Below are 458,478 nucleotides of genomic sequence, written 5' to 3' on the forward strand. Positions count from 1 at the left end.
AAGTGGCGATGAGGGACATGAGGATCCTTGATATTCGGGGGTTGTCGTCAGCCCATAAGGATACACCGGAGGGACGCGCGGAGCCCGCCTGACCATGGTCGAACCCACCCGGTAGCGCCGGCCGTTGGCCGGCCCTCAGGTACCCGTGTGCCCGCCAACGGCGGGCGCTACCTGAATGCGCCAAAGGTTGTTTTCGCGTTTGGCCATCAAAGCCGTATAATGATGGACTTCTTTTTCCAAATCCGGCGCCGACTGGCCCCCTTTCGCATGTCTATCGAAAATCTTCGCAACATCGCCATCGTCGCCCACGTCGACCACGGTAAGACCACCCTTGTGGACCAGCTGCTGAAGCAGTCCGGCACCCTCTCCGAGCGCACCGTGCTCGCCGAGCGCGTGATGGACAGCAACGACCAGGAAAAGGAGCGTGGCATCACGATCCTGGCCAAGAACACGGCCATCACCTGGGAAGACAAGCGCACCGGCGTCAAGAACCGCATCAACATCGTCGACACCCCCGGACACGCCGACTTCGGCGGTGAAGTGGAGCGCGTGCTGTCGATGGTGGACACCGTGCTGATCCTGGTCGACGCCATGGACGGCCCGATGCCGCAGACCCGCTTCGTCACCCAGAAGGCCTTCGCGATGGGCTTCAAGCCGATCGTGGTGGTCAACAAGGTCGACCGCCCGGGCTCGCGTCCGGATTGGGTGATCGACCAGGTCTTCGACCTGTTCGACAAGCTCGGCGCCACCAATGAACAGCTCGACTTCCCGATCGTCTACGCCTCGGCCCTGAACGGCTACGCCGGCCTGGAAGACAGCGTGCGCGATGGCGACATGACCCCGCTGTACGAAGCGATCATGCAGCACGCGCCGAAGCCGGAAGTGGACCCGGAAGGTCCGTTCCAGATGCGCATCAGCCAGCTGGACTACAACAACTTCGTGGGCGTGATCGGCATCGGCCGCATCCAGCGCGGCACCCTGAAGAAGAACATGCAGGTCGCGGTGATCGACCGTGAAGGCAAGAAGCGCAACGGCAAGGTTGCCCAGGTGCTGGGCTTCCTGGGCCTGGAGCGCATCGAGCAGGACACCGCCGAAGCCGGTGACATCGTCGCCATCTCGGGCATCCCGGAGCTGACCATCTCCGACACCCTGTGCCACCCGGACACCCCGGAAGCACTGCCGGCGCTGACCGTCGACGAGCCGACCATCTCGATGACCTTCCAGGTCAACAACTCGCCGTTCGCCGGCAACAAGGACCTGTCCGGTGGCAAGTTCCTGACCAGCCGCCAGATCAAGGACCGCCTGGACCGCGAACAGGTCCACAACGTGGCCCTGAAGGTGGAACAGCTGGAAGACGCCGACAAGTTCCTGGTCTCCGGCCGTGGCGAACTGCACCTGTCGGTGCTGATCGAAAACATGCGCCGTGAAGGCTACGAGCTGGCCGTGTCGCGCCCGGAAGTGATCATCAAGCAGATCGACGGCCAGGCCATGGAGCCGATCGAACAGCTGGTGGTGGACATCGAAGAACAGCACCAGGGCGGCGTCATGGAAAAGCTGGGCACCCGCAAGGGCCAGCTGAAGAACATGGAACCGGACGGCAAGGGCCGTGTGCGCCTGGAATACCAGATCCCGGCCCGTGGCCTGATCGGCTTCCAGAACGAGTTCAAGACCCTGACCCAGGGTTCGGGCCTGCTGTTCCACGTGTTCGACCATTACGGCCCGAAGGAACAGGGCGCCATCGCAAAGCGCCAGAACGGCGTGATGATCGCCAACGCGCCGGGCGCCACCCCCGCCTACTCGCTGGGGCCGCTGCAGGAGCGTGGCAAGCTGTTTGCTGCTGAAGGCGACAACGTGTATGAAGGCCAGCTGGTCGGTATCCACTCCAAGGACAACGACCTGACCGTCAACGCGATCAAGACCAAGCCGCTGACCAACATGCGCGCTTCGGGCAAGGACGATGCGATCCAGCTGACCCCGGCCATCAAGTACTCGCTGGAACAGGCCCTGGACTTCATCGAAGACGACGAGCTGGTCGAGATCACCCCGAAGGAAATCCGCCTTCGCAAGAAGGGGCTGACCGAAAGCGACCGCAAGAAGGCTTCGCGCGGCGGCTGATCGGACCCTCGTGACCGACACGGCCTACAACCCGGATCCTCACAAGCATCCGGGGCTTCACCTGATCGCCTTGCTGGAAGCCAGCAAGGCGGTCCTGGCGCTGTTGGCGGCGACCGGGCTGGAAGTGCTTGGCCCGCAGCCACTGCGTGATGGGGTCAATGCCCTGATCCGGCGTTTCAGCCTGGACCCGGATCACGGCACCCTGCCCTCGCTGCTCAACATGATCAGCCCCGATGCCGTCCACCTGGCCGCTGCGGCCATGGTTGCCTACGGCATCCTGCATCTCTTCGAGGCCTGGGGCCTCTGGCGTGCCAAAGCCTGGGCATCCTGGCTGGGCTGCGTCACCGCCGGCATCTACCTGCCGTTCGACATTTTCGCGATCATCCGCCACCCGGGCTGGGCCTCGTGGTCGGTGCTGGTGATCAACCTCATCGTGGTCGGCGTCCTCGCCCGCGACATCCGCAAGCGTCACGGCCAGGCCCAACCGCCGGCGTGAGTTGCCAAGCGTGCGGAGCGCTGGTTAGCCTGAGCGCTGGTTCCGGGGATACACAGATGCGCGCGCCACTGACATCGCTCGTGTTGGCCATCGCACTGCTGGCAGGCTGCTCGCCCTCGCCCGTGCCCTTGTTCAACCAGGCCCATGCCGCCGCGTCCGCGGCCCCACGCGATACGCCGTTCGCCTACGCCGAAACCGATATCACCCAGTTGCAGGCGGCGATGGCCGCCGGCGAGCTGGACAGCGTCACCCTGACCCGCGCCTACCTGGAACGGATCGCCCGGCTCGACCGCGCCGGCCCGCGCCTCAACGCCGTGCTGGAGCTCAATCCGGATGCCCTGAAGGAAGCGGCGGCACTGGATGCCGAACGCCGCCGCGGGCAGCTTCGCGGCCCCCTGCACGGCATTCCGCTTCTGCTCAAGGACAACATCGGGGCGCGCCCGATGGGCACCAGCGCCGGTTCGCTGGCACTGGCCGGGTTCCGCCCCGACGATGCGTTCCTGGTCACCCGGCTGCGCGCGGCCGGCGCGCTGATCCTGGGCAAGACCAATCTCAGCGAATGGGCGAACTTCCGTTCCAGCCAGTCGATTTCCGGCTGGAGCGCGCGTGGCGGCCAGACCCGGAATCCCTACCGGCTCAGCCACAACCCGTGCGGCTCCAGCAGCGGCAGCGCGGTGGCGGTGGCGGCCAACCTGGCGGCCGCCGCGGTGGGTACCGAGACCGACGGCAGCATCGTCTGCCCGGCCGCGGTGAACGGCGTGGTCGGGCTCAAGCCCACGGTCGGCCTGGTCAGCCGCGATGGCATCGTGCCGATTTCCTTCAGCCAGGACACCGCCGGCCCGATCACCCGCAGCGTGGCCGATGCCGCCGCCCTGTTGACGGCGATGGCCGGCCGCGACGACGCCGACCCGGCCACGGCGACCATGCCCGGGCGCGCGGTGTATGACTACACCGCGCGGCTGAATCCGGACGGCCTGCGCGGCGCCCGGATCGGCGTCCTGCACGGCGCGCTGGACCAGCAGCCCGGGGTCGCCCCCGCCCTGCAGCACGCGATCGGCGTGCTGCGCGATGCCGGCGCCGTGGTGGTACCGGTGCAGCTGCCTACCGAGGGGCAGTGGGAAGACGCCGAACGCCTGGTGCTGCTGCACGAGTTCAAAGCCGGCATGCAGCGCTACCTCACCCGCCACCAGGCCCCGGTGCGCGACTTGGACGCGATCATCGCCTTCAACCGTACCCATGCCGACAAGGAGCTGGTGCTGTTCGGGCAGGATCTGATGGAGACGGCCGCGCAGGCCGGCGGCCTGGGCAGCCCCGAGTACATCGCTGCACGCACCCAGGCGCGCCGCCTGGCCGGCCCCGAGGGGATCGACGCGGTGCTCAAGGCCGAGCGCCTGGACGCACTGGTGGCGCCCACCACGGGCACCGCGTGGCCGATCCGTACCGGCCACGGCGATGACTTCCCGGGCGGCAGCTACAGCGCCGCCGCCGTGGCCGGCTACCCAAGCCTTACCGTGCCGATGGCGCATGTGAACGGACTACCGTTGGGGCTGTTGTTCATGGGCACGGCCTGGAGCGAGCCGAAGCTGATCGAGCTGGCGTACGACTACGAGCAGCGCACCCGGGCCCGGCGTCCACCGCGGTTCGGGACGCAGGCGTTGTTGCCGTAGGTTGGCTGCGGTCCGGCCAACGGCCGGGGCTACGAATTTTTACGGGCGCATTGGGATCGGGATCAACCCACCATTGGCTCCGGATAGCCTGGCGGTAGCGCCGGCCGTTGGCCGGCCCATGCACTACTGTGATTGCGCGGGTTCCTCGACCGGCACCACTGCCGGCGGACCATCTTCGGCACCCGGCGAACGCACGTCGTCGGTCGGCTGCGAACGCGGACCGCGGGTGGCCGGATCGGGGCGGTCCAGGATCTCCGCGCGCGTGCGGGGCAGCGCCTGCGGATGTTCACGGGCGAGGAAGTCGAGCATGCGTTCGCGCACGATGCAGCGCAGGTCGAAGGCATCGCCGGAATTGCGAGCGCTGACCAGCAGGCGCACCTGCAGCGTGTGATCAGTGGTTTCAGTCACCTGGGTCACGCAGACTCGGCCATCCCATAGCGCTTCACCCTTGCAGATGCGCTCGAGCTCGGTGCGGATCGCCGCGATCGGCGCCCGATAGTCGAGCCACAGGAATGCGGTGCCGAGCAGGTCGGCGCTGCGCCGGGTCCAGTTCTGGAATGGATTCTCGATGAACCAGGTCAACGGCACCACCATGCGCCGCTCGTCCCAGATCCGCACCACCACGTAGCTGCTGCCGATCTCTTCCACCCGGCCCCATTCGCCTTCGACGATCACCACGTCATCGAGGCGGATCGGCTGGGTCAGCGCGATCTGCAGGCCGGCGATCAGGTTGCCGAACACCGGCTTGGCGGCGATGCCGGCGACCAGGCCGATGATGCCGGCCGAGGCCAGCAGCGCGGTGCCGATCTGGCGCACCATCGGGAAGGTCAGCAGCACCATCGAGGCGCCGACCAGGATGATGGCGCCCATCAGCACGCGGCTGAGCACGCGGGTCTGGGTCTGGATGCGGCGGGCGGCCAGGTTGTCGGCCACTTCCATCGGGTGGTCACGCAGGATCGCCTGCTCGCCGGCAGCCACCGCGCGCACCAGCAGCCAGATGAAGCACGCCGTCAACCCGATATGCAGCAGCCGCAGCGACTGGTCCAGCCAGCGCCCGTCCAGCGGGGTGGCTTCCAGTGCGGGAATCAGCACCAGCATCGGCAGCGCGAACGCCAGCGGCCGGCTGATCACGCGCGCGATGCGCGCACGGCGGTAGTCGCGCCCCTTGAGGCGGCGGGTCAGCAACATCAGTGCCCACCATCCGGTGAGACCGATCGCCAGCGCGATCCCGATCGGCCAGAGATATGCGGCGGCCGTCTGCCAATCCACGTGCATGCACGCTCCCGTGTTGATCACAAAGGAGCTCTAGCGTGCCAAACACGACATGACCGTAGCGTAGAGCTACGCCCGAAATTGTTACGCGGTCAGCCGCCCTGCTTGCGCACGATGGCCATGGCGATCTCGAGCGACTGTTCGTAGTTCAGGCGCGGATCCACCGAGGACCGGTAGGCACGCTCCAGGTCGCGCTCGGTGAGCTCGCGCGCGCCCCCGGTGCACTCGGTGACATCCTCCCCGGTCAGCTCCAGGTGCACGCCGCCCAGCCGCGTACCGGCGGCTGCGTGCAGGTCGAAGGACAGCTCCACTTCACTGCGCACGTTGTCGAAGCGACGGGTCTTGTAGCCGTTGCTGGTGCTTTCGGTGTTGCCATGCATGGCATCGCACACCCACAGCACGCGGCGACCATCGCGCTTGACGGCCTCCAGCAGCGGCGGCAGCTTCCCGGCGATCTGCGCCGCCCCCATGCGATGGATGAAACTCAGGCGGCCGGGTTCGTCTTCGGGATTGAGCACGTCGATCAGGCGCAGCAGCTGGTCGGGCTGTACGGACGGGCCGACCTTGATGGCAATGGGGTTGCGCACGCCGCGCAGGTATTCCACGTGGGCGCCATCGAGGGCGGCGGTGCGCATGCCGATCCACGGGTAATGCGTGCTCAGGTTGAGCCAGCCATGCTGGCGCGGCACCTGGCGGGTGAGCGCCTGCTCATAGGGCAGCAGCAGCGCTTCGTGCGAGGTATAGAAGTCGATCCGGTTGAGGTTGTACACCTGGGCGCCGGACAGGGTTTCCATGAAGCGCACGGCATCACCGATGGAGGAGACCATCTTCTGGTAGTCGGTGGCCAGCGGCGAATGCCGCACCCACTCCAGGTTCCAGTACTCGGGATGGTGCAGGTCGGCGAAGCCACCATCGATCAGCGCACGCACGAAGTTCATGGTCATGGCCGAATGCGCGTGGGCCTGCAGCATCCTGCGCGGATCGGGCAGGCGCGCGGCTTCGGTGAACTCGGGCGCGTTGATCACGTCGCCCCGGTAGCTGGGCAGGGTCACGCCATCGCGGGTCTCGGTATCGGCCGAACGCGGCTTGGCATATTGCCCGGCGAACCGGCCGACGCGGATCACCGGCTTGCGCATGCCGTGGACGAGCACCAGGCTCATCTGCAGGAGCACCTTGAGCCGGTTGGAGATGGTGGTGGACTCGCAGTCGCTGAAGTTCTCCGCGCAATCGCCGCCCTGCAGCAGGAAACGCTTGCCTTCCTGGGCCTCGGCGAGCTGCTGCTTGAGCGAGAGGATCTCCCAGGAGGTCACCAGCGGCGGCAGCCGCTTGAGCTCATGCAAGGACGCATCCAGCGCCACCGGATCGGGATACGTCGGCATCTGCAGCGCGGGCCGGCCGCGCCAGCTCTCCGGCGACCAGTCGGTCGGCAGCGAAGCGGAAGGGGTGGCACGGTCGGAGGCAGTCATCGGAATATCCAGTAAACCAGCAGAAGAAAGATCAGTAGCGACGGGCAGGACGACGGAACGACACCACCAGCGCCCACAGGCCCAGCACGGTGAACCACACCAGGCTCCACATGGGCATGGTCAGCCCCAGGAACTGCCAGTCGATGTTGCCGCAGTTGCCGGTACCGGTGAGCACGGTACGGAACACTTCGAACGGCCCCATGGTCTCGCTCAGGAACGACAGCGGCGGCCCACAGCTCGAGCCCATGTCCTGGGGCAGCAGCTGCACGTACACGTGGCGCCCGGCAATGCCGATGCCCACGGCGGCGGCAATGAAGGCCAACACGCCATAGGTGATCCGCCCGGGCCGATCCCGCGGGCCATGCAGCGCGCCAATCAGGAACAACAACCCAAGCGCGGCGAAGGCGATGCGCTGGAAGATGCACAGCGGGCACGGCTCCAGCCCCATGTTCAGCTGCAGGAAGATCGCATAGCCCAGCAGGCCAGCACACACCAGAAACCCCAGCAGGAACTGGGCGCGGTAATTCCAGCGCAATGGATTCATTGCCAACACTCTTGTTAGTCCAGGCGCCAAGATTAACAGGCCCTCACGTTGTACAGGCTGCGGCTTTTTGCCGTATGTCGGCGTAGTTGGCCATATGGTGTGTTTCAGCTTGTGCGCCAACAGCTGCACGGCTGCAGGAGTCCACTGCCCGGCCGCGCCGGGTGCGGGTTTGCGGGGGGCGCCGTGAACCCGTCCTTGGGGGCTCTTGCGAAACATCCATGTTTCGCAAAGCCCCCGCAAACCCGCCCCCGTCGCGACCCCGACGGTGGGTCGGTGCGCATGGGAGGGCCAACAGCAGCCGGGCAAGGCCCGGCTCTACCGTTGGCGGAGACCGGACGGGCATGCCCGTCCTGATTCAGGCCCCGACCTCCCACGCCCGGCCGATGGGCCCTTTGGCCACCGACCCGCTGTCGGGGGCACCGGCCGGGGTGGGTTTGCGGGGGCTTTACCAAACATGGATGTTTGGTAAGAGCCCCCAAGGACGGGTTCACGGCGCCCCCCGCAAACCCACACCGGCCGGGGCCCCGCAGTGATCAGCGAACAACCAGCGCCGTTGACGTTGACGTTGGAGCAAAACCAGACCCAACAAAAAACCCGGCACAAGGCCGGGTTCTTTGAAGAATCTTTGGTAAAGCGAGTCGATTATTCTTCGACGGCTTCAGCCACGGCGGCCGGACGGTCGACCAGTTCGACGTAGGCCATCGGCGCGTTGTCGCCAGCGCGGAAGCCGCACTTCAGCAGACGCAGGTAGCCGCCCGGACGGTTCGCGTAACGCGGGCCCAGGGTGGTGAACAGGTTGCCCACGGCTTCGTTGTCACGCAGGCGGGCGAAAGCCAGACGGCGGTTGGCAACGGAGTCGACCTTGGCCAGGGTGATCAGCGGCTCGGCGACGCGGCGCAGTTCCTTGGCCTTCGGCAGGGTGGTCTTGATCAGCTCGTGCTTGAACAGCGACGCGGCCATGTTCTTGAACATTGCTTCGCGGTGGGCGCTGGTACGGCTGAACTTGCGGCCGGATTTCATGTGACGCATGACGGATGTTCCTTGAAAGAATGTTGGATCGGTTGGGTATCGCTGTCGCCTTCCCGGCGTTGTTGCTTGGACTGCGGATGGTCCGGTGCCGGCCCTCCTGGCCGACCGTCACCGCAGGCTGGCGCCTGTCGATGCGAGGTACTGCGGGTAAAGCCCCCGCACCCGAAGGTGCGGGGTAAAGCATTTACTGCGCTGGATCAGCCGAGCATGCCGTGCTGGGCGACACCGGCCGGCGGCCAGTTCTCCAGCTTCATGCCGAGCGAAAGGCCGCGCTGGGCGAGGACTTCCTTGATCTCGGTCAGCGACTTCTTGCCGAGGTTCGGGGTCTTGAGCAGTTCCACTTCGGTCTTCTGGATCAGATCGCCGATGTAGTAGATGCTCTCGGCCTTGAGGCAGTTGGCCGAACGCACGGTCAGTTCCAGGTCGTCGATCGGGCGCAGCAGCACCGGATCCACGCCGTTGTTGGCCGGCTTGGCTGCACCGCGGTCGCGGTGGGTGAAGTCACCGAAGACCGACAGCTGATCGCTGAGGATGTCGGCGGCGGTGCGCACGGCTTCCTCGGCATCGATCGTGCCGTTGGTTTCGATGTCCAGCACCAGCTTGTCCAGGTCGGTACGCTGTTCGACGCGGGCCGCTTCCACCGAATAGGCGACGCGACGGACCGGCGAGAACGAGGCGTCCAGGACCAGACGACCGATGGCACGGGTTTCTTCGTCCGGACGACGACGCGCGGCGGCCGGCTGGTAGCCGAAACCACGCTCGATCTTCAGGCGCATGTTGACTGCCGTGTCCTTGGTCAGGTGGCAGATGACATGATCCGTGTTGAGGATCTCGACGTTGTGGTCGACCTTGATATCGGCAGCAGTCACGACACCCGGACCCTGCTTGGACAGCGACAGGGTTGCGCTGTCACCGGTGTGCATACGGATCGCCACGTCCTTCAGGTTGAGCAGGACTTCGAGAACGTCCTCCTGCAGGCCTTCGAGCGTGGTGTACTCGTGCAGTACGCCGTCGATCTCAACTTCCGTGATGGCGAAGCCCGGGATGGACGACAGCAGCACGCGACGCAGGGCATTGCCCAGCGTATGCCCGTAACCACGCTCCAAGGGTTCGATAACGACCTTGGCGCGGGTGTCGGTAAGGCGTTCGATCTGCGGACCACGAGGACGCAGAACCTGGTTGGCGGTAACCGTCATGTTGCGGGTTCTCCTAGTGAACCCCCGGCCGTCGCCGGGGGCTCTCCAATGTGAATTACTTCGAATACAACTCGACGATCAGCGCTTCGTTGATATCCGCAGGCAGGTCCGAACGATCCGGCACGGCCTTGAAGATGCCGGCGAACTTGTCGGCGTCCACTTCGATCCACGTCGGGCGCAGGTCGTGCGTCTTGGACACGGTCAGGGCTTCCTGAACGCGCAGCTGCTTGGCAGCCTTCTCGGACAGCGCGACAGCGTCGCCAGCCTTGACCTGGTACGAAGCCAGGTTGACCGACTTGCCGTTCACGGTGACGCCGCGGTGCGAGACCAGCTGACGGGCAGCCGGACGGGTCACTGCGAAGCCCATGCGATAGACGACGTTGTCCAGGCGGGTTTCCAACAGCTGCAGCAGGTTCTCGCCGGTGTTGCCCTTCTTGGTCGAGGCCTTCTTGTAGTAGTTGCGGAACTGACGCTCCAGCAGACCGTAGATACGCTTGACCTTCTGCTTTTCACGCAGCTGGGTGGCGTAGTCGGACAGCTTGCCCTTGCGGGCGGTCGCGCCGTGCTGGCCGGGCTTCTGCTCCAGCTTGCACTTGGAGTCCAGCGCACGGGCCGGGCTCTTGAGGGAAAGGTCGGCGCCTTCGCGGCGGGCGAGCTTACAGGTAGGACCGATATAACGAGCCATTTCTTATCGCTCCTTTAGACGCGACGCTTCTTCGGCGGACGGCACCCGTTGTGCGGGATTGGCGTCACGTCGATGATGTTGGTGATCTTGTAGCCCACGTTGTTCAGCGAGCGCACGGCCGACTCACGACCCGGACCCGGGCCCTTGATGCGGACTTCCAGGGACTTGACGCCGTAATCCAGCGCGGCACGGCCGGCTTTCTCGGCAGCCACCTGGGCAGCGAACGGGGTGGACTTACGCGAACCGCGGAAGCCAGCGCCACCGGACGTCGCCCACGACAGAGCATTGCCCTGGCGGTCGGTGATGGTCACGATGGTGTTGTTGAAAGAAGCGTGGACGTGGGCAACGCCGTCAGTGACGACGCGCTTGATCTTCTTCTTGGTCTTAGCGACGGGCTTAGCCATTTCTTAGGTCCCTTACTTCCTGATCGCCTTGCGCGGGCCCTTGCGGGTGCGGGCGTTGGTACGGGTGCGCTGACCACGCAGCGGCAGGCCGCGGCGGTGACGCAGACCGCGGTAGCAGCCCAGGTCCATCAGGCGCTTGATCGCGATACCGATTTCACGGCGCAGATCGCCTTCCACGATGTACTTGGCCACTTCCGAGCGCAGACGCTCGATTTCCGGCTCCGACAGATCGCGGATCTTGGTGGTCGAAGTGACGCCTGCGGCGTCGCAGACCTTCTTCGAACGGGTACGGCCGATGCCGTAAATGCTTTGCAACCCGACCCAGACGTGCTTCTGGGCTGGCAGGTTGACGCCTGCAATACGCGCCATGACGCGGTTCTCCAGCTGAGTGATGGCCGACAGCGCACCCGAGGCGCGCCGATCCGGCAGGATGGATCAAAAAAGTGAACTAGCGATACTAACAAGGTTCCGGTTTACATGGAAGCCCGTGAAACCTGAAAGGTTTCATGGACCCGGCCCAGGGAGTGTGCCCAGGCTCCGGCGCCGGATCAGGTTGACTCCGGAAGCGACCCTTTCGGACCCTCTTCCGGCGCCGCCCGCGCTACTCCCGCGCGGGACGACCCGATCTCACCCCCACCCGGAACCGCTGCGGGGGCCGCCCTTCGTTTGTGCGGCCAGGTCCGCGAAGCGGAGGACCATCACGTCAGGAAGACGATAGTGTAACAGGCCAATCAGCCGCGGGCAAAACCGCCGCGGTTGCCGCCCTTCAGGTTGGCCTTCTTCAACAGGCTCTCGTACTGGTGCGACATCAGGTGCGCCTGGATCTGCGCAATGAAGTCCATCACCACCACCACCACGATCAGCAGCGAGGTGCCGCCGAAGTAGAACGAGGCATTCAGCTGCGTGCGCATGATTTCCGGCAGCAGGCAGACGATCACCAGGTAGGCCGAGCCGGCCGCGGTCAGGCGGGTCAGCACGCCGTCGATGTAGTCGGCGGTGGCCTTGCCCGGACGGATGCCCGGAATCAGCGCGCCCGACTTCTTCAGGTTGTCGGCGGTTTCCTGCGAGTTGAACACCAGCGCGGTATAGAAGAACGCGAAACCGGTGATCAGCGCAGCGAACACGATCATGTGCAGCGGCTCGCCCGGACCCAGGGCGTTGGCGACCTTCTGCAGCCAGGTCGCCGAGCTGGCCTGGCCGGACCACATGGCCAGGGTGGTCGGGAATGCCAGGATGCTGGAGGCGAAGATGGCCGGGATCACGCCCGCCATGTTCAGCTTCAGCGGCAGGAACGAGGTCTGGTTCATGTACGCGTTGCGGCCACCCTGGCGACGTGCGTAGTTCACCGTGATGCGGCGCTGGCCGCGTTCGACGAACACCACGAAGAAGGTGAAGGCCAGCACCACCAGCGCGATCAGCAGCAGCTGGATGAACTGCAGGTTGCCTTCGCGGAAGGCGTCGAAGGTGTGGATGACCGCACCCGGGAGGCCCGCCACGATGCCGGCGAAGATGATCAGCGACACACCGTTGCCGATGCCGCGCTCGGTGACCTGCTCGCCAACCCACATCAGGAAGATGGTACCGGCGGTCAGCGCGACCACGGCAGTGAGCACGAAGCCCATGCCCGGCGCGTACACGACCGGCGCACCGGACGGGGACAGCTGGTTCTGCAGCGCCAGCGCAATGCTGCCGCCCTGCACCACGGCCAGCAACACGGCGCCGATGCGGGAATATTGGGTGATCTTGCGGCGACCAGACTCACCTTCCTTCTGCATCGCCTTGAGCGCGGGGAAGATGTGGACGGCCAGCTGCATCACGATGGATGCCGAGATGTACGGCATCACGTTCAGCGCGAAAATGCTGAAACGGTGCAGGGCGCCGCCCGAGAACATGTTGAACATGTCCACGATGCCGCCGCCCTGCGCCTGCATGAGCGCAAGCATGGCATCGGGATTGACGCCCGGCACCGGCACATAACAGCCGATGCGGTAGACGATCAAAGCCCCGACGACGAACAGCAGACGCTGGCGAAGTTCCGTGAACTTGCCGAGCCCGCCGCCCAGGTTACCAATGCCAGCTTGCGCCATGTCTTACTCCTGTACGCTGCCGCCGGCAGCTTCGATCGCGGCCTTGGCACCGGCCGTTGCTGCGATGCCCTTCAGGGTGAAGGCCTTGGTCAGGCCGCCCTTCATGACGATCTTGGCCTGCTTGGCAGTGCTCGGGACCAGCTTCGCAGCGCGCAGCGCGGCGAAATCGATCTCGCCAGCTTCCAGGCGGTCCAGGTGGTACGACAGCACTTCGGCCGTGTCCTTGGCGATCTTGGAACGGAAACCGACCTTCGGCAGACGACGCTGCATGGGGGTCTGGCCGCCTTCGAAGCCCGCCTTGATCTTGCCGCCACCCTTACGGGCGAACGAACCCTTGTGGCCGCGGCCGCAGGTCTTGCCCAGGCCGGAGCCGATACCACGGCCGACGCGGGTGCGCTCTTTGCGCGCGCCCGGTGCCGGGCTCAGTTCATTGAGATGCAGGGTCATTGGATTATTCCTCAACCTTGACGAGGTAGTGGACCTTGTTGATCAGACCGCGAACCTGCGGGCTGTCCTTCAGGACACGCACATCGTTGAGCTTGTTCAGGCCCAGGGCACGCACCGACAGGCGGTGACGCGACTGGGTGCCACGCAGGCCGCCAACCAGACGGACCTTGACGGTCTTGACGGTGTCATTAGCCATGGTTGAGATCCTCCACCTTCTTGCCGCGCTTGGCCGCGATGCGGGCCGGCGACTGCATTTCGGACAGACCCTTCAGCGTGGCGCGAACCAGGTTGATCGGGTTGCGCGAACCGACGGCCTTGGCCAGCACGTTCTTGACGCCCACCGCTTCCAGCACGGCGCGCATGGCACCGCCGGCGATGACGCCCGTACCTTCCGAAGCCGGCATCATGAACACGCGGGCTGCGCCGTGGCCGGACTTCACCGGGTGCCACAGGGTGCCGTTGTTCAGATCGACGTCGGCCAGGTTCTTGCGAGCCTGCTCCATCGACTTCTGGATCGCGACCGGCACTTCACGCGCCTTGCCGTACCCGAAGCCAACCTTGCCTGCGCCGTCACCGACCACGGTCAGTGCGGTGAAGGTGAACTGACGACCGCCCTTGACGGTCTTGCTGACGCGGTTGACCGCGACCAGCTTCTCGATCATGCCGTCGTCGACTTTCTCTTCGCGGTTACGGTCGCGATCGCGACCCCGCTGCTGACGTTCTTCTGCCATGTTGATTCCTTGATTGATTGGGTATGTACGGCTCAGGGCCGCTTATAGCTGTGGAATGACGCGGTGGATCGAACGCCCCTGCAGAAGAAGGACGCCGCCCGGCACAACCCGTGCCGGCAGGCAGGCGGAAGCGGGGCCCAGCCCCGCTTCCTTATCCCTTAGAACTGCAGGCCGCCTTCGCGGGCTGCATCGGCCAGTGCCTTGATGCGGCCGTGGTAGCGGTAGCCCGAGCGGTCGAAAGCGACCTTCTCGATGCCCGCAGCCTTGGCGCGCTCGGCAACCAGCTTGCCGACCTTGGCGGCGGCGTCGCTGTTCTTGCCGTTCTTCAGGCCTTCCTTGACGTCGGCCTGGGTGGTGTTGGCAGCAGCCAGCACCTTGGAGCCGTCGGCGGTGAAGACCTGGGCGTACAGGTGCTGACCGGTGCGCAGCACCGACAGACGCGGCACGCCGAGGACACGGATGTGTGCGCGGGTGGACTTGGCGCGACGCAGGCGAGCAATGTTCTTGTTCATGATCTTTTTCCTTGAAAGCTGAAGACAGGATTCCTCCCCGGAACGGGGACTCGCCCTTACGCCTTCTTGGCTTCCTTACGAATGATGACTTCGCCGGCGTACTTCACACCCTTGCCCTTGTAGGGCTCCGGCTTGCGGTAAGCGCGGATCTTGGCGGCAACTTCGCCCACCAGCTGCTTGTCGGTGCCCTGGACCAGGATTTCGGTCTGGGTCGGGGTCGACAGCGTGATGCCTTCCGGCGCCACGTACACAACCGGGTGCGAGAAACCGAGCGCCAGGCTCAGGTCCTTGCCCTGCATGGTGGCGCGGTAACCCACGCCGACCAGCTCAAGCTTGCGCTCGAAGCCATCGGTGACGCCCTTGACCATGTTGGCCAGGATCGCGCGGACGGTGCCGGTGAGGGCGACAAGCTCGTCATTGCTGGCGGCCAGGGTGGCAACGCCGTCGTTGACGGAAATTTCAACGCCAGCAACCTTGGCCAGGCTCAGGGTGCCCTTCGGGCCCTTCACGCTGACGGATTCCGGCTGGATGTTCAGTTCAACGCCCTTGGGCAGGTTGACCGGCTTCTTGGCTACGCGGGACATAGTGGTTTCCTTCTCGCCTTAGGCCACGAAGCACAGGACTTCGCCGCCGACGCCCAACTGGCGCGCCTGCGCATCAGTCATGATGCCCTTGGAGGTGGAGATGATGGAGATGCCCAGGCCGTTCAGGACCTTCGGCAGCTCGGACTTGCCACGGTACTGGCGCAGACCCGAACGCGAGAAGCGCTTCAGGGTCTCGATGACCGGCTTGCCCTCGAAATACTTCAGGACGATTTCAAGCTCGGCCTTGTTGTTCTCGGTCTTGGTCACGCGCAGGTCGGTGATGTAGCCTTCGGCCTTCAACACTTCTGCGATTGCAACCTTGATCTTGGAGGACGGTGCTTTCACCGTCTGCTTGCCAACCGCGGCCGCATTCTTGATGCGTACCAGCAGGTCGGCGATGGGATCAGTCATGCTCATAGTCGATACCTTTGAGTGCACCGATATCCGCTTTCGCGAAAATCTTGCTATTTGGAATGGGCCTGGAGGCCCGTCGTTCGGGTGTTGCGCCCTACCCCACCCCATGCCGCCGGGTGAGACGCGGGAGTATACGACAAAAAGAGCCCGACCGGGGTCGGACTCTTCAAGTCGGGGTGAACCTGAACAGGCCCACCCCATACTGCAGGGACGGATCCCTTACCAGCTGGCCTTGCGCAGGCCCGGCACGTCACCACGCATGGTGGCTTCGCGCAGCTTGTTGCGGCCGAGGCCGAACTTGCTGTACACGCCACGCGGGCGGCCCGACAGTTCGCAACGGTTGCGGTGGCGGCTCGGCGACGAATCGCGCGGCAGCTTCTGCAACTTGATCACGGCCTGTTCCTTCTCTTCGTACGAAGCGGTCGTGCTGGAGATGATCTTCTTCAGCTCTTCACGCTTGCCGGCGTACTTGACGGCCAGCTTCGCACGCTTCAGGTCGCGGTTGACCATGGAGGTCTTTGCCATTTCGGATTCCTCGACGTATCAGTTACGGAACGGGAACTTGAACGCTGCAAGCAACGCCTTCGCTTCCGCATCGGTCTTGGCGGTGGTGGTGATGGCGATATCCATGCCGCGGATCGCGTCGACAGCGTCGAAGTCGATTTCCGGGAAGATGATCTGTTCCTTCACACCCATGTTGAAGTTGCCGCGACCGTCGAAGGAACGACCCGAGACACCACGGAAGTCGCGCACGCGCGGCAGCGAGATGTTGATCAGGCGATCCAGGAACTCATACATCTTGGCACGACGCAGCGTGGTCTTGCAGCCGATCGGCCAACCATCGCGGATCTTGAACGAAGCCACCGAGACGCGGGACTTGGTCACGATCGGCTTCTGGCCGGAGACCTTGGCCATGTCGGCGACGGCATTTTCCAGGATCTTCTTGTTGGTCGCCGCTTCGCCGACACCCATGTTCAGGGTGACCTTGACCAGGCGGGGAACCTGCATCGGATTGGTGTAGCCGAACTGCTTCATCAGCGCCGGCACCACTTCTTCCTGGTAGAACTTTTCGAGACGGGAACTCATCTTCTCATTCCTCAGGCGTCAAGCGCCTCACCGCTGGAGCGGAACACACGCAGTTTGCGTCCATCCTCCAGCACCTTGAAGCCAACGCGCTCGCCCTTGCCCGAAGCCGGGTTGAGCACATTCACGTTGGAGATATGGATCGACGCTTCACGCTCGACCACGCCGCCGGCAACGCCTGCCTGCGGGTTCGGCTTGGTGTGGCGCTTGACGATGTTCACGTTGGCGACGATCACACGATCGCCGTCGACGCGGACGACTTCGCCCTGCTTGCCCTTGTCCTTGCCGGTGTTGACGACGACCTGGTCGCCCTTCTTGATACGGTTAGCCATGATTATCTCCTGTCGCTCACAGCACTTCGGGAGCGAGCGAGACGATCTTCATGAACTTCTCGGAACGAAGTTCACGGGTCACCGGCCCGAAGATGCGGGTGCCGATCGGCTCTTGCTTGTTGTTGAGCAGGACCGCGGCATTGGTGTCGAAACGGATCAGCGAGCCATCGGCGCGACGCACACCCTTGCGGGTACGCACCACGACGGCGTCGAACACTTCACCCTTCTTGACCTTGCCGCGCGGGATTGCATCCTTCACGGTGACCTTGATGATGTCACCGATGTGTGCGTAGCGACGCTTGGAGCCGCCCAGCACCTTGATGCACATCACTTCCTTGGCACCGGAATTGTCCGCGACCTCGAGGTAGCTCTGCATCTGGATCATGAGTCAGATCTCCTTATTGAGCCGCACGGGTGACAATTTCCACCACGCGCCAGTTCTTGGTCTTGGACATCGGAGCAATTTCGGTCACGCGGACGACATCGCCTTCATTGCAGGCGTTGTCGGCGTCGTGCGCGTGGAGCTTGGTCGAACGACGCAGGTACTTGCCGTACAGCGCGTGCTTGACCTGGCGCTCCACCAACACGGTGACCGTCTTGTCCATCTTGTTGCTGACGACACGGCCTTCGACCGTGCGCAGCTGCTTGTTTTCAGTATTGTCGCTCATCGCGGCCATCCTTACTTGTTGCTGCCGAGCAGGGTCTTGACGCGAGCAATCTCGCGGCGGACCCGGCGGGTTTCGTGAGTCTTCGGCAGCTGCCCGGTGACCTGCTGCATGCGGAGCGAGAACTGCTCCTTACGCAGGTCAACCAAATGGGACTTCAGGTCGTCAGCCGACTTTTCGCGAAGCTGTTTGATATCCATCACATCACCGTCCGGGTCACGAAAGTGGTGGTCACGGAGAGCTTGGCAGCTGCCAGGCGGAACGCCTCGCGTGCCACGTCTTCACCCACACCTTCAATTTCATAGATCATGCGGCCGGGCTGGATCTGGGCTACCCAGTACTCCACGTTGCCCTTACCAGAACCCATTCGGACTTCGATGGGCTTCTTGGTGATCGGCTTGTCGGGGAACACTCGGATCCACATCTTGCCACCGCGCTTGACGTAGCGGCTGATCGAGCGGCGGGCCGCTTCGATCTGGCGCGCGGTCAGCTGACCGTGGGCGGTTGCCTTCAGGCCGTATTCGCCGAAGCTGACAGCGTTGGCGCTCCAGCTCAGGCCATCGTTACGGCCCTTGTGTACCTTGCGGTACTTGGTTCGCTTGGGTTGCAACATTGTCGTTACCTCGCTTCACGGGCCGGGCGCTGACGGTCACCGCGGTCACCGCGATCGTTACGATCGTTGCGCGACGGGGTGTCGTCCTGCTTTTCCTGGCCAACCTGGGAGAAATCGAAAACCTCGCCCTTGTAGATCCAGACCTTGATGCCGATGATGCCGTAGGTCGTCTTGGCTTCAGCGAAGCCATAGTCGATGTCGGCACGCAGCGTGTGCAGCGGCACGCGGCCTTCGCGGTACCACTCCGAACGGGCGATTTCAGCACCGTTCAAGCGGCCACCGACGTTGACCTTGATGCCCAGGGCACCGAGGCGCATCGCGTTGCCGACCGAGCGCTTCATTGCGCGGCGGAACATGATGCGACGCTCCAGCTGCTGCGCGATCGACTCGGCAACCAGCTGTGCGTCCAGCTCGGGCTTGCGCACTTCGGTGACGTTGATGTGCGCCGGAACGCCCATCATTTCGCTCACTTCCTTGCGCAGCTTCTCGATGTCCTCACCACGCTTGCCGATCACCACGCCCGGACGGGCGGTGTGGATCGTCACGCGGGCGGTCTTCGCCGGACGTTCGATGAGGATCTTGCTGATGCCGGCCTGCGCGAGCTTCTTGCGCAGCATGTCCCGCACCTTCAGGTCGGCTGCCAGATAACCAGCAAACTCGGCCTTGTTGGCGTACCACTTGGAGTTCCAGTCCTTGGAGATGCCGAGGCGGATACCAATCGGATGAACTTTATGACCCATGGTGTTTTCCTTTCCGCTTACTTGCCGGCGCCCACAACCACAGTGATGTGGCTGGTGCGCTTGAGGATGCGGGTGCCGCGGCCTTTCGCCCGCGCCATGAAACGCTTCAGGGTCGGACCTTCATCAACCATGATGGTCTGAACCTTCAGCTCGTCGACGTCGGCGCCCTGGTTGTTCTCGGCATTGGCAATAGCCGACTCCACCACCTTCTTGATCAGGTGGGCAGCCTTCTTGTCCGAGAACTTCAGCAGGTTGACCGCACGCTCGGCCGGCAGGCCGCGCACCTGGTCAGCGACCAGGCGTGCTTTCTGCGCAGAGATGCGCGCGGAGCGCAGGATTGCTTTCGCTTCCATTGTCATCTCTCCTTACTTGCCCGACTTCTTGTCACCACCGTGACCCTTGAAGGTCCGGGTGATGGCAAATTCGCCGAGCTTGTGGCCGACCATGTTCTCGTTGACGAGCACCGGAACGTGGTTCTTACCGTTATGAACGGCGATGGTGATGCCTACCATTTCCGGCAGGATCATCGAACGGCGCGACCAGGTCTTGATCGGCTTCTTGCTACCCGCAGCGGCCTCCACCTTCTTGACGAGGTGGTGATCGACGAACGGGCCCTTCTTGAGTGAACGTGCCATGGTCGATTAGCCCCTACGATCGCGGACGATGAATTGCTGGGTGCGCTTGTTCTTGCGCGTCTTGTAACCCTTGGTCGGAACACCCCACGGGGTGACCGGATGCGGATTACCCTGGCCGGCCTTCGCCTCACCACCACCGTGCGGGTGGTCAACCGGGTTCATGGCAGCACCACGAACGGTCGGGCGGACACCGCGCCAGCGCTTGGCGCCAGCCTTGCCCAGCTTTTCCAGGTTGTGTTCGTCGTTGCCGACTTCACCGATCGTTGCGCGGCACTCGACCGGCACCTTGCGCATTTCACCCGAGCGCAGGCGCAGGGTGGCGAAGACGCCTTCACGAGCGACGAGCTGCACGGCAGCGCCGGCGGCACGCGCGATCTGGGCACCCTTGCCCGGCTTCAGTTCGATGCCGTGGACAGTGGTACCAACCGGGATGTTGCGCAGCGGCAGGGTGTTGCCGGTCTTGATCGGCGCATCCGAACCCGCGATCACCTGGTCACCGGCCTTCAGGCCCTTCGGTGCGATGATGTAGCGGCGCTCGCCGTCGACGTAGCACAGCAGGGCGATATGGGCGGTGCGGTTCGGATCGTATTCGATGCGTTCCACGCGCGCCGGAATGCCTTCCTTGTTGCGCTTGAAGTCAATCAGACGGTAATGCTGCTTGTGACCACCGCCCACGTGACGGGTGGTGATGCGACCGTGGTGGTTACGACCACCGGTATTGCTCTTCGGCTCCAGCAACGCTGCGTGCGGTGCGCCCTTGTGCAGATCGGGCGTAACCACGCGCACGGCCGAACGGCGGCCGGGGGAAGTGGGCTTGAATTTCATCAATGGCATGGGATGTACCTCAGGCCTTGGCCGTTACATCGATGGACTGGCCATCGGCGAGACGCACGTACGCCTTGCGCCAATCGCCGCGGCGGCCGGTGCGGTTACGGAAGGACTTGTTCTTGCCCTTCACGTTCAGCACGTTGACCGCTTCGACCTTGACGTCGAACAACTGCTCTACCGCGGCCTTCACGTCGGCCTTGGTCGCTTCGTTCGAGATCTCGAAGACATACTGGTTGGAATGTTCCTGCAGGCGCGCGGTCTTTTCGGAGACTCGCGGAGCACGCAGCACGCTGAAGATTTTTTCGTTGCTGTTCATGCCAGCCACTCCTCGACCTTCTTGACCGCATCAGCGGTGATGACGACCGTGTCGGCACCGACCAGCGACACCGGATCCAGGCCCTGCACGTCACGCACTTCCACGTAGGGAATGTTGCGGGCCGACAGGTACAGGTGCTCGGTGGCTTCCTCGGTGACGATCAGCGGGCGCTTGCCCACTTCCAGGCCGGCCAGCTTGGCGATCAGAGCCTTCGTGCTGGTCGCTTCGACATCGAAGGACTCCACGATGGTCAGACGGCCCTGGCGGTTCAGCTCGGACAGGATCGCGCACATGGCGGCACGGTACTGCTTGCGGTTGACCTTCTGTTCGAAGCTGCGCGGCTTGGCCGCGAAGGTGACACCGCCGCCGACGAAGATCGGAGCCGTCAGCGCGCCATGACGCGCACCGCCGCCCTTCTGCTTCTTCGACTTCTTGGTGGTACCAGCCACTTCAGAACGAGTCTTCTGTGCCTTGGTGCCGGCGCGACCGGCATTGCGATAGGCAACGACGACCTGGTGGACCAGATCTTCGCTGAAATCGCGACCGAACACGGCATCGGAGACCGAGACCTTGTTGTTGCTACCCGTGATAACGAGTTCCATCGTCATCTCTCCTTATGCCTTGCTAGCCGGACGCACGATCACGTCACCACCCGCAGCGCCAGGCACGGCGCCACGAATCGCGATCAGACCGCGCTCGACGTCGACCTTGACAACTTCCAGGTTCTGCGTGCTCTGCTGCACGGCACCCATGTGGCCCGACATCTTCTTGCCCGGGAAAACGCGACCCGGGGTCTGGCGCTGGCCCAGCGAACCCGGCGCGCGATGCGACAGCGAGTTACCGTGGGTTGCATCGCCCATACGGAAGTTGTAGCGCTTGATGGTGCCTTGGAAGCCCTTACCCTTGGTGACACCCTGGACGTCGACCTTCTGGCCAACTTCAAAGATGTCCGCCTTGACTTCGCCGCCAACGGCGAAATCGCCGAGCTGCGCGTCTTCAACGCGGAATTCCCACAGGCCACGACCGGCTTCCACCTTCGCCTTGGCGAAGTGGCCGGCTTCCGGCTTGTTGACCAGGGCAGCGCGACGCGCGCCGACGGTCACCTGCACGGCGCTGTAGCCGTCAGCTTCGACGGTCTTGATCTGCGCGATGCGGTTCGGGGTAGCTTCAATCAGGGTCACCGGGATGGCCTGGCCATCTTCGGTGAACACGCGGCTCATGCCAGCCTTGCGGCCCACGAAGCCCAACGAATATTTCTTCGTCATGGTCGTAGTCCTCAGGTCAGCTTGATCTGAACGTCGACGCCGGCAGCCAGTTCGAGCTTCATCAGCGCGTCCACGGTCTTGTCGTTGGGGTCGACGATGTCGAGCACGCGCTTGTGCGTGCGGGTCTCGTACTGGTCACGCGCGTCCTTGTCGACGTGCGGCGAGACGAGAATGGTGTAACGCTCGATCTTGGTCGGCAGCGGGATCGGGCCACGCACTTGCGCGCCGGTCCGCTTTGCCGTTTCAACGATCTCGCTGGCCGAACGGTCGATCAAACGATGATCGAACGCCTTCAACCGAATCCGGATCTTTTGGTCCGCCATGGCGGTAGGTTCCTTCGTTAAAAGAGCGACGGACAAGGCCTCTGGGTTGCCTTGTCCCATGAATATCCTGAATGCGGACGCCGCACATTCCTGCGCGGCGACAAGATCTTTCCGTAGACCTCAAAAATCGAGGCAGACCGGTCTCCCGATCTGCCCAGACAAAAAGTATAGCGCGCATACAACGCGGCGGTCAACAGGGGGTCCTGTTGACACTGCCTGAATGGCGCGACCCTTCCTGGTCTGGGGAACACGAGGTGCGTCCTGCGCCTCTTTTCCCGTTTGTGTTGCAACCCCGATGCCCTACCCAGGCAACATCGGGGCGCAGAGTCTAGCAGATTACTTGATGATCTTGGAGACCACGCCGGCACCGACGGTACGGCCGCCTTCACGAATCGCGAAGCGCAGGCCTTCGTCCATGGCGACCGGGTTGATCAGGGTCACGACCATCTTCACGTTGTCACCCGGCATCACCATCTCGACGCCTTCCGGCAGCTTGGCGGCGCCAGTGATGTCGGTGGTACGGAAGTAGAACTGCGGGCGGTAGCCGTTGAAGAACGGGGTGTGACGGCCGCCTTCGTCCTTCGACAGCACGTAGACTTCGCCTTCGAACTCGGTGTGCGGCTTGATCGAACCCGGCTTGCACAGCACCTGGCCGCGCTGGACGTCGTCACGCTTGGTGCCGCGCAGCAGCAGACCGGCGTTGTCGCCTGCCTGGCCCTGGTCCAGCAGCTTGCGGAACATTTCCACACCGGTCACGGTGGTCTTCTGGGTGTCGCGGATACCGACGATTTCGATTTCTTCGCCGACCTTGATCACACCGCGCTCGATACGACCGGTCACCACGGTGCCGCGGCCCGAGATCGAGAACACGTCTTCCACCGGCATCAGGAAGGTCTTGTCCACGTCACGTTCCGGCAGCGGGATCCAGGTGTCCAGCGCCTCGACCAGCTTGATGATGGCCGGCACGCCGATCTCGCTCTGGTCGCCTTCCAGCGCCAGACGGGCCGAGCCCGAGATGATCGGGGTGTCGTCGCCCGGGAAGTCGTACTTGCTCAGCAGCTCGCGGACTTCCATTTCGACCAGTTCCAGCAGCTCGGCGTCGTCCACCATGTCGGCCTTGTTCAGGAACACGACGATGTACGGCACGCCGACCTGACGCGACAGCAGGATGTGCTCGCGGGTCTGCGGCATCGGGCCGTCAGCAGCCGAACAGACCAGGATCGCGCCGTCCATCTGGGCAGCACCGGTGATCATGTTCTTGACGTAGTCAGCATGGCCCGGGCAATCGACGTGGGCGTAGTGACGCTCGGTGGATTCGTATTCGACGTGTGCGGTCGAGATCGTGATGCCACGCGCCTTTTCTTCCGGCGCGGCGTCGATCGCGGAGTAATCCTTGAATTCGCCACCGAAGCGCTCTGCGCCGATCTTGGTCAGCGCAGCAGTCAGCGTGGTCTTGCCATGATCGACGTGACCGATGGTGCCGACGTTGACGTGCGGCTTGGTGCGCTCGAACTTACCCTTTGCCATTGTTGTATACCTTGGATATCAGAAAGAGGGAGATGAAGGCCTGAGCTTATGCTCAGGACTTCTTGATCACGGTTTCGGCGATGTTGTTCGGCGCCGGCTCGTAGTGGTCGAATTCCATCGTGAACGTCGCGCGACCCTGGGTCTGCGAACGCAGCGAGGTGGCGTAACCGAACATTTCACCCAGCGGGATCATCGCGTTGATGATGCTGGCCGAACCGTCACCGGTGGTGCTCGAACCCTGCAGCACGCCACGACGGCGGCTCACGTCGCCCATCACGTCACCCTGGTAATCCTCCGGGGTCACGATCTCGACCTTCATGATCGGCTCGAGCAGGACCGGCTTGGCCTTGGCGAAGCCCTGCTTGAAGGCCATCGACGACGCCAGCTTGAACGCCATTTCCGAGGAGTCGACGTCATGGTAGGAGCCGAACACCAGCTTCACCTTCACGTCCACGACCGGGAAGCCAGCCAGCGGACCGCTGGTGATGGTTTCGCGCAGGCCCTTTTCGATCGACGGAATGAATTCCTTCGGAATCACGCCACCGGTGATGTCGTTGACGAACAGGAAATCGTCCTTGATGTTCGGCGCGATCTTCGGATCGGCACGGTCTTCAGCGGTGATCGGCGACAGCTCGATCACGACGTGACCGTACTGACCCTTACCACCGGACTGCTTGGCGTGCTTGTAATCCGACTTCACGTCGGCCAGCTGGATGGTTTCGCGGTAGGCCACCTGCGGCTTGCCGACGTTGGCTTCAACGTTGAACTCGCGCTTCATGCGGTCAACGATGATGTCCAGGTGCAGCTCGCCCATGCCCGAGATGATGGTCTGGCCGGATTCTTCGTCGGTCTTGACGCGGAACGACGGATCTTCCTGTGCCAGACGGCCCAGGGCCAGGCCCATCTTTTCCTGGTCCGACTTGGTCTTCGGTTCGACGGCCATCGAGATGACCGGCTCCGGGAACACCATGCGCTCCAGGATGATCGGGTGCTCCTGCGAGCACAGGGTGTCACCGGTGGTGGTGTCCTTCAGGCCCACGGCGGCGGCGATGTCACCGGCCAGCACTTCCTTGATCTCTTCGCGATCGTTGGAGTGCATCTGCAGGATGCGGCCGATGCGCTCCTTCTTGCCCTTCACCGAGTTCAGCAGCTGGTCGCCGGCGTTCAGCGTGCCCGAGTAGACACGGAAGAAGGTCAGCGCGCCCACGAACGGGTCGGTGATGATCTTGAAGGCCAGCGCCGAGAACGGTGCCTTGTCGTCGGACTTGCGGCTCAGCGCAACGGTTTCGTCATCGACGTCGGTACCGGTCACGTCCGGCACGTCGATCGGCGACGGCAGCAGCTGCACCACGCCGTCCAGCATGGCCTGCACGCCCTTGTTCTTGAACGCCGAACCGCAGTACATCGGCACGATGTCGGTAGCCAGGGTGCGCACGCGCAGGGCTTCGATGATCTCGGCCTCGGTCAGCTCGTCGCCGCCCAGGTACTTTTCCATCAGCTCTTCGCTGGCTTCAGCCGCAGCTTCGATCATGAAGGTGCGCGCCTCGTCGGCGGCGTCCTTCATGTCGGCCGGGATTTCCAGGTACTCGAACTTCATGCCCTGCGAGGCTTCATCCCAGTGGATGGCCTTCATCTTGATCAGGTCGACGACGCCCTTGAAGCCTTCTTCAGCGCCGATCGGCAGCTGCATCGGCACGGCGGTGGCGCCGAGCTTGGCCTTCAGCTGGCCAACGACCTTGGTGAAGTTGGCGCCGGTGCGGTCCATCTTGTTGACGAACGCGATGCGCGGCACCTTGTACCGGTTGGCCTGGCGCCACACGGTCTCGGACTGCGGCTGCACGCCACCGACGGCGCACAGCACGAACACCGCACCGTCGAGCACGCGCAGCGAGCGCTCCACTTCGATGGTGAAGTCGACGTGCCCGGGGGTGTCGATGATGTTGAAGCGGTGCTCCGGCAGGGACTTGTCCATGCCCTTCCAGAACGCGGTGGTGGCAGCGGACTGGATCGTGATGCCACGCTCCTGCTCCTGCTCCATCCAGTCCATGGTGGCGGCGCCGTCGTGCACTTCACCGATCTTGTGGCTCTTGCCGGTGTAGAACAGGATGCGCTCGGACGTGGTGGTCTTGCCGGCATCGATGTGGGCCATGATGCCGAAATTGCGGTAACGCTCGATGGGAGTGGTGCGGGCCACGGGAGCCTCTCAATTTCTTGGAATTCGGATGGCCGAACGCCGCCTTTCGGCGGCCTTCGGATTGGCGCAGCCCTTCTGGGGCCGCGAGGCAGCACCTTAATGGTGCTGCCGTGCCTGTTTTACAAGGCCGTCAAACTCACCAGCGGTAGTGGGCGAAGGCCTTGTTGGCTTCGGCCATGCGGTGGGTTTCTTCGCGCTTCTTGATGGCGCCACCACGGTTTTCCGAGGCATCCAGCAGTTCTGCAGCCAGCTTCTTCGGCATGGTGTTTTCACCACGCTTGCGGGCGGAGTCGATCAGCCAGCGCATGGCCAGGGCCATCTTGCGCGACGAACGCACTTCGACCGGCACCTGGTAGGTCGCACCACCGACGCGGCGGGACTTCACTTCGACCGACGGAGCCACGTTGTCCAGAGCCTTCTGCACCAGCTCGATGGAGTTCGGGTTCTTTTCGCTGATCACGTCCATGGCGCCATAGACGATCTTTTCAGCGACCGACTTCTTGCCGCTCAGCATCACCATGTTGATGAAGCGCGCGATGGTTTCACTTCCGTGCTTCGGATCCGGCAGGACAGAGCGCTGCGGCGTATTACCTTTACGAGACATGTGTACTTTCCCTTAGCTCTTCGGACGCTTGGCGCCGTACTTGGAACGGCCCTGGCGACGCTTGGCAACGCCCGAGGCGTCCAGCGAGCCACGCACGGTGTGGTAACGCACACCCGGCAGGTCCTTGACGCGACCGCCACGGATGAGGACCACGGAGTGCTCCTGCAGGTTGTGGCCTTCGCCACCGATGTAGCTGATGACCTCTTCCTGGTTGGTCAGGCGGACCTTGGCAACCTTGCGGAGCGCCGAGTTCGGCTTCTTCGGGGTGGTGGTGTACACGCGCGTGCAGACGCCACGGCGCTGGGGGCACTTTTCAAGAGCCGGGGAGGCACTCTTGTAAGTGGTTGCCTGCCGCGGCTTGCGGACAAGCTGATTGATCGTCGCCATCAGTAAGTTCTTCTGAGAGAGGCCCGATGAAAAACAGGCCATGAATGCGGATATGTGCGAGCAGGCGAGAAACCGGCCTGCTGAGACAGACGATTGTAGCAACCCGGCGAAAACGCAGTCAACCGCGCGCACGCCAAGCCGACCCTGATCCCGGGCCGTTACAGGGGAGCCTTTTCCATGCCCCCCGTTCAGGTTGTCAAACCGGCCCCCTTTCGAGGACCGGCCGGCATCCTACCCCATCGGTGGCGATTGCGCCACCGCCGAGGGTGGTCCGGCCAGACGGCCGGACCGGATCCATCATTCGTCCGCGGCCGATTCGGCTTCGGTCGATTCCACCGCCACCGGGGCTGCCGGCGCCACTTCAGCCACCGCCGGCGTGGTGCCGGACAGGGTCTGCATCTCCGACTCGGTCAGCCCGGAGGCGTTGCGACGACGGTTGGCGTGGTACGCCAGGCCGGTACCGGCCGGGATCAGGCGGCCGACGATGACGTTTTCCTTCAGGCCGCGCAGGTTGTCCGAGGTGCCGCGGACGGCAGCTTCGGTCAGCACGCGGGTGGTTTCCTGGAACGAGGCCGCCGAGATGAACGATTCGGTGGCCAGCGATGCCTTGGTGATGCCCAGCAGGACCGGGTCGAAACGGGCGATCAGCTCGTTGCGGGTGGTCAGGCGTGCGTTTTCCTCGATGACGCGCTGGCGCTCGGCCTGCTCGCCATTCAGGAACTTGCTGCTGCCCTGGTCGGTGATCTCGACCTTGCGCAGCATCTGGCGGGTGATCACTTCAATGTGCTTGTCGTTGATCTTCACGCCCTGCAGGCGGTACACGTCCTGGATTTCCTTGACCAGGTAAGCGGCCAGCGGCTCGACACCCAGCAGGCGCAGGATGTCCTGCGGGCTCGGCTCGCCGTCCACGATGGTTTCGCCCTTGGTCACGTGCTCGCCTTCGAACACGATCACCTGGCGGTACTTCGGGATCAGCTCTTCGTGTTCCGAACCATCAGTGTCCTTGATGATCAGGCGCTGCTTGCCCTTGGTGTCCTTGCCGAAGCTGATGATGCCCGAACGCTCGGCCAGGATCGCCGGATCCTTCGGCTTGCGCGCTTCGAACAGATCGGCCACGCGCGGCAGACCACCGGTGATGTCGCGGGTCTTGGACGCTTCCTGCGGGATCTTGGCGACCACGTCGCCCACGCCGACGGCGGCGCCGTCCTGCAGGTTGACGATGGAACGCGGCGGCAGCAGGTACTGGGCCGGCAGATCGGTGTTCGGGATGGTCAGGTCATTGCCCTTGGCATCCACGATGCGCACGATCGGGCGCAGCTCCTTGGCCTGCGAGCCACGACGCTTCGGGTCGGTGATTTCGCGCGAGGCCAGGCCGGTCAGTTCGTCGGTCTTCTCGATGACGGTGACGCCGTCGATGAAGTCGATGAAGCGGATGAAACCGGCCACTTCGGACACGATCGGGTGGTTATGCGGATCCCAGTTGGCCACGGTCTGGCCAGCCTTCACTGCATCACCATCCTTGGACGCGATCATCGAGCCGTACGGCAGCTTGTAACGCTCACGCTCACGGCCGTGGGCATCGAGCACCGAGATTTCACCCGAGCGCGAGACCGCCACCAGCGAACCGCTGGCGTGTTCGACGGACTTGAGGTTGTTGAACTTCACCGAACCGGTGGTCTTGACCGTGATGTTGTCCACGGCTGCCGCACGCGATGCCGCACCACCGATGTGGAACGTACGCATGGTCAGCTGGGTACCCGGCTCACCGATCGACTGCGCGGCGATGACGCCCACCGCTTCACCGATGTTGACCAGGTGGCCACGGGCCAGGTCGCGACCGTAGCAGTGGCCGCACACGCCGAACGCCGATTCGCAGCTGATCGTGGAGCGCACCTTGATGCTCTGCACGCCGGCGTCTTCCAGCTTGGCCACCCAAGCTTCGTCGAGCAGGGTGTTGCGGGTCACGATCGGATCTTCGTCGTTGCCCGGCAGGAACACGTCCTCGGCCACGACACGACCCAGCACGCGGTCCTTCAGCGGCTCCACGACGTCGCCGCCTTCCACGATCGGGGTCATGGTCAGGCCTTCGGAGGTACCGCAATCCACCTCGGTGATGACCACGTCCTGCGCCACGTCCACCAGACGACGGGTCAGGTAACCCGAGTTGGCGGTCTTCAGCGCGGTATCGGCCAGACCCTTACGGGCACCGTGGGTGGAGTTGAAGTACTCCTGCACGTTCAGGCCTTCACGGAAGTTCGCCTTGATGGGCGTTTCGATGATCGAGCCATCCGGACGGGCCATCAGGCCACGCATGCCGGCCAGCTGGCGGATCTGCGCCTGCGAACCACGGGCACCGGAGTCGGCCATGATGTACAGCGAGTTCATCGACTTCTGGTCGATGGTCTCGCCCTTGGCGTTGACCACCTTCTCGGTACCAATGGTGTCCATCATCGCCTTGGCGATGCGTTCATTGGTACGCGACCAGATGTCGACCACCTTGTTGTAGCGCTCGCCGGCGGTGACCAGGCCCGACTGGTACTGTTCCTGGATTTCCAGCACTTCGGCTTCGGCCTCGGTGAGGATGCCGCGCTTCTCGTCCGGGATCAGCATGTCGTCGATACCGATCGACACGCCCGCACGGGTTGCGTAGGCAAAGCCGGTGTACATCAGCTTGTCGGCGAACACGACCGTGTCCTTCAAGCCCAGCTGGCGATAGCTGGAGTTGATCAGGCGGCTGATGTTCTTCTTGGTCAGCTCGGTGTTGGCCAGCGCGAACGGCAGGCCTTCCGGCAGGATTTCGGCCAGCAGGGCGCGACCGATCGTGGTGTCCACGATCGAGGTCTTGTTCTGCTTGTCACCGTTCTCGTCGGTCACCACTTCGGTGATGCGGACCTTGACCTTGGCGTGCAGTTCCACCACGCGGTTGTCATAGGCACGCTTCACTTCGGCGATGTTGGCGAAGGCCATGCCCTCGCCCTTCTTGTTTTCCAGGGCGCGGGTCATGTAGTACAGACCCAGCACCACGTCCTGCGACGGCACGATGATCGGCTCGCCGTTGGCCGGCGACAGGATGTTGTTGGTGGACATCATCAGCGCACGCGCTTCCAGCTGGGCTTCCAGCGAGAGCGGCACGTGGACGGCCATCTGGTCACCGTCGAAGTCGGCGTTGAACGCGGTGCAGACCAGCGGGTGCAGCTGGATGGCCTTGCCTTCGATCAGCACCGGCTCGAACGCCTGGATGCCCAGGCGGTGCAGGGTCGGCGCACGGTTCAGCATCACCGGGTGTTCGCGGATGACCTCTTCCAGGATGTCCCAGACTTCGGCTTCTTCGCGCTCGACCAGCTTCTTGGCGGCCTTGATGGTGGTGGCCAGGCCACGACGCTGCAGCTTGGCGAACACGAACGGCTTGAACAGCTCAAGCGCCATCTTCTTCGGCAGGCCGCACTGGTGCAGGCGCAGGTACGGACCGACCACGATGACCGAACGGCCCGAGTAGTCGACGCGCTTGCCCAGCAGGTTCTGGCGGAAGCGGCCCTGCTTGCCCTTGATCATGTCGGCCAGCGACTTCAGCGGGCGCTTGTTGGTGCCGGTGATGGCACGGCCGCGGCGGCCGTTGTCCAGCAGCGCATCGACCGATTCCTGCAGCATGCGCTTTTCATTGCGCACGATGATGTCCGGCGCGTTCAGCTCGAGCAGGCGGCGCAGGCGGTTGTTGCGGTTGATGACGCGGCGGTACAGGTCGTTCAGGTCGGAGGTCGCGAAGCGGCCACCGTCCAGCGGCACCAGCGGACGCAGGTCCGGCGGCAGCACCGGCAGCACGGTCATGACCATCCATTCCGGACGGTTGCCCGATTCCAGGAAGGCTTCCACCAGCTTGATGCGCTTGGTGAGGCGCTTGAGCTTGGTTTCCGAACCGGTGCTGGCGATCTCCTCCCGCAGGCGGGTCATTTCCGACTGCAGGTCGATGGTGCGCAGCAGTTCGTACACGGCCTCGGCGCCCATGGCGGCGTCGAAGTCGTCGCCGTGTTCCTGGCGGGCCTGCAGGTACTGTTCTTCGGTCAGCAGCTGGCGGCGCTCCAGGGCGGTCAGGCCCGGCTCGGTCACCACGTAGGCTTCGAAGTACAGCACGCGCTCGATGTCACGCAGGGTCATGTCCAGCATCAGGCCGATGCGCGACGGCAGCGACTTCAGGAACCAGATGTGCGCGACCGGCGAGGCCAGGTCGATGTGGCCCATGCGCTCGCGGCGCACCTTGGCCAGGGTCACTTCGGTGCCGCACTTTTCGCAGACCACGCCACGGTGCTTCATGCGCTTGTACTTGCCGCACAGGCACTCGTAGTCCTTGACCGGCCCGAAGATGGCGGCGCAGAACAGGCCGTCACGCTCCGGCTTGAAGGTACGGTAGTTGATGGTTTCCGGCTTCTTCACTTCGCCGAAGGACCACGAACGGATCAGGTCCGGCGAAGCCAGCGCGATCTTGATCGCGTCGAAGTCCAGCGTCTGGCGCTGCTGGTTGAAGAGGTTGAGCAGGTCTTTCATGGTGTTTCTCCGAAAGGAGGAAATCTTGTCGATGGGGCTGTCAGGTCACATCCGGCGGCGCGGCTGCCGGGGCAGCCGCGCCTGCACGATCAGTTGTCTTCCAGTTCCATGTTGATGGCCAGGGAGCGGATTTCCTTCACGAGCACGTTGAAGGATTCCGGCATGCCCGCGACCATCTCGTGCTCACCGTCGACGATGTTCTTGTACATCTGGTTGCGGCCCTGCACGTCATCGGACTTCACCGTCAGCATTTCCTGCAGGGTGTAGGCCGCGCCGTAGGCTTCCAGCGCCCAGACTTCCATTTCACCGAAGCGCTGGCCGCCGAACTGCGCCTTGCCGCCCAGCGGCTGCTGGGTGACGAGCGAGTACGGACCGGTCGAACGGGCGTGCATCTTGTCGTCGACCAGGTGGTTCAGCTTCAGGTAGTGCATGTAGCCCACGGTGGTGTGGCGATCGAAGGCCTCACCGGTACGACCGTCATACAGCTGGGTCTGGCCGCTGAGCGGCAGGTCAGCCAGGGCAAGCATGTGCTTGATTTCAGCTTCGGTGGCACCGTCGAACACCGGGGTGGCCATCGGCACGCCGTCGGTGAGGTTGCCGGCCAGACGCAGCAGTTCCTCGTCGCTGAACTGGGTCAGGTCGACGTGGTTGGCGTGCTGGGTCTTGTCGTGGTTGTACACGTCGTCCAGGAACTTGCGCAGGTCGTTGATCGCGGCCTGTGCCTCGAGCATGCCCTGGATCTTGCGGCCCAGGCCCTTGGCGGCCCAGCCCAGGTGCACTTCCAGGATCTGGCCGATGTTCATGCGCGACGGCACGCCCAGCGGGTTCAGCACGATGTCCACGGTCTCGCCCGAGGCCATGTACGGCATGTCCTCGACCGGCACCACGTTGGAGACCACACCCTTGTTGCCGTGGCGGCCTGCCATCTTGTCGCCCGGCTGGATGCGGCGCTTCACGGCCAGGAACACCTTGACCATCTTCAGCACGCCCGGGGCGAGGTCGTCGCCGGCGGTGATCTTGCCGCGCTTGTCGGCGAAGCGACGCTCGAATTCCTTCTCGTGCGCCTGGATCTGCTTCTGGGCGCGTTCGATGGCTTCGGAAGCGTCGTCGTCCTTCATGCGCAGCACGAACCAGTCAGCCTTCTTCAGGCCGTCCAGGTAGGCGTCGGTGATGGTGTCGCCCTTCTTCAGGTTGGCACCGCCGTTGGCGACCTTGCCCACGATCTGCGAGCGCAGGCGTGCGTAGATGGCGCCTTCCAGGATGCGGAACTGGTCGTCGAAGTCCTTCTTGACGCGCTTGATCTCGCTTTCCTCGATCTGGCGCGCACGCTTGTCCTTCTCGATGCCGTCGCGGGTGAAGACCTGCACGTCGATGACGGTGCCGTCCATGCCCGGCGGCACGCGCAGCGAGCTGTCCTTCACGTCCGACGCCTTCTCACCGAAGATCGCGCGCAGCAGCTTCTCTTCCGGGGTCAGCTGGCTTTCGCCCTTCGGGGTGACCTTGCCGACCATGATGTCGCCGGCGCGCACTTCGGCACCGATGTACACCACGCCCGACTCATCCAGGCGGTTCAGCGCCTGCTCGGACACGTTCGGGATGTCGGCCGAGATTTCCTCCGGCCCCAGCTTGGTGTCACGCGCGACGCAGGTCAGCTCTTCGATGTGGATCGTGGTGTAACGATCTTCTTCCACCACGCGCTCGGAGAGCAGGATGGAGTCTTCGAAGTTGTAGCCGTTCCACGGCATGAAGGCGATCAGCATGTTCTGGCCCAGGGCCAGTTCGCCGATGTCGGTGGACGGACCATCGGCCAGCACGTCGCCACGCGCCACCACGTCACCCACTTCCACCAGCGGACGCTGGTTGATGCAGGTGTTCTGGTTGGAACGGGTGTACTTGATCAGGTTGTAGATATCCACGCCGGCATCGCTGGCGTCGGTGATTTCCACTTCGTTGACCTTGACCACGATGCGGCCGGCGTCGATCTGCACGATCTCGCCGCCACGACGGGCGTTCACGGTCACACCCGAGTCACGGGCCACGGCGCGTTCGATACCGGTACCCACCAGCGGCTTCTGCGCACGCAGGGTCGGCACGGCCTGGCGCTGCATGTTGGCGCCCATCAGTGCACGGTTGGCGTCATCGTGTTCCAGGAACGGAACCAGCGCGGCGGCGATCGACACGGTCTGCATCGGCGAGACGTCCATGAAGTGGACTTCCGCCGGCGGCTTCAGCAGCGACTCACCCTGGAACCGGCACGGCACGAACTGCTCGGTGAGCATGCTCTTGGCGTCGGTCAGGGCGTTGGCCTGGGCGATGACGTATTCGTTTTCTTCGATGGCCGACAGGAATTCGATCTCGTCGGAGACCTTGCCGTCGTGCACCTTGCGGTACGGGGTTTCCAGGAAGCCGTACTGGTTGGTGCGGGCGTACACGGCCAGCGAGTTGATCAGGCCGATGTTCGGGCCTTCCGGGGTTTCGATGGTGCAGACGCGGCCGTAATGGGTCGGGTGCACGTCGCGCACTTCGAAGCCGGCGCGCTCACGGGTCAGGCCGCCCGGGCCCAGGGCCGAGACGCGACGCTTGTGGGTGACTTCCGACAGCGGGTTGTTCTGATCCATGAACTGCGACAGCTGCGAGGAGCCGAAGAACTCCTTGATGGCAGCGGCAACCGGCTTGGCGTTGATCAGTTCCTGCGGGGTCAGGCCTTCGGATTCGGCCATCGACAGGCGCTCCTTGACCGCGCGCTCGACGCGGACCAAGCCCACGCGGAACACGTTTTCGGCCATTTCGCCGACCGAACGCACGCGACGGTTGCCCAGGTGATCGATGTCATCGACCACGCCGCGACCGTTGCGGATCTCGGTGAGGACCTTGATCACGTCCAGGATATCGGAGCTGTCGCCGTGCTCGGCGACCAGGCGCTTGGACTCTTCGTCGTTGCGCTCGCCGAAGTACTTGCGGTCGTACAGCACCGCTTCACCGGTGACTTCCTTGCGGCCGACACGACGGTTGAACTTCATGCGGCCAACCGTGGACAGGTCGTAGCGCTCGAAGGTGAAGAACAGGTTGTGGAACAGGTTCTGCGCGGCGTCCTTGGTCGGCGGCTCGCCCGGACGCATCATGCGATAGATTTCGACCAGCGCTTCGAGCTGGGTCTTGGTCGGATCGATGCGCAGGGTGTTGGACAGGTACGGGCCACGATCCAGATCGTTCACCCACAGGGTACCCACGGCATCCACGCCGGCCTTGCGGAAGGCCTGCAGCTGCTCGTCGGTGATTTCGTCGTTGGCCTGGGCCAGCAGTTCGCCGGTGCTCGCGTCGACCACGTCGTGGGACAGGATGCGGCCGACGATGTAATCGTCCGGCACGGCCAGGGCGGCAATGCCCGAGGCTTCCAGCTGCTTCACGTGGCGCGCGGTGATGCGCTTGCCGGCTTCGACGATGACCTTGTCGCCGTCGGCCAGGTCGAAGTTCAGGGTCTCGCCGCGCAGCCGCTCGGAGACCAGTTCGAGCTGCACGCCCTCATCGGGATTGATGTGGAAGGTGTTGATCTCGAAGAACTCGGCCAGCATCTCTTCGTTGCTGTAGCCCAGCGCACGCAGCAGGATCGACACCGGCAGCTTGCGGCGACGGTCGATACGGGTGAACAGCGCGTCCTTCGGGTCGAACTCGAAGTCCAGCCAGGAGCCGCGGTACGGGATGATGCGGGCGCTGTACAGCAGCTTGCCCGAGCTGTGGGTCTTGCCACGGTCGTGGTCGAAGAACACGCCCGGCGAACGGTGCAGCTGCGAGACGATGACGCGCTCGGTGCCGTTGACGATGAAGGTGCCGTTGTCGGTCATCAGCGGGATTTCGCCGAGATAGACCTCCTGCTCCTTCACGTACTTGATGGCCTTGGTGGACGACTCGCGGTCGTAGATCACCAGGCGCACGGTCACGCGCAGCGGCGCGCCGTAGCTCATGCCACGCTGGCGGCATTCACGCTCGTCGAAGACCGGGTCGCCCAGCTTGTAGCCCACGTATTCCAGCGCAGCGTTGCCGCTGTAGCTGGCGATCGGGAACACCGACTTCAGGGCCGCGTGCAGGCCGAGATCACGGCGCTTGGCCGGATCCACGTTTTCCTGCAGGAATTCGCGGTAGGAATCCACCTGGATGGCGAGCAGGAACGGCACTTCGAGGATCGAGCGCTGCTTGCCGAAATCCTTGCGGATACGCTTTTTTTCGGTGAACGAATATGACGTCATGGGGTCTCACCTTGGCTGTGCGGGCCCCGCCATGGAGGCGTGGCCCGAAGGGAACATGAAAATTGTCAGTTGGAAGTCGCTGGTATTGCCGGCACCAGCACGCCTTCTCCCGCTACTTCCAACTGCCAACTCGTCGCCGGTGAAGCATCCGACTAACAGTCGGATCTACCGGTCGAATTGGCGCGGACCGGACATGCATCCGGCCTTACCGCAATAACGACCAAAGGCCGGGGGCTTACGCCCCCAGCCTTGGCTGCATCGCCGTGATTCGATGGCGACGCAAGGAGCTGCTTACTTGACTTCGACAGTCGCGCCAGCAGCTTCCAGGTCCTTCTTGAACTTGGCAGCGTCGTCCTTCGAAGCGGCTTCCTTGATCATGCCGCCGGCTTCTGCCAGGTCCTTGGCTTCCTTCAGGCCCAGGCCGGTGATGGCGCGCACGGCCTTGATCACTTCGACCTTCTTCTCGCCGGCCGACTTCAGGATGACGTCGAATTCGGTCTGCTCTTCAACAGCGGCAGCCGGGCCAGCTGCGGCAGCAGCGGCGACCGGAGCAGCGGCGGAGACGCCGAACTTCTCTTCGATGGCCTTGACCAGCTCCATCACTTCCATCAGGGACTTCTCGGCGATGGCGTCGACGATCTGTTCGTTGGTAAGGGACATTTTGATTACCTTTGGATAATTTTCTGGGTTGAGGTTCCGTTCGGAACCACGGAAACGTCGACTCAGGCGGTCTCGGCGGCCGGTTCGGCAGCGTCAGCGGTTTCACCGCCATTCTGCTTGTCACCGATGGCCTTGATGGCGCGGGCGAACATCGTGACCGGCTCGGTCAGGACGCGGGCCAGCATGGCCAGGGCCTGATCGCGGGTCGGCAGCGAAGCCAGCACGTCGACGTGGCTCGCCGGGAACACTTCACCACCAATCGCAACGACCTTGGCCTTGAGCTTGTCGTTGGTCTTGGCGGCATCCTTGATCAGGCGACCGGCAGCGCCGGGCTCCTCGAGCGAGAACGCATACAGCAGAGGACCAACCAGCTTGTCCTGTGCGACTGCGAACTCGGTGCCTTCAACGGCGCGCGAAGCCAGGGTGTTCTTGACAACTTTCAAGAAAACACCGGTTTCACGAGCCTGCTTGCGCATCGCGGTCATCTGGGCGACCGTGGTGCCAGCGTATTCGGCTGCGATCAAGGAGTGGGCCTTGGCGGCGACGTCTGCCAGCTCGGCGACTACTTCTTGCTTCTGGGACAGATTGAGAGCCATTGCACTCCTCCAATTGAACTCCGCTTACGGCTCCTGCCGTGTGCGGTCCTGGGCGGCATCCGTCCTGGACGCCGGGAACATCGGGCTGATGTTCCAAGGGTGGGCCGTTCTAGACCTGGATGGCCAACCTGGGTGAACCCAGACGTGCGTAAACCAGAAAAACTCCAGAAGGGCACCATCTACGCAGGGTGATTCCCGGGGGAAACGATTAAGCGGTCGGTACGGCACCGGCGGCGACTCCCTGCCAATGCGAGCATCCCTGCCCGTCGCCGGTATGCAACGACCGCGCCTGCGGTCTTTGACGGCTATCGTCACGGGCCAGGCCCGCTCGGATTGCCTTCAAAATTCACGGATACGCGACCGAGGCCGCGTACCCGCTTGAAACGATTACTTCAGGGTCAGCGACGACTGGTCGACGGTGACGCCCGGGCCCATCGTCGAGCTGACCGAAACCTTCTGCAGGTAGGTGCCCTTCGAGGTAGCCGGCTTGGCCTTGATCAGGTCCAGCAGCAGCGCCTGCAGGTTCGACTTCAGCGCGTCTTCGGCGAAGTCGGCCTTGCCGATGGTGCAGTGGATGATGCCGGCCTTGTCGGTGCGGTAACGCACCTGACCCGACTTGGCGTTCTTGACGGCTTCGCCCGGGTTGGCCGACACGGTGCCGACCTTCGGGTTCGGCATCAGGCCGCGCGGGCCGAGCACGGTGCCCAGCTTACCCACGACGCGCATCGCGTCCGGGGTGGCGATGACGACGTCGTAGTTCAGGTCGCCGGCCTGCATCTTCTCGGCCAGGTCGTCCATGCCGACGGCTTCGGCGCCAGCGGCCAGGGCTTCGTCAGCCTTGGCACCGGCCGGTGCGAACACCGCAACGCGCACGCTCTTGCCGGTACCGGCCGGCAGCACGGTCGAACCGCGCACCTGCTGGTCGGACTTCTTGGCGTCCACGCCCAGGCGCACGGCGACGTCGAAGGACTCGACGAACTTGGCCTTGGTGGCGGTCTTCAGGATCTTGATTGCGTCCTCGAAGGCGTAAGCCTTGCCCGGGACGACTGCGGCCTGGATGGCCTTCTCACGCTTGGTCTGTGCCATCTTCTTAACCCTCTACCACAAGGCCCATGGAACGGGCAGAACCAGCGATCGTACGCACGGCGGCGTCCAGGTCGGCGGCCGTCAGGTCAGCTTCCTTCGCCTTGGCGATCTCTTCCAGCTGCTTGCGGGTCACCTTGCCCACCTTGTCGGTGTTCGGGCGCTTGGAGCCCGAGCTCACGCCAGCGGCCTTCTTCAGCAGCGTGGTGGCCGGGGTGCTCTTGGTGATGAAGGTGAACGTACGGTCCGAATAGGCCGTGATGATCACCGGAACCGGCAGGCCCGGCTCGAGCTTCTGCGTGGCGGCATTGAAGGCCTTGCAGAATTCCATGATGTTCAGGCCACGCTGACCCAGCGCGGGACCGACCGGCGGCGAGGGGTTGGCCTGACCGGCCTTCACCTGCAGCTTGATGTAACCAATTACTTTCTTTGCCATGTGAATACTCTCCGGGTGCTAGCGCCTTGCGACCACAGGCTCCCCATCGGACCGGGAATCTCGCGTCCCGGCATCGCGTTTTTGAATTCATGCAGAAGGCCACCTCGCGGCGGCCCTTTGCTTTTGCCAGCTTCCTGGCAGGAAGCCGCGCACTATATCAGATTTTCAGGCCGCCGCGTGAACAGGCGCGACCGTCGGATCAGGTGGCCTTTTCGACCTGGCCGAACTCGAGCTCGACCGGGGTGGCGCGACCGAAGATCAGCACCGAGACGCGCAGGCGGCTCTTCTCGTAGTTGACCTCTTCCACCACGCCGTTGAAGTCGTTGAACGGGCCTTCGGTGACGCGGACCATCTGGCCCGGCTCGAACAGCACCTTCGGACGGGGCTTTTCGACACCTTCCTGAACGCGGTTCAGGATGGCCTCGGCCTCGTGATCGGCGATCGGCAGCGGACGATCGGCGGTGCCGCCGATGAAGCCCAGCACCTTGGGCGTTTCCTTGACCAGATGCCAGCTTTCGCTTTCGATCCGGGGAATGCCGTTCTCTTCGTGCGTCTCGATCTGGACCAGGACGTAACCGGGGAAGAACTTGCGCTCGGAACGGCGCTTCTGGCCGGAACGCATTTCAACCACTTCCTCGGTCGGGACGAGGACGTCACCGAAGAATTCCTGCTTTTCCTGACGCTCGATGCGGCCGCGCAGGTCCTGCGCCACCGACTTTTCGAAGCCTGAATAGGCGTGAACGACATACCAACGCTTCACAGGTTTCTCCTTATCGACCCAGGAACAACTGGATCGCTTTCTGAATCAAGAAATCAAAGCCGCCGAGCAGCAGGCTGAGGATGATCACCACGACCATCACCACCCAGGTCATGCGGATGGCTTCCTGGCGCGTCGGCCAGACCACCTTGCGCAGCTCGAAGCGGGATTCGGAAAGGAACTCACGGGTGTCACGACCCTTGGCGGTCAGCATGAACACGCCGAAACCGGCAGCAAGGCCGATGGCGACACCCAGGCCACGCAGGGGGCCGGACCAGGCATTCTGGGCCGCATGCTCGGGCATGCCGAACCAGAACCACGCAAAAAGACCCGCAAGTGCCAGGAGCACTGCGGCGGCGTATTTGACGATGTCACCCCCGGTGGAGGTGTCCTTGGAATGCTCGATCTTGCTGTTCATCCGGCTCTGGCTGCTGAGGCGGCATGGCCGCTGGAAGGGAGAAGTGGCACGCCAGGAGGGACTCGAACCCCCAACCTGCGGTTTTGGAGACCGCTGCTCTGCCAATTGAGCTACTGGCGTACTGAAAAAACTGCCTTCCCTGAGACGGCGAAGGCGGACCGAGGTTCCCGGCCCGCCGTTCGCGAGACCGGCAGCGCTGTGCTGCCGCCGGTAGTGCAGATTACTTGATGATCTTGGAGACCACGCCGGCGCCGACGGTACGGCCGCCTTCACGAATCGCGAAGCGCAGACCTTCATCCATGGCGACCGGGTTGATCAGGGTCACGACCATCTTCACGTTGTCACCCGGCATCACCATCTCGACGCCTTCCGGCAGCTTGGCGGCGCCAGTGATGTCGGTGGTACGGAAGTAGAACTGCGGGCGGTAGCCGTTGAAGAACGGGGTGTGACGGCCGCCTTCGTCCTTCGACAGCACGTAGACTTCGCCTTCGAACTCGGTGTGCGGCTTGATCGAACCCGGCTTGCACAGCACCTGGCCGCGCTGGACGTCGTCACGCTTGGTGCCGCGCAGCAGCAGACCGGCGTTGTCGCCTGCCTGGCCCTGGTCCAGCAGCTTGCGGAACATTTCCACACCGGTCACGGTGGTCTTCTGGGTGTCACGGATACCGACGATTTCGATTTCTTCGCCGACCTTGATCACGCCGCGCTCGATACGACCGGTCACCACGGTGCCGCGGCCCGAGATCGAGAACACGTCTTCCACCGGCATCAGGAAGGTCTTGTCCACGTCACGTTCCGGCAGCGGGATCCAGGTGTCCAGCGCCTCGACCAGCTTGATGATGGCCGGCACGCCGATCTCGCTCTGGTCGCCTTCCAGCGCCAGACGGGCCGAGCCCGAGATGATCGGGGTGTCGTCGCCCGGGAAGTCGTACTTGCTCAGCAGCTCGCGGACTTCCATTTCGACCAGTTCCAGCAGCTCGGCGTCGTCCACCATGTCGGCCTTGTTCAGGAACACGACGATGTACGGCACGCCGACCTGACGCGACAGCAGGATGTGCTCGCGGGTCTGCGGCATCGGGCCGTCAGCAGCCGAACAGACCAGGATCGCGCCGTCCATCTGGGCAGCACCGGTGATCATGTTCTTGACGTAGTCAGCATGGCCCGGGCAATCGACGTGGGCGTAGTGACGGGTCGGGGATTCGTATTCGACGTGTGCGGTCGAGATCGTGATGCCACGGGCCTTTTCTTCCGGCGCGGCGTCGATCGAGGAATAATCCTTGAACTCGCCACCGAAGCGCTCGGCACCGATCTTGGTCAGTGCGGCGGTCAGCGTGGTCTTGCCGTGGTCGACGTGACCGATGGTGCCGACGTTGACGTGCGGCTTGGTGCGCTCGAACTTACCCTTGGCCATGGCTGCTTATCTCGAAATCGTCTGAATGGTGGCACTAAGATGGTGCTCACGAAAGGAATCGAACCTTCGACCTCCTCCTTACCAAGGAGGTGCTCTACCGACTGAGCTACGTGAGCGAGTTTTGAATTATGGCACGAATTTGAATATATTCAAATCCATTCAATGGAGCGGGAGACGGGGATCGAACCCGCACCATCAGCTTGGAAGGCTGAGGTTCTACCATTGAACTACTCCCGCATCGGAAGCTCTTGCCACAACTTGAAACTGCATGAAACTGGTGGAGGGAGGTGGATTCGAACCACCGAAGGCGTAAGCCAGCAGATTTACAGTCTGCCCCCGTTGGCCGCTTGGGTATCCCTCCTTACCACCCTGTCCCGTGGCGCCGAAGCGTTTTCGGTGTGGGGTGGAAGAGCCGTGAATTTTGGGGGTGAATGCGGGTTCTGTCAACAACCTTTTTGAAATTTTTCACACCAATCGCAATTTGCCCTGACAACGCGGGCTATTGGCCCGGAAGCGTCAGCGTTTCGTCCGCGAAGATCGCCACGTGCGGCACGCCGTCGGCACCAATCCAGCCGCGATACATGCCCTGCGTATTGAACGGCGTGGCGGCACGGCCATCGACCCCCAGCACGATCGCACCACCATCGCCGCCCAGCGCGGGAATGCGCGTATTGATCACCTCGCGCCCGGCCTCTTCCGGGCCCTGCTTCAGGTACTGCATGCGCGCGCAGATGTCGTACGCGGCGGCCGTGCGGATGTAGTACTCGCCCCATCCCGTGCCGGACACCGCACAGGTGGCGTTTGCGTAGGTACCGGCGCCGATGATCGGTGAGTCGCCCACCCGCCCGTAGCGCTTGTTGGTCATGCCACCAGTGGAGGTGCCGGCGGCCAGGTGGCCCTGGCTGTCCAGCGCGACGGCGCCCACGGTGCCGAAGTGGCGGGCCGTTTCCAGGTCGGCATGGGCCTGACCGCTGGCCTCCTCCTTCAGCGCCTTCTGCAGCTGCTGCCAGCGCTTTTCGGTGCGGAAGTAGGACGGATCGACCAGCGCGATGCCCTGGCTCGCGGCGAAGGTCTCGGCGCCCTGGCCCACCATCATCACGTGCGGGGAGTGCTGCATCACCGCTTCGGCGAGGAGGATCGGGTTGCGCACGCGCTGCACGCCGGCCACTGCGCCGGCCTTGAGGCTGGCGCCGTCCATCAGCGCGGCATCCAGTTCGTTGCGCCCGTCATGGGTGAACACCGCGCCCTTGCCGGCATTGAAGGTCGGATCGTCCTCGAGCACGGTGATGGCGGCGGTGACCGCGTCCAGCGCCGGCTTGCCGGCCGCCAGCGCCTGGTGGCCCTTGATGAGCGCCTGGCTCAGGGCCGCGCGCGCGGCCTTTTCCTCGGCCGCCGAGAGATCCTTGCGCTGCACCCCTGCCCCACCATGGATGACTAGCACCGGTTCGGCGGCCAACGCGAGGGGGCTGAGCAGGCACAGGGACAGCAGGAGAGCGGATCGGCGGGACATGGCGATGACCGGGGTGGGTGAACCCCCATCATGCCCGCGCCGCACGCCCGCCTGCATCGGCCGAAAGCCATGCAGGTCGGGGACCGGGGCCGAAAATCGGCTTCAGCGCATTCCTGAAGATGAGGCAGTGGTGAACGGCATGAAAAAGGCGTTAAATGCGCGCCGTCCGTTCACCGAATGTGAATGGGGGTCGCGGCCTCCCCTGAGGCCTACTTTCTTGTTGGGAATTCTCATGCGTAAACAGGCGATGGCGTGGTCGATCCAGCTGGCGTTGATGGGTGTGGCCGCAACCGCGGCGGCGCAGGCCCCAGCCCCCGGGGTGCAGCAGCTGGACACGGTGCAGGTCACCGGCTCGCGCATTCCGCGCGCGCAGGTTGAGGGCCCGGCCCCGGTCACGGTGATCACCGCCGAGCAGATCCAGGCCAGCGGCTTCACCAGCGTGCCGGACGTTCTGCGTTCGATGACCCAGAACGGCGGTGAGACCCAGAGCCAGCAGTCCGCCAGCGGCGCCGATTTCTCACCGGGCGCGCAGCAGGTCGACCTGCGCGGGCTGGGGCCGAACCACACCCTGGTGCTGGTCAATGGCCGCCGGATCGCCGACTTCCCGATGCCGTTCCAGGGCCGCAGCAACTTCACTGACGTTTCCAACATCCCGCTGGGCATGATCGACCGGATCGAAGTGCTGACCGGCAGCGCGTCGGCCATCTACGGCTCGGACGCGATCGCCGGCGTGGTCAACTTCATCCTGAAGAAGCAGGTCGATGGCACCACGGTGGACGTGCGCATGGGCACCACCACCGAGGGCGGTGGCGAGTCGTTCGACATGAGCATCGCCAGCGGCTTCGATTTGGGTAAGTTCAGCGCGGTATACAGCCTGGAGCTGCAGTCGCAGACCCCGCTGTGGGCCTATGAGCGCGCGCAGCAGGATTCCACCCTCGACGCCCCCACCGACAGCGCGCGCGCCGCGCGCCGCGCTTACCTGCGCACGGATTACAACGACGATTACCTGGACCCGGGCCAGGCCACCTGCGATGCGCTGGCCGGACAGAACAAGGGCAGCACCTACTACGCCGAGCGCGCGCGGTACGGCTTCTACTGCGGCAGCGACCGCTCGATCGGCTACGGCACGATCCTGAGCAAGCGCCGTGGCGCCAACGGCTACGCCTCGCTGCGCTACGGCTTCGAGAATGGCGCGGAGTGGTTCGCCGACGTACAGCTGGGCTACCACGACATCGCGCTGATGCGCGACGTGGCCCAGTGGGGGCTGATGGCGCCGGATGGCAACGAGGACGGCTACTTCCACAACCAGGCCACCGACCAGGTGGAGTTCTGGCAGCGCCAGTTCTCGCCGGAGGAAATGGGCGGGCTGAGCAACGGCATGATCCGCAGCACCCAGAAGACCTTCAGTGTCACCACCGGGTTCAAGGGCTCGCTGGACGCGGCCTGGGATTACGAGGCCTCGCTGAGTCATTCGCAGTACCAGTCATCGATCCGCTGGCCGCAGATCATCGCGGCCAAGGCCAACGACCTGTTCCTGGGCCCGCAGCTGGGCGAGGACGACGATGGCTTCCCGATCTACAACGCCGACCCGGCGCGCCTGTACCGGCCGCTGACCCGCGCCGAGTACGATTCGATCGCCGCACGCACCACCTACACGCCCAGATCGCGCACCGATACCGCCGCGCTGACCCTGACCAACGGCGAGCTGTTCGAGCTGCCCGGCGGCAAGGCCGGCTTTGCGGCCACCGCCGAGTTCGGCAACCAGTCCTACGCGCTCCATCCCGATCCGCTGGCCACGCAGTACTACTACTACAGCTGGAAGGATTCGGACGGCCATGGCAGCCGCAACCGCTGGGCCACCGCGGCCGAGCTGCGGCTGCCGCTGCACGACACGCTCAACGTGAGCGTAGCCGGCCGCTTCGATCAGTACCGCTACTCGGGCAACACGATCGGCAAGGCGACCTGGAGCGGCGGCATCGAGTGGCGGCCGATCGATTCGCTGCTGGTGCGCGGCTCGTACGGCACCGCGTTCCGCGCGCCGGACCTGCACTATGTGTATGCCGGCCCGGGCAACGATGAAACCAGCGCCAATGACTATTACGCCTGTGCGGTAGACGGTGCCGACGACTGCTCGGATTACGAAGAGAACCTGATCCGCACCCGCCAGGGCAACCGCCAGCTGGATCCGGAAACCAGCACGTCCTGGAGCGCCGGTCTGGTGTGGTCGCCCGCAGTGGGCCTGGACCTGTCGGTGGACTGGTTCGACATCGACATGCGTGACCAGGTGCAGGACATGGACGTGAGCACGATCCTGCGCGATGAGGCGGCCTGCCGCCTGGGCGACGCCGATGCCAGCTCGCCGACCTGCGTGGACGCCATCAGCCGCGTCACCCGAACCGACGACGGCCGCCTGTACGGGGTGCACGTGAGCCCGATCAACATCGCCCGCGAAACCACCCGCGGCATTGACGTGGGCCTGCGCTACCGCTTGACCACCGGCGTCGGTGATTTCATCCTGAGCGGCAACCACACCTGGGTGCAGCGCCATGATTTCCAGCAGTTCGCCGGGGACGTGGTGGACGACCAGTTCGCGGTCAACAGCGGCTTCGACATACCGCGCACCAAGACCAGCGCCAGCCTGACCTGGGAGAACGCGGCGTGGTCGACCACGCTGTACGGTTCGCGCCTGGGCAAGCTGCCGAGCTTCGACAGCTACGACCAGAGTTTCGACTGGGAAAGCGGCGACAGCCCGTGGATGAAGGCGACGTACCGCTACAACCTGTCGGTGCAGTACCGCTTCGACGACCATTCGCGCCTGTCGCTGTCGGTGGTGAACCTGTTCAACAAGATGCCGCCGAAGGATGCGACCTATACGTCGTACCCGTATTACGACGTGTCGTGGTTCGATACCGTCGGCCGCCAGTTGAACCTGCAGTACACGCACAAGTTTGGTGGGTCTGCGCTGTAAGGGCGGGATTGCCTTGGTTGCCGGGATTGCGTGGCGCCACGCTGCGCGGCGCTGCTGTTGGGGTGAGGCGAACAGCCGTTCTGCAACGATCGTCTGGCTTGGCGGGACGGTGCGGGTTTCCGGGGGACGCCGTGAACCCATCCATGGGGGCTTGTAGAAAACATCCATGTTTTCTACACCCCCGGAAACCCGCCCCGACCCGCCTTAGACGGTGTGTCGTTGCCATGGGAAACGCGGGGGACGGCCGTTGGCCGTCGATCATTCCGATCCAATTCATGCGCTACCGGACGTAGATACGTTCACGGCGGTTGTTTGGGAACCAACCCTACCGGCGATGCCGGAGCATGCCAAACAACGGGAATTCCGCTCCTTCCTTGGCCACCGGCCAACTGTCGGGGGCCGGCGGGGGTGGGTTTGCGGGACCGTAGAAAACATGGATGTTTTCTACGAGCCCCCATGGATGGGTTCACGGCGTGTCCCGCAAACCCGCACCCGACGGCCCAAGCCAGGCACGTTCGCAGCGCACGGCTGTTCGCCCAGATGCGAGAAGCAGCCGGGCAGAGCCCGGCGTCACGTCGATTGGATGCGGTTCTCCACAGGGGTCGTGGAGAGCGGTGGGAGTTAGCTGTGGACAAGCCTGCGTGAGCCCCGTGCCGCAATGGTTTCGAATGCATGGTGATTATTTGTCCATGCGGGCGGCGGGTTTTCCACATGGCGCGTGGAAAGGCATGGGAGTTTGCTGTGGACAAGTGCGGTGAAGCCTGTCGCGCAGCGCTTTCGGGGCGTGGCTAATTATTGTCCACGCCCAAACGCGAACGCCCCGCTCAAGGCGGGGCGTTGCGGACATCAACGGTCGGATCGATCAGACGTTGAAGCGGAAGTGCAGGATGTCGCCTTCCTGGACGCGGTATTCCTTGCCTTCCAGGCGCAGGCGACCGGCTTCCTTGGCGCCGGCTTCGCCCTTGTACTTGATGAAGTCGTCATACGCGATGGTTTCGGCGCGGATGAAGCCCTTCTCGAAGTCGGTGTGGATCACGGCGGCCGCCTGCGGGGCGGTGGCGCCCTTGCGCACGGTCCAGGCGCGGACTTCCTTCACGCCGGCGGTGAAGTAGGTCTGCAGGCCGAGCAGCTTGTACGCTGCGTTGATCACGCGGTTCAGGCCCGGCTCGCTCAGGCCGAGGTCGGCCAGGAACGTGTCGCGGTCTTCGTCGTCCAGCTGCGAGAGCTCTTCTTCGATCGCCGCCGAGACCGGCACCACCATCGCGCCCTCGGCCGCAGCGTGCGCGCGCACCGCTTCCAGGTGCGGATTGTTCTCGAAGCCGTCTTCCAGCACGTTGCAGATGTACATCACCGGCTTCAGCGTCAGCAGGAACAGATCGCGCACCAGCGCCTTCTCTTCCTCGTCCAGGCCCACCGAACGGCCCGCCTTGCCGTCGGACAGCGCAGCCTGCAGCTTCGCCAGCACCGGCTTGCGTGCCGCGGCATCCTTGTCGCCACCCTTGGCCGCGCGCTCGGCGCGGTTCAGCGCCTTTTCCACGCTGTCCAGGTCCGCCAGGGCCAGCTCGATGTCGATCGTCTCGATGTCCGAGATCGGATCCACCTTGCCTGCCACGTGGATGATGTCGCCGTGCTCGAAGCAGCGCACCACGTGGGTGATCGCATCCACTTCGCGGATGTGGGCCAGGAACTTGTTGCCCAGGCCTTCACCGCTGGCGGCACCGGCGACCAGGCCGGCGATGTCGACGAACTCCACGGCGGTCGGGATGACCTTCTGCGGGTTGATGATCGCCGCCAGTTCGTTCAGGCGCGGATCCGGCACGGGCACGATGCCGACGTTCGGCTCGATGGTGCAGAACGGGAAGTTGGCCGCGGCGATGCCCGCCTTGGTCAGCGCGTTGAACAGGGTCGATTTGCCGACGTTGGGCAGGCCGACGATGCCGCATTTGATACCCATCTTTGACAACCTCTGGGGTGGTAGGCACCGACCGTCGGTCGGTACGCCGTGGTTATTTCGGGGTGTGCAGGCGCTTCATCGCCTCACTGTAATCGCCACGCACGGCCAGCGGCAGTACGTCGATGGCGTCGTCGATGGCATGCCCGATCAGCACGTCATCGTCCTTGCTGGCACGGCCGAGCACCCATGGCACCACGCGGTCCTTGTGACCGGGATGACCGATGCCGATGCGCAGGCGGTGGAACCTGCCATGGCCGAGCAGGCGGATGGTGTCACGCAGGCCGTTCTGGCCACCGTGGCCGCCATCGAACTTGAGCCGGGCCACGCCGGGCGGCAGGTCCAGTTCGTCGTGCGCCAGCAGGGTTTCCTCGGGCTCGATCTTCCAGAAGCGCTGTGCGGCGGTGACCGACTTGCCACTGAGATTCATGAAGGTGGCGGGCTTGAGCAGCCACACCGGTTGGCCGGCGATATCGACCTTGGCGGTCTCGCCGAACAGCTTGCTGTCCACGCTCCAGCGCGCGCCGGCCTGTGCGACCAGGGCGTCAATGAAACGAAACCCGGCATTGTGCCGGGTCTGGGCGTGCTCGGGTCCGGGGTTACCCAGGCCAACGATCAATCGCAATCCTGTCATCGCTCTTCTTCATCGCTACCGGCGTCGTGCCGGTACATGCAGAAACGGCGCCTGCCCCGGGGGGACAGGCGCCGCAATCACTTACTCTGCAGCAGCCACTTCTTCGTCAGCGGCTTCGCCCTTGCCGTGCTTGGCAGTGACGATGGCGTCGTCGTGGTCCTTGCCCTGGGCCAGGGCAACGATCTCAACGCCCTTCGGCAGCTTGATGTTGGACAGGTACACCACGTCGCCAGCCTTCAGCTCGCCCAGGTCGACGTCGATCGACTCCGGCAGGTCCTTCGGCAGGCAGCTGACGGTGACTTCCTTCAGTTCGTGGGTGACCACGACGTCGGCAGCCTTGCCGGCCGGCGAGGTGTCTTCATTGAGGAAGTGCAGCGGCACCGAAGCGGTCAGGGCCTGGTTCTCATCCACGCGCAGGAAATCCAGGTGCATGATCAGCTGCTTGTGCGGGTGGCGCTGCATGTCACGCAGCAGCACCTTGGTGATCTGGCCGTCCAGGTTCAGGCTCAGGATCGACGAGTAGAACCACTCGTTCTGCTGGGCCAGCCAGGTGGCGTTGTGGTCCAGGCTGATGGCGACCGGTTCGGCGTTGCCACCGTACACGATGGCCGGGATCACACCGGCGTGACGCAGGCGGCGGCTCGCACCCTTACGCTGCAGTTCACGCTTGGTGACCTTGATTTCATGGGTCTTCGACATTTTGCTTCTACCAGTTGTTGCCTTGCCGGAGTGGCTTGGCGATGAAGGGCACGTCCGCGACCAGACGTCCCCGGGGCCCTGGCTGCCGTTGCCGGCGGCCAGGAAAAAACGAATCAATCCACGTACAGCGAGCTGACCGACTCGCCGAAGGCGATGCGGCGCATCGTTTCGGCCAGCATTTCCGCCACGCTGAGCTGGCGGATCTTGCTGCACACGCGCGCTTCTTCACGCAGCGGGATGGTATCGGTCACCACCAGCTCGTCGAGCTGGGAGTTGTTGATGTTGTCCACCGCCGGGCCCGAGAGCACGGCGTGGGTGCAGTACGCGGCCACCTTGAGGGCGCCACGCGCCTTCAGCGCCGCGGCGGCCGCACACAGGGTGCCGGCGGTATCGACGATGTCATCGACCATCACGCAGGTCTTGCCTTCGACGTCACCGATGATGTTCATCACGGTGGAGACGTTGGCGCGCGGACGGCGCTTGTCGATGATCGCCAGGTCGGCATCGTCCAGGCGCTTGGCGACGGCACGCGCACGCACCACGCCACCCACGTCCGGGGACACCACGATCAGGTTTTCAGTGCCGTAGGCGCGCCAGATATCGGCGAGCAGCAGCGGCGAGGCATACACGTTGTCCACCGGCATGTCGAAGAACCCCTGGATCTGGTCGGCATGCAGGTCCACCGTCAGGACGCGGTCGGCGCCAACGGCGCTGAACATCTTGGCGGCTACCTTGGCGGTGATCGGCACGCGCGAGGAGCGCATGCGGCGATCCTGGCGCGAGTAGCCGAAGTACGGCACCACGGCGGTGACACTGTTGACCGAAGCGCGCTTGAGCGCATCGATCAGGACCAGCAGTTCCATCAGGTTCTCGGCGCTGGGCGCACAGGTCGGCTGGATCACGAAGACGTCCTGCTTGCGGACGTTCTCTTCGATTTCGACCTGCACTTCACCATCGGAGAAGCGCGACACCAGCGCCTTGCCCGGTCGCACCCCCAGTTCCTTGCAGATGCTCTGCGCAAGGCGCTTGTTGGCGTTGCCGGAAAATACCAGCAGGTTCGGGTGATCTTGCATCATGACGGTCTCGGGCGGGAGCGATTGGCGGAGAACTCGGCCGCCGGCGCCCGAGGACGTCTGCGGTGACAACACCGCGGCCGTTCAACCGTGTCCGCGCAGCATGCGCATGGAACGCGGTTGGCGTCCGCAAGTGGCAGGGGCGGGAGGATTCGAACCTCCGAATGCCAGGATCAAAACCTGGTGCCTTGGGCCTCTTGGCGACGCCCCTGCATCAAAATCAATAACGCTCGAGTACATCAAGCAGTGGCGAGCGCTCCACGCCCGCAGCCACCCATGCCCGCAGTTCCTTCGGCAACCGCGCCAGGCCCTGCTCTGCAGCAGCGCGCGTGGCGAACTCGACGAAACAACCGCTTCCCGACCCGGTGAGTCGTGCCCGGCCAATCCTGTCCAACGCGATAAGCACTGCCTCGACGGCAGGTTCGCGACGGCGCAGTACCGGCTCGAACGCATTCCCGAGCAAAGACCCGGAAGCGAAGTCCGCTATTTTCGCTACTGGGGCGTCGCGCGTCAAATCGGGACTGGCAAAAAGTGCAGCCGTGGGCACGTGAACGCCGGGGTCGGCGATCACATACCAGGCCGGCGGCAGCGCCAGCGGGGTCAGTTGCTCCCCCACGCCTTCGGCCCAGGCGTTGCAGCCGCGCACGAAGACCGGCACGTCCGCGCCCAGCTGCAGGCCCAGGCCGGCCAGCGCGTCTTCGTCCAGACCCGTTTCCCAGAGCGCGTTCAACGCCACCAGGACGGTCGCCGCATCAGAAGAGCCACCGCCAAAACCGCCGCCCGCCGGAATGCGCTTTTCGACGGTGATATCCGCACCTTGCGCGACGTTCGCATGATTTTTCAGGAGGACCGCAGCACGCACGGCGAGATCATCGGCCTCGGCCACGCCCGGCACGGAGGGCCCCACACGACGCACCTGGCCGTCTTCACGCACCTGCAGCCGGACCCGGTCGCCCCAGTCCAGCAGCCGGAACACGCTCTGCAGTTCGTGGTAGCCGTCGGCGCGGCGGCCGGTGATGTGCAGGAACAGGTTGAGTTTGGCCGGGGCCGGAAACCACGGCCCGCCGGCGTTCAGGTCCAGCGCGCTCATGGGCTGCCGAGCACCCAGCCGTCGACCAGCAGGCGCACCTTGGCGTCGCCATTGACCGCCTCGATCCGCCGCGGCAGCACGGGGCGGTCGCCTTCGGCCGGGTACCAGTCCAGGAATTGGATGTCCCAGCCCATCTGGCGGACGCGGCGCGGCCGGCCTTCGGCGTCCCGATCGATCTGCTCGGCACCAGCCCCTTCGGCGACCAGGCCGCGCACCCATTCCGGCAACTGGTTGACCGGGATATCCCAGCCGGTGGCCTCCAGCAGCACCTGCTGCGCATCCTCGCCCTGGCGGGGCCCACCGTCCACGCCGTCCAGGCGCCCGCTGCGGTTTTCGCTGTCGCCGCTCAAGGTCCAGCTCTGCCGGGTGACCGGCGCGCTCAGCGACACCACGTATTGCCGCGCCTGCTGCTGCCAGTCGATGCGACCACTGCCGCCGTTGCGCCCCTTGCTGACCGCGACCCGGCCCTGGAACGACCACGCCGGCTGTGCGCGCAGCGCGTCCACGCGCGCGGCCTCTGCCTGCTGCGCTTCGGTGCTCACGGTGGTCACCACATCGGGGGCGGCCGGGGCCTTGCGCGTGTCCAGTGACACGCAGGCCGACAACGACACGGCCAGGACCGCCGCCAGGGCGGCCTTCACGGGAATCAGGTTCATACGCCGTATTTCTCGATCACGCGCTGCAGCGCACGGTTTTCCGGGTCGAGCTTGCGTGCTTCATCGAAGAAACGGCGGGCCTCGTCCTTGCGGCCGAGTACCCACAGCACCTCACCCACATGCGCGGCGATTTCCGGGTCCTTGGCCAGCGTCCACGCGCGGCGCAGCTGCACCAGCGCTTCTTCGTTGCGGCCCAGGCGATAGAGCACCCAGCCGTAGCTGTCGACGATGGCGGCGTTGTCCGGCTCGGCCACACGGGCACGGTCGATCAGCTCCAATGCTTCCTGGTAGCGCGTGGTGCGGTCGGCCAGGGTGTAGCCCAGCGCATTGAGCGCGGCCACGTTCTCCGGCTCGGTCACCAGGATCTTGCGCAGGTCCGCTTCGGCGCGCGGCACGTCATCGCGGCGCTCCCAGGCCAGCGCGCGGGCATACAGCAGCGCGTTCTCGTCCGGGTAGGCGGCCAGGCCCCGGGCCAGCGCGTCCAGCTCACCCGGCAGGTCATCGCCCCGCTGGCGCAGCTCGGCTTCGAGCAGGTAGGCATCGCGCCGCGCTTCGTCGTCGATCATGGCGTCGGACTGGATCGCGTGCACCCCGGCAAAGGCCTTGTCGGTCTGGCCCAGTTCGTACTGGGCGCTGGCCGCACGCAGGCGCGCTTCGGCGCGCTCTTCGCCGCCCGGCACGCTGAGGTACCAGTCCACCGCTTCGGCATGGCGTTTGAGGTATTCGGCGATCTTGCCCAGCAGCAGGCGCTGCGCCGGATCCGGCCTGGTCGCCTGCTTCGAGAGATCGGTATACAGCGCCAGCAGCGCCACATCGTCCTTCTGCTTGGCCAGCAGCGAGGCGCGCATGCCCCAGGTCTGCACGTTCTGCGGACCGACCGCGAGCACGCGCTCGGCCGATGTCGCATCGCCCATGGCGTCGTAGGCGATGGCCACGGCATTGCGCAGCTCCGGGTCTTCGGCGGTGCGCGGCTCCACCGAATGCAGCGCCGCCAGCGCGTCGTCGGTCTTGCCGGCCTGGAACATCAGGCTGGCATTGAGCAGCGCCACGCGCGGCTCACCGGGGAAGCGGCGCACCACTTCATCGACCATGCGCCGGGCCAGCTCGGGCCGGTCCATGCGCATGGCCAGCCGGCCGAATTCCTGCCAGGGCTCGAGCTGGTTGGGGATGGCGTTGTCGTCGACCAGCCGGCCCAGCACATCGGCGGCGGCGGCCGGGTCGCGGCCCCCACCGACCAGCGCGGCCAGTGCGAACTTCCAGCCGCGCGGGTCCGGGTCACGCAGCAGGCTGGCCAGCTCGGTCCGCGCGCCCTTCACATCGCCCTTGCGCAGGTCCAGCGCGGCCGCAGCGCTGCGCATGGACAACGAACGGGGCGCACGCTTCTCCCACAGGGCCAACGCGCGGGTGGCGCGCTTGTCATCGTCGGCGAGCATGGCGATCCGGGTGGCGCGCTCGGCCAGGCCGGCGTCGTCACGGCCCGCCTCGGCGGCCTCCAGGTACCAGCGCGCGGCCTCGGGCAGCTTGCCGGCCTGCAGCGCGAACTCACCGGCCATGACCGGGGTCAGCGACGCCGGTTCGGCCGTTCCGGCCTTGCCAGCCGGTGCAGCCGGGGCCGCCGCCAGGGCGCTGGCGGTGAACAGGGACAGCAGCAGAACGCTGGAGATGCGAATCAATGCGGGCATCGGGGGCTTCTGGCCTTAAAATGACGACTTGAATGGCCAGCAGCTTATCGCAAGCAACTGAACAATGACCCTGTGGGTGCTCGGACTGAATCACCAGACCGCGCCAGTGGAACTGCGCGAACGCGCGTCCTTTGGCGGCGACGCCCTGCCCCAGGCATTGGCGTCGCTGCGCGATACCCCACAGGTGGCCGAGGCGGTGCTGCTGTCCACCTGCAACCGCACGGAGCTGTATGCCGTGGCCGAATCGGGCGAGGCGCTGGCGCAGTGGCTGGAGTCGCACGCCGGGCAGCTGCACGGTTACCTGTACCAGCATGCCGATGCCGATGCGGTGCGCCACCTGTTCCGGGTCGCCACCGGGCTGGACTCGATGGTGCTGGGTGAGCCCCAGATCCTGGGCCAGGTGAAGGATGCCTGGGCGACCGCGCGCGACCATGGCCTGCTCGGCCAGCGCCTGGATCGCTTGTTCCAGCAGACCTTCTCGGTGGCCAAGCGCGCGCGCACCGATACCCGCGTGGGCGCCAACCCGATCTCGGTGGCCTCCACCGCAGTGCGCCTGGCGCAGAACTCCTTCGCGCGGCTGGAAGACTCCACCGTGCTGCTGGTGGGCGCCGGCGAAACCATCGAACTGGCCGCCCGTCACCTCAGCGAAGGCCGCGTACGCCGGCTGCTCATCGCCAACCGCACCCTGGCGCACGCGCAGGAGCTGGCCACCCGCCATGGCGGCGTGGCGCTGCCGCTGACCGAGCTGGAACGCCACCTGGGCGAAGCCGACGTGGTGTTTTCGGCCACCGCCGCGCGCGAGCCGGTGATCACCAAGGCGCAGATCGCCGCGGCGCTGCGCTCGCGAAAGCACAAGCCGATGCTGCTGTTCGACCTGGCGGTGCCGCGCGATATCGAAACCGGGGTGGGCGAGCTGCAGGATGCCTTCCTGTACACGGTCGACGACCTGGAGCGCGCGGTGGAGGACAACCGCCGCAGCCGGCGTGAGGCGGCCGCCGAAGCCGAAGCCATCATCGAGCTGCAGGTATCGCGGTTCGTCGAGACCCTGCAGGCCAATGCGCACCAGGCGCCGCTGCGCCAGCTGCGCGCGTACGGCGAAGCCACCCGGGTCGAAATGCTGGACAAGGCGCGCCAGCAGCTGGCCCACGGCAAATCGCCGGAGGAAGTGCTGGAGCTGCTTGCGCATGGCCTGACCAACCGCCTGCTGCACCCGCCGACCGCCGCGCTGCGTGCGGCCGCGCTCAGCGGCGATACTGAATTGACCCGCGCCGCCGAGCGCCTGTTCCCGGCCAAGCCGGGCTACCAACACCCTGCCGTGAGCAACGATGACGCCGACCCTGCGCCGTAAGCTGGAAGCGCTGGCCGAACGCCGCGAAGAACTTGAACGCCTGCTGGCCGACCCGGACGTGGTCGGCGACAACGAGCGCTTCCGCAATTTTTCACGTGAATTCGCCCAGCTGCAGCCGATCGCCACTGCGCTGGCCGATGAAGCGCGGGCGTTGGCCGACCTGGCCGCCGCCGAAGCGATGCGTGCCGACCCGGACCTGCGCGAGCTGGCCGAGGAGGAAATCACCGCCGCGCAGGAACGCCTGCAGCAGCTGGACCATGACCTGGCGCTGCTGCTGGTGCCGCGCGATCCGCGCGACGACGGCAACCTGTTCCTGGAAGTGCGCGCCGGCACCGGCGGCGACGAGGCGGCGATCTTCGCCGGCGACCTGTTCCGCATGTACGCGCGCTATGCCGAACGCCAGGGCTGGAAGGTCGAGATCGAATCGGACAGCCCCGGCGAGCATGGCGGCTACAAGGAGATCGTGGCGCGCGTGGTCGGGCGCGGCGCCTATTCCAAGCTCAAGTTCGAATCCGGCACGCACCGCGTGCAGCGCGTGCCGGCCACCGAGTCGCAGGGCCGCATCCACACCTCGGCGGCCACGGTGGCGATCATTCCCGAAGCCGACGAGGTTGATGAGATCGTCATCAACCCGGCCGACCTGCGGGTGGATACGTTCCGCTCGTCCGGCGCCGGTGGCCAGCACGTCAACAAGACCGAATCGGCCATCCGCATCACCCACGTGCCCAGCGGCGTGGTGGTGGAATGCCAGACCGAGCGCAGCCAGCACGCCAACCGCGACAAGGCGATGAAGCGCCTGAAGGCGCAGCTGCTCGATGCCGAGCGCAGCAAGCAGGCGGCCGCCACCGCCGAAAGCCGCCGGCTGCAGGTCGGCAGCGGCGACCGCAGCCAGCGCATCCGCACCTACAGCTTCCCGCAGGGCCGGATCACCGACCACCGGGTGGAAGGGCTGACCCTGTACGACCTGCCCAACATCATCGCCGGTGAGATGGATACGCTGGTGGAGCGGCTGATCCACGAACACCAGGCCGATGAACTGGCCCAGCTGTCCGCCGGCGCGTGAGCATGGACCCGCAGCGCGAGCAGCTGCGCAGCGCAGTGCAGCGCCAGCCGCAGGACTTCATCGCCTGGGTGATGCTGGCCGACGCCGAGCTTGAGGCCGGTGACACCGCTGCCGGCGATCATGCCGCTACACGCGCGTTGCAACTGCGCCCCGGCCACCCCGAAGCGCTGGCCCGGCTGGGCCGCGCGCGCTGGATGCAGGGCCGCCATGGCGAAGCAGCCACGCTGCTGCGCCAGGCCGCCAACCTGGTCCCGGAGCACCCCGGCATCGCGCTGTGGCTGGGCCACGCGCTGGAAGACGCCGGCCAGCCCGAAGCCGCTGCCGATGCCTACCGCCAGGCGCATCGGCTGCTGCCCGGCGAGCCTTACATCACCGCCCAGCTGCTCAACTGGCAACGCCGGCTGTGCGACTGGCGCGAACTCGAACCGCTGTCCCAGCAGGTGCGCCAGGCCGTGGCGCAAGGCGCGGCGGTAGTGGAGCCGTTCGCCTTCCTCAGCGAAGACGCCAGCGCCGCCGAGCAGCTGGCGTGTGCGCGGCAGCGCGCTGCGGGCATCGCCGAGGGACTGCGTGCGCTGCCGCCCGCGCAGGTCCGCCGCGCGGGGCAGCTGCGCGTGGGTTTCCTTTCCAATGGCTTCGGCGCGCACCCGACCGGGCTGCTGACCGTGGCGCTGTTCGAGCAGCTGCGTGCGCTCGGCGCGCTGGAGCTGCATCTGTTTGCCCTCAACGCCGATGATGGCAGCGCGATCCGCGCGCGCCTGCAGGCCGCTGCCACCGCACTGCATGACGTGTCGAGCCTGCCGCACGCGGCAATCGCCGCGCAAATCCGCGCGACCGGCATCGATGTGCTGTTCGATCTGCGTGGCTGGGGCGGCGGTGGCGCGCCGGCGGTACTGGCGATGCGCCCGGCCCCGGTGCAGGTGAACTGGCTGGCGTATCCGGGCACGTCGGGCGCGGCGTGGATCGACTACGTGCTGGCCGATGACTACGTGCTGCCCGCCGCGCTGACGCCGGCCTTCAGCGAACAGGTCCGGCGGCTGCCCCGCGCGTTCCAGCCCTCGGACAACACCCGCGTGCTGGAGCCCGCGCCAGGCCGCGAGGCCTGTGGCCTGCCAGCGCAGGGCGTGGTGTTCTGCTGCTTCAACAACAGTTACAAGCTCAACCCGCGCAGCATGCGCCGCGCGTTCGCGGTGCTGCAGGGCGTGCCGGGCAGCGTGTTGTGGCTGCTGTCCGGGCCGGGCAATGCCGATGCGCGGCTGCGCGCGGCGGCGCGCGAGGCGGGGCTGGATCCGGCGCGGCTGGTGTTCATGCCCAAGCTGCCGCACCCGACCTACCTGGCGCGCTACCAGCAGGCGGACCTGTTCCTGGACACGCACCCGTACAACGCGCACACCACCGCATCCGATGCACTGTGGGCCGGCTGCCCGGTGCTGACCTGCCCGGGCGCGACGTTCGCTTCGCGCGTGGCCGGCTCGCTCAACCATCACCTGCAGCTGCCGACGATGAACGCTGCTGACGACCGCGTCTTCGTGGAGACCGCCATCGCGCTGGGCAACGACCCGCAGGCACTGGCAGCGTTGCGCGCCACCCTGGCCCAGCGGCGTTCGGACACCGGCCTGTTCGACATGGCCGGGTTCGCCCGCGACTTCAGTGCCGAGGTGCAGGCGATGGGGAGATTGCATGGCTGGCAGGATGCACACGCGGGCTGACACCCCACTGCGCTAGGCTCGGGTTTCTTCTGTCAGCCGGAATCCCGCACCGATGGGCAAGCTCAAGCGCAAGGCGTACCAGGCACTGCTTGAACCGATGCAGCTCGAACTCACGGCGATGGCGCGTTGGGCCCAGCACGCCGGGCAGCGCGTGCTGGTGCTGTTCGAGGGCCGCGATACCGCCGGCAAGGGCGGCGCCATCCAGGCCATCGCCGAGCACCTCAACCCCCGCCAGTGCAGGGTGGTCGCGCTGCCCAAGCCGACCGACCGCGAAAGTACCCAGTGGTACTTCCAGCGCTATGTGTCGCACCTGCCCGCTGCCGGCGAGATCGTGCTGATGGACCGCAGCTGGTACAACCGGGCCGGGGTTGAGCACGTGATGGGCTATTGCACCGAGGCCGAGTATCACGCGTTCCTGGCGCAGGCGCCGGTGTTCGAGAAGCTGCTGGTGGACGATGGCATCCTGCTGTTCAAGTACTGGCTCACGGTCGACCAGGTGCAGCAGGAGAAACGCTTTGCCGAGCGCCACGTGGACCCGCTCAAGGGCTGGAAGCTGTCACCGGTGGACCTCAAATCGCGCAGCAAGTACAGCGCGTATACCGAAGCGCGCGAGGCGATGTTGCGCGCCACCCATCGGGAAGAGGCGCCGTGGACGCTGGTGGACTTCAACGACCAGAAGCGCGGTCGGCTGGGATTGATCCGCAACCTGCTGGATCGCCTGCCCGATACCGGGGTGGACGATCCCATCCCGGACCTGCCGCCGTTGAAAGGCAAACTGCACGAAGAGCATTTCGGCGTGTTGAAACCGATCAACCTGTCACCTCATGACCCCCAGGTTGATTGATCCCCATCCTGATTGGCCCGTATGAATTCGTAGCGCCGGCCGTTGGCCGGACACCGCGCGCAGCGCGGCCCACGTATCCGCAGCTGGCAAAACGCGGCTCCGGTAATCCGTCCGACGCTTGGACGATCCGAAGCCGACTGTAGCGCCGGCCGTTGGCCGGCCGCTTTTCGTTCCGGCGCCATGAACGCCCGACAGACGGCTTCGGAACCTGTAAACCCCGGCGTGTTGGTCGCGAGCGTGGCGCAACCGTCTCCGGACACTTGGGCCGCGCTTCGCGCGGTGTCCGGCCAACGGCCGGCGCTACGAATTGTTACGTGGCGTCCGCGGATCGGGATCAATCAACCAAGGGCAGATCGTCAATGCACAATCGCTTCGATGTCCGCTGCGGTGACCGGGCCCAGGAATTCCTTGGCGACCTTGCCGTCCGGTGCGATCAGGTAGGTCAGCGGCAGGCCGCGCGGCACGGCGAAGTCTTCCGGCGGGTTGTAGGTGTCCACCAGCACGATCGGGTAGGTCACCGGCAGCTTCTGCAGGAACGCCTTCATCTCCTCCGGCTCGATGTCTTCGTAGGCCAGGCCGACCACTTCGATCTCCTCGCGCATGGCATGCAGTGCCGACAGCTCCGGCATTTCCTTGCGGCAGGGCGCGCACCAGGTCGCCCAGAAGTTCACCACCACCCATTTGCCGCGATGTGCGGCCAGGTCGTACGTGGTTCCGTCGAGGGCGGGCAGCACCAGGCGCGGCTGCGCCACGGTTTTGCGCTCCAGGTCGGGCGTGGCGGGGTCGGCGGCCGGGGCTGCCGGTTCTGCTGCGGGGGCCGGCGCCGGGGCGGCCGCTTCGGGCTGCGGTGCCGGCTTGTTGCAGCCGGCCAGGGCCAGCAGGCCGACGGCCAGCAGCAGGGGCTTGAAGGTCATGGGGTGTCTCCAGACGGGGAATAGATATCGCTGACGCGGCGCTTGAGCAGCTCGCGCAGCGGCAGCCGCAGGGCATCCAGCGCCGCCACCGAGGCGGTACCGAGGCTGTCGTCGCGGTAAGGCAGGTAGGCTTCCTTGACCGGAATGCGCAGCTGCGTCGATTCGTAGAGGTCGGCCAGGGTGAGCCTGTCCAGGTCGCGCGACAGCAGCCATTGGCCCTGTTCGTCGCGGCGCACCACCCGGATCGCTTCCAGGTCGCAGAGCATGCTCTGCAGCAGCGAGTCGGTCAGCATCGGCTCCAGCCCCAGGATCTCGTCTTCGTCCAGCCCGCGTCCGTCCATGCGCGCCTGGTGGAAGCGGCCGATCAGGCGCAGCAGGCCATACAGTTCGTAGCCGGTGGGCAGGCGCAGGTCGGCCGGCTGGTAGCGGAACGCGGCGATCGACGAGGCCAGCGAGGCACCCAGCAGCACCGAGACCCAGCACAGGTAGATCCACAGCAGCAGGATCGGCACGAAGGCCACCGTGCCGTAAAGCTTCTGGTAGGACTGGAAGCTGCCCAGGTAGGCGCCCATGGCCCACTTCACCAGCTCCAGCATCACTGCCGCGAGGATCGCGCCTGGAATGGCATGCCGCCACTTCACCGTGTGGTGCGGCACCACCCGGTAGACCAGCATGATGCAGACGAACTCGATCAGGATCGGCGCCAGCGTCAACGACGCATTGGCCAGCAGGCGGCCTTCACTGGTACCGAACAGCGGCAGCGCGAACACGCGGGCCGATACGGCCAGCGAGGCGGCCGCCAGCATCGCGCCCAGGGTCAGTACGGTCCAATAGACCAGGAAGCGGGTGAGCTTGGGCCGCGCCGAACTGACCCGCCAGATCTGGTTGAAGGTCTGCTCGACGCTGTTGAGGGTGATCAGCAGCGACACCACCAGCGCGATGAAGCCGGCGGCGGTGAGCTGCCCGGCACTGGCCGAGAACTGGCGCAGGTAGCCTTCGGCCGCGCGCGCGGCGTTGGGCACGAAGTTGGAGAACACGTAGTCGCTGAGCGTGTCGCTCCAGCGGTCGAACACCGGGAACGCCGAGAGCACGCCGAACACCACGATCGCCAGCGGCACCAGCGCGAACACGGTGGTGTAGGCCAGCGAGGCGGCGGCCTGGAACAGGCGGTCGTCGAGGAAGCGGCGCCACAGGAAGCGACCGAAGCTGGCGGTACGGGCGCGATCGCGCACGCGTTCCATCCACAGGTTGAGGGTGTCCAGGGGTTCCATCGTGGCAAGCGTACCTGAAGCCGGGTGGAGGCAATGCCATACTGCGGACAGACTGGACACAACGGAAGCGAGATGGCGGAGATCCTGGTGCTGTATTACAGCCGCGGCGGTTCGGTGGCGCGGCTTGCGCGTCAGATCGCGCGTGGCATCGGCGAAGTGCCCGGCATGAGCGCGCGCCTGCGCACGGTGCCGCCGGTGGCGGCGGTCACCCAGACCGCGCGCCCGCCAGTGCCCGATGACGGTGCGCCCTACGTGAGCGTGGAGGACCTGGCCGACTGCAGCGGCCTGCTGCTGGGCAGCCCGACGCGGTTCGGCAACATGGCCGCGCCGGTCAAGCATTTCCTCGACGGGCTCGGGGCCGAGTGGGTCAACGGCACGCTGGCCGGCAAGCCCGCCGGGGTGTTCACCTCCACCGCGTCGCTGCATGGCGGGCAGGAATCGACGCTGTTGTCGATGCAGGTGCCGCTGCTGCACCACGGCTGCCTTATCGTGGGCATTCCGTTCACCGAGCCGGCGCTGAGCCATACCACCACCGGCGGCACCCCCTACGGTGCCAGCCATGTGGCCGGCGCCGACGACAACCCGGTGCCGAGCGAGGACGAAGCGATCCTGGCGCGCGCGCTGGGCCGGCGCGTGGCCGATATCGCGCGGCGGCTGGGATGAGCCCGCGCGCGCAGAAGTGGACGTTGGCCACCGTGCTGCTCGCGTTGGCGGCGCTGTTTGCGGTGTGGTTCGCGCACGACCGGCACTGGCTGGCCAGCCAGCTGGTCTTCACCGCCCCGCCGCTGCTGTTGGCGCTCGGCGTGGTCACGGGGCGCGGCAAGGCGATGTTCTGGGCCGGGGTGCTGGCGCTGTTCTGGTTCAGCCACGGCGTGATGAGTGCCTGGAGCCACCCGGAAACCGCGCACTTCGCCTGGTTGGAACTGCTGCTGGCCCTGGCGGTGATCGGGGTCTCCAGCGCGCCTGGCCTGCGCCGGCGTTTCTCGAAGCGTTGAGCGCCTCGCGCGCGGCTGCGGGCGGGCGCCGGCAGCCGTATCATGGGCACCCAGCGCGGGTATTGCCGCGCGGTACCGCCCGCACTCCAGGAAGCCTGCAATGGAAGAACTACTGATCATCACCACCGGTGGCACGATCGACAAGATCTACTTCGACGACAAGTCGGACTACCAGATCGGCGATCCCCAGATCGGGATGATCCTGCGCGAGCTGGGCGTGACCTTCCGCTTCAACGTGATTCCGATCCTGCGCAAGGATTCGCTGCACATCACCGACGAAGACCGCGAGCTGATCCGCGCCACCATCGCCGCGCAGCCGACCCGCCACGTGCTGGTCACCCACGGCACCGATTCGATGGTGCAGACCGGCCGGGTGCTCAAGAGCATCCCCGACAAGACCATCGTCATGACCGGCGCACTCAGCCCGGCGCGCTTCCGTGGTTCGGACGCCGAGTTCAACATCGGCTGTGCGATCGGAGCGGTGCAGTCGCTGCAGCCGGGCGTGTACATCGCCATGAACGGCCGCATCTGGAACCCCGAACACGTGCGAAAGAACGTCGCTGCGAACCGGTTCGAAGACGCGTGACGCGGTAACCGCGTCACGCGTGGGGCGTGCCGACCAACGGTCGGCACCTACCTCCGGTAGCACCCGACCGTTGGTCGGGTGACCGATGACATCAATACTGCGCGGTCAGGGTCACGCCGGAGAAGGTGCTGTAGGCCTTCACCCGGACGTGCCAGGTCCCCGCAGCCGGGGCGGTGATCGTGCAGGTTTCGTTGTTGCCGCTCAGGTACGGGCGGCAGGTGTACACGGTGTCGGTGGGCGCGCTGCCCGAGCGCACGTACAGATCCGCATCACCCGTGCCGCCGGCGATGGTCACCTTCAGCTGCGAGCGGCCCGAGGGCACGGCCACGGTGTAGGCCAGCGATGCACCGCTGGAAGCACCCAGGCCGCTGACCGGCACGTTGTTCTGCAGCGTGCCGGTGCCCGGGTTCGGGTTGGTCCCGCCCAGCGCGGCGGTGACGGCCGCATCCGCATCGACGATGCCCGCGCCGCAACCGCCGCTGCAGGCGCCTGGCAGGGCCCGTGCGGTGTTCTTGAGCAGCGTCTCAATGGCTGCCGGCGACAGCGCGGTGGGCGCGACCGACTGCACCAGCGCGACCACGCCGGCCACGTGCGGGGCCGCCATCGAGGTGCCGTTGTACGACGCATAGGACGCAGCGCCCGGCACGGTGGTGCCGCTGTTGAGCGTGGACAGGATCGCCTGGCCCGGCGCCGAGACATCGATGCCGGCACCGTAGTTGGAGAAGCTGGCACGGGCGCCGGCCGAGGTGGTGGCGGCCACCGCGATCACGTTGGCGCAGTTGGCCGGCACCGACGAGGACACGTTGGTGTTGCTGTTGCCCGCTGCCACCACCACGGTGGTGCCGCGCGAGACCGCGCCGTTGATGGCGTTCTGGTAGGTGGTCGAGCAGGTGCCGCCGCCGCCAAGGGACATGTTGATCACTTCGGCCGGGTTGGCATTGGCCGGCACGCCGCTGACGGTGCCGCCGGATGCCCACACGATCGCATCGGCGATGTCGGAGGTGTAGCCGCCGCACTTGCCCAGCACGCGCACCGGAACGACCTTGGCGTTGTAGGCGGTGCCGGCCACGCCGGTAGTGTTGTTGGTCACCGCGGCGATGGTGCCGGCCACGTGGGTGCCGTGCCAGCTGGAATTGGAAGCCGGGTAGCCGGCGCCGCATTCGTTGGCGGCATACCAGTCGCCTTCGTCGTTGGCATTGTTGTCGCGGCCACCGCCATCGCGCGCCATCGCGGCATCGCTGATGAAGTCATAGCCAGGCAGGATGTTGGCGTTCAGATCCGGATGGTTGGTGATGCCGGTATCGATCACCGCCACCACCACGCCCGTTCCCGTGGCCTTGTCCCAGGCGGGGCGCACGTTGATCGAGGCGTTGCTGGTGCCGAAGTCCCACTGCTCGGACAGGCGGCTGTCGTTGGGCACCAGGGTGGCGTGCATCAGCTGGTCGACTTCGACGTACTCCACGTTCGGATCGGCGGCCAGGCGACGCATCAGCAGTTCCGATTCGGCGGCATCCAGCGGCCGGTCGGCCTTGACCACGGTCGGGCCGATGGCCAGCTGGCGCAGCTTCTGCAGGCCCAGCGCCCGCCCCTGCGCGGCAGGAACGGCCTGGGCGGCGGCCTTGAGCGAACTGGCCAGTGCGGTCGGGGTGGCCACCTCGGTGGCGCCGTCCTTGTACTTGACGATGAAACGCTGGTGGGTCGGGGCCGAGGCCAGGCCACTCAACTGCACGTCGCCGGCGAACGCCGGCGCCGCCAGGAGCAGGGTCGAAAGCACCGAACCACCGAGTACAACCAAGGCACGCTGACGCAAGCGCTGCGGATCATGAGACATCGGAATTCCCTTCAAGAGTGAGGAGCCGTCGAGGCGGCAAAGATCGGTCAGATCCGGCGCTGTGGAGCGGTGGCTTGGATCGAACCTGGAAGACGGATCGGCTTTCCCCTGCGAAACCGCCCGAACCCGGACGCTAGTGGTTTCGATTCGGCCCAACAATGTTTCAGCCCGCTTTCAGGCTTGTGAAAGTTTCGATCTGAGGACTTTTCGGGTCAACGGTTTGTGAATGTGAAGAAACTTCCCCGTGCCGATGCGGTCAGGACGGACGCAATTCGTGTCCTGCGTCACTGTCTTGCGCGTCATGGGCAAGACATTGCTTGCGCGTCAATGGGTTGGGTGCGTTTGGATCGTTCAGACCGGTCCTCGGCATCCGCCGCCCATGAAAAAGGCCCGCCTGTTGCCAGGCGGGCCTTGGGTATTCAACGCGCGTCGAACGATCAGCCGTCCAGGCGCACCAGCCAGCCGTGACGGTCCGGCAGGCGGCCGTACTGGATGTCGGTCAGTTCCTTGCGCAGCGACATGGTCACCTCGCCAGCCGGGGCGGTCAGGTCACCCACCGAGAAGCCCTCGCCCTTGAGCTGGCCGATCGGCGTGACCACCGCAGCGGTACCGCAGGCGAACACTTCGGCGATCTCGCCCGAGGCCACGCCCTGCTTCCACTCGTCGATGGTCACCTTGCGCTCTTCGACCTTCATGCCGCGGTCGCGCGCCAGTTGCAGGATGCTTTCGCGGGTGATGCCTTCCAGGATGCTGCCGGACAGCGCCGGGGTCACCAGGGTGCCGTCCTTGTAGACCAGGAACACGTTCATGCCACCCAGTTCTTCCAGGTACTTGCCTTCGACCGGATCCAGGAACAGCACCTGCGAGCAACCCTGCGCCTGCGCCTTCTGCTGCGGCAGCAGCGAGGCGGCGTAGTTGCCACCGCACTTGGCCGCACCGGTGCCGCCCTTGGCCGCACGCGCATATTCGGTGGACAGCCAGATCGACACCGGGGCCACGCCCTTGGCGAAGTACGGGCCTGCCGGGCTGGCGATAACGTAGTAGCCGGCCTTCTGCGCGCCGCGCACGCCGAGGAAGGCTTCATCGCCGATCATGAACGGGCGGAAGTACAGGCTGGATTCGTCGGCCGACGGCACCCAGCTGGCATCCACGGCGATCAGCTGCTTGAGCGATTCGACGAAGATCTCCACCGGCAGTTCCGGCAGCGCCAGGCGCTGCGCCGAACGCTGCAGGCGGCGGCCGTTGGCATCGGGGCGGAAGGTCCAGATCGAGCCGTCGGCATGGCGGTAGGCCTTGATGCCTTCGAAGATTTCCTGGCCGTAATGCAGCACCGCGGCAGCCGGGTCCAGCTGCAGCGGGCCGTACGGGCGCACGCTGGCGTTGTGCCAGCCGGTGTCCTTGTCCCACCGCACTTCCACCATGTGGTCGGTGAAGTGCAGACCAAAACCGGGGGCGGCCAGGATGCGTTCACGCTCCTCGCTGCTGCGCGGCTGGGCGGAACGGGTGGTGGTGAAGCTCACGGAAGACTGGGACACCGGAAATTTCCTGTTCTGGTTACGGGTTCAATTACAGCATGCCGGTTTCAAGGCGGGCGGCCTCGGACATCATGTGCTGGCCCCACGGTGGGTCGAATACCAGTTCGACATCGGCTTCGACCACGGTCGGGATCATTTCCAGCTTGCTGCGCACGTCATCGACGAGGATGTCGCCCATGCCGCAGGCCGGCGCGGTCAGGGTCATCTTGACGTCGACCTCGCGCTGGCCATCGTCCAGGTGCTTGAGCTCCACTTCGTAGACCAGGCCCAGGTCGACGATGTTGAACGGGATCTCCGGGTCGAAGCAGGTTCGCAGCTGCTGCCAGACGAGCTTTTCGACCTCCTCGTCGGAGGCGTCGGCGGGCAGTTCCAGCGGCGCGGGCGGTTCCTTGCCCATGGCGTCGCCGTCCTTGCCGGCGATGCGGAACAGATTGCCTTCGACAAACACGGTATAGCTGCCGCCCAGCGCCTGGGTGATGTACCCATAGCTGCCGGCGGGCAAGGTGACCGTTTCGCCCTGCGGGACCATGACGGCCTCGCAGTCGCGTTCGAAGTGGACGGGTTCGCTGCTACGGGAGTACATGTGGATCGATATGGGGTCGCGGCCGATTCCCGCAAGGCGCTCATTTTAGCCCAGTGGCCGGCCACGCGCCGGTCACCCCGCAAGCCGGTATCCTGTGGCGGACCAAAGGAAGAATGCATGCCGCCCACCTCTGCGCCCGCCAGGTCCGCCCACTGGCTCTGGCCCCCGCTGTTGTTGCTAGGAGTTGTCACGGCCACGCTGGCCTGGTTGTTCATCGCGCTGCTGAGCGGCCGCCAGGCAGGCTGGATGGCCGTCCTGGTGGCGCTGGAGCTGGGTTTCATGCTGCGCCTGGGCAACCTGCGCGGCGGCCTGCTGCGGGTGGCGTTGACCCTGCTGGGCACCGTGCTGGTGGCATTGGCAGCCAACTGGGGGATCGCTTCGGCCTACCTGGGTGGGTCGCTGGGACTGGATCCGTGGGAATCAGCGTTGCGGATGGGGCCGTTCATGGCGTTCACGTTGGTTCAGCTGGCCAACGGGGTGGCCGAATGGCTGTGGCTGGGGGTGGCGTTGGTCATCGGCTGGTGGATAGCGAGGTAACGTTCGGCGATTGCGTGGGCCGGCCAACGGCCGGCGCTACCGGTCGATTGATCCAGATCTCAATGGGCCCGTAACAATTCGTAGCGCCGGCCGTTGGCCGGCCCTGGCCCCCGGCGCCACGTGCGGTCAATGCCCTCCATCGAGGGCTTTGAGCTCGCTCACCAGCGCGCTGGCCGCACCGGCGCCATCGCCGTAGAGCATGCGGGCGTTGTCGGCGTAGAACAGCGCGTTTTCGATGCCCGCGAAGCCGGTGCCCTTGCCGCGCTTGATCACCACCACGTTGCGGGCGTTGACCACGTCCAGGATCGGCATGCCGTAGATCGGGCTGGCCGGGTCGGTGCGCGCCACCGGGTTGACCACGTCGTTGGCGCCGATCACCAGCACCACGTCGGTGGTGGGGAACTCGGGGTTGATGTCGTCCATGTCGGCGATCAGGTCGTAGGGCACGCCCGCTTCGGCCAGCAGCACGTTCATGTGGCCCGGCATGCGCCCGGCCACCGGGTGAATCGCGAATTTGACCTTGATGCCGCGTTCCAACAGCCGCTGCGCGAGCTCCCACACCTTGTGCTGGGCCTGGGCCACGGCCATGCCATAACCGGGCACGATCACCACGCGCTCGGCGAACGCGAGCATCGCGGCCACGTCGCTGGCCTCGATCGGCTTCTGCGCGCCGGTGATTTCCTGGGCCGTGCCACCGCCGCCGAAGTTGGAGAACAGCACGCCGCTGATCGGCCGGTTCATCGCCTTGGCCATCAGGCGGGTGAGCAGGATGCCGGCCGCGCCGACCATCATGCCGGCGATGATCAGCGCCTCGTTGCCCAGCACGTAGCCTTCGAAAGCGACCGCCAGGCCGGTGAATGCGTTGTACAGCGAGATCACCACCGGCATGTCGGCGCCGCCGATCGGCAGGGTCATCAGCACGCCCAGCGCCAGCGCGACCACGAAGAAGCTGATGATCGCCACCGGGCTCAGGGTCACTGCCGCCCAGATGCCCAGCACCACCATCGCCAGCGCAACCAGCAGGTTGAACGCCTGCTGGCCGGGGAAGGTTACCCGCCGGTCCAGCCGGCCATCGAGCTTGGCCCAGGCGATGACCGAACCGGACAGCGACACCGCGCCGATCGCCGAGCCGATCACCGCCAGCGCCAACACCGTGGCCGAGGGCTGGCGCGCGCTCAGTTCGGCGATGGCCTGCGCGCTCCAGTGGCTGGTATCGCGGTTGGCCAGGAACGAGAAGCGCAGCAGTTCCACCGCACCGATCGCGGCGGCCGACCCGCCGCCCATGCCGTTGTACAGCGCCACCATCTGCGGCATGTCGGTGATGGCCACCCGCTTGGCCGACCACCACGCCACGCCGGTACCGATCGCCACCGCAGCCAGGATCAGCGGCACGTTGTGCAGGTCGGGCAGGAAGAAGGTCGCCACCGTGGCGATCAGCATGCCCAGGCCGGCCCAGCGGATGCCGCTGCGCGCGGTCATCGGCGAGGCCATGCGCTGCAGGCCGAGCAGGAACAGGGTGGCGGCGACCAGGTAGCTCACCTGCACCAGCCACTGAAGCAGTTGCGCGGTGGTGATGTTCAAGGCGCCTTCTCCCCGGCGTCGCGCTTCTGGCTGGGCTTGAACATGTCCAGCATGCGTTCGGTCACCACGTAGCCACCGGCGGCATTGCCCGCGCCGAGCACCACGGCGATGAAGCCGATGATCTTTTCCAGCGGGGTCTGCGCATGGCCCAGCACCACCATGGCACCGATCAGCACGATGCCGTGGATGAAGTTCGACCCGGACATCAGGGGGGTATGCAGGATCACCGGCACCCGCGAAATGATCACGTGGCCTGCGATCGCAGCCAGCATGAAGATATACAACGCCACGAACCCGTCGCTCATTGCTGTCCCTCTTCCCGGCGGTCATCCCGTCCCCTGCATCATAACCATGCGCTGAACCGTTCTGCAGGGCGGTCAACCGATGCCGCGCTGGTGCGTTCTCACCGTATCCCCCCTGCGCGAGCGCTACCCTGTGCTGGTGAGCCCCTCCCTGCCGCCCCTGGCTGACGATGCCGATGCCGAAACCGTGTTGCCGGTGTCGCTGGATGCGTTCCTGGCCGGGATCGGCCCGCGCGCGTTCCGCTTCGCCGAGGCCGGGCTGCGCCAGCGCGACGACGCATTGGACGCGGTGCAGGACGCGATGCTGCGCATGCTGGCCTACCGCGACAAGCCCGCAGGGGAGTGGTCCCCGCTGTTCTGGAGCATCCTGCGCCGCCGGGTGGTCGACCTGCAGCGCCGCCGCGGCTTCCGGCTGCGGTTCTGGCGCAGCAGCGACGAGCTGGCCGGCGACCACGACATCGACTGGGCCGATCCTGGACCCGGCCCGGCCCAGGCCCATGAGCAGCGCGACCAGTACGCGGCGCTGGTCAGGGCATTGCGCGATCTACCTGCACGCCAGCGCGAGGCCTTCACCCTGCGCGTGCTGCAGCAGCTCGACGGCGCCACGACCGCAGCGGCCATGGGCTGCAGCGAGGGCGCGGTCAAAACCCATCTTTCGCGCGCCCGGCAGGCGTTGCAGCAGCACCTGGAGATTGAACTGTGAGCCGCCCCGTGCCCCCCACCCTTCCCGATGACGCCGCACTGGCGCAGCTGCACGCACATGCGGTGACCCAGCTATCTCCCGCCACGCTGGCGCGCCTGCGTGCCGCGCGGCATGCGCCGCAGCGGGCCCGCGCGCACGGCTGGTGGCTGGCCACCGCATGTTCGCTGGTGGTGGCGCTGGGCCTGGGCATCAGCTTCACCGCCCGACCGCCTGCGGTCACCCCGATGCAGGTGGCGGCCATGGCGGCGGATGACAGCAGCGACGTGCTCGACGAGAATCCGGACCTGTACCTGTGGCTGGGCGCCACCGACCTGGCAATGGAGTGAACATGAAACCGCGACTGACCCTGGCACTGGTACTGCTCTCGCTGAGCGCGGCCAGCGCCGCGCAGACCTCGACGCTGCCCGAGTGGGACAAGCTCACCCCGCAGCAGCGGGATGCGCTGATCGCGCCGGTACGCGACCGCTGGAACGACGCGCCGCCGCCACAGCGAGAGCGCATGCTGCAGCATGGCCAGCGTTGGCAGAGCATGACCCCGGAACAGCGCGAGCTGGCGCGGCGCGGCCGCCACCGTTTCGAGAACATGAGTCCGGAGCAGCGCGAGCAGGCCCGCGCGCTGTTCGCGCAGATGCGCGGCATGACCCCGGCCCAGCGCGATGCGCTGCGAGAGCGCTGGGGCAGCATGAGCCCGGAGCAGCGGCAGGAATGGCTGAAGGCCAATCCGGTCAAGGATCTGCCGCCGCGGTAGCGATATCAGTTCGCAATCCAGCGCGTTTTCGCCAGCAGCTCATCGTCCCAGTCAAACGCCACCGCGCCATCCTTCAGGAACAGCGCGACGAAGTTGTAGAGGTTGCGCGCATACATCTCACTGGCGTGCACCGCACCCTGGCTGGCCAGGTTGAGCGGGCCGTCCACGGTGACGCCGCCGACGTCGACGGTTTCGCCCGGCCGGGTGGCCTCGCAGTTGCCGCCGGTTTCAGCCGCCAGGTCCACGACCACGCTGCCTGGGCGCATGCCCTGCACCATCGCGCTGGTGACGATCTTCGGCGCGGGGCGGCCGGGCACGGCGGCGGTACAGATCACCACATCGACCAACCGCAGGTGCTCGCCCAGCCGGCGCTGCTGCTCGGCCCGCTCGTCGTCGGTCAACGGACGGGCGTAACCGCCCTCGCCCACCGCGCTGACGCCAAGGTCAAGGAACTTGCCACCGAGCGATTCAATCTGTTCGCGGGTCTCCGGGCGCACATCGAAGCCCTCCACCTGCGCCCCAAGGCGGCGCGCGGTGGCAATGGCCTGCAGGCCGGCCACGCCGGCGCCCACCACCAGCACGCGCGACGGCCGGATGGTGCCGGCGGCGGTGGTCAGCATGGGGAAGAAGCGCGGTGCCAGCTGGGCGGCAATCAGGGTGGCCTTGTAGCCGGCCATGCCGGCCTGCGAACTGAGCACGTCCATGGACTGTGCACGGGTGGTACGCGGCAGGCGCTCCAACGGAAATGCCTGCAGCCCACCTGACTGGATCACGCCGGCGCGTTCGGCGTCGGCCTGCGGGTGCAGCATGCCGACCAGGCTGGCACCGGATTTGAGCTGGCGCAGCCGCGCGGTTTCCGGCGGCTGCACGCACAGCACGATGTCGGCCTGGCCCAGGCGGGTGTCATCGGCGAGCTGCGCGCCGACATCCAGGTAGGCCTGGTCGGTAAAGCCGGCGCGCGTGCCGGCGCCCGGTTCGATCCACACGGCAGCGCCCAGCGCGATGTACTTGCGCGCCGTTTCCGGCGTCAGCGCTACGCGGCGTTCGCCCTGCGCGTGTTCCTTGACCCCCAACACCTCGACAGCCATGCATGTCCCCGAGCAGCGGTAAGTGGTGGGATCGTAACCCGATTGGCTGGTTTGGATGTCTTTCCGCTGGAAGCGCTGCCTTGAATCCGATGTCGCTTGGGTGCCGGCCGTTGGCCGGCAGCTTCATGCATTCAGGCGGACAGCCATTGCCTGACGGGTTACCGCGCAGGGCCGGCGGGTGCGGGGGTACGGGGGGCGCCGTGAACCCATCCATGGGGGCTCTTGCGAAACATCCATGTTTCGCAAAGCCCCCGTACCCCCGCACCCGCCGACCCTCCCGAATTCGGTCGGTGGCCATGGAAGATCAAACGCAGTTCCGATCATTTCCATGCGTTACCGCGCGCGGGCGTTACAACGGCAGTCGTTTGGGAACCGACCCTACCCTGCCCCATGTGATCCGCGTAGAGCCACGCCCTGCGTGGCTGATTTTTCCAGCCGCACGCGATCCACCATCGAGGGGAGGCCGGCGGGCAGCCCCTGTAGGGACTGTCAAAAACATGGATGTTTTTGCCAAGCCCCCAAGGGTGAAGGCGCACTGCTTGCGAGGCACTGCCTCGCGTGCGACTGAACGCACAGCCGCTGGCGGCTGGGCCGGGGCCCGGAGGGCGGTTTACGGCGTGTCCCGTAAGGGGCTGCCCGTCGGCCTCCCCGCCACGTAGCAACCGAAACGCTGCCTTTGACGTTGACGTTGCTGCAAGCGGCAACCTCAGTGAACCGTAGCGCCCTTGGTGTCCAGGCGATCGATCACGCCCTGCATGGCGCTGTCGAAGGCGCCGTCGTCGATGTGCGCGCGCAGGCGGCCGAGGCGCACCATGACCGCCAGTTCTTCCGGCGAGGCCACGCAGAAACGCACGCCGCGTCGGTTCACGAACAGCAGGCGCTGCGAGATCGGGCTGACCCAGGAAAGTTTGCCGGCCTGGACTTTGCCGTCCTTGTCGACGAAATCGAGCCAGCTGCCGATTTCCAGGCCGCGGAAACGGTCGGCATCGGCATTGTCGAAATCGGTGACGTCGACCTTGCTGCCCAGCTCCACGCCCGCGCTGTCCGCAGGCGGCGGCGTCGGCAGGACCACGTGGGGCAGCTCCGGCAGCGCGCGTTCCAGTTCCGGGCGCGATTCGGCAATGGACTGCAGCGTGTCATGCAGCGAATCGATCGCCGCGTTGGCGCCATCGGCGTGTACGCCGACACTGGCAAACACCTTGCGCAGCACCGGGTGCCATGCCTGCAGCCACGGCTTGCCGACGATCTGGCGCCGGGCTTCGGACACTTCTTCCAGGATCCCGTCCGCCAACGCGAGCGCCTCGCTCACGGAAGGGCCGTCGTCGCCTTCGCGCAGCACCGCCAAGGTGAGATGGTGCTGCCACGGCTGCCGCAGGAAATCGCCGATGGCCTGCGGCAGTGCCGTATCGGCAATCCGCCAGTCCAGTTCGGATGCCGCGCGGGTGCGCGCCACTTCCAGCTTTTCCTGGCCGCGCTGGGTCTCGGCCGCGCGGCGCTCGGCGATTTCGATGCGGCGGCGGTGCTGGGCCAGGAAGTCGCGGAATTCTTCTTCCAACGTCAGGAAGATGGCCAGGTTCTCGTTGAACTCGGCCACCAGCCGCTCGATGATTTCCTCGACCTTGCCCATCAGCACGCGCTCGGCCTGGCTCTCGCCGGTGTTGCCTTCGCAGGCCTCGGCCAGCGAATTGAGCAGCTTGCGCGCCGGGTGGGTCTTCTGCACGAACATGCGGCGGTCGAGCATGGCCACCTTCACGAAGGGCACCACCAGCCGGCCGATCAGCTCGCGCGAGCGACCTTCCAGGTCGCGCTCGTCCAGCATCACATCGAACAGCATGCCCACCAGGTCGATCGCATCTTCATCCTGCGGGTCCAGGCGCGCCTGCGCCGGGTCCACGCCGAGCCGGGTTGCCCCGGACAGCACTTCGCTCTTCAGCCGCTGCGCCAGCGATTCGCCGTCTTCGCCGATCGCCGCGCGCAGGGTCGCACTCGGCGTGGCCTGCAGCAGCGACAGCACCGACATCATTTCGCGCTGGCTCAATGGGCGCTGTTGGCCCACCGCCACGCTTGCGGCGGAGGTCGCGTCTTCGCGGACATGCCGGGTCTGCTGCAACAGCTCGTGCAGCGCTTCCAGCAACATGCCCTGGTTTCCGCTCATCCCGTCCGGGCCTTCGGCTGCATGGTCATGCGCGGCCTGCGCCGACTGCATGCGGCCACGGCTGGCCGCCCAGCGGTCGGCGAAGCGCCGTGCCCAGGCCGGGGCCGCACCGTCGTCGGCTGCGCCGCTTTCGGTTTCCAGAGCCTGGACCAGCTCGTCCAGCTCCTGCCGGGGCGTGGGCGTGGGCGGACGCGGCGCGGCGCGGCGCGGGGCGGCCATCTGCGGCATCACACCAGCAGCGGCGAGTTGTTCGTCGAGTTTCTCGTAACGCTTGCCGATCGGCGCGTGCAGGTCGCGCTCGCACAGCTTGATCAGCACCAGGCGCACTTCCGGCGCCAGTTCACAGTCTGCGAAGGCCTCATGGATGGCCACGCCGATGTGTTCGGGGCTGATCGGGTTGCTGTCGGCGTTCAGTTCCAGCCCGCCGGCAATCCAGCCCAGGCGGCGGTCAAGCCGGCCCAGTACCGGCTTCCAGTCGCGCAGCAGCACGGTGGCGAAGTTGCGCACCGCCAGCCGCGATTCCAGCACGTGCTCGGGGACCAGGCTGAGCCCTTCCCCGCCCGCACCGGCCAGCGTGGCTTCGGCCGACAGCGGCTCAGCATGCTCCAGCGCGTCCCAGGCCCTGGCCAGGTGCCCGCGGAAACCGGCCACGATGTCTTCACGGCGCCGACGCAGTTCACGCATGCCATCGAGGAACAGCAGCTGCGACGCGCCAGCGGTGCCGGCACGGTCGAACAGCACGTCGTCGAAGCGGGCGATCACGGTCGCGAACGACTCGGCCAGGCCCGGCAGGGCGGCCTCGCGTGCAAGCTTCAACAGCGCCGGGTCGCGACCCGGCTGTCCCGATACGTTGGGCGTGGCGATCATGCGAAAAGGCTCCCCACCCTCGCTGGTACAGAATGCAGCATGGATACAACAGGCACGGGCGTCCCCAAGACACCAGCACACGGATGGTAGGACGCCCCACCGGTCAGGGACAGTGAAACAGTCCGCACTTTGAACCTCATGACCCGGGTGCCGGCAGGCCTTGTATCGTAAGGCCAGCGCGGGTGGGAAGCGAGTACAGCGACGTGAAGGAGTGCCATTAATTAAGTGAGGTTCATCACGTTTTGTCGCAAATGGGCAGGAGATCGCCGGAAGACGGGTCACAAACTGCCCCGACTATAATCAGGGCCACCCCGAAGCCCGACAGAGACCCCATGCTCGACTCCCCTGCGCTGCAAGCCCTGGACGCCCGCCGTTCGGTTCCCGCCCTGCAACTGGGCGCGCCCGGACCGGACCCGGCCACCCTGCAGCGGATGCTGACCTCGGCCGTGCGCGTGCCCGACCACGGCAAGCGGGTGCCCTACCGCTTCCTGCGCATCGCCGGCGATGCCCGCCTGCAGCTGGGTGAGTTCCTGGCCCGGCGCAGCCGCGAGCGCGACCCCACTGCCTCCGATGCACAGGTCGAGAAGGACCGGCTGCGCTTTTCGCATGCCCCGCTGATCATCACCGTCATCGCCGCGCCTACGCCCAGCCCGAAGGTGCCGGAACTGGAGCAGCTGATGACCGCCGGCTGCGTCTGCTTCGTCCTGTTGCAGGCCGCGCAGGCGCTGGGCTTTGGCGCCCAGTGGCTGACCGCCTGGATGGCGTTCGACCCGGCCGTGCATGCCCACCTGGGCCTGGCCGAGCATGAGCAGATCGTGGGTTTCATCCATATCGGCACCCCGAAGACCGCCGTGCCCGAACGCGAGCGCCCTGATCCGGCCGCGCTGCTGCAGGACTGGGTGGGCTGAGTGCACACGCCTCTCTACCTGGTGGATGCCAGCCTGTACGTGTTCCGGGCCTGGCATTCGATGCCCGATGAATTCCAGGACCAGCAGGGCTGGCCGACCAACGCGGTACATGGCTTTGCCCGCTTCCTGCTCGACCTGCTGGAGCGCGAGCGCCCACAGCACATCGCCATCGCCTTCGACGAGGCGCTGGACAGCTGCTTCCGCCACACCCTCTACGCTGCCTACAAGGCCAACCGCGATCCCGCGCCCGACGCGCTGCGCCGCCAGTTCGCGCACTGCAAGGCGCTGTGCAGCGCGCTGGGCCTGGCCGTGCTGGCCCACCACGAGTACGAGGCCGACGACCTGATCGGCAGCGCGCTGCATGCGCGCCGCCCGACCGGCATGCGCGGGGTGATCATCTCGGCCGACAAGGACCTGTCGCAGCTGCTGTTCGAGCATGACGAGCAATGGGATTACGCCCGCAACCAGCGCTGGGGCATGGCCGGGGTCAAGGCCCGCCACGGCGTGCATGCGCACCAGATCGCCGATTACCTGGCACTGTGCGGCGATGCGGTCGACAACATTCCCGGGGTGACCGGCGTCGGCGCCAAGTCGGCCGCCGTGCTGCTGGCCCATTTCGGCAGCCTGGACACCCTCTACGAGCGGCTGGACGAAGTGCCGTTCCTGCGCCTGCGCGGCGCCGCCCAGATGGCGGTGCGGCTGCGCGAGCAGCGCGAGCATGCGCTGCTGTGGCGGCAGCTCACCACCATCGCGCTGGATGCACCGCTGGATGCGGCGCAGGGCGATTTCAGCCGCTCCAGCGCCGATCCGCAAATGCTGCAGGGCCTGTGCGAGGCGCTGCGCTTTGGTCCGCTGACCCGGCGCCGGCTGTTCAACGCTGCCGGCATTCCCGATATTTCTCCTCCCGCCAGCGAGTTCGCATGAACCCCAACACGCAAGCCCCGAAGGTCGTCTACGAAGGCAAGTACCAGCGCATGGTCGTGCGCGGCTTGTGGGAGTACAGCGAACGCACCCACGCCGGCGGACTGGCCGCGATCATCATCGCCGTCACCCCCGACGACAACGTGCTGTTCGTCGAGCAGTTCCGCGTACCGCTGCAGGCCAACACGATCGAGATGCCGGCCGGCCTGGTGGGCGATATCGACGCGGGAGAATCGATTGAAGACTCGGCCGTGCGCGAGCTGGAAGAAGAAACCGGCTGGACCGCCGAGCATGCCGAAGTGTTGATGATCGGCCCGACCTCCTCCGGTGCCAGCAGCGAGAAAATCGCCTTCGTGCGCGCCACCGGCCTGCGCAGGGTCGGCGAAGGCGGCGGCGATGCCAGCGAGGACATCACCGTGCATGAGGTGCCGCGCGCCCGCGCGGCGGCCTGGCTGGTGGAGAAGATGGGCCAGGGCTACCAGCTGGACGCGAAGTTGTGGGCTGGGCTGTGGATGATCGAGCACCACCTGGATGGGACCGCACGTGGCTGACTCCCGCGCGCTTCCGCTGGCGGCCGCGCCCCTGCTTGGCGCGGAGGATCCGGCACCGTTCACCGTGCTGCATCCGGCCGGGCGTTCGGCGTATGTGCTGATCGCCGACCACGCCGGCCAGCAGGTGCCGGGGGTGCTGGCGAACCTGGGGCTGCCGCAGGTCGAGCGCGACCGCCATATCGGCTTGGACATCGGCATTGCCGGGGTCACCCGCGAACTGGCGCGGTTGCTCGACGCGTGGGCGATCACCCAGACCTATTCGCGGCTGGTGATCGACTGCAACCGTCCGTTGGCGTCGCCGACGCTGATTCCCGAGGTCAGCGACCATACCGTTGTGCCGGGCAACGCCGGGCTGTCGGCCGCGCAGCGCCAGCAGCGCATTGATGCGATCCACGCGCCCTACCATGCGCGCATTGCCGCCGAGCTGGATGCACGCGCCGGGCAGCAGCGCCCGACGCTGCTGGTGATGATGCACAGCTTCACCCCGCGCATGAACGGTGCGGACCGGCCGTGGCATGCCGGGGTGCTGTACCACCAGGACACGCGCCTGGCGCATGCGCTGCTGCAGGCACTGCGCGACGAAGGCGACCTGGTGGTGGGCGACAACGAACCGTACTCGGTCAGCAGCACCAGCGATTACGCGGTGCCGGTGCATGGCGAAGGCCGCGGGCTGCTGCACGTTGAGCTGGAAATCCGCCAGGACCTGATCGCCGATGCCGCCGGTCAGCGCGCGTGGGCCGAACGCTTGGCACGGGTTTTCACCGCGCTGGACGTTACCGCGCGGCCAACTCCGTAACCGGCACGGCGGCGCCGGTTTTCTCCGGGCGCAGCCACAGCGCTACGGCCACGCCCAGCAATGCGAACAGCGCCGCGCCGTACTGCGCATGGACCAGCCCCTGCAGTGCTTCGGGGCTGGTTCCCAGCGCGCTGGTGCTGCGGTTCGCATTGGCCAGCATCACCAGCAGCGCCAGGCCCAGTGCGCCCCCGATCTGCTGCGCGGTGGCGGCCATGCCCGAGGCCACGCCCTGCTGCGTGGCCGGCACGCCCTGCCCGGCCACGATCCACATTGCCGTCCAGGTCATGCCCTGGCCGATGCTCAGCACCACGATCCCCGGCAGCAGCGCCCAGTAAGTGGCGCCATATGGCAGCGCCACCGCCACCGCGCCGATGCCGATCGCGCCGGCGGCCATGCCCAGCGCCAGCACCTGGCGCGGCGAACGCCGGCGCAGCATCCGTTCGCTGATGCGGATGCCGAACGTGCACACCAGCGTGGGTGGCAGGAACGCCAGGCCGGCCTGCAGCGCGCTCCAGCCGTAGCCATCCTGGAAGTACAGCGCCAGGAAGTAGTACTGCACGCCGAAGCTGCTCATGAACACCATCGTCAACAGCATGGCAGCGCGCAGGCTGCGCAGGCGCAGCAGCGAAAACTGCATCAACGGGTCGCGGCTGCGCTGTTCGATCGCCACGAAGGCGGCCAGCAGCGCCGCGGAGGCCAACAGGCAGCCCAGCGTGCGCGGCGCGGCCCAGCCCCACTCCGGCGCCTGCACCAGCGTGGTCACCAGCAGGCTGCCGCCCAGCGTGACGGTCAGGCAGCCGGCCAGGTCGAACGAGCGGCCGCGCAGCTTCGCCGCATCGCGCGGCAGCCACCAGCCTGCCAGCAGCGCGCAGGCGCTGGCGAAGGGCACGATCACCAGCAGCACAGACGACCAGCCGAAGCTCTGGGTGAGCACGCCACCGAGCAGCGTACCCAGCGCCAGGCCGCCGGCGCTGGCCATCGACCAGATCGCCAGCGCCCGGTTGCGCGCTGCCCCTTCGGCGTAGAGCGTGCTGATCAACGACAACGTGGCCGGGAACAGCAGCGCTGCGCCGATGCCCTGCACGGCGCGTGCGGCGATCAACACCCCACCGCTGCTGCTGAGCCCACCCACCAGCGAGGCCAGGGCGAACAGCGCCATGCCGCTGCGATAGACCCGGCGCCGGCCGATCAGGTCGGCGGCGCGACCGCCCAGCAGCAGGCAGCCGCCGAAGGCCACGGTGTAGGCGCTGACGATCCACTGCAGCTGCTGGGCGTTGATGCCCAGCTGCACGCCCATCTCATGCAGGGCCACGAAAATGATGGTGGCGTCCAGCGCGATGATCAGCTGGGCCATGGCCAGCAGGGTCAACGCCAGGCGGGGCGGGAAAGCAGGTGCGGAGTGGGTCATGCCGGTGGGTACGAGGGGGAGGCGGGCAGTCTCATTGATGACGTCGAACAAATAAACCCGGATACTTCGATTTCTGTCATGCATTTTCGCATTAATCGGACGTCGCCATGGATCTCAATGCCGTGCGCATGCTGGTGCAGGTGGCCGAAGCCCGCAGTTTCACGGCGGCCGCCGGGCAGCTCGGCATCAGCCAGTCGGGGTTGTCGCGCGCGATCGGCCGGCTGGAAAGCGAACTGGGCGTACGCCTGCTCCAGCGCACCACCCGCGCGGTCAGCCTGACCCCGGATGGACGCCAGTTCGTGGAGCACTGCACGCCCCTGTTGTGCGGGCTGGAGGATGCCGAACGCCGGCTGGGCGACCGCCCCTGCACGCCCTCGGGTGTGCTCAAGCTGACCGCACCGTCGATGTTCGGGCGCAAGGTGCTGGTGCCGTTGACCGGACAGCTGATGGCCCGCTACCCGCAGCTGCAGTTCGAGCTGGTGCTCAACGACCGCCTGGTGGACCTGGTCGAAGAAGGCTTCGACGCCGCCCTGCGCACCGGCCCGATCAGCGACGTGCGCATGGTGGCGCGGCCGCTGCGGCCGCTGCGTTGGGTAACCGTGGCCTCACCCGGCTACATCGCCCGGCATGGCGCGCCGGAAAGCGTCGATGCGCTGCAGGACCACACCTGCCTGGCGGTGCGCAACCTGCGCAGCGGACGGCTGGTGGACTGGCAGTTCCGCGACGGCGATGGGCTGCGCGACTTCACCGCGCCCGCGCGGATGGTGTTCGACAGCGGCGATCCACTGGTGGAAGGCGCGCTGGCCGGGGTCGGCATCGTACAGGTGATGGATTTCGCAGTGGCCGATGCGTTGGCCGGCGGCCGCCTGGTGCGAGTGCTGGAACCCTTCGAGGGCCGCACGCGGGCGTTGTCGCTCGTCTATCCGCCGTCGCGGCAGGCCTCGCCGAAATTGAAGGTGCTGGCCGAGGCGCTGTCCGCCGGCACCTGGTGACCGCCAGCCACGACCCACGGTCGTGGCCTACCGTCCCGTCCCGGCAGGTACCCACCGTGGGTGGGTACGTGCATCAGGCGGCGAAACCATCCGTCGCGCGCACCAGCGCATCGATGGTCTCTGCCTCGAACGCGGAATGGCCCGATGCCGGGCTGATCTCGAGCGTGGATTTCGGCCAGGCCTTGTGCAGCTCCCACGCATTCTGCAGCGGGCACACCACGTCGTAACGGCCATGCACGATCACGCCCGGGATGTCGGCGATGCGGTGCGCGTCGCGCAGCAGCTGATCTTCGACCTCGAAGAAGCCGCCGTTGACGAAGTAGTGGTTCTCGATGCGCGCGAAGGCCAGCGCGAAGCGCGGGTCTTCATGGCTGTTCACGAAGTCGGCATCCACGTGCAGGAAGCTGGTGGCCCCTTCCCACACGCTCCACGCCTTGGCCGCGGCCAGGCGGGTGGCTTCATCGTCGCTGGTGAGGCGGCGGTGGAAGGCGGAAATAAGGTCGTGCCGTTCCACCGCCGGGATCGGCGCCAGGTAGTGTTCCCACGCATCGGGGAACAGGCGGTTGGCACCTTCCTGGTAGAACCATTCCAGTTCCCAGCGGCGCAGCATGAAGATGCCACGCAGCACCAGCTCGGTGACCTGCTGCGGGTGGGTCTGGGCATAGGCCAGCGCCAGGGTCGAACCCCAGCTGCCGCCGAAGACTTGCCAGCGTTCTACCTTCAGGTGCTCGCGCAGCTTCTCGATGTCGGCCACCAGATCCCAGGTGGTGTTGTCCACCAGGTCGGCGTGCGGGGTGGAACGGCCAGCACCGCGCTGGTCGAACAGGATGATGCGGTACTTGGCCGGATCGTGGAACTGGCGCATCTTGTCGCTGCAGCCGCCGCCGGGGCCGCCGTGCAGCATCACCACCGGCTTGCCCTGCGGATTGCCGCACTGTTCGAAATACAGCGTGTGGCGGTCGTCGACCTTCAGGCTGCCAACGTCGTAGGGGGTGATGGCCGGGTACAGCGTGCGCATGGGTGGAGCTCCAGTGGAATCACGGTCGCTCATTCTACCGCTGGGTGGTGGGCCACCGTCCCAGGCTCACCCGGTCGCGCTGCTCCAGGTCCAGCGCGGTTTCCACCTCGACGAATCCGGCGCCCTCCAGCAGCGCGCGGATCGCTTCGCCCTGGTCCCACCCGTGTTCCACCAGCAGCCAACCGCCCGGCTGCAGGTGCGCGGGCGCGCCGGCGATGATCAGGCGGATGTCGTCCAGCCCGTCGTGGCCAGACGCCAGTGCGGTGGCTGGTTCGAAGCGCAGGTCGCCCTGGGCCAGGTGCGGGTCGTCGCTGGCGATGTACGGCGGATTGCTGGCGATCAGGTCGAAGCGCTCGCCGGCCAAGGGTGCATGCCAGGATCCCTGCCGGAACGCGACGTTGGCCAGCCCATGCTGGCGGGCATTGCCGGCAGCGACCGCGATCGCATCGCCACTCATGTCCGTGGCCACGATCTGCGCCAGCGGGCGTTCACTGGCCAGGGCCAGCGCAATGGCACCGCTGCCGGTGCCCAGGTCGGCGATCCGCAGCGGCATGCCCTCCGGCAGCCGCTCCAGGGCCAGTTCGACCAGCCGTTCGGTTTCCGGGCGCGGAATCAAGGTGGCCGGGCTGACCGCCAGGTCCAGGGTCCAGAAGCCGCGCCGGCCCAGCAGGTAGGCCACCGGCTCACCGGCAATGCGACGCTGCAGCAGCGCCGCGAACGCCTCCGCCGTGGCCGGGTCAAGCAGGTCGGTGGCATGCGCGAACAGCCAGCCGCGCTCACGCCCCAACACATGCAGCAGCAGCAGTTCGGCTTCGTGCCGGCCTTCCACCCCGGGCAGCACGCGGGCGGCGGCGGCAAGCAGCTGGCGGATCTCCTGTGGAGTGGCGGTCATGGCGGGCCTGGGCGTCGGTGGGGGCGCAGTGTAGGCCAATGGCGGCACGGGCCGGCCGCCGCGACCGGTTGTCGCAGCCACCTCGCGACGCTGAAAGGCGGTTCAGGCACCGCGACGGGCGGATAACCTGCGGCTATCACCGCGCGGCGCGAGGAAATGATGAAAATCCTTTCCACACAATGGGCTACGAATGAATAGCGGCCCGCGTTCACTCGGGAATCAGGCCGTTTCGATAGACTGTGTCTATCGTATTGATGAAATCAATGCATTTTCCTTATCGAAACCCAGCCGGTACTCTGTGTTGGCTGATTCACCCATCCCCCTTCACCACGAGGAATATCGATGTCGCTCATCAACACCCAGATCAAGCCGTTCGAAGCCAACGCCTATCAGAATGGCGAATTCATCAAGGTGTCGGACAGCACCCTGAAGGGCCAGTGGTCGGTCCTGATCTTCATGCCGGCCGCCTTCACCTTCAACTGCCCGACCGAGATTGAAGACGCCGCCGATCATTACGCCGAGTTCCAGAAGGCCGGTGCCGAGGTGTACATCGTCACCACCGACACCCACTTCTCGCACAAGGTGTGGCACGAAACCTCGCCGGCCGTCGGCAAGGCCCAGTTCCCGCTGGTCGGCGACCCGACCCACCAGCTGACCAACGCCTTCGGCGTGCACATTGCCGAAGAAGGCCTGGCCCTGCGCGGCACGTTCATCATCAACCCGGAAGGCGTGATCAAGACCCTGGAGATCCACTCCAACGAGATCGCCCGTGACGTCTCCGAGACCCTGCGCAAGCTGAAGGCTGCCCAGTTCACCGCCGCCAACCCGAACCAGGTGTGCCCGGCCAAGTGGAAGGAAGGCGAGAAGACCCTGACCCCGTCGCTGGACCTGGTCGGCAAGATCTAAGCAACGCCTCATCCCCATTCCCGTTGCGACGGGAGTGGGGGTGAATCCAAGCCGGTGCGCCCGCGCCCGCTTCGGTTCACCCCTACGCCGCCCAGATGTACCGTAGTGGTACGTCGACGCCGTTCCTTTGCCTGAATCAAGGAGTTTCTCGATGTTGGATGCCAACCTCCAGTCCCAGCTGAAGACCTACCTGGAACGCGTCACCCGGCCGATCCAGATCACCGCGCACGCCGACGACGGCGCCAAGTCGCAGGAGATGCTGGAGCTGCTGGAAACCCTGGTCAGCCTGTCCAGCCAGATCACCCTCGACGTGCGCCGCGACGGCGCCGAGCGCACCCCCTCCTTCGCGTTGACCACGCCGGGCCAGGACATCCACCTGGCCTTCGCCGGCCTGCCGATGGGCCACGAATTCACCTCGCTGGTGCTGGCGCTGCTGCAGGTCGGCGGCCACCCCTCCAAGGCAACGGCCGAGGTGATCGAGCAGGTACAGGGGCTGGAAGGCGAGTACCGGTTCGAGACCTACTTCTCGCTGTCCTGCCAGAACTGCCCGGACGTGGTCCAGGCACTCAACCTGGCGGCGGTGCTGAACCCGCGCATCCAGCACGTGGCGATCGACGGTGGCCTGTTCCCGGCCGAGGTCGAAGCACGCCAGATCATGTCCGTGCCCACCGTGTACCTCAACGGTGAAGTGTTCGACCAGGGCCGCATGAGCCTGGAGCAGATCGTGGCCAAGCTGGACACCGGTTCGGCCAAGCGCGATGCGGCGAAGATCGCCGCGAAGGCGCCGTACGACGTGCTGGTCATCGGCGGCGGCCCGGCCGGCGCCGCTGCAGCGATCTACGCCGCCCGCAAGGGCATCCGTACCGGCGTGGCAGCCGAGCGTTTCGGTGGCCAGGTCCTGGACACCATGGCGATCGAGAACTTCATCTCGGTCAAGGAAACCGAAGGCCCGAAGCTGGCCATGGCACTGGAACAGCACGTGCGCGAGTACGACGTGGACATCATGAACCTGCAGCGCGCCAGCGGCCTGGTGCCGGCCGGCGACGATGGCCTGGTCGAGATCAAGCTGGAGAACGGCGCATCGCTGAAGTCGCGCTCGGTAATCCTGTCCACCGGTGCGCGCTGGCGCCAGATGAACGTGCCCGGCGAAGACCAGTACCGCAACAAGGGCGTGGCCTACTGCCCGCACTGCGACGGTCCGTTGTTCAAGGGCAAGCGCGTGGCGGTGATCGGCGGCGGCAATTCCGGGGTGGAAGCGGCGATCGACCTGGCCGGCATCGTGACGCATGTGACCCTTCTGGAGTTCGACGACAAACTCCGTGCCGATGAAGTCCTGCAGAAGAAGCTGCGCAGCCTGGGCAATGTCACCATCATCACCAGCGCGCTCACCCAGGAAGTACTGGGCGATGGTCAAAAGGTGAACGGCCTGGTCTACAAGGACCGCGTGGGTGGCGACGCCCACCGGGTCGAGCTGGAAGGCATCTTCGTGCAGATCGGGCTGCTGCCCAATACGGAGTGGCTGAAGGACGCGGTGGCGCTGTCGCCGCGCGGCGAAGTGGTCATTGACGACCGCGGCCAGACCAGTGTTCCGGGCGTGTTCGCCGCGGGAGATTGCACAACCGTACCCTACAAGCAGATCATCATCGCCATGGGCGCCGGTTCGACGGCCGCGCTGAGCGCTTTTGACCACCTGATCCGAACTACCGTTCCCAAGAGCAGCGGCGCCGTCGCCGAAGCTGCCTGAAACGTCCGGTTCCCCGCTTGCGGGGAACCTTTTTTACCTGCTGGGGAAACCACGCCATCGCCCGGTCCATTACCGTCTAGAGGTACAAGGAAATGAACCTACGTGATCTGAAATATCTGGTGGCGTTGGCTGACCATCGCCACTTTGGTCGCGCGGCGGCGTCCTGCTTCGTCAGCCAGCCCACGCTCTCGACCCAGATCCGCAAGCTCGAGGATGAGCTGGGCCTGCCGCTGGTGGAACGTTCCCCGCGCAAGGTGATGCTGACCCCGGCCGGGCTGGAAGCGGCCGCCCGCGCGCGCTCGATCATGGGCGAAATCGAACAATTGAAAGAAGCGGCGCGGCGCAGCCGCGACCCGGAAGCGGGCACGGTCCGGCTGGGCATCTTCCCCACGCTGGGCCCCTACCTGCTGCCGCACGTCATCCCCAACATCCGCGGACGCTTCCCGCAGCTGGAACTGCTGCTGGTCGAAGAAAAAAGCGACGAACTCCTGCACCGGCTGCGCGACGGCCGGCTGGACGCGGCGCTGTTGGCACTGCCCCTGGACGACGACCAGCTGCACGCCGAGTTCCTGTTCGAGGAACCGTTCCTGTTGGCCGTCTCCGGCCAGCACCCGCTGGCGCGACGCCTGCACCTGGACGTGCAGGAACTGTCTTCGCAGAAGCTGCTGCTGCTTGAAGACGGGCACTGCCTGCGCGACCAGGCGCTGGCGGTGTGCCGGCTGTTCGGTGCCAACGAGAAATCCGAATTCCGCGCCACCAGCCTGGAGACGCTGCGCCAGATGGTCGCGGCCGACGTCGGCATCACCCTGCTGCCGACGCTGTCGGTGAAGCCGCCGGTGCCGCGCTCGGACAACATCCGTCTGCTCGACTTCGAAGGCGAAGACCGCCCCAGCCGGCGCATCGCGATGGCCTGGCGGCGCAGCTCGGCCATGACCGGGTTCCTGGAACAGCTGGCCGAGCAGTTCAAGCGGCTGCCGGAGGCATTGTTCATGCTGGACCCCGCCGATGGCGCCCCGGACCGGCCGCAGCCGCTGCAGGCGCGGGCCTGACGGTCACGCTGAACCGGCCATGCCGGGGTGCCCCGGGCCTGGGTCGCATCCGCTGCGGATAGGCAGCACAATAGGACAAGGCGGTGCCAGCAGGCGCCGCCTTTTGCTTGGGTCTTCCATAAACAAGGAGTTTCAGATGTCTACCGCCAGCGGCTTGCCGCCGTCCATCACCGTTTCCAGTCACGACATGGACCGCCTCGAGGCCATGCTCGACGGACCCACCGTCGCCAAGACGCCTGCGGCGCTGGCCCTGGCAGATGAGTTGAACCGTGCGACCGTCGTGGCGCCGGAACAGATGCCCGAAGGCGTGGTCATGATGCATTCCCGGGTGGAATGCGAAGATGAGCTGCACGGCGACAAGCACGAGCTGACGCTGGTGTACCCGCGCGAAGCCGATGTCGACCAGGGCAAGGTCTCCATCCTCGCACCGGTGGGCACCGCACTGCTGGGCCTGGCCGTTGGCCAGTCGATGGACTGGGATGCACCTGGCGGCCGCAAACTGCGCCTGCGGGTGAAGGCCGTCCACGCCCCCAAGATTTGATCGTCCCTGCCACGCACCGCGCAGGGCCCAGGTAACGTTCCAGGAGCCGCAATGAGCACCGCAACCCCGTCCAAACTTTCGCAGCTGCGCGACCTGTCCGTGGTCGTGGCCGACACCGGCGATTACGAGGCGATCAAGCGCCTGAAGCCGGTCGACTGCACGACCAATCCCACGCTGGTCAAGAAGGCACTCGACCTGCCGGTCTATGCCGAACTGATCGAGCGTGAACTGGCCTGGGGCCGTGAGCAGTCGGGCGAGCGCGAAACCGTCGTGCACGCCGTGGCTGACCGCCTCACCGTGGGCGTGGGCACGCTGCTGAGCACGCTGGTGCCGGGCCGTGTGTCCACCGAAGTCGACGCCGACCTGGCGCACGACACGGCGAACACGGTGACCAAGGCGCGCCAGTTCATCGCCATGTACGAAGCGGCCGGCGTGCCGCGCAGCAAGGTGCTGATCAAGATCGCCGCCACCTGGGAAGGCGTGGAAGCCGCCCGCCAGCTGCAGGCCGAAGGCATCGACTGCAATCTGACCCTGATCTTCAACCCGACCCAGGCGCTGGCCTGCAGCGAGGCCGGCGCGTTCCTGATCTCCCCGTTCGTCGGCCGGATCCTGGACTGGTACGTGGCCAACGGCCAGGCCCCGGCCAACATCGACGCCGACCCGGGCGTGGTGTTCGTGCGTGGCGTGTACGCCGAGTTCAAGCGCCGCGGCTCGCCGACGGTGGTGATGGGCGCCTCGTTCCGTTCCACCGCGCAGATCGAAGCACTGGCCGGTTGCGACCGCCTGACCATCTCGCCGGACCTGCTGGAAAAGCTGGACGCCGACCACGGCGACCTGCCGCGCAAGCTGGTGGCGGGCGCCCCCGAAGCGATCACCGTCACCCCGATCGACGCGGCGACATTCGCCGCCGACCTGGCCGCCGACCCGATGGCCACCGAGAAGCTGGCCGCCGGCATCGACGCATTCGCCAAGGACCTCGAAGCGCTGCGCCAGACGATTCGCGAACGGCTGTAAGCCGTAGTTGTTACCGATGTAAAAGCGGGACGGATGCTGCGATTGCATTCGTCCCGTTTTCATTTGAGATTTCCGCGAACGGCTGGCGTTTCAGTTCATCCGAGCAGGGCGGCCGTCGGCCAGCCCCGCTCCGGGACACGCCGTCCATGGGGGCTTGGCAAAAACATCCATGTTTTTGACAGTCCCTACGGGGGCTGCCCGCCATCCGCCCCAGATGGTGAGTCGCATGCGGATGGAAAGAGCAGACACGCATGGCGTGACCCTACGCGGTGCGCTGGTAGGTTCGGTTCCCGAACGAACGCACGCAACCCACCACCGTCCGGTAACGCATGAAAATGATCGGCACTGCCGTTGATCTTCCCGTGGCCCCCAACACACCGTCGAGGGTCGGCGGGGGCGGGTTTGCGGGACTGTAGAAAACATGGATGTTTTCTACAAGCCCCCATGGATGGGTTCACGGCGTGTCCCGCAAACCCGCACCCGCCGGCCCAGCTCAGGCCATGCGCAGGCTACCGGCTGTTCGCCAAAACGCATGAAGGTGCCGGGCAACGCCCGGCACCTCCAGCATCAAATGCAACCAGGAGCTGTTAAGCCCCAACCCCGATCGGGCAACTCACCCCAGTCCCACCAATCCCGCAATAGCCATTCGGATTCTTGGCCAGGTACTGCTGGTGGTAATCCTCAGCGTAGTAATACGTAGGCGCCGGATATTCGATCTCGGTAGTGATCGACCCCAGCCCAGCCTCGGTCAAGCGCTGCTGATACGCATCGCGGCTGGCCAACGCCGCATCGAACTGGGCCTGGGACGTGGCGTGGACCGCCGAACGGTACTGGGTGCCGGTATCGTTGCCTTGGCGCATGCCCTGGGTCGGGTCGTGGTTCTCCCAGAACACCTGCAGCAGCTCGCCCAGGCTGATGATCGCCGGGTCGAAGACCACCTCCACGATCTCGGTGTGCCCGGTCAGGCCCGAGCACACTTCCTCGTAGGTCGGGTTCGGGGTCACCCCGCCCGCATAGCCCACCGAGGTCGAATACACCCCCGGCAAGGTCCAGAACTTGCGCTCCGCGCCCCAGAAGCAGCCCATGGCGAAGCGGATGCGCTCCAGCCCGGCGAAGCCGTCCTTCAGCGGGTGGCTGTTCACGTAGTGCTGGTTGTGCAGCGGCAGCGGGTGCTCGCGGCCGGGCAGCGCCTCTTCCGGGCGCGGCAGGCGCTGCTTGAACGCCCCGATACCCAACAGGCCCTTGGCAATCCCCAACATGGCGCTCTCCTAGGCCGGCAACAGGCCGGCGCTTTCGTCACCGTCGAATATGGGGTCGTCCTGTGGCCCGCCCAAGTCCAGCCCGGCCACGATCTGCTCCGCCTCCGGGCGGGCCAGGTCCGGAACGCAGACCCGCAGCACCCCGAACAGCGGCAGCTCGCCCATCCCGCCCAGCAGCGACTCACCGAAAACGAAGGCCGGAATCCCGGCCGCCTCCAGCGCGTGCTTGACCAGATGGGCGTCGAACAGGTTGTCGGCCTGGTAGATCACGTGCATGGGGCAGGCTCCGGGCGAGTTCGTGGCCAGCATACGCGGTCGGCATGAACACGTGGGCCGGGGCTTTGCCGGGACCGGTCTGTGTGCTAGCCCCCTGAGTCAGGGGGCGGCCGCGAAGCGGCGGGGGTATGGGTGCTGGTGAGAAGGGGCCCAAGGTTTGCGCAGCAATCCTTGGGGCGACAGCGCGCATGCGATGGCGCGTACCCCGACCAACGGTCGGCACCTACCGTCTAACGCGTCCCGGGGGGACGCGTTAGACTGACGATCTTTCTGCCTTCTGCCTGCGCATCATGTCCGAGCCTACTGCCGCCCCTACCGACGCCCTTCCGGAAACCCACGAAAAGCGGGATTTCATCCGTCAGATCGTCCGCGAGGACCTGGCCGCCGGCAAGCATGCCGCGATCAAGACGCGCTTCCCGCCCGAGCCCAACGGCTACCTGCACATCGGCCATGCCAAGTCGATCTGCCTGAACTTCGGCATCGCCGGTGAGTTCGCCGGCGTCTGCAACCTGCGCTTCGACGATACCAACCCGGCCAAGGAAGACCCCGAGTACGTGGCTGCCATCCAGGATGACGTGCGCTGGCTGGGCTTCACCTGGAACGAACTGCGGCATGCCTCCGACTACTTCGACGCCTACTATCTGGCCGCCGAAAAGCTGATCCGCGACGGCAAGGCCTATGTCTGCGACCTCTCGGCCGAGGAAGTGCGCGCCTACCGCGGCACCCTGACCGAACCCGGCCGCCCCTCGCCCTGGCGCGACCGCAGCGTGGACGAAAACCTGGACCTGTTCCGCCGCATGCGCGCCGGTGAGTTCCCCGACGGCGCGCGCACCGTGCGCGCCAAGATCGACATGGCCAGCGGCAACATCAACCTGCGCGATCCCGCGCTGTACCGCATCAAGCACGTCGAGCACCAGAACACCGGCAACGCCTGGCCGATCTACCCGATGTACGACTTCGCCCATGCCCTGGGCGATTCCATCGAAGGCATCACCCACTCGCTGTGCACCCTGGAATTCGAAGACCACCGCCCGCTGTACGACTGGTGCGTGGACAACGTCGACTTCGCCCATGACGATGCGCTGACCGCGCCACTGGTCGAACGCGGCCTGCCGCGCGAAGCTGCCAAGCCGCGCCAGATCGAATTCTCCCGTTTGAACATCAACTACACCGTGATGAGCAAGCGCAAGCTGATGGCGCTGGTCACCGAACAGCTCGTCGATGGCTGGGAAGACCCGCGCATGCCGACCCTGCAGGGCCTGCGCCGCCGTGGCTACACCCCGGCCGCGATGCGCCTGTTCGCCGAACGCGTGGGCATCAGCAAGCAGAACTCGATGATCGACTTCAGCGTGCTCGAAGGCGCGCTGCGCGAAGACCTCGACAGTGCCGCCGCGCGCCGCATGGCCGTGGTCGACCCGGTCAAGCTGGTGCTGACCAACCTGCCCGAGGGCCATGCCGAAACGCTGACCTTCTCCAACCACCCCAAGGACGACGCCTTCGGAACCCGCGAAGTGCCGTTCGCGCGCGAACTGTGGATCGAGCGCGAAGACTTCGCCGAGGTGCCGCCCAAGGGCTGGAAGCGCCTGGTGCCCGGTGGCGAAGTGCGTCTGCGCGGCGCCGGCATCATCCGCTGCGATGAAGTGATCAAGGATGCCGACGGCACCATCACCGAACTGCGCGGCTGGCTGGATCCCGAATCGCGTCCCGGCATGGAAGGCGCCAACCGCAAGGTCAAGGGCACCATCCACTGGGTCAGCGCCGTGCACGCCGTGCCGGCCGAAATCCGCCTGTACGACCGCCTGTTCTCGGTGCCCAACCCGGACGATGAGTCCGAAGGCAAGACCTACCGCGACTACCTCAACCCCGAGTCGCGCCGCACCGTCACCGGCTACGTCGAACCGGCCGCGGCCACCGCCGCGCCTGAACAGTCGTTCCAGTTCGAGCGCACCGGCTACTTCGTCGCCGACCGCCGCGACCACACCGCCGCCGCCCCCGTGTTCAACCGCAGCGTCACCCTGCGCGACACCTGGTCGGCGTAAGCCCCACCGCATTCGAAAGGCCTGTCCCATGCTGTACGCGCAAGTCCACCTCACCCTGCCCGCCTGGATCCATGACCAGATCGACCTGGCCCGTGCGTATCCCGGCGATGCCGCCAAGGTCGCCCTGGCGATCGAACTGTCGCGGCTGAACGTCGAGGCGGAAACCGGTGGCCCGTTCGGCGCCGTGGTGTTTGGTCCGGACGACCGCGTCATCGCGGCCGGCGTCAACCGCGTGGTGCCGCACAGCACCTCGCTGGCGCATGCCGAGAACATGGCCTACATGCTGGCCCAGCAGCGCCTGCAGACGCCGCGCCTGAACGACGTGCTGTCGCCGATCACCCTGGCCACCTCCTCGCAGCCGTGCTGCCAGTGCTACGGCGCCACCATCTGGGCCGGCATCGACCGGCTGCTGATCGGCGCCAGCGCGCAGGATGTGGAAGAACTGACCCCGTTCGATGAAGGTCCGCTGCCGGCCGACTGGATCGGCGAACTCAACAAGCGCGGCATCGAGGTCGTGCGCGACATCGAACGCGACGCGGCGCGCGCAGTGCTGCGCCAGTACGGGGAGATCAACGGTGCGCATTACTGATACCCACGCCATGGGCGTGCGTCGATGAGTGGCCTGCTGTGCCTGTGCCGGCAGGGCTTCGAGCCCGAACTTGCTGGTGAACTTGCCGAGCGTGCCGCCTACGCCAACATCGCCGGTTACGCCCGTACCCAGCGCAACGATGGCTACGTGCTGTTCGCCACCGACGAGGGCGCCGCGCTGTCCAAAGCGTTGCCGTGGCGTTCGCTGATCTTCGCCCGCCAGAAGCTGGTGGTGCTGGCCGAGCTGCGCGAGCTGGATCCAACCGACCGGATCACCCCGATCCTGGCCGCGCTGGACGGCCAGCAACGCTTCGGCGACATGTGGGTGGAACATCCCGATTCGGACGAAGGCAAGCCGCTGGCCGGCCTGGCCCGCGCCTTCGGCAATGCCCTGCGCCCGGCGCTGCGCAGGGCCGGCCTGCTCACCGACAAGCCCAACACCAGCCTGCCACGCGTGCATGTCGTGTTCGTTGACGGTCGCCATGCATTTGTCTGCGTGGCCGATACCCGCGACAGCGCTCCCTGGGCACTGGGCATTCCACGCCTGAAGCTGCTGCCCGACGCGCCGTCGCGCTCGGCGCTGAAGCTGGACGAAGCGCTGTTGACCCTGATGAGCCCGGAAGAGCGCGAGCAGCTGGTCAAGCCCGGCATGCGCTCGGCCGACCTGGGCGCCGCCCCGGGCGGCTGGACCTGGGTGCTCACCCGCCAGCACATGCACGTGATCAGCGTGGACAACGGCCCGCTGCGCGAGCACGTGCTGGAAACCGGCTTGGTCGAACACCTGCGCGCCGATGGGTTCCACTGGCAGCCCGAAGCGCCGCTGGACTGGATGGTCTGCGACATGGTCGAGCAGCCGCGCCGCGTGGCCGAGCGCATGGCCACCTGGTTCCGCGAGGGCTGGTGCCGGCACGCGATCTTCAACCTCAAGCTGCCGATGAAGAAGCGCTGGGACGAAACCCGGCTGTGCCTGGAGCTGTTCGAAGCGCAGGCCGGGCGACCGCTCACCGTGCGCGCCAAGCAGCTCTACCACGACCGTGAGGAAATCACGGTACTGGCGTGGACCGGGCGATGAAGGACGCGCGGCAGCGCTGGCTGCTGCGCTGAGAAGGGCTCAGCCCCTGGCGGGCCCCCGGAAGTGCTGCAGGCTGCGGGTCAGTTCCAGCGCTTTGTTCAACTGATTCAGGCGGTCATTGTTCCAGCTGTCATGGGCTCCGGAGGCCAACCGGGCCGGACCACGCTGGCGCTCGAGGTCGCGCTGCAGGGATTTGAGGCTGTTCAGCAGGAGCTTGGCCTGGCCCTCGGTCGGCGCGGCGGCGCCCTTGGAGCGGGCAAATTTGTCCAGGTTCACCTGGGCCCGAAGGCCATCCTCGCCCCGGCAGCCGATGCCGTACTGGTGGCACCTGTTGTTGATGTGCGTGATCAGTCCATTGAAATCCCTGGCGGCCGCCTCGGGATGGGCAACGATCGCGCGCACGGTCTTTTCAGCGTTGAACGACGCCGGCCGGAAAAGCTGGTTGAGAACCTCGGCAATGCTCATGATTCTTCCTCGAGAAGGGGAGCGACGCGTCCGCACCCGTTACGGTGGAACGCCTCCAGACCCGTTCAGTCTGCTGAAACGCAGGGGCCACCCACTTTCAAGAATCAATCATCCCGGGCTCGTCGCGCCAACGCGGGGGCCTCACCGCCGCACGCATCAGCCCTGGCGACGCCGGTTCAACGCGAGGCACTGCTTGACCGGGATACCCTGCTTGTGGGACAGCAACAGCTTCACGAAGTACTGGCAACTGTCGCGATCGACGTCGTCCTGCCGCACGGCCGCCACCGTGTGGACCTCACCGCCGACCGCGCGGGCCTCCGGGATGTCACGCAGCGGCTTCGACGCCACACCACGGTTGTGTATGGTGGTGAGCTGCAAGCCAAGCCTGCCAGAGACGCCTTGCGGAGCGCGGCCGAACATGCGGTTCGCCGACGACGGCTGTTGGGTACGATCAAGGGGCGAAAGTGCCATGGGGGAGTTCCGGAAGATGGGAAGCGCGACGCGCTGTCGAGGCCGGACAGCGCCAGCCGCGCCACAGTCTGCGCAGTGGCAGCCCAGCCCACTTCCAGATTTCGATCTCCCCGGGACCTACAGCCCCGCCGCGCGCTTCCACAGTGCCGACACCAGTGGCGGCAGGCGGCCCACGCCGCCCAGCGCGCAACCACGCGCCAGCGTCAAATGCATCTCGTCGTTGGAGAAAATGGTGTTGATCGCGTCAAAGCCATAGGCCGACACCGTGTTCTCGCTGCGGCGTTCGCGTGCCCACCGCTGCAGGCGGTCGGGCGAAGCCCAGTCCTGGCGTCGCTGCTGCGCACGCAGCACCGTGGCATGCAGCGCCGCCACATCGCGCAGGCCCAGGTTCACGCCCTGCCCGGCCAGCGGATGCACCACATGCGCGGCATCGCCCAGCGCCAGCACGTGGCCTGCCACGTAGGCACTGGCCAGCTGGCGGCGCAGCGGGAAGGCGGCGCGCCGCGAGGCCAGGGTCATCGCGCCCAGCCGGGCGCCGAAGGCGCGGGTCAGCTCGGCGTTGAAGGCGGCCTCGTCCAGCCCCAGCACGCGTTCGGCCTCCGCATCAGGGAGCGTCCACACGATGGAGTTGCGGTGCGTGCCGGCCGGCAGCACCGCCAGCGGCCCGGTGGTCAGGAAGCGCTGCCAGGCCGTGGCCTGGTTGTCCTGTTCGGTATCGATGTAGGCGACCACGCCGCGCTGCGCGTACTCCTGGCGGCTGACCTGCACGCCGGCCAGGCGGCGCAGGGTCGAGTCCGCGCCGTCGGCGGCGATGGCCAGCGCGGCGTCCAGCCGGCGCCCGTCCTCCAGCCGCACGCGCACGCCGTCGGCATCCTGTTCGAGCCCTTCCACCCGTGCCGGGCAGCACAGCTGCACACCCGCCGCCGGCAGGGCCGCCCACAGCCGGTCCACCAGCAGGTCGTTTTCCACGATCCAGCCCAGCTGCTCACGGCCCAGGCGGTCGGCATCGAACTGCAGTTCTTCACCGCCGGCGGCGTCCCAGACCCGCATGCGCCGGTACGTGCAGGCGCGCGCGGCCAGCACCGCCGGCCATACGCCGAGCGTACGCAGCAGCTTCGCGTTGTCAGGCGCGAACGCATACACCCGCAGGTCCGGCTGCTGCGGCTGCCACGCTGGCGGTTCGCGGCCTTCGACCAGGGTGACCTCCAGCCCGGCATCGGCCAGCGCCAGCGCGCAGGCGGCGCCCACCACGCCGCCGCCCACCACGATCACATCGCGCGCGCGCCGGCTCATGCGCCGGCTCCCCGGCACAACGCCGGGACCTCGCCGCGGAAGCCCATGGCACCGCCGACCAGCATCGACTGCATCGAGGTCGCCTGCGCTGCCAGCAGCCCGAGACTGCGCAGCGGGCGCATCAACGGCGCGGGATTGCTGGTCAGCCGTGCCAGCCCGCCGGAGAAGGCGATGGTCTGGCGGCGATCCTCGTCCCGGCGCGCGACATGCGCCTGCAGCAGCGCATCGCTGCCCACGTCGTCGGCCGTTTCGATCAGCTCGGCCAGGGTCAGCGCGTCGCGCAGGCCCAGGTTGAAGCCCTGCGCGCCCAGCGGATGGATGGTCTGCGCCGCATTGCCCAGCAGCACCGCGCGCTCGCCCACCAGTCCCTGCGCCAACACCTGCACCAGCGGGTAGGCACTGCGCGGGCCGCTTTCCAGCAGCCGCCCCGCGCGCCAGCCGATGGCCTGCTGCAGGCGCGCCAGCCAGGCCGCGTCGTCCAGTGCCAGCACCGCATCGGCCTGGTCGCGGGCCACGCTGTGCACCGCCCCGTAATGGCGGTCGCCCCGCGGCAGCAGGGCGGTCGGGCCGGTATCGGTAAACCGTTCGAACGCGGTGCCGTCCGGCGCGCGCGCCGAGCGGACGCGGGCCACGAACAGGGTCTGCTGGAAATCATGTTCGTCCACGCCGATGCCCAGCCCCTCGCGCACGCCACTGCGGGTGCCATCGGCGCCCACCACCAGCCGCGCCAGCAGGGTGCGCTCACCGGCATCGTCTGCGATCACCACTTCGCGGCAGCCATCGATCGTGGCGCCCAGCCTCACGAACCGCGCTGGCCGGTACCGGGTGAGGCGGCGCAGGCCCTGCAGGCGGGTTTCCAGTGCCTGGCCGAAATCGCGCGCCACCACCACCTGGCCGAACCACGGGCGATCGTACTGCGCAGCGTCCATCTGGACCCGGCCGAAATCACCGGCGCGGGTGACCTGGATGCGGGTGATCGGCCCCACCGCCGAGCCCAGCAGCGGCATCACCCCCAGCGCGGTCAAGGCATTGACCGTGGCGGCGGCAAAACTGAGGTTGCGCTGGTCGAACACCGGCGGCAGCGCGCCGGGCGGCGCGATCTCGACCAGCCCGACATCGCGGCCGGCCCGGTCCAGGGCAATGGCCAGGCTGGCCCCGACCAGGCCGCCGCCCACGATCACTACGTCATGACGTTCACTCATGCCGCCCATGATAGTGCGTGCGGCCCGGCTACGCCCCGTGGCGGCAGGCGCTAGAATGAACGCTGGACTCCCGACGCCTGCCCCCCATGACCCCTACCGCCCAACGCGCCTTCATCCTGCTCGTGCTCGTGCTGCTGATGGCGGCGACCCGGGTCAATCACTTCGCGGCGATCCCCGACGCGTCGTGGGCGGTGTTCTTCATTGCAGGCTTCCACCTGCGCAGCTGGACGCGCTGGGCCTTCCCGCTGCTGATGGTGCTGGCGATCGTGATCGATGTGCTGGTGATCCGCGCCAGCGGCATCGGCTACTGGCAGCACTACTGCGTCTCGCCGGGGACCGCACTGCTGGTGCCGGCCTACTTCGCGATGTGGGCCGGTGGCGCGCTGCTGCGCCAGGGCTACCACGGCGCGGACTGGACCGCGCTGGCCAAGGGCTCCGTGCTGCTGCTGGCGGCGGTGGCGGTGTGCCACCTGTTCGCGCAGAGCGGCTTCTACTGGACCAGCGACGTGGTCGCCGCCCCCACGCTGCAGGGCTGGGCACGCAACTATGCGGACTGGTTCCTGCCCTACCTGCGCACCGCCGCGATCTACGTCGGCCTGGCCGCCGCGCTGCAGCTGGCCACCGAACAGGTGGTCAAGCTGCTGCACGCCCGCCGCGACGCGCTGCACTGAGCCCGGCACGCATGGGCAACCGGCTGTCGCGCATCTACACCCGCACTGGCGATGACGGCAGCACCGGCCTGGGCGACGGCAGCCGGGTCGCCAAGGATGCGGCACGGGTCAACGCCTTCGGCAGCGTGGACGAGGCCAATTCGGCGCTCGGCGTGCTGCTGGCGGTGGCGCTGCCCGATGACGTGCGCGCCCTGCTCACCACCGTGCAGCACCAGCTGTTCGACCTGGGTGGCGAGCTGTGCATTCCCGGCCATGCGGCAATCCAGGCGGGCGACGTCGCGGCACTGGAGCGCCACCTGGACCACTACAACGCCGACCTGCCCGCGTTGAAGGAGTTCATCCTGCCCGGTGGCGGCGAAGCCGCCGCACGCTGCCATCTGGCCCGCACCATCGTGCGCCGCGCCGAGCGCGAAACCGTCACCCTGGCCCGCCAGGAGCCGGTGCGCGCCGAAGCGCTGCACTACCTCAACCGGCTGTCGGACCTGCTGTTCGTGCTGGCCCGCGTGCTCGCCCGCGCCGACGGCCACGGCGAGGTCCTCTGGCAGCATACCCGCCGCCACGGCTGAGCCGCCCCCGCCCCGGAACCCCGTCCGCATGCTGGTTTTCACCCACCCCGCCTGTCTGCAACACGATCCCGGGCGCGGCCACCCCGAATGCCCCGAACGCCTGCAGGTCGTGCTCGATGCCCTGCGTGCCAGCTACCCCGACCAGCTGGACTGGCGCCAGGCGCCGCCGGCCAAGTTCGGCGAGCTGGCGCGCGTGCACGACAGCGCGCTGATCGACCTGGTGCTGGCGCCACAGACCGAACCGCTGCGCCTGATCGACATGGACACGATGACCTCGCCCGGTTCGGCCAGCGCCGCGCTGCATGCCGCCGGCGCCGGCGTGGCCGCGGTGGATGCCGTGATGCTGGGCGGGGATCCGGTGGCGTTCTGCGCGGTGCGCCCGCCCGGCCACCACGCCACCGCGACCACGGCGATGGGGTTCTGCCTCTTCAACAACATCGCCATCGCGGCCGCGTACGCGCGCGACCGCTATGGGCTGGAGCGGATCGCGGTGGTCGATTTCGACGTCCACCACGGCAACGGCACCCAGGACATCTTCGTGGCCGACCCGCGCGTGGCCTACTACAGCACCCACCAGGCCGGGCTGTTCCCCAACTCGGGCCTGCGCCGCGACCGTGGCGCGGGCAACCTGCTCAACATCCTGCTGCCACCGGGCAGCGGCAGCTTCCGCTTCCGCAACACCTGGGCCGACGAGATGCTGCCGGCCATAGACGATTTCCGCCCGCAGCTGCTGCTGGTCTCGGCCGGTTTCGATGCCCACCTGCGCGACCCGCAGGCCGACCTGATGCTGGAAACCGAGGATTTCGCCTGGATCACCGCCGAGCTCCGCCGGCTGGCCCGTCGCCATGGCGGCGGCCGCATGGTCTCCATGCTGGAGGGCGGATACGACCTGCAGGCGCTTGCCGAATGCTCCGTCGCGCACGTAGGCGCGCTGCTGTGAGATGAACCTGAACCCTTGGCTGCAGCAAGCCTTCATTGCCCCTATGCAAGGGATGGGGCAAGCTACGATCCGTTTTCGTCCGAATCCGAATCCCGCGTGCGCCGAGCCCTCCGCCTGCTGCCTCTCCCCCTGAGCATCGCCATCTGCCTGCCGGCCATGGCCGACGACAAACCGGTGAACTGGGGCTTGTGCCCGGTGACCGATGTCCTGCCCGCCTTCCAGGACGCCCCTGTGGCGGACAAGGCCGCGGCCGAAACCCGCGACCAGCAACCCACCGATATCGAAGGCGACGCGCTTAGCGGTACCAGCACCGTGCCGCAATACCAGGGCAACGTGGCGCTGAAGCGTGGCGACCAGTTCCTGGGCACCGATCACCTGAGCTTCGACACCGAAAGTGGCAACTACATCGCCGAAGGCAATGTGCGCTACCAGGATTCGTCGATCCGGATGACGGCCAAGCGCGCCGAAGGCAACCAGGAATCGGACACGCACAAGATCAGCGACATCCAGTACCAGCTGGTGGACCGGCGCGGCCATGGCGGCGCAGACTCGATCGACCTGCAGGGTTCGGTGGGCCAGATGCACCGCTCGACCTATACCACCTGCGACCCCTCGCAGCCGGTGTGGAAACTGTCGGCGCCGCAGATCGACGTGGACAATGACGAAGGCTTCGGCACCGCCCGCAACGCGGTGCTGCGCATCGGCAACGTGCCGGTGCTGTGGGCGCCGTACTTCAAGTTCCCGATCGACGACCGCCGCCAGACCGGCCTGCTCTACCCGCAGCTGGGCATGTCCGGCCGCAACGGCTTCGATTATGCCCAGCCGATCTACTTCAACCTGGCGCCGAACTACGACGACACCCTGACCCCGCGCTACATGAGCAAGCGCGGCCTGATGCTCGACAACGAGTTCCGCTATCTGTACGACGGCGGCCGTGGCGAACTGCAGACCGCCTACCTGCCCAATGACAAGCTGCGCGACCGCGACCGCGGCCAGGTCGAATACCAGGGTTACCACAACATCGACCCGCACTGGCAGGCCCGCGCCAACATCGCCTGGGTCAGTGACGAGCGGTACACCGAGGACTTCTCCAGCAAGCTGCTGGGGGTGACCACCTCGAGCCTGCAGAGCCAGGTCGGCATCTACGGTACCGGTGAAAACTGGACGGCCGGGCTGATGGCCGACTACTGGCAGAACACCGATTACACGCTGACCGACGCGTCGCTGCCCTACTCCCGCCAGCCGCGCCTGTTCGCCACATGGGACAAGCCGCTGCTGCCGTGGCTGGAAGTGGGGGTCTACGCCGAGGCGGTGCACTTCACCCATGACGACGTCGACCAGAAGGTCGTGGATGCTGACGGCGAATACATCCGCAATGGCGTGGTCACCCCGTACTTCAACGGTTCGCGGCTGGATGTAAAGCCTTACGTCACCTTCCCGTTCGCCGGCGCGTCCTGGTATGTGACCCCGACCCTGGCGTACCGCTACACCGGGTATGAGCTGGACCGTGGACTGGCCGACCAGACCCGACTGCAGGCATTGACCGACGCAAATGTCGATCTGGGCACGCTCACCCCCGACCAGCTGCGTGGCAACACCTCGCCGCACCGCGGCGTGCCGATCGCCAGTCTCGACGCAGGCATGTTCTTCGACCGCGAGACCACCATCGGCGGCACCTCGTACCTGCACACGCTGGAGCCGCGCCTGTTCTACCTGCGCACGCCCTACCGCGACCAGAGCGATCTGCCGATCTTCGATACGCGCGACTTCACCTTCAGCTGGGGCCAGCTGTTCCGCGATTCGCGCTACACCGGTGCGGACCGCCAGAACGACGCCAACCAGCTGACCATGGCGTTGAGTACCCGCTTCATCAACCAGGAAACCGGCCGCGAGCGCTTCTCCGCCAGCATCGGCCAGATCCTGTATTTCGACGATTCGCGGGTGACCCTGCCCGGCACCACCTCGCAGGTGGAACAGGGCAAGTCGGCCTGGATCGCCGATACCAATTACGCCATCAACGACCGTTGGAACCTGGGCGCCACCTACCAGTGGGATCCCAAATACAAGCGCGAGGACCTGGCCAGCGTGCGCGCGCGCTACCTGATGTCCAACGACGGCATCGTCAACCTGACCTACCGCCACCGTCTCAACACGGCGGCCCCGGCGACGGCGACCAAGGAAGAACGCACCCTGCTGGAGCAGGTGGACCTGTCCTTCCTGTACCCGATCAACCAGACCTGGAGCCTGGTGGGGCGCTATTACTACTCCATCGAAGACAAGGCGCCGCTGGAAATCATCGGTGGCGTGCAATGGGACAGCTGCTGCCTGGCGGTCCGCGCACTGGCCCGCCGGTACGTGCGCAACCGCGAAGGTGAGCTGAACAATTCCTTCCAGATCGAGTTCGTGCTGAAGGGCCTGAGCTCCATCGGCCAGAACACGGACCGCACTTTGCGCCGTGCTATTCTCGGGTACTACCGAGACGACCTCTATCTCGTGCCGCCCGCCAACACGGGCGCCCCCACGCGCGAAGACTACGATCCCAATCTGATCCCATGACCAAGACCTTCCCCGTCCTACTCGCCTCCCTGATCGCGGTCAGCACCGTTTCCGCGCCGCTGCAGGTGCTGGCCCAGCAGAGCCAGTCGCTGGACCGCATCGCCGCCATCGTCGACGAGGATGTCGTGCTGCAGAGCGAGCTGGACCGCGCCATCGTGAACATCAAGGCCCAGTACGCCGGCCGCGAAGGCCAGCTGCCGCCGGATGACGTGCTCAGCCGCCAGGTCCTCGAGCGCCTGGTGCTGGTCAAGCTGCAGGTCACGCGCGCCGAAGGCAGTGGCATCAAGGTCAGCGACCAGGAGCTCAACCAGGCCCTGAACGCGATTGCCCAGCAGAACGGGTCCAACCTGGACGCCCTGCGCCAGCGCCTGGCCGCCGATGGCGTGGATTTCAACGACTTCCGCAGCTCGGTCCGCGATGAAATCACCGTGCAGCGCCTGCGCCAGAGTTTCGCCCAGAGCCGCATCAGCGTCAGCGAGGGTGAAGTGGATGCCGCGCTGAAGCAGGAAGCCACGGCAGGCACCCAGTACCACCTGGCCCACATCCTGATCGCCCTCCCCGAAGGCGCCACGGCCGAGCAGATCGCCACCGGCCAGCAGAAGGTCGACGGCGTGAAGGGCCTGCTGGACAAGGGCGAGCTGGACTTCAACGCGGCCGCCGTCCGGTACTCGGACAGCCCCAACGCGCTGGAAGGCGGCGACCTGGGCTGGCGTTCCCTGGATGAGATTCCCGGCGCGTTCGCGAAGATGATGAGCGGCATGAAGGCCGGCGACGTTGTCGGTCCGCTGCGCGGCCCGAGCGGTTTCCAGCTGCTCAAGCTGGTGGAAGTGCGCGACGCCAGTGCCGCCACCACCGGCCAGACCATCACCGAATACCACGGCCGGCACATCCTGATCCGGGTCAACGACCAGCAGGACAACGCCACCGCCAAGGCCAAGATCGACTCGATCCGTGCACGCATCGCCGGCGGCGCCGAGTTCGAGGCGGAAGCCAAGGCCTCGTCCGAGGACACCAACAGCAAGGGCCAGGGCGGCGATCTGGGCTGGTTCCCGGCTGACGCGTTCGGCCCGGACTTCGGCAAGCAGGTCACCGGCCTGAGCGACGGTGGCGTCAGCCAGCCGTTCCGCACCGACGCCGGCTGGCACATCGTGCAGCGCGTGGCGACCCGCCAGACCGATTCGGGCACCGACAACAAGCGCGCCCAGATCCGCGAGACGATCGGCCGCCGCAAGCTGGAAGAAGAGTACAACCGCTACCTGCAGGAACTGCGCGGCGAAGCCTACGTGGACCTGCGCACCCCGGCAGCGGCCCCGGCCACTGCTCCGGCTCCGGCTCCGGCCCCGACCAAGCCCTGAGGCACTGGCCATGATCCCGCAGCTCGCTCTGGTACCGGGCGAGCCCGCCGGGATCGGTCCTGAACTCTGTCTTCGCCTGATCCAGCAGCCGCGCACCGATTGCCGGCTGCTGGGCTTCGCCGACCCGGGTACCTTGCGGGCGGCCGCAGCGGCGCTGTCGCTGCCGCTGAACCTGCTTCCTGAAGATGCCATCGCCCGCGAGCCGGGCGATCTGCCGTTGCGCGAGGTCCGCAATGCGGCCCCCTCACGCTTCGGCCAGGCCGACCCGGCCAACGCCGGCGCGGTGATCGGCGCCCTGCTGCAGGCCGGCCAGGCCTGCCTGGACGGCCACCTGCACGGGGTAGTCACCGGCCCGGTGCACAAGGCGGTCATCAACCAGGGCGGGATCGCCTACAGCGGCACCACCGAACTGCTGGCCGACCAGGCCGGGGTGGAGGTGGTGATGATGCTGGCCAACGACATCGTCCGGGTGGCGCTGGCCACCACCCACCTGCCGCTGCGCGCGGTGGCCGATGCGATCACTGCGGACGGCCTGGCGCGCACGCTGCGGATCGTGCACGGTGCGCTGCGTGGGGCATTCGGCATTGCCGCGCCGCGGATCGCCGTGCTCGGGCTGAACCCGCACGCGGGCGAAGACGGGCACCTGGGCCGGGAGGAACTGGATCTGCTGATTCCGCTGCTGGCGCGGCTGCGCGCTGAAGGGATGGACCTGATCGGCCCGCTGCCAGCCGATACCGCCTTCCTGCCGCAGAAGCTGGCCGGGTTCGACACGGTGCTGGCGATGTACCACGACCAGGGCCTGCCGGTGCTCAAGTACAGCGGTTTCGAGCAGGCAGTGAACATCACCCTGGGCCTGCCCTACCCGCGCGTGGCGGTTGACCACGGCACCGCGCTGGACCTGGCCGGGCGCGGCACCGCCGACCCGTCCAGCCTGCTCGCCGCCACGCAGTGGTGTGCCCGGCTGGCGCGCCAACGTACACTGGTGCCATGACTTCCCCGCATTCCCCCTCGGCCGCCGGGTTTACCGCGCCGGCCAAAAAGCAGCTGGGCCAGCACTTCCTGGCCGATCGCACCTACATCGACAAGATCGTCCTGGCGGTCAACCCGAAAGACGACGACCGCCTGGTCGAGATCGGCCCGGGCCAGGGTGCCATCACCCTGCCGTTGCTGCGCCGCCACCCGCGCCTGACCGTGATCGAATTCGATCGCGACCTGATCGCGCCGTTGACCGCCGCCGCTGAGCCGCTGGGCGAACTCACCATCATCCACCGCGACGTGCTGCAGGTGAACTTCACCGAACTGGCCGGCGACGGCCAGATCCGGCTGGTAGGCAACCTGCCCTACAACATCTCCTCACCGATCCTGTTCCACGCGATGGACCATGCGGCGGCGATCCGCGACATGCACTTCATGCTGCAGAAGGAAGTGGTGGACCGCATGGCCGCCGCGCCGGGCAGCAAGGTCTACGGCCGGCTCAGCGTGATGCTGCAGGCGTGGTGCAAGGTGACCTCGCTGTTCGTGGTGCCGCCGGGCGCGTTCCGTCCGCCGCCGAAGGTCGATTCGGCCGTGGTCCGGCTGGTGCCGCGCGATCCCGACACGGTGGGCATCATCGACCGCCGTCGCTTCGCGGACGTAGTTCGTGCCGCCTTCGGCCAGCGCCGCAAGACGCTGCGCAACGCACTGAATGGGGTGGTGACGCCCGAGCAGTTCGAAGCGGCCGGGGTGCGCAGCGATGCGCGCGCCGAGCAGCTGGAAGTGGCGCAGTTCATCGCGTTGGCGAACGTGCCGCGCGCGGAAGATTGAAACTCCCTCTAAACTGCCTGCATGAACGACGCTGCACACTATGCGATCTCGGTCGAGGTCGCCCCGCGCTTCCTCGATGACCAGTCCACGCCCGAGGACGGGCGTTTTGCGTTTGCCTACACGATCCGCATCCATAACGCCGGCCGCGTGGCCGCGCGGCTGGTGGCCCGCCACTGGCGGATCACCGACGGCAACGGTCGGGTGGAGCATGTGGACGGCGATGGGGTAATCGGCGAGCAGCCGCGGCTGCGCCCGGGTGAAGACTTCCGTTACACCTCCGGTGTCATGCTGGAAACCGAACACGGCACGATGCAGGGGCATTACGACATGGTGGCCGACGATGGCACCGAGTTCGCCGCCCCGATCGCGCCCTTCGTGTTGACCATTCCGCGCACGCTGCACTGATGGAGGCGCACGCATGAGTGTCTGGGCCATCGGCGACCTGCAGGGCTGTTACGACGTCACCCAGCGTCTGCTGGAGAAGATCCGCTTCGACCCGGCGGTGGACAAACTGTGGTTCTGCGGCGACCTGGTCAACCGGGGCGGCCAGTCGCTGGAAACGCTGCGGCTGGTGCATTCGCTGCGCGATCAGAGCGTGGTGGTGCTGGGCAACCATGATCTGTCGTTGCTGGCCGTCGGTGCGCGCACCGAGGAAGAGCAGCGCAAGGTCAACCCGGACCTGCTGCGGATCGTGCAGGCCGAGGACCGCGACGTACTCCTGGAATGGCTGCGCCTGCAGAAGCTGGTGCACGTGGACCGTGAGCTTGGCTGGATGATGGTGCACGCGGGCCTGGCCCCGAAGTGGACCACGCAGCTGGCCGAGAAGCACGCACGCGAGGTGGAGGTGCAGCTGCACGGCAGCGGCTACCGCAAGCTGTTCCGCAACATGTACGGCGACAAGCCGGGCTGGTCGCCCGGGCTGGCCGGTTACGACCGTTCGCGGGCGATCATCAACCTGCTCACGCGCATGCGCTACTGCACGCCGCGCGGGCGGATCGGGATCGAGGACAAGGGCACGCCGGGCACGCAGGAGCAGGGGCTGTATCCCTGGTTCGAGGTACCGGGCCGGGTCGAGCGCGATCTGAAGATCGTGTGCGGCCACTGGTCGGCGCTGGGCCTGACGATCACCCAGGGCGTGCATGCGATCGATACCGGTGCAGTGTGGGGCGGCAAGCTCACGGCACTGCAGCTGGACACCGAAGAACTGCGCGTGGTGCAGGTGCCGGGCCGCGATGTGCCCAAACCGGTTGCACCGCCGCGTCCGCAGGCACGGCGTCCGGCCGGCGAAGGTAATCCGGGCAACGGCAACAGCAACGGCCGGCCGCCGCGTGGTCAGCGCCAGAATCAACAGCAGCAGCCGCGTCGTGCGCGTGAGCCAGCTGGGAATGCGGGCGACGGTACGCCGACTACCGCGTAACGCCAAGGCCAAAGCCAAAGCCCTGGCCTGCGAACGTATCTGCGCTGGGCCGGCGGGGGCGGGGGTACGGGGGGCGCCGTGAACCCATCCTTGGGGGCTCTTGCGAAACATCCATGTTTCGCAAAGCCCCCGTACCCCCGCCCCCGCCGACCCATTGACGGTTGGTTGGTGGCCTGGGGAAAAGCAACGTCAACGGCATACGCGCACAGCACCGCTTTTTGTCGCGGCGACCAGCGCACTGTCAAAGGCCGGCGGCGGTGGGTTTGCGGGAGCGTAGAGCGCCATGGATGGCGCGAACGAGCCCCCATGGATGGGTTCACGGCGTCTCCCGCAAACCCACCGGCGCCGGCCAAGCCAGAGACCCTTGCAGGCGATGGCTGTTGCTGTTGCTGTTGACGTTACGCCTTCCGCGCGTAATCCACGAAATCGAACGCAAATGCATGTCGCGCATCAGCGGCATGATGCTCGCGCGCTGTTTCAACCCACAGCTGCGGGTCGACCGGCGGGAAGTGGGTGTCGGCCTGGACGCGGGTATCCACCCAGGTCAGGTGCAGGTCGGTGGCCTGCGCCATGGCGAGGCGGTAGATTTCGCCGCCGCCGATCACGCAGAGTTCGTCTGCGCCGGCGGCGGCCGCGAACTGAAGTGCTTCGTCGATGGTGGTCACGGCCTGCATCCCCTCGAACGGTACCTGGCCCGAGCGGGTCAGGACCAGGTTCGGGCGGCCCGGCAACGCGCGGCCCAGCGACTGCGCGGTCTTGCGGCCCATCAGGATCGGTTTCCCGATCGTCAGCGCCTTGAAACGCTTGAGGTCGTCCGGCAGCTGCCAGGGCAGCTGGTTGGCATGGCCGATGCCGTGGTCGTGGTCGAGTGCCGCAACAAGAGACAGCTTCACGTGCCGGCCCCCGGTTCCATCCGCGCCGCGTCGCAGTGCTGCTGCGCGCTGTTCACTTCGGCCAGTGCCTTCTGCAGGCCCGGGTCGGCGTCCATCATGCTGTCGGCCGCTTGGGTGAGCCGGGCCATGTGCGCGTCCTGCGCCGCCTGCAGGCCGGGGGCCGACATCACCTCGGCGTTCAGCACGCCGAGCTCCTCGTCCCCGCTTCGGTCCAGGAAGGCCTGCAGCTGCTGCGCCGACCAGGCACTACCGAGCAGCTGCTCGAAGCCGCGCTGGTAGGCAGGGTCGTTGAAGGTTTCCTGCATGAAGCGCACCAGCGCGGTCGACATGCTGGCCACCGCCGCGCGCGTTGCCGGCTCGCATGCGGCCGGCAGATCGCCGGGCAGGAACCCCGCACCCAACCCGTCCGCCATCATCGCAACATTGTTGTTGACCTGGCGCAGCACGATCTGCGCATTGACCTGTGCTGCCAGGTTCCCGGGGGAATCGGCTGCGGCCTGTGCCAGTACCGGCAACAGCAACAGCATCAGCAGGGCGACCCGAAGCGCCCGCCTCATACCGCCACCGGCGCCTTGATCGCCGGGTGCGGGTGGTAGCCGTCGATGCGGATGTCGTCGAACTGGAAGCCGAACAGATCGGTCACGTCCGGATTCAGCCACAGCGTGGGCAGCGCGCGCGGTTCGCGCGTGAGCTGCTCGCGGGCCTGTTCGTAATGATTGGAATACAGGTGCGCGTCGCCCAGCGTGTGCACGAAATCGCCCACGCCCAGCCCGGTGGCCTGCGCCACCATGTGGGTCAGCAGTGCGTAGCTGGCGATATTGAACGGCACGCCCAGGAAGATGTCGCCACTGCGCTGGTACAGCTGGCAGCTCAGTTTGCCGTCCACCACGTAGAACTGGAACAGGTTGTGGCAGGGCATCAACGCCATCTGCGAGAGCTCACCCACGTTCCAGGCGCTGACCACCAGCCGGCGCGAATCCGGGTTGCGCTTGATCTCGTCCACCAGCCACTGCATCTGGTCGATGCTGCCGCCGTCGGCGGTGGCCCAGCTGCGCCACTGCTTGCCGTAGACCGGGCCGAGGTCGCCGTTCTCGTCGGCCCACTCGTCCCAGATCCGCACCTGGTTGTCCTTCAGGTAGCCGATGTTGGTGTCGCCCTTCAGGAACCACAGCAGCTCGTGGATGATCGAGCGCAGGTGCAGTTTCTTGGTGGTGACCAACGGGAAACCGTCGTTGAGGTTGAAGCGCATCTGCCAGCCGAACACGCTGCGCGTGCCGGTGCCGGTGCGGTCCGATTTTTCCGTGCCGTGTTCGAGCACATGCTCGAGCAGGTCCAGGTAGGCTTTCATGCCTTGCTCCCAGCCGTGGCGGGGGTGACCGGCAGCACCGGCTGCAGCACCGGCGCGCGGCGCGACAGGGCCAGCAGCACCAGGCCCAGCACCACCAGCGGCAGGCTCAGCAGCTGGCCGCGTGTGAACCAGTCAAAGGCCAGGTACACGCCGTTGTCGGGCATGCGCACGAATTCCACCGCGAAGCGGAACACGCCATACATCAGCGCGAACAGGCCCGAGACCAGGTAACGGTGGCGCGGCGTGGCCGACACCGCCCACAGCACCACGAACATCACCAGCCCTTCCAGCAGCGCTTCGTACAACTGCGAGGGGTGACGGGCGAACTGATTGAGTGCGCCGGTGGCGAACTGCTCGCGCAGCGCCGGCATGTCCAGCTGGTTCAGCGGTGACGGCAGGCCGGAGGGAAACACCACGCCCCAGGTGCCGTCGGTGTACTTGCCCCACAGCTCGGCGCCGATGAAGTTGCCGATGCGGCCGAAGCCAAGGCCCAGCGGTACCAGCGGCGCCATGAAGTCGATGGTGTCGCCCAGGTGCAGGCGGTGCTTGCGCGACCAGTACCACGAGGCGAACAACACGCCCAGCAGGCCGCCGTGGAAGCTCATGCCGCCATCCCACACCTTGAACAGCAGCAGCGGGTTGTGCAGGAAATCGCCCAGCGCGTAGAACAGCATGTACCCCACGCGGCCACCCACCACCACGCCGAGCATGGCGTAGAACAGCAGGTCGGAGAAGCCGTTGGCATCCACGCCCGGCAGCCGCCCCGCCGCGATGCGCCGCCGCCCCAGCCACCAGGCCGCGGTGAAGCCGAGCAGGTACATGATGCCGTACCAGTGCACCTTGACCGGCCCAAGCGAGATGGCGATGGGGTCGATGTCGTGGAGATAGATCATGGGCAATGCCTTGCAGGTAAGCGGCTATTCTCGGGCCAGCGCCGCCGTACCTCAACCAAGGAACTGCGGGGTATTGGGCAGGGCGTCATCCTTGGACCCGCTGCCGGGTGGATAGTGCCCCGCCAGTATGTCCGATACCTCGGCAATGGCCAGCAGCACCGCGTCCTGCAGGGCGCCCTCGCGCAACTGCTGCTGCATGTGCGCACACACCGCCTGCCACTGCGCTTCGCCCACCCTGCCGCGCAGTCCGCGGTCGGCTACCAGCTCGATGGCGTGGTCGGCCAGCAGCAGGTAGACCAGCACGCCGTTGTTGTTCTCGGTATCCCAGGTGCGCAGCTGCGCAAAGGCATGCTCGGCCCGCTGCCGGGGCGTAACGCCCTGCCACAGCGCGGTCATGGGCAGATCCGCTTCCACCGCGAACATGACCTGGCCGCCGTGGCGGCGCTCGCCGCCGGCAATGGCATCCGTGATGGCCTGCAGCGCGTCCGGCGGGAAGGTCCGCTGCAGCGAAGGTGCGAACAGATGGCGCCAGATGCGCATCACCATCCTCCCGAGGCGCCACCGCCTCCGGATCGTCCACCCCCACCGCCCCAGCCGCCACCGCCACCGCCGAAGCCGCCGCCTCCACCACCCCAGCCTCCCCCGCCGCCAAAGCCACCGCCGCCCCAGCCGCTGTTGCGGGCGAAGCGGCCGACCCGGCCGGAGGAGAAGCCCACGAACAGGCCGATCAGCCCGGCCAGGCCACTGGCCAGCCACAGCGAAGTGAACAGGAAGGCAGCCACCGCTGCGCCGCCACCGCCCAGCAGCGCGCGCACCGGGCGCGGCAGCCAGCCCAGCAGGGCGCGGGCGAAGGTGCCCACGAAGAAGCCGATCACCAGTGCCAGCGTGAAGCCATCGCCGCCACTGCCACGGGGTTCACGGTGGGCACTCACCGGCGCCGGCAGTTCCTCACCGTCGATCAGCTTCACCAATGCGGCGCTGCCGTCGACCAGCCCGCCGGCGTAGTCGCCGCTGCGGAAGCGCGGGGCCAGGTATTCCTGGATAACCCGGTTGGCGATGGCATCGGGAATGGCGCCTTCCAGCCCGTAGCCGGGCTCGATCCGCACCCGGCGGTCATCCTTGGCCACCACCAGCAGCACGCCATCGTCCACGTCGCTGCGGCCGATCTTCCACTGCTCGAACACCCGCTGGGTGTACTGCTCGATGGTTTCCGGCTGGGTGCTGGGCACCATCAGGATCTGCAGCTGGCTGCCCTTGCGCTGCTGCAACGCCAGCGCCTGGGCCTCCAGCGCCTGTTTCTGCGCGGCATCCAGGGTGCCGGTAGTGTCCACTACCGGCGAGGTCATCGGCGGAATCGCCGCGTCAGCCTGCGCCCAGGCCGGCACGGCCAGGCACAGGCACAGCAGCAACCAAGCGCGCAGTAGCGGGGTGTTCACCGGTTACTGGGCCGGTGCCGGAGCCTGCTGCGGCGGCGGCGCGGGCGCCGGGGCCGCGGGCTGCGCACCGAACTTCACCGCAGGCGGCTGCGAGATCTGCGCTTCATTTTCCACCGTGAAGTTCGGCTTTTCCTTGTAGCCGAACAGCTTGGCGGTGATCAGCTGCGGGAACGAGCGGACGTAGGTGTTGTAGTCCTGCACCTGCTGGATGTAGCGGCCGCGCGCCACGGTGATCCGGTTTTCGGTGCCTTCCAGCTGCGCCTGCAGATCGCGGAAGCCCTGGTCGGATTTCAGGTTCGGGTAGTTCTCGGTCACCACCAGCAGCCGCGACAGCGCGCCACTGAGCTCGCCCTGGGCCTGCTGGAACTGCTTGAGCGACTCGGCGTCGTCGGCATTCACGTTGACCTGGCCCACCCGCGCGCGGGCATTGGTCACGTCGGTGAGCACCTGGCGCTCCTGGTTGGCATAGCCTTCCACGGTCTGCACCAGGTTGGGGATCAGATCGGCGCGGCGCTTGTACTGGTTAAGCACCTCGGCCCAGCCGGCCTTGACCTGCTCATCCTTCTGCTGGATCGAGTTATAGCCACAACCTGACAACAGGCTGGCCAGCAGGGCCAGCAGGATCAGTCGGGGAGAAATACGCATGGCCGGCTCCGGATCGGGGTGGACGCGGCCGGAGGATGGCATGAATAGGGGTTAATTCCCCGTTAGGGTGTCCGGGGGTGACGACCAACGGTCGTCACCTGCCGGGTGGGTCCGCGCACCCATTGCCGGTGGATCCGCAGGCCGGTTTCACCAATTGCCGGCGCCCGGCACGTGGTGGGCCACGGCGCGGCGGCGCATCAGCAGGTTCAGCCACTCCACCAGTACCGAGAAGCCCATGGCGGCATAGATGTAGGGCTTGGGCACGTGCACGTCCAGGCCGTCCAGGATCAGCACCGCACCGATCAGCAGGATGAAGGCCAGGGCCAGCATCTTCACGGTCGGGTTGGCGTCGATGAAGCGGCCCAGCGGGTTGGCCGCCAGCAGCATGACCGCCACCGACAGCAGGATCGCCGCGACCATCACCGGCACGTGGTCGGCGATGCCGACGGCGGTGATCACCGAATCGAGCGAGAACACGATGTCGATGATGGCGATCTGCGCGATCACCATGCCGAACACGGCCGAGGCCTTGGTGGTGGTGGGATCTTCGTCTTCGCCGCCGGTGATCAGCTCGCGGATTTCCATGCCGCCCTTGATGATCAGGAACAGGCCGCCGAGGATCAGCACCAGGTCGCGGATGGAGATGCCCATGCCGGCCACGGTAAACAGATTGGCCTGCATGTGCGCCAGGTAGGCCAGCGACACCAGCAGCAGGATGCGGGTGATGCACGCCACCGCGATGCCCAGCTTGCGCGCGAACGGACGACGCGATTCCGGCAGCTTGCTCACGGCAATGGAAATGAACACCAGGTTGTCGATGCCGAGCACGATTTCCAGCGCGCTCAGGGTCAGCAGGGTCAACCAGACGTTCGGGTCGGACAGCAGTTCAAGCAACATGGACCTGGATCCTTACTAAGGGGAAGAACGGGGGGCGCGTCAGAGCACGCGCGGCGCCAGGACCAGGCCCCAGCACAGCAGAACATTCATCATCAGCACGAACACCGCCGCCGAGCCCATGTCCTTGGCGCGGCCGGCCAGCTCATGGAATTCGGCGCCGTAGCGCTCGATCACCGCTTCAATCGCCGAATTGGCCAGCTCCATGGCCAGTACCAGCAGCATCGAACCGATCATCAGCGCGCGCTCGACCGGGGTCTGCCCCAGCCACAGCGCCAGCGGTGCCAGCACGACCAGCAGGTAGACCTCCAGCCGGAACGACGACTCGTGCAGCCAGGCCGCCCGCAGGCCCTGCCAGGACCACACCGCCGCCTTGAAGATGCGCCTGGGACCGCGCGGCATGTGCCCGGTTTCATCAGCCACGCGGGGACACCCCACGGCGGGAAACAAGGCAGGACGGCAGGTGCGGGGCACGACAAGGGGTCATGGGCAGCGCGGGGAGCGGTGGACAATCCGCCATTTTGCCACAAGGGTGGCGGCGCTACCCGGCCGTGCCGGGCGTTGGCCGGCCCACCGGGCCTAGAATGACCCTACGCATCAAAGGAGTCGTTCATGTCCCAGCGTTTCACCCGCCCCCTGCTGCTCGCCCTGGCGCTGACCGCCAGCCTGCCCGCTTTGGCCCTCAAGCCCGCCCCGGTGCCGGCGCCGCCGCAGGTGCCCGAGCAGGTCTCCAACGTGGCCTGGGCCGGCGACATGGCCGCCTTCGCCAAGGCCGACGCCGCCAGCCCGCCCCCGCGCGGCGGCGTCGAGTTCATCGGCAGTTCCTCGATCCGGATGTGGGACACCCTGGCGGCCGACTTCCCCGGCCAGGACGTCTTCAACCGCGGCTTCGGCGGCTCCGAAGTGCGCGACAGCACCTGGTACGCCGACCAGATCGTGATTCCGTACGCGCCCTGCAAAGTCTTCTTCTACGCCGGCGACAACGACCTCAACAGCGGCCGCACGCCGACCCAGGTCCGCGACGACGTGGTGGCGTTCGTGCAGCGCGTGCACCGCGACCTGCCGAAGACCACCGTCGAGGTCATCTCGATCAAGCCCAGCCCGTCGCGCGCGCAGCTGCTGCCCGCGGTGGTGGAAGCGAACGGATTGATCCAGCAGGCGCTGGCGAAGCTGCCGAACACCGGCTACACCGACATCTACACCCCGATGCTGGGCGAGGACGGGCAGCCACGCGCGGCGTTGTTCCGCGAAGACATGCTGCATATGAAGCCGGAGGGGTATGCGATCTGGCGGAAGGCATTGGCAAGCAAGGTGCAGTGTGGTGCAACGGTAAAGCGGTAACAGCGCACGTTGTTTTGAGGTCATGCGTTAAAGGGCCGATCAGCAGAGTCGGCAGTCGTTTGGGAACCGACCCTACCGCGCTCGCACACCATCGAGGGGAGTGGCGGGGGTGGGTTTGCGGGGGTGTGAGCCGCATGGATGCGGCGACCAAGCCCCCAAGGATGGGTTCACGGCGCCCCCCGCGGGCCCACCCCCGCCGCTCACCTGCACGCGGGCAATGGAAACGCCGTTGCTCTGCGCTTTTACGCGTCAGCGATAGATGATCGTGGCCTGGGTGCCGACCCCGGGTTCGCTGGTCAGGGCGATCTTCCAGCCGAAGCGGTCGCACAGGCGGCGCACGATCGACAGGCCCAGGCCGGTACCCTGCGGGCGGCTGGGTTCGGCGCGGTAGAACGGCTCGAACGCGCGCGACAGCGCTTCGGCCGACATGCCGATGCCGGTGTCGCGCACCACCACCCGGTCGTCCAGCACGTCCACGTCGATACGGCCTTCGTCGGTGTAGCTGCAGGCGTTGCGCAGCAGGTTGCTGACCACCACCTGCAGTACCCGCGGTGGCGCGTGCAGGTGCACCGGTGCCTCGCTGTGCAGGTGGATCTCCACCGGCCGGCCCGCGATCAGCTCGCGCGCGTTGTCCACTTCGTAGCGCACGATCTCGTTGACGTCGAACAGTTCGATCTGCGGCTCCACGTCCGCCTCGCGTGCCAGGATCAGGAACGCATCGATCACCGCCTCCATGTCGCGCCCCGCGCGCTGGATGCGGTGCAGGCCGCGGCGCAGCCGCGGCGTCATGTCCTGGTCGCCCAGCGCCATGTCGCTGGCCACCCGGATCACGGTCAGCGGCGTGCGCAGTTCATGGCTCGCATCGCGGGTGAAGTTGCGTTCGCGTGCCACGTGCGCGGTGACCCGCGTGGCCAGCGAATGCAGGGCCGCCGCCAGTTGCCGCGTTTCGCCCTGCATGTCCGCCGGCAGCTTGTCCGGTGCCAGGTCCGACGCCTCCGGATGGCCCGGGTTCCAGCGCGACACCCGCCGCGCCAGCCAGTTCACCGGCGAGACCAATCGCTTCGACGCCCGGTAGGTGATCCACGACGCGCCATACACCGCCAGCAGCGTCAACAGCACCGGCACGATGCCGAACCAGAACGCCAGCATCTCCGCGCGCGAACGCAGGAACACCAGGTACAGCTGCCCTTCCGGGCGCTGATCGACCAGCACCAGCTGGTCGTCGGCCTTCAACTCGTGGAAGCCCGGCGCCAGCGTGCGCAGGTTGGGCGGCAGGCTCAGCGCCGATTGCCCGGCCTCCAGCAGGTAACCGCGGATGTTGCGCGTGTTCGGCGGCGGCTGCGCGGGCGAGGCCGCGTGCAGGTCCCAGAAATATGTCGCTTCTTCCTGCAGCGCGCTGCTGACCAGGCTGTGCTTGATCACCAGCGAGACCAGCCACGCGCCCAGCAGGATGCCCAGGCTGGCCAGTACGGCCTGCAGGATGAAGACAATGCGGATCTTGCGCGGCAGACCGTGCGGCATTACGAAGTCCAGGTCGAGTCGCCGCGATTATAGGAAAGCGCGCCGTTATTCCATCGTGCAAGCAACGGCGATGCCCCGGCAAGTGCCGGGGCATCGTGTACATCGGGGCCGCAAGCCCCCACCATCGTGCGCCCTGCTCTGTGGCGCATCAGCTCATCGGCTGGGCGATATCGGCAATACGGTAGCCGGCGCTCTGCACGGTGTGCAGCAGCGGACGGTCGAACGGCTTGTCGATGATCTTGCGCAGGTTGTACAGATGGCTGCGCAGCGTGTCCGAATCCGGCAGCCCGTTGCCCCAGATCTCGCGCTCGATTTCCTGGCGGGTCACCACGCGCGGCGATTCGCGCATCAGGATGGTGAGCAGGCGCAGGCCGATGGGCGACAGCTGCAGCTCGGTGCCCGCACGCGTGGCGCGCATGCTGACCGGGTCCAGCACCAGGTCGGCGACCTTGAGCACTTCCGATCCTACCTGGCGGCGTTCGCGCCGGATCAGCGCGCGCAGGCGGGCTTCCAGCTCCTGGATCGCAAACGGCTTGGTCAGGTAATCGTCGGCGCCGAAGCCCAGGCCGGTGAGCTTGTCGTCGAGCGTATCGCGCGCGGTCAACATCAGCACCGGCGTCGACTTGCGCGCATCGTTGCGCAGCCGGCGGCAGACTTCGATGCCGTCCAGACGCGGCAGCATCAGGTCCAGCACCACCACGTCGTAACTGTTTTCAGCCGCCAGACGATAACCGTCCAGCCCGTCCTGGGCGTAGTCCACTTCGAACCCGCGGCCTTCCAGGTATTCCCCGATCATCTCGGAGATATTGCGGTTGTCTTCGACCACCAGCACCAGGCCGGAGGTTTCCTTTGTCTGACGCATGGGAGTCCCTCTTTCTTCAGCTTTGTGAAACATGCCGGATCGTCGGTGGAGGCGATGTGAAGCCGCTCACGGATCAGTTCGGCGGCTCATTCAACAGGGGTTTGAGCAGCGGCCAGACGTTGTCCAGCACCTTCGGCTGGGCCTTGGCGGTGGGGTGCAGCCCGTCGCCCTGCATCAGCCCGGGCTGCAGGGCCACACCCTCCAGCAGGAACGGCAGCAGCGCCACCTTGTACTGGCTGGCCAGGCCCGCATACACCTGGCGCAGGCGGTCGCGATAGGCCGGGCCGTAGTTGGGTGGTACATCGATGCCCAGCAGCAGCACCTTGGCGCCGGCCTTCTGGCTGGCCACGATCATCTTTTCCAGGTTGCCGCGCAGCTGCGCCGGGCTCAGCCCGCGCAGCGCGTCATTGCCGCCCAGTTCGATCACCACCACCGACGGCCGATGCTTCTCCAGCAGGGCCGGCAGCCGGGTCAGTGCGCCGGCCGTGGTTTCGCCGCTGATGCTGGCATTGATGACCGTCGGCGGCGGCGTGATCTGCTGGCTAACCCGCTGCTGAAGCAGGTTCACCCAGCCCGATGCGGCCGGGATATTGTGGGCGGCACTGAGGCTGTCGCCGACCACCAGCACCGCGTGCCGGGTGTTGGCACCTTTGGCACATGCCAGCGCAGGCAGCAGCAGCAACCCTGCCAGCAGCAAGAACACCTGGGCCGCCCGGCCCGCCCATTTTGCTCGGTACATTGGAGAATCCTCATCGACAGCCTGTCCCCCCGCAGCGCGCCCGTCGCCATCGCCGCCCACAACGTGGGCAAGTCCGCACGTGGCCCGGAGGGTGAAGTCCACATACTGGACAACATTGACATGACCGTCCATGAAGGCGAGAGCGTCGCCATCGTCGGCGCGTCCGGTTCGGGCAAGACCACCCTGCTCGGGCTGCTGGCCGGACTCGACCTGCCCAGCCGCGGCGACATCGCCCTGGCCGGGGCCACGCTCGGCGCGCTGGATGAGGAAGCCCGCGCGCAGCTGCGCGCGCGCGAGGTCGGCTTCGTGTTCCAGAGCTTCCACCTGCTGCCGGCGCTGACCGCTGAAGAAAACATCGCGTTGCCGCTGGAACTGGCCGGGCGCGAGGATGCGGCGCGGGTGCGCGAGGTGCTGGCGCAGGTCGGGCTGACCCACCGCGCCCGCCATTACCCGCGCCAGCTGTCCGGTGGCGAGCAGCAGCGCGTGGCGCTGGCGCGTGCGTTCGTGGCACGGCCGCGCATCCTGTTTGCCGATGAGCCCACCGGCAGCCTGGACCAGGCCACCGGGCAGCAGATCAGCGACCTGCTGTTCGCGCTCAACGCCACCAGCGATACCACGCTGGTGCTGGTGACCCATGACCTGCGCCTGGCCCAGCGCTGCGAGCGCATCTACCGGCTCGACGGCGGCCGCTTGGTCGATGCCGCCGGAATCACCGCATGAACGTACTACGCCATGCCGGGCGTGCGCTGCGCCGGGAATTTCTCGCCGGCGACCTGCTGACCGTGTTCGCCGCGCTGGTGCTGGGCGTGGCGGTGATGACGGCGGTGGGCACGCTGGTCAACCGGGTCACGTTGGCGCTGACCAGCAGCGCGGCGGAAATGCTCGGTGGCGACCTCGGCCTGGGCGGCCGCGAGGACGTGCCACAGGCCTTCGCCGACGAGGCGCGCGCGCGTGGGCTGGCCAGCACGCGCATGGTCAGCTTCCCCAGCGTGCTGTTCCATGGCGATGAAAGCCAGATGGCCAACATCAAGGCGGTCAGCAACGGTTATCCGCTGCGCGGCGAACTGCGGGTCAGCCGCGCCCCGGGCGGCGCCGGCGAAGTGGCCGGCACCCCGGCGGCAGGCGAGGCCTATGCCGACCCGCGCCTGATGCAGGCGCTGGGGCTGAAGGTGGGCGACGCCCTCGAATTCGGCGCCGGCACGCTCACCGTGACCCGCGTGCTGCAGGCCGAACCGGATACCTCCGGCGAGCTGATGCAGCTGTCGCCGCCGCTGCTGGTCAACCGCATCGACGTCGACCGTGCGGGCCTGCTCGGCCCGGGCAGCCGCGCCTCGTACCGGATGATGTTTGCCGGCAGCGCTGGGGCCATTGCCGATTTCCGCGGCTGGCTGCAGCCGCGCGCCAAGGGCCTGCGCATCGTCGGCATTGCCGATGCCCAGCGTGGCGTGCGCGGCGCGTTCGACCTGGCCGGCCGCTTCCTGTCGCTGGCCGCGCTGCTGGCGGTACTGCTGGCGGGCGTGGCCACCGCGCTGGCCGCCAACCGCTTCGCGCTGCGCCGGATCGACCAGGTGGCGGTGCTGCGCTGCCTGGGCGCGCGCAATCGCGACATCCTCACCGCCATGGCGCTGCAGCTGGTGCTGCTGGCCATCCCGGCCTGCCTGGTCGGGATCGGGCTGGGCATGGCCGCGCAGGCCGGGCTGGTGCAGGCGCTGGGCGGGCTGATTCCGGGCCGGCTGCCGTTGCCGCAGGCCACGCCGGCGCTGAGCGGGGCGGGGATCGGGCTGGTGCTGCTGCTGGGTTTCGGCCTGCCGCCGCTGTTGCGGCTGCGCAAGGTGCCGCCGATGCGCGTACTCAACCGCAGCTTCGCTACCCTGCCGCCCAGTTCCCTGCTGGTGTATGCCGCTGCGCTGGCGGCCACCGTGGCGCTCACCGTGCAGGCCACCGGCGATGTGCGGCTGGCCGCCTGGGTGCTGGGCGGCCTGGCCGCGCTGGCGTTGCTGGCAGGTGCGGCCGGGGCCACCCTGCTGTGGCTGCTGCGCGGGCTGCAGCCGCGCCTGCGCGGGCGCTGGAAGCTGGGCCTCGCCGCCCTGACCCGCCGCCGCGGGCTGGCGGTGATGCAGCTGGTGGGACTCTCGCTGTCGCTGTGCGCCCTGTTGCTGCTGTCGGTGATCGGCCCGGGGCTGTTGGCGCAGTGGCGCGACCGCCTGCCCAGCGATACCCCGAACTATTTCCTCATGAACATCCAGCCCGAACAGCGCCAGGCGGTGCTGGCAGCGCTGGACGGCCTGGGCGTGGATTCGCCCGGGATCGAGCCGTTCAGCACCGGCCGGCTGCTGGCCGTCAACGACAGGCCACCGCAGCGGCAGGAACGCGAGGACAACAACAACGACGATGACGATGCCAACCGCCCGGTCAACTTCTCCTGGCGGCATGATTTCCCGCCGGCCAATACCCTGTTGAGCGGCCGGTATTGGGCCGCAGGGAGCACCGCTGCCGAAGCTTCGATCGAACAGGGCTGGGCCGAACGCTACGGGATGAAGCTGGGCGACACGGTTACCCTGCAGATGGGCGAGCAGGAACGGCGCTTCACCGTGACCAGCATCCGCAAGGCCGACTGGGATTCGTTCCGGGTCAATTTCTTCCTGCTGCTCAATGAGGGGGCGGTGGGCGATGCGCCGTACAACCTGATCACCGCCTTCCACCTGCCGCGCGAACAGGCCCCGGCACTGGCCGGGCTGACCCGCCAGTACCCGAACATCTCACTGCTGGATATCGACAGCATCCTGCAGCGGGTGCGCGAGGTGGTGGACCGGGTCAGCCAGGCCGTGCAGCTGGTGATGGGCTTCAGCCTGCTGGCCGGAGTGCTGGTATTGCTGGCCGCGTTGCAGGCCACCGCCGGTGAACGCCGTTACGACAGCGCGGTGCTGCGCACGCTGGGCGCCACCCGCACCCAGCTGCGCGGCGCGGTGCTGGTGGAATTCGGCGCGCTGGGGCTGCTGTCTTCGCTGCTGGCGGTGGGCACGGCGGCACTGCTGGGCAGCGTCGTGGCCCGCCAGGTATTCGAACTGCAGCTCAGCCCGCCGTGGGGCCCGCTGCTGGCCGGAGGGGCACTGGGCGTGGCGCTGAGCATGCTGGCCGGCTGGTGGGGCACCCGACGGATCCTGCACACCCCGCCGGCGCTGGCCCTTCGCGAGGCATGAACGCGATTGATGACACCGGCAGGGGTCGGCGCTAGGTATGCTGCCCGCCCCTGCCCCCTGAGAATGCCCGCGATGCCCGGCACGTCGTTCACCGCTTACCTGTACCCCGTGTTGCTGCTGCTGGGCAGCAACATCTTCATGACCTTCGCCTGGTACGGCCACCTCAAGTACAAGAGCGCGCCACTGATGATGGTGATCCTGGTCAGCTGGGGCATCGCCTTCTTCGAGTACTGCCTGCAGGTGCCCGGCAACCGACTGGGCAGCGCGGTCTACTCGGCCCCTCAGCTGAAGGGCATGCAGGAAGTGATCACGCTGGTGGTGTTCGCGGTGTTCTCCGCGTTCTACCTTGACCAGCCGTTGAAGTGGAACCATTACGCCGCGTTCGGATTGATCGTGGTGGCCGCGTTCCTGATGTTCAAAGAGTGAGGGTCATTCGGGGGCTTTTTCCACCCACTGCTTGAACACCGCGTCGATCTGCGCGTCCTTGACCTGCTTGCCGTCCTGCAGGTCCTGTGCCTGGGTGAACAGCGGAATGATCATCGCCATGCCATCCAGCTTGGTCTTCAGGTGTACGCCCGGCGCCTGGCCGAGGAAACCGTCCCAGCGGGCGCGCACCTTGGCCCAGTAGTCCGCCGTTGCGGCCCAGTAGTCGTAGGCCGGTTTGAAATCGACCTCGGTGGTGCGGTTGTAATCGTTGAAGCCGAACTCACGCGCGATCTCCTGCTGGCTGCCGTCGGCGCCGCGCAGGATCTTGGTGTTGAACTGTTCGTGGGTCCAGCCGTTGGGGGTGAGGGTGTGCCGGTTGACCACCGCCAGTGCGTTGTAATCGCTGCGGCGGGTGTACTCGCGGCGCGGCAGTGGCCGCCAGCTGAGGTCGCTGGTCCAGGTGGCCACGCCGTTGTGGTAGTCCCACCGGCCGGTGCCGCAGTAGCGCGGGGCATCGCTGACTTCATGCACGCACTGGGTCCACGCGCCGGCGTTCACCGCCGGATCGATCGCACGCACCTGCCAGGTCTGGTCGGCGCTGAACTCGAACCGGTTCGGCGCCTCGTACACCCAGTCCTGCCGCCAATGCTTGGTCACGTGGCCGCTCCTGCCGTCCACCAGCAGGTGCTGGAGCACGATCCGCTTCGGGCTGTCCTCGACCACGATCACCACTTCGTTGCCGCCGCTGCGCACGGCCGGCGCGCGCTCATAACCGGGCTTGAGCAGCACGGTTTCATCGAAGGCGAAATCGACGATGTACTCGCCCTTCATGGCCAGGATGCTGGCGTGGTCGCGCTGCAGGTCGGAGGGCTGGGCGTGGGCGATGCCGCTGGCTGCAAGCAGCAGCCACGCGCTGGCTGTCTGGAATGTCATCGACGAAGGTCCCTTCAGGAAGGTCGGGTGGAAGAAAGATGGCCAAGTGGTACGACGTTGGACGCATCGATCCACAGCTCGCCGTCGGCGCCCTCGACCCGCGCGATGCGCCGCGCGGCGGTGGCGCCCAGCACCGACAGCGAGGCCACGCTGGCGGCCAGTGCCTGGCCGTTGCGCGCGTGCAGGCGCAGCGCGCACATGCGCCAGGGCTCGCCGCCCAGGCGCGTGGCCAACCGGCGCCACAGGCGCTCGGCCACGCCGCCCTCATTGGCCGGCTCCGGGCGCGCCGGGAACGCCGATACCAGGCGGTCCCAGGCCAGGAAATCACTGTCGGGCAGCAGGTACAGCCGCCAGCAACAGCGCCCGCGCGCGTCGGAGAAGCACAGGCTTTCGCGGATGCCTTCGCTGTCCATGCCCTGGCAGGCATGGGCGGAAACGGCATGTTTCCAGCCGCCCAGCTCGCTGCTTTCGGGGCGGTACAGACACAGCACCGTGCCCAGTGCCGCCAGCTGTTCCGGGGATGGCAGCTGGCCAGGGCGCAGGTACCGGTCTGGGGTTCGCAGTGCGGAAAGGGCTCGGCTCATGATGGCTACCAGCTCACGGCAAGGCTGGCCGAGACGTTCCGGCCAGGGTTGGTGTAACGGTCGATCACCGTGCTGCTGGAGGCCAGCGCGGAGGTGATCGCGGAGTAGTCGATATAGGTGCGGTCGCCGAGGTTGAACACGCCGATGTTGATCTTGGCGCCAGGGGCGAAGTCCCAGTGCGCCACCAGGTCCAGCACCCCATAGCCGGCCGGGCGGAACGCGGTGGCGCTGGCCATGCGGTCCTTGCGCCTGGCGAACGTGCCCAGCAGCTCCACGCCCCACGCATCGCGGTCGTAGGCGACGCCGAGCGTGCCGCGCAGCGGATCGATCGATTCCAGCGGCACGTCTTCGGTCTTGTCCTGACCGCGCGACCACGCTACCGCGCCGTTCAACGACCAGCCGGCCAGCGCGGTGCTGAGTTCGCCGAACTCGACCCCCGCCTTCAGTTCAGCACCGTAGATTTCCGCGTCGGCGATGTTCTGCGACTGGAATACGATCAGCCCCTGCGGGTTGATGCCGACCTGGCGCTGCGACTCGATGAAGTCCTTGTAGTCGTTGTAGTAGCCGCTCAGGCTGACGTACGCGGCCTTGCTGACATAGCGCAGGCCCAGTTCCAGGCCGTCACTGGTTTCAGGCTTGAGGTCGGGGTTGGGAATGGCGGTGTAACCGAACATCACGTTGGTGAAGCCCAGGTTGACGTCGTTGTACGGCGGCGAGCGGAAGCCGTGCGAGTAGCCGGCGAACAGCGACCAGTCATCGGCGAAGCGCCACACCATGCCCAGCTTCGGCGACACGCTGGTCTTGGTCAGGTCCGATACCGGCATGCCCGGGTTGTCGGCGGCGAAGATCGCGTCCACGTCCGGGCGCAGTTCGTAGTGGTCCACGCGCACGCCCGGCACCAGCGAGAAGCGGCCGTCGGCGAAGCGCATTTCGTCCTGCACGTACAGGCCGAGCTCGGTGGTTCTGCTGATGGGGAAATCGCGCACGGGGAACGCATCGGGCAGGATCGTGGTGCTGGTCTGGCCGTTGGCCAGGACCTGGTAGCCGTCGCGCTTCTGCCGCGTCTCGGTCCAGGTGCCATCGAAGCCATAGGTCAGCGCGTGCTCGACCGCGCCGGTCTGCAGCGCCTTGTGGAACACCGCCTGCAGGCCGTACACGCGCTGGTCGAAGTTGAATTCACGGTGGCGCGTACTGCGGTTGGCACGCTGCTCATCGGTGCGCTGGGTGGTTTCGCTGTCCTGCCGGTACAGCTGCCAGGACAGGCTGTCGGCGAAGCCGGCGGCCAGGTTGTCCATCTCGTGCGCGAACGACACCCGCGCGCGGGCCTGGTGGTCGCGCGCCTGCATGCCGGTGGTGGTGGTGTGGTCGATGGCCGACAGCACGTCGGTGTCCACGCTGTCTTCGTTGCCTTCCACCGTCAGCCGGAAGCGTTGGTCTTCGCTCGGCGCATAGACCAGCTTGCCGAGCACGCTGCGGCCATCGCGGTCCTGCGGGTTGGCGGCGGTGCGGGTGCGGTCGCTGCTGCGCACATCGCCCATGCTTTCGGTTTCCTGGCCCTGGCGATGGTTGACGTTCACCATGCCGCTCCAATGGTCGCCGCCAAAGGCGGTGGTGGCGCTGCCCAGCAGGCCGTTCCATTCGCCGTCATAGCCGAATTTCAGGCCGACGTAGCTGTTTTTACCGTCCTTGAGGTAATCGGCCGGGTCCTTGGTGACGAAGGCCACCACCCCGCCCAGTGCATCGGAGCCATACAGCGCGCTGGCCGGGCCGCGCACGATCTCGACGCGCTTGAGCGTTTCCAGGTCGGTGAAGTTGCGGTTGGCGTCGGAGAAGCTGCCGATGCTGAAGGCCTTGGGCATGGCGATGCCGTCGGTCTGGATCAGTACGCGGTTGCCATCCAGCCCGCGGATGCGGAACCCGCCCAGGCCGAAGCGGGCCGGGCTGCTGGTCACCGAGATGCCCGGCTCGTAGCGGACCAGGTCCTTGATGCTGCGCACGAGGTGGTCATCCAGCTGCTCGCGGTCGATCACCTCAACGGTGGCGGCCACATCGCTGAGCGCACGTTCGGTGCGGGTAGCGGTGACCTGCACGCGGTCGAAGTCGCGCGCGTCGGCACCGGCATCGGGGGTGGCAGGGGCAGCAGCGTGGGCCGCGGCCATGGGCAGCGCCAGCCACAAGGCAAGGCTCAGGGCGGTAGGACGGGTCATGTGGGTGGGCAGGGTCGACTGGACGCGGAAGGAGACCCCCGACAGACGCCAGGGACCATGCGGTCGCAGGCGACGTGCCGAGGGGGAGAGAGCAGTGCAGGCGGCAGGCCTGGGGAGCGCATCGCGGCCGCGCGAATGCACCCCGTGGGGGAGGCGGGCCGTTACTTGGTGAGGATCAGCTTGTCGTTGCTGGTGTGGCGCAGACGATAGAAGCGGTCGCCGTGCTGGATCAGGATTTCGCGGCGACCCTTGAGCAGGGCCTCGCTGTCGATCACTTCTTCGGCCGGAACGGCGCGGACCGGGCGGTCGCGCAGGGTCAGCGTTTCGGGGCGCAGCAGTACAGCGGCTTGAGTGTTCATTGTCTGGACTCGTGCGAGGGACGAGTTAGATGATAATGATTCTCAGTTCACAATCAACAACCATTCTCATGTTGATTGATGAAATTAATGATCGATTTTTGGAAATCGATTGATGCCGCCTATCGGTAGAGCCACGCAGGGCGTGGCTCTACCGGCCGTCAGGTCAGGGCGCGAAGACCGCCTCCACCCTGCTCCAGTCCGCTTCGGCCACCTGCTCCAGCACCTCGAGGGCGCCCAGGTTCTGCTCCAGCTGGCTGACCCGGCTGGCGCCGAGGATCACGCTGGAGACGTTCGGGTTGCGCAGGCACCAGGCGATGGCCAGCTGCGCCGGCGACTGGCCCAGCTCGGCAGCCAGCGCGCTGTAGGCGCGCACCTTGTCCAGCCGGGCCTCGGCCGAATCGCCCAGCACCAGCTCGCGGAGCCAGCCCATCTGGGCCTGGCCCAGCCGCGAATCCGGATCGAACCCGCTGTTGTACTTGCCGCTCAGCAGCCCCGAGGCCAGCGGCGAGAAGATCGTGGTGCCCAGCCCCGGGTCGGCGTACAGCGGCGCGTACTCGCGCTCCACCCGTTCGCGGTGCAGCAGGTTGTACTGCGGCTGCTCCATCGTCGGCAGGTGCAGGTGGTGGTGGCGCGCCACGTCCACCGCTTCCTGGATCTGCGCGGCCGACCACTCCGACGTACCCCAGTACAGCACCTTGCCCTGCCGGATCAGCGTGTCCATGGCCAGCACGGTCTCGGCGATCGGGGTGTCCGGATCCGGCCGGTGGCAGTAATACAGGTCCAGGTAGTCCACCCGCAGGCGCTTGAGCGCGGCGTGGCAGGCATCGGTCACGTGCTTGCGCGAGAGGCCGTGCTGGGTCGGCCGGGGCTCGTCCACCGCGCCGAAGAACACCTTGCTGGACACGCACACCCCATCGCGGGGCAGGCGCAGGTCGGCGATCACATCGCCCATCACCTGCTCGGCGCGGCCGCGCGCATAGCCCTCGGCGTTGTCGAAGAAGTTGATCCCGTGGTCCCAGGCACAGGCAACCAGGTTGCGGGCCTCGTCACGGCTGATCTGGTCGCCGAAGGTGACCCAGGCCCCGAAGGACAAGGCCGACAGCTTCAGCCCGGACGAGCCCAGGCGGCGGTAATGCATGCGTTTTCTCCTGCTGGATGGCTGCGCCAGGACACCGGGGCGCGGCCGGAATGAGTCGCATCAGTGTATCGCCCGGCGGGCCCGAACCCCTGTGGATACTTGCCCGATCGCGGCCGATCGGCCCCCGCACGCTGCTTTTCCTTGCCCCGCCCCTGCCGCTGCTCTAGGCTTCCCGTTTTTCGCGGCGCCCTAGGGGAAGTCTGATGGTCGAAGGTTTGGGCAGGATTGGCTTCGGCCTGTTCGGGTTGGCAGTGCTGATCGGCATCGCCTGGCTGTTCTCGAACAACAAGCGTTCCGTCGACTGGCGGCTGGTGATCACCGGTATCACCCTGCAGATCGCCTTCGCCGCGGTGGTGCTGCTGATGCCCGGTGGGCGCGAAGCGTTCTCGCTGCTCGGCGACGGCTTCGTCAAGGTGCTCAGCTTCGTCAACGAAGGCTCGCGCTTCATCTTCGGCAGCCTGATGGACACCAACCAGTTCGGCTTCATCTTCGCCTTCCAGGTGCTGCCGACGATCATCTTCTTCTCGGCGCTGATGGGGGTCATGTACCACCTCAACGTGATGCAGCTGATCGTGCGCGGCATGGCCTGGGCGATCACCAAGGTGATGCGCGTGTCCGGCGCCGAAACCACCAGCGTCTGCGCCAGCGTGTTCATCGGCCAGACCGAAGCGCCGCTGACCGTGCGCCCGTACATCGCCAAGATGACCCAGTCCGAGCTGATCACCATGATGATCGGCGGCATGGCGCACATCGCCGGCGGCGTGCTGGCCGCCTACGTGGGCATGCTGGGCGGCAACGACCCGGTGCAACAGGCCTTCTACGCCAAGCACCTGCTGGCCGCCAGCATCATGGCCGCCCCGGCCACCCTGGTGGTGGCAAAGCTGCTGGTGCCCGAAACCGGCACCCCGCTGACCCGTGGCACCGTCAAGATGGAAGTGGAGAAGACCTCCAGCAACATCATCGACGCCGCCGCCGCAGGCGCCGGCGACGGCCTCAAGCTGGCCCTGAACATCGGCGCCATGCTGCTTGCCTTCATCGCCCTGATCGCCCTGCTCAACGCCCCGCTGACCTGGTTCGGCGAAATCACCGGCCTGCAGGCCATGATCGGCCGCCCGACCGACCTGTCGACCATCTTCGGCTACCTGCTGGCCCCGATCGCCTGGGTGATCGGCACCCCGTGGGCCGATGCCACCACCGTCGGCTCGCTGATCGGCCAGAAAGTGGTCATCAACGAGTTCGTCGCCTATTCCAAGCTCTCCGAAATCGTCAACGGCCAGGTCCCCGGCGTGTCGCTGTCGGCTGAAGGCCGCCTGATCGCCACCTACGCCCTGTGCGGTTTCGCCAATTTCAGCTCGATCGCCATCCAGATCGGTGGTATTGGTGGGCTGGCACCGGAACGCCGCCACGACCTGGCCAAGTTCGGCCTGCGGGCCGTGCTGGGCGGTACCATTGCCACCTTCATGACGGCGACCATCGCCGGCGTGCTGACGCATTTCAGCTGATATCCGTTCCCGAGAAACAGTCTTTATGAGTAGCAGTGTCGTCGTTGTCGGTTCCTTCAACGTGGATCATGTGTGGCGTTGCGAATCGCTCCCGGCCCCGGGTGCGACCATCGCCGGCCGCTACAGCACCGGCCCCGGCGGCAAGGGTTTCAACCAGGCCGTGGCCGCCCGCCGTGCCGGCGCCCCGACCACGTTCCTGTGCGCCCTCGGCGATGACGCCGGCGGCGCCATGGCCCGTGGCCTGGCCGAACAGGACGGCTTCGCCCTGAGCGCCGAAGCCAGCACCGAGCCCACCGGCACCGGCGGCATCTACGTCGACAGCCGCGGCCGCAACACCATCGTGATCGGCCCCGGCGCCAACGCCGCACTCAGCACCGCCTACATCGACCAGCAGCGCGCGCTGCTGGCCGGGGCCAAGGTCGTGCTGGCCCAGCTCGAATCCCCGGTTGAAACCATCGAAGCGGCCCTGGCCATCGCCCGCGAAGCCGGTGCCACCACCGTCCTCAACGCCGCCCCGGCCGACGCGCCCTCCAGCATCGGCCTGCTCAAGCTTGCCGACGTGCTGACCCCCAACGAAACCGAATTCGCCGCCCTGCTCGGCCGTCATGTCGGCGAACGCGTCGACGCCGACGACGTGGCCGCCCTCGACGGCGCCAGCCTGCACGCCCTGTGCCGCAAGCTGGTCGGCAACGGTACCGTCGTGGTTACCCTCGGCGCCGTCGGCGTGTTCGTCTCGCACGCCGAAGAGAACCTGCGCGGCGACACCCAGCCTTACTACCGCGTAGGCGCCGAACAGGTCCAGGTGCTCGACACCACCGGCGCCGGCGACGCCTTCAACGGCGCCCTCGTCGCCTCCCTGGCCCAGGACCCGGACGCCGCCTTCGCCCGCCACGTCCGCTTCGCCAACCAGTTCGCCGGCCGCTCCACCGAAAAGGAAGGCGCCGCCGTAGCCATGCCGCATTACACGCCGGCAGACGCGTAAGACAGCACGAGCGCAGCATGTAACAAAGAAACCGGCGCGAAAGCGCCGGTTTTTGTTTATGCAGTTGCCCTTCGCCTCTGCCTTCCACTCCGTCACCGACCAAGTGTCAAAGGCAGGTCGGGGTGGGTTTGCGGGGGTGTGAGCCGCATGGATGCGGCGACCAAGCCCCCAAGGATGGGTTCACGGCGTCCCCCGCAAACCCACACCGACCTGCCAAGCCGTGAGACCCGGCAGAGCCGACGCCGTTGACGTTGACGTTGACGTTGATCTTGCTTTTTGCCACAGGTAACCCCCAACAATCCCGCAGCCATTGGGGCGCAGGAAGCAACCGTCAAGCATCTGCTCATGCCCGTACGGCATCAGGGCCTTCCGGATCGGCCTGAATGTGGGGCCGGATCGCAGGGGTCTGCTTGGTTGCCGGCCATGGGCCGGCACTACAATGCCCGCATGCAGATTGGTCCCTACAACATCCAGCCCAACGTGGTGCTCGCCCCCATGGCCGGCGTCACCGACAAACCGTTCCGGCTGCTGTGCAAGCGCCTGGGCGCGGGTCTGGCTGCCTCTGAAATGACCATCTCCGATCCGCGCTTCTGGACCACCCGCAAATCCATCCACCGCATGGACCATGCCGGCGAACCCGACCCCATCAGCGTCCAGATCGCCGGCACCGAACCCCAGCAGCTCGCTGACGCCGCCCGCTACAACGTCGACCACGGCGCCCAGATCATCGACATCAACATGGGCTGCCCCGCCAAGAAAGTCTGCAACGCCTGGGCCGGCTCCGCCCTGATGCGCGACGAAGACCTCGTCGCCCGCATCCTCAGCGCCGTCGTCGGCGCCGTCGATGTCCCCGTTACCCTCAAGATCCGCACCGGCTGGGACTGCGACCACCGCAACGGCCCCCGCATCGCCCACATCGCCGAAGACAGCGGCATCGCCGCACTCGCCGTGCATGGCCGCACCCGCGACCAGCATTACACCGGCAGCGCCGAATACGAGACCATCGCCGCCATCAAGGCCGCCCTGCGCATCCCCGTGATCGCCAACGGCGATATCGACTCCCCGCAGAAAGCCGCCCACGTGCTCGCCCAGACCGGCGTCGACGCCGTCATGATCGGCCGCGCCGCACAGGGCCGCCCCTGGATTTTCCGCGAAGTCGCCCACTACCTCGCCACCGGCACCCTGCTGCCGCCGCCCAGCCTGCACGAAGTGCGCGACATCCTGCTCGGCCACCTGCATGCCCTGCACGACTTCTACGGCGAACCCCAGGGCGTGCGCATCGCCCGCAAGCACCTTGGCTGGTACGCCAAGGACCGCCCCGAGAATGCCGCCTTCCGCGCCGTCGTCAACCGCGCCGAAGACGCCGCAGGCCAGATCGCCCTGACCACCGACTACTTCACCGCACTGGCCGCCGGCGAACCGCTGTCCTCCGCGGCCTGATCCACCCCAAGTGACCGCCATGACCCCGATTGCCGCCCCCACCTACCTGCACGGCTTTTCCAGCACCGAACAGCATCGCCTGGTCACCCAGGCCCGCCTGCTGGAATCGTCCATCTTCAACAACATCGACTACAGCGGCGCCCAGCGCCTGCTTGAAGTCGGCAGCGGCGTTGGCGCGCAGACCGAAATCCTGCTGCGCCGCTTCCCCGAACTGCACGTCACCGGCGTGGACCTCAGCGAAACCCAGCTGGCCACCGCCCGCCAGAACCTCGAGAAAACCCCGTGGTGCAGCGAGCGCTACACCCTGCTGCAGGCCGACGCCGGCAACCTGCCGTTCGGCGCGCGCGAGTTCGATTCCGCGTTCCTGTGCTGGGTGCTCGAACACGTGCCCTCGCCCGCCCGCGTGCTCAACGAAGTGCGCCGCGTGCTGGTGCCCGGCTCGCCCGTCTACGTCACCGAAGTGATGAACGCCTCGTTCCTGCTCGACCCGTACTCGCCGCACATCTGGCGCTACTGGATGGCCTTCAACGACTTCCAGTACGACCACGGCGGCGACCCGTTCGTCGGCGCCAAGCTCGGCAACCTGCTGCTGGCCGGCGGCTTCCGCGACGTCCACACCGAGATCAAGACCATCCACCTGGACAACCGCGAACCGGCCCGGCGCAAGACCATGATCGCCTTCTGGGAACAGCTGCTGCTGTCGGCCGCCGACCCGCTGTTGGAAGCCGGCCTGGTGGACCAGGAAACCGTCGACGGCATGCGCCGCGAGTTCAGCCTGGTGCAGAACGACCCCAACGCCGTGTTCTTCTTCTCGTTCGTGCAGGCCCGCGCGACCGTTTACTGAAAGAATGGCGGCTGCTGCTGACGGTGGTAGAGCCGACTGTCAGTCGGCTGCTCGCCGGCGCGCTGCGCGCAGCCGACTGACAGTCGGCTCTACCCGTGGGCTTACCGGTCCGGCGTCTGCGGGGCGTGCCAGATGCGTTGCCACATCGCCCCGAGGCGGCGCTTGGCGCGCGCCCGGCCCTGCTCGCCGTCGTACGCCGGGCGCAGCTGCTCGGGCGGGATCGCCACCCAACGCTCGCCCTCCGCACGCGCCACCGCGAAGGTGAAGGTGTAATCCGGTTCCAGCCCCATGCGCAGATCACTCAGCTGCAGCTGGCCATCGACCACCTGCGCGCGCATGAAGCCCCGGTTGAACCAGTTCAATCGGGCAACGGCGGGAATGTGCGCGGCCTGGCGCAGCGCCTGCACGTTCGAGGGGAAGCCGCGGAACGTCATCGGGCCCGTATCGGCCACCAGCGAGCGCTCGCCGACCACATACCCGCTGGGCGTCATCGCCACCTCCTGCCACAGCAGCGTGTTGAACGGCGTGGCGACCGAGAACCGGGGTGCATCGCCCAGCCCCATCGCCGCCAGCGCACGGTCGGCTTCGCGGTCGACCTGGTGCTTGGCCAGCAGCGACCAGCCAAGGTAACCGGTGCTCAGCACCAGCCCCGCCAGCAGCGCCTTCTGCGCCAAGGGGCGGCTGCGCGCAAACCATGCCACCGCGCAGCCCAGCAGCAACCACACCGTGTACAGCGGGTCGATGATGAAGACGCTGGACCACATCGTCGGCGGCGGGGTGAACGGCCACCACAGCTGGGTGCCGTACACCGTGAACGCATCGAGGAGGGGATGGGTGATCAGCGCCAGCAGGATCGCCCAGAACCAGCGCGCGGGTGCCTGCGCCACGCGGCCGTGACCAAAGCGTTTGAAACCCCACCAGATCAACAGCGCCACCCAGGGCAGCACCAGCAGCGAGTGGCTGTAGCTGCGGTGCTCGGTCATCAGCGCCACCGGGTCGGTGGCGGTGAAGGCCAGCAACAGGGCATCCAGGTCCGGCAGGGTGCCCAGTGCGGCGCCGGCAAGCAGCGCGGCGCGGCGGTGGCCGGCAGGGGCGATGGCGGCGGCGACGGCGCCGCCCAGAACGATCTGGCTTAGGGAATCCATCCGGCGATGGTACGGGAGGTCCGCGCGTTTACGTGCGTGGGGGCATGGCTTTGACACGCATGGCGTGTCACTACGATCCGGGGTCGCACGGGTTGGGGTTTGGCGGGTTCGGGGGTGGGGTTGGGGGCCGCGCGGGTTGGGCGGCGTTGTCACGCTGGTGGAACACTGGGCCCCGACGCTGGGGGTCAATCGCGCTGCGGCGGCCTTTCACGGTGGGCACGCCGGCTTAACCACGGGCAACCCCCGCTGGGCCACAATGCAATGGCGCGACTTGCCGTGTATCATTCGCGCCCATCTTTCCATCCGAATCAAAGGATATTACGCCTGATGTCCAGCTACCTGTTCACCTCCGAATCGGTCTCCGAAGGCCATCCGGACAAGATTGCCGACCAGATCTCCGATGCGGTGCTGGACGCGATCCTTGCCCAGGACCAGCGCGCCCGCGTGGCCTGCGAAACCATGGTCAAGACCGGCGTGGCGATCGTGGCCGGTGAAATCACCACCTCCGCCTGGATCGACCTGGAAGCGGTGACCCGCAAGGTGATCCTGGACATCGGCTATGACAGCTCCGACGTCGGCTTCGACGGCGCCACCTGTGGCGTGCTGAACCTGATCGGCAAGCAGTCGCCGCACATCGCCCAGGGCGTGGACCGCAAGAAGCCCGAAGAAATGGGCGCTGGCGACCAGGGCCTGATGTTCGGCTATGCCACCAACGAGACCGACAGCTACATGCCGGCCGCGATCCACCTGTCGCACCGCCTGGTCGAGCAGCAGGCCAAGATCCGCAAGAAGAAGAACTCGCCGCTGTCGTGGCTGCGCCCGGACGCCAAGAGCCAGGTCACCCTGCGCTATGAAAACGGCGAAGTGTCCGCCATCGACGCCGTCGTGCTGTCGACCCAGCATGCCCCGGGCATCAAGCAGAAGGACCTCATCGAGGCCGTCCGCGAAGAGATCATCAAGCCGGTGCTGCCGGCCAAGTGGCTGCACAAGGGCACCAAGTTCCACATCAACCCGACCGGCAAGTTCGAGATCGGCGGCCCGGTGGGCGACTGCGGCCTGACCGGCCGCAAGATCATCGTCGACACCTACGGCGGCTGGGCCCGTCACGGTGGTGGCGCATTCTCGGGCAAGGATCCGTCCAAGGTCGACCGTTCGGCGGCTTACGCGGCCCGTTACGTGGCCAAGAACGTCGTGGCCGCCGGCTTGGCCGACCGCTGCGAAGTGCAGGTCTCCTACGCCATCGGCGTGGCCGAGCCGACCTCGATTTCGGTCACCACCTTCGGCACCGGCAAGATTAGCGATGACAAGATCGAAAAGCTGATCCGCAAGCACTTCGACCTGCGCCCGTACGGCATCATCAAGATGCTGGACCTGATCCACCCGATGTACCAGCAGACGGCGGCCTACGGTCACTTCGGCCGCAAGCCGAAGGACTTCAGCTACCTCAACGCTGCCGGTGAAACGGTCAACGCAACGGCCTTCTCCTGGGAGAAGACCGACCGCGCCGCCGCCCTGCGCGCCGATGCGAAGCTGAAATAAGGGCCACCCGCCCGCGCAGCATGTGAAACCGACGGCCCGCGAAAGCGGGCCGTCGTCGTTACAATCCCTTCATGCCTACCGACATCAAATCCCACCAGCTGACCATGACCGTGCTGATGTCGCCGGAAATGGCCAACTTCTCCGGCAAGGTCCATGGCGGGGCGATCCTGCGCCTGCTCGACCAGGTCGCCTATGCCTGTGCCAGCCGCTATGCCGGTCGCTACGTGGTCACCCTGTCGGTGGACCAGGTGACGTTCCGCGAACCGATCGCGGTGGGCGAACTGGTCACCTTCCTGGCCTCGGTGAATTACACCGGCACTTCGTCGATGGAAGTCGGAGTGAAAGTGGTGGCCGAGGATATCCTCAAGCGCAGCGTGCGCCACGCCAACAGCTGCTTCTTCACCATGGTGGCCGTCGATGACGACGGCAAGCCGACCCCGGTACCGCCGTTGCAGCTGGAAACGAGCGACCAGCGCCGCCGCCAGGCCGCCGCGCTGCTGCGCCGGCAGCTGCGCGCGGAGATGGAGCAGCGCCAGCGTGAGTTGCTGGCGTCCAATCCGCCGTCGCCCGAATAAGCGTCACGACCAACGGTCGTGACCTGCCTCATCCCGTGTTCTGGACGCCTTGGGAGACGCCGTTGACGCACGCCACCAGCGCGCGCAGCACCTCGTCATCCTCGCCGCCGCTCTCCCGCCAGCGCCGCAGCAGGTCCACCTGCAGCACGCTGATCGGGTCTATGTAGGGATTGCGCAGGCGGATCGACAGCGCCAGGCGCTGGTCGTGCTGCAGCAGTTCGTCCTGCCCGGTGATGGCCAGGATCTGCCTGCCGGTGAGGGCCAGTTCGTGCTGGATCTGCGGGAAGAACCGGCCGTGCAGCGGACCGGCCAGGCGCGAGAACTGCTCGGCGATGGTGATGTCGCCCTTGGACAGCACCATCGCGATATCGTCCAGGAAGGTGCTGAAGAACGGCCAGTCGCGCGCCATCTCCTGCAGCGTATCCGCATGCCCGGCATCGATCGCCGCCTGCAGTCCGCTGCCCACGCCATACCAGCCCGGAATCACCGCGCGTGCCTGGCTCCAGGCGAACACCCACGGAATCGCGCGCAGGTTGGTCAGCGCCGCGTCCTGGCCCAGGCGGCGCGAGGGCCGCGAGCCCAGCGTCATCCGCTCGATAACATCGATCGGCGTGGCCTGGCGGAAGTACTGCATGAAATCGGGCTGGCCGACGAATGCCCGATAGGCCTCCGCGCTTTTCCCCGCGACCAGGTCCATCACCGGGCGCCACTGCGCCTCGCGCGGTTCGGGTGCACGCGGGCGCAGGCTCGAGCGCAGCACCGCACCGGTGGACTGCTCCAGCGAGCGCAACGCCAGCGCACGGATGCCGTACTTGCGGTGGATCACTTCGCCCTGTTCGGTCACCCGCAGGCGGCCATCGATGCTGCCACGCGGTGATGCATCCACCGCGTCGGTGGTCTTGCCACCGCCGCGGCTGATCGAGCCGCCACGGCCATGGAAGAAGGTCAGCCGGATACCGCTCTCCGCGGCCACCTCCAGCAGCTCCACCTGGGCCCGCTGCAGGCCCCAGCGCGAGGCGGCGATGCCGCCGTCCTTGCCGCTGTCCGAATAGCCGAGCATCACCATCTGCACATCGTCGCGCGCGGCCAGGTGCGCGCGGTACACCGGATCGGCCAGCAGGTCGCGCAGCGTATCCGTGCCGCGCTGCAGGTCGTCCACGGTTTCGAACAGCGGCGCGATATCCAGCGGCACCGCACCGGCGTCGTCCACCAGTCCGCCACGTCGCGCCAGCGCCAGTACGGCCAGTACATCGCTGCGATCATGCGCCATGGAAATGATGTAGCTGCCCAACGCATCGGCGCCGTGCCGGCGCCGGGCATCGGCCAGTGCGGCGAACACCGCATCAAGGCGTTGACCGCCCTCCTCGGTGCTCGCGGGTAGTGCCTGCTCACCGCTGGCAAACGGCGCCAACCGCTGCGCGCGCGCGATCGCGTCGGCCGCGTCCCAGACGTCCTGGCCATCCAGCACGCTGGCCAGCGCGCGCCCATGCACGCTCGACTCCTGGCGCACGTCCAGCCGCGCGAGATGGAAGCCGAAGGTGCGCACCCGCCACAACAGCCGGCGCACCGCGAAGCCACCGGCATGGTCGCCCTTGTTGGCGTGCAGGCTGTCGAGGATCAGCGTGATGTCGTCCTCCAGTTCCTCCGGCGAGGCGTAGGCGCCCTCGGCATCCTCCAGCGTAGCCTGCACCCGCGCGCGCATGCGGTCGTTGAGCAGGCGGTAGGGCATGTCGGCATGCCGCGGGCGCGAGACCACCTTGGGCAGCAGCTGCTGGTAATGCGCCACCCGGGCCTGCAGCGCGTCACTGACCGCCACCCGCTCGGTGGACTGGCTGAGCAGGCTGGCCAGCTGCAGCAGGTCCTTCTGGTAGCGGCCCAGCACGGCCTGGCGCTGCGCATCGAGGGTGTTGCGGATGGTGCCGGCATCCACGTTCGGGTTGCCGTCCATGTCGCCGCCCACCCAGGTACCGAAGCGCAGCAGCCGGGGCAGCGGCACGCTGTCGCCGTAGGTATCGAGCATTGCCTGCTGCAGCGATTCGTACAGCACCGGGATTACCCGGTACAGCACCTGCACCAGGTAGAAGCCGACGTGTTCGCGCTCGTCGTCCACGGTGGGGCGCACCGGTGAGGAATCGGTGGTCTGCCAGGACGCGGTGAGTGCCATGCGGAAGCGCGCTGCATCGGCCGCGGCTTCGCCCGGGGTGCGCTGGCCGTCGAGGTTGTCGACCAGGCTGGCCACCATCAGCTGTTCTTTTTCCAGCAGTGCGCGGCGCACCGCTTCGGTCGGGTGCGCGGTGAACACCGGCTCGATGTCGATGCGCGGCAGCCACTCACCCAGCTCTTCCAGCGTCACGCCCTGCGCCTTCAGCCGCTGCAGCGCGTCCTGCAGGCCATCGGGCTGGGCCGCAGCGGTACCGGCGCGCTGGTAGTCGCGGCGTCGGCGGATGCGGTGCACGCGCTCGGCGATGTTGACCACCTGGAAGTAGGTGCTGAACGCACGCACCATCGCTTCGGCACGTTCGGGCGGCAGCCCGGTCAGTGCATCATTCAGGTCGGACAGCGGCGCCTCGCTTTCACGGCGCGCGATGGCGCGGGTACGCACCTGTTCCACATCATCGAAGAACTGCGTGGAGACCTGCTCGGCAAGCAGGTCGCCGACCAGTGCGCCGAGTCGGCGCACGTCGTCACGCAGGGGAATGTCGGGGGTGGCAAAGACGATGCTGCTGCGGTACTCGTTCATCTGCGACGCACTGGCCTCGGGAACGGAATCGCATCAAGCCTAACCCAGATTGCGCGGCAATCCCTGCCGCGCAAATGGTTTCAATTGCATGTGTTGCATCCGCCGGGCAACGCCCGGCGCGGCATCATTTGATCTTCATGCCCGGCCCGATGGTCTGCTCCAACCACCGCTCGCTTTCCGCCAGCATGGTCATCAGCGACTCACGCGCGCGGTAATGGTGCGACTCGTTGGGCAGCATCACCAGCCGCGCCGTACCGCCCAGCCCCTTCACCGCCGCGAACATGCGCTCGCTCTGGATCGGGAACGTACCGGAATTGTTGTCGTCCCCGCCGTGGATGAAGAGGATCGGATCCTTGATCCTGTCGGCGAAGTTGAACGGCGACATCTTCAGGTACACGTCCTGCGCCTGCCAGAAGTTGCGCTCCTCGGCCTGGAACCCGAACGGGGTGAGCGTGCGGTTGTACGCACCGCTGCGCGCGATACCTGCCTTGAACAGCCGCGTATGCGCCAGCAGGTTCGCGGTCATGAACGCCCCGTACGAATGCCCGCCAATGGCGATGTGCTCGCGGTCGGTCACCCCTCGCCGCACCACTTCATCCACCGCCGCTTCGGCGTTGGCCACCAGCTGGGGCAGGTAGGTATCGTTGGGTTCCTTGTCGCCTTCGCCGATGATCGGCATCGACGGACTCACCAGCACCGCATAGCCCTTGGCAAGGAACGCCTGCGGGCCCCAGTAACCGATGGCGTTGAAACGGTAGGGCGAATCGGTCACCTGGCTGGCCGCCGCAGCGGTCTTGAACTCACCCGGGTAGGCCCACATCAGCATCGGCAACGGGCCGTCCTTTTTGGCGTTGTAGCCCGGCGGCAGCATCAGCGTCGCGGTCAGGTCGACACCGTCGTTGCGCTTGTAGCGGATCTGTTCCTTGCTCACCCCGCGCAGCTGCGGCAGCGGATGCTCGAAGCGGGTCAGCGCGCGTGGCGCGGCGGTGGCATCGGCCAGGGACTGTACGAAGTAATTGGCCGGCGTATCGGGCGACTCGCGGGTGAGCAGCACCGAGGTGCCTTCCTGGTCGAGTAGTGCCTGCGGCAGCGAATAGGTCGGCGCCTGCGAATGGAACAGACGGGTGGCGGTGCGGCTCTCAAGGTCGAAGCGGTCCACGAATGGTCGGTCGCCTTCCGGCGAAGCACCCTGGCCGATCAGGAAGATGCTGCGCCCATCGGCGGTGATCTGCAGGCGCGAACGCCCGTTCACATCGCGCACCAGCGCCGGCTTGCCGGGATCGTTGTAGCGGTCCTGGGATGAGCGCTCGGACAGCAGCTGCGGGGCCTGGTCGAGCTGGTCCGGCGCGATTCGCCACTGCTTGACCACGCGCGATTTCCACCACGACTCGTTGAGCAGCGCCAGGTCGCCCCGGCCCCACTGGATACCGGCATAGCGGCTGCCCAGCTGCGCCAGCGTCACCGGCGGCGCCTCGAACGGCGCGGCCTGCATCAGCACCGCATCGCGCACCTTGGAATCGCGGGCCGGATCGCCGCCGTCCTGCGCTTCGGCCCAGACCAGCGTGGCCGGCGCATCGGCGCGCCAGCTCACCTCGCGCACCCCGGTCGGCACCGCGTCGTTGCCGGTGGGCAGGCCCTCCACCAGCGGCAGGGTGGCCACGGTGTGCTGCAGCCGGCCATCGGCGGCGGACAGAACTTCGATGCGGCGCGGGAAATCATCGGCCGGCACCAGGTAGGAATACGGACGCTGCACGCGCTGGGCCAGCACATGCTGCCCGTCGGGCGAGATGCTGACGTCCAGGTAGACGCCAGCGGTGGACAGCGGCGCGGTCACGCCATTGAGCGCCACGCGCACCGGCTGCGAGCTGGCGTAATGATCGAACAGGCGCGCATCGGCTTCGTTGCTGAGCAGGTCCTGGTAGGTGCGGATCGCACGCACGCCTGCGTCGGCCTGGGTCTGCTGGATCGCCGGGCCGGTCGGGATGCCGCCCGCGGCGGGCGCCGGACCCTGGCCCTTGACCTGCTGGGTGACCACCAGCCCGCGGCTGTCGGGCAGCCAGTCGTAGCCGCTGCCGAACACGGTGTTGAGGTCGGCCAGCAGGCGGCGCGCCGTGCCGCTGGCCACGTCGATGATCCACAGCTCATTGGCACCGCTGGCGGCATGCACCTGGTTGAAAGCCAGGTACTGCTGGTCCGGCGACCACGCCAGCGAGGCCACCGACAGCGGCTGCGGCAGGCCGGTGATCTGGCGCTCCTTGCCGTCGGCGATGTTCATCAGCCACAGCTTGTCGGCGAAGGTGAAGGTGCTGGCCGAATACGTGGCCGGGTTGATCCGCACGCCGGCCAGCTTCAGCTCGGGCTGGGCCACCTCGTTGATCGAAGGCAGCGGCGGGGTCTGCAGCAGGGCGGCGATATCGCGGCGCGGCGACAGGCTGAGGGTGGGCGCCCGCGGGGCGTTGGCCACCGCCTGCAGCGCCGCCGACGGCAGCTGGTAACCCTGCCCGGCCGGGGCCGCAGTGGCCTGGGGCGCCTTTTTGCCGGCCGTGGGCGTTGCCGCCAGCGCCAGCGGCGCCACCGCCAGCAGGGCCATGCCCACCATCAGCCGGCTGCTCCAGCGCGCGCGGCGCGTACGGTCAGTGCCTGTCATCTTCCCACCCCATCCTGTGCAAACCTTGGACCTTAACAGCGGGGCGCGATTTGCCCCCCTGCCGATGGTTGGGGGCGTACGCCGATTCATGCCCGGGCGGTGCGCCGGGATATAATGGGCATCCCCTCCACCGAGGGGCGCTGCGACCGCTGCCGGACCTGTTCCGCACGGCCAGGCTCGGTGGCAGGGCTGGTTCCAACGGCGCCCGGCGAAGACGAGCCATTCGTCCATTACCGGAGCTTTTGCATGAACGCTGTTGCCAAGACCTTCTCCACCGAAGGTGATTACAAGATTGCCGATATCTCGCTGGCCGACTGGGGCCGCAAGGAACTGGATATCGCCGAGCACGAAATGCCGGGCCTGATGTCGATCCGCCGCAAGCACGCCGCCACCCTGCCGCTGAAGGGCGTGCGCGTGACCGGTTCGCTGCACATGACCATCCAGACCGCCGTGCTGATCGAAACGCTGAAGGACATCGGCGCCGACGTGCGCTGGGCCTCGTGCAACATCTTCTCCACCCAGGACCATGCCGCTGCGGCGATCGCCGCGTCGGGCACCCCGGTGTTCGCCTGGAAGGGCGAGTCGCTGGAAGAGTACTGGGACTGCACCCTGGACGCGCTCACCTTCACCCTGCCCGACGGTACCCTGACCGGCCCCGAACTGGTGGTCGATGACGGTGGCGATGTCACCCTGCTGATCCACAAGGGCTATGAGCTCGAGAACGGCAGCACCTGGGTCGACGAAAAGGCGGCCTCGCACGAAGAACAGGTCATCAAGGACCTGCTCAAGCGCGTGGCCAAGGAACGCCCGGGCTACTGGGCCCGCGTGGTCAAGGACTGGAAGGGTGTTTCGGAAGAAACCACCACCGGCGTGCACCGCCTGTACCAGCTGGCCCAGGCCGGCACCCTGCTGATCCCGGCGATCAACGTCAACGACTCGGTCACCAAGTCCAAGTTCGACAACCTGTACGGCTGCCGCGAGTCGCTGGCCGATGGCCTCAAGCGCGCGATGGACGTGATGCTGGCCGGCAAGGTCGCCGTGGTCTGCGGCTACGGTGACGTGGGCAAGGGCTGCGCCGCGTCGCTGCGTGCCTACGGCGCGCGCGTGGTGGTGACCGAAATCGATCCGATCTGCGCCCTGCAGGCGGCGATGGAAGGCTTCGAGGTCAACACCATCGAATCCACCCTGGGCCGTGCCGACCTGTACGTCACCACCACCGGCAACAAGGACATCATCCGCATCGAGCACCTGAGCGCGATGAAGGACCAGGCCATCGTCTGCAACATCGGCCACTTCGACAACGAAATCCAGGTCGATGCGCTGGTGGGCTTCCCGGGCGTGCAGCACATCAACATCAAGCCGCAGGTGGACAAGTACGTGTTCCCGAACGGCAACGCGATCTTCCTGCTGGCCGAAGGCCGCCTGGTGAACCTGGGCTGCGCCACCGGCCACCCGAGCTTCGTGATGTCCAACTCGTTCGCCAACCAGACGCTCGCGCAGATCGACCTGTGGGCGAACAAGGACAGCTACGAGAAGAAGGTGTACCTGCTGCCGAAGAAGCTGGACGAGGAAGTGGCGCGCCTGCACCTGGAAAAGATCGGCGTGAAGCTGACCACCCTCACCAAGGAACAGGCCGATTACATCGGCGTGCCGGTGGAAGGTCCGTTCAAGCCGGAGCACTACCGCTACTGATCGGACGGTTGCCGACTGACAGTCGGCACTACCGGATACCACGGGCGCCTTCGGGCGCCCGTTTTTGTTAGCCGGGCTTCACCCGGTCTGCACCTTGCCCTCACATCCGCGCCGGGATCATCAGCGCGCGGGGGAATATCTGGGTGCATTCCGGAGATTTCCATGAATATCAAGTTCCTAGTTCCCGCACTGCTGGTGCTGTGCGGTGCCGCTTGCATGTCCCCGGTCCACGCCGCCGACTATCGGTGCATGGTGTTTTCCGGTGCAGATGGCAAAACGCCGGAAGCGAGCTCCAACGCGGACGGGAAATACGCCATCAAGGCGGCCGACCTGAAGGCAGCGGAGGCCGGTGCGCTGGCTGCCGCCACGCGCTACAAGAAGAACAGCGTCACGCTGACCAAGGCCCAATGCGATGCGGTGGTGGCAGGAGCATCGAGCACTGCAACGTCGGCACCGGCCACGACAACCGATCCGATGCCAACGGCTCCATCTACCCTAGCGACAGGTGCAACCAAGAACTACCGGTGTGCCGTGCACGATGCGGACGGCAATGTGCTCAAGGGCGAGGCGGAGGGTTACTTCCAGGTCGCTGCCAGCAACGGTGACGTGGCCGATGGCTTGGCAAAAACCAAGGCGGAAGCGAAGTACGGGGCCGGGAAAGTCGACCATGTCGATTGCGCGCCCATGGGTTGAGGTTGTATTCCTGCTGCTGGCGGCCCCAGTGCCGGCAGCAGCGGGATAGATCACTACCTGGAACCGCCCCCGATAGTCCGGGTCAAGATTCTGCGGTCGCGCCCACGCTAAGGTAGTGCGACCACGCCAGCTGCATGCCCATGACCCCGGCCATCAATCTGCTCAAGAAGCACGGCATCGCCCACCGCGTGCTGTCCTACCACCACGATGCCAACGCCGCCTCCTATGGCGGCGAAGCGGCAGAGCTGCTGGGGCTCGACCCCGCACTGGTGTTCAAGACCCTGCTGGCCAGCACCGAAAAGCACGAGCTGCTGGTGGCGATCGTGCCGGTCAGCGGCACGCTGGACCTCAAGGCACTGGCCGAGGCAGCAGGCTGTAGAAAGTGCGAGATGGCGGCGGTGGATGCGGCACAGCGTGCCACCGGCTACCTGGTCGGCGGAATCAGTCCGCTGGGCCAGAAGAAGAAGCACCGCACCTTCATCGATGCCAGTGCGCAGGCGCTGCCGGTGATGCACGTCAGCGCCGGCCGGCGCGGGCTGGAGGTGGCGTTGGCGCTGGCCGATCTGGTCGCGCTGACCGAAGCAGAAATGGCGGGTATCGGTCGGCCGTAACCTTACGGCCGCCAGTTGGCGTGGCTTTCCCAGTACGCTACCGCGCGCTGGTAGGCCTCACGATCCAGCGGCACCCCGGAGCCGCCCTCCTCCACACCCAGCGCATTGCGCATCATGGTGATCGGCGCCATCGGCACTTCTTCCGGTTCGGCGGTGTAGATGCAGCCGACGATGCCCCAGTCCGCTTCGATGGGCGAGCCTTCTTTCGCCAGTTGTTCGGCGCTGTACAGGATCACCACCAGGTAATTGGCGCGCGGCGACTGCACGCCCTCGAACCAGCGCACCAGCACCGGCAGTTCATGGCGGTTGCGCGCCTCGTAGGCGCTGCGCAGCTGGTGGCGGTTGGCATCGGTGACCGGCACCGTCAGGCAGCGCGTGGACGTCCAGTTCTCGTACACGAACAGCTTGCAGAACGGCGCATAGCCATCGAGCACTTTGAACGGCGCATGCGCGTTGAGGTGCGCCTGGAACTGCTCGGCGGTGCAGTCCTGGATGGTGTTGCCTCGGGGCACGCGCGGGAACAGACGGGGGCGGGCGAATTCGGTCAGGACAATCGACATGGCATACGCAGCTGGAAACAGGTGCACAGGGTAACCGCCCTCAGCCGAGGATCGCGCGCAGGGCCGCTTCCAGGGTCGGGTACCGGAACCGATAGCCTTCCTGCAGCGCGCGTGCCGGCACCACGTTCTGCCCGGTCAGCAGCAGGCCCGCCATCTCGCCGAAGGCCAGTTTCAATGCGAATGCCGGCGTCCGCACCCACGCAGGCCGCTTCAGCACATGCGCCAGGGTGCGGGCGAATTCCGCATTGGTGACCGCCGCCGGCGCAGTGCCGTTGCAGGCGCCACGTGTTTCGGGATCGGCCAGCAGCCACAGGATCAGCCCCACCAGGTCGTCGCGATGGATCCAGCTCATCCACTGCATGCCATCGCCCATCGGCCCACCCGCGCCCATCCGGAACGGCGGCAGCATGCGCGCCAGCGCACCGCCTTCGCGGTCGAGCACGATGCCGGTGCGCAGCAGGCAGGTGCGCACGCCCAGGTCTTCGGCCTTCAGCGCCTCGGCCTCCCACCGCCGGCACAGCATGGCGGCGAAGTCGTGCCCGGGCGAGGCCGCTTCATCCAGCGGGGTGGCATCGCGCGGCCCGTAGTAGCCGATCGCCGAGCCGGACACCAGCACCTGCGGGCGAGTCGGCAACCCGCGCATCCAGTCCAGCAGGGCCCGGGTGGTGCCGATGCGTGACTCGAGCATGGCCTGCTTGCGCGCCGCGTTCCAGCGGCCTTCCACCAGCGGTTCACCCGCCAGGTTCACCACCGCATGGACCGGGCCCACATCGCCCAGTGCACCGACGTACTGCACCCCGGCTTGGCCGGGCCGACCCGGGCTGCGGGTCAGCACCGTGACCCGGTGCCCGGCCGCCAGCAGCCGCTGGCACAGGCGCTGGCCGATGAAGCCGGTGCCGCCGGTGATCAGGATGTCCATGCGTGCTCTCCTTGGGGAAGGCCACTTTACCCGCCAAGGTGTAAACGCAACGCCCGCCACCTTTTACATTCATCGCGATGAAGCGATATGATGGACCCACATCCGCTGCCGCCGCCGCCCATGACCGCCCTCAGCTTCGAGTTCTACCCACCCAAGACCGACGACCAGCGCGCCCAGCTCGACCGTACCGCGGCCAAGCTCAAGGCGTACGCGCCGGAATACGTGTCCTGCACGTTCGGCGCCGGCGGCTCGACCCTGAGCTACACCTCCGAAACGGTGCGACACCTCAAGCAGCACCACGGCTTCGAGGCCGCGCCGCACCTGTCCTGCGTGGGCGGCAGCCGCGAGGAGATCCGCGAACTGCTCAAGCTGTACCGGGCCATCGGCTGCAGGCGGATCGTGGCGCTGCGCGGCGACCTGCCCTCCGGCATGGGCCACCCCGGCGACCTGCGCTACGCGTCGGAACTGATCGCCTTCATCCGCGCCGAGCACGGCGACGCCTTCCACATCGAGGTCGGCGCCTACCCGGAAACGCACCCGCAATCCGACGACGCGCTGCGCGACCTGAGGTACTTCAAGGCCAAGATCGACGCCGGTGCCGATGCGGCCATCACCCAGTACTTCTTCAATGCCGACGCCTACTTCCACTTCGTCGACGCGGTGCGCAAGCTGGGCGTGCAGGTGCCGATCGTGCCGGGCATCATGCCGATCTCCAACTTCAGCCAGCTGCGCCGCTTTTCCGAACAGTGCGGTGCCGAGATCCCGCGCTGGATCGGCAAGCGCATGCAGGCCTACGGCGATGACGCCGATGCGGTGCGCGCCTTCGGCGCCGAAGTGGTCGCCCAGCTGTGCGAGCGGCTGGTGGCCGGTGGCGCACCGGGCCTGCATTTCTACACCCTCAACCTGGCCAAGCCCACCACCCAGGTATTGAAGCTGCTGGGCCGCTGAACAACGCGCACGCCATTGCTTGCAGATAACGCGCGTCCCGCTACCCTGCTGCGATGAGACCGGTCGTTCCGTTGCTGCTGTCGCTGTGCATGCTGTGCTGGGCCCCGTGGGCGCAGGCACAGGCGCAGCGCGTGAACCGTTGCACCAATGCGCAGGGCGAAACGGTATTCACCGACCGCAGCTGCGATGCGCTGGGCGCGACGGCGCGGATGCCGCCGCGTGGTGATTCGGTGGGCAATACCGGCATCTACCGCGCCGGCTGCGCGCGCCGGTTGAGCGAGCTGACCGGGCAGATCCGCGATGCGGTGAGCCTGCAGGACGTCAACCGGCTGTCGTCGATCTACCTGTGGGGCAACGTCTCCAATGCCGCCGCCAACCAGATCATCGGACGACTGGAATCGGTGGTGCAGCGGCCCCTGCTGGATATCGCCCCGGTATACCCGGAGGTCGCCGCGCCGACGCCGCTGCCGGTCGACCCGAACGCGACCCTGGTCGAGGCAGTGGAAGCGGCCGCGCCGCAGGCCAGCCGGCCGCGGCCGATCGGGCTGCGGCTGGAGCAGACACTCGGTACGACGGCCACGCCAGCGCGGACGGTGTTTGGATTGCGCCGTCAGTACGGCTGTTTCTGGATCACGCTGTAGGCCACAACGCGCGGATGGCGGCGATGCCCTGCGCGCCGTGGCGGCGCGCCTGGGTGATGTCGTCCGGGTGCAGGCCGCCCAGCGCGTACAACGGCAGCGAGACCTGTGCGCGCAGGGTTTCAAAGGCGTCCCAGCCCATCGGCACGCTGCCGGGGTGGCTGTCGGTGGCCTGGACCGGGCCGAGCACGGCGAAGTCACAGCCCAGTCGTTGCGCGGCCTGCAGCTGGGCCAGGTCGTGGCAGGACGCGGCCACCAGCTGGTCGGCCGGCAATGGCCGCGCCTCCAGCTGCAGCAACTGCTCGCCGCCCAGATGCACGCCGACGCCAAGCCGGCGGGCCAGTTCGATATCGCGGCTGAGCAGCCACTGCACTCCGCCGCGGTGCCGGGCCACGGCCTGTTCGGCCAAGGCGATGCGGGCCGGGCTGTTCGGCGTGCGCAGCTGCACGCGGCGCACGCCCGCCTCCAGCGCACGCGCCAGCCGTGAGTACCAGTCCTGGTGCGCGGCATCCTCGTCGGTGTCCGGTTCGGGGGTGATCAGGTAGCGGTCCGGGTGGCGCAGCGCGGCCACCACCGGCAGATCGGCCGGCGGCATCGAATAGCGCGACAGCTTGTCCGGCGCCACCCAGGTGATGGCCTGGCCTTCGCGGCCGCGCGGTGAGCCCTTCCAGCTGCGGATGTGCCGCACTTCCAGGCGCAGGTGCTTGTCCGGGTAGAGCTGCGGGACGTCCATGATCCAGTCGCCGACCTCGGCCTCGATCCCCAGTTCCTCGCGCAGTTCGCGCACCAGCGCCTGCTCGGAGCTCTCGCCCTCTTCGCGCTTGCCGCCCGGGAATTCCCACAGGCCGGCCATGTCGCGGTTCTCGGTACGGCGGTTGAGCAGGATGCGGCCGCGGGCGTCGGTGATGACGCCGGCCACGACGTGGATCGATCGTTTGGGGGATGGCATGCGACCAGAATGCCCAATCGGCCCGGGCATGCGCAATGCCGAACAGACGAAGGGCCCCATGCGGGGCCCTTCGGGTGGTTCAGGAGGCGGGTTCGATCAGAACACCACGTTCCAGTTCAGCTGGGCGCCCACTTCACGCTGGCCATCGCCGGCACGGCCCTGCGCGAACATCGACAGGCGGCTGTTGTCGGAGGTGTTCAGCGAGACGCCCAGTTCGGCGATGCCCACGTTGCGCGCCAGCGGCAGGCCGCTGACGGTGAAGCTGTCACTGCCGGCCACGAAGCGGTTGCGCGAGTCGGCACGCAGTTCGCCGGCCGCGTTCTGCCAGGCCAGGCCTGCCTCCAGGCGGGCGCCGTCGGTCTGACCACCGCTGATGTCCCACGCGGCGCGGATGCCGGCCGTGGTGGTCCAGACCTCATCCTTGCTGGATGCCACCGACAGGGCTGCGGTGCCGCCGGTTTCCGTGGCGGCCTCGCTCGACAGGCGGGTGTAGGCCACGGCCAGGTACGGGCTCAGGGTCAGCGCACTGAGCTGGATGTCCCAACCGCCTTCCGCAAAGGCCTGTACCGAATGAGCGTCATGCTGGCTGCCCAGGCTCTGTTCCCAGGAGGTGCCGGCACCCAGTTCACGGCGGGTATCCAGCTCGTAGTCGGCGTAGCTGGCGCCGCCGTTGATCCAGGCCTGCTCACCACGGAAGCCGGCGTACAGGCCACCGTGCACCGCGTCGACCTCGGTGATCGCGTTGCGGTCGCGAATCTGCTGGCGCAGCGATTCCGGGCCACCGGCCACGCCGACGGTCCAGCGGTCGCCGAAGGTCCAGTCGTAGCCCACCATCAGGCCCTGGCGGGTTTCCTGGGTGCGCGAGGCGGTGCCATCGCTGTCCTGGCGCTTGGACGCGCCGCTGCCGGCCACCCACACCGAGGAGCCGTTGAGCTTGGTGTCCGGCGTCGGACGCAGGCGCTGGGAGATGCCTTCACGCAGGAAGCGGTCGTCCAGCAGCAGCGCACGGTTGCTGGCATGCAGTTCGCCACCGAGGTCATCGAAGGCAACCAGCGCACCGGCCTCATCGAGCATCAGCAGGCCGTTATAGAGCGCCAGCGCGTCGCCGGACTGCTGCAGCGAATCCAGCGCCGCTGCCGTGGCGCGCTGGTTGCCGGTGACGGCGACGGCGCCGAACACGATCGGCGGGGTCACGCCCGGGGTGCCCGGGAAGCCCGGATCCACCGGCGTGCCGGGATCGACCGGGGTGCCCGGATCAACGGGCGTGCCCGGATCAACCGGGGTACCCGGGTCGACCGGATCCACCGGGGTCACCGGCGTGTTGACCGCGATGGTCAGCACGACCTGGTTGCCGGTCTGGGTCAGGGTGGGGGTGATGAAGGCCGAGCGCGAGATCACATCGTCGAAGCCGCCATTGATGCCGCCGGCCACGTCGAGGATCGCGTAGGTCTGGCCGTTCTGGTAGCTGGCATTCGGGTCCAGCCCGGTCACGCGCACGCCGGTGGCACCGGTGGTGCCGGCGATGCCGACGCCATGGCCGATGTAGGCCTTGCCGGTGACGGCAACCCGGTCGGACTGGCCGTTGCCAAGCAGGTCCACGTCGTAGAAGGCCTTGTCGGCCACGCTTTCGGGCACCGCGCCCGCGGCATTGATGTACAGGTCACCGTTGATGGTGAGCGTGCCGATGCCGGCATCACCCGGCGACAGCACGCCGCCATTGAAGACCTGGGTGGTGCCCACGGTCGCATTGCCGGCGAGCATGCCGCCATTGCGCACCATCACGTTCGAGCTGCGCACCACGCCGGTACTGCTGCCGTAGTTGATGGTCTGGTCGAAGCCGGAGTTGCCGTTGAGCACCAGGGTGCCGCCGGTGACCTCGATCTGCTGTGCAGCAGCCTGGCTGGTACCGGTATAGCTGCGCCCGGTGTACATGTCGCCATCGATGCGCAGCGTGCCGCCGTTGACCGTGACCTTGCCCCCGAAGTCGGCCAGGTCGCCGGTCAAGGTGGTGGTGCCGGCCACGCTGGTCACGCCGCCGGTGGTGCCATTGGTACTGCTGACGGTGTTGGCCAGGCTGATGTCGCCGGTGTGGTTGAACACCAGCGCGCTGAGCGCACCGTCCATGACGATATCGGCCGCGCCCAGTTCGCCGGCCGCTTCGGCCGCCGCCCAGGTCGGGGCGCCATCGGCGACCGACCAGGTTTCCAGGCCGCCGCCCACCACGACAAAGCCCAGGGTGCCCAGCTTGAGGTCCCCGCCGGCGGCAACACGGCCGCCATTGGCCACGTTGAGGATGCCGAACGGTTCGCCGACCAGGTGGCTGCCCACCGTGACGTCGCCGGTGGCCTCAATGGCCGAACCCGCGCCGCTGACGCGGACCTGCTCATCGACCGCGCCGATCTTGAAGGTCATGGTGTTGGCGCCGCCGGACACCAGCAGCGTGTCGGTACCGATCACCGCACCGTCCAGCACGTCCACGCCGGTGCGGATGTCCAGCTCGCCCTGGTTGGTCCAGAGGCTGCCGGCACCGGTGAGGGTGGCGGTACCGGTAGCGCTGAGCGAGTCGCGGATGCGCGCGGTGTTGGACTGGATCTGGCCGCCGTTCTCCACGAGCAACTGAGTGCTGGCAATGATCCGGTCGCCGCTCAGCACCGAACCGGCGCCGGTCACTTCAATGCGGCCGGTGCGTGCGGCGGTGCTTGGCAGGCCCTGGTTGTCTTCGGCGGTCACGTTGCCGGTCACGGCCACCAGCGCGCCATCTTCGATGCGCAGCAGGCCGTCGCCGTTGCCCGACACCCGCAGGGTATCGGTGGTGACCGTCGAACCTGCGCCGGTCACCAGAAGCGAGCCGCTGGCCTCCTGTGCTTCACCGATGCTGACCAGCTGCGACGCCAAGGTGCCGCTGTTGCGGACAATGACTTCGCCCTTGCCACTGGCGGCAGCACCGATGAGCACGTCGCGCCCGGCGGTCACGCCACCATTGTTGATGAACAGCGCGCCGGTACCGCCCTCACCGACGCGCAGGTCATTGCCGGTGACCAGCAGCTGGCCGCCACTGGTGACGTTGATGGTGCCCGTGCTGCCGACCTCGGTACCCACGCTCATGCCAAACGAATCGCCGATAGGCGGTGCCTGCAGCGTGGTCTCCACGCGGGCACCATTGCGGATGGTGAGCATGCCACTGCCTTCGCGACCGACCAGAATCTGGCGGGCGGTAAGCAGTGCGTCGGTGCCATCGACCTGGCCGATGCCGCTGGAACCGGCTGCATAGCCGAACGACAGCGTCGAGCCCAGGGTGGCCTTTGCGCCATCGTAAAGACGCAACGCGCCGGTGCCTGCTTCACCCACGCGCACGACGGCGCTGTTGACGGTCAGCGACGAGGTCGGCCCGAAGATCTGCAGTTCGCCATTGCTGCCGGCAAGCGTACCCAGCGAGACCAGGCCGTTGGAGGTGAACGTGCCGCCGTTGCGTAGCTGGACTTCCACCGCGCCGTTCGGGCCGACGCGGAAACCATCGACATAAGCGCGCGGATCGGTGACGGTCTCGCTCGCATCGAAGTCATACACCGCCGCGAAGGCGGTAGGCAGCGAGGCGGCCGACAGGCCTAGCGCAACCAGCATGGCAGCGCTCAGCGGCGAACGCCGGCGGCGGCTGTCGGTCGCGGGAGAGGAGGAAGAGGGGGACGTGGCGAGTTCGGACGCGACCTGCATCAGGCCGGTGGTGCGGTTGAACACCAGGCGATAAATCCTGTTCATGAAACTCCATGGATGGCGACTCAGGGGAAACGCGACGCTGCCGCAGCCTGCGGAGCGCAATGCGCGTCGAGCCTGCCCCGAATGCAATGCATTCGCGACAGCGCTGAACACGTTAACCCTCTGTCGTATATCCACACGTGGGTCGCATCTGACACTCGCGTGGGGATGCGCCACGCATCTGTGTCAGGTTTCTCTGAAAGGTCCGCATTGGCGACACCGGTCACAGAACGATGCCCACAAGCATCCGCGCCGTGCAGACATAGATCAAAAAAAAACCCCGCTTTCGCGGGGTCTTTTTCAGCTCAACTGGCCGTGGCAGTGCTTGTACTTCTTGCCGCTGCCGCAGGGGCATGGATCGTTGCGACCGACCTTGGGCTCTTCGCGGGTCACCTGGCCGACGACGCCGCTGCGCTGGGCTTCCACGTCCGCTGCCTCTTCGTCGGCGCCGTAGCCGCCCACGTTCTGGTGCTGGAACTGCGACTGCAGCAGGCGCGCTTCGGCCTGCTGGCGTTCGGCTGCTTCCAGCGCCGCCACTTCTTCCTCGCTGCGGATGCGCACGCGCGCCAGCAGGGTCACCACTTCGCGCTTGACGTTCTCCAGCATTTCCGAGAACAGCTCAAAGGCTTCCTTCTTGTATTCCTGCTTGGGCTGCTTCTGCGCGTAACCGCGCAGGTAGATGCCCTGGCGCAGGTAATCCATGCGGGCCAGGTGCTCCTTCCAGCTCTGGTCGAGCACGGTGAGCATGACGTGCTTCTCCAGCGCGCGCATGGTCTCTTCGCCGACGCCGGCTTCCTTCTGCTCGAAGTGCTCGTCCACGCGGGCCTGCACCTTGTTGGCGATGGCTTCGGCGTCGAGTTCTTCGTGTTGCTTGACCAGGCCGGTGACGTCCATCTGCACGCCCAGGTCGGAGGCCAGGGTGGCTTCCAGGCCCGGCAGGTCCCACTGTTCGTCGATCGAGTTCGGCGGCACGAAGCGGGCCACGATGTCGTAGATCACATCGCCGCGGATGCCGTCGACGTTGTCCTTCACCGACTCGGCATCCAGCAACTCATCGCGCTGGGCGTAGATCACCTTGCGCTGGTCGTTGTTGACGTCGTCGAAGTCCAGCAGGTTCTTGCGGATGTCGAAGTTGTGTGCTTCGACCTTGCGCTGCGCCTTTTCGATCTGGCGGCTGACCAGGCGGTCTTCGATGACGTCGTCTTCCTTCATGCCCATCATGCGCATCGCCTTCTGGACCCAGTCCGAGGCGAAGATGCGCATCAGGTTGTCTTCCAGCGACAGGTAGAAGCGGGACGAACCCGGGTCACCCTGGCGGCCGGAGCGGCCACGCAGCTGGTTGTCGATACGGCGCGATTCGTGGCGTTCGGTGCCCACGATGTGCAGGCCGCCGGCGGCCTTGACCTGGTCGTGGCGGACCTGCCAGTCGGCCTTGACCTTGGCGCGCTGCTCGGCGGTGGCGTCTTCGCCCAGCGCGTGCAGCTCCGCTTCGTGCGAACCGCCCAGCACGATGTCGGTACCACGGCCGGCCATGTTGGTGGCGATGGTCACCGCACCGGGCATGCCGGCGTTGGCGATGATGGTCGCTTCGCGGTCATGCTGCTTGGCGTTGAGCACTTCGTGGTGCACGCCGGCCTTGCGCAGGTGCTCGGACAGCATTTCCGAGGTTTCGATCGAGGTAGTGCCGACCAGCACGGGCTGGCCACGCTTGTTGCATTCCTGGATGTCGGCCAGCACGGCGTTGAACTTGCCGTTGCGGTTGAGGAACACCTGGTCCGGCGAGTCCTTGCGGATGGTCGGGCGGTTGGTCGGGATGACCACCACTTCCAGGCCGTAGATGCTCTGGAATTCGTAGGCTTCGGTGTCGGCCGTACCGGTCATGCCGGACAGCTTCTTGTACATGCGGAACAGGTTCTGGAAGGTGATGCTCGCCAGCGTCTGGTTCTCGCGCTGGACCGGCACGCCTTCCTTCGCTTCCACGGCCTGGTGCAGGCCATCGGACCAGCGGCGGCCGGCCAGGGTACGGCCGGTGAATTCGTCCACGATCACCACTTCGCCATCACGCACGATGTAATCCACGTCGCGCTGGTAGATGGCATGCGCGCGCAGGGCGGCATTGAGGTGGTGGACCACGGTAAGGTTCTGCGCCGCGTACAGGCCTTCGGTTTCGGCGCTGAGGATGCCGGCTTCGACCAGCAGCTGCTCGGCGTGCTCCATGCCCGCTTCGGACAGGTGCACCTGCTTGCCCTTCTCATCGACCCAGAAATCGCCCTCGCCTTCTTCGGCTTCCTGGCGGATCAGGCTGGGCACCACGCGGTTGACGCGGATGTACAGCTCCGGGGAATCGTCGGCCGGGCCGGAGATGATCAGCGGGGTACGCGCTTCGTCGATCAGGATCGAGTCGACTTCGTCGACGATGGCGTAGTGCAGGCCACGCTGGTAACGGTCGGCCCGCGACAGCGCCATGTTGTCGCGCAGGTAGTCGAAGCCGAACTCATTGTTGGTGCCGTAGGTGATGTCGCTGGCGTAGGCCTCGCGCTTGTCGCTGTGCGGCATGCCCGGGTAGACCACGCCGACGCTCATGCCCAGCCAGTTGTACAGCTTGCCCATCTGCGCCGAGTCGCGGCGGGCCAGGTAGTCGTTCACGGTGACCACGTGGACGCCCTTGCCTTCCAGCGCGTTCAGGTACACCGGCAGCGTCGCCACCAGGGTCTTGCCTTCACCGGTGCGCATTTCGGCGATCTTGCCCAGGTGCAGGACCATGCCGCCGATCAGCTGGACGTCGTAGTGGCGCATGCCGAGCACGCGGCGGCTGGCTTCACGGCAGACCGCGAAGGCTTCCGGGAGCACCTTGTCCAGGGCTTCACCGTCGGCGATGCGCTGCTTGAACTCCGGGGTCTTGGCCTTGAGCTGCTCGTCGGAGAGCTTTTCGATGTCCGGCTCCAACGCATTGATCTTGGCGACGATGCGGTTGAGCTGGCGCAGCTGGCGTTCGTTACGACTGCCAAAGACGCGGGTAAGCAGGCTGTTGATCATTGAAGGAACCGGTTGGAATGAGACGCCCCAACGGCGACGCTCCCTCGGGAGCCGCCCGCCGCAAACGAAACAGGGCGCATCGCGCCCTGTCTATGGCAACACCCATTGTAGCTTGGGACGAGGGCACTTGGTTTCAAGCGCCCGCGATCCGCCAGATGGCGCCCTCAGCCGCGGGAAACCCGCCCGACCGGGGTGTTGCCGCCATCGCCCAGGAACTTGCGCGGGTTGACCACCTGGCCGCGTTCCCAGACCTCGAAGTGCACGTGGGCACCGGTGGAACGCCCCGTGGAACCGGCCTTGGCCACTTCCTGGCCGGCCCGCACCAGGTCGCCCGGCTTCACCGACAGGCGCGAATTGTGCGCGTAGCGGGTCACGTAGCCGTTGCCGTGGTCCACGTCGACCACGTTGCCGTAGCCGCCCTTCACGCCGGCGAAGCTGACCACGCCATCGGCCACGGCCATGACCGGGTCACCGACCTTGGCATGGAAGTCGATGCCCTTGTGGTTGCCGCGACCGCGACCGAACGGGTCGTTGCGACCACCAAAGCTGGAGGTGATGTAGCTGTTGCGGATCGGCATGCGACCCGGCACGGCGTCCTGCTCCAGCTGGTGGTCGAACATCAGCGATTCCATCACCGACAACTGGCGGCCTGAAGCAGCGAAGCGCTGCTCCAGCACCTGTAAGTCGGCGTTGACCGCGCTGACCGGGATGTCCTGGGTCGGGCCAGGCTCGCCTTCACCGAGGCCGGGGGTCTCGTTGAAGTCGAACTCGCCGTCTTCCAGCTTGCCCATCTGGGTGAGCCGTTCGCCCAGCGCATTGAGCCGGGTCGCCTGCGCCTGCAGCTCACCCATGCGGGCGGCCAGGGCGTTGACCTGGGTCTGGGCGTCCTTGCGGGCCTGCGCCAGGTCGCGTTCCTGCTGGGCGACCTTGGCGTGGAGCCGGGAATCGTTGAACATGCTGCCACCCAGACCGGCACCGAAGCCGATCAGGCAGCCCAGCCCGAGTACGCTGCCCAGCAGGGCGCGGGGCCTGTCCTCGAAGTAGAAACGCAAACGCGCCAGCGGCGTCTTGGCCTGTCCTTCACGCGTTTTGATTACGATCTTTTTGAATGCCATCAGTGAGTTTTCATGTCTGAGCCGAAATCCAGTGCCCGTCCTGCGTCAACGCCGAAGCCGGCGCTGGATGCAGTCATGGGTGACAAAGCTGGCAATCCGCTGCGTCGTGCCCTGTGGCTCGATGCGCTGGACCGTCAGTTGCGCCCCCATTTGCCGCCCACCCTGGCCACCCGTTGCCGGTTGGCGAATGTGAACGGCGAACACCTCGTTTTTCTCGTCGAATCCCCTGTCTGGCACGCCAAAGTGCGGCTTGCCGAGGCTCAGTTGATCGACGCGGCCCGGTCCATCGGGCTGAAGGTCACCAAGGTGACCGTCAAAACCGCGGCTGCCGCTCCTCCACGCTCCCCAGCGATCGATAACAGGAATGGCCCCCACGCAGTTTCAGCCGCCACGCACAAAGGGCTACGCGACGCGTTGGCCTGTCTAAAGGACGTGGATTCGACCAGGTCCTGAAGCCATCGGGGCATCCCGCCCCTTCCCTACCGTCGTCACGATCACGTGAATCTGGTTGGGAGCCGGCGGCCATCGTAGCCGTGCTGGGTCGTCGAGTCGTTAGTCTTTTATTAAAAGTTCGTTAAATTCAGCTCGAAACCGGATCGGGTTCACAAAAACGTGACCCAGGTACGTACACGGTTCATTGACGTCAACGTCACGCCGCGCACACCGCCGAAAACGACGAACGGCGCCCATGGCGCCGTTCTTTTTCAATAATTTCAACTAGTTATGCGTATGCGGGGACGCTGTAGACGACCGGCACTGCGCTGCTGGGTGCGTCATAGCTCACCCATTCCCAGGCGCTGGCATCGGCCAGCAGGGCCCGCACCAGCTTGTTGTTGAGCGCGTGGCCGGACTTGAAGCCCTCGTAGGCGCCCAGCACCTGGCCGCCGGCCAGATACAGGTCACCGATCGCGTCGAGGATCTTGTGGCGCACGAATTCGTCGGCGTAACGCAGGCCGTCGTCGTTGAGCACGCGGAATTCGTCGAGCACGATGGCGTTGTCCATCGAACCGCCCAGGCCCAGGTTGCGCTCGCGCATGTACTCCAGGTCACGCATGAACCCGAAGGTGCGCGCGCGGGAGATTTCCTTGGTGTAGGCGGCGGTGGAGAACTCGATCTCGGCGCGCGACTGCTTGGCCGGGATCATCGGATGGTCGAACTGGATCGTGAAACCGAGCTTGTAGCCTTCATACGGCTCGAAGCGGGCGACCTTGTCGCCTTCGGTGACTTCCACGGTCTTGAGAATGCGGATGAAACGCTTGGGCGCGTCCTGTTCGGCGATGCCCGCCGACTGCAGCAGGAACACGAACGGGCCCGAGGAACCGTCCATGATCGGCAGCTCGGCCGAGGACAGTTCCACGATGATGTTGTCCACACCCAGGCCGGCCAGGGCCGACATCAGGTGTTCGACGGTCTGGATCTTGGCGTCGTTGCAGGTCAGCCCGGTGCACAGGGTTACTTCGGTGACCAGGTCGGCACGGGCCGGCACTTCCACCACAGGGTCCAGGTCCACGCGACGGAACACGATGCCATGGTTGACCGGTGCCGGGCGCAGGGTCATGTAGACCTTGTCACCGCTGTGCAGGCCAACGCCGGTGGCGCGGATCGTGTTCTTGAGGGTGCGTTGCGGAATCATGGGGGCCAGCCGGGGGAAAGCGCGCAGTCAACGCGACAGTGACAAACAAGAATAACACGCACTACCACCGCTCCTTTCTGAACCGGGGGCGGCAGACTGCCGGGCCTATCCTGGCCCGGCAGCAAGGGACATGGAGGCGCTTACCGGGGAGGACAAGACCCCGGCCGCGTTCCTCAGTCCGCCTGGCGGCGCAGGAACGCCGGGATGTCCAGGTAATCGTTGGGCAGCTCAGCCGCGGCCGGACCCGAGGCCGACGGTGCGGACGGGGCCACGGTGTCGGCGCTCGGACGGCGCAGGCCCAGGCCCATGCCGCCGACGGCCTTGGAGACAGCGTCGCCGCCGTTGTCGAAATCACCGAATTCCGGCTGGCCGGTGGTGGCGTTGCGGACCAGCTTGATCGGCGCGCGCTCGCCCGGACGCTGGGACTTGGCGGCCACGGCACGGTTCAGGCCGGTCGCAACCACGGTGACGCGGACTTCGTCCTGCATGTCCGGATCCAGCACGGTACCCCACCACCACGGTGGCGTCTTCGGAGGCGAAGCCATCGATGGTACGGCCGATCTCGTCGAACTCGGCCATGGTGAAGTCGGCGCCGGCGGTGATGTTGACCAGGATGCCATTGGCACCGGCCAGGTTCACATCGTCCAGCAGCGGGTTCTGGATGGCGGCTTCGGCGGCGGCCTGGGCGCGGTCATCGCCACGGGCGGTGCCGGTACCCATCATCGCCAGGCCCATTTCGGACATGACGGTGCGCACGTCGGCGAAGTCGACGTTGATCAGGCCCGGGCGCACGATCAGGTCGGCGATGCCCTGCACGGCGCCCTGGAGGACGTCGTTGGCGGCACGGAACGCCTGGATCATGGTGGCGTTGCGGCCCAGCACGGTAATCAGCTTTTCGTTCGGAATGGTGATCAGCGAGTCGCAGTGCTGGCTCAGTTCCTCGATGCCCTTCAGCGCGACCTGCATGCGGCGGCGGCCTTCGAACGGGAACGGCTTGGTGACCACGGCGACGGTCAGGATGCCCATCTCCTTGGCCAGCTGTGCCACCACCGGTGCAGCGCCGGTGCCGGTGCCACCGCCCATGCCGGCGGTGATGAACACCATGTCCGCACCCTGCAGGGCGTCCATGATGCGCTCGCGGTCTTCCAGCGCGGCCTGGCGGCCCACTTCCGGATTCGCGCCTGCGCCCAGGCCCTTGGTGACGTTGGTACCCAGCTGCAGCTGCAGCTTGGCACCGCAATTCTTGATGGCCTGCGAGTCGGTGTTGGCGGTGATGAATTCCACGCCATCCACGCTGGTGCTGACCATGTGCGCCACGGCGTTGCCGCCGCCGCCGCCCACGCCGATCACCTTGATCACCGCATTGGGTGCCATCTTCTCAATCAGTTCGAAATGCGCCATGTCCGTGTCCTCGTTGTATCCGCTTGTGGTTGGCATGGGCGTGTTGGCGTCCTGCCTTCGCGCTGCATGTTGCCGTTGCGGCTGTGTGGGTTGTGTGTTGCTTTTCTGTTGCGCCGGCGGGGGCCGGTTTGGAACACGCGTTGCCGCGTTGTGGTGCCGCGTCAGAATTCGCCGCGGAACCAGGTTTTCAGTTTGTTGAACATGCTGCCTGCGCGCCCGGTGGGCAGCGACGGGCGGCGCGGGTGTTCGATCTGGCTGCCCATCAGCAGCAGGCCCACGCCGGTGGCATGCACCGGGTTGCCGACCACTTCGCCCAGCCCCGTGACATGCTGCGGAATGCCTACGCGTACCGGCATCTGCAGCATTTCCTCGGCCAGTTCGACCACGCCTTCCATCTTCGAGGCACCGCCGGTGAGCACCATGCCGGCGCGTACCAGTTCCTCGAAGCCGGAACGGCGCAGTTCGGCCTGCACCATCTCGAAGATTTCCTCGTAACGGCCCTGCACTGCCTGCGCCAGCGCGTGGCGCGGCATGCGGCGCGGCGGACGGTCGCCCACGCTGGGCACCTGGATGCTTTCCTCGGCGGTGGCCAGCTGGGCCAGCGCGCACGCGTAGCGCACCTTGATCTGCTCGGCTTCCGGGGTCGGCGTGCGCAGCATGTGCGCGATGTCGTTGGTGACGTGGTCGCCGGCGATCGGCAGCGAGGCGGTGTGGCAGATCGCGCCCTGCACGAACACGGCCAGGTCGGTGGTGCCGGCGCCCATGTCGACCAGCACCACGCCCAGTTCGCGCTCGTCGGCGGTCAGCACGGCCACGCTGGAGGCCAGCGAGGACAGGACCAGGTCATCCACCTGCAGGCCGCAGCGCTGCACGCACTTGCTGATGTTGGCCGCGGCCGACTGCGCGCATACCACCAGGTGCGCATGCACCTCCAGGCGCACGCCGGTCATGCCGACCGGGTTGCGGATGCCTTCCTGGGAATCGTCCAGCACGTATTCGCGCGGAATCGCGTGCAGGATCTTCTGGTCGGCCGGGATCGCCACGGCCTTGGCCGCGTCCAGCACGCGGTCCAGGTCGCCCCAGGTCACCTCACCGTCGCGGATCGGCACGATCCCCGGCGAGTTCTTGCACTGCACATGGTTGCCGGAGATGGAGGCATACACCGAGCGGATCTCGCAGCCGGCCATCAGCTCGGCTTCTTCCACCGCGCGCTGGATCGACTGCACGGTCGATTCGATGTCCACCACCACGCCGCGCTTGAGGCCGCGCGACTCATGCGAACCGATGCCGATCACCTCGATGGGATTGCCCGGCGAGTACTCGCCGACCAGCGCCACCACCTTGGAGGTGCCGATATCGAGCCCGACGATCAGCGATTTGTCACCCTTGCGATTCATGTCCTGTCCTGCGTGCGTTGCGCCACATTGGCCGGCGCGGCCGGGGCCGGGGGAGTACCCCAGCTCAGCGTGAAACCATTGGTATAACGGAGGTCGGCGCGTTCGATCGGCGACTGCTGGTTGGCCAGCTGCGGCAGCACGCGCACGAAGCGCTGCAGGCGCGAGCGCGCGTCATCGCGGCCGACCACCACTTCGGTGCCGTTGCTCAGCTGCAGCGACCAGCTGCCGCGCGCATCCATGCTGACCCGGGTGACATCCACCCCGGCCGGCGCGAACAGCGCGCGTGCGTCGTTGTACAGCGCCACCACTTCTTCGGTCTGCGTGTCCGGGCCATCAAGGTCCGGCAATGCCAGGTCCTGCAGCTTCTGCGGGGTGGCGAACAGCTTGCCCTGCTCGGACAGCAGCCGGTCCTTGCCCCAGCGCGCGAACGGCTTGTGCTCGACCAGGGTGATTTCCAGGACGTCGGGCCACTGCTTGCGCACCTGCGCGCTTTCCACCCATGGCAGCTTTTCGATGGCGTCCTGCGCGTCCTGCAGCTTTACCGCGAAGAAGCCGGACTTCGCATACGGCAGCACCACCTGCTGCAGCTGCTCGGCCGGCACCCGCTTGAATTCACCGTGCACGCGCAGCTTGGCCAACGGCCAGCGTTCGGCACCGACCCAGCCGTTGAGCACCGCCACCACGGGCAGCGCTACCAGCGACAGGGCCAGCAACCAGACGAAGATGCGCAGCACCGCATTCATGCGTAGGTGGCCTCCGAGGTGCCGAAGCCTTGCGGCAACGTCTGTTCCAGCACGCGCCAGACCAGCTCTTCGAACCCGATGCCGGCCTGGCCAGCCGCCTTGGGCACCAGCGAATGGCTGGTCATGCCCGGCGCGGTGTTCACTTCGAGCAGGTAGAACGCGCCGCTGTTGCGGTCGCGCATCACGTCAACGCGACCCCAGCCACGGCAGCCGGCGGCGCGGAACGCAGCCAGCGCGATCCGGCGGAGCTCCGCTTCGTCGTCGCCTTCCAGGCCCGGGCACAGGTACTGGGTGTCTTCCGCAATGTACTTGGCGTTGTAGTCGTACCACTGGCCCTTGGGCACGATGCGGATCGACGGCAGCGCCTGGTCGCCGAGGATGCCCACGGTGAGTTCGTCGCCGACCACCATCTGCTCCATCAGCAGCTGGCCGTCGTAGCGGGCCGCCAAGGCGACCGCCTCATCCAGGCCAGCCTCGTCGGTGACCCGGCTGATGCCGACGCTGGAGCCTTCGTTGGCCGGTTTGACCACCACCGGCAGGCCCAGTTCGGCTGCCAGCGCATGGACATTGGTGCTGTCCACCTTCCGGTACTGCGGGGTGGGCAGGCCCAGCGACAGCCACACCTGCTTGGTGCGGATCTTGTCCATGCCCAGCGCCGAACCGAGCACGCCCGAACCGGTGTACGGCACGCCGAAGGCTTCCATCAGCCCCTGCACGATGCCGTCCTCACCGCCGCCGTTGTGGCCGTGCAGGATGTTGAAGACGCGGTCGAAGCGCTTTTCCACCAGCGCCAGGGCCAGGGCCGGAATGCCGTCCACCGCGATGGCGTTGACACCGCGCGCGCGCAGCGCCTCGATCACGTTGCGGCCAGAATCCAGCGACACTTCGCGTTCGCTGGAGGTGCCGCCCAGCAGCACGGCAACGCGGCCGAACACGGCCGGGTCGGTGGTGCGCAGCGGCGGGAAGGTCAGCGTGCTCATGCGGCGGGTGCCTCGTTGAAGCCATCGGTGGCGACCAGGTGGGCAACGTGGCCGATGTCGCCCGCGCCCATCATCAGCAGCAGGTCGCCGTCCTGCAGCACGTCAGGCAGCACGTGCTGCAGTTCGGCCGCCTGGCCGACCACGACCGGTTCGCTGCGGCCGCGCGCGCGGATGGCGCGGGCCAGCGAGCGCGAATCGGCACCGGGAATCGGCGCTTCGCCGGCCGGGTAGACCTCGCTCAGCACCAGGGCGTCCACTTCGGACAGCACCGCGGCGAACGCGTCGAACTGGTCACGGGTACGGCTGTAGCGGTGCGGCTGGAACGCCACCACCAGGCGCTGCGACGGCCAGCCGCCACGCGCGGCGGCGAACACCGCAGCCAGCTCACGAGGGTGATGGCCGTAGTCGTCGATCACGCGCACCTTGGCACCGGTGCGGGTGGTGACGATGCCCAGGTCGTTGAAGCGGCGACCGATGCCGGCGAAGCTTTCCAGCGCGCGGGCGATCGCATCCGGGGCCACGCCCAGCTGCCAGCCCACCGCAGCGGCGGCCAGCGCGTTGAGCACGTTGTGCGCGCCCGGCAGCGCCAGGGTCACCGGGTAGCTGCTGCCTTCGGGCAGACGCAGGGTGAAGCGCATGCGCGGCCCATCCTGGACCACGTCTTCGGCACGCACGTCCGCATTGCTGCTCATGCCGTAGCTCATGACATGGCGCGGGGTCTGTGCGGCCAGCGCGGCCACTTCCGGGTCGTCGATGCACAGCACCGCCAGCCCATAGAACGGCAGGCGCTGCAGGAATTCGGCAAAGGCGGCCTGGACGCGGGAGAAGTCGTTGCCGTAGTTCTCCAGGTGGTCCGCATCAATGTTGGTGATCACCGACACCAGCGGATTCAGGCGCAGGAAGCTGCCATCGCTTTCGTCGGCTTCGGCCACCAGCCACTGGCCACTGCCAAGCTTGGCGTTGGCACCGGCGGCCAGCAGCTGGCCACCGATCACGAACGTCGGGTCCAGCCCGCCTTCGCTCAGCACCGCCGCGGTCAGGCTGGTGGTGGTGGTCTTCCCGTGCGTGCCGGCCACGGCGATGCCGCGGCGGAAGCGCATCAGTTCGGCCAGCATGGCCGCGCGCGGCATGATCGGAATGCGCTGGCTGCGCGCTTCCATCAGTTCGGGGTTGTCCTCGCGGATCGCGCTGGACACCACCACGCAGTCGGTGCCCAGCACATTGGCGGCCGAATGGCCGCGCATCACGCGCGCGCCCAGCCCTGCCAGGCGACGGGTAGCGGCGTTGTCGGCATTGTCCGAACCGGACACCTCATAACCCAGCGTCAGCATCACTTCGGCGATGCCGCTCATGCCGGTGCCACCGATGCCGACGAAGTGCACGCGCGGGAAGGCGCGCACGAGGTCATTGGTGTCGTGCAGGCGGCGGATCATGCGCGGCCTCGCGTAACGGTGTTCATTTGGATTCCTCGAGAATGATGTCGGCGATGCGCTCGGCGGCATCGACCTTGGCCAGGGCACGCGCGGCGGTTGCCATCTGCATGCGGCGGGCGGAATTTTCGGACAGATCGCGCAGTACGTCCTGCAGGCGCGTGGCCAGCGTTTCGTCCTGCTTCAGCAACACGGCCGCACCACGTTCGACCAGGTACTCCGCGTTGCGGGTCTGGTGATCGTCGACGGCCGCCGCGAACGGCACCAGCACGCTGCCCACGCCGACCGCGCACAGCTCGGCCAGGGTGGACGCGCCGGAGCGGCAGACCACCAGGTCGGCCCAGGCGAACGCTTCGGCCATGTCGGCGATGAACGGCTCGACGCGCGCAGTGACACCTGCATCCTGGTACGCCTGCAGCGCTTCGGCGTGCAGCTTTTCACCGCTCTGGTGGCGCACGTCGACGGCGATGCGGCCGGCCAGTGCGGCGAGTGCCTGGGGCACGGCGTTGTTGAGGGCACGCGCACCTTGGCTGCCACCGAGCACCAGCACCCGCAGCGGGCCTTCGCGACCGGCGAGGCGCTGTTCGGGTCCGGCCATGGCGGCAATCTCGGCCCGCACCGGGTTACCGACCGCTTCTTCGCGCTGGGCGAAGCTGCCCGGGAACCCGGTCAGCACGCGGCGTGCGAAGCGCGACAGCACGCGGTTGGTCAGGCCCGGCGCGCGGTTCTGTTCGTGCACCAGCAGCGGCAGGCCGTGCAGGCGTGCGGCCAGGCCCCCGGGACCGGAGGCGAAGCCGCCGAAGGCGATCACCGCGCGCGGCTGGCGGTCGCGGATCAGGAAGCCGGCCGAGCGCACGGCGCGCAGCAGGCGGCCAGGCGCGGTCAGCAGCGCCAGCTTGCCCTTGCCACGCAGGCCGCTGATCGCCAGCGTGTCGATATGAATGTCGTGCTGCGGCACCAGGCGCGTTTCCATGCCGCCGATGCTGCCCAGCCAGGTCACTGGAATGCCACGTTCGCGAAGCACCTTGGCCACGGCCAGGCCGGGGAAGATGTGGCCACCGGTACCGCCGGCCATGATCATCACCGGACGCGGGGAATGCTGGGCGTTCATCCCATCCTCCCCAGGGTCGGCTCGATCCGCTGCTGCATGCGGCTGGTCCCACGCGGGGCGCTGTCGCGCTGCGCGGAGGCACGTGCGCTGCTTTCCTGCATGGCAGCGGCCACGGCGCTGGCACGGGCCGGCGCATCAACCGGCGCGGCATCATCCAGTTCTGCCGCGCCCATGCGCACGGCCTGGCGGCGCTCGGCACGGTCCAGTTCGTAGGACACGCGCAGCAGCAGGCCCATCGCCACGCAGGTCATCAGGATGCTCGAACCGCCAGACGAAATCAGCGGCAGGGTCAGGCCCTTGGTCGGCAGGATGCCCAGGTTCACGCCGATCGAGACGAAACTCTGCATGCTCACCCACAGGCCGATGCCGAAGGCGATGTAGCCGGAGAAGTGCCGCTTCATTTCCACGCAGCGCATGCCGATCCAGAACGCGCGGCCGGCCAGCAGCGCGTACAGCGCCACGATCAGGCAGGTGCCGACGAACCCCAGTTCTTCGGCGGTGACCGAGAAGATGAAGTCGGTGTGTGCTTCCGGCAGGTAGTACAGCTTCTGCACCGAATTGCCCAGGCCCACGCCGGTCCACTCGCCACGGCCCACCGCCATCAGCGCGTTGGACAGCTGGTAGCCGTCGCCCTGCTGGTCGGCCCACGGGTCCCAGAACGAGGTGATGCGGCGCATGCGGTACGGTTCGATGATCGCCAGCGCGCTCATCGCCACCAGGCCGAACACGATCGGCATCGACATGCGCGGCAGGTTCACCCCGCCCAGCACCAGCATGCCGGCGGTGATCGCCAGCAGCAGGGTGGAGGAACCGAAGTCGGGCTGCAGCAGCAGCAGCACCACCAGCGCGCCGGCCACGCCCAGCGGCTTGAGCATCGCCGGCCAGGTCGCGTTGACCTCGTCACGGAAGCGCACCAGGTAGCTGGACAGCCACACGATGTAGAGCACCTTCACTGCTTCGACGGTCTGGAACTTGGAGAAACCGAGGTTGATCCAGCGCCGGGCGCCGTTGACGCTGCTGCCCAGGCCGGGAATGAACACCACCACCAGCAGCGCGAAGCAGCCCAGCAGCAGCATCTGGTTGTACTGCTCGATGCTCTTGAGCTCGGTGCGCATGGCCAGCGCGGCCAGCACGATGCCCACCGCCAGGAAGATCAGATGGCGGTTGAGGTAGTAGAACGGGCTGCTCATCAGGGCGATCGAGCTCGACGCGACCATCACCACGCCCAGCCCGGTGAGCGTGATGATCGCGCCCAGCAGCCACTTGTCGAAGTGGCCTCCGATGGCTTCAAGGCGGGTTGCCTGGCGCGACAGGTCGTTCATCAGCGGACCTTCAACGTGGCCAGGCCGATCAGCACCAGCACCACCGAGATGATCCAGAAGCGCACGATCACGCGCGGCTCCGGCCAGCCCTTGAGTTCGAAGTGGTGGTGGATCGGCGCCATGCGGAACACGCGCTTGCCGGTCAGCTTGAACGAGGCGACCTGGATCATCACCGACAGCGTTTCAATCACGAACACGCCGCCCATGATCACCAGCACCAGTTCCTGGCGGGTGATCACCGCGATGGTACCCAGCACCGCGCCCAGCGCCAGCGCGCCGATGTCGCCCATGAACACCATGGCCGGGTAGGTGTTGAACCACAGGAAGCCCAGGCCCGCGCCGGCGATCGCCGCGCAGATGATCACCAGTTCGCCCGCCCCGGGGATCTGCGGGATCTGCAGGTAGTTGGAGAACACCACGTTGCCCGAGGCATAGGCGAACACGCCCAGCGCGCAGGCCACCAGCACCGTGGGCATGATCGCCAACCCATCCAGGCCGTCGGTCAGGTTGACCGCGTTGGAGAAGCCGACGATCCAGAAGTAGGCAATGGCCACGAAGCTGATGCCCGCCAGCGGCAGCGCCACCGACTTGAACATCGGGATGTAGAAGGTCAGCGCGGCCGGCACGTCGGCGGTGTAGAACAGGAACAGGCCGGCGGCCAGGCCGAAGATCGACTGCAGCAGGTACTTCCAGCGCGACTTCAGGCCGTTCGGGTCGCGGCGCACGATCTTGATCCAGTCGTCGTACCAGCCGATGGCGCCGAAGCACAGCATCACCGCCAGCACCACCCACACGTAGCGGTTGCGCAGGTCGGCCCACAGCAGCACCGACAGGGTGATGGTGAGCAGGATCAGCGAACCGCCCATGGTCGGCGTGCCGGCCTTGGAGAAGTGGGTCTGCGGGCCGTCGGTACGGATCGGCTGGCCGCCCTTGAACTGGGCCAGCTTGCGGATCATCGCCGGGCCCAGCCACAGCGACAGGAACAGCGCGGTAAGCGCGGCCAGGATGCCTCGCAGAGTCAGGTAGCCGAACAGCCCGAACAGGCTCTCCAACTGCTGCAACCATCGGGCCAGTTCAAGCAACATGGGGGGTTTCCTCTCCTCGCGCCAACAGCGCTTTTACAATCTTGTCCATGGCGCTGCCGCGCGAGCCCTTGACCAGGCAGCGCACGCCAGCATGCAGTTCGTCGGCCAGCGCGGCAGCCAGCGCGTCGTGGCTCTGGAAATGACGGCCACCGTCGCCGAACGCCTGCGATGCCGCCGCGCTCAGCGTGCCCAGCGTGTACAGCCGCTTCAGGCCGGCATCGCGGGCACGGCGCCCGGCCTGCGCATGCAGTGCCTCGCCATCCGGGCCGAGTTCGCGCATGTCACCCAGCACCAGCCAGGCCTCGTCCTTCGACGCGGCCAGCGCATCGATGGCAGCGGCCAGCGAACCGGGGTTGGCGTTGTAGCTGTCATCGATCAGCACGGCACCATTGGGCAGCCGGTGCGCGATCTGGCGGCCGGGTACCGGTTCGGCGCGGGCCAGGCCGGCAGCAATCGAATCCAGGCCGATACCCGCCGCCAGCGCCAGCGATGCGGCGGCCAGGGCGTTGCTGACGTTGTGGCGGCCCGGCAGCGCCAAGGCGATATCCACGCTGCCGGCCGGACTGACCAGCAGGAACCGGCTGCCGTCGGCAGTCGCGCGGATGTCCTGCGCGGTCACGTCGGCGCTGTAGTCCAGGCCATAACGCAGCACGCGGCTGCGCGGCGGCTGGCCGACGATGTGCTGTTCAAACCAGATGCCGAAGGCGTCATCGGCATTGATGACCGCTACGCCATCGGCCGGCAGTGCGGCGTAGATGGCGCCCTTGGTGCTGGCCACGCCCTGCAGGCTGCCCATCCGCTCCAGGTGGGCCGGGGCGATGTTGTTGACCAGCGCGTACTGCGGGCGCGCGATGTCGGTCAGGTAGGCGATGTCACCCGGCTTGCCGGCGCCCATCTCGTAGATGGCGTAATCCGCATCTTCCGGCGCATCGATCACCGCCAGCGGCAGGCCGATCTCGTTGTTGCGGTTGCCCGGGTTGGCGTACACCACCGCGCCCTGCTCGCGCGCCACCTGCTGCAGGATCGCCAGCAGCAGGCTCTTGACGCTGGTCTTGCCGTTGCTGCCGGTGATGGCGAACACGCGTGCGGCGCGGTCGCGCTGCATGCCGGCCGCGATCCGGCCAAGCGCATGCTCGCTGTCGCCGACCACGATCTGCGGCACGGCCACGTCGAGCAGGCGTTCGACCAGCATCGCGCTGGCGCCACGGGCGACCGCGTCGGCAGCGAAATCATGGCCGTCGAAGCGCTCGCCACGCAGTGCCACGTACAGGCTGCCCGGCGCCAACGTGCGGGTGTCGTTGCTGATGGCGTCGATGGCGGTGTCATCGCCATGGATGTCACCCCCGGCCCAATGGGCGATCAGCGAGAGCGGCGTGCGCTTCACAGGATGGCCTCCTTGGCGCTGAGCGCGGCAGCGGCCACCAGGGTGTCGTCGAAGTCGTGCTTGACCCCGCGCACTTCCTGATAGGGCTCATGGCCCTTGCCGGCCAGCAGCACGATGTCGCCAGGGCCGGCCAGCTTCACCGCCAGGCCGATCGCGCGCGCGCGGTTGCGCTGCACGGTGACCGCGTCGGGGGCAGTGAAACCAGCCAGGATGTCGGCGACGATGGCGTCACCATCCTCGCCGCGCGGATTGTCGTCGGTGACGATCACCTGCTGGGCCAGGCGTTCGGCGATGGCCGCCATCTGCGGGCGCTTGCCCGCGTCGCGTTCGCCGCCGCAGCCGAACACGCAGAACAGCCTGCCCTGCAGGTGGCCCTGCAGGCTCTGCAGGGCCTGCTCCAATGCATCGGGGGTATGCGCGTAATCGACCACCACGGTCGGCAGGCCGCGTTCGCCGCCGAGGCGGTTCATGCGCCCGGCGATCGGCTGCAGCTGCGACACCAGCGCGGCGATCGCCTCGGGGGCATGGCCCAGCGCATGCAGCACACCGGCCACGGCCAGCAGGTTGTCCACGTTGAAGCGGCCCAGCAGCGGCGACTGCACCGGGTGGCGTGCACCGTCGACCACCAGGTCGAAGGCGATGCCACGGCCATCGAGCTTGAGCGAGTCGGCGCGCAGCGTGGCCTGCTGCGCACCGCGCGAGCTGACCCCGATCCGGGCGACGCCGGCATCGACCGTGCGCAGCAGTTCGCTGCCGAAGCTGTCATCCAGGTTCACCACCGTGGCCTTCAGGCCGGCACGGTGGAACAGCTTGGCCTTGGCCGCGCCGTACTGCGCCATGTCGCCGTGGTAATCGAGATGGTCGCGGGTGAGGTTGGTGAACACCGCCACGTCGTAGTGCACGGCATCCACGCGGCCCTGGTCGAGCGCATGCGAGCTCACTTCCATGGCCACGGCCCTAGCGCCCTGGTCACGCAGCTGCGCCAGCACTTCATGCATCTGCAGCACCAGCGGCGTGGTGAAGCCGGTCGGCACCACATCGCCGTACAGGCCCACGCCCAGCGTACCGATGCTGCCACTGGCGGTGCCGAGCAGGTGCCAGGCCTGGGCCAGCAGCTGCACGGTGGAGGTTTTTCCGTTGGTGCCGGTCACGCCGACCATGGTCATCGCGCGCGAGGGCTGGCCATGGAACTGGTCGGCCATGGCGCCCATGCGCGTGCGCAGGCCCGGCACGGCAATGGCGTCGGCGGGTGCCGGCAGTTCTGCCGGGGCCGGCGGTTCGAACAGGATCGCGGCCGCACCGGCAGCGCGGGCCTGGTCGACAAAGCCCAGCCCGTGCGCGCCGAAGCCGGCGATCGCGACAAAGGCATTGCCGGGGCGCACCGCGCGGCTGTCCAGCACCAGGCCGGTGATGGACGGGTCGTGGCTCAGCACCACATCGGGAAGCAACTGCGAAAGCAACATCATCTGGCTCATTGCGTGCCTCCCTGCGCGGGCGGCAACGTGGCGTGCGCGCTGGGCAGCGCGGCATCGAATTCGGCGGCGGCGTCCGGGGCAACGACCGCCTCGGCCGGCGGCGGGGTCGGCAGCGAGGAGGCGGCGTGGCCCATCTTTCCGGACTGCTGGGCCGCCAGCCAGGAATCGATGTCGTCCGGCGGCACGTCCATCAGGCGCAGCGCGCCTTCCATGACGTTGTGGAACACCGGGGCGGACACCAGACCGCCGTAGTACTTGCCGGCCTGCGGGTCGTTGATGACGATCACCGTGGCAAAGCGCGGGTTGCTGGCCGGCACCACGCCGGCGAACAGCGCGTTGTAATGGCCACGCTCGTAGCCGCCAGGGCCAGCCTTGCGCGCGGTACCGGTCTTGCCGGCCACGTGGTAACCCAGCACTGCCGCCTGCTTGGCGCCGCCCTGGGTGACCACCGTTTCCATCATCGCCACGACCTCTTTGGCGATGTTCTCGTCGATGACCTGCTTGCCTTCGTTGCGCTGGCCCTTGACGAAGGTCGGCGCGATCAGCTTGCCGCCGTTGCCCAGCGCCGAGTACGCCGTGGCGATCTGCAGCGGGGTGACATTCAGGCCATAGCCGTAGGACATGGTGGTCTTGGACGAACCGCTCCAGCGCGCCGGGCGCGGCAGCACGCCCGCCGATTCGCCGGGGAAACCGCTGTGCGGGGCACTGCCATAGCCGAAGCTGTGGACGTGGTCATAGAACACCTGGTCGGGCATCTTGGCCGCGATCTTGGCCGCGCCGATGTTCGAGCTGCGGGTGATCACGCCGGTGACGTTGAGCACGCCGTTGTTCCGCGGCACGTCCTTGATGGTGTAGCGGCCGATCGCCATGTAGCCCGGGTTGGTGTCGACCGTTGTGTCCTTGGTGACCACGCCGGACTGCAGCGCCGAGGCGATGGTCAGCGGCTTCATGGTCGAACCGGGCTCGACCAGGTCGGTCACGGCGCGGTTGCGGCGGGTGTCCGGCGCCGCGCCGCCCACCGCATTGGGGTTGTAGGTCGGCAGGTTGACCATGGCCAGCACTTCGCCGGTGGCCACGTCCATGATCACCATCGAACCGCCCGCGGCCTTGTTCTCGATCAGCGCGTTGCGCAGTTCCTTGAACGCCAGGAACTGGATCCGGCGGTCGATGCTCAGGGTCAGGTCCTTGCCCGGCTCGGCGGCGCGCAGCAGGTCGCTTTCGACGGTCTCGCCCTTGCGGTTGCGGATCACCCGCTTGGCGCCGGCCTTGCCGCGCAGCCATTCGTCGAAGGCCAGCTCCAGCCCTTCCTGTCCGCGGTCGTCGATGTTGGTGAAGCCGAGCACGTGCGCCATCGCCTCACCCTGCGGGTAGAAGCGGCGGAACTCGCGCTGCGAGGCCACGCCCGGGATCTTCAGGGCAACCACCTTCTCGGCGTCGTCGGGATTGATCCGGCGGCGCAGGTACATGAATTCCTTGTCCGCCTTCTGGCTCAGCTTCGAGGTCAGCTCGTCCAGCGGCATGCCCAGCGCGGTGGCCAGTTCCGGAATGCGGTCGGGCGAGCGCATCAGCTCCTGCGGGTTGACCCAGATCGAGGCGACCGGGGTGGACACCGCCACCGGTTCGCCGTTGCGGTCGGTGATCATGCCGCGCGAGGTGTTGATGGGCAGCTCGCGCAGGTAGCGGGCTTCGCCCTGGCGCTGGTAGAAATCGCTGTTGATGATCTGCACGTAGGCGGCGCGGCCGACCAGCGACACCGAGCACAGGCCCAGCGCCAGGCCGACCCACTTCAGGCGCTGGCGCAGGTTGAAGGCGTTGCGGGTGCGGTTGCGGCCGGTCTTGTTCATGGCCGTACCACCACGACATCGGCCGCTTCGGGGAACTTCATGCCCAGCCGCTCGCGGGCCACGCGGTCAACGCGGGTGGCTTCGGCCAGGGTGGCCTGTTCCAGCTGCAGGCGGCCGAATTCAATGTTCAGTTCGTCGCGGGCGCGCTCCACGCGCGACAGCTCCACGAAGGTCTGCCGGTGGCGGTGGCGCATGAACACCACCCCGATCGCCGAGGCGATGGTGCAGGCCAGCAGCACGACCAGCAGCAGGCGGCTCATCACACCACCCCGCGCTTTTCGGCCACGCGCAGCACGGCGCTGCGCGAGCGCGGGTTGACCGCCAGCTCGTCGTCCTCGGCCTTGATGGCGCCGCCGATCAGATCCAGCGTCGGCACGAACGCCGCCAGCTCGGGCAACCGGCGATTGGTCGGCGGGGCCTTGGCGTGGCGGTTCATGAACTGCTTGACGATGCGGTCTTCCAGCGAATGGAAGCTGATCACCGCCAACCGGCCACCGGGCTTGAGGCGCGCCATCGCCGCGTCCAGGCCGGCTTCAAGGTCGGCCAGTTCGCGGTTGATGTGGATGCGGATGGCCTGGAAGCTGCGCGTGGCCGGGTGGATCTTGTCTTTGCCACGCGGCATCACCGAAGCGATCAGTTCGGCCAGTTCGGCGGTGCGGGTGAACGGCTGCTTGTCGCGGCGGGCGATGATCGCGCGGGCGATGCGGCGCCCCTGGCGTTCTTCGCCATAGGTCCACAGCACATCCATCAGCTCGCGCTCTTCCACACGGTTGAGCCACTGCGCCGCGCTTTCGCCGCTGTCCGGGTCCATGCGCATGTCCAGCGGGCCGTCCTTGCCGAAGCTGAAACCGCGCTCGGCCACGTCCAGCTGCGGCGAGGACACGCCAAGGTCGAACAGCACCCCGTCCAGGCCGTCGGCGGTTGCGTTCCAGTGCAGCAGGTCGGCGAAACTGCCACGGAAGATCGAGACGCGCGGGTCCGGCGCGAAATCACGCTCGGCTACCGCGATTGCCTCCGGATCCTTGTCCATGACCAGCAGCCGGCCTCCAGGACCGAGTTGCTCGAGCACGCCGCGGGCGTGGCCGCCACGACCAAACGTGCCATCGAGATACGTTCCGTTTTCGATCACCCTCAGGCCGTCCAGGACCTGCGTGTACAGCACCGGCAGATGGCCCGCCGGCGACTGCGACACCGGAAGGTGACCGGCCTGCGCGCCTCCGCGCACCCGGGCACCCCGGGTCACAACTTCAGGTCGAGCAACCCATCGCCCAGATCCTCGTCAGACAACGTCTGCTGGATCAGTGCGCGATGAGCCTGCTCGCTCCACAATTCGAATTTGTCGCCCATGCCGAGCAACACCGCCTTCTTTTCAATGCCAACAGCGTTGCGGTGGCTTGCCGGAATACTGATGCGACCGTTGCCATCCAGCTCCAGATGCGCGGCCGAACCGACCAGCTTCTGTTGCAGCAGGCGCACGACGCGCTGTGTGTTGGGCTTGGCCATGACGTCGTCGCGGACCCGTTCCCACTCCTGCTCGGCATACAGCCAGAGGCAGCCGGACTCGAAGGGGTTGTAGGTCAGGACCAGGCGGTTGTTGCTCACACGCGCGACGAGGTCGCGATGCGCGGTGGGAACCGCCATGCGTCCTTTATCGTCAACCGTGATGGCCGTCTCGCCCTGAAACACGACGCGTACACCTTTCCTTCGCCTGGATGAAACATTGAACCACGAAAAACCACAAAAAACCCGGTTTCCCCTCTGTTGCCCACCTTAGCAGTGCCGATTGGGTTGTCAACAGTTTTGCGAAGGGGAAATCACCTTGGACATCAAGGGCTTGCAGCAATGTTTAGAGACTTGTTCAAGGCTTATCCACAAGTTGCTGTTTCGTCTCATTTTTTGAGATTGGGGCGAAGTTCAGGGGTGTGGAGGTGGCGTGAAACATCCCCGCGCATTCATCCGCCCCCATGTCCCAAGCGACCCGTTGCTGCGCAAAACCGGCACAATGCCGGGCATGTGTCTGCTTGCCTTGGCCTGGAAGGTCCACCCCCGCTGGCAGTTGCTGATGGCCGGCAACCGCGATGAATTCCATGCACGTCCCACGACTGGTTTGGCGGCGTGGCCCGCACCGGACCTGGGCGTGCTGGCCGGGCGCGACCTGCGTTCGGGCGGCACCTGGGCCGGCGTCGGCCTGGATGGCCGGATGGCGGTGGTGACCAACGTGCGCGACCCGCTGGCCCGGCAGACCGGCCCGTCACGCGGTGCACTCGTAGCGGACTACCTGCGCGGGACCGGCTCTGCGGCCGCCTTTGCCGACGCGCTGGCCGGCAACGCCCCGGCCTTTGCTCCGTTCAACCTGCTGCTGGCCGATCGGGACAGCTGCCAGTTCCTGGGCAACCACCCGCTGCTGCGGCAGACCCTGGCGCCGGGTATCCACGGCATGTCCAACGGCCCGCTGGACGCGCCATGGCCCAAGACCCTGGCCTTGAATGCCGCCCTGCAGGACTGGGTGGACGCCGGCCGCGAGGACCTGGCGCCGCTGTGGGCGGCACTGGCCGACGAGAACCGCGCTGCCGACGCCCGCCTGCCCGACACCGGCATTGGCCTGGAGCGGGAGCGCTGGCTGTCGGCCGCCTTCATCCGCAGCCCGGAGTACGGCACCCGGGCCAGCACCGTGATCGCACTGGATGCGCAGGGCCAGGGCTTCATCCGCGAGCGTCGGTTCGACCCGTCGGGCGCGTGCGTGGGGGAAACCGCGCTCACGGTCGGCCCGCCCGGGCCGCTGCCCCGCCCCGCTGCAGGGTGAATGAAGCGGGGCACGGCCCGGATCGATCCGGCCCGCTCGTCGCTCTTGTCTGGTACCGGCGCAGTTGGCGCCTCCAGCCGAGACCCTTGATGAATCGACGAATTAGCGTTTTCCTGGCCACCCATGTGCTGACCCTGGCAGCAGGCTTCGGCAGCGGGGTATACCTGTTGCCCATCCTTACCGCACCGGATGGGCCCAGCGCGTCCAGCGTTGCCGAGGCGATGGCCAACAGCACCCATGAAGCCCGCTTCCGCCGCGACCTCAAGGGCAGTGACGCGGTGCATTGGGCCGACGGCAAGGTCAGCGTGAGCCACAGCCAGATCGCCTTCGATGGCCGCATGGGCCCCGGCCCGGATTACAAGGTGTACCTGTCGCGCGAATACGTCGACACCCGCGGCGATTTCCTGCGGATCAAGCAGGACGCCACGCTGATCGGTGACGTAAAGACCTTCAACCGCTTCCTGTTGGACGTGCCCGACCACGTGGACATCGACGACTACACCACCGTGGTGGTGTGGTGCGAAGCGTTCAGCCAGTTCATCTCGGCGGCCCAGTATCGAATGGGCCCGCAAGCCTGACGAACGAGGAGCCCCCTTAGCTGAGGGGGCTTCTTCGCCGTCGGCGGAAAAAGCGGCAGAGCCGGCCGATAAGCCGGGTTTTGTCGTGGACAGTCATTCTTCTAGGCGCCACGTCACCGTGGCGCTCAAGCAACCTACCCGGTCCCGACGCGGGCCGCGCCATGAGGACCCTATTTGGTCTTGCTCCAGGTGGGGTTTGCCGTGCCGGTCTGTTGCCAGACTCGCGGTGCGCTCTTACCGCACCATTTCACCCTTACCGGCTCCCCGAAGGGAACGTAGGCGGTATCTTTCTGTTGCACTTTCCGTCGGCTCGCGCCGCCCAGGCGTTACCTGGCACCTTGCCCTGCGGAGCCCGGACTTTCCTCGGCATTCCCGAAGGAATGACGCGACTGTCTGGCCGGCTCTGCCGTGGGTAGTCTACCACCGTAACGGATGCTGGCCCCTGGTTGATTGATACCGATCCCAATGGGCCCGTATCAATTCGTAGCGCCGGCCGTTGGCCGGCTGCTCTTCGTGCCGGCGTCATGAACCCTGACCGGCGGCTTCGGAACCTTTGAACGCCGGGGCGTTGGCCGCAGTTGTTGCGTTACCGTCTCCGGGCGCTTGAGCCGCGCTGCGCGCGGTGTCCGGCCAACGGCCGGGGCTACGACGTGTTACGTAACGTCCGCAGGTCGGGATCAATCAGCCAGCCGCCCGGAAATTTCCACGAATCCATTGCGATGCCGTTTACGAGCCGTACAACGCTTTTCGCGGGGCGCCGGTGAGTTCGGCGGCGAGTTTGGCGGCTGTTGAGGGTGGCAGGTGTTCGCTGAGCTTGGCGTACAGGCGGCGGCCCTGCGCGAGCTGGGCTTCTTCGTCGTTGGCCGCGCCCTGCACCATCACCACGAATTCGCCTTTGCGCTGGTTGTCGTCGGCTTCGACCTGCTGCAGCAGGCTGGCCAGGTCGCCGTCGAGCACAGTCTCGAACAGCTTGGTCAGCTCGCGCGCCAGCACTGCGGGCCGTGTTGGGCCGAATGCGGCCACCATGTCTGCGAGCGACTCCGCGATGCGGTGTGAGGATTCGTAGAACACCAGCGTGCGGGTTTCCCCCGCCAGCGCCTGCAGGCGTTCGCGTCGGCCGGACCCCTTGGCCGGCAGGAAGCCTTCGAAGGTGAAGCGGTCGCTGGGCAGCCCGGCCACGCTGAGCGCGGCAATGGCCGCACAGGCGCCGGGAACCGGGCTGACCCGGATGCCGGCTTCGCGCGCGGCACGGACCAGCCGGTAGCCGGGATCGCTGACCAGCGGCGTCCCGGCATCACTGACCAGCGCCAGCGATTCGCCCGCCTGCAGCCGCGCCACGATGCGCTGGGCCAGCACCTCTTCATTGTGGTCGTGCAGCGCCACCAGCGGCTGCTGGATGCCGAAGTGGGCCAGCAGCTGGCCGCTGCGGCGGGTGTCCTCGGCGCAGATCGCGGCCACCGAACGCAGCACCTCCTGCGCCCGCGGCGTCAGGTCGGACAGGTTGCCGATCGGGGTGGCAACGACATACAGCGTGGGGACAGCACTCATCGCAACGGCACTCACAGGTCAAGGGTAGAATCCTAACGTGTACGAGCCACCCTCGAATGGACCTGATGATGAACAAGCCCGCCGCACGCATCTCCGCCCTGTCGTTGTCGCTGCTGCTGCTTGCCGGCTGCGCCACGACCAGCCTGACCAGCGCCCCGGAATCGCCGGCGCAGAGCCAGGCCCTGGCGCTGATCGACCAGGGCAAGCCGCGTGACGCCGCCGTACAGCTGGAAGCGCTGGCCAACACCCTGCGCGGCAACGCCCGCGGCGCCGCGCTGGCCGATGCGGCCTTTGCCTGGCGCGAGGCCGGCGACAACGCCCGCGCGCGCAGCCTGCTGGCCCAGGTCACCGCGCGCCAGCTCAGCGGCGCCAGCCTGCAGCGTTTCCAGCTGACCAGCGCCGAGTTGGCCCTGGCCGACAAGCAGCCGGCCCAGGCACTGGCCTTCCTGAACGAATCCTCCGACACCGTCTCCGCGCCGCTGCGCACGCGCTGGCAGCTGGCGCGCGCCAACGCGCTGCAGGCCAGCGGCGATGCGATGGGTGCGGCCACCGAGCGCGCCCGTGCGCACGCCGCGCTGACCGGCCAGGCACGCACCGACAACCAGCAGGCCATTGCCGGCCTGCTCGGCACGCTGGACGATGCCACCCTGCGTGCCCGCGCGGCCGCGCTGCCGGCCAACGAGCCGCTGTACAACTTCGCCGGCCGCGCCCTGATCGCACGTGGGCTGCCGCTGCCGCGCCCGTTCGACCGTGATGGCGTGGCCCAGTTCGACACCAGCAAGCGTCCGCCGGCGATGAGCGATGGCTACCGCCCGCCGGTGAAGATGGCTGTGCTGCTGCCGCTCAGCGGCCGCCTGGCCACCGCCGCCCAGCCCGTGCGCGACGGCCTGCTCAGCGGCTACTACGGTGAAAGCAGGCAGCGCCCGGATATCCAGTTCATCGATACCGCCGGTACTCCGGCCGGCGCCGTGGCCGCGTATGACAAGGCCGTCGTTGCCGGCGTGGACTTCATCGTCGGGCCGTTGGGCCGCGATGAAGTGGACGCCGTGTTCGGCCGTACCGAACTGCCGGTGCCGGTGCTGGCGCTGAACCGCGGCAAGAGCAGTCCGCCGGCCGGCAGCGCCGGTTTTTCGCTGGCACCGGAAGACGACGGCATCATCGCCGCCGAGTACCTGCGCAGCCGCGAACGCAGCAAGGTGCTGGTGCTCCACAGCAATGACGACAACGGCCGCCGTACCGCCGCCGCCTTCCGCGAGCGCTTCACCCAGCGCGGCGGCCAGGTGCTGGCCACCGTGGGTGTGAGCGACACCGTGGGCGACATCGGCGCGCAGCTGCGTGCCGCCGGCGCGGTGGACGGCGTGCTGCTGGCGGTGAAGGCACCGCAGGCACGCGTGCTGGCCCCGCAGCTGGCGCTGGCCGGTGTGGGCGGCGCCACCCGCGTGGGCACCTCGCAGCTGACCCTGGGCACCGGCAAGCCGGAAGAAGACATGGCGCTGGACGGCATCGTCTACCCGAACGAAGCCTGGAACGTGCGCAGCGTGGCCGGCCTGCCCTCGGCCGCGACCGCCGGGCAGATCCTGCCGACCGCGCGCGGCGCGGCCGGTCGCCTGTTCGCGTTCGGTTTCGACGCCTGGAAGATCAGCGCCTACCTGGACAAGGTCGCTACGGAGGGCGGCCTGGCCGGTGCCACCGGCACCCTGTTCCTGGACAGCAACGGCAACGTGCTGCGGGTGCCGGCGTGGTCGACCTTCAGCGGCGGCCGGCCGATGCCGGTGAGCAACAACTAAGGCCATGCCCACCCAGCGGGCGCAGCGCGGGGCGGCGGTGGAAACCGCCGCGCTGGCGCACCTGCGGCGCGCCGGGCTTGTTCCGGTTGCGCGCAACGCCCGCTACAAGGGCGGTGAGCTGGACCTGGTGATGCGCGATGGCGACACCACCGTGTTCGTGGAAGTACGCTATCGCGCCATCGCCGATTTTGGGGGTGGCGCGGCCTCGGTGGACCTGCGCAAACGACGCAAACTGGTGTTGGCCGCACAGCTGTTCCTGCAGTCGCATCCCACGCTGGCGCAGGGACCCTGCCGTTTCGACGTGATTGATGCCAGCGGCGACCCACCCCGCCTGGACTGGTTGCGCGACGCCTTCCGGCTGGAAGACTGCGGTTTCGATCGATGACTATGAGGGCCGCCCAACGGGCGGCGCTACCGGATGGCTGCAATGACGACGACCCTGCCTGCTGAATTTTCCGCCACCCTGCAGGCGCTGCTCGGTGAGGATGGCTGGCGCACCGATGCCACCACGCTGGCTGCACATGCACAGGACAACTCCTGGCGGCATGCGCTGCCCAACGGCGTGGCGCTGCCGCGCGACCGCGAGCAGGTGCAGCAGATCGTGCGCGCCTGCCGCACACACGGGGTGCCGGTGGTGGCGCGCGGCGCCGGTACCGGCACCACCGGTGCGGCGGTACCGGTCAACGGCAGCATCGTACTGTCGTTCGCGCGCATGGGCCGCATCCTCGACATCCAGCCGGGCAACCGCTGCGCGGTGGTGGAACCGGGCGTGCTCAACGGCGACCTGCAGCACGCCCTGGTCGAGCACGGGCTGTTCTGGGCACCGGATCCATCCAGCGCCGATATCTGCAGCATCGGTGGCAACCTGGCCTGCAACGCGGGCGGCCCACGCGCGGTGAAGTACGGTACCAGCCGCGACAACGTGCTTGGGCTCGTTGCGGTCACCGGCGCCGGTGAACTGATCCAGTGCGGCGGCGCCTATACCAAGGACGCCACCGGCTACGACCTGACCCACCTGCTGGTGGGCAGCGAAGGCACCCTGGCGCTGATCGTGGAAGCCACCTTGAAGCTGACCCCGTTGCCGGTGGCCCAGGCCGGGCTGCGGGTGCTGTACCGCGACGCGGACGCGGCGGCGGCGGCGGTGTCGCGGCTGATGGCGCAGCCGGTGGTGCCGACCCGGCTGGAGTTCATGGATGCGCGCAGCCTGGAGCTGCTGCGCCGCAATGGCGCCGAGGTGCCGGAGGCCGGCGCGATGCTGCTGGTCGAAGCCGATGGAGACCACGACACCCTGCCCTACCTGCTGCAGGCCTTGGCCACGGCCGCCGAAGGCGACGGCATGCTGGCGCTGGATGTGGCAATGGAAGGCAGTGCGCGCGAGAAGCTGTGGGCCGCGCGCAAAGCACTGTCACCCGCACTGCGCAGCATCGCGCCGGGCAAGATCAACGAAGACGTGGTGGTGCCGGTGTCGCGCATTCCGGACCTGGTGGCCGGTGTGCAGGGACTGGCGCAGCAGTACACGCTGACCATCGTCACCTTCGGCCATGCCGGCAATGGCAACCTGCACGTGAACATCCTGTACCACCCCGACGACGCGGACGAGAACGCGCGTGCGCAGGCGGCGTTGCCGAAGATCTTCGAACTCACCCTGGCGCTGGGCGGCACGCTGTCGGGCGAGCATGGCATCGGATTGGCCAAACGCGACTTCATGACGCAGGCCTTTACGCCGGCTACGTTGGCGGCGATGCGCGCGATCAAGCACGCACTCGACCCGGACGACATCCTCAATCCGGGCAAGGTGCTGCCGCCGCTGTAATCGACGACGTTTTCGCCACGTCGTCGCAAAGGGCGGAGCGCGTCACGCGCAAAGTGTGATGCTTTGCAATTCCTTGCATGGGCCACGCGCGCATCGCTGCGCATTCTTGTCGCCCCCTGGACATCCGGCCTGCCTGCGCAGCAGCGTGCTGCGCGACCGGCCTGCCTGCATCCCAACGCTGTGCCGATGGTCGGGTGTCCCTCTGCCCTCCGACCAGACCGCCCGACGATGATGCCAAACCGCTCCTCCTCCGCCCGTGTTTCGATGCGCCCGCTCGCGTCCTCCCTGATGCTGGCCCTGCTGATGCTCCCACCGGGCGATGCCAGCGCACGCGAACTCGACGGCGAAGCGCACGAAGTCACGCAGGGCGATCCCCAGGAATGGTGGCTGCTGACCAACGGCGCGGACCTTCTGGTCAATGGAGGCAGTACGTACAGCATCAGCGCACGGGACGGCAGCACGGTCAGGCTGGAGACTGCACAGGTCGAGCGCGGCCATTCCAACCCTGAAGCCATCGAACTTCGTTGTGGCTCCACGCTGCTGTCCAGTGCTTCGCGCATCGACGACGGCGGCATCCGCTCGTGGGACAGCTCCACCGTGTACCTGGGCTACAGCCGTCTCTCCATTGGCGAAGAGGCCCCCGAGTCCGTCCCGACGGTCGGCATCATGATGATCGACAGCACCACCGACGCCCGGGTGACGCTGGATGCCTCGACCCTCCACGTGGTGGACAGGCCGGATCACCCGCATTACGCCACGGGCATCGGCATTCGCCACGGCGCGGGCGTAGTGGAACTGCTGAACGGCTCGCACATCGATGCGGGCAACGTCGGGGTGATGCTTCACGACAGCCGTGGCGACGGCCGCTTGATCGTCGAGGAGTCGACGATCCTTTCCCGCCGCGGTGCGGCGATCGAGGTCCTGGATGCCAATCACACCTATGACGTGCGCATTGCCAACGACGCCCGCCTCACCGGTGGCGACGGTCATCTGCTGCGCGTGCGCAACTCGACCGACGCCGCAGGTGGCGGCCAACCGCATGTCAACGTGGTGGTCGACAACGCACGCCTGCAGGGTGACATCACCCTCGATGACAGTGCCGCCGGCGGGCGTATCGACCTGCTGCTGGAGAACAACGCGCGCATCGAGGGCCGCCTGTCCAACGTGACCTCGGCGGGAATCGGCAGCGGCAGCAGCTGGCTGCTGACCGGCGACAGCAGCGTCGGCCACCTGCAGCTGGACGTTGCCGGCACGGTTGCGCTGGGCAGTGGCGCCGCATTCAACACCCTCACCGTCGATGATTTCCTGGGCAATGGTGGCACCCTGGCGTTCAATACCGTGCTCGGCGATGACGCCTCGCGCACGGACCGCCTGGTGATCACCGGTGATGTCAACGGCCAGGCCAACGTGCGCGTGCTCAACGTGGGCGGCGCCGGCGCGAAGACCGACCGTGGCATCGCGCTGATCAGCATCGTCGGCGAATCCAACGCGCAGTTCGACCTGGTCGGGCGTGCCGTCGGCGGCCAGTACGAGTATTTCCTGGTCAAGGGCATCGACGGCAGCTGGTACCTGCGCTCGGAGGGCGGCCCCACGCCGGATCCGTGCGACGTTGATCCCAGCCTGTCGCAGTGCGAGCCGATTGATCCGATTGATCCAGTCGATCCCGTCGATCCGGTGGACCCGGTGGACCCAATTGATCCGGTAGATCCCGTCGATCCAGTGGATCCGGTCGATCCCGATGAGCCTGCGGATCCCGTCGATCCCGGACAGCCGGCTCCCGTGCTTCGCCCCGAAACCGGCGCCTACCTGGCCAACCAGTTCGCGCTCCACCACCTGCTGCGCCACAGTGCGCGCGAGCGCACCGCGCAGCACGCGTCTACCCGTGGGAACGTGCGCGCGTGGGCGACGCTGGATGGAACCCATACCCGCCTGGGCGCGGTCAAGGACCAGCTTGCCCTTGACGTGGACCGCTCGCGCCTGCTGGTCGGCACCGACATCGGCGCGTTCGCTGCCGACCGGGGCCGCGTGGGCGTGATGCTCACCGCCGCGCAGTCGCAGGCGACCTCGCGCTCGTCCCTCACCGGTTACCGCGCACGCGGCAAGGTGGAAGGCGGCGCGGCAGGCGTGTACGGGAGCTGGCGCAATGACGCCGTGTCCGTGGATGCATCGGTGCAGCGCGGAAGGTTCCGCAACCGCGTGGAAGGCGATGGCCTGGAGACCGAGCGCTACGACGCGGACCTGTGGCAGTCGTCGCTGGAAGTCGGCTACCGCCTGGATATCGGTCGCATCGGCGCCACCGCGCTCAGCCTGCAGCCGGAGCTGCAACTGCTCCATACCGATGCTGCCATGGACGTGCACCGCGAGCGCAACGGCACCACGGTACGCAGCCTGGGCGACCACGGCCTGTCGGGCCGGCTGGGCATGCGCCTGGAAGGCGCGACCGAGCGCGGCAGTGGCACCATGTCCCTGCAGCCGTACGCAACGGCGAACTGGTACCGCGACGGGGCCGGCAACGGCATCGCCTTCGACGACGAGGCGCTGCGCGCCAGCACCCCGCGCAACCGCTACGCGCTCGGCGCGGGTGCCCGCGTCGGTGTCGGCCGGGGCGTTTCGGCATGGGGCGGGCTGGCGCTGACGCGCGGCGATGGCGGCTACCGGGAAACCGCTGCGCAGCTGGGGCTGTCCTGCGATTGGTGAGCGCTTCGGCCCGGCGCTACAGCTCGGTGAAGTGCTCGTAGCCGCGATGGCCGGTGGTTTCGCCACCGGCATCCACGCCCTGGCCTGCCACGATCGCGCCGATACGGGTGAGCGGCAGTCCCAGGCGCGCGGCGATGGCCTCGACCGCCCCCTGTTGCGCAGCGGCGGCGGTGAAGCAGAGTTCGTAATCGTCGCCGCCGCGCAGCGCGGCCTCGCGCGCATGGGTCAGACCCACCCGTGCCCGCGCTGCGTCGGACACCGGCAGGCGCTCGGGGTCCACGCGCGCGCCTACGCCACTGCGTTCGCAGATGTGGCCCAGGTCCGCCAGCAGGCCATCGGAGATATCGACGGCCGCATGCGCCACACCCACCAGCGCGGCGCCGAGGGCCACCCGCGGTGTGGGCCGGGCCAGGCGCTGGCGAAGGTAGTCCACCGGCGCATCTTCGGCGGGCCGACGCACGTCGAGGGTACCGCCCTGCCAGGCGCGCAGGGCCACGGCGGCGTCGCCGAGCGTGCCGCTGACCCAGACATCGTCGCCCACCTGCGCGCCATCGCGGCGCAGTGCCGCACCCGGCGCCACCTGCCCCATCGCGGTCACCGACAGCGACAACGGGCCACGCGTGGTGTCACCCCCGATCAGCACGATGTCGTGCGCATCGGCCAAGGCGAAAAAGCCGTCGGCAAACGCATCCACCCAGTCCGGGTCGGCGTCGGGCAGCGACAGTGCCAGCACGCACCAGGCCGGCTGCGCGCCCATCGACGCCAGATCGGAAAGATTCACGGCCAGCGTCTTCCAGCCGATGTCATAGGCCGGGGTTTCCGCAGGGAAATGCACGCCGCTGTTGAGCGTATCGGCGGTGACCACCAGCTGTTGGCCGGCACGCGGCTGCAGCAGCGCGGCATCGTCGCCGATGCCGAGCACCACATCGGCACGCGCGCGGGTGCGCGTGCGGATGCGTTCGATCAGGGAGAATTCGGCGAGGGACATGGGCGTTCCCCGACCCGGCTCAGTGCCCGCTTTCGACCTTGCGCCACTCCACCGCAGCGCGATCCAGCACGCCGTTGACGTAGGTGTGGCCGTGTTCGGAACCAAACTTCTTGGTCGATTCGATCGCTTCGTTGATCACCACGCGGTACGGCACGTCCATGCGGTAGCGCAGCTCGAACGCGGCCACGCGCAGCGCGGCACGCTCGATGGCGTCCACTTCCTCGATGCCGCGGTCCACGAACGGATCCAGCGCCTCGTCGAGGTCCTTGCGGTGGTCGAGCACGCCGCTCACCAGCGCCTCGAAGTACGCCAGGTCGGCGATTTCGCGCGCCTGCTCGTGGGCGAACTGGGCGATCAGGGCCTGCGCGTTGCCGCCGGAGATCTGCCAGGCGTAGATCGCCTGCAGGGCACGACGACGCGCGCGCGAGCGCAGCACCGGGTCGATGCCATCGCGGCGGACCGGCTTGCCGGAGGGCTTGCCCGGGTTTGACTTGTTCACGGCAACTGCTCCAGAAGATTGACCATTTCCAACGCCGTCAGTGCGGCTTCCTCACCCTTGTTACCGTGGCTGCCACCGGCGCGGGCCTCGGCATCCTCGGCGCGTTCGACCGCCAGCACGCCATTGAGCACCGGCACGCCGAAATCCAGCTGCACACGCATCAGGCCTTCGGCGCAGCGGTCGGCCACGTGTTCGTAGTGGCGGGTGTCGCCACGGATCACACAGCCCAGGGCGATGATCGCGGCATGTTCGTGCGCCGCCGCCAGGCGCGCGGCCACCAGCGGCAGTTCCCACGCGCCCGGCACCCGGATCACGTCGATGGCCGCTTCCTGGATCCCGTTGCCGGCCAGGCTCTGGCGCGCGCCGGCCACCAGCACGTCGGTGATGCGGGCATTCCAGCGGCTGGCGAGGATGGCGAAACGGGCCTGTTCCGGTGTCCGGAGATCGCCTTCGTAGTGGCTCATGATCGGCGTGGGGTCCATTTAATAGATGAATATTCTAGCGCATGGCCGCGCGTAGCCGGATTGCGGCACGCTGCGGGACGGGTCGGGTGGAAAAGCCCCCTGAGTCAGGGGGCTGCCGCGAAGCGGCGGGGGTCTGGGTGATGGTAAGAGGGGCCCGCGGTTTGCGAAGCAAATCGTGGGGCGTCAGCGCGCATGCGATGACGGGCTCCCCACCGTTTCGATGATCTCCAGGCCGTAGCCGGCCAGGCCGATCTGGCGGCGCGGGGTGCCCAGCACGCGCAGCTGGCCCAGGCCCAGGTCGGACAGGATCTGGGCGCCGGCACCGTTGCGGCGCCACTGGCTCACGTCCTTGTCCTTGCCCGGGGTGACCGGCTGCGGCTGCTGGCGCAGGCGGGCCAGCAGGCTGTTGCTGTCACGCGGGGCCGACAGCACCACCATCACGCCGCGCTCGGCGGCCGCGATGGCGCGCAGGGCGTCGGTGGACGCCACGCCGAAATCGTCGCGGCGCCAGTGCAGCAGATCGGCCAAGGGGTTCTCCACCTGCACCCGGACCAGGGTCGGCTGGGTGTCGGGGGTGCCGCGGACCAGGGCGAAATGCAGGTCGTGCGCGATCCGGTCGCGGTAGGTCACCAGCTTGAACGGGCCGAATTCGGTGTCGATCTCACGCTCATCGACCCGTTCGACCGTCTTCTCGGTGGCCAGGCGGTAGGCGATCAGGTCGGCGATGGAGCCGATCTTCAGGCCGTGCTCGCGCGCGAACACCTCCAGCTCCGGGCGGCGCGCCATGCTGCCATCGGGGTTGAGGATCTCCACCAGCACCCCGGCCGGCTCCAGCCCGGCCAGCATGGCCAGGTCCACACCCGCTTCGGTATGGCCGGCGCGGGTCAGCACGCCGCCCGGCTGGGCGATCAGCGGGAAGATGTGCCCCGGCTGGTGCAGGTCGGCCGGCTTGGCATCGGGCTTCACCGCCGTGCGGATGGTATGCGCGCGGTCGTAGGCCGAAATGCCCGTAGTGACGCCTTCGGCGGCCTCGATGCTGACCGTGAAGTTGGTCTGGAACTGGGCGGTATTGGCCTGCACCATCGGCGCCAGGCCGAGGTCGGCGGCACGTTCGCGGGTCAACGGCAGGCACACCAGGCCACGGCCGTGGGTGACCATGAAGTTGATGTCCGACGGCTTGACCAGTTCGGCGGCCATGATCAGGTCGCCTTCGTTCTCGCGGTCTTCGTCATCGACGATGACCACCATGCGGCCCAGGCGGATGTCCTCGAGGATCTCGGGGATGGGAGCGAAATTCATGCGCGGGTGTCCTGTACCTGGGGGGCGACCAGCCGTTCGACGTAACGGGCGACCAGGTCGATTTCGAGATTGACCGCACTGCCCACGCCGGTGGCGGCAAAGGCGGTGTTGGCCACGGTATGCGGGATCAGCGCGACCTCGAAGCCGGCGTCATCCACCTCGTTGACGGTCAGGCTGACCCCGTCCACGCAGATGGAGCCCTTCTTGGCGATATAGCGCAGCAGACCGGCCGGCGCGGCAAAGCGCCAGCGCTGGGCGCGCGCGTCCTCGTGGATGGACAGCACCTGGCCGAGGCCGTCCACATGGCCGCTGACCAGGTGACCACCGAGGCGGTCGGTCGGGCGCATGGCGCGCTCCAGGTTGATCACCGCACCCGGCGCCAGCTGGCCCAGCGTGGTCAGGCCCAGGGTCTCGGTCGAGGCATCGGCCTGGAACGAAGTGGCATCATGGGCGATGACGGTCAGGCACACGCCGTTTATGGCGATGCTCTCGCCCAGCTGCACGTGCTCGAACGGCAGGCTGCCGACGTGGAAGGTGAAGCGGACATCGCCGCCGAGGGGATCGCGTGCGGCCACATGGCCGACGCCTTCGATGATTCCAGTAAACACTAACGTTCTCCGCGAAAAGTGAGCGAAAAACGCCGCAAGGCAAACAGGCGGGCGCAGGGCCATGCAGGCCCTGTAGCACCGTCTTCTTTCATCCGGACTATACCGTCGGCTCCGGCATCGGACCGGATCTGCTGACCTTCCGGCGGGGCCGGAAGCGCTCGCGGGCTCGTGCTTGCGCACCTACCGCCGGTGGGGAATCGCACCCCGCCCTGAAGACGTTTGTATACCGGCGAACCGGCGCGGCCATTGTACCAGCGCTGGCTGAGCGCTCGCTTTCTGTAAACAATTTGTTAAGATGCGCCGCGCGGCGATGATCGCCGCCCTGCCGCCCACGACGGGCTGGCTGAAATGGACCTCACTTTCCAAGGAATTCCGATGCGCAAGATGCTCGTCCTGGCCGCCGCCCTGCTGGCCGCCGCTCCGATGGCCGCCTCTGCTGCCGATGCCATGAGCTACACCTACGTTGAAGGCGGCTGGACCCAGCTGCAGGTCAGCACCCCCGGCAGCAACCCCAAGCTGGACGGCGGCTTCATCCGCGGTTCGTTCGCCATTGCCGAGCAGGTGTACGTGTTCGGCGGCTACAGCACTGTTTCCGAGACCTACCACCTGGAAGACAGCATCGGCGAGTACCGCATCAAGAACACCATCGACCAGCCGGAGGCAGGCATCGGCTACCACATGCCGTTCACCGACCGCCTGGACTTCACCGCGGACATCGCGTGGATGCGCATCAACAACGAAGTGAAGTTCGAAGACGGCGAGTTCAGCGAAACCGAGAAGGTGCATACCAATGCCGGCCGCGGTTCGCTGGGCCTGCGTGGCAAGCCCTCGCGCGCGACCGAAGCCTGGCTGAAGGCCGGCTACATCGACGGCAGCGACATGGACGGCGAGTGGATCGGCACCCTGGGCGGCCAGGTCAGCTTCAACCGCAACTGGGGCCTCATCGGCGAAGTCCAGTACTTCGACGACATCACCCAGTACTCGGTCGGCGTGCGCGCCAGCTTCTAAGTTACTGATCGGGCAGCGCTAACCCGCGCCATGATCGACGGGCCCCGCAAGGGGCCCGTTTTTTTTTGGGCAAGCGGTGGCCACCTATCACTTTCCGGAACTTGATCGAATACTCGAAAAATACGCAGAGTAAGGTGTGAACGGCTGCCCCTTCTGGTGTGATGGTACAAGGTAAGGTGGCTGGCAACCCTACGCGGATAACGTACACTTATGCACGCCGTGTTCGTGGAGATGCCGGCGTTCTCGCGCCACCGTGCCGCCTACCTCGACAACGATGGGCTCTGCGCGCTTCAGCAGTTCCTGCTGCGGGCGCCGGAGGCTGGCGACGTGATCGTGGGTACCGGCGGTCTCCGCAAGCTGCGCTTTTCCGACGACCGCAGGCAGCGTGGCAAGCGGGGCGGACTACGGGTGATCTACTTCCATTGGCCGGCGGGTTCGCAGTTCTGGCTGTTCACCCTCTACGGCAAGGGCGTCCAGGACGACCTGGACGCGATGCAGAAAAGACTGTTGAAAAGAATGCTTGAGGCCGTACTTCTGGCGAGGACCACATGATGAAACGCGACGTATTTGCCGAGCTGGTCGAAGGACTGCACGCGCTGGAGGACGAGCGCGCGGGCAAGACCACGCTGCGCACGCACAAGGTTCGACTGCAGCCGTTGCCCCCGCTGCATGCGGGAGAGCTGGTCGCCATCCGTGAACAGCTGAACATGTCACGGCCGGTGTTTGCCATGTACCTGCGTACCAATGCACGCACGCTGGAGAACTGGGAGCAGGGCCGCGCGCGTCCCAACGCGCAGGCATCGACCCTCATTCGACTGGTGCAACAGTTTCCACAGACCGTTCGCCACCTGGAGGCGCTGCAGCCGGTCGTCGCCTCCTGATCTGCCCGCCGCCGTGCGGCGCCACCCGACCAACGGTCGGGTGCTACCGGCCTACCCCACGCGTAGTGCCACGCCCTGCGTGGCAGAAGCCTCACACGCGCAGCAGCAGCCGCAGATCCGCCCCCACCTGCCGCTGATCCACCACCCGCAGCCGTCGCTGCTGCGCCATGTCGTGAATGCCCAGGCCGCCCAGCAGCGGCCGGCCATGCTCTCCCAGCAGCGTGGGCGCTTGGTACAGCAACAGCTCATCGACCCAGCCGCCGGAAAGCAGCGCGCCGGAAAGCGTCGCCCCGGCTTCGGTATGCACTTCATTGATGCCGCGTCCGGCCAACAGCGCCAATACGGCACCCAGATCCAGTCGCCCGTCCTGGCTGGGCACGCTGGCAAACTCGGCATCGGCCGCATCGGGCGGGCTCACCGACGCATCGTGCAGGTACAGGGTCGGCGCCCCACCCTCGCGCACCCGCGCGCATTCGAGCGACCGAAGGCGCGTATCGAGCACCACCCGCAAAGGCGGCATGACCTCGGTATCGGCCAGCCTCACGGTCAACTGCGGGTCATCGGCCAACACGGTATCGGCCCCGGTCAGGATCGCACCGGCACGTGCGCGCCAGCGCTGCACGTCAGTGCGGGCCGCGTCGCCGGTAATCCACTTGGAGGTGCCATCGGCCATCGCCGTGCGCCCGTCCAGGCTGGCGGCCAGCTTGACCCGCAGCCACGGCCGGCCACGTTCAACGCGCGACAGGAAGCCACGATTCAACTCACGCGCCTGTGCCGCCATCAAACCCTCAGCCACCTCGATGCCCGCCTCGCGCAGCAGCACGAAGCCGCCGCCATCCACCTTGGGGAACGGGTCGCGCATGGCCGCCACCACCCTTGCTACCCCGGCCTCGATCAATGCCAGCGCGCACGGCGGGGTTCGCCCGTGATGGGCGCAGGGTTCCAGGGTCACGTAGGCGGTGGCACCGCGCGCCTCTTCGCCGGCCTGGCGCAGCGCGAACACTTCGGCGTGAGGGCCACCGGTGCGCTGGTGCCAGCCCTCGCCGACCACCCGGTCGCCGTGCGCGATGACGCAGCCGACCATCGGGTTGGGCCGGGCGGTGAACCGGCCGCGTTCGGCCAGGCGCAGCGCGCGGGCCATGTGCAGATGATCCAACGTGGAGAACTCGCTCATGGCGGGCATGGTAACGCCAACCCCCGGTAGAGCGGACTGTCAGTCTGCTGCCGCCTACGCGTGGTAGAGCGGACTGTCAGTCCGCTGCTTCGGCAAGAAGCGGACTAACAGTCCGCTCTACCCCTTCTTTTTCTTGGTCAGGGCGATCACATCGCCCAGCAGCTGCAGCTGTTCGGTACTGGACGGCAGCTCGCGTTCGAGCTTCTCGATTTCCTCGCGGAAATCAGCCACGTCCTCGAAGCTTCGGTAAACCGACGCAAACCGCACGTACGCCACATGATCGAGCTTGCGCAGTTCGTTCATCACGAACTCGCCGACCTTGATCGACGGTATCTCGCGCTCGCCGCACATGCGCAGCTGCTGCATCACCGCGCGCACCGCCAGTTCGATCTTGTCTTCGGGCACCGGGCGCTTCTGCAGCGCGCGGTCGAAGCCGACCCGCAGCTTTCGCGCATCGAACTGCTCGCGGCTGCCATCGCTCTTCACGATCGCCGGCAGCTTCAATTCGATGGTTTCCAGGGTGCTGAAGCGCTCGCTGCACGCCTCGCACTCACGCCGACGGCGGATCGTCGCACCGTCTTCGGAGACGCGCGAGTCGATCACCCGGGTATCGGCATGCTGGCAGAACGGACAGTACATGGAACGCCTTGCATCGGAGAAACGTCATGCCGTGGTCACGGCAGCGTCGCAACGGTACCTGAGAAGACCCCAGCGTACAAATCGCGATGTCGATCAGGATTCGCCGGCAGCCGCCGGAACCGCCCGCAACCAGAGCAGATGCGCGCTGCAGACCAGCAGCGGCGGACCCACGATGAGATAGCCCAGCGCCCGCCACGAGCTGCCGGAAAGCGAGTTGTAAGCGACCAGTGCGACCACGCCCAGCGCGGCCACCACGCCCAACCCCAGCCCCACCCACGGCAGCAGCCCGGTGCTGCGCAGGGCGGTTCGCCCCCTGCGCAGGTAGACCACGCTCAGCCAGGCCCAGCCCAGCAGGCCACACACCCCGGCCAAGGCCCATCCCAGCAGGAACAGGCCTTCACGATTGGCCATATAGCCGTGGCGGTCGAAGAAGACGTACAACGCCAGCCCGGCCACGCCGCCACCGGCGACCAGCGCGGGCAACCCCAGCAGCAGCGCCTGCGCGATGTACAGGCGCCGCTGCAGGGTCTCGCCCATTACCCGTAGACCGGGTACTTGCGGCACTGCGCGCTGACCGCATCGCGCACGCGGGCGATCACCGCCTCATCGGCCGGGGCGTCCAGCACGTCGGCGATCCAGTTGGCCAGTTCGACGCAGTCGGCTTCCTGGTAGCCGCGGGTGGTCACCGCCGGGGTGCCCAGGCGCAGGCCCGAGGTGACGAACGGCGAGCGCGGGTCGTTGGGTACCGAGTTCTTGTTGACCGTGATGTGGGCCTTGCCCAGCGCGGCTTCCGCATCCTTGCCGGAGACATCCTTGCCGATCATGTCGACCAGCATCAGGTGGTTCTCGGTGCCGCCGGAGACGATCTTGTAGCCACGCGCGATCAGCGTGGTGGCCATCGCCTGGGCATTCTTCACCACCTGCTGCTGGTAGGCCTTGAAGCCCGGCTCCAGCGCTTCCTTGAAGGCCACGGCCTTGGCCGCGATGACGTGCATCAGCGGGCCACCCTGGATGCCCGGGAACACGATCGACTGCAGCTTCTTCTCGATCTCTTCGCCGGCGCCCTTGGCGATGATGATGCCGCCACGCGGACCGCGCAGGGTCTTATGCGTGGTGGAGGTGACCACGTGCGCGTGCGGCAGCGGGCTCGGGTACACGCCGGCGGCGACCAGGCCGGCCACGTGGGCCATGTCCACGAACAGGTAGGCACCAACCTTGTCGGCGATGGCGCGGAAGCGCGCCCAGTCCACCACCTGCGAATAGGCCGAGAAGCCGGCCACGACCATCTTCGGCTTGTGCTCCAGGGCCAGGCGCTCGACCTCGTCATAGTCGATCAGGCCCTGCTCGTTCACCCCGTACTGCACGGCGTTGAACAGCTTGCCCGAGGCGTTGACCTTGGCACCGTGGGTCAGGTGGCCACCATGGGCCAGGCTCATGCCCAGGATGGTGTCGCCCGGCTGCAGCAGCGCGAAGTACACCGCCTGGTTGGCCTGCGAGCCGCTGTGCGGCTGCACGTTGGCGTAGTCGGCGTCGAACAGCTGCTTGAGGCGGTCGATCGCCAGCTGCTCGGCGATGTCCACGTATTCGCAGCCACCGTAGTAGCGCTTGCCCGGATAGCCTTCAGCGTACTTGTTGGTCAGCTGGCTGCCCTGGGCTTCCATCACCGCCGGGCTGGTGTAGTTCTCGCTGGCGATCAGCTCGACGTGGTCTTCCTGGCGCTGGGTTTCGGCGGCGATGGCCTTGGCCAGTTCGGGATCGTAGGTTTCGATGCGGACGTCACGCGGGAACATCGCTTACTCCAGGCAGAAGGGGGAAACAGCGGGCCCCTGATTGTAAGCGGCCCCGGGGGGCCACGCGAAAAAAAAGCGCGCCCTGGGGCGCGCTTTCGTTTTGGGGCCAGGGCCCCGGGTTACCGGTTGTTGATCACGTAGTCGGCGATGATGCCGGTGGCGATGGCGACCAGCAGCAGGTTGCCACGGTCGTCGCGGATCCAGTGGTGGTCACGCGGCGGGCGGCGCACCGAGTAGCGGCTGTAGTCATTGACCACGTAGACCGGGCCCCGGTAGTACTCGTTGTAGCGGTGGCCGCGGGCCCAGCCGTAACCGCGGCCCGGGGCCGGCCGGTAGACCACGCGCGGCGGCGGTGCCGGGCGGTAATAGCCCCGGTTGTCGTAGTAGCGGCGGTCGTGGTGGGCTTCACGGCGGTCGTCGCGCCAGTCGCGGCGGTCGTCGTGGCGGTCATGGCGACGGTCATGACGATCATCATGGTGGCGGTCGTGGCCACGGCCGCGATGGTCGTCGGCGAAGGCCGGGGCGATGCTGCCCAGCGCGAGCAGCGAGGCCACGGTCCCGACCACAATTCGATTCATGCGCATGTCTGGCCTCGCTTGGTGAGTGATGGCTCCATCATGCTGACGTCGTCTGAACGGTTTCCGGCTGGAAACGGTTACCAATTCAACCGCTTTGACTACCCATTCAGGCAGCGGCAAGGCCCGCCACACGGGCCGGCCGGCGGGGGTCATCGCTTCGGGCTATAATTGGCGCCATCCCTTTTCATCTGTGCTTGTTCCTGACGGAACGGGCGCAGGGTTGCGCCTTCGGAGAGCTCATGTCCTCGCAATACATCTACACCATGAACAAAGTCAGCAAGGTGGTCCCGCCCAAGCGGCAGATCATCAAGGACATCTCGCTGTCGTTCTTCCCGGGTGCCAAGATCGGCCTGCTGGGCCTGAACGGTGCCGGCAAGTCCACGGTGCTGAAGATCATGGCCGGCGTGGACACCGATTTCGAGGGCGAAGCCCGCCCGCAGGCCGGCATCAAGGTCGGCTACCTGGCGCAGGAACCGGAGCTGGACCCGACCAAGACCGTGCGTGAAGCGGTCGAGGAAGGCGTGGGCGAAGTGCTGCAGGCGCAGGCCGCGCTGGACGCGGTGTACCTGGCCTATGCCGAGGAAGGTGCCGATTTCGACAAGCTGGCCAAGGAACAGGAGCGCCTGGAGGCGATCCTGGCCGCCGGTGACTCGCACACCTTGGAAAACCAGCTGGACGTGGCCGCCGATGCGCTGCGCCTGCCGCCGTGGGATGCCATCGTGGGCAAGCTGTCCGGTGGTGAAAAGCGCCGTGTGGCGCTGTGCCGCCTGCTGTTGCAGAAGCCGGACATGCTGCTGCTCGACGAACCGACCAACCACCTCGACGCCGAGTCGGTGGAATGGCTGGAACAGTTCCTGGCGCGCTACACCGGCACCGTGGTGGCCGTCACCCATGACCGCTACTTCCTGGACAACGCCGCCGAATGGATCCTGGAACTTGACCGCGGCCGCGGCATTCCGTGGAAGGGCAACTACACCGACTGGCTGATGCAGAAGGACGAGCGCCTGAAGCAGGAAGACAACCAGGAGAAGTCGCGCCAGAAGGCGATCCAGAAGGAACTGGAGTGGTCGCGCCAGAACGCCAAGGGCGGCCGCACCAAGGGCAAGGCGCGTCTGGCCCGCCTGGAAGAGCTGCAGTCGGTCGACTACCAGAAGCGCAACGAAACCAATGAAATCTTCATCCCGCCGGGCGAGCGCCTGGGCAATTCGGTGATGGAGTTCAAGAACGTGTCCAAGAAGTTCGGCGACCGCCTGCTGTTCGACGAACTGAGCTTCCTGGTCCCGGCCGGCGCGATCGTGGGCATCATCGGCCCCAACGGTGCCGGTAAGTCGACCCTGTTCAAGATGATCACGGGCCAGGAGAAGCCGGATTCCGGCGAGATCGTGGTCGGTCCGACCGTCAAGCTGTCCTACGTGGACCAGAGCCGCGACGCGTTGGAGGGCAACCACAACGTCTTCCAGGAAATCGCCGGCGGTCTGGACATCCTCAACATCAACGGCATCGAAATCCAGTCGCGCGCCTACATCGGCCGCTTCAACTTCAAGGGCCAGGACCAGCAGAAGCTGGTGGGTTCGCTGTCCGGTGGTGAGCGTGGCCGCCTGCACATGGCCAAGACCTTGCTGCAGGGTGGCAACGTGCTGCTGCTCGACGAACCGTCGAACGATCTGGACATCGAAACCCTGCGTGCGCTGGAAGATGCGCTGCTGGAATTCCCGGGCAACACGTTCGTGATTTCGCATGACCGCTGGTTCCTGGATCGCATTGCGACCCACATCCTGGCGTTCGAAGGCGATTCGCACGTGGAGTTCTTCCAGGGCAACTACCGCGAATACGAAGAAGACAAGCGCCGCCGCATGGGCGACGACGCCGCGCCGAAGCGCCTGCGCTTCAAGGCGCTGAAGTAAGAAGGAAAAACGGCCGCGCTCGCGCGGCCGTTTTGCATTCTGGCGCAAGGTCAACGGCAGCGTTTCATTGCTGCCTGCAGGGAGGCCGTCGGGCAGCCCCTTACGGGACACGCCGTAAACCCATCCATGGGGGCTTGGCAAAAACATCCATGTTTTTGACAGTCCCTACAGGGGCTGCCCGCCGGCCTCCCTCGAAGATTGGTCGCGTGCGGACAGGAAGAGCAGATACGCATGGCGTGTCCCTACGCAGCACGCATGGAAATGATCGAAACGGCATTTGATTTTCCATGGCCACCGACCGTATCCGGGAGGGCCGGCGGGTGCGGGGGTACGGGGGCTTTGCGAAACATGGATGTTTCGCAAGAGCCCCCATGGAAGGGTTCACGGCGCCCCCCGTACCCCCGCACCCGCCGGCCCTCAGCAAGTGCCGCATCAAACGAAGGCCTTTGACTTCGCTTGTGATCCAACCAAAAGAGACATGGACCCCCGCCATGAAGCTGCTTGAAAACCTGTTCCAGCTCAAACAGCACGGCACCACCGTGCGGACCGAACTGCTGGCCGGGCTGACCACGTTCCTGACGATGTCCTACATCGTCTTCGTCAATCCCGACATCCTGTCCACCACCGGCATGGACCCGGGCGCCGTGTTCGTCGCCACCTGCCTGGCCGCCGCGCTGGGCTCGCTGGTGATGGCGTTCGCCGCCAACTTCCCGGTGGGCATGGCGCCGGGCATGGGCTTGAATGCGTTCTTCGCCTTCACCGTGGTCGGTGCCGCCGGCCTGCCCTGGCAGCAGGCATTGGCCGCTGTTTTCATCTCGGGACTGGTGTTCCTCGCGCTATCGCTGACCGGCGTCCGCGCCTGGCTGGTGGCCGGTATTCCCGCCTCGCTGCGCGCCTCCATCGTCGCCGGCATCGGCCTGTTCCTGGCCATCATCGCCCTGCAGAAGTCCGGCGTGATCATCGCCAACCCCGACACCCTGGTTGCGCTCGGCCCGCTCAACACTGCCCCGCCGCTGCTGGCCCTGGCCGGCTTCCTGCTGATCGCCATCCTCGAAGCACGTCGCGTGCGCGGTGCCATCCTGATCGGCATTCTTGCCGTCACCGGCGCCGCCTGGCTGCTGGGCGCCGTGCAGTACCAGGGTGTCATCTCGCTGCCGCCCAGCCTGGCGCCCACCTTCCTGCAGCTCGACCTGCCCGGCCTGCTGCACCACGACGGCGGCGCGCCCATTGCCGTGCTGCTGCAGGTGGTGCTGGTGTTCGTGCTGGTTGAAGTGTTTGATGCCACTGGCACCCTGTATGGCGTGGTCGGCCGTGCCGGCCTGCTCAAGCTGCCGGGCGCGCAGAAGCGCTTTGGGCGTGCGCTGCTGGCCGACAGCACCGCCATCGTGGCCGGCTCGCTGCTGGGTACCAGCAGCACCACCGCCTTTGCCGAAAGTGCCTCCGGCGTGCAGGCCGGTGGCCGTACCGGCCTCACCGCGCTGGTGGTGGCCGCGTTGTTCCTGGCCGCGCTGCTGTTCTCGCCGCTGGCCGGCATGGTGCCCGGCTACGCCACCGCACCGGCGCTGCTGTTCGTGGCCGGGCTGATGCTGCGCGAACTGGTGGACGTGGACTGGAACGACCTCACCGAGTCCGTGCCGGCCGCGCTATGCGCGCTGGCCATGCCGTTTACCTATTCGATCGCCAACGGGTTGGCGTTCGGGTTCATCGCCTATGCCGTGCTGAAAGCCGGTACCGGGCGCTGGCGGGAAGTGCATCCCGCCGTGTGGTTGGTGGCCGCATTGTTCGTTGCCCGGTACGCGCTGGAATAACGCGGTTACTCCGGCGGGAGTTCGAATACCTGGCGCAGGTAGGCCAGGTAGCCCGGGTCGTCGCACATGCTCTTGCCCGGCGAATCGCTGAGCTTGGCGACCGGCTGGCCGTTGCAGCGGACCATCTTGATCACGATGTTGAGTGGGGTCGGGCCCAGGTCGTTGGTGAGGTGGGTGCCCACCCCGAACGCAACCTGGCAGCGGCCACGGAAGTAATCGAACAGGCGCATCACCTTTTCGATGTTGAGCCCGTCGCTGAACACCAGCACCTTGCTGCGCGGGTCCACGCGACGCTCCTTGAAGTGCGCCAGCATCCGGTCGCCCCAGCTGAAGGGGTCGCCCGAATCGTGGCGCACGCCATCGAACAGCTTGCAGAAGTACATGTCGAAATCGCGCAGGAACGCGTCCAGCCCGACCACGTCGGACAGCGCGATGCCCAGGTCGCCGCGATACTCGCGCGCCCACGATTCCAGCGCCGCCACCTGTGAATCGCGCAGGCGCGGACCCAGTGCCTGGAACGCCTGCAGGTACTCATGGGCCATGGTGCCGTGCGGGGTCATGCCGTACAGCCGCGCGAAATGCACGTTGCTGGTGCCCACGAACTGGTCGCCCAACGCCTCGCGCATCATCGGCAGCATGCGTGCGTGCCAGTCGCGCGAATAGCGGCGGCGGCTGCCGTAGTCGGCAATGCGGCACAGCTCGAAGCCCGGTGTGTCGCGCAGCAGCGCGGTCTTGGCCTGCAGGCGGCGCTCGCCTTCGGCGAAGTCCGGCGTGCTGGTGTTGCGGAACCAGACCTCGTTGATGATCGCCAGCAGCGGCACTTCGAACAGGATGGTGTGCAGCCACGGCCCGGTGATGTCCAGCTCGATCTCGCCCGGCACGGCCTGCGACGGGCGCAGGTCGATGTACTTGCGGTCCAGGTGGAACAGGCCGAGGAAGTCGGCGAAGTCCGGCTTCACGAAGCGCAGCCCGCGCATGTAGTCCAGCTCTTCGGCGCTGAAGCGCAGCTGGCACAGGTGGTCGATCTCGGCGTTGATCTGATCGATGAACGCCGCCAGGTCGATGCCCGGCGTGCGGCACTTGAACCGGTACTGGACCTGCGCGCCGGGGTGCTGGTGCAGCACCGCCTGCATCATGGTGAATTTGTACAGGTCGGTGTCGAGCAGGGACTGGATGATCATGCCCGGATTATGCGCCTGCGAGCATGTACCGACCAACGGTCGGTACCTGCCGGGCTGCGCCATCCGCCGCGTTTCAGCGACCGCGCAACAACCGTGGCACCTGCGCCGCGGCGTGCGCCCAGATCGCGCCCCACACGGCCGCCTGCACCAGCAGGTTGCGCCGCGGCGCCTCGAACCGGCGGAAGTAACGCCATAGACCACGATGCTTGTGCCATTCCACGAAGAACGGCCGCGAACGGCTCGACACGCCGCGCACATGCACCACCTGCAGGTCATTGGCGATGGCCACCACCGCCCCGGCTTCGCGCGCGCGGCGGCACAGGTCCAGGTCTTCGGCATGCAGGCGGTAGCCGGCATCCCAGCCGCCGATGCGGTCGAACAGCGCGCGCGGCATCAACAGCAGCGCCCCGGACAGCGCCGGCACCGTCTGCAGCACCTGCGTCGGGTCAGCCGGGATGGCCAGCTTTGCGCCCTGCCCCGGGTGGCGCAGCATGGCGCCGAAATCGGGATCGCGGCGGCGCACCGCTGCATCGGGCTGGCCCTGCTCGTCCACCTGCTCCACGCCCAGCACGCAATCGCCCAAAGCCTCTCCGCGCGCGCGCAGCTGCGCCAGCGTACCGGCCTGGACCATCAGGTCCGGATTGATGAAGGCCAACCACGGCGCCCGGCTGTCGGCCACGCCCTGGTTGTTGGCGGCGGCGAAGCCCGGGTTGTCGGGGTTGGCGATGAAGTGCAGGCGCGGGTCGGCAGTTGCATGGCGCTGCACGATGTCCAGCGTGCCATCGTCGGAATTGTTGTCGACCACGCGGATCTCGGCGACCTCGTCGGCCGCGCGCAACCGCGTCAGGCATTGGTCCAGCGTGCTGGCACTCTGGTAGCTGACGATGATGACGGCAATGCAGGGATTCAAGCAGGCGGCTCCGGAGCGGTTGCGGCGGGCGATCCGAACAGATCGCCCTGCGACCGGGGCATTATCGCCTGCTGGTGCAGGCGCTGCAGGTCCTGCCTGACCTGCAGCAACGGGTCGCCCATCAGGAACCCGGCCAGCCGCGGCTGCCAACTCGGCCAGCGCGTGCCCAGTGCTTCCAGGTCACCGTCGTGCGCCTGTGCTTCACCGTCGCGCGCGACATAGGCATTGGCACACAGCGCGTTGCGCCAGCCCAGGCCGGCCATGCGCAGGCTCAGGTCGATCAACGCCGCGTTCCAGGATCCATAGCTGTGCATGTCCAGGCCGCCGGCCTTGCGCCGCGCGTTGGCCCGCAGCAGGACCGCGTGGGTCACCGCCGAGGGCAGTTCGGGGTCGAGGGTCGGCAGTGCGGCGCAGGCCTGCGCCATCGCGTCCAGGTCGTCCGGCACCGGGTTGATCTCGCCCAGCCGTGGCCAGGCCGCGGTTTCGCCGGCATTGCACCAGGGCGTGGCCGAACCGATCGAGGCATCGCGCGCGAAGCAGGCATCCAGCTGCTGCAACCAGCCCGGCGCCGGTACCGCATCGGGCGCCAGCACCACCACCTCACTGCCTTCGCAGGCGCGCAGCATTTCATCCAGGTGCGCCACTTCGCCGATCGCACGCGCGCGTCGGGTGTACTCGGCGCGCAGCGGGGTGCTTTCCAGCCAGTGCGCGATCACCGCCTGCGCACGCGGCCCGGCCTGGCCATCGTCGGCCAGCCACACTGGCGTCTGCGCCGGCGTGCCGGCATCCAGCGCCGCCAGGCAGCGGTCCAGCGCGCTGTCATCGACCCCGATCGGCAGCAACACGATCGTTCCCATCCGTCCCCCTGTGTGCGGCGTCGTGACCGCAGCGTAGCAGGACTCAGCGCTTGGGGCGGGACGGGAACGGTTCCATGGCGCGGAAGCGGTTGCTGTATTCGTCGGTCAGGTTCCGCGACTCCTGCGCGTTGCGCACGATGGTCGGGGTCAGCAGCACGATCACCTCGGAGCGGTCGGTGTTCTGGGTCTTCCTGCCGAACAGCGCGCCGAGCACCGGGATCCGGCTCAGGCCCGGCACGCCGTTGGCGCCGTTCTCGTCCGAGTTGGTGATCAGGCCGGCCAGCATGATGGTGTCCCCGCTCTGCACCGCCGCCTCGGTCGAGATCTTGCGGGTGTTGATCGGCGGATTGCAGGTGGTGCGGGTGGCGTCGCAGCCGGATGGGATGGCGCCGGCCGAGCTCACTTCCTGCACGATGTCCAGGAACACCACGCCGTCGCGGGTGATGCGCGGCCGCACCTTGAGGATCACGCCGGTGTCCAGGTACTGCACCTGGCTGTAGGTGTTGTCGCCGCCCACGCCGGTGTTGACCGACACCGAGTTGATCGGGATCTGGGTGCCGACATTGAGCGTGGCTTCGGCGTTGTTGCGCACGAAGATCGACGGAGTCTGCAGCAGGCGCAGGTTGCTCACCTTGTCCAGTGCGGTCACCACCGCGGCGGCGTTCTTGCCCAGGAAGGTCCAACCCAGGCCGCCTTCGCCTACCCGCCCGGAAATGCTGCCCCAGATCGAGCGGCCCAGTGCGCTGGGCAGGTCGATGCCGCTTTCGGTCTTGCCGGTCGCCACCGCCTGTTCGAAGAACCAGTTCACGCCATAGGCGAGGTCGCCGGTGAGCGAGACCTCGGCGACCTGCGCTTCGATGTGCACCTGCATCGGCATCACATCGAGCTTTTCAATCACTTCACGGATCGAACGCCACGCCTGCGGGGTTGACCGCACCAGCAGCGTGTTGGTTTCCTCCACCGCCGACACGCCGACCGAATCGCCCTGGATTTCCAGGTTGAAACTGGCGTTGCCCGGCTGCCGCTGCGGCAGGTTCATGGTGCCGTCGCCCATCCCGCCGGTGCGGGTGGTGCCGGTGTTGCCGGTGCTGTTGAGGCTGTTGCCATTGGTGCCGTCGCGGCTGCCCAGCTCCTGCACGTTGGCACCGGGTGCCAGCGAGCTGCTGCCGCCACGACCCCCGCGGCTGTTCTCACTGGCGAAGGCTTCGGCCAGGCGCTCGGCCAGGTCCTTGGCTTTGACGTAGCGCAGTTCGTAGGAGAACAGCCGGGCGCTGCCGCCGGCAGTATCAATGCGTTCCAGCCACTGCTGGATCTGGTCCAGGTAACGCGCCTGCGGGGTGATCACCAGTACGGCATTGGCGTTCTCCAGCGGCAGGAAGCGGAACATGCCGGCGCTGGGGGTCTTGCTCTCCTCGCCGAACACTTTCTCCAGGTCTGCCGCGACCTGCTCGGCCTTGCCGGTCTGGAGCGGGAACACGCCCACGGACATGCCCGACAGCCAGTCCACATCGAAGATCTCGACCGTGCGCAGGTAGTTTTCCAGCTCGCTGCGGGTACCGCCGAGGGTGATCACGTTGCGGCCGCTGTCGACGTTGACGATCGCGTTCGGCCGCGCGTACGGCTCGAGCACTTTCTTCATTTCGGTGGCGGAGATGTACTGCAGCGGGATGACGCGCACTTCGAAACCGCGCGCATTGGCGGCCGGCGCGGTGCTCGGTGCGACGGTGCCGGCCAATGCCTGGTCGGCGGCCACGATGTTGTAGCGGCCGCCGCTGTAGACCATGCGCGCGTTGTTCCAGCCCAGCACCATCTCCAGCAGGTTCAGCGCCTGCGCCGAGGACACCGGCTTGGGCGTGGCCAGGGTTACCGTGCCCTGCACGCCGGGCGCGATCACGTAGTTCTGGCCGAGCATGTCGCCCAGGATCGCCTTGACCACCGCGTGCACCGATTCACCTTCGAAGTTGAAGGTGGCGGTGCCGGTGCTGGCCTGCGACAACGCCGGCGACGGCGCGGCGGCGGCACTGCGGTTGATCATCGTGCCGCTGCCGCGGCGGATCACCGGCTGTGGTGCGCCGTCGGCGTTCAGCGGCTGCGCGTCCACGCCGTCGTGCGAGCCGTCGCCGGCCACCACCTGGTGCTTGCCATCAAGGACCGCGTCGCGGCGCACTTCGGGACCGGGCACGGAGGCGCAGCCTGCAAGCAGGGCCACGGCGAACGACAGGGAGAAAAGACGCAATGTCATGCTTTCACTCTATTTGGTTTGGCCGGAGCCGCCCGCGGGCGGCTGCTGCGACTGTTGCTGCTGCAATTGCTGGCGACGCGCCTGGATGCGGGCGCGGATGGCTTGCATCTGTTCTTCGCTCGGGCCCTGCGTGGCCGGCTTCTGCGCTGCGGCAGCTGCCGCATTCGCCGCAGCATTGGCGGCGGCTTCCGCCGCTGCCTGCGCCGCTGGCGGCGGAGCGCCGGTGAAGTTCGTTGTCGGTCCCCGGCCCGCGTTCTGCGCGGGCGCAGGAACCGGCGGGCGCGCGCCATTGGCCTGGCCTGCGCCGGCAGCGGTGCCCAGCACTGTCGGCGGCTCGCCGCCCTGCCCGCTGAAGGTCACCAGTTCCAGGGTCTGGGTGCCGCCGGGACCGGTGACGGTGGCACTGCGCGGCTCCAGCGCGAGCAGCTGCCAGCCGTTGACCGCATCGCCGTTGAGGCGCAGGCGCAGCGACTGCTTCTGGTCGGTGGTGAGGATGGCCATGCCGAATTCGGAGGTGAGCAGCACGCCGGTCAGGGTGACCGCGCTGGCGCTGCTGCCCGGCTCGCTGCCGCCCAGCAGGTACGGACGCGGCTTGCGGTCTTCGGCGAACAGCGGCCGCGCGCCGATGCTGGCATACGCCTCGGCCGACGCGATCCGCTCCGGCGCGGCCGCGGCCAGGGTCGGCAGCGGCGGTGGGGCACGGTCGCCGGCACCAGCCGGGGCGATGCGCCCACCCACGCCGAACAGCGTGGCGATCCAGATCGCGGCGGCCCAGGCGGCTACGCCGCCCAGCCACCAGCTGCGCAGGGGGGCCAGTTCAATCTTCATGGGTGCCCTCCTCGACCGGTTCGGCCGTGCCGGGGTCGGTCGGGGCGGCCATCGCCGAGCCGACCGGTTCCAGCCCTGCCGGCGCGGGTTCGGGTACAGGCTCGACCGGCGCGGCGGCCGCATCGCTGCCTCCACCGGGGCGGAGGTAGCCAACCAGTTCGAAGGACACGTCCAGTCCGGTGCCTGTCTCGTTGGGCGAGGCCTGGAAGCGCTGCGCCAGCAGGTTGAGGTTGTTCACGAACAGGCGCGGGCTGCCGGTTTCCAGGGTGTGCAGCACCGCCGCCATTTCCGGCACGCCACAGCGCAGGCGGACCTGCAGGGCCACGCGCGGGAACTGCGCATCGCGCGCGGTGTCGGTCAGCGGTGAGCGGTTGCTGATGGTGCAGCTGCGGTTGCCGGGGCTGGCCGACGCTACCGCATCCTGCAACCGGCTCGACAAGGCGGCGGCGGCCGATTCAGCAGTGGGTTCGCGCAGGAAGCCGGGGCGCCCTTCCAGTGCCGCCTGCACCTGCTGCAGGCGCTCTTGCACGGCGGTGCGCTGCTGCAGCTGGGACTGCACGCGCTGCTCGCGTTCCTGCAGCTCGGCAATGCCCTGGTTGATGTCCAGCAGCGGCCGGGTGAACCACGGATGCACCAGCAGCAGGTAGGCCAGCGCGATCACCGCCAGCAGCAACGCCAGTGCCAGCCAGCGGTCACGGCGTGTTGGCGGCATTGCCATCGGCAACCTCCGGGGCGGGCGTGGCGGCGGCCGGGGCACCGGGCAGCGGCTGCAGCTCGGCGGTGAGGGTGAAGCGGTCACGGCCGGCGGCGCCGCCATCGGCCTGCAGCACGCCGGTCAGGTTGACCTTGCGCCACAGCGGTGAATCCTGCAGCAGGGAGACCAGCTGCGAGGCCTCGCGGCTCAGTCCGATCAGCTGCAGCGTGTTGCCTTCAACAGAAAGTTTTTCCAGGTAGGTGCCATCGGGCAGCAGCCGGGTGAGTTCGTTCCACAGCTCCACGGTGCTGGCATGTTCGGCGCGCTTGCCTTCCAGGAACGCGGCGCCATCGACCAGCTCCTGCAGCTGCTGGCGCTGCGCGGCGACGCGGCGCGCGTCGTGCGCGGCGGCATCGACCTGCTCGCGCAGGCGATCGGCGGCGGCCTGGCGGTTGTCCAGCAGCTGGGCCCCGGCCAGGGCCAGCAGCACCACGGTGGCCACGGCGAGCAGCAGGTTCCAGCGCCGCATCGGGTCGTGGGTGACCCGGCGCTGGGTCGGCGGCAGCAGGTTCACGCCCAGCGGCTGCCCCGTGCCATCGTCGGCATCCACGCCGGCCAGCTGCTGCGCCCAGCTGCCGGCCTGCTGCGACCACTGCTCCAGCGCCTGGCGCGGAATGACCACCAGTTCCACCTGAAGCTGGCCGTCGGGCAATGTGTCCAGTTCGCGGACGTCGTAGTGGACCTGGCTGGCCTCGAACGGGGTCTGCCGGTCGATCTCGAAGCCGACCACGTCGCGCAGGCGCGGTGCAGCGGCGGCCGGCAGGCGCAGCGGGCGGCGCAGCACCGCGGCGGCCGGCAGCACCCAGTGCCGTGGCAGCGCGCGCAGGCGCGCATCCAGCACCCGCTCCAGGTCGGCCGGCGTGGTGGGCCACGGCAGTTCGGCCACGGCCTGCAGCTGGGTCGCGGTATCGCGGCGCAGCACCAGCTGTTCGGCATGCCGCGACAGCAGCAGGCGCGAACGCGACCAGCCCATGGCCCATTGCCAGCGCAGCGGCAGCCAGGCCAGCAGCGAACGCCGCCACCAGCGCAGGCCATTGCCCACGCCGGGCGCGAACCGTCCCCGTGCCTGCACCAGACTGTCCCGCCATGCCGTCATCGTGCTGCCATTCCCTGTTCCCAGCGAAGTACTGTGTAAGCCGTTCCCGGCGTGCCTGCCGCGCCCATGCGCACTACCGCACGCAACACCGAAACCCGTCCGCGCTCATCCAGCGCGCGGCTCTCGATACTATAGGTGCCGCTGCCACTGGCAAGCGCGCCGGTCACGTTTTCGTCGCCGGCCGCTTCGGCCCGCTCGCGTTCGGCCAGCAGGCGTTCGGCATCCAGCCCGAGCGCGTTCAACACCGGCCCGGCCGCGAACCGGGGATCCGGACGCGACTGCCGACTGTACAGGGTCAGCATCGGTCCCATCCGTTCATACAGGTCGGCGTCCATGCCCAGCACCCGCTGCAGCTCGCCGAGCGTCTCGAAGCGCCCGTTGCGCGCGCCATACGGAAGGCCGGCGGCCTGGTAGTCGGCGGTCTCGGCACCGCCGCCGGGCTGTTTGAGGCTGTCGGGATCGCGCCAATCGGCGATCGCACCCGCCAGCTGCTGGGCGCGCCCGGGTTCCACCTCCAGCGCGCGCAGGAAGGCGGTCAACAAGGCGGTATCAGCCAGGTTGAGGTTGATCTTGCCGTTCTCGTCGATGATTCGCAGGTCGATCTGGCGGCCATCGAAGGTCCAGCGATAGCGGCGGCCGTCGGCCTGCCATGGCGGTTGCAGCGCGGAGGGGCGCAGGCGGAACAGGGCGTATTCCAGGCCGGCGCGTGCATGCTCCTGGCCGATTGCATCGTCACCGATCACCCGCTGCTGCAGGTGCTCGACGCGCGCACTGAGCGCGAATGCGCCGACCACGGCGGTGAGCAGTGCGATCAGCCACAGGACCAGCACCAGCGCGGCACCGCGCGTGCGCCTCACGAGCGCGGCCCGCGCGACTGCGACAACGCGGCCACCATCGGCGGCCATGCCGGGCCCTGCTGCGGCACGATGCGGATCTCCACCAGCAACGGCAGCCGCCGGGTGTCCTCCCAGCGCGTCTGCCAGTCGCCCAGCTGGCCGCTGCGCGGATCGATGCCGCGGTAGCGGAACGCGACCTCGCGCAGCGCGTCGGCCAGCAGTTCCGGCGCGCGCGGCGGGGTTTCGTCGATGCGCTCGCCGTTCTGCACCAGGGTCAGTGCAACGTCCAGCCGCAGTGCATCGCCGTTGCGATTGACCTGCAGCTCATGCACGTAGGGCCCACCGCGGCCGAGATAACCCGGCAGTTCGGACACGAACAGTATGCGCTGCGGTTCGCCCTGGAAATACAGCGGTTCGCGGGTGGGATCGGGCGGCTCGGCGGCGATGGGCAGCGCCATGCTGAGGCGGCGGCGCAGGAAACCTTCCACCGCGCGCATGCGCTCGTTCTGCGCAGCCACGCGCTCGCCCCGGTGGGCGATGTTCATCGCCGAGCGCACGGTGGCGAAGGCGAGCGCCAGTCCGCCGACCAGCAGTACGGTGGCCAGCAGTACTTCGATCAGGGTGAAGCCGCGTGCGCCGCGCCGGCTCATCGCGGCGCCTCGGGCGTCTTGGGCAACAACCGCAGCGAACGCCACTGCAGGCGTTCGCCGTTGCCTTCGCCCCAGCGCACCTGCAGGGTCAGCTGGGCCAGGGTCGGCCCGCTGACGGTAGTGGCAGCGGCCTGGGGCAGCGCACTGGCGCGCGCATCCACGTACGGCTCCACCTGCAGCTCCCAGCGGTAGCGGCCGTCTTCCCAGTCGCCCTGCGAACGCCCTTCCTGCAGCGGTTGTTCGATGCCGGTCGCGGCCAGCAGCGACTGCGCGTGCAGCATCGCGCGGGTGCGCAGGTCGGCGTTGTGCACCTGGCGTGCGGCCCCGGACAGGCTGCCCAGCAGCAGCGTCAACGCCAGTGCCAGCAACGCGAAGGCGACGATCACTTCCAGCAGCGAATAACCACGCTGGTGCTTCATGGCGCGCCCCGCACCGGACCCGAGCGCACTTCGCCGGTGATCCAACTCACGTCGATGCGCCACAGCGCATCGCGCATACCCAGTTCAATGGTGCCGCCACTGGAGCCGCCGTCGGGATGGAAGGCGATGCCGCCCTTGCCGTTGGCCACGCCGGCGACCTGGCCGGCACCCCGGAAATGGACCTCGAGTGCAGCGGGCAGGCTGCCGTGGCGGCCGTTGGCGGCTTCCCAGGTGCGCGCCTGCGGATCGATCAGGAAGCGCTGGCGTTCCCCGGTGGCGATGGCCTGGGTGCGTGTGTAGCGCAGCTGGCTGGCCACTTCCTTGCCGGCATTGCGCAGCCGCACGCCGTCGATGCCGCCGTTCATGGCGGTGGCGGTGAGCACCCCGATGATCGCGATCAGGGCCACCACCAGCAGCATTTCCAGCAGTGAAACGCCGCGCACGGCACGCCGTCGCGACAGGGCGCGCGGGCGTCGGGTGGGGCACGGCACGACGGGCATGCGCAAGCGTGCTTACTCGTACTTGATGTCCGCGTCGTAGCTGGTGCCACCGACCTTGCCATCCTTGCCCAGGCTGATCAGGTCGAACGGCTGGCCTTCGCCCGGTGCGCGGTATTCCAGTGCGTTGCCCCACGGATCGTTCAGCTCGCTGGCCTTGGCATACGGGCCCAGCCAGCCGTTGCTGCCGCCCGGCTGGGTGACCAGGTCGTCCAGCTTGGCCGGCAGCTTGCCGGTATCGAGCTGGTAGTTCTCGATCTTGCCGGCCATGGTCTGCACCTGCGACTTGGCGATGTTGGCCTTGCCGCGATCGGCACCACCGAGCACGCGGCTGCCGACCAGGGTGAGCACCGCGCCGATCAGCACGATGACGATGATGATTTCCAGCAGGCTCATGCCCGACTGGTTGCGCGGCGAGGAAAAACGGACCAGCTTGCGACGGTGGATCATGGAAGCTCCTTGCAGCATGTCGGAACGAAATGCGCCACGGCGGTCAGCCGATGGCATTGGTGAGGTCGTACAGCGGCACCAGCACGGCCACGATCACCAGGCCGACCACCGAGGCCAGTACCAGGGTGATCACCGGGACCAGCGCCGACAGCAGCCGATCGATGGCGCGCGCGGTTTCCTGTTCGAAGGTATCGGCGGTCTTGAGCAGCATGACATCCAGCGCGCCGGATTCCTCGCCGACCTGGATCATCTGCAGCGCGAGCCGGGGAAAGCGCTTGCCCTTGGCCAGCGAGGCGGACAGGCCGTTGCCGTTCTTGACCTCGTCGCTGGCCGCGTCCACATCGGCGGCCAGCGCGCGGTTGCCCAGCACGTTGCGTGCGATGCCCAGGCCAGCCAGCAACGGCACGCCGTTGCGCAGCAGCGTGCCCAGCGTGCGCGCCAGCCGTGCGGTTTCCAGCTTGGCCACCAGCCCGCCGATGCCCTTGCGCTGCAGCAGCCAGCCATCCAGCGCCAGGCGCGCCGCCGGCTGGCGCAGCTTGCGTTCGATCACCAGCAGCGCCAGCGCCGGCACCACGATCATCGCCAGCCAGCCCTCGCGCACCACCAGGCCAGCAGTGAGCACCCACTGGGTGAACCACGGCAGCGCCACATCCAGGCTTTCGTACATCTGCGCGAACTGCGGCACCACGTAGCCCAACAGGAACAGCAGCGCCCCGCCGACCACCGCCAGCAGGATCGCCGGGTAGATCAGCGCATTGATCACCCTGCCCTTCAGCTCCTGGCTGCGCTCGAGGTAATCGGACAGCCGCTGCAGGGTGTCGTGCAGGCTGCCACCGGCTTCACCGGCGCGCACCATGTTGATGTACAGCCGCGAAAACAACCCGTGCTGGCGTTCCAGCGCGGTGGACAGCGCGGCACCGCCGCGCACCACGTCGCGGATGTCGGTGATGACCCGCCGGCTGCGTTCGTCTTCGGGCAGTTCCAGCAGGATGGTCAGCGCGCGGTCCAGTGGCTGGCCGGCACCGAGCAGGGTGGCCAGCTGCTGGGTGAACTGCACCAGCGCGCCACCGTCGAAGGGCTTGCGCCGCAGCAGCGCCGCCCACGGGGTGCCGCCCGCACCGCCCTCGGTGGCCAGCCGCGCTTCCATCGGCAGATGACCTTGGTCCTGCAGCCTGGCGGCCACGTCGGCTTCGCTGGCAGCCTCCATCTGGCCGTCGAACAGTTCGCCGTGTGCGTTGAGGGCCTTGTAGCGGTACTGCGCCATGCTCAGCTTTCCTCGGTCACGCGCAGCACTTCTTCGAGCGTGGTGTGGCCCATCAGCGCCTTGGCCAGGCCATCCTCATACATGGTGCGCATGCCGGCGGCGCGGGCGATCTGTTCCACTTCGCCCATGCCGGCGCGGCGCATCACCGCGCGCCGCAGCTCGTCGTTCATCACCAGGAATTCCATGATGGTGGTACGCCCGAGGTAACCGGTCGGCGCGATCGCCGAGGGCTGCGCGCGGTACAGGTAGATGTCTCCTTCCGGCTGCAGGCGGCGCAGCCCGAACTTGTCGATCTCCTCCGGTGAGGCCAGGTAGCGCAGCGCGTGCTGCGGTTCCAGCCGGCGCACCAGGCGCTGGGCCAGGATGCCGTTGATGGTGGAGGTGAGCAGGTAGTCTTCCACGCCCATGTCGAGCAGGCGGGTGATGCCGCCGGCGGCGTTGTTGGTATGCAGCGTGGACAGCACCAGGTGGCCGGTCAGCGCGGACTGGATCGCGATGCGCGCGGTTTCCAGGTCGCGCATTTCGCCGATCATGATGATGTCCGGGTCCTGGCGCACGATGCTGCGCAGCGCGTTGGCGAAGTCCAGACCGATCTGCGGCTTGGCCTGGATCTGGTTGATGCCTTCGATCTGGTATTCGACCGGATCCTCGACGGTGATGATCTTTACATCCGCGGTGTTGAGCTGGCTCAGCGCGGTATACAGCGTGGTGGTCTTGCCCGAGCCGGTGGGGCCGGTGACCAGCAGGATGCCGTGTGGCTGCTCGAGCACTTTGCGGAACTGCGGCAGGAACGCATCGGTGAAGCCGAGCCGGTGGAAATCGAACACCACGGTGTCGCGATCGAGCAGGCGCATCACCACGCTTTCGCCGTGCGCGGTGGGCACGGTGCTCACGCGCAGGTCCAGTTCCTTGCCCTGCACGCGCAGCATGATGCGGCCATCCTGCGGCAGGCGGCGCTCGGCGATGTTCAGCCGCGCCATGATCTTGATGCGGCTGATCACCGCAGCGGTGAGGTTGGCCGGCGGGCTTTCGCCTTCGATCAGCACGCCATCGACGCGATAACGCACCTTCAGCCGGTTCTCGAACGGTTCGATGTGGATGTCCGACGCGCGCAGTTCCACCGCACGCTGGATCACCAGGTTGACCAGGCGGATCACCGGCGCTTCGGAAGCCAGGTCACGCAGGTGCTCGATGTCGTCGACCACGCTGCCTTCGCCGTCAGCGGTTTCGATGATGGCGCCCATCGCGCTGCGGCCCTGGCCGAACCAGCGTTCGATGACGTCATCGATCTCCGAGCGCAGGCCCACGTGCAGGCGTACCGGCACCGCCATCGCCAGCTGCACCGCATCGGCGGTGTACGGCTCCTGCGGGTCGCTCAGCCACAGGTCGAGCACGCCGTCGTGCAGCGCCAGCGGGCAGGCATGGAATTGTTTGAGGAAGCGCAGCGACAGCGGCAGCGCATCGATCAGGGATTCGGGGGGCGCTTCGGCCACGCTCTTGCCCTCCAGCAGCGGCAGCCCCAGCACCTCGGCACAGGCCTGCGCGTGGTCGCGCTCGGACACCAGGCCCAGCCGCACCAGCAGCGGCAGCAGGCTGCCACCGGCTTCGCGCTGCAGCGGCCGCGCGCGGGCCAGGTCGGCCTCCTTCAGCCGCCCGTTGCGCAGCAACAGCGCCACGATGCGGGTTTCCGCATCCATGGCTGACTCTTCAGCAAGATCGTGGGTTACCGCATTCACGAAAGCTCTCCTGGCGACCCGCAGACTTTAGCAGTTCGCCGTGATGCCACATGCGGTGGTGGCCAATGAAAAACGGGAGCCCGTCACATGACGGGCTCCCGCAGGGTCTTCCCGGCTGTTACTGGACGGCCTGGATGCTCACGTTGCTGTAAGCCGATTCACCCACCAGCTTGATGTAGTAGGTGCCTGCCACGGGCGCGGTGAAGCGCACGGTTTCACTGTTGCCCGGACGCGCGGACTTGGCATCGAAGTCGGTCGCGGTCGGCTCGGCGCCGGCGCTGACGTACAACGACACGTTGCCGCTGCCGCCGTAGGTGAGGACGCTGAGCGTCTTGCCCGCGGTCGCTTCGAAGCTGTACAGCGTTTCACTGCCACCGGCACCGGTCAGCCCGCTGACCGCCACGCGGTTGGTGAGCGGCGTCGCATCCGGCGCGCAATCGACCGTGCACGGTTCTTCCAGGGCCTTGTCCAGTGCACCCTTGGCGTCGACGATGCCGCTGCCGATCGGGGTGGCCGCCGGGATGGTCACCGGGAAGTTGCGTGCGCTCTGCTTGAGCAGGGTCTCCAGCTGCGCCGGGGTCAGCGGGTCCTTGCCGGCCGAGGCCAGCGCGCCCTGCACCAGCGCGGCCACGGCGGCCACGTGCGGCGAGGCCATCGAGGTGCCGCCCATGCCCATGTAGCTGTAGGCACCGGAGGTCGGGGTGGTCAGGCCGTTGTAGCCGGCCTGCCAGACGTAACCGCCCGGGTTGCCGTCGACGCCACCGCCGCCGCCCGGACCGGACAGGTCCACGGCCGCGCCGAAGTTGGAGTACGACGCGATGCCGCCGGTGATGCGGGTGGCACCCACGGCGATCACGTTGGCGCAGCTGGCCGGACGGTAGCCCGAGGCATTGGAGGCCTGGTTGCCGGCGGCCACCACCACGGTGGTGCCGCGCGAGACCGCGCCGTTGATCGCATCCTGGTAGGCCGGGTCGCACGCGCCGCCGCCGCCCAGGCTCATGTTGATCACTTCGGCCGGGTTCGGGTTGGCCGGCACGCCGGCTACGGTGCCACCGGAGGCCCAGGTGATCGCATCGGCGATGTCGGACAGATAGCCGCCGCACTTGCCGAGCACGCGCACCGGCAGCACCTTGGCCTTGTAAGCGAGGCCGGCCATGCCGACGGTGTTGTTGGTGGCTTCGGCAACGGTGCCCGACACGTGCGTGCCGTGCCAGGAGCTGTCTTCGGCCAGCGAACCGGCGTAGCACTCGTTGTCGTTCTCTACCCAGTCGCCGTAATCCAGCGCGCCGGGCACGCGTTCATCGGTCGGGCGGCGCGAGGTCTCGGCGTCGCTGATGAAGTCGTAGCCTTCCAGCAGCGTGCCGGCGGCGAAGTCCGGGTGCTGCGGCAGGATGCCGGTGTCCAGCACCGCCACCACCACGCCTTCGCCCTGCGCCACGTCCCACGCGGCCGGCGCGTTCACGCCGCCGGTGGCGCTGTGCAGGTGCCACTGATACTGCGCGTAGTACTGATCGTTCGGCACCAGCTGCGCGGTTTCCTTGGCGCGCAGGTCGGCGCGCTGCAGCTTGACGTCAGCCGAGGCGTACTGGACCGACGGATCGGCCTGGATTTCCTTCAGCACCTTCTGCAGGTCGGCCTGGCTGAGCTTGCCCTGCAGGCGGATCACATCGGCACCGGTGCCGAGCCGGCGCACTACCTGCGGGCTGGCTGCCGCGGCACGCGCGGTGGTGGCGCCGAGGCTGGCGCGCGAAACCGCCGAGGTCACCGTGGCCAGCTTGGCCGAGCGGTCGGAGGCCGCAGCGGTGCCGGTGCGGTACTTGACGATGATGCGTTCGGAACCCTGTTGGGCGGTGCTGGCCTGCTTCGCCGGTTCCTTGACCGGCAAACCGGCGGCATAGGCGCTGGCGCCCACGGACAGCGACAGCACGGCGGCTGCCAGCACGTTGATGCGAAGGTTCTGCTTCTTGGTCACGGTGTAATCCTCTTCAAGGTCATGGATCAAACGACTGTTCAGGCCAACACTCCATGCGGAAACCCCGGCCGGCCCTGGCCAGGGTTCCCGTGACCCGCCCCCTCAGGCCTTGCATTGCATCGGGCGCGTTACCAGCCGAAGCCGGCACCCACGCCCACCGAGCTGTCATCACTGCTGAACGCGCCGCCGACAGTGACCGTGGCGCGGTCGCTGAGGGCACGCTGGTAGCCCAGCGACAGCGCCGACTCGCCGCTCTGGAAGCCGACACCGACACCGACGCGGTTCTGCGTGCGGATGCCGGCGGCGCTGGTGGCCATGTTGAGCATCGCGGCGTTCATCGCGCCCTGGCGGTCGATGCGACGGTCCTGGTGGCGCAGGCGTTCATCGATTTCACCCTTGTAGATGTCGAAGCTGTCGGCCATCGCGCTGTAGCGCTGGTCGGTGTAGCTGTTGGCGGTGGCGATGCCACCGTCCAGCTGGCCCTTGTTGACCGCATCGGTGGCCGCGCTGCCGGCGGCCACGTTGGTGACCTGGCGTTCGGCACCGACGGCACCCACCGAGACCGTGTCGGCGCGGTCGGCGACCGAGCCCTGGCCCAGTGCGACCGAGTTGGCGGCCGTGGCGCTGGCCCCCTGCCCGATCGCGGTCGCCGAGGCCCCGCTGGCCACGGCACCGTCGCCCATCGCCACCGAGGTGACCGGTGCGACGACGGCCGCGACCGGCTGCGGCGCACCGACACTGGCAGCGGTCGGCGTGCCCTGCACGACCGGAGCATCGGCACTGGCCACGCGGGCGGTGTCGGTGCTGGCGGCGGTGGTTTCGGCCGTGGCCGCCGCCGTATCGGCCGCCTCGGGCGTGGCCGCCACGCTGGCGGTGGACACCGACGCGGAGCGCGCACGTGCCGCGTTGCTGCTGCCACCGGCCACGCGCTGGTCGATTTCGCTGACCTTGGCATCCAGCGCCCCAAGCGCGTCACCCACGTTGTTGTAGGTGCTGCCCTGGATCACGTAGTTGGGCGCGACGAACACGCCCTGCATGCCGACGCTGGCGCCGCCGCCGAGGAAGCTGGCGGTGTCGGTCAGCGCCTGGAACAGCTGCCCGCCATTGACGGCCTGGCGGCTGCCGCTGGCGATCGAACCGGTGGCGACGTTGTCCAGGGTGGTGCCCTCCACGCCCGACAGGGTGAGCCTGTCGCGGGTGCTGTCGTCGTAGGTCAGCGCGTTGGCGGTCACGTTCTCCACCGAGCCGATGCGGTCATCGATGTCGCCGACCCGGGTTTCCACGGCGCCCACGCGCTGGTTGGTGGTGTTGAGCTGGCCGCCGGTGACCGCATCGGTGCTGCCTGCGGCGACACGACCGGCCGCGACGTTGACGATGCGGCGGGTGGCCGGCGAATCGGTACCGTTGCCGCCACCGACCGAGACCACGTTGGCCTCCACCGCACGCGACCCTGCACCCAGCGCCACCGAGTTGGCACCGGACGCACCGGCAGCGGACCCGATGGCGATGCCGTTGGCGCCGTTGCTGACGAAGGCACCGTTGCCCACGGCCACGCCGTTGGTGGCGTTGGTCGAGGCCAGGCGGCCGACCACGGTGCTGTTGTCACCGCGTGCCGAGGCATCCGCACCGAGCGCCGTGGCGCCGGTGGCCGACGCGGTGGCCGCAGTACCCACCGCGCTGCTGCGGGTGCCGCTGGCGGTGGCGCCCGAACCGGCGGCCAGTGCATCGGTGCCGCTGGCGTTGGCCACGCCGCTGCCGCTGGCGTCGAAGTGCTGGCCCACGGCATCGGCGGTCGCCGCGACGCTGTCCAGCTGCGCCTTGTTGACCGCATCGGTGGCATTCACCGCCGCTCCGACATTGGTGATGCGGCGCGTGGCCGGACCGGTGGTGCCGTTGCCGCCGCCGACCGAGACCACGTTGGCTTCGGTGGCACGCGAGCCTGCGCCCAGGGCCACGCTGCCGGTGCCGCTGGCCCAGGCGCTCTTGCCCAGCGCGGTAGCGTTGATGCCGCTGTAGGCGTAGCTGTCCTGGCCGATCGCGGTGGAGCCGGCCGAGGTGGCCCACGCCAACTGGCCCACGGCGGTGGTCTGTGCCGCAGTGGCCCAGGCGCTGGCGCCGCCGGCGAAGCTGTTGGCGCCGCTGGCCTGCGCGCTGTTGCCGATGGCGATGCCATACGCGCCAGAGGCGGTGCTGCCCCAACCGAACGCGGAGGCGTAGTCGCCGCTGGCTTCGGCACCGTAGCCGAGCGCGGTGGTGCGCAGCCCGCTGGCAGCACTGAACGCACCCACTGCCGTGCTGTAGTCGCTGCCCGCTTCGGCGCTGTAGCCGACGGCGGACGACTGCAGCCCGGCCGAGGTCGCGCCGGCACCGCTGGCGGTGCTGAACACCCCGGTGGCCTGTGCGCCGGCACCCAGTGCGGTGGCGCCGGTGCCGCTGGCACTGGTGGCCTTGTCGAGCAGCACGTTGCCGTTGGCATCTTCGTAGTACAGCGAACCACCGATGGCGGTGGCCGAATCGGCGGTGGCCGAGGCGTTGTAGCCCGATGCCGACGCATAGCGACCCGACGCCAGCGAACCGCTGCCGTAGGCCGACGCACCGGTGCCGAACGCGTTGGACGCTTCGCCTGCCGCCGTGGCATAGGCGCCATCGACATAGCTGCCCACGTCATCGCCATTGCCGCTGCCGGAAGCCTTGAAGTAGCGGTTGGTTTCCTCGGCGGTATCGGCCACGGCGTTGAGCTGGTCGAGGTTAACCGCGTCGGTGCCTTCGGTACCGGCGGCCACGTTGGTGATCTGCCGCTGCGCAGTGGTGGTGCCCACCGAAACGCTGTTGTCGCGGTCCGCGGTGGAACCCGCACCCAGCGCGACGCTGTTGACGCCGGTGGCGGTGGCGCTTTCGCCCAGCGCGGTGGCGCTGGCGGCATCGGCCCACGAATTCCAGCCGACCGCAGTGGCGTAGTCATCGGTGGCCCACGCACCCGCACCGAACGCCGAGGCGCCGGTCCCCGATGCACGCGCCGGGATGAAACCGAAGAAGGTGCTGCCGCCGACGGCGACGCTTTCGTCGCCGGTGGCTTCACTGAACTCACCCACCGCCACCGCGCTGGCACCGGACGCCGTGGCGGCTGCACCCACCGCGGTTGCATAAGCGTTGGAGGCGACTGCGCCATAACCCAGTGCCGAGGACAGCTCGCCGGTGGCTTCGCTGTACCCGCCGAACGCCGATGCACCGGCTTCCGACGCCGTGGAGCGGAAGCCGTTCGCCGTGGCCTGCTGGCCCGACGCGATGGCTTCGCTGCCGCCGGCCGTGCTGTACGCACCGGAGGCCTGCGCATCGGCACCCACCGCGCTGGCACCGATCTCGCTGGCGGCGGCACCGTTGCCGATGGCCACGCTGTTTTCGCCGGTCGCCTGGGCCTCGCTGCCCAGTGCGGCCGCGCCTTCGCCGGTAGCGAGCGCGTTGAAGCCGATGGCGGTGGCATTGTTGGCCAGCGCGTTGGCACCACTGCCGAGCGCGCTGGCGCCATCGCCGATCGCATTGGACGCTTCACCCGCCGCCAGTGCGTCGTCGCCTTCCACATAGGCACCGGCATCGCTGTCGTCGCTGCCGCTGGCCTGGAAGTACTTGCTGGTGGTTTCAGCCACCGCAGCCACTTCCTTCAGCTGGGCCACGTTCACCGCATCGGTGTCTTCGGTACCGGCACCCACGTTGGTGATCTGGCGGTCAATCGCGTCATGCACCACGCCGGCCGCATCGGTCCAGGCTTCGGCCGCACCGACCGATACCGTGTTGGCACGGTCGGCCAGCGTGCCGGCGCCGAGCGCGACACTGTTTTCGGCGTCCTTGGTGGTCCAGGTGTTGCTGCCCACCACGGTCGAGTTCAGCGCCTGCGCGTAGCTGTTGTAGCCAACCACGGTGGCTCCATCTTCGGTGGCCCACGCCTCGCTGCCGACGGCCGTGGTCTGGATGCCCTGGGTGCTGCTGTTGGCATCGGCGCCGGCCAGGGCGTTGAAGCCGACCGCCACGCCGTTCTGTGCGGTGGCCGCGTTGTTGCCCAGCGCCACGCCGTACTCGCCGGCATTGGCCTGCACGCCGAACGCCGCACCGGCCACGTTGGCACGCGTGCCCTGGCCCACTGCGGTGGCTACTTCGTCCGCGTAGCTGTAGGTACCGATCGCGGTGCCGAAGAAGGCAGCCGTGGCGCCCGCGCCGAACGCACTGGCGGCCCAGCCGTCGGCGGTGGCGAAGTTGCCGATCGCCGTGGTTTCGCGACCCAGCGCCCACGCCCCGTAACCCACTGCGGTGGATGCCAGGCCACTGGATTCCGCGCCCGCACCGACCGCCACCGAGCCGAAGCCCTGCGACAACGCGCCGCCGCCGATGGCGATGGCGGCGCCGCCACTGGCGGTGCTCAGGTCACCGAGGGCGACCGCGCCCTGCCCGCTGCTGGCCGCGTTGCTGCCGATGGCGACCGCATAATCGGCGGTCGCCGTGGCATTGAAGCCCACTGCCGTCGCCTCGTTGGCAACTACCGTGCTGCCGGCACCCAGCGCGGTGGCGCCGTTGCCGATGGCATTGCTGGCCTCACCGGCCGCCAGCGCATCATCGCCGTCGACGAAGGCACCGGCATCGCTGGCATCGCTGCCGCTGGCCTGGAAGTACTTGCTGGTGGTGGCGGCGGTATCGGCCACGGCGTTGAGCTGGTCCAGGTTGACCGCGTCGGTGCCTTCGGTACCGGCGGCCACGTTGGTGACCTGGCGCTCGCTGCCGGCGCTGCCGACCGACACGCTGTCGTCGCGGTCGGCGATGGAATCCGCACCGAGCGCCACGCTGTTTTCGCCTTCGGACGTCGCCGCGTTGCCCAGCGCGGTGCTGTTCATCCCGGGCGACCACGCACCACCGCCGACGGCGGTGGAATAGTTGCCGGAAGCTTCGGTCGGCAGCAGGCCGAACAGCGCACCGCCGATGGCCACGCTGTTGGTGCCGCTGGCCAGGCTGCCCTGGCCGGTGGCGGTGCTGTAGGCACCGGTGGCTTCGGCGTCACCGCCGAGCGCGACGCTGTTGGAACCGGTGGCCTGGGCGAAGCTGCCCAGCGCGGTGGCGTTGAACGCGGTCGCCGCGGCATAGCCACCGATGGCGGTGGTGTAGCCGGCGGTCGCTTCCGAGGCGAAGCCGTAGCCGGCCGACAAGGTGCCGCTGACCACGCTTTCCGCGCCCACCGCAGTGGCGCCCGAGCCGCTGGCGGTGCTGTAGTAACCCAGCGCCACCGATTCCTCACCGGCCGCTTCGGACAGCGCGCCGCTGGCGAGGCTGCCGGCGCCGGAGGCGATGCTGGCCGCGCCATTGGCAGTGCTCTGCTCTCCCGAGGCGAGGCTTTCGGCGCCATTGGCAGTGGCGTATTCGGCGGTGGCCTGCGCATCGGCACCGGTGGCCGTGGCATTGCCTGCGCTGGCAAGTGCATTCAGGCCAACCGCGGTGGCGCCGTCAGCGAGTGCGAACGCACCACTACCGACTGCCGATGCGCCTGTGCCACTGGCGAAGCTGCCGGAGCCCACTGCCGTGGCGTAGTCGCCATCGGTCGCAGCGTTGGAACCGGCGGCCACGCTTTCTTCGCCACCGACTACTGCCACGCCATCGCCGCTTGCCTGGAACTTGTCGGTGGCGGCGGTGAGCTGATCGACGTTGACGGCATCGGTACCTTCCGTGCCGGCCGCGACCTGGGTGACCTGGCGCTGCTGGTCGTCATTGCCGACCGATACGGTGTACGCGCGGTCGGCGCGTGCGCCAGCGCCCAGTGCCACCGCGTTGGCGGCACTGGCATTGCTGCCCGCGCCGATGCCTATCGCGCTTTCGCCGCCGGCCACGACATTCGTGCCGATAGCGATGGTGTTGATGCTGTTGCCCAGCGCCTGGTAACCCACCGCGACGCTGTTGTCGCCGTAGCCGAACGCACCGCGGCCGAGCGCGGTGGCGCTGTTGCCGCGCGCCCAGCTGTTGTAGCCGATCGAGGTAGCACCGCTGCCATCGGCCCACGCCGCATAGCCCACGGCGGTGGCATTGGCCTCGGTCGCCCACGCACTGGAACCGAACGCGGTGGCACCATCGCTGGTGGCCCATGCGTACGCACCGGTAGCGGTGCTCTCGCTGCCGCTGGCGAAGGCGTTGTCGCCCTGCGCCACGCTGTACTCACCCGTAGCGCGCGACTTGTAGCCCTGCGCCAGGCTGTTGTCGCCGGTGGCCTGTGCGCCACTGCCGTACGCGTTGCTCTGCGCGCCGGTGGCCTGTGCACCTGCACCGACGGCAACGGCATCCTGCGCGGCGGTGGTGCCCACTGTCACCGCGTTGCCATCGGCATCCACGATCGGCGAGTTGTACTGGTCGTAGGCCTGGCCAACGCCACCAATGGCGACGCTGCCGTTGCCGGTGGCGGCGACATTGCGGCCCACGGCCACCGTGTCATCGCCCACTGCAGACGCACCGTTGCCCACCGAAGTGGCGCCTGCGCCGATGGCATTGCTGGCCTCGCCTGCAGCCAGCGCGCCGTCGCCATCGGCGAACGCGCCCACGTCGCTGTCCTGCGAGCCGTTGGCCTTGAAGCGGTAGGCGGTGCCGTCCGCGGTCCCGGCGACGGCATCCAGCTGCGCCTTGTTGACCGCATCGGTGGCTTCGCTGCCGGCGGCGACATGGGTGATCTGGCGTTCGTTGCCGACATCGCCGACCGACACCGTGTTGTCGCGCACGGCGGTGGAATTGGCGCCCAGGGCGACGCTGTTGGCGCCGCGCGCGGTGCTGTAGAAGCCGATGGCCGTGCTCAGTTCGCCACTGGCCCAGCTTTCCGCACCGAGTGCGGACGCGCCTTCGCCCGGTGCGTAAGCGAAGTAGCCCACGGCGGTGGCTTCGGTGCCGGAGGCTTCGCTGAGCGTGCCGTTGGCCACGGCGTAATCGCCGCTGGCAATCGCACCGGCGCCGACCGCGGTGGAGGCCTCGCCACTGGCCTGGGTGTCGACGAAGAAGCCCAGGCCGGGAATCAGGTCGACCGGACCGCCGATGGCGGTGCTGCTGGTGCCACTGGCCGCGCTCTGCGTGCCCACCGCCGTTGCGTAGTCGCCGGTGGCATTGGCCACCGCGCCGAACGCCGACGACTGTGCGCCGGCCGCATAGGCGCCGACGCCATACGACGAGGCGGCAAAGCCCGCCGCTTCCGCGCTGGCACCGACGGCGGTGCCGCCCACGCCCGCGCTGGTGGCGCCGGTATCGACCGGCACGCCGCCGTTGGTGATCAGCGGGTTGCCGTCTTCATCCACGGCAGTGCCGCCCACGGCCACGCTGCCCGGGCCGTTGGCCTGCGCGTTGGTGCCGAAGGCGGCGCTGTTCTGGCCGCTGGCCAGCGCGTTGTAGCCCACGGCGGTTGCGTTCTGCGCCGCCGCGGTGGCGCCGCTGCCGAGCGCGGTGGTGCCGGCGCCGAGCGCATTGGTGGCTTCGCCCACGGCCGTGGCGTTGTCGCCGTCGGCAAAGGCGCCTGCGTCGCTGTCGGCGCTGCCGGTAGCCTGCACGTACTTCGCGGTGGTGCCTGCCACCTCGCCCACCTCGTCGAGCTGGGCCTTGTTCACCGCATCACCGGCTTCGGTGCCGGCGGCGACGTTGGTGATCTGCCGTTGCAGGCCGTTGTTGTTGCCGACCGACACGGTGTCCACGCGATCGGCGTAGGAGCCTGCACCCAGCGCGACGCTGCCCACCGCAACCGCTGCGGAGTTGGAACCCAGCGCCGCACTGAAGTCGGCCACTGCCGTGCTGAACGCACCCACCGCAATCGAGGCTTCGCCGCCGCTGCCGGCGCCGCGGCCGAGCGAGGTGCTGCCCGCGCCGATCGCCAGTGCGCCGCCACCAATGGCGGTAGCGCCATCGGCGCTGGCTTCGGCCAGCCCGCCAATCGCGGTAGCTGCGCCATTTTCGCTGGCGGCAAACGCGGATGCGCCCAGCGCCACGTCACCCAGTCCGAACGCCATCGCGCTCTGGCCCACCGCAACGGTGGCGTCGCCGATGGCCAGGCTGTTCTGGCCGAATGCGCTGCCGCCCAGGCCGGCGGCAACGGCATCGCTGCCTACCGCCGTGGTGGCGTTGGCCAGCGCCTGGCTGTTGCGGCCGAGCGCGGTGGCGCCGTCGCCGTCGGCATTGGCACTGGCGCCGGCAGCGAGTGCGCCTTCGCCCTCGATGCGGGCTGCATCGCTGTCGTTGCCTTCGCCGTCCGCCTTGAAGTAGCGCGTTGCGCTGGCCGCCGTTGCAGCGACGGTGTCGAGCTGCGCCTTGTTCACCGCATCGGTGGCCGCAGTACCGGCGGCCACGTTGGTGACCTGGCGCTCCTTGCCGGCATCACCGACCGACACCGTGTTGGCGCGTGCAGCGCGCGAGCCGGCGCCGAGCGCCACGCTGTTGGCCGCCGAGGCGGTGCTGTTGCTGCCGATGGCCACGGCGTTCGCGCCCGATGCGGTCGCATTGCCATCCACCACGCAGCTGTCGATCACGTTGCTGTTGAGCACCACGCAGTTGGCGTTGCCCCCCACTTCCACCGACTGCGCCTGCGCACCGGAGGGCGCGCCGGCCATGCCCAATCCAAGCGTCAACGCAATGGCGGCCGAGAGCACGGCGCCCCCGCGCGTGTCGGAAGATCGTCGCTGATCGATGACCACGCCCGGGGTCTGGCTGCTGGCGAGTTCGGAGGCAACGACCATCTGCCCCAGTGCTTTGTTCCAGACCTTGCGATAAATCCGATTCATCGATGCGACTCCTGGTTGGCTGGTTTTGGGCAAAGCGACGCCAACGCCAGGCCGCGTGGCCCAACGTCCCCTGGGGGCGTTTTCCGCTTGATTTACTGCGTTGTGCCGGATGGCGCGCTATCGGCGCGATCAACGAACAGAGAACTCGCCATCCTTGCGGTTGATTCCGAACTGAACGATTGCAAACTGAGAACTCAGTGTTAACGCACGGTTTCCATGGCGTCAAGACTTTGACAGACGAAAGTGTTCGAACGCGCAAGGCGTCACACATTCGACTATTCATCAACGCATTTTGTTAGATCGATGTGAGCATTCGCCATCACGCGACTTCACACATGTAACGCGCTGTAACTCGTTGGCTGTGCTCGACTTGAACGCCACCCAAAAAAAACCGCCGAACAGGCCGGCGGTTTTTTTCACTTCTCTTTCACTCGTCTTTCACGCGACGTGCACCGTCGTTCAGCCGCACCATACTCTTGCGTTGCGGAACATGCGCAGCCACGGCGAGTCGCCGTTCCAGTCCGCCGGACGCCAGCTGAGGTTCACGGCGCGCGGGGTGCGCTCCGGGTGCGGCATCATGATCGTCACGCGGCCATCGGTGGTGGTCAGGCCGGTGATACCGTCGGGCGAGCCGTTCGGGTTCAGCGGGTACTGGGTGGCCACGTTGCCGTCGCCATCGACATACCGCAGCGACACGCGGGCGGCGGCCTGGTCGACGGCATTGGCGAACACCGCCTGGCCTTCGCCGTGCGCCACCGCCACCGGCAGGCGCGAACCGGCCATGCCACGCAGCAGGATCGACGGCGATTCGACGATCTCCAGCAACGCGGTGCGGGCTTCGAACTGCTCGCTGCGGTTACGCCGGAACTGCGGCCAGTGCTCGGCACCGGGGATGATGTCCTTGAGCTGGCTCAGCATCTGGCAGCCGTTGCACACGCCCAGCGCGAAGCTGTCCTGGCGGGCGAAGAAGCCGGCAAAGGCATCACGCAGCGCGCTGCGCTCCAGCACCGAGGTGGCCCAGCCGCGGCCCGCACCCAGCACGTCGCCGTAGCTGAAGCCGCCACAGGCGGCCAGGCCGGTGAAATCGGCCAGGTCGACGCGGCCGGCGATCAGGTCGCTCATGTGCACGTCCACGCTGCGGAAGCCGGCGCGTTCGAAGATGTTGGCCATTTCGATCTGGCCGTTGACGCCCTGCTCGCGCAGCACCGCCACGCGCGGACGCGCGCCGGTGTTGATGAACGGGGCGGCCACATCCTCATTGAGGTCGAAGCTGAGCTTCGGCTTCAGGCCCGGCGCGGTGAAGCTGCGTGCGACGGCGCGCTCCTGGTCGGCGTTGTCGGGGTTGTCGCGCAGCTTCTGCATGGCGTGGGTGACCGACCACCAGGCATCGAACAACGCTTCCCAGCGCCATTCAACCAGGCTTTCGCCCTGCAGCGACACGCGCACCACCGGGGCCGTGGTCGGGCGTGCGATGCGCTGGGCACATTCGGTCAGCGCATGGCGCTCGACCAGGTCGGCGAAGGCCGCGCGGTCTTCGCGGGCGATCTGCACCACCGCACCCAGCTCTTCGTTGAACAGACTGCGGAATGGATCATCGCCCCACGCATCCAGGGTGATGTCCAGGCCCTGGCGCGAGGCGAAGGCCATTTCGCACAGCGCGGCGAACGCGCCGCCGTCGCTGCGGTCGTGATAGGCCAGCAGCAGGCCGGACTGGCGTGCGTCGCGGATCAGTTCGAAGAACGCACGCAGGCGCTGCGGATCATCCAGGTCCGGCACGGCACCGGCAAACGCCGGCAGCGCGCTGTGGTCGGCGTGCACCTGGGCCAGGATCGAACCGCCCAGGCGCTGCTTGCCGGCGCCCAGGCCGATCAGCCAGAGCTCGCTTTCCGTCTCGCGGTCCAGCAGCGGGGTCAGCTGGGTGCTGGCATCGGCCACCGGCGCGAACGCGGTGATCACCAGCGACACCGGCGACACCGACTTGTGCGCCTCACCGGCGTCGTGCCACTGCGCCTGCATGGACAGCGAGTCCTTGCCGACCGGGATGCTCAAGTCCAGCTGCGGGCACAGTTCCATGCCCACCGCGCGCACGGCGTCGTACAGCAGCGCGTCTTCGCCGTTGTGGCCCGCCGCGGCCATCCAGTTCGCAGAAAGCTTCACCGTTTCCAGCGCATCGACCGGGGCCGCGCACAGGTTGGTGATCGCTTCGCCCACTGCCATGCGCGCCGAGGCGGCGGCATCGAGCAGCGCCAGCGGGGTGCGCTCGCCGATCGACATCGCTTCGCCGGCCAGCGTATCGAAGCCGGCCAGGGTGATGGCAACGTCGGACAGCGGCAGCTGCCACGGACCGATCATCTGTTCGCGTGCGGTCAGGCCACCGACGCTGCGGTCACCGATGGTGACCAGGAAGTTCTTCGACGCCACCGACGGGTGCGCCAACACGCGCAGGCCGGCCTCGTGCAGGTCCAGGCCAGCGGTCTTCAGCGACGGCCAGCGCGGCGCCGGCGGGTGCGCGGTGTCGCGGTGCATCTTCGGCGGCTTGCCGAACAGCACGTCCATCGGCAGGTCGATCGGAGCATCGGCCGGAATGTTGCCGACCGTTGCACCATAGGCGACTACCAGGCGTTCTTCGGCCGTGGCCACGCCGACCGCGGCGAACGGGCAGCGCTCGCGCGCGCACAGCGCGGCGAACTCGGCCAGGCGCGCCTGCGGCACGCCGAGCACATAGCGCTCCTGCGATTCGTTGCACCACAGCTGCATCGGCGACAGCGACGGATCATCGGTGGGCACCTTGCCCAGGTCGATCACCCCGCCCACGCCGGAGTCGTGCAGCAGCTCGGGAATCGCGTTGGACAGGCCACCGGCGCCGACGTCATGGAACCAGCGGATCGGGTTGTCCAGGCCCAGCGCGACGCAGCGGTCGATCACTTCCTGGCAGCGGCGCTCCATTTCCGGGTTGTCGCGCTGCACGCTGGCGAAATCCAGGTCCTCGGCGCTTTCGCCGGAGGCCACCGAACTGGCGGCACCGCCGCCCAGGCCGATCAGCATGGCCGGGCCGCCGAGCACGATCACCGCATCGCCCGGCTGCAGCTTGAGCTTTTCGACCTGGACCTGGTCGATCGCACCGAGGCCACCGGCCAGCATGATCGGCTTGTCGTAGGCGCGGGTCAGGCCGTCGCCTTCGGGCAGCTCGAAGCTGCGGAAATAGCCCAGCAGGTTCGGCCGGCCGAATTCGTTGTTGAACGCGGCGCCGCCGAGCGGGCCTTCCAGCATGATGTCCAGCGCCGGCGCCATGCGCGGGTTCAGCGCGCGCGGCGCCTCCCACGGCTGCGGCAGGGTCGGGATGCGCAGGTGCGAAACCGAGAAGCCGGTCAGGCCGGCCTTGGGCTTGCCGCCGCGGCCGGTGGCGCCTTCGTCGCGGATCTCGCCGCCGGCGCCGGTGGAGGCGCCCGGGAACGGCGCGATCGCGGTCGGGTGGTTATGCGTTTCCACCTTGATGCAGAACGCCGAATCGACCACCGCTTCGCTGCGGTACTCGCCCGTGGCCGGGTCCGGGCGGTAGCGCGCGGCCGGGAAACCGGCCACCACCGCCGCGTTGTCGCTGTACGCGCTGAGCGTGTGCTGCGGAGTCTGCTGGTGGGTGTTCTTGATCATGCGGAACAGCGAATGGGCCTGGTCGGCGCCATCGATGGTCCAGCTGGCATTGAAGATCTTGTGCCGGCAGTGTTCGGAGTTCGCCTGCGCGAACATCATCAGTTCCACGTCCGACGGCTTGCGGCCCAGCTCGCCGAAGCGCTGGCGCAGGTAGTCGATCTCGTCCTGGGCCATGGCCAGGCCCAGGCGGCGGTTGGCCGCTTCCAGGTCTTCCAGCGCTACCCGCTCCAGCTCGCCACGGGCCGGCGCGGTGAACAGCGCCTGGGCCTGGGCGGCATCGTCCAGCACCGACTGGGTCATCGGGTCGTGCAGCGCGCGGATAACCGCCTCGCGCGCGGCCGTGTCGGCCGGCCAGCCGGCCAGGTCGATGCGCAGGCCACGTTCCACCCGGCGGATCGGCTGCCCGGCGCCACGCACCAGTTCGGTGGCCTTGCTCGACCACGGCGACAGCGTGCCCAGGCGCGGGACCACGAAGCGGCTGATTGCCCCGTCCTCGCGTACTGCCGGGGCCGGCTCGGCTTCCAGGATCCGGGTCAGGACCACCGGGTCCGGGGCGGCATCGCCCTCGGTCTGGATGAAGTACACATGCCAGGCACCGGTAATGCGCAGATCGGCGGCCAGGGACTGGAGGCGGGATTCAAGACGTTCGCGGCGGAACGGCGAAAGGGCGGATGCGCCCTCGAGGACCATCATGTCCGGGGAACCGTGGTTGGGAACGGGGCCCACTATTGTACCGGTCCGTGCCGGCCGGTGGTCGGTCCCGGGGTCGGTCGCGGCCGACTCGCGGTGCTCCGCCTGAACGAACCGGCGCCCCGAACCTTGCGCTGGCGCACGGATTGGGCGGGCAAACCATGACAACGTTGCCACCACCTGCCCGGCACATCGCCGGCGGGCCCCGCGTCCGCCCCCTCTGCTGTTGCCGGCCTCTCTCACCGGCCCCGGACCTGCTGCAACGCTGGCGACACCCTGCCGCCCAGCGCCCACCACCTGATCGGAGTACGACATGGCTGACCCGATTGCGCGCAGTACGGTGACATCGTTATCTCCCCGCCGCCCCGCCCGGCCCCGCCGCTGGCTGCTGGCCCTCGCCCTGGGCTCGGCGGCCCTGAGCCCCGGCCTCGCCCTGGCCGCCAGTTGTACCGGCGTACCGGAGTGGAACGGCAACGTGATCTACCTGGCCGGCAGCACCCTGCAGAAGGGCGGCGTGCTGTACCGGGCCAACCAGGACATCTGGAACGCCCCGCCCGACCACCCGGCCGGCGCGCCGTACTACACCAACCTGGGCGCCTGCGACAGCGGCGGCAGCAACCAGGCCCCCAGCGTCAGCCTGACCTCGCCGGCCAACGGCGCCAGCTTCAGCGCCGGCAGCACCATCACCGTCAGCGCCAACGCCAGTGACGCCGACGGCAGCGTGAGCAAGGTCGAATTCTTCCGTGGCGGCACCTCGCTCGGCATCGACACCAGCGCGCCCTACAGCGTGAGCTGGGCCAACGCGGCGGCCGGCACCCATACCTTCAAGGCCGTGGCGACCGACAACAACAACGCCGTGACCTCGTCGGCGACGGTCAGCGTGACCGTCAACGCCGCCAGCAACGACACCACCCCGCCCAGCGTGCCGGGCGGCCTGTCGTCGCCGTCCAAGACCGCCACCACCGTCAACCTGGCCTGGAGCGCGGCCACCGACAACAGTGGCGGCAGCGGCGTGGCCGGCTATGACGTCTACCGCAACGGCACCCTGGTCGGCTCGCCCAACGCCACCCAATACACCGATGGCGGCCTCACCGCCAGCACCGCCTACACCTACGCCGTGCGGGCCCGCGACAACGCCGGCAACGCCTCGGCCCGCAGTGCCACCATCAGCGTGACCACCAGTGCAGGGGGCGGCAGTGGCGGCAACAAGCGCGTCATCGGCTACTTCACCCAGTGGGGCATCTACGGGCGCAACTACCGGGTCAAGAACATCGACACCAGCGGTTCGGCCAGCAAGCTGACCCACATCAACTACGCCTTCGGCAACGTGCGCAACAACCGCTGCGAAGTAGGCGTCACCCAGGCCTCCGACCCGAACACCGGGGTGGGCGGCGATGCGTTCGCCGATTACACCAAGGCCTTCCAGGCTGGTGAGAGCGTCAGCGGCAGCGCCGATACCTGGGACCAGCCGCTGCGCGGCAACTGGAACCAGCTCAAGCAGCTCAAGGCCAAGCACCCGAACGTGAAGGTGCTGATCTCGCTCGGTGGCTGGACCTGGTCGCGCGGCTTCTCCAGCGCGGCGCAGCCGGCCAACCGCCAGGCGTTCGTGGCCTCGTGCATCGACGCCTACATCAAGGGCAACCTGCCGGTGACCGACGGTGCCGGTGGCGTGGGCGCGGCGGCAGGCGTGTTCGACGGCATCGACATCGACTGGGAATACCCGGTGGCGTGCGGCATCGCCTGCGGGACCCCGGCCGACAATGCCAACTTCACCGCGCTGATGGCCGAATTCCGCCGCCAGCTCGATGCGGTGCGCCCGGGCCTGCTGCTCACGGTGGCGGTCGGTGCGGGCATCGACAAGATCCGCGTGACCGATCCGGCGGCGTATCACCCGTACCTGGATTTCATCAACGTCATGACGTACGACTTCCACGGCGCGTTCGATCCGAAGACTGGGCACCATTCGGCGCTGTTCGATTCGCCGGCCGATCCGTCCACCGGTGATGTGAAGCTGTACAACAGCAACGATGCGATGGAAGCCTTCCTCGCCCGCGGGGTGCCGGCCAGCAAGCTCAACCTGGGCATCGGCTTCTACGGCCGCGGCTGGACCAACGTGCCCAACGTCAACAACGGGCTGTACCAGACCGGCACGGCCGCACCCGGTACCTACGAGGCGGGCATCGAAGACTGGAAGGTATTGAAGAACCTCAACCATCCGGTCTTCACCGACGCCACCGCGCGGGCCACCTGGAGCTACAACGGCACCACGTTCTGGAGCTTCGACACCCCGGCGATGGTGACCGAGAAGATGGGCTACGTGAAAACCCAGGGACTGGGCGGTGCGTTCTTCTGGGAGTTCAGCGGCGATGACACCCAGGGCACGCTGGTGAACACGATCAGCAATGGGTTGAAGTAAGCAGTGATGCGCCCGGAGCATTGCCGCTCCGGGCGCTTCTTTGGGCGTCGACCAAGTCGCAAACGCCATGGAGTGAGCCGTTTTTGAAAGTGCTGGGCCGGTGCAGTAGCCAGAATGATGTGGTCAACGACTCAACCCGCATTGGAACATCCCGCATGCCCAGTCCGCCTGCCACCGTTGCAAGCACAGCCGCTGCCGCGCCCTGGCTTGGCACGTTCGCCGGTACGCCACCACAGGTACCAGCGCGCCCTTCAGCGTCGAACGCACCACGGGCTTCTGCTTCGCCCGCGACGGTTGCGAACCGGCCGACGCCACTGCGCGATGTGACCAACACCGTCGCCGCGTCACCCGACGCCGTCCTCGATCAGGACGTCTGGGGCAGCGACTTCGAGGATGTGGCCTACACCGAGGTGGAACAGGCGGAATTCGATGTCCGCTTCGCGCACGAGACGCTGGAGATTGCCAACGCGCAACGCGATTGGTTTGCGCCACCCTCGCAGGAAAGGTTCAATCGCGACTGACCGCGACGTAGCTGCGCACACGTGCAGCCGCCTGAGCATTTTCTGAAAGCCGCCGCGGACTGCCATTCAATAATGGTGGTCCTTTCCCTTATGGCGCATTGCATTCCATGCGGATCCCTACCGCCCTGCTGCGCATTGGCGCTGCACTCGGCAACCAGAAGGCGCAGAAGACGCTCGACGGCCCGCGCTCGCTCAAAACAATCACCCTCAAACAGATCCGGAACCAACTGCCCACCGGATGGTTCCATAAGCCTCGCATCGATCCCGGCGTTGTGGTCAACATTCCCCGCGCCCGGCTGGCAGCGCTGCCACCGCATCCCGGGCTGCATGCCGCCACGCCAACGCAACCGTGCATGCCAACGTCGGTTTCCAACCGCCTGCCCTGCATTGTTGCCAGCAAGAACACCAGTTGGCTGCATCACGGGCCGGGCGCGCGCATCCCGGTGCCGCAGAACGGCAGGGAACTGCATCCGTTGGGCCTGCAGCGGCCGTCCGTTGCTCAGGAAGCACCGGGACCGATGGATACGCTGGACCGGCAGGCAAAGGCGCTGATCCAGGCGGAAAAAGATCCGACCACCTTCTTTGGCGAAATGGGCGAGTACCCGGCAGAAGCCATTCATGTCGACAGCATCGTGCCGATGGTCCGCCAGCCAGACGTGCTGATTCCCGATGCGGACTATGCCAGCGACAGCGCATCGATAGCAGCGCTGAACGACAGTGATTCCGAAGATGAGTGGGAAACGTTGACGCCCGAAGAGCAGAAGGCAGCGGACCAGCAGTTCGACAAGGAAACGCGTGAGATTGAAGCTTTCGAGGCAATGTTGAACGGCTACGCTGAGGAACCGGCTCCGCCCGCGTTCGACAGCCTTCCGCCCCCTCCGCCGCCGCTGCCTGCAACGATCGGTGCGACCGAGTTCACTTCAACGCCGTCATTGGCACTGGAAAGGAGCACCGGACCTGCATCGCCGTTGGCCCATGCCATCGATGCTTTGAAGCTGAAAGTCCCGGCGGCTGTAGCAGCGCGCCAAGCCAGGGCACTCTGGGCTGAACTGCCGGGCCACACCGCAAGTGAATCGCTTCGGGCCGTCCCCAAGGCACCGGCTTCGCTGCTGGAGGCCTTCGCAGAGCTGGACAGGAGACACGGCTTGATCGAGGCGGCAAAAGACTGGGCCAAGCCTGAGGAACACTCCGACGCGACTTCCAGCTCCGGCGATTCCGGGCTCGGACCAGACAGCCCGGCGCCTGACTACAGCGTGGGCGATCACGAATGGGGCGAATCGACCGCCTGAGAATTGAATGACGATCCGGAGCAGCAGCGCCGGAGCGTCTCGGGCTCAGTTGGCCTGGCGCTCCAGCGCCTTGAGCAGCTGTGCCGGCGGCACATAGCCGCCCAGCTGGGTCCCGTCGGCGGCGAACACCGCCGGGGTGCCGCTGACGCCCACCTGCTGGCCGAGGTTGTACTGCATGGCCACCGGGCTGGTGCAGTTCTTCGGCGCAACCGGCTGGCCCTGCTTGGCGCTGGTCAGCGCCTTGCGGCGGTCGCTCGCGCACCAGACCGAGATCATGTCGGTGAAGTCCTTGCTGCCCGGGCCCATGCGTGGGAACGCCACGTACTCCACGGTGATGCCCATGCGGTTCAGCTCGGGAAGGTCCTGGTGCAGCTTGCGGCAGTACCCGCACTCGATGTCGGTGAACACGGTGAGCGTGTGCTTGGGATTGGCCGCAGCGAACACGATGCGGTCACCGCGCGGCACTTTGTCCAGCAGCTGCTTGCGGTAGGCCAGCAGGCCGGCGCTGCTGGCCGGGGCGCGGTTCTGGATGTCGTACGGCTGGGACTGCATCAGGTAGCGGCCGTCGTCGGACACGTACAGCACCTGCCCGCCCACCAGCACTTCGCGGAAGCCCGGGAACGGGGCCGCGCCGATGTAGTCGGGCTTGAACTTCGGGTCCAGACCGGCCAGCGCGCTGCGCACGGTCTGGTCGGCGTTGGCATTGGCCGGCGCGGCGCTGCTGGCCGGCTGGGCGCCCGGCTTGGCGGCCGGCGGCGCCGGCTGGGCGCAGGCGGTCAGGCTGAGCGCACCGCACAGCGCCACGGTAAGGACTCGAAGCATCTGCAGTTCCACGGTAAAAGGTGCCCGATTCTCGCACAGCCGCTCCCGCGGCGACGTCACGGCGGGCGCCTTCGGCCCGCCTGCGGGTGCGGCGAGGGAATCGTGAAAGCGCTCGCCCATCAGTGCGTGCACGCTCGCTGCCCCTCCGTCCGCCCTGCCCCTTTCCCGTGCATTCCCTTTCATCGATCACGCTTTCGTTCAAGGCCCATGTCCTCCGCCACACCTCCGCCCGCGTGGCGCTGGCGGCCGGCTCCCACGACGGCGGGCGCTTCCATCGCGCCATGAACAGCATCCAGAACAGCGAAGATCGGCTGTCCGGGCGTTTCTGGAGCGGCGCGCTCAGCGCGCCGAAGCTGGTGGACCGCGCCGCCCAGCTGGCCCGGCTGCGCGAGCAGCTCATTCCCTCCCACCACGTCGCCGACCGCGTCGAGCGGCTGGAGCAGGTGCTGAACCGCTGTGGCGACCGTCGGCCGCGCTGGGTGTCCAACATCGGGCCACGCGCGCAGGCCATGCAGGCACTGGTCGCGCCCGATGCGGTGCTCGCTCGCGCGCGCGCCGCACTGGCCACGCTGTTCTGGCAGGGTGAGCTGACCACGCTTCCTGACTTCAAAGCCGCTTACCTGCGTGCCAACCCACCGGACATCAACGACCCGGCCCGCGCGGCCGACCTGCACCGGGCCGCCATGGAAGAGCTGTACGCACAGGCGCCAGCGGTGGAACACGACGGTCAGAAAGCGCTGCTGTTTTCTTTCGGGGCCCGCGTGGCGCCCCAGCACCGTCCTTCGGTTGCGTCGCTGTCGCCCAGCCGCGCTTCGCGCAACGACGCGGTGAACCGGTGGTGGAACACCGCGATGCTGGCCGATGCGTCGGCGGGTTCGGACAGCGACGTGGTGTCCGATGATGGCAGCTGCAGCACCGCCTCCACCGCCTGGGTGGCAATCGGCGAGCCCCGGGAAAGCTACGCCTGAGCGGCAGTGTCGTGCGCCACTACCCCCTGGGATGGTGGCGCGCGTGCAGCTTCTGCAGGTGCTCGCGTGCCACCAGCGTGTAGATCTGGGTAGTGGACAGCGAGCTGTGGCCGAGCAGCATCTGCAGCGCGCGCAGGTCGGCGCCGCGGTTGAGCAGGTGGGTGGCGAAGCTGTGGCGCAGCCCATGCGGGCTGATCCGCACCGGGTCGATTCCGGCCAGCGCGGCGTATTTTTTCACCAGTGACCAGAACTGCTGGCGGCTCAGCGGCTGCAGCGACGGTTCCAGGAACAACGGCACCTCGCCGTCGCGCGCGGGCACGGTGCGCGTGCCGACCAGCTGCGGCCGCGCTTCGCGCAGGTAGCGCTCCAGCCAGTGCTGGGATTCCTCGCCCAGCGGCACCAGCCGTTCCTTGCTGCCCTTGCCGGTCACCCGCAGCACGCCCTGGCGCAGGTTCACCGCGTTGGCCGGCAGCTCCACCAGCTCGCTTACGCGCAGGCCGGCGGCGTACATCAGCTCGAGCATGGCGCGGTCGCGCAGGCCCAGTGGCTGTTCCACCTCGGGTGCAGCGAGCAGCGCGTCGATCTGGCTCTCGGCCAGCGCCTTGGGCAGCAATCGTGGCAACCGGGGCGGATCAAGCAGCGCGCTGGGGTCTTCGCTGCGCTGCCCGCGCCGCACTGCATCGGCGAAGAACGCGCGCAGCGCCGACAGCAGCCGCGCGTTGCTGCGCGGCGACCAGCCGTGGCGCGAGCGCCAGGCCAGGTAGTCGAACAGGCCGGCGCGGTCGATCCCGGCCAGCCCGTTGCCGGCGCCGTCGCGCCAGCGCGCCAGCCCTTCCAGGTCGCGCCGGTAGCTGTCCAGGCTGGCCCGGGCCAGGCCCTGCTCGGCCCAGACCGCGTCGAGGAAACGCTGGATGTGCGCGTTGTCGTCAGCGCGCAGTTCGGGCAGGTGCTGCACCAGCTGGCGGCGCGCGGCGGGGGTGGCGGTGTCGGACATGCCCACAGGATACGGAGGCGGGGCCGCGCCGGCCATCCACAGCGGACGCCGGCGCGGGTATGCTCGGCGCATGAGCGCACCTACCGCTGTGGCCACGGATACCGCCCGCCCTGCATCGCTGCTGGTGTGGCGGCTGCTGTCGCTGCTGTACGACTTCTTCCCGGCGCTGGCGCTGTGGATGCTGGTCGGCGCGCTGTTCACCGCCGGCTACGCTGCAGGCCACGCCGCGCGCGACAACATCGCGCCGTTCAGTGCGCTGCAGTGGCTGCTGTGGGGGTGTTGCTGGGTCGTGACCGGGCTGTACGCCACGCTCAGCTGGCGGCGCGGCGGGCAGACGTTGGGCATGCGGCCGTGGCGGTTGCAGGTGGTGAGGGCCGATGGGGGTGCGCCTACGCTGGGGCAGTTGTGGGTGCGTTATGCGGTAGGAACCGTGTCGGTGCTGCTGGCCGGGTTTGGGCTGTGGTGGGCGTTGGTGGATCGGCAACGGCTGACGTGGCACGACCGGGCAAGCGGCATCCGGTTGTTGCGATTGCCGAAGCGATAAGAACGCGGCGCAGACCGCCTGGGCCGACCAACGGTCGGCGCTACCGGGCAGGTCAACGTTCGTTGGGGGTTCGCAGGGGCTCGTGTTGCATTGGCGCCATGCATCCGGAGCCGATGGTGAACCATCGAAATGCAACCGGCGCCCAGGGTTGATTGATCCCGATCCCAATGGGCCCGTATGAATTCGTAGCCCCGGGCGTTGGCCGGAAACCGCGCGCAGCGCGGATCAAGCATCCAACACCGATCCAACGCCGGTTGCGACCACCCCACCGACGTTCAGACCCAACCGAAACCGCCCGTCACCCCATCACCCCGACTTGCGCCGGAACAACATGCCCGATACCACCAGCATCACGATCGGCGGCAGTGCGTACGCGATGCGGTAATCGAACTTCAGCGCGCCGGCCATGCGCCCGAAGAACAGCTGCAGCAGCCAGAAGCCCAGCGCGAACAGGATGCCCAGGAACAGGCGCTTGCCCATGCCGCCGCTGCGCAGCGAACCGAACGCGAACGGGACGGCAGCCAGGCACAGCGCCAGCACATTGAGCGGGTAGAACCAGCGGCTCCAGTAGATGTCCTCGTAATCGCGCGCGTCCAGCCCGTTGCGCTTGCGGTACTCGATGCTGGTGCGCAGGTCGCGCGCGGCCAGGTTGCGCGGCTTGGAGAACCCGGAGGCCAGCGCGCCCGCATCCAGCTTGGAATCCCACTTTTCGGTGTCCACGGTGGTACGGGTGGCCGAACGCTCGCCGAAGGTATCGCGGCGCACCTTGTTCAAGGTCCAGCCGTCGGCCGTGTGCTCGACCGTGCCGGCATGGGTCACCGACGCAATGTTGCCGTCCGGTGCGATCTGGTAAAGGCGCACGTCGCTGAGCACCAGCCGCGTGCCGCCGCCGGGCAGCAGCTGCTCTTCGCCACTGGTTGCGGTAAGGAAGGTGTCGCCTTCACGTACCCAGATGCCCGCGTACCGCGACGCAGACAGGTTCTGCCCCGACTTCGCACTGGCCCGGATGCTGTCGGAACGGTTCTGCGCCCACGGTGCCAGCGTCTCGCCGTTCACCACCATCACCGCCGTCATCAGCGACAACGCGATCGCCACCGAGGCACTGAGCCGCTTGCGCGACAGCCCCAGCGCGCGCAGCGCGGTGAGCTCGGACGTGGCGGCCATCTGGCCCAGCCCCATCAGCGCACCGATCACCGCTGCGGTCGGGAAGAAGGTGTAGGCCCGGCGCGGCACGGTATACAGCACCGAGGCCGCCGCATGGCCGAGCGTATAGCCGCCCTTGCCCACGTCCTTGAACTCGCCGGAGAACGCCATCACCACGTCCAGGCCGACCAGCACGGCCCAGGTCAACAGCACCGTGCCGAACACCGCCCGGCCCAGGTAGAAATCAAACCGCATCGGGTGGAGCTTCATGCGGTCCTCCGCGGGCGCGAGAGCTTGCCGTCGCGCAGGTACATCCAGATGGCCAGCGCCAGCAACGGCAGGCTCAACCACCACAACCCCACTGTCGCCGGCACCTTGCCGTCCGCGATCCAACGGGTACCAATGAACATCAGGTTCATGCCGACCATGTAGGCAAGGAAGGCGAACATCATCCTGCCGTACCGCTGCTGGCGCGGCGAACTGCGCGCAAGCGGCAGGGTCATCAACGCAAACGCCAGGGCGATCAGCGGAGGGGTGATGCGCGAGTGCAGCTGCGCCTGGGCTTCCGGCCGGGGGTCGCCGAACAACCGGCCGGTCGGCAGCAGCTCGGGGTCGTTTTCGTCGCGGGTGATGGCGCCATCGGGCAGCGCAACGTCGTTGCGGACGAAGGTCATCAGCCGGTAATCCAGCGCGCCGTTGGCCGGGCCCTCGATCTGGTGGCCGTCATTGAGCTGCAGGTAGCGCTGGCGGTCGCCCTCGAAGAACATCTTGCCGGTCGCGGCCGACATCACCTCGATACGGTCGCCGCGGCTGCGCTGGACGAAGATCCGCCCCAGCCCGCTGCCGTCGGCCGAGACCGAGGACAGGTAGACCACCCCCCCATTGGACAGCATGGTGAACTTGCCCGACTCCAGCCCGGCCATGACCAGGCTCTTGTTGGCGTCTTCAACCATCTGCTCACTGGTCCGGTCGGCCCACGGGCCCAGCCACAGCGAGCACAGGGCGATCAGCCCGACCACCGGCAGCACCAGCATCAGCACCGGCCGCAGCAGCCGCCTGGGGCCCACGCCAATGGCGGTCAGCACCGCCATTTCCGAATCCCGGTACAGCCGCGCCGTGGCCAGCAGCAGGCCCAGCATCAGCGCCAGCGGCAGGATCAGCGGCATGTAGACGATGAACTGCAGGCCCAGCTGGGAGAACAGCAGGCGGGCAGGCAGGCGGCCGTCGGCGATGTTGCCGAGGATGTCCACCAGCACGCCGCCCACGCTTACTACCAGCAATACGATCAGGGTGGCCAGAAAACTCTGGACGAAATCACGCAGGAGATAGCGATCGAGCTTCGACATGGGGCGGTGGTTTAAACTCTCGGATTCGTTCGCGTGGCTGCCCAGTCTACTGACGGGACGTAAACAGCTCGCGATTGTACGTTTTTGCCAACGGAATCTGATCAATGGCCCTGGAATTCACCCTGAACCACGCTGTCCCGGCCTCGGCCGAGGTCGACTGCGTCATCGTTGGCGCCTATGCCGACCAGACCCTGAGCCCGGCGGCACAGGCCCTGGACGCCGCGTCGGGCGGCCGTCTGACCGCCCTGGTCGCCCGCGGCGATGTCAGCGGCAAGACCGGCGCCACCACCCTGCTGCATGACGTGCCCGGCGTGAAGGCCCCGCGCGTGCTGGTGGTCGGGCTGGGCGAGCCGGCCAAGTTCGGCGTGCCGCAGTACCTCAAGGCGGTGGGCGATGCCAGCCGCGCGCTGAAGACCGGGGTCATCCGCCATGCGCTGTTCACCCTGGCCGAGATCGAGGTCAAGGGCCGCGATGCCGCCTGGAACATCCGCCAGGCCGTGATCAGCGCCGACCACGCCGCTTATCGGTACACCGCCACCCTGGGCACCAAGAAGGCCGAGGCCCCGGGCCTGGCCACGTTGGCCATCGCCGGCACCGACAGCCAGGCGCTGACCCAGGGCCAGGCCATCGCCGCCGGCGTGCAGCATGCCCGCGAGCTGGGCAACCTGCCGCCGAACCTGTGCACCCCGGCCTACTTGGCCGAATCCTCGGTGGCCTTCGCCCAGGCCCATGCCGGTGCCGAAGCGGAGATCCTGGACGAGACCCAGATGGAAGCGCTCGGCATGGGTTCGCTGCTGGCCGTGGCCCGTGGCTCGGCCAACCGCCCGCGCCTGGTGGTGCTGAAGTGGAACAACGGCGGCGACGCCAAGCCGTACGTGCTGGTCGGCAAGGGCATCACCTTCGATACCGGCGGCGTGAACCTGAAGACCCAGGGCGGCATCGAAGAGATGAAGTACGACATGTGCGGTGGCGCCAATGTCATCGGCACCTTCGTCGCGGCGGTCACCGCCAAGCTCCCACTGAACCTGGTGGTGGTCGTCCCGGCGGTGGAGAACGCCATCGACGGCAACGCTTACCGCCCGTCCGACGTGATCACCTCGATGTCGGGCAAGACCATTGAAGTGGGCAACACCGACGCCGAAGGCCGCCTGATCCTGTGCGACGCGCTGACTTACGCGCAGCGCTTCGAGCCGGCCGCACTGGTCGACGTGGCCACCCTGACCGGTGCCTGCCTGGTCGCCCTGGGCCACCAGACCGCCGGCCTGATGACCAAGCACGACGACCTGGCCAATGAGCTGCTGGCCGCCGGCGAACACGTGTTCGACCGCGCCTGGCGCCTGCCGCTGTGGGACGAATACCAGCCGATGCTGGATTCCAGCTTCGCCGACGTCTACAACATCGGCGGCCGCTGGGCCGGCGCGATCACCGCCGGCTGCTTCCTGTCGCGCTTCACCGAAGGCCAGCGCTGGGCGCACCTGGACATCGCCGGCGTGGCCAGCGACGAAGGCAAGCGCGGCATGGCCACCGGCCGCCCGGTCGGCCTGCTGACCCAGTGGCTGCTCGACCAGGTCGGCCGCGCCCATGTCGCGGGCTGATTTCTACCTGATCGCCAAGCCGCGGTTCCTGACCGAACCGCTGCGCCTGGTCTGCGAACTGGCCCGCAAGGCCAACGACGCCGGGCTGTCCACCCTGGTGCTGGCGCGCGACCAGGCCCAGGCCGAGGAACTGGACGAGCTGTTGTGGTCATTCGATGACGATGCCTACATCCCGCACCAGATCGCCGGCGAAGACGCGGACGAGGAAGAAGCGCTGGTGCTGATCGCCGCGCCGGGTACCGATGCCGCCTCGCGCCCGCTGGTGATCAACCTGCGCGACGACCCCTACCTGGGCGCCTGCGACCGGGTGCTGGAAGTGGTGCCGGCCGACCCCGAAGCCCGCGAGCCGCTGCGCGAGCGCTGGCGCCAGTATAAGGCGCTGGATTTCGACCTGAACAAGTACGACATGTAAGCCCGGCCCGGCACCCTTGATCGGTGCCGCCGGTGCCCTGATCCTTTACCGATTGCCTCCTGGTTGCCCCCGCATGACCCAACTTGCCTCCAGCTACGACCCCAAGACCTTCGAAACGGAGCTGTACGACTCCTGGGAGAAGGCCGGGCACTTCAAGCCGTCCGGCAAGGGCGAGCCGTACACCATCCTGCTGCCGCCGCCGAACGTGACCGGCACGCTGCACATGGGCCATGCCTTCCAGCAGACCCTGATGGATGCGCTGGTGCGCTACCACCGCATGCGCGGCTACGACACGTTGTGGCAGGTGGGTACCGACCACGCCGGCATCGCCACCGAAATGGTGGTGTCGCGCAACCTGGCGCTGGCCGGCAACGGCGAGAGCCGCGATTCGCTGGGCCGCGACGGGTTCATCGAAAAGGTATGGGAATGGAAGGCGCAGTCGGGCGACATCATCGAACGCCAGATGCGCCGCATGGGCACCTCGGCGGACTGGTCGCGCAGCACCTTCACCATGGACCCGCAGCCGTCCGAAGCGGTGGTCGAGGCGTTCCTGCGCTGGCATGAGCAGGGCCTGATCTACCGTGGCCAGCGCCTGGTCAACTGGGACCCGGTGCTGAAGACCGCCATTTCCGACCTGGAAGTGGAAAGCGTGGAGGAAGACGGCTTCCTGTGGTCGATCGCCTACGCGCTGGAAGACGGCGCCAGCTACGAGCATGTCGAGCGCGACGCCGACGGCAACGAGACCCTGCGCGAAACCCGCCCGTATCTCGTTGTCGCCACCACCCGCCCGGAAACCCTGCTGGGCGATACGGCGGTGATGGTGCACCCGGAAGACGAGCGCTACGCGCACCTGATCGGCCGCAGCGTCACCCTGCCGCTGACCGGGCGCAGCGTGCCGGTGATCGCCGATGACTATGTCGACCGCGCGTTCGGTACCGGCGTGGTCAAGGTCACCCCGGCGCACGACTTCAACGACTACCAGGTCGGCCTGCGCCACAACCTGCCGATGATCAACCTGTTCACCCCGGTGGCGGCGATCAACGACAACGCCCCGGAAAAGTACCGCGGGCTGGACCGCTACGAAGCGCGCAAGGTGATCCTGGCCGAACTGGAAGAACAGGGCATCCTGGTCGAGACCAAGGCGCACAAGCTGCAGGTGCCGCGCGGCGACCGCACCCAGCAGGTGATCGAGCCCTACCTGACCGACCAGTGGTTCGTGAAGATGGACGCGCTGGCCCAGCGCGGCCTGGAACTGGTCGAAAACGGGTCCATCCAGTTCGTCCCGGCCAACTGGATCAACACGTACCGCCACTGGATGGAAAACATCCAGGACTGGTGCATCAGCCGCCAGCTGTGGTGGGGCCACCGCATTCCGGCGTGGTTCGACGCGGCCGGCACCTGCTACGTGGGCCGCGATGAAGCAGACGCGCGCGCGCGCGCCGGGCTGGGGGCCGATGTGGTGCTCACCCAGGACAGCGACGTGCTGGAAACCTGGTTCTCCTCGCAGCTGTGGCCGTTCTCCACCTTGGGCTGGCCGAACGAACAGGCGATGGCCGAGCGCGGTTTCGAGCGCTACCTGCCGTCGTCGGTGCTGATCACCGGGTTCGACATCATCTTCTTCTGGGTGGCCCGCATGATCATGGCCACCGACAGCTTCACCGGCAAGATCCCGTTCAAGGACGTCTACATCACCGGCCTGATCCGCGATGCGCAGGGCCAGAAGATGTCCAAGTCCAAGGGCAACGTGCTCGACCCGCTGGACATCATCGACGGCATCTCCATCGACGACCTGGTCGCCAAGCGCACCACCGGGCTGATGAAGCCCAAGGACGCGCCGAAGATCGAGAAGCAGACCCGCAAGGATTTCCCGGACGGCATCATCGCCCACGGTGCCGATGCGCTGCGCTTCACCATCGCCGCGCTGGCCACCCACGGCCGCGACATCAAGTTCGACATGAGCCGCGCCGAGGGCTACAAGAACTTCTGCAACAAGCTGTGGAACGCCAGCCGCTTCACCCTGATGAACACCGAAGGCGCGCAGTTCAACGGCGTGCCGCAGCCGCGCACCGATGCCGAGCGCTGGATCCTGGCGCGCCTCGCGGCGGTGTCGGCCGAGGCGCAGGCGCATTACGCCAACTACCGCTTCGACCTGCTGGCGCAGGCGCTGTACGAGTTTGCCTGGAACGAATTCTGCGACTGGTTCCTGGAGCTGACCAAGCCGGCGCTCAACGGCGACAACGCCGAGGACGCGGCCAGCACCCGCCACACCCTGCTGTACGTGCTGGAAGCGCTGCTGCGCCTGCTGCACCCGTTGACCCCGTTCGTGACCGAACAGCTGTGGCGCCAGGTGGCGCCGCGCCTGGGTCTGGACGGTGACACCATCTCGCTGCGCGCCTATCCCACCGCGGAGGAGTTCGCCGGCGATTACGCGCGTGCCGAGGCCGACGTGGAGTGGTTGAAGTCGATGGTCAGCGCGCTCCGCCGCGTGCGCAGCGAACTGAACGTGCCGCCGGCCAAGCAGGTGAGCCTGCTGCTGCAGGGTGGCAGCGAGGACGACCGCAACCGCGTGGCCCGCTTCACCTCGTCGCTGTCGTTCCTGCTGAAGCTGGAACGCATCGAATGGCTGGCCGCCGTTGCGGAAACGCCGCCGGCCGCCACCGCGATCGTGGGCGAGCTGAAGCTGCTGGTCCCGCTGGAAGGCCTGGTCGACCTGGGCGCCGAGCGCGCCCGGTTGGACAAGGAAATCGCGCGGGTGGAGGCGGAGAAGGAAAAGAGCGCCACGAAGCTGTCCAAGTTCACCGACAAGGTGCCGGCGGCGGTGATCGAGCAGGAGCGCGTGCGCCTGGTCGACTGGACCGCGCAGCTCGAAGGCCTGGTCGCGCAGCGCGCGAAGCTGTAACGGGTTGGAGCGTGGCGACCAACGGTCGCCACCTACCGGGAATCGCAGCCACGCAGGGCGTGGCTGCCTTTACAACGGCGGCATCGTCTGGATGTCGTCGTCGACCAGTTCGATCGCCATCACCAGCGCATCTTCGCGCCCATCACGGGCCGGGTAATAGCGTGGGCGCCGGCCGATCTCGTTGAAGCCTTCGCTGTGGTACAGCGCCACCGCCGGAGTGTTGGACGGGCGCACTTCCAGGAACACCCGGTGCGCGCCATGGTCGCGCGCCAGCTTCACCAGCGCGCGGAACAGCCGCCGGCCCAGGCCACGGGTCTGGCAGGCCGGATCGATGCAGACATTGAGCACGTGCGCCTCATCGGCAGCGATGCTCAGCACTCCATAGCCCACCAGCACGCCGTCGTCGTCCAGCGCCAAGGCCGGATAACCGGCGCGCAGGCAATCGACGAAGATGCCGCGTGTCCACGGGAACGGGTAGCCGCGCAGCTCGATTTCCATCACCGCATCCAGGTCGACTTCGCGCAGCGCGCGCAGCGACATCGGCCGCGGCGAACTGACCGCGCTCACCCGCGGCCCCGCTTGCGCAGTGCCCTCAACTGCGGCCACAGCGCGCGCTTGGCGGCGGCATTGCCGCGCAGTTCGTCCAGGTTCCAGCCGGCCATCAGCGCCTGGGTGTCCGGATCATTGGGGTTGCAGCCCGAAGCGCGCAGCAGCGCGATCTGCAGCGGCGGCGGCATACGGACGGCGGGACGGCGGGTACCGGCGCGCACGGGCGCGGCAGGCGCTTCGGCAGCGGGCGCGGTGCGGCGCCGGGGGGCGGGAGCATCGTCGCTGGGCGCGTTGCCGCGCGCTGGCGGGGGTGCGTCTTCCATGCGCGACGGTGCGTCGCGCCGTGGGGCGGGCGGGAGTGCCTGGTCGGCGGCGGGTGCCGCGGCGAGTTCGATCTGCGCGTCTGGCGCCGGTTCAACATTGCCGTCCACGAACACCGTGTAGCCCATCGCCTGCAGCCAGGACTGCTGCGCCGGGGTCCACAGTGACGGGTCGGCCGGGCTGCTCACGCGCCGGGCTCGGCCGTCTTGCGGGTGCGCTGCCACAGCCAGCTGACCGGCCCGGACAGCGCATAGATCACGCCGACCGCGAACAGCACGCGCGGCAGGTCGATGACCATGATGGCAATGGCGATCGGCACCAGCGCCAGTGCCAGGAACGGCACGCGATCGGCACGCGGGCCTTTCTCGCCGCTGCCCTTGAAGCTCCAGAAACGGATCCGGCTCACCATCAGCAGCGCTGCCACCAGGGTCACGGCCAGCGCCACGTAGCGCAGCTCATTGCCATCCCAGCCCAGCTGGCCATCGGCAAACGCCCACACGAACGACATCATCAGCCCCGCCGCGGCCGGGCTGGCCAGGCCGATGAACCAGCGCTTGTCGACCACGCTGACCTGCGTATTGAAGCGGGCCAGGCGCAGCGCCGCGCATGCGGCATACAGGAACGCCACCGCCCAGCCGACCCGGCCGAGGACGGGATCGTCGAACTTCAGCCACGACAGCGACCAGTGGTACATCACCAGCGCCGGGGCCATGCCGAAGCTGACCAGGTCGGCCAGCGAGTCATACTGCACGCCGAACTCGCTGCTGGTCCCGGTCAGGCGCGCCACCCGGCCATCCAGGCCGTCCATCACCGCCGCCACGAACACGGCGATGGCGGCATTGACGAAATCGCCGTTGGCCGCCGCGATGATCGCGTAGAACCCGGCGAACAGGCCGGCGGTAGTGAACAGGTTGGGCAGCAAATAGATGCTGCGCGAGCGCGGCGGGGGTTTCATCTGATCCATGCCCGCCAGTTTAGTGGCTGCGGCCCGGTTTGGGGGGAGGCTTGCCAGCACGGGGCGGGAATGCTGCAATCGCGCCTCTGTCCCCCGCTGCCCGGAGTTGCCATGCGTGCCCTGCCCCTCGTGTGCTGCCTGCTGCTGCTTGCCAGCGCTTCGGCCAGCGCCGGAACCGTCTACAAATGGAAGGACGCCAACGGCGTGACCCAGTATTCGGAGAAGCCGCCCACCGGCCAGAAGGCCGAAGAGCGCAAGATCCAGACCCGTGACCCGGCCGGCCGCACTGCGGCAGCCGAGCCCGCTGCCGCCGAATCGGCCGACTGCACCACCGCCCGCACCAACCTGTCCCTGCTCAACGGCAAGGGCGCGGTGCTGCAGGACACCAATGGCGACGGCAAGCCGGATACCCCGCTGGATGACGGCCAGCGCGAAGCGCAGAAGACCTTGGCCGAAGCCGGCATCAAGGCGTATTGCAAGCCTGCGGCCTGACCGGTCTCCCCCCGACCAACGGTCGGGGGCTACCGAGGGGGGGCGGTGGAATTGCGGCGGATTGGGCACGTCGCCGGCCGGGCTGGCAGAATATTGCCTCCCAGCCGTTCAGCGAAGCCGACGATGCGCCTCTCCCAGTTCCACCTGCACACCACCAAGGAAACCCCCGGCGACGCCGAGCTGACCAGCCACCGGCTGATGCTGCGCGCGGGCATGATCCGCAAGCTCGCCTCGGGGCTGTATATCTGGTCGCCGCTGGGCCTGCGCGTGCTGCGCAAGGTCGAGCGCATCGTGCGCGAGGAAATGGAGCGTGCCGGCGCCATTGAATTCCAGGTGCCGACGATCCAGCCCAAGGACCTGTGGGAGGCCACCGGGCGCTGGGAAAAGTTCGGCCCGCAGCTGCTCAAGATCAAGGACCGCAAGGAGCAGGTGTTCTGCTACAGCCCCACCGCTGAAGAGGCCGCCGCCGATTTCGCGCGCCAGGAGCTGAACAGCTACAAGCAGCTGCCGGTGAATTTCTTCCAGATCCAGACCAAGTTCCGCGACGAGATCCGCCCGCGCTTTGGCGTGATGCGCGCGCGCGAGTTCCTGATGAAGGATGCCTATTCCTTCCACCTGGACGACGCCTGCCTGGTACGCGAGTACGAGAACATGAAGGCGGCGTACGCCCGCGTGTTCACCCGCCTGGGCCTGGACTTCCGCATGGTGCAGGCCGACTCCGGCGCGATCGGCGGCGACGCCTCGCAGGAATTCCACGTCATCGCTGATTCCGGCGAAGACGCGCTGGTGTTCTCCACCGGCTCCGATTACGCGGCCAACATGGAAGCCGCCGTCGCCGCTGCCCCGGGCCCGCGCCCGGCCGCCAGCGAAGCGCTGCGCAAGGTCGACACCCCCACCCAGAAAACCTGCGAGGCGGTCGCCGCCCTGCTCGGCCTGGGCCTGGAGCGTACCGTCAAATCGATCGCGATCATGACCGAAGCCGGCTTCGTGCTGGCGCTGGTGCGCGGCGACCACGACGTCAACGAAATCAAGCTGGGCAAGGTCCAGGGCCTGCAGGGCTACCGCATGGCCGGTGAGGCGGAAATCGCCACGCACCTCGGCAGCGAACCGGGCTTCCTGGGCCCCCTCAACCCGGCCAAGCCGATCCGCATCGTGGCCGATCGCGACGTTGCTGCGATGGCCGACTTCGTCATCGGCGCCAACGAAGCCGGTTTCCATATTGCCGGCGTCAACTGGGGCCGTGACCTGCCCGAGCCGGAAGTGGCCGACATCCGCAATGCGAAGGAAGGCGACCGTGCCGCCGATGGTGGCGAACTGCGCGTGGCGCGCGGCATCGAAGTGGGCCACGTGTTCCAGCTGGGCCGCCAGTATGCGCAGGCGTTGAATGCCACCGTGCTGGACGAAAACGGCAAGGCCGCGGTGATGGCGATGGGCTGTTACGGCATCGGCATCTCGCGCATCGTTGCCGCGGCGATCGAACAGAACCATGACGATGCCGGCATTATCTGGCCCGACGCGATGGCGCCGTGGCAGGTGGTGGTGTGCGTGATCAACCCCAAGCAGGACGACGCCGTGGCCAGTGCCGCTGCCGAACTGCTGGCCGAGCTGCAGGCCGCCGGCCTGGATGCCGCACTGGACGACCGCGGGCTGCGCCCGGGGTCGATGTTCGCCGACATGGAACTGATCGGCGTGCCGCACCGGGTGGTGGTGTCCGAACGCGGCCTGGCCGCCGGTACGTTCGAGTACCGCGCGCGCAGTGCCAGCGAAGCGGAGAGCCTGGACCGCGACGCGCTGATGGCCAAGCTGACGAAGTGATGACAGTGCCGGGTGGGATATCCCGGCATTTTATTGTCCCGTTTCCATTGATTATTTCTGCGCGCTGTGCATCTTAGAAATGAGAATGTATGCTGTTGCCGCGCCAAGGACTGGCTCAACCCCGTCCTTCTATTTTTAGATTCCGGAGCAGTTGATGAGTATTGACCTGAGTGGTTTGTCCGCCAAAGAGCTGGGCGCCCTGATCAAGAACGCCAAGAAGCAGCAGACGATCGTCGCCAAGCGCCCGGCCATCACCAAGGTCCGCGCACAGCTGACCAAGTTGGCCAAGGCAAACGGATACACCCTGGAAGAAGTGGCGGGCGTTGCCGCTCCCACCCGCGGCCGCGCCAGCAAGGCCGCAGGCGCAGCACCGGCCAAGGCCGTGCGCAAGCTGGGCAAGGTTGCCCCGAAGTACCGTAACCCGGCCAACCCGAAGGAAACCTGGACCGGACGCGGCAAGCAGCCGCGCTGGCTGGCCGCGCACACCACCAAGGGCAAGAAGCTGGAAGATTTCCTGATCAAGAAGTAAGCGATGCGCCGATGGCGCGCGCATTGAAACGCCGGCCGGGATGGCTGGCGTTTTTTTTTGGGCTATGTGCGCAGGGTAATGGCGTTGACACGCATGGCGTGTCACTACGACTCTCGGAAACTCTCAGAAACTCACAGATTCTTTCGCGCCGGCACCAGCAGGTTGCCGAACAATAATCCCGCCACGAGTGCCATTACCACGTTGAGCACGGTCATCAGTACGGTCTGGCCGGCACTCATGTCCTGCTGCTGCACCAACGTGAGCACGCCGCGCAGGCTGGTGCTGCCGGGCACCAGCATGATGATGCCGGGCAGGCGGATGATTGCGCCCGGTCGCTGCACCAGGCGGCCGAACAGGTTGCCTGCGGCGGTCATCACCATCGCCGACATGAAGATGCCGGCCGGCAGGCCCCACGCCTGGCCGGCAAACTTGGAGATCGCATAGCCGGCCACCGAGGCCGCGATCACCCACGGGTAATCGCGGCGGTGGGCCTTGAACAGCATCGCGAACGCGAACGCCGCGATCAGCAGCGCGCTCCATTCCACCCAGTCGGCCTGCGGGCGCGATGCGCGCACCACCGGGTCCAGCCCGATGATGCCCGACAGCGTCACCGCGATCACCGCGCCGACGGTGAGCTTGAGGATGGTGGTGATGGCGCCGGCAAACCGCGCGGTGCCCGATACCCAGTGCTGGCTGGCCAGTTCGTTGACCGCGTTGGTGAGCGACATGCCGGGCAGCATCACCACCAGCGAGGCGATGATGACGGTATTGAGGTTGAGCGCGCCCACGAACGAGGCCACCAGCGCCGCCACCGTACCGGCCAGCAGTGCCGCCAATGCCTCGCTGGCTTCGCGGCTGGCCGGGCGGCGGTCGGTGACCAGCGTCATCAGCCCGATCAGCAACCCGATCACCCCGGCGGTGGCGATATCCAGCCACGGCAGTTTCCACAACCCCGCCACGCCGGCCGCGCCCAGGCTGTAGGACAGGATCATGCGGATCTTGCCGCGCCGGCCCGGGTCCTTGTCCAGCTGCCGCAGTGCGGTATGGCCCTGGGCGATGCTCATGGTGCCGTTGGCGACCGCTTCGGTGATCTGGTCGGCGATGCTGAGCTTGTGCAGGTCGTTTTCGCCCGGTGCCAGCCGGATCACGCGCGTGATGTCCGATGAACCGATGGCCTTGGTCGGGTCGCTGAAGCTCAGGATCAGCCCGGTCGGGTTCGACCACGGCTCGCAGTCCAGGTCCAGCCGCTGCGACAGCGCAACCACCGCCGCCTCCAGCCGCTGGGCGGTGGTGCCGTAGCTGTGCAGCCGTCCGGCGATCTCGGATACGAAGGCCACCCGCTGTGCGTAGGTGGCCGGAGGGGTGGCAATGGCGGGTGCGTCGGCAGACATGCGGCGTAGTATTACCCGATGTCGGGGCGCGCACACACTTGGCATCCACGCAGAAAGGTTATGCTGCGTGGAGGACGCCCCATGACGCCAGACCAGACCCCCAAACTTGAACAGGATCCACAGGACCCCGGTCTCATCCGGTTGTCCGGGCAGTGGACCTTGCGCACCGCGCTGGACGCGGCCGAAGTGCTGCGCGCGGCACCGGAAAAGGTCACCGGCATCGATGCCAGCGGCATCACCCAGCTGGATTCGGCTGGCGTGCTGCAGGTACTGCGCGTGGCCCATCGTGCCGACCTGGCCGAGGATGCACTGACCTTCCGCGAGGACCACCGCGCGCTGGTGTGCACCATCGAAGAAGTGGCCGACGACCGCCCCAAGGCCAAGCGCGACTTCGGCGTGCTGGCCGCGCTGGAGCGGCTGGGCCGCAGCGTGCATGCCACCGGCCACAACATCGTGGCGCTGGCCAGCTTCCTGGGCGAGAACCTGGTCAAGGGCGGCCGCCTGCTGCGCGAGCCGCGCCGTTTCCGACTGACCGCCACCGTGCACCACATGGAGCAGGTGGGGCTGGATGCGGTGCCGCTGGTGGCGCTGCTGTCCTACCTGGTGGGTGCGGTGATCGCGTTCCTGGGCTCGACCATCCTGCGCGACTTCGGCGCCGAGATCTACGTGGTGGAGCTGGTCAGCATCGCCTTCCTGCGCGAATTCGCGGTGCTGCTTACCGCGATCGTGCTGGCCGGCCGCACCGCCAGCGCGTTCACCGCGCAGATCGGCTCGATGAAGGCGCGCGAGGAAATCGACGCCATCCAGACCCTGGGCCTGGACCCGGTCGACCTGCTGGTGCTGCCGCGCCTGATCGCGCTGCTGATCACCCTGCCGCTGCTGACCTTCGTGGCGATGATCGCCGGCCTGGCCGGTGGCGTCACCGTGGGCGCGTTCGACCTGGATATTCCGCCGCAGATGTACCTGGCGCGCCTGCACGACACCATTGAAGTGCGGCACATGCTGGTGGGCCTGTCCAAAGCGCCGGTGTTCGCCGCCGTGATCGGCCTGATCGGCTGCCTGGAAGGGCTGAAGGTGGAAGGCACCGCGCAGTCGGTGGGTGAGCGCACCACCTCCAGCGTGGTGCAGACCATCTCGCTGGTGATCATCATCGACGCGTTCGCCGCGTTGTGGTTCATGCACATGGATTGGTGATGACGACCACAGCCGCCCCTGATGAAGACACCCGCGTGGACCTGGCCGATGAAGACGGCCTGGCGATCCGCGTGCGTGGGCTGACCAACCGCTTCGGCAGCCAGACCGTGCATGACGGGCTGGACCTGGACGTGCGCCGCGGCGAGATCCTCGGCGTGGTGGGCGGTTCGGGTACCGGCAAGTCGGTGCTGATGCGCAGCATCCTGGGCCTGCGCCATCCCGATGCCGGCGAGATCGAGGTGCTGGGCGTGGATGCGCGCTCGGACAACCGCGCCGACCGCCTGCACATCGAACGCAACACCGGCGTGCTGTTCCAGGATGGCGCACTGTTCTCGTCCATGACCGTGGGCGAGAACGTGCAGGTGCCGCTGAAGGAACACCACGGCGAACTGCCCGAGCGCTGGCACTACGAACTGGCGCTGCTGAAGGTGAAGCTGGCCGGCCTGCCCGCTGACGCGATCAACAAGCTGCCCTCGCAGCTCTCCGGCGGCATGCGCAAGCGCGCCGGCCTGGCCCGCGCGCTGGCGCTGGACCCGCCGCTGCTGTTCCTGGACGAGCCCACCGCCGGGCTGGACCCGATCGGCGCGGCCGCCTTCGACCGCCTGATCAAGACCCTGCAGGAAGCGCTGGGCCTGACCGTGCTGCTGATCACCCATGACCTGGACACCCTGTATGCGATCTGCGACCGGGTGGCGGTGCTGGCCGACCACAAGGTGATCGCCAACGCACCGTTGCATGAGATCGAACAACTGGAGCATCCGTGGATCCAGGAATATTTCCACGGACCGCGTGCGCGTGCTGCACGCGCCGCCAAGCAGAAGAGCGAGTAAGCCATGGAAACCAAAGCCAATTACGTACTGATCGGCGCGTTCACCCTGATCGTGGGGCTGGCATTGCTGGCCTTCGGCCTCTGGGCGGCCAAGTACTCCTCCGACCGCACCTGGACCGAATACCGGGTGGTGTTCCGAGAGGCGGTCACCGGCCTGTCGGTGGGCAGCCCGGTGCAGTACAACGGCATCGCGGTCGGCTCGATCACCGAACTGAACCTGGTGCCGGATGACCCGCGCCAGGTGGTCGCGCGGATCCGCCTGAACTCCAACACGCCGGTCAAGACCGACACCCGCGCCAAGCTGGCCATCACCAGCCTGACCGGGCCGTCGATCATCCAGCTCAGCGGCGGCACGCCGCAGGCGCAGGCGCTGACCGCGGTGAACAAGGACCCGGCGCCGATCATCCCGACCACGCCATCGGCGCTGCAGAACATCACCGACGTGGCCAACCGCATCGTCGAGCGCATGGACCAGGTGCTGAGCGACCGCAACGTGGCCAGCATCAATGCCACCCTGGCCAACCTGGAAACCATCAGCGGCGGCCTGGCCGACCGCGACCAGGGCACCCAGGCGCTGCTGCTCAGCGCGCGCGATGCCGCGCGCAGCCTGGACAGCACGCTGAAGACCACCAACGGCACCATCCAGCGCCTGGACACCAACCTGGTGCAACAGTTGCCGCCGATCCTGGACAAGCTGGAAACCACCCTGACCAAGCTCGATTCGGCGGCCGGCAGTGCCGATTCGATCCTCGGCGAGAACCGCGCGGCCATCAACAGCTTCGCCAACGATGGCCTGGCCCAGCTCGGGCCGACGTTGACCGAGCTGCGCGGGCTGATCCGCGACCTGCGCCGGGTCAGCGACAAACTCGACAACAACCCGGCCCGCTACCTGCTGGGCCGCGACGCGCCGAAGGAGTTCGAACCCAAATGAGCCGCTTCCCTCTCCTGCCCGCCTCCCTGCCCCGCCTGCTGTTGCCGGCGGCACTGATGATCGCGCTGGGCGCCTGCTCGTCGTTGCTGGGCGGCGGCGAGCGCAGCCAGGTCACCATCTACTCGCCCGTGGTGAAGATCCAGCCCGACCCGTCCTGGCCGAAGGTCGACTGGGCGCTGGTGCTGGTCAAGCCGACCGCCGCGCGCGTGGTCGACAGCCCGCGCATCAACGTGCGGCCGAACCCGGGCGAGCTTGAGGTCTACAAGGGCGTGAGCTGGGCGCAGCCGGCCACCGACATGGTCGACGACGCGCTGGTGCGCGCGTTCGAGGATTCCGGCCGCATCACCGGCGTGGCGCGTGCCACCACCGGCATCCGCGCCGACTACAAGCTGGCGTTGGATGTACGCCGTTTCGAATCCGATTACCGCGGCCAGCCGACCCCGACCGCCTTCATCGAGATCAACGCCAAGCTGATCCACGTGATCGACCAGCGCGTGGTCGCCGATCGCACGTTCCGCCAGGAGCAGCCGGTAGGCAGCACCGCCACCGGCGATGTCGCCCGGGCGCTCGAGCAGGGCCTCCAGGCGGTCACCACCGAACTGGTCGGGTGGACCCTCACCACCGGCCAGGCCGACAGCAAGACGGCCGCAGTCATCCCGACGCGGTTGCGTTGATCCAACGGAACGTGAGGTTGATGCGCTCGGCCAAGGGCCGGGCGCTTTTTGGCAGGGCGTGCTGATAGAAGGTCTGCGTGCGCCCGCCCATCACCAGCAGGTCGCCATGACCCAGGGTGACCTCCGCCTTGCGCGCGTGGTCGTCGCGCCGGCGCAGCAGGAACCGGCGGGCGGCGCCGAGGCTGAGCGAGGCGATCACCGGCGTGGGTCCCAGTTCGGGTTCATTGTCGCTGTGCCAGCCCATGCCGTCGTCGTTGTCGCGGTAGCAGTTGAGCAGCACGCTGTTGAATGGCTGGCCGCAGAAACTGCCCAACGCATCGCGGAGTGGGACCAGGGCGGGATGCCAGGCGTGCGGCACGAACTCGGTCCCCGAATAGCGGTAACGGGCCGCCGGGTCACCCATCCAGCAGCTCAGCCGTGGTGAATCCACCCGCCTGCCGAACATTTTGATCCTGTGCACCTCCCACGGCACCTCGCCGCGCAGCTGGCGCTGCAGCGCATCGGCGGCAGGTGCGGCCAACCAATGGCGGTGCCAGCGCACCTGGGCATCGGGAAGATGGAGGTCCATGGCGGCACGCTAGCATGGCCCGGATCGCGCCGCATGCGCCGCACCGGCCTCGGCTACACTCGACGGCTGTTGATCGCCAGGGGGGCGATGTCGATGTTCCAGAGATGGATTGCAGCCGTGGTTCTGCTTGTCGGGGTGGTGTCGGTCGTGCCCGTACGCGCCGATGAACACGCCGAGCGGGCGGAGGTAATGACGATGGTCGGCGCGCTGATGGAAGCCCGCGACTTCGAGACGTTGGAAGCATTGGCCGAGCAATATCGCAGCACCGAAGCACGTACCGGCAGTGGCGTCTTCATGCTGACCCAGTACTACGACGGCGTGTCGAACTACTTCAACACCCGCGATAGGGACGCTGTCATCTGGAACGACCGCGCCGCGCTGGCGGAGGCATGGTGGAACGCCTATCCGGATTCGCCGACGCCGCGCCTGGTTACCGCGCAGCTGCTGGCCAACACCGCTTGGAGCTACCGCGGCGGCGGCTACGTCCGAACCGTGCCGCCTGACCGCTGGGAAGCGTTCCGTCGGCAGAATGCCGAAGCCTTCGCGTTCATCAGCAAGCAGAAATCGGTTGCCGCGCGCGATCCCTACTGGTACGAGCTGACGCTGCGACTGGGGCAGCGCGACAGCATGGATGATGCGACCTACATGGCGATCTTCGATGAGGCCGTGGCACGGTATCCGCGCTTTTACCCGCTTTACTTCGGCGCCGTGAACAACTTCTCTCCCAAATGGGGTGGCAGTGCCGAAGCCATCGAGTCCTTTGCACGGCACGCGCTGAAGAAGGTCCGCCGCAAGGACCGCGCCGCCCTGTACACGCGGATCTACTGGGTAGCGTCGCAGAACCAGTACGGGAGCGATCTGTTCACCGACTCCTACGTGGACTGGCCACTGATGCGCCGGGGCATCGACGATGTGCTGGCCCGGTATCCCACCGACTGGAACCTGCAGAACTTCGCCTTCTTCGCCTGCCGCGCGCTGGACAAGCCCAAGACCCGGGAGCTGATGGGCCGGATCACGGCGCCGCCGGACGGCAAGGCCTGGGAGAGCGTGGAGGCGTACGAAAAATGCAGGGAATGGGCAGGGTGAACGCCCGGCGTTGGCAGGTTTGCCCCCGCGCGGTGTGTTGCAAGACAATGCCGGGTGTCACCTGCCACGCGACCCTTGAATGACCCTGCCCCTGCTGCCGCCCCGGACCCCATGAGCGCCGCCTCCCGCATCCGGCAGCAGGCATTCGCCTTCATGCGCGCGGTGTTCCGCCGCCTGCCGCTGCCCGAGGCCACCCGCGACCGGCTGCGCAACCGGGCATTGAGCCGGGTAGGCGACTGGAGCCCGCCGCCGCCGCGCGGCCAGGTACGGGCAGCTCGCCTAAGCGGGCGTGCACTGGTGCGGGCGGACGAAGCGGCCATCGGCCATGTGCCGGCCGGGCTGGCCGGCACCCTGCCCTCGCCGCTGCCGGCGACGCTGGTGGCGTTCTACCTTCCCCAGTTCCATCCGTTCGCACAGAACGACGCGTGGTGGGGCACCGGCTTCACCGAATGGCGCAATGTCACCCGCGCCCTGCCCCAGTTCGAAGGCCATGCCCAGCCACGGCTGCCGGCCGACCTGGGGTTCTATGACCTGCGAAACCCGCAGGTGATGCGCGACCAGGCACGGCTCGCGGCGGACCATGGCATTGGCGCATTCTGCTTCTACTTCTACTGGTTCTCCGGCCAGACCCTGATGGAGGCGCCGCTGCGCCAGTGGCTGGCTGACGCCAGCATCGCGCTGCCGTTCTGTCTGTGCTGGGCCAATGAAAACTGGACCCGGCGCTGGGACGGGCGCAACCAGGACGTGCTGATCGGCCAGCAGCACACGCCGGAAGACGACCTTGCGTTCATTGCCCATGTCGCCGAATACCTGCGCGACCGCCGCGCATTGAAAGTGGATGGCAAACCGATGCTGCTGGTGTATCGCCCGCAGCTGCTGCCCGATCCCAAGGCGACTGCCCAACGCTGGCGCGACTGGTGCCGCAACCACGACATTGGCGAGATCCACCTGGCCTACGTGCAGAGTTTCGAGCGCCCCGACCCCCGCGAGATCGGCTTTGATTCCGCCGTGGAGTTCCCGCCCAACGTGGTCAACCCGACCTCGTTGTCGGCCAACCAGCTCCTGATCAACCCCGACTATGCAGGTGATGTGCGCGACTGGCGCGAGCTGGCAGCAGAAAGCCTGGCTGCCCCCGCGCGGCCTTACCGCCTGCATCCCGGCGTCAACCCGGGGTGGGACAACGAAGCACGCCGTCCCGGCCGCGGCCGGGTACTGCTGCATGCATCGCCGCGCGCCTATGGCGACTGGCTGCACGCCACCATCCACGGCCGGTTGGCCGATACGCCGGTCGACCAGCGCCTGGTCTTCATCAACGCCTGGAACGAATGGGCCGAAAGCGCCGTTCTGGAGCCGGACCAGCGCCTGGGTCACGCGTGGCTGGCCGCCACCCGGCGCGCCCTGCAGTCCCGCCAGCCCGCGCCGCGCCGCCCCTGCGTGGTGATCCATGCCTGGTACCTGGAGGTGCTGGAAGAACTGCTGCAGCAGGTCGCTGCCAGCGGCATCGAAGCGCGGTTGCTGGTCACCACCACGCCGGACCGCGTGGAGGCGGTGCAGGCGATGCTCCAACAGGTGGGGACCGCCGCCGAAATCCTGGCGTACGACAACCATGGCCGCGACATCCTTCCCTTCCTGCACGTTGCCGACCGGCTGTTGAACGAGAACGAAGATCTGGTGCTGAAGCTGCACACCAAGCGTTCGACCCACCGCGACAACGGCAACCAGTGGCGGCAGGACATGCTCGGCGCGCTGCTGGGTGGCGAGCGTGCGCGCGCCATGGTGGCCGCCTTCCAGGCAGACCCCGGACTGGGCCTGGTCGCGCCCGCGGGGCATCTGCTGAACACCGCCGACTATGTCGGCGGCAACGCAGAGGCACTGGCGTACCTGCATGCACGCCTGGGCCTGCCCGCGGCGAAGAACGATGCCGTGTTCGCCGCCGGCAGCATGTATTGGGTCCGGCTGGCCGCGCTGCGGCCGTTGCTGGACGCGCACCTCTCGCCCAGCGAGTTCGATACCGAGCGGGGGCAGATCGACGGCACGCTTGCGCACGCGCTGGAACGGCTGACCGGCGCCACCGTCAACGCCGCCGGGTTCCGCATCTGCGATACCGTCACCGCACTGGGCGGCACCGCCGGGACGGATGCAGCAGCCTACCCCTACGCCCGGCCAGGCTGAGCGGCCTACAATCGCCGGCCACCCGCAAAGGATCAGCAATGAGAAGTCACGACAGCAGCAAGCGCGTCCTGGTTACCGGGGGCGCCGGTTTCCTGGGTTCGCACCTGATCGAGCGCCTGCTCGACCAGGGCCACGAAGTGGTGTGCGCGGACAACCTGTTCACCGGCACCAAGCGCAATATCGCCCACCTGCTGCCGAACCCGCATTTCGAGTTCCTGCGCCACGATGTGACCTTCCCGCTGTACATCGAGGTGGACGAGATCTGGAACCTGGCCTGCCCGGCTTCGCCGGTGCACTACAGCCATGACCCGGTACAGACCACCAAGACCTCGGTACACGGGGCGATCAACCTGCTGGGTCTGGCCAAGCGGCTGGACTGCCGGATCTTCCAGGCCTCCACCAGCGAGGTGTACGGCGACCCGAGCGTGCACCCGCAGCGCGAGGAGTACTGGGGCAACGTCAACCCGATCGGTCCGCGTTCGTGCTACGACGAAGGCAAACGCTGCGCGGAAACGCTGTTCTTCGACTACCACCGCCAGCATGGGCTGGACATCAAGGTGGCGCGCATCTTCAACACCTATGGCCCGCGCATGCACCCCAATGATGGACGCGTGGTGTCCAATTTCATCGTGCAGGCACTGCGCGGGGAGAACATCACCATCTACGGCGAAGGCCAGCAGACCCGTTCGTTCTGCTACGTGGACGATCTGATCGACGGCTTCATCCGCTTGATGGCCACCGAAAAGGATTTCACCGGGCCCTGCAACCTCGGCAATCCGGCAGAGATGACCATCCGCGAACTGGCCGAGACCGTGATTGCATTGACCAACTCGGGCTCGAAGCTGGTGTTCAAACCGTTGCCGCAGGATGACCCGATGCAGCGCCAGCCGGATATCACGTTGGCGAAGAGCAGGCTCGGCGGGTGGGAGCCTCAGGTGAAGCTGGAAGACGGGTTGCGGCGGACGATTGCCTACTTCGACGCCTTGCTGGGCGAGGCCCGGTAGAGCCGTCTGTTGGACGGCTGCTTCATATGGAATGCGCGGCCCGTTGGGCGGCTGTTTTCTGGCGCGAAAGGCAGCGGACTGACAGTCCGCTCTACCGCCGCTGCTTCGTGAGGCCGCACTGGTAGGTGACGTCCTGGCGGCTGTGGCGGAAGGGGTCGGTCAGGTCGTCGGAATACTTGCCCAGCAGCAGGCGCTGTTTTGGCAGGAAATGCTGGCGGTAGAAGCGGCTCATGCCCGCCACGCGCCGGCCCTTGTCGGTCAGCAGCACGCAGCCGTTTTCGATGTGGATCGTGCCGGAGCTTTCCTGCTCCGTCAGGCGCACGTCCACCAGGCGATGCTCAACCATGTATTCCTTGGTGAACACGTCCTGGAAGGCGTCCTGGCGGATGCCCCCGCCGCGCTGGTCGAGCTTCTCCAGGATGTAGAACGACAGCGAACGATCGATCACCGTCGGCACTGAAATGGCGAACGCGTAGCCACCGAGCAGCCACACCAGGACGAGCAGCACCTTCTCGGTCAGGGTGAAAAGGCGCAGCGCAGGCAGCAGCAGCAGCAACAGGCCGGCGAGCACGGCCGCCAGCACTGCATCGCCGATGGCCGCGTAGAACACCACGTCGACGCTGAAGAAGCGCACGTGCAGGAAGTGGATGCCCAGCAGCAGCGCCACGTAGAGGGCGGTGAGCAGCAGTGCGTTGCGCAGGGATTTCATGGCTTGAACACCAGCAGGCGGTTGCCGAGGAAGGACAGGATGAACTGGATGATGCTGATCAGCACGAAGCCAATCCGGTAGTCGAACTTCAACAGGTCCGACCACAGCGCCATCAGGCCGCCGTTCAACAGCGCGATGGCGGCATACAGCAGCACGAACCGCCACAGCTGTTTGCTGGCGCGCGCCTGGGTGGCGGCGAACACGAAGAAGCGATTGCCCAGGAACGATGCCACGATCGCCACCGCTGCCGCCAGCAGGTTGGCCACGCCCTTGGACGGCACGTGCACCACTTCCACCAGCAGGCTCAGCACCGCGAAGTGCACGCCGGTCGCCACCAGCCCATTGATGACGTAACGCAGCAGCTGGCGGAGGTCAGCGCGGCGCGACATCGGCGGCAACCTCGATGACACCGGCCAGGTAGTCGCGGTAGGCACCCGGCTTCTGGATGCTGCCACGGACGATGCCACTGAGCATCAGTGTCATCAGGGTCAGCGTGCCGGTCTGCAGGAACACCAGGAACAGTACCCCCAGCGCCATCGAGAACCAACCCGGGGTAGCGTAGCCGGCCAGCTTGAGCAGGGTGGCCACCACCGCCAGCACGATCGAAGCGGAGGAGACCAGTACGCACATCAGGCCTACCCGCACCAGCACGTCCTCGGCGAACACCATCAACGCGCGGAACCCGTGCAGGGTGAGGCCGACGAAGTTCATCTTGCTGTGCCCGGCATAGCGCGGGCCGCGGTCGATCGGGCAGACGGCCAGGCGCAGCTTGCTGGCGATCAGTCCGGCTGCCACATGCGTCCAGACCTCGTGCATGGCATTGAGGCGATGCAGCGCGCCGACCTTGATCGCCATGAAGTTGCCGAAGCTGATCGTGCGCCCAGTCAGCAGCTGGAAAATGAACTTGTACACCACGTAGAAGGCACGGAAGCGCAGGGTCTCGACCCGGCTCCTGCGCCGCGCCACCGCAACATCCACCTCGTCGCTGCGCACCGCGTCCAGCAGGGTGGCGATTGTCTCGGGCAGGTCTTCGCCATCGGAATCCATCACGATGACCTGCCGGCAGTCGGGAAGATTCTCTTCCACATAACCCAACCCTATCGCGATGGCTTTCTGGTGACCGACGTTGCGGCGCAGTTTCAGCACCACGCCGCTGACGCCCGAGCGGGACAACTGCGACGGCTGCAACGGCTCGCGGATGGAGCCGTCGTCCACTGCCACCACGTACACGCGGTCGCCGTACAGGCGTGCCAGTTCGCAGAACAACCGGGTGGAAGCCACGTGGTCTTCGTACACCGGGGTGACCACCACGAACGCATCAGCTGCCTTGTTCATTCCGTTCTCCTGCGGCAACGCGCGACGCGGCCGGGTTCCACTGGTCCACCAGCACCAGCAATGCATACATCAACAGCAGCAGCACCGGCAGCACGGTCCGGCGCGCGCTCGTGGCCAGATGCCACTCCAGGTCGTGCGGGGTGCCCAGGTACACGGCGTACAGGACGCACGCATAGGCCACGGCCACCCCCAGTCCGGCCAGCGCGACCGGCGTACGCCAGGTGCGCGACCACAGCACCAGCATCAGCGCCAGCGGCACCCAGAAGATGCCACGCAGCAACTTCTGCACGATCAGCATGCTTTGCGCCAGATCCGGCAGGCGCGCCATCAGCTGGCCGCTGAGGTCGCTGGCGGCCAGGTCGTTGCTCAGGTGTGCGGCGGAAACCGCCAGTTTCCACGCCAGCAGGGGGAGCAGCGACAGCGCGAACGCCGCAGGGATGCCCCACGCCACGCGCCGCTCGCGCAGCAGGGTCACCGCCACGACGCCGACGGCGACGATGACCGCCAGCACCACGCCTTCGTTCTTGATCAGGCAGAGGATGGCCGACACCGCCGCGTATGCAGCCAGGTCGAACCAGCCACTTCCGCTGACTGGCGCACGCGCGGCACGCATCCCGGTGGCCAGCGCGGCTACCGCGTAGACCGCCAGCAGCGCGTCCATGTAACCGTCCACCAGGTAGCTGCCACCGACCTTCAGCAGGGCCACGGCGAACAGCCCGGCCACCCACCAGGTGCGCAGGCTGCGCGCGATCAACAACAGCGCCGGCAGCAACAAAAGCGTCGCCGCGGCCTTGGGGAAGATCTCGTTCCAATGGCCCACCACCTTCGCCGCGGTGGCCATCCAGACCGGCACCAGGGCCGGGTAATCGTTGTGGCTGAAAGGCGCGTAGCCATCGAGCTGGGTGTACAGCGACCCATCGAGGAAGATGCGCCGGGCATGGAACAACCAGATGGAGCGCGGGTCCCACCCATCCGACGGGCTGCCCAGGGCCAGCACCAGCAGCACCCCGATCACGCCCAGCATCCATGCCGCGCGGGCATCGCGCAGGGCCGACAGCGCCCATGCGGCGCAGCCAAGCACGGCAATGAACGCGGCCTGCGCCGGCAGTCCGACCCAGCCCAAGGCTGCAAAGGCATAACAGGCCAGCACGCCGGCCAGCATGCCCAGCGCGGCACCGGCGCCGGCGTCAGTGGCAGTCGACGAGGACAAGGCGCTCACCCCCTGCGATCCGGGTGCAGCCGGGACGCTGCGGTCCGGGCGTCTTCCACAGCATGCGGCCGTTGTCGGCCTCATGCAGGCGCATGGGATACAGGCCTTCCCACAGTCGCTGCTGCAGCAGCGAATCGTCCTCCAGGCCAGGCCCCAGCGCGAGCGGCACCCCGCCGTCATGATGCTGGGCAAGCAAACTGCGAGCCTCCACCACTTCCGGCGGTACCGAGTGGATCCAACCGGCATCCGCAACGAATGCCTGGTTCAACAAGGCGCCACTGAAGTGCACATCCCTGGCAATGCCACGCAGCCCCACCAGCAGCAGCGCGACGATCAGAAGGCCGACCAGCCCGCGTTGCAGAACAGAAATGTTCCCCTTCCCGGGTTTGATCACGGCAGCGTTCCAGGTTCAGCCAAGCCGGAAATTCTAGCATTGCGCCGATGACGCCCCGGAGCGATGCGCGCGGCAGGGTCGGCCTGCCGGTGTTGGCCGGCAGGCGTGCGCCGGGTCAGCTGAAGCTGACGCCGGTCTTTTCCTTCAGCTCTTCATCGCTCACGCCGGGTGCCGCTTCGACGAGCTTCAGGCCCGCGTCGGTGACATCGAACACGGCCAGGTCGGTGATGATCCGGTCGACCACGCCCACGCCGGTCAGCGGCAGCGTGCACTCCGGCAGGATCTTGTGCTCGCCGTTCTTGGCGGTGTGCTCCATCAGCACCACCACGCGCTGCACGCCGGCCACCAGGTCCATGGCGCCGCCCATGCCCTTGACCATCTTGCCCGGCACCATCCAGTTGGCCAGGTCGCCCTGGTCGGTGACCTGCATGGCGCCCAGGATGGCCAGGTTGACGTGGCCGCCGCGGATCATCGCGAAGCTGTCGTGGCTGCCGAAGTAGCTGGCGCCGGCACGCGCGGTCACGGTCTGCTTGCCGGCATTGATCAGGTCCGCATCCACTTCCGCATCGGTCGGGAACGGGCCGATGCCGAGCAGGCCGTTCTCGGACTGCAGCCACACATCCACGCCGTCCGGAATATGGTTGGCCACCAGGGTCGGCAGGCCGATACCCAGGTTCACGTAGGCACCATCGGTCAGTTCGCGGGCGGCGCGCTGCGCCATTTCATCGCGGGTCCATGCCATGTCAGTTGCCCTCCGCACGCACGGTGCGTTGTTCGATGCGTTTTTCAGGGGTGGGGTTGTGCACGATGCGGTGCACGTAGATGCCCGGCAGGTGCACCTGGTCCGGGTCGATGCTGCCCACCGGCACCACTTCTTCCACTTCCACCACGCACAGCCTGCCGGCCATCGCACAGGCCGGGTTGAAGTTGCGCGCGGTCTTGCGGAACACCAGGTTGCCGGCCTCGTCGGCCTTCCACGCCTTGACCAGCGCCACGTCGGCGCGCAGCGCGGTTTCCATCACGTAGTGCTTACCGTCGAATTCGCGGGTTTCCTTGCCGTCGGCCACCACCGTGCCGTAGCCGGTGGCGGTGAAGAAGGCGGGAATGCCCGCACCGCCGGCGCGCAGGCGCTCGGCCAGGGTGCCTTGCGGGTTGAACTCCAGGTCCAGCTCACCGGCCAGGTACTGGCGTTCGAATTCCTTGTTCTCGCCCACGTAGGACGAAATCATCTTCTTGATCTGGCGCGTTTCCAGCAGCTGGCCCAGGCCGAACCCGTCCACGCCGGCATTGTTGGAGATCACCGTGAGGTCCTTTACCCCGGTGTCGCGCAGCGCGGCGATCAGCGCCTCGGGAATGCCGCACAGGCCGAAGCCGCCGACGGCCAGGGTCTGGCCATCGGCCACCGCACCCTGCAGCGCTTCGGCGGCGCTGGCATAGCGTTTGCCGCGCCGGCCGTTGTCTGGGGACTTGCTCATCTACGCCCTCACCTCGTTGATGTAAGGGCCCATTGTAGCCATTGCCGGTAGCGTCCCCGGCTGAAAACGCTTCCCATACATCGCAGCGGCTAAACTCGCCTACTGACTACAGAAAGGACCCCCGATGACCCTCCCCGCATTCAAGGCGTATGACATCCGCGGCCGCGTGCCGGACGAGCTGAACGAAGACCTGGCGCGGAAGATCGGCGTGGCGCTGGCGGCCCAGCTGGAGCCGGGCACCGTGGTGGTCGGCCATGACGTGCGCCTGACCAGCCCCGCCCTGCAGGACGCCCTGGCCGCCGGCCTGCGTGGCGCCGGGCGCGAGGTGCTGGACATCGGGCTGTGCGGCACCGAAGAGGTCTACTTCCAGGTCGACCACCTCAACGCCGCCGGCGGGGTGATGGTTACCGCCAGCCACAACCCGATGGACTACAACGGCATGAAGCTGGTCAAGCAGCAGGCCCGCCCGATCAGTTCGGACACCGGCCTGTTCGCCATCTCCGATGCCGTGGAAGCCGATACCGCACCGGCCGCCGAGCCCAAGGCCGGCATCCAGTCGCATCCGGACAAGCGCGCGTATATCGAGCACCTGCTGAGCTACGTCGACCGCGCCGCCCTGAAGCCGCTGAAGCTGGTGGTCAACGCTGGCAATGGCGGCGCCGGCACCATCGTCGACCTGCTGGCCCCGCACCTCCCGTTTGAATTCGTGCGCATCGCCCACGAACCGGATGGCAGCTTCCCGAACGGCATTCCCAATCCGCTGCTGATCGAGAACCGGGAGATGACCGCGCAGGCCGTGCTTGAACACGGTGCGGACTTCGGCATCGCCTGGGATGGCGATTTCGACCGCTGCTTCTTCTTCGACCACACCGGCCGCTTCATTGAAGGCTATTACCTGGTCGGCCTGCTGGCCAAGGCCATTCTGGCCCGCCAGCCCGGCGGCAAGGTGGTCCACGACCCGCGCCTGCTGTGGAACACCGTGGAGATGGTGGAAGATGCCGGTGGCCAGGCCGTGCTGTGCAAGAGCGGGCACGCCTTCATCAAGGAAAAGATGCGCGCCGAGGATGCCGTGTATGGCGGCGAAATGAGCGCGCACCATTACTTCCGCGAGTTCGCCTACGCTGATTCCGGCATGATTCCGTGGCTGCTGATTGCCGCGCTGGTGTCCGAAACCGGGCTTTCGCTAGCCGACCTGGTCGAAGAACGCATGCAGAAGTTCCCCTGCAGCGGCGAGATCAACTTCAAGGTCAGCGACGCCAAGCTGGCGGTGGCGCGGGTGATGGAGCACTTCGCCGCGCACGGCCCGACCCTTGACCATACCGATGGCATCAGCGCGGATTTCGGCCAGTGGCGCTTCAACCTGCGCAGCTCCAACACTGAGCCGCTGCTGCGCCTGAACGTGGAATCGCGAGGCGATGCGGCACTGCTGCAGCAGCGCACCGATGAGATCTCCCAGCTGCTCAAGGCATCCTGAGGCACAGCCTGATGAACGACATCCTTCCGGTCATCCTGTCCGGCGGTTCCGGCACGCGGCTGTGGCCGCTGTCGCGCGAAGCCTACCCCAAGCAGTTCCTGGCACTGGCCGGTGAGCAGACCATGCTGCAGGCCACGTGGCAGCGTGTCGCGCCGATCGCCGGCCGGGCGCCGCTGGTGGTGGCCAACGAAGAACACCGCTTTGTTGCCGCCGAGCAGCTGCAGCAGCTGGGCGTGGAGCCGCAGGCCATCCTGCTCGAACCAGTCGGTCGCAACACCGCGCCGGCCATCGCCGTGGCCGCACTGGAAGCCACACTGGAAGACGGCGACCCGGTGCTGCTGGTACTGCCATCGGACCACGTGATCGCCGATGAAGCGGCCTTCCGCGCAGCGGTGCTGAGCGCCCTGCCTGCCGCCCAGGAGGGCAAGCTGGTCACGTTCGGCATCGTGCCGACCGGGCCGGAGACCGGCTATGGCTACATCAAGGCCTACTCGGGCGGTGCGGTGCGGGCGGTCGACCGGTTTGTCGAGAAACCCGATGCAGAGACCGCACGGCTGTACGTCGAGTCGGGCGAGTACTTCTGGAACAGCGGCATGTTCCTGTTCAAGGCCTCCCGCTACCTGACCGAGCTGGAGCTGTTCCAACCGGACATGCTGGCCGCCAGCCGCAATGCCTGGCAGCTGGCGCGCCGCGACACCGACTTCACCCGCCTGGACAAGGACGCCTTTGCCGCGGTGCCGGCCGACTCCATCGACTACGCGGTGATGGAAAAAACCGCCGATGCCGTGGTGGTGCCGCTGGACGCCGGCTGGAACGATGTGGGCTCGTGGACGGCGCTGCGCGACGTATCGGCGCAGGACGCCGATGGCAATGCCCACCACGGCGATGTCATCGCCATCGACTGCCGCAACACTTATGCCTACGGCGAGCGCCTGATCGCGCTGGTCGGGCTGGACGACGTGATCGTGGTGGAGACCGACGATGCGGTGATGGTGGGCCGCAGCGACCGCATGCAGGAGATCAAGCAGGTGGTGGCCCGGCTCAAGGCCGAGCAGCGGCCCGAAGCCACCTGGCACCGCAAGGTGTACCGCCCGTGGGGTGCCTACGATTCGATCGACAACGGCGAGCGGTTCCAGGTCAAGCGCATCACCGTCAAACCGGGCGGCACGCTGAGCCTGCAGATGCACCACCACCGCGCCGAACACTGGGTGGTGGTCAGTGGCACCGCCGAAGTGACCCGCGGCGACGAGGTGATCCTGCTGGGCGAAAACCAGAGCACCTACATTCCGCTGGGCGTCACCCACCGGCTGCGCAATCCAGGCAAGCTGCCGCTGGAGCTGATCGAGGTGCAGTCGGGCAGCTACCTGGGTGAGGACGACATCGTGCGGTTTGAGGATACCTACGGGCGCAGCTGAGCATGCCGCAACGGCACGCTCAGTGCGAAGACACCTGCTCGCGTACCACGGCGGGCAGGATCCGGCGAAGTTCCGGGTGGTCCAGGTGCCGCTTCAGCTGTTCGGCATCGGGATAGGGCAACTCGAAGTCGCCTACCTCCAGTGCTTTCGGGTCACCGCTGGCGAGGTAACGCACCACGTTCGCCTGCTGCAGCTCGCTTGCCACCTTGAATGCCTTCGCCCGCTTGATGTCCTTGGAAACCTGGCTCAGCGAGCCGCCTGCGAACAGCAATGCAAACAGCACCACGACCGACCGCGCCGCGATGCGACGCGGCGACGGGGTCGGCAGCAGGCCCCACAGCTGCAGCGCGAACCAGGCGTTGCCGACCACGCCCGGCACCAGCAGCTCGGTGTAACGCGACGCGGGCGGATGCATGCCGTCGTGACCGCGCCCGTAGCCGATCGACAGCGCCTGCAGGGCCGACCAGATGCACAACCCGGCCATGAACAGCGCGGTCGGGCTTGCTTTGCGCAGGATCAGCATGCGCGAAACCATCACCACCGAAGGCAGCCAGACGATCACGAACAGCCCGTTGGAGCGCCCGGGCCATGCCAGGACATGGCTGGCCGCCAGCAGCAGTTCGCCCACGCTTTGCGCGCGCATCCCGCTATGCGCCGCGGGTATCGGCAACAGCAGGTAGGCGACCAGCGCGATGACCGCCAGCGCGGCCGTGGCGGCCAGGGCCGGCGCGCGCCGCCCCGGCAGGCACAGACAGGCAAGCACGCAGACCGCGCCCGCGGCGACCGCCGTCAGCAGGCCCGAGGCCATGGTGACGATCGCCAGCACGCTCAATGCCATCGCAGCAAGCAGCGCGCGCGGACGCTGGTGATGCCTGGCCACCAGGGCAATGGCAACCACGCTGGACAGGATCAGGAAGTAGAACTGGCTCTGGAAACCGACCAGGAAGTTCTCGCGGGCGAACGGCAGCACCGACAGCAGCAGCACCACCAGCATCATCAGCAAGCGTCTGCCTGCCGATGCCTCATCGCGCGTTGCCTGCCATACCAGCAGGGCGGGAATGAAACAGAACAGCACGGCCGTGATGCGTGCTTCGTAGACGTTGTTCCACTCCCCGGTCACCAGGTAGGACGCCAGCGCCACCAGCCGGGTGGGCAGGATCCGGTGTTCGTTGTGCGGGTAGAGCAGCGTGTCCCACTGCAGCGTTCCCTCCAGCCATGGCCGCAGCGCGGTCGCCCATTCACCGTCCCATTGATCCCAGAACGGCATGGGCGTGCTGAAGCACTGGACGTACAGCAGCCGGGCAAGCAGTGCCAGCACGCCCGTGGCGAGGGCAAACGAAAGCGGGGACGGCCGCAGCCGCCCCGGGAGGTCTTTATCGTGGGTCATCCGTGTTTCCGAGCGTTCCCGTTCAGCGCGTGGCGGTGCCTGCCGGGGCAATCCCGGCCATCACCTGCTTCAGACCGTCCTGCCAGGAGGGCAGCTGCAGGCCGAAGTCCTGCTGCAGCCGGCCATTGTCGAGCACCGACCAGGCCGGGCGCTTGGCCGGCGTCGGGTAGTCCGCCGTGCTGATGGCCTCCACCACCGGCACCCGTGCCAGCACGCCGCCCGCCTGTGCCTGGGCGAAGATCGCCTCGGCAAAGCCATGCCAGCTGGTCTGGCCACTGGCCGTCAGGTGCCAGGTCCCGGACAACCGGCCCGGGTGCTGCAGCACCTGCGCGGTGACATCGGCGATCAGGGCGGCGGGGGTCGGGGTGCCGACCTGGTCGGCGACCACGCGCAACACCTCGCGCTCGGCCCCCACCCGCAGCATGGTGCGCAGGAAGTTGGCGCTGTGCGAGGCATATACCCAGGCGGTACGGAAGATCAGGTGGCGGCCGCCGGCGGCACGCACCGCGTCCTCGCCCGCCAGCTTGCTCTGTCCGTACACGCCCAACGGCGCGGTGGCGTCGTCTTCGAGGTAAGCACGGGTGCCCTGGCCATCGAACACGTAGTCGGTGGAGTAATGCACCAGCGGTACACCCGCGGCAGCGCACCACCGCGCGATCACGCCCGGTGCGTCGGCGTTGGCCCGCCACGCGGCGTCGCGGTCTTCTTCGGCCCGATCCACGGCCGTGTAGGCGGCGGCGTTGACCACCACGTCGGGCTGGACACGGTCCAATAACGCAGCCAAGGTTGCGGGCTGGTTGAAATCCGCAACGTCGCAGGGGCTGCCATCGGCAAGGCTGCCACTGCGGGTGGTCGCGGTGACCGTCCCGAGCGGCGCCAGCGCGCGCAGCAACTCCTGGCCAAGCTGGCCATTGGCACCGAAAAGCAGCACGTTCATGGCGTATAGACCGGCAGACGGTCCTCGGCGATGTCCTCCAGGAACGGCGCTGCCTCATCCTTGGCCGACAGGGTCGGGCCACTGATCGGCCAATCCACGCCGATGTCGGCATCGTTCCAGCGCACGCCGGCGTCGAAGTCCTTCAGGTACACCTCGGTGCACAGGTAGCTGAACACCGCGCGCTCGGACAGCACGGCAAAGCCGTGCGCGAACCCTTCCGGGATCCAGAACTGCTTCTTGTTTTCCGCGCTCAGCACGACCGCTTCCCACTGGCCGAAGGTCGGCGAGCCACGACGGATGTCGACGGCGACGTCGTAGACCTCGCCCTCCAGCACGCTGACCAGCTTGCCCTGCGGACGCGGCCACTGGTAGTGCAGCCCACGCAGCACGCCCTTGGCGGAGGTGGACACGTTGCTCTGCACGAACTTCGTCGGCAGGCCATGCTGGCCGAACCGTTCCGCATTCCAGGTTTCAAAGAAGAACCCGCGCTCGTCGCCGAACACGGCCGGCTCGATCACAACGCAGCCCGGCAGCTTGGTCTGGATGATTTTCATGGCACCACTCCACGCACGGCCAACGCGTGCAGATACTGGCCGTAGCCATTCTTGATCAACGGCGCGGCAAGCGCCTCCAGCTGTTCGGCGCTGATCCAGCCCTGGCCGAACGCGATTTCTTCCGGGCAGCAGACCTGCAGGCCCTGGCGGGTCTGGATGGTTTCGATGAAGTTCGACGCCTCCAGCAGCGACTGGTGCGTACCGGTATCCAGCCACGCATAACCGCGACCGAGGGCTTCCAGGTGCAGATTTCCCTCGCGCAGGTAGCGCTGGTTCAGATCGGTGATCTCCAGTTCGCCACGCGGCGACGGCTTCAGTTCGGCGGCATGGTGGCTGGCGTTGCCGTCGTAGAAGTACAGGCCGGTGACCGCATAGTTCGAGCGCGGGTTGGCCGGCTTTTCAACCAGGTCGATGACCTTGCCGGCCTTGTCGAATTCGGCCACACCGTAACGCTCGGGATCGTTCACCCAGTAGCCGAAAACGGTTGCACCGCTGTCGCGCTGGTCGGCGTTGCGCAACACTTCACGCAGGCCGTGGCCATGGAAGATGTTGTCGCCCAGCACCAGGCAGCTAGGCTTGCCGCCGACGAAATCCTTGCCGATCAGGTAGGCCTGCGCCAGCCCATCGGGGCTCGGCTGCACGGCGTATTCAATGTTCATGCCCCATTGCGAACCATCGCCCAGCAGTGCCTGGAACAGCGCCTGCTCGTGCGGGGTATTGATGATCAGCACATCGCGGATTCCCGCCAGCATCAGCACGCTGAGCGGGTAGTAGATCATCGGTTTGTCGTACACCGGCAACAGCTGCTTGCTGACGCCTTTGGTGATCGGATACAGGCGGGTGCCGGAGCCGCCCGCCAGGATGATGCCTTTACGTTGCGTCATGGGAATCCCTTTAGGCCGTGGTGCCGATACGCTGCAGGCGGTAGCTGCCATCGAGCACGCCGTTGACCCATTCCTGGTTGTCCAGGTACCAGTCCACCGTGAAGGCGATGCCCTGCTCGAAGGTGTATTCGGGCTCCCAGCCCAGCTGGTCTTTCAGCTTGGAGGCATCGATCGCATAGCGGCGGTCATGGCCGGGGCGGTCGGCAACGTAGGTGATCTGGCTGCTGCGCGGCTGGCCGTCCGCGCGCGGACGACGGGCATCGAGCAGCGCGCAGATCGCGTGCACCACTTCGATGTTTTCCTTCTCGGAATTGCCGCCCACGTTGTAGGTCTCACCCACCTGGCCCTTGGCCAGTACGGTACGGATCGCCTCGCAGTGGTCGGACACGAACAGCCAGTCGCGTACCTGCTTGCCGTCGCCGTATACCGGCAGGGGTTCGCCGGCCAGCGCCTTGGCGATCACCAGCGGGATGAGCTTTTCCGGGAAGTGGTACGGGCCGTAGTTGTTGGAGCAGTTGGTGGTCAGCACCGGCAGCCCGTAGGTGTGGTGGAACGCACGCACGAGGTGATCCGAAGCCGCCTTGGAGGCCGAGTACGGCGAGTTGGGCGCATACGGCGTGGTTTCGCTGAACTTGCCGGTCTCGCCCAGCGTGCCGTAGACCTCATCGGTGGACACGTGCAGGAAGCGGAACGCCTGGCCCTTGTCGGCCGGCAGCGCCTTCCAGTAGTCGCGCACGGCTTCGAGCAGGCCCAGCGTACCGACCACGTTGGTCTGGATGAAGGCACCGGGCCCGTCGATGGAGCGGTCCACGTGGCTTTCAGCGGCGAAATTCAGCACGGCGTCGGGCTGGTGTTCGGCCAGCAGGCGGGCCACCAGCGCCTGGTCGCCGATGTCGCCTTCAACGAAGACATGCGCGGGGTTGCCCTCCAGCGACGCCAGGGTCTTGAGATTGCCGGCATAGGTCAGCGCATCAAGGTTGATGACCCTGACACCTTTGGCGACCGCCTCGAGAACAAAGTTACCGCCGATGAAGCCGGCTCCGCCGGTGACAAGCCATGTGGGCACTACCCGTTCTCCTTTTTGGTTAGCTGGACAGGATACAACGCCGGACCTTTTACAGCGTCGCCCGAAGGTGAATGGGCCCGCGTCGTTTGTGCGGCGCAGCAATGGCCGGCACCCACCATACGCATTCGCATGGTTGGCCGGAGGCAGTTAGAATCGCGGTCCCACCCCCCGAACCGGTTGCTGTTTGCGGAACCGGACGTTCCCCCTGATTTTGAGCCGGCCAGCGGTCGGCACTACAAGGATCCCGCACCAGATGAAAATCCTCGTCGCGTACAAGCGCGTGGTGGACTACAACGTCCGCATTCAGGTCAAGCCGGACGGTTCCGGCGTGGTCACCGACGGCGTCAAGCTGTCCCCCAATCCGTTCGATGAAATCGCGCTGGAAGAAGCCCTGCGCCTGCGCGACAAGGGCATCGCCACCGAAGTGATCGTGGCCACCATCGCCCCGTCCGACGCCCAGGCGCACCTGCGCAACGGCCTGGCCATGGGCGCCAACCGCGCCATCCACGTGGTCACCGACCAGGCCATCCAGCCGCTGACGGCCGCGCGCACCCTGCTCAAGCTGGTGGAGAAGGAACAGCCGGACCTGGTGATCCTGGGCAAGCAGGCCATCGATGACGATGCCAACCAGACCGGCCAGATGCTGGCCACACTGTGGGGCCGCCCGCAGGCGACGTTCGCCAGCAAGCTGGACATCGCCGACGGCAAGGCCACGGTGACCCGCGAGGTCGACGCCGGCCTGGAAACGCTGGAAGTGGACCTGCCGGCCGTGGTCACCACCGACCTGCGCCTGAACGAGCCGCGCTTCATCAAGCTTCCCGACATCATGAAGGCCAAGGCCAAGCCGCTGGAAACGCTGCAGCTGGCCGACCTCGGGGTTGACGCCGCCGATACCTTCAAGACCACCCAGTACGCCGCGCCGTCCAAGCGCAGCAAGGGCGTGATGGTCAAGGACGCGGCCGAACTGGTTGCCGCACTCAAGCAGAAGGGGTTGCTGTAATGACCAAGATCCTCGTTGTTGCCGAACACCATGACGGCAAGCTCAACGCCGCCACCGCCAAGACCGTGAGCGCGGCCGCCGCCATCAGCGGCGCCAGCATCGACGTGCTGGTATTGGCTGCCGACCCGGCCGCCGTTGCGGCCCAGGCCGCCGGCCTGGCCGGCGTGGCCAAGGTACTGACCGTGGCCAACCCGGCCAATGCGCAGGCGCTGGCCCAGGTACTGGCCCCGCAGATCGCGCAGCTGGCCAAGGGCTATACCCACGTGTTCGGTCCCTCGACCACCTTCGGCAAGGACCTGATGCCGTGCGTGGCCGCCCTGCTGGGCGTGAACCAGGTTTCGGACCTGATGACGGTTGAAGGCAGCCACAGCTTCAAGCGCCCGATCTACGCGGGCAACGCGATCATCACCGTGGACGTGCCGACCGACCAGATCGTGGTCGCCACCGTGCGCGCGGCCTCCTGGCCGGAAGTCGCCAGCGGCGGCAGCGCCCCGGTGGAAGCGGCCAGCGTGGACGCGGCCCTGCCGACCCACACCCGTTTCGTCGGCCTGGCAGCCGGTGCCACCGACCGTCCGGACCTGCAGAGCGCCAGGCGCGTGGTCTCCGGTGGCCGTGGCGTGGGCTCGGAAGAGAACTTCAAGGTGATCTTCCAGCTGGCCGACAAGCTCGGGGCAGCCGTGGGTGCCTCGCGCGCGGCCGTGGACGCCGGCTATGTGCCCAGCGACCTGCAGGTCGGCCAGACCGGCAAGATCATCTCGCCGGAGCTGTACGTGGCGGTCGGCATCAGCGGTGCCATCCAGCACCTGACCGGGATCAAGGACGCCGGCACCATCGTGGCGATCAACAAGGACCCGGATTCGCCGATCTTCGAAATCGCCGACATCGGCCTGGTGGGTGATCTGTTCACCCTGCTGCCGGAGCTGGAAGCGGCGCTGTAAGTGACCGAGGGCACCTCCCCCGCTGCGCCCGCCCCGCCCCGTCGGGGCCGGGCACTGGGATGGTTGGCCGGCATCGCCAGTGTGTACCTGCTGGCGCTGTGGTACCTGGACCGCGACAAGCATGTGCTGTCGCGGCTGGGCGATCTGGCAGGCCCGCTGGCGGTCTGCGCGCTGCTGGTGTTGTGCAGCTACCTGCTGCGCTATCAGCGCTGGCATGTCCTGCTGCGCGTGCAGGGGCACCCGGTCGCTTCGTGGCGGGCGGGGCTGGTCGCCTATCTCGCCGGTTTTGCCTTCACCGCCTCGCCGGGCAAGGCCGGTGAGCTGCTGCGTATCCGCTATTTCTCGCGGCTGGGTATTCCATCGCGCGCCACGCTGGCTACGTTCGTGTATGAGCGCGGGCTGGACCTGGCCGTGATCACCCTGCTCGGCACCGGCGCAGCAGGCCTGGTGCCCCTGTTCGGTGCGCTGACCGGGATTGTCATGGTCCTGCTGGTGGGATTGTGTCTGCTGGCCGCCTGGCCGCGCCTGCAGGCGCTGGCGCGGGCGGTGATCGCGCGGCTTCCCGGGCCACGCGTACGCCAGCTGTGCGGGTTCCTGCTGGATGGGGTGTGTGGCCTGCGCCCGCTGCTGCGACCGGGCCTGACGCTTGCCAGCACCGCCTACGGTGCGGCGGCATGGTTGCTGACGGCTGCCGCGTTCGCCTGGCTCTGCCATTGCCTGGGGATCGCCCTGTCCTGGCAGCACGCGCTCGCTATTTACCCACTGGCGATGCTGGTGGGCGCCCTGTCCTTCGTGCCGGGGGGCGTGGGCACCACCGAAGCGGCCATCGTGCTCATGCTGACCAGCACCGGCGCCGGGCTGGAGGTCGCCGTGGCGGCGGCCATCGGGATCCGGTTGGCCAGCCTGTGGCTGGCCGTGGTGGTGGGAATGCTGGCCATGGGGAGCCTGGAGGCACGCCCGGACCCCTGAAGAGACGCGCATTCCCGGGCTTAAACCAACCAGATGCGACGCTATACTGTGCGGTCAATTTTCATGGATGAGACGCCATCGCCATGTACAGCCCCGGTTCGTTCGACGCAGGAGTCACCCCGTTTTGAAATCCCAGAACCGCGCACTCTGTGTCGACCTGGACGGCACCCTGCTCCGCTCCGACATCCTGTATGAATCGCTGCTGGCATTGCTGGCGCGCAATCCGCTGTACGTGTTCCTGCTGCCGTTCTGGCTGCTGGGTGGCAAGGCGGCGGTCAAGCGCCAGCTGGCCTCGCGTGTCCAGCTGCCCGCCGACACGCTGCCCTACGACGAGCGCGTGCTGGACATCCTGCGGACCACGACGCAGCGGCCGCGCGTTCTCTGCACCGCCTCGGACCAGCTGCTGGTCCAGCCGATCGCCGACCACCTGGGCCTGTTCGAGGAGGTGATCGCCAGCGACGGCCACACCAACCTGTCCGGCCACAACAAGGGCAAGGCACTGGCCGAGCGCTTCGGCGAACGCGGTTTCGACTACATGGGCAACGGCCGGGTCGACCTGCAGGTGTGGGCGCATGCTGGCGGCGCCATCGTGGTCAACAACGGCGAGCGCCTTGCGCGCGATGCTGCCCGCCACACCGAGGTGCTGGCCCACCTGCCCGCCCGCAACGGTGGCCTGCTGACCTGGATCAAGGCGCTGCGCATCTACCAGTGGCTGAAGAACCTGCTGGTGCTGGTGCCGCTGCTTACCGCGCACCGCTTCCTCGAACCGGCTGCGGTGCTCGATGCCGGCATCGCCTTCCTGGCATTCGGACTGTGCGCATCGGGTGTGTACCTGCTCAACGATCTGCTCGACCTGACCCCCGACCGCATGCACGCCCGGAAGCGCAAGCGGCCGTTCGCCGCCGGTACGCTGCCGCTGCTGCATGGCCTGCTGGTGGCGCCGCTGCTGACCGTACTCGGTTTCGCCCTGGCGTGGCTGTGCAGTCCGGCGTTTGCCGGCGTGCTGCTGTGCTACTACGTGATGACGCTGGCGTATTCGCTCAAGCTCAAGCGCATCGTGATGATCGATGTGGTGCTGCTGGCGGCGCTGTACACCGTGCGCATCATCGGCGGCACCGTCGCAATCGGGTCGGAGCTGTCGTTCTGGCTGCTGGCGTTCTCCATGTTCGTGTTCCTCAGCCTGGCCATGCTCAAGCGCTACACCGAGCTGGCCGCCGCCCTGGCCAGCGGCAAGGAGATGGCGATCGGCCGCGGCTACGCGGTGGCGGACCTGCCGCTGGTGCAATCGCTGGGTGCCGCAGCCGGCTACATCGGCGTGCTGGTGTTCGCGCTGTACATCAACAGCCCCGAAAGCCTGGAGCTGTACAGCAACCCCAAGGTGCTGTGGCTGCTCTGCCCGATGCTGTTGTACTGGATCAGCAGAATGTGGATCGTTTCCCACCGCGGCGACATGGATGACGACCCCATCGTTTTCGCTGCCATGGACCGGGTCAGCCAGGTGGTCATCGCCCTGTGCGTGGTCATCGTGCTCGCCGCGATATGAGTTCGGCACGCGGCCAGTCGTGGGGGCGCTATCCGCGCGCGCAGCAGACGCTGCTTGCGCTCAGCGACCGCGCCGCCGCCCTGCCGCCGGTGGCCGGCAGCATGTTGCCCCACGGCAATGGCCGCAGTTACGGCGACAGCTGCCTGAATCCGGGCGGCACGTTGTTGATGACGCGCGCACTGGACCGCTTCATCGCGTTCGATCCCGCCACCGGCGTGCTGCGCTGCGAGGCGGGCGTGACCCTTGCCGAGATCATCGAGCTGGCGCTGCCGGCCGGCTGGTTCCTGCCGGTCACCCCGGGTACGCGCTACGCGACCGTGGGCGGTGCGATCGGCAATGACGTGCATGGCAAGAACCATCACCGCGCCGGCAGCTTCGGCCACCACGTGCGCTGCCTGGAGCTGCTGCGCAGTGATGGTGCGCGGCAACAGCTGGATGCACACGACGCCAGCGGCCTGTTTGCGGCAACGATCGGCGGACTGGGCCTGACCGGCCTGGTCACCTGGGCCGAGCTGCAGCTGCGCCGCGTCCCCGGCCCGTGGATCGAGACCGAATCGATCCGCTTTGATGGGCTGGATGAATTCTTCGAGCTGTCGCGCCAATCGGCCCGCGACTTCGAATACACCGTCGCGTGGATCGACTGCCTGGCCAAGGGCAGGCAGCTGGGCCGCGGCCATTTCCTGCGCGGTGACCATGCCGCAGGCAACGCGCAGGCGGCCACGCCGCCAGGCGCGCCACGCCGCAGCATGCCGCTGGTGCCGCCGGTATCGCTGGTCAACCGGCTGACCCTGAAGCCGTTCAACACCCTCTACTACTGGCGGCAGCCCGCCCGGCGCAAGCGCCACGTCAGTCACTTCCAGAGCTACTTCTATCCGCTGGATGGCATCAACCACTGGAACCGCATGTACGGTCCGCGGGGGTTTCTGCAGCACCAGTGCGTATTGCCGCCCGAGGTCGCGCGCGATGCCACGGCGGCACTGCTGTCAGAGATATCGCGCAGCGGGCGCGGTTCGTTCCTGGCCGTGCTGAAGGAGTTCGGCAACCGTCCGTCGCCGGGCATGCTGTCCTTTCCACGCCCCGGCACCACGCTCGCGCTGGACTTCCCCAACGACGGCCCGGACGTGTTCCGGATGCTGGAGCGGCTGGACCGCATCGTCGCCGAGGCCGGTGGCGCGGTCTACCCGGCCAAGGATGCGCGCATGAGCGGAGCGCTGTTCCGCCAGGCCTATCCGCAGTGGCAGTCCTTTTCCCGATTCATCGATCCCCGTTTTTCATCCGGCTTCTGGAGCCGGGTCATGGAGTGAGCATGCAGAAGATCCTGATCATCGGTGCGACATCGGCGATCGCCGAAGCCGTCGCCCGCGTTTACGCCACACGCGCCGCGGCGGTGTTCCTGGTAGCACGCAATGCGGCCCGGCTGGACGTCATCGCCGACGATCTGCGCGTACGTGGCGCCCGGCAGGTGGATTCGGCCGTGCTGGACGTCAACGATCTCGGGGCCCACGCCGCCGTGCTGGATACCGCGTGGGCCGCGCTGGGTGGGATCGACACCGTGCTGATCGCGCATGGCACCCTGCCCGACCAGGCCGCCTGCGATGCCTCGGTCGACGTTGCGCTGCAGGAGTTCGCCACCAACGGCACTTCGACGATCGCGCTGGCGGCAGCACTCGCCCAGCGGCTGCAGAGCGGCTCGACCCTGGCCGTGATTTCCTCCGTCGCCGGTGACCGCGGCCGTGCCAGCAACTATCTGTACGGCAGTGCCAAGGCGGCGGTCAGCGCCTACCTGAGCGGGCTGGGACAGCGCCTGCGCGCCACCGGGATCAACGTACTGACGATCAAGCCCGGCTTCGTCGATACGCCGATGACCGCCGCGTTCAAGAAGGGCGCGCTGTGGGCCACCCCGGACAAGGTGGCCACCGGCATCGCCCGTGCGATCGACAAGCGCCGCCCGGTGGCTTACCTGCCGGGCTTCTGGTGGGCGATCATGTTCGTCATCAAGTCCATCCCTGAATTCGTATTCCGCAGGATCAAGCTCTGACATGACCGACAAACACGCCAAGATCGTCATTACCGGTGCGGCCGGGCTTGTCGGCCAGAACCTGATCGTCGAGCTCAAGCAGCAGGGTTACAGCCAGCTGGTGGCCATCGACAAGCACGCCCACAACCTGGCCATACTCCGCGAACTGCACCCGGACGTGCGCGCGGTCGACGCCGACCTCGCCCTGCCTGGCCCGTGGGCGGCCGAGTTCGAAGGCGCTGCCTGCGTCGTGCAGCTGCACGCGCAGATCACCGGCAAGACCAATGACCTGTTCGTGCGCAACAACATCACCGCCACCGGGCACGTTCTCGCCGCCACCCGGGCCGCCAACGTGCCCTACATGGTGCATATCAGCTCGTCGGTGGTGAACTCGGTGGCGGTGGACGACTACACCACCACCAAGCGCGACCAGGAAGCAATGGTGGTGTCCAGCGGACAGCGCCACTGCGTACTGCGGCCCACGCTCATGTTCGGCTGGTTCGACCCCAAGCACCTGGGCTGGCTGTCGCGCTTCATGGCACGCACGCCGGTGTTCCCGATTCCCGGCGATGGCAGGTTCATGCGCCAGCCGCTGTATGAGCGCGACTTCTGCCGCTGCATCGCCAGATGCATCGAGACCGAGCCGGACGGCAAGGTGTTCGACATCGTCGGCGACACCCGCGTGGACTACGTGGACATCATCCGGACCATCAAGCGGGTCAAGAACCTGCACACGCTGATCGTCCACATCCCGATCGGCTTCTTCGCCTTCCTGCTGCGCACGTTCGCCCTGTTCAGCGCCAAGCCGCCGTTCACCGCCGACCAGCTCAAGGCGCTCAGCGCCGGGGACGATTTCAAGGGCGTGGATACCGAGGCGGTGTTTGGCGTGCGCCAGACGCCGTTCGAAGAAGCCATCCGCGAGAGCTACACCGACCCGCGCTACAGCCATATCGTGCTGCGTCGTTGATGATGAACCATCCAGCAAAGGATAGTACGTTGAACCCAACCGCCTCCCCCCGCTTCACCCACCGCCTCAACGGGCTGCTCACCGTGGTGCTTGGGCTGCTGGCCATAGCATATGTGTGGCTGGCCGTGGTCGGAGCCAGGCAGAGCTACACGCCGGTGCCGCTCACCGACATGTGGGATGGCACGGTTGATTTCTATCGACGCGTGAGCGCGGGGGATGCCGGCATTTGGCTGGCCGGGCACAACGAACACCGCATCGTGCTCGCACGCGTGCTGTTCTGGCTGGACATGCGCCTGTTTGGCGGTAGTGCGGTCTTCCTCATTGTTGCCAACTATCTGCTGGTGGCCACCAGTGCGCTGGTCATGTGGCGGTTCCTGCGTGCCACGATGCCACGCCGCGAAGATGCGATGCTGCGCGCCGGCACCTTCCTGTTCCTGTTGGCCTGGCTGTTCAGCTGGTGTCAGGAAGGAAACCTGACATGGGGCTTCCAGAGCCAGTTCATCCTTGCCCAGCTGCTGCCGCTGGCCGCACTGCTGGCGCTGTACCACGCAGGCGTGTCGACCTCCTCCAGCCGACGCTGGTTCCTGTTGTCGGTGCTGCTGGGCGTTGCCTCGCTCGGCACCATGGCCAATGGCGTGCTCACCCTGCCGATCCTTGCCGCGTACGCGGCGATCACCCGGCAGGGGTGGCGCCGCTTCCTGGTGCTGGTGGGTCTGGCCCTGATCATGGGTGCCGCCTACCAGCGTGGCCTCGCCACCGGCGATGGTCCCTCGAAACTTGAGCTGCTGCGCCAGCAGCCCTACCAGTACGTGCGCTTCCTGCTGCTTTACCTGGGCAGCCCGTTCTACTACATCGCCCGCAACGTGACCCCGCACGCGCGGGAGGTTGCCGCAGCGATGGGCGCCCTGCTGGTCATCGGCTCCGCCCTGGCGGCGCTGGTCCACCTGCGCCGTCCGCAGGGTCGCCATGCGCAGTGGGCGCTGGTGATGTTCCTGGTCTTCATCGGTGGAACCGCAGCAGGCACGACGCTGGGACGCGCCGCCAGTGGTGAGATCCATGCCCTGGCCAGCCGCTACACCACCCCAGCGGTGATGGCCTGGGCCGCGCTGGCAATCTGGGTGGTGTCCTTTGTCGCCCTGCGCGGCCGCCGCTGGCATGCCGCCGTGCTTGTGCTGATGGCCGGCGCGCTGGGCGTGGGGATGATCGAACAGAAGCACGCCCTGGACGACCAGGCCGACAAGCACTACGAGCAGTCGCTCGCGGCCGTTGCGATGGGACTTGGCATTGCAGACGATGCGCAGGTACAGATCATTTTCCCCTTCACCGAGAACGCGCTTCGCCTGGCCCGCGACGCCGCCGCGGCAAACCTTTCAATCTTTACTGCCGCGCCGTGGCAGGCAACACCCACGGTGATCGGCAGCAGCGCACCCGCGCTGCCGGGCGTGGTGTGCCGGGGCAACATCGATGAATCCCGCGAAGCACCGTCCCAGCAGGACTACGTCAGGATCCGTGGCTGGCTGGACGGGCCTGCGCCGGACACCGAGGGCGGCGCGCTGCGCGTGGTTCGCGACGGCAAGGTGGTCGGCTACGGGTTGATCGGTCATTCGCGACCGGACGTCGCCGAAGTCACCGGCGCGGCAGCGGCCGCGCGCGCGGGCTTCGTTGCGTATGTCCCCCGCGACCAACTGGGCCACCCGCTGGTACTGCTGGGCGCCGGTTGCCAGCTGCCGGCGGTCGCTCCGGTCATGGCGTATCGGGAGACGGTGGAAGTGCCGGCGCCCGGCACGAAGATCATCACCGAAGCTGCCGTGACGCCGGGCCATCCGTGGTTGGGCAAGGATTTCCATGTCTCGTCCTACCCGGGCATGAAGATCATGGCCAGCCTGGTGCGAGGCGATTCGGACAAGGGCACGCTGCGCTTCACCGCACACCCCGGTGATGCGTTCTACTACCGTTCCGGGCCGACCGTCGGCCGCCAGGTGATCCAGCTTGACGATGGCCGGCTGGGCAGTGCCAAGCTGCCGCTGGCGGAACAGGAGTGGGTCCGCCTGTCGCTGGATGCGCCTTCGCTGCCGGAAACCTTCACCGTCACGCTGGTCGATGACGGTGACGGCTGGGGCGAATGGTCGGCCATTGCGGTGGTTGCAGCGGCACCGGCCAACTGAATGACGGTCGAGGCGACCGCCTTACATATTCACGGTGCCGCACCTGGCGACACCCTTACGAGGTACTGATCATGGGCAAGAAAGTTGCCGTCCTCGGCGCCGGTCCAATGGGCCTGGCTGTCGCTTACCAGCTGGCCCGGGATGGGCATCATCCGGTGATCTTCGAAGCTGACGACCGGGTGGGCGGCATGACCGCCTCGTTCGATTTCGGCGGCATGCAGATCGAGCGCTATTACCATTTCCATTGCATTTCCGATGCTGACTTCCTGGCCGTGCTCGGCGAGCTTGGCCTGGCGTCGCGCATGCGCTGGACCGAAACACGCATGGGCTACTGGTTCGGCAAGCAGTTGCAGGCCTGGGGAAACCCGGTGGCGCTGCTGCGCTTCAAGGGCCTGGGCTGGATCGCCAAGTTCCGCTACGGGCTCCACGCCTTCCTGTGCACCCGGCGCCAGGACTGGAAGCCGCTGGACCATGTCGAAGCCTCCGGCTGGATCCGGCGCTGGGTGGGTGCGGAAGCCTACGAGACCCTCTGGCGCAAACTGTTCGACTACAAGTTCTACCACTACGCAGACAACCTGTCGGCAGCGTGGATATGGAGCCGTATCCGCCGGATCGGGCGTTCCCGTTACAGCCTGATGCGCGAGAAGCTGGGCTATCTGGACGGCGGTTCGTCGACCCTGCTCGATGCCCTGCATGCGGATATCGTCAAGCACGGCGGCGAGGTGCGACTTTCCTCGCCCGTGCAGCGCATCGTCATCGAGGACGCGCGGGTGCAAGGGGTCCAGGTAAATGGCGAGGTACTGCCCTTCGACACCGTCGTCTCGACCGTGCCCCTGCCCTTCGTACCCCGGATCGCGCCCGATCTTCCTGCTCCGATCATCGCGCAGTTCGAGAAGCTGAAGAACATTGCAGTGGTCTGCGTGATCGCCAAGCTCCGCCGGCCCGTGTCGGCCAACTTCTGGGTGAACACCAACGACCCGGACATGGATATCCCGGGCATCGTGGAATACACCAACCTGCGCCCGATGGATGCCCACATCGTATACGTCCCGTTCTACATGCCGGGCGAGCATCCCAAGTACGCCGAACACAACGACGCGTTTGTCGACAAGGTGAAGCGCTACCTGCGCATGATCAACCCGGCGCTGGTGGAAGAGGACTTCATCGACGTCCGGGTCAGCCGTTACCGTCACGCCCAACCTATCTGCGATCCGGGCTACCTGGATGACCTGCCGCCGCGCAAACTGCCGGTTGCCGGTCTGTGGGTGGCAGATACGTCGCATTACTATCCGGAGGACCGGGGCATTTCCGAGAGCATCGGGTTCGGCCGGATGATGGCCCGGGAAGCAGTGGAGTAAGCGGCATGGTTTCCCGCCAGTTCATGATGTTCCTCCTGGTCGGTGGCGTGGCTGCGCTGGCCAACTTCCTGTCGCGCATCCTGTACAGCCACTGGCTGGATTTCACCCCGGCCATCGTCCTTGCCTACATTACCGGGATGGTGACAGCCTTCGTGCTGTCCAGGATGTTCGTGTTCAAGGAAAGCACCCGCCCCCTCCACCATTCGGCGTTCTACTTCGTACTGGTCAACCTGTTCGCCGTGGCCCAGACCTGGATCGTTTCCATGGTGCTGGCATTCCACGTGCTGCCGTGGCTGTCCATCGACGTCCTTCGGATGGAAATCGCCCATGCGGTCGGTGTCGTCGTTCCGGTGTTCTCAAGCTATGTCGGGCACAAGTACCTCTCCTTCCGCTGATCGCAGCCGCGCCGCCCGGCGGCGCGTGCTGCTGTGGGGAACGTACGATACCGGCAAGCCGCGCGTGCGCATCCTGGTTGACGGGATGCGCGGCAATGGGATCGAGGTCGATGAGATCCATGCCGATGTCTGGAGCCAGGTCAGCGACAAATCACAGCTGCGGGGCATGGCCGCACGCGTGGGCATCCTCTGCCGCATGCTGCGAGCGTATCCGGGGCTGATCTGGCGGCTGTTCCGCGCGGCAAGGCCGGACGTGGTGATGGTTTCCTATCCCGGCCCCCTCGACCTGCTGGTCGCGGGCGTGGCGGCGGCACGCTGGAAAGTGCCGCTGCATTTCGACGTCTTTGTATCGCTGTACGACACCATCGTGCGGGACCGCCGGCTGCTTTCCCCCGGTTCGGCCGCCGCACGCGTACTTCACCGCTTTGAAGGTTTCTGCCTGCGTCGTGCCGACCTGGCCTTCATGGATACCGAAACGCATGCCCGTCGAATCGAGTCGCTGTTCGCGCTTGCCGCTGGCAGCGTGGGCAGTGTGTGGGTCGGCGCCGAACTGGATCGGTTTCCAGCGCTGCCCCCGCGGCGCCGCCTGCCCGGCCAGCCGCTGAGGATGCTCTTCTATGGCCAGTTCATTCCACTTCACGGGCTGCCCACGATCATCGAAGCCGCGCGCCTGCTGCGCGATGCGCCGGTAGAGTGGATCATCGTGGGACACGGCCAGGAAACGGCACGCATCGACGCCATGCTCGAGGCCGATCCCTTGCCGCAGGTGCAACGCGTGCACTGGGTCGCCTATGAGCAGCTCATCGAGCAGATGACCGACGCAGACGTTTGCCTTGGGATATTCGGCACATCGGACAAAGCCGCAAGCGTCATACCCAACAAGCTCTTCCAGATCGTGGCCGCTGGCAAACCCTTCATCACCCGGGATTCGGCGGCGATCCGCGAGCTGTTCCCACACGCCCTGGCCGATGCGGTGCTGGTGCCGGCCGGCGATGCCGCTGCACTGGCCGATGCCGTGCTCGGCATGCAGCATCTGCACAGCGGGGCGAGCGCCCACGCGGATCTGCGTGACCGGATCGGGGCAGGAGCAGTGGGCGCGCAGTATCGTGCCCTCATTGACGGGTTGGACGTCTCCACCGGATGAAAAAGAACCTGCTGCGACTGCTGAATGTGCTGATCGGCACGGCTGCGGTGGCCGGCTTCTCGGCCTACGCCTGGCATGCCGCTGACGGCATCGACTGGACGCGGCTGGGAACGCCCTCTGCACTGCTGGGCATCCTGGCGGCGGGCGTGGCCTCGGCGCTGATCATTCCACTCAGCGCCTTTGCCTGGATGCGCATGCTGCGCTCCTGCGGCGTCCACCGTCCATGGGGCCAACTGGCCACCATCATGGGGCTGACCCAGCTGGGCAAATACCTGCCCGGCAACGTGGCACAGCACATCGGACGCCTGTCGATGTCGCTCAAGGCCGGTATTCCCGCCGTACCGTTTACCACGACCGTCGTATCGGAGAGCCTGCTTGCGATCCTTGCCGCCGTGTTCTTCGGTGCGCTTGCCTGCGCGCTGGGTGGCGCACAGGTGGTCGCGACCGGCGTGCTGGCAGACACCGCGCCTGAACACCTGCTGCCCCTGCTGCTGCTGGCCAGCATCGCACTCATCGGCATCGTGACTGCCAGCCCACGACTGATCAATCGCATCGCGGTGCGGCGCCTGGGCAGCGTCGGCGCGCCCGTTCCGGCGGCGCGCGCATTGATGCTTGCCTTCACCTGCTATGTCGGAAATTACCTCGTCCTGGCGGCGGGGATCTGGCTGCTGTCCCACCTTCTGCTGGAGAACCCGCCCTCGGCGTGGTTGCTCACCGGTGCATTCGCGCTGTCGTGGATCCTCGGCTTCCTGCTTCCCGGTGCTCCCGCCGGGTTGGGCGTGCGTGAGGCAGCAATGCTGGGTATCCTACAGGCCGCCGGCGGCGGGCCCGAGCTGTTGCCACTGGTCGTTGCCCTGCGCATGTCGACCATGCTGGGGGACCTGCTCTGCTTCGCCGTCGCGCTGCTGGCCGTACGGACCCTGCGTACACCCCCCGATGAGAACCCCTGACGAGTAGGGAGCAGCGCTGTGCAACTGGAACCAACCGGCGAACGGATGATGGTCGATGAATACCAGGCGACCGCCGAGGACCGACTGATCTACCATCTTCATGTCGAAACCTATCGGTTTGCCGAGGCATACACGCGCGGAAGGCGGGTGTTGGATTTCGGATGTGGCAGCGGCTACGGCTCGGCCATGATCGCCCGGTCGGCACTGCATGTCACCGGCGTGGATGTTGCCGCGGATGCGGTGGCGTATGCCGCCGAACGACATGGATCGGACAACCTGGACTTCCAGCACGTCACCGCCGACGGCGGACTGCCGTTTGCCGATGCCTCATTCGACACCGTGCTCTCGTTCCAGGTCTTCGAGCACGTCGAACATGAGCAGCGCTACCTGCAGGAGATTGCCCGCGTTCTCGTCCCGGGCGGAACCCTGTTGCTGGTGACGCCGGATCGTTCCACGCGGCTGCTTCCCCTGCAGCAGCCCTGGAACCGCTGGCACCTGCGCGAATACAGCGAGCGCTCGCTGCGACAGCAACTGGTCCAGCAGTTCGACGACGTGCGCATTCTCGGGATGGGCGGCGATGCCGCTACCATCGGCATTGAACTGCGCCGCTGCCGGCGGATGATGTGGCTCAGCCTGCCATTCACCCTGCCTTTCTACCCACGCGCCCTGCGCGTTGGCCTGCTCAACCTGGTGCACCGCTTCAAGGCACGACCGGCGGCTGGAACGCCGACCGATCCTGCCGTCTTCGCGCCGGGTCCGGTCCGCATCGCGGCAGGGTTGTCGCCCTCGCTCAACCTGGTGGCGGTCGTCCGCAAACGCCAGGCCTGATCACGATGCACCCTGCACCTCCCTCCGACATGGCACTCACCCGATGAAACTTCACACTGCAGCCCCTGGGGCACTCCGGAAGAAGGTGCTCGTCATCCAGATTCCCTGCCTCAACGAAGCAGCCACCCTGAAGATTGCCATCGATGCACTTCCGCGTCAGGTGCCGGGCTTTGACGAGGTCAAGATCCTCATCATCGATGACGGGTCCACCGATGGCACCTCCGAGCTGGCGCTGCGTCTGGGCGTGGACCATATCGTGCGCCACCCCGTGAACCGTGGCCTGGCCACCGCCTTCATGTCCGGACTTGAGGCGGCGTTGTGCCTGGGCGCCGATGTGATCGTCAACACCGATGCGGACAACCAGTACTGCGCCGACGACATTCCGCTGCTGACCCAGCCCATCCTCGAGCACCGCGCCGACATGGTGATCGGCGCGCGTCCCATCGATGAGACCGAGCACTTCTCGTTGATCAAGAAGAAGCTGCAGCGAATCGGCAGCTGGGCGGTACGCATGGCCAGCCAGACCGATGTGCATGACGCACCCAGCGGGTTCCGCGCGATCTCGCGCGAGGCAGCGATCCGTATCAACGTCTTCGGCGGCTACACCTACACGCTGGAAACGATCATCCAGGCAGGCCTCAGCGGCCTTGTGGTGGCGTCGGTTCCGATCCGGACCAATGCAGACCTGCGCCCCTCCCGACTGGTCAAGAGCATCGCGTCGTACGTGGTGCGTTCACTGGTCACCATCGCCCGGGTACTGATGATTTACCGCCCGTTGCTGGTGTTTTCCCTGCTCGGTGCGGTTCCGCTTCTGCTGGGACTGGTCGGCGGCCTGCGCTTTGCCTGGTTCTACGCCATCGGCGAAGGCGGCGGCCATGTCCAGTCCGTAGTGTTCAGCGCGTTCTGCCTGACACTGGCCGCCATCATGTTCACCATCGGGTTGATCTCCGACCTGATAGCGACCAACCGCAAGCTGTCCGAGCGTATCCTGCGCCACGTCCGCCAGGTCGAACACCGGCTGGAACAACTGGAGTAGCCCGCCGGCGATCAGGCGCCCGGTGCACTACCCGTGTCGGCATGCCGTCGCCGCCGAAGACCCAGCATCACGGCGACCAGCAGCAGGACCGATCCCAGCATGATCCAGCCGCCGACGATCAACGCACGCGGCTGGTAGCGCGCCGTGATGACAGCGCCGGGTTGAACGGCAATCGCCGGCAACGTGCCGAAGTACTGCTGCGGTTGAGCCCGGTTGCCGTCCACGGAAAATTCCCACGATTCGGATGCCGCCATCGGCAGTACGACGTATCCGGATCGGCTGCCGGTGTAGTGCAGGGTCCATCCGTCCGAGAAGTTGCCCTGCACCCGTACCGCTTCGGCAGCGTGCGCCGCAGGCGCTTGATCCAGCGAATCCAGGAAATAGGCACCGGCTGGGGCATCCCTGTTTTCCAGCAGTACCAGGCCTGGCGCCTGCGCTGCCACCGCCCAGCCTGCAAGCCCGGGGCCCTCGGGCAGTATCCGCAGGATGAGGCACCCTGGCGCACGCGCAGGCTCGACCTGCAACGCGCAGTTGGCGGCCCCGCCAGGCCGGTACCAGGCCGTGATGTTTTCGTTGGCAGCCGCGCCCTCATGACGGAGGGTCAGCACAACGCGCTGCTGCGCAGGCGTTACCGCCGGGGCGAAATGAAAACGCGCCATCTCCCCGTCCACGATCGAACCGGCCGGCAGGGTGGCTTCTGCAAGGACCGAGCCCGGTTTCTCCGGATCGCGCATGCTCAAGGTCACGCTGCCATGCAGGCCACTGCCGCCGTAGGTGGCCAGGCGCAGCTCGACATCGGACAGGGTGAAGTGGGCAGGCAGGTCCACGGACTGGCTCCACGCAGCGGTTCCCAGCGCGGGCAGGGCCTCCATGGGCGCAGGCCCGGCCGGATACTCCGGCACCCACGCCTGGGCCAGCAGCCGCTCGTCGCCCAGCACGTACTTCACGGCCATGGCGCGTATGGCCGGGCTGTCCAGCTGGATGGCATCGGCGCCGATGATGGACGCCGTAGGCGTGGTGAACGGGTCGCGCACCGCCTGTGCCAGCAACCGTTTCACGGCGGCGGTCTTGAAGCCATGCCCATACCATTCCGGCACGCCATAGGCCCCGAGCGTCCCGCTGACGAGGTAATTCCCGTCCGCAATGACGTAGGTGAACGGCGGGAGGTCGGCCTGCACCTGGGCAATCTGCCGGGTGGGCGGGAACATCAACGCGGCCGGCACGGGTCCGTTGAAGCGGCGGAACATCGTGCCGAGGTCCACCACCTGCACCGCCAGCAGCGGGACGGTCAGCAGCAGCGCCATCCAGGGGCGCTGGATCCGGCGCAGCAGCAAGGCCAGTGCGCTTGCGGCCAGCGCGGCCAACGCGATATCCAGCAGCAGGATGCCGCGCGCCCAGCCATTGCCACCCAGCCCCGGAACCCAGCCGAGCCATGCGGGCGGAATGAGCTGGAACACCAGCACCGATGAGATCGCCAGCAGCAGGCTGGCCAGTACCAGCACCGGCTCGAGCCGACGGGGCCTGATCCAGCGGAGCAGTGCGGCCGCCGCCAGCAGCAGGCCGAGGCCGCCCACGTACATGTGCGATTCGACCTGCGGGCTCTGGCGGGCGATGTGCGGCAGCAGCCGCACCGCGTCGGTCAGCAGCCGCAGCGGGCTGCCCCCCGTCCGCGCGGCAGTGTCGATGTGGGCCAGCCACGTGGCCAGGGCAATCAGGGGAATGGCCGCAAGGCCAGCACCCAGCGCAAGCGCGCCGAACATGCCAGCCAGGCGACGGTTGCCCGGCTGGGGCGCCATCCGCCACAACACCAGTGCGTACAGCACTGCCGCGCCGAGGCCGAGCTGCGCCACGAATGGAAATCCGCCGAGCAGCAACAAGGTGGTGAGCAGGGTCATCGCCGCAAAGCGCCATGCGCCCGGGCGTTTCCACCAGCCTTCCACCGACCACAGCAACCAGCACACCCACACCGAGGTACTCATGTGTGGCCAGTAGAGCCAAGCGGCATGGAAACCGCACAGCATCACCGTGACGCCGCCAAACAGGGCGGGCAGCGTACCCAGCGACCGCCGCAGCCACAACCATGCGCCGAGGCCAGCCATGACCAGATTGAACAGGGTGGCGAAGTAGAAGCCGCTGGACGCACTGGGCGCGGCAGCGAAAATCGCGAACGCCGGAGTCAGTTGCGAACTTGCCAGGTTGTGGATGCCGGGCTCACCACCGCCGGGCAATGGGTTCCACAGGGGAACCCGCCCCTGCCGAAGTTCGCCACGGGCGAACATCCAACGCGGCACCATGGCATCGAGAACGTCGGTCCGCTCGCCGTTGCGAACCTCTACCGGACCGTGTTCCTGCGACCACCCCTTGGAGGCAACCAGCAGATCGTAGGGTCCCACGGTCTGCTGCGCGAAGGGGTTGGCGCCCAGCACGGCCATCCCGACCGCAACGAAAAAGGCGATGGCGGCCGCCACGCCCCAGCAGCGCCGCTGCCTGTCGGTCATGCTCCAGCGTCCCCCATCCATTGCCTGCCCCCCGGCCGCCACCACTCAGCCGCGGAGTCGCCGGATCACCGATGCGGGAACCACGGCGCGGACCAGCGACGCCAACCCCGGGCTGCGGCGGACGAAGCGTTCCAATGCGGAGTACGACGGATTCAGCGCGATCTCATCCGGCGCCGAATCGAAGTGGGCGATCACCGCTTCATACTGGTCGTACGGGTGCGGAATCATCCGCTTCAGCGCCGGCTGGCTGCGGTAGTAACGGCGCCAATCGGCCGGGATCTTCCTGCCGTTGGCGAACACACCGTACTTGTCCGGCAGGCCAGCGGGATTCTTCAACCGCTCCAGCTCGCTGGAGTACCACCGGGTCATTTCCAGCAGCGTGGCGTTGCCGGCATCGTGCTTGCCGAGCATGTGCTCATGCGTGCCGATGTCGAAGCCGGAGAAGTGGTAGAAGCGCAGCGGGTGGCTTCCGTTGACCACGATCGTGCCATCGGCGCGGGTGCTGACCTGGCGGTAGTACAGGTTCCAGGTGGCCACGTTGTACGACGGGACACGCATGATGCCCAGCGTCTGGAAGAAGCACGGCGCCAGGTCGACCCACTTCTGGTCGGTGAACAGGCCACGCTGGTTGTCGTCGAAGCAGTAATCGCGGCAGCGGTCCTGCCACCACTGCAGGAATGCCGGGCCTTCACCCACGCGCGTCAGCGCCAGGAAGCCCAGGTTGAACACGCCATGGCGCAGGCAACCCAGCATTTCACCGTCGTGCAGGTCGTCGGTGTCCACGGCGGGAACCGATACATGGGGCGTGAGGATGATCGGATGCGTGACCATCTGCTGCTCCAGCTCTTCCATGCGCGCGTACAGCACGGTGTCTGGATCCTGGTAGACGACGTTGGCGAACCCGTACTGCTTGAACAGATGCGAGAAGGCAAACGGCTTGACCGCCGTGCACAGCTCCACCACGGTGTGGTCGAACAACCACGACTGCAGGTCGCCCACCCCTTCCACCACGTCTTCGGGGGTAAGGACAATGTCGAAGTCCGAATAGTCCAGCGCCGGATCCTTGTGGTCGCTCAACATCAGGGCCATTTTGGCCTCAGGGTGATGGCGGCGCACGGAGGCGGCAAGAATGCGCGCCTTGGGCAGGTAGCCATTGTTGATGGACGTGAAAATACATTCGATCATGGTGGTCACTTCTTCATAGTGTCGCGAAGGCGGCGCACCAGCGGCAGCAGGCCGGTGGCGCCAAGAGTGGTCCGGACGGTATTGCGCCACGCCGGGGAGCCCACTGGCATGGACTGGCCACGGAGCTCGCTGATTGTACGCTTGAGCGCGGCGATTTCATGCTGCAGCTCGGTGTTCTGCTTCTTCAGCAGGACCGGATCGGTGATGCTCCACTGGCTGGAGATGCCGGCCACGGCACGCTGGTAGAACCGGTCCTCCTCGCTCATCACGGAGGTGTCCTGGTACCAGGGAAGGTGCAGTGCCGAATAGGGAGGCGCTGCCCGGATCGATCGCCACCAGCGCTCCTCCGAGCAGTCCACGCCCGGCCGATACAACGCGAAGGTGGTGTCCAGGGCGCTCTCGTAGTTGCCGTCATCGAGGAGATTCACCCAGAACGGCGCCTCCCACTCCAGCACTTCCTGTTTGAATGCATAGTGGTCGGGAAGATCGTTGATCCGCAGCGACAGGCCAGCCTTGGTATGGCGCGGGTAGCGTTCCAGCATCTCGTCGAGATGGCTGGTGATGTCGGCAGGGCAATCGTCGGCGGGAACCACGTCGCTGTCATTGAGGATGAACTTCTCACGCTCGATGATCTTCTGGAACCGACCCGACTTCCACAAAGCCAGGTGGCCAAGGTTTTCGGTCAAGCGCACGACATTGTGCGGCGACTGCCCGAGATAATCCTTCAGGGGCTCGTAGGTCGACGCATTGTCAATAATGGTGATGTTCTGGAAATCCAGCGACTCCAGTCGATCGATCACCTGGCGGATATAGGCCACCCGGTTGAACGAGATAATGAAGACCGGCACGGTCTTGTTGCACAGCGAACTCATACGTCAACTCCATAGACGTCATATCCATCAGCCAGCACCAGGGCGCCCAGCAGGCGCTCCATGATGTGCTCCAGCCCTCCTTCAACTTCCCGGCTATCCAGACTGAACTCGTCAAGGCTGAGCCGGTCCAGCAGCGGCCTGAGCACCGAACTGCGTACCCAGAACATCGTTCCCGCTACGAACGGCAGGCCCTGGGGCACGCCGAACCTTTCATACACTGCCTGGCTGAGGGCGGCATTGGCATCACCGACATTGGTGATGAATGGACGCGCGCCGACCATGCCGATCGCCGGATCATCATTGAACAGCTTGAGAATCGTATTGATCTGCCATGCGCTGCCGGCGAGCGGCTGGATCAGCTCACGCCGCCATTGCTCACCATCGCGGATTTCGGTACCAAACAATGCGGAAATAGCCTGGAAATATGTCTCGGCATTATGACTCTTCTTGGAGTGCAGTTTCAGCACAAGATCCGAATCCAGCAGGGCGCCTTGCTGAATGGCCGCGACCAGTCCGCCGACGTCCTTGCCGCGATTGGGTACGACCAGCACGCGCAGGTCGATACCCCGGTCCACAATGGGGACCAGTGCCTGGGCCATGTCCTCCCGGCTCCACGGCCCGGTGATCACAACCCGCTCCAGACCCGGAATGCGAAGCGCATCGGCGATCAGCTCCGGCGCAAGATCCAGATAATAGACATGCAGGTGCGCGGCGATTCTCGGCTCCATCGGGGCCATCGGCATCGGGTCGCGGGGAAGCACGCGCACGCTGCCCACCGGCATGCCGCCCGAGAGGAAATTGATGGATTCATTGATCCGGCGCTGGCTGCGCACTGCGCGCATGACCCGCTGGATGAAGGCGCGCGATCGACTGTCAGGCGGCCGACCGACCCGGTCGCGCCCCTCCAGGTGATCCAGCATCCGCACTTCACGGCACCGGGCCTGGTCGCGCTGCACCCGCGCGTGGATGCCCGACGCATAGGACCGCTGCAGCTGCGCCTGCACTTCGAGGCTCTCGACCACCACGGCCCGCAGCTCCCGTCCAGCCGCTTCGCGCTGCTCCAGCAGCGCCTGCTCCGAGCGCTCGCGCTGGCTCGTCAGTTCCCGCTCGGCGTGCTCGCGCTGGCTGGCCAGTTCGCCTTCGGCATGCTCGCGTTGGCTGGCCAGCTCGCCTTCGGTGCGCTCACGCAGGGCGGCCAGTTCGCGCTCGGACTGCTCCCGCAGCGCCTGCTCCTGGAGCTCACTCTGCTGCTCCTTGGCCAGGATTTCCGCCTGGAGCGCTGCCTGGGTGCTGGCGGCGCCCGCTTCGCATGCCTGCAGCTCCGCCCGGTACTGTGCCTGCACCCGTTTGGCTTCGGCGCGCTCGGCCTCGACCATCTCCTGGCGCTGGTTGATCAGCGCAGCCAGGCCGTCGCGATCTTCTTCCACGGCCTCGAACGAAGCACGATAGTTGCGGATCTGCCCCTGCAGGTAGCGGCGCAGCAGCCGGTCGTGCCGGTGGTGGCTCAGCAGCAGGCTTTCCGGGGCGCGCAGGCGGCGCCTGTATACCTGCCGGGTGATCAGCTGCGCTTCGACCGCCGCGCCGGGCATGCCGCTCAGGATCGCGTTGTTGCCGTGCAGGCGATAGCGAAGCAGACGCTCGTCGACGAACCCGACGCGCACGCCCTTTTCGTCTACGCAGCGCAGCACATAATCCCAGTCCAGGTTGTAACGGAAACGATGGAACGTTCCCACCTTCGTCAGGAGCTCTCGACGGAACAGGAAATTGGACGTTGAAACGGTCAGGTTGCCGTACAGCAGTCCATCGGCCACACCATGCGTCCGCACGCGCTCGCGCATGCGTTCGGTGCTGAAGTTCCACCAATGCGCCGCATCGTTGATCTCGGCACCGTCGGCATCGATCAGCTGGGAGTCGCTGAACAGGAAGTTGTCACCGCTTTCTTCCGCGGCCGCCAGCATCCGCTTCAGGCGGCTGGGATGCCAGATGTCATCCGAATTGAGAATGGCCAGCCACGGGGCGGTGGCCCGCGAGAGCCCATGGTTGATCGCCGAATGCGAACCGCCATTGGGCTGGGTGTGCACGCTGACGCGTGCATCTTCCGCTGCCAACCGCTGCATGCGTTCCACCGAGTCATCCGATGAGCCGTCATCGATGACGATCAGTTCAACCTGCACGTCCTCCTGGGACAGCACCGAACGCGCCGCTTCTTCGATGAAGCGGGCGTGGTTGTACGAGGGAATGATGACGCTAACGTCGGGAGCCGGCATAAGGAATTCCGAGAACGCTGGATCAGGAGGGGTCATTCATGTCTGGTCATCGGCGGGACGCCCGCGGCGATGGCCACCGGCGTCCGGCTTCAGCAGGCGGCGGCCGCGTCGCGCCAGGCTTGCAGTGCCGCTTCATCTGGAACGTCGAGAATCCTCGGCGCCGCGCTTACGCGCGCCTTCAGCACATACTGGAAAACGTTCGCCGTGGGGTGTCCGTTGAAAAGGACCCTCAAAGAGGAGGCTCCGGAAGCACCTGCCAGTACTCGGTGAACTGCTCGTGCCAGCCGCCGGCATCCACCGTTTCGCGATGGGTGACCTCCAGACCGACGCGATTGAGCATGCGCTCCATCGAATTCCAGGTGAAGAAACGCAGGTGCGTCTCGTCCAGCAGGCCCGTAGGCGTGTAATCGAACCGCCCGGCAAGAAGCGCGGCAATGATGCCGGCATGCCCGGCATTGGGGAAGGAAATGACCACCTGTCCGCCCGGTGCCAGCATCGGAACCAGCTGGCGCAGCGTTTCTTCCGGATCCCGCAGGTGCTCGATCACGTCGGCCGAGACGATGACATCATAGGCATCGGCAACTGCCGCCTGCCACTGCTGATCCTCAAGGTTGCCTACGTACAGGCGGTCCAGCCACGGCCGCGCGCGTTCGGCGCTGGCGGCGTCGATCTCCACGCCCGTCACCCGGCACCGCTGGGCCTGGCTGAGCTGCCGGGAAATCACGCCGTAGCCGCACCCCAGCTCCAGTACCCGGTGGTCCACACCGACCAGCCTGGCGATCCGCGCGGCGGTACTCCCACCATCGGGGTCGAAGGCGTAATCATACGGCGACTGCCGTTCTTCAATGCTCATCGGAGCCCACCTCGATACCGATCTCAAGCATCGGAACACCGACCAGGCCGGTCGAGACGCTGGTGGAAACCGAGCGCACGATCAGCACATCGTGGCCCCAGTACAACTGCTGGTGGTCCACCTGGGTGCCGCTGGCAATGGCCACGTCGAAAGCGTAGTCGCCCACCGGCAGCACCGGCATCGGGAAAGTGAACACGGCGCGGAAGACCTGGTCGCGGTTGACGCCCGGAGGCGAATCCAGGTAGGTCAGGTAGGTGTTGTCGCCGAACAGGGTCTGGCCATGCTTGTCCTTGAGGAAGAAGCCGACAATCGGCTGGGCGATCTCGGCGCTCGCCCGCGCCTGGATGACCAGCGAAACCATCTCCCCACCCACCACCCACGACAGCGGGCGCTGCTCGCTGTCCTCCAGCACTACCTGGGTCAACTTCACGCCGCCGACGCCGAACGAGGCGCCCTGCGGATCGAAGTGGAAGACCTGGATGTCATTTCGCAGGCCACTGGCATTGATCATGCTCTTGCGCTGGTCACGCCAATCGGCGGCGCCGAGCACATCGCGCACGGCGTGGTCGGCAGCCGGCGCGGCCTGGGACTGGTTGAACAGCGAGGCCAGGTACTTTTCGGTAACGGATTTGGCATCACCAATGGCCATCACGTGGCCGTGGTCGATCCACATGGCCTGGTCGCAAAGGCTTCGCACCGCGCCGCTGTCGTGGCTGACGAAGACCAGGGTGCCACGCGCCTTGAATTCGCGCAGCCAGCGCATGCACTTCTGGGTGAACTGCGCGTCGCCCACCGCCAGCGCCTCGTCGATGACCAGGATGTCGGCGTCGACATGGGTGATGACGGAGAAGGCCAGGCGCACGAACATGCCGCTGGAGTAGGTCTTGACCGGCCGATCGATGAACTCGCCGATTTCCGCGAACTCGATGATCGAAGGCAACCGCTCGGTGATCTCCGCCGTGGTCAGGCCATAGATACCACCGCTGAGGATCGCATTCTGGCGCCCGGTGAATTCCGGATTGAAGCCGGCACCCAGCTCCAGCAGCGCGGCCACCTTGCCGGTCCTCTCCACCGTGCCGGTGGTCGCCTCAAGCGTCCCACAGACAATCTGCAGCAGGGTCGACTTGCCCGAGCCGTTCTTGCCGATCACGCCGAAGGTGGTGCCTTTGGCGATCGCGAAATCGACGTTCTGCAGGGCCCAGAATTCGCGGTACAGGCGCTTGCGCGAGCCAAGCACCGACTGCCACAAGCGGTGAACCGGCTTGTCGTACATGTGGTAGCACTTGGATACGCCGCTGGCGCGGATCGAGATTTCTTCAGAGGACATCAGCAAAGCCTCCGCGCGCCTTCTGGAAGAAGGAATAACCCGACACCGCAGCCAGGATCGCCACGCCCAGGTAGATCGACAGCAGCCCGAAGTCCGGCGTTTCGCCGAACATCAAGGCACCCCGGCTTTCCTGCATCGGAATGGTGAGTGGATTGAACATCACCCATGTCTGTACCGCCTTGGGCAATGCCGTGATCTGGTAGAACAGCGGGGAAAGGAACATGAAGGCACTGATCAGCAAGGTGACCATCTGGTTGATGTCGCGGATATAGGTGCCCAGCGCGGCAAGGAACCACGCAGCGCCCAGCGTGAACAGAACCAGCGGGGCCATGATCACCGGAATCCACAAGCCCTCCCAGTGCAGCGGGGCCTTGAGGATGAACGCGACCACGATCAACACCAGGAACGCGATGACGGCATTGAAGAGCGCCGTTGCCAACGTGACCGCAGGCAGCACCTCAAGCGGAAAGACCACCTTCTTCACATAGTTCGCGTTCGCCAGGATCAACGTCGGCGCACGCGTGATGCACTCTGCGAACGTGTTGAACACGATCAGACCAATGAACAGGGCGATGGTGAAATTGCCCTGGATATGATCGCCCGAGGACCAGCGGCTCTTGAACAACGTGCCAAACACGAATGAATACAGGGTCAACAGAAGCAGGTTCTGGATGACATACCACGAAAGGCCGCCATACGACCCCTTGAAGCGCGACGCGACCTCACGCTTTGAAAGCGCCCAGAAAAGCTCCAGGCTCCTGAGCAATGCACCCGTCATCAGATTCCAACTCCCATATCCTGATTCAACACGCTTACCGACGTCCCGGTCAGCTTCATGCTGCTCATCTCAGTTCAATGCCGCTTCCAGATCCACCTGCAGATCCCCCAGTTCCTCCACGCCCACGCTCAACCGCACCAGCGCATCGCTGATGCCCAGCTGCTCGCGGCGCTCCACCGGGATGGACGCATGGGTCATCACCGCGGGATGGTTCACCAAGCTCTCCACCCCGCCCAGCGACTCGGCCAGGGTGAACAGTTCGGTCTTCTCGCAGAACCGCTTGGCCGCCTCGAATCCGCCCTTGAGCACGATCGACACGATGCCGCCGTAGCCGTTCATCTGGCGCGTGGCCAGTTCGTGCTGCGGGTGCGAAGTCAGGCCGGGATAGATCACCTTTTCCACGGCCGGGTGCTTTTCCAGCCACTGGGCCAGGGCCAGCGCATTGGCGCAGTGCGCCTTCATGCGCAGCGGCAGGGTCTTCAGGCCACGCAGGGCCAGGAAGCTGTCGAACGGACCCTGCACACCCCCGATGGAGTTCTGCAGGAAGGCCATCTGCTCGGCCAGCTCGGCGTTGTCGCCCACCACCACCATGCCGCCGACCATGTCCGAATGGCCGTTGAGGTACTTGGTAGCCGAGTGCAGGACCAGGTCCGCGCCCAGTTCCAGCGGGCGCTGCAGCATCGGCGAGGCGAAGGTGTTGTCCACCACCACGATCAGGCCATGGCGCTTGGCGATGGCGGCGACCGCGGCGATGTCCACGATCTTCAGCATCGGGTTGGTCGGGGTTTCGATCCAGACCATCTTCGTCTGAGGCGTGATTGCCGCTTCGAAGGCGGCCAGGTCGGTCAGGTCGACGAAGCCGAACTGCAGCCCGGCGGTGCGCTTGCGCACGCGCTCGAACAGGCGGAAGGTGCCGCCGTAGATGTCATCCATCGCCACCACGTGGCTGCCGGCATCCAGCAGCTCCATCACCGTGGAGGTGGCGGCCATGCCCGAAGCGAAGGCGTAGCCGCGGCTGCCGCCCTCCAGCGAGGCCACGCAGCGCTCATAGGCGAACCGGGTCGGGTTGTGCGTACGCGAGTACTCGAAGCCCTGATGTTCGCCGGGGCTGGACTGGGCGTAGGTGGAGGTGGCGTAGATCGGCGGCATCACCGCGCCGGTGCTCGGGTCGGGCGACTGCCCACCATGGATGGCGAGCGTGGCGAGAGCGAGCTGGCGCTTGGAGTGCCCGGAGGCTGCAGGATCGGACATGGGGTTCCCAGCGATTGAGAGCCCCAACGGGGCCCACACTAAATGGAGCGGAAGTCTATCAGCGCCGGCTTAATCAGCCGTTGACGCTAATAAACGCAGGTTCAGAGCCGAACGTCGGCCATCGCGCCCTTATTGGACGCGACGACGCAGGTAGTTCAGCAGGTCGATCCGGGTAATCAGCCCCAGGAAGCTGCCACCATCCATGATGATGGCCACCTGGCCGCGGTCGAACACCGGCAGCAGGGCTTCGATCGGCGATTTCACGTCCAGCCGGTCCAGCTTGCTGACCATGGCGGTGGAGACCTTGTCGCGGAACCGCGACTCGTCCCCGTACACGTGCAGCAGGACGTCGCTTTCGTCGACGATGCCGACCAGCTGGTCGCCATCCATCACCGGCAGCTGCGACACGTCATACAGTTTCATGCGCTGGTAAGCGGTGGTCAGCAGGTCGTTCGGGCCGATCACCACGGTGTCGCGCTGGCCGTACGGGCGCAGGATCAGGTCGCGCAGGTCGCCGGTCTGCGGGCGCTCCAGGAAGCCGTTGTCCAGCATCCAGTAGTCGTTGTACATCTTGGAGAGGTACTTGTTACCGGTGTCGCAGACCAGCACCAGCACCTTCTTGGGGGTGGTCTGCTCCTTGCAGTACTTCAGCGCGGCCGCCAGCAGGGTGCCGGTGGAAGAGCCGCCGAGCACGCCTTCCTTGCCCAGCAGCTCGCGCGCGGTGTGGAAGCTTTCGGCGTCGGTGATGGCATAGGCCTTGGTGACCCGGCTGAAATCGGCGATCGAGGGCAGGAAGTCCTCGCCGATGCCTTCCACCAGCCAGCTGCCGGACTTGTCGTTGAGCACGCCGTCATTGATGTATTCGGCCAGGATCGAGCCAACCGGGTCGGCCAGCACCAGCTCGGTCTTCGGCGACAGGGTGGAGAAGGCGCGCGACAGGCCGGTCATGGTGCCGGAGCTGCCGCAGCCGAACACGATGGCATCCAGGTCGCCGTCCATCTGTTCCAGGATTTCCGGGCCGGTGCCGAATTCGTGCGCGGCCGGGTTGTCCGGGTTGCCGAACTGGTTGATGAAGTACGCGCCGGGGGTTTCCTCGGCCACGCGCTTGGCCATGTCCTGGTAGTACTCGGGGTGGCCCTTGGCCACGTCCGAACGGGTCAGCCGTACTTCGGCGCCCATCGCCTTGAGGTTGAAGATCTTTTCGCGGCTCATCTTGTCCGGTACGACCAGGATGAGCTTGTACCCCTTCTGCTGGGCGACCAGGGCCAGGCCCAGGCCGGTATTGCCCGCAGTGCCTTCCACCAGCGTCGCACCCGGCTTGAGATCGCCGCGCTGTTCCGCCGCCTCGATCATCGACAGGCCGATGCGGTCCTTGATGGAACCCCCGGGATTGGCGCTTTCGAGCTTCAGGTACAGCTCGCAGACACCGGTGTCCAGGCGCTGGGCCTTGACGATCGGGGTCTTGCCAATGAGGTCGAGTACGGAGGAGTGGATTGCCATCGGGTCACATCGATTCGCGCCGCAGGGCGGCCGGACCCCCGATTATCCGACAGATGGTAGAGACACGCCATGCGTGCCTGGCCCTGAAAGAGCGACGCGGACGGCGCCCGTCGACGAGGAGACGGACGCCGCCCGCGGCGTTTGGCGGTGCCGGCGCTGGGCCGGCAGGTTCAGCGGCAGGTGCCGGGCGTGGGCCGGCACGATCAGGCCTTAGTGCACGGGGGAGGAAGACTCGTACATGCGCAGCAGGCGCTGCTTGGTGAGAAGCTTCTCACGCTTCAACTGGCCCAGAGTGAGGTCGCCTACCGGATTCACGCCCAACGCGGCATCCATACACTTCTTGTTCAACTTCTGGTGCCGTTCGTAAAGCTCTTTGAATTCCGGATCGCTCTTGCGGCGTGCGTCGATTTCACTCTGGGGCTGACCTTCAAACATGATGAACCTCCTATCGCGTCTACAGCACAAACAAGAACGCCCCGGCCGGTAAGGCACGGGGCGTTGCTTCGGGAGGAGCGCCGGCATCCACCGCGATCACGGCACAGCCCAGGCGCACGACCGGGATTGCCCGGCCTGCAGACTGCTCTGGTTCGTGCCCTCGATGCATCGGCCCGGCCCTCCAATCGTCCGGGTCGCGGAAGGCCACCCGGACAATCGACCCTACGCCTGCCCAAGGGCCGGTTCAAGGGTTTCGTTTGAAATCGCTGGCGGGCGCCAGTGGAGGTTCAGGCTGAACGCGCAGTTCAACGAAATTTAAACGAAAACAGGGGGTTGCGTCGGTTTTGGCCCGGGTCACGACCAACGGTCGTGACCTGCCAGCGATGTCGACGATCGGGCCCTTTTACGGCGCGATGATGACCTCGGCCGACCGCGCCTTGGTGGCCGCCGCCTTCTTCCCGCTGACCTGCAGGCGGCTGGCGCTCACGCCGGCCCCCACCAGGGCATCGCGCAGGGCTTCGGCACGCTGCTGCCCTACCCCGGCGGCGGCATCGTAGGCCTCGATCCGGACCCGGCCCTTCTTGCCGATGTTGAGATACTCGGCCAGCGCCTTGGCCTGGCCCTTGGCCCCGCCCGAGAGCGCACCCTTGCCACTGGCAAAGGCATCGCCGGCGAAGGTGAACACCTCGCCGCGGCTGTCGAACTTCGACCCCGGCAGCTTGTTGCCCGAGACCAGTTCGGCCTCTTCCCGGGCCAGCTTGGCCGCGTTCTGCTGGGCCGCGCTCAGCCGCGCGGTCTGCTTGCCGGCCACGCTGGTCAGCGCGGTTTCGGCGTCCTGGCGGGCCAGCGCCTCGGTTTCGGCGGCCAGGCGCAGGCGTTCGGACTCCTCGGCCTGGATCTGGGCCTGCACGCGCAGCCGCTCGCTTTCCTGGCGGGCACGCTGGGCGTCGCGGCGGCTGGCTTCGATCAGCAGGTCGCTGCGGGTGCGCTCGAGCGTGGCCACTTCGCGCTTGGCCAGGGCGGCGCGCACGCTGGTTTCGGCGATTTCGACCCGGCGGTCGGCCAGGTAGCGGGCCTGGTCGAGGTCGCGGCGCTTGGCATTGGCCAGCGCGGCGATGGCCTGCTGGGCCTGCAGGCGCTCGTAGGCGGCCAGTTCGGCGGCATCCGGGTTGGCCTGGATGGCCATCAGGCGCTGGGTGAGCTGGGCCACGGCCGGGTCTTCGGCGGCGCCGGCCAGCGGCGACAGGGCCAGGCCGATGGCCAGCAGCAGGGGCTGGATGCGCAGGGCAGCGGCCTTCATCGGCGGTCCTCCCCGGCGAGCTGGCGTTCGAGCTGGGTCACCTCGTTGCGGCGCAGCTGCAACTGGGCCGTGGCGGTGGCCTCCTCGCTGCGGGCGCGGGCCAGGTCGGCATCGGCGGTGGCGCGCACGGCCAGGGCCGGGGCGTTCTTGCGCTCGCGGCGGTCGCCCGCTGCGGCCTGGGCCTGTTCCAGGCCCTGGCGGGCCACGGCGATCAGGTCCGGGGCGTACTGGTCGGCGTCGGCCTGGGTGGCCTTGTCCACGGCCTGGCGGGCCTGCATGAGCTCGAGCGCGCCGTCCTGGGCCAGGGCCGGCCCGGCCAGTGCGAATGCGCACGCCATCACGCAACTCGTCAAAACTACATACGGGGTACGCCGCATTTGTGCGAAGCTAGGATTCATTGGGGGTGCCGTTCGCCTGAAGTAGGTGCGCGGCCATTGTCGGAAGCCTGCGGCGTGCTTGCAATGGCATGTCGCCGATTGTTGGGGAAACATTTCGCATGGATATCGGCTATTTCCTGAAGCTGATGACCGAAAAGAACGCTTCGGACATGTTCTTGACCACCGGCGCCCCGGTGTACATCAAGATCGAAGGCAAGCTGTACCCGCTGGGCAATACCGGGCTGCCGCCCGGGATGGTCAAGAAAATCGCCTATTCGCTGATGGACGAGGGCCAGGTGCCCCAGTTCGAACGCGACCTTGAGCTCAACATGGCCATCGCCCTCCCGGATGCGGGACGCTTCCGCGTCAACGTGTTCAAGCAGCGCGGCGAGGTCGGCATGGTGATCCGTGCCATCCGCAGCAAGATTCCCAGCATCGAAGAGCTCAACCTGCCCCAGGTCCTCAAGGACGTCATCATGACCCCGCGCGGGCTGGTGCTGGTGGTGGGCTCGACCGGCTCGGGCAAGTCGACCTCGCTGGCGTCGATGATCGACCACCGCAACAGCACCACGACCGGGCACATCCTCACCATCGAGGACCCGATCGAGTACCTGCACAAGCACAAGATGTCGATCGTCAACCAGCGCGAGGTCGGGCTGGATACCCACGCCTTCCACAACGCGCTGAAGAACGCGATGCGTGAAGCGCCGGACGTGATCCTGATCGGCGAAATCCTCGATTCGGAAACGATGGAGGCGGCCATCGCCTTCGCCGAAACCGGTCACCTGTGCCTGGCCACGCTGCACTCCAACAACGCCGACCAGACCATCGAGCGCATCCTCAACTTCTTCCCCGAGAGCGCGCACCGCAACGTGCTGATGAACCTCTCGCTGAACCTGCGCGCGGTGATTTCCCAGCGCCTGGTCAAGGGCCAGGATGGGCGCCGCCTGCCGGCCACCGAAGTGTTGATCAACACACCGATGATCCGCGACCTGCTGCGCCGCGGCCAGGTGCACGAGATCAAGCCGGCGATGGAAGCCTCGCTGGAAGAAGGCATGGAGAGTTTCGACCAGTGCCTGTTCCGCATGGCCAAGGGCGGCATCATCGAGCAGGAAGAAGCCCTTCGTGCGGCCGATTCGCGCGATGGCCTGGCCCTGAAGTTCCGCCTGTCCGAAGGCGGCAGCGGCGAGCACGACCCGTACGCGGATTATTCGGCGGCGACCCCGGCGGCGATCACGCACGGGTTCTGACGGAATCGGCGCCCGGCAACGGGCGCCAAGCGGCTTGGAACCGCCTGGGCCGGCCAACGGCCGGCGCTACCGGTATCCGAAGCCTTCGGTCGATTGATCCCGATCCCAATGGGCTCGTAACGGTTCGTAGCCCCGGCCGTTGGCCGGAAACCGCGCGCAGCGCGGCACAAGCGTCCGAACGCGGTACGGTTACCCATTGCGGCCAACTACCCGACGTTTAACGGCGCCGAAGCCGCCCATCACCCCGCGCAATCCACCTGGTTTTCAGGCCGCGCCGCATCGAACGCCGGCAAGGCCAGGCACGCCTCGTCGATCCGCACCAGGGTCGGGTACGGGCCCAGATCCACGTTGAAGCGGCGGGCGTTGAACAGCTGCGGCACCAGGCAGCAATCGGCCAGGGTCGGCGTGTCGCCGTGGCAGAAGCGCCCGGTGTCCACCGACTCGACCAGCAGCCGTTCCATCGCATCGAAGCCGACCTGCATCCAGTGCCGGGGCCAGTCCTCACGCTCGGTCTGCGGCACGTTCCAGGTATCGCTGAAGAACTGCATCACGCGCAGGTTGTTGAGCGGGTGCAGGTCGCATGCCACCAGCTGTGCCAGCGCACGCACGCGGGCGCGGCCCGGGGCATCGTCGGGCAGCAGCGGCGGCTCCGGAAACACCTCGTCGAGGTACTCCAGGATCGCCATCGACTGGTGCAGCACCAGGTCCCCATGCACCAGGGTAGGCACCAGCTCCTGCGGGTTGAGCGCGGCATACCCTTCGCTGTGCTGCTGGCCGCCGTCGCGGACCAGGTGCACCGGGGTGATCTGGTGTTCCAGGCCCTTGAGGTTCAGACCGATGCGCACGCGGTAGGCCGCGCTGGAGCGCCAGTAGCTGAACAGCTCGATGCGGTCGGCCGGGGTGTTCAGGGCCGTGCTGCCTGTTCGATACGCTGTTCGATGGCGCCAAAGATGCTCTCGCCGGCGGCGTCGAACATTTCAATGCGGACCACGTCGCCGAACGACATGAACGGCGTGCTCGGCTTGCCGTCGCGCAGGGTTTCCACGGTGCGCTGCTCGGCAAAGCAGGAAGCCCCCTTGCTGGTGTCCTCGTTGGCGATGGTGCCCGAGCCGACGATGGCACCGGCGCCCAGCGGGCGGGTCTTGGCCGCGTGCGCGACCAGCTGGGCGAAGTTGAACTGCATGTCCACGCCCGCTTCCGGCGCGCCGAACCAGACGCCGTTGACGTGGGTGACCAGCGGCAGGTGCACCTTGCTGTCCTGCCAGGCGTCGCCCAGCTCATCGGGCGTGACGAACACCGGCGACAGCGCCGAACGCGGCTTGGACTGCAGAAAGCCGAAGCCCTTGGCCAGCTCGCCCGGGATCAGGTTGCGCAGCGAGACGTCGTTGACCAGGCCGACCAGCTGGATATGGCCGGCGGCCTGCTCGGCGGTGACCGCCATCGGCACGTCATCGGTGATGACCACCAGCTCGGCTTCCAGGTCGATGCCGTACTCCTCGCTGATCACCTTCACGGCATCGCGCGGGCCATGGAACCCGGCGCTGGTGGCCTGGTACATCAGCGGGTCGGTGTAGAAGCTTTCCGGCACTTCGGCGCCACGGGCGCGGCGCACGCGCTCTACATGCGGCAGGTAAGCGCTGCCATCGACGAATTCGTAGGCGCGCGGCAGCGGCGCGGCCAGTGCCTGCAGGTCGATGTCGAACACGCCATCGGCGCTGCCGTCATTGAGCGACTCGTACAACGCGTTCAGGCGCGGCGCCAGGTGGCTCCAGTCTTCCAGCGCCTGCTGCAGCGTGGCGGCGATCCCGGTGGCGCGCACGCCATGGCGCAGGTCGCGCGAGACCACGATCAGGGTGCCGTCGCGGCCGCCTTCCTTCAAAGAACCAAGCTTCATGGGTGGGATATCCGGAATCGCAGTAAATAGGTTTCGAGTGTAACCAAATGCGTGGTCATGCCAAGTCGCAGTGCCGCAGAACGAACATAAACCATCCGAATGATGCTGATGTGGTCGCTCGCCAAGGTCGTCCGGCTGGGGCCGGCCGCTACGAATTGCTACGGGCGCCGGGGAGGCATGGACACGTCGGGAGTCGCTTGTTCAACCTGAACGGGGGATTTGGCCTTGCTGGCGCGGTTCCGCTACACTATGCGGGTCTGCAGCGGCCGTCCGTTTCCCTTCGGGATCGCCGGCGATCGGGATTTCCGTCCCTCGCCCGCCCCCACTCCGACGCCATTCGTCATGCATTCCAGTCTGCGCACCGCGTGGGCTGCACCCAATTCTCGCAGCGCGGTTCACGGGAACGCTCCGAGTCAGCCGATCAACTCGATCTGCCTTGCGTCCGGTCATTCGGCCTGGCGTTACTTCGTCTTTGGAGCTTCCACCCGATGTCTTTTGAAAACCTGGGCCTTGCCCCGTTCCTGCTGCGCGCGTTGTCCGAGCAGGGCTATGAAAACCCCACCCCGATCCAGGAGCAGGCGATCCCGCTGGCCCTGGAAGGCCGCGACCTGCTGGCCGGCGCGCAGACCGGTACCGGCAAGACCGCTGCGTTCGGCCTGCCGCTGCTGCAGCACCTGGGCACCAACCCGCAGGCCGTGAACGGCCCGCGCAAGCCGCGTGCGCTGGTGCTGGCCCCGACCCGCGAACTGGCTACCCAGGTGCATGACAGCCTGCGCGGTTACAGCAAGTACCTGCGCATTCCCAGCGCCTGCATCTACGGCGGCGTCGGCATGGGCAACCAGTTCGACGTGCTGCGCCGTGGCGTGGACCTGCTGGTGGCCTGCCCGGGCCGCCTGATCGACCACCTGGAGCGTCGCAGCGTCGACCTGTCGGGCATCGAGATCCTGGTGCTGGACGAAGCCGACCGCATGCTGGACATGGGCTTCCTGCCGTCGATCAAGAAGATCCTGGCCAAGCTGCCGCGCCAGAACCGCCAGACCCTGCTGTTCTCGGCGACCTTCGAAGAGAGCATCAAGCAGCTGGCGCTGGAGTTCATGCGCGATCCGGCGCAGATCCAGGTCACCCCGAAGAACACGGTCGCCGAATCCATCAAGCACTGCGTGCACCCGGTTGACGGCCCGCGCAAGCGTGACCTGCTGCTGCACCTGCTGGCCCAGGACAGCCGCGAGCAGACCCTGGTGTTCGGCCGTACCAAGCACGGCTGCGACAAGCTGGCCACGTTCCTGGAGAAGTCCGGGATCAAGACCGCGGCGATCCACGGCAACAAGAGCCAGGGCCAGCGCCTGCGTGCGCTGGGCGACTTCAAGGCCGGCCGCGTGACCGTGCTGGTGGCCACCGACATCGCCGCGCGCGGTATCGACATCAACGAACTGCCGAAGGTCATCAACTACGACCTGCCGATGGTGCCGGAAGATTACGTGCACCGTATCGGCCGTACCGGCCGCAACGGCTCGACCGGCCAGGCGATCTCGCTGGTGGCCCAGGACGAGGCCAAGCTGCTGCGCCAGATCGTGCGCCTGCTGGACAAGGACATGGACATCCGCGACGTGCCGGGCTTCGAGCCGCAGACCCCGATCCGCTGGGGCAACAGCGCGCCGGGCAAGGCCGAAGTGCCGGGTGGCGATCGTTCGCCGCGCAAGCACGCGCGCCGTCCGCATGGCGAGGCCCCGCGCCACGCCCATGCCGGTGCCAAGACCGGCGGCGGCCAGCGTGACGGTGCCGGTCGCGGTGCAAGCCGTGGTGCCGGCAACGGTGCGCCGCGCGGTGGTGCGCCGACCGGCCAGCGCCGTGGCGGTGGTGGCGGCGGTCGCGGTCCGGGCGGCGGCAACCGCGCCGGCTGATCGTTTCGCCGGCTGCACAATGGAAAAGGGCGACGCATTGCGTCGCCCTTTTTTTTACCCGCGCGGCTTGGTCGGATTGAGCAGGTTGCCGAAGAACACCGCGTTCAACAGCAGCCGCTCGGTGCCGTGCCAGTACTTGCGATGCGCCGGGTCATCGGCGAACAGCACCACGTTGCCCTGCCCCTGCGGCGACACCAGCAGCCAGGCGGTGCCGGCCACGCGGCTGCGGTTGGCCTCGGACAGGTAGCCGTTCACCCGCGGTGACTCGTCAATGCGCACCACGGTCGAGAACGCATTGCGGCTGGGCCTGAAGCTGATCCCGTTTTCCTTGTTGATCGCCAGCTGGGTGCGCGGCAGGCCGAAGCCGAGCGGGTGGCTGGTGTCCACGTCGGCGCTGAGGATGTTGCCGCTCACCCGCTCGATGGCGGCGATGTCGCGCTGGTCGCCGAACGCGCGGCGCGCACCTTCGGGCTCCTTCTCTTCGGCACCCAGCACTTCATCGCTGAGCTTCTGCTCGATCGCCCACTTGGCCGCGCTGCCGTAGGTCACCAGCGAACCGCCGGCGTTGATCCAGCGCTTGAGCGCGGCCACCGCCGTGGCATCCACGCCGCTGTAGGTACCGCCAGCCAGCACGATGGTGGTGTAGCGGTCCAGGTTGACCTTGCCCAGCTGCGCCGGGTCCAGCTTGCTGGCTGGCAGCTGCACCTGCTGGTCGAGCAGGAACCACGCCGAACCGATCTCGGTGGCGCTCACGCCCTCGCCCATCACCAGCGCCACCGCCGGCCTGCGCAGCGATTTGACGCTGTCGCTGCCCAGGTCGATGCCGCTGCGGCTCTGCCCGCTGGCCAGGGCGTGCACCTGCACGCCGCTGCTGCGCGCCGCTTCATCCACGGCAGCGAGCAGTGCGTCGCCCGCCAGCGTCTGCCCGGCCACCGGCACCACCACGCTGCCACGCGCGAACGCCTGCTCACCCGACGCGGTGGCGGCGGTGAACGGCTGGAACGCGGCGCGGGTCAGCACGCCCTTGGCCTGCAGCGCGTACAGCGCGCGGCTGGCGTTGTAATCGCGCCAGTCGAACACGTAGGCATAGCCGGCCTGGCCACCGCTCACCCCACCACGGGCGGCCGGCAGGCGGGTGATGCGCTCGCCGCCATCGACACGGCTGCGGCTGCCGGCGAACGCCACGCCGTAGGCCGGTGCGATGGCATAGGAGGTGCTGCCGTAGAACACGTCGCCCTTGATCGGCGGGGTCTCGGCGAAGATCGAATGCACCAGGCGGAACTGCGGCTGCGCGGTCGGCACCACGTAGGCACTGCCCGGCTCGAAGCGCTGGCCGTCCACGGTGACCGCCTTGCTCAATGCCTGCACGGTGATCTGGTGCTGGAGCAGCAGGTCGAGCAGGCGCCGGGTCAAGCCCGGGTCGTTGGCGTCGCCGAATACGAACGCCTTGACCGGCTGCTGGTTGGCCTGCTTCACGGCGGACTGGAAGAATTCCTTCTGCAGCTTCAGCAGCCCGTCGCGCTCGGTCACCGCACCGCGCACCGTGCCCAGGCCGGTGGCGACCTGGTTGCGGATGGTGAACGGGAAGGTCAGCAGGCCATTGACCGATTCCTGCACGCGGCCACGCGAGCTGGCCTGTTCCACCGTGACGCCGACCGCACCATGGAAGTCCGGATAGGTCGAGCCGTACACCGGCGAGAAGTTGTCGAAATTCTCACCGGTGTAGTACAGCGAGCCGAGCGCATCCAGTGCCTGCGCGTGGTACTTGGCCAAGGTCTTGTTGAACGCGTACGACGACGCCGGCAACAGCGGGCTGTGCATGCTCGCCGGCGACGGTTCGAAGTAGTAGGTGCTGTCCTTGCCCATCTCGTGGAAATCGATCTGGACGTTGGGGTACCACTGGTGGAAGTAGGCGATCTTGGGCCGCGTGTCCTGCTGGGTCAATGCCAGCCAGTCGCGGTTGAGGTCGGTGAAGTAGTGGTTGGTGCGTCCCTGCGGGAAGGGCTCCACGTGCTCCTTGTCGGCCGGATCGGCCGATGCCGGCGACGAGGCGTAAGCGTTGTGCCAGCTGGCCGCACGGTCGCGGCCGTCCGGGTTCTGCGCCGGGTCGAACAGCACCACCGCCTGCTGCAGCCACCTGGCCGTATCGGCACTGCGGTTGGCCACCAGGTAGTACGCGGTGAGCAGCGCGGCTTCGCCACTGGAGGTTTCATTGCCGTGCACGCTGTAGCCCAGCCACACGACCACAGGGCTGTTGCCGGCCGCCGACAACGGCTGCGCCGGGTCGGCCAGGGTCACGTGCTGGCGGCGCAGGGTTTCCAGCTGCTGCTGGTTCTGCGCCGAGGTGACGGTGGCGATCAGCAACGGGCGGCCTTCGTAGCTGCTGCCGATCTGCTCGACCTTGATCTTGTCGGAGTGTCTGGCCAGCTCGTTGAAGTAGGCCACCAGCTGGTCGTGCCGGGTGTAGCGGCTGCCGATCTCGTAGCCCAGGAACTGCTGCGGGGTGGGAATGGCCGGATCGAAATCGCCGCCCTGCGGGAAGAAATAGGCGCTCTGTGCGAACGCCGGCGCGGCCAGCAGCCACAGCGCCCCCACCACCCAGGTGATGGGGCGCGACAAACGATGGAACAAGGACACAGCGAACCCCTCTTAGAAGCGGTAATCGAAGCCGACGGTGAAGTAACGGCCGCGCAGGTCGTACTGGCTGAAGTCGTACGGCGCGCGGATGCCCGGGAACGAGGCGTCGTACGGCGGTTCCTCATCGGCCAGGTTCTGGATCTTCGCGTACAGGGTCAGCTTCTCCAGCCCGGTGTAGGCCAGGTACAGATCGAACTGGCTGTACGAATCCACCCGGTCCTGCACGGCCGTGGCTGCGGCACTGGCCTTCTGGTCGTAGCCGCTGGTGTAGTACCAGGTCAGCGCGGTGCGGAAATCGGCATAGCTCCAGTCCAGCGTGGTGGTGGCCTTGTTCTTGGGCAGGGTGGCGCCGAGGTTGCTGCCGGCGTAATCCACCAGCGGGCCGCCAACCACGGTGGGGCGGCTGTAGTCGCGCACGTGGGTGAACGCGGTGGACAGCGAGAAGTCACCGGCCGCCTCGGTCGGGAAGCGCTGGCGCAGTTCCACGTCGAAGCCGGAGGTCTTGAGCTCGCTCAGGTTCTGGTAGCGGTTGAACACCGCCAGCAGCTTGCCGCGCTCATCGCGGGTAACCGCGCCGGGCACATCGTTGGTGACCAGGGTCTGGGTGTTGTTGGTGCCGACCAGGTTTTCCAGTTCGATGCGGTAGTAGTCCACGCTCAGGCTGGTGTTGGACCACGGCGACAGCACCAGGCCCAGGTTGTAGCTCTTGGTGCGTTCCGGCTTCAGGTCGCTGTTGCCGACGGTGAAGAAGGTCGGGTTCTGGCGCGAGCCGGGCACGTCCGGGTCGCGCGGATCGATCACGCTGCCGTAGGCGATGCTGGTGCTGTTGGAGTTCTCCGACAGCGACGGCGCGCGGAAGCCCTTGGAGGCCGCGGCACGCACCAGCAGGATGTCGAACGGCTGCCAGCGCAGGCTCAGCTTGGGCGAGAATGCATCGCCGAAATCGCTGTAGTGGTCGGCACGCGCCGCGGCCTGCAGCTCCAGGCGCTCGGCCAGCGGCACGTTCACTTCGGCATAGGCCGCGGTGACCTTGCGCTCGCCGTGCACTTCGGCGATGGCCGGGCGGATCTGCAGGCCCGCATCGATCTGCCACGGGTTTTCCGAATCCAGCTTCTCGCGGCGCCATTCCAGGCCGGCGGCGAAGCCGATCGGGCCCGCCCAGGTGCTGCCCAGCCCGCCGGAGATCTTGGCGTCCACGCCCTGCAGCACGGACTCGGCCGGGCGCAGGGTGCTCAGGTTGATGCCGTCGATCACCGACTGCGGGGTGGCCGACGGATCGAGCAGGTTGTAGCTGCCGGTGGCCAGTGCATCGGCCAGGGTCCAACGGTTGGCAAAGCCGCCGGAGACGGTTTCGCGCTCGCTGCTGCGCGCGCCGAACGCGCCCACTTCCCAGTCCCAGTCCTGCAGGCTGCCGCGCAGGCCGAACACGCCGCGGTACGCGGTGGAGCGGTTGGTCTTGATGGTCGGGCCGAGGTTGAAGAAGGTGTATTCGATCGGAATCGCGCGGCCGTACGGGTTGAACGGGCTGCTGGCCGGCAGGTTGGACGACACCGGCTCGGCGAGGCCGGTATCGGCGTTGAGCGCGAAGCGGCCGCTTTCCAGGGTGAAGAACGGGCTGCTGCCGAACCACGACACGCCCTTGATCTCGCTGTAGATCACTTCGCCGAACGCTTCCACGTTGTCGTTCACCTTGAAGGTGCCGTTGACGTAGGCCTGGTAGCGCTTGGTCGAGGGAATCAGCGTGGTGTACGGGGCGAGGTTGTAGCCGCAGGTGTTGCCGGGCAGGCCGTCGATCGGCGCGCTGGGCACCAGCGTGGTGTTGTCCGGGCACTGCCCGTTGGCGTCGAGCATGGGCACCGAGGTGCCGTTGACCAGGAAGCGCGCGCCCTTGGCCGACCAGCCGTTCCAGCGGCCACCGGGCTTGTCGGTGTAGATGCCGGACCTGGTGAGGTCGCGCTGGTCCTGGTCCAGGCGCTCGCGGTTGTAGCCTTCCAGGCTGACCAGGATGTTGTAGCCATCGGCGTCGAGGTCACCGACGCCACCGATGAACTTCAGGTTCTGCTCGTCCAGCCCGCCCTGGTCGGCGGTGCCGGCGCTGCCGCCCAGTTCGGCACCCTGGAAGTTCTGCCGGGTAATGATGTTGACCACGCCGGCCACGGCGTCGGAGCCGTACACGGCCGAGGCGCCGTCTTTCAGCACTTCGATGCGCTCCACGGCGACCATCGGCAGCGCGTTGAGGTTGACGAAGGTGTCGGAGAGGCCGCCGGCGGGGAAGCCGTAGTTGGCCAGGCGGCGGCCGTTGAGCAGCACCAGCGTGTTCTTCTGCGACAGGCCGCGCAGGCCGATGCCGGCCGAACCCGAGGCCCAGCCGTTATTGGTGGTTTCGTTGTTGGCGTTGCCGGTGTTGGCCGAGATCGAGCGCAGCAGGTCGGCAACGGTGGCCTTGCCGGTGGCTTCGATTTCCTGGCGGCCGATCACCTGTACCGGGTTGGCGGTCTCGGTGTCGGTGCGCTTGATGTTGGAGCCGGTGACGCGCACCGCGGCCAGGGTGGTGCTTTCGCCGCTGGCGGAGGCGTCGGGGCTGGCATCGGGGCCAGCGGCGGCGTCGAGGGCAAACGCGGACAAAGGCGTAGCCAGGGCGGCGGAAAGGGCCGCCACAAGAAGGGTGTGCTTGGGCATGAACTCTATGGGGGTGGTGGACGACAAGTTCCGCAGTAGTCCATGCCAAGGGCTTAACGGGCCAATAACATCGCTTCATGCGGATATAACGAAAAGTAACATCTCTTCATCCGGATGGATATGTTTTTGTTGGATGGCCGTACAATGGGCCCATGGAAATCTTCAAAGTCTTTACCCTCGAAGCGGCCCACCACCTGCCCAACGTGCCGGCGGGCCACAAGTGCGCGCGCCTGCACGGCCACTCGTTCCGGGTGGAGCTGAAGGTCGAGGGCGAGCCGGGCGAACACACCGGCTGGATCATGGATTTCGGCGACGTCAAAGCGGCCTTCCAGCCGATCTACGACCGCCTGGACCACCATTACCTCAACGACATCCCCGGCCTGGAAAACCCGACCAGCGAACGCCTGGCGATCTGGATCTGGAACGAGCTCAAGCCCGCCCTGCCGGCGCTGAGCGAGGTGACGGTGCATGAGACCTGCACCTCCGGCTGCCGTTACCGCGGCTGAGCCCCAGCCCCAACCGGTTGTTTCTGAACGGATTCAACCTAATCCGGACCACTTCGGCAATGTATTGTTGCAATGCACCACGATCGGTGTATGCTGCATTGCATCAAACGGAATTTGCGTGGGTCCCTCCCCCCACGCAATCCCAAGACCCGACAGAACCCTCCCTCTGTCGGGTCTTTTTTTTTGGTTGTTTGATCCGGATCCACGGACGTCACGTAACAATCCGTAGCCCCGGCCGTTGGCCGGACACCGCGCGCAGCGCGGCCCAACCGTCCGAACTCCGTTACCCACCGATCCCATCCAACGCTCCGGCGTTTACACGTTCCGGAGCCGCCCGTCAGGCGTTCATGACCCCGGAACGAAGAGCAGCCGGCCAACGGCCGGGGCTACGAATTTTTACGCGCCCATTGGGATTGGGATCAATCGACCAGCGCATCCGGATGCATGATCGCAGTGGTTACCGCGCGAGCGGGCGCACGATCTGCACCAGGCTCAACAGCGTCTTGCCCGGCTCTTCCCACGGGACCATGTGCGCCGAATGTTCGAACCACACGCCCTGCTTGTAGGGCGCCTGCACGGTGTTCAACCAGCGCTCGGTCGGCGCGGTGGGCGTGGTGTAGTCGTGGCGGCCCATGAACATCACCACCGGGATCGGGAAGCGGGTGATCGGGTTGAAATCCACCTCCAGCATCTGCGGCAGCAACGGCCCCAGCGACAGCACGCTGCCCTTGTCGATGTTGCAGCGGTCTGCGTCCGTGTAGTCGGGCGAGAGCCTGGCCGCACCGAAGTAATACTTCGAGTCATCGCGGTAGGCCGTCAGCCCCCCGTAGTACTGCGGCCACGTGCGCGCGGTAATGATCCGCTCGCGCGTGATCGGCGTGTTGCCCGGGTACGGCGCGATCGCCTCCAGTTCGGCCACCGCCTTGGCGTTGCCGTGTGCCTTCGCCTGCGCCAGTCCGTAATCGAAACTGATCTTCTCGTTCTCCACCTGGTTGATGATCTGCCCGATCCCCACGTACGCGTGGAACAGGTCCGGCCGCTTCAACGCCGCCTGCATCGCCACGATCGTGCCCCAGCTGTGCGCCATCAAGATCACCTTGCGCTGGCCCAGGTGCGTGCGCAGGTGCTCGGCCACCTCGATGGCATCATCCACGTAGCGTTCAATGGTCAGCGTCGGCGCGATCGCGTCCGGCGACGCCTCCGCGTAGGTCTTGCCTGCACCGCGCTGGTCCCAGTCCACCACCGTGAAGTACTCCTCCAGCGGTCGCTGGAACTGCCACACGCTCGGCGTCACCGGGCTGGCCGGGCCACCGTGCACGAACAGGATCACCGGGTTGGCCCGGTCCTCGCCGCGGATGGTGAGCCACTGCTTCACCCCGCCGATCGGCGTGCCGTACTGTTCCTGGATGCCGTTCGGCGTGGTGATCCGCTGGAGATCGCGTACCACCGCGCGCGCCGGTTCCAGCGCCGAGGTGTCCGGGCAGGATTGGGCGAATGCAGACGGGGTGGCGGACAGCAGCAGGGTCAAGCAGACGAGTGCGCGCATGAAACCTCCAGATGTGCGGGGCCTGTGGTGGGTTGATCCCAATCTACGGACGTTACGTAACAATTCGTAGCCCCGGCCGTTGGCCGGACACCGCGCGCAGCGCGGCCCAAGCATCCGGAGCACGGTATGCCGTCGCCGCGGCCCTGCATCCGGGTGTCAACCCAGAACGAAACCGTGTATCAGGCGCAATGAACGCCTGACGGCTTCTTCGGAACGTGCAAACGTCGGGATGATCGCCGCGAGCAATACGCAACCGGCTTTGGACGCTTGGGCCGCGCTGCGCGCGGTGTCCGGCCAACGGCCGGGGCTACGAATTGTTGCGTGCCCATTGGGATCGGGATTAACCAACCATGGGCCCGGAACCGTTACGGGCCCATTGGGATCTGGATCAATCAACCTTGGGCTCCGGATACATTCCCGGCAGACCCCCATGCACTCGGCAGCGAGAACACGAACAACGCGCCCTCGCGGCTGTCCAGCAGCTGGATCTCACGCTGGTGCAGCTGCAGGATGCGGTGCACGATCAGCAGGCCCAGCCCGCCGCTGTCCGGCCGCTGGCTGCCGAATGCCGGGGGCGTGTGGAACAGGTCCTCGCGCCGCGCCGCCGGGATGCCTGGGCCGGTGTCAGCCACGCTGACCTGCACCTCGCCCTGCGCCGCCTGCAGCGTCACCGTGATCCGGCCGCCTTCGGGCGTGTGCCGGATCGCATTGTCCAGCAGGTTGGTCAGCACCCGCTCGATCAGCGCCAGGTCCGCGTCCACCGCCGGCAGGCCAGGCGGAATGTCCGCCGCCAGCGTCTGCCGACGCGCCTGCGCGGCCAGCTCGAATTTCTGGAAGACGTCCTGCACCAGGTCCGGCAGCGAGAACGCCTGGCGGTCCAGCACCACCCCGCCGTGTTCCAGCCGCGCCAGCTCGAACAGCGCCTGGGCCAGCCGGCCCACCTTGTGGCTCTGCGACAGCGCGATGCCCAGGTAGCGCTGGCGCTCTTCGGCGCTGAGCGTGGCGTCCTTCAGCGCCAGCGTTTCCAGATAGCCGTGCAGCGACGACAACGGCGTGCGCAGGTCGTGCGAGATGTTGGCCACCAGCTCGCGCCGCTGCAGGTCCTGCTGGCGCAGCTGCTGCCACTGCTCGCCCAGGCGCTGGCCCATGTGCCCGAAGCTGTGCTGCAGGATCGCCAGCTCATCGCGCTCGCCCGCGCGCAGCGGCGTGGGCGGCAACGCCTGCGCCGGCGCCGCCGCATCCACGTCGAACGACTGCACGCGCCGGGTCAGCTGGCGCAGCGGCCGGGTCACCCAGCGGAACGCCACCGCACCGGCCAGCAGCCCGATGCCGGCCACGATCGCCAGCGACCACAGCGTGGTGCGCAGCGTGGCATTGGCCGCAATGTTGGCCGCCAGCGCCTCGCGCTGTTCGCCCACCAGCACCACGTAGATGTAGCCGGCCTGGCGCCCCTGCACGAACAGCGGGGCGGCGTTGAACACCTTGCGCCCGCGCGCGCTGCGCGGGTCATCGCCGAGGATCGGCAGCGGCTCATCGCGCAGCAGCGCCTGCACCGGCGCCAGGTCCACGCGGTCGCGCTTGAGGTGGCCGGTGGGCGCATCGTGGCCGAGGATGCGGCCCTGGTCGTCCAGCAGGTACACCTCCACGCTGGGGTTGACCGCCATCAGCTTGCCGAACAGCGCGCGTACCTCGCCGGTGCGCATGCCGCCGCCGTCCATCAGCTCGCCGCTGCGCGCGATGTGCTCGGCCAGCCCGCGCGACAGCCGCTGTACGGTCTCCTGCTCGTGCAGGCTGGTGCTGCGCATCTGGATCGCCATCAGCGCGCCGCAGCACACCAGCAGCAGCGCGAAGAACGCCACCGACAACCGCTGCGACAACGACAACCGGATCATGCCGCTGCACCCTCGCTGCCATCGACCAGCTTGTAGCCCCGGCCCCATACCGTCTGGATGCGCTGCGGCGACGCCGGGTCGCGTTCGATCTTGTTGCGCAGCCGGTTGATGTGCGTGTTGACGGTGTGCTCGTAGCCATCGTGCTGGTAGCCCCACACCTGGTTGAGCAGGTCCATGCGCGAATACACCTGGCCGGGGTGGCGGGCGAAGAAGTACAGCAGGTCGAACTCGCGCGGGGTCAGCTCCAGCGCGCGCCCTTCCACCTGCGCGGTGCGCGCCACCGGGTCGATGCGCAGCCCGGCCACGGCCAGTTCACCGGCATCGATGCGCGCGTTCTGCGCCATCGCTTCCACCCGGCGCAGCAGCGCCTTGACCCGCGCCACCAGTTCCAGCATCGAAAATGGCTTGGCCAGGTAATCGTCGGCGCCCAGTTCCAGGCCCAGGATGCGGTGCACTTCGCTGGCGCGTGCGCTGGTGATGATGATCGGGGTGTAGCGCGCCATGCCGCGCGCGCGCCGGCAGATTTCCAGCCCATCCACGCCGGGCAGCATCAGATCCAGCACCAGCGCCGACCACGGCTGCGCCTCCAGCAGGGCCAGGCCCTCGTCGCCGGTAGCGGCATGGGTGACCTCATAGCCCTCGTCGCGCAGGTGCATGCGCAGCAGGTTGGCGATGTGGACATCGTCTTCGACGATCAGGACGCGCTTGGCACTGCTCATTGGCACGGTAGCGGGCAGCAGGAAGGTGAACGCATTGTGGCCAGATCCGGACCTGAATGTGTCACGGAAAATTTAACCCTGCGTGAGGATTCGTTGACCGGCCCGGGCGCAGCATGGCCCCATCGTTTCCAGACCGGGAGATCGCCATGCGTTGTACCCGTCGCAGACTGCTCGGCATGGGCGCCATCGGCGCCGCGGCCGGCCTGTTCGGTTTGACCGCCTGCAGTGGGTCGGCCCCCGCCGCACCCGCACCCACGCGCCGCTTTGAGGTGATGCGCACCGATGCGCAGTGGCGCGAACAGCTCAGCCCGGCGCAGTACGCCGTGCTGCGCCGGCAAAGCACCGAGCGCCCCTTCAGCAGCCCACTCAACAAGGAACACCGGCGCGGCACCTTCACCTGCGCCGGGTGCGCGCTGCCGTTGTTCTCCTCGTCCACCAAGTTCGACAGCGGCACCGGCTGGCCCAGCTTCTGGGCACCGCTGCACGATGCCGTCGGCGAGGACCGCGACACCACCTTGGGCATGCTGCGCGTGGAAGCGCATTGCCGGCGCTGTGGTGGCCACCTGGGCCATGTGTTCGATGACGGCCCACGCCCGACCGGGCTGCGTTACTGCATGAACGGCGTGGCGATGAACTTCGTCGCCGCTGACGAAGAGACACGCGTGCGGATACCCAACCGCACGTAACGCCGATGAAGCCGCCGGGCAGGGCCCGGCGCTACCCCGATAAGGAACGTTCGATGATTCTGCTTGTACTTGCCTACCTGGGCGGTGTGTTGACCATTCTCAGCCCGTGCATCCTGCCGGTGCTGCCGTTCGTGTTTGCCCGTTCGGACCGCCCGTTCCTGCGCAGCGGCCTGCCGCTGCTGATCGGCATGGCGCTGATGTTCGCGGTGGTAGCCAGCCTGGCGGCGGTGGGCAGCCAGTGGGTGGCGCAGGCCAACCAGATCGGGCGCTGGATCGCGCTGGTGGTGATGGCGCTGTTCGCGCTCGCGCTGCTGTGGCCGGCGCTGGCCGACCGCCTGCTGTCGCCGTTCCAGCGGCTGGGCGCACGGCTCAGCGCGTCAGCAGACAAGGCCACCGACGCCGGGCGCGGCGGGGTGGGCACCTCGCTGCTGATCGGCGTGGCCACCGGCCTGCTGTGGGCACCGTGCGCCGGCCCGATCCTTGGGCTGATCCTCACCGGCGCTGCCCTGCAGGGTGCCAGCGTGGGCACCAGCGGGCTGCTGCTGGCGTATGCACTGGGCGCGGCCACCTCGCTGGCCCTGGCGATCTGGATTGGCGGGCGTGTGTTCACCGCGCTGAAGCGGCGGCTGGGCGCGGGCGAGTGGATCCGCCGCGCGTTGGGCGTGGCCGCACTGCTGGCGGTGGTGGCCATTGCGATGGGCTGGGACACCGGCGTGCTCACCCGGTTGTCGTCGGTCAGCACCGCGCGGCTGGAACAGGGCCTGCTCGATACGCTGCCCGGCCAGGCGCCTGACGCCGGTCCCGCGATGATGATGCGCGCCGCCGATGCACCGGCCGGTGCCGAGCTGCCGGTGGAAGGCACCCTGCCTTCGCTGGACGGCGCCACCGGCTGGCTCAACAGCCCGCCGCTGACCGCCGAAGGCCTGCGCGGCAAGGTGGTGCTGGTCGATTTCTGGACCTATTCCTGCATCAACTGCCTGCGCGCGCTGCCCTACGTGCGGGAGTGGGAACAGCGTTACCGCGACCAGGGCCTGGTAGTGATCGGCGTGCATGCCCCGGAGTTCGCCTTCGAGCGCAACCTGGGCAACGTGCAGCGTGCGGTGAAGGAACTGAAGATCGACTACCCGGTGGCGATCGACAATGAGTTCGCGATCTGGCGCGGCTTCAACAACCGCTATTGGCCGGCGCACTACTTCATCGACGCGCAGGGCCGCATCCGTGCGCACCACTTCGGCGAAGGCAACTACGCGCAGTCCGAACGGATCATCCGCCAGCTGCTGCGCGAAGCCGGTGCCACGCTGCCCGAGGAGCCCGCACAGGCCATGGCGATGGCCGCCAGTGCACCGCGCGCGGGCGTGGAACTGCAGGCCGACATGTCCAACCTCAAATCCCCGGAGACCTACCTCGGGTACTCGCGTGCGGAAAACTTCGCCTCGCCGGACGGCCAGCGCCGCGACGCCCCCGCCGATTACACGCTGCCGTCGACGTTCGCGTTGAACCAGTGGGCCTTGTCCGGGCGCTGGACGGTGGGTGACGAAGACGCGCAGCTGCAACGCGCCGGCGGTCGTATCGCGTTCCGCTTCCACGCCCGCGACCTGCACCTGGTGCTGGCACCGGGTGCGGACGGCAAGCCGGTGCGGTTCCGGGTGCGCATCGACGGCCAACCGCCGGGCGCCTCGGCCGGTGGCGATGCCGGCGCCAATGGCAGCGGCACGGTCACCGAGCACCGCCTCTACCAGCTGATCCGCCAGTCCGGCGACGTTGGCGAACGCACGTTCGAGATCGAGTTCCTCGATCCGGGGGTGCACGCCTATGCCTTCACCTTCGGTTGAACCAGGAGAACCCCATGCGCGTTTCCTTCGACAAACTGGTGGCCGGTGGCATTGCCGCCGCCGTTGCCGCGCTGACCATCAGTGCGGTGGTCAGCCTGGACCGCCCCGCATATGCCGCGCCGGCCGAAGCGGTGGTGGCGGTGCCGGCACCGGCGGGTGCGGCCGATCCGAAGCTGCCCGGCAAGCGCGCGCAGGTGGTGTTCGCCGGCGGCTGCTTCTGGGGCGTGCAGGGCGTGTTCCAGCACATCAAGGGCGTGGACAACGCGGTCTCCGGCTACATCGGTGGGCGCCCGGCCGACGCGAACTATTCGCGCGTCAGTAGCGGTGGCACCGGCCATGCCGAAGCCGTGCAGGTCACCTACGACCCCAGCCAGGTGAGCTACGGCCAGTTGATGCAGGTGTTCTTCTCGGTGGCGCACGATCCCACCCAGCTCAACCGCCAGGGCCCGGACCGCGGCACGCAGTACCGTTCGGCGGTGTTCGCCGACGATGCCGCGCAGCGCGATGCCACCCGCGCTTACATCGCGCAGCTGCAGAAGGCACGCGCGTATGCGGCGCCGGTGGTGACCACCGTGGACGGCGGCAAGCCGTTCGTTGCGGCCGAGGGCTACCACCAGAACTACCTGACGCTGCATCCGGAGTCGTTGTACATCCGCATCAATGACCAGCCGAAGGTGGCGGCGCTGCAGCGGATGTACCCGCAGCTGTACCGCGAGAAGCCGAGGCTGGTGTCGACCTTGTCCGCGAGGTAACCGATGCGACGACGGTAGAGGCCGACCGTTGGTCGGTCTTCGCCGTAGGGACGCCAGGTTGCAAGGCATCCAGGGTACAGCGCACCATGCTGGCGACCCTCATGGTTACAGATTCCATGGCCGCCAACCTCTACCAATCCCTGGCCGACGAACTGGCCGACGCCATCCACAGCGGCCGCCTGCCGGCCGGTGCGCGCCTGCCGTCCCTGCGCGGCCTGGCCGCGCAGCGCCAGCTCAGCTTGAACACGGTCATCGCCGCCTACCGGCAGCTGGAGGACGCCGGGCTGGTAATGCCGCGGCCCAAGGCCGGGTTCGTGGTCAGCGCGCGCCTGCCCGAACCCACCCGCTCACTGCGCCAGGCCCCGGCGCTGGCCACCACCCAGGCCCAGCAGCTGATGATGGCGCGCGTGCTGGAGGCGCAGCGGCAACCGGGCATCGTCGACCTGGCCTTCGCCGGTCCGCGCGGCGAGCGCTTCTACCCCGCCGCACGGCTGGCCCGTGCCACCGCACAGGTACTGCGGCGCACCCCGGCGATGGTGCGCACCTACGCGCGTCCCAACGGGGCCAGGCGACTGTTGGAGCAGATCGTGCGGCGCGGCCCGCGGCTGGGCCTGCACACCACGGTGGAGCGGCTGGTGCTCACCCATGGCGCGATGGAAGCGCTGCAGCTGGCCCTGCGTGCGGTGACCCGGCCGGGCGATGCGGTCGGCATCGAAGCCCCCTCCTATTTCAACCTGTACCCATTGCTGGCCAACCTGGGCCTGAAGGCGATCGAGCTGCCCACCGACCCGCGCGAGGGGCTGGACGTGGATGCGGTGGAAGCGCAGCTGCAGGCAGGCGCACTTGCCGCCATTGTCGCCATGCCCAGCGTGCACAATCCGCTCGGCTGCACCCTGCCGGTAGCGGCCAAGCAGCGCCTGGCGGCGCTGGTGAACCAGTACCAGGTACCGCTGATCGAAGATGCGGTCTATGCCGAACTGCAGTACCAGGAGCCGCTGGCGCCGTTGTTGAAGGCGTTCGACGAGGACGGTTGGGTGATCGTGGTCAACGGCTTTTCCAAGACGCTCGCACCGGATTACCGGATCGGCTGGCTCGATGGCGGGCGCTTCGCCGCCGACATCCAGCTGCTGAAGTTCCAGTCCACCGGCGCCGAGTCGCAGCTGCTGGGCGAGGCGGTTGCCGCGTTCCTGGAAGCGGGCAGCTACGAACACCACCTGCGCGGGCTGCGCCGGCTGTACCGCGAGCAGGTCGGGCGCGTGCGTGCGCTGGTGGCCCAGCACTTCCCGCCCGGTACCCTGGCCACCCAGCCCAGCGGCGGTTTCCTGCTGTGGATCGAACTGCCTGCGGGCGTGGACAGCAGCGTGCTGTTCGAACAGGCGCTGGCCGAGGGCGTGGTGTTCATGCCCGGCCAGGTGTATTCGCGCGGCGCCCGCTACCGGCACTGCCTGCGGCTGTCGTGCTGCCAGGACCTGGACGCGCGCTACGTGGACGCCATTGCCGGCGTCGGCCGGCTGGCCACTGCCCTGCTGGCGCAGGCGCGCGGCTGACCCTCAGCCGAGCAGGTGGCGGGCCAGCTGCGCCGGATCGGCGCCCGGTGCGTACGGCAGCCGCCCCCAGAACGGCATCGGCAGGCGCGCGCGCAGCAGCGCCACGTTGTCGTCGATGCGCTCCATCTGCGGGTCCACCTCGTTGGCGATCCAGCCGATGCAGGTTGCACCGCTGGCGTTGATCGCCTGCGCGGTCAGCCGCGCGTGGTTGAGACAGCCCAGCCGCAGGCCCACCACCATCACCACCGGCAGCTGCAGCGCCTGCACCAGGTGCGACTGGTCCAGCGTGGCCGACAGCGGTGCCAGCCAGCCGCCCACGCCTTCCACCACCACGGTGTCGGCCTGCGCGCGCAGGCGGGCGAACGCCGCCTCGATCGGATCCAGTGACAGCGTCACCCCCGCCGCCTCGGCGGCCAGTTCCGGGGCCAGCGGCAGCGGCAGTGCGTAGGGGTTGAGGTCGGCATAGGCCGGGGCCGGGTCGCTGGCGGCCAGCAGGGCGGTGGCATCCTCGTTGCGCAGGCCCTCGACGGTCTGCTCGCAGCCGCTGGCCACCGGCTTCATGCCCACCGCGCGGTGCCCGCGTTGGCGCAGCGCGTGCAGCAGGGCGCAGCTGCTGAAGGTCTTGCCGATGCCGGTATCGGTACCGGTGACGTAGAACGCGGCGGGCGGGGCGGAAAGGGATGACATGGCCGGACCGATGAACAGGGGCGCCCATTATCAGCGTTCCGCCGCCGGTGGGTCCGGCCGCCGGCCGCGCTTGCTAGACTGCGGCCATGTTCGATACTTCCACGCTCACCGGCAGCAAGCCGGAACAGTACGGCCAGCTGCTGGCCCAGGCCCGTGCCCTGGTGCACGGTGAACGCGACCGCATTGCCAATGCCGCCAATCTGTCAGCGCTGGTCTACCACGCGCTGCCGCAGCTGAACTGGGTGGGTTTCTACCTGTTTGATGGCACTGAACTGGTGGTCGGCCCGTTCCAGGGCCTGCCGGCCTGCGTGCGCATTCCGCTGGACAAGGGTGTGTGCGGCGCGGCCGCCTCGCAGCGGGTAACCCAACGCATCGAGGACGTGGACGCCTTCCCCGGCCACATCGCCTGTGATTCGGCCTCGCGCTCGGAACTGGTGGTGCCGCTGGTACACGGCGACACCCTGATCGGCGTGTTCGACCTGGACAGCCCGGTGCTGGCCCGTTTCGATGCCGATGACCAGGCCGGGCTGGAAGCCATTGCCGCGGTGTTCGTCGAGGCCTTGGGATGAGCACCAAGCTGCGCAACATCGGCCCCAAGAGCGCGGCCTGGCTGCGCCAGGTCGGTCTGCGCACTGCCGAAGACCTGGCCGCGGCCGGGTCGGTGGGCGCGTTCGTGAAGGTACGCCGCGCCGGCTTCAAACCGAGCCTCAACCTGCTCTACTCGCTCGAGGGCGCGCTGCAGGACTGCCACTGGCAGGAACTGCCCGAAGCGCGCCGCGCCGAGCTGGTGGCCGAATACGACGCGATCATCGCCGACAAGCCGCTGAAGAAGGCGCCGCCGGCCTCGGGCCCGGTGTATGACCGCACCGTGGCCAACGATGACGAAGGCGACGGCAGCGACGCCGCGTTCGACACCGACGACGACCGCTAGGGCGACGCCTGCTGCAACTCCAGTAGTTCCCCCCACAGCTCCCCGTCGTCCCGCTCCACCCGCAGCTGCAGCCGCGTACCGTGGTCGATGCGCAGCGCCCAGCACATCGCCATCGGCAGCCCGCACACCTGCGACAGCACCATCCGCAACGGGCCGCCATGGCTGACCACCAGGGTTGGCACCGGTTCGGGCTCATCCAGCAGCCGATGCAATGCGCGCGCGATGCGGCGCTCGAAATGCCCCCAGCTTTCGCCATGCGGCGGCGGGTTCGCATGCGGGTCCAGGTGGAATGCCTGCAGCGCCTGCATCGGCAGCGCCTGCAGCGGCTGGCCGTCCCAGTCGCCGAAATCCAGCTCCTCCCACTCCTCGTCCGCGATCACCTCCAGCCCACGCGGCAGCGCCAACGCAGCGGCGGTGTCCAGCGCACGCCGGCGCGGTGAACTCAGCACGCGCTGCCACTGCAGGTCGGCATGGCGTGCGCAGATCAGATCGATGCCCTGCACGTCCAGCGGCGGATCGGTACGCCCATCCAGGTGGTCGTCGCGGCCAGTGGCCGCGTGCCGGATCAGGTCCAGGATCATAGGGACTGCAACCACGTCAAAAAGCGAGGCGCATTCTAACCGCTGGCGTCGCAACGCCCGTGCCGGCATTGCGCCGGCCGCCGGGCTTTGCTCTACACTGCGCCCACTTTCAGGTGACCTGCGGCGCAAGCCGGCAGGTTGAAACGGGAAGCCGGTGACGCAACAGGTCCTGCCTGCTGCCATTCCGGCGCTGCCCCCGCAACGGTAAGCGTGGAAGCCAGGCAACATGCCACTGTGCGCAAGCATGGGAAGGCGCCTGGCGCGATGGTCCGCCATCGGCCCGCGAGCCCGGAGACCGGCCTGGAAGACGACTGGTTGCGATGCGGCGGGCATGGCGGCGGCAAGCGGCGCCGTACCTGCGCCCGCCCACCGTCCCTGCCCCCGTTGACCGCCTCCCACAACCTTGCCGCGCGGGCGTGCGCGGTGTTTGGAGTCAACGATGAAGCTGCAGATCCGCCTTCTTTCCCTGGCCGTACTCTCGGCGCTGCCCGGTGTGGCCGCCGCGCAGGACGATGCCACCGCACTGGACCAGGTGCTGGTGACCGCCACGCGCACCCCGATTGCCCTGCAGGACAGCATCTCGCCGGCGCAGGTGATCGACCGCGCCGAGATCGAGCGCAGCCAGGCGCCGTCGCTGCAGGACCTGCTGCGCGGCCGCGCCGGCATCAACCTCAACAACAGCGGCGGCCTGGGCAAGCAGAGCTCGCTGTTCCTGCGCGGCACCAATTCGGCCCACACCCTGGTGCTGGTCGATGGCGTGCGCATCAACACCGGCGACCTTGGCCTGGCCATGCTGCAGGACCTGCCGCTGGCGCAGATCGAACGCGTGGAAATCGTGCGCGGCCCCCAGTCCAGCCTGTACGGCGCGGATGCGATCGGCGGCGTGATCCAGATCTTCACCCGCCGCAATGCCGGCGACTTCGCCCCCCACCTGCAGCTGGGCGGCGGCAGCAACGGCCTGCGCGAAGCCAGCGGCGGCTTCGGCGGCACCGGCGCACGCGGCTGGTTCGGCACCGACATTGCCTACCAGCACACCGACGGCATCAACTCCTGCAACGGTGATCCGGTCACCTTCGCCGGCTGCGGCGCCAACGAACCCGACCGCGACGGGTACCGCAACCTGTCGATGAGCCTGCGCGGCGGCTACACGCTGACCGACAGCCTGAGCGTGGAAGGCACCGCGCTGCGTGCCGAAGGCGAGAACCACTACGACGGCTACTACAACTACTCCGAAACCCTGCAGCAGGTGCTGGGCGGCAAGGTCCGCTACGCGCCGAGCGAGCGCTTCACCCTGACCGCCAACGTCGGCCGTGCCGACAACGAGTCGGACAACTACAACGACGACACCTGGCTGGGCGCCGCGCAGACCCACCGCGACAGTGCCTCGGTGCAGGCCGACGTGGGCATCGCCGACGGCCAGCTGCTCAGCGCCGGCTTGGACTGGAGCCAGGACAACCTGGACGGCAGCAGCGCGGGGTATCTGGTCGACAGCCGCGACAACACCGGCGTGTTCGTGCAGTACCAAGGCCGCTTCGGCGCGCACCACCTGCAGGCCAGCGTGCGCAACGACGACAACGAGCAGTTCGGCAACCACACCACCGGCAGCCTGGGCTGGGGCATGGAACTGGGCGGCGGCTTCCGCCTCAACGCCAGCTACGGCACCGCGTTCAAGGCGCCCACCTTCAGTGACCTGTATGACCCGTGGAGCGGCGTGCCCGGGCTGGATCCCGAGAAATCCAAGAGCGCCAACCTTGGCATCGCCCAGCAGGGCGACAGCTGGCGCTGGGGCCTGGATGTGTATGAAACCCGCATCGATGACCTGATCACCTACGACGCCACCACTTTCATGATGTCGCAGGTGGAAAAGGCGCGTATCCGCGGTGCCGAGCTGACCGGCTCACTGACTCTGGCCGGCTTTGACCTCAGTGCACAGCTGAGCCACACCGACCCGCGCAACCGCACCGACGGCAGCGCCCAGTTCGACAACTGGTTGGCCCGCCGCGCGCAGGACACCGCACGCCTGGACATCGACCGCCGCTTCGGTGGCTTCCGCGCAGGCGTCACCGCCTTCGGTGCCGGCAAGCGCTACGACAACGCCGACAACAGCGTGCGCCTGGCCGGGTATGGCACCGTGGACCTGCGCCTGGAGTACGCGATCAGCCGCGACTGGTCGGTGCTGGGCCGGGTCAGCAACGTGTTCGACCGCGATTACGAAACGGTGGCCTGGTACAACCAGCCCGGCCGCGAGTACCGCCTGAGCGTGCGTTACCAGCCGAAATGATCCGGGGTTGGCCGGCATCGCAAGGTGCCGGCCAACGGCCGGCGCTACCGGGTGCACGAGCACGGCTCGGCGTCACCGCCGCTCGACGAGCACGGCTCGGCGTCACGGCCGCTCTACGATCACGGTACGGCGTCACTGCCGCTACACGAGCACGGTAGGTGCCGACCGTTGGTCGGCACGACGCCACGACCGCGCTACAACCCGGGCAACGCCCGCAGGTCGTCCACCACCGCCACCGCGTCCACCGTGTCCAGATCCAACCCGCGCGGATACCCGTAACGCACCAGCGCTACCGGCATGCCTGCATCCACCGCAGCGCGATAGTCGGTGATTGAATCGCCGACCATCAGGGCAGCCGTGGTGGCCACCCCGAACGCAGCGGCGATATGCCGCAGCGGTACGCCACTGGGCTTGCGCTCGGGCAGTGAATCGCCGCCCAGTACCATCGCGAAGAAGTCCTGCACGCCCAGGTGGGCGAGCAGCGGCGCGACCATGGCCGACGGCTTGTTGGTGCAGATCGCCAGGGTCACGTTACGCGCGCGCAACGCTTCCAGCGCCGGCACCACGCCGTCGTACAACCGCGGGCTGCGCAGCAGACAGGCTTCGTAATGGCGCATGAAACCGGGCATCACCCGGTCCAGATCGATGTCGCTGCGGGCCGCAGTGAAGGCCTGCTCGACAAGGCGGCGCACGCCATCACCGATCCAGGTCAGCACCGTCGCCTCGGGCACGCGCGACAACTGCCAGTCTTCCAGCGTGCGGTTGAGCGCCTCGGCGATATCGGCCGCGCTGTCGACCAGCGTGCCGTCCAGATCAAAAATTACCAGCGGGTAAGGATAGGACAAGGCAAGGATCGCTTCTGAGCATGGGGGACCACCGATTGTAGAGCCACGCCCTGCGTGTCCCACGCGAAGCCAGATCGAGACGCGTCAGATCCGCGCCAGGAACTCCTCCCCCGCAAACCGTTCCACCAGGAAATCCAGGAAGCTGCGCATCACCGCCGGCAACTGCCGCCGAGACGCATATACCGCATGGATGCCCATCTCCTCCACCTGGTACTCCGGCAACACCGCCACCAGCTCACCCGAACGCAGCAGCGGCGCGATCTGGTACGTCGGCAACATCGCAATCCCCGCCCCCGCCCGCACCGCCTCCAGCAACAGCGATGCCTCGTTGGCACTGATGTTGCCGCCCACCGCCACCGAAATCGCACGCCCCTGCCGCTGCAACTGCCACACGCTTTTACCCACGTAGTGATGGGTAAGACAGTTATGCCCCGCCAACCCATCGGCACTGACCGGCGTGCCCCGCTCGGCCAGATACGAAGGCGCCGCGCACAACACCGACCGGCACGGCGCCAGCCACCGCGCGATCAGGCTCGGATCAATCGCCCGCGAAATCCGTACCGCCACATCCACCCGCTCCTCCACCAGGTTCACCACCCGGTCCACCAGCAACAGCTCCACCCGCGTCAACGGATGCCGCCGCACGAACTCCGCCACCGCCGCCGCCAGGTGCAGCTGCCCGAACGACACACTCGCCGTCACCCGCAACACCCCATGCGGCTCCGGGTTATCGCTGGCCACCTCGCCCTGCAGCTCATCGCCGATGGCCAGCATCTGCCGGAACCGCAGCAGCGCCGCCTCCCCCGGCCCGGTCAGGCTGATCCGCCGCGTGGTCCGGTGCAGCAGCCGCGCCCCCAGCCACGTTTCCACCTCCGCCAGGTACCGCGTCACCATCGCCCGCGACATATCCAGCGCCTCCGCCGCCGCCGTCAGGCTGCCGCGCTCGGCCACCTCCACGAACACCTGCATTGCCGTAAGCCGGTCCATTTGATCGATTCGCGCAACAAATTAGGCCGTTATACGCGGTTTTTCGTCCGCTTTCAGGCGCATATGCTGGCCTTCCTCCCACAACGGAACCTGCCCCATGAAGATCGCCCTCGTCGGTGCCACCGGCAACATCGGCCGTGAAATCACCCGCCAGGCCCTGGCCCGTGGCCACCAGGTCACCGCCATCGTCCGCCGCGACAGCGGCCTGCCCGCCGAACTCGACGGCGCCCAGCTCGCCGTCGCCGCCCTCGACGACACCGACGCCCTGGCCGCCGTGATTGCCGGCCACGACGTCCTGGCCAGCGCCTTCGGCCCGCGCCCCGGCGATGACCCGTCCACCGTCACCACCGTCACCGCCGAACTGGTCAAGGCCGCCCGCCAGGCCGGCGTCCCGCGCTTCCTGATGGTCGGCGGCGCCGGCACCCTCGAAGTCGCCCCCGGCGTGCAGCTGGTCGATACCGAAGGCTTCCCCGATGCGTACAAGCCCGTTGCACTCGCCGCGCGCGAAGCGTTCAACCTGCTGCAGAACGTGGATGACCTCGACTGGACGTTCTATTCGCCAGCGGCTGAAATCGGCCCGGGACCGCAGAAGGGTGGTTTCCGCACCCAGGCAAAGCAGTTCCTGGTCGGCGCCGATGGCCACAGCAGGATCAGTTACGCCGATTACGCCGATGCGTTCGTCAGTGAAATCGAGAAGCCGCAGTACGTGCGGACGATTGCGACCGTGGCGTATTGATCGAGAGTGGTGATGCGCGGCGTATGGTGATTTTCATGCCCCACCGCGCGTTGCATTGCCATCGGCGGTCGATTGGGATGCGACCCTACCGTCGTCCCACCGACCTGAGGACAGTGCCTTCAAGTTCCCGCGCTCGGTTGCAATGCGCAGTTGCTCCCGCTGTTCATTGAGTGCCAGCCCAGCTTGGGCGGGCCGGCGGGGGCGGGTTGGCGGGACTGTAGAAAACATGGATGTTTTCTACAAGCCCCCATGGGTGAAGGCGCACTGCTTGCGAGGCACTGCCTCGCGTGCGACTGAACGCACAACCGCTGGCGGTTGGGCCGGGGCCCGGAGGGCGGTTCACGGCGTGTCCCGCCAACCCGCACCCGCCGGCCCGCTACCCGGAGCAGTGAAGCGTCGCAGTTGCTGTTGCTGTTGCTTCAGTCAAACAGCCCCATCTGGCTGACCGGCTCACGCTCGCGGAACCCGCCCAACCCAACGCCCACCAAGCGATAACGAGTCTCGGCCGGCAGATCCACGCGCGCGCGTAACGCAAGCGCGATATCGCGCAGCTCCTCCAGCGTTTCCGGCGGCGATTCTGGCGTGAAACTGCGCGTGATGATCCGGAACTGCGACGTCTTCAACTTCAGCACCACCGTGTGCCCCACCCGGTCCGTCTTGCGCGTGGCATTCCACGTCTTGCCCGCCAGCTCCACGATCGCCGGCTCCAACGCCTCCAGCGGCAGATCCTCCGCGAACGTGTCCTCCGACGAAATCGACTGCACCGGCTGGTCCGGCTCCACCGGACGCTCATCGATACCGCGCGCACGCCGGTACAGACTCGCACCGAAACTGCCGAAGCGCCCTTCCAGCTCCTCCAGCCGCAACCCACGCAGATCGCCTACCGTCACGATCCCGAGCTCCGACAGCTTGCCCTCCATCACCTTGCCCACCCCCGGCACCCGCTTCACCGGCAGCGGCATCAGGAACTGATCGATCCGGTGCGGCGGCACCACGAACTGCCCGTCCGGCTTACGCCAATCCGACGCGATTTTCGCCAGGAACTTGTTCGGCGCGATCCCCGCCGACGCCGTCAACTGCGTCTCCTCCCGGATCTGCGTGCGGATCAGCGCCGCGATCTCCGTCGCCACCGTCATCCCGCCCTTGTGCACCGTCACATCCAGGTACGCCTCATCCAGCGACAACGGCTCCACCAGATCCGTATGCCGCAGGAAAATCTCCCGCACCTGCCGCGACACCGCCTTGTAGCGCACGAAATCCGGCGGCACGAACACCGCATCCGGGCACAACCGCTCCGCCCGCATCGCCGGCATCGCCGAACGGATCCCGAACACCCGCGCCTCGTACGACGCCGCGCACACCACCGAACGCGCCCCCTTCCACGCCACCACCACCGGCAGCCCCCGCAGCGACGGATTGTCGCGCTGCTCCACCGACGCGTAAAACGCGTCCATGTCGACGTGGATGATCTTGCGTTGTGCGGACACGGCGGAAGCTCAAGGGCCCAAGCGGCGGGAATAGATGAACAAGATTACAGCCACACGCCTGAGTATGGTCTTTTCATAACAACAACATGCGTTTTTCAAGCTGAAAACACTACGCCGGCGTACGGTTAAAACGTTTGATTGAATGGAAATTACTCTGCACTCTTGGGTGCTTTCAACGGCAACAAACCGCCGCCCTCCATCTTCAGGATTGCGTTTTCCATGACTCGTCTCAACGCGTTCTCGCGCGAACAGCTGCTGGCCAGTGCCCGTGGCGAACTGTTCGGGCCGGGCAGCGGTCGCCTGCCCAATGACCCGATGCTGATGTTCGATCGCATCACCGACATCCGCGATGACGGCGGTCCACACGGCAAAGGCTACGTGCGCGCGGAACTGGATATCCGCCCCGACCTGTGGTTCTTCGGCTGCCATTTCATCGGCGACCCGGTGATGCCCGGTTGCCTGGGCCTGGACGCAATGTGGCAGCTCACCGGCTTCTACCTCACCTGGCTGGGCGCGCCCGGCCGTGGCCGCGCACTCGGCTGCGGTGAAGTGAAGTTCACCGGCCAGGTGCTGCCCGACGCAAAGCTTGTCACCTACGAAATCGACATCACCCGCGTCATCAACCGCAAGCTGGTCATGGCGCAGTCCGATGCCCGCATGCTGGTCGACGGCCGCGAAATCTATACCGCCAAAGACCTCCGCGTAGGTCTGTTCACTTCCACCGAGAACTTCTGATGCGTCGCGTCGTCATTACCGGAATGGGCATCACCTCGTGCCTGGGCAACGATCTGGACACCGTGTCCACCGCACTGCGTGAAGGCCGCGCCGGCATCCGCAACCTTCCCGACCACGCCGACGCCGGCCTGCGCAGCCACGTGGGCGGCAACATCGAACTGGACCTGGACGCGCAGATCGACCGCAAGCTCAAGCGCTTCATGAGCGATGCCTCGGCCTACGCCTATATCGCCATGCGCGACGCCATCGCCGATGCCGGCCTGGACGAAGCGCAGGTGGTCAACCCGCGCACCGGCCTGATTGCAGGCTCCGGCGGCGGCTCCAGCCAGTGGCAGGTCGAATCGGCCGACATCCTGCGCGCGCGTGGCGTGCGCAAGGTCGGCCCGTACATGGTGCCGCGCACGATGTGCTCCACCGTGTCGGCCTGCCTGGCCACCGCCTTCCAGATCAAGGGCCTGAGCTACTCGCTGTCCGCTGCCTGCGCAACCTCCGCGCACTGCATCGGCGCCGCCGCCGACCTGATCCGGCATGGCGCGCAGGACGTGATGTTCGCCGGTGGCGGTGAAGACCTGCACTGGTCGATGAGCGTCATGTTCGATGCGATGGGCGCGCTGTCCACCCGCTTCAACGACACCCCGGCCACCGCATCGCGCCCGTACGACAAGGACCGCGACGGCTTCGTCATCGCCGGCGGCGGCGGCATGCTGGTGCTGGAAGATTACGACCACGCCGTGGCACGCGGTGCACGCATCTATGCCGAACTGGTGGGCTACGGCGTCACCTCCGACGGTGCCGACATGGTCGCCCCGTCCGGTGAAGGCGCGGTACGCTGCATGAACATGGCCATGCAGAACCTCAGCGGCCCGATCGACTACCTCAACACGCACGGCACCTCGACGCCCCTGGGCGACGTGACCGAGTTGAAGGCGGTGCGCGAAGTGTTCGGCGAATCGATTCCGCCGCTGTCGTCGACCAAGGCGCTGTCGGGCCATTCGCTGGGTGCGGCCAGCGTGCACGAAGCGATCTACTGCCTGCTGATGATGCGCGATGGCTTCATTGCCGGTTCGGCCAACATCGGCGAACTCGACCCGGCCGTGGAAGGTTTCCCGATCGTTCGCGAAAGCCAGGACAAGCAGTTGAACACGGTGATGTCCAACAGCTTCGGCTTCGGCGGCACCAACGCAGCGCTGGTGTTCGGGCGGGTGTGATCGCCTGCGGTATGCGTTCAAGAAACCCGGCCACGTGCCGGGTTTTTTGTGGGGTTACGGGCGGAATGATGCGGGAATCCGCATGGAATGCCGGATGGAATTCCGCGTGGAATGACGGGCTGAATGCCGCATGGAATGCCGCATGGAATGCCGCATGGAATGCCGCATGGAATGCCGCATGGAATTCCGCGTGGAATTCCCGGTAGAGCCGACTGTTAGTCGGCTGCCTTTGGCGGGGTCAATGATCGCGCTTCGCGCTTAGCCGACTAACAGTCGGCTCTACCCTTCGGCTCTACCCTTCGGCTCTACCCTTCGGTTCCACCCTTCGGCTCTACCGTCCGCTTTTGCAGCAGCGGCAGCAGCAGTGCGTGGGCGTCGGTGAGCGATTCCACGATGCGATGGCCGAGCGCGCGCAGGTCGGCATCCGGATGCACCAGGTCCGGCACTTGGATCGCGGTCATGCCGGCGCCTACCGCCGCGCGGATGCCGGCCGGCGAGTCTTCCAGCGCCAGGCAGCGCGCGGGATCCTTGCCCAGTTTCCGCGCCGCCAGCAGGTAGATGTCCGGCGCCGGCTTCGGGTGGGCCACGTCGCTGCTGGTGACCACGTGGTCGAAGTAACCCAGCAACCCCGCCGCCGCCAGTTTGCGCGACGCGCGCGGCTCGCGCGTGGACGTCGCCACCGCTCGCGGCAGGGCGTGTGCCTGCAGCAGCTGCAGCAGCGCCAGTATGCCGGGACGCAGCGGCAGCCCCTGCTGGGTGCGCGCTTCATACAGGTCGTGGCAGCGCGCATACAGCGCGGCTACCTGCCCGGCATCGATGTGGCGCAACAGCCGCTGTTCGCAGTCACGGTCGCCCAATCCGACCATGCCCAGCCAGAAGTCATCGGCGAACGGCAGCTGCAGTTCCCGTGCGGCCTGCGACCAGCACGCAATGGACACCCGCTCGCTGTCGATCATCAGGCCATCCATATCGAAGATGACCGCTTCAGGCAGGAACGGCAGGGCGGCGATGGCGGTCATGACGCGTCGGTGAGGTGCCCGGTGAACAGCGTTTCCAGGTCCGCCGCATCCAGCATGCGCCACTCGCCCTCGGGCAGGTCGCCCAGCGACAGCCCGCCGATGCGGCTGCGGTGCAGTGCCTGCACGTGGTTGCCCACCGCCGCGAACATGCGCCGGGCCTGGTGGTAGCGGCCCTCGTGCAGCACCAGTTCGGCCTCGCGCGCCGAGCGCACGTGCAGTTCGGCCGGCAGCAGCGGCTTGTCGTCCGCTTCCAGCATCAGCGCGCCGCTGGCGAAACGTGCCACCTCGTCACCGCGCAGGTCTTCGGCCACGGTGACCTGGTAGGCCTTGTCCAGCCGCGACTTGGGCGACACGATCCGGTGCAGCAGGGCGCCGTCGTCGGTCATCAGCAGCAGGCCGCTGGTGTCGCGGTCCAGCCGGCCCACCGACGACAGCACCGGCGAACGCTCGCGGAAGCGCGGCGGCAACAGGTCGTAGATCAGCCGGCCCTTGTCCTTGGTTGAACAGGTGTAGTCACGCGGCTTGTGCAGCATCAGGGTCAGCCCCTGCGGCGGATCCAGCGGCTCCCCCTCGACCCGGATCGCTTCGTGGGCGACCTGGTCATCGGCGTACAGCACCTCGCCGTCCGCATCGGTGATGAGCCCCTCGCGGAACATGCCCTGCACCTGCTTGCGGCTGCCGTAACCCAGGTTGGCCAGCAGTTTCACCAGCTTCATGCGCGGCCCCCGCGGCCCCACTTCGGCTCGTCGCTGCGCGGGGCCCTGGCGGGGGTGGGACTCTTGCTGGCCTTGGTCGCCTCGATCAGCTTGAAGCCGTCGCGTTCGGCAGCCACGCGCACCTGGCCGAAGCTTTCGTTGAGGATCTGCTCGTACGGCAGGTGGCGGTTGGCCACCAGCCACATCCGCCCGCCCGGGCGCAGCGCCTGCGCGGCCACGGCGATGAAGCGCTGGCCGATGTCCGGGCGGTCGGCACGCGAGGGGGTGTGGAACGGCGGATTGGTGACGATGAAGTCGTACTGCGCCTCGATGCCGGCGGTGACGTCCTGCCAGTGGAAGCCCAACTTCGCCGGCTTGCCCAGTGCTTCCAGATTGACCCTGGCCAGCGCCAACGCGCGGCCTTCGGCCTCGAACAGGTCCAGCGCGCTCACCTGCGGGCAGCGCTGCAGCACTTCGCTGGACAGGTAGCCGAAGCCGGCGCCCAGGTCCGCGCCGCGCCCGGCCAGGTCGGCCGGCAGCTGTTCCACCAGCAGTGCCGAGGCCGGGTCGATGCGGTCCCACGCGAAGATGCCCGGGCGGCTCTGGAAGCGCCCGCCCAAGATCGCGCGCGGCGCGTCCAGCGCGGCCCAGCGCTGGGCCAGGGCCGCGTCATGCTGGCCATCCAACGGCGCGGTCCAGTACACCCGGCAGTGGTTCTTGGTCATCTTGCCGCCCAGCCCGGCCAGCTGCTGCAGGTCGCCTTCGCCGGAGCGGGCGCCTTCGTTGTTGTGCTGGCAGGCCACCACGATGCCGCCCGGGGCGGCCAGCGCCAGCGCGCGGGCAAACAGCGCGCGGGCTTCTTCACGCTGGCGCGGCGGCAGCACCAGCACCAGCGCGTAGCGGGTGGCGTCATCGGCCAGCTGCTGCTCGTCGCGCACGGTCCAGCCGCTGGCTTCCAGCGCATCGGCGAACGGGCGGAAGCTCTGCTCGCAGACCAGCTGGCCTGGCTGGGCGTGCTCGCGTAGCGGCCAGCCATCGCGGGCACGCAGGAACAGCACCGGCCCGGCCGGCCAGGTCAGCGCGCCGCCGAACGGCAGGAACAGGGTTTCCAGGGGGGCGTCGTGCTGGGCAGCCATGGGGGCACATCTTGAAAAGAGACCGCCATTCTACCGTTTCGGCCGATCGGCCCCGTTCGGCGGCCGATTTGCGTTTATTCAACGCTGCCTTGATGCCATCGCAACAGGCTGTCGGTCAGGGTGAAGGCTCATTCGCAACGGAGGTAGCTCATGCGCGCATTGTTCGTCGGTGGCGTGGTCGACAACAGCGAAATGGATCTGGAGGGCGCACAGCCGCCGGTGCACTACCCCGAGGACACCGGTGGTGGGCATTCGAGGTACCGGTTGCACCAGGTGGGCAAGCAGGCCGATGGCGCCGTGGCCTATGCGGTGTACGGCGCGCCCGACATGGCCGATGACGAAGTCGCCCGGATTGCGGATGAGCGCGCCTATGCGCGCCGCTTCGAAGCTGAGCCGGAAGTCTTCACGCATTGAGGAAAGGAGCGTGCCGGGCAGGGCCCGGCACGGCCCGGAGGCTCATTCCACCGGGGGCAGCTGGCGGATCGCGCTGATCTCATCCAGCCACAGCACATGCTGCTGCACCGGGGCATCCCGGTCATCCAGGCGCAGTTGGCCGTTGCTGCCTTCGTTCTCTTCCGCATTTCGGTACTGCTGCACGGTGGGCTGTACCGCCACGGTGCCGAGCAGGCGGCGGCCGTCTTTCAGCGTGACTTCGACCTGGGTCTGGCCTTTGAGCTGGGGCAGCAACGCCTCGAGCTGGGCGATGTCGGCCGGGTTTGTGTAGATGCGGGGGGCGGTGCGGGACATGCGGTTCCTTTGATTCAATTCCGTCCGGCCAGGACGCTGCGTACTGCGGTGACCAGCTGGGCGACCGAATAGGGTTTGGCCACGTGTTCCTGGAAGCCCGACGCCAGCGCGCGCTTGCGGTCGTCGGCACGGGCCAACGCGGTCACCGCCACGATCGGCAGCGCGTTGGCATCGAGGCCGAAGTCCTGGCGCAGCGCGCTCACCAGCCCATACCCGTCCATGCCCGGCATGCCGATGTCGGTCAGCAGCACATCCACCGCCTCATGGCCGCCGGCATCCAGCAGTGCCAATGCTTCGCCGGCCGAAGCCGCTGCGGTGACCTGCGCGCCCTGCTCTTCCAGCAGCCGGCGCAGGTATTCCAGCACTTCGGGCTGGTCTTCCACCGCCAGCAGGCGCAGGCCCTTGAGCGGGTACGGCTCGATCAGCTGTTCGCGGATCGGGCCACTGAACACTTCGCGCAGCGGCCGGCCATCGGCCTGGGGCTGGTAGCGCGGCAGCTGCACGGTGAATTCCGCACCCTGGCCCTGGCCTTCGCTGTTGGCCGTGACCGTGCCGCCGTGCAGTTCCACCAGCTGCTGCACGATCGCCAGGCCCAGGCCCAGCCCGCCATGGCGGCGGGTGGTGGTGCCATCGGCCTGGCGGAAGCGGCTGAACAGATGGCGCAGGAACTCCGGCGCAATGCCGTCGCCCGAATCGGCCACGGTCACTGTCCAGTGATCACCGTCGGTGGCCAGGGTGACCGTGACCGAGCCGGCGGCGGGGGTGAACTTGATGGCGTTGCTGAGCAGGTTCCACAGCACCTGCTGCAGGCGCGTGGCATCGCCCAGCACCAGCGCCGGTTCGTCAGGCATGACCAGCCGGGTTTCCAGCGCCTTGCCTTCGGCTACCAGTTCCTGGGCGCGCATGGCCTCGGTGAGCTGGACGCGCAGGTCCAGCACTTCCACCTCCAGCTGCACCTTGCCCAGCAGCATGCTGCTCAGGTCCAGCATGTCCGAGATCAGCCGCTTCTGCGCCATGGCGCTGTTGGCGATCACGCCCAGCCCCTTGAACAGCGGGCTGGTGCTGTCCACGCGCTGCAGCAGCAGCTCGCTCCAGCCCAGGATGGTGGTCAGCGGCGTGCGCAGCTCGTGCGAGAGCGTGGCCAGGAATTCGTCCTTCAGCCGCGCCATGCTTTCAGCGGCATTGCGCGCGGCGCGTTCGGACTGCAGCAGCTCTTCGCGCGCCATTTCGATTTCGCGGCGGTCGGTAACGTCGGTGCTGCTGCCGGCCAGGCCGATGAAGCGGCCCATGCGCGAGAAGCGTGGCTGGGCGCTCATTTCCAGCCAGCGCCACTGGCCATCGGCGCGCAGCCCGCGCACCAGCACCTGCATGGAGCGCTGCGCCTTGATCGCGGCCTGCAGCTCGTAATCGAACACGGACACATCGTCGGGGTGGACCAGGCCGCGCCAGACATCCTCCGGCACGCGCTGTTCGTCACCACCGAAGAATTCGCTGAAGGCGCTGTTGACGAAGCGCGCATGCGCGCGTTCGTCCAGCACCCACACGGGCATGGGCAGGCCATCGGCCAGCGCGCTGAAACGCGCCTCGCTTTCGGCCAGCTCCACTTCGATCTGCTTGCGGTTGGTGATGTCGAAGAACAGCACAGCGACGCGATGTTCGTGCGGCTCGCCCACCCGCATCGCCTCGACCGCATACCAGCGGCCCAGCGCGCGTGCTTCCAGCTCGAACTGCTGGGAGCGCCCGGTCAGGGCGATCTGGCCGTACACCCGGTACCACTCCGGCTCGTGGGTCGGCTGCAGTTCGCTCATCAGCCGGCCCGAGGCCTGGTTCAAGCCGGTGTTGCGCTCGAAGGCGTCATTGACTTCCAGGAACCGGTAGTCGACTCCCACGCCGTCTTCGATCATCACCTCGATGATGCAGAAGCCAGCGCTGAGGCCTTCCAGCACGCTGCGGTGCAAGGAAGGATCGGACGCCGAAGGCACGTACGGGGCGCGTTCCAGGGTTGAGGCGGGCAGGCTGGGCAAGGGCGTCAAGAGGGGCAACTGGTGGAACGGAGGGAGACAGCATCTTCCAGAGCGCGTATTCGTAGCGTCAAGCGCCCCTTGCCGGTTTGACGTAAGTGAATTGCCGGCTACCGGGGATCCTGCCTGCCGTTTCCGGCAATTGTCCCGCTGGCGGATCAGGATCACACTCAGTACCGACCTTCTTCCGCCGCTCCGACCGAGGCAACGCCATGAACCGCAAACCCTTGCTGGCTGGTGCTCTGGGCTGTCTGCTGCTGCTTGTCGGCAGCGCGTCGGCCGCCCCGCGCACCGTCACCGACCCCAAGGCGCCCCGCGCGCTCACCGGCGAAAGCCCGGTCCAGGTGAAGTGGACGGACCCGGCCCAGTTCACTGAAATCCGCAGCAGCACCAACCGGTTCGAGGCCCAAAGCGGCAACTGGGTGCAGCAGCTTGCCGACTACCTGCGCAGCAGCGCCAGCAAGCGCCTGCCCCCGGGACAGACCCTGGACGTGGAGATCACCGACATCAAGCGGGCCGGCGAGTTCGAGCCGCAGAACGGCCCGCGCGGCAATGACGTGCGGATCATGCGCGACATTTATCCGCCGCGGATGACCCTGACCTTCACCCTGCGCGACGCCACGGGCGGCATGGTCCGCCAGGGCGAGGAGAAGCTGATCGACATGAACTACCTGGGCAACACCGGCCTGCTCAGCAACAACGACCCGCTGCGCTATGAGAAGCGCATGATCGATGACTGGCTGCGGCGCCTGCTGCCGCCTACGCGCCGCTGAGCACCCGCGCCACGCGCTTGACCGCGCACGGCAGCTGGTACGCGCTGACCTTGCACAGCGGGGCCAGCACGTCCAGGCGCGGGGCATCGCCCCACAGGGTGACGGTGCTGCCCACCCCGGCCTGCGGCAGGTCGGTCAGGTCCACGGTCAGCATGTCCATCGAGACCCGGCCGATCAGGTGGCCGGGCTGGCCATCGATCTGGACGGGGGTCCCGTTCGGCGCGAACTGCGGGTAGCCATCGGCATACCCCAGCGCCACCACGCCCACGCGGGTGGGGCGTTCGGCCACGAAGCGTGCGCCGTAGCCGACCGGTTCGCCCGCGGCGATCTCACGGACCGCGAAGATCTTCGACTGCATGGTCATCACCGGGCGCAGCCGCTCGGTAAAGGCATTGTGCTTCTGCAGCGGGTTGGCCCCGTACAGCATCAGGCCCGGGCGCACCCAATCGCTGCGCACGTCCGGCCAGCCCAGCAGCGCCGGTGAATTGCACAGGCTGGTCTCGCCGGCCAGGCCGTCGATGGTGGCGGCGAACAGGTCCGCCTGTTCGCGCGTGCGCGGGCTGTCCAGTTCGTCGGCGCGGGCCATGTGGCTCATCAGCACCATCGGTGCCACCTGCGGCAGCGCGGACAGCCGCGCGTGCGCGGCACGGAAATCTTCGGGCGACAGGCCCAGCCGGTGCATGCCGCTGTCCAGCTTCAACCAGATCTGCAGCGTTGCGTCGGTCTGGAACGCTTCCACCGCGTCCACCTGCCACGGCGCGGCCACCGCGAACCACAGGTTGTGCTGCACGATCAGCGGCAGCTCGTCGGCATCGAAGAACCCCTCCAGCAGCAGGATCGGCGAGGTGATGCCGGCCGCGCGCAGTTCCAGCGCCTCTTCAATGCAGGCCACGCCGAACGCATCGGCTTCGCCGTCCAGCGCGCGCGCGCAGGCCACGGCACCGTGGCCGTAGGCATCGGCTTTTACCGCGGCCAGGGTCTTGCGGCCGCCGCCCAGTTCACGGGCCAGGCGGAAGTTGGAGCGCAACGCCTCCAGGTCAATCAACGCGCGGGCTGGGCGCATGCATTCGCTTCACTGTGTTGGACGGACGCGGCGTGGTGGCCGCCATAACGGAAGATATCCAGGCCTTCGGTGCTGATCTGCGGCTGGCGCGCGCTCATCAGGTCGGCCAGGTAGCGGCCCGAGCCGCAGGCCATGGTCCAGCCCAACGTGCCGTGGCCGGTGTTGAGGAACAGGTTGCGGTACGGGGTAGCGCCGATCACCGGCGTGCCATCCGGGGTGGCCGGGCGCAGCCCGGTCCAGAACTCGGCGCGCGACAGGTCGCCGCCATCCGGGTACAGGTCGCCCACCACCTTTTCCAGGGTGGCGCGGCGGCGCGGCGACAGCGACAGGTCGAACCCGCCCACTTCGGCCATGCCGCCCACGCGGATGCGGTCGTCGAAACGGGTCACCGCCACCTTGTAGCTCTCGTCCAGGATGGTCGAGGTCGGCGCCATCGCCGCGTTGGTGATCGGCAGGGTCAGCGAGTAGCCCTTCAGCGGGTACACCGGCAGGTGCATGCCCAGCGGGGCCACCAGCGACGGCGAATAGCTGCCCAGCGCGACCACGTAGCGGTCGGCGGTTTCGACCTTGCCGTCGATGCGCACGCCGGTGATGCGGTCGCCGTCGGTTTCCAGCCCGGCAATGTCCTGGTCGAAGCGGAATTCCACCCCGGCATCCATCGCCATCTGCGCCAGGCGGCGGGTGAACAGCTGGCAATCGCCGGTCTGGTCGCGCGGCAGCCACAGCGCGCCCACCAGTTTGTCGGCCACGCTGGCCAGCGCCGGTTCGTGGGCGATGATGCCGGCGCGGTCCAGCACTTCATACGGCACGCCGTACTGGGCCAGCACTTCGATGTCCTGCGCCGAGGCATCCAGCTGCTGCTGGGTGCGGAACAGCTGGGTGGTGCCCAGGTCGCGGCCTTCAAACTCAATGCCGGTCTGCGCACGCAGCTCGTTGAGGCAGTCGCGGCTGTATTCGGACATGCGCACCATGCGCGCCTTGTTGATGGCGTAGCGCTCGTGCGTGCAGTTGCGCAGCATCTGCGCCAGCCAGCGGTACTGGTTCAGGTCCAGGCCGGGGCGGATCGCCAGCGGCGCGTGTTCGGAGAACAGCCACTTCACCGCCTTCAGCGGCACGCCCGGGGCGGCCCACGGCGAGGTATAGCCGAACGAAAGCTGGCCGGCGTTGGCGAAGCTGGTTTCCAGCGCCGGGCCGGGCTGGCGGTCCACCACCGTGACTTCAAACCCGGCCTGCCGCAGGTACCAGGCACTGGTCGTGCCGATTACCCCACTGCCTAGGACTAGAACGCGCATGAGACCTCTCCAACCCGATCATTCCCTGCACTGGAGCGTGCCGGGACCATAATTGAGGAAGTATATTCCGGCCAAACCAAGCAATTTTGCTGTTTTTGGCGCATCAGGCAGGATATTGTCGCGCCAACACCACTGAGAGGCTGACGCCATGGCCGCCCGTGCCCGCGAGCTGGACAAGATCGACCGCAAGATCCTGCGCATCCTGCAGGAGGAGGGGCGCATTTCCTTCACCGAGCTGGGCGAGCGCGTCGGGCTGTCCACCACCCCCTGCACCGAGCGGGTGCGCCGGCTGGAACGCGATGGCGCCATCACCGGCTACTACGCACGGCTGGACCCGCAGTACCTCAAGGCCAGCCTGCTGGTGTTCGTGGAGATCAGCCTGGCCTACAAGTCCGGCGACATCTTCGAGGAGTTCCGCCGCGCAGCGCTGAAGCTGCCCAACGTACTGGAATGCCACCTGGTCTCGGGCGATTTCGATTACCTGCTCAAGGCGCGCATCAGCGAAATGGCTTCCTACCGCAAGCTGCTGGGCAGCACCCTGTTGACCTTGCCGCACGTGCGCGAATCCAAGAGCTACATCGTGATGGAAGAGGTCAAGGAAACGCTGACCCTCCCGATTCCGGACTGAGCCGCCCCGGACCGACCCGCGCAAACGCAAAAGGCGGCGCGCTTGCGCGCACCGCCTGTGTAGCTGCCGACCAGAGGCATCAACGCTGCTGTTTCTGATCCTGGTGGCGCTGGTCCTGCTGTTTGCCACCCTTCTGGTTCTGCTGATCCCATTGCTGCTGGTTCTGCTGGCCGGATTTCTGGTTCTGCTGGCCCTGCTGTTCCTGCGGCATCTTGCCGGGATTGCCCTTCTGCTGATTAGCCATAACTGCACCTTCTGAGCTTGGGGATGCGCGTTGTTGCGGCGCACGTACAGACTCGGCGAAAGCCGGTTAATCGCAGGCGAAATTGCAGTGAGCTGCGGCGTTGACACCGATGACTGCGGGCATTGGTTGTGAAACGTTCATGCATCAGGGCTTGATGAGTTGGCCATCACCGGTGGGCACCGCGTCGTAATAGCGGCCGGTGCGCGTATCCAGCACACGGTTGGGGCCGGCCTGCTTCATGCCCGGCACGATGCGGCCGTGTCGGTCATACACCTTCGGTGGCGCGGTGGTGGCCGGCGGCGCAGGCGGCACCACCTGGGCCGGCCCCTGGCTCTGGATCGGGTGGGTGCGCAGCTGCTGCGTCGTCTGCGCCGGGGTGTTCACCGGCGCGGGCAACGGCGCCTGCGCGGGAACCACGGGGGTGGGCGGACGGGTATCGGTGGGTTTGCGTGGCGCGGCCATCTGCGCCACCGCGACCAGCGGCAGCAGCACGGCCAGCGATACGACACCCCGGAAGAAGCGTTTCATGGCGGCGGACTCACGACGGGACATGCATTCACCCTGCGCCAGCGCGCGTGTCAGCACCATGAATGCCATCGGCGCTTGCCCCCGGGCGCCGCCGCCCCCATTTTCCTGCCATCCCCACGAGGACCACCCATGACCGCATTCGATCTCTCCCCACCCAGCGACGCCCAGCGCGACGCGCTGGTGGCCGGGCTCAGCGCCGACGAGCGCCGCGTCCTGCTCCAGCACGGCACCGAAGCCCCGTTCTGTGGGGTGTTCCTGGACAACAAGCAGGACGGCGTCTACGGCTGCCGTCTGTGCGGCCTGCCGCTGTTCCGTTCCAGCACCAAGTTCGACTCCGGCACGGGCTGGCCGAGCTTCTTCGCCCCGTTCGACCCGGACCATGTGCGCGAAATCCGTGATGTCAGTCATGGCATGGTGCGAACTGAAATCGTTTGCGCCCGCTGTGACAGCCATCTCGGTCACGTGTTCCCAGATGGCCCGGCGCCGACGTTCGAGCGGCATTGCCTGAATTCGGTCTCGCTGCAGTTCACCGCCAACGGTCAGCCTTACCCGGATCCGCTGCAACGCGGTGGCGCCGAGGCCCAGCCAGCCGGTTGAGCACCCCGGCAATGCGTGCCCACCAACGGTGGGCACCTACCAGGGGGCGGCATCCTCCGGACGAGGCGGGTCGGCACCCTCCGGGCGACGTACCCGGCAGGTACCCACCGTTGGTGGGTACTGGGCGATGCACCGGTAGGTACCCACCGTTGGTGGGTACGACGTGCCGGCCAAAACTGTGACGTCCGACCACGCCCCCCTTCAGAATGCGCGCGCCAGGCCGACATGGTGATATCCCCACCGCCGCGCCCGCCCCATGCTCATCATTGTTGGCTTCCTCATCGTCATCCTCAGCGTGCTCGGCGGCTATGTCGGCGCGCACGGCAAGCTCGGCGCGCTGTGGCAGCCCTATGAGCTGGTCATCATCGGTGGCGCGGCGCTGGGCGCGTTCCTGGTCGGCACCCCGCTCAAGACCGTCAAGCAGACCCTGCAGGCCACGGTGGGCGTGTTCAAGGGCCCGCGCTACAAGCAGCAGGACTACATCGATGTCCTGAGCCTGCTCTACGAACTGCTCAACAAGGCCCGCCGCGAAGGCTTCATGGCGCTGGAAGACCATGTCGAGCGCCCGGCCGAAAGCGCCATCTTCGCCAACTATCCCAAGGTGCAGGCCGACCACCACCTGGTCGACTTCATGACCGACTGCCTGCGCCTGATGATCGGCAGCAACATCGAACCGCACGAGCTGGAACCGCTGCTGGAAATGGAACTGGAAAAGCACCACGCCGAAGCCATGCAGCCCTCGGCCGTGCTCAACAAGGTCTCCGACGGCCTGCCCGGCTTCGGCATCGTGGCGGCGGTGCTGGGCATCGTGATCACCATGGGCTCGATCGGTGGCGAAATCACCGAAGTGGGCGCGCACGTGGCCGGCGCGCTGGTGGGTACCTTCCTGGGCATCCTGCTGGCCTACGGCTTCGTCAGCCCGCTGGCGGCGGCCGTGGAAGCACGCGCCGAGCAGGACAGCCGCATCTATGAGTCGGTCAAGACCGCCCTGCTGGCCTGCCTGCGCGGCTACAACCCGAAGATCGCGCTGGAATTCGCGCGCAAGACCCTGCCGTCCAACGTGCGTCCGGGCTTCAGCGAATTCGAACAGCACCTCAAGACGGTCAAGTAAGGCACCGCCATGGCCGAGAACAAACCCACCGTCATCGTCCGCAGGGTCAAGAAGGGCGGCCACGCCGCGCACCATGGCGGCGCCTGGAAGGTGGCCTACGCCGACTTCGTCACGGCCATGATGGCGTTCTTCCTGGTGCTGTGGCTGATGGCGGCCACCACCAAGCCCGAACGCGCGTCCATTTCCGAATACTTCCGCAACCCCAGCCCGCTCACCGGGCAGAGCCCCACGCCCGCCCCGGGCATGGCCGGCCCGGGCGGCGCCAGTACCTCGATGATCAAGCTGGGCGGCGCCACCGATGTGTCACGCGGCAACAGCAACGACCCCTTCCAGAACCACCAGGCCGAGCGCCCGGTGCCGCAGGAAGACGAGCGCGAGCGTGAGAAGAAGCAGCTGGAAGTGCTCAAGCAGGAACTGGAAGAAGCGATCAGCAAGAGCCAGGCGCTGGAGCCGTTCAAGGACCAGCTGCTGCTGGACCTGACCCCGGAGGGCCTGCGCATCCAGATCGTGGACAAGCAGAACCGGCCGATGTTCGACATGGGCAGTGCCGCGCTGAAGACCTACACGCGCGACATCCTTCGCGAGCTCTCGCAGTTCATCAACCACGTGCCGAACCGGATCAGCATCACCGGCCATACCGACATCACCGCGTACAACGCCGCCCACGGCTACAGCAACTGGGAGCTCAGCGCCGACCGCGCCAACGCCGCCCGGCGTGCGCTGCTCGATGGCGGCATGGCCGACGACAAGGTCACCCGCGTGGTCGGCCTGTCCTCCTCGGTGCTGTTCGACAAGACCCAGCCGGACAACCCGATCAACCGCCGCATCAGCATCGTGGTGATGACCAAGGCCGCCGAAGCCGCCGCGCTGGCCGGTTCGGGCCAGGAAGTGGCGCTGTCGCCGACCGTCCAGGACGCTGACATCCAGGCGGCCCAGGGCGCGCCGGCACCGGCCCCGGCCGCTGCCCCCGTCTCCGCTTCGCCCTGAGCCCTTCGGGCGTAACGACCAACGGTCGTTACCTACCGGGGGTTGTGCATGGCCGTGAGCCGCTCGTCCCAGCATCCCCGCGCAACCCCCACTACAATGGCGGTCTTTCCCGTACCGATAGACCGATTCCATGTCCAAGCAGTCCAAGGCCAAGCGCGACAAGCGCAAGAAGCTCCAGCCCAAGCGCCCGATCAACCGCCTCAACGCCCAGCAGCCGGTCCAGAACCATGCCGTGCTGACCAACGAAGAAGGCCAGGTGGTCGCTGCGATCGGCCTGCAGGGCACCGAATGGCTGCTGGCCATTGGCGGCCAGACCATGGGCAACGCCGACAACCCGGTGCCGATGCTGGCCATGCTCAAGCACCTCTCCAATGTCCAGGAGAAGGAAGGCCGCAAGGTCACCCTGGAATATTCGACCCAGCTGCAGCAGCTGATCGATGACCTGGCCGCCGATGAAGGCAAGACCGCCGACGAGTACCTGAGCCAGCTGGTCTCCGAGTTCGAAGGCGTGGAAGGCGAAGAAGGCGACGACGCTGAGAGCGCTGCCGAAGACGCCCCGGCCGCCGAACCGGCTGCCGAAGACGCCGAAGCCACCCCGGCCGCCAGCGACGACAAGCCGCAGGCCTGAGCCACGGCCACCCGGTGACGGTCTATATCGACGATGCGGTACACCCCTGGCGCGGCGAGCGCTGGGCGCATCTGATGGCCGACACCCTGCCCGAGCTGCACGCCATGGCGGCGCAGCTCGGGATTCCCCGGCGGGCCTTCCAGAACCGCCGCAGCGGCGCCCATTACGACGTCCCCGCGCCCCTGCGCCTGCAGGCCATCGCGCTGGGTGCGACCGCCATTTCCCGGCACACCGACCGGGCGCTGGTCAAAGCCGTCATCGCCAACGCCAGATCGCAATACACGGCCTGATCCGCCGGTAGCCCCCGACCGTGGGTCGGGTGACCTGTCAGAACGGATCCGAGCCCGGCCGCACTTCCACCCCCAGCAGCGAACACAGCGCCAGCATGGCGTCATCATCGCGCTGCAGTGCCATCCAGCCGGCCAGGCCGCCGTTGCCGGTATCCACGCTCCACAGCGAGTAATTGTGCTCGCGCAGGCGGTCGTAGGCGGTGCCCATCAGCCGCGGCGCGTCGATGTGGGCGGCAAAATCCTCGTCATCCAGGTCGCCACCCCAGTCCAGCTGCAGGTTCCAGCGCGCGGACAGCTCGTTCACCGCCGACACCAGCGCATCGGTGTCTTCACGCTCCACCTCGAAGCCGGACTGCCAGGCAATGGCGGCCATCAGCGGCGGCAGCCAGTCGGCCTCCTCGTCGATCTCCTCACCGTTCTCCAGCAGCGCCTCGCGCCAGCGGTTGAACTGCTGCAGGCCCAGTTCCTCGTCGCCCGGGTTGATCAGCACGAACAGGTTCCAGATCCGGGCCTCGAAATCGTCTTCGTCGAAATCGCGTTCGTCTTCTTCGAAGTCGAAATAGTCGCTGTTGTCGGGCATGGCCGGTATTCCTGGAGACAGGCAGGCATTCTGCCACGGCCACCCTACGGTTATCCTGTGCGCCTGAAGATGGCCGTGGTGGCTGTCAGCATCCAATGACCATGAGCGATACCCCTCCCGATCACCTGGCGATCAACCCCACCAGCCCCTTCCACGATGCCGCAGCGCTGGAGCGCGGCGTGGGCATCCGCTTCAACGATGTCGAGCGCGACAACGTCGAGGAATACTCGGTCAGCGAAGGCTGGATCCGGGTGCAGGCCGGCAAGGCCCGCGACCGCCGTGGCAACCCGATGACCATCAAGGTCAAGGGCACCGTGGTGGCGTATTACCTGGATCAGAAGCCGGAATAATCGGTCAACCGGCCCACGGTCGGTTGCTGCCCGGGATTGACGGCTGCGCCGTCAATCCTTTTGCCGGGTTTCCAGCAGGTCCAGGTTGCGGATCAGCTTGCGCGAGATCTCGTCGGAAATCCGCCCGCGCCGGGTCAACCGGAACAGTTCTTCGCGTTCGGCGGTCAACCCGGCACTGCGCAGCTGCCGGTAGCCCTGCTCCATGCGCCGCACCTTTTCCGGGTCCGCATCCGGGCCCTGGTCTTTTTCCAGGTTGCGCTGGTACAGCAGGCTCACCCGTGAGGCCGCATCGTTGTACAGCTGCACGTTGTCGGTGGTCTGGTTCTGCACCAGTTGCTGGCGCATGCGCTCCACCCCGGCCAGCGCCGCCTTCGAGGCCAGCCGCCGCGCCAGGTCTTCTTCCTTGCGCTCGCCCGAATCCGCCGGCAGTTCCAGCCCCTTGAGCAGGCGCGGCAGCGCCACGCTGGCACCGACCAGCGACACCAGGATCACCGCTGCGGCCAGGAAGATCACCAGGTCGCGCGCCGGGAAGGCGCTGCCATCGGGCAGGAACAGCGGCAGGGTCAACACACCGGCCAGCGTGATCGCACCGCGTACGCCGGCCACCGAGGTGGCCACCACGATCCGCCACGAGGTGCCTGGCCGCGCCTCACCGCGATGCTTCGCACGCAGCACGCTCCAGCGCAGCGACAGCCACACCCAGGCCAGGCGCAGCAGCACCAGGGCCAGGTTGATCACCACCACGTACACCAGCAGCCACCACGCACTCTGGTGCCCGCTTTCGCTCACCGTGGTCATGGCGCGGTCCACGATGCCCGGCAGCTGCTCGCCCAGCAGCACGAACATGATGCCGTTGAAGGAGAACTGCAGCATGTTCCACACCGCCATGCGCTGCACGCGCATGCTGCCCGACACGCGGCCGGTAAGCTCCACGTAGCTCATGGTGATACCGGCGGCCACCGCCGAGAGAATGCCCGAGGCGTTGGCCTCTTCGGCCAGCAGGTAGGCCGCGAACGGAATCAGCAGGTTGACCAGCAGCGCCGCGCCCGGCTCTTCGCCGAAGCGCCGCCACAGCCAGCGCTGGAAGGTGGACACGCCGAGCGTCACCGCCACGCCGATCGCCAGGCCGGCCACTGCCACCCACAGGAACGTCACCGAGGCCGTTGCCAGCGAGAAGGTACCGGTCATCACCGCGGCCACCGCGAAGCGGAAGCAGACCAGGCCGGAGGCATCGTTCAACAGCGATTCGCCCTCCAGGATGTGCATCAGCCGCTTGGGAATCGGCGCGCGCGACGCGATCGAACTGACCGCCACCGGGTCGGTCGGCGAAATGATCGCCGCCAATGCGAACGCCACCGCCAACGGCATCACCGGAATCATCCAGTGGATCAGCAGGCCCGCGCCGATCACGGTAAACACCACCAGCCCGAAGGCCAGCTCCAGGATCACGCCCTTGTCGCGGAACAGGCCCTGTTTGGGAATGCGCCAGCCGTCCAGGAACAGCAGCGGCGGCAGGAACAACAGGAAGAACATCTCCGGTTCCAGCGCGTGGCCACGGTTGAACACCCCCGCAATCACCGCACCCAGGCCGATCTGCACCAGCGGCAGCGGCAGCGACAACGGCAGTACGCGGACCAGGTAGCCGCTGGCGACCACCGCCACCAGCATCGCCAGGACGACTTCAATCGTATGCATGCATTTTCCAGAGAGCCTGGAAAAAAATTACCACACCCACCCCGAACCGCGTCCTACAACGGCGAACTCAGGCCGCCTGCCCGTCGAAGCGGTAGATGTCCATCGCCAGCATGCCCGCATCGATGCCGGCATCGATGCGCTGCGCGCCCAGCACCTCACTGCCGGCGGCACCAAGCGCGAAATGCAGCGGTTGGAAGTGCTCGTCGGTGGGGTGCGCGCGTTCGGCATACGGCGCCTGCCGGCGGTAATCGAGCAGCGCGGCGCTGTCGTTGGCCTGCAGGCGCTGCTCCACCCATTCGATGAAGGGGCGCACATAGGGCGCTTCGCCGCCGCGCTGGTAGTCGCGGAAGTCGTGCAGGTTGTGGGTGATGCTGCCCGAACCGACCAGCAGCACGCCCTGTTCGCGCAGTGGCGCCAGCGCGCGGCCCAGCGCGAACTGGTGGGCCGGGCCCTGCAGCGGCTGCAGCGCCAGCGGCACCACCGGAATGTCAGCCTGCGGGTAGAGCAGGCGCAGCGGCACCCACGCGCCGTGGTCGAGGCCACGGGTCGGGTCCACGCCGGTGGGCAGCCCGGCGGCCACCAGCCGCTGCGCGACCTCCTCGGCCAAGGCCGGGTCGCCCGGCGCCGGGTACTGCAGGTCGAACAACGCCTGCGGGAAGCCACCGAAATCATGGATGGTCGGTGGCTGCGGGTGCGCGCCCACCACCGGCTGGCGGGTCAGCCAGTGCGCCGAGGCCATCACGATCGCGCGCGGGCGCGGCAGCTGCGCGGCCAGCTCGGCCAGGCGCACCCCGACCAGCCCCGGCTGCAACGCGGTCATCGGCGAACCGTGGGAGATGTACAGCGAGGGCAGGCGGGTCATGGGGGCTCCAGCAGGCGAATGCACCGAGAACGATGCCGACCCAGCTTATTGCCTTCACCGGTGATGATAAACGCCAAAACCAGTGCGCATTGTTCCACTGGCGGCGCACCATGGGTGACATCTACTGGATGCCATCTACTGGGTGCCATCTACTGGGTGCCATCTACTGGGTGACATCTACTGGGTGACATCTACTGGGTGACATCTACTGGGTGGCATCTACTGGGTGGCATCTACTGGTAGCGCCGACTGTTAGTCGGCTGCTCTTCGCCACAGCACATGGCTGCCCGTAACCCCGCGCCTGGTGATGCAGCCGACTAACAGTCGGCGCTACCGTTCGGCCCGGCCGCCGTTTTACGCGGCGGCGGTTTCCAGCCGTCCTATCACTTCGGCCAGCGGTGCCGGGCGGCCCAGCAGGAAGCCCTGCACCTGGTCGCAGCCGTGCGCGGCCAGCCATTCGTGCTGGCCCGGGGTTTCCACGCCTTCGGCGATCACCGTCAGGCCCATGCTGTGGCCCAGCGACAACAGCGCGCGGCAGATCGAGGCGTTGCGCGGGTTGGTTTCCACATCGGCCACGAAGCTGCGGTCGATCTTCAGGATGTCCAGCGGCAGGTGCTGCAGGTAGGACATGTTCGAATAACCGGTGCCAAAGTCGTCCAGCGAAATATGGATGCCCTGCTCGTGCATGCGCTGCATGGTCTGCTTGGCCTGGCCCGGCTTGCGCATCAGGCTGCTCTCGGTCAGCTCCACGTGCAGGGCCCCGCGCGCCAGCCCGAACTCCTGGCTGGCGCGGCTGAACTCGGCCACCAGGTCGCTGTTGAAGAACTGCACCGCCGAGACGTTCACCGCAATCGGCAGGTCCCAGCCGGCATCCACCAGCTGGCGCTGCGCACGCGCTGCTTCACGGATCACCCAGCGGCCCAGCGCCAGGATCAACCCGGTGTCTTCGCACAGCTGGATGAACTCGCCCGGCGGAATGAAGCTGCCATCGGCCTGCGGCCAGCGCAGCAGCGCCTCCAGCGCCGCCGGGCTGCCATCGCTGGCGTGGCAGATCGGCTGGAAGTACAGCGCGAATTCGGCATCGATCGCGCTGTGGATGCGCCCGGCCAGGCGCAGCCGGTCAGCCAGCCGCGAACTCACTGCGCTGTCGAACCAGGCAATCACGCTGCCTTCGTCGCGCGCGGCATGTGCGGCCTGCGCGGCCATGCCGATCACCTGTTCGGCGCTGACCACATCGCCGTCGAACTTCACCGCCACGCCAATGCGCGGCTCGAACTGGTGCAGCCAGTCCTGTCCGCGCACGGGTTCGGAGACAGTCTGCACCAGCGTATCCAGCGCGGTCTGGCGCTCGTGGTCGTCGCGGATGGCGAAGATGAAATCCTCGGCCGGCTGGAACGCCAGCAACCCATAGCGCACGCCCAGCCCACCCAGGCGCTTGGCCATGGCCTGCAGCACCACGTCGCCCACTTCGCGGCCCAGCGTATCGGCCACCAGCTGCAGGCCACGGAACTGCACGTAGGCGATGGTGTAGCTGCCGCCTTCCTCATCCAGCTGCGCGGCCAGCGCGCGCGTGTTGAGCAGCCCGGTGGCCGGGTTGTGGGTGGCGTGGTAGGCCAGGTCACGCTCATAGGCCATGCGGTCGCTGATGTCCTCGGCCAGCACCAGGCAGGCCTCGCGCCCGTCGAAGTCCAACCGCGCCAGGTGCGCGCGCACTTCGAATACGGTGCCGTCCTTGCGCCGGTGCAGGCGCACCTTGGCATCCTGCAGGTCGCCGCTGGTGGCGTTGGCAATCGCGCCGCGGATTTCCTCCCAGCCTTCGCGTGGGCGGATGTCCAGGATGCTCATCGCCAGGAATTCGTCGCGGCTGTAGCCGTACTGGCGCACCGCCGCTTCGTTCACTTCCAGGAACCGCAGCGTGTCCGGATCGAACACCCAGAACGGTGCCGGGTTGCGGTCGAACAGCAGGCGGAACTGGCGCTCGGCCTGCTGCGCGCGTGCCAGCGCCTGGACCCGCTCGCTCACGTCGGTGAGCGCGCCGATCATGCGCCGCTCGCGGTCGCTGCCACCCACCTGCTGGCCACGCGCCGATACCCAGTGCGTGGCACCACCGGGCAGCACGATGCGGAACATCTCATCCAGCACGCCATTGCCGGCAAACGCATCGTCGAACGCCGCCTGCAACCGCTGTGCATCCTCGTGGTGCACCCGGTTGAAGAAATCGGCCACCGGCAGGGAATCGAGCGGGATGCCGAATATTTCCCGCGCCAGTGGCGACCAGCGCAGCACCGAGGCGTCCTCGTCCACCGTCCAGGTGCAGATCTTGCCGACCTGGTGGGCCATGCGCAGCTCGGCATGGCCGGTGCGCAGCTCCTCGCTCATCGCATCCTGGCGGCGGGTGGCACGGCGCAGGCTGGTGTAGACCAGCGCGAATGCTCCCCAGTACAGCAGGTACAGGCCGATCGAGGCCTGCACGTAGGGCCACCACGGCGCCAGCACATCCTGCCGGCCCAGCCCGGCGTACACCGCCAACGGGTACTCGGCCAGCGTGGTGAGGGTGGTGATGCGCTCGACCTTGTCGATGGGACTGTGTTCGACGCCCAGCGGCAGCACCGTATCGCTGCCCAGCAGGTCACGCCGCTGCAGTTTGAACTGCTGTCCGGTCAAGCCGTCGTTGTCGGGGCTGCGCGCCAGCAGGTGGCCGGTGACATCACTGATGGAGAGCACGCCGTGGAGGCCGATATCCAGCCCGCTGATGATCGACTGCAGCTCGCTGGTATGCAGCCGGCTGAGCAGCCACCGGTCCTCGCCCATGCGCAGCGCCAACGGCAGCACCCAGCGGCGCATGCCCAGGTCCTGCGGCGGGCCCAGATACAGCTGGCTGTCCTGGCCACGATGCGCCTCCACCGCCCACAGCGGCAGGGTCAGGTCACCGCCGCCGCTGGTCAGGGCACGGCCGAACTGGTCCACCACCACGATGCTTTCCAGCTCCGCATGCCGCTGCAGCACCCCATCGATCGCATCGTCCAGCAGGTCCGGTGCCTGCGCCGGCACGTGCTCGAACAGCTGCGCGCCGTCGGCGGCGATGCCGCGCATGGCGCGTTCCAGGTTGCGCAGTTCCAGTCGCAGCAGGCGCTGCGAACCAGTGGCCAGCGCCGTGCTCTGCCGTTGGGCGGCCTCCAGCCGGCGCTGGTAATCATTGGCCAGCATCACCACCAGGCCCGCACCGAGCAGCAGGCCCAGGCCGATCCCCAGCCACACGATGGTGCGCAGCGGCCGCGCCATAGGCTGGCTCAGCGCGGGCATCGCGTACCTCTACCTCGGTGACGGCCTGACTTCATGTAAACGCTTCCTGGTTTCCCCAAACCTGAGCGGCCGACGTCGCAATTTCTTGACGTCTCTCTTGCCCGTTCCCAACGGGCAAGGCCTTGGCCCAGCGCCTTGCCCCCAGCATGCACCAGCCCGCCCGGCTCGGGAAGGGGTGCGACAGCCGTCACACCTTGACGCAGCCCAATGCGGCCACAACTCCCGCCAGATCCCGCCGGTTCGCGGGCCGGGCGGCGGATTAGACTTGGGGTTTCCCCGTTGCCTGAGAAGTCCATGTCCAAGCTGCGCCGCCCCACCCTGATGCTTGCCATTGCCGCCAGCCTGTCGCTGGGCCTGGCCGCCTGCGACCGCGATGCGGCCGCGCCGACCGCCGCCCCGCCGGCCGATACCGCCGCCCCGCCCGCCGCGCCCAAGCCGCAGCTGGGCAGCTTCGGCTTCGATGCCGCCGGCATGGACCGCAGCGTCGCCGCCGGCGATGACTTCTTCGGCTTCGCCAACGGCAGCTGGGTGAAGAACACCGAAATTCCGGCCGACCGCTCCAGCTACGGCAGCTTCAACGTCATTTCCGAGAAGACCCTGGCCGACACCCGCGCCATCCTCGAAGGCGCCGCCGCTGATACCAAGGCCAGCGGCGAAACCAAGCTGATCGGCGATTACTACGCCGCCTTCATGGACGAGGCCGGAATCGAATCGCGCGGCATGGGCGTGATCAAGCCCGAGCTGGATGCCATCGGCGGCATCGGCGACAAGGCCGCGCTGGCCACCGCCCTGGGCGGCACCCTGCGCGCCGACGTGGACCTGCTCAACGCCACCAACTTCTACACCGACCGCCTGTTCGGCACCTGGGTGTCGGTGGACCTGCTGCAGCCGGACCGCAATGCGCCCTACCTGGTGCAGGGTGGCCTGGGCCTGCCTGACCGCGACTTCTACCTGCAGGGCGGCCGCATGGCCGAGATCCGCAAGCAGTACCAAGCCTATATCGCCCAGGTGCTGCAGCTGGCCGGCGTGGCCGACCCGGCCGCCAAGGCGCAGCGCATCCTGGCGCTGGAAACCCGCATCGCGCAGGCGCACGCCACCCAGGAAGAAACCAACGACGTGGCCAAGGGTGCCAACGCGTGGAAGCAGGCCGACCTGAGCGCGAAAGCGCCGGGCATGGACTGGGCCGCGTTCCTGGCCGCCGCCGGCCTGGACAAGCAGGACGACTTCATCGTGTGGCAGCCCAAGGCCGTGGCCGGCATCTCGCGCCTGGTCGCCACCGAACCGCTGGATGTGTGGAAGGACTACCTGACCTTCCACGCCCTGGACCGCGCCGCGCCGTACCTGCCCAAGGCACTGGCCGATGCGCGCTTCGCCTTCCACGGCACCACCCTCAACGGCACCCCGCAGCAGAGCGAGCGCTGGAAGCGTGCGGTGGATGAGAGCAACAACGCCGTGGGCGAAGCGATCGGCAAGCTGTATGTCGAAAAGCACTTCGACCCGGCCACCAAGGCGCGCGCCGATGAAATGGCAAAGAACATCATCGCCGCCTTCGCCAAGCGCATCGACGCGCTGGAATGGATGTCGCCGGAAACCAAGGCGCACGCCAAGGCCAAGGTCGAAGGCCTCACCGTGGGCATGGGCTACCCGGACAAGTGGCGCGATTACACCGGCCTTGAAGTGAAGCGCGACGATGCGCTGGGCAACGCCGAGCGCGCCAGCCAGTTCGAGTACCGCCGCAACCTGGCCAAGCTGGGCCAGCCGGTGGACCACAGCGAATGGGCGATGCTGCCGCAGACCATCAACGCCATGAACGTGCCGCTGGAAAACCGCCTGGTGTTCCCGGCCGCGATCCTGCAGCCGCCGTTCTTCGACGGTGCCGCCGATGATGCGGTGAACTACGGCGCGATCGGCGCGGTGATCGGCCATGAGATCAGCCATGGCTTCGACAACGCCGGTGCGCTGTTCGATGAAACCGGCAAGCTGCACAACTGGTGGACGGCCGAGGACCTGAAGAAGTTCAATGCCGCCGGCGATGCGCTGGCTGCGCAGTTCAGCAGCTACCAGCCGTTCCCGGGCGTGTCGGTCAACGGCCGCCTCACCTTGGGCGAGAACATCGCCGACGTGGCCGGCCTGGCCACGGCCTACGACGCCTACCAGCTGTCGCTGCAGGGCAAGCCGGGCCAGACCCTGGAAGGCTTCACCCCGGACCAGCGCTTCTTCCTGGGCTTCGCCCAGGCGTGGCGCAGCAAGGCCCGCGAACAGGCCCTGCGCAATTCGCTGCTGACCAACGTGCACGCCCCCGGCCAGTTCCGCGCGCTCACCGTGCGCAACCTGGACGCGTGGTACCCCGCCTTCGAGGTGAAGGACGGCCAGAAGCTGTACTTGGCCCCCGAAAAGCGGGTCAAGGTGTGGTGACAGGAACGGGCGCTTCGGCGCCCGTTTTTTTTGGGGGGCATGTGCCCGCTGGTAGCGTCGGTTCCCAAACGACTGCCGATGGCGATGATCGGCACGGGGACGCATGACGTTGAACGGAGAGACGCCTTCGTTTCAGGTCATGCGTAAATGAAATCGCACACGTTATCGGCAGTCGTTTGGGAACCGACCCTGCCGATCCGTCATCCGGTTCACCAATGGGCGAGCGTGCTTGTTGGCACGCCTACACGCGCGCAGGCGCGCGCCGCTACGCCGTCCTGCAGCGCGCGGCGGAACAAGGGCGACATGCCCTGCAGCAACCGCGCGGAAGCCCGTGCCTGGGTGCGCTGCAACGGCGTTCGTTCGAGCATCGTCGTGGCCCACTCTGGAAGCAGCGCAGCACCGGCGCCGAGGAACAGTTCGCGCGAAAGCCCCGCCATCGGTACCGGCAGCCGGATGCTGGACAACACCGCCAGCACTTCACGTGAGCGCGCATCGAACCGCAGCAGCGTCTGCTGCCGCGCGAAATACGCTTCCACCTGCGCTTCCGAAGCCGGCACATCGGTGGCACCCAACGCTTCGGCCACGCGCCGGTACTCGTCGTAGTACCGGTCGGCGATGGGCTCCGGCACCTCGCGGCAGTAACGCCGGTAGCCCTGCAGGAAGCCGTATGCCTCGGTGACATGCACCCAGGTCAGCAACGCCGGATCATCGGCCGAATACGCCTGCCCATCCTGCGTCTGCCCGCGCACGTGTGCGTGGATGCGCTTCACCTTCCCGACCAGCGCCTCCACTTCGCCCGACGCCGCGTAGCTGGTACATGCCACGAACGCCGTGGTGCGGCGCAGCCGCCCCACCAGGTCATCGCGGAAGTTGGAATGGTCATACACCCCGGCCAGCGCGAGCGGGTGCAGGGTCTGCAGCATCAGCGCGCACAGCCCACCTGCCAGCATCCCGGGAAACTCGGCATGCACCCGCCAGGTCACGCTGTCCGGGCCGAACCAACCCGGGTCGCCCAGCGGGTGGTCGTAATCGATGCCGCTCTGCCCGCGCGGGAACGCACCCAGCACCCAGCGCCGGATCGGTACGGTGGCGGGGCGGGTGAGGCGGTGCAGCAGTGACGACATCGGGGTGCTTCCATGGGTGAAGAGGCCGGCGATCCTGCGCGGTTGCGTCAATTCTGCGTGATCCACGTCGCCCCGACCACGTCCGGCACGGCACCGGCCTACACATTGTGCGGTCGCAGCAGAAAACGGCGGGAATTTTTCGCTTCACCAGCAGTTTTACATGATGCACCGCGCAAAAATTTCGGCGCCCTGCGCATTCAGTTAAGTCCCCTGCGGCGTTTTGTCGCACTGCCCATTGCCAAGCGAAATGAAAGTGCTAGAACTGAACCCGCCTCACCGTCCGTCCAAATGCGCCGCTGCACGTTCCCGAAGGAGCCCGTGATGATCGCTTTGTTCAAAGGTTTAGGTTTACTGCTCCAGGACAACGAGCTCTACGGCAGCCCGTTCGAAAAGCAGGTCGCGCATTGGCGCAACAAGAGTGAGCAGCAGATCCGCGAAGAAGTGGCCACCCTGGCCAAGGCCAAGGGCCAGTGGCTGATGGCGTCCATCGTTGGGTGGCAGGCGGCCTCGCTGCTGATCCTCGGGCTGATCGCCAACTACCTGTGGAAGGACGACTTCCATATCACCTTCACCCGGGTGGTGATCGTGTTCGGCTCGTGGGTCTCGATCCTGTTCGTGATCTGGTTCATGGCCAACATGTTCGACCACACCGCCGGCTTCGAGCGCTGGATGAAGGCGTTCAACAGCCGGGCGCGGATCACCTCCGATGCCGATACCGTGGAATGCGTGGCCGAAGCGCTGGACATGGCCCAGCTCTACCCGGAAGTACTCGATTACAAGCAGGCGGTCACTGCCAGGCGTGAGCTGCGCCACGAAGACATCCGCATCATGCGTGAGATCGGGCGCATGAAGCAGCATTCGGAACTGGTCGGCCAGCTCAACCACGTCGGCGAACCCGACCCCGGCCAGAACCTGCACCTGCAACCGGCCTTCTGACCCCACCAGGTCCAGGGGGATCCCAATGCCACCGTGCGCGAACACGGTGGCATTGTTTTTCTACATGCCGCGGAACAGGCTCATGAACGGCTGGCTCACGTTGAGCACTTCCGGCCGCTGCTTCAGGCGCAGCTGGCCACGGCCGGTGTCATCGCGGCTCACCGCCGCCACCGCTTTCATGTTGACGATGGTGGAGCGGTGGATCTGGCGGAAGCGCTGCGGATCCAGCACTTCCAGCAGCTCGCGCAGCGGCGTGCGCAGCAGGCTTTCGCCGGCCTCGGTCACCACCGTGGTGTACTTGCTGTCGGCGCGGAAGTAGACCACGTCTTCGAGCATGATCAGCTGCGTGTCGCGGCCATTGCTGGCGGTGATCCACGCCAGCGGCGGCGCGTTCGAGTGCGCCCCGGGCTGCTGGCCCAGGCGCTGCAGCAGCTGCTCCAGCATCGCGTTGTCCGGCCGCCCCATCTGCATGCGCGCCAGGATGCGCTCGCGCGTGGCCAGCAGCCGCTCGTCGCTGACCGGCTTGAGCAGGTAATCCATCGCGCCCTGCTCGAAGGCATCGATCGCGTACTGGTCGTAGGCGGTCACGAACACCACCTGCGTGCGCGGGCTGATCTCCGACAGCGCGCGCGCTACCTCGATGCCGCTGATGCCAGGCATGCGGATGTCGAGCAGGGCCAGGTCCGGTTTCAGTTCGGCCAGCCGCTCCAGCGCACTGGCGCCGTCTTCGCATTCGGCCACCAGCCGCAGTTCCGGCCACAACCGCTGCAGCTGGGCCACCAGCGACTGGCGCAGCAGGTCTTCGTCTTCGGCAATGAGGGCATCAAGCAGCATGGATCGCCTCGCGTGCGTCGCGCGGCAAGGTGATCGTTGCCGCCACGCCGCTGGGGAAGTTGGACACGATGGCCACGCCGGCGCGTTCACCGCAGGTCAGGCGCAGCCGTTCGCGCAGGTTTTTCAGGCCGATGCCGGTGCCGCTGCTGCCCTGCCCGAAGCCCAGGCCGTCATCGGCCACGGTCAGGGTGACGTGGTCATCGAAGGCGCGCGCGATGATCCACACCGTGCCGCCACCGGGCTTGGGCTCCAGCCCGTGCTTGATCGCGTTCTCGACCAGCGTCTGCAGCGCCATCGACGGCAGCGGTACGGTTTCCAGCGCCGGCGGCACATCCACCTGCAGTGCCAGCCGCGCGCCCATGCGGATCTTGAGGATTTCCAGGTAGGCCTTGGTGCGCTCCAGCTCCACGCCCAGGGTGGACATCGATTCGTCCACGCTCGGCAGCGAACTGCGCAGGTACTGGATCAGGTGCCCCAGCATCTGGTCGGCGCGCGGCGGATCGGTGCGGGTCAGTACCTGCGCGTTGGCCAGTGTGTTGTACAGGAAGTGCGGTTCCACCTGTGCGTGCAGCAGGTTCAGCCGCGCCACCGACAGTTCCTTTTCCGTGGCGGTCTGTTCGGCCGCCGCCTGCTCGTCGCGGCGTTGTTCGGACACGCGGCGGGTGATGGCGCGGCTGACCGCTTCGGCGTTCTCGTAGTTGCTGCCTTCGTCCACCGCCAGCAGGTCGGCCCACACCCCGGCATCGGGCTCGAAGACCAGGGTCACGCTGCTGGTACCCTGCCCCGGGGCGACCGTGGCCAGCACGCTGTTGCGCTTGATCGCCCAGCGCGCCGGCAGGTTCCAGCGCGACGGCGGGCGGCCGTTGTAGGGGTCCACGCGGCGCACATAGGCGCGCACCTGCAGGCTGCCGGCGGCGCTTTCGATGTCTTCCACGCGCGGCAGTTCCTTGATCGCCTGTTCGACCAGGCTGAAGGCCTCGCCGGCGTCCATCGGCAGTTCGATCTGGCGCCGCTGGCGGCTGGACAGGGTGGCCGCATCCAGGCGCCCGGCCAGGGTCGAGACCCGGCGCAGGTGGGTGATGCAGCTGCCCAGCGCGGTGATCATCAGGAACAGCGCCAGCAGTCCGAACACCCAGCCCGGGCCTTCATCCATGCCGTGGAAGAAGCCACTCCACACGAACCCGGCCACGACGATCGCCGCGGCCCAGGCCACCAGAATACGGAGAATCAGGGAAAGGCTGGCAAACACGGCGGCGTCTTCACGATGGGATGGTGTGAGGATAGCCCTGCCCGTGGAGGGCACAAGCGGGATGCGACGAAACCGCTGAAAACGGTGGTGAAGGGGGCTTCTTGAACGCCTGACGGAAGTCTTCGGTCTTCCATTCAACCCGGTTGCGACCACGGATCAGCGGATGTCCCGTTCCACGCCGTCACCATCGCGGGACCGCGTTCCCCGCCGGCGGTGCCGGCGGGGTGGGTTCGATCACTTCCGATCGGCAGCCGATGCATCCCGCGGTGCGCGGAACTGGGAATCATCGCTCCAGTTCGGCCAGCTGCGGGAGTTGGCCAGCTGGTTGCCCAGCGTGTACAGCACTTCCAGATCGCGGGCGGCGCCGGCGAACTTCCAGTCCGGCTGCCACTCGTCGCCCTGCTGGTGGTAGCGCTTGGCGGTGTAATCGTCCGAGGCCGCCTTGCCTGCGGCCACGCCGCCGTCCACCCAGTCCTGGCCGGCCGAGTAGGACACCGCCGGCACGCCACGCTTGGCGAACGGGAAGTGATCGGAACGGAAGAACAGGCCGGCTTCCGGCTTCGGGTCCGGGGTGTAGCGGATATCCCAGCCCTTTGCCACGTCCTTCAGCTGGTCCAGCAGTTCCAGCTTGGCCGAGCCATAGATGCCGAAATCACGCGACGGGCCGAACGGCGCCATGCCATCCATGTTGATCACCGCCACGGTCTTGGCCAGCGGGTACAGCGGGTGGCTGGCGTAGAACTCCGAACCCAGCAGGCCCTTCTCTTCGGCGGTCACGGCCAGGAACAGCACCGAACGCTCCGGGCGCTTGCCCTTGGCAAAGCCACGCGCCAGTTCCACCAGCGAAGCGGTGCCGCTGGCGTTGTCCAGCGCGCCGTTGAAGATGGTGTCGCCGTTCGCATCCGGCTTGCCCACGCCGATATGGTCCCAGTGCGCGCTGTACACCACCGTTTCATCCGGGTGCTTGCTGCCTTCCAGGCGCGCGGCCACATTGTGCGAGGTGATCACCTCGGTCTTCACCGCGTACTTGGCCGACAGGGTTTCGCCCTTCAGCTCCACCGGCTTGAAATCGCGGCGCTGGGCCTGCTTCTTCAGCGCCTCGAAGTCCTGTCCGGCACGCTTGAACAGGTCCACCGCCAGGTCGCGCTGGATCCAGCCTTCCAGCAGCGGGTGCGCTTCGGCCGGGTTGTCGCGGACCACGTCGAACATGGTGTTGGTGTTGGAGCCGGCCACCGTGGCCCAGCCGTAGGAGGCCGGCGCGGTTTCGTGGACGATCAGCACGCCCAGCGCACCCTGGCGGGCGGCCTCTTCGTACTTGTAGGTCCAGCGGCCGTAATAGGTCATGCCCTTGCCGTCGAAATCGCCTTCGCCGGTTTCAAAATCCGGGTCGTTGATCAGCACCACGGCGATCTTGCCCTTCAGGTCCACGTCCTTGAAGTCGTTCCAATTGCGCTCCGGCGCGTTCACGCCGTAGCCCAGGAACACCAGCGGGGCGTTCTGGATATCCACTTCGGACGCGCCGTTCATGGCCGCGCGCACCGCGATTTCCTGGCCCTGGGTAAGCGACTGCGGCTTGCCCTTGCTGGACAGCGCCAGGCTCGGGGTGCCGACGATATCGCCCTTGAGCAGCGGCACGGCCTGGGTCCACAGGCGCTTGCCATCTTTCAGGTCGCCGCCCGGCTGCAGGCCGGCGGCCGCGAACTGCTTGCTGAGGAAAGCGATGGTTTTCGCTTCGCCGGCCGTGGCGGGCGAGCGGCCCTCATAGGCGTCGGAGGCCAGTTCCTTGACGTCGGCGGAGATCCGCGCGCCATCGAATTTCGGCGTCGCCGCCATCAGGGCGCTGGACACCGACAGTGCCAGCACGCTCAAAACCACTCGCTTCATCGTTTTCTCCGCAGTTGGGACAACCCCATCATCCACGGATCATAACCGTCCCGCGCGCGACATGGGCCTCCTGGGCCGGCCAACGGCCAACGGCCGGCGCTACCGCTTGCGGTTGATTGATCCCGATCCCGACCACCACGTAACCATTCGTAGCCCCGGCCGTTGGCCGGACACCGCGCGCAGCGCGGCGCAAGCATCCGGAGCCGAAAACAAAAACGCCGGCTGCACTGCAACCGGCGTTTCAACACAACGAAGCCGCCCATCAGGCGCCGACACACGTCACCAGTTCGGATCTTCCGCCGGTGCCGCCGCCTTCGGTGCCGCCGCACGCGCGGGCTTCGGCTTCGCGCTGCCGCTGGATACCGTCGCCGCCGACGCGGCCGGCTTCACCGCACCGGCCTGCGAACGCAGCTCGATCGAACCGGGCTTGAAGCTCGCCCCCCCCAGGTCCGCGCCGCCTTCGATGGTGCCGTAGGAGGTCTGCGATGCCACGCGGTCCACCCGGATCGTGCAGCACGGGGTTTCATTGCGGCCCAGCGAACGCCCGGTCTGCGGGTCCTTCAGTTCCTCGCCCAGCATCACCGCCTGCCAGCGCTGGCCGGCCTTGAGCGATTCACCGCCCTGGCTCAGCACCACCTGGTCGCCGGTCATGGCCACCACCGACACCGGGAAGATCTCGGTGATGATCGCCGTGCCGATCTGCCCGGACAGCGAATCCATCATCGCCGCCGCCATGCCCTTGCCATCCACCACGCGCGGCAGGGTGCTCGGGCCGGTCGAGGCCAGCTGGTGGTCGAAGCTGTCGGACATCACCACCTCACCGGTGGTCGCGTTGATCAGGCGCAGGGTGATGCGCCCGCCGCCCGAATACGAGGTCACCTGGCGGTCGGACATGCGCAGGTTGCGCACGCTGCGCGGGTACTCGAAGCGTTCGATGGTCGGAATCAGGATCAGGTCGGTGGCCAGCTGCTGGCCCAGCCGCGCGGTGTCCTGCAGGCGCACGTTGCCGCTGTTGATGTGGTCGATCTCGGCCTGCATCTCCTCGCCGAACTCACGGTCCAGCACGATGAAGCGCTTGGTCTGGGTCAGCGTGTCGTTCAGGCGCGCGCGGATCGCCGCGGCCACTTCATCGCTGGCCACACGGCCATCGCCGACGGCGTAGGTGCCGCTGCGCACGTGCGGCTGGGCCACCACGATCTTCGGCCGGCCCTGCTCATCCGGTGCACGGTACTGGGCGATGTCGGCACGCACGCGCACCTTCCAGTAGCTGCGCATCGTGCGGCGGCTGACATCGGATTCGAACGACTGCGCGCCGCGCTTGGCGTCCACGCTGGCCTGTTCCTTGTAGCTTTCCTTGATGCTGGCCGATGCGGAACTTCCGCCACCGGCAGCTTCTGCCTGCGCCTGCGCCGAGCCACTGGCCGAGGCAGACGCCGAATAACTGTAGCCGGCGTCGCTGGCGCGCACGCGGGCAATCACTTCTTCATCCAGCTGGCTGACTTCTTCCTGCGAGAGGATCTCGTAGCCCAGCACCGCCCCTTGCGAAGCGGCAATCATCTGCTGGGAAAACGCGTCGGCGCGGATATCGCCGACGTGTTCCCCATCCACGTCCACATGCAGGCCCGCACGCAGGCTCTGCATCTGGCTGGCGACACGCACGCCATTGACCTGCGCCACCGCCGACTGCAGCGCGGCCAGCACCGCCAGCTCCGGGGTGCTGCCGATGCCCTCGGCTTCGCGCGCCACCCGGGTGGTGCCGCCGAAGTCCGGGGACCCGCGCAGCGGCTTCTCGGCCGGGGCTTCCAGCTTCGATTCCGCCTTCGGTGCGGGCGCCTCCACCGGTGCCTCCTGCTTGCCGCAGGCGGCAAGCAGGGTAGCGGTGAGGGCCAGGCTCAACAGTCGGTATGAGGTCTGCATGCGTGGCGTTCCTTTCGATTACAGGCTGTCGAGCATCGACTCGGCGTTGCCCGGCACCTTGATCTTGGCGGCGCGGGCGAAGGTCAGCGCGGCCTTCGACGAGGAGTACAGGCCCTTCAGGTAGCCCGGCGATTCCTTGGCCACCCACGCACCGGCGGCCAGCTTGCGGCCCACGGTGACCAGCTGGGTGCCGCTCAGGCTCTTCATGCCGTTGGCGAAGTTGCTGGCTTCACCGCTCAGCTTCTGGCCTTCGGCAGCGGAGGCGACCAGGGCGACCAGGCCGGTGGTGTAGTGCTGCTTGGATTCGGCGCTCAGCTCCGGCTGCGCGGCCACGCGCTCATCGATCGCAGCCTGGGCTGCTTCGCTGACCGACACCGACTTCTTCATCTGGTCCACGTTGACCGAACCGGACGACAGCGCCATGCGCTCGGCTTCCAGCAGCTTGACCTGCTCGGCCAGGCCGAAGGCCTTGGCGAAGGAGGTCTGCGCGTCGATCGAGTGCGACTGCGAGGACACGAAACGACGCACCAGCGCTTCCTGCGCGGCTTCGTCCGGAGCGCCGGCCGAAGCGGCCGCGGCGCTGTTGCCGCCGCCAGCCAGGTCCTTCAGCTTGCCGAACTGCGCGTGCGCCGGGGCGGCGAAGGTGGTGGCGATGGCCAGGGCGATGAGGGTCTTGCGGATCATTGGGTAATTCCTTGTTGGAAAATGTTGGCGCGAACCGGTGGGTACCGACCTTGGTCGATACGCCTTAACGCACGGCCTTGACGTTCAATTCGTTGATCATCTGCTGCGCACCCTTCTCGGCGGCGATCTGCAGCGCATTGGTGCGGGCCACGGTCTCGTTCGGACCGGTGCCGGAGAACTGCACCGGACCCACCGACGACACGGTCTTCGGGAAGCGGCCGCTCACGTCCAGCACCTTGCCGGTGACGGTGACGAACACGCGGGTGTTGCCGCTGACCGGATCGCGGTCACGCATGCCCACGTCCAGCGTGCCGACCGCCAGGTACGGGATGTTCGCCGCCTTGATGCCATTGGCGGTATCGCGCAGGGTAGCGGCCGACAGGTCGTTGCCGGTGCTGAAGTCCTTGCGGATGCGCTCGATGCTCAGCAGGCCACGCGATTCGCCTTCCACGTATTCCGCTTCCACCACTTCATAGCCGGCTGCGCTGAACGCGCCGGTCATCGCGGTGTTGATCTCGTTGGCGTTGGCCACCTTCCAGGCGATGTTGTCGCTGCGCGCGGTGGTGCTGCCACCGGCGGTGATCGACACCGACGCGTTCTGGTTGATGCTGCCGTTGGTGCTCACCGAGTTGCCACGGAAGCTGTCGCCTTCGCGGGTCTTCTCGTCGTAGCTCTGGCTGGCGTCGACCCGGCGGTATTCCTTGTCCTGGAACGACTGCACGGTGTCCTGCGAGCGCGCCATGAACAGGAAGGTCAGCATCGACCGCTCGTTGCTGCGTGCACCGGCGGTGGCCGAGCCGGCATCCAGCTTGGTCTGCAGCAGGGTGGTATTGATCTCAGCGCGGACGCTGACGGTGTAGGTCTTGGCCTTCTTGTCTTCGGTGTCCGACAGCGGTACCGCCGACAGCACGTAGCGGTCGATTTCACCGATGAACTCGGCGCGGCGGTCTTCGAACAGGCGCAGCTTGGCCGCGCCGGATTCGGCGATGTACGCCTCCAGTGCATTGACCTTGGCCTTGTTCAGGGCCTGGGCGCGGGTATCGGCACTCAGGCGCAGGCCATAGCTGGCCGAACCGGTACCACGGGAGCTGGCGGTCTGCGCCGCCACCGGCGCGGCAACCATCAGTGCAATGAGAATCAGCAGTACGGCACGAATCAACGGCATGAGGTGATCAACTCCTGGAGGGCTTGGGTCTGTTGCTGCAGCGGCTTGCCGCCGGGCTTCTGTTCGTCCAGCCACGCTTTCGAATCCGCGCGCTTGGCGGCGGCGCCGGCGAAGGCGTCCAGGCCGGCCAGCGTGGTTTCGTAGCTGGCCGACCACTGGTCAACGTGCCACTGGGTCGACGGCACCACCTTGGTGGCGCCCTTGCGCAGCGGCTGGTCGAAGAACACCTTGCCCGAGAACGGCTCCACCACCGTGGCCTGGAAGAACGCGCCGAACAGCATCGTCTTCATCGCCGGGGTTTCATTGATCACGCCGTTCTTCAGCGCATCCAGGCGCAGCTTCACCACGTAATCCGGCTCGGGGATCTTCAGCTGGTACACCTTGCCGTCGGCAAAGCGCGCGGCCATCGCACCGCCGATCGCCTGGCCGGTGGCCGGCGGCAGCAGCCCGATGCCGGTGTTGGACGACAGCGTCTTGGACAGTTCATGGGCCAGCGTGGCGCGCAGCACCTGCTCATCCACCGCATCGGGCAGCTTGGCGCGCACCGCATCGGAAAGGGTTACCTCGCCCACCTGCAGGCGGCGCGTCGACGCGGCCGGCAGCTTTGCCTTGGCCAGCGTATCGGCCAGCACCTGCGGCAGGCCGGTGGCGGCCTTGCCGTACAGCAGGTCAGCCACGATCGCGTCGATGTCGTCCTCGTCCGGCAGGAACTCCATCACGTCGATGCGCTGCAGCGTGATCGGGTAGGACGCCACCACCTGGCGTTCGCGGAAATCGAAGAACAGCGCCTGCAGCGCCACTTCCACCAGCACCTTGTACTGGCCACCGATCGGTTCGATGGACACCAGCTCGCGGTCCAGCGCGGTGGCCAGCACCGTGGCACTGGTGGTGCCATCAAGCATCGCCAGCGGTTGGTCGATCAGTTCCAGGCTGGCCGGGCGCTGCGCCTGCAGCCGGGCCCACAGGGCCTGGTTGAGCGGGGCCAGGCCACGCGCCTTGAGCACGGCGGCCGCACGCGGGGTGCTGGCTTCAACGGCGTTCTGGTCGGCGGTGTAGGCAAAACCGGCCCAATAGGCCTGCTGCGATTTGTCGGCGGCCTGCGCGGCGCTGGCGAAGGTGGTGCCAACCAGTACGAACCCGCACAACAACAGCCACGCGCTACGCGCGCGCGTACGCTTCTTCCCTGAAACCATCGTCCCGCAATCCTTCTCGAACGGACCCGGCAAGGCGCCCGGTCACTTTTGTGAGGCGCCACCATAGTGCCTGTTCAGGTTTCGGGCAAGAAGAAAATTTTTTCAGTCCCGCTGCAGCTGCGCCGCCCGCGCCTGCAGCAGTGCGCGTTCGCGCGCGTTGGGAGTAAGCCGCGCCGCCCGCGCAAAGGCATCGGCCGCCTCTGCGTGCCGGCCCATCTGCGACAAAAGGTCACCCTGCACCGCCGCCATCGGCGCGTAGTCGCGCAACCGTGGATCGTCGGCCAGCTGCTCCACCAACGGCCATGCGGCGGCCGCCCCTTCCGCGCGCGAAACCGCCACCGCGCGGTTGAGTTCCACCACCGGTGACGGCTGCACTTCCGCCAACCGCGCATACAGCGCGGCCATGCGCGCCCAGTCGGTCGCATCGGCGTGGCGCGCGCGCGCGTGGCAGTCGGCGATGGCCGCCTGCAGCACGTAGCCATCATCGGCCCCACCCAGCGCCACGGCCTGCTGCAGCGCCGCCTGCCCGCGCGCCACCTGCAGGTGGTCCCAGCGGCTGCGGTCCTGGTCGGGCAGCAGGATCGGGTTGCCGTGCACATCCACGCGCGCGGCCGCGCGTGAGGCCTGCAGTTCCATCAGCGCCAGCAGGCCGTGCACCTGCGGCCAGGTCGGCAGGCGCTGCTGCAGCACCCGCCCCAGCCGCAGCGCCTCCTCGCACAGCGCCGGGCGCATCCAGTCATCGCCGCTGCTGGCCGCATAGCCTTCGTTGAAGATCAGGTACACCACCGCCAGCACCGAGCCCAGCCGTTCCGGCAATGCCGCCTGGCGCGGCACTTCGAACGGCACCTGCTTGTCGGCCAGCGTGCGCTTGGCCCGCACGATGCGCTGGGCAATGGTCGGCTCCGGCTGCAGGAACGCGCGCGCGATCTCATCGGTGGTCAGCCCGCCCAGCAGGCGCAGGGTCAGCGCCACCCGTGCATCGGCCGACAGCACGGGGTGGCAAGCCACGAACATCAGCCGCAGCAGGTCATCGCCGATGTCGTCCTGCAGGGCGTCGCTGTCGTCGGGCAGCGGCAAGGGCTGTGGTTCGAGTTCAGTGCCCCATTGCGCATGCTGGCCGGCCACGCGCTGGTGCTGGCGCAGCACGTCGATGGCGCGATTGCGTGCAGTGGTCATCAGCCACGCTCCCGGATTATCCGGAACGCCCTGGCTGGGCCAGCGCTCCAGCGCGGCCAGCCAGGTGTCCTGGGCCAGTTCTTCGGCACGCCCGATATCGCCGCCCAGCATCCGCGCCAGACGTGCGATCAGCGCCGGCGACTCCATGCGCCAGAGGGTATCCAGTCGTTGTGTCAGCGCAGCTTCCATGCGTCGAATGAGAGCATCCGTTACCGCGCCGCACAAGGTGCGGCGCGGCACATGGCATCAGCCGGGTTCGCCATCCATGTGCGCCACTTCCCACAGGTGGCCATCCAGGTCCTCGAAGCTGCGTTGGTACATGAAGCCGTAATCGCGTGCCGGGGTCGGTTCACTTCCGCCGGCCTTCAGCACTTTTTCCAGGGTTTCATCCACCGCCGCGCGGCTGGGCGAAGACAACGCAAGAATCACCTGCGCCTGCTTGCGCGCATCGGCGATGGGCCGGTTGATGAAGGTGGCGAAGAACGGCTCCAGCAGCAGCATCAGCATGATGGTGTCGCTGATGTTGAACGAAGCCGCCTTGTCATCGGTGTAGGTCAGGTTGGGCGTGAATCCCAGCGCGGTGAAGAACGCCTTGCTCCTGTCCAGGTCGCGGACGGGCAGGTTCACGAAGATCATCTGTGGCGTGTCGGACATGGTGGGTTTCCCGTTCTCAGTAGGGTTTCATGCAGTTGACCATCCACGGCTTGCCGTAGCGGTCTTCCAGCATGCCCCAGCGCTTGGCCCAGAACGTTTCGCCGATCGGGAACGTGACCTTGCCGCCCTCGGACAGCGCCTTGAACACGCGCTCGGCTTCCTCCTCGGTTTCCACCTCGATGTTGATCGTGGTGGTGCCTTGGCCCGAAGAAGGCGGGCCATCGGCCGCCATCAGGATCGCGCTGCCCACTTCCAGCTGGCTGTGCGCGATCAGGTTCGGATCGGCCGGGCCAGGGTTGTCGCCACAGCCGTCCATGTTGTCGCTGGGCGGCATGTCGCTGTACTTCATTTCCGAGGTGACCTTGCCGCCCAGCACCTGGGCGTAGAACGCCATCGCGTCGTGGGTCTGGCCGTTGAAGCCAAGGAACGGAATCAGTTTCATGGGAATCTCCTGAAAAGCACGGGGGGGGGGTGGGTCAGTCGGCCTGGCCGATCTGCTCGCGCAGACGCTGTTCCTGCGCACGTAATTCCGGGGTGAATACCTCGCCAAAATCTTCTTCGGTATAGAACGGGCGGATCTCCACCACGTCGCCCGGCAGGAACGGGGCACGCTTGAGCCATTCGGTGGCTTCGTCGACCGAACGCACCTGCCACAGCCAGAACCCGGCCACCAGCTCGCGCGTTTCGGCGAACGGCCCGTCGATCACCTGCGGTGCCACCCCTGTGTAAGCGACCCGGCGGCCGTGGCTGCTGGGGCGCAGGCCATCGCCGGCCAGCATGATCCCGGCCTTGACCAGCTCCTCGTTGAAGGCGCCCATGTCCCGGAACTGCGCCTCGGTGGGCAGCACCCCGGCCTCGGTGGCCTCGGTCGCCTTCACGATCACCATGACTTTCATCGGCTTGTCCTCGTTGTCGGCCCGGTTGGCGGGCCCTTCATGAGATACGACGCCCCAGTGGAACGGAAATCGACATGCCTGCCAAAAAATATTCCGATGCCGGCAGCGGTTGACGGTCACGGCCCTGAACAGGCCGGCAGCGCTGCACTGCAGCAGGAGCGCAGCGCAGGCTGGGGCATCATGGGCATCCCCTGCCCAGCGGTGCGCCGGCCATGCAATTCCTGCTGCTGATCTATATCGACGAAGCCCTGATCCAGGACGTGCCCGCCGAGGAATACGACGCCATGATGCGCGGCTGCATCCAGCATGCTGACAAGCTGAAGGCCGAAGGCACGCTGGTCGCCTCGCAGCAACTGGAGCCGGTCGCCCAGGCGCGCACCCTGCGCACGCGCCAGGCGCAGGCGCGCATCACCGACGGCCCATTCGCCGAAACCCGCGAACTCCTCGCCGGCTTCAACCTCATCAACGCCAGCGACCACGATGAAGCCCTGCGCATCGCCCAAGGGTTCCCGTGGTCGCGCTACGGCAGCATCGAAGTCCGCCCGGTAGCCGACTTCGAAGCAGAACGCCGCCGGGTCGGCGCCTGAGGTTGCCTGGAAATCACGGCAACACCGTGACCTTCAACTCGCGCTCTCCGATCGCCTCGTTCCCGCTGTAATCCCGCGCGCTCCCACGAATGATGTAATCCCCCGCCGGCAATGCCTCCGGCTGCCAGCGCCCGGTCTCCACCAGGCCATCGCGCACGGTATTGGTCACCAGGTAGCGGAACCGCGTCACCGCACTGCCGTGCACGGTAATCCCGCTGTCCGGCGCATACGCCACTACCGTGGCGCTGTCCTCGCGCGGCATCCGGTTGAACACGATGTTGAAGCGCGGCTGCTCGTACCCCGCCAGCGGCGTGCCAGCCGCATCCAGGATCTGGTACCCCACCTGATACGCCCCCAACCGACGCCGCGGCAGGTTGTTGTCCACCTGGTCCCACGCCTCCACCACGATCTGCACGCCCGGCCCAACGCGCGGAATCGGCACGCGCCCGTTCGCCCCGGCCTTGATCGGCTGGTCCAGGTCATCCAGCACCGCGACGTCCGTAATGCGCGGCGCAAAGCTGTCGGCGTAGCCCACGAAGCCCAGCGCCACCGCATTGCGCTGGAATCCACCAGCGCCGACGCTCAGGTGCACGTGCGCCATGCGGTTGATGCTGCCCAGCGGCTCACCGGCCTTGAAGCGCGTGCCGCGGCGAACGCGTACCCGCTCCAGCTTGCCGTCCAGGTCACGCAGCTGCGGCCAGCGCGCGTCGAACGCGCGGTCGCGCGCATCGCGGCCCACCTTCATGTGGATGTAGCGCAGCCGGTCCAGCGACAACCCTTCGGCCTGCCCGCCCACCGACCAGCTCGGGAAGGGACTGCTCACCTTCGCATCGGCCATCGCCAGCACCGTCTGCCCGACATCGCCACGGATATCAAAGCCATCGTGCAGGTGATGGCGGCTCTCACCACTGAAGTTGCCGCGCACCTCACCCAGCGTGCCCACCACCTCATGCCAGCCGAGCTGCGGAGCCAGCGGCCAGCGTCCACCGGTGTCCGGCAGCGCGGCATCGGCGGCCGGACCGATCAATGACGGCGCCGGCGTGGCGCCGGCCGCCAGCGCACGCAGGCGATGCACCCGGTATGACGCCGCATCGGACACATACAGCCCGCCATCGGCATCCAGCGCCAGCCCGCCCGGACGCGAGAAGCGTGGCTGCGCCGATGCGCCGGTGAGGTCCACCACATGGCCCAGTGCCGACAGCTGCACTACCTTGCCGTCGAAATCGCTCGCATACACCACGTCATCGTGGGTCACCGCCAGCGCCAGCGGCCCGTTGAGCAGGCTGCCGCGCGCCAGCAGCGTATCCAGCGTGCCGTCCGGCGCCAGCCGGCGGATCGCGGCGTTGAGCAGATCGGCGATCAGCAGGTTGCCGTGCGAATCCAGCGCCAACGCCACGGGCGTATCCAGTCGCGCCCCCACCCCTGCCCCGTCCACGTTGCCCGGCGCATCACCGCCGGCCAGCGTGCGCACCTGGCCATCGGGCTCGATCACGCGGATGCGGTCGTTCCAGGTATCGGCCACGAACACACGGCCACCGGCATCCACCGCCACGCCCATCGGCCCGTCAAAGCGCGCCTGTGCGGCCGGGCCATCGGCGTAACCGGCGGTGCCATCACCGGCAATCGTGCTCACCACCCCATCGGTGCCGATCCGGCGGATCACATGGTTGCCGGTGTCGGCGACGAACACGTTGCCGGCCGCGTCCAGCGCGATCGCCGAGGGTGTATTGAACTGCGCCTGCGGCGCCGGGCCATCGCGCCAGCCCTCGCCCTGCCCGGCCAGCGTGTCCACCCGCCCATCGGGAAATACCCGGCGGATGCGGTTGTTGTCGCCCGCATCGGCCACATACAGCACGCCGTGCGCATCCAGTGCGAGGCCATAGGGATCGGCAAACTGGGCCTGCGCCGCCGCGCCATCACGCAGGCCGCCCACGCCGTCACCGGCCAGCAGGCTGACCTGCGGGGTCCAGCCCAGCACCGTGGCCACCGGTCCCGGCGGCGGGGCCGGCGCGGCCGGTTCGCGCAGGAAGGTCCACGTCAGTGCCGCTGCCACCGCCACGCCTACCAGCGCCACCATTGCCCATCGTGCGCGCGTCATCGCTGTCCTTGCCTGCTACCCGTTCGGGACACGACCTTAGCCGCTCGCCGCGTGCCTGCAAACCCTGCGTGCGTCCGCAGCGACTTGTATGGATGCCGCGTTCCGGTTTCAATCGTGGCTCAGACCAAGGAAGGAAGCACCGCATGACCTGCCATACCGGCACTGCCCTCGTCCTGCTGCTCTCGCTGTGCGGGGTGCCGGCCGCAGGCGCGGCCGCCGCTGCCAGTGGCGCTACCCTCGATGCTTCCACTGAGGCATCGCCCGCCAACGCCGCGTTCCTGGCCGAAGTAGGCGCCGCCCTGCAGCAGTCCGACGCGGGTGACAGCCTGGGCGCGGCCATCACCCTGGATCGCCTGCTGGTCGATCCGCGCATGGCGCAGCTGGAGGTGGCCCAGCGCAGCGACGTATGGGCATCGGCGGCCATGGTGTCCGGTGCACAGAAGCAGGATGACATCGCCCTGCAGCGCCTGCAGCAGGCACTGGCGATCAATCCACACAACGCCTACGCGCGGCTGCGGCTGGCGTGGACGCAGATGGTCGATGGCACGCCGGAGAGCGCCGCCGACAACGTCATTCTCGCGCTGGCCGATGGCGAAGGGCAGCCGGACATGTCCGCCGAGATGGTGTGGCAGCTGGACACGGACCTGAAGCACCTGCCGGCCAAACGCCTGCCTGTGCTGCAGGGCCTGTTCGACCGCGAGTGGAAGATCGACGGCATCGAACCGGTTGAACTGTGGTCCATCCTGGCCATCCTCCAGGTCGAGGCCGGCCAGACCGACAAGGTCGCTGCCACGCTGGAGCGCATCGATGCACCGATCCCGCTGGTGCGTCTGCGCGCCGACAAGCGCTTTGACCGCTTCCTGCGCCGCGATGATCCCCGTTACGACCCGGTGGCGGCCGCACGTCGCCATATCGACCGGCTTCGCGTGGACACCATGCTGTCACCGGGCGTGAATGAAACCGCCGTTGAACTGACCTCGGCGCTCATGGTGGCCGGCGAGCTGCAGGAAGTGGTGGGCATGACCGCACCCATCGCCGAGGCTGCCGCGGCCGCGCGTTCGGCGCCGCCGGAGATGGCGCGCCACATTGCGTGGATGCTCGACACCCGCAGCCGCGCCTACCGGCGCCTGGGCAAGGCCGACGACGCGGTAGGCGCGCAGCTGCTGGCGATCCGCATGGCCGACCCCGCGGGCGATACGGTCAGTCAGCGCCTCAACCTGGCCAACCTGTATGCCGCCCTGCACCGTCCGTCGATGGCACGCGAAACGATGCAGGGCCTGGACAACATGAGCACGTATGGCCGCAGCACGAAGGCGGTGATCGAACTGCAGGCAGCCCTGCAGCTCGACGATGCCGCCGCAGCGTCGCGCGCACGCGAGCAACTGTTCGCCAGCCGCGTTGAAACCCCCGGCCACTACCGTGAGGCGCTGTTGCTGGAGAATCGGATGGACGAAGCCGCGGCCGGCCTGATCGTCCAGCTGCAGGACCCGATGGACCGCAGCGATGCCCTGCTTGAGGTGCAGGACACGCGCGATGCGCCACCGCTGCCGGAGGAAGTCCTGCTTACGGCGCGTTGGAAGCAGCTCAAGCAACGTGCCGATGTGCAGGCTGCGGTGCGTCGTGTTGGCCGCATCGAGTCCTACCCGCTGTTCACCTTCTGAGCGCAGGTCAGCGCGCCGGGGTTTCCGGTTTGAAGCCCATCGCCTCGCGGTAGCGCGCGTACAGCGCGCCCACTTTCTCCACGTAGGCCAGCGTTTCCGCATACGGCGGCACGCCCTTGTAGCGGGTCACCGCTCCGATGCCCGCGTTGTAGGCGGCCGCCGCCAGCGTGCGGTCGCCTTTGTAGCGCGCCAGCAGCGCCTTCAGGTACCGCGCGCCGCCATTGATCGACTGCTCGGCGGAAAGCGGATCAGACACGCCCAGTTCGGTAGCGGTATCCGGCATCAGCTGCATCACCCCCTGCGCGCCCTTGGGCGACACCGCGCCGGCATCGAAGCCGCTTTCGGCATGGGCGATCGCGCGCAGCCAGGCATCGTCCACGCCCGTGGCACGCGCCGCCGCCTTGAACTGTTTCGCATGGCGGTTGAGCTGCGGCGCGCCGACCTTGCCCAGCCCTTCGTGCGCGGGTTCGCCTGGTGGGGTGGCCACAGTGAATTTCAGGAATACCCGCGAACCGGGAAGGTTGCGGGTGGAGTACACCAACTGCCCGTCCTGTTCGCGCTCATACAAGGTGCCGCTGAACACCCCCATGTTGCCCCACAGGTTGGGCGCCTGCACCGCGTTGTCGTCGATCTGCTGCGCCTTGCACTTCGAACCCGGCTCCGGCGCCGTGGCCAGGCTGACGGTGTTGTTCTGTACGCAGCGATACACCGTGCGCGCGGACGCAGTGCCGGGCAACAGCAACGGCAACAGGGCCAGCACGGCAGGCAGCAGGGGCTTCATGGCTCCGGGGCCGCCGGGGGTCGGCCAGATCGAGGGGTGGCGCGATCATCCGGCGGGCAGTGCGAACCGCAGGTGAAGCCCTGTGCGGCCGGTGGAGAAAATGCCGCTGTTGGCCGACGGGGTGAAGCAACCACCAGCCATGGCTGCCGGCGTGACGGCTTCACCTCCCCCTTGCGACCTGATGCCGACACTGGGGAAATACCGACAGGAATCTACGTGAAGCCCTGTTCCAAACGGGCGTTCCAGATGGTCATATAGGGCTCAATCCACGCCCGCCGGGCAGAGAGGTCCGCTTGAAGCGCGCCAGCACCATCGCCGCCATCGCGCTTGCCGCCCTTCTGGGGGCCATCCTGCCTGTGGCCGCGCTGGTCTACATCAGCTGGAGCCGCGCCCAGGTCGCCGAGACCGACCGCCTCGAGCGCACCGCCGAACGCACCCTGCAGCGTGCCCACCGCGCCTACGAGGCCGGCCTGCTGGCCCTGCGCAAGCTCAACCAGGCGCAGTTGCCCGGCTGCTCGCCCGAGCACCTCAAGCTGATGCGCAGCCTCGCGCTGGGCACCACCTCGGCCGAACAGGTGGGCTATTTCGAGGAAGGCCGGCTGCGCTGCACCTCCTGGGGCATGGTCGAGGACCTTGTGCCCGAACCCACCCCAGACCACATCACCGCCGACGGCGCCTCCATCACCCTTGGCGTGCGGCCGGTGGCCGGTGATGGTGCCGCCTCGCTGCTCTCCCTGCAGCTGGGCCGCCACGACATCCTGATGGACCCCTCCCGGTTCGTGGATGTCATCGCCGAACCCAACGTGCGGCTGGCGGTGGCCACTCCCGATGGCCGCCTGATCGCCCAGCAGCCCATGGCCGACCCGGAACTGCTGCAGCGGCTGCTGCGCGAACCGCACAACGGGCATACCCCGCGCACGCTGTTTGCCAGCGCGCAGGACCAGGAATGGCTGGCCATCGCCATCGCCCCACGGGTTGGGCTGGTGGCCGCCTTCCAGCAGCAGCTCTGGCAGCTGGTGCCGCTGGGCGTGGTGGGCGCGGTGCTGGCCACCGTCGCCGGCATCTGGCTCTCGCGCCGCCGCCTGTCGCTGCGCAACGAACTGGCCAGCGCGGTGCGCCGCCGTGAGTTCCGCATGGACTACCAGCCCATCATCGAACTGGACACCGGCATCTGCGTGGGCGCCGAAGCGCTGGTGCGCTGGTCGCGCGCCGACGGCACCCAGGTGCGGCCGGATCTGTTCATTCCTGTCGCCGAAGAAACCGGCCTGATCGAAGCGCTCACCGACCACGTGATGGACCTGGTGATCAGCGACATGCGTGAGCTGCTCATCCATGATCGCAGCGCGCATATCGCCATCAATCTGTCCGCCGGCGATGTCAGCAGCGGGCGGGCATTGAAGGTGCTGTCCGGGAAGCTGGTCGGCAGCGGCATCCACCCGCAGCAGATCTGGCTGGAAGCCACCGAACGGGGTTTCCTCGATATCCAGGGCGCGCGCACCTCGCTGGCTGCCGCGCGGCGTGCCGGGCACTGCGTGGCCATCGATGATTTCGGCGTCGGCTACTCCAGCCTGCAGTACCTGCAGCAGCTGCCGCTGGATGCGTTGAAGATCGACAAGTCGTTCATTGATTCCATCGGCACCCACAGCGTGACCAGCCCGGTGACCTCGCACATCATCGACATGGCCAAGACGCTGGGCCTGTTCACCGTGGCCGAGGGCATCGAAACCTCGGCCCAGCTCGCCTACCTGCAGTCGCGGCAAGTGGAGTTCGGCCAGGGCTGGCTGTTCTCGCGGCCGCTGCCAGCCCCGGAGTTCGTGGCCTTCCATGAGCAGCGGCGCATGCAGTATGGGAAGGCGCCGGAAGACATGCAGAACCCCAACTCGATCACCGAATAGCGGGTTCATCGGCCGGTTGGAATGCAGCCCTATAATGGGCACGCGGCATCCAGCCGCCCCCGTCATGAGGTGTGCCTGCATGCGCCAGTAATGCCGCCGTCGTTGGACGGCCAGCTCCTTCCCGCCCTGTTCGCAGGGGGAGTCCTTGGCATTGCTGGAGGTCGCATGACCGCATTCACCCTCACGCTCGACCGCGTGACATTCACCCTGCCCGATGGCCGGGTGCTGTTCCCTGAACTTTCTGCCTCGTTTGATACCACCCCCACCGGCCTGGTCGGCCGCAACGGCGTGGGCAAGAGCGTGCTCGGACGCCTGCTGGCCGGGCAGCTCCAGCCCAGCAGCGGGCACATCCAACGGCAAGGCCACGTGCACCTGCTTGCCCAGCACAGTGGCGTGCTGCCCGGCCGCATTGCCGACCTTACCGGCGTCGCCCCGCAGTTGGATGCATTGGACCGGATCGAAGCCGGCAGCGTGGACCCGCACGACTTCGCCGTGGTGGGCGAACGCTGGACCCTGCGCGAGCAGTTGCAGGCGCAATGGCAGCGGCTTGGCCTGCCCGAACTGGATCCCGCGCAACCGGCCGCCACGCTCAGCGGCGGCCAGGCCATGCAGGTGGCGTTGGCCGGTGCCCTGCTCTCAGACGCGGATGCACTGGTGCTGGACGAGCCCAGCAACCACCTCGACAGCGCACATCGCACCCGGCTGATCGAGGCGCTGGCGCAGTGGCGTGGCGGCCTGATCGTCATCAGCCACGACCGCGCATTGCTGCGGGAGATGCACCGCATTGTCGAACTCACGCCCAGCGGGTTGCGCAGCTACGGCGGCAACTACGACCTGTATGCCGCGCAGAAGCAGGCCGAACTGGCCAGCGCCGAAGCCGAGCTTGCCCTGCGCAAGCGCGAGCGCCGGCAGGAGCAGGCCGCACTACGCGAACAGCGCGAGCGGCAGGAACACCGCCAATCACGCGCCCAGCGCGATGCCCGCACCGCCAACCAGGCACCGATCCTGCTGGGCGGCATGAAGAACCGCGCCGAGAACAGCGCCGGCCGGCTGCAGGCGCAGCAGCTTGAACGGCGCGCAGCGGCCGACAGCCGGGTACGGGAGGCGGCAGCGGGTGTGGATGAGGCGGCCCGGATTGCGATGCTCGGGCCCAACCTGGCCGCGCCCGGTCCGCAGCAGGTCGCCACGCTCACCAACGTGCACCTGCCATGGGTGGAGGCGCCTTGGCAGCACGTCACCCTGCACCTCCAGCGCGGCGACCGCATCGGCGTGCGTGGCCGCAACGGCAGTGGCAAGTCCACCCTGCTGCGGGTGCTGGCCGGTGAGCTGGCGCCGCTCAGTGGCGAGGTCAAGCGCGCGGCTGGCATCGCCCTGCTTGACCAGACGTTGTCCGCGCTCCCCGCGCAGGATTCCGCGCTGCAGCTGTTGCAGCGCGCGAACCCGAAGGCCAGCGAGGGCACCCTGCGCACCCAGCTGGCCCTGCTCGGCCTGGATGCCGAGCGCAGCCTGCGCCCGCTGGCCAGCCTGAGCGGTGGCGAACGGGTCAAGGCCGCGCTGGCCGCCGTGCTGTATGCGGACGTCCCGCCCCAGCTACTGCTGCTCGACGAGCCGGGCAACCACCTGGACCTGGCCTCGCTGGCCGCGCTGGAGCAGATGCTCAACCAGTACCGCGGCAGCGTGGTGATCGTCTCGCACGACCAGGCCCTGCTGGATGCCGTGCAGCTGACCCATCATCTGGATGCCGGCGAGGAGGGGTGGCAGTTGAAGCTGCTGTAGTCGCGAACATCAGCACGCGCCCAAGTGACCCGCAGGCGGGAGTCGAAAGGGAGGGCAGAGGCAGTCATGGTGGCGAAAGCTTGAAGTTGGATTGCAATGTTACTATATAACATCAACCGTTCCAGACCTTTCCGCCATGAAGACCACCAACGCCCTGCTCGACGCCGGCGCCATCGCCCTTTCCAGCCTGTGCCTGCTGCACTGCCTGGCCCTGCCGCTGCTCGCCGCCGCCCTGCCGCTGATGGGGGTGTGGGCCGAAGCAGAGTGGGTGCACATCGTGTTCGTGGCCATCGCCGCTCCGACCACCGGATTCGCCCTATGGCGCGCCCACCGCAAGCAACCGCTGCCGGCCGCGGCGATCGTCAGTGCAACCGCCGGCCTGCTTTTGCTTCTGGCGGGCGCAGCCGGGTGGCCGAGCCACGAAGCGGAGACGCCGATGACGGTAACCGGCAGCCTGCTCCTCGCCAGCACCCACATCTGGAACGCCTGGCGCCGCCACCGTCATTGAACCTGCATGGCTCTACGCCGCATGCTTGGCGTTACCGGCGGAGCAGCATTCCTGCGAGGAACAGGAGCAGCGGCAAGGCGCTGATGATGGCGCCCACAATGCCCACCCATGGCCAGCGCTCGCGGCGTACGCGCGAGCCGATGGTCAGCAGCAGGCCCAGTACCGAGGACGCCAGTACGCCCACCGCCACTCCGGCACTTCCGACCAGTAGGCGCCCCATTTCAGGCGATGCCTGCGCCACTGCATAGGCGGCCGCCAGGATCACTGGAGCCACCAGCCAACTGGCGGTGCCAAGCAGCGGCCAGCACTGGCCGGCGGTGCGGGAATCGACACGGGTGTGCAGCGGCTGGGAAGTCGGTTGCGGCATGTACGTGCTCCGTAGGTCTCTCCAACCGTACACCCAACGCAACGCGTACACACCGCCTGCGCAGGTAAAAGTTCACGATGCCCGCAAACCTGTCCCTGGGGGGGATCCGCCATGCGCACATTACCGTTCATGCTTCTGCTGCCCGGCCTGCTGCTGCTCTCAGCCTGCGGCGACCGCGACAATGCCGCCGGGATGTTCTCTTCCGACCCGCTGCTGGGCTGCTTTGCCACCCACCCCCGCAAGCCGGCGGAGTTCCGCATCGAACAGCAGCAGGGGCAATACTTCGTTTCCTTCAACCGCGACGAGCAATGGCAGCGTGACGCCACGCCGCTGCAGCTCTCCTCGCGCGCCGATATCGCCCGCTTCTTCAACGATGATGCCGACCAGATCGACAAGGCGCTGGTGCGTCCGACGGGCGGCTTCGGCATCTTTCACTTCAATCCCGGCGCCACCCTCAAGGGCAAGGACAAGGACAGCGACTACATGGCGCTGGTGCTGATCGGCGCCGGCCCGGTGTTCCAGGTGACCTGCCCTTGAGCGCCTCACCCAAGGCGCCGCCCTGCGGCGAACCACGGATATGCAATTGCCGCCGGGGTTTCCTCGTCGGTGCGGATCCCCACCGCACCAAACCCCGGGGTGACTTACGCACGTAGCGGCGCGTATGCCGCCGTGCTCCCGCTCCCCTGTACGGCCGACCCGCCCAACGCCACGCACGCCTCCGTTGCACGGCCACCCCCGGTAGCGGCATACGGCGGCGCGAGTCCCTGCGCACGGGACGCGCCAGCCATCCGAGTCGCCCGCCCACCATCCAGCGCACGCCACGCGGCACGGTCCGCCCGTACTTCAGCATGGCCCGCCCTCCCTGGCACAACGGCGGTGGATGGAACTGTAGGGCCACTCGCAGGCCTCCCGCACGAACCCGTGCTGCACGGGATAGCTGTGCACGTAGGCGATGTGGCGCTGCACGTCATCGGCGTCGACCAAACGTCGCTCACGGAAGTCGGTGTGCCATAGCGGCCGCACTGTGCGGTCACGGCGCACCATCGCACGCGGTGGATGACCCGGCAGCTGGCGGTCGAACACGGCCTGGATCTGCAGCCATCGCCGGTGGCCCTCTTCGTCCCCATCCGGCAGCGTCCACACGCCGTGCAGATGATCGGGCAGCACCACGATTGCATTGATCCGGAACGGCCGCGCCTGCTGCGCTATCCGGAATGCCAGTCGCAGTAACTGCGCGTGCTCCACCAGCAGGCGGCTGTAGCGATCACGAAGATGCGCGCTGAAGAAGTACGCGCTGCCGGGTTGCCAGGAGGGGTTTTCAGTAGCCATGGGCGCAGTGTGCAAATCTGCGCGAGCGCGAACGATCGGGGCAGCCCGCGCGCAGGCGTCAGTGCGCCGCCCGGCCCGCGGTCAGGATGCGGCGCGTGGCGGTCCCAGTTCGCTTTCACATGCCTGTTGAGCTGCGTACTTGATCTGCTCGCCCAGCATCAGGGCGTTCTCTTCGCCCAAGCGCTTCGCCGCCAGCGAAGCAGGCGGCAGCAGACGCCGCAGGGCATCGCTGACCGGCACCGACCAACTGCGCGGCGTGGAGGGGACATCCACTTCCGGCAGGTCACCCAAGGTCCACGGCAGCATCTGCAGCTTCTGCGATCGCGACGAAATGACCTGATCGGGCGCGTCGCGGAAACGGATGACCACGCGCATCATGGGGTAGTCGTCGGTCCATTCCATCTGCGTGTAGTACGTGTCCAGCTGCGCTCGCAACGCGCTCCCCTTCATGAGGTCGAACATCCGATTGCGGATGTTTTCGGCGGTACACGCCGGTACGTTGCGGCTCGCGCCGGGCGCAGAGCTTTCCAGCATCCCGAGCGGGCGCACCCGACGCGCCATCACCTGCATTCCCCGTTCGCGCGGCCAGGGTGGTGCCGACAGCGCCCACACCAGCTCGCCCACCCGTTGCGCCGGCACCGTGGCCTGCGTGGTTTCCACTCCCTCTGCCGTTTCCACTTTCGAAGTACGGGTAAACGCACGTTGGCCACCGCTGCGCTGCAGCCGGTGTACTTCGTCCGCACGGCTCCAGCCGCTGTACTGGTACTGGATCTCCACCGAGCGCACGTTGTCTATTGCAGCGGGCGGCGGCCCGCTGCCCGGTACCGTGCACGCCACCAGCAGCACGGCAGGCGTGCACCCAAGGAAGCGCAGAACGGCGCGGTGGAAGATAGGCATGCTGTCATTCTAGACCCGTCCGCAGGCGACGCGCCGCACAGTATTGAACCTCTCAATCGCTCCAGTTCCGGCTCTGCGACGCAGTGCACGGCGAGGGTCCGATCGACCGCGACACAGTGCCCTCACCTCGGCCCACCGCGCAGCCCCTCCCATGTTCTCCGTGCTTCTGTTCCTGCTTGCCAGCACCCGTTCCGAGCCGTTCCCGCCCGGCTACCACGACCGCCCCGGATTCTCTGACGACGGTACCCACGTCATCATCCGTACCGCCCTGTGGGATGACTTCAACGGCGGCAAGGCCCCGGTAGAGCAGGTCCTCATTCCCAACGAGGACGGCTCCTTCACCTACCGGTACGCGCGCCAGTCCCGTGCCACGCGGATGTACCACGCCACTTACTGCTGGTTCCAGCAGATGTACCCCGAAGACTCGACCTCCAGCGGCTCCGGCACGTACGGCGGCTGGAGCTGCGGCCGCACCACCGAACACCCACCGGCGCCGCCTGCGTGAACCAGCCCGGCGGCCATCTCGGTTACGATGCCCACCCCTTCCTGCCCGTCGGCCGGCTGCGCTGCAGCACGGTCCGCCCTGATCCCGTGACGCACTACACCGGCCCCCTGCTCACCCGCCCCCTCGCCGAAGCCCTGGTCCGCGCCCGCGATGCCGGTGCGACCGAGTGGACCGGCTCCCTCGATCTGGCACGCTCCAGCGGTACCGCCACGCTGGGCGCCGAGAGCTGGCAGTGGAAGGGTGAAACCTACGCCTATCCGGGCAAGACCAAGGACCGCACCCTGTACTACTGGGATGGCGAGGAATTCCTGGCGGTATCCCGGTTCGGCTCGGCGCTGATCAAGCTGGTGCCCACCGAGTGGGACGCGCCCACCTTCGAGATCGACGGCATCAAGATGCTGCCCAGCGCGCAGGTTTCGCCTTACGAGGATGCGCGCCGCAAGGTGGCGCTGGTGGCCCCGGCAGGCAAGACCGTGCTCGATACCTGCGGCGGGCTGGGCTACTTCGCTGCCTGCTGCCTTGAAGCTGGGGTTACCCGCATCCAGTCGTTCGAGAAGAACCCCGATGTACTGTGGCTGCGCACGCTCAACCCGTGGTCGCCCGACCCGGATGCGCCCAGCAGCGGTGGCCGGCTCTCGCTGACCCAGGGCGATGTATCGCAGGCGATCGAGGGGCTGGAAAGCAGCTCGGTTGACGCCATCCTGCATGACCCGCCGCGCTTCGGGATCGCCGGCGAGCTCTATTCGCAGGTGTTCTACGACCAGCTGGCCCGCGTGATCCGCAAGGGCGGGCGCATGTTCCATTACACCGGCGCGCCCAACAAGCTCACCAGCGGCCGCGATGTGCCGCGTGAGGTCGCCAAACGCCTCGAAAAGGCAGGCTTCAAGGCCGAACTGGCGCTCGACGGGGTGCTGGCGGTCAAGCGCTGATCCCGGCCGACGCGCAGGTGAACCGGCGGCCACGCCTCTACCCGCGCTTAACCCCGGCGCGGGTCTGCTGACCTACGCTACCGTTTCGTTCCACGTCCCAGGTACCTGCATGACCCCGAGCACTCCTGTCGCCTTCGATGAAGCCGAACGCCAGCGCGCCCTCGATGCGCTGCACATCGTGGGCAGCCTGCCCGAACCGGCCTACGACGATATCGTCAAAGTCGCTGCCGCCGTCTGCGGTACCCCGATGGCACTGGTCACCCTGATCGACCGTGACCGTCAGTGGTTCAAGGCCCGCACCGGCCTGGAAGGCGTGCAGACCGAACGCAACGTGGCCGTGTGCGACCACGCCATCCGCCAGCCGACCCAGCTGATGGAAGTTGGCGACCTCAACCAGGACGCGCGCTTCGCCGACAACCCCGTGCTGAAGGACCTGGGCGCCCGCTTCTACGCAGGCATGCCGCTGGTCACCGAAGATGGCGCCGCCGTGGGCAGCGTGTGCGTGGTGGACGTCAACCCACGCGAGCTCAACCCGACCCAGCGCGAAGCCCTGCAGGCATTGGCCCGCCTTACCATGAACCTGATGGAAAGCCGCGGCCGCGAACGCGAGCAGCAGGTGGCCGCCATCCTGGACCAGGGCGTGGCCGAAGAAACCGCCGTTGCCCCGGACGCTGCCGGCGCCTATACCGTGGTGATCCTGGAGATGCAGGACCTGTCCGAGCTGGCCCAGCGCCTCGGCGAGCGCACCCTGGACCGCCAGTTGCAGCAGTTGGACCAGGCGCTGGAACACTGCCTGCAGCCAGACCGTGGGGACAGCATCAACCGCGTGACCGGCAGCGGTGAGTTCATCGCCGTGCTCGGCAGCGACCACGTGGACGACACCGTGGAGAAACTGCAGCAGGTGGCTCGTGAAACAAGCCAGAGCCTTGGCAGCCCGCTGCTGCTGGGCGCCGCGTCCACCAGCACTGGCGAAGCCACTACCGCTGTTTTCCTTCGGGCTGACCAGGCATTGAGCGCCGCTAAAGACGCGCTACGCGCCTAGGGAGCATCACCGCCGTAGAGCCAGGCCCTGCCTGGCTTCGCGGTGCCGGGACGGAAGGCTGACACGCATGGCGTGTCACTACGCGGTTTAGTCCCCGGGTGACGTGTTTTAGTCGCCGCGTGGGAGCTTCTTGGCCCACATGTTGTCGACCAGATTCGGGTACGCCCGCCCGTTCTCTTCAGCACGCTGCCGCGCCGCAGCCTTCTGCGACGCCGACAACGGCTGCCCCTTCTTCCCCTTGGGATTGGGCTTCTCCCAAGGTGGCGTAGTGGTCTTGCGCATTCAATCACCCCTTAAAAGGAGAAGGCGGGAACACGCCAAACGCGCCCCGCCCCCCGCGTAGCGACACGCCACGCGTGCACCACGCCAGCTTTGCAACCCGGCCTACCTCACCGCGCCAGGAACGCAACCAACGCTGCATTGAACTGCTCGGCATGGCTGGCATTACACCCATGCGGCGCATCCTTCAGCAGCACCACCTCGCTACCTCGAATCGCCTCATGCGTACGGCGGCCCGAGCCTTCATACGGCACCGTGCCGTCGCTGTCACCATGCAGCACCAGCGTGGGCACCGTAACCTTCTTCAGGTCCTCGCGGAAATCGGTGGTGCCAAACGCCTTCATGCAGCCCAGCGCCGCCGTCTGATCAGACTGCTTGCACAGCTCGATCGCTTCCTGGCGCTGTTTTTCAGTGACCTTCAATTCGCCGTTGGCGCTGAAGAAGTCCTTGGTGAACCCGTCGAAGAACTCGTCACGATGGTTCTCCAGCCCCATCCGCATCTGCTCGGCCTTTTCTTCGGTCAGCGGGCCGTCCGGGTTGTCGGCGGTCTTGAGCATGTAGGGCGGCACCGCCGCAGCAAACACCACGCTGCGGAGGCGCTGTTCGCCGTGGCGGGCGATGTAGCGCGCCACTTCGCCGCCGCCCATCGAGAAGCCCACCAGCGTCGCGTCCTGCAGGTCCAGCTGTTCCAGCACCCCGGCAAGGTCGTCGGCCAGCGTGTCGTACTCATAGCCATCGGCCGGCTTTTCCGAACGGCCGAAGCCACGGCGGTCATAGGCCACCACGCGGTAGCCCGCGGCCTTCAGCACCGGTACCTGCGCACGCCAGGATTCGGCTGACAGCGGCCAACCGTGAATGAGAACAACGGGGCGGCCGGTGCCGCCGGTGTCTTCAACGTGTAGACGTACGCGTGTTGCAGTCATGGATAGCTCCAGTTTCAGCCAATGGACGGCCCATGCTAGTCGGCTGGTGCGGGCGCGACGTGAGCATTTCTTTGCTTTGCGCTTACATACTGTGCACGAGGTGCAGCCGTCTAATTACCTTGACTTGACCATCGGCTCCGCTACTCCGGAAGAAGCCGCAGCAATGCTTCATTGAACTCATCTGAATTGCTGATGTTCAGGCCGTGCGGCGCACCTGTGATAACGGCAATCAAGGCGTTCTTCATGGCCAACCCGGTTCCGTGCGCTGCGTTTTGAACTGGCGCGAATTCATCTGCCGTGCCGTGCAGGATCGTTGCAGGTGCTCCGACTACGGCAAGTTCGGACCGGTGGTCGGTCGTACAGACCGATTCCAGGCATCTCATGGCGGCAGCCTGGTCGGACGTCTCGCACATCCGGACGAGCTCTTCGAGCTGCTCCAACGTGATCTTCAGTTCGCCGTTGACGCTGTGATGGTCCTTCATCAATGAAGTAAAGAACGCGCTGCGATCGTCGCCGAGCGCCTGCAACATGCGCACGTATTCCGAAGAATGCAGCCACCCGTTCGGGTTCGTATCGGATCTGAGCATGAACGGCGTCACGGTCGAGACAAGCATCACGCGCCTGATGCCCTCTCCGCCCAACAGCACCTCGGCCCGCACTGCCTCGGCCGCTCCCATGCCAAAGCCAACGAGGCTGACATTGGTTAGCTGCATGTCCACGATCAACGCGGCCAGGTCAGCGGCTGTTTCATCGTAGCTGTAGCCCTCGCTCGGCTTCTCCGATCGCCCGAAGCCTCGCCGGTCATAGGAAATGACGCGGTAGCCGGCGCTGCGCAGTGGGGGCACCTGCAGCTTCCACTGGTCCAGGGTAAGTGGCCAATCGTGCACGAGCACCACCGGGCGACCATCGCCGCCGGTGTCTTCAACATGCAGGTTCACGCGCTTGTGTTTGGCAAGAACATCATTCATGACAGGCTCCAGAATGGAGGACGGCTGACTACGCATGACCGCTGGCCATGCGTGAAGTTGCCTTCCTTACAACCTGTTCCCCGTCCAGCGCGAGCGCACCGGCCGCCTCACGGTGTGAGGCCTGCAGCAAGCGTACGACGGGGTTTCTAAGGATCTCGTGAAGCACTCGGTCGCCAATGGCGAAGTGCGGGTGGGCGTGGCCGGAACCCCGCGCGACGGCCAGGTGCCGCCGCTCTGCCCGAACCGGCTCGTGTCACCGGATATCAATGGGCCGCAGGTGGAGTTCCATCTGAATACGCGCGGGCAGATGAACGCGCTTAGCGTGGTGCACGGCGAAGGGCGGGCGCGGTATGTGCGGAAAGGGACGTAACGGGCAGGGCATCACCCCATTCGTCGCACGGCAACCTCTCGCTCCTGCGATTGCATCTGTTCGGCCTGCGCCGCCAGCTGTTGGGTCTGCTGGTTGGCGTTGGCCAACTGCTCGCCACGTTCCAGCGAAGCTTCAACCGGGGTCTGGGCGGCCTGCGCGGTGGGCATGGAAGCGCGCAGATGCGCTGGGTCGTTGCGCTCGCCCTGCACGACGAAGATGTTTTCAGCTGCCGTCGCGTTTGGGGTGCGCTCACTGAGCATTACGTGGTCCACGCGCGATAGCCCATTTTCCTTGGCGAGCACATACAGGCTTGCGCTGACCCGCTCACTGGTGGGGTCGAAGGTTCGGCCATTGGCGGCGTCCAGTTCTGCCACCTTCTCCCGGATCTGGGACAGCATGGGGTCGCCCCTCACGCCTTCGTAGACATCATTCTCGGAGATCAGACGCTGCATCAGCGTCCGCTTCGGCATCGCATTTTCGTGCTCTGTGTTGAGCTTGCTGCCTGGAATCTGCTCAGGAATGCTCTTGATATCACGCATGTTGTTGAGGGGCTTGATTGCCCCCTCGAAGCTCTGATCCTGCCCCGACTTGGTCTGCCGGTGGATGCCAGCATGGTTGAGGGCACCCCAGGTGAAATCGATACAGCTGTTGGAGAGACCGCCGTACTGCATGTCGAACCCATGCTTGGCGGCATTTGTTCCGTAGTCGACGATCTTGTCGTACTGGCCCCTGCTTATCTCGAGCGTGCGCGCGTAATAAGGCTTTTGATATTGATCGAAGTCTTCGTTCGTTATCGCGCCAGGGCCGCTGGTCGCGCCGTGCTCGATGGGTGCGAAGCCATAGCTATGACGTTCTTTGCCATGTTCAACAACCAGGTACATGTGCCCGGCAGCAGAAGTGCCACCACCGCGCAGCGGCGTTCCGGGAGCTGCGACGTAGACGGTAACGGTGTAGGGAGCTTCTCTGCTCATCAGTTACTTCCCCCGCTTGAAGTAGGCAACCACCAACTCAGCGTTCTGGTCCTGAAACCCGGGGTGGTCACTCATCAGCTCAACAGTCAGCCGATAGTGACCCGGCGCGATCTGCTCTGCAGCTGCAAACTGGAAGTACGTTTCAACGTGCGTCGAGTTCAGCAAGCCTGCCTCCTCAAGCAGCGACGTATCCACACTGGTCACAGTGACACCAGGCACCGCCCCGTCGGGCGGTAGCGCCATCCATTCGCCCGGCTCCCCAGTGGGCCTGCTGAGAGGAACAGCCGCGATGGAACCTTCGGTCACGCGGAGAAGGCGTACCTTTGCCGGCAGGTCTGCTTGAAGCACCCGGCTGGCCAGCGCGATATCTGCGTCCGCATTCTGGCTTAAGGTGCGGAACCCAAGCATCAACATGGGTGACGCATTCCGACCTGGCGGTGGAAGCTCAAACTCCACATTTGCTACCTCGCCCGCCTTGTCCAAGGCAATGGGCCGGGTAAGAGGAACCTCCGTTCGCATCGCAGCGTTCTCCCTGTTGGCTTCCACACGGGGCTTGGCGGTTTCTGCTTCCCGCCCGCACGCGGCGAGGCCGGCAATGACGAACAGCGTCGCGGCGCCCATCAGCATCGATCTTGTTACCCAAAGCTTCATGGTCAATTCTTTTCCTAGTACGGCCGTACTCGCCTGCGTAGTCTGGGGTACACGGACACGGGGAAGAATAGGAAAAAACCTACTTACAGCTTGACCGGCGTCACAGAAGCGGGCGGAAAGCCCTCAACGAGCGCCCTTCACGCCTCTTCAGCGGTCTCCTGGGTCTTCTTGTACGAATCCCCCCAATCCCGCATCGCCAACAGCACCGGCACCAGTGTCCGGCCCAGCTCCGAGAGCCGGTACTCCACCTTCGGCGGCACCTCCGGGTACACATGCCGCACCACCACGCCATCGGCCTCCAGCTCGCGGAGCTGGCTGGTCAACATCGATTGGGTGGCGTTGGGGATGAGCCGGGTCAGCTCCATGAATCGCCGGGTGCGTGACACCAGGTAGAACAGGATCACCGGCTTCCAGGTGCCGCCGATGACCGACAGCGTGGCCTCCACGCTGCAGCCGGTTTTGCCATACACGCGCCGCGCCATTACGGGATACTCCTGAAAACCATAGTACCTACGGGAAAGCATAGTTCTTGTGGCAACCACGGTGCGACCATAGCATGCAGGTCATGTCCCCCGAGGTGATCGATGCCCATGAAATTCAATGCCCTGCTGGCCACGAAAGAAGACGGCCAGGTCTCCACCCAGCTGGTGGCCTTTGACGAAGCCGACCTGCACGAAGGCGATGTGCTCGTGCAGGTGGACTACTCCACCCTGAACTACAAAGACTCGCTGGCGATGACCAACGCCTCGCCGGTGATCCGTACGTTCCCGCTCATTCCCGGCATCGACCTGGCCGGCACCGTGCTGGAATCGGGCAATGCCGGCTTCCGCCAGGGCGACCGCGTCGTGCTCAACGGTTACGGCCTCAGCCAGACCCACCACGGCGGGCTGGCGCAGCGCGCGCGCGTTCCCGGCGAGTGGCTGGTGAAGTTGCCTGACGGCATCAGCAGCAAAGACGCCATGGCGATCGGCACGGCCGGCTACACCGCCATGCTGTGCGTGCTGGCGCTGGAACACGGCGGGGTGAAGCCCGAGCACGGCGACATCCTGGTGACGGGTGCCAACGGTGGCGTAGGCTCCATCGCCTTGGCCATCCTCTCCAAGCTGGGCTACCGCACGGTGGCGTCCACCGGCCGACCCGAACATGCGCAGTACCTCAAGGACCTGGGCGCCGACGAGATCATCGACCGCGCCACGCTGGCCGAGCCGCGCACCCGCCCGCTGGATGCCGAGCGCTGGGCCGGCGTGGTGGATGTCGCCGGCAGCCACACGCTGGCCAATGCACTGGCGCAGACGAAATACCGCGGCGTGGTGGCGGCCGCCGGGCTGGCGCAGGGTACCGACCTGCCTACCTCGGTGCTGCCCTTCATCCTGCGCAATGTGACCCTCGCCGGTATCGACTCGGTGCAGGCGCCGCATGCCGTGCGTGCCGAGGCATGGAAGCGGCTCGCGACCGACCTGGACCTGGGCAAGCTGGCCAGCACCGTTGAAGTGATCGGGCTGGAAAAGGTGCTGGACGTGTTCCCGGCATTCCTGGAAGGCAAGGTGCGTGGGCGGTTGGTGGTGGATGTGAACGCCTGAGCATTTCGCCGTAACATCGAAGCAAAGAGCACCGCGGCGCCTTCGAACCAGGCCGCACCACGGTAGGGTCGCACCCCAGTCGACTGCACGTAACCGTGCAACAACCGATTACGGCATTACCCGCAACGAAGGCGCCGCACCCCAGGCAACCACGGAGACCGCAGGTGGCAAAAGCTAAAGGATTAGCAGTACTACTCACCACAACAGCACTAACCGCAGCCTGCATATTCCCAACCCGGGCCGCCCCGGCTCCGCCAACGCCGGATACGCCAGACGTACGCGAGACCATCCTCCAGCTGCTCGAACAACGCGCCCTCCACAGCGACCAGATCGACTGGCCTGCAGCACACCAGCAGCTCAATCAGGCCCGCAGCACGGACGAAGCCGACAGGATCGTCACCGACCTTATTTCCCGCAGCACGGCCAACCACGGCCGCTGGCGCCGTACACAGGCAGCGCCGAGTGCCGCTGGTGAAAAGCCGCGAACCGCTGACACCGAGCAACATCGCCAGCGCGATACCCAAGCAGGTGCACCTGTGCTTCAGCGTAGGCCGGCAGATCCCGACGACCCTATCGGCTCCATCCGCGTACCACCTTTCATGGACAACCCGTCAGCACCACGAGAAATCAAGCATCAACGGCGTCAGGCCTTCGCCCGGATGCTGCAGTCGCGGCTCCGAAGCGAGGATCAGCGCAACCTCTGCGGCTGGATCGTGGACCTCAGGGAGGACCGGGGCGGAAACATGTGGCCAATGCTGGCCGGCATTGCACCCCTGCTGTCCACAGACCCGAAGCATCGCGAAGTCATAGGCGCGTTTGTCCGTGGCGCAGAGCACCAGACCTGGAGTATCGAATCCGGTCGGGTGCTGCTCGGTGAGCGCTCACCCATGAGCTTGGATTCCGCGTCTTATGTACTACGGCACCCTGCCCCACCGGTGGCGGTACTGATAGGACCGAGAACCGCCAGCTCCGGGGAAGCAGTGGCGTTGGCCTTCAGGGGTCGCCCGGCCACTCGCAGCTTCGGCCAGAAGACGTCCGGCTATTCCACAGCCAACGTGCCGACTCCACTTCCTGACGGAAGTACGCTTTCGCTCACCGTATCGGTATCGGTTGATAGGAATCTGAAAGGCGATGGCGGGAAGCTGGAGCCGGATGTCACGATAGAGGATGGGGTAGAGGCAGAATCGGCTGCGCGCAGTTGGTTGATGGCGCAACCTGCATGTCGCGGCGTCGCGAAAGCCCCATAGTCCCTTCGGCAATGCTGCCTACAGCGGTGCTACCAGAACGCTTGGCACGTGTCAGTCCGCGCCGCCTGCGTAACATGAAATTTCGCTGTAACACGACCAGCGTTACGGTGAAAATTCATGTTACGACCTTCGCTTTCATCAACGGGCAGGGTGGATCATTCCGCCTGCGTTCGTCACGAACGAAGTTGCCCGACGTCCATCAGCTACGCCGGGCAACCCTGCCGATCACGCCTTACAGCGCGATACGCGCCACAGACTCCTCACTCCCCTTCTCGTCCTTATCCCCATTCTTGATGGTCACGTACAGGACGTTCTTCTTCGCATCCAGCGCCAGGCTGTTCGGGTGGGTCGGCACATCATAGGTGCCTACCTGCTTGTAGCTCTCGCTGTCATACGCGGTCACCGTGCCAGCTTCGCGGTTGGTCACGTAGAGCCGCTTGCGCGGTGCATCCAGCAGCAGGCCCAGCGGACCGGCGTCGGTGGCGATGCTGGCCAGTTCCTTGCCGGTGGTGGGGTCCAGCACCAGCACGCGCTGGCCCGGGTGCTTGGAGACGAAGCCCGGAATGCTGCTGCCCTGGTACTTGCGGATCATCTCCAGGCCCTGGTCGGTCACGAACAGGCGCTTGCCGCTCGGGTCCAGCGCCAGGTTCATCGGCTGCTCGGCACTGATGTTGAAGCGCTGCTCCACCTTGCCGGTGTCGGTGCCCACGGTGACCACTTCGCCCAGCAGGTTGGAGGTGAGCACGCGCTTGTTGGCCGCATCCAGGGTGAGGCCCGGCGCCTTGGCGTTGCCCAGGCCCGGAATGGTGTTGATCAGCTTGAGCGACTGGGTATCCACCACGAACAGCACGCTGCCTTCGCCGGAGTGGCCGGTCACGTACAGGCGGTTGTTCGGGGAATCCACCACCAGCTCGCGCAGGTCGTGCGTGTAGCCGGCCTTACCATCCTTGCCAACCTTCTTCTCCATCAGCTGCACGATGCCCACAGCCTTGTTGGAGGCCGTGTCGACCACGGTCACCGAGGTGTCCACGGTGTTGCCCACGTACAGGCGGTTGTGGGCGTCATCGAGCACCACGCCGAAGGCTTTGCGCTCCAGCGGGATCTTGGCTTCCACGGCCAGCGAATCCGGATTCAGGCGCAGCACCTGGGCCGGGCCGGCGGCATCGCCGAAGCCGCCCGAAGAGGCCACGAACAGCGCGTTCTGGGTGGGGCTGAATGCCAGCTCGTACAGGCCCTGGGCCACGGCGGCGCGCTGCACGGAGGCGGCGGCGGCGGTGGTGGCGGCCTTTTCAGCGGCAAAGGCGGACGGAGCGCCAAGGGTCAGGCTGACGGCCAGCGCCAGGGCGGCCGAACGGAACAGGGAACGAGGGTGCATGCGAGCGTCCTTGTGAGAGGCAGAGGAAGGATCCTGGCTCGCGTGGCCGCTGGGAGGAGCGGCCAACCACACGGTCGAATGACGTGGGAAGGCTGGCTGGCCCGGACATCTTAACAGGGGTGGCCGGCGGCGGGATTCTTCCGTCCCACGCCATGAGACGCCCCTGAGCGATCCTGCGAACCGCTTCGGAGGATCAACATGAACAAGATCGACCTTGATTGGCTGGAAGAGTTCGACCAGGCCATGCTCGGGCTGTATGCCATCAACCACAGCGACGCCGGCATGGACGAGCAGCTGCTGGTGAGCTACTACGACCTGGAGCCGCGCGAGGCGGCGCTGGCGTTCGGCAATGACTACGACCTGGACCGGATGAATCCGCTGTGGCCGCCGATGGGGCTGGCGCTGAACAGCTGAGCGCAGTCAGTACCCCATGCTTGCCGCCGCAACCTGCATCTCCTGCTGCACGCGCTGATCTTCTTCCTGCTGCTGCGTTGCCAGTTGCGCGGCACGCTGTTGCTGCTCGAACGCCGCGACGTCGAACTGCTCAAGTGACTCTTCGAACGGGGTCTTCACTGCCTGCGCCGTTGGCATGCCGGCGCGTTGGTGGCCGGGGTTGTCCAGCTCGCCCTGGACCACGAAGACGTTCTGGCCGCCGGGTTGGCTTTCCGTGGGTTGGCTGAGCACCACGTGGTCCACGCTGTCCAGGCCGTTGCTCTTGGCCAACACCATCAGGCTGCCGGTGAGGCGCTCGCTGGTCTGGTCGTAGCTGCGGCCGTGGGCCTCGTCCAGCTTCGCTACGCCCTCGCGGATCTGCTGGTAGAGGGCGTGGTCGGGGTGCTCGGGGTTGAGGGGTGTCCAAGGTTCCTGCTCATCAGCGGGCTGCACCACCCGCGCCATGGCAGGCTCTGGTTCTGGCTCCGGCTGCTGCTCCGGCACAGCCAGATTCGCGATGACGTCGTTCGCGGGTTCTTTCAACGGCGCGGCATCCAGTTGCTCGGCCACCACCACCTGCTCAACCACGTCTCTCGGCGGTGCCTCTGTAACAGGCTCGTCGAGCGAAACTTCATCCCTCGGTGGGTGCTGCGTTGACGCCGCATCATCCATGCCCGGTCGCTCGGACGTCTCAGCCTGCACCGCGACCTCCAGCTGGCTGGCGTCCACGCGGATGACAGCCTCCGGCACCGCTTCGGGGGTTACCGGGTGCTCGACCTTCGCTTCTGATGCAGCGACGGTCGCAGCGAGGTCAAGGACTTCCACCGGTGGCCGTTCGACAGGTTCGGCCACAGGCACCGGCTGTATCGGTGTCGAGGCGATGTCGGGTGAAGTGGGCGCCGTGTGAGCTTGTGGGTCGGCCACAGACGCTTCGCGCCGGGCCTCCTCTTCCTCGGCAGTACGAGCGAACGCCTCCTGGGTACGCTGCTCTTCGACGTGCTCACGTGCGCCCTGCTCAGCCCCCTGAGCTGTCTGGGGCTCTCGCTGGGCCGTGGACTGCTCCTCGACCGCGGAGCGCTCGACAGAAGCCGCTATCGCTGCTGCAGCCAGATGAGGGGATGGCTGCGAGGGAGGTGGCTCATTGGTAGTGCTTGGCTCGTTCTCAAGCAGCTCCGGTACGCGCGCTTCAGCGACGTCCCTGCCATCCGCCCGCATCGCCGCCAATGCAGCCAGCTGTGCGGCCTCCTCCGCGGAAGCGCCTTGCCGGTTGGCCTCCCTCAGCGCCTGCTGATGGGCGTCCCACGCGTCGGGCGACAGTGCCTCAATGCGCAGCTCCGGCGCGTTCTGGATTGGCACCTCGTCCGCCACGTTGCCCTGCAGCGCAGCCGTATGCTGCAGTGCCGCCTGAACCCTAGCAACGTCCTCCATCGTGGTGGTCGCCGTGAGGACCATGCGGTTGCCACCCGCATCCCCGAATGCAGCAATGGCGCTGTCAACGCTTGGCGCGTGGGTGCGCGGGTCTGGTATCAGTTCAAGTACCAGGTCACCTTGGCTTCCATTGTCCGCAAGGCCCTGCTCCACCGCCGCCGCTGTAACCGCCAACTGCGCTTCACTGCGTTCGATACCGTGCCGTGCGTAAAGTGCTTCCACCTGCCCACGCACGCCTTCCGGTGCCAGTTGCACCGTGGCCTTGACCTGCTCGGCCATGTTGCCCAGACCGGCCACGCCAATCTGCTGGCTCTGCCAGGTGACATCCAGCTCATCGCTGAGGTTGCCGTCAGCCGTGCCACTGAACACCAGCCCGTCGTCGCGCCACTGGCCATCGTCCTGGCGGGTGTACGTGTGGCCGTTGCTTGCCTGCAGCGTGCCTGATCTGCCCTGTGCGTCCTGGATGGCGGCGGGAACTGAAGGATTGTCTGCATCGCCAAAGTCGCTCCAGCGCCCTTCCGCGTGCGCCACCATATAGCGCGCCGCGACGGCGGCTGGCGTATTGGCGGCGTTCTGGGCGATCACGGCCCGCGACTGCGCATCTAGGGCTTGCGCCTGCTCCGCTGAAACCGGTTCGTGGCGTGTGGTTGGCGCACGCCCATCCAGCATCTGCGTGATCTGCTGCTCCCATTGACGGGAGTTGGGGTCGCGCACGAATGCCCTCCCCGTTTCAAACGGCGCCGGCGGGGTTCCCTGCTCAGCACGAGCATTCAGGCGATACGGATCCTGCGGCGGAGGAAGATGGGCCAAGCCCAGCTCGTACGACGCCTTGGCCGCCTGCCAGTTCAACTGCCGCTCCAGTGTGCCAGTCGCCACGTAATCGGCGCGGAAGGTGACATCTTCCCCCTGCGCGGTCTGAACTGGCCGCAGTTCAACGCCTGTGCCGAGCTCAGCGGACTGCACCTGCTGCTGGTGCGCGGCACGCAGCCACCGCCCTTCCTCGTCGGTAGGGCTTCGGGTCCAGGTGCGGCCCATGGGGTCCACCTGGACGTAGATGGCTTTCATATCCTTCTGGTTTGCCCACTCCTCGCCGAGGTGGGCGCCCAGAACACCGCCGCCTACGCCGATGACCAGCGCACCCGGTCCGGTCCAGGAGCCGCTAGTAAGACCAACACTGGCGCCGGCGACAAAGCCGCCCAATGCGCCCCCGACATTGCGCCCGACGAAGTGCGCTGCCGTTGAATGAGCACCCGCTGCGTTGCCTTGGGACCTCAGCTCCACCCACTTGTGCCCAGAGATGGCGAAGTCCTGCGCCAGCAGTGTCACGCCGGCAACGCCGGCGACCTTCATGCCCGGGCTCATGCCGGCGTGAGGCGCACGCGGGGCGTTCTCGGCGGCAGCCTCCACAGCAGTTGCTGCTGTCCCGGGTGGGGCCCGCGCCGCGCCGGGCTGCGACCCATGCGACATGTTTTCGGGTACATCGACGTAAGCGCGCGGTGCCGTCGCCAAGCTGGAGCCCGCGGCTACCCACTGCGCCCGCGTGGCCGTCATCTCTGCAAAGCTCAGGGTCTTGAACTCGTCCACCGAACGGTTGAACAGCGATTGCGCCACGGCATCGTAGCCATCGATCGGCCTCAACTGCAGACGAACCTCGGCAACGGTCACCGCGTGGCCGCTGTTGGTGGCGGCCTCCCGCGCGAGGGCGATCTCCAGCGCTTGGTATTCGGCAGCCGACTTGCTTACAAAGGCCAGCGGATCTGGGCCAAAGGAACTTACCGGGTATCCGTTGATCCTAGTGTTTGGATGTTCAAGTGCAGTGGTCAGCTCGAAGTTGCTGAAGCCTCGTCCCGCCGGAGCATTGTGGACCATCGCCAGCAGCGGCTTGCCAGTCGCGATGGCGTTTTCGAAGTACTGTGGACTGCCAGCGTTCCACATGATGTCCTGGAGCGCGCCCGAATAGTTCCTTCCCAGTGGCTCAATGCCACGCGCTTCCATGAAGGCCTTGAGGTTGCCCTCTGCGACTGTGAAGCCAGGGTGCCGTTCGGGAAATTCGTTCAGCTCTTGAACAAAGCGGCCCCAGGGCGTGTCACCAATGATCCCGGCCTGCTTCCGAACATCATCCACGTAATTGGAGGCATTGCGATAGTTGGGTACCTTCGATCCATCGGTACCGGAGAAGCCAACATAGTCGACTCCATCGGGAAGCCGCGCCGGATTCGCCCGCAATCTCTCTTCCACATATGCAGCGTAGCTCGTAGCAGCGTCGGGACCTGAGCCGGGAGTTTTGAGATAGTCGATGACCTCCGTCATCTGCTGAGGCGAGATCCGGCTTTCGTCCGCCTTGTTCGTGGCAGCACCCAAGGTCGTTCGGGCAAACTCATCAAACGTGAAGCTGGTCATGATGCCGAGTCAGGTCACGTGCGCTGGAACATGGACGTCCGCCAGCACAATCTTCCCATCAGTCAGCCGCTTCGACGCGGCTAGATTCTCAATTCCAACTTGAGCGAGTGCGTCAACAGTTGAGATTGCCGTGTAGTGCATCGCTTCCGTGTTATTGGTTTGTCCGGCGAAGGCATTCACCAATCCCTCCGCAAGTTCCGTTACGAATGCGAGGTCGTCGTTTGTGTCTCCCAAGGTCTTCTTGAACCGGAGCATGTCCTCCAGAACCCAGACTGGTGTGAGGTCCAAGGTGCATGCCCACTCCCGGCCCTCTGCCCTCTCAGCAACCGTTTCAGACCCGAAGACTCCCATTCCACCGATGCGTTCGCCATTACGCAGAAAGGCGTACTGAAACTCGATCGTCCTGCCTCCGCCTGCGTCAGAGCTCGGCAGCATTCGCGGCCTCGGAATCGAGACGCCACTGAAAAGGTCAATCGCAGATCGTTCCCGTGGTATGAATTGGAGAGGCATCATAGTTCCTTGCGGGGAGAATGCCCCCTTCGACTTGAATCAATAAGCATAGCCACTTTCCAAGATATCTTTCATAAAGGGAGCGAGCATACTTCGTCAGGACTAGTACCTTTCAACCCAGGCTATACGTGTGATGGCACAGCAGCTTCACCCAATACAACTTTCTTGTCAGGAAGTACAGGAATTGCCCCTGCAATAGGAACACCAGTCTGATCCAGGGCCTCAACCGAAGTCACGGCGATATAGCTAAGATTGTCCTCGTTGTCCATTTGCCCGGCACATGCCAGGACCAGACCCGGTGCGAGACCTCGCAGGAACGTGAGATCTTCGTCCGTGCTGCCGAAATCTGCTTTAGATCTGAGCATGGACTGGATGGTCTGCTCCCGGGTTAGATCGAAGGTGAATACCCATTCCCGGTACCCGTCGGTCTCAACGACCACGTCGCGACCGTCGAAGCCCAGCCCACCTATCCGATCTTCGCCGCGGAAGAACGAGTAATGGTACTCCGTGCCGCCCTCACCGCTAGCCAGCGTGGCTGGTAAAATCCGAGGGCGCGGAATTGAAACATCGCTATTCGGATCGTAAGAGGAGTGCGAGCGAGGCTGGAAGCTAAGAGGCATGGTCATCTCTGGATGTTTAGTCGGATATACGGCGTACTGATATCTCGCTCTTAGCGCCAAGTACAAGCATGTGCGGCCCTAAGGACCCAGTCACGAATCAGATCAACCGTAAACCGGCGCTCACTCGCGCCGCCGCGGGCTATAAATTCAGCGCTCCCGACAAGCCTCATTCGGTCAACACGTTCGCCATGAAGAAAAAGGAAGTACTGGCATTCGCTGTGGACTGGATCCTCGGGTGGACTTGCTGGAAGCATTCGCGGAGCAGTCATGACGATGCCATAAGATCCTGGATGTGGCTCAGAGTTAAGGGGCATGCCCCCCTCGGTTTGTGACGGCGCGATGAGCGGGGACATGAACTTCGGCAAGAACGACAGTCCCTTGTGCCACGACGCGCACGCTTGCAGGCACGGGAAGGCCCAAGGCCGAGAGCGCTTCAAACGAGGTAAATGCGACGTAAGACACGTTATTCCGATTGTCATCCTGTCCCGCAAACACATTCACAAGACCTCTCGCGAGCGCTGTTAGGAACGTGATGTCGTCATCCGCGCTCCCGATGCGCTCTTTGGAGCGAAGCATTGAGCGCAGAGCCGATTCTGAACTCAAATCGATGGAAAATACCCACTCGCGCCGCCCAGACGCCTCTATAACGTCCTCCGTCCCGAAAACTCCCAGGCCATCGATTAGCTCGCCGCCTTTGCGAATCGAGAATTGGTACTCAACGCCCTCGCGGCCATCTTGGAAGGTGTGCGGCAGGATTCTCGGCATAGGGATGTGAACGCCGCTCTCCTGATCAAACGACGAGGTTCCCCTCGGCTTAAAGTCTGTGGGCATAGTCGCTTCCCTAGATAACGCGCCTTAACGTAACGAACGTACTTCGTCTGTACGAGGGCATCTTGACTCAGGCGATAGCCGCCCAAGCGTTCGGCGTACTCCATCGCCGCCAGAGTGCCACATGGACATCGTCCGCAACTATCAGAAAATTCCCATTTTGCCACTTGGAACACAAGTCGATCGAGCCTTCGCGACTGCTGAGAAGAAGACATCGCTCGTTTCAATGTTCCCCCGGTCATCAACCCCGCCGCCGGACCGCCTGCGTCGGCGTAGCTGGTGACGCTGTCAGGCCCTGAACCCTGCGACTTCAGGTACTCAATCACCCCTTCAACCTGAGCATTCGAGACGGGACTCTGGTCACGAATATTGGTGGTGGCAGAGAGGGTAGTCCGGGCAAAGTCGTCAGACACAGAACTGGGCATGGTGCCTCACGTCAGGCAACATGCGCGGGAACAAACAACTCAGCGAGGATGATGCTGCCATCAGGCAGCTCCAGGTAGCCAGCAGGTGCAGGCGCACCAACGCGCGCCAGGTCTTCGGCGCTACCGACGACCAGATAGCGCCTGCTCTCGGGATTGGCAGTTTTACTCGCGAAGACATTCACCAAGCCCTGTGCCAGGAAGCTGACAAAACCGAAGTCGTCGTTTGTGTCGCCCAGGAACCTCTTGAACTTCAACATATCAATGAGTACTTCAGCAGGGCGAAGATCGAGTGTGTAGATCAAGCCGCGCTGCCCCTCCAACTCGGCAGCAACTTCGGTTCCGAAAAACCCCATGGCACCCACCCGCTGACCGCCTCGGCGGAACGTGTACTGGTACTCGACGCTGGCAACACCATCCAGCGGCGCATCTAGGAGAATTCGAGGATGCGAGATTGTGACGCCACTACCCTCATCAAATGAGGTATTTTCGATGGGCTTGAGGTGGATCGACATCACTCTTCCTTAGTCTGTTCCGGTTCAGGCGTCGCTCTGCCCTTCCTTCGCTACGAATCAGCGGGGCCGGGGCGATGACGGCGGCGTCGTGCAACAGTTCATCCCTCGCGACTTAGCTCAATCCGCCTTCACCGGCACCGGCTTGGCCAGCCACGATGATCGCCGTTGGCCGAACATGAGACTGAAGCGATTCGAGATGGCTTGCGGGAAATATCTTGTCCATCAGTATCCGCGCATGCTCTTCGCTACTCAGGTGATCACTCGCAGCGCTGATTCGACACCCACCCTACTTCCCGAAAAAGAGTGTGAAGTCCTTGTCACCAAACCAAGGCTTCTGAAGGACAAGCGTCGCCATGAGCGCCTCCTCCGCTTCAAGTTTAGAGGCGAGCTCGGAGTCACCTTGCCTCTTTGCCACAGCAAGCTGTTGCCGTGCTTCCTCGAAGAAAGCGCCCACCAAATCTTCCATTACCCAGATGACCAGCTCGAAGCGTGGCGCCGCCTGAGGCTCTTTCGCCACGGAAGCCAATGCGTCATGGATTCTGACCAAGTGACCCGGGTATTCCTTCAGCATCTCGCAAAGTCTCTGAGGAATTGGAGGCAGCGAAGCGGTCATTTGCAGCATCCATTGTGTCTAGTGACGGTCATTCCAATCAGGCTGCGGCTCCCAAAGCGCTGACATCACGTTGTTGGGAGCGCGCGCGGAGGGTAGCCGCGTGCCCGACGAGCTGGCGGACGCTGTACGGTCCCGGATCTCAGGATGCCATAACGACTGGCGATGAAACCATAGTAAAACCCCTATACCTTCACGCCCGCACAAGCGACGTCTTCAAGCATCGCCAGTGGCTTCATCTTGGCCTCATCCCGCTCCAAGAAATCAAGGAGACCCCTATCGCCGATCCATTGCTGCTTCAATGCCACACGAAGCATCAGCATTTCCTTTGCTTCGGCGTGGCGAATGCCATCGGCACTGCCTTTGGCCTTAGCAGCATCAAGTTCGACACGAGCCGACGCCACGAAACCTTCAAGACAGTCTTCCAACGCCCACACAATGTGCTCAATCCGAGGCGGACTGGCACCAGCTTCGGAGGCTGCCCTGTCCATGGCCAACTGCAGCCGCTCGATATGTTCGGGATATGCGCTCAGAAGTTCACGGAGTTTGCCTGGCACGGGTGGCGGCGAGAGGTTCATGTTAAGTGCTTCCGTTCATCGACCCGGGGTGGACCCAAACAACGGCGTTCAGGGTCCATCGGGTAAAGAGTGCCATGCCAGCGGGCTGGTCGGCCATCGGAGAATTCCTACCGCTTGCTCGGCGTTTCGTTGGCTCGATTGCTCCTGCGGGAATGGTGTAGACAGCGGCGGGAGGGCTACCCCTCAACCAACCGAAGTATCTCCGTCACCCTACGCTCCAAGTCCCTTCGCTCCGCTTCATTCATCATCGCCCGCTTGAGGTAGGCCTCGAAGTCCTCACCCGTACAAGCGTTCTGCATCAGGCACAGCGTTCCCATCAGTTTGCCCGAGGGCCCGCAGTCGTACCCCATGCGGCAGCCAGCCACCATCCATGCCTCGCCGGCGTGCTCGCCGGTCATCAAGCCCGCCGCTGGGCCGCCTGCGCTGGCGGGGTAGTTGCTGTGCAACGTGCTGCCCATGGCAAACACGGCCGCCGGATCATTGGAGCCCAATACTTCTTCAAGCTGCTCGGCAGCTTCAGCGGTATCCAGCCGCTTCTGCTTGAACGCGTTGTCCATCAACCGGGAGGCCAGGTCGCCGTTTTCGGCAGCCTGCGCGTACCAGCCCGTGACCAGCTGCATCGGCACGATGGCGCCACCGTCCACTGCCCCGCATTGGGCGAAACGTTCGGCCGCCACCTGCTCCAGCACGGAGAGCTGGGCAGGCGCCCTGATCATCTGCCTATAGAAATCGAGGCTGTCCATGAAGTGCTCGCGGTCAATATTGACGAAGTAGCAGCCTTCATAGGTGTCGGCCAACAGGCGCTGGGCCACGGCATCGCCCGCCTTGGCCCTCTGTTTCAGGTCCTCGAAGGTCTTTACCCGGTCTATTTCAGCAGGCCCGCCTCGGCTGGTGCGGCTTTCCGTTGCATTGGCGCGCACCGTGGCCGCAACGGCCGACGGCGCCACCTGGGCTTTCCCGCCCGGCGCGTCACCCTGCGTCGCTGGCGCATTCCACCACAGCGCAATGCACACCACTGCGGCGACCAAGCCAACCGCCAGCCAACCTCTGGTTCTTCCAACCACAGCGCCAACTCCCTTTGCCATCGCGGCTACAGCCGTTGAATACCATGGAAGGGCAGCAGCAAGCACCCATTCCTATCCCGTTGACACCACATTCCCTATAGTTGACCCCAACCAATGCAATGGAATGGCCCATGAGCGTGATGTCATCCGGCCGGTGCCTGTCAGTTGCACTCGCCGTCGCCCTGAGCGCCAGCGCCTGTGCCAAGGCCCCACCCACGGAAAAGGGAAACAAGGAACCTGCCATGTCTGAAGACACCAGCCGGAGCCGCACGGTGGATGGCTACACCTACACCACCGCGCCGGTAGTAGCCCAGCTCGGCCCGCACCGCTACGCATTCCCGGCCAACCTCTACGACGACCAGATCGGCCCGGCCATCGGCGGCGGCGTTGGCCTGACCCTGATGTGGCCCGAGCTCAAGGCAGCCGCCCCTGGCACGCGCGGCACCCGCTCCATGGCCGACCACCACCGCGCGATGTCCATGTCGGTGGACTACATCGACGGCGTGCCGATCACGGAGCTGCTGGGCCGCATGACCAGCACCGACGCCACCAGCGAGGAAGGCTCGGCCTACCGCAAGGATCCGCGCCGCCGGCTGGACATGCGCACCCCCGGCGCCGAACAGTTCGGGCTGACGCCCTATGCCATCGATGAAGCGCGGATGGTCGAATTCGCCCAGGCGTACGAAAAGCAGACCGGCATGCCGGCCAAGCGCAACGCCAACGTGGAAAGCGACTGGTACATCGCCCGCACCCCGGGCGGCGAGCTGGCAACCTTCATCAAGTGCGACAAGCTCCAGGAGGGGCGCGACTCACTCACGCTGAAGGGCGAGCAGGTTGAGATCGACGAAAGTGTCCCGGTCTCCGGCTGCACCCATAATTTCGTGGATGCCGACAACGACCTTTCGGTGACCCTCTCCTATCCCCGGGTGTTCCTGAAGGACTGGAAGGCCATCGAAGCCGCCGCGCGCGGCGTGCTGAGCGCATACAAGGTTGAGTGACCCAGGATGTTCAGGAGGAACAACGCGTGAGCGGATTGAATCAAAAGGATCTCGACATCCTGCGGGCATACGCCGACGACGGCAACCGCGAGCGGTATTGGAACTACCTTGCCCAGAAGCAGGGCAATGATGGCTACGGCCTGCTGGCGCTGGGCGTGGTGCGCAACGATAGCCTGCCCGGCCAGGTGGCCAATGCCTATGCCCAGCTCCAAGCGGCCGATCAGCACGACCGCAACCCAAAGCTGCAGAACCGCACCCTGACAGAACGCCAGTGGGAGGCGTTCGGCCAGACCCTGCTGCACCGCGATCTGGAGCGCCGCGAGGCCTGGCTGGAGGCCGGCAACCCCACGTTGGCGCTCAACCTTCCCGGCCGGGATGTGCAGAAGGCCCACGACCTGGCCTTCGAGCGCCACAACCTGGACCCGAACTGCTGGACCCCGCGCATCCTGCTGGAAGCCACCCGCAAGAACCTGAGCGAAGACGCTGCCGAGAACGTCTGGAAGGAAATGCTCAACAACGATTACCGGGGCACCGCGCGGGCATGGAACACCGCCGGCCATGCCTACGACGCCATGCCATGGGGCCAGGCCACCGCCTACGTGGCCAAGCTGGGCGTGTATGAGCTGAGCATGGCCGACCAGTCGCTGCCCACCAGCAACCCCAACGTCATCGGCATACGCAGCTCGTACCACGTGTATGACCCAAAGGCCGGCACCTGGTCGCACCACACCGAAAGCGGCTTCCCCATGCAGGAACGCAATCCACGCGTGCTGGAAGGCCTGAACGACACCCGCGAGGTCCGCCTGGAGCGCGAGGAGAAGGCAACCCACTTCCACCCAGACGACCCGTACCGGCAGCGCATCGAAACCCCGAAGGTGGTGCTCAACGACCTGCCCGGCCAGGAACCGAACACCCGGCTGGCGGCACTGCGCCCCGGCGATGCGCATTACCCGCTCTACCAGCAGATACGCGAACACGTGGCCGCGCTGGACGCCAAACACGGGCGCAGCTTCGATGAAACCAGCGAACGGCTGACCGCCAGCCTCACCGCGCTGGCCGTGGAGAACAAGCTGGACCGGGCTGACCACGTGGTACTGAGCCAAGCCACCGCAGAGGGTGCGGCCGGCCGCAACGTGTTCGTGGTGCAGGGCAACCTGCATGACCCGGCACAGCAGCGCGCTGCCATGGCCACTGAAATAGCCGTGCAGACGCCGGTGGAGCATTCGCTGCAGCGGCTGGATCAAGCAGGCCAGGAACGGCAGGCCTTGGCCATGCAGACCGAACAGCGCACGCAGCAGAACCAGCAGGAGCTGGAAGCCCGCAGCATGCGAATGGGGTGAGGCAAACATCCCTCCGGAAGCCACGTGCACATGGCTTCGCGGAATTACCCATCAGGGCCGGTGGCGCAGGCCGGCCCGGTACACCCTCAGCGGGGCCTGCCCTGCCCCTTCGGTACTTCGCTCCCCACCGGGAACGAATCTCCCCAAACGTAGAGATCAACGCCTTGGGCGCTCCGATCCAGGTTCACGCAGTCCTGGATCAACGACCGCAGCACGTTCGTAGGCGAACGCTCGCTACGCCACGCCGAGAGCTGAAAGGCGCGGCGTAGATCGGGGTCTAGCTTCACCCTCATGTACACCTGCTTCTTCATTGGATGACGTCCTCGGGGATGAACTGCCCCGACTCGGAATTGATCTCACCGTGGTAGATCGTGCGCTCCACGAAACGGGGCACCCGTGGGTCCTCCACAGCCGGCGGGCCGAGCAGCTTGATGGTGATCACCCCTGCGCAGGCCTCGATCTGCAGCTTGCGGCCCACGTTGAAGCCCATCTGCCGCAGCCAGCGGCCGCGGATCTTCAGGTAGGGCACCTTCAGCTCCTCGTGGAACTCCGGAGGCGGTGAGCACGCTGCAGGCTTTGCGGTGCCGGCCAGATGGGCCTGCCGAGCGCGCCTGCGTGAGGGCAGTTCATCGAAGGACGTGTCGTCCCAGTGCGTTTGCATGTTGGACCTCCTGTAAGGATCGCCCCTCGCCGGGATGGCGAGGGGGTCGGGAGGTTAGAAACCGTCTAGCTGGATCCGGCGGGCGTATTTCCTCAGGAGGTGTTGTATTAGCCACCCTCCCGACATGGGACGTCCAACATTTTCCAGCTAGAGGAGTTTCTACGCTCCGGAGACCACTGTGCTGGAAGGGTCAACGGATGGGAAATCGCTTGTTCCTGTTGATTTCTGCGGTTTGGTAGGCGCTGCCTAATGCTTGCCGCAAATGGCCCGCTACGGTCTCAAGATCTGGGATGGGGTGCACGCAATCTATGGAAATCGCTGAGAGAGCAGTAGGAAGAATGAATCGTACCGACTCTGATTGGGTGCGTCCGTTTCAGTGGGACTGGTTCAGTGTTGTATAGCCACCATCCCGAGTCGGAAAGAACGAATGGTAACGCCCACCAAGTGACGCACCGAGTCTAACGCTCGGATCGCCACGTAGAGAAGGCCAGCCATAATTGGTGCGTGTAGCCCTACTCCGCCAAGGTCCAGGGGGCGACCGTTGCTGGAAGGGATGCGCCTCCGCCAGGCGCCTTAAGCCACGTCAGAAGCGTAGCTGCGCCAATAACCGCCAAGTACGTCCTGCCGCGAGAAAGCGCAACGTATGCAAGCTCCGGAAAATCCGCAATCTCTCGGGTCGCGAGCACCACGACAAAGCGCCGCTCCAATCCTTTAAAATCGGAAACGCTCGAGATCATAAGCCCCTGGTGAATTTCGTCGCTCAACCTCTTTGAAAGCTGTCGAGATAGCTCAGGACTTGTTGTTAGTACGCCAATATCCAATGGGCCCACCGCCTCCCCGACTACGAGGCGGCGAACTTCATCACATGCGTCCCTCACAATGGCGTGCTCGTGACACACGATCCAATTCACCTCTACACCCACAGGACCGTCTGCCACTAAACTCGGCCCCTTATAGAACTGCTGGGTTACCTCGTGGATGTTCTGCGTGTTACGTAGGTTTCTACTTAAGCGAATGGGCAACAGCGAATAGCAATCAAATTGGCTTCGCAATTCACCATATACCCTTTGATTACTATCGAAGTATGCGTGTAGGACTGATTCTTCTGAGCGCGTCGCTAACGAGTCGATTGCAATCCAGGTTGCAGGGGTAAAGTCTTGCGCCTCATCTACCACCACGGCATCGTAGGCAAGGTCTGGCCGCGCCGCCAAACTGTCAAATACAGCCTCCGCGAGACCATCAACTGTCTGCGTTGCACCAAGCGTGACCAAGCCCGCCTCCTTACTGAGACGCTTAGCCACCCCAGCAAAGGTATCCACTTCGACGGCGCTACCACGTAGCACACCGCGAAGATGATCGGCCAGTCGGGAAGAGCCACAAGTGAGAAGTGTGCGCATTCCCCTATCAGCGAGACGCCTAGCATCTTCGCACGCAAGAACCGTTTTGCCCGTTCCGGCACCGCCAGAGACAGCAACTCGCCTGAGGTCGCCGAAGGCTGTAAGAATGTGGTACTGCTGCGGCGTCAGGTTCTCAATTGCGTCGTCATCATCGGCACAAGAAAAAGAGAGCGGGGAATGCAACTGGATGGGGCGAGCAAGTAACCTAGTGAGAACATCCAGTCCTTGCTGCCCAAGCGGCTTCTCATTGCCACCGGAAAGCCTCTGTGCCACCCACCCTTCAATACAGTCAAGGTCCGCTCGCGTCGCAAAGAGCTCGCGGGGTTTGTCGGGCCCCATGCTCTTGGGTACAGACGTAACGTCGGGGAACACAACTCCGTGCCGAAATCTAACGAACGCGTTAGGCCAGCCGCGCTCCTCGCGGACCTTCGCTAACAAAGCATGCTTACTATCTGAGGCCTGTTTGACCGGATTCTTGATCCGATGGCGAATCCCATAGCGATCCGTGCTTCGCCAGCGGTCCTCCGAAGGGTCATAGCTAATTGCCCCGCCCTTCACCTCAATAAACAGCACGCCGTAATCTCGATGCGCCACTACAAAGTCGGATTCCCCATCCACCTCTCCTCCTGAGGGAGTTTCACCGAGCCACGGCCGCGAGTAAAAAACAGTCCAGCCCGAACCCAGCTGACTCGAAAGGGCGTCATACACCCGAATTTCGGCCGCTCTCCGTGATTCGTTCCTAATGGCAGTAGGAAGCCTTCGTGGCCAAACGGTCGCCATCGCTAGCAGTCCTCAGCGATCAACGCGCTGAAGAACCCTAACGTCGGCATCAGCTGTGTACCCACGAGAAGAGCCCGATCCAAGAACAAGTTGAACTCCTCGCAGGAGGTCTCGGGGGCAAGTACACAAGCGTGGCAGGCAGCAAGGGAAAGATTGCCACCTGCGAGAAGACCTTCGATACAAAGGGGATCAGAAGAACACCATGCTTGCGATTGAATAGCCGCTGCAACGGTTCGCTCAATGCGTTCGGGAGCACCCTCACGCTGAAGCCCGCCGAGCGTCCCGTCATCGTCCGTCGTCGCCGTATAAATGAGAAGTCCTGCCATAGCCCCGTCTCCATGATCCACGTAAAGCCGTTCCTTTAGTGCCGTGGAGGAATACCCACAATCTAGTGTGAGCTGCTGCATCAATGCGTGAGCAAGAGTGTGCACTAGCAATAGTCGAGGGGAGATGGTGCGGGCGGGCCGTTCCTCACCGAAGCGCTCTAGCCACTCCAACTGATGCTGCTTGTCGAGCACCCTTACACGCTCCACCACCACAGACTGTCTCTCCCAGCGGGAGATCGCATCTGCATCAATCTCTAGGTATATACCTTCGCCACGAACCTCAACTGCGGGCAACCAATCGAGACGCCGCGTGGAAATAGGGGCAACGTTCGACGCGTTCGAGTCGCCAGGGGGGTGAATCCGTGTGAACCCCTTCAGTGCGCTGACCTCTCTCAAACGAACGACGCGCACTATATGAGAAAACCATGAACCTAGCGAAGCTGGGATCGGCTGAGGCCGCATCTCAAACTCGCGCCCATTTCCGCTCTCCGCGATACCTGTCGTGAACTGACGATGCTCCTCCGCTCGAAGATTATCGATGTCAATGTCATCATGTGAGCTGAGACGGCGATTGAGCTGCTCTGTGAAAGAATCAACGGAGAGGCCAAGTTCCTCAAGAACGGGGGCGAGTTCGTTTCTCGCGAGAATTCGTATGAAGATGGCTCTCTCTGCCGGATCCTCCACGTTCATAAACTGGTCCCAAAGCACTCCCAGAGCCTCTTGAAGCTGATCCGACCAGGGAGGGATGCTGAGCGCTGACTCAACCACAGGAAAATACAAGTTCGACGCACCTCGCTGGACAGCCCTGGATTTGTGGCTGCAAACTTCATCTGCGCCCTCCAGCCAGGGCCGCCGTCCGCGGCAGTTTGGAAAGGTTTCCCACGTGTCCTCAGAGAAGACGCGATCCATCGAGCGCCGAGCGTTGCAGTTGGGACAGCTGAGCATCAGCCCTGCCAAGCCAGCTCGCTCTGAGACCAAACTAAGATACTGACGCTTGCTGCAGCCATCACTGTGACGTACCCACGAGTGCCAGGGAAATTCATCCAAGTGCCCTCCTTCGCAGGCCATCACAAAGCGCACAGGAACGACCCATACTTTCCGGCGGCCAGGCATGCGCTGAGTGCACTGCGCGCAGAAGAGGCCGGCATGACCAGACTCGTCTGACCACCACTTCGACTCGGCAAGTCGGCTGCAGTGCGGACACTGCAACCAGTTTGGGAAGCGTACCGCGACGAGTGCTTTGCGAACGGAATGGTCGAATTCCTTTACCGCTACCGGCGGCAGCCTAAACCCTTGGACGCCAAGCTTCTTCTGAAGTCGCGCCTCAAGGATGGTCTGCTGGTTGCGCATCCCTGCTGGAGGGAAATGGTTGTCCCACTCTTCAAGGCCAGCAGCGACTGCCGATATCGGTGCATCACCTGCGCGGAAGTCGACAACGGCCCCAGGACCAAAGAGCAATGCAGCGGCACTACGACGTAGCTCTCCAAGTTCATTGCGTGACATTAGTCTTCCTCAAACGCGGAACAAGGCGAAACGGGGTGGCGGGCTCGACTCCCCGCATTGAATTTGGTGTAGGCCAAGACTGACCAACTCCTCGACCGATTGCTCGGTTAGCGGCCGCTTCCTCTGCACTCTGCATCAAAGCGGACTTTCTTGAGCCACTCACCTTCCAATAGACTTCAGGGGCGCGACGAATCCAAGCATCAAGTCGGCTGTTGAGTTCTTTACTAACATCAACCTCCCCATCGTCAACTCTCGCTGCCCTTTGAGCTATTAGGTCAATTAACTGGCGCGCCCTTGATATTGATTCATCTGACCAAACGGGATTGTCAAGCATCTCGGGAATGAGATGCCTCACCACCGCGACGAGAACCGCGTGGAGTGCACGATCACGGGCGCGGGAGGCAAACGGAGTTGCGCTAGTTGCCTCAACAAATCTGTAGAGCATTGAGTGCCAAGTACTAAACGTCTCGTAATGAGACCTGTCGCGAGGCTTAGCGTTATTGAGCAATGCCACGACCAATCCCTCGACATTGCCACGGCCTACGCGACTAGTTGCCTGAATGTATTCCGCCATCGTCTTTGGCTGACCGTTCACAAGCATAAGGCCGAGACGTGGGATATCGACCCCTACACTAACCATGTTAGACGCGAGAACAACATCCACGGCGCCAGGTTGCCCAACCGGCACGCTGAGCTTGTCCAGCATGTCCCGAATTTCAGCCTGACTGCGGCGCGAAGTCAGCTCTTCAATCTCCGAAAGCTTTCTAGGAACGCTTCCGCTGCGCCCTGCCAGAATTTCGAGGGTACCGGCAACGTCATCCTGCATCAGAACGAGAGCGCCACCTAATTCGCGAAGCGAGTTGAAGTATCCGAGCAGGGTCCAATACGGGTCACGCTCGTCCTCTTTGAGTGTATGAAGGGACGCATGCAAAAGGGAGGCCGCAACCGCTTGAAGTGTGAACTTTGCCGAACGACCGGCCGTTGTAATGCCAACATACTTGCGCCCAGCAAGCGACCTATCAAAGACTGCAAATCCAGAATCATCCGCATCCAAGCCAGGCGGAGGGAACTGACAGGTAGTTCGATCGAACAACGCCCTAACCTGCTCTCGCGCACGGCGAATGGTAGCAGTCGATCCCACAATCTTGGGGGAACTTCCGCCAGACGAAAGTATGATATCGATCGCAGTCTCGTAGAGTCCCGTCAAAGTGCCTAGCGGGCCTGCGATCAGGTGCAGCTCATCCTGAAGAATCAGTTGTGGCTGCATAGGAGTGCCTACTCCGAACAGAGCGTGAGATTCTGGCTTTCGGACGATCTGGGCGAACTTATCGACCGTGCCGAGCAACATTGTGGGGCGATTCTCATATATGTCTTCGTCCACGGAGAACACTGGCAACGGCGCACTGGATAGATCGCAGGCAGCTGTCCGACACTCTATCGTCACCGGTTCAGTGGCCTTTCGCTGAGTGTAGTCGAGACTCGACCCACAGCAAGGGCACTTAGTAAGCTGGCGGGGGGAAGACTTGTACGGGTCCCCACGGTTGTCGAAGGCATCCTTGCGCGTGTTCGGAGTTGCATCCCCCCCAACCCACAACCCGAGCGAGAAGGGCGACGTTCCCAGGCTGGCCTTTGCGCTCGGGCCTATGACTCCGCGGCGTATCGCCTCGCAAGCACAGATTGTGGCCGCGGCTCTCACAAACTGCTGTGTGGTGAGTAGGCGAAGCGTATAGCGCATGATGCAAGCGACACCATTGCCATCTTCAGGCGTCTCACCAACCAAGCGCCGGTGAAACGCGACCATCGCAACGAGACCAAGGTAGGCCTCGGTCTTACCTCCACCTGTTGGAAACCAGAGGAGGTCCATTACGGATCGGTCCGGATGCAGCGGATCCAGGGTGGATTCCATTGATAGGAGGAGAAAACCAAGCTGAAATGGGCGCCAAATCAATGACTTGCCAATCCACTTGCGCTGGGTCTCCATTGCCAAGTTCGCAAGCCTAAATGCCTCCGCCATGGCAAAGTCTGTCCTCAGGCGCTCCACACCGCATCGCATGCGTCCAAGTACCCTCGCAACCTCGTCTAGGTGGGCAACCGCGGTATTGGTCAGCGTTTGCGGCAGATCTGGAAGCTCATTCCTTTGACTGCTGAGCCACGCATCATAAGCGTCACAGAGAGCGCCTAGATGTAGAGATAGTTCAGCGCTATTGCTCTCAGCAAGTTTAGCCGCTGAGAGCGCACCGCTCTTGGCAAGGCCAGCGAAGTGATGAGAACCGTCTGGACTGATCGATAGGCTCGTTGCCTCAGGAATCCAGGCCGTTCGCACAGCTACAATGTCGTCCGCGCTCTCACCCGTGTCCCACTGAGCCGAGCATGTGTGGCCAGTTGCGTACTCCCGTGACCTTCTAAAGAGAAGAGAGTTTGAGCGGTCGTCGTCGTCTAGTGCGGCCTTCTTGCTTGGGCGTGAGATCAGCTGGGTACCATCCAGGGCTTTTATGACAAGCCCGGTCTGGAACAGCGTGGCCATCTCGATAGACTCGCGCCCCCTTTCCGGCGTTGCTCCGTTTACCAGCGTAACTGTCACGAGCAGCCCTGCCTCGAATGCAAGCACTCGGACGTTCAACCGTACACCCTGAACACCAAAGTCATCTAGACGAACATCCGAGCTCCCCGGCGTTAGCTCAAGTTCAATCGGTGGCACTGAAGCGGGATACCGCACCCACCCACCGTTCTCGTCGTGGCGAGGCTCATAACGACCGTAAGTCACATGAGCAAGTACTCTCGGCGGCGCAGCGTCCTGCGAACAGCACGCAAAGGAGATGCCCGCCGCGGATGGGCGGCGCATCTGCGCAGCTGGTGGCTGAGATGCTTCATCGGTTTCGTCATTCGATTCTCCTCCGCCAGCGATAGCTAGACGTTCGTCCTGATCCGGCGGCAGCGCGGTGTTCTGCGGCCACAGAATTCCAGTTAGATAGACATCAGATGGCTTCGCATCTATCGATTCATTGATATCGAACGGGCCAATCAGGTTTACTTCAAGCAAATCGATGATCTTTTCGCGAGCAGCCATTACAGGGACCTCGGTTTAGTGACCGACAGAGCCGACAGAAGTGGGCAGAAGAGGAAGCCGCTTGATCTCCAAGGCTCCAGCAACTGATCGGCCTGGGGGCTGTCCGGGCCGACTACCATGGTTCTTAAGCCAATCGATCGACCATGTCCGAACCAATTGATCCTCTTGTTGATAAGACTGGCAAGGTCCATCATTTCAGCTCGGAAACGCTCACTCATGCCAGCGAGACGCTGATCACCGTCGCTTAGGGAGAATTTCCAGCCCAGGCTCTCCTCCGCGCGTAAGACCAGACCTTGGCGCATAGGCGTAGAGAACCATGCCTGCTGCGCCGCGAGTGCTCCTTCCTGGCCTTTAAAATAGCGGCGCCCGACAAGGCCGGAAGGCTCGATGTCCAAAGGCCTCCCAACTTCGACCTGGAGACGTGTGCCTGCGCGCCGCCACGCTCTTCCATTCAGATTGCTTCCGCCATACGAGCGCATCTTACCTACCAATAGCTGCTCGCGAGCTCGAGTCGCACCGACGAACAGTACCCGCAACTCCTCGCCAGATTCGTCGGGACCAATTGGGTCCTGAACGAACAAGCGTACGATGTCTGACTCGCGGCCTTTGTTGGCATGTATAGTTCCCAAGATCGGACCCGCAGTTCCAAATTCTGCTGTGCAGAACGGCATCGGCGGAGTGCTCCGGGAGAGTGTCTTCCGAAGGAGATGGAGATCAATGATCGAAGCGGATTCTCCAGCCACCTCTGAGCACCTACTCCACGCCTGTTCGCAGTTGTGGGGCGCCTGGATATCACGATCGCTCCAGCGCTTTTCGAACTCATCCCTCGATATACGTCGAGGCATATAGTCCCAGAACATCTGCCCTACCCAAGCACGCACGCAGACGGGCATACCAGATAGCCGCAGACGGTGTGGCGACAGTCCTGCTCGACTTGAGGCAAGCAGTACGTCGAACCTGTTACGCAACAGTACAAGCGAATTTGCGGGGAGCTGAGCTACATCGAGATCTCGCACATCTCCCGCGTCTCCATGCGCGAGCCGTGCGACCTCTGCGCGCACGTAGTTTGCCATGTCCGGCCGAGCCCCGACGAGTAGTTCTCGCCGTAGGGAAGTAAAGATCGTGATAAGTTGAGGGTCGGAGGTTCGGTGGACTTGCGTCATGGAAACTTGGCGAAAACCCCGAGCTGTAAGCGCGTCGATGAAATTAGCACTCGGACTCTCGATGCCAGCTTCCAAAAACCCGTAAATTGCTTGAGCACGGTCCGCGAACACTGTAACGCCGCTTTCTGGCTCAAGCGCGTCAATCAATGCAAGAAGAAGTTCGGCGCGAGCGCCGACGATGTCCTGCGCCTCATCCACTATCAAGTGCTCAATACGCGCCACGTCATCAGCCACGTCGCTATCGTCAACGATCAACCGATGCGCGGCTGCAATATTGTCTTCATAGCTGCCGGTGAGATTCGATTGCTGGGAGAATCCAGAATTCGTTCTCCAAGCAAGGGCGTCGAGGGTGATGACCTTGACGCCTGCAGCATCCGCTGGATCCTTAAGCGCTCGCTCAATGCGATGCCGCATCTCCACCACAGCCGTCCGGGTAAAGCTGACCAGGCAAATCTTAGTTGCTGGCACCCCATCGTTGACCATGGAAGCAACCCTAGCGCATGCTGCATGCGTCTTTCCCGTCCCCGGTCCCGCGTCCACGATCAGCCGCGCCTCCCACGGCTCGGCAATAGGGTCGCCTGACCATGTTAGAAGCTCTTCAGCTGCGACCCGGTCTTCCGAGGGCGCTGGCTTCGGAGGAGTGGCTCCAACCACGGTAGACTGGCGGACGCCGTCAGCGTTGAGGCCGCGGGGAGTTGCTCCAGTCCGGACCGGCTCCGCTTTCGCCGGTCCAATGGTGACGAGCGGGCCTATTTCTATTGAATCTTTGACCAGAAGCCAGAGCTGCTTTTTGTAAGTAACGGCCGGCCTACCGTCCAGCTCTCGCAGTGGACGAATAATGGTTGCAACGACCTTTCCATTGTACCGAACGCGGACCTCCATTTCCCCCGACATGCGAATACGCGCCTCCCTGATCACGTTCTGAAGAGGATACCGCGTTCTGTGATGGATGCCACTATTACTCAGTCTCTTTCTTAGGCTCTAATCGGGCGGGTCGAGTCCGCACATCTGCTGCCTTGCCCCACTAGGTCCATGTCCATACTTGCAACGCACTGTTGGACGAGTAATGCCTGCGTTCCTGGAGGCCTCACCGAAGAGGCGTACAGCCCCCCCCCCTCTGCGGGCACCCCGCCCCCGCCCACTGAAAGTGATGCCGTAGAGCCACAGATATGCCGGGGATTTGACACCTTAATCGCTTGCCGGGCGAGAGTGCCGCGTGGACAGCCAAGACTCAAATGCTTTCCCCCGACGGTGGCCAGGATCCCGTTGGAGACACTCGTCTTCCACCGGACCCCGCCCGACAAAGTGACCGCAGGCACTGGATATTAGGACGGTCCCGAATCAGAATACGAGGTTGTACCTTCCACGCCTGAAAAGTGCCGATAGATGAAAAGTGTCATCGATGAGAAGTTGGAGCGGATGGCCAGTGGCAGCGCGCCCAGGGTCCTCGACCTTTTTTCTGGATGCGGCGGAATCTCTCTTGGATTTCATCGAGCGGGCTTTCATGTACAGGGCGCCGTCGAAATGGACCCGGACGCGGCACGGTCGCACGGGGCCAACTTCCATGCAAAGAATCCAGCTCATAGCCGCTCAGTTGACATCACAGCGACCTCTCCACAAGGACTGGCAGACCTGCTGGAATTGGGTGATATGCAAAGGTGCGTTGACGTAATCACGGGCGGCCCGCCCTGCCAAGCTTTCGCCCGCGTCGGCCGATCGAAGCTACGCGAGGTTGATTCACACCCCCAAGCTTTTATTCACGACCCTCGGGCTCAACTCTTTCGACGCTACCTTGCTTATGTTGAGGCCTTCATGCCAATTGCTGTCCTCATGGAGAACGTTCCCGACATACTTAATCATGGCGGTCACAACGTGGCAGAGGAAGTTTGTGAAAGCTTGTCTGCCCTAGGCTACACGCCCCGCTACACCCTCGTGAATGTGGCGCTGTATGGCGTGCCGCAGATGAGGGAGCGCATGTTTCTCATTGCATACCGAAATGAGCTTGACACTATTCCGGACTTTCCTCTTCCCACACACTTCATCGACCTCCCCCCCGGATACCACGGGTCTAGAAATGTCGCACTTAAGGCGCTGCGAGCGATGCCGTCACCGTCGAGGTTTTACGTAGATCCGCCAGGAAACGCAGATGCAACCTCACCCGCGGTGACAGCTGGGCAAGCTCTCAATGATCTCCAACCCATTAATCCACAGAAACTGATCCAGGAAGGCAAGCTAGGAAGGCGCAAGGCGGACTTGACCACGCTTGCGAGGTATCGCGGACAGGGCTCATCTGATTACCAACATCAGATGCGGGGCTGGCCAGGCTTCGAGGCATCGGAGACAGGCGTAACTTCCCACGTGATTCGCTACCTTCCCAGAGACTATCGGATTTTCTCGAGGATGCGACAAGGGGACCAGTATCCTCAGGCACATGCACTTTCCGAGACCATCTTCAGGGAGGAGTTGGTTCGTCGTCGCATCCACGGAGAGGCCATCAAAGAAGGGTCGCGGGAGTACACTGCCCTGTATGCGTCCATTGTCCCGCCGTACGATCCCACTAAGTTCCCCAATAAATGGCGGAAGATGTGGCGTGACAAGCCCGCCCGCACTCTGATGGCCCATCTTGGAAAGGATAGCTACAGCCATATACACTATTCACAGGGGCGAACGATCTCGGTTCGTGAAGCTGCCCGTCTTCAGTCCTTTCCTGATGGATTCCAGTTTTGCGGAGCCATGAATGCCGCATTTAAGCAGATCGGAAATGCTGTCCCGCCTCTCATGGCGTATCAGATCGCGCGCACCATGAAGTCGCGGCTAGTCGGCCACGGGGTTGAAGAGCAAGCCCTGGATTCGTAGCTGGTAGCGCCTGGACCGCGCCGTGAGATCGAGTACGTCATAGATTGTCGGAATTGACGCCAGGCGAATACAATTGGCTATGAGCCAAGAACCCCTGCCTAGCGGGCCTGACGAGCTTGACAGCACTTTCGCCCCCCCCAGTGCGCTTCGCTCCACATCACTGACGGTTGACTTAGTCTATAAGGGTGGTCGCAGAGGGAACGCCGGCGATGACCCATTGGGCCCCATGCTCGGAGTGAGCAATCAGGGCGGCTTCAGGCACCTTGGACGGCGAGAGCGTCCGAAACTCATCGTGCTAACCACAACGATGAATGAATTGGACTGGCCGGACTCATTGGATCTCGAGACCGGCGTCCTGACATATTTTGGGGACAATCGTAAGCCCGGTCAGGAGCTTCATCAGACCCGACGCTGGGGAAATGGGATGCTGAGAGATGCTTTCGCACGAAGCCAGGATGACTGCTTGCGCAGAGAGGTGCCTCCAATCTTAGTGTTTCGCAACACAGGCACTTACAGGGACGTAGTATTCGTTGGCTTAGCTGTTCCAGGTGCTCTTGGCGTGCGGCCTACTGAGAGCTTGGTTGCGACTTGGCATCAGTATGGCGGGCGGCGTTTTCAGAATTACAGAGCACTCTTGACGATCCTTGACGCAGGCACCATCAGCCGAGACTGGATAACGGACATTTATCGCGGCACGCCGCATACGCAGAATGCACCTGCCACTTGGGTGTCTTGGGTTGCGCATGGCAGATATGCTCCGCTTAGGGCGCAAACCACTCAGAAGTATAGAAGCAAGGCGGATCAGATACCCACCACGGCCGATGATCTTCGAATTATCGGCACCCTGTCGGATTACTACAGGCTTGATCCTATTGCGTTTGAGAGATGCGCCGCTCGGATCACTCGAATACTACTGCCCAACACAACATCTCTTGACGTAACCCGGCCGTCCAGAGACGGCGGACGCGACGCCGTCGGACGCTACCGGATCGGACCGTATGGATCTCGGGTAGAGGTTGACTTTGCGATGGAAGCGAAGTGTTACTCGCTAGATAACGCGGTGGGCATTAGACAAACTTCAAGACTCATCTCTAGATTGCGGCACCGTCAGTTTGGCATACTTATCACAACATCCTACGTTAACAGCCAAGCCTACCAAGAGATTGTGGACGACAACCATCCAGTTCTAATCGTGTCAGCCATCGACATTGTTAACGCATTGAAGTCGAGCGGAATAGCAAATCCAGTCGATCTTCTTGATTGGCTGAATTCGGACGATGGGAGTGTCCTCGCTTGACCATAGGATCCGCAAAGTACGAGGCAGCTGCTCGAGACTCACCGATTTTCAACCTGCGGAGCACTAGAGCAGATCTCTCGGTTGCTACTGATGTTCAATATGAGTAGAGATCCAACAGAGGCGACCAAAGCCGCCTGTCTTTTGATCTAAAGGGCATCCCCAGACGCCCAGACAAAACCTGCCATTCCAGGCTCAGCCTGTTGAGGTCGTCAACTTGATTCTGTCTCCGGATTCAAAGCGATCTCCTGGTACTTCCTATCGGATCGGAGAAACGCGCTTAGGTCAGCTAGGCTGCGGTCGGGGGTGCGTCTAAGTGCGCACTCCCAGACAATTGCAACGCGCCAACCCTGTTCAGTTATTTGCCTAGTAGCGGACTCGTCCCGCAGGCGATTAGCCGAGAATTTCGCAGTCCAGAATTCTCTACGCGTTGAGGGGATAGTGGCGTAGCGACAGTGCGCGTGTGCGTGCCAAAAGCACCCGTGCACGAATACTACAGCGCGATACTTTGGAAGTACCAGATCTGGTCGTCCGGGAAGATCTCGCCTATGGAGTGAGTACCTGAAGCCTTGGCCGTGCAGGTACCGCCGGACTCGAACCTCTGGCTTCGTGTTCTTGCCCCTTATCCCGGACATCATCCTCGATCGAATCACGGGGCTGACCACATCAATCATCAGGGACCTCAAGGACCTGAACTGTCTCGCCAACAGTGTCCCCGCGAGCCGATGAAGATGATGCGATCAGTTCCGGAGCTTAGCCAAGCGCCCCCGGACATCGCCCGTGAGGCTTTCCACTAGGAAAACCCGTGGCTTGCAGATAGTTCTCCGCACACTATCTGCAGGTTTAGCTCAGACGAATGGCGCGCCATGTCCGTTCAGCTTCATGCAACAGCCGGATCGACTGCGCCGTTAGCATGGAGCACCTGCGCGGGAAGATCTTTCGCGAACCACTTTGCGTAAGCCTCAGGGTCATAGAAGGAAGCAGACTCGACCTCCTTTATGCTGATGACCTTGATCCAGTCTTGAATGTCGAAGTCCTTCCTTCCTTGGAATCCGGCAACCACCTCAGCTGCCTCTGCGCGCTGCACATCAAGCAGCCTGCGGGTGCGGCGCAGGAACTTCTCCACAATCGCCGAGCTACGCTGAGGTCCGATCAACCCCGAAGACAGACGTGCGAAGTTCTGGTCAAAAAGCCGGATGTTCTCTTCGAGCGTGTACAGCCGTTGGCGTGCGATCCAGAGCTCGATAACCGGATACTCGGTTCGCGCTTCGCCCATCCGCAAGCTGTCCTTGTCGCGATAAGCGGAGAACGAGGGAAGGATCTCAATGCAGGCATCTGCTGCGTCAATGTTCGGTGGCGCCTCAAAGATCCGACCGCAGTAAATCTTCCTGGACTTGAGCGTCAACATCACAAGAGTCTGGTTGTCCGCAGCCCGCCGGAACAGCTGTGCCATCGGGCTTCCATGGGCGTCCGTCAAGCGATCATAGACTCGCTGCGCCCTGTTCCTGGGCTCGCCCTTCAGGTGCTGCTGCCTTTCTTTTGCGCCGCGAACGATCCGCACGGAAAACAGATTAAGGAATGACGCGAGTGCAGCCGAACCAATGAGCGCAAGTATCAACCGAAATGCGTATGGCACTGGTATCGATTGATTTACAAACTGGGCGAGCCGCAACGGCCAAGAGTCTGTAGGCAAGAATGGCTTCAGTCCCGATACGACAAGGAAGACCAATGCGCCCAGGAGAATGCCAGACCCCGCCGACATGAAGAACAACTTTTGACCCTCCGCCCGGCTAGAGAAGTACCGAACGGGATGGAAGATCAGGTTGAAGATGAAACCGCTGATTACAAGAACCAGCACCGCGATGGCCGAGCTTCCTGCTCCCACGACAGATCTCCTTACTTCAGCCGTTGCCTCAGCTTCTCGATGGCGCGCCTGCCTTCCACTTCGCTGATCACGACACGGTCGGGGTTGACCCTCAGCGCTCCGTTGAAACTTTGAACGGTCTGGCGCGACTGAAGCTCCCGCATCACCTCTCCGGCGAAGTCACGCAGATCACTTTTGATCTTTCGCGTACCTGTAGACATACATGCTCCTTCAGTAGGTAGGCCCATCACGCAGGGGCAGTGTATGCCCCTGCGTTCTCGCCACTTGAGACGCCTATCGCAGGATAGGCAAACTCAATCAAACCCCAACAGGATTAGCCTTCTCAGGATCAATCTTGTACTGCTTGATAGCCCGGGCCACATCCTTCCCGGTCATCTTCCCGTCCTTGGCCAGTGCCGCAATCGCGGCATGCGCGATGTAGTACCGGTCCACTTCAAAGAAGCGACGCAGGTTCGCACGGGTATCCGAACGGCCGAAGCCATCGGTGCCCAGCACGGTGAAGGTGGCCGGCACGAACGCGCGGATCTGGTCCGCATACGCACGCACATAGTCGGTAGCGGCAATCACCGGGCCCTGGCGGTCTTCCAGCAGCTCGGTCACATACGCCTTGCGCTGGGTTTCTTCCGGGTGCAGGCGGTTCCAACGTTCGGCGTCGAAACCATCGCGGCGCAGTTCGTTGTAGCTGGGGCAGCTCCAGATGTCGGCGGTGACGCCGAAGTCCTTCTCCAGCAGCGCGGCCGCTTCAATGGCTTCGCGCAGGATGGTGCCCGAACCCATCAGCTGCACGCGCAGCTCGTTCTTCTTCGGCTTGCCGGCGTCGGTGAGCAGGTACATGCCCTTGACGATGCCTTCGGCCGCACCTTCCGGCATTTCCGGGTGGGTGTAGTTTTCGTTCATCAGGGTCAGGTAGTAGTACTCGTCTACCTGGTCTTCCATCATCCGCTTGGTGCCGTGCTGCAGGATGACCGTGACTTCGAAGCCGAAGGTGGGGTCGTAGCTGCGCACGTTCGGGATGCCACCAGCAGCCAGATGGCTGTGGCCATCTTCGTGCTGCAGGCCTTCACCGTTCAGCGTGGTGCGGCCGGCGGTGCCGCCGAGCAGGAAGCCGCGGGTACGCATGTCGGCGGCCTGCCAGGCAATGTCGCCCACGCGCTGGAAGCCGAACATGCTGTAGTAGATGTAGAACGGCAGCATCGGCACGTTGGAGACCGAGTAGCTGGTACCAGCGGCCATCCAGGAGCTGATGGCGCCCGGCTCGCTGATGCCCTGCTGCAGCACCTGGCCGCTCTGGTCTTCGCGGTAGAACATGAGCTGGTCGGCGTCGACCGGCTTGTACTTCTGGCCGAACGGCGCGTAGATGCCGATCTGGCGGAACAGGCCTTCCATGCCGAAGGTACGGGCTTCGTCGGCCACGATCGGCACGATGTGCGGGCCCAGTTCCTTGTCGCGCAGGGTGATGTTCAGGCTCTGCACGAAGGCCATGGTGGTGGAGTAGCTGCGCTCGCCGCTGCTCTTGAGCAGGCGTTCGTAGGTTTCCAGCTTCGGTGCGTTGAAGCTCTTGGTGGCCTTGCGGCGGCGCTGCGGCAGGTAGCCGCCCAGTGCGGCGCGACGCTCCTGCAGGTACTTCACTTCCGGCGAATCCGGGCCCGGGTGGTAGAACGGCACCTGGCCATCGGCCAGCTGCGCGTCGGTCACCGGAATGTTGAAGCGGTCGCGGAAGTGCTTGACCGCTTCGTCGTCCAGCTTCTTGGTCTGGTGGGTCGGGTTGAGCGCTTCACCAGCGCTGCCCATGCCGTAGCCCTTGACCGTCTTGGCCAGGATCACGGTCGGCATGCCCTTGGTGTTCACGGCCTCGTGGTAGGCGGCGTACACCTTGTGCGGGTCGTGGCCACCACGGTTGAGGCGCCAGATGTCGTCGTCGGAAAGACCGGCCACCATGGCGGCGGTTTCCGGGTACTTGCCGAAGAAATGCTCGCGCGTGTACGCGCCGCCGAAGGCTTTGCAGTTCTGGTATTCGCCATCGACGGTTTCCATCATCAGCTTGCGCAGCACACCGTTGGTGTCCTTGGCCAGCAGGGCATCCCAGTAACCGCCCCACAGCAGCTTGATGACATTCCAGCCGCCGCCACGGAACACGCCTTCCAGTTCCTGGATGATCTTGCCGTTGCCGCGCACCGGGCCATCGAGGCGCTGCAGGTTGCAGTTCACCACGAAGATCAGGTTGTCCAGGCCTTCACGGCCGGCCAGGGCGATGGCGCCCAGGGTTTCCGGTTCGTCCGATTCGCCGTCGCCGATGAAGCACCACACCTTGCGGTCGCTCTTTTCGATCAGGCCACGGTTTTCCAGGTAACGCAGGAACTGCGCCTGGTAGATGGCGGCCAGCGGGCCCAGGCCCATGGAGACGGTGGGGGTCTGCCAGTAATCGGGCATCAGCCACGGATGCGGGTAGCTGGAAAGGCCACCGCCGTCGACTTCCATGCGGAACTTGTCCAGCTGCTGCTCGTCGATGCGGCCTTCGAGGAACGAACGCGCATAGATGCCCGGGGCGCTGTGGCCCTGGATGAAGAGCAGGTCGCCGGGGTGGTTGTCGCTGGGGGCGCGCCAGAAGTGGTTGAAGCCCACGTCGTACAGCGTGGCACCGGAGGCGAAGCTGGCGATGTGGCCGCCCAGGTCGCCCGGCTTGCGGTTGGCGCGCACCACGGTGGCCATGGCGTTCCAACGGATGATGGAACGAATGCGCCATTCCAGTTCGGCGTTGCCCGGGCTCTTGGCCTCCAGGGTCGGCGCGATGGTGTTCACGTACTCGGTGGTGGGAGAGAACGGCAGGTAAGCACCCGAACGACGGGTCAGTTCCACCATGCCTTCCAACAGTTGATGCGCGCGCTCAGGGCCCTCGACATCAATAACGGCCTTCAGCGACTCGATCCATTCCTGGGTTTCCACAGGATTCGGGTCGTTGTTCAGCACCTCGTTCAACCAGTTCATTAGCGCTCCCATGACCGCACGCACGCGCGCGACTGTTTTAGATTTCTAGCCGCAAAGTGTAGCGCACCAATGGGTTTGCTTACTTCGCTACGGGTGCGTATGGAGGTGCTGCGGTTGTGTCTTGGGGACATGGGGCGACAGTGGAGCGTGGTGTTGCGAGGGTTCCACGGGGGGCTTCAGGTTGGTGCGTGGGCGGTTTTTGGGCGGCTGCGTTGGCTAGCGCTGTCATTGGGGGCGTGGAACCTGCGGAGTGTTCTACCTGGGGGACGAACCGTTGTGGTGGCGGCGGACCGGTTGGAACGAGGCCATGCCTGGGTGGGCGCGGTCCTTTCGGGGGCAATGGTTGCTGAACGTGTGCGCAGTCACGCATGGCGTGACCCTACACGGGTGGTCTTTTTCGATATATCGTTATCGCACTTCATTCGATATATCGAAATGACCGCTCCCCGTGATCTGGATGGGCCTGCCCGTCCACTGACTTCCCGCCCGCTGAGCCGCGGCGACCTGCGCCTGCTGGTGCTGTCGCTGCTGGCGGCGCAGCCGCGCCATGGCTATGAGCTGATCCAGTGCATCAGTGAGATGTTCGTGCGGGTGTACACGCCCAGCGCGGGCTCGATCTACCCGGTGCTGGCGCAGTTCGAGGCCGCCGGCTGGGTGAGTGCGCTGGAAGAGGCCGGGCGCAAGCGCTACCAGCTCACTGCTCTGGGCCAGGCCGAGCTGGCCGCCCAGCGCGAGGAGGTGGATGCGGCGCTGCACCGGGTGCGCCACAGCGCGCGCGCGATCGCCAAGGCCAACCTGCCGCCGGTGGTGCGCGATGCGATGCGCGAGCTGAAGCAGGCATTGGGCCTGCATCACGCGCGGTGGCAGGACGACAACGCGGTGGCGGTGGCCCAGGCGCTGCGTGAGGCCGCCGCGCATATCCGCGCGCAGGGCCGCTGAAGCGTTCTTCCCCTTATTCGACCCCGCCCGCGTTTCGCCAGCCAGGTCTTTCCCCCTACGCCGCTGCGGCGGCTTTGAAACAGGTACATCGCCATGGCTCTGCATGAAAACAAGTTGGTGCGCCACACCGTGAAGTTCCGCCCGCTGCAGGTGCTGCGCACCGAGGAAATCAGCCCGTGCATGCGCCGGGTGATCGTGGGCGGTGAGGCGCTGGAGGGCTTTGCGTCGCCCTCGCCGGATGACCACGTGAAGCTGTTCTTCCCGAATGCGGAAGGCCAGTTCGTGGTGCCCACCATGACCCCGGAAGGCCCGCGCTACCCGGAAGGCCAGGAGCCCTCGCCCGCCCGCGATTACACGCCGCGCTGGTGGGACCTGGAGGCCAACGAACTGGCCATCGACTTCGTGATGCACGGCGATGGCGTTGCCTCGCGCTGGGCGGCCAATGCCATGGCCGGCGATGCGATTGCGGTGGGTGGGCCGCGTGGCTCGCATATCACCGCCGATGACTTCGATACCTATGTGCTGTTTGGCGATGAGACCGCGCTGCCGGCCATTGGCCGCTGGCTGGAGACGCTGCCGGAAGGCGCGCGGGCGGATGTGTATATCGAAATTCCGGAAGCGGATGACCGCCAGGAGCTGCCGGAGGATGAACGCATCCGGGTGTCTTGGCTCGAGCGCAACGGGTTTGATGCGGCCACCAGCACCCTGCTGGAGGACGTGCTGACCGATTTCGAGGAGCCGGAAGGCGATACGTTCTACTGGATCGCCACCGAATCGCGCCGGGCGCGGATGATGCGCAAGTACGTGGAGGGGCACCTGGGGGTGCCGAAGGATTGGATCCGCTCGAAGGGGTATTGGAAGGCGCATCCGGAGCACGAGGGGGATTGATTTCCCTGCGCCGCACGACCAACGGTCGTGCGCTACCGCGGGGCGTGCCACGTGGACACGCGAACGCGGCCCGGCCGGCGTCACGTGCATCCGCGAACCCCGCCCGGCGGGTGTGACGCGCCCCCCCGAACCCCGCCCGGCGGGTGTGACGTGCACCCGCGGACCACGCCCGGCCCTCCCCGGCGGCGGCATCCCCGGTAGGTCACGACCGTTGGTCGTGACCCCCGCCATGCGACAATCGCGTTTTGGGCCGGTGCCTTTCGATGCAAGCAGCTTCTCTTTCGGCACTGGCCGACCTGATCGCGCGCCTGGAGCGCGCCGATGCCACGCTGGACGCCACCCTGGCTGAAATCGCTCCGCAGGCCACCGTGCCGATGCGCGAGGCGGTGCTGCCGCTGGCCCGTGCCCAGCTGGCGCTGGTGCAGGCCAACGCCGATATCACCCTGGTGGCCGACGAGCTGCGCCGTTACCAGAAGTACGCGATGCCGGGTAAGCCGAGCCTGCAGATCGTGCAGCTGCGCAAGCAGCAGGGCGCGGTGAAGCAGACGGCGTTGATTGCCCGGCAGAATTTTGCCCAGGCCACGCACGCATTCCTGCGCGAGAGCGGGTTGACCGCCCCGGCACGCCGGCTGCCGACCGATTTCGCCACCGGTTGGCTGGCGAAGATCGCCACGGCGTAACCGCGTCGTTAACCTACGGTACGCACGGCGGTAGGGTCGCATCCCAATCGACTGCCGTGGAATTGCCCGCGTTCGATTGAGGCATGAACGTCGGCGTGGACGGCTTTTGCTTCGGTGCAGGTCATGCGTAACCGAACGTTGCACCGTTCCGTGCAGTCGTTTGGGAACCGACCCTACCAATGCAGCACCCCGTTGTTCATTACGCACAAACAAAAATCCCGCCTTTCGGCGGGATTTCTGCGTTCTACATCGTTACCGCTCAGGCAGCCGGCTTTTCGCCGGTGGCTTCGGTGGTGATGCGGATGTTCACTTCATCGCTCACGTTCGGGGCGTACGCGCCCACGCCGAAATCGCTGCGCTTGATGGTGGTGGTGGCGTCGAAGCCGGCGGCCGGAACCTTGGCCATCGGGTGCTCGCCGCCGGCGTTGACGGTCACATCCAGGGTCACCGGCTTGGTGATGTCCTTGATGGTCAGGTCGCCGGTCACGGTCAGCTTGTTGGTGCCAGCAGCTTCCACCTTGGTGCTCTTGAAGGTGGCGGCCGGGAACTTGGCGGCGTCGAAGAAGTCACCGCTCTTCAGGTGTTCGTCGAACTTGGCGGTGAAGCTGTTGAGGCCGGTCAGCGGCAGCTTCACTTCCACGGTGGACTTGGTCACGTCGGCGGCGTCGTACACCAGGGTGCCTTCGGCGCTGCCGAAGTGGGCGGTCGGGTGCGAGAAGCCGAAGTGGCTCCACTGGGCCAGCACGTCGGTGTGGCTCGGGTCGAGCTTGTAGGTGCCCGAGGCGATCTGGATGGCTTCAGCGGCCGGGGCGGCAGCAGCCGGGGCAGCGGTTTCGGCAGCCGGGGTGGTGGCAGCAGCCGGGGTCGCATCGGCGGCCGGGGCAGCGGTTTCTTCAGCCGGCTTGGAGCAGGCGGCGATGGCCAGGGTCAGGGCCAGCGGCAGGAGCAGTTTGCGGGTCACGGTCATGTCGGTTCTCTCTCGAATTCGTAGGGAAAAAGGGAAAAGTAAGGAAACAACCCGTCCGCACGGACGGGCCAGGGTCCGGCGGAAACGCTTATTCGATGCGGGCAGCTTCGTCGAAGGCCAGGCGAGGCAGCCGCGGGAACAGGCCCGAAGAATCACCGTACCCCAGATTGACCAGGAAATTCGACTTGATGGTGGTGCCCTTGAAGAAGGCTTCGTCCACCTTGGCCGGGTCGAAACCGCTCATCGGGCCGGCATCCAGGCCCAACGCGCGCGCGGCCAGGATCAGGTAGGCGCCCTGCAGGGTGCCGTTGCGGAAGGCCGATTCATGGCGGCCCTCACGCGGGCCGTCGAACCATGCCTTGGCATCGGTATGCGGGAACAGGTACGGCAGCTTTTCGTGGAAGTCTTCGTCGAAGGCGATGATCACGGTAACCGGGGCGGCCAGGGTCTTGTCGTGGTTGCCTTCGGACAGCGCCGGGGCGAGCTTGGCCTTGGCTTCGGGCGACTTCACGAACACGAAACGCGCCGGGCTGCCGTTGGCGGCCGTGGGGCCCCACTTCAGCAGTTCGTACAGCGCCTTCAGCTGGCTGTCTTCGACCGGCTTGTCGAGGAAAGCGTTCTGGGTACGGGCGGTACGGAACAACTGGTCAAGCGCAGCATCGTTGAGCACGTTGGACATGAAGCCTCCGGTAAAACACGTTGGACGAAGAGGGAATCCCGCACGCCGTGCGCTACCTTTACGGGGCACTGCGCGGTCGGCGAAGGCTGGCAGTGTAGAGTGTCGCGACTGTTGCAACACCCAGCCTGGCTGAAACGAATTAATGCCATACGTGAAACGATGGAGTCCGCCCTGGACGATCACTGACGGCCGTGCCGGCAATGTGCGGCAGGCAGTGGCCCTGGCCACGGCATTGAAGCTGGGGGTGCATCGCCCGCTGGTGCTGCTGCCGCGCGCGCCCTGGAAATGGGTGGCGCCGCGCTGGTTGCCGGGCATGGCCGGGGGCTATGGCGAGGCATTCGCGACATTGACTGCGCAACCGCCCGAGCTCGCGGTCGGCTGTGGCCGCCAGGCGGCCGGGGCGCTGCGCGAACTGCGCCGGCGCGGCAGCAAGGTGGTGCAGATCCTGGACCCACGGCTGGGCACGCGCCATTGGGACCTGCTGGTGGTGCCCGAACACGATGCCCTGCGCGGCAGCAACGTACTTACCCTGCTGGGCAGCCTGAACCCGGTGGACGACGACTGGCTCACGGTGGGCCGCGCGGCGTTTGCCTCCTTCGGCGACCTGCCCGGGCCGCGCACCGCGCTGCTGGTGGGTGGGCCCACCGCGCACGCGCCGTGGCATGAGCCGGACATGGTGAAGGTGTTCCAGCAGTTGGCCGAACAGCTGCGCGCCGAGGGCGGCAGCCTGCTGGCCACCACCTCGCGGCGTACGCCGCCGGCGCTGGTGGGTGCGCTGCGTAGCGCATTCGCCGATGTGCCCGGGGTGATCTGGGGCGATGGCGGTGACGGGGTGAACCCGTATGCGGGGCTGCTGGGCTGGGCCGACCGCATCGTGGTGTCGCCCGATTCGGTGAACCTGCTTTCTGAAGCGTGCGGTACGCGGCTGCCGGTGGCGGTGGCGCTGGAACAGCAGGCGCAGGGAAGGATGGTGCAGTTCCAGCAGGCGCTGCGCGCGCGTGGGCGGTTGCAGCAGCGCTGGTTGGATTGGGGGTATCCCGGGCCGATCGAGCCGCTGCGCGAGACCGGGCGGATTGCCGCGCAGGTGCGCGAGGCTTTGGGTATCCCGGCTTAACGGCGGTGGGAGGGCGGCTACCGATGCGGTGGCGATGCCGTTAGATTCGGGGTTCACCAGGGAAGGAGCGTGCGTATGCGCAGTGCTTTAGTGGCGTTGATGGTTGTCTTGATGCCGGGGTGTTCGAGCATGCCTGCCGGGCAGGATGCGGTGTCGTGGAGCTGCCACAAGGAGCTCACCGCGTATCGCAACCAGCCGCCGCGAACGGACGAGCAGAAGAAGGAGCGGTGGCCACCGGAGGATCAGCCTGCGCCGGTGAGCGAATCCTGCGCGCGGGAGTTGAGCCGCTGAGTGCGGCGATCATCGGACGGTGATCTGGTACCGCGATGACACCCATGGGGTGTCACACGTGGCCGCCAATACCGCATCGTCGACACCAACGGTAGCGCCGACTGTTAGTCGGCACACAGCCTGATGCCGCTATGATGCCGACGCGGCCCCGTACCGCTGGAGACTGAAACGCAATGGATCTGCCCTGCCCCGGATTGCCTGAGCACCCGCCATTGAAGCGCCTTGCGCTGCCGGCACTGCTGTGCGCGGCGTTGCTGCTGGCCGCGCCTGCGGCACAGGCGCAATCCCAACAGCCCGAATGCATGGAGCGCCACCCTACCCCGGCCGCGCTGGCGTCGATGTTCGATGTGGCACAGCGCGCCGATGAAACACTGGAAGCGCTCGACGACGTCGATGTGGTGATCATCGCGCGCGGCGGCCAGGACCTGAGCAGATACGGCCTGCGCCACAGCCACCTCGCCTTCGCGGTGCGCGAGGACGATGGCAGCTGGCGCGCGGTGCATCTGTTGAACCACTGCAAGTCGCCCGAGTCTTCGCTGTTCCATGAAGGGCTGAGCAACTTCATCGGCGAAACCGGCACGCATACCGATCTGCGCGTAGGCGTGCCCACGCCCGCGGTGCGCGCAACCTTGAAGGCCATGCTCACCGCACCGGGCATCCAGGCCAAGGCGCTGCACGAGCCGCATTACAGCGTGGTGGCCTACCCCTTCAGCGTTGAATACCAGAACTCCAACCAATGGGTATTGGAAGTGCTGGCGGCGGCAATGGCGCAATCGCGCGACGGCACGCTGCTGGTGCGCCGTGCGCAGGTGCAGGCGTGGCTGAAGGAACAGCACTACCAACCCAGCTCGCTGCACATCGGCGTGGGCAAGCGCTTGGGCGCGCGGTTCTTCTCGGCCAATGCGGCCACCACCGACCACCCGGCCAGTGAGCGCATTTCCGGCGATTACTCGGTGGTGACGGTGGAATCGGTGTTCGATTTCCTGCAGCAGCGCAAGGCGCTGGCGCAGGAACTGACCGTGGCGCATGTGCCGGTGGCCGGGATGGCGGCGCCGAAGCCGTAACGATTTTTCCCTTTGCAGAAGGAGTTGGCATGAAGCGTTATTCGATTCTGGCGGTGGCACTGAGCGTGGCCATTGCAGCACCGCAGGCCGGTGCGCAGAACTTCACCCCCAGCCAGCAGTCGGTGAGCTACGCGGCGATCAGCGCGTATGTGAGCATCGCGGTGGTCACGGCGCCGATCTGGCTGACGGCGGCGGGCTTCAAGGGCTCGGCCAAGGGTTCGGAGCGGCGCAGTGCGGCCAGGGACAAGGGCGCCGGCGCTGCCGGGGCGAAGGCGGGCCCGTTGCCGCCGCTCACCGTGGAAAAGGTGGAGCGCCAGGCTGACGGCGCCTACCAGGTGGCATTGAAGAACCCCGACGCCCCCACCGACCTGGCCGTGGTGCAGTGGCCTGCGCGCGACGACAACCCCGCGCAGGCGCTGAAAGCCGGCGATGTGTTGGCCTTCACGCCTACCGAGGCCGGTGCCGGCTGGATGGTGGCCGATGCCCAAGGCACGCAGCTGGCGTTCCTGCCCACCACCGATGCGGCGGCCAGCAACCTGAGCGAACGCTGGTGATTGAACCGGCCCGGGGTGGCTGCGGCCGCCCTGAGCCGGGATAATTCGCCGCTTCCCTGTCTGCCCCTGGTTCGCCATGACCGCGCGCCCTGCCATCGTGTTTGCCCCGTTGACCCTGCGCTCGCTGCTGCTGGCGGTGTTGGCCATGGGCGCGGTGGTGCTGGGTTCGAACGTGCTGGTGCAGTACCCGATCAACGATTGGCTGACCTGGGGCGCTTTCAGCTACCCGGTGGCGTTCCTGGTGAGCAACCTGATCAACCGCGGGTTTGGCCCGGCGGCGGCACGGCGGGTGGCGTGGGCGGGGTTTGCGCTGGCGGTGCTGTTGTCGATCTGGATTGCGACCCCGCGCATTGCGGTGGCCTCGTGCCTGGCGTTCATTGCCGCGCAGTTGCTGGATATCACCGTGTTCGACCGGCTGCGCCGGGGGCACTGGTGGCGCGCGCCGATGGTGGCGACCACGTGCAGTGCGACGTTGGATACGACGATTTTCTGGAGCATCGCGTTCGCCGGTTCGAGCCTGCCGTGGGTGAGCTGGGCCGCGGGCGACCTGGCGGTGAAGCTGGCGATTGGTGTGTTCCTGCTGGCGCCGTTCCGCGCGTTGCTGTGGAAGATGGCGCCGCGCACGGCGTAGGGTCGCATCCCAATCGACCGCCGTTAGGTTGCCCGCGTACGGTTGGGCATGAACATCGGCGGGGACGGCGTTTGTTTTTTCCCGGGGTCATGCGTTACCGAACGTTGCACCGATACGTGCAGTCGTTTGGGAACCGACCCTACCAGTGCATGTATCCCGATTGCAGGCAATGCCGCATTGCCCGCGCTTCGGCGGTAGGGTCGCATCCCTATCGACCGCCGTTACGTTGCCCGCGTTCGGTTGCGGCATGAACATCGGCGGGGACGGCGTTTGTTTTTTCCCGGGGTCATGCGTTACCGAACGTTGCACCGATACGTGTAGTCGTTTGGGAACCGACCCTACCAGTGCATGTATCCCGATTGCAGGCCATGCCGCATTGCCCGCGATAGTGCACGTATCCCGATTGCCGACCATGCGGCATTGCCCGCGATAGTGCACGTATCCCGTGCCGCATCGCCAGATTCGGCGGTAGGGTCGCATCCCTATCGACCGCCGTTACGTTGCCCGCGATCGGTTGCGGCATGAACATTGGCGGGGACGGCATTTGTTTTTGCCCGGGGTCATGCGTTACCGGTTGCGCCGGTATCGGCGAAGGGTAGCTCTGCTGCTTCGCAGGTGGCATTGATTACGCGTTGGGCTTCTTCCAACGCGGGGGTCAGGACCGCCAGGCGCGGCCTTCTGTCCAGCGTGCAGGCCAACCCTACGTCCAACAGCGCGGCGTGCGCTTCGTGCAGCGCGTCGCGCGTGCCGCCGGGCAGCCAGGCGATGCCCGCCAGCTGGTCGATCAGGCTGGGGGTGTCGCGCGGCTCCAGCACCTGTGGGTGCGTGCCGGCGCTGTCGAGCACGCCAGTCTGCAGCAGGAACTCCAGGTCCACGACGCCACCGGCGCCCTGCTTCAGATCCCAGCGCGCGGCGTCGCTGCGGTCCAGTTCGGTGCGCATGCGCCCGCGCATTTTCACCACGTCGGCGTACAGCACCTCGCGCTCGCGCGGGCGCGCCAGCGTGGTGGCACGGATCCGTTCGAAATCGGCCAGCAGGCTGGCGTCACCGGCGATGCCCCGCGCGCGAACCAAGGCCTGGTGTTCCCAGGTCCACGCGCGCTCGCGCTGGTACTCGGTGTAGCTGGCCAGCGAGGACACCAGCGAGCCCTTGCCGCCATCCGGGCGCAGGCGCACGTCGATGTCGTACAGGCGGCCGGCAGCGGTGACCGCGCCCAGCAGCGCCATCACCTTCTGCGCCAGGCGTGCGTACCAGCGGCCCGGGTCGAGCGGGCGGGCGCCATCGCTGCTGTCCTGGTCGGCCGGGTGGTCGTGCAGGAACACCAGGTCCAGGTCCGAGCCGAAGCCCAGTTCCAACCCGCCCAGGCTGCCGTAGCCGATGATGGCAAACCGCCCGCCCGGCACTTCACCGTGCGCGCGGCGCATGTCCGCATCGGCCATCGCCAACGCGGTGACCACCACCGCCTGCGCGAGCTGGGCGAGCTGGCGGGTGCTGTCCACGGCGCGCTGGCGGCCATCCAGCGTGGCCAGGGCCATGCGGAAGCTCAGCGCAAGCCGGGTTTCATTGAGCAGGCGCAGCGCGGCTTCGGGGTCGTCCACGGCCAGCGCGGCATCGCACTCGGCCTGCATGGCGACGGCATCAGGCATCGGGCCGGACACGCGCACGTCCAGCAGTTCGTCCAGCAGCAGCGGGTAGGCGGCGATGCGCTCGGCCAGCAGCGCGCTGCGGGCGAGTACGTCCACCAGCCTGGCCAGTGCGCTGGGCTGTTCGTCGAGCAGTGCGAGGTAGCTGGTGCGGCGCAGGATGGCCTGCAGCAGGCCCAGCACGCGCTTGAGCGCGGCGTCGGGCTGCGGCGAGCGCGTAGCGGCGTGCAGCAGCGCGGGCAGCACGCGGTCGAGGCGCGCGCGCGCGTTGTCGCTGAGCGACTTCACGCCGAGTGACTGGGCGAAGTCGCGCAGCGACTGGTCGGCGCCGTTGGGATCGTGGAAGCCGGCGGTGGCCAGCACCTCGGCATCGCCGCTGTCGGGCAGGCCGCGCCAGTAATTGGCCAGCGCATCGGGGGCGGCCTGGCCGGCGCGCGGGGCGAGCAGCGCGGCGAACTCGGTGCTGACCCGGTCGCGCTGCACATCGAGCGCGGCCAGCAGCGCGTCCCAGTCGGCGTAGCCCAGGCCGCAGGCGATGCGCAGGCGGTCGGTGGGGTCGGTGGGCAGCGCGTGGGTCTGGGCATCGCGCAGCATCTGCAGGCGGTTTTCCAGGCGGCGCAGGAAGCGGTAGGCGTGCAGCAGGTCTGCGCCATCCTCCGGCGCCATCTGCCCGCAGGCGACCAGGGCGGGCAGCGCATGCAGCAGGCGGCGCTCGCGCAGGCTGGCTTCGCGGCCACCGCGGATGAGCTGCAGGGCCTGGGACAGGAATTCGATTTCACGGATGCCGCCGGGGCCGCGCTTGATGTCGTCGAACATGTCGCGGCGCGAGACTTCGGCGGTGATGGCCGCCTTCATTTCGCGCAGGCCGTCGAGCGCGGTGAAGTCGAGGTAGCGGCGGTAGACGAACGGGCGCAGGGTCTGCAGCCAGGCTTCACCGGCGGCGATGTCGCCCGCCACGGCGCGCGCCTTGAGCCAGGCGTAGCGTTCCCAATCGCGGCCTTCGCGCTGGAAGTACTGGTCCATGCCGGCGAAGGACAGCGCTACGCGGCCGGCGCTGCCGAACGGGCGCAGGCGCAGGTCGACGCGGTGGCTGAAGCCGTCCACGGTGGTTTCATCGAGCAGGCGCGCCAGGCGCTGGCCGAGCCGGGCGAAGTATTCCTCGGCGGCGAGCGGGCGCGGGCCATCGGATTCGCCGCCCTGCGGGTAGGCGTAGACCAGGTCCACGTCGGAACTGAAATTGAGTTCGCCGCCCCCCAGCTTGCCGAGGCCGAACACCACCAGCTGCTGGGTGCTGCCATCGGCGGCGCGGACCACGCCGTGGCGGGTGGCGAATTCCTGTTCCAGCGCGGCCAGGGCCAGCGCCAGGCATTCCTCGGCCAGGCGGGTGGCACCGGCCAGGGTGGCGGGCACGTCGTCGAGGCCTTCGAGGTCGCGCCAGATCAGCCGGGTGGAGCAGGCGGTGCGGTAGCGGCGCAGGCGCGCCGGCCAGTCGGCCGGCTGCTGGGGATCCAGTTCCGGGAGCGGCAGCGGCGGACAGTCGGTTTGGGTCAATTGCGACAGAAGCGCGGGCTGCCGGCACAGGGTGTCGAGGGCGAAGTCGCTGGTGATGGCGAGCAGGCGGAGCTTGGCGAGGACCGGTTCCGGCGGCGGCCAGTTGCCTGAGTCGTTCAGGCTGAGCGCAAGACGCGCAAGCGCGCGGTCGACAAGCGGGACAAGGGCGGCGGGAACGGCGTCGGCGGAAATCGGCATAAGGCGATTATGCATGGGGCCGCACGCGGCACCCGAATGGCACGGTGCGTGTGGGGGTCCGTGTATGCGGCGCGGGCGTAGGGTCGGTTCCCAAACGACCGCCGATAACGGGTCAACGCCCGGTGACGCATTACCGTTGGACAACGTAAACGCCTTCCCCGCCGGAGGTCATGCCCCATCGAACGCGGGCGGCGCCACGGCAGTCGATTGGGATGCGACCCTACCGCAGGGCGAGCACACCGTGGTGTTCCCGTGAATGAATAGGGCACCTGCCAAATTCTGGACATAAAAAAGCCCGCTTGCAGCGAACTGCCAGCGGGCTCTGCTCCCTCCCCCACGTCGGGATGCAGGGCGATCTTCTAGGCTCCGCGAACAAGTTGCACGCTGCACTGCAAAACAATACTGGCGGGTACAGATGCCCTCATTTAACTGAATAGGACCTCATATACCGGGAGAACGCCATTCCACCTTGGTCGCACCCGGGACGCTGGTGCGATGGCGGATAATGAATATCCCCCACAAAACGTAGTCGTCATGTCCGTTGATCGCATTGCCGACGCGCGCCTGCGCGCTCGCGTTGTATCTGCCGAAGCCGCCGCCGCGCTGATCCAGCCGGGCGAAACGGTGGCCATGAGTGGTTTCACCGGCTCGGGCTACCCCAAGGCGGTGCCGGTGGCGCTGGCCCAGCGCATCGAGGCCTTCCACGCCGACAACCTGCCCTTCCAGATCAGCCTGATGACCGGCGCCTCCACCGCGCCGGAACTGGACGGCGCGCTGGCCAAGGCCGATGGCATCGCCATGCGCATGCCGTTCCAGAGCGACCCGGACGCGCGCAACCGCATCAACGCCGGCCTGCTGGACTACATCGACATCCACCTCAGCCACGTGGCCCAGCATGTGTGGTTCGGGTTCTATGGCGAGATCGATACGGCGGTGATCGAGGTCTCGGCGATCCGCGAAGACGGTTCGCTGGTGCCCTCCACCTCGGTGGGCAACAACAAGACCTGGCTGGACCTGGCCAGGAAGGTGATCGTCGAGGTCAACGAATGGCAGCCGGCCGGCGTGGACGGCATGCACGACATCTACTACGGCACGGCGCTGCCGCCCCACCGCAAGCCGATTCCGCTGGTGCACGGCAACGACCGCATCGGTGAAACGGCGCTGCGCTGCGACCCGGACAAGATCGTGGCGGTGGTGCGCACCAACGGCCCGGACCGCAACAGCCCGTTCAGCCCGATCGATGCGACCAGCGAGCAGATTGCGGCGTACCTGATCGAGTTCCTGCAGCACGAAGTGGCGCGCGGGCGCCTGCCGGCCAACCTGCTGCCGCTGCAGAGCGGCGTGGGCAATATTCCCAATGCGGTGCTGGCAGGGTTGGGTAAGAGCGGCTTCCGCGACCTCAGCGCGTTCACCGAGGTGATCCAGGACGGCATGCTGGACCTGCTGCGCGACGGGGTGCTGAGCTATGCCTCGTGCACCGGGTTCGCACTGAGCCCGCAGGCCAATGAGACGTTCAAGGAGAACATCGATTTCTACCGCGAGCGCATCATCATGCGCACGCAGGAAATTTCGAACCACCCGGAGCTGGTGCGCCGCCTGGGCTGCATCGGCATGAACGGGATGATCGAGGTGGATCTGTACGGCAACGTCAATTCCACGCATGTGATGGGCACGCGGATCATGAACGGCATTGGCGGTTCGGGTGACTTCGCACGCAATGGGTTCCTGTCGGCGTTCCTGAGCCCGTCCACGGCCAAGAACGGCACCATTTCGGCGATCGTGCCGATGGTGAGCCATGTGGACCACACCGAGCACGATGTGTCGGTGATCGTGACCGAGCAGGGGTTGGCGGATCTGCGTGGGTTGCCACCGCGCAAGCGTGCGCGGGTGGTGATCGATAATTGCGCGCATCCGGATTTCCGCGACCAGCTCAATGATTATTTCGAGCGGGCCAGCCGGGACAGTTACGGTAAGCACACTCCGCACCTGTTGCCGGAAGCGTTGTCGTGGCACCAGCGGTGGTTGGATACGGGGACGATGAAGGCCTGAGATGATGCAACGAAAAACGCCGGGATTTCCCGGCGTTTTTTGTTCGCGATGGTAGGGTCGGTTCCCGAACGACCGCCGATAACTATGCAATGTCCGGTAACGCATGACCCCGGGCAAAAACAAACGCCGTCCCCGCCGGAGGTCATGCCACAACCGAACGCGGAAAATTCCACGGCGGTGGTGCTCCTCCGCGTCCTGCGGCCGCACCACTCGTGCATCCATGCACATCGTCGATTGGGATGCGACCCTACCGGCGCATGCCGTTGCCAATTAGATTCGCAGACTATCGAGCGATTCCTGCTGCAGGCGTTCGTAAATCACGAACTCGTCCTCTACCTTCATGCCCAATGCCTGCTCGAACGCATCGCGGTTGGCATGGGCGGCATAGGCGCGCTGTTCTTCGCCGCCGAGGTTGGACTGGAAAATGCCCGCGGCACTGACCGGCAGGAAATCTTCGTAGACGATCGGGTCCGCACTGGCCAGCCCTGCTGCCACCAGCGCTTCGGCCGGCAGGTCGCCCACGGCGGCCGGGTTGGCGCGGCCGGCGTCCGTGAGGGCGTAGCGGTAGTAGCCCAACCCTTCGCGGCGCAGGGTGTCGTGGTCGTCCGGGAAGGCGGTGAACGCTGCGGCCAGGCGCGTGGGGTAATCCTGCCCGGTGCTGCCGGCGCCGCCGGCATCGCGGGCCTGGGCGAGCAGCTGGTCGTACAGCGCGCGGCCCTTGGGGGTGAGGGCCAGACCACGCTGTTCAATCTCGCCGAAGCGCGCGGTGTGGGGTGCCGGCATCGGCGCCTTCGCCATCGGGGAAGTTCACCGTTTCCTCCAGCGCCTTGAAGCTGGTCTGGCGCAGCAGGATCGGGCAGCGGCGCGGCGGCGGGCCTTCGACCACGGCCTTGGCATCGATGCCACGGGCGAGCATGCCCGCCTGCGCGGCGTCGATGTCCAGCGTGCGCGGGGTGAGGTGGTTGATGTGCGGGCCACGGAAGCTGACCACGTCGGCCACCAGGCGGTGGGCGTTGCTCAATGCCTCGTAGGTGGCCAGCGAGACGGTGGCATCGCTGTGCCAGCGGAAGGTTTCCAGTGCGGCCAGCACGAAACGGCGGGCATCGTTCTGGTCCAGGCCGCCTTCGCGCTCTGCCTGCTCGATCAGCGCCAGCGCGTCATCGGTGAAGATGCGGCGGCGCGCGAGGATGCGCGCGGATTCGTCGCGCAGGGCTTCGTCTTCGATCAGTTCCAGGCGCAGCAGCGAGGTGAACACGCGGAACGGGTTGGCGGCCAGCGCCGATGCGGTGCGCGGGCGGAAGGCGGTGGAATGCACTGGCACGCCGGCCACGGAGAGGTCGTAGTAGCCGATGGGGTACATGCCCATGACGGCGAACAGGCGGCCCAGGGTGGCGAGCTCTTCGGCGGTGCCGACGCGGATGGCGCCGTGGCGCTCCTGCGCCAGGCGGCCGCGTTCGTCATTGCGCTCGAGCTGCTCGGCCAGTGCCGGGTTGTCGGTGAGCACGGCATCGTTGATCTCGGCCACCAGGTCGACCAGGGTGCCGTACAGCGGCACTTCGGTGCGGTACATGGTGGACATGGCCTGGGCGAACAGGCTGCGGATATCGTCGGGTGAAACGAAACGGTCGGCGCTCATTACGTACTCGGCAACGGATCACGGGAAACAGCAGGTGCCCATTGTCGCCGAGGTGGGCCGTACCGGGCGAGGTGCACAGCAGCATTGGGGGGAGTGCCCCACGCGATGCATGGATGGGTAGGGTTGGTTCCCAAACGACCGCCGATAACGGGTCAACACCCGGTAACGCATGACCGACGAGCGGAGCAGGAGCCGTCCCCGCCGAAGTTCATGTAGTCCGGCGCAGATGGGACCTGGAGAGTCAGCGGGCGCGTTTGGTTTCGGCTTCTGCAGCGGCTTTGTCGCGCTGGGCGCGGTCGCCGAGCTGGCGCTTGAGGGTGGCGTCGAGGGTGACCGGGCGGTCCCAGTGGTCGTGGCTGGCCACGATGGCGTGGCGCAGGGTGCGCCAATGCGTGTTGCTGGGGGTGACCGGCATGTTGGTCACCACGTCGGCCCAGCGCTTGTCTTCGCCTTCGTCGGGCACGAAGCGCGACCAGGCCTGCACGGCGTCCCGGCAGGAGCGCTCGGTGGCCTTGGCCCAGAAGCAGGCGAAGTAGATGTCGCCGGCCTGCCAGCCATGGGTGTAGAACAGCGCGGCGATGTAATCGCGCGGGACACTGGCGTAGCGCGCTACCTCGTCGAGGAAGCTCTCCGGGTAACGCTCGGCGTAGTGGTTGATGTCCTGCAGTTGGTCATCAACCCAGGCGTCACCGGTGTGGACCTGGTAAGCCTGGGATTTTTCCGGGGTCTGCTGCGCGGCCGCCAGCAACGGCAGCCACAGCAGCAGGGCAACCAGCAGCAGGCGCAGGCGCTTCACCGGTTCAGCCGCCCGCCGCCTTGGCTTCAATGGCGCGCAGGGCCTGCGGCCAGTCGAACGCGGTGGCCGCTTCGACCATGCGCGGCTCATCGGCGGCCACGCCATGCTGGGTTTCATGCGCCCAGGTCACTGCATACGGGGTATGGATGCCCCAACCGCCCAGGGTGACCACCGGTTCGATATCCGAGCGCAGCGAGTTGCCGACCATGACGAAACGCTCCATCGGCAGGTCGAACTCTTCGAGCACGCGCGCGTAGGTTTCCGGATCCTTCTCGGACACGATCTCGATGCGCGGGAACAGGTCACGCAGGTTGGCCACCTTGATCTTGGCCTCCTGGTGGAACAGGTCGCCCTTGGTGATCAGCACCACAGGATAGTCGCGGGCGATTTCGGCGACGGACTCGCGCACGCCATCAATCAACTCCACCGGGTGGCGCAGGGTGTCATGGCCGATGTCGAGGATCAGCTGCAGGTCGCGTGCGGCAATGGTCTTTTCGGTGATCTCGATGGCCGCTTCCAGCATCGACAGGGTCATGCCCTTCACGCCGTAGCCGAACACGCCGAGGTTGCGCTGCTGCACTTCGAGCAGGTGGCGCGCGGTGGCGGTGTCGTGCACGTCGATGTAGCGCGACAGGATGTCGAGGTAATCCTGCTCGGCCTTGCGGTAATAGTCCTCGCTCTTCCACAGCGTGTCGTCACCGTCAAAACCGACCAGACCGATGGCGCCGGTGGGCGCGGGCATGGAGGTCATCATCGGGCAAGGATACCAAGCGAAAAAGAAGGAAGGGCGGCCCAAGCCGCCCTTCCAGGCCATTCACCGTTGTCCAGCGGTTTCAGGCAGTTGCGTGGTCAGCGGCCCGGGGCGGCGTTGCCGCCGGCTGCGGCGCCCTGCTGGGCGGCGACGTAGGCCTTGTACTCGTCCGGGGTGAGCTTGCCGTCCTTGTTGGTGTCGGCCTGGTCGAACACCTGGGCAAGGCCTGCGTTCACCTGGGCCTCGGTCTTGCTGATGGCGCCGTCACCGTCGGTATCGACGCTGGCCCAGGTCTGGCCGCCACCGCCGCCGGCCTGCGCCGAGGCCTGGGCGGCCGCGCCGGTGGCCGCATCTGCCGCCTGGTCTGCCTGGGCCGCCGACTGCTGGGCCTGCGCGGCCTGGGTCTGGGCCTGCGCGGCACTCTGCTGTGCGGTCTGTGCCATCGCCGGAATGGCCAGAACACTGCCGGCGGCGACGATCAGGGCGATCAGGGGCTTGCGGTTGCGAATAGTCATTGGGTGGTCTCCTTGTGGGATGTTGCGCGGCTCGTTGTTTTCCGCACGGCCCCACACTGACACCCCGTTTGTGAATCGACCTTGCCCTGCAACCGGCCTGCGCACGCCGTCTTAACCACACGCGCGCAGCGCTCCGTTACCCCTGCGGTTACGCGCAGGTGAGCGGTTGGTAAGACGATCATTCAATGGGCCCGGATTTAACCGGATGCGAACGAAAACTCAGGGGTTGCTGGCGTTTTTTTCGCCTGAGCGGGAACTGAATATCAGCCAGCCCAGTGCAACACCGCCCAGCGCACCAGCCACTTCAATCACCACGCGCGAGCCCAGTTCGTTCGGATCGTGGATGGTGGCCAGGAACAGGCGTGCATACAGCGGCGACTCCAGCCGCATCATGCCCATGTAGAACAGGTTCCAGGCATCGATGCCGGCGGATGCGACCACGGACATCACGCAGGCCCAGCCAATGGCATGCCCGTCGGACCAGCCCGCCCAACGGCACACCCGGTGCCACAGCGCGTACACCAGCAGGCCGACCAGCAGGGCGATGAGCCCGGCTTCCAGCGTGCCCAGCAATCCAAAGTGCAGCGGCAGGTTCATCGTGGTCCGGGCGTTGGGGGAGCGCGCATTGTAGCGGCGCGCCGCCCGGACGCAGGGGCTCAGCGCACCGGCACGTCGAAGGCGGTGGTCGGGCTGGGCTCGGGGGTGAGGGTGAAGTGCCACCATTCCTGCGGATAGTTGGCAAAGCCCTGGCGCTGCATGGCCTGCAGCAGGGTCTGGCGGTTGCGGTACTGGGTGGGGGTGATGTCGGGCGCGTTGGTATGCGCGCGCGGCCCGAAGAAGTCGAAATCGGTGCCCATGTCGACCACGCTGCAGGGGTCGCTGCGGCAGTCGAGCAGGCCCAGGTCGACGGTGGCGCCACGGCTGTGGCCGGAGGTTTCGGCGATATAGCCGCCCAGCAGCGCGGGTTTGTCGAGGCTGGGGTACTGCTGCGCCTTGCGCGACTGCTCCAGCGGGTCGTTGGCCCAGTCCACGAACGCCCGCACAGATTGTGCGGGGCGGTAGCAGTCGAACAGCTGCAGGCCGTAGCCATTGGCGCGCAGGCCGGCTTCCACCTCGGCCAGCGCCTTCGCTGCCGGGCGCAGCAGGAAACACTTCGGTGCTTCGTAGCCGGGCACCGGGCGGCCGGTGAAGTTGTTGGCGCCGGCGTAGCGCATGTCGAGTTTGATATCCGGCGCCAGCGTGGTGATGTCGACCAGGCCGGCCTGTTCGGCGGTGCGCACCAGGGCGATGTGGACCGGCTGGGCCGACACCACCGCGGGCGCGGCCAGGGCGAGCAGCAGGCTAAGGGCAATGGCCGATGCGGGTGAAGTGCAGGTCCTGGTAGTCATAGCTGAAGTCGATATCCGGATCGATCGCGCTCAGGCGGAGCGTCGGCGGGGTGCCCGGCTCCACCTGCAGCCAGGGTTCTGCATCCGCCCCGAGGGTATCCCACTGCACCAGCCAGCGGGAATCGAGCTGCATCACGGTTCCGCGCAGTGTGGGCGATTTGTCCACGCTGAAGCGCAGGGTGTTGTTTTCAGGGCACAGGCGCGCCTGGCCCAGCCAAGGGTCGCGATAGAGGCCTTGCCATTGCGCGGTGGCGGCGACGCCGGCGGGTTTGCGGGCGGTTGTGTCTGGCAGCGCGTGGGTGGTGGTGCGGCGCTGGGTTCGTTCGGCCTGCAGCTGTTCGGTGTAACCGGCAACGGTCTGTCGTTGCGTCGGGGCGGTGTAGTGCTTCAGCGCGGCCTGCATCAGCACGGTGCGCGCATCCTCGCCTTCGCCGTTGATCAGGATCACCACGCCCACCTTGCGGTCCGGCAGCAGCGCGAGCGAGGAATACATGCCCGACAGCGTGCCGGTGTGGGCGACCTTCCACTGCCCGTCCATGTCCGACAGGCGCCAGCCGTAGCCATAGGCAGAGAAGTGCGCGTTGTCCCAGCGGCGCTGGCGTTCGCCGAGCGGCATGGGCATGTGCGCGGTCCACAGCGCGCGGCGCTGGGGTTCACTGAGCCAGCCGGGCACCCGCGTGGGATCCAGCAGGACCTGCATCCAGCGGGTCATGTCGCGCAGGCTGCAGCGGATGCCGCCGGCGGCCATCGACGCCAGGTCCGGGGCGATGTCGGCGTCGGCGTTGACGACCACGTTGCCACTCCCGCGCCGGGCATGCGGTTGCGCCACGTTGCCCACCTTCGCCACCGACCACGTGCCCGCCTGGCAGCGGGTCATGCCGAGCGGGATGAACACTTCCTCGCGCAGCAGCCGGTCATAGGGTTTGCCCCCGGCGGCGGCCGCTACTTCACCGGCCACCACGTACATCAGGTTGTCGTAGGCGTAGCCGCTGCGGAAGCTGGTGACCGGCTTGAGATGCTCCAGGCCGGCGATGATGTCGGTGCGGGTGAACGCATTGGGTTCGGGCCACAGCATCAGGTCGCCCGCGCCCAGGCCGAGCCCGCTGTTGTGGATGAGCAGGTCGCGGACCTGCATGTGTTGGGTGACCCACGGGTCGTGCATGCGGAACTGCGGCAGGTACTTGGTCACCGGGTCGTCCCAGGCGAGCAGGCCACGGTCGACCAGCCGCGCCAGTACTGCGGCGGTCATCGCCTTGCTGTTGGAGGCGATCTTGAACAGGGTGTCGGCGTCGATCGGCTCGCCGCTGCCAGCGCGGCGTTCGCCACGCGTGCCGGTGAATACCACCTGGCCGTTGTCGACCACCGCCATGGCGATGCCGGGCAGGTGGTGGTGTTCGACGGTGCTGTCGAGCATCGCGGTGAACGGGGACGGGCCGGCCGCTGACGCAGGCAATGCGGCCGCCAGGGCGAGGGACAGCAGCAGCGTTGTGGATCGGAACGGAGGCGTGTGCATGGTTACCGTATCGGCGGGGGACGGTCCTGCCGTCCCCCGCGCTGTCGATCAGAAGTTCCAGGTCACCATCAGCTGGGTGTAGCGCGGGGCCTGCCAGCGCGTGCCGGTGTTGAAGGTGTTCTCGCGGTACTGGCCCGGCTGGGCTTCGTAACGCTGGTGGACGTTGATGACGGTCTGGTTGTTGAACAGGTTGAACACCGACAGCCGGGCGCTCAGGTCGATGCCTTCCACCGGCAGGCGCCAGGTGACATTGGCGCCCATGGTCCAGGTCCACGGCAGGCGACCATAGGCACCGCGCGGGGTGTATTCGAACTGGCGCTGGTCGTACGGGCCGGAGCAGTTGGCCACGCACAGCCAGCCGGTGCCGCCGCCACCGCTTTCGTTGGAGGTACTGCCACCAGCCACGGTGTCGTTGGGCCACATCACGCCGAAGGCGGTGACCGGGCCACCGGACTGCACCTGCAGCGTGGTGCCGAACGACCACTGTTCATTGAGCGCATAGGCAGCGCGCAGCTTGAACTGGTGGCGGAAGTCGTTGAACAGCACGCCATAGCGTTCGTTGTTGGATGGGTGGTCCCAGTGCTGGACCATGCCGGTGTCGCCGTAGCCGGTATCGGAGTTGACCGGGCCTTCGAAGTTGCCGTCGCTGCGCGACCACAGGTAGGAGGCGTTGAACAGCCACTTTTCGTCCCAGGCGCGGTCGATCTGGAATTCCAGAGCCTTGTAGGTACGCTTGGGCTTGGAGTAACCCACCACTTCACCGCTGCCGCCCTTGCGGTAGCCGCTGTTGGCGGTATCGATGGTGATCCAGCCTTCGGTGGTGCAGCCGATGCTGGAGTCGCCCCAGATGGTCAGGCTTTCGCCGGGGTTGGCGATCGGCCACAGGGTGGTGCCGGTCGGACCGCACGGGGTGTAGTTCAGGCGCATGTCGTCCAGTGCGCGGTCCATGGTGCGGTAGGTGGCGTTGACGCCCCACGACCAGGCCTGGTTGATCATGCTCTGGAAGCCGAGGATGTATTCATCCTGGTACACGGCCTTGAGGTCGCGGTCCACGCTCTGGCGCAGGTCGGCCGCGCCGGTGTTCATGCGGGTATCCACCGGGCCGATCTGCTGGCCGATGATCGGTGCCATGTAGGGCGCACCGGTGACCGGGTTGGCCTGCTGCTGCCAGCCGTTCAACACGAAGTAGGAGTACTCGTCGGTGAGGCCGCCGGCGAAGTTGACGTTGATGTTGTTGGTCACCGGCAGGTAGTAACGGCCGGCGTTGCCGAACAGCTTGGTGGTGGCATCACCCTTCACGTCCCAGGAGAAGCCCACGCGCGGTGCGATGAGGTCGTCCATCTTGATGAAGGCGTTGCCATCGGCGGTGCGGTTCTCGAAGCGGTCCCAGCGCACGCCCAGGTTGAGCATGAGGTTGTTGGTGACGTTCCAGATGTCTTCCAGGTAGAAGGCGTTGGCTTCGGTTTCGAAGGTACCGCCGGACACGCGGTTGCGCCCGCGCAGCATCTCGGTGACACCCGGCGGCACGAAGGCGTTGGCGCCATCCCACACTTCATCGCCCGGGCGCGCTACATAGGCGGTGTAGCTGAGCTGGGTCGGGCCCGGGTAACGGGTGGACTGCTCGGTGGTCATCAGCTCGCGGTCCACGCCGAAGCGCAGCAGGTGGCGGCCGAGCTGCCATTCGAAGTCCAGGCGGGCCACGTCGCGGGTGTCGTCGCGTTCGGCCACGGCAGCGCCGGTCGGGTGGCAGCCGGGGCGCAGGCCGTTGAGCTGCCCCAGGCGCGAGGCATAACTGGGGTCGGTGAACACCGGGCTGCAGGCTTCGTCCAGCGAGGAGCTGGTGAACGCACGCTGGTTGTTCTGGCCGACCATGGCGCGGGCGGTGAAGTTCTCGCCGAAGTGGCCGGTGTAGGTGGCCGAGTAGTTGCGGCCGCCGCTTTCGGTCACCGAATCGCCGCCCCATCCACCGATCTGGTTCTCGTCCCAGTCATAGTTGTAGGAGCCGTTGGTGACATCGCCTTCGTCGGAGAACGCCAACAGGGCCAGGCTGTGGTTGTCGGTGATGTTCCAGTCGAGCTTGGCGCCCCAGAAGCCGTTGTTGGCTTCGTTCTTGAACCAGGTCAGGGCGTCATTGGAGGTGTTGTGGCCATGGTCATTGCGGTCTTCGTACATGGCAAACAGGAACAGCTTGTCCTGCACCAGTGCACCCGAGCCCCAGACGTTGGTCTTGAAGAACGAGCTGTCGTCACGGCTGGCATAGGAATGCGCGGTGCCGTCGCGGTGGAAATGGTCACGGCCGCTGGAGCGCCACGCGCTGGGTTCGGCGGTGACTTCCACGCCGCCCTGCAGTTCGTTGCTGCCCGAACGGGTCACCGCGTTGATCACGCCGCCGGTGGAACGGCCGAACTCCACCGAGTAGCCCCCGGTCTTGACCTGGAACTCGCTGAAGAAGGCGAACGGTGCGCTGGAGAAGCCGCGCCGGGTGTACATGTCGGTGACGTTGAGGCCGTTGATGAACACCGCGTTTTCGGCCACCGACGAACCGGCGAAGGACAGGCCGCCAAACGTGGAGTTGCCGCCAACCACGCCGGGCGCCAGCAGCGCCACCGCGCTGAGGTCCTGCGCCACGGGCAGGCGCTGCAGTTCCTGGCGGTTGACGTTGAACGAGGTTTCGGTGGTGGATACGTCCACGCGGTTGACCACGCGCGTGCCGATCACCTGCAGGGCGTCGAGGTTGACCACGCCGCCGCCACTGGCCAGGTTCACCGTGGTGGTGCCGCCAATGGCCACGCTGACCGCCACCGGGTCGCCGAGCTTCTGGCCGTCGCGGCTGAGCTGCAGCTGGTAATCGCCCACCGGCAGCTGGCCGAGGCGATAGCTGCCATCGGCGCTGGCGGTGACGGTGCGGGTCAGGCCGGTGCTGTTGCTGACCACGGTGACCTGGTCACCGGCGCTGGCCCGGCCGGCCACCGCACCGCTGACTGCCTGTGCGTATGCAACCGTTGGCAGCACGCTGCCGAAACACGCACCCAATGCGACGCATAGCGCCGCCCGCTTCAAACCGTTCGCTTTCATTCCCTGCTCTCTCCTTCAAGGGTGAAAAATTAATGTTGATCACCCCACCAACGGTGGGGTGCTACCGCGGTGTGGCAGGCACCACGTGCGACTGGAAGTCGTAATTCCATTGATCGAAGTACAGGTTGCCGCCGGACCATTCGACTTCGCCGCGCTGCGAATCCACGGTGTCCGAGCGCGGGTGCTGCTTGGCCGGCTGGAACGGCTGCTGGAAATCGTCGTTGAAGGCGATGCGGTAGGCATCGAGCCCCCCGAAGTAGAAGTCGCGCAGCGCCGGGTCGGCGCTTTGCAGGCGGCCGGTGGTGACATCCATCGGCACCCAGCCATACGGGGCCAGGTACAACGCGCCCCAGTCGTGCAGGTTGTTGTAGCCCACCGCGTCGTCCGAATAGACCATGCCGGACTGCCAGCGCGCGGGGATGCCGTTGAGGCGCAGCAGCGCGATCAGCAGCAGCGTCTGCTGGCCGCAGTCGGCGTGGCCGGCGTGCAGGGCGTAATCGCTGATGTTGGAGATGGTGGAGTATTCGCGGGCGCCGGCCCACGGGATCTGGTCCACCGCGTCGAACAGCTTCTGGGCGATGCGGTATGGGTTGGCTTCATTGCCGACCACGCGCTGCGAGAACGCGCGCAACGCCGGGGTGAACACCACGTGCGGTGGCTGTTCGGCCAGGTAGGGCTGCAATGCGGGATCGGCCGGCGTGGGCAGCACCTTGGCCGGATCGATCTCGATGTGGCGGGCGTAGACGGTGACGGCGTAGCGGATCTCGAAGCGGGTCGGCTTGCCGGCCACGGCCTTCTGCTGCAGGTGGACGGTGCGCTGCTGGGCTGCTTCGGGCGCGATCACTGCGCCACTTTTGGGGCCGATCCAGCTGATGTCTTCCTGCTGGCCGGGAATGGCGCGCGGGTATGGAATCCATGCCTGCAGCATTTCGCCGGCGGGCACGGCATCGGGTTTGACCGTGATCGACTGGGTGACTTCCACACGGCGCGGCACCACGCTGCGGGTGCCGCTGGCCTTGGCCGCCGCGATCACTTCTTCATGGTGCGGGGCGAGATTCTCGTACGGGCCATCCACCGGCAGTGGGACATTGGGTGCGCGGCGTGCCTTGGCTTCGGCGCTGACCCGGAACAGGTTGGCCGGCGCGCGCTTGAAGTAGCGGCGCTCACCGTCGATATCAAGATGTTCGATCAGGCCGGCGGCATCCCAGCGCGCGAACTCGTCATCGCGCAGGTCGGGGATCTGCTTGCGCACCAGGGCCTTCGCGGCGGCCGCGTCCAGGATGAAGTCCAGCCGCATGCGGCGCATCCGCTCGCGCTGGAACGCATAGGCGGCACGTGCGTCTGCGCTGAGCGCGGGGTCGTTGATGGCCGCAGCGATGCGGGCATCGGCAGCGGCAAAGTCGCCGTGGTCGATCTGCGCCACCACCGCATCCAGCGCCGGACCCTGCGCCCCGGCCGAGGCAATGCCCAGCAGCAGGCACGCCGTTGCGGCGCGCCGGGCGAAGGTCGAGGCAGGAGAACGCGGTTTGCGTACGGGCAGATCCACGGCGACACTTCCCAAGGTGCAGGTGGTAATCGCTGTGTAACACGGGCCTGACAGGTGGTCAATAATTTATTCTTGCTTTCGCTGGAAAAAGGAATAAATATTCCTGACGCTTTCGAGGAGGGTGACCGCTCCATGATCCAGGCTTCCCCCCGCCGCCCCGCGCGGCCTGCGTGGCTGGCGCGCGCCCTGCTGGTGGCGCTGACGCTGCTGCCCGCCGGCGCGACCTGGGCCGACGCGCCCTTTGCGCCGCCGGCGGCATTCGGCGGCGTGACCGGGTTGCGCGAGGCCTACCTCGACCCGGCGTTCTGGGCGGCCCGGTTGCCCGATGCCGACCGGGTGATCCTGGATCGCGCCGGCATTGCCGCGCAGAACACGCGGATGCGCGCTGAAGACGACTCCATCCATGACCTGCGCGCGCTCCCCGCCCAGCTGACGCGTGCGCGGGTGCTGGCCGACATCCAGGCGCTGTCGCGCTGGCCGACGAAGCCGTTGTTCGGCGAAGACGAGCAGCCGATTCCCGCCACTGCGCGTACCGCCATCGAGGCGAACCTGGCCCTGGCGGCCATTCCCGCCGAGCGCCCGCTGCAGTACGGGCTGGTGACCCACCGCGCGGCACTGCGCGCGTTCCCCACCGCGCTGCGGGTGTTCACCGCGCAGGGCGATACCGATATCGACCGCTTCCAGGAATCGGCGCTGTTCCCCGGCGACGCGGTGGCGGTGCTGCATGAAAGCGCCGACGGCCAGTGGCTGTTCGTCACCAGCGAGCGCTATTCGGCGTGGATTGAGAAGCGCTTCGTTGGCATTGGCAGCGCGGACACCGTGTTCGGCTACGGCCAGCACGGTCCTTACCGGGTGGTGACCGGCGCCACCGCCTTCACCGCATTCACCCCGGAAGAACCGCGGGTATCGCGGCTGCAGCTGGAGATGGGCGTGCGCGTGCCGGTGCTGGCCGACTGGCCGCTCAACCAGACCGTGAACGGCCAGCAGGCGCACGCCGCGCACGTGGTGCAGCTGCCGGTGCGCAATGCTGATGGCACGCTGGCGCTGGTGCCGGCGCTGCTGCCGCGTTCGCAGGACACCGCCAGCGACTACCTGCCCCTGACCCCACGCAACGTGCTCACCCAGGCGTTCAAGTTCCTGGGCGAGCGCTACGGCTGGGGCCATTCCTATGACACGCGCGACTGCAGCGGCTTCGTTTCGGAGATCTACCGCAGCTTCGGCGTGCTGGTGCCGCGCAATACCAGCGCGCAGGCGATCAGCCCGGCGCTGGACCGCATCGCCTTCAGCGACAAGGACGGCAAGGCCAGGCGCGACGCGGCCGTGCAGCAGCTGCAGGTGGGTGACCTGGTCTACATTCCCGGCCATGTGATGGTCACCATCGGCCAGCTCGACGGGCAGACGTGGATGATCCACGACACCGCCGGCGGCAGCTGGTTCGGCCACGACGGCAATCGCGTGCAGGCCCACCTCAACGGCGTTTCGGTGACTCCGCTGCAGCCGATGATGGCCAGCGACACCGTGAGCTACATCGACCGCATCACCAACATCCAGCGCATCCGGCCCCAGACTCCTTGATGAAAATCACCGACATTGAACTTGGCATGCTGCGCGTGCCGCTGAAAACCCCGTTCAAGACCGCACTGCGCACCGTGGATACGGTGGAAGACGTGGTGGTGCTGGTGCGCACCGACACCGGCCACACCGGCTATGGCGAGGCGCCGGCCACGGCGGTGATCACCGGCGATACCCACGGTTCGATCATCGAGGCGATCAACACCTTCATCAAGCCGCGCCTGGTCGGCCAGGACGTGGCCGAACTCAACCGCAACTGCGCGCTGATCCAGTCGTCGATGGAGCGCAACACCAGCGCCAAGGCGGCGGTGGAAATCGCGGTGTACGACCTGTGGGCGCAGCTGCACAAGGCGCCGCTGTACCAGATGCTGGGCGGGGGCGACCCGGTGATCACCACCGACATCACCATCAGCGTGGATTACATCGACAAGATGGTGGCCGATTCGCTGTCGGCGATCGACCGTGGCTTCGAGTCGCTGAAGATCAAGGTCGGCAAGGACATCGGGCTGGATATCGAGCGGGTGAAGGCGATCCACGCCGCCGTGCAGGGCCGCGCCCTGCTGCGGCTGGATGCCAACCAGGGCTGGACCGCCAAGCAGGCGGTGCACGCCATGCGCACGCTGGAAGAAGCCGGGGTGGTGCTGGAGCTGCTGGAGCAGCCGGTGAAGGCGGCCGACATCAGCGGGCTGAAGTACGTGACCGACCGGGTCAACACGCCGGTGATGGCCGATGAGAGCGTGTTCAACCCCGGCCAGGTGTTCGACCTGATCCAGCAGCGCGCAGCCGACATCATCAACATCAAGCTGATGAAGACCGGCGGGCTGTCCAACGCGATCCGGATTGCCGACATCGCCGCCATCTACGGGGTGCCGTGCATGATCGGCTGCATGATCGAATCGAGCATCAGCGTGGCGGCGGCCGTGCACCTGGCGGTGGCCAAGAGCGGGATCATCACCAAGGTGGACCTGGACGGCCCGTCGCTGGGGCAGTTCAATCCGGTCACCGGCGGGGTACATTTCAACGAGTCGGAGATCACCATCAGCGATGCGCCCGGGCTGGGCATCACCGAGGTGCGCGGGTTGGAGATGATCAAGCCGCCGCGCTGGTAACGTCCCCCGTCCCCTTTTTGATGACCCCATGCCGCCTCTGGTGAAAATCCGCTCCGAGCGTGACCACATGTCGGCGATCGAACGCCGCATCGCCGATTTCATCCTCGACAATGCCCACCTGCTGCGCGATTACTCGTCGCAGCAGCTGGCCAGCGCGCTGGGCATCAGCCAGTCCAGCGTAGTCAAGTTCAGCCAGAAGCTGGGTTTCAAGGGCTACCCGGACCTGAAGTATTCCATCGGCCAGGCCGTGGCCCGCGCCGGCAACGATCCGGCCGCCGGCCCGCCGGCCGCCGCGCCGGGCAACGATTACGACCAGCTGGCCGAGCGCCTGCGCCTGAGCCGCACCGCGGCCGACGAGGAAACCCGGCTGGCCAACCCGCAGGCGGACGTGGAAGCGATCGTGCAGCTGATCGACGGCGCGCCCAAGCTGTTCGTGTACGGGCTGGGCGACGATGGCCTGTACGCGCGCGAGTTCGCGATGCGGCTGTCGCTGCTGGGCATGCTTACGGTGCACCACGCCGACCCGATCCTGATGATGGCCAACCTCTCGGCGGCGCGGCCGGGCGATGTGCTGCTGGTGTTTTCCGAATTCGGCAAGCTGCCGCAGCTGTTCCAGCTCTCGCGCCAGTTCCAGGACGTGGGCGGCAAGGTGGTGTCGATCACCCGGCACAGCGCCAACCCGCTGCGCGCGCACGCCGATGGCGCGCTGGTGGTGTGCGCGCACGATCCGGCGCCGCACGTGGCGCAACTGTTGTACCGTTCTGCCTTGCAGTCGCTGCTGGACTTCGTGTTCGTGCTGCTCTGCCACGCCAACCCGGACCGCCACCGCCAGCTCGGGGTGAACCTGGAACGGATCGAACACCTGATCGACACCTGATTCCCGGAGTGCACCCGATGCTGTCGCTGCTGCGTACCGCCTTTGCCACCGTGCTGGTTGCCAGCGCCCTGCCCGCTTCGGCACTCACCCCCGTGGCCACGCCGCTGCTGGACAACGGCCAGATGATCGTGGTCACCACCGACGGCTGGGATGCCACCCAGGGCCGCCTGCAGGCCTATGCACGCACGGCGCAGGGCTGGCAGCCGCACGGCGCCGCATTCGATGTGTCGGTGGGCCGCAACGGCAGCGCCTGGGGCGTGGGCGTAGCGCCCGCGCCGAACGGCAGTGGGCCGCAGCAGCCGGGCGAGCCGGTGAAGCAGGAAGGCGACGGCCGCAGCCCGGCCGGGATGTTCAGGATCGGCCCGGCGTTCGGCTATGCGCCGAAGGCGGCCAGCGCGATGCCCTACCAGCCGATGCTGGAAAGCAGCTACTGCATGGATGTACCGGATTCGAAGTACTACAACCGCATTGTGGATGCCGACGTCGTGGGTGCCGATGCGGTGGAAGGCTCCACCGAACCGATGCGGCTGGACCTGCACAACAAGGGCGACGTGCGCTATCGCGAGGGCTTCGTGATCGAGCACAACCCGAACGCGGAGCCGCGCCGGGGCAGCTGCATCTTCGCGCACCTGTGGCGCACGCCGGGTGAGGCCACCGCCGGTTGCACGGCGATGCAGCCCGAACACATGCGCGGCCTGCTGGCCTGGCTGGACCCGGCCCAGCGCCCGGTGTTCGTGCTGCTGCCGCGCGCGCAGTACCAGCGGCTGCAGCAGGACTGGCAGCTACCGGCCCTGCCGAAGGCCGCACGATGAGCGCCGCGCCCGAACCGCAACTGGAACGCGCGGTCAGCCGCTGGCAGATCGTGGGGTTGTCGATCAACGATGTGATCGGCAGCGGCATCTACCTGCTGCCGGCCGCTACGGTGTTGTTGCTGGGGCCGTTCAGCCTGTGGGGCGTGGTGGCAGCGGGCATCGTGGTGGCACTGCTGGTGCTGTGCTACGCGCAGGCGGCCAGTTACTTCGATGAACCCGGCGGCAGCTACCTGTATGCGCGCGAGGCGTTCGGGCGCTTTGCCGGGTTCGAGATCGGCTGGATGATCTGGCTGACCCGGATCAGTTCGGCGGCCGCGTTGAGCAACGCGCTGGCCGATGCGGTGGCACGGTTCTGGCCCTGGGCCGGGCACGATGTGGGCCGGGTGCTGGTGATCGTGGCCTCGCTGGGGTTCCTGACTGCGGTGAACGTCGCCGGTGTGCGCTCGGCGGCGCGGACCGGGATCGTGCTGGTGATCGGCAAGATGCTGCCGCTGCTGCTGTTCGTGGCGATCGGCGCGTTCTACGTGGATACCGACCTGGCCTTCTCCGGCACCCGCCCGGACCCGCACGACCTGCAGCGCATGGGCGAGGCGGCGTTGTTGCTGCTGTATGCGTATGCAGGCTTTGAGAACATCCCGGCCGCGGCCGGTGAGTACCGCAATCCGCGCCGCGATATTCCGTTCGCGCTGATCACCATGATCATCACGGTGACGGTGATCTACGGCGCGGTGCAGTTCATCGCGCAGGGCACGCTGCCGGGCCTGGCCGATTCGGCCACGCCGCTGGCCGATGCTGCTGCCGGCTTTGGCGGCGAGGCGCTGGCCCTGATCCTCACGGTGGGCGCGACGATCTCCATCCTGGGCACCAACAGCAACACGATGATGATGGGCCCGCGCTTCCTGTTCGCCCTGGCGCGCGATGGCTACGGGCCGAAGCTGCTGGCGCAGGTGCACCCGCGCTTCCGCACGCCGGCGGCGGCAATCATCACCCAGGGGCTGATCGCGCTGGTGCTGGCGTTGTCCGGCTCGTTCGTGCAGCTGGCGCTGCTGTCGATGACCACGCGCCTGTTTGCGTATATCGGCACGGCGGCAGCCGTGATCGTGCTGGCGCGGCGCTTCCGCGACCGCCCCGGCGCATTGAAGCTGCCCGGCGGCCCGCTGATTCCGATCCTGGCGCTGGTGCTGTGCCTGGCGCTGTTTGCCAGTGCCAGCTGGCAGAACATCGCCGCCGCGCTGATCGCGTTCGCGGTGGGCGCGGTGATCTACCTGTTGCCGCGCAAACAGGAAGGGTGACGGGCGGCCGTTCCTTGATCCAACATTCACCCCACGCGCCCGCCGCGTTAACCGGCCCTTGGGTAGGTTGAAGCCTCACCCAACCGGAGCCCCACATGAGCCCTGACTACCAGATTCCCGGCCGGGTGCCGGAAGACGGCGTGCCGCGCGAAGCGGTCTCGGATTACTGGCGCGAGCGCTTCAGCGCCGAGCCGTACTACGACAGTGACCTGGCGTTCGAGGATTACGAGCCGGCCTATTACCTCGGCTACAGCTCCCGCCACGCCCGCACCCGCGCCGATGAAATGATCGACGCCTACGAGCAGGTGGAAGCCGAACTCGAATCGCGCTGGGCACGGGAACAGGCCACCAGTAAGCTGACCTGGGCGCAGGCCCGCAACGCAGTACGCCGTGGCTGGGACGAATCCACCGCCCTCCACCAGTCACACCTGGACAAGGGTGTCCCGCGCGGTACCTGAGTATTGCGCAGCCGGGCGATGGATTACTCCGCGCGCGGAATCGGCGGAATCTCGCGATCACCCGCGGCCATCAGGTCGCGGGTGTTCTTCTGTACGGCCACGGCGCCAAACAGGCTCAGCGCGAAGGCCATGCCGTAGAAGCCCTTTTCGCTGAGCAGCAGGGTGGCGTTCCACAGGCCCACCAGCAGCAGCAAGAGCGACACCAGCAGCGCGAACCAGCACAGCGAGTAGTACAGGCTGCTCACCGGAATACCTTCCACCCGGTCGCGCACGCTCTTCTGCAGTGACACGGCGGCGAACAGGCCGAACAGCAGCAGGGTGAGGTAGTAGCCCTTTTCGTTCAGTGCCATTTCGGCGTTGAACAGGCCGACCAGGTACGCCACGGCGCCCAGCAGCAGTGCGGTCCACGAGGCGGCGATGAACGCCGGAGACGGTTTGGTGACCTGAGGCTTCATTGTTCAAACTCCCTTTTGATGGCGCCTACGGTAGCCGATTCCCCCGCACCCGCCTACGGGGGTGACGTATGGTCCACGCCCCCTTGATGGCCATGGTGTACAACAACGGCTGGCCATTCGCGTCCCCTTCCGGAGATTTCCCATGACCCGCCACCTGCTGCTCAGCCTTGCCCTCGCCGCCACCCCCGCCCTGTTCACCACCGCCTGCGTGGCCGCCGATACGCCCGGGGCGGCCTCCGCGCCCGCGCCCGCGCTGGAAAAGGCGCAGTGGCCGTTCACCGCCACCGAATTTGCCACCTTCGACCAGCCCTGGGCGATGAGCTTCCTGCCCGATGGCAGCCTGCTGGTGACTGAGAAGGAAGGCCGGTTGAAGCACTTCAACCTGACCACCCGAAAGAGCGCGGAGATCACCGGCGTGCCGAAGGTGGCCTACGGCGGCCAGGGCGGGTTCGGGGATGTGCTGCCGCACCCGGACTTCGCAAAGAACGGCTTTGTGTACCTGAGCTACGCCGAGGAAGGCGACAACGACACGCGCGGTGCCGCCGTGGGCCGCGCCAAGCTGGTGCTGGCCGCCGATGGCAGCGGCACGCTGGAAGACTTCAAGGTGATCTGGCGCCAGACCCCGAAGGTGGAAGGCAAGGGCCATTACGGCCACCGCCTGGCCTTCGGTCCGGACGGCAAGCTGTGGATCACCTCCAGCGAGCGGCAGAAGTTCGATCCGGCGCAGGACATGTCCGGCAACCTGGGCAAGATCATCCGCCTCAACGACGACGGCAGCGTGCCGGCCGACAATCCGTTCGCCTCCCAGGGGGGCGTGGCCACGCAGGTGTGGTCATTGGGCCATCGCAATGCGCTGGGCATCGCCTTCGATGCGCGCGGCAAGCTGTGGGTGCACGAGATGGGACCGGCCGGTGGCGATGAGTTGAACCTGATCACGCGCGGGGCCAATTACGGTTACCCGATCGTGTCCAACGGCAACCATTACGACGGCCGCGACATTCCCGACCACAGCACGCGCCCGGAATTCGCCGCGCCGAAGGTGACCTGGACCCCGGTGATTTCGCCGGCCGGTTTCATCATCTACAGCGGCACGCTGTTCCCGCAGTGGACCGGCAGCGGCTTCATCGGCGGGTTGTCGTCCACCTCGCTGGTGCGGGTGGCCTTCGACGGCGACAACGCGCGCGAAGCCGAGCGCTTCCTGATGGGTGAACGCATCCGCGAAGTGGAACAGGGACCGGATGGCGCGATCTGGCTGCTGGAAGATGGCAGCAAGGGCAAGCTGTTGAAGCTCACTCCGAAGGGGTGATGCAGGTGGGAGCGCCGGGCGATGCCCGGCCTTCCCCGCCGACGTTCATGCCATTACCGAACGCGGGCAATGCCACGGCGGTCGATCGGGATGCGACCCTACCAGCGCGCAGTCCCGTCCGGCCCAACCGGCCCGGTCGGCGGTGCTGGGGGTAGGGTCGGTTCCCAAACGACTGCCGCTGCGCCATCAACATCCGGTAACGCATGACCTCCAACGAAGCCATGCGTCATTGCCCGATATTGTTGACCTTGACGTCGCTCTTCGTGCATTCCTTGTCCAGGCAGGTGCCGTTGATCCACACCTCGCCCTGGCCCAGCATCACGCCCTGCCAGTTGACGAACAGGGTGTCGAACTTCTGCTCGGCAATCAGCTTCGCCAACGCCGGGGTTACGATCCTGTCGTAGTCGCGCTGGAAAGCAGCGGCATCAGCCACCTTCTGGTTCTTGCCGGCGATGGTGACCCGAACCGGGTACCGCATCAGCCCGGCCACCGCGGCACGGTCACCTGCTGCAACACTACGCTGCAGTTCGTTGAACACACTTTCGTACGGGGCGGCATCCCCCAGCAGCTTGGTAATGCGCTCGCGTGCGCCCCCCTCGGCGTCGGCAGATGCATCCGCAGGCGTCGCCGCCGAATCGGTCCCCGCTACCGGGGGAGCCGTATCCGGCGTGGCCGCCGTGGTGGGCTCCACCGCATCGGGTGACAACCCGGCCTGCGGCGCATCCTCGGCGGCCGTGGGCGCAGTGGCCGGCGGCGATGTCGAGGGCGCCGCCGCTTCGTTGGCCGGCGGCGTGGGCTGGCTGCATGCAGCCAGCATCAACGTGGGAAGCAGGATCTTGATCAGGCGCATGCACGGCTCCGTCGATATCTCGAAGATGCCAGCGTAGCCCGTATGGCGTGCAGCACCCATGACGGTAGCGCCAGGCCCTGCCTGGCAAGCGCGCGGTGAGGGATCGCCGGGCATAGCCCGGCGCCAGATCACTTGGCCAGCAGCTCGAAGATCACCGGCTCACCGGCGGCAGACGACGCACACACCCACACATCGAACTGGCCCGGCTCCGCACGGAACACGCCATCACGGCCGGTGAAGCCCAGCGCATGACGATCCAGCGTGAAGCGCACTTCCGTGCTCTCGCCCGGCTGCAATGCCACCTTGCGGAAATCCTTGAGCTCGCGCACCGGCCGCACGCGGCTGGCCACGCGGTCGTGGATGTACAGCTGCACCACTTCCTCACCCGCCACCGCACCGGTGTTGGTGAGGGTGGTGGTGATCTCCAGCGTGTCATCCCAGCCCAGCTGGGCGCTGTTCAACTGCGGCACGCCGTAAGCGAAGGTGGTGTAGCCGAGGCCGTGCCCGAACGGGTACAGCGCCGCGTTCGGGATCTCGCGCCAGCGTGCCTTGAACTCCGACATGGTCGGCAGTTCCGGGCGGCCGGTGCGCGGGTGGTTGTAGAAGAACGGCTGCTGCCCCGATACCTGCGGGAAGCTCACCGGCAGGCGGCCGGACGGATTGTAATCGCCGAACAGCACATCGGCCACGGCCGGGCCGGTCTGCGTGCCCAGGTACCAGGTGATGGCCACGGCCTGCGCATTGCGCACCGCACCCTGCAGGGCCAGCGCGCGCCCATTGCGCAGCAGCACCACCAGCGGCTTGCCGGTCATCGCCACGGCCTCGGCCAGCGCCTGCTGCGCTGCCGGCAGGGTAATTTCCACCCGCGACTGCGCCTCACCGCTGTACCGCTGCGGTTCGCCCAGCGCCAGCACCACCACGTCTGCACGCAGTGCGGCGGCGACGGCCTGTTCGATGCCGTCCTGCACGGCCGCTTCCAGGTCGCAGCCGGGCACGATCTCCAGCAGGCTTTCATCGCGGATCGCCGCGCGCACGCCGGCTTCCAGGGTGACGTAGCGCGACTTGTCGCCGAACAGCGTCCAGCAGCCTTCGATGTTGTCGCGGTCCTGCACGAACGGGCCGATCAGGGCGATCTTCTGCCCCGCCTTGCGTAGCGGCAGCACGTTGCCTTCGTTCTTGAGCAGCACGATGGAACGGCGCGCGGCATCGCGCGACAGTTCGTCATGCGCGGCGATGTAGGAGGTATCGGCTTCGCGCACCGGATCCAGCGAACGGTAGGGATCGTCGAACAGGCCGATCGCTTCCTTCAGGTTGAGGATGCGGCGCACCGATTCGTCCAGCGTGGCCATCGGCACCTCGCCGCTGTCGATCAGGCCTGGCAGGTGTTCGGCGTAGAAGCCGCTCTGCATGCTCAGGTCCAGGCCGGCGGTGAAGGCCTTGGCGGTGGCGTCGCGGTCGTCGGCGGCATAACCGTGCGCGACCAGTTCCATGTCGGCGGTGTAATCGGAGATCACCACGCCCGGGAACTGCCACTCGCCGCGCAGGATGTCGGTGAGCAGTTCGGCGTTGGCGCTGGCGGGCACGCCGTTGATGTCGTTGAAGGAGGACATCACGGTGATCGCACCGGCCTCGAACGCGGCCTTGAACGGCGGCAGGTGCACGTCGCGCAGGGTCTGCGGCGAGATGTCCACCATGTTGTATTCCATGCCGGCCATCACCGCGCCGTAGGCGGCGAAGTGCTTCGGGGTGGACAGCAGCGCGTCGGCGGCGCGCAGGTCCGGGCCCTGGAAGCCGCGCACGCGGGCGGCAGCGAACGCACAGCCCAGCACCACGTCTTCACCGGCGCCTTCGGCACCGCGGCCCCAGCGCTGGTCGCGGGCGATGTCCACCGCCGGTGCGTAGGTCCAGTGCAGGCCGGCCGCGGTGGCTTCGACGGCGGTGGCGCGCGCGGTGCGCTGGGCCAGGTCCGGTTCGAAGCTGGCCGCTTCGCCCAGCGGGATCGGGAACACGGTGCGCATGCCGTGGATGACATCGGCGGCCAGGATCACCGGAATGCCCAGGCGGCTTTCTTCCAGGGCGACCTGCTGGATGCGGCGGCCGGCCTCGACGCCCACGCCGTTGAACAGCGAGCCCACCTTGCCTTCGCGCACCTGCTGCAGCACCTGGTCGGCGTTGCTGACATTGGCTTCGGGGTTCACGTCCGGCGCGAACGGCCGGACCATGTCCGCGAACACACCCAGCTGGCCGACTTTTTCTTCGACGGTCATCTGGGCAATGAGGGTTTCGATGCGATCGGAGGCCACCGGCTATCCTTATGAAAACGTTTACAAGGCCGAGATTCTAGCGTTCCCGCCGCCAGCAAAGCAAAGCGCGGGGCACAGGAGCTTACTCTGCGGCGGCCCGCTGCTGCTGTGCGGTCATCAACATGGCATCGCTGGAGGCCTGGAACACGCGCAGCCCGAACGCCGGCAGGATCGCCAGCAGGTGGTCAAACACGTCTGATTGAATGCCTTCGTAGCCCGCCCAGGCGGTGGTGCGGGTGAAACAGTACACCTCCAACGGCAGGCCTTCGGTGGTGGGCTGCAGCTGCCGTACCAGCAACGTCATATCCGTATGGATGCCGGGGTGCCGGCGCAGGTAGCGCTCCACGTAGGCACGGAAGGTGCCCAGGTTGGTGACCCGGCGCGCGTTCACCGCCGCCACGCCCTGGGCCTGCAGCTGGGTGTTCCACTGGGTGAGCTCGGCCTGCTTCTCACGCAGGTAGTCGCCCAGCACCGCGAACTGCTCCAGCCGCTGCAATGCCGCCGCGTCGAGGAAGCCCACGCTGTGCTGGTCCAGATACAGCGCGCGCTTGATCCGGCGGCCGCCGGCTTCCTGCATGCCGCGCCAGTTCTTGAACGACTCGGTGACCAGCTTCTTGGTCGGGATGGTGGTGATGGTCTTGTCGAAGTTCTGCACGGTGATGGTGTGCAGGGCGATATCGATCACATCGCCATCGGCGTTCTGGCTGGGCATTTCGATCCAGTCGCCCAGCCGCACGCGGCCATCGCCGCTGATCTGCACGCTGGCCACCAGCGACAGGATGGTGTCCTGGAAGACCAGCATCAGCACGGCGGTGGCGGCGCCCAGGCCGGCCACCATCGGGCCCAGCTTCAGGCCCAGCAGTTCAGCAACAATGACCAGACCTGCGGCCGCGAAGACCACGATCTTCACGACCTGCAGGTAGCCCTTGATGGGCTTGTTGCGGGCATCGGGGCGGCGCTCGTAGAGCTCGTTGGCCGCATCCAGCGCGTGCGAGACCGCCAGCGCGACGGTCAGGACCGCCCAGGCCGAGCAGGCGCCGATGATGAATTCCACCAGCTGTGGCGGCAGATCCGGGACGATCCGGATGCCGGCGGCGATGACCATGCTGGGCACCACGTTGGCCAGCCGCGAGATCACCCGCAGGTTGCTGCCGCCTTCCGTGCCGGGCAGGCGCCGCACCAGCCGGCGCAGGCCGCGCAGCAGGATGCGCTTGGTGACGAAGTTGGCCAGCCAGGCGGCCAGCGCCAATGCGCACAGCACGATGGTGGTATAGGCCCAAGGCCAGGGTTCAAGGGTGTCCTGCAGGTTTTCCAGGAGTTGTACTGCGATTACGGCGTCTACCATCGTTTACGGGTTCTCTTGGTATTGCGAGGGCCGACTGACAGTCGGCGCTACCGGGGCGCGGCCCCTGCGACAGCTGCGCGACCGGGGCGCGGCCCGTGCGACAGCTGCGCGGTCAGTGCCGGGCAGCGGTGCCTCAGGCGGCGCTGCGCTCGATGATAACGCCCACGGCCTTGGCGCCACGCACCGCGCCGGGCTTGCTGAGCTTCAGGCGCAGCCACTGCACGTTGAACTCGCGCAGCACGATCTCGGCGATGCGCTCGGCCAGGGTTTCAACCAGCCCGAAGTCGGATTCGCGCACGAACTGCTCGATGCGCTTGCTCACGGCCTTGTAGTTCAGGGTGTCGGCGATGTCATCGCTGGCCGCCGGCCTGCGGTTGTCAAAGCCCATTTCCAGATCGAAGCGCAGGGTCTGGCGGATGCGCCGTTCCCAGTCGTAGATCCCGATCAGGGCATCGATCTCAAGCCCTTCGATGAATACCTTGTCCATAGGAGTGCCACGTAGAAGATGGCGACCATGGTAACGGGACGGCCCCGAACGTGCCTCGAACCGGTGCCTGGCGGCGCCCCGTGTGAAATGCGGGCCGAAAAAGACAAAGGGCCCCGCGCGGGGCCCTTTGCTTTACCTCTTGTCCCCGGGTGGAGATGGGATACCCATCCGCGAGTCCCGGTGGCGCGTGAGGCAGAAATTACGTGGGCGGCGCTACGCCGTCAACCAGTGTTGACTGGAATTGGGACGAGTTTCGCTCTTGCGGTCGATTCAATAGAGACAGTCAATCAGGCTCCGCAGATCGATTGAGACAACCTCGCAACAGCCTCCTGATCCCTGATGTTCACAGCGCCGCCTGCCACTCCATCCTCCACCCATCGGACATGAGGGGCCAGCAGTGTGCATATGGAAGACGCAGTAAGACGTGCTTTGTCGGAAGAACGGCTGCGCACATTCGATTGTGCAGTCACCTGCAGCACACAGTGCACACCACTCGAACTTTACCTCTGGAATGCACGCATCTCCGCCGCGTTTCTGGTGCCGCTGCACATTGGCGAGGTGGTGACCCGCAACGCCGTATCCGATGCGCTTACCCGAATCCATGGGCCGCGGTGGCCATGGGTTCAAGGCTTTGAAGACAGCCTTCCCAGCCCTGCAGGCGGATACGATCCACGAAGGGAGTTACGTCGCGCCGCAGCCCGCAGCAGCGCGACGGCGACCGTCATCCCGACGCTCAGCTTCGTGTTCTGGCAGAAAATATTCACGCATCGCTTCGACGCCCGCCTCTGGTCCCGCTGCATGGGCCAGGTATTTCCGGGCGCCGATCGCGGGATGCCATTGCACGGGATCCGGGCGGGGATGCACCGTGATCTCGAGCAGATCCGGCGTCTGCGTAATCGCATCGCGCACCATGAACCCATCTTCGGGAGGGCATTGGCCGACGACTATGCGGCCATCGAGCGAGTAGTGAAGCTGCGCTGCCCGCGCACAGCGGCATGGATGGCCGGACACGATAGGGTGAGGCCACTGCTGCGGAATCGACCGGTCTGACGCCGACTGCTACACCGCCGGCAGCGTCGCCATGTCCCAGCGCGGGGTGACCTGCACCTGCGGCGGGTTGTGCTGGCCGGCCTCCAGGCGCAGCGCGCCGGCGAAGGCGATCATGGCGCCGTTGTCGGTGCACAGCGAAGGGCGCGGGAAGCACGCCCGGCCGCCACGGCGTTCGGCCATCTGCTGCAGCTTGGCCCGCAGGCGCTTGTTGGCGCCCACGCCACCGGCCACCACGATCACGTCGGTACCGGCCGCATCCAGCGCGCGCTCGCATTTGATGGCCAGCGTTTCAACCACGGCATCTTCAAAGCCGCGCGCGATGTCGGCGCGGGTCTGCTCGCTCTGGTCGCTGTCGCGCCAGGCCAGCAGCACTTGGGTCTTCAGGCCGGAGAAGCTGAAATCCAGCCCGGGCCGGTCGGTCATCGGGCGGGTGAACTTGAACCTGCCCGGGGTGCCCTGTTCGGCCAGGGCCGCCAGCTGCGGGCCGCCCGGATACGGCAGGCCCATCAGCTTGGCGGTCTTGTCGAAGGCTTCGCCGGCGGCATCGTCCAGGGTCTCGCCAAGCAGGCGGTACTGGCCGATCCGGTCCACCGCCACCAGCTGGGTATGCCCGCCGGACACCAGCAAGGCCACGAACGGCGGCTCCGGCGGGTCTTCTTCCATCAGCGGGGCCAGCAGGTGGCCTTCCATATGGTGGACACCCACCGCAGGCACGTCGAGCGCCCAGGCCAGCGAACGGGCCACGCCCGCGCCCACCAGCAGGGCGCCGACCAGCCCCGGGCCCGCCGTATAGGCCACCCCGTCGATGTCGCCCACGCCCAGCCCGGCCTCGGCCAGGGTCTGGCGGATCAGGGGGAGCAGCTTGCGCACATGGTCACGGCTGGCCAGTTCAGGCACCACCCCGCCGTATTCGGCGTGAAGGGCGATCTGGCTGTACACGGCATGGGCGCGCAGGGCGTCCGGGCCGGCCACGGCGGTGTCATACACCGCTACGCCGGTCTCATCGCAGGAAGATTCGATACCAAGGACTCGCATAACGGGTATTATGGACCTCTTGAGGCCTTGGCAGACGTACCGCCGACGTGCCCTTCACTACCCCAGGCCAGGATCTTTGCCGGGGTGGGTTGCAACTTCTTTTCTCGCCGCTATAATGTGCGGCTCTCACCGGGCGTGACCCGGTTCTACTGTGTCCCGGAGATTCCATGCCCAGCGTTAAAGTCCGCGAGAACGAGCCCTTCGAGTTTGCGCTCCGTCGCTTCAAGCGCACCTGCGAAAAGGCCGGCGTGCTGGCCGAAACCCGCAAGCGCGAGTTCTACGAAAAGCCGACCCAGGAGCGCAAGCGTAAGGCTGCCGCTGCTGTGAAGCGTCAGCTGCGCCGCTCGTCGCGCGACGTCACCAAGCGTCAGCGCCTGTACTGATCGGACGCAACTTCGATGCGGCAGGCTTGTCCTGTCGCGGCGGAGCCGAAGCCGGAACGCGCAAGCGTTACCGGCTTTTTGCGTTTCCACCCTTTTCATCGATACGAGGTGTTCCATGAGCCTGAAGCTGCAGCTCACCGAAGACATGAAGGCCGCCATGAAGGCGGGCGACAAGCACAAGCTGTCCGTGATCCGCCTGATCAAGGCGGAAATCCAGCGCCGTGAAGTGGATGAGCGCGTCGAGCTGGACGACACCGCTGTGATCGCCGTGCTCGACAAGATGGTCAAGCAGCGCAAGGACTCGATCAGCCAGTACGAAGCAGCCCAGCGTGAAGACCTGGCGCAGATCGAGCGCGACGAACTGGTGGTGATCGACACCTACCTGCCGGCCAAGATGGGCGAAGCCGAGATCGTGGCTGCGATCCAGGCCGCCGTTGCCGAAACGGGCGCCGCCAGCGCCGCCGACATGGGCAAGCTGATGGGCGCGCTGAAGCCGAAGCTGGCCGGCCAGGCCGACATGGGCTTGGTCTCCAAGCTGGTGAAGGCGCACTTCGCCGGTTGAGTGAGCGGGGGGACACGACCAACGGTATGCCCACGCTGCGCGCGGGCACCCTTCGGGCCGTCGTAAACGACGTTAGGTGCGGCTTTCGCCGCACCTTGCGTGTCCTACCGGTAGGCGCCCACCGTTGATGGGCCCGCGTTTCACCCGGTCTTCGAACCGGGCCTGCTAGAAATCCAGGCATGTCTTCGCTGCCGCCCTCTCCCGCGCCCGAGCCCGCGCACGACCCTTCCCGCGTTCCGCCCCGCCTGCGCAAGTACGTGGACCGGCTTGAACGCAGCTTTCCGGTTGCCGTGGGCAAACGCTTCGTCGATGTGGACGTGCTGACCCAGGCCGCGTCGGTGTCCTTCTATGCCCTGCTGTCGATGGCGCCGTTGCTGGTGCTGCTGCTGTGGCTTACCGCTTCGCTGTACCCGCCCGCACAGCAGGCGCTGATCGGCCAGATCAACGATGTGGCCGGCAGCAGCGCGGCCACCGTGGCCGATACCGTGCTCAAGAACGCCGACAACCAGCCCTCGATGGGCTCGCTGGCCGGGATGTGGAGCACGTTGTTGCTGTTCATCGGCGCCACGGCGGTGTTTGCCCAGTTGCAGAACGCACTCAACCTGATCTTCAATACCAGCGGCGAACGCCTGGACGGCATCGTGGCGTGGCTGCGCAAGCGCGTGTTTTCCTTCGGCGTGGTGCTGGCGCTGGGCTTCCTGCTGATCCTGTCGATGACCGCCACCACCATGCTGCAGGTGGCGTTCGCGCAGCTGCCCTCGGTGCTGCCGGCGGTGGGTTACCTGACCAGCCTGCTGCTGTACACGGTGGGCTTCGCGTTCCTCTACCACTACCTGCCCGACCGCCGCGTGGCCTGGCGGCAGGCGTTCATCGGCGGGGTGATCACCTCGGCGCTGTTCGCGCTGGGCCGCTATGCCATCGGGCTGTACATCGCCACGGTGGCGCCGGGCAGCGCCTACGGCTCGATGGGCGCGCTGGTGATCTCGCTGGTGTGGATCTACTACGCCACGGTGGTGTTCTTCGTGGGCGCGCTGATGACGGCGGTGATCGACGAGCGCCTGCGTGCCCGCGTGCACCTGGCCGAGGCCGGCATCGTGCCGCCGAAACCGGGCGAAGGCACCGCCAGCTAGTAGACTAGCGGGGTCCCCCGCTTCCGTGCGTGGCCGTTGCCGGCCGTGCCCCCTGCTGCTGCCCATGGCCCGTATCCCCGACGCATTCATCGACGACCTGCTGGCCCGCTCCGACATCGTCGAAGTGGTGGGCAGCCGTGTGCCGCTGAAGCGCCAGGGCAAGGAATATTCGGCGCGCTGCCCGTTCCATGACGAGCGCTCGGCCTCGTTCACGGTCTCGCCCACCAAGCAGTTCTACCACTGCTTCGGCTGCGGCGCGCACGGCACCGCGATCAGCTTCCTGATGAACTACGACCGCCTGGAGTTCCTCGACGCGGTCGATGAGCTGGCCAAGCGCGTGGGCATGGAAGTACCGCGCGATACGCAGCCGCGCACCGCCCAGCAGCAGGACGACAGCCGCGAGCTGTACGCCGCGTTGGATGCGGCCACGCGCTTCTTCCAGAAGTCGCTGGAGGGCAGCGACACCGCCCGTGCCTACCTGGACCAGCGCGGCGTGGACGAGGAAAACCGCACGCGCTTTGCAATCGGCTACGCGCCCGATGGCTACAGCGCGCTGAAGGATGCATTGGGCAAGGACGAGCGGCGCATGAAGCTGCTTGACCGCGCCGGGCTGTTTTCCAAGAACGACCGCGGCCATGTCTACGACAAGTTCCGCGACCGGGTGATGTTCCCGATCTTCGACCGGCGCGGGCGCGTGATCGCCTATGGCGGCCGGGTGCTCGAGAAGGACGACGGCCCCAAGTACCTCAACTCGCCCGAGACCGCGCTGTTCCACAAGGGGCGCGAACTGTACGGCCTGTGGCAGGTGCGCCAGGCCAACCAGAAGATCGAACGGCTGATCGTGGTCGAAGGCTACATGGACGTGGTGTCGCTGTTCCAGTTCGGGGTCACCCAGGCGGTGGCCACGCTGGGCACGGCGACCACGCCGGACCATGCCGAGCTGCTGTTCCGCAACGCGCCGGATGTGTTCTTCTGCTTCGACGGCGACGCCGCCGGCCGCCGCGCCGGCTGGCGCGCGCTGGAATCGGTGCTGCCGCGCATGAAGGATGGCCGCCAGGCGTTCTTCCTGTTCCTGCCCGATGGCGAAGACCCCGACACCATCGTGCGCAAGGAAGGCAAGGACGGCTTCGACGAGCGCCTGAAGCAGGCCACGCCGTTGTCGCAGTTCTTCTTCGATGAGCTCACCCGCGAAGTGAACATGGCCACGCTGGATGGCAAGGCACGCCTGGCCGAACGCGCGCGGCCGATGCTGGCGCAGATTCCCGATGGCGCCTTCGGCGACCTGATGAAGCAGCAGCTGGCCACGTTGACCGGGCTGGGCGCCAAACCGGCCGCCGCGCCGGCATCGCGCCCGCCGGCACGCGCCGTGGCACCCGCGCAGCGGCGCAGCCTGGTACGCGCGGCCATTGCCATCCTGCTGCAGCAGCCGTCGCTGGCGATGACGCTGGAAGGCCACCACTTCGGTGGCCTGCGCCTGCCCGGGGTGGAGCTTCTGATCGAGCTGCTCACGCTGGTGGAACAGCGCCCGGACATCAGCACCGGCGCACTGCTGGAGCACTTCGAAGGCCGCGAAGAGCAGGAATCGCTGCACAAGCTGGCCGCGCAGACCCTGCCCGGCGATGAGGCGATGTGGAACCAGGAACTGCACGATGCGGTGGCGCAGCTGGAAAAACAGCTGTTGCTGCAACGTCTTGAGGAGCTTCAGGCAAAGCAGCGGCAGCAGGGTCTGGACGATACTGACAAGTACGAACTGCGCGAGCTGTTGAAGGCGCGCGCCACGCTGCGTTGACCGATGAGGGAGGAAGGTGAAGTGATGCGACGTTGGAACCGCCCCGCCTTCTCCAGTGCCTTCCTGCTGTGTCTGGTTACCCTGGCTCCGGTGAGCAGCGAGGCAGGGCCTCGCTCTACGCAGGAAGGGCCGGATGACAAACTGGTAGAGCGAGGCCCTGCCTCGCTGGCCGAAGCCGACCTCGCCCGAACCTTCAGGAATCCCGCCAAAGACCTCTACACCGGCGGGCAACCGACGGCAGAACAACTGCAGCAGGCCGCCACGGCAGGCATCACCACCGTGATCGACCTGCGCCAACCCACCGAAGACCGCGGCTTCGACGAAACCGCCACGGCCGCATCGCTCGGCCTGCACTACGTACGCATCCCGGTCGCAGGTGCTGCCGGCCTGACCCCCGCCAAGGTGCAGGCCCTGCAGGCCGCACTGGCCAATGCCAATGGCCCGGTACTGCTGCACTGTGCCTCCGGCAACCGCGTCGGCGCGCTCCTGGCCCTGATGAAAGCGCAACAGGGCGCATCCACCGAACAGGCCCTGCAGTTCGGCCGCGAGGCCGGCATGACCTCGCTGGAGGCCCAAACCCGCACCCTGCTCGAGCAGGACCCCACGCGTTGATCCTGCTGCCGCTTCACCCCCTTTCCCCCTGCTCTACAGGAGCCTGCCCACCATGACCCGCTGGTGGTCGCGCCTGCGACCGGACAACTTCACTCTCGCCCTGCTCGGCACCGTGCTGCTGGCGTCGTTCCTGCCGATGCACGGTCCTGCGGCCATGGTGCTGGACGATGTCACCGACGTGGCCATCGCTGCGCTGTTCTTCCTGCACGGGGCGCGCCTGCCGCGCGAATCGATCATGGCCGGGCTGCTGCACTGGCGCCTGCACCTGACCATCCTGGCCTGCACGTTCGTGCTGTTCCCGCTGTTCGGGCTGGCGTTCAAGCCGCTGGATGGCTGGCTGCTCACCCCCGAGCTGTACATCGGCGTGCTGTTCCTGTGCGCGTTGCCGTCCACGGTGCAGTCATCGATCGCGTTCACCTCGCTGGCGCGCGGCAACGTGCCCGCAGCGGTGGTCAGCGCTTCGCTGTCCAGCATCCTCGGCGTGTTCCTCACCCCGCTGCTGCTGGCCCTGTTGGCCGGTACCGCAGGCGGCATGCACAATCCCGGCCAGGCCATCCTGAGCATCATGCTGCAGCTGCTGCTGCCGTTCGTGGCCGGCCACCTGCTGCGCCCGTGGATCGCCCGCTGGGTGGAACGGCAGCGCGCGCTGCTGCGCTACACCGACCAGGGCACCATCCTGCTGGTGGTGTATTCGGCCTTCGGTGAAGCGGTGAACGAAGGGCTGTGGAGCAAGACCCCGCTGCTGTCGCTGCTCACCGTGGCAGTGGCGGCG

413 protein-coding genes, 5 tRNA genes, 1 other RNA gene, 3 pseudogenes and 3 riboswitches (2 of these 425 cut by a window edge) are annotated in these 458,478 nt (G+C 66.6%); of the genes and pseudogenes, 162 read left to right on the forward strand and 260 right to left on the reverse strand.

Annotated elements, in window-relative coordinates; translation table 11 throughout:
* Positions 1–19, reverse strand: the 5' end (the start) of a protein-coding gene (locus tag QE395_RS14450) for a peptidylprolyl isomerase (protein ID WP_095364522.1). Its footprint begins 476 nt before the window's first position; only the first 19 of its 495 coding nucleotides appear in the window; it begins with the start codon at positions 17–19; its stop codon lies beyond the left edge, outside the window.
* 248 nt (positions 20–267) lie between these two features.
* Between QE395_RS14450 and typA the strand changes: the two genes are divergently transcribed.
* Genes typA through QE395_RS14465 form a run of 3 tightly spaced genes read left to right on the forward strand, consistent with a single transcriptional unit; the run spans position 268 to position 4,278 of the window.
* Complete coding sequence (typA, locus tag QE395_RS14455) at positions 268–2,115, forward strand: translational GTPase TypA (RefSeq protein ID WP_093534588.1); 1,848 nt, start codon at positions 268–270, stop codon at positions 2,113–2,115.
* A 10-nt stretch (positions 2,116–2,125) separates the two neighbouring features.
* Positions 2,126–2,611 (forward strand): DUF2127 domain-containing protein, encoded by a 486-nt coding sequence (locus QE395_RS14460; RefSeq protein WP_068849493.1) that lies wholly within the window; start codon positions 2,126–2,128, stop codon positions 2,609–2,611.
* 56 nt (positions 2,612–2,667) lie between these two features.
* Positions 2,668–4,278 (forward strand): amidase, encoded by a 1,611-nt coding sequence (locus QE395_RS14465; protein WP_306989746.1) that lies wholly within the window; start codon positions 2,668–2,670, stop codon positions 4,276–4,278.
* A gap of 123 nt (positions 4,279–4,401) precedes the next feature.
* Here QE395_RS14465 and QE395_RS14470 read toward each other — a convergent pair whose 3' ends face one another.
* From QE395_RS14470 to QE395_RS14705, 48 genes are all read right to left on the reverse strand, one after another.
* The gene (locus QE395_RS14470; protein ID WP_306989747.1) at positions 4,402–5,553 is read right to left on the reverse strand and encodes a mechanosensitive ion channel family protein; all 1,152 of its coding nucleotides are present in this window, start codon (positions 5,551–5,553) and stop codon (positions 4,402–4,404) included.
* Positions 5,554–5,642: 89 nt separating this feature from the next.
* Positions 5,643–7,016 carry a 3-deoxy-7-phosphoheptulonate synthase class II gene (locus QE395_RS14475; protein ID WP_068849487.1) on the reverse strand — a complete coding sequence of 458 codons (1,374 nt, stop codon included), beginning with the start codon at positions 7,014–7,016 and terminating at the stop codon, positions 5,643–5,645.
* Between the two features lie 31 nt (positions 7,017–7,047).
* Positions 7,048–7,560 carry a disulfide bond formation protein B gene (locus QE395_RS14480; RefSeq protein WP_306989748.1) on the reverse strand — a complete coding sequence of 171 codons (513 nt, stop codon included), beginning with the start codon at positions 7,558–7,560 and terminating at the stop codon, positions 7,048–7,050.
* A 642-nt stretch (positions 7,561–8,202) separates the two neighbouring features.
* Positions 8,203–8,589 (reverse strand): 50S ribosomal protein L17, encoded by a 387-nt coding sequence (rplQ, locus tag QE395_RS14485; RefSeq protein ID WP_068849483.1) that lies wholly within the window; start codon positions 8,587–8,589, stop codon positions 8,203–8,205.
* A gap of 197 nt (positions 8,590–8,786) precedes the next feature.
* Positions 8,787–9,785 carry a DNA-directed RNA polymerase subunit alpha gene (gene rpoA / locus QE395_RS14490; RefSeq protein ID WP_068849481.1) on the reverse strand — a complete coding sequence of 333 codons (999 nt, stop codon included), beginning with the start codon at positions 9,783–9,785 and terminating at the stop codon, positions 8,787–8,789.
* Positions 9,786–9,840: 55 nt separating this feature from the next.
* Entirely contained in the window at positions 9,841–10,470 is a 630-nt protein-coding gene (gene rpsD / locus QE395_RS14495) for a 30S ribosomal protein S4 (protein WP_068849480.1), read from the reverse strand.
* Between the two features lie 14 nt (positions 10,471–10,484).
* Positions 10,485–10,874, reverse strand: a complete 390-nt coding sequence (gene rpsK, locus QE395_RS14500) for a 30S ribosomal protein S11 (protein WP_017355427.1) — start codon at positions 10,872–10,874, stop codon at positions 10,485–10,487.
* 12 nt (positions 10,875–10,886) lie between these two features.
* A complete protein-coding gene (gene rpsM / locus QE395_RS14505; protein WP_017355426.1) occupies positions 10,887–11,243 on the reverse strand; it encodes a 30S ribosomal protein S13 in 357 nt (118 codons plus the stop codon).
* A gap of 362 nt (positions 11,244–11,605) precedes the next feature.
* Complete coding sequence (gene secY / locus QE395_RS14510; protein WP_068849478.1) at positions 11,606–12,961, reverse strand: preprotein translocase subunit SecY; 1,356 nt, start codon at positions 12,959–12,961, stop codon at positions 11,606–11,608.
* A 3-nt stretch (positions 12,962–12,964) separates the two neighbouring features.
* Positions 12,965–13,408, reverse strand: a complete 444-nt coding sequence (gene rplO / locus QE395_RS14515; protein WP_068849476.1) for a 50S ribosomal protein L15 — start codon at positions 13,406–13,408, stop codon at positions 12,965–12,967.
* 4 nt (positions 13,409–13,412) lie between these two features.
* The gene (gene rpmD, locus QE395_RS14520) at positions 13,413–13,604 is read right to left on the reverse strand and encodes a 50S ribosomal protein L30 (RefSeq protein WP_068849475.1); all 192 of its coding nucleotides are present in this window, start codon (positions 13,602–13,604) and stop codon (positions 13,413–13,415) included.
* Positions 13,597–14,139, reverse strand: a complete 543-nt coding sequence (gene rpsE / locus QE395_RS14525; RefSeq protein ID WP_038690276.1) for a 30S ribosomal protein S5 — start codon at positions 14,137–14,139, stop codon at positions 13,597–13,599. Before rpsE ends, rpmD begins: the two co-directional genes overlap by 8 nt.
* Before the next feature lie 158 nt (positions 14,140–14,297).
* Positions 14,298–14,651: a 50S ribosomal protein L18 gene (rplR, locus tag QE395_RS14530; RefSeq protein ID WP_019186158.1), complete on the reverse strand. Its 354-nt coding sequence runs from the start codon at positions 14,649–14,651 to the stop codon at positions 14,298–14,300.
* Positions 14,652–14,707: 56 nt separating this feature from the next.
* Positions 14,708–15,235, reverse strand: a complete 528-nt coding sequence (gene rplF, locus QE395_RS14535; RefSeq protein ID WP_068849473.1) for a 50S ribosomal protein L6 — start codon at positions 15,233–15,235, stop codon at positions 14,708–14,710.
* A gap of 18 nt (positions 15,236–15,253) precedes the next feature.
* Positions 15,254–15,652, reverse strand: a complete 399-nt coding sequence (gene rpsH, locus QE395_RS14540) for a 30S ribosomal protein S8 (protein ID WP_017355419.1) — start codon at positions 15,650–15,652, stop codon at positions 15,254–15,256.
* Between the two features lie 216 nt (positions 15,653–15,868).
* On the reverse strand, positions 15,869–16,174 hold the full coding sequence (gene rpsN, locus QE395_RS14545; RefSeq protein WP_068849472.1) for a 30S ribosomal protein S14: 306 nt from the start codon (positions 16,172–16,174) through the stop codon (positions 15,869–15,871).
* Between the two features lie 18 nt (positions 16,175–16,192).
* Positions 16,193–16,735, reverse strand: a complete 543-nt coding sequence (rplE, locus tag QE395_RS14550) for a 50S ribosomal protein L5 (RefSeq protein WP_068849470.1) — start codon at positions 16,733–16,735, stop codon at positions 16,193–16,195.
* A gap of 11 nt (positions 16,736–16,746) precedes the next feature.
* Positions 16,747–17,064: a 50S ribosomal protein L24 gene (rplX, locus tag QE395_RS14555; RefSeq protein WP_017355416.1), complete on the reverse strand. Its 318-nt coding sequence runs from the start codon at positions 17,062–17,064 to the stop codon at positions 16,747–16,749.
* A 16-nt stretch (positions 17,065–17,080) separates the two neighbouring features.
* Positions 17,081–17,449, reverse strand: a complete 369-nt coding sequence (gene rplN / locus QE395_RS14560) for a 50S ribosomal protein L14 (RefSeq protein ID WP_068849469.1) — start codon at positions 17,447–17,449, stop codon at positions 17,081–17,083.
* Positions 17,450–17,462: 13 nt separating this feature from the next.
* Positions 17,463–17,732, reverse strand: coding sequence for a 30S ribosomal protein S17 (rpsQ, locus tag QE395_RS14565; protein WP_068849467.1), 270 nt, complete (start codon positions 17,730–17,732; stop codon positions 17,463–17,465).
* 11 nt (positions 17,733–17,743) lie between these two features.
* A complete protein-coding gene (gene rpmC, locus QE395_RS14570; protein WP_068849465.1) occupies positions 17,744–17,929 on the reverse strand; it encodes a 50S ribosomal protein L29 in 186 nt (61 codons plus the stop codon).
* The gene (rplP, locus tag QE395_RS14575; RefSeq protein WP_068849463.1) at positions 17,929–18,342 is read right to left on the reverse strand and encodes a 50S ribosomal protein L16; all 414 of its coding nucleotides are present in this window, start codon (positions 18,340–18,342) and stop codon (positions 17,929–17,931) included. The genes rpmC and rplP overlap by 1 nt, the downstream gene beginning before the upstream one ends.
* 5 nt (positions 18,343–18,347) lie before the next feature.
* Complete coding sequence (gene rpsC / locus QE395_RS14580) at positions 18,348–19,082, reverse strand: 30S ribosomal protein S3 (RefSeq protein WP_068849461.1); 735 nt, start codon at positions 19,080–19,082, stop codon at positions 18,348–18,350.
* Between the two features lie 17 nt (positions 19,083–19,099).
* Complete coding sequence (rplV, locus tag QE395_RS14585; protein ID WP_017355410.1) at positions 19,100–19,435, reverse strand: 50S ribosomal protein L22; 336 nt, start codon at positions 19,433–19,435, stop codon at positions 19,100–19,102.
* 12 nt (positions 19,436–19,447) lie between these two features.
* The gene (rpsS, locus tag QE395_RS14590; protein ID WP_017355409.1) at positions 19,448–19,717 is read right to left on the reverse strand and encodes a 30S ribosomal protein S19; all 270 of its coding nucleotides are present in this window, start codon (positions 19,715–19,717) and stop codon (positions 19,448–19,450) included.
* A gap of 6 nt (positions 19,718–19,723) precedes the next feature.
* Entirely contained in the window at positions 19,724–20,551 is an 828-nt protein-coding gene (gene rplB, locus QE395_RS14595) for a 50S ribosomal protein L2 (RefSeq protein ID WP_068849460.1), read from the reverse strand.
* Between the two features lie 10 nt (positions 20,552–20,561).
* Positions 20,562–20,861, reverse strand: coding sequence for a 50S ribosomal protein L23 (gene rplW / locus QE395_RS14600; protein ID WP_068854553.1), 300 nt, complete (start codon positions 20,859–20,861; stop codon positions 20,562–20,564).
* Entirely contained in the window at positions 20,858–21,463 is a 606-nt protein-coding gene (gene rplD / locus QE395_RS14605) for a 50S ribosomal protein L4 (protein WP_068849458.1), read from the reverse strand. Before rplD ends, rplW begins: the two co-directional genes overlap by 4 nt.
* Positions 21,464–21,475: 12 nt before the next feature.
* Positions 21,476–22,126 carry a 50S ribosomal protein L3 gene (gene rplC, locus QE395_RS14610; RefSeq protein ID WP_068849456.1) on the reverse strand — a complete coding sequence of 217 codons (651 nt, stop codon included), beginning with the start codon at positions 22,124–22,126 and terminating at the stop codon, positions 21,476–21,478.
* An 11-nt stretch (positions 22,127–22,137) separates the two neighbouring features.
* A complete protein-coding gene (gene rpsJ, locus QE395_RS14615; RefSeq protein ID WP_010341589.1) occupies positions 22,138–22,449 on the reverse strand; it encodes a 30S ribosomal protein S10 in 312 nt (103 codons plus the stop codon).
* A gap of 336 nt (positions 22,450–22,785) precedes the next feature.
* Positions 22,786–23,976, reverse strand: coding sequence for an elongation factor Tu (gene tuf, locus QE395_RS14620; RefSeq protein WP_068849454.1), 1,191 nt, complete (start codon positions 23,974–23,976; stop codon positions 22,786–22,788).
* Positions 23,977–24,028: 52 nt separating this feature from the next.
* Positions 24,029–26,170: an elongation factor G gene (gene fusA, locus QE395_RS14625; RefSeq protein WP_068849452.1), complete on the reverse strand. Its 2,142-nt coding sequence runs from the start codon at positions 26,168–26,170 to the stop codon at positions 24,029–24,031.
* Between the two features lie 136 nt (positions 26,171–26,306).
* Positions 26,307–26,774 (reverse strand): 30S ribosomal protein S7, encoded by a 468-nt coding sequence (rpsG, locus tag QE395_RS14630; protein WP_068849450.1) that lies wholly within the window; start codon positions 26,772–26,774, stop codon positions 26,307–26,309.
* 12 nt (positions 26,775–26,786) lie between these two features.
* Entirely contained in the window at positions 26,787–27,161 is a 375-nt protein-coding gene (gene rpsL, locus QE395_RS14635; RefSeq protein WP_025879344.1) for a 30S ribosomal protein S12, read from the reverse strand.
* Between the two features lie 297 nt (positions 27,162–27,458).
* Positions 27,459–31,700 carry a DNA-directed RNA polymerase subunit beta' gene (gene rpoC / locus QE395_RS14640; protein ID WP_093534578.1) on the reverse strand — a complete coding sequence of 1,414 codons (4,242 nt, stop codon included), beginning with the start codon at positions 31,698–31,700 and terminating at the stop codon, positions 27,459–27,461.
* Between the two features lie 89 nt (positions 31,701–31,789).
* Positions 31,790–35,944 carry a DNA-directed RNA polymerase subunit beta gene (gene rpoB, locus QE395_RS14645; protein ID WP_093534576.1) on the reverse strand — a complete coding sequence of 1,385 codons (4,155 nt, stop codon included), beginning with the start codon at positions 35,942–35,944 and terminating at the stop codon, positions 31,790–31,792.
* Positions 35,945–36,235: 291 nt separating this feature from the next.
* Positions 36,236–36,604 carry a 50S ribosomal protein L7/L12 gene (gene rplL / locus QE395_RS14650; RefSeq protein ID WP_068849444.1) on the reverse strand — a complete coding sequence of 123 codons (369 nt, stop codon included), beginning with the start codon at positions 36,602–36,604 and terminating at the stop codon, positions 36,236–36,238.
* A 62-nt stretch (positions 36,605–36,666) separates the two neighbouring features.
* Positions 36,667–37,200, reverse strand: coding sequence for a 50S ribosomal protein L10 (gene rplJ / locus QE395_RS14655; protein ID WP_068849442.1), 534 nt, complete (start codon positions 37,198–37,200; stop codon positions 36,667–36,669).
* 387 nt (positions 37,201–37,587) lie between these two features.
* Complete coding sequence (gene rplA, locus QE395_RS14660) at positions 37,588–38,286, reverse strand: 50S ribosomal protein L1 (RefSeq protein WP_068849440.1); 699 nt, start codon at positions 38,284–38,286, stop codon at positions 37,588–37,590.
* Positions 38,287–38,290: 4 nt separating this feature from the next.
* Positions 38,291–38,719 (reverse strand): 50S ribosomal protein L11, encoded by a 429-nt coding sequence (rplK, locus tag QE395_RS14665; protein WP_068849438.1) that lies wholly within the window; start codon positions 38,717–38,719, stop codon positions 38,291–38,293.
* A 199-nt stretch (positions 38,720–38,918) separates the two neighbouring features.
* On the reverse strand, positions 38,919–39,479 hold the full coding sequence (gene nusG / locus QE395_RS14670) for a transcription termination/antitermination protein NusG (RefSeq protein WP_095364661.1): 561 nt from the start codon (positions 39,477–39,479) through the stop codon (positions 38,919–38,921).
* Positions 39,480–39,489: 10 nt separating this feature from the next.
* The gene (secE, locus tag QE395_RS14675; protein ID WP_093534574.1) at positions 39,490–39,894 is read right to left on the reverse strand and encodes a preprotein translocase subunit SecE; all 405 of its coding nucleotides are present in this window, start codon (positions 39,892–39,894) and stop codon (positions 39,490–39,492) included.
* Between the two features lie 44 nt (positions 39,895–39,938).
* Positions 39,939–40,014, reverse strand: a tRNA-Trp gene (locus QE395_RS14680).
* A gap of 100 nt (positions 40,015–40,114) precedes the next feature.
* Entirely contained in the window at positions 40,115–41,305 is a 1,191-nt protein-coding gene (tuf, locus tag QE395_RS14685; protein WP_068849432.1) for an elongation factor Tu, read from the reverse strand.
* Between the two features lie 40 nt (positions 41,306–41,345).
* Positions 41,346–41,421 (reverse strand) — tRNA-Thr (locus QE395_RS14690).
* 47 nt (positions 41,422–41,468) lie between these two features.
* Positions 41,469–41,542, reverse strand: a tRNA-Gly gene (locus tag QE395_RS14695).
* 38 nt (positions 41,543–41,580) lie between these two features.
* A tRNA-Tyr gene (locus QE395_RS14700) sits at positions 41,581–41,666 on the reverse strand.
* Between the two features lie 138 nt (positions 41,667–41,804).
* Positions 41,805–42,815: an isoaspartyl peptidase/L-asparaginase gene (locus tag QE395_RS14705; protein ID WP_306989774.1), complete on the reverse strand. Its 1,011-nt coding sequence runs from the start codon at positions 42,813–42,815 to the stop codon at positions 41,805–41,807.
* Between the two features lie 232 nt (positions 42,816–43,047).
* Between QE395_RS14705 and QE395_RS14710 the strand changes: the two genes are divergently transcribed.
* Entirely contained in the window at positions 43,048–45,783 is a 2,736-nt protein-coding gene (locus QE395_RS14710) for a TonB-dependent receptor (RefSeq protein WP_306989776.1), read from the forward strand.
* An 862-nt stretch (positions 45,784–46,645) separates the two neighbouring features.
* Here QE395_RS14710 and ychF read toward each other — a convergent pair.
* From ychF to QE395_RS14750, 8 genes are all read right to left on the reverse strand, one after another.
* Complete coding sequence (gene ychF, locus QE395_RS14715; protein ID WP_093534570.1) at positions 46,646–47,737, reverse strand: redox-regulated ATPase YchF; 1,092 nt, start codon at positions 47,735–47,737, stop codon at positions 46,646–46,648.
* A 52-nt stretch (positions 47,738–47,789) separates the two neighbouring features.
* Entirely contained in the window at positions 47,790–48,368 is a 579-nt protein-coding gene (pth, locus tag QE395_RS14720) for an aminoacyl-tRNA hydrolase (protein WP_184124884.1), read from the reverse strand.
* A gap of 81 nt (positions 48,369–48,449) precedes the next feature.
* The gene (locus QE395_RS14725; RefSeq protein ID WP_068849424.1) at positions 48,450–49,067 is read right to left on the reverse strand and encodes a 50S ribosomal protein L25/general stress protein Ctc; all 618 of its coding nucleotides are present in this window, start codon (positions 49,065–49,067) and stop codon (positions 48,450–48,452) included.
* A 113-nt stretch (positions 49,068–49,180) separates the two neighbouring features.
* The gene (locus QE395_RS14730) at positions 49,181–50,140 is read right to left on the reverse strand and encodes a ribose-phosphate diphosphokinase (protein ID WP_038692467.1); all 960 of its coding nucleotides are present in this window, start codon (positions 50,138–50,140) and stop codon (positions 49,181–49,183) included.
* A gap of 134 nt (positions 50,141–50,274) precedes the next feature.
* Positions 50,275–50,351, reverse strand: a tRNA-Gln gene (locus QE395_RS14735).
* A gap of 9 nt (positions 50,352–50,360) precedes the next feature.
* Positions 50,361–51,230 (reverse strand): 4-(cytidine 5'-diphospho)-2-C-methyl-D-erythritol kinase, encoded by an 870-nt coding sequence (ispE, locus tag QE395_RS14740; RefSeq protein WP_306989779.1) that lies wholly within the window; start codon positions 51,228–51,230, stop codon positions 50,361–50,363.
* The gene (gene lolB, locus QE395_RS14745; RefSeq protein ID WP_249833791.1) at positions 51,227–51,886 is read right to left on the reverse strand and encodes a lipoprotein insertase outer membrane protein LolB; all 660 of its coding nucleotides are present in this window, start codon (positions 51,884–51,886) and stop codon (positions 51,227–51,229) included. The genes ispE and lolB overlap by 4 nt, the downstream gene beginning before the upstream one ends.
* Positions 51,883–53,568 (reverse strand): tetratricopeptide repeat protein, encoded by a 1,686-nt coding sequence (locus tag QE395_RS14750; protein WP_306989781.1) that lies wholly within the window; start codon positions 53,566–53,568, stop codon positions 51,883–51,885. The genes lolB and QE395_RS14750 overlap by 4 nt, the downstream gene beginning before the upstream one ends.
* 64 nt (positions 53,569–53,632) lie before the next feature.
* Here QE395_RS14750 and hemA point away from each other — a divergent pair, with 64 nt between their 5' ends.
* The 4 genes from hemA to ppk2 are packed head-to-tail and all read left to right on the forward strand — an operon-like array spanning position 53,633 to position 58,529.
* Positions 53,633–54,916, forward strand: coding sequence for a glutamyl-tRNA reductase (hemA, locus tag QE395_RS14755; protein WP_095364647.1), 1,284 nt, complete (start codon positions 53,633–53,635; stop codon positions 54,914–54,916).
* Positions 54,894–55,979, forward strand: a complete 1,086-nt coding sequence (prfA, locus tag QE395_RS14760; RefSeq protein WP_068849415.1) for a peptide chain release factor 1 — start codon at positions 54,894–54,896, stop codon at positions 55,977–55,979. The genes hemA and prfA overlap by 23 nt, the downstream gene beginning before the upstream one ends.
* Positions 55,976–57,685, forward strand: a complete 1,710-nt coding sequence (locus QE395_RS14765) for a tetratricopeptide repeat protein (RefSeq protein ID WP_306989784.1) — start codon at positions 55,976–55,978, stop codon at positions 57,683–57,685. The genes prfA and QE395_RS14765 overlap by 4 nt, the downstream gene beginning before the upstream one ends.
* Before the next feature lie 52 nt (positions 57,686–57,737).
* Positions 57,738–58,529, forward strand: coding sequence for a polyphosphate kinase 2 (gene ppk2 / locus QE395_RS14770; RefSeq protein WP_306989786.1), 792 nt, complete (start codon positions 57,738–57,740; stop codon positions 58,527–58,529).
* Between the two features lie 356 nt (positions 58,530–58,885).
* Here ppk2 and QE395_RS14775 read toward each other — a convergent pair whose 3' ends face one another.
* Both QE395_RS14775 and QE395_RS14780 read right to left on the reverse strand, forming a co-directional pair.
* Positions 58,886–59,443, reverse strand: a complete 558-nt coding sequence (locus QE395_RS14775) for a TlpA disulfide reductase family protein (protein ID WP_068849409.1) — start codon at positions 59,441–59,443, stop codon at positions 58,886–58,888.
* Positions 59,440–60,714 carry a YihY family inner membrane protein gene (locus QE395_RS14780; RefSeq protein ID WP_306989788.1) on the reverse strand — a complete coding sequence of 425 codons (1,275 nt, stop codon included), beginning with the start codon at positions 60,712–60,714 and terminating at the stop codon, positions 59,440–59,442. The genes QE395_RS14775 and QE395_RS14780 overlap by 4 nt, the downstream gene beginning before the upstream one ends.
* A 72-nt stretch (positions 60,715–60,786) precedes the next feature.
* Here QE395_RS14780 and wrbA point away from each other — a divergent pair, with 72 nt between their 5' ends.
* The 3 genes from wrbA to QE395_RS14795 all read left to right on the forward strand — a co-directional run bounded on the left by wrbA (position 60,787) and on the right by QE395_RS14795 (position 62,295).
* The gene (gene wrbA / locus QE395_RS14785; protein WP_093534550.1) at positions 60,787–61,377 is read left to right on the forward strand and encodes an NAD(P)H:quinone oxidoreductase; all 591 of its coding nucleotides are present in this window, start codon (positions 60,787–60,789) and stop codon (positions 61,375–61,377) included.
* Complete coding sequence (locus tag QE395_RS14790) at positions 61,374–61,709, forward strand: DUF2069 domain-containing protein (protein ID WP_095364643.1); 336 nt, start codon at positions 61,374–61,376, stop codon at positions 61,707–61,709. Before wrbA ends, QE395_RS14790 begins: the two co-directional genes overlap by 4 nt.
* A 100-nt stretch (positions 61,710–61,809) precedes the next feature.
* Positions 61,810–62,295, forward strand: coding sequence for an asparaginase domain-containing protein (locus QE395_RS14795; protein ID WP_068849402.1), 486 nt, complete (start codon positions 61,810–61,812; stop codon positions 62,293–62,295).
* Positions 62,296–62,386: 91 nt separating this feature from the next.
* Here the strand turns inward: QE395_RS14795 and QE395_RS14800 are convergent, their stop codons facing one another.
* The 3 genes from QE395_RS14800 to sufT all read right to left on the reverse strand — a co-directional run bounded on the left by QE395_RS14800 (position 62,387) and on the right by sufT (position 66,244).
* Positions 62,387–64,126: a S8 family peptidase gene (locus QE395_RS14800; protein WP_306989790.1), complete on the reverse strand. Its 1,740-nt coding sequence runs from the start codon at positions 64,124–64,126 to the stop codon at positions 62,387–62,389.
* Positions 64,127–64,563: 437 nt separating this feature from the next.
* Complete coding sequence (locus QE395_RS14805; protein ID WP_093534546.1) at positions 64,564–65,661, reverse strand: branched-chain amino acid aminotransferase; 1,098 nt, start codon at positions 65,659–65,661, stop codon at positions 64,564–64,566.
* 31 nt (positions 65,662–65,692) lie between these two features.
* On the reverse strand, positions 65,693–66,244 hold the full coding sequence (gene sufT, locus QE395_RS14810; protein ID WP_068849396.1) for a putative Fe-S cluster assembly protein SufT: 552 nt from the start codon (positions 66,242–66,244) through the stop codon (positions 65,693–65,695).
* Positions 66,245–66,361: 117 nt separating this feature from the next.
* On the opposite strand from sufT, the gene QE395_RS14815 reads away from it, so the two are divergent.
* Positions 66,362–66,781, forward strand: coding sequence for a hypothetical protein (locus QE395_RS14815; protein ID WP_068849394.1), 420 nt, complete (start codon positions 66,362–66,364; stop codon positions 66,779–66,781).
* 126 nt (positions 66,782–66,907) lie between these two features.
* On the opposite strand, the gene QE395_RS14820 is transcribed toward QE395_RS14815, so the two are convergent.
* Together QE395_RS14820 and QE395_RS14825 are read right to left on the reverse strand one after the other, a co-directional pair.
* Positions 66,908–68,362, reverse strand: coding sequence for an NAD(P)(+) transhydrogenase (Re/Si-specific) subunit beta (locus tag QE395_RS14820; RefSeq protein WP_068849392.1), 1,455 nt, complete (start codon positions 68,360–68,362; stop codon positions 66,908–66,910).
* A complete protein-coding gene (locus tag QE395_RS14825) occupies positions 68,359–68,667 on the reverse strand; it encodes an NAD(P) transhydrogenase subunit alpha (RefSeq protein ID WP_068849390.1) in 309 nt (102 codons plus the stop codon). Before QE395_RS14825 ends, QE395_RS14820 begins: the two co-directional genes overlap by 4 nt.
* 130 nt (positions 68,668–68,797) lie before the next feature.
* Between QE395_RS14825 and QE395_RS14830 the strand changes: the two genes are divergently transcribed.
* From QE395_RS14830 to QE395_RS14840, 3 genes are read left to right on the forward strand one after another with little or no spacing between them, the layout of a single operon-like run.
* Entirely contained in the window at positions 68,798–69,367 is a 570-nt protein-coding gene (locus QE395_RS14830; protein WP_306990526.1) for an RNA polymerase sigma factor, read from the forward strand.
* Positions 69,368–69,375: 8 nt separating this feature from the next.
* Positions 69,376–69,693, forward strand: coding sequence for a hypothetical protein (locus QE395_RS14835; protein ID WP_095364651.1), 318 nt, complete (start codon positions 69,376–69,378; stop codon positions 69,691–69,693).
* Positions 69,694–69,695: 2 nt separating this feature from the next.
* Positions 69,696–70,115, forward strand: a complete 420-nt coding sequence (locus QE395_RS14840; RefSeq protein ID WP_068849384.1) for a DUF3106 domain-containing protein — start codon at positions 69,696–69,698, stop codon at positions 70,113–70,115.
* A 5-nt stretch (positions 70,116–70,120) separates the two neighbouring features.
* Here the strand turns inward: QE395_RS14840 and QE395_RS14845 are convergent, their stop codons facing one another.
* Together QE395_RS14845 and QE395_RS14850 are read right to left on the reverse strand one after the other, a co-directional pair.
* On the reverse strand, positions 70,121–71,203 hold the full coding sequence (locus QE395_RS14845) for an NAD(P) transhydrogenase subunit alpha (RefSeq protein WP_093534542.1): 1,083 nt from the start codon (positions 71,201–71,203) through the stop codon (positions 70,121–70,123).
* A 706-nt stretch (positions 71,204–71,909) separates the two neighbouring features.
* The gene (locus QE395_RS14850; RefSeq protein ID WP_095364639.1) at positions 71,910–74,225 is read right to left on the reverse strand and encodes a DUF1631 domain-containing protein; all 2,316 of its coding nucleotides are present in this window, start codon (positions 74,223–74,225) and stop codon (positions 71,910–71,912) included.
* Positions 74,226–74,557: 332 nt separating this feature from the next.
* Here QE395_RS14850 and QE395_RS14855 point away from each other — a divergent pair, with 332 nt between their 5' ends.
* The 4 genes from QE395_RS14855 to QE395_RS14870 are packed head-to-tail and all read left to right on the forward strand — an operon-like array spanning position 74,558 to position 77,401.
* The gene (locus QE395_RS14855) at positions 74,558–75,133 is read left to right on the forward strand and encodes a nitroreductase (RefSeq protein ID WP_095364638.1); all 576 of its coding nucleotides are present in this window, start codon (positions 74,558–74,560) and stop codon (positions 75,131–75,133) included.
* Complete coding sequence (locus tag QE395_RS14860) at positions 75,134–76,057, forward strand: 5'-3' exonuclease H3TH domain-containing protein (RefSeq protein ID WP_093532916.1); 924 nt, start codon at positions 75,134–75,136, stop codon at positions 76,055–76,057.
* Positions 76,054–76,605: an NUDIX hydrolase gene (locus QE395_RS14865; RefSeq protein ID WP_306989798.1), complete on the forward strand. Its 552-nt coding sequence runs from the start codon at positions 76,054–76,056 to the stop codon at positions 76,603–76,605. The genes QE395_RS14860 and QE395_RS14865 overlap by 4 nt, the downstream gene beginning before the upstream one ends.
* Positions 76,598–77,401 (forward strand): N-formylglutamate amidohydrolase, encoded by an 804-nt coding sequence (locus QE395_RS14870; protein WP_237334315.1) that lies wholly within the window; start codon positions 76,598–76,600, stop codon positions 77,399–77,401. The genes QE395_RS14865 and QE395_RS14870 overlap by 8 nt, the downstream gene beginning before the upstream one ends.
* On the opposite strand, the gene QE395_RS14875 is transcribed toward QE395_RS14870, so the two are convergent.
* Complete coding sequence (locus QE395_RS14875) at positions 77,379–78,809, reverse strand: MFS transporter (RefSeq protein WP_095364637.1); 1,431 nt, start codon at positions 78,807–78,809, stop codon at positions 77,379–77,381. The two genes, QE395_RS14870 and QE395_RS14875, sit on opposite strands and share 23 nt — an antisense overlap.
* A gap of 107 nt (positions 78,810–78,916) precedes the next feature.
* Here QE395_RS14875 and QE395_RS14880 point away from each other — a divergent pair, with 107 nt between their 5' ends.
* Positions 78,917–79,801, forward strand: a complete 885-nt coding sequence (locus QE395_RS14880; RefSeq protein ID WP_210131983.1) for a LysR family transcriptional regulator — start codon at positions 78,917–78,919, stop codon at positions 79,799–79,801.
* 73 nt (positions 79,802–79,874) lie between these two features.
* Here QE395_RS14880 and pip read toward each other — a convergent pair whose 3' ends face one another.
* Both pip and prmC read right to left on the reverse strand, forming a co-directional pair.
* Positions 79,875–80,819, reverse strand: a complete 945-nt coding sequence (pip, locus tag QE395_RS14885) for a prolyl aminopeptidase (protein WP_095364635.1) — start codon at positions 80,817–80,819, stop codon at positions 79,875–79,877.
* 34 nt (positions 80,820–80,853) lie between these two features.
* On the reverse strand, positions 80,854–81,711 hold the full coding sequence (gene prmC / locus QE395_RS14890; RefSeq protein ID WP_249833782.1) for a peptide chain release factor N(5)-glutamine methyltransferase: 858 nt from the start codon (positions 81,709–81,711) through the stop codon (positions 80,854–80,856).
* A 342-nt stretch (positions 81,712–82,053) separates the two neighbouring features.
* On the opposite strand from prmC, the gene ahpC reads away from it, so the two are divergent.
* From ahpC to QE395_RS14915, 5 genes are all read left to right on the forward strand, one after another.
* On the forward strand, positions 82,054–82,617 hold the full coding sequence (gene ahpC / locus QE395_RS14895) for an alkyl hydroperoxide reductase subunit C (protein ID WP_068849365.1): 564 nt from the start codon (positions 82,054–82,056) through the stop codon (positions 82,615–82,617).
* A 151-nt stretch (positions 82,618–82,768) separates the two neighbouring features.
* Positions 82,769–84,361: an alkyl hydroperoxide reductase subunit F gene (gene ahpF, locus QE395_RS14900; protein ID WP_093532920.1), complete on the forward strand. Its 1,593-nt coding sequence runs from the start codon at positions 82,769–82,771 to the stop codon at positions 84,359–84,361.
* Between the two features lie 92 nt (positions 84,362–84,453).
* On the forward strand, positions 84,454–85,410 hold the full coding sequence (locus QE395_RS14905) for a LysR substrate-binding domain-containing protein (RefSeq protein WP_068849361.1): 957 nt from the start codon (positions 84,454–84,456) through the stop codon (positions 85,408–85,410).
* A 136-nt stretch (positions 85,411–85,546) separates the two neighbouring features.
* Positions 85,547–85,951, forward strand: coding sequence for a nucleoside diphosphate kinase regulator (gene rnk, locus QE395_RS14910; protein ID WP_068849359.1), 405 nt, complete (start codon positions 85,547–85,549; stop codon positions 85,949–85,951).
* A gap of 51 nt (positions 85,952–86,002) precedes the next feature.
* Entirely contained in the window at positions 86,003–86,965 is a 963-nt protein-coding gene (locus tag QE395_RS14915; protein WP_249833781.1) for a transaldolase, read from the forward strand.
* 587 nt (positions 86,966–87,552) lie between these two features.
* Here the strand turns inward: QE395_RS14915 and msrA (QE395_RS14920) are convergent.
* Positions 87,553–88,203, reverse strand: a complete 651-nt coding sequence (msrA, locus tag QE395_RS14920) for a peptide-methionine (S)-S-oxide reductase MsrA (RefSeq protein ID WP_306990528.1) — start codon at positions 88,201–88,203, stop codon at positions 87,553–87,555.
* A gap of 30 nt (positions 88,204–88,233) precedes the next feature.
* Complete coding sequence (locus QE395_RS14925; RefSeq protein ID WP_068849355.1) at positions 88,234–88,500, reverse strand: DUF2007 domain-containing protein; 267 nt, start codon at positions 88,498–88,500, stop codon at positions 88,234–88,236.
* 290 nt (positions 88,501–88,790) lie between these two features.
* On the opposite strand from QE395_RS14925, the gene QE395_RS14930 reads away from it, so the two are divergent.
* Genes QE395_RS14930 through rlmM form a run of 3 tightly spaced genes read left to right on the forward strand, consistent with a single transcriptional unit; the run spans position 88,791 to position 92,199 of the window.
* Entirely contained in the window at positions 88,791–90,539 is a 1,749-nt protein-coding gene (locus tag QE395_RS14930; RefSeq protein ID WP_210131989.1) for a glutamine--tRNA ligase/YqeY domain fusion protein, read from the forward strand.
* A gap of 28 nt (positions 90,540–90,567) precedes the next feature.
* The gene (locus tag QE395_RS14935) at positions 90,568–91,128 is read left to right on the forward strand and encodes a nucleoside deaminase (protein WP_095364630.1); all 561 of its coding nucleotides are present in this window, start codon (positions 90,568–90,570) and stop codon (positions 91,126–91,128) included.
* 24 nt (positions 91,129–91,152) lie between these two features.
* Entirely contained in the window at positions 91,153–92,199 is a 1,047-nt protein-coding gene (gene rlmM / locus QE395_RS14940; RefSeq protein WP_306989806.1) for a 23S rRNA (cytidine(2498)-2'-O)-methyltransferase RlmM, read from the forward strand.
* Between the two features lie 39 nt (positions 92,200–92,238).
* On the opposite strand, the gene QE395_RS14945 is transcribed toward rlmM, so the two are convergent.
* The 4 genes from QE395_RS14945 to ubiH form a co-directional block, all read right to left on the reverse strand.
* Entirely contained in the window at positions 92,239–92,664 is a 426-nt protein-coding gene (locus tag QE395_RS14945) for a hypothetical protein (RefSeq protein WP_095364629.1), read from the reverse strand.
* Between the two features lie 156 nt (positions 92,665–92,820).
* Positions 92,821–93,135 (reverse strand): hypothetical protein, encoded by a 315-nt coding sequence (locus QE395_RS14950; protein ID WP_141236301.1) that lies wholly within the window; start codon positions 93,133–93,135, stop codon positions 92,821–92,823.
* A 117-nt stretch (positions 93,136–93,252) separates the two neighbouring features.
* The gene (locus QE395_RS14955; protein ID WP_306989809.1) at positions 93,253–94,428 is read right to left on the reverse strand and encodes a UbiH/UbiF family hydroxylase; all 1,176 of its coding nucleotides are present in this window, start codon (positions 94,426–94,428) and stop codon (positions 93,253–93,255) included.
* Complete coding sequence (gene ubiH / locus QE395_RS14960; protein ID WP_068854550.1) at positions 94,425–95,630, reverse strand: 2-octaprenyl-6-methoxyphenyl hydroxylase; 1,206 nt, start codon at positions 95,628–95,630, stop codon at positions 94,425–94,427. Before ubiH ends, QE395_RS14955 begins: the two co-directional genes overlap by 4 nt.
* Positions 95,631–95,716: 86 nt before the next feature.
* On the opposite strand from ubiH, the gene QE395_RS14965 reads away from it, so the two are divergent.
* From QE395_RS14965 to QE395_RS15005, 9 genes are all read left to right on the forward strand, one after another.
* Positions 95,717–96,301, forward strand: a complete 585-nt coding sequence (locus QE395_RS14965) for a hypothetical protein (protein ID WP_068849342.1) — start codon at positions 95,717–95,719, stop codon at positions 96,299–96,301.
* Between the two features lie 11 nt (positions 96,302–96,312).
* A complete protein-coding gene (locus QE395_RS14970) occupies positions 96,313–96,867 on the forward strand; it encodes a cob(I)yrinic acid a,c-diamide adenosyltransferase (protein ID WP_068849340.1) in 555 nt (184 codons plus the stop codon).
* Between the two features lie 28 nt (positions 96,868–96,895).
* A complete protein-coding gene (locus QE395_RS14975) occupies positions 96,896–97,807 on the forward strand; it encodes a histone deacetylase family protein (protein ID WP_068849338.1) in 912 nt (303 codons plus the stop codon).
* A 96-nt stretch (positions 97,808–97,903) separates the two neighbouring features.
* Positions 97,904–100,363 carry an LPS-assembly protein LptD gene (gene lptD, locus QE395_RS14980; RefSeq protein WP_093532932.1) on the forward strand — a complete coding sequence of 820 codons (2,460 nt, stop codon included), beginning with the start codon at positions 97,904–97,906 and terminating at the stop codon, positions 100,361–100,363.
* Entirely contained in the window at positions 100,360–101,718 is a 1,359-nt protein-coding gene (locus tag QE395_RS14985; RefSeq protein WP_095364627.1) for a peptidylprolyl isomerase, read from the forward strand. The genes lptD and QE395_RS14985 overlap by 4 nt, the downstream gene beginning before the upstream one ends.
* Positions 101,719–101,728: 10 nt before the next feature.
* Positions 101,729–102,709, forward strand: coding sequence for a 4-hydroxythreonine-4-phosphate dehydrogenase PdxA (gene pdxA, locus QE395_RS14990; protein WP_306989814.1), 981 nt, complete (start codon positions 101,729–101,731; stop codon positions 102,707–102,709).
* A complete protein-coding gene (gene rsmA, locus QE395_RS14995; RefSeq protein ID WP_068849330.1) occupies positions 102,706–103,521 on the forward strand; it encodes a 16S rRNA (adenine(1518)-N(6)/adenine(1519)-N(6))-dimethyltransferase RsmA in 816 nt (271 codons plus the stop codon). Before pdxA ends, rsmA begins: the two co-directional genes overlap by 4 nt.
* 21 nt (positions 103,522–103,542) lie before the next feature.
* A complete protein-coding gene (gene apaG, locus QE395_RS15000; protein ID WP_068849328.1) occupies positions 103,543–103,926 on the forward strand; it encodes a Co2+/Mg2+ efflux protein ApaG in 384 nt (127 codons plus the stop codon).
* Positions 103,927–103,939: 13 nt separating this feature from the next.
* On the forward strand, positions 103,940–104,938 hold the full coding sequence (locus QE395_RS15005) for a symmetrical bis(5'-nucleosyl)-tetraphosphatase (RefSeq protein ID WP_249833778.1): 999 nt from the start codon (positions 103,940–103,942) through the stop codon (positions 104,936–104,938).
* A 398-nt stretch (positions 104,939–105,336) separates the two neighbouring features.
* Here the strand turns inward: QE395_RS15005 and QE395_RS15010 are convergent, their stop codons facing one another.
* The 9 genes from QE395_RS15010 to QE395_RS15050 form a co-directional block, all read right to left on the reverse strand.
* Positions 105,337–105,831: a dihydrofolate reductase gene (locus QE395_RS15010; protein WP_306989817.1), complete on the reverse strand. Its 495-nt coding sequence runs from the start codon at positions 105,829–105,831 to the stop codon at positions 105,337–105,339.
* On the reverse strand, positions 105,828–106,388 hold the full coding sequence (locus tag QE395_RS15015) for a hypothetical protein (RefSeq protein ID WP_306989819.1): 561 nt from the start codon (positions 106,386–106,388) through the stop codon (positions 105,828–105,830). Before QE395_RS15015 ends, QE395_RS15010 begins: the two co-directional genes overlap by 4 nt.
* Entirely contained in the window at positions 106,385–107,179 is a 795-nt protein-coding gene (locus QE395_RS15020; RefSeq protein ID WP_306989821.1) for a thymidylate synthase, read from the reverse strand. Before QE395_RS15020 ends, QE395_RS15015 begins: the two co-directional genes overlap by 4 nt.
* Positions 107,176–108,072: a prolipoprotein diacylglyceryl transferase gene (gene lgt, locus QE395_RS15025; protein ID WP_068849318.1), complete on the reverse strand. Its 897-nt coding sequence runs from the start codon at positions 108,070–108,072 to the stop codon at positions 107,176–107,178. Before lgt ends, QE395_RS15020 begins: the two co-directional genes overlap by 4 nt.
* A gap of 51 nt (positions 108,073–108,123) precedes the next feature.
* Complete coding sequence (locus QE395_RS15030; protein WP_217537033.1) at positions 108,124–108,612, reverse strand: TPM domain-containing protein; 489 nt, start codon at positions 108,610–108,612, stop codon at positions 108,124–108,126.
* On the reverse strand, positions 108,612–109,493 hold the full coding sequence (locus tag QE395_RS15035) for a TPM domain-containing protein (protein WP_306990530.1): 882 nt from the start codon (positions 109,491–109,493) through the stop codon (positions 108,612–108,614). The genes QE395_RS15030 and QE395_RS15035 overlap by 1 nt, the downstream gene beginning before the upstream one ends.
* An 18-nt stretch (positions 109,494–109,511) precedes the next feature.
* Positions 109,512–110,153 (reverse strand): LemA family protein, encoded by a 642-nt coding sequence (locus tag QE395_RS15040; protein ID WP_068854548.1) that lies wholly within the window; start codon positions 110,151–110,153, stop codon positions 109,512–109,514.
* A gap of 147 nt (positions 110,154–110,300) precedes the next feature.
* The gene (locus QE395_RS15045; protein ID WP_068849314.1) at positions 110,301–111,050 is read right to left on the reverse strand and encodes a TerC family protein; all 750 of its coding nucleotides are present in this window, start codon (positions 111,048–111,050) and stop codon (positions 110,301–110,303) included.
* A 39-nt stretch (positions 111,051–111,089) separates the two neighbouring features.
* A complete protein-coding gene (locus QE395_RS15050) occupies positions 111,090–111,470 on the reverse strand; it encodes a diacylglycerol kinase (RefSeq protein WP_093532940.1) in 381 nt (126 codons plus the stop codon).
* A 189-nt stretch (positions 111,471–111,659) separates the two neighbouring features.
* Here QE395_RS15050 and QE395_RS15055 point away from each other — a divergent pair, with 189 nt between their 5' ends.
* Positions 111,660–112,388 (forward strand): SGNH/GDSL hydrolase family protein, encoded by a 729-nt coding sequence (locus QE395_RS15055; protein ID WP_210131998.1) that lies wholly within the window; start codon positions 111,660–111,662, stop codon positions 112,386–112,388.
* 249 nt (positions 112,389–112,637) lie between these two features.
* On the opposite strand, the gene QE395_RS15060 is transcribed toward QE395_RS15055, so the two are convergent.
* From QE395_RS15060 to QE395_RS15070, 3 genes are all read right to left on the reverse strand, one after another.
* Entirely contained in the window at positions 112,638–113,909 is a 1,272-nt protein-coding gene (locus tag QE395_RS15060) for a HAMP domain-containing sensor histidine kinase (protein ID WP_249833774.1), read from the reverse strand.
* Positions 113,910–114,057: 148 nt separating this feature from the next.
* Positions 114,058–114,771, reverse strand: a complete 714-nt coding sequence (locus QE395_RS15065; protein ID WP_019182442.1) for a response regulator transcription factor — start codon at positions 114,769–114,771, stop codon at positions 114,058–114,060.
* 73 nt (positions 114,772–114,844) lie between these two features.
* Positions 114,845–115,510 carry an arylesterase gene (locus QE395_RS15070; protein ID WP_068849306.1) on the reverse strand — a complete coding sequence of 222 codons (666 nt, stop codon included), beginning with the start codon at positions 115,508–115,510 and terminating at the stop codon, positions 114,845–114,847.
* Between the two features lie 120 nt (positions 115,511–115,630).
* On the opposite strand from QE395_RS15070, the gene QE395_RS15075 reads away from it, so the two are divergent.
* From QE395_RS15075 to QE395_RS15085, 3 genes are all read left to right on the forward strand, one after another.
* Positions 115,631–116,230, forward strand: a complete 600-nt coding sequence (locus QE395_RS15075) for an ATP-binding cassette domain-containing protein (protein ID WP_093536045.1) — start codon at positions 115,631–115,633, stop codon at positions 116,228–116,230.
* A complete protein-coding gene (locus tag QE395_RS15080; RefSeq protein ID WP_306989830.1) occupies positions 116,227–118,710 on the forward strand; it encodes an FtsX-like permease family protein in 2,484 nt (827 codons plus the stop codon). Before QE395_RS15075 ends, QE395_RS15080 begins: the two co-directional genes overlap by 4 nt.
* Before the next feature lie 72 nt (positions 118,711–118,782).
* Positions 118,783–119,136 (forward strand): DMT family protein, encoded by a 354-nt coding sequence (locus tag QE395_RS15085; RefSeq protein WP_068849300.1) that lies wholly within the window; start codon positions 118,783–118,785, stop codon positions 119,134–119,136.
* 3 nt (positions 119,137–119,139) lie between these two features.
* On the opposite strand, the gene QE395_RS15090 is transcribed toward QE395_RS15085, so the two are convergent.
* The 5 genes from QE395_RS15090 to QE395_RS15110 all read right to left on the reverse strand — a co-directional run bounded on the left by QE395_RS15090 (position 119,140) and on the right by QE395_RS15110 (position 124,357).
* Positions 119,140–120,069 carry a DUF6607 family protein gene (locus tag QE395_RS15090; RefSeq protein WP_306989833.1) on the reverse strand — a complete coding sequence of 310 codons (930 nt, stop codon included), beginning with the start codon at positions 120,067–120,069 and terminating at the stop codon, positions 119,140–119,142.
* Positions 120,070–120,083: 14 nt separating this feature from the next.
* Positions 120,084–120,653: a Hemin transport protein gene (locus QE395_RS15095; RefSeq protein ID WP_249833771.1), complete on the reverse strand. Its 570-nt coding sequence runs from the start codon at positions 120,651–120,653 to the stop codon at positions 120,084–120,086.
* 5 nt (positions 120,654–120,658) lie between these two features.
* Positions 120,659–122,860, reverse strand: a complete 2,202-nt coding sequence (locus QE395_RS15100) for a TonB-dependent hemoglobin/transferrin/lactoferrin family receptor (RefSeq protein ID WP_306989835.1) — start codon at positions 122,858–122,860, stop codon at positions 120,659–120,661.
* A 161-nt stretch (positions 122,861–123,021) separates the two neighbouring features.
* Positions 123,022–123,219, reverse strand: a complete 198-nt coding sequence (locus tag QE395_RS15105; RefSeq protein WP_068849295.1) for a hemin uptake protein HemP — start codon at positions 123,217–123,219, stop codon at positions 123,022–123,024.
* Between the two features lie 163 nt (positions 123,220–123,382).
* On the reverse strand, positions 123,383–124,357 hold the full coding sequence (locus tag QE395_RS15110; RefSeq protein ID WP_217537013.1) for an aldo/keto reductase: 975 nt from the start codon (positions 124,355–124,357) through the stop codon (positions 123,383–123,385).
* A 203-nt stretch (positions 124,358–124,560) separates the two neighbouring features.
* Here QE395_RS15110 and QE395_RS15115 point away from each other — a divergent pair, with 203 nt between their 5' ends.
* The 4 genes from QE395_RS15115 (at position 124,561) to QE395_RS15130 (ending at position 129,125) form a co-directional block, all read left to right on the forward strand.
* The gene (locus QE395_RS15115; RefSeq protein WP_068849291.1) at positions 124,561–125,859 is read left to right on the forward strand and encodes a nucleoside transporter C-terminal domain-containing protein; all 1,299 of its coding nucleotides are present in this window, start codon (positions 124,561–124,563) and stop codon (positions 125,857–125,859) included.
* Positions 125,860–125,884: 25 nt separating this feature from the next.
* Positions 125,885–126,841: a ribokinase gene (locus QE395_RS15120; protein WP_093536055.1), complete on the forward strand. Its 957-nt coding sequence runs from the start codon at positions 125,885–125,887 to the stop codon at positions 126,839–126,841.
* A gap of 447 nt (positions 126,842–127,288) precedes the next feature.
* The gene (gene dusB / locus QE395_RS15125) at positions 127,289–128,281 is read left to right on the forward strand and encodes a tRNA dihydrouridine synthase DusB (protein ID WP_093536202.1); all 993 of its coding nucleotides are present in this window, start codon (positions 127,289–127,291) and stop codon (positions 128,279–128,281) included.
* A gap of 19 nt (positions 128,282–128,300) precedes the next feature.
* Positions 128,301–129,125 carry a methyltransferase domain-containing protein gene (locus tag QE395_RS15130; protein ID WP_068849287.1) on the forward strand — a complete coding sequence of 275 codons (825 nt, stop codon included), beginning with the start codon at positions 128,301–128,303 and terminating at the stop codon, positions 129,123–129,125.
* Positions 129,126–129,226: 101 nt separating this feature from the next.
* On the opposite strand, the gene QE395_RS15135 is transcribed toward QE395_RS15130, so the two are convergent.
* Complete coding sequence (locus QE395_RS15135) at positions 129,227–130,270, reverse strand: metal-dependent hydrolase (RefSeq protein WP_306989840.1); 1,044 nt, start codon at positions 130,268–130,270, stop codon at positions 129,227–129,229.
* A 327-nt stretch (positions 130,271–130,597) separates the two neighbouring features.
* Between QE395_RS15135 and metK the strand changes: the two genes are divergently transcribed.
* Positions 130,598–131,809 (forward strand): methionine adenosyltransferase, encoded by a 1,212-nt coding sequence (gene metK, locus QE395_RS15140; RefSeq protein ID WP_068849283.1) that lies wholly within the window; start codon positions 130,598–130,600, stop codon positions 131,807–131,809.
* Positions 131,810–131,880: 71 nt separating this feature from the next.
* A complete protein-coding gene (locus QE395_RS15145) occupies positions 131,881–132,384 on the forward strand; it encodes an acyl-CoA thioesterase (protein ID WP_068849281.1) in 504 nt (167 codons plus the stop codon).
* A 28-nt stretch (positions 132,385–132,412) separates the two neighbouring features.
* On the opposite strand, the gene ppc is transcribed toward QE395_RS15145, so the two are convergent.
* Positions 132,413–135,124, reverse strand: a complete 2,712-nt coding sequence (gene ppc, locus QE395_RS15150; RefSeq protein WP_306989843.1) for a phosphoenolpyruvate carboxylase — start codon at positions 135,122–135,124, stop codon at positions 132,413–132,415.
* 124 nt (positions 135,125–135,248) lie between these two features.
* Positions 135,249–137,771: a prolyl oligopeptidase family serine peptidase gene (locus tag QE395_RS15155; RefSeq protein WP_306989844.1), complete on the reverse strand. Its 2,523-nt coding sequence runs from the start codon at positions 137,769–137,771 to the stop codon at positions 135,249–135,251.
* Positions 137,772–137,897: 126 nt separating this feature from the next.
* Positions 137,898–137,985: riboswitch (S-adenosyl-L-homocysteine riboswitch) on the forward strand.
* A 32-nt stretch (positions 137,986–138,017) separates the two neighbouring features.
* On the opposite strand from QE395_RS15155, the gene ahcY reads away from it, so the two are divergent.
* The 3 genes from ahcY (at position 138,018) to ybaK (ending at position 140,767) form a co-directional block, all read left to right on the forward strand.
* On the forward strand, positions 138,018–139,463 hold the full coding sequence (gene ahcY, locus QE395_RS15160; RefSeq protein ID WP_068849268.1) for an adenosylhomocysteinase: 1,446 nt from the start codon (positions 138,018–138,020) through the stop codon (positions 139,461–139,463).
* 162 nt (positions 139,464–139,625) lie between these two features.
* Positions 139,626–140,156 carry a hypothetical protein gene (locus tag QE395_RS15165; protein ID WP_306989846.1) on the forward strand — a complete coding sequence of 177 codons (531 nt, stop codon included), beginning with the start codon at positions 139,626–139,628 and terminating at the stop codon, positions 140,154–140,156.
* 140 nt (positions 140,157–140,296) lie between these two features.
* Positions 140,297–140,767 carry a Cys-tRNA(Pro) deacylase gene (ybaK, locus tag QE395_RS15170; RefSeq protein ID WP_093536065.1) on the forward strand — a complete coding sequence of 157 codons (471 nt, stop codon included), beginning with the start codon at positions 140,297–140,299 and terminating at the stop codon, positions 140,765–140,767.
* 2 nt (positions 140,768–140,769) lie between these two features.
* On the opposite strand, the gene QE395_RS15175 is transcribed toward ybaK, so the two are convergent.
* A complete protein-coding gene (locus tag QE395_RS15175; protein ID WP_093536067.1) occupies positions 140,770–141,327 on the reverse strand; it encodes a DUF3228 family protein in 558 nt (185 codons plus the stop codon).
* A 40-nt stretch (positions 141,328–141,367) separates the two neighbouring features.
* Entirely contained in the window at positions 141,368–142,246 is an 879-nt protein-coding gene (locus tag QE395_RS15180; RefSeq protein ID WP_306989847.1) for a TIGR01777 family oxidoreductase, read from the reverse strand.
* A gap of 120 nt (positions 142,247–142,366) precedes the next feature.
* Between QE395_RS15180 and metF the strand changes: the two genes are divergently transcribed.
* Together metF and QE395_RS15190 are read left to right on the forward strand one after the other, a co-directional pair.
* The gene (gene metF, locus QE395_RS15185; protein ID WP_068854545.1) at positions 142,367–143,194 is read left to right on the forward strand and encodes a methylenetetrahydrofolate reductase [NAD(P)H]; all 828 of its coding nucleotides are present in this window, start codon (positions 142,367–142,369) and stop codon (positions 143,192–143,194) included.
* Between the two features lie 53 nt (positions 143,195–143,247).
* Entirely contained in the window at positions 143,248–143,835 is a 588-nt protein-coding gene (locus QE395_RS15190) for a DUF4124 domain-containing protein (protein WP_095364502.1), read from the forward strand.
* Here the strand turns inward: QE395_RS15190 and QE395_RS15195 are convergent.
* From QE395_RS15195 to QE395_RS15210, 4 genes are all read right to left on the reverse strand, one after another.
* Positions 143,825–144,781 (reverse strand): Nudix family hydrolase, encoded by a 957-nt coding sequence (locus QE395_RS15195; protein ID WP_306989848.1) that lies wholly within the window; start codon positions 144,779–144,781, stop codon positions 143,825–143,827. The genes QE395_RS15190 and QE395_RS15195 overlap by 11 nt on opposite strands.
* A 96-nt stretch (positions 144,782–144,877) precedes the next feature.
* A complete protein-coding gene (locus QE395_RS15200) occupies positions 144,878–148,537 on the reverse strand; it encodes an autotransporter domain-containing protein (RefSeq protein WP_306989849.1) in 3,660 nt (1,219 codons plus the stop codon).
* 297 nt (positions 148,538–148,834) lie between these two features.
* The gene (gene secA / locus QE395_RS15205; RefSeq protein ID WP_217536986.1) at positions 148,835–151,570 is read right to left on the reverse strand and encodes a preprotein translocase subunit SecA; all 2,736 of its coding nucleotides are present in this window, start codon (positions 151,568–151,570) and stop codon (positions 148,835–148,837) included.
* A 164-nt stretch (positions 151,571–151,734) separates the two neighbouring features.
* On the reverse strand, positions 151,735–152,685 hold the full coding sequence (locus QE395_RS15210) for a M23 family metallopeptidase (RefSeq protein ID WP_093536077.1): 951 nt from the start codon (positions 152,683–152,685) through the stop codon (positions 151,735–151,737).
* A gap of 12 nt (positions 152,686–152,697) precedes the next feature.
* Here QE395_RS15210 and QE395_RS15215 point away from each other — a divergent pair, with 12 nt between their 5' ends.
* Positions 152,698–153,138 carry a DUF721 domain-containing protein gene (locus QE395_RS15215; protein WP_083214065.1) on the forward strand — a complete coding sequence of 147 codons (441 nt, stop codon included), beginning with the start codon at positions 152,698–152,700 and terminating at the stop codon, positions 153,136–153,138.
* A 268-nt stretch (positions 153,139–153,406) separates the two neighbouring features.
* Here the strand turns inward: QE395_RS15215 and lpxC are convergent, their stop codons facing one another.
* The 15 genes and pseudogenes from lpxC to mraZ form a co-directional block, all read right to left on the reverse strand.
* On the reverse strand, positions 153,407–154,318 hold the full coding sequence (gene lpxC, locus QE395_RS15220; RefSeq protein ID WP_093536079.1) for a UDP-3-O-acyl-N-acetylglucosamine deacetylase: 912 nt from the start codon (positions 154,316–154,318) through the stop codon (positions 153,407–153,409).
* A 173-nt stretch (positions 154,319–154,491) separates the two neighbouring features.
* Positions 154,492–155,719: pseudogene (gene ftsZ, locus QE395_RS15225) on the reverse strand (cell division protein FtsZ).
* 161 nt (positions 155,720–155,880) lie between these two features.
* Positions 155,881–157,116 (reverse strand): cell division protein FtsA, encoded by a 1,236-nt coding sequence (ftsA, locus tag QE395_RS15230; protein WP_068849240.1) that lies wholly within the window; start codon positions 157,114–157,116, stop codon positions 155,881–155,883.
* Positions 157,113–157,859, reverse strand: a complete 747-nt coding sequence (locus QE395_RS15235) for a cell division protein FtsQ/DivIB (protein ID WP_093536081.1) — start codon at positions 157,857–157,859, stop codon at positions 157,113–157,115. The genes ftsA and QE395_RS15235 overlap by 4 nt, the downstream gene beginning before the upstream one ends.
* On the reverse strand, positions 157,856–158,839 hold the full coding sequence (locus QE395_RS15240) for a D-alanine--D-alanine ligase (protein WP_306989850.1): 984 nt from the start codon (positions 158,837–158,839) through the stop codon (positions 157,856–157,858). The genes QE395_RS15235 and QE395_RS15240 overlap by 4 nt, the downstream gene beginning before the upstream one ends.
* Positions 158,836–160,272 carry a UDP-N-acetylmuramate--L-alanine ligase gene (gene murC / locus QE395_RS15245; protein ID WP_093536085.1) on the reverse strand — a complete coding sequence of 479 codons (1,437 nt, stop codon included), beginning with the start codon at positions 160,270–160,272 and terminating at the stop codon, positions 158,836–158,838. Before murC ends, QE395_RS15240 begins: the two co-directional genes overlap by 4 nt.
* A 22-nt stretch (positions 160,273–160,294) precedes the next feature.
* Complete coding sequence (gene murG / locus QE395_RS15250) at positions 160,295–161,380, reverse strand: undecaprenyldiphospho-muramoylpentapeptide beta-N-acetylglucosaminyltransferase (protein ID WP_306989851.1); 1,086 nt, start codon at positions 161,378–161,380, stop codon at positions 160,295–160,297.
* Entirely contained in the window at positions 161,377–162,702 is a 1,326-nt protein-coding gene (gene ftsW / locus QE395_RS15255; protein ID WP_095364498.1) for a putative lipid II flippase FtsW, read from the reverse strand. The genes murG and ftsW overlap by 4 nt, the downstream gene beginning before the upstream one ends.
* Positions 162,702–163,787 (reverse strand): phospho-N-acetylmuramoyl-pentapeptide-transferase, encoded by a 1,086-nt coding sequence (mraY, locus tag QE395_RS15260; protein WP_068849228.1) that lies wholly within the window; start codon positions 163,785–163,787, stop codon positions 162,702–162,704. Before mraY ends, ftsW begins: the two co-directional genes overlap by 1 nt.
* The gene (gene murF / locus QE395_RS15265) at positions 163,777–165,171 is read right to left on the reverse strand and encodes a UDP-N-acetylmuramoyl-tripeptide--D-alanyl-D-alanine ligase (protein WP_306989852.1); all 1,395 of its coding nucleotides are present in this window, start codon (positions 165,169–165,171) and stop codon (positions 163,777–163,779) included. The genes mraY and murF overlap by 11 nt, the downstream gene beginning before the upstream one ends.
* Positions 165,168–166,646, reverse strand: coding sequence for a UDP-N-acetylmuramoyl-L-alanyl-D-glutamate--2,6-diaminopimelate ligase (locus QE395_RS15270; RefSeq protein WP_306989853.1), 1,479 nt, complete (start codon positions 166,644–166,646; stop codon positions 165,168–165,170). The genes murF and QE395_RS15270 overlap by 4 nt, the downstream gene beginning before the upstream one ends.
* Complete coding sequence (locus tag QE395_RS15275) at positions 166,643–168,490, reverse strand: penicillin-binding transpeptidase domain-containing protein (protein ID WP_093536095.1); 1,848 nt, start codon at positions 168,488–168,490, stop codon at positions 166,643–166,645. Before QE395_RS15275 ends, QE395_RS15270 begins: the two co-directional genes overlap by 4 nt.
* The gene (gene ftsL, locus QE395_RS15280) at positions 168,487–168,750 is read right to left on the reverse strand and encodes a cell division protein FtsL (protein WP_068849221.1); all 264 of its coding nucleotides are present in this window, start codon (positions 168,748–168,750) and stop codon (positions 168,487–168,489) included. The genes QE395_RS15275 and ftsL overlap by 4 nt, the downstream gene beginning before the upstream one ends.
* A complete protein-coding gene (gene rsmH / locus QE395_RS15285; protein WP_184125439.1) occupies positions 168,750–169,715 on the reverse strand; it encodes a 16S rRNA (cytosine(1402)-N(4))-methyltransferase RsmH in 966 nt (321 codons plus the stop codon). The genes ftsL and rsmH overlap by 1 nt, the downstream gene beginning before the upstream one ends.
* Before the next feature lie 14 nt (positions 169,716–169,729).
* Entirely contained in the window at positions 169,730–170,176 is a 447-nt protein-coding gene (mraZ, locus tag QE395_RS15290; RefSeq protein ID WP_093536097.1) for a division/cell wall cluster transcriptional repressor MraZ, read from the reverse strand.
* 325 nt (positions 170,177–170,501) lie between these two features.
* On the opposite strand from mraZ, the gene QE395_RS15295 reads away from it, so the two are divergent.
* A complete protein-coding gene (locus QE395_RS15295) occupies positions 170,502–171,293 on the forward strand; it encodes an NRDE family protein (protein WP_306989854.1) in 792 nt (263 codons plus the stop codon).
* 89 nt (positions 171,294–171,382) lie between these two features.
* On the forward strand, positions 171,383–171,871 hold the full coding sequence (locus QE395_RS15300) for a DM13 domain-containing protein (protein WP_095364493.1): 489 nt from the start codon (positions 171,383–171,385) through the stop codon (positions 171,869–171,871).
* A gap of 53 nt (positions 171,872–171,924) precedes the next feature.
* Here the strand turns inward: QE395_RS15300 and rnpB are convergent.
* Positions 171,925–172,276: RNase P RNA component class A (gene rnpB, locus QE395_RS15305), an RNA gene on the reverse strand.
* A gap of 321 nt (positions 172,277–172,597) precedes the next feature.
* Positions 172,598–173,419 carry a 16S rRNA (cytidine(1402)-2'-O)-methyltransferase gene (gene rsmI / locus QE395_RS15310; protein WP_093536101.1) on the reverse strand — a complete coding sequence of 274 codons (822 nt, stop codon included), beginning with the start codon at positions 173,417–173,419 and terminating at the stop codon, positions 172,598–172,600.
* 68 nt (positions 173,420–173,487) lie between these two features.
* On the opposite strand from rsmI, the gene QE395_RS15315 reads away from it, so the two are divergent.
* From QE395_RS15315 to QE395_RS15330, 4 genes are all read left to right on the forward strand, one after another.
* Entirely contained in the window at positions 173,488–175,206 is a 1,719-nt protein-coding gene (locus QE395_RS15315; RefSeq protein ID WP_306989855.1) for a penicillin-binding protein activator, read from the forward strand.
* 4 nt (positions 175,207–175,210) lie between these two features.
* Complete coding sequence (locus tag QE395_RS15320; protein WP_306989856.1) at positions 175,211–175,591, forward strand: YraN family protein; 381 nt, start codon at positions 175,211–175,213, stop codon at positions 175,589–175,591.
* Between the two features lie 42 nt (positions 175,592–175,633).
* Positions 175,634–177,019 carry an FAD-linked oxidase C-terminal domain-containing protein gene (locus tag QE395_RS15325; protein WP_306989857.1) on the forward strand — a complete coding sequence of 462 codons (1,386 nt, stop codon included), beginning with the start codon at positions 175,634–175,636 and terminating at the stop codon, positions 177,017–177,019.
* A 264-nt stretch (positions 177,020–177,283) separates the two neighbouring features.
* The gene (locus tag QE395_RS15330) at positions 177,284–179,716 is read left to right on the forward strand and encodes an autotransporter outer membrane beta-barrel domain-containing protein (RefSeq protein ID WP_306989858.1); all 2,433 of its coding nucleotides are present in this window, start codon (positions 177,284–177,286) and stop codon (positions 179,714–179,716) included.
* A gap of 16 nt (positions 179,717–179,732) precedes the next feature.
* Here QE395_RS15330 and thiL read toward each other — a convergent pair whose 3' ends face one another.
* The 5 genes from thiL to QE395_RS15355 form a co-directional block, all read right to left on the reverse strand.
* Positions 179,733–180,704: a thiamine-phosphate kinase gene (thiL, locus tag QE395_RS15335; RefSeq protein ID WP_306989860.1), complete on the reverse strand. Its 972-nt coding sequence runs from the start codon at positions 180,702–180,704 to the stop codon at positions 179,733–179,735.
* 19 nt (positions 180,705–180,723) lie between these two features.
* The gene (gene nusB, locus QE395_RS15340; protein WP_068849204.1) at positions 180,724–181,203 is read right to left on the reverse strand and encodes a transcription antitermination factor NusB; all 480 of its coding nucleotides are present in this window, start codon (positions 181,201–181,203) and stop codon (positions 180,724–180,726) included.
* A complete protein-coding gene (ribH, locus tag QE395_RS15345) occupies positions 181,200–181,667 on the reverse strand; it encodes a 6,7-dimethyl-8-ribityllumazine synthase (RefSeq protein ID WP_068854542.1) in 468 nt (155 codons plus the stop codon). Before ribH ends, nusB begins: the two co-directional genes overlap by 4 nt.
* 183 nt (positions 181,668–181,850) lie before the next feature.
* Entirely contained in the window at positions 181,851–182,966 is a 1,116-nt protein-coding gene (gene ribB / locus QE395_RS15350; protein WP_068849203.1) for a 3,4-dihydroxy-2-butanone-4-phosphate synthase, read from the reverse strand.
* The gene (locus QE395_RS15355) at positions 182,963–183,574 is read right to left on the reverse strand and encodes a riboflavin synthase (protein WP_093536107.1); all 612 of its coding nucleotides are present in this window, start codon (positions 183,572–183,574) and stop codon (positions 182,963–182,965) included. The genes ribB and QE395_RS15355 overlap by 4 nt, the downstream gene beginning before the upstream one ends.
* A gap of 76 nt (positions 183,575–183,650) precedes the next feature.
* A riboswitch (FMN riboswitch) is annotated at positions 183,651–183,795 on the reverse strand.
* Between the two features lie 154 nt (positions 183,796–183,949).
* Between QE395_RS15355 and QE395_RS15360 the strand changes: the two genes are divergently transcribed.
* From QE395_RS15360 to QE395_RS15370, 3 genes are all read left to right on the forward strand, one after another.
* On the forward strand, positions 183,950–184,582 hold the full coding sequence (locus QE395_RS15360; protein ID WP_095364489.1) for an outer membrane beta-barrel protein: 633 nt from the start codon (positions 183,950–183,952) through the stop codon (positions 184,580–184,582).
* A gap of 210 nt (positions 184,583–184,792) precedes the next feature.
* Positions 184,793–185,134 (forward strand): toxin, encoded by a 342-nt coding sequence (locus QE395_RS15365; RefSeq protein WP_095364488.1) that lies wholly within the window; start codon positions 184,793–184,795, stop codon positions 185,132–185,134.
* Positions 185,134–185,463, forward strand: coding sequence for a transcriptional regulator (locus QE395_RS15370; protein WP_095364487.1), 330 nt, complete (start codon positions 185,134–185,136; stop codon positions 185,461–185,463). Before QE395_RS15365 ends, QE395_RS15370 begins: the two co-directional genes overlap by 1 nt.
* A 91-nt stretch (positions 185,464–185,554) precedes the next feature.
* On the opposite strand, the gene ribD is transcribed toward QE395_RS15370, so the two are convergent.
* The 5 genes from ribD to QE395_RS15395 all read right to left on the reverse strand — a co-directional run bounded on the left by ribD (position 185,555) and on the right by QE395_RS15395 (position 189,650).
* Positions 185,555–186,637 carry a bifunctional diaminohydroxyphosphoribosylaminopyrimidine deaminase/5-amino-6-(5-phosphoribosylamino)uracil reductase RibD gene (gene ribD / locus QE395_RS15375; RefSeq protein ID WP_306989864.1) on the reverse strand — a complete coding sequence of 361 codons (1,083 nt, stop codon included), beginning with the start codon at positions 186,635–186,637 and terminating at the stop codon, positions 185,555–185,557.
* Positions 186,638–186,754: 117 nt separating this feature from the next.
* A complete protein-coding gene (nrdR, locus tag QE395_RS15380) occupies positions 186,755–187,276 on the reverse strand; it encodes a transcriptional regulator NrdR (RefSeq protein ID WP_068849191.1) in 522 nt (173 codons plus the stop codon).
* Positions 187,277–187,369: 93 nt separating this feature from the next.
* Positions 187,370–187,813, reverse strand: coding sequence for a hypothetical protein (locus QE395_RS15385; protein ID WP_210132022.1), 444 nt, complete (start codon positions 187,811–187,813; stop codon positions 187,370–187,372).
* Positions 187,813–189,066, reverse strand: coding sequence for a serine hydroxymethyltransferase (gene glyA / locus QE395_RS15390; RefSeq protein ID WP_093536117.1), 1,254 nt, complete (start codon positions 189,064–189,066; stop codon positions 187,813–187,815). Before glyA ends, QE395_RS15385 begins: the two co-directional genes overlap by 1 nt.
* 119 nt (positions 189,067–189,185) lie before the next feature.
* Complete coding sequence (locus QE395_RS15395; RefSeq protein WP_068849185.1) at positions 189,186–189,650, reverse strand: RcnB family protein; 465 nt, start codon at positions 189,648–189,650, stop codon at positions 189,186–189,188.
* 233 nt (positions 189,651–189,883) lie between these two features.
* Here QE395_RS15395 and ettA point away from each other — a divergent pair, with 233 nt between their 5' ends.
* Both ettA and QE395_RS15405 read left to right on the forward strand, forming a co-directional pair.
* Positions 189,884–191,548, forward strand: a complete 1,665-nt coding sequence (gene ettA, locus QE395_RS15400; RefSeq protein WP_068849183.1) for an energy-dependent translational throttle protein EttA — start codon at positions 189,884–189,886, stop codon at positions 191,546–191,548.
* 491 nt (positions 191,549–192,039) lie between these two features.
* Positions 192,040–193,356, forward strand: a complete 1,317-nt coding sequence (locus QE395_RS15405; RefSeq protein ID WP_306989867.1) for an NCS2 family permease — start codon at positions 192,040–192,042, stop codon at positions 193,354–193,356.
* 5 nt (positions 193,357–193,361) lie between these two features.
* Here the strand turns inward: QE395_RS15405 and pncB are convergent, their stop codons facing one another.
* The 17 genes from pncB to purL all read right to left on the reverse strand — a co-directional run bounded on the left by pncB (position 193,362) and on the right by purL (position 222,166).
* Entirely contained in the window at positions 193,362–194,537 is a 1,176-nt protein-coding gene (pncB, locus tag QE395_RS15410) for a nicotinate phosphoribosyltransferase (protein WP_210132024.1), read from the reverse strand.
* 73 nt (positions 194,538–194,610) lie between these two features.
* The gene (locus tag QE395_RS15415; RefSeq protein ID WP_068849177.1) at positions 194,611–195,447 is read right to left on the reverse strand and encodes a glycosyltransferase family 2 protein; all 837 of its coding nucleotides are present in this window, start codon (positions 195,445–195,447) and stop codon (positions 194,611–194,613) included.
* Complete coding sequence (locus QE395_RS15420; protein ID WP_068849175.1) at positions 195,444–196,304, reverse strand: glycosyltransferase family 2 protein; 861 nt, start codon at positions 196,302–196,304, stop codon at positions 195,444–195,446. The genes QE395_RS15415 and QE395_RS15420 overlap by 4 nt, the downstream gene beginning before the upstream one ends.
* Before the next feature lie 43 nt (positions 196,305–196,347).
* Complete coding sequence (gspD, locus tag QE395_RS15425) at positions 196,348–198,546, reverse strand: type II secretion system secretin GspD (protein WP_306989868.1); 2,199 nt, start codon at positions 198,544–198,546, stop codon at positions 196,348–196,350.
* Positions 198,547–198,555: 9 nt separating this feature from the next.
* Positions 198,556–199,374, reverse strand: coding sequence for a hypothetical protein (locus tag QE395_RS15430; protein WP_306989870.1), 819 nt, complete (start codon positions 199,372–199,374; stop codon positions 198,556–198,558).
* The gene (gene gspM / locus QE395_RS15435) at positions 199,364–200,086 is read right to left on the reverse strand and encodes a type II secretion system protein GspM (protein WP_306990535.1); all 723 of its coding nucleotides are present in this window, start codon (positions 200,084–200,086) and stop codon (positions 199,364–199,366) included. Before gspM ends, QE395_RS15430 begins: the two co-directional genes overlap by 11 nt.
* Complete coding sequence (locus QE395_RS15440; protein WP_306989872.1) at positions 200,067–201,224, reverse strand: PilN domain-containing protein; 1,158 nt, start codon at positions 201,222–201,224, stop codon at positions 200,067–200,069. Before QE395_RS15440 ends, gspM begins: the two co-directional genes overlap by 20 nt.
* Positions 201,221–202,081 carry a type II secretion system protein GspK gene (locus QE395_RS15445; RefSeq protein WP_306989874.1) on the reverse strand — a complete coding sequence of 287 codons (861 nt, stop codon included), beginning with the start codon at positions 202,079–202,081 and terminating at the stop codon, positions 201,221–201,223. The genes QE395_RS15440 and QE395_RS15445 overlap by 4 nt, the downstream gene beginning before the upstream one ends.
* Entirely contained in the window at positions 202,078–202,710 is a 633-nt protein-coding gene (locus QE395_RS15450) for a type II secretion system protein J (RefSeq protein WP_306989876.1), read from the reverse strand. Before QE395_RS15450 ends, QE395_RS15445 begins: the two co-directional genes overlap by 4 nt.
* Positions 202,707–203,129: a prepilin-type N-terminal cleavage/methylation domain-containing protein gene (locus QE395_RS15455; protein ID WP_306989878.1), complete on the reverse strand. Its 423-nt coding sequence runs from the start codon at positions 203,127–203,129 to the stop codon at positions 202,707–202,709. The genes QE395_RS15450 and QE395_RS15455 overlap by 4 nt, the downstream gene beginning before the upstream one ends.
* Positions 203,126–203,629, reverse strand: coding sequence for a GspH/FimT family pseudopilin (locus tag QE395_RS15460; protein ID WP_306990537.1), 504 nt, complete (start codon positions 203,627–203,629; stop codon positions 203,126–203,128). Before QE395_RS15460 ends, QE395_RS15455 begins: the two co-directional genes overlap by 4 nt.
* Before the next feature lie 12 nt (positions 203,630–203,641).
* Entirely contained in the window at positions 203,642–204,076 is a 435-nt protein-coding gene (gene gspG / locus QE395_RS15465; protein WP_068849158.1) for a type II secretion system major pseudopilin GspG, read from the reverse strand.
* Positions 204,077–204,119: 43 nt separating this feature from the next.
* Positions 204,120–205,340: a type II secretion system F family protein gene (locus QE395_RS15470; RefSeq protein WP_306989879.1), complete on the reverse strand. Its 1,221-nt coding sequence runs from the start codon at positions 205,338–205,340 to the stop codon at positions 204,120–204,122.
* Between the two features lie 2 nt (positions 205,341–205,342).
* Entirely contained in the window at positions 205,343–207,076 is a 1,734-nt protein-coding gene (gene gspE / locus QE395_RS15475; RefSeq protein WP_249833749.1) for a type II secretion system ATPase GspE, read from the reverse strand.
* Between the two features lie 118 nt (positions 207,077–207,194).
* Entirely contained in the window at positions 207,195–209,048 is a 1,854-nt protein-coding gene (locus QE395_RS15480) for a S8 family peptidase (RefSeq protein WP_306989880.1), read from the reverse strand.
* 128 nt (positions 209,049–209,176) lie between these two features.
* Entirely contained in the window at positions 209,177–217,822 is an 8,646-nt protein-coding gene (locus QE395_RS15485; RefSeq protein ID WP_306989881.1) for an ESPR-type extended signal peptide-containing protein, read from the reverse strand.
* A 459-nt stretch (positions 217,823–218,281) separates the two neighbouring features.
* Positions 218,282–222,166 carry a phosphoribosylformylglycinamidine synthase gene (gene purL, locus QE395_RS15490; RefSeq protein ID WP_095364229.1) on the reverse strand — a complete coding sequence of 1,295 codons (3,885 nt, stop codon included), beginning with the start codon at positions 222,164–222,166 and terminating at the stop codon, positions 218,282–218,284.
* Between the two features lie 310 nt (positions 222,167–222,476).
* On the opposite strand from purL, the gene QE395_RS15495 reads away from it, so the two are divergent.
* From QE395_RS15495 to QE395_RS15505, 3 genes are all read left to right on the forward strand, one after another.
* Complete coding sequence (locus tag QE395_RS15495; RefSeq protein ID WP_306989882.1) at positions 222,477–224,579, forward strand: glycosyl hydrolase family 18 protein; 2,103 nt, start codon at positions 222,477–222,479, stop codon at positions 224,577–224,579.
* A gap of 155 nt (positions 224,580–224,734) precedes the next feature.
* Complete coding sequence (locus QE395_RS15500) at positions 224,735–225,100, forward strand: hypothetical protein (RefSeq protein WP_306989883.1); 366 nt, start codon at positions 224,735–224,737, stop codon at positions 225,098–225,100.
* 107 nt (positions 225,101–225,207) lie between these two features.
* Positions 225,208–226,389 carry a hypothetical protein gene (locus tag QE395_RS15505; protein ID WP_306989884.1) on the forward strand — a complete coding sequence of 394 codons (1,182 nt, stop codon included), beginning with the start codon at positions 225,208–225,210 and terminating at the stop codon, positions 226,387–226,389.
* A gap of 45 nt (positions 226,390–226,434) precedes the next feature.
* On the opposite strand, the gene QE395_RS15510 is transcribed toward QE395_RS15505, so the two are convergent.
* Entirely contained in the window at positions 226,435–227,211 is a 777-nt protein-coding gene (locus tag QE395_RS15510) for a DsbC family protein (RefSeq protein WP_068854539.1), read from the reverse strand.
* A gap of 167 nt (positions 227,212–227,378) precedes the next feature.
* Between QE395_RS15510 and QE395_RS15515 the strand changes: the two genes are divergently transcribed.
* Complete coding sequence (locus tag QE395_RS15515; protein WP_306989885.1) at positions 227,379–228,179, forward strand: hypothetical protein; 801 nt, start codon at positions 227,379–227,381, stop codon at positions 228,177–228,179.
* 19 nt (positions 228,180–228,198) lie between these two features.
* Here the strand turns inward: QE395_RS15515 and xerD are convergent, their stop codons facing one another.
* Positions 228,199–229,173 (reverse strand): site-specific tyrosine recombinase XerD, encoded by a 975-nt coding sequence (xerD, locus tag QE395_RS15520; RefSeq protein ID WP_306990539.1) that lies wholly within the window; start codon positions 229,171–229,173, stop codon positions 228,199–228,201.
* Between the two features lie 70 nt (positions 229,174–229,243).
* Here xerD and QE395_RS15525 point away from each other — a divergent pair, with 70 nt between their 5' ends.
* Complete coding sequence (locus QE395_RS15525; RefSeq protein ID WP_306989886.1) at positions 229,244–229,717, forward strand: RDD family protein; 474 nt, start codon at positions 229,244–229,246, stop codon at positions 229,715–229,717.
* Positions 229,718–230,023: 306 nt separating this feature from the next.
* Here QE395_RS15525 and lptG read toward each other — a convergent pair whose 3' ends face one another.
* Positions 230,024–231,130, reverse strand: a complete 1,107-nt coding sequence (gene lptG / locus QE395_RS15530) for an LPS export ABC transporter permease LptG (protein WP_306989887.1) — start codon at positions 231,128–231,130, stop codon at positions 230,024–230,026.
* Entirely contained in the window at positions 231,127–232,206 is a 1,080-nt protein-coding gene (gene lptF, locus QE395_RS15535; RefSeq protein WP_068849134.1) for an LPS export ABC transporter permease LptF, read from the reverse strand. The genes lptG and lptF overlap by 4 nt, the downstream gene beginning before the upstream one ends.
* A gap of 104 nt (positions 232,207–232,310) precedes the next feature.
* On the opposite strand from lptF, the gene QE395_RS15540 reads away from it, so the two are divergent.
* From QE395_RS15540 to QE395_RS15550, 3 genes are all read left to right on the forward strand, one after another.
* The gene (locus QE395_RS15540; protein WP_306989888.1) at positions 232,311–233,801 is read left to right on the forward strand and encodes a leucyl aminopeptidase; all 1,491 of its coding nucleotides are present in this window, start codon (positions 232,311–232,313) and stop codon (positions 233,799–233,801) included.
* Positions 233,788–234,213: a DNA polymerase III subunit chi gene (locus QE395_RS15545; protein ID WP_184124672.1), complete on the forward strand. Its 426-nt coding sequence runs from the start codon at positions 233,788–233,790 to the stop codon at positions 234,211–234,213. The genes QE395_RS15540 and QE395_RS15545 overlap by 14 nt, the downstream gene beginning before the upstream one ends.
* A 73-nt stretch (positions 234,214–234,286) precedes the next feature.
* Positions 234,287–237,112 carry a valine--tRNA ligase gene (locus QE395_RS15550; RefSeq protein ID WP_306989889.1) on the forward strand — a complete coding sequence of 942 codons (2,826 nt, stop codon included), beginning with the start codon at positions 234,287–234,289 and terminating at the stop codon, positions 237,110–237,112.
* A 69-nt stretch (positions 237,113–237,181) separates the two neighbouring features.
* Here QE395_RS15550 and rimI read toward each other — a convergent pair whose 3' ends face one another.
* The 3 genes from rimI to pssA are packed head-to-tail and all read right to left on the reverse strand — an operon-like array spanning position 237,182 to position 238,946.
* The gene (rimI, locus tag QE395_RS15555) at positions 237,182–237,679 is read right to left on the reverse strand and encodes a ribosomal protein S18-alanine N-acetyltransferase (RefSeq protein WP_095364237.1); all 498 of its coding nucleotides are present in this window, start codon (positions 237,677–237,679) and stop codon (positions 237,182–237,184) included.
* Positions 237,676–238,110: a hypothetical protein gene (locus QE395_RS15560; protein ID WP_306990542.1), complete on the reverse strand. Its 435-nt coding sequence runs from the start codon at positions 238,108–238,110 to the stop codon at positions 237,676–237,678. Before QE395_RS15560 ends, rimI begins: the two co-directional genes overlap by 4 nt.
* Before the next feature lie 56 nt (positions 238,111–238,166).
* Positions 238,167–238,946, reverse strand: a complete 780-nt coding sequence (gene pssA / locus QE395_RS15565; RefSeq protein WP_068849124.1) for a CDP-diacylglycerol--serine O-phosphatidyltransferase — start codon at positions 238,944–238,946, stop codon at positions 238,167–238,169.
* A 102-nt stretch (positions 238,947–239,048) separates the two neighbouring features.
* Here pssA and QE395_RS15570 point away from each other — a divergent pair, with 102 nt between their 5' ends.
* The 3 genes and pseudogenes from QE395_RS15570 to QE395_RS15580 form a co-directional block, all read left to right on the forward strand.
* A complete protein-coding gene (locus QE395_RS15570) occupies positions 239,049–239,429 on the forward strand; it encodes a DUF4124 domain-containing protein (protein ID WP_068849122.1) in 381 nt (126 codons plus the stop codon).
* Between the two features lie 123 nt (positions 239,430–239,552).
* Positions 239,553–241,244: a proline--tRNA ligase gene (locus QE395_RS15575; protein ID WP_068849120.1), complete on the forward strand. Its 1,692-nt coding sequence runs from the start codon at positions 239,553–239,555 to the stop codon at positions 241,242–241,244.
* A gap of 154 nt (positions 241,245–241,398) precedes the next feature.
* Positions 241,399–241,770: pseudogene (locus tag QE395_RS15580) on the forward strand (H-NS histone family protein); the annotation flags it as partial.
* Between the two features lie 134 nt (positions 241,771–241,904).
* On the opposite strand, the gene QE395_RS15585 reads toward QE395_RS15580, so the two are convergent.
* Positions 241,905–243,164 carry a threonine/serine exporter family protein gene (locus QE395_RS15585; protein WP_068849116.1) on the reverse strand — a complete coding sequence of 420 codons (1,260 nt, stop codon included), beginning with the start codon at positions 243,162–243,164 and terminating at the stop codon, positions 241,905–241,907.
* Between the two features lie 81 nt (positions 243,165–243,245).
* On the opposite strand from QE395_RS15585, the gene QE395_RS15590 reads away from it, so the two are divergent.
* Genes QE395_RS15590 through QE395_RS15605 form a run of 4 tightly spaced genes read left to right on the forward strand, consistent with a single transcriptional unit; the run spans position 243,246 to position 246,792 of the window.
* Positions 243,246–244,358, forward strand: coding sequence for an ABC transporter permease (locus QE395_RS15590; RefSeq protein ID WP_068849114.1), 1,113 nt, complete (start codon positions 243,246–243,248; stop codon positions 244,356–244,358).
* Complete coding sequence (locus QE395_RS15595; protein ID WP_093536168.1) at positions 244,358–245,188, forward strand: ABC transporter ATP-binding protein; 831 nt, start codon at positions 244,358–244,360, stop codon at positions 245,186–245,188. The genes QE395_RS15590 and QE395_RS15595 overlap by 1 nt, the downstream gene beginning before the upstream one ends.
* Before the next feature lie 3 nt (positions 245,189–245,191).
* The gene (locus tag QE395_RS15600) at positions 245,192–246,118 is read left to right on the forward strand and encodes an MlaD family protein (protein ID WP_068849110.1); all 927 of its coding nucleotides are present in this window, start codon (positions 245,192–245,194) and stop codon (positions 246,116–246,118) included.
* A complete protein-coding gene (locus QE395_RS15605) occupies positions 246,115–246,792 on the forward strand; it encodes an ABC-type transport auxiliary lipoprotein family protein (protein ID WP_068849108.1) in 678 nt (225 codons plus the stop codon). The genes QE395_RS15600 and QE395_RS15605 overlap by 4 nt, the downstream gene beginning before the upstream one ends.
* Here the strand turns inward: QE395_RS15605 and QE395_RS15610 are convergent.
* Positions 246,770–247,360: an alpha-ketoglutarate-dependent dioxygenase AlkB gene (locus QE395_RS15610; RefSeq protein ID WP_068849106.1), complete on the reverse strand. Its 591-nt coding sequence runs from the start codon at positions 247,358–247,360 to the stop codon at positions 246,770–246,772. The genes QE395_RS15605 and QE395_RS15610 overlap by 23 nt on opposite strands.
* Before the next feature lie 33 nt (positions 247,361–247,393).
* Here QE395_RS15610 and QE395_RS15615 point away from each other — a divergent pair, with 33 nt between their 5' ends.
* The 3 genes from QE395_RS15615 to QE395_RS15625 all read left to right on the forward strand — a co-directional run bounded on the left by QE395_RS15615 (position 247,394) and on the right by QE395_RS15625 (position 251,622).
* A complete protein-coding gene (locus QE395_RS15615) occupies positions 247,394–248,446 on the forward strand; it encodes a DUF4034 domain-containing protein (protein WP_157771689.1) in 1,053 nt (350 codons plus the stop codon).
* A gap of 111 nt (positions 248,447–248,557) precedes the next feature.
* Positions 248,558–250,618, forward strand: a complete 2,061-nt coding sequence (locus tag QE395_RS15620) for a glycoside hydrolase family 99-like domain-containing protein (protein ID WP_095364240.1) — start codon at positions 248,558–248,560, stop codon at positions 250,616–250,618.
* A gap of 38 nt (positions 250,619–250,656) precedes the next feature.
* The gene (locus QE395_RS15625; protein ID WP_095364241.1) at positions 250,657–251,622 is read left to right on the forward strand and encodes a UDP-glucuronic acid decarboxylase family protein; all 966 of its coding nucleotides are present in this window, start codon (positions 250,657–250,659) and stop codon (positions 251,620–251,622) included.
* Between the two features lie 91 nt (positions 251,623–251,713).
* On the opposite strand, the gene QE395_RS15630 is transcribed toward QE395_RS15625, so the two are convergent.
* From QE395_RS15630 to QE395_RS15660, 7 genes are all read right to left on the reverse strand, one after another.
* A complete protein-coding gene (locus tag QE395_RS15630; protein WP_095364242.1) occupies positions 251,714–252,331 on the reverse strand; it encodes a hypothetical protein in 618 nt (205 codons plus the stop codon).
* A complete protein-coding gene (locus tag QE395_RS15635) occupies positions 252,328–252,720 on the reverse strand; it encodes a GtrA family protein (RefSeq protein ID WP_068849096.1) in 393 nt (130 codons plus the stop codon). The genes QE395_RS15630 and QE395_RS15635 overlap by 4 nt, the downstream gene beginning before the upstream one ends.
* On the reverse strand, positions 252,704–253,666 hold the full coding sequence (locus QE395_RS15640; protein WP_095364243.1) for a glycosyltransferase: 963 nt from the start codon (positions 253,664–253,666) through the stop codon (positions 252,704–252,706). The genes QE395_RS15635 and QE395_RS15640 overlap by 17 nt, the downstream gene beginning before the upstream one ends.
* Positions 253,650–254,885, reverse strand: a complete 1,236-nt coding sequence (locus QE395_RS15645; protein WP_255220520.1) for a hypothetical protein — start codon at positions 254,883–254,885, stop codon at positions 253,650–253,652. Before QE395_RS15645 ends, QE395_RS15640 begins: the two co-directional genes overlap by 17 nt.
* Complete coding sequence (locus tag QE395_RS15650; protein WP_306989890.1) at positions 254,854–255,270, reverse strand: hypothetical protein; 417 nt, start codon at positions 255,268–255,270, stop codon at positions 254,854–254,856. The genes QE395_RS15645 and QE395_RS15650 overlap by 32 nt, the downstream gene beginning before the upstream one ends.
* A 115-nt stretch (positions 255,271–255,385) precedes the next feature.
* Positions 255,386–256,012: a CoA transferase subunit B gene (locus QE395_RS15655; RefSeq protein ID WP_095364245.1), complete on the reverse strand. Its 627-nt coding sequence runs from the start codon at positions 256,010–256,012 to the stop codon at positions 255,386–255,388.
* 1 nt (position 256,013) lies between these two features.
* A complete protein-coding gene (locus tag QE395_RS15660) occupies positions 256,014–256,745 on the reverse strand; it encodes a CoA transferase subunit A (RefSeq protein WP_095364246.1) in 732 nt (243 codons plus the stop codon).
* A 124-nt stretch (positions 256,746–256,869) separates the two neighbouring features.
* Between QE395_RS15660 and QE395_RS15665 the strand changes: the two genes are divergently transcribed.
* On the forward strand, positions 256,870–258,219 hold the full coding sequence (locus QE395_RS15665; RefSeq protein ID WP_068849084.1) for a phosphomannomutase/phosphoglucomutase: 1,350 nt from the start codon (positions 256,870–256,872) through the stop codon (positions 258,217–258,219).
* An 11-nt stretch (positions 258,220–258,230) separates the two neighbouring features.
* Entirely contained in the window at positions 258,231–259,634 is a 1,404-nt protein-coding gene (locus QE395_RS15670; protein WP_095364247.1) for a mannose-1-phosphate guanylyltransferase/mannose-6-phosphate isomerase, read from the forward strand.
* Between the two features lie 19 nt (positions 259,635–259,653).
* On the opposite strand, the gene QE395_RS15675 is transcribed toward QE395_RS15670, so the two are convergent.
* From QE395_RS15675 to rfbB, 5 genes are read right to left on the reverse strand one after another with little or no spacing between them, the layout of a single operon-like run.
* Positions 259,654–261,021 (reverse strand): hypothetical protein, encoded by a 1,368-nt coding sequence (locus tag QE395_RS15675; RefSeq protein ID WP_141236279.1) that lies wholly within the window; start codon positions 261,019–261,021, stop codon positions 259,654–259,656.
* Between the two features lie 22 nt (positions 261,022–261,043).
* A complete protein-coding gene (gene rfbD, locus QE395_RS15680; protein ID WP_095364249.1) occupies positions 261,044–261,958 on the reverse strand; it encodes a dTDP-4-dehydrorhamnose reductase in 915 nt (304 codons plus the stop codon).
* On the reverse strand, positions 261,955–262,512 hold the full coding sequence (gene rfbC / locus QE395_RS15685; RefSeq protein WP_095364250.1) for a dTDP-4-dehydrorhamnose 3,5-epimerase: 558 nt from the start codon (positions 262,510–262,512) through the stop codon (positions 261,955–261,957). The genes rfbD and rfbC overlap by 4 nt, the downstream gene beginning before the upstream one ends.
* Positions 262,509–263,396, reverse strand: a complete 888-nt coding sequence (gene rfbA, locus QE395_RS15690; RefSeq protein ID WP_068849074.1) for a glucose-1-phosphate thymidylyltransferase RfbA — start codon at positions 263,394–263,396, stop codon at positions 262,509–262,511. Before rfbA ends, rfbC begins: the two co-directional genes overlap by 4 nt.
* Positions 263,397–263,406: 10 nt before the next feature.
* Positions 263,407–264,462 (reverse strand): dTDP-glucose 4,6-dehydratase, encoded by a 1,056-nt coding sequence (gene rfbB / locus QE395_RS15695; protein ID WP_068849072.1) that lies wholly within the window; start codon positions 264,460–264,462, stop codon positions 263,407–263,409.
* 253 nt (positions 264,463–264,715) lie between these two features.
* On the opposite strand from rfbB, the gene QE395_RS15700 reads away from it, so the two are divergent.
* The 14 genes from QE395_RS15700 (at position 264,716) to QE395_RS15765 (ending at position 279,772) form a co-directional block, all read left to right on the forward strand.
* On the forward strand, positions 264,716–265,462 hold the full coding sequence (locus QE395_RS15700; RefSeq protein ID WP_095364251.1) for an electron transfer flavoprotein subunit beta/FixA family protein: 747 nt from the start codon (positions 264,716–264,718) through the stop codon (positions 265,460–265,462).
* Positions 265,462–266,400 (forward strand): electron transfer flavoprotein subunit alpha/FixB family protein, encoded by a 939-nt coding sequence (locus tag QE395_RS15705; protein WP_068849068.1) that lies wholly within the window; start codon positions 265,462–265,464, stop codon positions 266,398–266,400. Before QE395_RS15700 ends, QE395_RS15705 begins: the two co-directional genes overlap by 1 nt.
* On the forward strand, positions 266,401–267,369 hold the full coding sequence (locus QE395_RS15710; protein ID WP_068849067.1) for a lysylphosphatidylglycerol synthase transmembrane domain-containing protein: 969 nt from the start codon (positions 266,401–266,403) through the stop codon (positions 267,367–267,369). It abuts the gene before it with no gap.
* A gap of 124 nt (positions 267,370–267,493) precedes the next feature.
* Positions 267,494–268,912, forward strand: coding sequence for a UbiA family prenyltransferase (locus tag QE395_RS15715; RefSeq protein WP_249833728.1), 1,419 nt, complete (start codon positions 267,494–267,496; stop codon positions 268,910–268,912).
* Positions 268,909–270,216: an FAD-binding oxidoreductase gene (locus tag QE395_RS15720; protein WP_068849063.1), complete on the forward strand. Its 1,308-nt coding sequence runs from the start codon at positions 268,909–268,911 to the stop codon at positions 270,214–270,216. Before QE395_RS15715 ends, QE395_RS15720 begins: the two co-directional genes overlap by 4 nt.
* Before the next feature lie 2 nt (positions 270,217–270,218).
* On the forward strand, positions 270,219–270,950 hold the full coding sequence (locus QE395_RS15725; protein ID WP_095364253.1) for an SDR family oxidoreductase: 732 nt from the start codon (positions 270,219–270,221) through the stop codon (positions 270,948–270,950).
* A gap of 1 nt (position 270,951) precedes the next feature.
* Positions 270,952–271,896 (forward strand): NAD-dependent epimerase/dehydratase family protein, encoded by a 945-nt coding sequence (locus QE395_RS15730; RefSeq protein WP_068849060.1) that lies wholly within the window; start codon positions 270,952–270,954, stop codon positions 271,894–271,896.
* A gap of 29 nt (positions 271,897–271,925) precedes the next feature.
* Entirely contained in the window at positions 271,926–274,061 is a 2,136-nt protein-coding gene (locus QE395_RS15735; protein WP_095364254.1) for a hypothetical protein, read from the forward strand.
* A gap of 71 nt (positions 274,062–274,132) precedes the next feature.
* Positions 274,133–275,419 (forward strand): NAD(P)/FAD-dependent oxidoreductase, encoded by a 1,287-nt coding sequence (locus QE395_RS15740; protein ID WP_095364255.1) that lies wholly within the window; start codon positions 274,133–274,135, stop codon positions 275,417–275,419.
* 5 nt (positions 275,420–275,424) lie between these two features.
* Positions 275,425–275,814, forward strand: a complete 390-nt coding sequence (locus tag QE395_RS15745) for a GtrA family protein (protein ID WP_068849054.1) — start codon at positions 275,425–275,427, stop codon at positions 275,812–275,814.
* A 25-nt stretch (positions 275,815–275,839) separates the two neighbouring features.
* A complete protein-coding gene (locus QE395_RS15750; protein ID WP_176472685.1) occupies positions 275,840–276,958 on the forward strand; it encodes a glycosyltransferase in 1,119 nt (372 codons plus the stop codon).
* A complete protein-coding gene (locus tag QE395_RS15755; protein ID WP_095364257.1) occupies positions 276,955–277,908 on the forward strand; it encodes a lysylphosphatidylglycerol synthase domain-containing protein in 954 nt (317 codons plus the stop codon). The genes QE395_RS15750 and QE395_RS15755 overlap by 4 nt, the downstream gene beginning before the upstream one ends.
* Positions 277,909–277,956: 48 nt before the next feature.
* Positions 277,957–278,736 (forward strand): class I SAM-dependent methyltransferase, encoded by a 780-nt coding sequence (locus QE395_RS15760; RefSeq protein ID WP_306989891.1) that lies wholly within the window; start codon positions 277,957–277,959, stop codon positions 278,734–278,736.
* 85 nt (positions 278,737–278,821) lie between these two features.
* Positions 278,822–279,772: a glycosyltransferase family 2 protein gene (locus QE395_RS15765; RefSeq protein ID WP_249833723.1), complete on the forward strand. Its 951-nt coding sequence runs from the start codon at positions 278,822–278,824 to the stop codon at positions 279,770–279,772.
* Positions 279,773–279,783: 11 nt separating this feature from the next.
* Here QE395_RS15765 and QE395_RS15770 read toward each other — a convergent pair whose 3' ends face one another.
* The 12 genes from QE395_RS15770 to QE395_RS15825 form a co-directional block, all read right to left on the reverse strand.
* Positions 279,784–282,270: a hypothetical protein gene (locus QE395_RS15770; RefSeq protein WP_095364259.1), complete on the reverse strand. Its 2,487-nt coding sequence runs from the start codon at positions 282,268–282,270 to the stop codon at positions 279,784–279,786.
* Positions 282,271–282,315: 45 nt separating this feature from the next.
* Positions 282,316–283,455, reverse strand: a complete 1,140-nt coding sequence (locus QE395_RS15775; RefSeq protein WP_141236281.1) for a glycosyl transferase — start codon at positions 283,453–283,455, stop codon at positions 282,316–282,318.
* 5 nt (positions 283,456–283,460) lie between these two features.
* Positions 283,461–284,327 carry a hypothetical protein gene (locus tag QE395_RS15780; RefSeq protein WP_068849040.1) on the reverse strand — a complete coding sequence of 289 codons (867 nt, stop codon included), beginning with the start codon at positions 284,325–284,327 and terminating at the stop codon, positions 283,461–283,463.
* Positions 284,324–286,594 carry a glycosyltransferase gene (locus tag QE395_RS15785; RefSeq protein WP_306989892.1) on the reverse strand — a complete coding sequence of 757 codons (2,271 nt, stop codon included), beginning with the start codon at positions 286,592–286,594 and terminating at the stop codon, positions 284,324–284,326. Before QE395_RS15785 ends, QE395_RS15780 begins: the two co-directional genes overlap by 4 nt.
* 229 nt (positions 286,595–286,823) lie before the next feature.
* Entirely contained in the window at positions 286,824–287,447 is a 624-nt protein-coding gene (locus tag QE395_RS15790; protein WP_306989893.1) for a class I SAM-dependent methyltransferase, read from the reverse strand.
* Positions 287,437–288,774 carry an ABC transporter ATP-binding protein gene (locus QE395_RS15795; RefSeq protein ID WP_095364261.1) on the reverse strand — a complete coding sequence of 446 codons (1,338 nt, stop codon included), beginning with the start codon at positions 288,772–288,774 and terminating at the stop codon, positions 287,437–287,439. Before QE395_RS15795 ends, QE395_RS15790 begins: the two co-directional genes overlap by 11 nt.
* Positions 288,764–289,552 carry an ABC transporter permease gene (locus tag QE395_RS15800; protein WP_068849034.1) on the reverse strand — a complete coding sequence of 263 codons (789 nt, stop codon included), beginning with the start codon at positions 289,550–289,552 and terminating at the stop codon, positions 288,764–288,766. The genes QE395_RS15795 and QE395_RS15800 overlap by 11 nt, the downstream gene beginning before the upstream one ends.
* Before the next feature lie 69 nt (positions 289,553–289,621).
* Positions 289,622–290,803, reverse strand: a complete 1,182-nt coding sequence (locus tag QE395_RS15805) for a cystathionine gamma-synthase (RefSeq protein ID WP_095364262.1) — start codon at positions 290,801–290,803, stop codon at positions 289,622–289,624.
* Between the two features lie 129 nt (positions 290,804–290,932).
* The gene (locus tag QE395_RS15810) at positions 290,933–292,303 is read right to left on the reverse strand and encodes a pyridoxal-phosphate dependent enzyme (protein WP_068849030.1); all 1,371 of its coding nucleotides are present in this window, start codon (positions 292,301–292,303) and stop codon (positions 290,933–290,935) included.
* A 210-nt stretch (positions 292,304–292,513) separates the two neighbouring features.
* Positions 292,514–292,738, reverse strand: coding sequence for a YdcH family protein (locus QE395_RS15815; RefSeq protein WP_068849028.1), 225 nt, complete (start codon positions 292,736–292,738; stop codon positions 292,514–292,516).
* Positions 292,739–293,141: 403 nt separating this feature from the next.
* The gene (locus QE395_RS15820) at positions 293,142–294,038 is read right to left on the reverse strand and encodes a hypothetical protein (RefSeq protein WP_095364263.1); all 897 of its coding nucleotides are present in this window, start codon (positions 294,036–294,038) and stop codon (positions 293,142–293,144) included.
* Positions 294,035–294,436 (reverse strand): DUF4398 domain-containing protein, encoded by a 402-nt coding sequence (locus QE395_RS15825; protein WP_093532893.1) that lies wholly within the window; start codon positions 294,434–294,436, stop codon positions 294,035–294,037. Before QE395_RS15825 ends, QE395_RS15820 begins: the two co-directional genes overlap by 4 nt.
* 98 nt (positions 294,437–294,534) lie before the next feature.
* Between QE395_RS15825 and QE395_RS15830 the strand changes: the two genes are divergently transcribed.
* Positions 294,535–295,665 carry a PilT/PilU family type 4a pilus ATPase gene (locus QE395_RS15830; protein ID WP_068849022.1) on the forward strand — a complete coding sequence of 377 codons (1,131 nt, stop codon included), beginning with the start codon at positions 294,535–294,537 and terminating at the stop codon, positions 295,663–295,665.
* Between the two features lie 239 nt (positions 295,666–295,904).
* Here the strand turns inward: QE395_RS15830 and maiA are convergent, their stop codons facing one another.
* Both maiA and QE395_RS15840 read right to left on the reverse strand, forming a co-directional pair.
* The gene (gene maiA, locus QE395_RS15835) at positions 295,905–296,573 is read right to left on the reverse strand and encodes a maleylacetoacetate isomerase (protein WP_306990545.1); all 669 of its coding nucleotides are present in this window, start codon (positions 296,571–296,573) and stop codon (positions 295,905–295,907) included.
* The gene (locus QE395_RS15840) at positions 296,570–297,559 is read right to left on the reverse strand and encodes a fumarylacetoacetate hydrolase family protein (protein ID WP_095364264.1); all 990 of its coding nucleotides are present in this window, start codon (positions 297,557–297,559) and stop codon (positions 296,570–296,572) included. Before QE395_RS15840 ends, maiA begins: the two co-directional genes overlap by 4 nt.
* 488 nt (positions 297,560–298,047) lie before the next feature.
* Here QE395_RS15840 and QE395_RS15845 point away from each other — a divergent pair, with 488 nt between their 5' ends.
* On the forward strand, positions 298,048–299,460 hold the full coding sequence (locus QE395_RS15845; RefSeq protein WP_093532896.1) for a DEAD/DEAH box helicase: 1,413 nt from the start codon (positions 298,048–298,050) through the stop codon (positions 299,458–299,460).
* 54 nt (positions 299,461–299,514) lie between these two features.
* Here the strand turns inward: QE395_RS15845 and QE395_RS15850 are convergent, their stop codons facing one another.
* Both QE395_RS15850 and QE395_RS15855 read right to left on the reverse strand, forming a co-directional pair.
* A complete protein-coding gene (locus tag QE395_RS15850) occupies positions 299,515–302,079 on the reverse strand; it encodes a M14 family zinc carboxypeptidase (protein WP_306990547.1) in 2,565 nt (854 codons plus the stop codon).
* Positions 302,080–302,109: 30 nt separating this feature from the next.
* Positions 302,110–304,776 (reverse strand): TonB-dependent receptor, encoded by a 2,667-nt coding sequence (locus QE395_RS15855; protein WP_306989894.1) that lies wholly within the window; start codon positions 304,774–304,776, stop codon positions 302,110–302,112.
* 152 nt (positions 304,777–304,928) lie between these two features.
* Here QE395_RS15855 and queD point away from each other — a divergent pair, with 152 nt between their 5' ends.
* Positions 304,929–305,282 (forward strand): 6-carboxytetrahydropterin synthase QueD, encoded by a 354-nt coding sequence (gene queD, locus QE395_RS15860; protein ID WP_068849013.1) that lies wholly within the window; start codon positions 304,929–304,931, stop codon positions 305,280–305,282.
* Positions 305,283–305,739: 457 nt separating this feature from the next.
* Here queD and QE395_RS15865 read toward each other — a convergent pair whose 3' ends face one another.
* The 3 genes from QE395_RS15865 to QE395_RS15875 form a co-directional block, all read right to left on the reverse strand.
* Positions 305,740–306,828 carry an alpha/beta hydrolase gene (locus QE395_RS15865; RefSeq protein ID WP_306989895.1) on the reverse strand — a complete coding sequence of 363 codons (1,089 nt, stop codon included), beginning with the start codon at positions 306,826–306,828 and terminating at the stop codon, positions 305,740–305,742.
* Positions 306,829–307,220: 392 nt separating this feature from the next.
* Complete coding sequence (locus tag QE395_RS15870; protein ID WP_306989896.1) at positions 307,221–308,720, reverse strand: HAMP domain-containing sensor histidine kinase; 1,500 nt, start codon at positions 308,718–308,720, stop codon at positions 307,221–307,223.
* The gene (locus QE395_RS15875; protein ID WP_184124568.1) at positions 308,717–309,439 is read right to left on the reverse strand and encodes a response regulator transcription factor; all 723 of its coding nucleotides are present in this window, start codon (positions 309,437–309,439) and stop codon (positions 308,717–308,719) included. The genes QE395_RS15870 and QE395_RS15875 overlap by 4 nt, the downstream gene beginning before the upstream one ends.
* Before the next feature lie 146 nt (positions 309,440–309,585).
* Here QE395_RS15875 and msrB (QE395_RS15880) point away from each other — a divergent pair, with 146 nt between their 5' ends.
* The 4 genes from msrB (QE395_RS15880) to QE395_RS15895 all read left to right on the forward strand — a co-directional run bounded on the left by msrB (QE395_RS15880) (position 309,586) and on the right by QE395_RS15895 (position 314,256).
* Complete coding sequence (gene msrB / locus QE395_RS15880; RefSeq protein ID WP_068849006.1) at positions 309,586–310,125, forward strand: peptide-methionine (R)-S-oxide reductase MsrB; 540 nt, start codon at positions 309,586–309,588, stop codon at positions 310,123–310,125.
* Positions 310,126–310,178: 53 nt separating this feature from the next.
* Positions 310,179–311,957 carry a cytochrome c biogenesis protein DipZ gene (locus tag QE395_RS15885; RefSeq protein ID WP_306989897.1) on the forward strand — a complete coding sequence of 593 codons (1,779 nt, stop codon included), beginning with the start codon at positions 310,179–310,181 and terminating at the stop codon, positions 311,955–311,957.
* A 14-nt stretch (positions 311,958–311,971) separates the two neighbouring features.
* Complete coding sequence (gene msrA / locus QE395_RS15890; protein WP_068849002.1) at positions 311,972–312,709, forward strand: peptide-methionine (S)-S-oxide reductase MsrA; 738 nt, start codon at positions 311,972–311,974, stop codon at positions 312,707–312,709.
* A gap of 101 nt (positions 312,710–312,810) precedes the next feature.
* The gene (locus QE395_RS15895) at positions 312,811–314,256 is read left to right on the forward strand and encodes a PLP-dependent aminotransferase family protein (protein ID WP_306989898.1); all 1,446 of its coding nucleotides are present in this window, start codon (positions 312,811–312,813) and stop codon (positions 314,254–314,256) included.
* Positions 314,257–314,259: 3 nt separating this feature from the next.
* Here the strand turns inward: QE395_RS15895 and bioD are convergent, their stop codons facing one another.
* Positions 314,260–314,943, reverse strand: coding sequence for a dethiobiotin synthase (bioD, locus tag QE395_RS15900; protein WP_306989899.1), 684 nt, complete (start codon positions 314,941–314,943; stop codon positions 314,260–314,262).
* 86 nt (positions 314,944–315,029) lie between these two features.
* On the opposite strand from bioD, the gene QE395_RS15905 reads away from it, so the two are divergent.
* Positions 315,030–315,512, forward strand: coding sequence for a GAF domain-containing protein (locus QE395_RS15905; protein ID WP_068848998.1), 483 nt, complete (start codon positions 315,030–315,032; stop codon positions 315,510–315,512).
* Positions 315,509–315,874: a TfoX/Sxy family protein gene (locus QE395_RS15910; protein ID WP_068848996.1), complete on the forward strand. Its 366-nt coding sequence runs from the start codon at positions 315,509–315,511 to the stop codon at positions 315,872–315,874. The genes QE395_RS15905 and QE395_RS15910 overlap by 4 nt, the downstream gene beginning before the upstream one ends.
* Here the strand turns inward: QE395_RS15910 and QE395_RS15915 are convergent.
* Positions 315,871–316,455, reverse strand: coding sequence for a histidine phosphatase family protein (locus QE395_RS15915; protein WP_306989900.1), 585 nt, complete (start codon positions 316,453–316,455; stop codon positions 315,871–315,873). The two genes, QE395_RS15910 and QE395_RS15915, sit on opposite strands and share 4 nt — an antisense overlap.
* 94 nt (positions 316,456–316,549) lie before the next feature.
* Positions 316,550–316,774, forward strand: a riboswitch (cobalamin riboswitch).
* 120 nt (positions 316,775–316,894) lie between these two features.
* On the opposite strand from QE395_RS15915, the gene btuB reads away from it, so the two are divergent.
* Positions 316,895–318,736, forward strand: a complete 1,842-nt coding sequence (gene btuB, locus QE395_RS15920) for a TonB-dependent vitamin B12 receptor (RefSeq protein WP_306989901.1) — start codon at positions 316,895–316,897, stop codon at positions 318,734–318,736.
* 194 nt (positions 318,737–318,930) lie between these two features.
* On the opposite strand, the gene gph is transcribed toward btuB, so the two are convergent.
* On the reverse strand, positions 318,931–319,581 hold the full coding sequence (gene gph / locus QE395_RS15925) for a phosphoglycolate phosphatase (RefSeq protein WP_306989902.1): 651 nt from the start codon (positions 319,579–319,581) through the stop codon (positions 318,931–318,933).
* Positions 319,582–319,665: 84 nt separating this feature from the next.
* A complete protein-coding gene (locus tag QE395_RS15930) occupies positions 319,666–320,568 on the reverse strand; it encodes a LysR family transcriptional regulator (RefSeq protein WP_306989903.1) in 903 nt (300 codons plus the stop codon).
* A gap of 97 nt (positions 320,569–320,665) precedes the next feature.
* On the opposite strand from QE395_RS15930, the gene QE395_RS15935 reads away from it, so the two are divergent.
* Positions 320,666–321,304 carry an NAD(P)H-binding protein gene (locus tag QE395_RS15935; RefSeq protein ID WP_306989904.1) on the forward strand — a complete coding sequence of 213 codons (639 nt, stop codon included), beginning with the start codon at positions 320,666–320,668 and terminating at the stop codon, positions 321,302–321,304.
* A gap of 419 nt (positions 321,305–321,723) precedes the next feature.
* On the opposite strand, the gene dinB is transcribed toward QE395_RS15935, so the two are convergent.
* Positions 321,724–322,791, reverse strand: coding sequence for a DNA polymerase IV (gene dinB / locus QE395_RS15940; protein ID WP_093535584.1), 1,068 nt, complete (start codon positions 322,789–322,791; stop codon positions 321,724–321,726).
* Between the two features lie 219 nt (positions 322,792–323,010).
* Between dinB and fabA the strand changes: the two genes are divergently transcribed.
* Positions 323,011–323,526, forward strand: a complete 516-nt coding sequence (gene fabA / locus QE395_RS15945) for a 3-hydroxyacyl-[acyl-carrier-protein] dehydratase FabA (RefSeq protein WP_093535600.1) — start codon at positions 323,011–323,013, stop codon at positions 323,524–323,526.
* Positions 323,526–324,734 carry a beta-ketoacyl-ACP synthase I gene (gene fabB, locus QE395_RS15950; RefSeq protein ID WP_068848982.1) on the forward strand — a complete coding sequence of 403 codons (1,209 nt, stop codon included), beginning with the start codon at positions 323,526–323,528 and terminating at the stop codon, positions 324,732–324,734. The genes fabA and fabB overlap by 1 nt, the downstream gene beginning before the upstream one ends.
* A gap of 305 nt (positions 324,735–325,039) precedes the next feature.
* Here the strand turns inward: fabB and QE395_RS15955 are convergent, their stop codons facing one another.
* From QE395_RS15955 to QE395_RS15965, 3 genes are read right to left on the reverse strand one after another with little or no spacing between them, the layout of a single operon-like run.
* Entirely contained in the window at positions 325,040–325,753 is a 714-nt protein-coding gene (locus QE395_RS15955) for an HAD family phosphatase (protein ID WP_184124541.1), read from the reverse strand.
* The gene (locus QE395_RS15960; protein ID WP_068854534.1) at positions 325,750–326,469 is read right to left on the reverse strand and encodes a pseudouridine synthase; all 720 of its coding nucleotides are present in this window, start codon (positions 326,467–326,469) and stop codon (positions 325,750–325,752) included. Before QE395_RS15960 ends, QE395_RS15955 begins: the two co-directional genes overlap by 4 nt.
* The gene (locus QE395_RS15965; protein WP_306989905.1) at positions 326,466–327,584 is read right to left on the reverse strand and encodes a class I SAM-dependent methyltransferase; all 1,119 of its coding nucleotides are present in this window, start codon (positions 327,582–327,584) and stop codon (positions 326,466–326,468) included. The genes QE395_RS15960 and QE395_RS15965 overlap by 4 nt, the downstream gene beginning before the upstream one ends.
* Positions 327,585–327,734: 150 nt before the next feature.
* Between QE395_RS15965 and QE395_RS15970 the strand changes: the two genes are divergently transcribed.
* Positions 327,735–327,998: a hypothetical protein gene (locus QE395_RS15970; protein ID WP_068848976.1), complete on the forward strand. Its 264-nt coding sequence runs from the start codon at positions 327,735–327,737 to the stop codon at positions 327,996–327,998.
* A gap of 42 nt (positions 327,999–328,040) precedes the next feature.
* On the opposite strand, the gene QE395_RS15975 is transcribed toward QE395_RS15970, so the two are convergent.
* Both QE395_RS15975 and QE395_RS15980 read right to left on the reverse strand, forming a co-directional pair.
* Positions 328,041–328,331 (reverse strand): DUF3247 family protein, encoded by a 291-nt coding sequence (locus QE395_RS15975; protein WP_306989906.1) that lies wholly within the window; start codon positions 328,329–328,331, stop codon positions 328,041–328,043.
* Positions 328,332–328,345: 14 nt separating this feature from the next.
* The gene (locus tag QE395_RS15980) at positions 328,346–330,331 is read right to left on the reverse strand and encodes a PAS domain-containing sensor histidine kinase (protein ID WP_095364589.1); all 1,986 of its coding nucleotides are present in this window, start codon (positions 330,329–330,331) and stop codon (positions 328,346–328,348) included.
* Positions 330,332–330,564: 233 nt separating this feature from the next.
* On the opposite strand from QE395_RS15980, the gene QE395_RS15985 reads away from it, so the two are divergent.
* Positions 330,565–331,125, forward strand: coding sequence for a DUF3016 domain-containing protein (locus tag QE395_RS15985; protein WP_306989907.1), 561 nt, complete (start codon positions 330,565–330,567; stop codon positions 331,123–331,125).
* On the opposite strand, the gene alr is transcribed toward QE395_RS15985, so the two are convergent.
* Both alr and QE395_RS15995 read right to left on the reverse strand, forming a co-directional pair.
* On the reverse strand, positions 331,112–332,188 hold the full coding sequence (gene alr, locus QE395_RS15990) for an alanine racemase (RefSeq protein ID WP_184124534.1): 1,077 nt from the start codon (positions 332,186–332,188) through the stop codon (positions 331,112–331,114). The genes QE395_RS15985 and alr overlap by 14 nt on opposite strands.
* Positions 332,167–333,480 carry a D-amino acid dehydrogenase gene (locus tag QE395_RS15995; protein ID WP_184124532.1) on the reverse strand — a complete coding sequence of 438 codons (1,314 nt, stop codon included), beginning with the start codon at positions 333,478–333,480 and terminating at the stop codon, positions 332,167–332,169. Before QE395_RS15995 ends, alr begins: the two co-directional genes overlap by 22 nt.
* A gap of 148 nt (positions 333,481–333,628) precedes the next feature.
* Between QE395_RS15995 and QE395_RS16000 the strand changes: the two genes are divergently transcribed.
* Positions 333,629–334,108, forward strand: coding sequence for an Lrp/AsnC ligand binding domain-containing protein (locus QE395_RS16000; RefSeq protein ID WP_068848966.1), 480 nt, complete (start codon positions 333,629–333,631; stop codon positions 334,106–334,108).
* 103 nt (positions 334,109–334,211) lie between these two features.
* Positions 334,212–334,367 carry a hypothetical protein gene (locus QE395_RS16005; protein ID WP_306989908.1) on the forward strand — a complete coding sequence of 52 codons (156 nt, stop codon included), beginning with the start codon at positions 334,212–334,214 and terminating at the stop codon, positions 334,365–334,367.
* Between the two features lie 129 nt (positions 334,368–334,496).
* Here the strand turns inward: QE395_RS16005 and QE395_RS16010 are convergent, their stop codons facing one another.
* Complete coding sequence (locus tag QE395_RS16010; protein ID WP_306989909.1) at positions 334,497–334,904, reverse strand: classical arabinogalactan protein 4; 408 nt, start codon at positions 334,902–334,904, stop codon at positions 334,497–334,499.
* A gap of 105 nt (positions 334,905–335,009) precedes the next feature.
* Between QE395_RS16010 and msrB (QE395_RS16015) the strand changes: the two genes are divergently transcribed.
* From msrB (QE395_RS16015) to QE395_RS16035, 5 genes are all read left to right on the forward strand, one after another.
* A complete protein-coding gene (gene msrB, locus QE395_RS16015; protein ID WP_306989910.1) occupies positions 335,010–335,477 on the forward strand; it encodes a peptide-methionine (R)-S-oxide reductase MsrB in 468 nt (155 codons plus the stop codon).
* A 256-nt stretch (positions 335,478–335,733) separates the two neighbouring features.
* Entirely contained in the window at positions 335,734–336,588 is an 855-nt protein-coding gene (gene motA / locus QE395_RS16020; protein ID WP_306989911.1) for a flagellar motor stator protein MotA, read from the forward strand.
* 9 nt (positions 336,589–336,597) lie between these two features.
* A complete protein-coding gene (gene motB / locus QE395_RS16025; RefSeq protein WP_095364551.1) occupies positions 336,598–337,575 on the forward strand; it encodes a flagellar motor protein MotB in 978 nt (325 codons plus the stop codon).
* Positions 337,576–337,705: 130 nt separating this feature from the next.
* Positions 337,706–338,203 (forward strand): hypothetical protein, encoded by a 498-nt coding sequence (locus QE395_RS16030; protein ID WP_306989912.1) that lies wholly within the window; start codon positions 337,706–337,708, stop codon positions 338,201–338,203.
* Positions 338,204–338,217: 14 nt separating this feature from the next.
* Positions 338,218–338,493 (forward strand): DUF4031 domain-containing protein, encoded by a 276-nt coding sequence (locus QE395_RS16035; RefSeq protein WP_068848955.1) that lies wholly within the window; start codon positions 338,218–338,220, stop codon positions 338,491–338,493.
* 37 nt (positions 338,494–338,530) lie between these two features.
* On the opposite strand, the gene QE395_RS16040 is transcribed toward QE395_RS16035, so the two are convergent.
* Positions 338,531–339,073 carry a hypothetical protein gene (locus tag QE395_RS16040; RefSeq protein WP_093533051.1) on the reverse strand — a complete coding sequence of 181 codons (543 nt, stop codon included), beginning with the start codon at positions 339,071–339,073 and terminating at the stop codon, positions 338,531–338,533.
* 101 nt (positions 339,074–339,174) lie between these two features.
* Between QE395_RS16040 and QE395_RS16045 the strand changes: the two genes are divergently transcribed.
* On the forward strand, positions 339,175–339,423 hold the full coding sequence (locus QE395_RS16045; RefSeq protein ID WP_068854531.1) for a DUF3297 family protein: 249 nt from the start codon (positions 339,175–339,177) through the stop codon (positions 339,421–339,423).
* 51 nt (positions 339,424–339,474) lie between these two features.
* On the opposite strand, the gene QE395_RS16050 is transcribed toward QE395_RS16045, so the two are convergent.
* The 3 genes from QE395_RS16050 to QE395_RS16060 form a co-directional block, all read right to left on the reverse strand.
* Entirely contained in the window at positions 339,475–341,118 is a 1,644-nt protein-coding gene (locus tag QE395_RS16050; RefSeq protein ID WP_068848952.1) for a Na+/H+ antiporter, read from the reverse strand.
* 67 nt (positions 341,119–341,185) lie between these two features.
* On the reverse strand, positions 341,186–341,980 hold the full coding sequence (locus tag QE395_RS16055) for a class III extradiol ring-cleavage dioxygenase (protein ID WP_210132095.1): 795 nt from the start codon (positions 341,978–341,980) through the stop codon (positions 341,186–341,188).
* Between the two features lie 354 nt (positions 341,981–342,334).
* The gene (locus tag QE395_RS16060; protein WP_306989913.1) at positions 342,335–345,283 is read right to left on the reverse strand and encodes an EAL domain-containing protein; all 2,949 of its coding nucleotides are present in this window, start codon (positions 345,281–345,283) and stop codon (positions 342,335–342,337) included.
* A 294-nt stretch (positions 345,284–345,577) separates the two neighbouring features.
* On the opposite strand from QE395_RS16060, the gene QE395_RS16065 reads away from it, so the two are divergent.
* Positions 345,578–347,698 (forward strand): M13 family metallopeptidase, encoded by a 2,121-nt coding sequence (locus QE395_RS16065; protein ID WP_093533048.1) that lies wholly within the window; start codon positions 345,578–345,580, stop codon positions 347,696–347,698.
* Positions 347,699–347,907: 209 nt separating this feature from the next.
* On the opposite strand, the gene QE395_RS16070 is transcribed toward QE395_RS16065, so the two are convergent.
* Positions 347,908–348,822, reverse strand: coding sequence for an oxygenase MpaB family protein (locus tag QE395_RS16070; protein WP_306989914.1), 915 nt, complete (start codon positions 348,820–348,822; stop codon positions 347,908–347,910).
* Positions 348,823–349,143: 321 nt separating this feature from the next.
* On the opposite strand from QE395_RS16070, the gene QE395_RS16075 reads away from it, so the two are divergent.
* Positions 349,144–349,758, forward strand: a complete 615-nt coding sequence (locus QE395_RS16075) for a hypothetical protein (protein WP_068854530.1) — start codon at positions 349,144–349,146, stop codon at positions 349,756–349,758.
* A 60-nt stretch (positions 349,759–349,818) separates the two neighbouring features.
* Here QE395_RS16075 and QE395_RS16080 read toward each other — a convergent pair whose 3' ends face one another.
* The 11 genes from QE395_RS16080 to QE395_RS16130 form a co-directional block, all read right to left on the reverse strand.
* A complete protein-coding gene (locus QE395_RS16080) occupies positions 349,819–350,592 on the reverse strand; it encodes a LytTR family DNA-binding domain-containing protein (RefSeq protein WP_249833695.1) in 774 nt (257 codons plus the stop codon).
* Positions 350,582–351,841 (reverse strand): histidine kinase, encoded by a 1,260-nt coding sequence (locus QE395_RS16085; RefSeq protein WP_306989915.1) that lies wholly within the window; start codon positions 351,839–351,841, stop codon positions 350,582–350,584. The genes QE395_RS16080 and QE395_RS16085 overlap by 11 nt, the downstream gene beginning before the upstream one ends.
* Positions 351,842–352,075: 234 nt before the next feature.
* Entirely contained in the window at positions 352,076–353,725 is a 1,650-nt protein-coding gene (locus tag QE395_RS16090; protein ID WP_306989916.1) for a M28 family metallopeptidase, read from the reverse strand.
* Positions 353,726–354,004: 279 nt separating this feature from the next.
* Entirely contained in the window at positions 354,005–355,642 is a 1,638-nt protein-coding gene (locus QE395_RS16095) for a CsgG/HfaB family protein (protein WP_306989917.1), read from the reverse strand.
* Positions 355,643–355,660: 18 nt separating this feature from the next.
* Positions 355,661–356,326 carry a hypothetical protein gene (locus tag QE395_RS16100; protein ID WP_068848935.1) on the reverse strand — a complete coding sequence of 222 codons (666 nt, stop codon included), beginning with the start codon at positions 356,324–356,326 and terminating at the stop codon, positions 355,661–355,663.
* A 64-nt stretch (positions 356,327–356,390) separates the two neighbouring features.
* A complete protein-coding gene (locus QE395_RS16105) occupies positions 356,391–357,491 on the reverse strand; it encodes a hypothetical protein (protein WP_068848933.1) in 1,101 nt (366 codons plus the stop codon).
* Entirely contained in the window at positions 357,482–358,684 is a 1,203-nt protein-coding gene (locus tag QE395_RS16110; RefSeq protein WP_306989918.1) for a hypothetical protein, read from the reverse strand. The genes QE395_RS16105 and QE395_RS16110 overlap by 10 nt, the downstream gene beginning before the upstream one ends.
* Positions 358,685–358,786: 102 nt before the next feature.
* Positions 358,787–360,049: a sigma-70 family RNA polymerase sigma factor gene (locus tag QE395_RS16115; RefSeq protein WP_249833690.1), complete on the reverse strand. Its 1,263-nt coding sequence runs from the start codon at positions 360,047–360,049 to the stop codon at positions 358,787–358,789.
* Positions 360,050–360,106: 57 nt separating this feature from the next.
* Entirely contained in the window at positions 360,107–360,514 is a 408-nt protein-coding gene (locus QE395_RS16120; RefSeq protein WP_306989919.1) for a VOC family protein, read from the reverse strand.
* Between the two features lie 16 nt (positions 360,515–360,530).
* The gene (locus QE395_RS16125; protein ID WP_306989920.1) at positions 360,531–360,956 is read right to left on the reverse strand and encodes a VOC family protein; all 426 of its coding nucleotides are present in this window, start codon (positions 360,954–360,956) and stop codon (positions 360,531–360,533) included.
* Between the two features lie 34 nt (positions 360,957–360,990).
* Positions 360,991–361,410: a YciI family protein gene (locus QE395_RS16130; RefSeq protein WP_306989921.1), complete on the reverse strand. Its 420-nt coding sequence runs from the start codon at positions 361,408–361,410 to the stop codon at positions 360,991–360,993.
* A 212-nt stretch (positions 361,411–361,622) separates the two neighbouring features.
* Here QE395_RS16130 and QE395_RS16135 point away from each other — a divergent pair, with 212 nt between their 5' ends.
* Entirely contained in the window at positions 361,623–361,997 is a 375-nt protein-coding gene (locus QE395_RS16135) for a YciI family protein (RefSeq protein WP_068848924.1), read from the forward strand.
* Between the two features lie 13 nt (positions 361,998–362,010).
* Here the strand turns inward: QE395_RS16135 and QE395_RS16140 are convergent, their stop codons facing one another.
* Positions 362,011–364,095, reverse strand: coding sequence for an NHL repeat-containing protein (locus QE395_RS16140; RefSeq protein WP_306989922.1), 2,085 nt, complete (start codon positions 364,093–364,095; stop codon positions 362,011–362,013).
* Between the two features lie 143 nt (positions 364,096–364,238).
* On the opposite strand from QE395_RS16140, the gene QE395_RS16145 reads away from it, so the two are divergent.
* Positions 364,239–365,756, forward strand: a complete 1,518-nt coding sequence (locus QE395_RS16145) for a hypothetical protein (RefSeq protein WP_306989923.1) — start codon at positions 364,239–364,241, stop codon at positions 365,754–365,756.
* A gap of 7 nt (positions 365,757–365,763) precedes the next feature.
* Here QE395_RS16145 and QE395_RS16150 read toward each other — a convergent pair whose 3' ends face one another.
* Positions 365,764–366,537 carry a lytic transglycosylase domain-containing protein gene (locus QE395_RS16150; protein WP_068848916.1) on the reverse strand — a complete coding sequence of 258 codons (774 nt, stop codon included), beginning with the start codon at positions 366,535–366,537 and terminating at the stop codon, positions 365,764–365,766.
* Positions 366,538–366,830: 293 nt separating this feature from the next.
* Here QE395_RS16150 and QE395_RS16155 point away from each other — a divergent pair, with 293 nt between their 5' ends.
* The 3 genes from QE395_RS16155 (at position 366,831) to QE395_RS16165 (ending at position 370,716) form a co-directional block, all read left to right on the forward strand.
* Positions 366,831–368,432 (forward strand): EAL domain-containing protein, encoded by a 1,602-nt coding sequence (locus tag QE395_RS16155; protein ID WP_306989924.1) that lies wholly within the window; start codon positions 366,831–366,833, stop codon positions 368,430–368,432.
* Positions 368,433–368,597: 165 nt separating this feature from the next.
* A complete protein-coding gene (locus QE395_RS16160) occupies positions 368,598–370,208 on the forward strand; it encodes an ABC-F family ATP-binding cassette domain-containing protein (protein ID WP_306989925.1) in 1,611 nt (536 codons plus the stop codon).
* Positions 370,209–370,344: 136 nt separating this feature from the next.
* Entirely contained in the window at positions 370,345–370,716 is a 372-nt protein-coding gene (locus tag QE395_RS16165) for a MerC family mercury resistance protein (RefSeq protein ID WP_210132108.1), read from the forward strand.
* A gap of 31 nt (positions 370,717–370,747) precedes the next feature.
* Here QE395_RS16165 and QE395_RS16170 read toward each other — a convergent pair whose 3' ends face one another.
* Positions 370,748–371,083 (reverse strand): hypothetical protein, encoded by a 336-nt coding sequence (locus tag QE395_RS16170; protein ID WP_306989926.1) that lies wholly within the window; start codon positions 371,081–371,083, stop codon positions 370,748–370,750.
* 111 nt (positions 371,084–371,194) lie between these two features.
* Here QE395_RS16170 and QE395_RS16175 point away from each other — a divergent pair, with 111 nt between their 5' ends.
* Positions 371,195–371,620: a hypothetical protein gene (locus QE395_RS16175; RefSeq protein WP_093533034.1), complete on the forward strand. Its 426-nt coding sequence runs from the start codon at positions 371,195–371,197 to the stop codon at positions 371,618–371,620.
* A gap of 306 nt (positions 371,621–371,926) precedes the next feature.
* Here the strand turns inward: QE395_RS16175 and QE395_RS16180 are convergent, their stop codons facing one another.
* Both QE395_RS16180 and QE395_RS16185 read right to left on the reverse strand, forming a co-directional pair.
* Positions 371,927–372,412, reverse strand: coding sequence for a transposase (locus QE395_RS16180; protein WP_217539100.1), 486 nt, complete (start codon positions 372,410–372,412; stop codon positions 371,927–371,929).
* 81 nt (positions 372,413–372,493) lie between these two features.
* Complete coding sequence (locus QE395_RS16185; RefSeq protein ID WP_306989927.1) at positions 372,494–373,258, reverse strand: hypothetical protein; 765 nt, start codon at positions 373,256–373,258, stop codon at positions 372,494–372,496.
* A gap of 202 nt (positions 373,259–373,460) precedes the next feature.
* On the opposite strand from QE395_RS16185, the gene QE395_RS16190 reads away from it, so the two are divergent.
* The 3 genes from QE395_RS16190 (at position 373,461) to QE395_RS16200 (ending at position 375,785) form a co-directional block, all read left to right on the forward strand.
* Positions 373,461–373,814 carry a hypothetical protein gene (locus QE395_RS16190; RefSeq protein WP_306989928.1) on the forward strand — a complete coding sequence of 118 codons (354 nt, stop codon included), beginning with the start codon at positions 373,461–373,463 and terminating at the stop codon, positions 373,812–373,814.
* Positions 373,815–373,900: 86 nt separating this feature from the next.
* Entirely contained in the window at positions 373,901–374,743 is an 843-nt protein-coding gene (locus QE395_RS16195) for an MnmC family methyltransferase (protein WP_306990549.1), read from the forward strand.
* Positions 374,744–374,852: 109 nt separating this feature from the next.
* Complete coding sequence (locus QE395_RS16200) at positions 374,853–375,785, forward strand: GAF domain-containing protein (RefSeq protein ID WP_306989929.1); 933 nt, start codon at positions 374,853–374,855, stop codon at positions 375,783–375,785.
* A gap of 108 nt (positions 375,786–375,893) precedes the next feature.
* On the opposite strand, the gene QE395_RS16205 is transcribed toward QE395_RS16200, so the two are convergent.
* From QE395_RS16205 to QE395_RS16215, 3 genes are all read right to left on the reverse strand, one after another.
* Positions 375,894–376,067, reverse strand: coding sequence for a hypothetical protein (locus tag QE395_RS16205; protein ID WP_095364572.1), 174 nt, complete (start codon positions 376,065–376,067; stop codon positions 375,894–375,896).
* 107 nt (positions 376,068–376,174) lie between these two features.
* Positions 376,175–376,987 (reverse strand): alpha/beta hydrolase, encoded by an 813-nt coding sequence (locus tag QE395_RS16210; RefSeq protein ID WP_306989930.1) that lies wholly within the window; start codon positions 376,985–376,987, stop codon positions 376,175–376,177.
* Positions 376,988–377,127: 140 nt separating this feature from the next.
* On the reverse strand, positions 377,128–377,955 hold the full coding sequence (locus tag QE395_RS16215; RefSeq protein ID WP_306989931.1) for an alpha/beta hydrolase: 828 nt from the start codon (positions 377,953–377,955) through the stop codon (positions 377,128–377,130).
* A 157-nt stretch (positions 377,956–378,112) separates the two neighbouring features.
* On the opposite strand from QE395_RS16215, the gene QE395_RS16220 reads away from it, so the two are divergent.
* Positions 378,113–378,325, forward strand: coding sequence for a hypothetical protein (locus QE395_RS16220; protein WP_306989932.1), 213 nt, complete (start codon positions 378,113–378,115; stop codon positions 378,323–378,325).
* Positions 378,326–378,336: 11 nt separating this feature from the next.
* Here the strand turns inward: QE395_RS16220 and QE395_RS16225 are convergent, their stop codons facing one another.
* From QE395_RS16225 to QE395_RS16235, 3 genes are all read right to left on the reverse strand, one after another.
* Positions 378,337–379,296: an XVIPCD domain-containing protein gene (locus QE395_RS16225; RefSeq protein WP_306989933.1), complete on the reverse strand. Its 960-nt coding sequence runs from the start codon at positions 379,294–379,296 to the stop codon at positions 378,337–378,339.
* A gap of 3 nt (positions 379,297–379,299) precedes the next feature.
* Entirely contained in the window at positions 379,300–379,947 is a 648-nt protein-coding gene (locus QE395_RS16230) for a hypothetical protein (protein WP_306989934.1), read from the reverse strand.
* 137 nt (positions 379,948–380,084) lie between these two features.
* Entirely contained in the window at positions 380,085–380,429 is a 345-nt protein-coding gene (locus QE395_RS16235; protein ID WP_068848894.1) for a helix-turn-helix domain-containing protein, read from the reverse strand.
* 108 nt (positions 380,430–380,537) lie between these two features.
* On the opposite strand from QE395_RS16235, the gene QE395_RS16240 reads away from it, so the two are divergent.
* Entirely contained in the window at positions 380,538–381,527 is a 990-nt protein-coding gene (locus tag QE395_RS16240; protein ID WP_306989935.1) for an MDR family oxidoreductase, read from the forward strand.
* A gap of 164 nt (positions 381,528–381,691) precedes the next feature.
* Entirely contained in the window at positions 381,692–382,774 is a 1,083-nt protein-coding gene (locus QE395_RS16245) for a S41 family peptidase (RefSeq protein ID WP_306989936.1), read from the forward strand.
* Between the two features lie 232 nt (positions 382,775–383,006).
* On the opposite strand, the gene QE395_RS16250 is transcribed toward QE395_RS16245, so the two are convergent.
* Complete coding sequence (locus tag QE395_RS16250) at positions 383,007–384,149, reverse strand: YncE family protein (protein ID WP_306989937.1); 1,143 nt, start codon at positions 384,147–384,149, stop codon at positions 383,007–383,009.
* 198 nt (positions 384,150–384,347) lie between these two features.
* On the opposite strand from QE395_RS16250, the gene QE395_RS16255 reads away from it, so the two are divergent.
* Complete coding sequence (locus tag QE395_RS16255; RefSeq protein ID WP_083214053.1) at positions 384,348–384,563, forward strand: hypothetical protein; 216 nt, start codon at positions 384,348–384,350, stop codon at positions 384,561–384,563.
* A 6-nt stretch (positions 384,564–384,569) separates the two neighbouring features.
* Here QE395_RS16255 and QE395_RS16260 read toward each other — a convergent pair whose 3' ends face one another.
* From QE395_RS16260 to QE395_RS16290, 7 genes are all read right to left on the reverse strand, one after another.
* Positions 384,570–388,409, reverse strand: a complete 3,840-nt coding sequence (locus tag QE395_RS16260; RefSeq protein ID WP_306989938.1) for an XVIPCD domain-containing protein — start codon at positions 388,407–388,409, stop codon at positions 384,570–384,572.
* A gap of 9 nt (positions 388,410–388,418) precedes the next feature.
* Positions 388,419–388,919: a hypothetical protein gene (locus QE395_RS16265; protein WP_306989939.1), complete on the reverse strand. Its 501-nt coding sequence runs from the start codon at positions 388,917–388,919 to the stop codon at positions 388,419–388,421.
* A 122-nt stretch (positions 388,920–389,041) separates the two neighbouring features.
* The gene (locus QE395_RS16270) at positions 389,042–389,545 is read right to left on the reverse strand and encodes a hypothetical protein (protein ID WP_306989940.1); all 504 of its coding nucleotides are present in this window, start codon (positions 389,543–389,545) and stop codon (positions 389,042–389,044) included.
* A gap of 1,258 nt (positions 389,546–390,803) precedes the next feature.
* Positions 390,804–391,304 (reverse strand): hypothetical protein, encoded by a 501-nt coding sequence (locus QE395_RS16275; RefSeq protein ID WP_306989941.1) that lies wholly within the window; start codon positions 391,302–391,304, stop codon positions 390,804–390,806.
* Positions 391,305–391,590: 286 nt separating this feature from the next.
* Positions 391,591–391,917, reverse strand: a complete 327-nt coding sequence (locus tag QE395_RS16280; protein ID WP_306989942.1) for a hypothetical protein — start codon at positions 391,915–391,917, stop codon at positions 391,591–391,593.
* Between the two features lie 182 nt (positions 391,918–392,099).
* The gene (locus tag QE395_RS16285; protein WP_306989943.1) at positions 392,100–392,492 is read right to left on the reverse strand and encodes a hypothetical protein; all 393 of its coding nucleotides are present in this window, start codon (positions 392,490–392,492) and stop codon (positions 392,100–392,102) included.
* Between the two features lie 176 nt (positions 392,493–392,668).
* Positions 392,669–393,520 carry a hypothetical protein gene (locus QE395_RS16290; RefSeq protein ID WP_306989944.1) on the reverse strand — a complete coding sequence of 284 codons (852 nt, stop codon included), beginning with the start codon at positions 393,518–393,520 and terminating at the stop codon, positions 392,669–392,671.
* A gap of 278 nt (positions 393,521–393,798) precedes the next feature.
* Between QE395_RS16290 and QE395_RS16295 the strand changes: the two genes are divergently transcribed.
* Together QE395_RS16295 and QE395_RS16300 are read left to right on the forward strand one after the other, a co-directional pair.
* Positions 393,799–394,554 (forward strand): hypothetical protein, encoded by a 756-nt coding sequence (locus QE395_RS16295; protein WP_306989945.1) that lies wholly within the window; start codon positions 393,799–393,801, stop codon positions 394,552–394,554.
* A gap of 26 nt (positions 394,555–394,580) precedes the next feature.
* On the forward strand, positions 394,581–395,894 hold the full coding sequence (locus tag QE395_RS16300; protein WP_306989946.1) for an XVIPCD domain-containing protein: 1,314 nt from the start codon (positions 394,581–394,583) through the stop codon (positions 395,892–395,894).
* Positions 395,895–396,201: 307 nt separating this feature from the next.
* Here QE395_RS16300 and QE395_RS16305 read toward each other — a convergent pair whose 3' ends face one another.
* From QE395_RS16305 to QE395_RS16325, 5 genes are all read right to left on the reverse strand, one after another.
* Positions 396,202–396,555: a SymE family type I addiction module toxin gene (locus tag QE395_RS16305; RefSeq protein WP_306989947.1), complete on the reverse strand. Its 354-nt coding sequence runs from the start codon at positions 396,553–396,555 to the stop codon at positions 396,202–396,204.
* A 512-nt stretch (positions 396,556–397,067) separates the two neighbouring features.
* Positions 397,068–398,732 carry an NERD domain-containing protein gene (locus QE395_RS16310; protein ID WP_306989948.1) on the reverse strand — a complete coding sequence of 555 codons (1,665 nt, stop codon included), beginning with the start codon at positions 398,730–398,732 and terminating at the stop codon, positions 397,068–397,070.
* Positions 398,733–398,734: 2 nt separating this feature from the next.
* Positions 398,735–400,561 carry a DUF1998 domain-containing protein gene (locus tag QE395_RS16315; protein WP_306989949.1) on the reverse strand — a complete coding sequence of 609 codons (1,827 nt, stop codon included), beginning with the start codon at positions 400,559–400,561 and terminating at the stop codon, positions 398,735–398,737.
* The gene (locus tag QE395_RS16320) at positions 400,548–403,628 is read right to left on the reverse strand and encodes a helicase-related protein (protein WP_306989950.1); all 3,081 of its coding nucleotides are present in this window, start codon (positions 403,626–403,628) and stop codon (positions 400,548–400,550) included. Before QE395_RS16320 ends, QE395_RS16315 begins: the two co-directional genes overlap by 14 nt.
* The gene (locus tag QE395_RS16325) at positions 403,628–405,685 is read right to left on the reverse strand and encodes a UvrD-helicase domain-containing protein (RefSeq protein WP_306989951.1); all 2,058 of its coding nucleotides are present in this window, start codon (positions 405,683–405,685) and stop codon (positions 403,628–403,630) included. Before QE395_RS16325 ends, QE395_RS16320 begins: the two co-directional genes overlap by 1 nt.
* A gap of 492 nt (positions 405,686–406,177) precedes the next feature.
* On the opposite strand from QE395_RS16325, the gene QE395_RS16330 reads away from it, so the two are divergent.
* Positions 406,178–407,647: a DNA cytosine methyltransferase gene (locus tag QE395_RS16330; protein ID WP_306989952.1), complete on the forward strand. Its 1,470-nt coding sequence runs from the start codon at positions 406,178–406,180 to the stop codon at positions 407,645–407,647.
* Positions 407,648–409,153: 1,506 nt separating this feature from the next.
* On the opposite strand, the gene QE395_RS16335 is transcribed toward QE395_RS16330, so the two are convergent.
* From QE395_RS16335 to aceE, 4 genes are all read right to left on the reverse strand, one after another.
* Positions 409,154–409,615, reverse strand: a complete 462-nt coding sequence (locus QE395_RS16335; protein ID WP_306989953.1) for a very short patch repair endonuclease — start codon at positions 409,613–409,615, stop codon at positions 409,154–409,156.
* A 206-nt stretch (positions 409,616–409,821) separates the two neighbouring features.
* A complete protein-coding gene (locus QE395_RS16340; protein WP_306989954.1) occupies positions 409,822–410,826 on the reverse strand; it encodes a hypothetical protein in 1,005 nt (334 codons plus the stop codon).
* 11 nt (positions 410,827–410,837) lie between these two features.
* Positions 410,838–411,026: a hypothetical protein gene (locus QE395_RS16345; protein ID WP_306989955.1), complete on the reverse strand. Its 189-nt coding sequence runs from the start codon at positions 411,024–411,026 to the stop codon at positions 410,838–410,840.
* A gap of 97 nt (positions 411,027–411,123) precedes the next feature.
* Positions 411,124–413,811 (reverse strand): pyruvate dehydrogenase (acetyl-transferring), homodimeric type, encoded by a 2,688-nt coding sequence (gene aceE / locus QE395_RS16350; RefSeq protein ID WP_068848840.1) that lies wholly within the window; start codon positions 413,809–413,811, stop codon positions 411,124–411,126.
* A gap of 435 nt (positions 413,812–414,246) precedes the next feature.
* Between aceE and QE395_RS16355 the strand changes: the two genes are divergently transcribed.
* From QE395_RS16355 to QE395_RS16365, 3 genes are all read left to right on the forward strand, one after another.
* Entirely contained in the window at positions 414,247–414,750 is a 504-nt protein-coding gene (locus QE395_RS16355; RefSeq protein WP_306989956.1) for a PadR family transcriptional regulator, read from the forward strand.
* A 93-nt stretch (positions 414,751–414,843) separates the two neighbouring features.
* A complete protein-coding gene (locus QE395_RS16360; RefSeq protein ID WP_306989957.1) occupies positions 414,844–415,638 on the forward strand; it encodes a siderophore-interacting protein in 795 nt (264 codons plus the stop codon).
* Between the two features lie 263 nt (positions 415,639–415,901).
* Positions 415,902–416,318 (forward strand): hypothetical protein, encoded by a 417-nt coding sequence (locus tag QE395_RS16365; protein WP_068848834.1) that lies wholly within the window; start codon positions 415,902–415,904, stop codon positions 416,316–416,318.
* 259 nt (positions 416,319–416,577) lie between these two features.
* On the opposite strand, the gene QE395_RS16370 is transcribed toward QE395_RS16365, so the two are convergent.
* Entirely contained in the window at positions 416,578–417,285 is a 708-nt protein-coding gene (locus QE395_RS16370) for a YceI family protein (RefSeq protein WP_093533003.1), read from the reverse strand.
* Between the two features lie 88 nt (positions 417,286–417,373).
* Positions 417,374–417,964, reverse strand: a complete 591-nt coding sequence (locus QE395_RS16375; protein WP_306989958.1) for a malonic semialdehyde reductase — start codon at positions 417,962–417,964, stop codon at positions 417,374–417,376.
* A gap of 142 nt (positions 417,965–418,106) precedes the next feature.
* Between QE395_RS16375 and QE395_RS16380 the strand changes: the two genes are divergently transcribed.
* From QE395_RS16380 to QE395_RS16400, 5 genes are all read left to right on the forward strand, one after another.
* Positions 418,107–419,078, forward strand: a complete 972-nt coding sequence (locus QE395_RS16380) for a mitochondrial fission ELM1 family protein (RefSeq protein WP_306989959.1) — start codon at positions 418,107–418,109, stop codon at positions 419,076–419,078.
* Positions 419,079–419,153: 75 nt separating this feature from the next.
* Positions 419,154–419,369, forward strand: coding sequence for a hypothetical protein (locus QE395_RS16385; protein WP_306989960.1), 216 nt, complete (start codon positions 419,154–419,156; stop codon positions 419,367–419,369).
* A 173-nt stretch (positions 419,370–419,542) separates the two neighbouring features.
* The gene (locus QE395_RS16390) at positions 419,543–420,433 is read left to right on the forward strand and encodes a DUF2145 domain-containing protein (protein WP_306989961.1); all 891 of its coding nucleotides are present in this window, start codon (positions 419,543–419,545) and stop codon (positions 420,431–420,433) included.
* Positions 420,434–420,462: 29 nt separating this feature from the next.
* Entirely contained in the window at positions 420,463–420,987 is a 525-nt protein-coding gene (locus QE395_RS16395; protein WP_306989962.1) for a hypothetical protein, read from the forward strand.
* A gap of 76 nt (positions 420,988–421,063) precedes the next feature.
* Complete coding sequence (locus QE395_RS16400; protein ID WP_306989963.1) at positions 421,064–421,618, forward strand: queuosine precursor transporter; 555 nt, start codon at positions 421,064–421,066, stop codon at positions 421,616–421,618.
* Positions 421,619–422,178: 560 nt separating this feature from the next.
* Here QE395_RS16400 and glnE read toward each other — a convergent pair.
* Complete coding sequence (gene glnE / locus QE395_RS16405) at positions 422,179–425,010, reverse strand: bifunctional [glutamate--ammonia ligase]-adenylyl-L-tyrosine phosphorylase/[glutamate--ammonia-ligase] adenylyltransferase (protein ID WP_306989964.1); 2,832 nt, start codon at positions 425,008–425,010, stop codon at positions 422,179–422,181.
* A gap of 534 nt (positions 425,011–425,544) precedes the next feature.
* Here glnE and QE395_RS16410 point away from each other — a divergent pair.
* Positions 425,545–427,059, forward strand: a complete 1,515-nt coding sequence (locus QE395_RS16410; protein WP_249833650.1) for an acetyl-CoA hydrolase/transferase family protein — start codon at positions 425,545–425,547, stop codon at positions 427,057–427,059.
* A 270-nt stretch (positions 427,060–427,329) separates the two neighbouring features.
* Here the strand turns inward: QE395_RS16410 and QE395_RS16415 are convergent.
* The 9 genes and pseudogenes from QE395_RS16415 to QE395_RS16455 form a co-directional block, all read right to left on the reverse strand.
* Positions 427,330–428,695: pseudogene (locus QE395_RS16415) on the reverse strand (VOC family protein).
* Positions 428,696–428,936: 241 nt separating this feature from the next.
* Positions 428,937–429,491, reverse strand: a complete 555-nt coding sequence (locus QE395_RS16420; protein ID WP_306989965.1) for a hypothetical protein — start codon at positions 429,489–429,491, stop codon at positions 428,937–428,939.
* Positions 429,492–429,495: 4 nt separating this feature from the next.
* Positions 429,496–430,245: an HAD family hydrolase gene (locus tag QE395_RS16425; protein WP_093532992.1), complete on the reverse strand. Its 750-nt coding sequence runs from the start codon at positions 430,243–430,245 to the stop codon at positions 429,496–429,498.
* Positions 430,246–430,340: 95 nt separating this feature from the next.
* Positions 430,341–430,757 (reverse strand): calcium-binding protein, encoded by a 417-nt coding sequence (locus QE395_RS16430; RefSeq protein ID WP_095364451.1) that lies wholly within the window; start codon positions 430,755–430,757, stop codon positions 430,341–430,343.
* 219 nt (positions 430,758–430,976) lie between these two features.
* Positions 430,977–431,354, reverse strand: coding sequence for a hypothetical protein (locus QE395_RS16435; RefSeq protein ID WP_068848803.1), 378 nt, complete (start codon positions 431,352–431,354; stop codon positions 430,977–430,979).
* A gap of 59 nt (positions 431,355–431,413) precedes the next feature.
* Positions 431,414–432,145: a M15 family metallopeptidase gene (locus QE395_RS16440; protein WP_095364452.1), complete on the reverse strand. Its 732-nt coding sequence runs from the start codon at positions 432,143–432,145 to the stop codon at positions 431,414–431,416.
* On the reverse strand, positions 432,099–433,658 hold the full coding sequence (locus QE395_RS16445) for a serine hydrolase domain-containing protein (RefSeq protein ID WP_095364453.1): 1,560 nt from the start codon (positions 433,656–433,658) through the stop codon (positions 432,099–432,101). Before QE395_RS16445 ends, QE395_RS16440 begins: the two co-directional genes overlap by 47 nt.
* Before the next feature lie 48 nt (positions 433,659–433,706).
* Positions 433,707–436,733, reverse strand: coding sequence for a TonB-dependent receptor (locus QE395_RS16450; RefSeq protein WP_095364454.1), 3,027 nt, complete (start codon positions 436,731–436,733; stop codon positions 433,707–433,709).
* Between the two features lie 61 nt (positions 436,734–436,794).
* Positions 436,795–438,210 (reverse strand): transglutaminase domain-containing protein, encoded by a 1,416-nt coding sequence (locus tag QE395_RS16455; protein ID WP_306990551.1) that lies wholly within the window; start codon positions 438,208–438,210, stop codon positions 436,795–436,797.
* Positions 438,211–438,411: 201 nt separating this feature from the next.
* Here QE395_RS16455 and QE395_RS16460 point away from each other — a divergent pair, with 201 nt between their 5' ends.
* The 6 genes from QE395_RS16460 (at position 438,412) to QE395_RS16485 (ending at position 444,399) form a co-directional block, all read left to right on the forward strand.
* Complete coding sequence (locus QE395_RS16460) at positions 438,412–439,854, forward strand: SH3 domain-containing protein (protein ID WP_095364455.1); 1,443 nt, start codon at positions 438,412–438,414, stop codon at positions 439,852–439,854.
* Positions 439,854–440,960, forward strand: coding sequence for a dipeptide epimerase (locus QE395_RS16465; protein ID WP_095364456.1), 1,107 nt, complete (start codon positions 439,854–439,856; stop codon positions 440,958–440,960). The genes QE395_RS16460 and QE395_RS16465 overlap by 1 nt, the downstream gene beginning before the upstream one ends.
* Positions 440,961–440,988: 28 nt before the next feature.
* A complete protein-coding gene (locus tag QE395_RS16470; RefSeq protein ID WP_068848789.1) occupies positions 440,989–441,837 on the forward strand; it encodes a MurR/RpiR family transcriptional regulator in 849 nt (282 codons plus the stop codon).
* Positions 441,838–441,854: 17 nt separating this feature from the next.
* Entirely contained in the window at positions 441,855–442,649 is a 795-nt protein-coding gene (locus tag QE395_RS16475; protein WP_306989966.1) for a L,D-transpeptidase family protein, read from the forward strand.
* Entirely contained in the window at positions 442,646–443,941 is a 1,296-nt protein-coding gene (locus tag QE395_RS16480; protein ID WP_093532984.1) for an amino acid permease, read from the forward strand. The genes QE395_RS16475 and QE395_RS16480 overlap by 4 nt, the downstream gene beginning before the upstream one ends.
* A 95-nt stretch (positions 443,942–444,036) precedes the next feature.
* Positions 444,037–444,399: a hypothetical protein gene (locus QE395_RS16485; RefSeq protein ID WP_068848783.1), complete on the forward strand. Its 363-nt coding sequence runs from the start codon at positions 444,037–444,039 to the stop codon at positions 444,397–444,399.
* A gap of 23 nt (positions 444,400–444,422) precedes the next feature.
* Here QE395_RS16485 and yiaA read toward each other — a convergent pair whose 3' ends face one another.
* A complete protein-coding gene (yiaA, locus tag QE395_RS16490) occupies positions 444,423–444,854 on the reverse strand; it encodes an inner membrane protein YiaA (protein WP_068848781.1) in 432 nt (143 codons plus the stop codon).
* A gap of 142 nt (positions 444,855–444,996) precedes the next feature.
* Here yiaA and QE395_RS16495 point away from each other — a divergent pair, with 142 nt between their 5' ends.
* Entirely contained in the window at positions 444,997–446,160 is a 1,164-nt protein-coding gene (locus QE395_RS16495; protein ID WP_095364458.1) for a PQQ-dependent sugar dehydrogenase, read from the forward strand.
* 226 nt (positions 446,161–446,386) lie between these two features.
* Here QE395_RS16495 and QE395_RS16500 read toward each other — a convergent pair whose 3' ends face one another.
* From QE395_RS16500 to folB, 4 genes are all read right to left on the reverse strand, one after another.
* Positions 446,387–447,010 carry a hypothetical protein gene (locus tag QE395_RS16500; protein WP_095364459.1) on the reverse strand — a complete coding sequence of 208 codons (624 nt, stop codon included), beginning with the start codon at positions 447,008–447,010 and terminating at the stop codon, positions 446,387–446,389.
* Between the two features lie 128 nt (positions 447,011–447,138).
* Positions 447,139–449,313 (reverse strand): beta-glucosidase BglX, encoded by a 2,175-nt coding sequence (gene bglX, locus QE395_RS16505; RefSeq protein ID WP_095364460.1) that lies wholly within the window; start codon positions 449,311–449,313, stop codon positions 447,139–447,141.
* Positions 449,314–449,395: 82 nt separating this feature from the next.
* Positions 449,396–450,658, reverse strand: coding sequence for a mechanosensitive ion channel domain-containing protein (locus QE395_RS16510; protein WP_095364461.1), 1,263 nt, complete (start codon positions 450,656–450,658; stop codon positions 449,396–449,398).
* Between the two features lie 133 nt (positions 450,659–450,791).
* Positions 450,792–451,145 carry a dihydroneopterin aldolase gene (gene folB / locus QE395_RS16515; protein WP_093532979.1) on the reverse strand — a complete coding sequence of 118 codons (354 nt, stop codon included), beginning with the start codon at positions 451,143–451,145 and terminating at the stop codon, positions 450,792–450,794.
* A 405-nt stretch (positions 451,146–451,550) separates the two neighbouring features.
* Between folB and QE395_RS16520 the strand changes: the two genes are divergently transcribed.
* A complete protein-coding gene (locus tag QE395_RS16520) occupies positions 451,551–452,195 on the forward strand; it encodes a hypothetical protein (RefSeq protein ID WP_249833637.1) in 645 nt (214 codons plus the stop codon).
* A gap of 9 nt (positions 452,196–452,204) precedes the next feature.
* On the opposite strand, the gene tsaD is transcribed toward QE395_RS16520, so the two are convergent.
* Positions 452,205–453,230 (reverse strand): tRNA (adenosine(37)-N6)-threonylcarbamoyltransferase complex transferase subunit TsaD, encoded by a 1,026-nt coding sequence (gene tsaD / locus QE395_RS16525; RefSeq protein WP_095364462.1) that lies wholly within the window; start codon positions 453,228–453,230, stop codon positions 452,205–452,207.
* 167 nt (positions 453,231–453,397) lie between these two features.
* On the opposite strand from tsaD, the gene rpsU reads away from it, so the two are divergent.
* From rpsU to QE395_RS16555, 6 genes are all read left to right on the forward strand, one after another.
* A complete protein-coding gene (gene rpsU, locus QE395_RS16530) occupies positions 453,398–453,613 on the forward strand; it encodes a 30S ribosomal protein S21 (protein WP_002808376.1) in 216 nt (71 codons plus the stop codon).
* A 115-nt stretch (positions 453,614–453,728) separates the two neighbouring features.
* Positions 453,729–454,175: a GatB/YqeY domain-containing protein gene (locus QE395_RS16535; RefSeq protein WP_093532977.1), complete on the forward strand. Its 447-nt coding sequence runs from the start codon at positions 453,729–453,731 to the stop codon at positions 454,173–454,175.
* Positions 454,176–454,354: 179 nt separating this feature from the next.
* The gene (locus QE395_RS16540; RefSeq protein WP_083214047.1) at positions 454,355–455,305 is read left to right on the forward strand and encodes a YihY/virulence factor BrkB family protein; all 951 of its coding nucleotides are present in this window, start codon (positions 454,355–454,357) and stop codon (positions 455,303–455,305) included.
* 64 nt (positions 455,306–455,369) lie between these two features.
* A complete protein-coding gene (gene dnaG, locus QE395_RS16545; protein ID WP_095364463.1) occupies positions 455,370–457,094 on the forward strand; it encodes a DNA primase in 1,725 nt (574 codons plus the stop codon).
* Positions 457,095–457,118: 24 nt separating this feature from the next.
* Positions 457,119–457,706, forward strand: a complete 588-nt coding sequence (locus QE395_RS16550) for a protein tyrosine phosphatase family protein (protein ID WP_095364481.1) — start codon at positions 457,119–457,121, stop codon at positions 457,704–457,706.
* A gap of 52 nt (positions 457,707–457,758) precedes the next feature.
* On the forward strand, positions 457,759–458,478 hold the 5' portion of the coding sequence (locus QE395_RS16555) for a bile acid:sodium symporter family protein (protein ID WP_095364464.1). 273 nt of this gene lie beyond the right edge of the window; only the first 720 of its 993 coding nucleotides appear in the window; the start codon lies at positions 457,759–457,761; its stop codon lies off the right edge, out of view.

Origin of the sequence: Stenotrophomonas sp. SORGH_AS_0282 (genome assembly GCF_030818125.1) — a bacterium.
GTDB classification, from domain to species: domain Bacteria; phylum Pseudomonadota; class Gammaproteobacteria; order Xanthomonadales; family Xanthomonadaceae; genus Stenotrophomonas; species Stenotrophomonas rhizophila_A.

Bases quoted from the DNA above. Each gene is read 5' to 3' on its own strand.
- prfA (WP_068849415.1), top strand. From the start codon at position 54,894: ATGACGCCGACCCTGCGCCGTAAGCTGGAAGCGCTGGCCGAACGCCGC.
- QE395_RS16235 (WP_068848894.1), bottom strand. From the start codon at position 380,429: ATGGCGCGGCGCGTGTATGGCAAAACCGGCTGCAGCGTGGAGGCCACG.
- QE395_RS15420 (WP_068849175.1), bottom strand. From the start codon at position 196,304: ATGGGAACGATCGTGTTGCTGCCGATCGGGGTCGATGACAGCGCGCTG.
- QE395_RS15855 (WP_306989894.1), bottom strand. From the start codon at position 304,776: ATGCCCAAGCACACCCTTCTTGTGGCGGCCCTTTCCGCCGCCCTGGCT.
- QE395_RS15235 (WP_093536081.1), bottom strand. From the start codon at position 157,859: ATGAATGCGGTGCTGCGCATCTTCGTCTGGTTGCTGGCCCTGTCGCTG.
- rfbA (WP_068849074.1), bottom strand. From the start codon at position 263,396: ATGACGCAACGTAAAGGCATCATCCTGGCGGGCGGCTCCGGCACCCGC.
- sufT (WP_068849396.1), bottom strand. From the start codon at position 66,244: ATGTACTCCCGTAGCAGCGAACCCGTCCACTTCGAACGCGACTGCGAG.
- murC (WP_093536085.1), bottom strand. From the start codon at position 160,272: ATGATCCGCCGCCTGCACGACACCAATGACCTCGTGCGCGCCTTCCCG.
- QE395_RS14705 (WP_306989774.1), bottom strand. From the start codon at position 42,815: ATGTCCCGCCGATCCGCTCTCCTGCTGTCCCTGTGCCTGCTCAGCCCC.
- QE395_RS16275 (WP_306989941.1), bottom strand. From the start codon at position 391,304: ATGTCGATCCACCTCAAGCCCATCGAAAATACCTCATTTGATGAGGGT.
- rplA (WP_068849440.1), bottom strand. From the start codon at position 38,286: ATGGCACAGACCAAGCGTGAGAAGGCCATCCAGGCCGCAGTCGTCCCG.
- QE395_RS16205 (WP_095364572.1), bottom strand. From the start codon at position 376,067: ATGCGCAAGACCACTACGCCACCTTGGGAGAAGCCCAATCCCAAGGGG.
- QE395_RS16475 (WP_306989966.1), top strand. From the start codon at position 441,855: ATGCTGTCGCTGCTGCGTACCGCCTTTGCCACCGTGCTGGTTGCCAGC.
- QE395_RS16335 (WP_306989953.1), bottom strand. From the start codon at position 409,615: ATGATTGATGTGGTCAGCCCCGTGATTCGATCGAGGATGATGTCCGGG.
- QE395_RS16390 (WP_306989961.1), top strand. From the start codon at position 419,543: ATGGATCTGCCCTGCCCCGGATTGCCTGAGCACCCGCCATTGAAGCGC.
- QE395_RS15100 (WP_306989835.1), bottom strand. From the start codon at position 122,860: ATGACCCGTCCTACCGCCCTGAGCCTTGCCTTGTGGCTGGCGCTGCCC.
- murG (WP_306989851.1), bottom strand. From the start codon at position 161,380: ATGAACGCCCAGCATTCCCCGCGTCCGGTGATGATCATGGCCGGCGGT.
- QE395_RS15070 (WP_068849306.1), bottom strand. From the start codon at position 115,510: ATGTACCGAGCAAAATGGGCGGGCCGGGCGGCCCAGGTGTTCTTGCTG.
- queD (WP_068849013.1), top strand. From the start codon at position 304,929: ATGGAAATCTTCAAAGTCTTTACCCTCGAAGCGGCCCACCACCTGCCC.
- QE395_RS14975 (WP_068849338.1), top strand. From the start codon at position 96,896: ATGCTGGTTTTCACCCACCCCGCCTGTCTGCAACACGATCCCGGGCGC.
- QE395_RS15325 (WP_306989857.1), top strand. From the start codon at position 175,634: ATGACGACGACCCTGCCTGCTGAATTTTCCGCCACCCTGCAGGCGCTG.
- QE395_RS14915 (WP_249833781.1), top strand. From the start codon at position 86,003: ATGAGCACCGCAACCCCGTCCAAACTTTCGCAGCTGCGCGACCTGTCC.
- lptG (WP_306989887.1), bottom strand. From the start codon at position 231,130: ATGAAGCTCCACCCGATGCGGTTTGATTTCTACCTGGGCCGGGCGGTG.
- QE395_RS14845 (WP_093534542.1), bottom strand. From the start codon at position 71,203: ATGGCTGTCGAGGTGTTGGGGGTCAAGGAACACGCGCAGGGCGAACGC.
- QE395_RS15620 (WP_095364240.1), top strand. From the start codon at position 248,558: ATGAGCGCCGCCTCCCGCATCCGGCAGCAGGCATTCGCCTTCATGCGC.
- msrA (WP_068849002.1), top strand. From the start codon at position 311,972: ATGCGCGTTTCCTTCGACAAACTGGTGGCCGGTGGCATTGCCGCCGCC.
- QE395_RS15180 (WP_306989847.1), bottom strand. From the start codon at position 142,246: ATGGACATCCTGATCACCGGCGGCACCGGCTTCATCGGCCAGCGCCTG.
- QE395_RS16520 (WP_249833637.1), top strand. From the start codon at position 451,551: ATGGAAGACGCAGTAAGACGTGCTTTGTCGGAAGAACGGCTGCGCACA.
- QE395_RS15505 (WP_306989884.1), top strand. From the start codon at position 225,208: ATGCGGATCCCTACCGCCCTGCTGCGCATTGGCGCTGCACTCGGCAAC.
- QE395_RS15020 (WP_306989821.1), bottom strand. From the start codon at position 107,179: ATGAAAGCCTACCTGGACCTGCTCGAGCATGTGCTCGAACACGGCACG.
- QE395_RS14475 (WP_068849487.1), bottom strand. From the start codon at position 7,016: ATGACTGCCTCCGACCGTGCCACCCCTTCCGCTTCGCTGCCGACCGAC.
- glnE (WP_306989964.1), bottom strand. From the start codon at position 425,010: ATGCCGATTTCCGCCGACGCCGTTCCCGCCGCCCTTGTCCCGCTTGTC.
- pip (WP_095364635.1), bottom strand. From the start codon at position 80,819: ATGCGCACGCTGTACCCGGCCATCACCCCCTACGACGTTGGCAGCCTG.
- rplV (WP_017355410.1), bottom strand. From the start codon at position 19,435: ATGGAAGCGAAAGCAATCCTGCGCTCCGCGCGCATCTCTGCGCAGAAA.
- QE395_RS16360 (WP_306989957.1), top strand. From the start codon at position 414,844: ATGGCTCTGCATGAAAACAAGTTGGTGCGCCACACCGTGAAGTTCCGC.
- lptF (WP_068849134.1), bottom strand. From the start codon at position 232,206: ATGTCGAAGCTCGATCGCTATCTCCTGCGTGATTTCGTCCAGAGTTTT.
- QE395_RS15840 (WP_095364264.1), bottom strand. From the start codon at position 297,559: ATGAAGCTTGGTTCTTTGAAGGAAGGCGGCCGCGACGGCACCCTGATC.
- QE395_RS15800 (WP_068849034.1), bottom strand. From the start codon at position 289,552: ATGACGGGTGCATTGCTCAGGAGCCTGGAGCTTTTCTGGGCGCTTTCA.
- QE395_RS16095 (WP_306989917.1), bottom strand. From the start codon at position 355,642: ATGCAGACCTCATACCGACTGTTGAGCCTGGCCCTCACCGCTACCCTG.
- QE395_RS16010 (WP_306989909.1), bottom strand. From the start codon at position 334,904: ATGTCCCGTCGTGAGTCCGCCGCCATGAAACGCTTCTTCCGGGGTGTC.
- metF (WP_068854545.1), top strand. From the start codon at position 142,367: ATGACCGCCCTCAGCTTCGAGTTCTACCCACCCAAGACCGACGACCAG.
- ahpC (WP_068849365.1), top strand. From the start codon at position 82,054: ATGTCGCTCATCAACACCCAGATCAAGCCGTTCGAAGCCAACGCCTAT.
- QE395_RS16395 (WP_306989962.1), top strand. From the start codon at position 420,463: ATGAAGCGTTATTCGATTCTGGCGGTGGCACTGAGCGTGGCCATTGCA.
- rplE (WP_068849470.1), bottom strand. From the start codon at position 16,735: ATGAGTTCCCGTCTCGAAAAGTTCTACCAGGAAGAAGTGGTGCCGGCG.
- QE395_RS16285 (WP_306989943.1), bottom strand. From the start codon at position 392,492: ATGAACCTCTCGCCGCCACCCGTGCCAGGCAAACTCCGTGAACTTCTG.
- glyA (WP_093536117.1), bottom strand. From the start codon at position 189,066: ATGTTCCCGCGTGACGTCCGCATCGAAACCTACGATCCCGAACTGGCC.
- fabA (WP_093535600.1), top strand. From the start codon at position 323,011: ATGACTCGTCTCAACGCGTTCTCGCGCGAACAGCTGCTGGCCAGTGCC.
- QE395_RS15965 (WP_306989905.1), bottom strand. From the start codon at position 327,584: ATGGCTGCCCAGCACGACGCCCCCCTGGAAACCCTGTTCCTGCCGTTC.
- QE395_RS15210 (WP_093536077.1), bottom strand. From the start codon at position 152,685: ATGGCATTCAAAAAGATCGTAATCAAAACGCGTGAAGGACAGGCCAAG.
- QE395_RS16175 (WP_093533034.1), top strand. From the start codon at position 371,195: ATGCGCACATTACCGTTCATGCTTCTGCTGCCCGGCCTGCTGCTGCTC.
- ppc (WP_306989843.1), bottom strand. From the start codon at position 135,124: ATGAACGAGTACCGCAGCAGCATCGTCTTTGCCACCCCCGACATTCCC.
- QE395_RS16060 (WP_306989913.1), bottom strand. From the start codon at position 345,283: ATGCCCGCGCTGAGCCAGCCTATGGCGCGGCCGCTGCGCACCATCGTG.
- QE395_RS16345 (WP_306989955.1), bottom strand. From the start codon at position 411,026: ATGTCTACAGGTACGCGAAAGATCAAAAGTGATCTGCGTGACTTCGCC.
- QE395_RS16320 (WP_306989950.1), bottom strand. From the start codon at position 403,628: ATGGCTGCTCGCGAAAAGATCATCGATTTGCTTGAAGTAAACCTGATT.
- QE395_RS15295 (WP_306989854.1), top strand. From the start codon at position 170,502: ATGTGTCTGCTTGCCTTGGCCTGGAAGGTCCACCCCCGCTGGCAGTTG.
- pncB (WP_210132024.1), bottom strand. From the start codon at position 194,537: ATGATCATCCAGTCCCTGCTCGACACCGACCTGTACAAATTCACCATG.
- QE395_RS15300 (WP_095364493.1), top strand. From the start codon at position 171,383: ATGAATCGACGAATTAGCGTTTTCCTGGCCACCCATGTGCTGACCCTG.
- QE395_RS14815 (WP_068849394.1), top strand. From the start codon at position 66,362: ATGCCGCCCACCTCTGCGCCCGCCAGGTCCGCCCACTGGCTCTGGCCC.
- rplQ (WP_068849483.1), bottom strand. From the start codon at position 8,589: ATGCGTCACATGAAATCCGGCCGCAAGTTCAGCCGTACCAGCGCCCAC.
- ahpF (WP_093532920.1), top strand. From the start codon at position 82,769: ATGTTGGATGCCAACCTCCAGTCCCAGCTGAAGACCTACCTGGAACGC.
- QE395_RS16305 (WP_306989947.1), bottom strand. From the start codon at position 396,555: ATGCAAACGCACTGGGACGACACGTCCTTCGATGAACTGCCCTCACGC.
- rpoC (WP_093534578.1), bottom strand. From the start codon at position 31,700: ATGAAAGACCTGCTCAACCTCTTCAACCAGCAGCGCCAGACGCTGGAC.
- QE395_RS14865 (WP_306989798.1), top strand. From the start codon at position 76,054: ATGAACCCCAACACGCAAGCCCCGAAGGTCGTCTACGAAGGCAAGTAC.
- rpsC (WP_068849461.1), bottom strand. From the start codon at position 19,082: ATGGGTCATAAAGTTCATCCGATTGGTATCCGCCTCGGCATCTCCAAG.
- QE395_RS15995 (WP_184124532.1), bottom strand. From the start codon at position 333,480: ATGCGCGTTCTAGTCCTAGGCAGTGGGGTAATCGGCACGACCAGTGCC.
- dusB (WP_093536202.1), top strand. From the start codon at position 127,289: ATGCAGATTGGTCCCTACAACATCCAGCCCAACGTGGTGCTCGCCCCC.
- QE395_RS15875 (WP_184124568.1), bottom strand. From the start codon at position 309,439: ATGAGCAGTGCCAAGCGCGTCCTGATCGTCGAAGACGATGTCCACATC.
- rpsM (WP_017355426.1), bottom strand. From the start codon at position 11,243: ATGGCGCGTATTGCAGGCGTCAACCTGCCAGCCCAGAAGCACGTCTGG.
- QE395_RS14875 (WP_095364637.1), bottom strand. From the start codon at position 78,809: ATGACCCACTCCGCACCTGCTTTCCCGCCCCGCCTGGCGTTGACCCTG.
- QE395_RS15045 (WP_068849314.1), bottom strand. From the start codon at position 111,050: ATGTTGCTTGAACTGCTGTCCGACCCGAACGTCTGGTTGACCCTGCTG.
- bioD (WP_306989899.1), bottom strand. From the start codon at position 314,943: ATGTCATCCCTTTCCGCCCCGCCCGCCGCGTTCTACGTCACCGGTACC.
- QE395_RS15440 (WP_306989872.1), bottom strand. From the start codon at position 201,224: ATGACGGCATGGCGGGACAGTCTGGTGCAGGCACGGGGACGGTTCGCG.
- QE395_RS15760 (WP_306989891.1), top strand. From the start codon at position 277,957: ATGGTCGATGAATACCAGGCGACCGCCGAGGACCGACTGATCTACCAT.
- ettA (WP_068849183.1), top strand. From the start codon at position 189,884: ATGTCCTCGCAATACATCTACACCATGAACAAAGTCAGCAAGGTGGTC.
- ribD (WP_306989864.1), bottom strand. From the start codon at position 186,637: ATGAGCGAGTTCTCCACGTTGGATCATCTGCACATGGCCCGCGCGCTG.
- tuf (WP_068849454.1), bottom strand. From the start codon at position 23,976: ATGGCAAAGGGTAAGTTCGAGCGCACCAAGCCGCACGTCAACGTCGGC.
- secE (WP_093534574.1), bottom strand. From the start codon at position 39,894: ATGAACAGCAAGATCGAGCATTCCAAGGACACCTCCACCGGGGGTGAC.
- QE395_RS15145 (WP_068849281.1), top strand. From the start codon at position 131,881: ATGCCTACCGACATCAAATCCCACCAGCTGACCATGACCGTGCTGATG.
- QE395_RS15330 (WP_306989858.1), top strand. From the start codon at position 177,284: ATGCGCCCGCTCGCGTCCTCCCTGATGCTGGCCCTGCTGATGCTCCCA.
- rpoB (WP_093534576.1), bottom strand. From the start codon at position 35,944: ATGACGTCATATTCGTTCACCGAAAAAAAGCGTATCCGCAAGGATTTC.
- QE395_RS15065 (WP_019182442.1), bottom strand. From the start codon at position 114,771: ATGCGTCAGACAAAGGAAACCTCCGGCCTGGTGCTGGTGGTCGAAGAC.
- ahcY (WP_068849268.1), top strand. From the start codon at position 138,018: ATGAACGCTGTTGCCAAGACCTTCTCCACCGAAGGTGATTACAAGATT.
- QE395_RS16045 (WP_068854531.1), top strand. From the start codon at position 339,175: ATGAGCGATACCCCTCCCGATCACCTGGCGATCAACCCCACCAGCCCC.
- pdxA (WP_306989814.1), top strand. From the start codon at position 101,729: ATGATCCCGCAGCTCGCTCTGGTACCGGGCGAGCCCGCCGGGATCGGT.
- QE395_RS16160 (WP_306989925.1), top strand. From the start codon at position 368,598: ATGACCGCATTCACCCTCACGCTCGACCGCGTGACATTCACCCTGCCC.
- QE395_RS15805 (WP_095364262.1), bottom strand. From the start codon at position 290,803: ATGTCCGATCCTGCAGCCTCCGGGCACTCCAAGCGCCAGCTCGCTCTC.
- QE395_RS15825 (WP_093532893.1), bottom strand. From the start codon at position 294,436: ATGAATCCTAGCTTCGCACAAATGCGGCGTACCCCGTATGTAGTTTTG.
- QE395_RS15085 (WP_068849300.1), top strand. From the start codon at position 118,783: ATGCCCGGCACGTCGTTCACCGCTTACCTGTACCCCGTGTTGCTGCTG.
- rplL (WP_068849444.1), bottom strand. From the start codon at position 36,604: ATGTCCCTTACCAACGAACAGATCGTCGACGCCATCGCCGAGAAGTCC.
- QE395_RS15670 (WP_095364247.1), top strand. From the start codon at position 258,231: ATGAACGACATCCTTCCGGTCATCCTGTCCGGCGGTTCCGGCACGCGG.
- QE395_RS15615 (WP_157771689.1), top strand. From the start codon at position 247,394: ATGCGCCGCACCGGCCTCGGCTACACTCGACGGCTGTTGATCGCCAGG.
- QE395_RS15985 (WP_306989907.1), top strand. From the start codon at position 330,565: ATGAACCGCAAACCCTTGCTGGCTGGTGCTCTGGGCTGTCTGCTGCTG.
- nrdR (WP_068849191.1), bottom strand. From the start codon at position 187,276: ATGTACTGTCCGTTCTGCCAGCATGCCGATACCCGGGTGATCGACTCG.
- QE395_RS15110 (WP_217537013.1), bottom strand. From the start codon at position 124,357: ATGCATTACCGCCGCCTGGGCTCGTCCGGGCTGAAGCTGTCGGCCTTG.
- QE395_RS15485 (WP_306989881.1), bottom strand. From the start codon at position 217,822: ATGAATCGGATTTATCGCAAGGTCTGGAACAAAGCACTGGGGCAGATG.
- QE395_RS15370 (WP_095364487.1), top strand. From the start codon at position 185,134: ATGAAACGCGACGTATTTGCCGAGCTGGTCGAAGGACTGCACGCGCTG.
- QE395_RS16270 (WP_306989940.1), bottom strand. From the start codon at position 389,545: ATGACCATGCCTCTTAGCTTCCAGCCTCGCTCGCACTCCTCTTACGAT.
- QE395_RS15005 (WP_249833778.1), top strand. From the start codon at position 103,940: ATGAGTGTCTGGGCCATCGGCGACCTGCAGGGCTGTTACGACGTCACC.
- QE395_RS16410 (WP_249833650.1), top strand. From the start codon at position 425,545: ATGTCCGTTGATCGCATTGCCGACGCGCGCCTGCGCGCTCGCGTTGTA.
- QE395_RS14825 (WP_068849390.1), bottom strand. From the start codon at position 68,667: ATGAGCGACGGGTTCGTGGCGTTGTATATCTTCATGCTGGCTGCGATC.
- rplP (WP_068849463.1), bottom strand. From the start codon at position 18,342: ATGTTGCAACCCAAGCGAACCAAGTACCGCAAGGTACACAAGGGCCGT.
- QE395_RS15075 (WP_093536045.1), top strand. From the start codon at position 115,631: ATGACCGTCCATGAAGGCGAGAGCGTCGCCATCGTCGGCGCGTCCGGT.
- pssA (WP_068849124.1), bottom strand. From the start codon at position 238,946: ATGGATCAGATGAAACCCCCGCCGCGCTCGCGCAGCATCTATTTGCTG.
- QE395_RS15655 (WP_095364245.1), bottom strand. From the start codon at position 256,012: ATGGCATGGACCCGCGATGAAATGGCGCAGCGCGCCGCCCGCGAACTG.
- QE395_RS16480 (WP_093532984.1), top strand. From the start codon at position 442,646: ATGAGCGCCGCGCCCGAACCGCAACTGGAACGCGCGGTCAGCCGCTGG.
- QE395_RS16190 (WP_306989928.1), top strand. From the start codon at position 373,461: ATGTTCTCCGTGCTTCTGTTCCTGCTTGCCAGCACCCGTTCCGAGCCG.
- rsmA (WP_068849330.1), top strand. From the start codon at position 102,706: ATGACTTCCCCGCATTCCCCCTCGGCCGCCGGGTTTACCGCGCCGGCC.
- QE395_RS16150 (WP_068848916.1), bottom strand. From the start codon at position 366,537: ATGAAGCCCCTGCTGCCTGCCGTGCTGGCCCTGTTGCCGTTGCTGTTG.
- QE395_RS16050 (WP_068848952.1), bottom strand. From the start codon at position 341,118: ATGCATACGATTGAAGTCGTCCTGGCGATGCTGGTGGCGGTGGTCGCC.
- QE395_RS14945 (WP_095364629.1), bottom strand. From the start codon at position 92,664: ATGAGCATTGCCGAGGTTCTCAACCAGCTTTTCCGGCCGGCGTCGTTC.
- wrbA (WP_093534550.1), top strand. From the start codon at position 60,787: ATGGCGGAGATCCTGGTGCTGTATTACAGCCGCGGCGGTTCGGTGGCG.
- QE395_RS16230 (WP_306989934.1), bottom strand. From the start codon at position 379,947: ATGAAGCTTTGGGTAACAAGATCGATGCTGATGGGCGCCGCGACGCTG.
- QE395_RS15365 (WP_095364488.1), top strand. From the start codon at position 184,793: ATGCACGCCGTGTTCGTGGAGATGCCGGCGTTCTCGCGCCACCGTGCC.
- QE395_RS16075 (WP_068854530.1), top strand. From the start codon at position 349,144: ATGATCGCTTTGTTCAAAGGTTTAGGTTTACTGCTCCAGGACAACGAG.
- prmC (WP_249833782.1), bottom strand. From the start codon at position 81,711: ATGACCGCCACTCCACAGGAGATCCGCCAGCTGCTTGCCGCCGCCGCC.
- rfbD (WP_095364249.1), bottom strand. From the start codon at position 261,958: ATGAACGTGCTGCTTTTCGGTGCCAATGGCCAGCTTGGCCAGGAGTTG.
- QE395_RS14465 (WP_306989746.1), top strand. From the start codon at position 2,668: ATGCGCGCGCCACTGACATCGCTCGTGTTGGCCATCGCACTGCTGGCA.
- QE395_RS15130 (WP_068849287.1), top strand. From the start codon at position 128,301: ATGACCCCGATTGCCGCCCCCACCTACCTGCACGGCTTTTCCAGCACC.
- QE395_RS16140 (WP_306989922.1), bottom strand. From the start codon at position 364,095: ATGACGCGCGCACGATGGGCAATGGTGGCGCTGGTAGGCGTGGCGGTG.
- metK (WP_068849283.1), top strand. From the start codon at position 130,598: ATGTCCAGCTACCTGTTCACCTCCGAATCGGTCTCCGAAGGCCATCCG.
- rplB (WP_068849460.1), bottom strand. From the start codon at position 20,551: ATGCCATTGATGAAATTCAAGCCCACTTCCCCCGGCCGCCGTTCGGCC.
- rpsH (WP_017355419.1), bottom strand. From the start codon at position 15,652: ATGAGCATGACTGATCCCATCGCCGACCTGCTGGTACGCATCAAGAAT.
- QE395_RS15545 (WP_184124672.1), top strand. From the start codon at position 233,788: ATGTCGCGGGCTGATTTCTACCTGATCGCCAAGCCGCGGTTCCTGACC.
- QE395_RS16105 (WP_068848933.1), bottom strand. From the start codon at position 357,491: ATGCCGTTGATTCGTGCCGTACTGCTGATTCTCATTGCACTGATGGTT.
- QE395_RS15700 (WP_095364251.1), top strand. From the start codon at position 264,716: ATGAAAATCCTCGTCGCGTACAAGCGCGTGGTGGACTACAACGTCCGC.
- QE395_RS16370 (WP_093533003.1), bottom strand. From the start codon at position 417,285: ATGACCGTGACCCGCAAACTGCTCCTGCCGCTGGCCCTGACCCTGGCC.
- QE395_RS15315 (WP_306989855.1), top strand. From the start codon at position 173,488: ATGAACAAGCCCGCCGCACGCATCTCCGCCCTGTCGTTGTCGCTGCTG.
- QE395_RS15930 (WP_306989903.1), bottom strand. From the start codon at position 320,568: ATGGACCGGCTTACGGCAATGCAGGTGTTCGTGGAGGTGGCCGAGCGC.
- QE395_RS16180 (WP_217539100.1), bottom strand. From the start codon at position 372,412: ATGGCTACTGAAAACCCCTCCTGGCAACCCGGCAGCGCGTACTTCTTC.
- QE395_RS16170 (WP_306989926.1), bottom strand. From the start codon at position 371,083: ATGCCGCAACCGACTTCCCAGCCGCTGCACACCCGTGTCGATTCCCGC.
- QE395_RS16210 (WP_306989930.1), bottom strand. From the start codon at position 376,987: ATGACTGCAACACGCGTACGTCTACACGTTGAAGACACCGGCGGCACC.
- yiaA (WP_068848781.1), bottom strand. From the start codon at position 444,854: ATGAAGCCTCAGGTCACCAAACCGTCTCCGGCGTTCATCGCCGCCTCG.
- QE395_RS14925 (WP_068849355.1), bottom strand. From the start codon at position 88,500: ATGCACGTGATCTACCAGGCCGACAACCTGTTCGACGCCCATCTGGTC.
- QE395_RS16325 (WP_306989951.1), bottom strand. From the start codon at position 405,685: ATGTCGGGGGAAATGGAGGTCCGCGTTCGGTACAATGGAAAGGTCGTT.
- QE395_RS15610 (WP_068849106.1), bottom strand. From the start codon at position 247,360: ATGGACCTCCATCTTCCCGATGCCCAGGTGCGCTGGCACCGCCATTGG.
- QE395_RS16470 (WP_068848789.1), top strand. From the start codon at position 440,989: ATGCCGCCTCTGGTGAAAATCCGCTCCGAGCGTGACCACATGTCGGCG.
- QE395_RS14965 (WP_068849342.1), top strand. From the start codon at position 95,717: ATGACCCCTACCGCCCAACGCGCCTTCATCCTGCTCGTGCTCGTGCTG.
- QE395_RS16400 (WP_306989963.1), top strand. From the start codon at position 421,064: ATGACCGCGCGCCCTGCCATCGTGTTTGCCCCGTTGACCCTGCGCTCG.
- rplX (WP_017355416.1), bottom strand. From the start codon at position 17,064: ATGGCTAACCGTATCAAGAAGGGCGACCAGGTCGTCGTCAACACCGGC.
- QE395_RS16425 (WP_093532992.1), bottom strand. From the start codon at position 430,245: ATGATGACCTCCATGCCCGCGCCCACCGGCGCCATCGGTCTGGTCGGT.
- QE395_RS16120 (WP_306989919.1), bottom strand. From the start codon at position 360,514: ATGTCCGACACGCCACAGATGATCTTCGTGAACCTGCCCGTCCGCGAC.
- QE395_RS16540 (WP_083214047.1), top strand. From the start codon at position 454,355: ATGTCTTCGCTGCCGCCCTCTCCCGCGCCCGAGCCCGCGCACGACCCT.
- QE395_RS16070 (WP_306989914.1), bottom strand. From the start codon at position 348,822: ATGTCGTCACTGCTGCACCGCCTCACCCGCCCCGCCACCGTACCGATC.
- QE395_RS15430 (WP_306989870.1), bottom strand. From the start codon at position 199,374: ATGAAGATTGAACTGGCCCCCCTGCGCAGCTGGTGGCTGGGCGGCGTA.
- QE395_RS16435 (WP_068848803.1), bottom strand. From the start codon at position 431,354: ATGAACCTGCCGCTGCACTTTGGATTGCTGGGCACGCTGGAAGCCGGG.
- QE395_RS16315 (WP_306989949.1), bottom strand. From the start codon at position 400,561: ATGTCACGCAATGAACTTGGAGAGCTACGTCGTAGTGCCGCTGCATTG.
- QE395_RS16090 (WP_306989916.1), bottom strand. From the start codon at position 353,725: ATGAAGCGAGTGGTTTTGAGCGTGCTGGCACTGTCGGTGTCCAGCGCC.
- QE395_RS16310 (WP_306989948.1), bottom strand. From the start codon at position 398,732: ATGGCGACCGTTTGGCCACGAAGGCTTCCTACTGCCATTAGGAACGAA.
- QE395_RS15320 (WP_306989856.1), top strand. From the start codon at position 175,211: ATGCCCACCCAGCGGGCGCAGCGCGGGGCGGCGGTGGAAACCGCCGCG.
- QE395_RS15240 (WP_306989850.1), bottom strand. From the start codon at position 158,839: ATGAGCACGCTGACCTTCCCGCCGCTGCGCACCACCGACCCGGCCGTG.
- QE395_RS15885 (WP_306989897.1), top strand. From the start codon at position 310,179: ATGATTCTGCTTGTACTTGCCTACCTGGGCGGTGTGTTGACCATTCTC.
- QE395_RS15570 (WP_068849122.1), top strand. From the start codon at position 239,049: ATGCGTGCCCTGCCCCTCGTGTGCTGCCTGCTGCTGCTTGCCAGCGCT.
- QE395_RS14725 (WP_068849424.1), bottom strand. From the start codon at position 49,067: ATGTCGAAGACCCATGAAATCAAGGTCACCAAGCGTGAACTGCAGCGT.
- QE395_RS15215 (WP_083214065.1), top strand. From the start codon at position 152,698: ATGTCTGAGCCGAAATCCAGTGCCCGTCCTGCGTCAACGCCGAAGCCG.
- QE395_RS15780 (WP_068849040.1), bottom strand. From the start codon at position 284,327: ATGAGTTCGCTGTGCAACAAGACCGTGCCGGTCTTCATTATCTCGTTC.
- QE395_RS15360 (WP_095364489.1), top strand. From the start codon at position 183,950: ATGCGCAAGATGCTCGTCCTGGCCGCCGCCCTGCTGGCCGCCGCTCCG.
- lpxC (WP_093536079.1), bottom strand. From the start codon at position 154,318: ATGATTCCGCAACGCACCCTCAAGAACACGATCCGCGCCACCGGCGTT.
- rpsN (WP_068849472.1), bottom strand. From the start codon at position 16,174: ATGGCAAAGACCTCCATGGTCAACCGCGACCTGAAGCGTGCGAAGCTG.
- QE395_RS15660 (WP_095364246.1), bottom strand. From the start codon at position 256,745: ATGAGCAAGTCCCCAGACAACGGCCGGCGCGGCAAACGCTATGCCAGC.
- apaG (WP_068849328.1), top strand. From the start codon at position 103,543: ATGAACGACGCTGCACACTATGCGATCTCGGTCGAGGTCGCCCCGCGC.
- ftsL (WP_068849221.1), bottom strand. From the start codon at position 168,750: ATGAGCCGCCTGCTGCTGGTCGTGCTGCTGGCCTGCACCATCGCCTCG.
- QE395_RS15955 (WP_184124541.1), bottom strand. From the start codon at position 325,753: ATGACCGCCATCGCCGCCCTGCCGTTCCTGCCTGAAGCGGTCATCTTC.
- QE395_RS16495 (WP_095364458.1), top strand. From the start codon at position 444,997: ATGACCCGCCACCTGCTGCTCAGCCTTGCCCTCGCCGCCACCCCCGCC.
- QE395_RS15640 (WP_095364243.1), bottom strand. From the start codon at position 253,666: ATGAACAAGGCAGCTGATGCGTTCGTGGTGGTCACCCCGGTGTACGAA.
- rplK (WP_068849438.1), bottom strand. From the start codon at position 38,719: ATGGCAAAGAAAGTAATTGGTTACATCAAGCTGCAGGTGAAGGCCGGT.
- QE395_RS15030 (WP_217537033.1), bottom strand. From the start codon at position 108,612: ATGCGCATCTGGCGCCATCTGTTCGCACCTTCGCTGCAGCGGACCTTC.
- tsaD (WP_095364462.1), bottom strand. From the start codon at position 453,230: ATGCGAGTCCTTGGTATCGAATCTTCCTGCGATGAGACCGGCGTAGCG.
- QE395_RS14710 (WP_306989776.1), top strand. From the start codon at position 43,048: ATGCGTAAACAGGCGATGGCGTGGTCGATCCAGCTGGCGTTGATGGGT.
- QE395_RS14795 (WP_068849402.1), top strand. From the start codon at position 61,810: ATGGAAGAACTACTGATCATCACCACCGGTGGCACGATCGACAAGATC.
- hemA (WP_095364647.1), top strand. From the start codon at position 53,633: ATGACCCTGTGGGTGCTCGGACTGAATCACCAGACCGCGCCAGTGGAA.
- QE395_RS15745 (WP_068849054.1), top strand. From the start codon at position 275,425: ATGGTTTCCCGCCAGTTCATGATGTTCCTCCTGGTCGGTGGCGTGGCT.
- QE395_RS15460 (WP_306990537.1), bottom strand. From the start codon at position 203,629: ATGCCCGTCGTGCCGTGCCCCACCCGACGCCCGCGCGCCCTGTCGCGA.
- QE395_RS15395 (WP_068849185.1), bottom strand. From the start codon at position 189,650: ATGCGCATGAATCGAATTGTGGTCGGGACCGTGGCCTCGCTGCTCGCG.
- QE395_RS16445 (WP_095364453.1), bottom strand. From the start codon at position 433,658: ATGCACACGCCTCCGTTCCGATCCACAACGCTGCTGCTGTCCCTCGCC.
- ispE (WP_306989779.1), bottom strand. From the start codon at position 51,230: ATGAGCGCGCTGGACCTGAACGCCGGCGGGCCGTGGTTTCCGGCCCCG.
- QE395_RS14955 (WP_306989809.1), bottom strand. From the start codon at position 94,428: ATGAGCCGGCGCGCGCGCGATGTGATCGTGGTGGGCGGCGGCGTGGTG.
- QE395_RS15015 (WP_306989819.1), bottom strand. From the start codon at position 106,388: ATGAGGCGGGCGCTTCGGGTCGCCCTGCTGATGCTGTTGCTGTTGCCG.
- QE395_RS15730 (WP_068849060.1), top strand. From the start codon at position 270,952: ATGACCGACAAACACGCCAAGATCGTCATTACCGGTGCGGCCGGGCTT.
- gspG (WP_068849158.1), bottom strand. From the start codon at position 204,076: ATGATCCACCGTCGCAAGCTGGTCCGTTTTTCCTCGCCGCGCAACCAG.
- rpsU (WP_002808376.1), top strand. From the start codon at position 453,398: ATGCCCAGCGTTAAAGTCCGCGAGAACGAGCCCTTCGAGTTTGCGCTC.
- rpsQ (WP_068849467.1), bottom strand. From the start codon at position 17,732: ATGAGCGACAATACTGAAAACAAGCAGCTGCGCACGGTCGAAGGCCGT.
- QE395_RS16295 (WP_306989945.1), top strand. From the start codon at position 393,799: ATGTCTGAAGACACCAGCCGGAGCCGCACGGTGGATGGCTACACCTAC.
- QE395_RS16135 (WP_068848924.1), top strand. From the start codon at position 361,623: ATGCAATTCCTGCTGCTGATCTATATCGACGAAGCCCTGATCCAGGAC.
- QE395_RS14905 (WP_068849361.1), top strand. From the start codon at position 84,454: ATGAACCTACGTGATCTGAAATATCTGGTGGCGTTGGCTGACCATCGC.
- QE395_RS15175 (WP_093536067.1), bottom strand. From the start codon at position 141,327: ATGTCGATTGTCCTGACCGAATTCGCCCGCCCCCGTCTGTTCCCGCGC.
- dnaG (WP_095364463.1), top strand. From the start codon at position 455,370: ATGGCCCGTATCCCCGACGCATTCATCGACGACCTGCTGGCCCGCTCC.
- QE395_RS15155 (WP_306989844.1), bottom strand. From the start codon at position 137,771: ATGACAGGCACTGACCGTACGCGCCGCGCGCGCTGGAGCAGCCGGCTG.
- QE395_RS16100 (WP_068848935.1), bottom strand. From the start codon at position 356,326: ATGATCCGCAAGACCCTCATCGCCCTGGCCATCGCCACCACCTTCGCC.
- rplJ (WP_068849442.1), bottom strand. From the start codon at position 37,200: ATGGCTCTCAATCTGTCCCAGAAGCAAGAAGTAGTCGCCGAGCTGGCA.
- rpsL (WP_025879344.1), bottom strand. From the start codon at position 27,161: ATGGCGACGATCAATCAGCTTGTCCGCAAGCCGCGGCAGGCAACCACT.
- rlmM (WP_306989806.1), top strand. From the start codon at position 91,153: ATGAGTGGCCTGCTGTGCCTGTGCCGGCAGGGCTTCGAGCCCGAACTT.
- QE395_RS14930 (WP_210131989.1), top strand. From the start codon at position 88,791: ATGTCCGAGCCTACTGCCGCCCCTACCGACGCCCTTCCGGAAACCCAC.
- QE395_RS14850 (WP_095364639.1), bottom strand. From the start codon at position 74,225: ATGATCGCCACGCCCAACGTATCGGGACAGCCGGGTCGCGACCCGGCG.
- QE395_RS15055 (WP_210131998.1), top strand. From the start codon at position 111,660: ATGTCCCAGCGTTTCACCCGCCCCCTGCTGCTCGCCCTGGCGCTGACC.
- xerD (WP_306990539.1), bottom strand. From the start codon at position 229,173: ATGTCCGACACCGCCACCCCCGCCGCGCGCCGCCAGCTGGTGCAGCAC.
- fabB (WP_068848982.1), top strand. From the start codon at position 323,526: ATGCGTCGCGTCGTCATTACCGGAATGGGCATCACCTCGTGCCTGGGC.
- QE395_RS15115 (WP_068849291.1), top strand. From the start codon at position 124,561: ATGGTCGAAGGTTTGGGCAGGATTGGCTTCGGCCTGTTCGGGTTGGCA.
- btuB (WP_306989901.1), top strand. From the start codon at position 316,895: ATGAAGCTGCAGATCCGCCTTCTTTCCCTGGCCGTACTCTCGGCGCTG.
- rpoA (WP_068849481.1), bottom strand. From the start codon at position 9,785: ATGACGGTTACCGCCAACCAGGTTCTGCGTCCTCGTGGTCCGCAGATC.
- QE395_RS16510 (WP_095364461.1), bottom strand. From the start codon at position 450,658: ATGGTAGACGCCGTAATCGCAGTACAACTCCTGGAAAACCTGCAGGAC.
- QE395_RS16165 (WP_210132108.1), top strand. From the start codon at position 370,345: ATGAAGACCACCAACGCCCTGCTCGACGCCGGCGCCATCGCCCTTTCC.
- tuf (WP_068849432.1), bottom strand. From the start codon at position 41,305: ATGGCCAAGGGTAAGTTCGAGCGCACCAAGCCGCACGTCAACGTCGGC.
- QE395_RS15755 (WP_095364257.1), top strand. From the start codon at position 276,955: ATGAAAAAGAACCTGCTGCGACTGCTGAATGTGCTGATCGGCACGGCT.
- QE395_RS16380 (WP_306989959.1), top strand. From the start codon at position 418,107: ATGCCATACGTGAAACGATGGAGTCCGCCCTGGACGATCACTGACGGC.
- QE395_RS15095 (WP_249833771.1), bottom strand. From the start codon at position 120,653: ATGAGCCGAGCCCTTTCCGCACTGCGAACCCCAGACCGGTACCTGCGC.
- QE395_RS16250 (WP_306989937.1), bottom strand. From the start codon at position 384,149: ATGCACCCTCGTTCCCTGTTCCGTTCGGCCGCCCTGGCGCTGGCCGTC.
- QE395_RS14480 (WP_306989748.1), bottom strand. From the start codon at position 7,560: ATGAATCCATTGCGCTGGAATTACCGCGCCCAGTTCCTGCTGGGGTTT.
- lolB (WP_249833791.1), bottom strand. From the start codon at position 51,886: ATGAACCTGATTCCCGTGAAGGCCGCCCTGGCGGCGGTCCTGGCCGTG.
- rpsE (WP_038690276.1), bottom strand. From the start codon at position 14,139: ATGGCAGAAGAACGTCAGCAGCGGGGTCGCGATCGCGACCGTAACCGC.
- QE395_RS15705 (WP_068849068.1), top strand. From the start codon at position 265,462: ATGACCAAGATCCTCGTTGTTGCCGAACACCATGACGGCAAGCTCAAC.
- ychF (WP_093534570.1), bottom strand. From the start codon at position 47,737: ATGGGTATCAAATGCGGCATCGTCGGCCTGCCCAACGTCGGCAAATCG.
- QE395_RS15915 (WP_306989900.1), bottom strand. From the start codon at position 316,455: ATGATCCTGGACCTGATCCGGCACGCGGCCACTGGCCGCGACGACCAC.
- QE395_RS16260 (WP_306989938.1), bottom strand. From the start codon at position 388,409: ATGACCAGCTTCACGTTTGATGAGTTTGCCCGAACGACCTTGGGTGCT.
- QE395_RS15200 (WP_306989849.1), bottom strand. From the start codon at position 148,537: ATGAACAGGATTTATCGCCTGGTGTTCAACCGCACCACCGGCCTGATG.
- QE395_RS14800 (WP_306989790.1), bottom strand. From the start codon at position 64,126: ATGTCTCATGATCCGCAGCGCTTGCGTCAGCGTGCCTTGGTTGTACTC.
- QE395_RS15275 (WP_093536095.1), bottom strand. From the start codon at position 168,490: ATGAACAAGACCGGCCGCAACCGCACCCGCAACGCCTTCAACCTGCGC.
- QE395_RS16355 (WP_306989956.1), top strand. From the start codon at position 414,247: ATGACCGCTCCCCGTGATCTGGATGGGCCTGCCCGTCCACTGACTTCC.
- QE395_RS15090 (WP_306989833.1), bottom strand. From the start codon at position 120,069: ATGACATTCCAGACAGCCAGCGCGTGGCTGCTGCTTGCAGCCAGCGGC.
- rfbC (WP_095364250.1), bottom strand. From the start codon at position 262,512: ATGAAAATCATCCAGACCAAGCTGCCGGGCTGCGTTGTGATCGAGCCG.
- QE395_RS15810 (WP_068849030.1), bottom strand. From the start codon at position 292,303: ATGGCAATCCACTCCTCCGTACTCGACCTCATTGGCAAGACCCCGATC.
- QE395_RS16500 (WP_095364459.1), bottom strand. From the start codon at position 447,010: ATGCGCCTGATCAAGATCCTGCTTCCCACGTTGATGCTGGCTGCATGC.
- QE395_RS15405 (WP_306989867.1), top strand. From the start codon at position 192,040: ATGAAGCTGCTTGAAAACCTGTTCCAGCTCAAACAGCACGGCACCACC.
- QE395_RS14935 (WP_095364630.1), top strand. From the start codon at position 90,568: ATGCTGTACGCGCAAGTCCACCTCACCCTGCCCGCCTGGATCCATGAC.
- QE395_RS15935 (WP_306989904.1), top strand. From the start codon at position 320,666: ATGAAGATCGCCCTCGTCGGTGCCACCGGCAACATCGGCCGTGAAATC.
- QE395_RS15060 (WP_249833774.1), bottom strand. From the start codon at position 113,909: ATGCCGCACGGTCTGCCGCGCAAGATCCGCATTGTCTTCATCCTGCAG.
- QE395_RS14985 (WP_095364627.1), top strand. From the start codon at position 100,360: ATGACCAAGACCTTCCCCGTCCTACTCGCCTCCCTGATCGCGGTCAGC.
- QE395_RS15665 (WP_068849084.1), top strand. From the start codon at position 256,870: ATGACCCTCCCCGCATTCAAGGCGTATGACATCCGCGGCCGCGTGCCG.
- rpsS (WP_017355409.1), bottom strand. From the start codon at position 19,717: ATGGCACGTTCACTCAAGAAGGGCCCGTTCGTCGATCACCACCTCGTC.
- QE395_RS15770 (WP_095364259.1), bottom strand. From the start codon at position 282,270: ATGACCGACAGGCAGCGGCGCTGCTGGGGCGTGGCGGCCGCCATCGCC.
- QE395_RS15040 (WP_068854548.1), bottom strand. From the start codon at position 110,153: ATGCGTATTTCTCCCCGACTGATCCTGCTGGCCCTGCTGGCCAGCCTG.
- QE395_RS15510 (WP_068854539.1), bottom strand. From the start codon at position 227,211: ATGCTTCGAGTCCTTACCGTGGCGCTGTGCGGTGCGCTCAGCCTGACC.
- QE395_RS16240 (WP_306989935.1), top strand. From the start codon at position 380,538: ATGAAATTCAATGCCCTGCTGGCCACGAAAGAAGACGGCCAGGTCTCC.
- QE395_RS16550 (WP_095364481.1), top strand. From the start codon at position 457,119: ATGCGACGTTGGAACCGCCCCGCCTTCTCCAGTGCCTTCCTGCTGTGT.
- QE395_RS15195 (WP_306989848.1), bottom strand. From the start codon at position 144,781: ATGCCATCCCCCAAACGATCGATCCACGTCGTGGCCGGCGTCATCACC.
- gspD (WP_306989868.1), bottom strand. From the start codon at position 198,546: ATGACATTGCGTCTTTTCTCCCTGTCGTTCGCCGTGGCCCTGCTTGCA.
- rpmC (WP_068849465.1), bottom strand. From the start codon at position 17,929: ATGGATATCAAACAGCTTCGCGAAAAGTCGGCTGACGACCTGAAGTCC.
- QE395_RS16080 (WP_249833695.1), bottom strand. From the start codon at position 350,592: ATGCTGCTTGATGCCCTCATTGCCGAAGACGAAGACCTGCTGCGCCAG.
- QE395_RS15820 (WP_095364263.1), bottom strand. From the start codon at position 294,038: ATGAAGGCCGCTGCCCTGCGCATCCAGCCCCTGCTGCTGGCCATCGGC.
- QE395_RS15560 (WP_306990542.1), bottom strand. From the start codon at position 238,110: ATGGGCTACACGGTGTTCGTGGACGGCAATGTTGAACCGGCGCCAGAC.
- QE395_RS16055 (WP_210132095.1), bottom strand. From the start codon at position 341,980: ATGACCCGCCTGCCCTCGCTGTACATCTCCCACGGTTCGCCGATGACC.
- QE395_RS16040 (WP_093533051.1), bottom strand. From the start codon at position 339,073: ATGCCCGACAACAGCGACTATTTCGACTTCGAAGAAGACGAACGCGAT.
- QE395_RS15080 (WP_306989830.1), top strand. From the start codon at position 116,227: ATGAACGTACTACGCCATGCCGGGCGTGCGCTGCGCCGGGAATTTCTC.
- QE395_RS16535 (WP_093532977.1), top strand. From the start codon at position 453,729: ATGAGCCTGAAGCTGCAGCTCACCGAAGACATGAAGGCCGCCATGAAG.
- QE395_RS16440 (WP_095364452.1), bottom strand. From the start codon at position 432,145: ATGACTACCAGGACCTGCACTTCACCCGCATCGGCCATTGCCCTTAGC.
- QE395_RS15605 (WP_068849108.1), top strand. From the start codon at position 246,115: ATGAGCCGCTTCCCTCTCCTGCCCGCCTCCCTGCCCCGCCTGCTGTTG.
- QE395_RS16450 (WP_095364454.1), bottom strand. From the start codon at position 436,733: ATGAAAGCGAACGGTTTGAAGCGGGCGGCGCTATGCGTCGCATTGGGT.
- QE395_RS14730 (WP_038692467.1), bottom strand. From the start codon at position 50,140: ATGCAAGATCACCCGAACCTGCTGGTATTTTCCGGCAACGCCAACAAG.
- QE395_RS16460 (WP_095364455.1), top strand. From the start codon at position 438,412: ATGATCCAGGCTTCCCCCCGCCGCCCCGCGCGGCCTGCGTGGCTGGCG.
- rpsD (WP_068849480.1), bottom strand. From the start codon at position 10,470: ATGGCTCGTTATATCGGTCCTACCTGTAAGCTCGCCCGCCGCGAAGGC.
- ppk2 (WP_306989786.1), top strand. From the start codon at position 57,738: ATGGGCAAGCTCAAGCGCAAGGCGTACCAGGCACTGCTTGAACCGATG.
- ftsW (WP_095364498.1), bottom strand. From the start codon at position 162,702: ATGAACGACCTGTCGCGCCAGGCAACCCGCCTTGAAGCCATCGGAGGC.
- QE395_RS15790 (WP_306989893.1), bottom strand. From the start codon at position 287,447: ATGAGCATTGAAGAACGGCAGTCGCCGTATGATTACGCCTTCGACCCC.
- QE395_RS15970 (WP_068848976.1), top strand. From the start codon at position 327,735: ATGCGCGCATTGTTCGTCGGTGGCGTGGTCGACAACAGCGAAATGGAT.
- QE395_RS16200 (WP_306989929.1), top strand. From the start codon at position 374,853: ATGACCCCGAGCACTCCTGTCGCCTTCGATGAAGCCGAACGCCAGCGC.
- QE395_RS15495 (WP_306989882.1), top strand. From the start codon at position 222,477: ATGGCTGACCCGATTGCGCGCAGTACGGTGACATCGTTATCTCCCCGC.
- QE395_RS15630 (WP_095364242.1), bottom strand. From the start codon at position 252,331: ATGAAATCCCTGCGCAACGCACTGCTGCTCACCGCCCTCTACGTGGCG.
- QE395_RS14950 (WP_141236301.1), bottom strand. From the start codon at position 93,135: ATGGCACTTTCGCCCCTTGATCGTACCCAACAGCCGTCGTCGGCGAAC.
- QE395_RS16225 (WP_306989933.1), bottom strand. From the start codon at position 379,296: ATGAGCAGAGAAGCTCCCTACACCGTTACCGTCTACGTCGCAGCTCCC.
- QE395_RS15575 (WP_068849120.1), top strand. From the start codon at position 239,553: ATGCGCCTCTCCCAGTTCCACCTGCACACCACCAAGGAAACCCCCGGC.
- ribB (WP_068849203.1), bottom strand. From the start codon at position 182,966: ATGAATTTCGCTCCCATCCCCGAGATCCTCGAGGACATCCGCCTGGGC.
- QE395_RS16330 (WP_306989952.1), top strand. From the start codon at position 406,178: ATGAAAAGTGTCATCGATGAGAAGTTGGAGCGGATGGCCAGTGGCAGC.
- QE395_RS16110 (WP_306989918.1), bottom strand. From the start codon at position 358,684: ATGGTTTCAGGGAAGAAGCGTACGCGCGCGCGTAGCGCGTGGCTGTTG.
- QE395_RS16280 (WP_306989942.1), bottom strand. From the start codon at position 391,917: ATGACCGCTTCGCTGCCTCCAATTCCTCAGAGACTTTGCGAGATGCTG.
- gspM (WP_306990535.1), bottom strand. From the start codon at position 200,086: ATGCCGCCAACACGCCGTGACCGCTGGCTGGCACTGGCGTTGCTGCTG.
- mraY (WP_068849228.1), bottom strand. From the start codon at position 163,787: ATGTTGCTTGAACTGGCCCGATGGTTGCAGCAGTTGGAGAGCCTGTTC.
- QE395_RS14470 (WP_306989747.1), bottom strand. From the start codon at position 5,553: ATGCACGTGGATTGGCAGACGGCCGCCGCATATCTCTGGCCGATCGGG.
- aceE (WP_068848840.1), bottom strand. From the start codon at position 413,811: ATGAACTGGTTGAACGAGGTGCTGAACAACGACCCGAATCCTGTGGAA.
- QE395_RS16365 (WP_068848834.1), top strand. From the start codon at position 415,902: ATGCAAGCAGCTTCTCTTTCGGCACTGGCCGACCTGATCGCGCGCCTG.
- secA (WP_217536986.1), bottom strand. From the start codon at position 151,570: ATGATCAACAGCCTGCTTACCCGCGTCTTTGGCAGTCGTAACGAACGC.
- QE395_RS16255 (WP_083214053.1), top strand. From the start codon at position 384,348: ATGAACAAGATCGACCTTGATTGGCTGGAAGAGTTCGACCAGGCCATG.
- QE395_RS15585 (WP_068849116.1), bottom strand. From the start codon at position 243,164: ATGTCTGCCGACGCACCCGCCATTGCCACCCCTCCGGCCACCTACGCA.
- pth (WP_184124884.1), bottom strand. From the start codon at position 48,368: ATGACAGGATTGCGATTGATCGTTGGCCTGGGTAACCCCGGACCCGAG.
- QE395_RS16130 (WP_306989921.1), bottom strand. From the start codon at position 361,410: ATGAAAGTCATGGTGATCGTGAAGGCGACCGAGGCCACCGAGGCCGGG.
- QE395_RS14880 (WP_210131983.1), top strand. From the start codon at position 78,917: ATGGATCTCAATGCCGTGCGCATGCTGGTGCAGGTGGCCGAAGCCCGC.
- QE395_RS15105 (WP_068849295.1), bottom strand. From the start codon at position 123,219: ATGAACACTCAAGCCGCTGTACTGCTGCGCCCCGAAACGCTGACCCTG.
- QE395_RS15775 (WP_141236281.1), bottom strand. From the start codon at position 283,455: ATGATCGAATGTATTTTCACGTCCATCAACAATGGCTACCTGCCCAAG.
- QE395_RS14790 (WP_095364643.1), top strand. From the start codon at position 61,374: ATGAGCCCGCGCGCGCAGAAGTGGACGTTGGCCACCGTGCTGCTCGCG.
- rplC (WP_068849456.1), bottom strand. From the start codon at position 22,126: ATGACGAAGAAATATTCGTTGGGCTTCGTGGGCCGCAAGGCTGGCATG.
- QE395_RS15635 (WP_068849096.1), bottom strand. From the start codon at position 252,720: ATGTCGCGCCGCGCTGACCTCCGCCAGCTGCTGCGTTACGTCATCAAT.
- rplW (WP_068854553.1), bottom strand. From the start codon at position 20,861: ATGAACAGCAACGAAAAAATCTTCAGCGTGCTGCGTGCTCCGCGAGTC.
- QE395_RS15525 (WP_306989886.1), top strand. From the start codon at position 229,244: ATGAGCGCACCTACCGCTGTGGCCACGGATACCGCCCGCCCTGCATCG.
- QE395_RS15385 (WP_210132022.1), bottom strand. From the start codon at position 187,813: ATGGGCGAGACCCTGCAGCGGCGCCTGTACATCGCGCAGGCGCTGCTG.
- ribH (WP_068854542.1), bottom strand. From the start codon at position 181,667: ATGAGCCACTACGAAGGCGATCTCCGGACACCGGAACAGGCCCGTTTC.
- QE395_RS15550 (WP_306989889.1), top strand. From the start codon at position 234,287: ATGACCCAACTTGCCTCCAGCTACGACCCCAAGACCTTCGAAACGGAG.
- QE395_RS15455 (WP_306989878.1), bottom strand. From the start codon at position 203,129: ATGAAGCACCAGCGTGGTTATTCGCTGCTGGAAGTGATCGTCGCCTTC.
- QE395_RS15725 (WP_095364253.1), top strand. From the start codon at position 270,219: ATGCAGAAGATCCTGATCATCGGTGCGACATCGGCGATCGCCGAAGCC.
- rnk (WP_068849359.1), top strand. From the start codon at position 85,547: ATGTCTACCGCCAGCGGCTTGCCGCCGTCCATCACCGTTTCCAGTCAC.
- QE395_RS15830 (WP_068849022.1), top strand. From the start codon at position 294,535: ATGGATATCGGCTATTTCCTGAAGCTGATGACCGAAAAGAACGCTTCG.
- QE395_RS15975 (WP_306989906.1), bottom strand. From the start codon at position 328,331: ATGTCCCGCACCGCCCCCCGCATCTACACAAACCCGGCCGACATCGCC.
- rpsG (WP_068849450.1), bottom strand. From the start codon at position 26,774: ATGTCTCGTAAAGGTAATACGCCGCAGCGCTCTGTCCTGCCGGATCCG.
- QE395_RS16030 (WP_306989912.1), top strand. From the start codon at position 337,706: ATGTCCAAGCAGTCCAAGGCCAAGCGCGACAAGCGCAAGAAGCTCCAG.
- folB (WP_093532979.1), bottom strand. From the start codon at position 451,145: ATGGACAAGGTATTCATCGAAGGGCTTGAGATCGATGCCCTGATCGGG.
- lgt (WP_068849318.1), bottom strand. From the start codon at position 108,072: ATGATCTATCTCCACGACATCGACCCCATCGCCATCTCGCTTGGGCCG.
- QE395_RS16375 (WP_306989958.1), bottom strand. From the start codon at position 417,964: ATGTCCAACGTGCTCAACGATGCTGCGCTTGACCAGTTGTTCCGTACC.
- QE395_RS16215 (WP_306989931.1), bottom strand. From the start codon at position 377,955: ATGAATGATGTTCTTGCCAAACACAAGCGCGTGAACCTGCATGTTGAA.
- QE395_RS15815 (WP_068849028.1), bottom strand. From the start codon at position 292,738: ATGTTTGAAGGTCAGCCCCAGAGTGAAATCGACGCACGCCGCAAGAGC.
- ybaK (WP_093536065.1), top strand. From the start codon at position 140,297: ATGACCCCGGCCATCAATCTGCTCAAGAAGCACGGCATCGCCCACCGC.
- QE395_RS15870 (WP_306989896.1), bottom strand. From the start codon at position 308,720: ATGATCCGGTTGTCGTTGTCGCAGCGGTTGTCGGTGGCGTTCTTCGCG.
- msrB (WP_306989910.1), top strand. From the start codon at position 335,010: ATGACCGCATTCGATCTCTCCCCACCCAGCGACGCCCAGCGCGACGCG.
- QE395_RS16465 (WP_095364456.1), top strand. From the start codon at position 439,854: ATGAAAATCACCGACATTGAACTTGGCATGCTGCGCGTGCCGCTGAAA.
- QE395_RS15720 (WP_068849063.1), top strand. From the start codon at position 268,909: ATGAGTTCGGCACGCGGCCAGTCGTGGGGGCGCTATCCGCGCGCGCAG.
- ubiH (WP_068854550.1), bottom strand. From the start codon at position 95,630: ATGAGTGAACGTCATGACGTAGTGATCGTGGGCGGCGGCCTGGTCGGG.
- rpsK (WP_017355427.1), bottom strand. From the start codon at position 10,874: ATGGCTAAGCCCGTCGCTAAGACCAAGAAGAAGATCAAGCGCGTCGTC.
- QE395_RS15865 (WP_306989895.1), bottom strand. From the start codon at position 306,828: ATGCGCGCACTCGTCTGCTTGACCCTGCTGCTGTCCGCCACCCCGTCT.
- QE395_RS15120 (WP_093536055.1), top strand. From the start codon at position 125,885: ATGAGTAGCAGTGTCGTCGTTGTCGGTTCCTTCAACGTGGATCATGTG.
- ftsA (WP_068849240.1), bottom strand. From the start codon at position 157,116: ATGAATCGCAAGGGTGACAAATCGCTGATCGTCGGGCTCGATATCGGC.
- rpsJ (WP_010341589.1), bottom strand. From the start codon at position 22,449: ATGGCGGACCAAAAGATCCGGATTCGGTTGAAGGCGTTCGATCATCGT.
- QE395_RS14970 (WP_068849340.1), top strand. From the start codon at position 96,313: ATGGGCAACCGGCTGTCGCGCATCTACACCCGCACTGGCGATGACGGC.
- alr (WP_184124534.1), bottom strand. From the start codon at position 332,188: ATGCGCCCAGCCCGCGCGTTGATTGACCTGGAGGCGTTGCGCTCCAAC.
- QE395_RS15740 (WP_095364255.1), top strand. From the start codon at position 274,133: ATGGGCAAGAAAGTTGCCGTCCTCGGCGCCGGTCCAATGGGCCTGGCT.
- QE395_RS14780 (WP_306989788.1), bottom strand. From the start codon at position 60,714: ATGGAACCCCTGGACACCCTCAACCTGTGGATGGAACGCGTGCGCGAT.
- motA (WP_306989911.1), top strand. From the start codon at position 335,734: ATGCTCATCATTGTTGGCTTCCTCATCGTCATCCTCAGCGTGCTCGGC.
- QE395_RS15135 (WP_306989840.1), bottom strand. From the start codon at position 130,270: ATGGATTCCCTAAGCCAGATCGTTCTGGGCGGCGCCGTCGCCGCCGCC.
- QE395_RS16145 (WP_306989923.1), top strand. From the start codon at position 364,239: ATGACCTGCCATACCGGCACTGCCCTCGTCCTGCTGCTCTCGCTGTGC.
- rplF (WP_068849473.1), bottom strand. From the start codon at position 15,235: ATGTCCCGCGTAGCCAAGAAGCCGGTCAACCTGCCCAAGGGCGTTGAA.
- QE395_RS16385 (WP_306989960.1), top strand. From the start codon at position 419,154: ATGCGCAGTGCTTTAGTGGCGTTGATGGTTGTCTTGATGCCGGGGTGT.
- rplR (WP_019186158.1), bottom strand. From the start codon at position 14,651: ATGAACAAGAACATTGCTCGCCTGCGTCGCGCCAAGTCCACCCGCGCA.
- QE395_RS16125 (WP_306989920.1), bottom strand. From the start codon at position 360,956: ATGAAACTGATTCCGTTCCTTGGCTTCAACGGCCAGACCCACGACGCG.
- rplN (WP_068849469.1), bottom strand. From the start codon at position 17,449: ATGATCCAGATGCAGAGCTACCTCGAGGTCGCGGACAATTCCGGTGCC.
- QE395_RS15165 (WP_306989846.1), top strand. From the start codon at position 139,626: ATGAATATCAAGTTCCTAGTTCCCGCACTGCTGGTGCTGTGCGGTGCC.
- QE395_RS14750 (WP_306989781.1), bottom strand. From the start codon at position 53,568: ATGCCCGCATTGATTCGCATCTCCAGCGTTCTGCTGCTGTCCCTGTTC.
- QE395_RS15590 (WP_068849114.1), top strand. From the start codon at position 243,246: ATGACGCCAGACCAGACCCCCAAACTTGAACAGGATCCACAGGACCCC.
- QE395_RS15470 (WP_306989879.1), bottom strand. From the start codon at position 205,340: ATGGCGCAGTACCGCTACAAGGCCCTCAACGCACACGGCGAACTGTTC.
- thiL (WP_306989860.1), bottom strand. From the start codon at position 180,704: ATGTCCCTCGCCGAATTCTCCCTGATCGAACGCATCCGCACGCGCACC.
- rsmI (WP_093536101.1), bottom strand. From the start codon at position 173,419: ATGAGTGCTGTCCCCACGCTGTATGTCGTTGCCACCCCGATCGGCAAC.
- QE395_RS15795 (WP_095364261.1), bottom strand. From the start codon at position 288,774: ATGTCCTCTGAAGAAATCTCGATCCGCGCCAGCGGCGTATCCAAGTGC.
- QE395_RS15450 (WP_306989876.1), bottom strand. From the start codon at position 202,710: ATGAGCCGGCGCGGCGCACGCGGCTTCACCCTGATCGAAGTACTGCTG.
- QE395_RS16265 (WP_306989939.1), bottom strand. From the start codon at position 388,919: ATGCCTCTCCAATTCATACCACGGGAACGATCTGCGATTGACCTTTTC.
- QE395_RS15190 (WP_095364502.1), top strand. From the start codon at position 143,248: ATGAGACCGGTCGTTCCGTTGCTGCTGTCGCTGTGCATGCTGTGCTGG.
- QE395_RS15600 (WP_068849110.1), top strand. From the start codon at position 245,192: ATGGAAACCAAAGCCAATTACGTACTGATCGGCGCGTTCACCCTGATC.
- msrB (WP_068849006.1), top strand. From the start codon at position 309,586: ATGCGTTGTACCCGTCGCAGACTGCTCGGCATGGGCGCCATCGGCGCC.
- QE395_RS15905 (WP_068848998.1), top strand. From the start codon at position 315,030: ATGTTCGATACTTCCACGCTCACCGGCAGCAAGCCGGAACAGTACGGC.
- QE395_RS14775 (WP_068849409.1), bottom strand. From the start codon at position 59,443: ATGACCTTCAAGCCCCTGCTGCTGGCCGTCGGCCTGCTGGCCCTGGCC.
- QE395_RS15675 (WP_141236279.1), bottom strand. From the start codon at position 261,021: ATGACCCACGATAAAGACCTCCCGGGGCGGCTGCGGCCGTCCCCGCTT.
- QE395_RS15785 (WP_306989892.1), bottom strand. From the start codon at position 286,594: ATGCCGGCTCCCGACGTTAGCGTCATCATTCCCTCGTACAACCACGCC.
- QE395_RS15960 (WP_068854534.1), bottom strand. From the start codon at position 326,469: ATGAAGCTGGTGAAACTGCTGGCCAACCTGGGTTACGGCAGCCGCAAG.
- motB (WP_095364551.1), top strand. From the start codon at position 336,598: ATGGCCGAGAACAAACCCACCGTCATCGTCCGCAGGGTCAAGAAGGGC.
- secY (WP_068849478.1), bottom strand. From the start codon at position 12,961: ATGGCGCAAGCTGGCATTGGTAACCTGGGCGGCGGGCTCGGCAAGTTC.
- rpmD (WP_068849475.1), bottom strand. From the start codon at position 13,604: ATGGCTAATGACACCGTCAAGACCGTCAAGGTCCGTCTGGTTGGCGGC.
- QE395_RS16115 (WP_249833690.1), bottom strand. From the start codon at position 360,049: ATGGAAGCTGCGCTGACACAACGACTGGATACCCTCTGGCGCATGGAG.
- QE395_RS16065 (WP_093533048.1), top strand. From the start codon at position 345,578: ATGTCCAAGCTGCGCCGCCCCACCCTGATGCTTGCCATTGCCGCCAGC.
- rplD (WP_068849458.1), bottom strand. From the start codon at position 21,463: ATGGAACTCGTTATCACGGGTAGCAACAACAAGGTCTCGGTCTCCGAT.
- purL (WP_095364229.1), bottom strand. From the start codon at position 222,166: ATGATGGTCCTCGAGGGCGCATCCGCCCTTTCGCCGTTCCGCCGCGAA.
- QE395_RS15625 (WP_095364241.1), top strand. From the start codon at position 250,657: ATGAGAAGTCACGACAGCAGCAAGCGCGTCCTGGTTACCGGGGGCGCC.
- QE395_RS14840 (WP_068849384.1), top strand. From the start codon at position 69,696: ATGAAACCGCGACTGACCCTGGCACTGGTACTGCTCTCGCTGAGCGCG.
- QE395_RS16430 (WP_095364451.1), bottom strand. From the start codon at position 430,757: ATGACTATTCGCAACCGCAAGCCCCTGATCGCCCTGATCGTCGCCGCC.
- QE395_RS15910 (WP_068848996.1), top strand. From the start codon at position 315,509: ATGAGCACCAAGCTGCGCAACATCGGCCCCAAGAGCGCGGCCTGGCTG.
- typA (WP_093534588.1), top strand. From the start codon at position 268: ATGTCTATCGAAAATCTTCGCAACATCGCCATCGTCGCCCACGTCGAC.
- QE395_RS15500 (WP_306989883.1), top strand. From the start codon at position 224,735: ATGCCCAGTCCGCCTGCCACCGTTGCAAGCACAGCCGCTGCCGCGCCC.
- QE395_RS15845 (WP_093532896.1), top strand. From the start codon at position 298,048: ATGTCTTTTGAAAACCTGGGCCTTGCCCCGTTCCTGCTGCGCGCGTTG.
- QE395_RS16485 (WP_068848783.1), top strand. From the start codon at position 444,037: ATGAGCCCTGACTACCAGATTCCCGGCCGGGTGCCGGAAGACGGCGTG.
- QE395_RS14855 (WP_095364638.1), top strand. From the start codon at position 74,558: ATGCTCGACTCCCCTGCGCTGCAAGCCCTGGACGCCCGCCGTTCGGTT.
- QE395_RS15540 (WP_306989888.1), top strand. From the start codon at position 232,311: ATGGCCCTGGAATTCACCCTGAACCACGCTGTCCCGGCCTCGGCCGAG.
- rplO (WP_068849476.1), bottom strand. From the start codon at position 13,408: ATGACCCTGCATCTCAATGAACTGAGCCCGGCACCGGGCGCGCGCAAA.
- QE395_RS15270 (WP_306989853.1), bottom strand. From the start codon at position 166,646: ATGAGCCAGATGATGTTGCTTTCGCAGTTGCTTCCCGATGTGGTGCTG.
- QE395_RS15895 (WP_306989898.1), top strand. From the start codon at position 312,811: ATGGTTACAGATTCCATGGCCGCCAACCTCTACCAATCCCTGGCCGAC.
- QE395_RS16000 (WP_068848966.1), top strand. From the start codon at position 333,629: ATGGCCGCCCGTGCCCGCGAGCTGGACAAGATCGACCGCAAGATCCTG.
- QE395_RS15595 (WP_093536168.1), top strand. From the start codon at position 244,358: ATGACGACCACAGCCGCCCCTGATGAAGACACCCGCGTGGACCTGGCC.